At 61.3% G+C, this 449,608-nt stretch carries 414 protein-coding genes, 3 tRNA genes and 6 pseudogenes (1 of these 423 cut by a window edge); 217 read left to right on the top strand and 206 right to left on the bottom strand.

The genetic code is table 11. The features are described from left to right. A protein-coding gene (coxB, locus tag ACLEJW_RS08025) for a cytochrome c oxidase subunit II (protein ID WP_145184798.1) crosses the window boundary here: on the bottom strand, positions 1-1,060 show its 5' portion. Its footprint begins 68 nt before the window's first position; only the first 1,060 of its 1,128 coding nucleotides appear in the window; the start codon lies at positions 1,058-1,060; the stop codon falls past the left edge of the window. A 370-nt stretch (positions 1,061-1,430) separates the two neighbouring features. On the opposite strand from coxB, the gene ACLEJW_RS08020 reads away from it, so the two are divergent. After that, positions 1,431-2,072: a hypothetical protein gene (locus ACLEJW_RS08020; RefSeq protein WP_145184795.1), complete on the top strand. Its 642-nt coding sequence runs from the start codon at positions 1,431-1,433 to the stop codon at positions 2,070-2,072. 25 nt (positions 2,073-2,097) lie between these two features. Here ACLEJW_RS08020 and ACLEJW_RS08015 read toward each other — a convergent pair whose 3' ends face one another. From ACLEJW_RS08015 to prlC, 5 genes are all read right to left on the bottom strand, one after another. Continuing rightward, the gene (locus ACLEJW_RS08015) at positions 2,098-3,633 is read right to left on the bottom strand and encodes a SulP family inorganic anion transporter (protein ID WP_440777312.1); all 1,536 of its coding nucleotides are present in this window, start codon (positions 3,631-3,633) and stop codon (positions 2,098-2,100) included. A gap of 190 nt (positions 3,634-3,823) precedes the next feature. Next, positions 3,824-4,543, bottom strand: coding sequence for a carbonic anhydrase (locus ACLEJW_RS08010; RefSeq protein WP_145184789.1), 720 nt, complete (start codon positions 4,541-4,543; stop codon positions 3,824-3,826). 286 nt (positions 4,544-4,829) lie between these two features. Next, positions 4,830-5,888 carry a PA0069 family radical SAM protein gene (locus ACLEJW_RS08005; protein ID WP_313644399.1) on the bottom strand — a complete coding sequence of 353 codons (1,059 nt, stop codon included), beginning with the start codon at positions 5,886-5,888 and terminating at the stop codon, positions 4,830-4,832. Positions 5,889-5,984: 96 nt separating this feature from the next. After that, positions 5,985-6,266, bottom strand: coding sequence for a YheV family putative zinc ribbon protein (locus ACLEJW_RS08000; protein ID WP_440777311.1), 282 nt, complete (start codon positions 6,264-6,266; stop codon positions 5,985-5,987). After that, positions 6,263-8,314 carry an oligopeptidase A gene (gene prlC, locus ACLEJW_RS07995; RefSeq protein WP_440777310.1) on the bottom strand — a complete coding sequence of 684 codons (2,052 nt, stop codon included), beginning with the start codon at positions 8,312-8,314 and terminating at the stop codon, positions 6,263-6,265. The genes ACLEJW_RS08000 and prlC overlap by 4 nt, the downstream gene beginning before the upstream one ends. Before the next feature lie 102 nt (positions 8,315-8,416). Between prlC and ACLEJW_RS07990 the strand changes: the two genes are divergently transcribed. Both ACLEJW_RS07990 and ACLEJW_RS07985 read left to right on the top strand, forming a co-directional pair. Continuing rightward, complete coding sequence (locus tag ACLEJW_RS07990; protein WP_145184777.1) at positions 8,417-8,965, top strand: gamma carbonic anhydrase family protein; 549 nt, start codon at positions 8,417-8,419, stop codon at positions 8,963-8,965. A 65-nt stretch (positions 8,966-9,030) separates the two neighbouring features. After that, the gene (locus ACLEJW_RS07985; protein ID WP_145184774.1) at positions 9,031-9,678 is read left to right on the top strand and encodes an HAD family hydrolase; all 648 of its coding nucleotides are present in this window, start codon (positions 9,031-9,033) and stop codon (positions 9,676-9,678) included. A 38-nt stretch (positions 9,679-9,716) separates the two neighbouring features. Here the strand turns inward: ACLEJW_RS07985 and ACLEJW_RS07980 are convergent, their stop codons facing one another. Further along, positions 9,717-10,781 carry an aminopeptidase gene (locus tag ACLEJW_RS07980; RefSeq protein ID WP_440777332.1) on the bottom strand — a complete coding sequence of 355 codons (1,065 nt, stop codon included), beginning with the start codon at positions 10,779-10,781 and terminating at the stop codon, positions 9,717-9,719. Positions 10,782-10,866: 85 nt separating this feature from the next. On the opposite strand from ACLEJW_RS07980, the gene ACLEJW_RS07975 reads away from it, so the two are divergent. After that, positions 10,867-11,280, top strand: coding sequence for a PA0061/PA0062 family lipoprotein (locus tag ACLEJW_RS07975; protein ID WP_145184771.1), 414 nt, complete (start codon positions 10,867-10,869; stop codon positions 11,278-11,280). Positions 11,281-11,335: 55 nt separating this feature from the next. After that, positions 11,336-11,749 carry a PA0061/PA0062 family lipoprotein gene (locus ACLEJW_RS07970; protein ID WP_145184768.1) on the top strand — a complete coding sequence of 138 codons (414 nt, stop codon included), beginning with the start codon at positions 11,336-11,338 and terminating at the stop codon, positions 11,747-11,749. 46 nt (positions 11,750-11,795) lie between these two features. Here the strand turns inward: ACLEJW_RS07970 and ACLEJW_RS07965 are convergent, their stop codons facing one another. Together ACLEJW_RS07965 and ACLEJW_RS07960 are read right to left on the bottom strand one after the other, a co-directional pair. Further along, a complete protein-coding gene (locus ACLEJW_RS07965) occupies positions 11,796-12,029 on the bottom strand; it encodes a DUF1161 domain-containing protein (protein WP_145184765.1) in 234 nt (77 codons plus the stop codon). 73 nt (positions 12,030-12,102) lie between these two features. Beyond that, complete coding sequence (locus ACLEJW_RS07960; protein ID WP_313296141.1) at positions 12,103-12,528, bottom strand: OsmC family protein; 426 nt, start codon at positions 12,526-12,528, stop codon at positions 12,103-12,105. 154 nt (positions 12,529-12,682) lie between these two features. Here ACLEJW_RS07960 and ACLEJW_RS07955 point away from each other — a divergent pair, with 154 nt between their 5' ends. Next, entirely contained in the window at positions 12,683-13,687 is a 1,005-nt protein-coding gene (locus ACLEJW_RS07955; RefSeq protein ID WP_313296139.1) for an LLM class flavin-dependent oxidoreductase, read from the top strand. Positions 13,688-13,745: 58 nt separating this feature from the next. On the opposite strand, the gene ACLEJW_RS07950 is transcribed toward ACLEJW_RS07955, so the two are convergent. Both ACLEJW_RS07950 and ACLEJW_RS07945 read right to left on the bottom strand, forming a co-directional pair. Then, positions 13,746-13,967 carry a DUF1161 domain-containing protein gene (locus ACLEJW_RS07950; protein ID WP_145184757.1) on the bottom strand — a complete coding sequence of 74 codons (222 nt, stop codon included), beginning with the start codon at positions 13,965-13,967 and terminating at the stop codon, positions 13,746-13,748. Positions 13,968-14,071: 104 nt separating this feature from the next. Continuing rightward, a complete protein-coding gene (locus ACLEJW_RS07945) occupies positions 14,072-14,287 on the bottom strand; it encodes a dodecin (RefSeq protein ID WP_145184754.1) in 216 nt (71 codons plus the stop codon). A gap of 148 nt (positions 14,288-14,435) precedes the next feature. On the opposite strand from ACLEJW_RS07945, the gene ACLEJW_RS07940 reads away from it, so the two are divergent. After that, positions 14,436-14,759 (top strand): DUF883 family protein, encoded by a 324-nt coding sequence (locus ACLEJW_RS07940; protein ID WP_313296133.1) that lies wholly within the window; start codon positions 14,436-14,438, stop codon positions 14,757-14,759. Here the strand turns inward: ACLEJW_RS07940 and ACLEJW_RS07935 are convergent. Then, positions 14,756-15,652, bottom strand: coding sequence for a LysR family transcriptional regulator (locus tag ACLEJW_RS07935; RefSeq protein WP_440777309.1), 897 nt, complete (start codon positions 15,650-15,652; stop codon positions 14,756-14,758). The two genes, ACLEJW_RS07940 and ACLEJW_RS07935, sit on opposite strands and share 4 nt — an antisense overlap. A gap of 110 nt (positions 15,653-15,762) precedes the next feature. On the opposite strand from ACLEJW_RS07935, the gene trpB reads away from it, so the two are divergent. Both trpB and trpA read left to right on the top strand, forming a co-directional pair. Next, positions 15,763-16,980, top strand: coding sequence for a tryptophan synthase subunit beta (gene trpB / locus ACLEJW_RS07930; protein ID WP_440777308.1), 1,218 nt, complete (start codon positions 15,763-15,765; stop codon positions 16,978-16,980). Next, complete coding sequence (trpA, locus tag ACLEJW_RS07925) at positions 16,977-17,786, top strand: tryptophan synthase subunit alpha (RefSeq protein ID WP_145184743.1); 810 nt, start codon at positions 16,977-16,979, stop codon at positions 17,784-17,786. The genes trpB and trpA overlap by 4 nt, the downstream gene beginning before the upstream one ends. Positions 17,787-17,841: 55 nt before the next feature. On the opposite strand, the gene ACLEJW_RS07920 is transcribed toward trpA, so the two are convergent. Further along, the gene (locus ACLEJW_RS07920; RefSeq protein WP_145184740.1) at positions 17,842-18,741 is read right to left on the bottom strand and encodes a choline sulfate utilization transcriptional regulator; all 900 of its coding nucleotides are present in this window, start codon (positions 18,739-18,741) and stop codon (positions 17,842-17,844) included. A gap of 108 nt (positions 18,742-18,849) precedes the next feature. Between ACLEJW_RS07920 and betC the strand changes: the two genes are divergently transcribed. Together betC and choX are read left to right on the top strand one after the other, a co-directional pair. Beyond that, entirely contained in the window at positions 18,850-20,367 is a 1,518-nt protein-coding gene (gene betC / locus ACLEJW_RS07915; protein ID WP_313296124.1) for a choline-sulfatase, read from the top strand. Between the two features lie 14 nt (positions 20,368-20,381). Next, positions 20,382-21,311, top strand: a complete 930-nt coding sequence (gene choX / locus ACLEJW_RS07910) for a choline ABC transporter substrate-binding protein (protein WP_145184734.1) — start codon at positions 20,382-20,384, stop codon at positions 21,309-21,311. A 59-nt stretch (positions 21,312-21,370) separates the two neighbouring features. On the opposite strand, the gene aroE is transcribed toward choX, so the two are convergent. Together aroE and hemF are read right to left on the bottom strand one after the other, a co-directional pair. After that, a complete protein-coding gene (aroE, locus tag ACLEJW_RS07905) occupies positions 21,371-22,195 on the bottom strand; it encodes a shikimate dehydrogenase (protein WP_313296121.1) in 825 nt (274 codons plus the stop codon). 24 nt (positions 22,196-22,219) lie between these two features. Continuing rightward, a complete protein-coding gene (gene hemF, locus ACLEJW_RS07900) occupies positions 22,220-23,131 on the bottom strand; it encodes an oxygen-dependent coproporphyrinogen oxidase (RefSeq protein WP_440777307.1) in 912 nt (303 codons plus the stop codon). A 134-nt stretch (positions 23,132-23,265) separates the two neighbouring features. Here hemF and ACLEJW_RS07895 point away from each other — a divergent pair, with 134 nt between their 5' ends. Beyond that, positions 23,266-24,243, top strand: coding sequence for an NADPH:quinone reductase (locus tag ACLEJW_RS07895; protein ID WP_440777306.1), 978 nt, complete (start codon positions 23,266-23,268; stop codon positions 24,241-24,243). A 37-nt stretch (positions 24,244-24,280) separates the two neighbouring features. Here ACLEJW_RS07895 and ACLEJW_RS07890 read toward each other — a convergent pair whose 3' ends face one another. Then, positions 24,281-24,838 carry an L-threonylcarbamoyladenylate synthase gene (locus tag ACLEJW_RS07890; protein WP_145184721.1) on the bottom strand — a complete coding sequence of 186 codons (558 nt, stop codon included), beginning with the start codon at positions 24,836-24,838 and terminating at the stop codon, positions 24,281-24,283. 42 nt (positions 24,839-24,880) lie between these two features. Then, positions 24,881-25,978: a DNA-processing protein DprA gene (gene dprA, locus ACLEJW_RS07885; RefSeq protein ID WP_145184717.1), complete on the bottom strand. Its 1,098-nt coding sequence runs from the start codon at positions 25,976-25,978 to the stop codon at positions 24,881-24,883. Positions 25,979-26,185: 207 nt separating this feature from the next. On the opposite strand from dprA, the gene def reads away from it, so the two are divergent. Genes def through ACLEJW_RS07860 form a run of 5 tightly spaced genes read left to right on the top strand, consistent with a single transcriptional unit; the run spans position 26,186 to position 30,707 of the window. Next, a complete protein-coding gene (gene def, locus ACLEJW_RS07880; protein ID WP_145184714.1) occupies positions 26,186-26,692 on the top strand; it encodes a peptide deformylase in 507 nt (168 codons plus the stop codon). Between the two features lie 60 nt (positions 26,693-26,752). After that, positions 26,753-27,685, top strand: a complete 933-nt coding sequence (gene fmt, locus ACLEJW_RS07875) for a methionyl-tRNA formyltransferase (RefSeq protein ID WP_313644570.1) — start codon at positions 26,753-26,755, stop codon at positions 27,683-27,685. Next, positions 27,682-28,992, top strand: coding sequence for a 16S rRNA (cytosine(967)-C(5))-methyltransferase RsmB (gene rsmB, locus ACLEJW_RS07870; RefSeq protein ID WP_145184708.1), 1,311 nt, complete (start codon positions 27,682-27,684; stop codon positions 28,990-28,992). Before fmt ends, rsmB begins: the two co-directional genes overlap by 4 nt. 21 nt (positions 28,993-29,013) lie before the next feature. Then, a complete protein-coding gene (trkA, locus tag ACLEJW_RS07865) occupies positions 29,014-30,387 on the top strand; it encodes a Trk system potassium transporter TrkA (protein WP_145184706.1) in 1,374 nt (457 codons plus the stop codon). An 11-nt stretch (positions 30,388-30,398) separates the two neighbouring features. Beyond that, complete coding sequence (locus tag ACLEJW_RS07860; protein ID WP_145184703.1) at positions 30,399-30,707, top strand: tetratricopeptide repeat protein; 309 nt, start codon at positions 30,399-30,401, stop codon at positions 30,705-30,707. 30 nt (positions 30,708-30,737) lie between these two features. Here the strand turns inward: ACLEJW_RS07860 and ACLEJW_RS07855 are convergent, their stop codons facing one another. After that, on the bottom strand, positions 30,738-31,625 hold the full coding sequence (locus ACLEJW_RS07855) for a lysophospholipid acyltransferase (protein WP_145184700.1): 888 nt from the start codon (positions 31,623-31,625) through the stop codon (positions 30,738-30,740). A 40-nt stretch (positions 31,626-31,665) separates the two neighbouring features. Continuing rightward, the gene (locus ACLEJW_RS07850; protein ID WP_145184698.1) at positions 31,666-32,217 is read right to left on the bottom strand and encodes a DNA-3-methyladenine glycosylase I; all 552 of its coding nucleotides are present in this window, start codon (positions 32,215-32,217) and stop codon (positions 31,666-31,668) included. An 83-nt stretch (positions 32,218-32,300) separates the two neighbouring features. On the opposite strand from ACLEJW_RS07850, the gene glyQ reads away from it, so the two are divergent. From glyQ to ACLEJW_RS07830, 4 genes are all read left to right on the top strand, one after another. Next, complete coding sequence (gene glyQ, locus ACLEJW_RS07845; protein ID WP_003253126.1) at positions 32,301-33,248, top strand: glycine--tRNA ligase subunit alpha; 948 nt, start codon at positions 32,301-32,303, stop codon at positions 33,246-33,248. Then, complete coding sequence (gene glyS, locus ACLEJW_RS07840; RefSeq protein ID WP_313454765.1) at positions 33,245-35,299, top strand: glycine--tRNA ligase subunit beta; 2,055 nt, start codon at positions 33,245-33,247, stop codon at positions 35,297-35,299. The genes glyQ and glyS overlap by 4 nt, the downstream gene beginning before the upstream one ends. Before the next feature lie 3 nt (positions 35,300-35,302). Continuing rightward, entirely contained in the window at positions 35,303-35,830 is a 528-nt protein-coding gene (gene gmhB / locus ACLEJW_RS07835) for a D-glycero-beta-D-manno-heptose 1,7-bisphosphate 7-phosphatase (RefSeq protein ID WP_145184691.1), read from the top strand. 62 nt (positions 35,831-35,892) lie between these two features. After that, entirely contained in the window at positions 35,893-36,663 is a 771-nt protein-coding gene (locus ACLEJW_RS07830) for a lysophospholipid acyltransferase family protein (RefSeq protein ID WP_145184688.1), read from the top strand. A gap of 169 nt (positions 36,664-36,832) precedes the next feature. Here ACLEJW_RS07830 and ACLEJW_RS07825 read toward each other — a convergent pair whose 3' ends face one another. Together ACLEJW_RS07825 and ACLEJW_RS07820 are read right to left on the bottom strand one after the other, a co-directional pair. Continuing rightward, the gene (locus ACLEJW_RS07825; RefSeq protein WP_145184686.1) at positions 36,833-38,452 is read right to left on the bottom strand and encodes an MFS transporter; all 1,620 of its coding nucleotides are present in this window, start codon (positions 38,450-38,452) and stop codon (positions 36,833-36,835) included. A gap of 97 nt (positions 38,453-38,549) precedes the next feature. Continuing rightward, positions 38,550-40,196 carry a GMC family oxidoreductase gene (locus ACLEJW_RS07820; RefSeq protein WP_313303111.1) on the bottom strand — a complete coding sequence of 549 codons (1,647 nt, stop codon included), beginning with the start codon at positions 40,194-40,196 and terminating at the stop codon, positions 38,550-38,552. Positions 40,197-40,381: 185 nt separating this feature from the next. On the opposite strand from ACLEJW_RS07820, the gene ACLEJW_RS07815 reads away from it, so the two are divergent. Continuing rightward, positions 40,382-41,269 carry a LysR family transcriptional regulator gene (locus ACLEJW_RS07815; RefSeq protein ID WP_145184682.1) on the top strand — a complete coding sequence of 296 codons (888 nt, stop codon included), beginning with the start codon at positions 40,382-40,384 and terminating at the stop codon, positions 41,267-41,269. Here the strand turns inward: ACLEJW_RS07815 and ACLEJW_RS07810 are convergent. The 3 genes from ACLEJW_RS07810 to ACLEJW_RS07800 are packed head-to-tail and all read right to left on the bottom strand — an operon-like array spanning position 41,258 to position 44,246. After that, positions 41,258-42,076: a sulfite exporter TauE/SafE family protein gene (locus tag ACLEJW_RS07810; RefSeq protein WP_313303114.1), complete on the bottom strand. Its 819-nt coding sequence runs from the start codon at positions 42,074-42,076 to the stop codon at positions 41,258-41,260. The genes ACLEJW_RS07815 and ACLEJW_RS07810 overlap by 12 nt on opposite strands. Continuing rightward, positions 42,073-43,329, bottom strand: coding sequence for an NAD(P)/FAD-dependent oxidoreductase (locus ACLEJW_RS07805; RefSeq protein WP_145184678.1), 1,257 nt, complete (start codon positions 43,327-43,329; stop codon positions 42,073-42,075). The genes ACLEJW_RS07810 and ACLEJW_RS07805 overlap by 4 nt, the downstream gene beginning before the upstream one ends. A 32-nt stretch (positions 43,330-43,361) precedes the next feature. Then, entirely contained in the window at positions 43,362-44,246 is an 885-nt protein-coding gene (locus ACLEJW_RS07800; RefSeq protein WP_313303021.1) for an MBL fold metallo-hydrolase, read from the bottom strand. 221 nt (positions 44,247-44,467) lie between these two features. Between ACLEJW_RS07800 and ACLEJW_RS07795 the strand changes: the two genes are divergently transcribed. From ACLEJW_RS07795 to ACLEJW_RS07780, 4 genes are all read left to right on the top strand, one after another. Further along, the gene (locus ACLEJW_RS07795) at positions 44,468-45,763 is read left to right on the top strand and encodes a sigma-54 interaction domain-containing protein (protein ID WP_145184674.1); all 1,296 of its coding nucleotides are present in this window, start codon (positions 44,468-44,470) and stop codon (positions 45,761-45,763) included. Between the two features lie 835 nt (positions 45,764-46,598). After that, positions 46,599-47,000, top strand: a complete 402-nt coding sequence (locus tag ACLEJW_RS07790; protein ID WP_012269857.1) for a hypothetical protein — start codon at positions 46,599-46,601, stop codon at positions 46,998-47,000. 81 nt (positions 47,001-47,081) lie between these two features. Beyond that, the gene (locus ACLEJW_RS07785; protein WP_224765890.1) at positions 47,082-48,479 is read left to right on the top strand and encodes a hypothetical protein; all 1,398 of its coding nucleotides are present in this window, start codon (positions 47,082-47,084) and stop codon (positions 48,477-48,479) included. A gap of 189 nt (positions 48,480-48,668) precedes the next feature. After that, the gene (locus tag ACLEJW_RS07780; RefSeq protein WP_012269855.1) at positions 48,669-49,196 is read left to right on the top strand and encodes a hypothetical protein; all 528 of its coding nucleotides are present in this window, start codon (positions 48,669-48,671) and stop codon (positions 49,194-49,196) included. Between the two features lie 101 nt (positions 49,197-49,297). On the opposite strand, the gene ACLEJW_RS07775 is transcribed toward ACLEJW_RS07780, so the two are convergent. The 3 genes from ACLEJW_RS07775 to ACLEJW_RS07765 all read right to left on the bottom strand — a co-directional run bounded on the left by ACLEJW_RS07775 (position 49,298) and on the right by ACLEJW_RS07765 (position 52,245). Continuing rightward, positions 49,298-49,621 carry a hypothetical protein gene (locus ACLEJW_RS07775; RefSeq protein ID WP_010951457.1) on the bottom strand — a complete coding sequence of 108 codons (324 nt, stop codon included), beginning with the start codon at positions 49,619-49,621 and terminating at the stop codon, positions 49,298-49,300. A gap of 117 nt (positions 49,622-49,738) precedes the next feature. Beyond that, positions 49,739-50,413, bottom strand: coding sequence for a heavy metal response regulator transcription factor (locus ACLEJW_RS07770; protein WP_003253420.1), 675 nt, complete (start codon positions 50,411-50,413; stop codon positions 49,739-49,741). 488 nt (positions 50,414-50,901) lie between these two features. Continuing rightward, positions 50,902-52,245: an OprD family porin gene (locus tag ACLEJW_RS07765; protein ID WP_003253422.1), complete on the bottom strand. Its 1,344-nt coding sequence runs from the start codon at positions 52,243-52,245 to the stop codon at positions 50,902-50,904. Between the two features lie 403 nt (positions 52,246-52,648). Here ACLEJW_RS07765 and ACLEJW_RS07760 point away from each other — a divergent pair, with 403 nt between their 5' ends. The 5 genes from ACLEJW_RS07760 (at position 52,649) to ACLEJW_RS07740 (ending at position 61,111) form a co-directional block, all read left to right on the top strand. Continuing rightward, on the top strand, positions 52,649-53,920 hold the full coding sequence (locus ACLEJW_RS07760; RefSeq protein WP_010951456.1) for a TolC family protein: 1,272 nt from the start codon (positions 52,649-52,651) through the stop codon (positions 53,918-53,920). Between the two features lie 68 nt (positions 53,921-53,988). Beyond that, the gene (locus ACLEJW_RS07755; RefSeq protein ID WP_010951455.1) at positions 53,989-55,239 is read left to right on the top strand and encodes an efflux RND transporter periplasmic adaptor subunit; all 1,251 of its coding nucleotides are present in this window, start codon (positions 53,989-53,991) and stop codon (positions 55,237-55,239) included. A gap of 24 nt (positions 55,240-55,263) precedes the next feature. After that, positions 55,264-58,425: a CusA/CzcA family heavy metal efflux RND transporter gene (locus ACLEJW_RS07750; RefSeq protein ID WP_010951454.1), complete on the top strand. Its 3,162-nt coding sequence runs from the start codon at positions 55,264-55,266 to the stop codon at positions 58,423-58,425. Between the two features lie 162 nt (positions 58,426-58,587). Next, entirely contained in the window at positions 58,588-58,911 is a 324-nt protein-coding gene (locus ACLEJW_RS07745; RefSeq protein WP_003253432.1) for a DUF2790 domain-containing protein, read from the top strand. A 202-nt stretch (positions 58,912-59,113) separates the two neighbouring features. Then, complete coding sequence (locus ACLEJW_RS07740) at positions 59,114-61,111, top strand: heavy metal translocating P-type ATPase (RefSeq protein ID WP_010951452.1); 1,998 nt, start codon at positions 59,114-59,116, stop codon at positions 61,109-61,111. A 92-nt stretch (positions 61,112-61,203) separates the two neighbouring features. Here the strand turns inward: ACLEJW_RS07740 and ACLEJW_RS07735 are convergent, their stop codons facing one another. From ACLEJW_RS07735 to ACLEJW_RS07720, 4 genes are all read right to left on the bottom strand, one after another. Continuing rightward, complete coding sequence (locus ACLEJW_RS07735) at positions 61,204-61,428, bottom strand: hypothetical protein (RefSeq protein WP_010951451.1); 225 nt, start codon at positions 61,426-61,428, stop codon at positions 61,204-61,206. A 127-nt stretch (positions 61,429-61,555) separates the two neighbouring features. Continuing rightward, the gene (locus tag ACLEJW_RS07730) at positions 61,556-62,581 is read right to left on the bottom strand and encodes a hypothetical protein (RefSeq protein WP_011953109.1); all 1,026 of its coding nucleotides are present in this window, start codon (positions 62,579-62,581) and stop codon (positions 61,556-61,558) included. Between the two features lie 298 nt (positions 62,582-62,879). After that, complete coding sequence (locus ACLEJW_RS07725) at positions 62,880-64,187, bottom strand: OprO/OprP family phosphate-selective porin (RefSeq protein ID WP_009395904.1); 1,308 nt, start codon at positions 64,185-64,187, stop codon at positions 62,880-62,882. A gap of 210 nt (positions 64,188-64,397) precedes the next feature. After that, complete coding sequence (locus tag ACLEJW_RS07720) at positions 64,398-65,366, bottom strand: LysR family transcriptional regulator (RefSeq protein ID WP_280093726.1); 969 nt, start codon at positions 65,364-65,366, stop codon at positions 64,398-64,400. A 257-nt stretch (positions 65,367-65,623) separates the two neighbouring features. Here ACLEJW_RS07720 and ACLEJW_RS07715 point away from each other — a divergent pair, with 257 nt between their 5' ends. Genes ACLEJW_RS07715 through ACLEJW_RS07705 form a run of 3 tightly spaced genes read left to right on the top strand, consistent with a single transcriptional unit; the run spans position 65,624 to position 68,440 of the window. After that, positions 65,624-66,043, top strand: a complete 420-nt coding sequence (locus ACLEJW_RS07715; protein ID WP_010951446.1) for a GtrA family protein — start codon at positions 65,624-65,626, stop codon at positions 66,041-66,043. Then, on the top strand, positions 66,009-66,992 hold the full coding sequence (locus ACLEJW_RS07710; protein ID WP_010951445.1) for a glycosyltransferase family 2 protein: 984 nt from the start codon (positions 66,009-66,011) through the stop codon (positions 66,990-66,992). Before ACLEJW_RS07715 ends, ACLEJW_RS07710 begins: the two co-directional genes overlap by 35 nt. Then, positions 66,986-68,440, top strand: a complete 1,455-nt coding sequence (locus ACLEJW_RS07705) for a phospholipid carrier-dependent glycosyltransferase (RefSeq protein ID WP_010951444.1) — start codon at positions 66,986-66,988, stop codon at positions 68,438-68,440. The genes ACLEJW_RS07710 and ACLEJW_RS07705 overlap by 7 nt, the downstream gene beginning before the upstream one ends. An 82-nt stretch (positions 68,441-68,522) precedes the next feature. On the opposite strand, the gene ACLEJW_RS07700 is transcribed toward ACLEJW_RS07705, so the two are convergent. After that, positions 68,523-68,744, bottom strand: coding sequence for a hypothetical protein (locus ACLEJW_RS07700; protein ID WP_010951443.1), 222 nt, complete (start codon positions 68,742-68,744; stop codon positions 68,523-68,525). A 266-nt stretch (positions 68,745-69,010) separates the two neighbouring features. On the opposite strand from ACLEJW_RS07700, the gene ACLEJW_RS07695 reads away from it, so the two are divergent. Next, entirely contained in the window at positions 69,011-69,598 is a 588-nt protein-coding gene (locus tag ACLEJW_RS07695; RefSeq protein WP_010951442.1) for a hypothetical protein, read from the top strand. A 57-nt stretch (positions 69,599-69,655) separates the two neighbouring features. On the opposite strand, the gene ACLEJW_RS07690 is transcribed toward ACLEJW_RS07695, so the two are convergent. Both ACLEJW_RS07690 and ACLEJW_RS07685 read right to left on the bottom strand, forming a co-directional pair. Further along, positions 69,656-71,074 carry a heavy metal sensor histidine kinase gene (locus ACLEJW_RS07690; protein ID WP_010951441.1) on the bottom strand — a complete coding sequence of 473 codons (1,419 nt, stop codon included), beginning with the start codon at positions 71,072-71,074 and terminating at the stop codon, positions 69,656-69,658. Further along, the gene (locus ACLEJW_RS07685) at positions 71,071-71,745 is read right to left on the bottom strand and encodes a heavy metal response regulator transcription factor (RefSeq protein WP_003253457.1); all 675 of its coding nucleotides are present in this window, start codon (positions 71,743-71,745) and stop codon (positions 71,071-71,073) included. The genes ACLEJW_RS07690 and ACLEJW_RS07685 overlap by 4 nt, the downstream gene beginning before the upstream one ends. A gap of 689 nt (positions 71,746-72,434) precedes the next feature. On the opposite strand from ACLEJW_RS07685, the gene ACLEJW_RS07680 reads away from it, so the two are divergent. Next, on the top strand, positions 72,435-72,761 hold the full coding sequence (locus ACLEJW_RS07680; protein WP_010951440.1) for a DUF2790 domain-containing protein: 327 nt from the start codon (positions 72,435-72,437) through the stop codon (positions 72,759-72,761). Positions 72,762-72,793: 32 nt separating this feature from the next. On the opposite strand, the gene ACLEJW_RS07675 is transcribed toward ACLEJW_RS07680, so the two are convergent. The 3 genes from ACLEJW_RS07675 to ACLEJW_RS07665 form a co-directional block, all read right to left on the bottom strand. Then, positions 72,794-73,144, bottom strand: a complete 351-nt coding sequence (locus ACLEJW_RS07675; RefSeq protein ID WP_011953105.1) for a DUF3147 family protein — start codon at positions 73,142-73,144, stop codon at positions 72,794-72,796. 157 nt (positions 73,145-73,301) lie between these two features. Beyond that, on the bottom strand, positions 73,302-74,207 hold the full coding sequence (locus tag ACLEJW_RS07670; protein ID WP_010951438.1) for a cation diffusion facilitator family transporter: 906 nt from the start codon (positions 74,205-74,207) through the stop codon (positions 73,302-73,304). A gap of 54 nt (positions 74,208-74,261) precedes the next feature. Beyond that, on the bottom strand, positions 74,262-74,600 hold the full coding sequence (locus tag ACLEJW_RS07665; protein ID WP_079732563.1) for a zinc ribbon domain-containing protein: 339 nt from the start codon (positions 74,598-74,600) through the stop codon (positions 74,262-74,264). A gap of 490 nt (positions 74,601-75,090) precedes the next feature. Here ACLEJW_RS07665 and ACLEJW_RS07660 point away from each other — a divergent pair, with 490 nt between their 5' ends. Together ACLEJW_RS07660 and ACLEJW_RS07655 are read left to right on the top strand one after the other, a co-directional pair. Continuing rightward, entirely contained in the window at positions 75,091-76,788 is a 1,698-nt protein-coding gene (locus ACLEJW_RS07660; protein ID WP_003298414.1) for a phosphoethanolamine transferase, read from the top strand. A 122-nt stretch (positions 76,789-76,910) separates the two neighbouring features. Continuing rightward, positions 76,911-77,039 carry a hypothetical protein gene (locus ACLEJW_RS07655; protein ID WP_003253468.1) on the top strand — a complete coding sequence of 43 codons (129 nt, stop codon included), beginning with the start codon at positions 76,911-76,913 and terminating at the stop codon, positions 77,037-77,039. A 143-nt stretch (positions 77,040-77,182) separates the two neighbouring features. Here the strand turns inward: ACLEJW_RS07655 and ACLEJW_RS07650 are convergent, their stop codons facing one another. The 7 genes and pseudogenes from ACLEJW_RS07650 to ACLEJW_RS07620 form a co-directional block, all read right to left on the bottom strand. Further along, complete coding sequence (locus ACLEJW_RS07650; protein WP_011953104.1) at positions 77,183-77,389, bottom strand: hypothetical protein; 207 nt, start codon at positions 77,387-77,389, stop codon at positions 77,183-77,185. A 14-nt stretch (positions 77,390-77,403) separates the two neighbouring features. Next, complete coding sequence (locus ACLEJW_RS07645) at positions 77,404-77,613, bottom strand: hypothetical protein (protein WP_015268418.1); 210 nt, start codon at positions 77,611-77,613, stop codon at positions 77,404-77,406. A 220-nt stretch (positions 77,614-77,833) separates the two neighbouring features. After that, positions 77,834-78,757 carry a hypothetical protein gene (locus tag ACLEJW_RS07640; RefSeq protein WP_011953102.1) on the bottom strand — a complete coding sequence of 308 codons (924 nt, stop codon included), beginning with the start codon at positions 78,755-78,757 and terminating at the stop codon, positions 77,834-77,836. 310 nt (positions 78,758-79,067) lie between these two features. Then, positions 79,068-79,301, bottom strand: a complete 234-nt coding sequence (locus tag ACLEJW_RS07635) for a hypothetical protein (protein ID WP_156867445.1) — start codon at positions 79,299-79,301, stop codon at positions 79,068-79,070. 417 nt (positions 79,302-79,718) lie between these two features. Beyond that, positions 79,719-79,973: an STAS-like domain-containing protein gene (locus ACLEJW_RS07630; protein WP_128337688.1), complete on the bottom strand. Its 255-nt coding sequence runs from the start codon at positions 79,971-79,973 to the stop codon at positions 79,719-79,721. Positions 79,974-80,147: 174 nt separating this feature from the next. Then, positions 80,148-81,167, bottom strand: coding sequence for an ATP-binding protein (locus ACLEJW_RS07625; RefSeq protein ID WP_015268415.1), 1,020 nt, complete (start codon positions 81,165-81,167; stop codon positions 80,148-80,150). 423 nt (positions 81,168-81,590) lie between these two features. Further along, a pseudogene (locus ACLEJW_RS07620) lies at positions 81,591-81,926 on the bottom strand (helix-turn-helix transcriptional regulator); the annotation flags it as partial. Positions 81,927-81,973: 47 nt separating this feature from the next. Between ACLEJW_RS07620 and ACLEJW_RS07615 the strand changes: the two are divergent. The 7 genes from ACLEJW_RS07615 to ACLEJW_RS07585 all read left to right on the top strand — a co-directional run bounded on the left by ACLEJW_RS07615 (position 81,974) and on the right by ACLEJW_RS07585 (position 88,075). Continuing rightward, entirely contained in the window at positions 81,974-82,132 is a 159-nt protein-coding gene (locus ACLEJW_RS07615; protein WP_011953098.1) for a hypothetical protein, read from the top strand. Between the two features lie 43 nt (positions 82,133-82,175). After that, positions 82,176-84,698, top strand: a complete 2,523-nt coding sequence (locus ACLEJW_RS07610; RefSeq protein ID WP_137108948.1) for a heavy metal translocating P-type ATPase — start codon at positions 82,176-82,178, stop codon at positions 84,696-84,698. A 337-nt stretch (positions 84,699-85,035) separates the two neighbouring features. Beyond that, positions 85,036-85,236, top strand: coding sequence for a heavy-metal-associated domain-containing protein (locus tag ACLEJW_RS07605; protein WP_440777305.1), 201 nt, complete (start codon positions 85,036-85,038; stop codon positions 85,234-85,236). Positions 85,237-85,501: 265 nt separating this feature from the next. Further along, entirely contained in the window at positions 85,502-86,524 is a 1,023-nt protein-coding gene (locus ACLEJW_RS07600) for a YVTN family beta-propeller repeat protein (protein WP_047932759.1), read from the top strand. A gap of 138 nt (positions 86,525-86,662) precedes the next feature. Next, positions 86,663-87,118 (top strand): hypothetical protein, encoded by a 456-nt coding sequence (locus tag ACLEJW_RS07595; protein ID WP_011953095.1) that lies wholly within the window; start codon positions 86,663-86,665, stop codon positions 87,116-87,118. Positions 87,119-87,143: 25 nt separating this feature from the next. Beyond that, a complete protein-coding gene (locus ACLEJW_RS07590; RefSeq protein ID WP_011953094.1) occupies positions 87,144-87,419 on the top strand; it encodes a DUF2933 domain-containing protein in 276 nt (91 codons plus the stop codon). Further along, the gene (locus ACLEJW_RS07585; RefSeq protein ID WP_011953093.1) at positions 87,416-88,075 is read left to right on the top strand and encodes a methyltransferase family protein; all 660 of its coding nucleotides are present in this window, start codon (positions 87,416-87,418) and stop codon (positions 88,073-88,075) included. Before ACLEJW_RS07590 ends, ACLEJW_RS07585 begins: the two co-directional genes overlap by 4 nt. A gap of 414 nt (positions 88,076-88,489) precedes the next feature. Here ACLEJW_RS07585 and ACLEJW_RS07580 read toward each other — a convergent pair whose 3' ends face one another. From ACLEJW_RS07580 to ACLEJW_RS07555, 6 genes are all read right to left on the bottom strand, one after another. Further along, complete coding sequence (locus tag ACLEJW_RS07580) at positions 88,490-88,837, bottom strand: copper-binding protein (protein ID WP_011953092.1); 348 nt, start codon at positions 88,835-88,837, stop codon at positions 88,490-88,492. Then, positions 88,834-91,992, bottom strand: coding sequence for an efflux RND transporter permease subunit (locus ACLEJW_RS07575; protein ID WP_011953091.1), 3,159 nt, complete (start codon positions 91,990-91,992; stop codon positions 88,834-88,836). The genes ACLEJW_RS07580 and ACLEJW_RS07575 overlap by 4 nt, the downstream gene beginning before the upstream one ends. Then, positions 91,989-93,455, bottom strand: a complete 1,467-nt coding sequence (locus ACLEJW_RS07570; protein ID WP_011953090.1) for an efflux RND transporter periplasmic adaptor subunit — start codon at positions 93,453-93,455, stop codon at positions 91,989-91,991. The genes ACLEJW_RS07575 and ACLEJW_RS07570 overlap by 4 nt, the downstream gene beginning before the upstream one ends. After that, positions 93,452-94,705, bottom strand: coding sequence for a TolC family protein (locus ACLEJW_RS07565; RefSeq protein WP_011953089.1), 1,254 nt, complete (start codon positions 94,703-94,705; stop codon positions 93,452-93,454). Before ACLEJW_RS07565 ends, ACLEJW_RS07570 begins: the two co-directional genes overlap by 4 nt. 470 nt (positions 94,706-95,175) lie before the next feature. Beyond that, positions 95,176-96,582, bottom strand: a complete 1,407-nt coding sequence (locus ACLEJW_RS07560) for a heavy metal sensor histidine kinase (protein ID WP_011953087.1) — start codon at positions 96,580-96,582, stop codon at positions 95,176-95,178. Continuing rightward, entirely contained in the window at positions 96,582-97,259 is a 678-nt protein-coding gene (locus ACLEJW_RS07555) for a heavy metal response regulator transcription factor (protein WP_011953086.1), read from the bottom strand. The genes ACLEJW_RS07560 and ACLEJW_RS07555 overlap by 1 nt, the downstream gene beginning before the upstream one ends. 166 nt (positions 97,260-97,425) lie before the next feature. Between ACLEJW_RS07555 and ACLEJW_RS07550 the strand changes: the two genes are divergently transcribed. The 6 genes from ACLEJW_RS07550 (at position 97,426) to ACLEJW_RS07525 (ending at position 102,402) form a co-directional block, all read left to right on the top strand. Further along, the gene (locus tag ACLEJW_RS07550) at positions 97,426-97,632 is read left to right on the top strand and encodes a co-regulatory protein PtrA N-terminal domain-containing protein (protein WP_011953085.1); all 207 of its coding nucleotides are present in this window, start codon (positions 97,426-97,428) and stop codon (positions 97,630-97,632) included. A 182-nt stretch (positions 97,633-97,814) separates the two neighbouring features. Continuing rightward, positions 97,815-99,725: a copper resistance system multicopper oxidase gene (locus ACLEJW_RS07545; protein WP_023377932.1), complete on the top strand. Its 1,911-nt coding sequence runs from the start codon at positions 97,815-97,817 to the stop codon at positions 99,723-99,725. A gap of 14 nt (positions 99,726-99,739) precedes the next feature. Then, positions 99,740-100,063, top strand: a complete 324-nt coding sequence (locus ACLEJW_RS07540; protein WP_012269845.1) for a hypothetical protein — start codon at positions 99,740-99,742, stop codon at positions 100,061-100,063. Continuing rightward, positions 100,053-101,168: a copper resistance protein B gene (locus ACLEJW_RS07535; protein WP_011953082.1), complete on the top strand. Its 1,116-nt coding sequence runs from the start codon at positions 100,053-100,055 to the stop codon at positions 101,166-101,168. Before ACLEJW_RS07540 ends, ACLEJW_RS07535 begins: the two co-directional genes overlap by 11 nt. A gap of 9 nt (positions 101,169-101,177) precedes the next feature. Further along, complete coding sequence (locus ACLEJW_RS07530; protein WP_011953081.1) at positions 101,178-101,957, top strand: c-type cytochrome; 780 nt, start codon at positions 101,178-101,180, stop codon at positions 101,955-101,957. Further along, entirely contained in the window at positions 101,947-102,402 is a 456-nt protein-coding gene (locus tag ACLEJW_RS07525; protein WP_011953080.1) for a DUF411 domain-containing protein, read from the top strand. Before ACLEJW_RS07530 ends, ACLEJW_RS07525 begins: the two co-directional genes overlap by 11 nt. 97 nt (positions 102,403-102,499) lie before the next feature. On the opposite strand, the gene ACLEJW_RS07520 is transcribed toward ACLEJW_RS07525, so the two are convergent. The 10 genes from ACLEJW_RS07520 to dnaA form a co-directional block, all read right to left on the bottom strand. Then, the gene (locus tag ACLEJW_RS07520; RefSeq protein WP_011953079.1) at positions 102,500-102,832 is read right to left on the bottom strand and encodes a DUF2790 domain-containing protein; all 333 of its coding nucleotides are present in this window, start codon (positions 102,830-102,832) and stop codon (positions 102,500-102,502) included. Between the two features lie 371 nt (positions 102,833-103,203). Further along, the gene (locus ACLEJW_RS07515) at positions 103,204-103,563 is read right to left on the bottom strand and encodes a histone-like nucleoid-structuring protein, MvaT/MvaU family (RefSeq protein ID WP_010951431.1); all 360 of its coding nucleotides are present in this window, start codon (positions 103,561-103,563) and stop codon (positions 103,204-103,206) included. Between the two features lie 56 nt (positions 103,564-103,619). Further along, positions 103,620-105,536 carry a TniQ family protein gene (locus tag ACLEJW_RS07510; RefSeq protein WP_010951430.1) on the bottom strand — a complete coding sequence of 639 codons (1,917 nt, stop codon included), beginning with the start codon at positions 105,534-105,536 and terminating at the stop codon, positions 103,620-103,622. Positions 105,537-105,611: 75 nt separating this feature from the next. Then, positions 105,612-106,571, bottom strand: coding sequence for a TniB family NTP-binding protein (locus ACLEJW_RS07505; protein ID WP_010951429.1), 960 nt, complete (start codon positions 106,569-106,571; stop codon positions 105,612-105,614). Continuing rightward, complete coding sequence (locus tag ACLEJW_RS07500; protein ID WP_011953078.1) at positions 106,568-108,526, bottom strand: DDE-type integrase/transposase/recombinase; 1,959 nt, start codon at positions 108,524-108,526, stop codon at positions 106,568-106,570. The genes ACLEJW_RS07505 and ACLEJW_RS07500 overlap by 4 nt, the downstream gene beginning before the upstream one ends. Then, complete coding sequence (locus ACLEJW_RS07495; protein WP_011953077.1) at positions 108,507-109,145, bottom strand: TnsA endonuclease N-terminal domain-containing protein; 639 nt, start codon at positions 109,143-109,145, stop codon at positions 108,507-108,509. Before ACLEJW_RS07495 ends, ACLEJW_RS07500 begins: the two co-directional genes overlap by 20 nt. Positions 109,146-109,982: 837 nt before the next feature. Beyond that, complete coding sequence (gene gyrB / locus ACLEJW_RS07490; RefSeq protein ID WP_313303018.1) at positions 109,983-112,403, bottom strand: DNA topoisomerase (ATP-hydrolyzing) subunit B; 2,421 nt, start codon at positions 112,401-112,403, stop codon at positions 109,983-109,985. 4 nt (positions 112,404-112,407) lie between these two features. Continuing rightward, complete coding sequence (gene recF / locus ACLEJW_RS07485; RefSeq protein ID WP_313303016.1) at positions 112,408-113,511, bottom strand: DNA replication/repair protein RecF; 1,104 nt, start codon at positions 113,509-113,511, stop codon at positions 112,408-112,410. A 15-nt stretch (positions 113,512-113,526) separates the two neighbouring features. Next, positions 113,527-114,630 carry a DNA polymerase III subunit beta gene (gene dnaN / locus ACLEJW_RS07480; RefSeq protein WP_145184662.1) on the bottom strand — a complete coding sequence of 368 codons (1,104 nt, stop codon included), beginning with the start codon at positions 114,628-114,630 and terminating at the stop codon, positions 113,527-113,529. Positions 114,631-114,670: 40 nt separating this feature from the next. Next, positions 114,671-116,206 (bottom strand): chromosomal replication initiator protein DnaA, encoded by a 1,536-nt coding sequence (gene dnaA / locus ACLEJW_RS07475; protein ID WP_145184659.1) that lies wholly within the window; start codon positions 116,204-116,206, stop codon positions 114,671-114,673. A 584-nt stretch (positions 116,207-116,790) separates the two neighbouring features. Here dnaA and rpmH point away from each other — a divergent pair. The 23 genes from rpmH to gabP (ACLEJW_RS07360) all read left to right on the top strand — a co-directional run bounded on the left by rpmH (position 116,791) and on the right by gabP (ACLEJW_RS07360) (position 139,873). Next, entirely contained in the window at positions 116,791-116,925 is a 135-nt protein-coding gene (gene rpmH / locus ACLEJW_RS07470) for a 50S ribosomal protein L34 (RefSeq protein ID WP_003253163.1), read from the top strand. A 13-nt stretch (positions 116,926-116,938) separates the two neighbouring features. Then, positions 116,939-117,343 carry a ribonuclease P protein component gene (rnpA, locus tag ACLEJW_RS07465; RefSeq protein ID WP_145184991.1) on the top strand — a complete coding sequence of 135 codons (405 nt, stop codon included), beginning with the start codon at positions 116,939-116,941 and terminating at the stop codon, positions 117,341-117,343. Next, entirely contained in the window at positions 117,336-117,581 is a 246-nt protein-coding gene (gene yidD, locus ACLEJW_RS07460; RefSeq protein ID WP_145184656.1) for a membrane protein insertion efficiency factor YidD, read from the top strand. The genes rnpA and yidD overlap by 8 nt, the downstream gene beginning before the upstream one ends. Before the next feature lie 2 nt (positions 117,582-117,583). Further along, entirely contained in the window at positions 117,584-119,260 is a 1,677-nt protein-coding gene (yidC, locus tag ACLEJW_RS07455; protein WP_145184653.1) for a membrane protein insertase YidC, read from the top strand. Between the two features lie 86 nt (positions 119,261-119,346). Continuing rightward, positions 119,347-120,717: a tRNA uridine-5-carboxymethylaminomethyl(34) synthesis GTPase MnmE gene (gene mnmE / locus ACLEJW_RS07450; RefSeq protein ID WP_145184650.1), complete on the top strand. Its 1,371-nt coding sequence runs from the start codon at positions 119,347-119,349 to the stop codon at positions 120,715-120,717. Between the two features lie 498 nt (positions 120,718-121,215). After that, positions 121,216-123,108, top strand: a complete 1,893-nt coding sequence (mnmG, locus tag ACLEJW_RS07445; RefSeq protein ID WP_440777304.1) for a tRNA uridine-5-carboxymethylaminomethyl(34) synthesis enzyme MnmG — start codon at positions 121,216-121,218, stop codon at positions 123,106-123,108. Beyond that, a complete protein-coding gene (rsmG, locus tag ACLEJW_RS07440; RefSeq protein ID WP_145184644.1) occupies positions 123,105-123,755 on the top strand; it encodes a 16S rRNA (guanine(527)-N(7))-methyltransferase RsmG in 651 nt (216 codons plus the stop codon). The genes mnmG and rsmG overlap by 4 nt, the downstream gene beginning before the upstream one ends. 18 nt (positions 123,756-123,773) lie before the next feature. Beyond that, entirely contained in the window at positions 123,774-124,565 is a 792-nt protein-coding gene (locus ACLEJW_RS07435) for a ParA family protein (RefSeq protein ID WP_145184642.1), read from the top strand. 9 nt (positions 124,566-124,574) lie between these two features. Next, a complete protein-coding gene (locus tag ACLEJW_RS07430; protein ID WP_313454775.1) occupies positions 124,575-125,447 on the top strand; it encodes a ParB/RepB/Spo0J family partition protein in 873 nt (290 codons plus the stop codon). A gap of 149 nt (positions 125,448-125,596) precedes the next feature. Continuing rightward, a complete protein-coding gene (locus tag ACLEJW_RS07425; RefSeq protein WP_145184636.1) occupies positions 125,597-126,004 on the top strand; it encodes a F0F1 ATP synthase subunit I in 408 nt (135 codons plus the stop codon). Positions 126,005-126,020: 16 nt separating this feature from the next. Then, positions 126,021-126,890, top strand: coding sequence for a F0F1 ATP synthase subunit A (atpB, locus tag ACLEJW_RS07420; RefSeq protein ID WP_136917296.1), 870 nt, complete (start codon positions 126,021-126,023; stop codon positions 126,888-126,890). A gap of 143 nt (positions 126,891-127,033) precedes the next feature. Further along, on the top strand, positions 127,034-127,291 hold the full coding sequence (atpE, locus tag ACLEJW_RS07415; protein ID WP_003097235.1) for a F0F1 ATP synthase subunit C: 258 nt from the start codon (positions 127,034-127,036) through the stop codon (positions 127,289-127,291). 58 nt (positions 127,292-127,349) lie between these two features. Continuing rightward, a complete protein-coding gene (locus ACLEJW_RS07410) occupies positions 127,350-127,820 on the top strand; it encodes a F0F1 ATP synthase subunit B (protein WP_027917106.1) in 471 nt (156 codons plus the stop codon). A 12-nt stretch (positions 127,821-127,832) separates the two neighbouring features. Then, positions 127,833-128,369: a F0F1 ATP synthase subunit delta gene (locus ACLEJW_RS07405; protein ID WP_133325642.1), complete on the top strand. Its 537-nt coding sequence runs from the start codon at positions 127,833-127,835 to the stop codon at positions 128,367-128,369. Between the two features lie 21 nt (positions 128,370-128,390). Further along, on the top strand, positions 128,391-129,935 hold the full coding sequence (atpA, locus tag ACLEJW_RS07400) for a F0F1 ATP synthase subunit alpha (RefSeq protein WP_145184633.1): 1,545 nt from the start codon (positions 128,391-128,393) through the stop codon (positions 129,933-129,935). Positions 129,936-129,983: 48 nt separating this feature from the next. Further along, positions 129,984-130,844 carry a F0F1 ATP synthase subunit gamma gene (atpG, locus tag ACLEJW_RS07395; RefSeq protein ID WP_145184630.1) on the top strand — a complete coding sequence of 287 codons (861 nt, stop codon included), beginning with the start codon at positions 129,984-129,986 and terminating at the stop codon, positions 130,842-130,844. Positions 130,845-130,871: 27 nt separating this feature from the next. Then, positions 130,872-132,248: a F0F1 ATP synthase subunit beta gene (atpD, locus tag ACLEJW_RS07390; RefSeq protein ID WP_009684662.1), complete on the top strand. Its 1,377-nt coding sequence runs from the start codon at positions 130,872-130,874 to the stop codon at positions 132,246-132,248. Between the two features lie 44 nt (positions 132,249-132,292). After that, positions 132,293-132,718: a F0F1 ATP synthase subunit epsilon gene (locus tag ACLEJW_RS07385; RefSeq protein WP_145184627.1), complete on the top strand. Its 426-nt coding sequence runs from the start codon at positions 132,293-132,295 to the stop codon at positions 132,716-132,718. Positions 132,719-132,831: 113 nt separating this feature from the next. Then, positions 132,832-134,199: a bifunctional UDP-N-acetylglucosamine diphosphorylase/glucosamine-1-phosphate N-acetyltransferase GlmU gene (glmU, locus tag ACLEJW_RS07380; RefSeq protein ID WP_145184624.1), complete on the top strand. Its 1,368-nt coding sequence runs from the start codon at positions 132,832-132,834 to the stop codon at positions 134,197-134,199. A gap of 163 nt (positions 134,200-134,362) precedes the next feature. Further along, the gene (locus ACLEJW_RS07375) at positions 134,363-135,139 is read left to right on the top strand and encodes a DeoR/GlpR family DNA-binding transcription regulator (RefSeq protein ID WP_145184621.1); all 777 of its coding nucleotides are present in this window, start codon (positions 134,363-134,365) and stop codon (positions 135,137-135,139) included. A gap of 2 nt (positions 135,140-135,141) precedes the next feature. Then, positions 135,142-136,977, top strand: a complete 1,836-nt coding sequence (glmS, locus tag ACLEJW_RS07370) for a glutamine--fructose-6-phosphate transaminase (isomerizing) (protein ID WP_440777303.1) — start codon at positions 135,142-135,144, stop codon at positions 136,975-136,977. 441 nt (positions 136,978-137,418) lie between these two features. Next, complete coding sequence (locus tag ACLEJW_RS07365; RefSeq protein WP_440777302.1) at positions 137,419-138,321, top strand: DMT family transporter; 903 nt, start codon at positions 137,419-137,421, stop codon at positions 138,319-138,321. A 145-nt stretch (positions 138,322-138,466) separates the two neighbouring features. Further along, on the top strand, positions 138,467-139,873 hold the full coding sequence (gabP, locus tag ACLEJW_RS07360) for a GABA permease (protein ID WP_440777301.1): 1,407 nt from the start codon (positions 138,467-138,469) through the stop codon (positions 139,871-139,873). 43 nt (positions 139,874-139,916) lie between these two features. Here gabP (ACLEJW_RS07360) and ACLEJW_RS07355 read toward each other — a convergent pair whose 3' ends face one another. The 6 genes from ACLEJW_RS07355 to ACLEJW_RS07330 form a co-directional block, all read right to left on the bottom strand. After that, the gene (locus tag ACLEJW_RS07355; protein WP_145184609.1) at positions 139,917-140,957 is read right to left on the bottom strand and encodes a GlxA family transcriptional regulator; all 1,041 of its coding nucleotides are present in this window, start codon (positions 140,955-140,957) and stop codon (positions 139,917-139,919) included. Between the two features lie 66 nt (positions 140,958-141,023). After that, a complete protein-coding gene (locus ACLEJW_RS07350; RefSeq protein WP_145184606.1) occupies positions 141,024-141,875 on the bottom strand; it encodes an ABC transporter permease in 852 nt (283 codons plus the stop codon). Continuing rightward, complete coding sequence (locus tag ACLEJW_RS07345; protein ID WP_313454785.1) at positions 141,862-142,719, bottom strand: ABC transporter permease; 858 nt, start codon at positions 142,717-142,719, stop codon at positions 141,862-141,864. Before ACLEJW_RS07345 ends, ACLEJW_RS07350 begins: the two co-directional genes overlap by 14 nt. Beyond that, on the bottom strand, positions 142,716-143,828 hold the full coding sequence (locus tag ACLEJW_RS07340; RefSeq protein ID WP_313454787.1) for a quaternary amine ABC transporter ATP-binding protein: 1,113 nt from the start codon (positions 143,826-143,828) through the stop codon (positions 142,716-142,718). The genes ACLEJW_RS07345 and ACLEJW_RS07340 overlap by 4 nt, the downstream gene beginning before the upstream one ends. A 74-nt stretch (positions 143,829-143,902) precedes the next feature. Further along, on the bottom strand, positions 143,903-144,754 hold the full coding sequence (locus ACLEJW_RS07335; RefSeq protein WP_440777300.1) for a glycine betaine ABC transporter substrate-binding protein: 852 nt from the start codon (positions 144,752-144,754) through the stop codon (positions 143,903-143,905). 126 nt (positions 144,755-144,880) lie between these two features. Then, a complete protein-coding gene (locus ACLEJW_RS07330; protein ID WP_313454791.1) occupies positions 144,881-145,573 on the bottom strand; it encodes a GntR family transcriptional regulator in 693 nt (230 codons plus the stop codon). A gap of 339 nt (positions 145,574-145,912) precedes the next feature. On the opposite strand from ACLEJW_RS07330, the gene ACLEJW_RS07325 reads away from it, so the two are divergent. The 6 genes from ACLEJW_RS07325 to ACLEJW_RS07300 all read left to right on the top strand — a co-directional run bounded on the left by ACLEJW_RS07325 (position 145,913) and on the right by ACLEJW_RS07300 (position 153,995). Then, positions 145,913-146,635, top strand: a complete 723-nt coding sequence (locus tag ACLEJW_RS07325) for a GntR family transcriptional regulator (protein WP_015268383.1) — start codon at positions 145,913-145,915, stop codon at positions 146,633-146,635. Between the two features lie 94 nt (positions 146,636-146,729). Next, positions 146,730-148,049 (top strand): NAD(P)/FAD-dependent oxidoreductase, encoded by a 1,320-nt coding sequence (locus tag ACLEJW_RS07320; protein WP_313454794.1) that lies wholly within the window; start codon positions 146,730-146,732, stop codon positions 148,047-148,049. A 185-nt stretch (positions 148,050-148,234) separates the two neighbouring features. Then, positions 148,235-149,563, top strand: a complete 1,329-nt coding sequence (locus ACLEJW_RS07315; RefSeq protein ID WP_145184586.1) for an MFS transporter — start codon at positions 148,235-148,237, stop codon at positions 149,561-149,563. Between the two features lie 71 nt (positions 149,564-149,634). Then, complete coding sequence (locus tag ACLEJW_RS07310) at positions 149,635-150,528, top strand: dihydrodipicolinate synthase family protein (protein ID WP_313454796.1); 894 nt, start codon at positions 149,635-149,637, stop codon at positions 150,526-150,528. A gap of 12 nt (positions 150,529-150,540) precedes the next feature. After that, positions 150,541-152,031, top strand: coding sequence for an aldehyde dehydrogenase (locus ACLEJW_RS07305; protein WP_440777299.1), 1,491 nt, complete (start codon positions 150,541-150,543; stop codon positions 152,029-152,031). A gap of 218 nt (positions 152,032-152,249) precedes the next feature. Continuing rightward, positions 152,250-153,995 (top strand): MOSC domain-containing protein, encoded by a 1,746-nt coding sequence (locus tag ACLEJW_RS07300; protein ID WP_440777298.1) that lies wholly within the window; start codon positions 152,250-152,252, stop codon positions 153,993-153,995. Positions 153,996-154,019: 24 nt separating this feature from the next. Here the strand turns inward: ACLEJW_RS07300 and ACLEJW_RS07295 are convergent, their stop codons facing one another. The 3 genes from ACLEJW_RS07295 to ACLEJW_RS07285 form a co-directional block, all read right to left on the bottom strand. After that, entirely contained in the window at positions 154,020-154,823 is an 804-nt protein-coding gene (locus ACLEJW_RS07295; RefSeq protein WP_145184988.1) for a helix-turn-helix transcriptional regulator, read from the bottom strand. A gap of 84 nt (positions 154,824-154,907) precedes the next feature. Next, positions 154,908-156,140 (bottom strand): ethanolamine utilization protein EutH, encoded by a 1,233-nt coding sequence (gene eutH / locus ACLEJW_RS07290; protein ID WP_313454802.1) that lies wholly within the window; start codon positions 156,138-156,140, stop codon positions 154,908-154,910. 97 nt (positions 156,141-156,237) lie between these two features. Beyond that, positions 156,238-157,002 carry an SDR family NAD(P)-dependent oxidoreductase gene (locus ACLEJW_RS07285; RefSeq protein ID WP_145184569.1) on the bottom strand — a complete coding sequence of 255 codons (765 nt, stop codon included), beginning with the start codon at positions 157,000-157,002 and terminating at the stop codon, positions 156,238-156,240. A 379-nt stretch (positions 157,003-157,381) separates the two neighbouring features. Between ACLEJW_RS07285 and leuA the strand changes: the two genes are divergently transcribed. The 10 genes from leuA to ACLEJW_RS07235 all read left to right on the top strand — a co-directional run bounded on the left by leuA (position 157,382) and on the right by ACLEJW_RS07235 (position 170,422). Next, positions 157,382-159,079, top strand: coding sequence for a 2-isopropylmalate synthase (leuA, locus tag ACLEJW_RS07280; RefSeq protein WP_145184566.1), 1,698 nt, complete (start codon positions 157,382-157,384; stop codon positions 159,077-159,079). Between the two features lie 12 nt (positions 159,080-159,091). After that, on the top strand, positions 159,092-159,826 hold the full coding sequence (locus ACLEJW_RS07275; protein ID WP_145184563.1) for an AraC family transcriptional regulator: 735 nt from the start codon (positions 159,092-159,094) through the stop codon (positions 159,824-159,826). Positions 159,827-159,972: 146 nt separating this feature from the next. Continuing rightward, entirely contained in the window at positions 159,973-161,439 is a 1,467-nt protein-coding gene (locus ACLEJW_RS07270; RefSeq protein ID WP_440777297.1) for an efflux transporter outer membrane subunit, read from the top strand. Further along, positions 161,436-162,593: an HlyD family secretion protein gene (locus ACLEJW_RS07265; RefSeq protein WP_440777296.1), complete on the top strand. Its 1,158-nt coding sequence runs from the start codon at positions 161,436-161,438 to the stop codon at positions 162,591-162,593. Before ACLEJW_RS07270 ends, ACLEJW_RS07265 begins: the two co-directional genes overlap by 4 nt. Beyond that, positions 162,583-164,097, top strand: coding sequence for a DHA2 family efflux MFS transporter permease subunit (locus ACLEJW_RS07260; RefSeq protein ID WP_440777295.1), 1,515 nt, complete (start codon positions 162,583-162,585; stop codon positions 164,095-164,097). Before ACLEJW_RS07265 ends, ACLEJW_RS07260 begins: the two co-directional genes overlap by 11 nt. A gap of 284 nt (positions 164,098-164,381) precedes the next feature. Next, a complete protein-coding gene (locus ACLEJW_RS07255) occupies positions 164,382-165,158 on the top strand; it encodes a DUF3050 domain-containing protein (RefSeq protein ID WP_145184551.1) in 777 nt (258 codons plus the stop codon). Further along, positions 165,155-165,502: a cupin domain-containing protein gene (locus ACLEJW_RS07250; protein WP_313295070.1), complete on the top strand. Its 348-nt coding sequence runs from the start codon at positions 165,155-165,157 to the stop codon at positions 165,500-165,502. Before ACLEJW_RS07255 ends, ACLEJW_RS07250 begins: the two co-directional genes overlap by 4 nt. 18 nt (positions 165,503-165,520) lie before the next feature. Then, entirely contained in the window at positions 165,521-166,450 is a 930-nt protein-coding gene (locus tag ACLEJW_RS07245; protein WP_313295072.1) for a diiron oxygenase, read from the top strand. Positions 166,451-166,470: 20 nt separating this feature from the next. After that, positions 166,471-169,935: an amino acid adenylation domain-containing protein gene (locus tag ACLEJW_RS07240; protein ID WP_145184543.1), complete on the top strand. Its 3,465-nt coding sequence runs from the start codon at positions 166,471-166,473 to the stop codon at positions 169,933-169,935. A gap of 19 nt (positions 169,936-169,954) precedes the next feature. Continuing rightward, complete coding sequence (locus ACLEJW_RS07235; RefSeq protein ID WP_145184540.1) at positions 169,955-170,422, top strand: SRPBCC family protein; 468 nt, start codon at positions 169,955-169,957, stop codon at positions 170,420-170,422. 65 nt (positions 170,423-170,487) lie between these two features. Here ACLEJW_RS07235 and ACLEJW_RS07230 read toward each other — a convergent pair whose 3' ends face one another. After that, positions 170,488-170,913 (bottom strand): DoxX family protein, encoded by a 426-nt coding sequence (locus tag ACLEJW_RS07230; protein WP_145184537.1) that lies wholly within the window; start codon positions 170,911-170,913, stop codon positions 170,488-170,490. Between the two features lie 294 nt (positions 170,914-171,207). Here ACLEJW_RS07230 and ACLEJW_RS07225 point away from each other — a divergent pair, with 294 nt between their 5' ends. Continuing rightward, entirely contained in the window at positions 171,208-172,506 is a 1,299-nt protein-coding gene (locus ACLEJW_RS07225; protein ID WP_145184534.1) for an MFS transporter, read from the top strand. A 6-nt stretch (positions 172,507-172,512) separates the two neighbouring features. On the opposite strand, the gene ACLEJW_RS07220 is transcribed toward ACLEJW_RS07225, so the two are convergent. Then, entirely contained in the window at positions 172,513-173,436 is a 924-nt protein-coding gene (locus ACLEJW_RS07220) for a LysR family transcriptional regulator (RefSeq protein ID WP_440777294.1), read from the bottom strand. A 354-nt stretch (positions 173,437-173,790) separates the two neighbouring features. Here ACLEJW_RS07220 and cfaB point away from each other — a divergent pair, with 354 nt between their 5' ends. Continuing rightward, a complete protein-coding gene (gene cfaB / locus ACLEJW_RS07215; protein WP_145184529.1) occupies positions 173,791-174,975 on the top strand; it encodes a C17 cyclopropane fatty acid synthase CfaB in 1,185 nt (394 codons plus the stop codon). 36 nt (positions 174,976-175,011) lie between these two features. Here cfaB and cls read toward each other — a convergent pair whose 3' ends face one another. Next, a complete protein-coding gene (gene cls, locus ACLEJW_RS07210; protein ID WP_145184527.1) occupies positions 175,012-176,451 on the bottom strand; it encodes a cardiolipin synthase in 1,440 nt (479 codons plus the stop codon). A gap of 131 nt (positions 176,452-176,582) precedes the next feature. Here cls and ACLEJW_RS07205 point away from each other — a divergent pair, with 131 nt between their 5' ends. Beyond that, complete coding sequence (locus ACLEJW_RS07205) at positions 176,583-177,110, top strand: DUF3617 domain-containing protein (protein WP_145184525.1); 528 nt, start codon at positions 176,583-176,585, stop codon at positions 177,108-177,110. 77 nt (positions 177,111-177,187) lie between these two features. Here the strand turns inward: ACLEJW_RS07205 and ACLEJW_RS07200 are convergent, their stop codons facing one another. Further along, complete coding sequence (locus ACLEJW_RS07200; protein ID WP_440777293.1) at positions 177,188-177,553, bottom strand: glutamine synthetase; 366 nt, start codon at positions 177,551-177,553, stop codon at positions 177,188-177,190. A gap of 117 nt (positions 177,554-177,670) precedes the next feature. Between ACLEJW_RS07200 and zigA the strand changes: the two genes are divergently transcribed. The 3 genes from zigA to ACLEJW_RS07185 are packed head-to-tail and all read left to right on the top strand — an operon-like array spanning position 177,671 to position 180,509. After that, the gene (gene zigA, locus ACLEJW_RS07195; protein ID WP_440777292.1) at positions 177,671-178,879 is read left to right on the top strand and encodes a zinc metallochaperone GTPase ZigA; all 1,209 of its coding nucleotides are present in this window, start codon (positions 177,671-177,673) and stop codon (positions 178,877-178,879) included. Next, entirely contained in the window at positions 178,876-179,502 is a 627-nt protein-coding gene (locus ACLEJW_RS07190) for a DUF1826 domain-containing protein (protein ID WP_145184521.1), read from the top strand. Before zigA ends, ACLEJW_RS07190 begins: the two co-directional genes overlap by 4 nt. Positions 179,503-179,537: 35 nt before the next feature. Then, positions 179,538-180,509: a CobW family GTP-binding protein gene (locus ACLEJW_RS07185; RefSeq protein ID WP_440777291.1), complete on the top strand. Its 972-nt coding sequence runs from the start codon at positions 179,538-179,540 to the stop codon at positions 180,507-180,509. Positions 180,510-180,536: 27 nt separating this feature from the next. On the opposite strand, the gene ACLEJW_RS07180 is transcribed toward ACLEJW_RS07185, so the two are convergent. Further along, positions 180,537-180,929: a DUF3301 domain-containing protein gene (locus tag ACLEJW_RS07180; protein WP_145184516.1), complete on the bottom strand. Its 393-nt coding sequence runs from the start codon at positions 180,927-180,929 to the stop codon at positions 180,537-180,539. Between the two features lie 120 nt (positions 180,930-181,049). On the opposite strand from ACLEJW_RS07180, the gene pdxY reads away from it, so the two are divergent. Beyond that, positions 181,050-181,922, top strand: coding sequence for a pyridoxal kinase PdxY (gene pdxY / locus ACLEJW_RS07175; RefSeq protein ID WP_440777290.1), 873 nt, complete (start codon positions 181,050-181,052; stop codon positions 181,920-181,922). Here the strand turns inward: pdxY and ACLEJW_RS07170 are convergent. Continuing rightward, complete coding sequence (locus ACLEJW_RS07170; protein ID WP_145184510.1) at positions 181,919-182,404, bottom strand: acyl-CoA thioesterase; 486 nt, start codon at positions 182,402-182,404, stop codon at positions 181,919-181,921. The two genes, pdxY and ACLEJW_RS07170, sit on opposite strands and share 4 nt — an antisense overlap. A 333-nt stretch (positions 182,405-182,737) precedes the next feature. On the opposite strand from ACLEJW_RS07170, the gene ACLEJW_RS07165 reads away from it, so the two are divergent. Further along, a complete protein-coding gene (locus ACLEJW_RS07165; protein ID WP_440777289.1) occupies positions 182,738-184,498 on the top strand; it encodes a cation:proton antiporter in 1,761 nt (586 codons plus the stop codon). Between the two features lie 57 nt (positions 184,499-184,555). On the opposite strand, the gene ACLEJW_RS07160 is transcribed toward ACLEJW_RS07165, so the two are convergent. From ACLEJW_RS07160 to uvrD, 3 genes are all read right to left on the bottom strand, one after another. Beyond that, the gene (locus ACLEJW_RS07160) at positions 184,556-184,963 is read right to left on the bottom strand and encodes an SMI1/KNR4 family protein (RefSeq protein WP_313295082.1); all 408 of its coding nucleotides are present in this window, start codon (positions 184,961-184,963) and stop codon (positions 184,556-184,558) included. A gap of 114 nt (positions 184,964-185,077) precedes the next feature. Next, positions 185,078-185,929, bottom strand: a complete 852-nt coding sequence (locus ACLEJW_RS07155) for a Tim44 domain-containing protein (protein ID WP_145184499.1) — start codon at positions 185,927-185,929, stop codon at positions 185,078-185,080. 120 nt (positions 185,930-186,049) lie between these two features. Then, on the bottom strand, positions 186,050-188,236 hold the full coding sequence (gene uvrD / locus ACLEJW_RS07150) for a DNA helicase II (protein ID WP_313295083.1): 2,187 nt from the start codon (positions 188,234-188,236) through the stop codon (positions 186,050-186,052). 163 nt (positions 188,237-188,399) lie between these two features. On the opposite strand from uvrD, the gene ACLEJW_RS07145 reads away from it, so the two are divergent. Continuing rightward, positions 188,400-190,799 (top strand): putative bifunctional diguanylate cyclase/phosphodiesterase, encoded by a 2,400-nt coding sequence (locus ACLEJW_RS07145; protein WP_440777288.1) that lies wholly within the window; start codon positions 188,400-188,402, stop codon positions 190,797-190,799. A gap of 1 nt (position 190,800) precedes the next feature. On the opposite strand, the gene ACLEJW_RS07140 is transcribed toward ACLEJW_RS07145, so the two are convergent. Then, positions 190,801-191,115: a hypothetical protein gene (locus ACLEJW_RS07140; protein ID WP_145184489.1), complete on the bottom strand. Its 315-nt coding sequence runs from the start codon at positions 191,113-191,115 to the stop codon at positions 190,801-190,803. Positions 191,116-191,202: 87 nt separating this feature from the next. Continuing rightward, positions 191,203-192,645: a glucose-6-phosphate dehydrogenase gene (zwf, locus tag ACLEJW_RS07135; protein WP_313643371.1), complete on the bottom strand. Its 1,443-nt coding sequence runs from the start codon at positions 192,643-192,645 to the stop codon at positions 191,203-191,205. A gap of 103 nt (positions 192,646-192,748) precedes the next feature. On the opposite strand from zwf, the gene hexR reads away from it, so the two are divergent. After that, positions 192,749-193,615, top strand: a complete 867-nt coding sequence (gene hexR / locus ACLEJW_RS07130; RefSeq protein ID WP_145184483.1) for a transcriptional regulator HexR — start codon at positions 192,749-192,751, stop codon at positions 193,613-193,615. Positions 193,616-193,744: 129 nt separating this feature from the next. Then, entirely contained in the window at positions 193,745-193,963 is a 219-nt protein-coding gene (locus ACLEJW_RS07125) for a PA3496 family putative envelope integrity protein (RefSeq protein WP_440777287.1), read from the top strand. Here ACLEJW_RS07125 and ACLEJW_RS07120 read toward each other — a convergent pair. Further along, a complete protein-coding gene (locus ACLEJW_RS07120; protein ID WP_313454841.1) occupies positions 193,905-194,867 on the bottom strand; it encodes a LysR family transcriptional regulator in 963 nt (320 codons plus the stop codon). The genes ACLEJW_RS07125 and ACLEJW_RS07120 overlap by 59 nt on opposite strands. 187 nt (positions 194,868-195,054) lie before the next feature. On the opposite strand from ACLEJW_RS07120, the gene ACLEJW_RS07115 reads away from it, so the two are divergent. Both ACLEJW_RS07115 and oadA read left to right on the top strand, forming a co-directional pair. Further along, positions 195,055-196,470 carry an acetyl-CoA carboxylase biotin carboxylase subunit gene (locus ACLEJW_RS07115; protein WP_313295089.1) on the top strand — a complete coding sequence of 472 codons (1,416 nt, stop codon included), beginning with the start codon at positions 195,055-195,057 and terminating at the stop codon, positions 196,468-196,470. A gap of 97 nt (positions 196,471-196,567) precedes the next feature. Next, positions 196,568-198,376 (top strand): sodium-extruding oxaloacetate decarboxylase subunit alpha, encoded by a 1,809-nt coding sequence (gene oadA, locus ACLEJW_RS07110; RefSeq protein ID WP_145184471.1) that lies wholly within the window; start codon positions 196,568-196,570, stop codon positions 198,374-198,376. An 84-nt stretch (positions 198,377-198,460) separates the two neighbouring features. Here oadA and ACLEJW_RS07105 read toward each other — a convergent pair whose 3' ends face one another. From ACLEJW_RS07105 to ACLEJW_RS07095, 3 genes are read right to left on the bottom strand one after another with little or no spacing between them, the layout of a single operon-like run. Then, entirely contained in the window at positions 198,461-199,132 is a 672-nt protein-coding gene (locus ACLEJW_RS07105) for a GNAT family N-acetyltransferase (RefSeq protein ID WP_313295091.1), read from the bottom strand. Positions 199,133-199,137: 5 nt separating this feature from the next. Then, complete coding sequence (locus tag ACLEJW_RS07100; protein ID WP_145184466.1) at positions 199,138-199,584, bottom strand: GNAT family N-acetyltransferase; 447 nt, start codon at positions 199,582-199,584, stop codon at positions 199,138-199,140. 11 nt (positions 199,585-199,595) lie between these two features. Then, a complete protein-coding gene (locus ACLEJW_RS07095) occupies positions 199,596-200,225 on the bottom strand; it encodes an FMN-binding negative transcriptional regulator (RefSeq protein WP_440777286.1) in 630 nt (209 codons plus the stop codon). A 90-nt stretch (positions 200,226-200,315) separates the two neighbouring features. Here ACLEJW_RS07095 and pdxR point away from each other — a divergent pair, with 90 nt between their 5' ends. Next, positions 200,316-201,845: a MocR-like pyridoxine biosynthesis transcription factor PdxR gene (pdxR, locus tag ACLEJW_RS07090; protein WP_440777285.1), complete on the top strand. Its 1,530-nt coding sequence runs from the start codon at positions 200,316-200,318 to the stop codon at positions 201,843-201,845. A 39-nt stretch (positions 201,846-201,884) separates the two neighbouring features. Here the strand turns inward: pdxR and ACLEJW_RS07085 are convergent, their stop codons facing one another. From ACLEJW_RS07085 to aspA, 4 genes are all read right to left on the bottom strand, one after another. After that, complete coding sequence (locus ACLEJW_RS07085; protein WP_145184457.1) at positions 201,885-202,988, bottom strand: extracellular solute-binding protein; 1,104 nt, start codon at positions 202,986-202,988, stop codon at positions 201,885-201,887. Next, entirely contained in the window at positions 202,988-204,031 is a 1,044-nt protein-coding gene (locus ACLEJW_RS07080) for a histone deacetylase family protein (RefSeq protein ID WP_313295096.1), read from the bottom strand. Before ACLEJW_RS07080 ends, ACLEJW_RS07085 begins: the two co-directional genes overlap by 1 nt. A 129-nt stretch (positions 204,032-204,160) precedes the next feature. After that, positions 204,161-205,153 carry an AraC family transcriptional regulator gene (locus ACLEJW_RS07075; RefSeq protein ID WP_313295098.1) on the bottom strand — a complete coding sequence of 331 codons (993 nt, stop codon included), beginning with the start codon at positions 205,151-205,153 and terminating at the stop codon, positions 204,161-204,163. A gap of 179 nt (positions 205,154-205,332) precedes the next feature. Continuing rightward, positions 205,333-206,757 (bottom strand): aspartate ammonia-lyase, encoded by a 1,425-nt coding sequence (aspA, locus tag ACLEJW_RS07070; RefSeq protein ID WP_145184448.1) that lies wholly within the window; start codon positions 206,755-206,757, stop codon positions 205,333-205,335. A gap of 182 nt (positions 206,758-206,939) precedes the next feature. Here aspA and ACLEJW_RS07065 point away from each other — a divergent pair, with 182 nt between their 5' ends. Next, the gene (locus ACLEJW_RS07065; protein ID WP_178108294.1) at positions 206,940-207,857 is read left to right on the top strand and encodes a LysR substrate-binding domain-containing protein; all 918 of its coding nucleotides are present in this window, start codon (positions 206,940-206,942) and stop codon (positions 207,855-207,857) included. Here ACLEJW_RS07065 and ACLEJW_RS07060 read toward each other — a convergent pair. Further along, the gene (locus tag ACLEJW_RS07060; RefSeq protein ID WP_440777284.1) at positions 207,849-208,430 is read right to left on the bottom strand and encodes a hypothetical protein; all 582 of its coding nucleotides are present in this window, start codon (positions 208,428-208,430) and stop codon (positions 207,849-207,851) included. The genes ACLEJW_RS07065 and ACLEJW_RS07060 overlap by 9 nt on opposite strands. Before the next feature lie 320 nt (positions 208,431-208,750). Between ACLEJW_RS07060 and purE the strand changes: the two genes are divergently transcribed. The 4 genes from purE (at position 208,751) to ACLEJW_RS07040 (ending at position 211,260) form a co-directional block, all read left to right on the top strand. Continuing rightward, positions 208,751-209,242, top strand: a complete 492-nt coding sequence (purE, locus tag ACLEJW_RS07055) for a 5-(carboxyamino)imidazole ribonucleotide mutase (protein WP_038411454.1) — start codon at positions 208,751-208,753, stop codon at positions 209,240-209,242. A gap of 11 nt (positions 209,243-209,253) precedes the next feature. Further along, positions 209,254-210,336 (top strand): 5-(carboxyamino)imidazole ribonucleotide synthase, encoded by a 1,083-nt coding sequence (locus ACLEJW_RS07050; RefSeq protein WP_145184435.1) that lies wholly within the window; start codon positions 209,254-209,256, stop codon positions 210,334-210,336. Between the two features lie 96 nt (positions 210,337-210,432). Next, positions 210,433-210,678, top strand: a complete 246-nt coding sequence (locus tag ACLEJW_RS07045) for a GlsB/YeaQ/YmgE family stress response membrane protein (protein WP_145184432.1) — start codon at positions 210,433-210,435, stop codon at positions 210,676-210,678. Positions 210,679-210,726: 48 nt separating this feature from the next. Further along, positions 210,727-211,260, top strand: coding sequence for a DUF3299 domain-containing protein (locus ACLEJW_RS07040; protein WP_145184431.1), 534 nt, complete (start codon positions 210,727-210,729; stop codon positions 211,258-211,260). A gap of 48 nt (positions 211,261-211,308) precedes the next feature. On the opposite strand, the gene ACLEJW_RS07035 is transcribed toward ACLEJW_RS07040, so the two are convergent. Together ACLEJW_RS07035 and ACLEJW_RS07030 are read right to left on the bottom strand one after the other, a co-directional pair. Further along, positions 211,309-212,205 (bottom strand): D-hexose-6-phosphate mutarotase, encoded by an 897-nt coding sequence (locus tag ACLEJW_RS07035; protein WP_313455154.1) that lies wholly within the window; start codon positions 212,203-212,205, stop codon positions 211,309-211,311. Between the two features lie 72 nt (positions 212,206-212,277). Then, positions 212,278-212,676, bottom strand: a complete 399-nt coding sequence (locus ACLEJW_RS07030; protein WP_027917060.1) for an acyl-CoA thioesterase — start codon at positions 212,674-212,676, stop codon at positions 212,278-212,280. A 358-nt stretch (positions 212,677-213,034) separates the two neighbouring features. Here ACLEJW_RS07030 and ACLEJW_RS07025 point away from each other — a divergent pair, with 358 nt between their 5' ends. From ACLEJW_RS07025 to ACLEJW_RS06990, 8 genes are all read left to right on the top strand, one after another. Beyond that, the gene (locus tag ACLEJW_RS07025; RefSeq protein ID WP_313295107.1) at positions 213,035-214,324 is read left to right on the top strand and encodes an MFS transporter; all 1,290 of its coding nucleotides are present in this window, start codon (positions 213,035-213,037) and stop codon (positions 214,322-214,324) included. A gap of 189 nt (positions 214,325-214,513) precedes the next feature. Next, positions 214,514-215,512 (top strand): phosphate ABC transporter substrate-binding protein PstS, encoded by a 999-nt coding sequence (locus ACLEJW_RS07020; protein WP_145184422.1) that lies wholly within the window; start codon positions 214,514-214,516, stop codon positions 215,510-215,512. 134 nt (positions 215,513-215,646) lie between these two features. Further along, positions 215,647-217,935, top strand: a complete 2,289-nt coding sequence (locus ACLEJW_RS07015; protein WP_313643348.1) for an ABC transporter permease subunit — start codon at positions 215,647-215,649, stop codon at positions 217,933-217,935. 16 nt (positions 217,936-217,951) lie between these two features. Continuing rightward, on the top strand, positions 217,952-219,622 hold the full coding sequence (pstA, locus tag ACLEJW_RS07010; RefSeq protein ID WP_440777283.1) for a phosphate ABC transporter permease PstA: 1,671 nt from the start codon (positions 217,952-217,954) through the stop codon (positions 219,620-219,622). A 95-nt stretch (positions 219,623-219,717) separates the two neighbouring features. After that, positions 219,718-220,551 carry a phosphate ABC transporter ATP-binding protein PstB gene (pstB, locus tag ACLEJW_RS07005; RefSeq protein WP_145184414.1) on the top strand — a complete coding sequence of 278 codons (834 nt, stop codon included), beginning with the start codon at positions 219,718-219,720 and terminating at the stop codon, positions 220,549-220,551. Positions 220,552-220,674: 123 nt separating this feature from the next. Then, entirely contained in the window at positions 220,675-221,445 is a 771-nt protein-coding gene (gene phoU / locus ACLEJW_RS07000) for a phosphate signaling complex protein PhoU (protein WP_313295111.1), read from the top strand. Between the two features lie 164 nt (positions 221,446-221,609). Beyond that, positions 221,610-222,512 (top strand): response regulator, encoded by a 903-nt coding sequence (locus ACLEJW_RS06995; protein WP_145184408.1) that lies wholly within the window; start codon positions 221,610-221,612, stop codon positions 222,510-222,512. 149 nt (positions 222,513-222,661) lie between these two features. Beyond that, positions 222,662-223,564, top strand: a complete 903-nt coding sequence (locus tag ACLEJW_RS06990) for a M23 family metallopeptidase (RefSeq protein ID WP_440777282.1) — start codon at positions 222,662-222,664, stop codon at positions 223,562-223,564. A 2-nt stretch (positions 223,565-223,566) separates the two neighbouring features. Here the strand turns inward: ACLEJW_RS06990 and ACLEJW_RS06985 are convergent, their stop codons facing one another. The 5 genes from ACLEJW_RS06985 to ACLEJW_RS06965 all read right to left on the bottom strand — a co-directional run bounded on the left by ACLEJW_RS06985 (position 223,567) and on the right by ACLEJW_RS06965 (position 228,741). Further along, entirely contained in the window at positions 223,567-224,907 is a 1,341-nt protein-coding gene (locus tag ACLEJW_RS06985) for a hemolysin family protein (RefSeq protein ID WP_145184401.1), read from the bottom strand. A 118-nt stretch (positions 224,908-225,025) separates the two neighbouring features. Further along, positions 225,026-226,333 carry a phosphate regulon sensor histidine kinase PhoR gene (gene phoR / locus ACLEJW_RS06980; RefSeq protein WP_440777281.1) on the bottom strand — a complete coding sequence of 436 codons (1,308 nt, stop codon included), beginning with the start codon at positions 226,331-226,333 and terminating at the stop codon, positions 225,026-225,028. A gap of 136 nt (positions 226,334-226,469) precedes the next feature. Next, positions 226,470-227,159, bottom strand: coding sequence for a phosphate regulon transcriptional regulator PhoB (gene phoB / locus ACLEJW_RS06975; RefSeq protein ID WP_003253341.1), 690 nt, complete (start codon positions 227,157-227,159; stop codon positions 226,470-226,472). A gap of 137 nt (positions 227,160-227,296) precedes the next feature. After that, the gene (gene ubiA / locus ACLEJW_RS06970) at positions 227,297-228,187 is read right to left on the bottom strand and encodes a 4-hydroxybenzoate octaprenyltransferase (protein WP_313295113.1); all 891 of its coding nucleotides are present in this window, start codon (positions 228,185-228,187) and stop codon (positions 227,297-227,299) included. Then, complete coding sequence (locus tag ACLEJW_RS06965) at positions 228,187-228,741, bottom strand: chorismate--pyruvate lyase family protein (protein ID WP_313295114.1); 555 nt, start codon at positions 228,739-228,741, stop codon at positions 228,187-228,189. Before ACLEJW_RS06965 ends, ubiA begins: the two co-directional genes overlap by 1 nt. A 189-nt stretch (positions 228,742-228,930) precedes the next feature. Between ACLEJW_RS06965 and ACLEJW_RS06960 the strand changes: the two genes are divergently transcribed. The 4 genes from ACLEJW_RS06960 (at position 228,931) to ACLEJW_RS06945 (ending at position 231,266) form a co-directional block, all read left to right on the top strand. After that, positions 228,931-229,098 carry a rubredoxin gene (locus ACLEJW_RS06960; RefSeq protein WP_110743431.1) on the top strand — a complete coding sequence of 56 codons (168 nt, stop codon included), beginning with the start codon at positions 228,931-228,933 and terminating at the stop codon, positions 229,096-229,098. 15 nt (positions 229,099-229,113) lie between these two features. Continuing rightward, positions 229,114-230,262, top strand: a complete 1,149-nt coding sequence (locus ACLEJW_RS06955) for an NAD(P)/FAD-dependent oxidoreductase (protein WP_440777280.1) — start codon at positions 229,114-229,116, stop codon at positions 230,260-230,262. Between the two features lie 186 nt (positions 230,263-230,448). Beyond that, positions 230,449-230,754, top strand: a complete 306-nt coding sequence (locus tag ACLEJW_RS06950; protein WP_145184386.1) for an HU family DNA-binding protein — start codon at positions 230,449-230,451, stop codon at positions 230,752-230,754. A gap of 137 nt (positions 230,755-230,891) precedes the next feature. Then, positions 230,892-231,266 carry a helicase gene (locus ACLEJW_RS06945; RefSeq protein ID WP_313454871.1) on the top strand — a complete coding sequence of 125 codons (375 nt, stop codon included), beginning with the start codon at positions 230,892-230,894 and terminating at the stop codon, positions 231,264-231,266. Between the two features lie 48 nt (positions 231,267-231,314). Here the strand turns inward: ACLEJW_RS06945 and ACLEJW_RS06940 are convergent, their stop codons facing one another. The 6 genes from ACLEJW_RS06940 to exbB form a co-directional block, all read right to left on the bottom strand. Beyond that, positions 231,315-232,718: an aminoacyl-tRNA deacylase and HDOD domain-containing protein gene (locus tag ACLEJW_RS06940; RefSeq protein WP_313295117.1), complete on the bottom strand. Its 1,404-nt coding sequence runs from the start codon at positions 232,716-232,718 to the stop codon at positions 231,315-231,317. Between the two features lie 75 nt (positions 232,719-232,793). Next, entirely contained in the window at positions 232,794-234,872 is a 2,079-nt protein-coding gene (gene recG / locus ACLEJW_RS06935) for an ATP-dependent DNA helicase RecG (RefSeq protein ID WP_145184377.1), read from the bottom strand. Positions 234,873-234,875: 3 nt separating this feature from the next. Beyond that, positions 234,876-235,802 carry a hydrogen peroxide-inducible genes activator gene (locus ACLEJW_RS06930; RefSeq protein WP_145184374.1) on the bottom strand — a complete coding sequence of 309 codons (927 nt, stop codon included), beginning with the start codon at positions 235,800-235,802 and terminating at the stop codon, positions 234,876-234,878. Positions 235,803-235,896: 94 nt separating this feature from the next. Continuing rightward, on the bottom strand, positions 235,897-236,628 hold the full coding sequence (locus ACLEJW_RS06925; RefSeq protein ID WP_440777279.1) for an energy transducer TonB: 732 nt from the start codon (positions 236,626-236,628) through the stop codon (positions 235,897-235,899). Further along, on the bottom strand, positions 236,625-237,053 hold the full coding sequence (exbD, locus tag ACLEJW_RS06920; RefSeq protein ID WP_145184368.1) for a TonB system transport protein ExbD: 429 nt from the start codon (positions 237,051-237,053) through the stop codon (positions 236,625-236,627). Before exbD ends, ACLEJW_RS06925 begins: the two co-directional genes overlap by 4 nt. A 3-nt stretch (positions 237,054-237,056) precedes the next feature. Next, complete coding sequence (gene exbB, locus ACLEJW_RS06915) at positions 237,057-238,022, bottom strand: tonB-system energizer ExbB (RefSeq protein ID WP_440777278.1); 966 nt, start codon at positions 238,020-238,022, stop codon at positions 237,057-237,059. A gap of 190 nt (positions 238,023-238,212) precedes the next feature. Here exbB and ACLEJW_RS06910 point away from each other — a divergent pair, with 190 nt between their 5' ends. Continuing rightward, the gene (locus ACLEJW_RS06910; RefSeq protein WP_440777277.1) at positions 238,213-239,070 is read left to right on the top strand and encodes an SDR family oxidoreductase; all 858 of its coding nucleotides are present in this window, start codon (positions 238,213-238,215) and stop codon (positions 239,068-239,070) included. Between the two features lie 17 nt (positions 239,071-239,087). On the opposite strand, the gene ACLEJW_RS06905 is transcribed toward ACLEJW_RS06910, so the two are convergent. The 5 genes from ACLEJW_RS06905 to ACLEJW_RS06885 form a co-directional block, all read right to left on the bottom strand. Continuing rightward, a complete protein-coding gene (locus tag ACLEJW_RS06905; protein ID WP_145184360.1) occupies positions 239,088-239,813 on the bottom strand; it encodes a hypothetical protein in 726 nt (241 codons plus the stop codon). A 54-nt stretch (positions 239,814-239,867) separates the two neighbouring features. Then, entirely contained in the window at positions 239,868-240,248 is a 381-nt protein-coding gene (locus ACLEJW_RS06900) for a RidA family protein (protein ID WP_145184357.1), read from the bottom strand. A gap of 23 nt (positions 240,249-240,271) precedes the next feature. Then, positions 240,272-242,377 (bottom strand): bifunctional GTP diphosphokinase/guanosine-3',5'-bis pyrophosphate 3'-pyrophosphohydrolase, encoded by a 2,106-nt coding sequence (gene spoT, locus ACLEJW_RS06895; protein ID WP_145184354.1) that lies wholly within the window; start codon positions 242,375-242,377, stop codon positions 240,272-240,274. Positions 242,378-242,436: 59 nt separating this feature from the next. Then, positions 242,437-242,700 (bottom strand): DNA-directed RNA polymerase subunit omega, encoded by a 264-nt coding sequence (gene rpoZ, locus ACLEJW_RS06890; RefSeq protein WP_016394025.1) that lies wholly within the window; start codon positions 242,698-242,700, stop codon positions 242,437-242,439. A gap of 168 nt (positions 242,701-242,868) precedes the next feature. Then, positions 242,869-243,741 (bottom strand): LysR family transcriptional regulator, encoded by an 873-nt coding sequence (locus ACLEJW_RS06885; RefSeq protein ID WP_145184351.1) that lies wholly within the window; start codon positions 243,739-243,741, stop codon positions 242,869-242,871. 203 nt (positions 243,742-243,944) lie between these two features. Between ACLEJW_RS06885 and ACLEJW_RS06880 the strand changes: the two genes are divergently transcribed. From ACLEJW_RS06880 to ACLEJW_RS06870, 3 genes are all read left to right on the top strand, one after another. Next, the gene (locus ACLEJW_RS06880; protein WP_440777276.1) at positions 243,945-245,327 is read left to right on the top strand and encodes a glutamine synthetase family protein; all 1,383 of its coding nucleotides are present in this window, start codon (positions 243,945-243,947) and stop codon (positions 245,325-245,327) included. A gap of 4 nt (positions 245,328-245,331) precedes the next feature. Continuing rightward, a complete protein-coding gene (locus ACLEJW_RS06875) occupies positions 245,332-246,087 on the top strand; it encodes a gamma-glutamyl-gamma-aminobutyrate hydrolase family protein (RefSeq protein WP_145184345.1) in 756 nt (251 codons plus the stop codon). Positions 246,088-246,203: 116 nt separating this feature from the next. After that, positions 246,204-247,742 (top strand): APC family permease, encoded by a 1,539-nt coding sequence (locus tag ACLEJW_RS06870; RefSeq protein ID WP_440777275.1) that lies wholly within the window; start codon positions 246,204-246,206, stop codon positions 247,740-247,742. An 89-nt stretch (positions 247,743-247,831) separates the two neighbouring features. Here the strand turns inward: ACLEJW_RS06870 and gmk are convergent, their stop codons facing one another. Continuing rightward, the gene (gene gmk / locus ACLEJW_RS06865) at positions 247,832-248,452 is read right to left on the bottom strand and encodes a guanylate kinase (RefSeq protein WP_440777274.1); all 621 of its coding nucleotides are present in this window, start codon (positions 248,450-248,452) and stop codon (positions 247,832-247,834) included. Positions 248,453-248,465: 13 nt separating this feature from the next. Next, the gene (locus ACLEJW_RS06860; protein WP_313295122.1) at positions 248,466-249,329 is read right to left on the bottom strand and encodes a YicC/YloC family endoribonuclease; all 864 of its coding nucleotides are present in this window, start codon (positions 249,327-249,329) and stop codon (positions 248,466-248,468) included. A 205-nt stretch (positions 249,330-249,534) separates the two neighbouring features. On the opposite strand from ACLEJW_RS06860, the gene rph reads away from it, so the two are divergent. Next, a complete protein-coding gene (gene rph / locus ACLEJW_RS06855; protein WP_145184333.1) occupies positions 249,535-250,257 on the top strand; it encodes a ribonuclease PH in 723 nt (240 codons plus the stop codon). A 37-nt stretch (positions 250,258-250,294) separates the two neighbouring features. Here the strand turns inward: rph and ACLEJW_RS06850 are convergent, their stop codons facing one another. Continuing rightward, entirely contained in the window at positions 250,295-251,074 is a 780-nt protein-coding gene (locus ACLEJW_RS06850) for an exodeoxyribonuclease III (RefSeq protein ID WP_012312131.1), read from the bottom strand. 80 nt (positions 251,075-251,154) lie between these two features. On the opposite strand from ACLEJW_RS06850, the gene pyrE reads away from it, so the two are divergent. Next, positions 251,155-251,796 carry an orotate phosphoribosyltransferase gene (gene pyrE, locus ACLEJW_RS06845; protein WP_440777273.1) on the top strand — a complete coding sequence of 214 codons (642 nt, stop codon included), beginning with the start codon at positions 251,155-251,157 and terminating at the stop codon, positions 251,794-251,796. An 89-nt stretch (positions 251,797-251,885) separates the two neighbouring features. Here the strand turns inward: pyrE and argB are convergent, their stop codons facing one another. From argB to coaBC, 4 genes and pseudogenes are all read right to left on the bottom strand, one after another. Continuing rightward, positions 251,886-252,794 carry an acetylglutamate kinase gene (gene argB, locus ACLEJW_RS06840; RefSeq protein ID WP_145184330.1) on the bottom strand — a complete coding sequence of 303 codons (909 nt, stop codon included), beginning with the start codon at positions 252,792-252,794 and terminating at the stop codon, positions 251,886-251,888. Positions 252,795-252,824: 30 nt separating this feature from the next. After that, a pseudogene (locus ACLEJW_RS06835) lies at positions 252,825-254,198 on the bottom strand (phosphomannomutase/phosphoglucomutase); the annotation flags it as partial. Positions 254,199-254,333: 135 nt separating this feature from the next. Then, on the bottom strand, positions 254,334-254,789 hold the full coding sequence (gene dut, locus ACLEJW_RS06830) for a dUTP diphosphatase (protein WP_145184324.1): 456 nt from the start codon (positions 254,787-254,789) through the stop codon (positions 254,334-254,336). A 5-nt stretch (positions 254,790-254,794) separates the two neighbouring features. Further along, positions 254,795-256,006 carry a bifunctional phosphopantothenoylcysteine decarboxylase/phosphopantothenate--cysteine ligase CoaBC gene (coaBC, locus tag ACLEJW_RS06825; RefSeq protein ID WP_145184321.1) on the bottom strand — a complete coding sequence of 404 codons (1,212 nt, stop codon included), beginning with the start codon at positions 256,004-256,006 and terminating at the stop codon, positions 254,795-254,797. Positions 256,007-256,135: 129 nt separating this feature from the next. Here coaBC and radC point away from each other — a divergent pair, with 129 nt between their 5' ends. Further along, complete coding sequence (gene radC, locus ACLEJW_RS06820; RefSeq protein ID WP_313295123.1) at positions 256,136-256,816, top strand: RadC family protein; 681 nt, start codon at positions 256,136-256,138, stop codon at positions 256,814-256,816. A 61-nt stretch (positions 256,817-256,877) separates the two neighbouring features. On the opposite strand, the gene ACLEJW_RS06815 is transcribed toward radC, so the two are convergent. Further along, positions 256,878-258,467: an ABC transporter substrate-binding protein gene (locus ACLEJW_RS06815; protein WP_145184316.1), complete on the bottom strand. Its 1,590-nt coding sequence runs from the start codon at positions 258,465-258,467 to the stop codon at positions 256,878-256,880. Between the two features lie 361 nt (positions 258,468-258,828). Here ACLEJW_RS06815 and rpmB point away from each other — a divergent pair, with 361 nt between their 5' ends. Both rpmB and rpmG read left to right on the top strand, forming a co-directional pair. Further along, positions 258,829-259,065 carry a 50S ribosomal protein L28 gene (rpmB, locus tag ACLEJW_RS06810; RefSeq protein WP_003253504.1) on the top strand — a complete coding sequence of 79 codons (237 nt, stop codon included), beginning with the start codon at positions 258,829-258,831 and terminating at the stop codon, positions 259,063-259,065. A gap of 11 nt (positions 259,066-259,076) precedes the next feature. Beyond that, complete coding sequence (gene rpmG / locus ACLEJW_RS06805; RefSeq protein WP_003253507.1) at positions 259,077-259,232, top strand: 50S ribosomal protein L33; 156 nt, start codon at positions 259,077-259,079, stop codon at positions 259,230-259,232. 65 nt (positions 259,233-259,297) lie between these two features. On the opposite strand, the gene ACLEJW_RS06800 is transcribed toward rpmG, so the two are convergent. Together ACLEJW_RS06800 and ACLEJW_RS06795 are read right to left on the bottom strand one after the other, a co-directional pair. Further along, complete coding sequence (locus ACLEJW_RS06800; RefSeq protein ID WP_313295124.1) at positions 259,298-259,501, bottom strand: I78 family peptidase inhibitor; 204 nt, start codon at positions 259,499-259,501, stop codon at positions 259,298-259,300. Between the two features lie 85 nt (positions 259,502-259,586). Then, positions 259,587-259,946, bottom strand: a complete 360-nt coding sequence (locus tag ACLEJW_RS06795; RefSeq protein ID WP_313295125.1) for a cupin domain-containing protein — start codon at positions 259,944-259,946, stop codon at positions 259,587-259,589. A gap of 196 nt (positions 259,947-260,142) precedes the next feature. Here ACLEJW_RS06795 and ACLEJW_RS06790 point away from each other — a divergent pair, with 196 nt between their 5' ends. Both ACLEJW_RS06790 and ACLEJW_RS06785 read left to right on the top strand, forming a co-directional pair. Beyond that, a complete protein-coding gene (locus ACLEJW_RS06790) occupies positions 260,143-261,636 on the top strand; it encodes an aldehyde dehydrogenase (protein ID WP_313295127.1) in 1,494 nt (497 codons plus the stop codon). A gap of 167 nt (positions 261,637-261,803) precedes the next feature. Beyond that, positions 261,804-262,943 carry an MFS transporter gene (locus ACLEJW_RS06785; protein WP_313295128.1) on the top strand — a complete coding sequence of 380 codons (1,140 nt, stop codon included), beginning with the start codon at positions 261,804-261,806 and terminating at the stop codon, positions 262,941-262,943. Between the two features lie 3 nt (positions 262,944-262,946). Here the strand turns inward: ACLEJW_RS06785 and ACLEJW_RS06780 are convergent, their stop codons facing one another. Together ACLEJW_RS06780 and ACLEJW_RS06775 are read right to left on the bottom strand one after the other, a co-directional pair. Beyond that, positions 262,947-264,500 carry a phospholipase D family protein gene (locus tag ACLEJW_RS06780; RefSeq protein WP_145184302.1) on the bottom strand — a complete coding sequence of 518 codons (1,554 nt, stop codon included), beginning with the start codon at positions 264,498-264,500 and terminating at the stop codon, positions 262,947-262,949. Between the two features lie 59 nt (positions 264,501-264,559). Further along, positions 264,560-265,990: a PLP-dependent aminotransferase family protein gene (locus ACLEJW_RS06775; RefSeq protein ID WP_440777272.1), complete on the bottom strand. Its 1,431-nt coding sequence runs from the start codon at positions 265,988-265,990 to the stop codon at positions 264,560-264,562. A gap of 179 nt (positions 265,991-266,169) precedes the next feature. On the opposite strand from ACLEJW_RS06775, the gene ACLEJW_RS06770 reads away from it, so the two are divergent. Continuing rightward, complete coding sequence (locus tag ACLEJW_RS06770) at positions 266,170-266,400, top strand: DUF1127 domain-containing protein (RefSeq protein WP_440777271.1); 231 nt, start codon at positions 266,170-266,172, stop codon at positions 266,398-266,400. Positions 266,401-266,536: 136 nt separating this feature from the next. On the opposite strand, the gene ACLEJW_RS06765 is transcribed toward ACLEJW_RS06770, so the two are convergent. Further along, a complete protein-coding gene (locus ACLEJW_RS06765; protein ID WP_440777270.1) occupies positions 266,537-267,829 on the bottom strand; it encodes an NAD(P)/FAD-dependent oxidoreductase in 1,293 nt (430 codons plus the stop codon). A 136-nt stretch (positions 267,830-267,965) separates the two neighbouring features. On the opposite strand from ACLEJW_RS06765, the gene ACLEJW_RS06760 reads away from it, so the two are divergent. Continuing rightward, positions 267,966-268,319, top strand: coding sequence for a YkgJ family cysteine cluster protein (locus ACLEJW_RS06760; RefSeq protein WP_145184290.1), 354 nt, complete (start codon positions 267,966-267,968; stop codon positions 268,317-268,319). Between the two features lie 2 nt (positions 268,320-268,321). Here the strand turns inward: ACLEJW_RS06760 and dadR are convergent, their stop codons facing one another. Further along, the gene (dadR, locus tag ACLEJW_RS06755; protein ID WP_003258963.1) at positions 268,322-268,810 is read right to left on the bottom strand and encodes a transcriptional regulator DadR; all 489 of its coding nucleotides are present in this window, start codon (positions 268,808-268,810) and stop codon (positions 268,322-268,324) included. A 153-nt stretch (positions 268,811-268,963) separates the two neighbouring features. On the opposite strand from dadR, the gene dadA reads away from it, so the two are divergent. From dadA to ACLEJW_RS06730, 5 genes are all read left to right on the top strand, one after another. Further along, positions 268,964-270,268, top strand: coding sequence for a D-amino acid dehydrogenase (gene dadA, locus ACLEJW_RS06750; protein ID WP_313295133.1), 1,305 nt, complete (start codon positions 268,964-268,966; stop codon positions 270,266-270,268). Positions 270,269-270,414: 146 nt separating this feature from the next. Further along, positions 270,415-271,488 (top strand): alanine racemase, encoded by a 1,074-nt coding sequence (gene alr, locus ACLEJW_RS06745; protein ID WP_145184284.1) that lies wholly within the window; start codon positions 270,415-270,417, stop codon positions 271,486-271,488. A gap of 108 nt (positions 271,489-271,596) precedes the next feature. Next, complete coding sequence (locus ACLEJW_RS06740; RefSeq protein WP_145184980.1) at positions 271,597-272,145, top strand: cupin domain-containing protein; 549 nt, start codon at positions 271,597-271,599, stop codon at positions 272,143-272,145. A 154-nt stretch (positions 272,146-272,299) separates the two neighbouring features. Further along, on the top strand, positions 272,300-272,704 hold the full coding sequence (locus ACLEJW_RS06735; protein WP_440777331.1) for a c-type cytochrome: 405 nt from the start codon (positions 272,300-272,302) through the stop codon (positions 272,702-272,704). Between the two features lie 164 nt (positions 272,705-272,868). Then, positions 272,869-274,725 carry an acetyl-CoA hydrolase/transferase C-terminal domain-containing protein gene (locus ACLEJW_RS06730; RefSeq protein ID WP_313454900.1) on the top strand — a complete coding sequence of 619 codons (1,857 nt, stop codon included), beginning with the start codon at positions 272,869-272,871 and terminating at the stop codon, positions 274,723-274,725. Between the two features lie 36 nt (positions 274,726-274,761). Here the strand turns inward: ACLEJW_RS06730 and ACLEJW_RS06725 are convergent, their stop codons facing one another. Together ACLEJW_RS06725 and rep are read right to left on the bottom strand one after the other, a co-directional pair. Next, positions 274,762-275,334 (bottom strand): xanthine phosphoribosyltransferase, encoded by a 573-nt coding sequence (locus ACLEJW_RS06725; protein ID WP_060477211.1) that lies wholly within the window; start codon positions 275,332-275,334, stop codon positions 274,762-274,764. Between the two features lie 64 nt (positions 275,335-275,398). Further along, positions 275,399-277,408, bottom strand: a complete 2,010-nt coding sequence (gene rep, locus ACLEJW_RS06720) for a DNA helicase Rep (protein ID WP_313454903.1) — start codon at positions 277,406-277,408, stop codon at positions 275,399-275,401. A gap of 297 nt (positions 277,409-277,705) precedes the next feature. Here rep and ACLEJW_RS06715 point away from each other — a divergent pair, with 297 nt between their 5' ends. Then, positions 277,706-279,370, top strand: a complete 1,665-nt coding sequence (locus ACLEJW_RS06715; RefSeq protein WP_313454905.1) for a putative bifunctional diguanylate cyclase/phosphodiesterase — start codon at positions 277,706-277,708, stop codon at positions 279,368-279,370. A 41-nt stretch (positions 279,371-279,411) separates the two neighbouring features. Here ACLEJW_RS06715 and ACLEJW_RS06710 read toward each other — a convergent pair whose 3' ends face one another. Next, the gene (locus tag ACLEJW_RS06710) at positions 279,412-280,803 is read right to left on the bottom strand and encodes a NorM family multidrug efflux MATE transporter (RefSeq protein ID WP_440777269.1); all 1,392 of its coding nucleotides are present in this window, start codon (positions 280,801-280,803) and stop codon (positions 279,412-279,414) included. Between the two features lie 151 nt (positions 280,804-280,954). Between ACLEJW_RS06710 and ACLEJW_RS06705 the strand changes: the two genes are divergently transcribed. The 3 genes and pseudogenes from ACLEJW_RS06705 (at position 280,955) to ACLEJW_RS06695 (ending at position 283,956) form a co-directional block, all read left to right on the top strand. Next, positions 280,955-281,881 (top strand): LysR substrate-binding domain-containing protein, encoded by a 927-nt coding sequence (locus ACLEJW_RS06705; RefSeq protein WP_313301228.1) that lies wholly within the window; start codon positions 280,955-280,957, stop codon positions 281,879-281,881. Positions 281,882-282,057: 176 nt separating this feature from the next. Next, positions 282,058-283,098 (top strand): annotated as a pseudogene (locus ACLEJW_RS06700) (Cache 3/Cache 2 fusion domain-containing protein); the annotation flags it as partial. Further along, complete coding sequence (locus ACLEJW_RS06695) at positions 283,096-283,956, top strand: methyl-accepting chemotaxis protein (RefSeq protein WP_371921229.1); 861 nt, start codon at positions 283,096-283,098, stop codon at positions 283,954-283,956. The pseudogene ACLEJW_RS06700 and the gene ACLEJW_RS06695, both read left to right, overlap by 3 nt. Positions 283,957-283,996: 40 nt before the next feature. Here ACLEJW_RS06695 and hglS read toward each other — a convergent pair whose 3' ends face one another. Continuing rightward, positions 283,997-285,382, bottom strand: a complete 1,386-nt coding sequence (hglS, locus tag ACLEJW_RS06690) for a 2-oxoadipate dioxygenase/decarboxylase HglS (protein ID WP_313454909.1) — start codon at positions 285,380-285,382, stop codon at positions 283,997-283,999. A 116-nt stretch (positions 285,383-285,498) separates the two neighbouring features. After that, complete coding sequence (locus tag ACLEJW_RS06685; protein WP_313301219.1) at positions 285,499-286,389, bottom strand: LysR family transcriptional regulator; 891 nt, start codon at positions 286,387-286,389, stop codon at positions 285,499-285,501. Positions 286,390-286,523: 134 nt separating this feature from the next. Here ACLEJW_RS06685 and amaB point away from each other — a divergent pair, with 134 nt between their 5' ends. Further along, positions 286,524-288,014, top strand: coding sequence for an L-piperidine-6-carboxylate dehydrogenase (gene amaB, locus ACLEJW_RS06680; RefSeq protein WP_440777268.1), 1,491 nt, complete (start codon positions 286,524-286,526; stop codon positions 288,012-288,014). A gap of 116 nt (positions 288,015-288,130) precedes the next feature. Beyond that, positions 288,131-289,417 carry an L-pipecolate oxidase gene (gene amaA, locus ACLEJW_RS06675; protein ID WP_440777267.1) on the top strand — a complete coding sequence of 429 codons (1,287 nt, stop codon included), beginning with the start codon at positions 288,131-288,133 and terminating at the stop codon, positions 289,415-289,417. Between the two features lie 8 nt (positions 289,418-289,425). On the opposite strand, the gene ACLEJW_RS06670 is transcribed toward amaA, so the two are convergent. Continuing rightward, positions 289,426-290,853: a mechanosensitive ion channel family protein gene (locus ACLEJW_RS06670; protein ID WP_145184251.1), complete on the bottom strand. Its 1,428-nt coding sequence runs from the start codon at positions 290,851-290,853 to the stop codon at positions 289,426-289,428. Positions 290,854-291,073: 220 nt separating this feature from the next. Between ACLEJW_RS06670 and ycaC (ACLEJW_RS06665) the strand changes: the two genes are divergently transcribed. From ycaC (ACLEJW_RS06665) to ACLEJW_RS06650, 4 genes are all read left to right on the top strand, one after another. Next, positions 291,074-291,703, top strand: a complete 630-nt coding sequence (ycaC, locus tag ACLEJW_RS06665) for an isochorismate family cysteine hydrolase YcaC (RefSeq protein ID WP_145184248.1) — start codon at positions 291,074-291,076, stop codon at positions 291,701-291,703. 114 nt (positions 291,704-291,817) lie between these two features. After that, on the top strand, positions 291,818-292,126 hold the full coding sequence (locus ACLEJW_RS06660; protein WP_313301207.1) for a hypothetical protein: 309 nt from the start codon (positions 291,818-291,820) through the stop codon (positions 292,124-292,126). Positions 292,127-292,166: 40 nt separating this feature from the next. Next, the gene (locus ACLEJW_RS06655) at positions 292,167-292,985 is read left to right on the top strand and encodes an alpha/beta fold hydrolase (protein WP_313301204.1); all 819 of its coding nucleotides are present in this window, start codon (positions 292,167-292,169) and stop codon (positions 292,983-292,985) included. Positions 292,986-293,129: 144 nt separating this feature from the next. Beyond that, positions 293,130-295,112, top strand: a complete 1,983-nt coding sequence (locus tag ACLEJW_RS06650; protein ID WP_145184240.1) for an amidohydrolase — start codon at positions 293,130-293,132, stop codon at positions 295,110-295,112. A 91-nt stretch (positions 295,113-295,203) separates the two neighbouring features. Here ACLEJW_RS06650 and ACLEJW_RS06645 read toward each other — a convergent pair whose 3' ends face one another. From ACLEJW_RS06645 to ACLEJW_RS06630, 4 genes are all read right to left on the bottom strand, one after another. Then, the gene (locus ACLEJW_RS06645; protein ID WP_440777266.1) at positions 295,204-296,466 is read right to left on the bottom strand and encodes an OprD family porin; all 1,263 of its coding nucleotides are present in this window, start codon (positions 296,464-296,466) and stop codon (positions 295,204-295,206) included. 111 nt (positions 296,467-296,577) lie between these two features. Further along, positions 296,578-297,489, bottom strand: coding sequence for a LysR substrate-binding domain-containing protein (locus ACLEJW_RS06640; RefSeq protein ID WP_313301195.1), 912 nt, complete (start codon positions 297,487-297,489; stop codon positions 296,578-296,580). A 138-nt stretch (positions 297,490-297,627) separates the two neighbouring features. Continuing rightward, a complete protein-coding gene (locus ACLEJW_RS06635; protein ID WP_440777265.1) occupies positions 297,628-299,415 on the bottom strand; it encodes a monovalent cation:proton antiporter-2 (CPA2) family protein in 1,788 nt (595 codons plus the stop codon). 129 nt (positions 299,416-299,544) lie between these two features. After that, the gene (locus tag ACLEJW_RS06630; protein ID WP_440777264.1) at positions 299,545-300,519 is read right to left on the bottom strand and encodes a GlxA family transcriptional regulator; all 975 of its coding nucleotides are present in this window, start codon (positions 300,517-300,519) and stop codon (positions 299,545-299,547) included. Positions 300,520-300,650: 131 nt separating this feature from the next. Here ACLEJW_RS06630 and ACLEJW_RS06625 point away from each other — a divergent pair, with 131 nt between their 5' ends. Further along, positions 300,651-301,013, top strand: a complete 363-nt coding sequence (locus tag ACLEJW_RS06625) for a helix-turn-helix domain-containing protein (RefSeq protein ID WP_145184224.1) — start codon at positions 300,651-300,653, stop codon at positions 301,011-301,013. 74 nt (positions 301,014-301,087) lie between these two features. After that, positions 301,088-301,714 (top strand): isochorismate family cysteine hydrolase YcaC, encoded by a 627-nt coding sequence (ycaC, locus tag ACLEJW_RS06620; RefSeq protein ID WP_145184221.1) that lies wholly within the window; start codon positions 301,088-301,090, stop codon positions 301,712-301,714. 39 nt (positions 301,715-301,753) lie between these two features. Here the strand turns inward: ycaC (ACLEJW_RS06620) and ACLEJW_RS06615 are convergent, their stop codons facing one another. After that, positions 301,754-306,805, bottom strand: a complete 5,052-nt coding sequence (locus ACLEJW_RS06615; RefSeq protein ID WP_440777263.1) for a trifunctional serine/threonine-protein kinase/ATP-binding protein/sensor histidine kinase — start codon at positions 306,803-306,805, stop codon at positions 301,754-301,756. A gap of 238 nt (positions 306,806-307,043) precedes the next feature. On the opposite strand from ACLEJW_RS06615, the gene ACLEJW_RS06610 reads away from it, so the two are divergent. Next, positions 307,044-308,024, top strand: a complete 981-nt coding sequence (locus ACLEJW_RS06610; protein WP_313646226.1) for a response regulator — start codon at positions 307,044-307,046, stop codon at positions 308,022-308,024. Beyond that, positions 308,021-308,386 carry a response regulator transcription factor gene (locus ACLEJW_RS06605; RefSeq protein WP_145184213.1) on the top strand — a complete coding sequence of 122 codons (366 nt, stop codon included), beginning with the start codon at positions 308,021-308,023 and terminating at the stop codon, positions 308,384-308,386. Before ACLEJW_RS06610 ends, ACLEJW_RS06605 begins: the two co-directional genes overlap by 4 nt. A gap of 3 nt (positions 308,387-308,389) precedes the next feature. On the opposite strand, the gene ACLEJW_RS06600 is transcribed toward ACLEJW_RS06605, so the two are convergent. Both ACLEJW_RS06600 and ACLEJW_RS06595 read right to left on the bottom strand, forming a co-directional pair. Then, the gene (locus tag ACLEJW_RS06600; protein WP_145184210.1) at positions 308,390-309,880 is read right to left on the bottom strand and encodes a YifB family Mg chelatase-like AAA ATPase; all 1,491 of its coding nucleotides are present in this window, start codon (positions 309,878-309,880) and stop codon (positions 308,390-308,392) included. 99 nt (positions 309,881-309,979) lie between these two features. Continuing rightward, positions 309,980-310,243 (bottom strand): accessory factor UbiK family protein, encoded by a 264-nt coding sequence (locus tag ACLEJW_RS06595; protein WP_313301176.1) that lies wholly within the window; start codon positions 310,241-310,243, stop codon positions 309,980-309,982. 375 nt (positions 310,244-310,618) lie between these two features. Here ACLEJW_RS06595 and glnK point away from each other — a divergent pair, with 375 nt between their 5' ends. The 3 genes from glnK (at position 310,619) to sutA (ending at position 313,104) form a co-directional block, all read left to right on the top strand. Further along, the gene (gene glnK, locus ACLEJW_RS06590) at positions 310,619-310,957 is read left to right on the top strand and encodes a P-II family nitrogen regulator (protein WP_002555808.1); all 339 of its coding nucleotides are present in this window, start codon (positions 310,619-310,621) and stop codon (positions 310,955-310,957) included. A 48-nt stretch (positions 310,958-311,005) separates the two neighbouring features. Next, complete coding sequence (locus ACLEJW_RS06585) at positions 311,006-312,340, top strand: ammonium transporter (protein WP_440777262.1); 1,335 nt, start codon at positions 311,006-311,008, stop codon at positions 312,338-312,340. A 434-nt stretch (positions 312,341-312,774) separates the two neighbouring features. Beyond that, entirely contained in the window at positions 312,775-313,104 is a 330-nt protein-coding gene (sutA, locus tag ACLEJW_RS06580; protein ID WP_011536349.1) for a transcriptional regulator SutA, read from the top strand. A gap of 72 nt (positions 313,105-313,176) precedes the next feature. On the opposite strand, the gene ACLEJW_RS06575 is transcribed toward sutA, so the two are convergent. Genes ACLEJW_RS06575 through lptM form a run of 6 tightly spaced genes read right to left on the bottom strand, consistent with a single transcriptional unit; the run spans position 313,177 to position 317,781 of the window. Then, entirely contained in the window at positions 313,177-313,872 is a 696-nt protein-coding gene (locus tag ACLEJW_RS06575) for an HAD family hydrolase (RefSeq protein WP_145184201.1), read from the bottom strand. Further along, positions 313,869-314,768 (bottom strand): tyrosine recombinase XerC, encoded by a 900-nt coding sequence (gene xerC / locus ACLEJW_RS06570; protein ID WP_313295509.1) that lies wholly within the window; start codon positions 314,766-314,768, stop codon positions 313,869-313,871. The genes ACLEJW_RS06575 and xerC overlap by 4 nt, the downstream gene beginning before the upstream one ends. Beyond that, on the bottom strand, positions 314,768-315,472 hold the full coding sequence (locus ACLEJW_RS06565) for a DUF484 family protein (RefSeq protein ID WP_145184195.1): 705 nt from the start codon (positions 315,470-315,472) through the stop codon (positions 314,768-314,770). Before ACLEJW_RS06565 ends, xerC begins: the two co-directional genes overlap by 1 nt. Before the next feature lie 13 nt (positions 315,473-315,485). Beyond that, on the bottom strand, positions 315,486-316,316 hold the full coding sequence (dapF, locus tag ACLEJW_RS06560) for a diaminopimelate epimerase (protein ID WP_145184192.1): 831 nt from the start codon (positions 316,314-316,316) through the stop codon (positions 315,486-315,488). A 4-nt stretch (positions 316,317-316,320) separates the two neighbouring features. Continuing rightward, on the bottom strand, positions 316,321-317,568 hold the full coding sequence (gene lysA, locus ACLEJW_RS06555; RefSeq protein ID WP_313295504.1) for a diaminopimelate decarboxylase: 1,248 nt from the start codon (positions 317,566-317,568) through the stop codon (positions 316,321-316,323). A 9-nt stretch (positions 317,569-317,577) separates the two neighbouring features. Then, a complete protein-coding gene (lptM, locus tag ACLEJW_RS06550; protein ID WP_313295502.1) occupies positions 317,578-317,781 on the bottom strand; it encodes an LPS translocon maturation chaperone LptM in 204 nt (67 codons plus the stop codon). Between the two features lie 175 nt (positions 317,782-317,956). On the opposite strand from lptM, the gene cyaY reads away from it, so the two are divergent. The 3 genes from cyaY to rnk all read left to right on the top strand — a co-directional run bounded on the left by cyaY (position 317,957) and on the right by rnk (position 319,044). Next, the gene (cyaY, locus tag ACLEJW_RS06545; protein WP_313295500.1) at positions 317,957-318,289 is read left to right on the top strand and encodes an iron donor protein CyaY; all 333 of its coding nucleotides are present in this window, start codon (positions 317,957-317,959) and stop codon (positions 318,287-318,289) included. Then, a complete protein-coding gene (locus ACLEJW_RS06540) occupies positions 318,289-318,501 on the top strand; it encodes a DUF1289 domain-containing protein (RefSeq protein ID WP_371921224.1) in 213 nt (70 codons plus the stop codon). The genes cyaY and ACLEJW_RS06540 overlap by 1 nt, the downstream gene beginning before the upstream one ends. Positions 318,502-318,633: 132 nt before the next feature. Next, entirely contained in the window at positions 318,634-319,044 is a 411-nt protein-coding gene (rnk, locus tag ACLEJW_RS06535; RefSeq protein WP_145184177.1) for a nucleoside diphosphate kinase regulator, read from the top strand. Between the two features lie 13 nt (positions 319,045-319,057). Here rnk and ACLEJW_RS06530 read toward each other — a convergent pair whose 3' ends face one another. The 4 genes from ACLEJW_RS06530 to ACLEJW_RS06515 form a co-directional block, all read right to left on the bottom strand. Beyond that, the gene (locus tag ACLEJW_RS06530; RefSeq protein WP_145184174.1) at positions 319,058-319,900 is read right to left on the bottom strand and encodes a hypothetical protein; all 843 of its coding nucleotides are present in this window, start codon (positions 319,898-319,900) and stop codon (positions 319,058-319,060) included. A 78-nt stretch (positions 319,901-319,978) separates the two neighbouring features. Next, entirely contained in the window at positions 319,979-322,843 is a 2,865-nt protein-coding gene (locus ACLEJW_RS06525) for a class I adenylate cyclase (protein WP_313454937.1), read from the bottom strand. Positions 322,844-322,998: 155 nt separating this feature from the next. Next, positions 322,999-323,244 carry a TIGR02647 family protein gene (locus tag ACLEJW_RS06520; RefSeq protein ID WP_145184168.1) on the bottom strand — a complete coding sequence of 82 codons (246 nt, stop codon included), beginning with the start codon at positions 323,242-323,244 and terminating at the stop codon, positions 322,999-323,001. A 69-nt stretch (positions 323,245-323,313) separates the two neighbouring features. Next, positions 323,314-323,613, bottom strand: coding sequence for a hypothetical protein (locus ACLEJW_RS06515; RefSeq protein ID WP_145184165.1), 300 nt, complete (start codon positions 323,611-323,613; stop codon positions 323,314-323,316). A 148-nt stretch (positions 323,614-323,761) separates the two neighbouring features. Here ACLEJW_RS06515 and ACLEJW_RS06510 point away from each other — a divergent pair, with 148 nt between their 5' ends. Further along, the gene (locus tag ACLEJW_RS06510) at positions 323,762-324,424 is read left to right on the top strand and encodes a glutathione S-transferase (protein WP_145184161.1); all 663 of its coding nucleotides are present in this window, start codon (positions 323,762-323,764) and stop codon (positions 324,422-324,424) included. Between the two features lie 83 nt (positions 324,425-324,507). On the opposite strand, the gene argH is transcribed toward ACLEJW_RS06510, so the two are convergent. Continuing rightward, positions 324,508-325,902, bottom strand: a complete 1,395-nt coding sequence (gene argH / locus ACLEJW_RS06505) for an argininosuccinate lyase (protein ID WP_145184158.1) — start codon at positions 325,900-325,902, stop codon at positions 324,508-324,510. Between the two features lie 310 nt (positions 325,903-326,212). On the opposite strand from argH, the gene ACLEJW_RS06500 reads away from it, so the two are divergent. From ACLEJW_RS06500 to rsd, 7 genes are all read left to right on the top strand, one after another. Beyond that, positions 326,213-326,956, top strand: a complete 744-nt coding sequence (locus tag ACLEJW_RS06500; RefSeq protein WP_145184155.1) for a LytR/AlgR family response regulator transcription factor — start codon at positions 326,213-326,215, stop codon at positions 326,954-326,956. 95 nt (positions 326,957-327,051) lie between these two features. Then, positions 327,052-327,993, top strand: coding sequence for a hydroxymethylbilane synthase (gene hemC / locus ACLEJW_RS06495; protein WP_145184152.1), 942 nt, complete (start codon positions 327,052-327,054; stop codon positions 327,991-327,993). Then, positions 327,990-328,757, top strand: coding sequence for a uroporphyrinogen-III synthase (locus ACLEJW_RS06490; protein WP_440777261.1), 768 nt, complete (start codon positions 327,990-327,992; stop codon positions 328,755-328,757). Before hemC ends, ACLEJW_RS06490 begins: the two co-directional genes overlap by 4 nt. 35 nt (positions 328,758-328,792) lie before the next feature. Beyond that, on the top strand, positions 328,793-329,893 hold the full coding sequence (locus tag ACLEJW_RS06485) for a uroporphyrinogen-III C-methyltransferase (RefSeq protein WP_313295490.1): 1,101 nt from the start codon (positions 328,793-328,795) through the stop codon (positions 329,891-329,893). Next, positions 329,890-331,128, top strand: a complete 1,239-nt coding sequence (locus ACLEJW_RS06480; RefSeq protein ID WP_145184144.1) for a heme biosynthesis protein HemY — start codon at positions 329,890-329,892, stop codon at positions 331,126-331,128. Before ACLEJW_RS06485 ends, ACLEJW_RS06480 begins: the two co-directional genes overlap by 4 nt. Positions 331,129-331,348: 220 nt before the next feature. Continuing rightward, complete coding sequence (locus ACLEJW_RS06475) at positions 331,349-331,861, top strand: disulfide bond formation protein B (RefSeq protein ID WP_440777260.1); 513 nt, start codon at positions 331,349-331,351, stop codon at positions 331,859-331,861. Positions 331,862-332,088: 227 nt separating this feature from the next. After that, entirely contained in the window at positions 332,089-332,559 is a 471-nt protein-coding gene (gene rsd, locus ACLEJW_RS06470) for a sigma D regulator (RefSeq protein ID WP_145184138.1), read from the top strand. A gap of 9 nt (positions 332,560-332,568) precedes the next feature. Here the strand turns inward: rsd and ACLEJW_RS06465 are convergent, their stop codons facing one another. Further along, the gene (locus ACLEJW_RS06465; protein ID WP_440777259.1) at positions 332,569-333,234 is read right to left on the bottom strand and encodes an FKBP-type peptidyl-prolyl cis-trans isomerase; all 666 of its coding nucleotides are present in this window, start codon (positions 333,232-333,234) and stop codon (positions 332,569-332,571) included. Positions 333,235-333,457: 223 nt separating this feature from the next. Here ACLEJW_RS06465 and ACLEJW_RS06460 point away from each other — a divergent pair, with 223 nt between their 5' ends. Further along, positions 333,458-334,393 (top strand): AlgP family protein, encoded by a 936-nt coding sequence (locus ACLEJW_RS06460; protein ID WP_440777258.1) that lies wholly within the window; start codon positions 333,458-333,460, stop codon positions 334,391-334,393. Here the strand turns inward: ACLEJW_RS06460 and ACLEJW_RS06455 are convergent. Then, positions 334,369-334,851 (bottom strand): TIGR02444 family protein, encoded by a 483-nt coding sequence (locus ACLEJW_RS06455; protein WP_313454951.1) that lies wholly within the window; start codon positions 334,849-334,851, stop codon positions 334,369-334,371. The two genes, ACLEJW_RS06460 and ACLEJW_RS06455, sit on opposite strands and share 25 nt — an antisense overlap. Positions 334,852-334,901: 50 nt before the next feature. Here ACLEJW_RS06455 and ACLEJW_RS06450 point away from each other — a divergent pair, with 50 nt between their 5' ends. The 4 genes from ACLEJW_RS06450 (at position 334,902) to ACLEJW_RS06435 (ending at position 338,680) form a co-directional block, all read left to right on the top strand. Next, positions 334,902-336,812, top strand: a complete 1,911-nt coding sequence (locus tag ACLEJW_RS06450) for an ATP-binding cassette domain-containing protein (protein WP_440777257.1) — start codon at positions 334,902-334,904, stop codon at positions 336,810-336,812. A 131-nt stretch (positions 336,813-336,943) separates the two neighbouring features. Then, positions 336,944-337,576, top strand: coding sequence for a LysE family transporter (locus ACLEJW_RS06445; RefSeq protein ID WP_145184123.1), 633 nt, complete (start codon positions 336,944-336,946; stop codon positions 337,574-337,576). A 153-nt stretch (positions 337,577-337,729) separates the two neighbouring features. Further along, positions 337,730-337,972, top strand: coding sequence for a DUF2789 domain-containing protein (locus ACLEJW_RS06440; protein ID WP_145184120.1), 243 nt, complete (start codon positions 337,730-337,732; stop codon positions 337,970-337,972). Positions 337,973-338,041: 69 nt separating this feature from the next. After that, a complete protein-coding gene (locus ACLEJW_RS06435) occupies positions 338,042-338,680 on the top strand; it encodes an NADH:ubiquinone oxidoreductase subunit N (protein WP_145184118.1) in 639 nt (212 codons plus the stop codon). Positions 338,681-338,688: 8 nt separating this feature from the next. Here ACLEJW_RS06435 and ACLEJW_RS06430 read toward each other — a convergent pair whose 3' ends face one another. From ACLEJW_RS06430 to ACLEJW_RS06405, 6 genes are all read right to left on the bottom strand, one after another. Continuing rightward, positions 338,689-339,126: a CBS domain-containing protein gene (locus tag ACLEJW_RS06430; protein WP_313645643.1), complete on the bottom strand. Its 438-nt coding sequence runs from the start codon at positions 339,124-339,126 to the stop codon at positions 338,689-338,691. A 165-nt stretch (positions 339,127-339,291) separates the two neighbouring features. Then, positions 339,292-341,022, bottom strand: coding sequence for a dipeptidase (locus ACLEJW_RS06425; protein WP_440777256.1), 1,731 nt, complete (start codon positions 341,020-341,022; stop codon positions 339,292-339,294). A 150-nt stretch (positions 341,023-341,172) separates the two neighbouring features. After that, positions 341,173-341,496: a hypothetical protein gene (locus tag ACLEJW_RS06420; protein WP_313295475.1), complete on the bottom strand. Its 324-nt coding sequence runs from the start codon at positions 341,494-341,496 to the stop codon at positions 341,173-341,175. A 56-nt stretch (positions 341,497-341,552) separates the two neighbouring features. Then, the gene (locus tag ACLEJW_RS06415) at positions 341,553-342,083 is read right to left on the bottom strand and encodes a DUF5384 family protein (protein ID WP_145184105.1); all 531 of its coding nucleotides are present in this window, start codon (positions 342,081-342,083) and stop codon (positions 341,553-341,555) included. 10 nt (positions 342,084-342,093) lie between these two features. Continuing rightward, complete coding sequence (locus tag ACLEJW_RS06410; protein ID WP_313295471.1) at positions 342,094-342,597, bottom strand: hypothetical protein; 504 nt, start codon at positions 342,595-342,597, stop codon at positions 342,094-342,096. Positions 342,598-342,807: 210 nt separating this feature from the next. Next, a tRNA-Arg gene (locus ACLEJW_RS06405) sits at positions 342,808-342,884 on the bottom strand. A gap of 205 nt (positions 342,885-343,089) precedes the next feature. On the opposite strand from ACLEJW_RS06405, the gene ACLEJW_RS06400 reads away from it, so the two are divergent. The 8 genes from ACLEJW_RS06400 (at position 343,090) to ACLEJW_RS06365 (ending at position 350,297) form a co-directional block, all read left to right on the top strand. Beyond that, positions 343,090-343,839 (top strand): GntR family transcriptional regulator, encoded by a 750-nt coding sequence (locus ACLEJW_RS06400; protein ID WP_313454960.1) that lies wholly within the window; start codon positions 343,090-343,092, stop codon positions 343,837-343,839. Further along, a complete protein-coding gene (locus ACLEJW_RS06395) occupies positions 343,836-345,560 on the top strand; it encodes a fumarate reductase/succinate dehydrogenase flavoprotein subunit (protein ID WP_440777255.1) in 1,725 nt (574 codons plus the stop codon). Before ACLEJW_RS06400 ends, ACLEJW_RS06395 begins: the two co-directional genes overlap by 4 nt. 38 nt (positions 345,561-345,598) lie before the next feature. Next, on the top strand, positions 345,599-345,844 hold the full coding sequence (locus ACLEJW_RS06390; RefSeq protein WP_046616397.1) for a 4Fe-4S dicluster domain-containing protein: 246 nt from the start codon (positions 345,599-345,601) through the stop codon (positions 345,842-345,844). Between the two features lie 121 nt (positions 345,845-345,965). Beyond that, a complete protein-coding gene (locus tag ACLEJW_RS06385; protein WP_440777254.1) occupies positions 345,966-347,372 on the top strand; it encodes an ABC transporter substrate-binding protein in 1,407 nt (468 codons plus the stop codon). Between the two features lie 15 nt (positions 347,373-347,387). Next, complete coding sequence (locus tag ACLEJW_RS06380; RefSeq protein ID WP_440777253.1) at positions 347,388-348,170, top strand: ABC transporter permease; 783 nt, start codon at positions 347,388-347,390, stop codon at positions 348,168-348,170. Beyond that, positions 348,170-349,021, top strand: a complete 852-nt coding sequence (locus ACLEJW_RS06375; protein ID WP_440777252.1) for an ABC transporter ATP-binding protein — start codon at positions 348,170-348,172, stop codon at positions 349,019-349,021. Before ACLEJW_RS06380 ends, ACLEJW_RS06375 begins: the two co-directional genes overlap by 1 nt. Beyond that, positions 349,018-349,983 carry a HEAT repeat domain-containing protein gene (locus ACLEJW_RS06370; RefSeq protein WP_440777251.1) on the top strand — a complete coding sequence of 322 codons (966 nt, stop codon included), beginning with the start codon at positions 349,018-349,020 and terminating at the stop codon, positions 349,981-349,983. Before ACLEJW_RS06375 ends, ACLEJW_RS06370 begins: the two co-directional genes overlap by 4 nt. Beyond that, positions 349,983-350,297, top strand: coding sequence for a DUF971 domain-containing protein (locus ACLEJW_RS06365; RefSeq protein WP_145184082.1), 315 nt, complete (start codon positions 349,983-349,985; stop codon positions 350,295-350,297). The genes ACLEJW_RS06370 and ACLEJW_RS06365 overlap by 1 nt, the downstream gene beginning before the upstream one ends. Here the strand turns inward: ACLEJW_RS06365 and ACLEJW_RS06360 are convergent. Then, the gene (locus ACLEJW_RS06360; protein ID WP_145184079.1) at positions 350,271-351,134 is read right to left on the bottom strand and encodes an ABC transporter ATP-binding protein; all 864 of its coding nucleotides are present in this window, start codon (positions 351,132-351,134) and stop codon (positions 350,271-350,273) included. The two genes, ACLEJW_RS06365 and ACLEJW_RS06360, sit on opposite strands and share 27 nt — an antisense overlap. After that, on the bottom strand, positions 351,131-352,720 hold the full coding sequence (locus tag ACLEJW_RS06355) for an ABC transporter permease (RefSeq protein ID WP_440777250.1): 1,590 nt from the start codon (positions 352,718-352,720) through the stop codon (positions 351,131-351,133). Before ACLEJW_RS06355 ends, ACLEJW_RS06360 begins: the two co-directional genes overlap by 4 nt. 297 nt (positions 352,721-353,017) lie before the next feature. Here ACLEJW_RS06355 and ACLEJW_RS06350 point away from each other — a divergent pair, with 297 nt between their 5' ends. Further along, positions 353,018-354,055 (top strand): ABC transporter substrate-binding protein, encoded by a 1,038-nt coding sequence (locus tag ACLEJW_RS06350; protein ID WP_440777249.1) that lies wholly within the window; start codon positions 353,018-353,020, stop codon positions 354,053-354,055. Positions 354,056-354,091: 36 nt separating this feature from the next. After that, positions 354,092-354,997: a TauD/TfdA dioxygenase family protein gene (locus ACLEJW_RS06345; protein ID WP_313454975.1), complete on the top strand. Its 906-nt coding sequence runs from the start codon at positions 354,092-354,094 to the stop codon at positions 354,995-354,997. 30 nt (positions 354,998-355,027) lie between these two features. On the opposite strand, the gene ACLEJW_RS06340 is transcribed toward ACLEJW_RS06345, so the two are convergent. Beyond that, positions 355,028-355,942 carry a LysR family transcriptional regulator gene (locus ACLEJW_RS06340; protein WP_313295448.1) on the bottom strand — a complete coding sequence of 305 codons (915 nt, stop codon included), beginning with the start codon at positions 355,940-355,942 and terminating at the stop codon, positions 355,028-355,030. 194 nt (positions 355,943-356,136) lie between these two features. Between ACLEJW_RS06340 and ACLEJW_RS06335 the strand changes: the two genes are divergently transcribed. The 5 genes from ACLEJW_RS06335 (at position 356,137) to ACLEJW_RS06315 (ending at position 364,694) form a co-directional block, all read left to right on the top strand. Beyond that, a complete protein-coding gene (locus ACLEJW_RS06335; protein WP_440777248.1) occupies positions 356,137-358,473 on the top strand; it encodes a TonB-dependent receptor in 2,337 nt (778 codons plus the stop codon). Between the two features lie 19 nt (positions 358,474-358,492). Further along, positions 358,493-360,169: an aryl-sulfate sulfotransferase gene (locus tag ACLEJW_RS06330; protein WP_440777247.1), complete on the top strand. Its 1,677-nt coding sequence runs from the start codon at positions 358,493-358,495 to the stop codon at positions 360,167-360,169. A 237-nt stretch (positions 360,170-360,406) separates the two neighbouring features. Then, entirely contained in the window at positions 360,407-361,849 is a 1,443-nt protein-coding gene (gene gabD, locus ACLEJW_RS06325) for an NADP-dependent succinate-semialdehyde dehydrogenase (protein ID WP_145184060.1), read from the top strand. Between the two features lie 181 nt (positions 361,850-362,030). Beyond that, a complete protein-coding gene (gabT, locus tag ACLEJW_RS06320; protein ID WP_440777246.1) occupies positions 362,031-363,308 on the top strand; it encodes a 4-aminobutyrate--2-oxoglutarate transaminase in 1,278 nt (425 codons plus the stop codon). Between the two features lie 138 nt (positions 363,309-363,446). Next, complete coding sequence (locus ACLEJW_RS06315; RefSeq protein WP_440777245.1) at positions 363,447-364,694, top strand: HDOD domain-containing protein; 1,248 nt, start codon at positions 363,447-363,449, stop codon at positions 364,692-364,694. 15 nt (positions 364,695-364,709) lie between these two features. On the opposite strand, the gene ACLEJW_RS06310 is transcribed toward ACLEJW_RS06315, so the two are convergent. Beyond that, a complete protein-coding gene (locus ACLEJW_RS06310; RefSeq protein WP_313454986.1) occupies positions 364,710-365,690 on the bottom strand; it encodes a GGDEF domain-containing protein in 981 nt (326 codons plus the stop codon). Positions 365,691-365,833: 143 nt separating this feature from the next. After that, positions 365,834-367,018: a delta-9 fatty acid desaturase DesA gene (desA, locus tag ACLEJW_RS06305; RefSeq protein WP_313454988.1), complete on the bottom strand. Its 1,185-nt coding sequence runs from the start codon at positions 367,016-367,018 to the stop codon at positions 365,834-365,836. Positions 367,019-367,165: 147 nt separating this feature from the next. On the opposite strand from desA, the gene dibA reads away from it, so the two are divergent. Further along, positions 367,166-369,061, top strand: coding sequence for a phosphodiesterase DibA (gene dibA / locus ACLEJW_RS06300; protein ID WP_440777244.1), 1,896 nt, complete (start codon positions 367,166-367,168; stop codon positions 369,059-369,061). 14 nt (positions 369,062-369,075) lie between these two features. Here dibA and ACLEJW_RS06295 read toward each other — a convergent pair whose 3' ends face one another. From ACLEJW_RS06295 to tcyJ, 9 genes are all read right to left on the bottom strand, one after another. Continuing rightward, positions 369,076-369,720, bottom strand: coding sequence for a methionine ABC transporter permease (locus ACLEJW_RS06295; RefSeq protein WP_145184043.1), 645 nt, complete (start codon positions 369,718-369,720; stop codon positions 369,076-369,078). Further along, positions 369,710-370,819, bottom strand: coding sequence for a methionine ABC transporter ATP-binding protein (locus ACLEJW_RS06290; protein ID WP_440777243.1), 1,110 nt, complete (start codon positions 370,817-370,819; stop codon positions 369,710-369,712). Before ACLEJW_RS06290 ends, ACLEJW_RS06295 begins: the two co-directional genes overlap by 11 nt. Position 370,820: 1 nt before the next feature. Beyond that, positions 370,821-371,621, bottom strand: a complete 801-nt coding sequence (locus ACLEJW_RS06285) for a MetQ/NlpA family ABC transporter substrate-binding protein (protein WP_313454993.1) — start codon at positions 371,619-371,621, stop codon at positions 370,821-370,823. After that, a complete protein-coding gene (locus ACLEJW_RS06280) occupies positions 371,614-373,005 on the bottom strand; it encodes an LLM class flavin-dependent oxidoreductase (RefSeq protein WP_440777242.1) in 1,392 nt (463 codons plus the stop codon). Before ACLEJW_RS06280 ends, ACLEJW_RS06285 begins: the two co-directional genes overlap by 8 nt. Next, entirely contained in the window at positions 373,005-374,186 is a 1,182-nt protein-coding gene (locus ACLEJW_RS06275) for an SfnB family sulfur acquisition oxidoreductase (RefSeq protein ID WP_145184032.1), read from the bottom strand. The genes ACLEJW_RS06280 and ACLEJW_RS06275 overlap by 1 nt, the downstream gene beginning before the upstream one ends. Positions 374,187-374,261: 75 nt before the next feature. Continuing rightward, positions 374,262-375,503 carry an SfnB family sulfur acquisition oxidoreductase gene (locus ACLEJW_RS06270; RefSeq protein WP_145184029.1) on the bottom strand — a complete coding sequence of 414 codons (1,242 nt, stop codon included), beginning with the start codon at positions 375,501-375,503 and terminating at the stop codon, positions 374,262-374,264. Positions 375,504-375,675: 172 nt separating this feature from the next. Continuing rightward, on the bottom strand, positions 375,676-376,437 hold the full coding sequence (gene tcyN / locus ACLEJW_RS06265) for an L-cystine ABC transporter ATP-binding protein TcyN (RefSeq protein ID WP_313295423.1): 762 nt from the start codon (positions 376,435-376,437) through the stop codon (positions 375,676-375,678). A 2-nt stretch (positions 376,438-376,439) separates the two neighbouring features. Beyond that, the gene (gene tcyL, locus ACLEJW_RS06260) at positions 376,440-377,108 is read right to left on the bottom strand and encodes a cystine ABC transporter permease (protein ID WP_145184023.1); all 669 of its coding nucleotides are present in this window, start codon (positions 377,106-377,108) and stop codon (positions 376,440-376,442) included. Next, complete coding sequence (tcyJ, locus tag ACLEJW_RS06255; protein WP_440777241.1) at positions 377,105-377,899, bottom strand: cystine ABC transporter substrate-binding protein; 795 nt, start codon at positions 377,897-377,899, stop codon at positions 377,105-377,107. Before tcyJ ends, tcyL begins: the two co-directional genes overlap by 4 nt. Before the next feature lie 272 nt (positions 377,900-378,171). Between tcyJ and epsC the strand changes: the two genes are divergently transcribed. Together epsC and betT are read left to right on the top strand one after the other, a co-directional pair. Further along, a complete protein-coding gene (gene epsC, locus ACLEJW_RS06250; RefSeq protein ID WP_145184018.1) occupies positions 378,172-379,104 on the top strand; it encodes a serine O-acetyltransferase EpsC in 933 nt (310 codons plus the stop codon). 301 nt (positions 379,105-379,405) lie between these two features. Next, on the top strand, positions 379,406-381,367 hold the full coding sequence (betT, locus tag ACLEJW_RS06245) for a choline transporter BetT (RefSeq protein ID WP_178108300.1): 1,962 nt from the start codon (positions 379,406-379,408) through the stop codon (positions 381,365-381,367). 75 nt (positions 381,368-381,442) lie between these two features. On the opposite strand, the gene tauD is transcribed toward betT, so the two are convergent. The 4 genes from tauD to tauA are packed head-to-tail and all read right to left on the bottom strand — an operon-like array spanning position 381,443 to position 384,936. Beyond that, positions 381,443-382,276 carry a taurine dioxygenase gene (gene tauD / locus ACLEJW_RS06240; RefSeq protein WP_145184009.1) on the bottom strand — a complete coding sequence of 278 codons (834 nt, stop codon included), beginning with the start codon at positions 382,274-382,276 and terminating at the stop codon, positions 381,443-381,445. Between the two features lie 39 nt (positions 382,277-382,315). Then, entirely contained in the window at positions 382,316-383,155 is an 840-nt protein-coding gene (gene tauC / locus ACLEJW_RS06235; RefSeq protein ID WP_440777240.1) for a taurine ABC transporter permease TauC, read from the bottom strand. Beyond that, on the bottom strand, positions 383,152-383,940 hold the full coding sequence (gene tauB / locus ACLEJW_RS06230; RefSeq protein WP_440777239.1) for a taurine ABC transporter ATP-binding subunit: 789 nt from the start codon (positions 383,938-383,940) through the stop codon (positions 383,152-383,154). Before tauB ends, tauC begins: the two co-directional genes overlap by 4 nt. 24 nt (positions 383,941-383,964) lie before the next feature. After that, positions 383,965-384,936 (bottom strand): taurine ABC transporter substrate-binding protein, encoded by a 972-nt coding sequence (gene tauA, locus ACLEJW_RS06225; protein WP_145184000.1) that lies wholly within the window; start codon positions 384,934-384,936, stop codon positions 383,965-383,967. Between the two features lie 499 nt (positions 384,937-385,435). Between tauA and ACLEJW_RS06220 the strand changes: the two genes are divergently transcribed. From ACLEJW_RS06220 to ACLEJW_RS06190, 7 genes and pseudogenes are all read left to right on the top strand, one after another. Beyond that, entirely contained in the window at positions 385,436-386,791 is a 1,356-nt protein-coding gene (locus ACLEJW_RS06220; RefSeq protein ID WP_313295409.1) for an OprD family outer membrane porin, read from the top strand. A gap of 160 nt (positions 386,792-386,951) precedes the next feature. Then, positions 386,952-387,590: a peroxiredoxin gene (locus ACLEJW_RS06215; protein WP_440777238.1), complete on the top strand. Its 639-nt coding sequence runs from the start codon at positions 386,952-386,954 to the stop codon at positions 387,588-387,590. A gap of 168 nt (positions 387,591-387,758) precedes the next feature. Then, positions 387,759-388,724, top strand: a complete 966-nt coding sequence (locus ACLEJW_RS06210) for a sulfonate ABC transporter substrate-binding protein (RefSeq protein WP_440777237.1) — start codon at positions 387,759-387,761, stop codon at positions 388,722-388,724. Positions 388,725-388,784: 60 nt separating this feature from the next. Continuing rightward, on the top strand, positions 388,785-389,933 hold the full coding sequence (gene ssuD, locus ACLEJW_RS06205; RefSeq protein WP_440777236.1) for an FMNH2-dependent alkanesulfonate monooxygenase: 1,149 nt from the start codon (positions 388,785-388,787) through the stop codon (positions 389,931-389,933). 10 nt (positions 389,934-389,943) lie between these two features. Continuing rightward, entirely contained in the window at positions 389,944-390,741 is a 798-nt protein-coding gene (gene ssuC / locus ACLEJW_RS06200; RefSeq protein ID WP_145183986.1) for an aliphatic sulfonate ABC transporter permease SsuC, read from the top strand. Further along, a pseudogene (gene ssuB / locus ACLEJW_RS06195) lies at positions 390,713-391,550 on the top strand (aliphatic sulfonates ABC transporter ATP-binding protein). The gene ssuC and the pseudogene ssuB overlap by 29 nt, the downstream one beginning before the upstream one ends. A gap of 45 nt (positions 391,551-391,595) precedes the next feature. Beyond that, the gene (locus ACLEJW_RS06190; RefSeq protein ID WP_003255829.1) at positions 391,596-391,811 is read left to right on the top strand and encodes a TOBE domain-containing protein; all 216 of its coding nucleotides are present in this window, start codon (positions 391,596-391,598) and stop codon (positions 391,809-391,811) included. A 36-nt stretch (positions 391,812-391,847) separates the two neighbouring features. Here ACLEJW_RS06190 and ACLEJW_RS06185 read toward each other — a convergent pair whose 3' ends face one another. The 3 genes from ACLEJW_RS06185 to ACLEJW_RS06175 all read right to left on the bottom strand — a co-directional run bounded on the left by ACLEJW_RS06185 (position 391,848) and on the right by ACLEJW_RS06175 (position 396,628). Further along, entirely contained in the window at positions 391,848-392,480 is a 633-nt protein-coding gene (locus ACLEJW_RS06185) for a TetR/AcrR family transcriptional regulator (protein ID WP_440777235.1), read from the bottom strand. Continuing rightward, positions 392,480-394,057, bottom strand: coding sequence for a glutamate--cysteine ligase (gshA, locus tag ACLEJW_RS06180; RefSeq protein ID WP_313295399.1), 1,578 nt, complete (start codon positions 394,055-394,057; stop codon positions 392,480-392,482). Before gshA ends, ACLEJW_RS06185 begins: the two co-directional genes overlap by 1 nt. Positions 394,058-394,303: 246 nt before the next feature. Next, positions 394,304-396,628, bottom strand: coding sequence for a Tex family protein (locus ACLEJW_RS06175; RefSeq protein WP_440777234.1), 2,325 nt, complete (start codon positions 396,626-396,628; stop codon positions 394,304-394,306). A 216-nt stretch (positions 396,629-396,844) separates the two neighbouring features. On the opposite strand from ACLEJW_RS06175, the gene ompR reads away from it, so the two are divergent. Further along, positions 396,845-397,585 carry an osmolarity response regulator transcription factor OmpR gene (gene ompR / locus ACLEJW_RS06170; protein WP_145183972.1) on the top strand — a complete coding sequence of 247 codons (741 nt, stop codon included), beginning with the start codon at positions 396,845-396,847 and terminating at the stop codon, positions 397,583-397,585. A gap of 13 nt (positions 397,586-397,598) precedes the next feature. Next, on the top strand, positions 397,599-398,912 hold the full coding sequence (locus tag ACLEJW_RS06165) for an ATP-binding protein (protein WP_145183970.1): 1,314 nt from the start codon (positions 397,599-397,601) through the stop codon (positions 398,910-398,912). A 50-nt stretch (positions 398,913-398,962) separates the two neighbouring features. On the opposite strand, the gene rimK is transcribed toward ACLEJW_RS06165, so the two are convergent. Together rimK and rimB are read right to left on the bottom strand one after the other, a co-directional pair. Further along, a complete protein-coding gene (gene rimK / locus ACLEJW_RS06160) occupies positions 398,963-399,868 on the bottom strand; it encodes a 30S ribosomal protein S6--L-glutamate ligase (protein ID WP_145183967.1) in 906 nt (301 codons plus the stop codon). After that, positions 399,865-400,347, bottom strand: a complete 483-nt coding sequence (gene rimB, locus ACLEJW_RS06155) for a retropepsin-like aspartic endopeptidase RimB (protein ID WP_145183964.1) — start codon at positions 400,345-400,347, stop codon at positions 399,865-399,867. The genes rimK and rimB overlap by 4 nt, the downstream gene beginning before the upstream one ends. Positions 400,348-400,456: 109 nt before the next feature. Between rimB and ACLEJW_RS06150 the strand changes: the two genes are divergently transcribed. Continuing rightward, on the top strand, positions 400,457-400,858 hold the full coding sequence (locus tag ACLEJW_RS06150) for an RNA-binding S4 domain-containing protein (protein WP_440777233.1): 402 nt from the start codon (positions 400,457-400,459) through the stop codon (positions 400,856-400,858). A gap of 36 nt (positions 400,859-400,894) precedes the next feature. Here the strand turns inward: ACLEJW_RS06150 and ACLEJW_RS06145 are convergent, their stop codons facing one another. Continuing rightward, positions 400,895-401,689: a phosphatase PAP2 family protein gene (locus tag ACLEJW_RS06145; RefSeq protein ID WP_440777232.1), complete on the bottom strand. Its 795-nt coding sequence runs from the start codon at positions 401,687-401,689 to the stop codon at positions 400,895-400,897. A gap of 119 nt (positions 401,690-401,808) precedes the next feature. On the opposite strand from ACLEJW_RS06145, the gene hslO reads away from it, so the two are divergent. From hslO to ACLEJW_RS06130, 3 genes are all read left to right on the top strand, one after another. Then, on the top strand, positions 401,809-402,708 hold the full coding sequence (gene hslO, locus ACLEJW_RS06140) for an Hsp33 family molecular chaperone HslO (RefSeq protein WP_313646312.1): 900 nt from the start codon (positions 401,809-401,811) through the stop codon (positions 402,706-402,708). A 179-nt stretch (positions 402,709-402,887) separates the two neighbouring features. Further along, positions 402,888-404,435 carry a phosphoenolpyruvate carboxykinase gene (locus ACLEJW_RS06135; RefSeq protein WP_145183952.1) on the top strand — a complete coding sequence of 516 codons (1,548 nt, stop codon included), beginning with the start codon at positions 402,888-402,890 and terminating at the stop codon, positions 404,433-404,435. 144 nt (positions 404,436-404,579) lie between these two features. Then, complete coding sequence (locus ACLEJW_RS06130) at positions 404,580-405,020, top strand: acyl-CoA thioesterase (protein WP_440777231.1); 441 nt, start codon at positions 404,580-404,582, stop codon at positions 405,018-405,020. Between the two features lie 51 nt (positions 405,021-405,071). On the opposite strand, the gene ACLEJW_RS06125 is transcribed toward ACLEJW_RS06130, so the two are convergent. From ACLEJW_RS06125 to fdhD, 3 genes are all read right to left on the bottom strand, one after another. After that, complete coding sequence (locus tag ACLEJW_RS06125; RefSeq protein ID WP_145183946.1) at positions 405,072-405,554, bottom strand: glycine zipper domain-containing protein; 483 nt, start codon at positions 405,552-405,554, stop codon at positions 405,072-405,074. Between the two features lie 214 nt (positions 405,555-405,768). Beyond that, a complete protein-coding gene (locus tag ACLEJW_RS06120) occupies positions 405,769-408,114 on the bottom strand; it encodes an FdhF/YdeP family oxidoreductase (protein WP_440777230.1) in 2,346 nt (781 codons plus the stop codon). Between the two features lie 5 nt (positions 408,115-408,119). Then, positions 408,120-408,950, bottom strand: coding sequence for a formate dehydrogenase accessory sulfurtransferase FdhD (fdhD, locus tag ACLEJW_RS06115; RefSeq protein WP_313295384.1), 831 nt, complete (start codon positions 408,948-408,950; stop codon positions 408,120-408,122). 176 nt (positions 408,951-409,126) lie between these two features. Between fdhD and lysM the strand changes: the two genes are divergently transcribed. Beyond that, complete coding sequence (gene lysM / locus ACLEJW_RS06110) at positions 409,127-409,567, top strand: peptidoglycan-binding protein LysM (protein WP_313295382.1); 441 nt, start codon at positions 409,127-409,129, stop codon at positions 409,565-409,567. Positions 409,568-409,627: 60 nt separating this feature from the next. On the opposite strand, the gene yrfG is transcribed toward lysM, so the two are convergent. Continuing rightward, a complete protein-coding gene (yrfG, locus tag ACLEJW_RS06105) occupies positions 409,628-410,290 on the bottom strand; it encodes a GMP/IMP nucleotidase (RefSeq protein WP_440777229.1) in 663 nt (220 codons plus the stop codon). Between the two features lie 64 nt (positions 410,291-410,354). Between yrfG and nudE the strand changes: the two genes are divergently transcribed. Further along, positions 410,355-410,921, top strand: coding sequence for an ADP compounds hydrolase NudE (nudE, locus tag ACLEJW_RS06100; protein WP_145183931.1), 567 nt, complete (start codon positions 410,355-410,357; stop codon positions 410,919-410,921). Continuing rightward, on the top strand, positions 410,918-411,736 hold the full coding sequence (gene cysQ / locus ACLEJW_RS06095; RefSeq protein ID WP_440777228.1) for a 3'(2'),5'-bisphosphate nucleotidase CysQ: 819 nt from the start codon (positions 410,918-410,920) through the stop codon (positions 411,734-411,736). Before nudE ends, cysQ begins: the two co-directional genes overlap by 4 nt. 167 nt (positions 411,737-411,903) lie before the next feature. Here cysQ and ACLEJW_RS06090 read toward each other — a convergent pair whose 3' ends face one another. The 5 genes from ACLEJW_RS06090 to rfbC are packed head-to-tail and all read right to left on the bottom strand — an operon-like array spanning position 411,904 to position 417,014. Next, positions 411,904-412,359, bottom strand: coding sequence for a YiiD C-terminal domain-containing protein (locus tag ACLEJW_RS06090; protein ID WP_145183924.1), 456 nt, complete (start codon positions 412,357-412,359; stop codon positions 411,904-411,906). Next, entirely contained in the window at positions 412,359-413,765 is a 1,407-nt protein-coding gene (locus ACLEJW_RS06085; protein ID WP_440777227.1) for a sigma-54-dependent transcriptional regulator, read from the bottom strand. Before ACLEJW_RS06085 ends, ACLEJW_RS06090 begins: the two co-directional genes overlap by 1 nt. After that, positions 413,762-415,576: a sensor histidine kinase gene (locus ACLEJW_RS06080; protein ID WP_145183918.1), complete on the bottom strand. Its 1,815-nt coding sequence runs from the start codon at positions 415,574-415,576 to the stop codon at positions 413,762-413,764. Before ACLEJW_RS06080 ends, ACLEJW_RS06085 begins: the two co-directional genes overlap by 4 nt. A 38-nt stretch (positions 415,577-415,614) precedes the next feature. Further along, positions 415,615-416,475, bottom strand: coding sequence for a dTDP-4-dehydrorhamnose reductase (gene rfbD, locus ACLEJW_RS06075; protein WP_440777226.1), 861 nt, complete (start codon positions 416,473-416,475; stop codon positions 415,615-415,617). After that, complete coding sequence (gene rfbC / locus ACLEJW_RS06070; protein WP_145183912.1) at positions 416,472-417,014, bottom strand: dTDP-4-dehydrorhamnose 3,5-epimerase; 543 nt, start codon at positions 417,012-417,014, stop codon at positions 416,472-416,474. The genes rfbD and rfbC overlap by 4 nt, the downstream gene beginning before the upstream one ends. Before the next feature lie 219 nt (positions 417,015-417,233). On the opposite strand from rfbC, the gene aguA reads away from it, so the two are divergent. The 3 genes from aguA (at position 417,234) to ACLEJW_RS06055 (ending at position 420,431) form a co-directional block, all read left to right on the top strand. After that, the gene (aguA, locus tag ACLEJW_RS06065) at positions 417,234-418,340 is read left to right on the top strand and encodes an agmatine deiminase (protein ID WP_313295374.1); all 1,107 of its coding nucleotides are present in this window, start codon (positions 417,234-417,236) and stop codon (positions 418,338-418,340) included. A gap of 178 nt (positions 418,341-418,518) precedes the next feature. After that, positions 418,519-418,716: a hypothetical protein gene (locus ACLEJW_RS06060; protein WP_145183905.1), complete on the top strand. Its 198-nt coding sequence runs from the start codon at positions 418,519-418,521 to the stop codon at positions 418,714-418,716. 395 nt (positions 418,717-419,111) lie between these two features. Then, entirely contained in the window at positions 419,112-420,431 is a 1,320-nt protein-coding gene (locus ACLEJW_RS06055; protein WP_313295371.1) for an OprD family porin, read from the top strand. 48 nt (positions 420,432-420,479) lie between these two features. Here ACLEJW_RS06055 and ACLEJW_RS06050 read toward each other — a convergent pair whose 3' ends face one another. Both ACLEJW_RS06050 and ACLEJW_RS06045 read right to left on the bottom strand, forming a co-directional pair. Further along, entirely contained in the window at positions 420,480-421,874 is a 1,395-nt protein-coding gene (locus ACLEJW_RS06050; RefSeq protein WP_440777225.1) for an ATP-binding protein, read from the bottom strand. 1 nt (position 421,875) lies between these two features. After that, the gene (locus ACLEJW_RS06045) at positions 421,876-422,595 is read right to left on the bottom strand and encodes a response regulator (protein ID WP_145183897.1); all 720 of its coding nucleotides are present in this window, start codon (positions 422,593-422,595) and stop codon (positions 421,876-421,878) included. A 157-nt stretch (positions 422,596-422,752) separates the two neighbouring features. Here ACLEJW_RS06045 and ACLEJW_RS06040 point away from each other — a divergent pair, with 157 nt between their 5' ends. From ACLEJW_RS06040 to ACLEJW_RS06025, 4 genes and pseudogenes are all read left to right on the top strand, one after another. After that, on the top strand, positions 422,753-425,032 hold the full coding sequence (locus ACLEJW_RS06040) for a TonB-dependent siderophore receptor (RefSeq protein ID WP_440777224.1): 2,280 nt from the start codon (positions 422,753-422,755) through the stop codon (positions 425,030-425,032). Between the two features lie 628 nt (positions 425,033-425,660). Continuing rightward, positions 425,661-425,900, top strand: a complete 240-nt coding sequence (locus ACLEJW_RS06035; protein ID WP_440777223.1) for a type II toxin-antitoxin system RelB/DinJ family antitoxin — start codon at positions 425,661-425,663, stop codon at positions 425,898-425,900. Beyond that, positions 425,890-426,187: pseudogene (locus ACLEJW_RS06030) on the top strand (type II toxin-antitoxin system RelE family toxin). The gene ACLEJW_RS06035 and the pseudogene ACLEJW_RS06030 overlap by 11 nt, the downstream one beginning before the upstream one ends. A gap of 914 nt (positions 426,188-427,101) precedes the next feature. After that, positions 427,102-428,685, top strand: a complete 1,584-nt coding sequence (locus ACLEJW_RS06025; RefSeq protein WP_440777222.1) for a DUF6119 family protein — start codon at positions 427,102-427,104, stop codon at positions 428,683-428,685. Positions 428,686-428,787: 102 nt separating this feature from the next. On the opposite strand, the gene ACLEJW_RS06020 is transcribed toward ACLEJW_RS06025, so the two are convergent. From ACLEJW_RS06020 to ACLEJW_RS05990, 7 genes and pseudogenes are all read right to left on the bottom strand, one after another. Further along, positions 428,788-429,297: a hypothetical protein gene (locus ACLEJW_RS06020; protein ID WP_182363003.1), complete on the bottom strand. Its 510-nt coding sequence runs from the start codon at positions 429,295-429,297 to the stop codon at positions 428,788-428,790. A 133-nt stretch (positions 429,298-429,430) separates the two neighbouring features. Then, positions 429,431-430,150, bottom strand: a complete 720-nt coding sequence (locus ACLEJW_RS06015; RefSeq protein WP_440777221.1) for a hypothetical protein — start codon at positions 430,148-430,150, stop codon at positions 429,431-429,433. 193 nt (positions 430,151-430,343) lie between these two features. Continuing rightward, positions 430,344-430,619, bottom strand: coding sequence for a hypothetical protein (locus ACLEJW_RS06010; protein WP_401348110.1), 276 nt, complete (start codon positions 430,617-430,619; stop codon positions 430,344-430,346). Continuing rightward, positions 430,616-431,596, bottom strand: a complete 981-nt coding sequence (locus ACLEJW_RS06005; RefSeq protein ID WP_440777220.1) for an integrase domain-containing protein — start codon at positions 431,594-431,596, stop codon at positions 430,616-430,618. Before ACLEJW_RS06005 ends, ACLEJW_RS06010 begins: the two co-directional genes overlap by 4 nt. Before the next feature lie 714 nt (positions 431,597-432,310). Then, a pseudogene (locus ACLEJW_RS06000) lies at positions 432,311-433,450 on the bottom strand (tyrosine-type recombinase/integrase); the annotation flags it as partial. A 163-nt stretch (positions 433,451-433,613) separates the two neighbouring features. Continuing rightward, positions 433,614-433,689 (bottom strand) — tRNA-Thr (locus tag ACLEJW_RS05995). A gap of 97 nt (positions 433,690-433,786) precedes the next feature. Beyond that, positions 433,787-434,035, bottom strand: a complete 249-nt coding sequence (locus ACLEJW_RS05990; RefSeq protein WP_409525556.1) for a hypothetical protein — start codon at positions 434,033-434,035, stop codon at positions 433,787-433,789. 471 nt (positions 434,036-434,506) lie between these two features. Here ACLEJW_RS05990 and ACLEJW_RS05985 point away from each other — a divergent pair, with 471 nt between their 5' ends. After that, positions 434,507-434,779 (top strand): hypothetical protein, encoded by a 273-nt coding sequence (locus ACLEJW_RS05985; protein ID WP_440777219.1) that lies wholly within the window; start codon positions 434,507-434,509, stop codon positions 434,777-434,779. After that, positions 434,772-435,044 (top strand): DUF3077 domain-containing protein, encoded by a 273-nt coding sequence (locus ACLEJW_RS05980; RefSeq protein WP_440777218.1) that lies wholly within the window; start codon positions 434,772-434,774, stop codon positions 435,042-435,044. The genes ACLEJW_RS05985 and ACLEJW_RS05980 overlap by 8 nt, the downstream gene beginning before the upstream one ends. A 206-nt stretch (positions 435,045-435,250) precedes the next feature. Here the strand turns inward: ACLEJW_RS05980 and ACLEJW_RS05975 are convergent, their stop codons facing one another. From ACLEJW_RS05975 to ACLEJW_RS05955, 5 genes are read right to left on the bottom strand one after another with little or no spacing between them, the layout of a single operon-like run. Beyond that, a complete protein-coding gene (locus ACLEJW_RS05975) occupies positions 435,251-436,456 on the bottom strand; it encodes a methyltransferase (protein ID WP_440777217.1) in 1,206 nt (401 codons plus the stop codon). A gap of 60 nt (positions 436,457-436,516) precedes the next feature. Beyond that, a complete protein-coding gene (locus ACLEJW_RS05970; RefSeq protein ID WP_145183842.1) occupies positions 436,517-437,206 on the bottom strand; it encodes an ABC transporter permease in 690 nt (229 codons plus the stop codon). Next, positions 437,207-437,899, bottom strand: coding sequence for an ABC transporter permease (locus ACLEJW_RS05965; RefSeq protein WP_145183839.1), 693 nt, complete (start codon positions 437,897-437,899; stop codon positions 437,207-437,209). A 54-nt stretch (positions 437,900-437,953) separates the two neighbouring features. After that, complete coding sequence (locus ACLEJW_RS05960) at positions 437,954-438,706, bottom strand: ABC transporter substrate-binding protein (protein ID WP_145183836.1); 753 nt, start codon at positions 438,704-438,706, stop codon at positions 437,954-437,956. 11 nt (positions 438,707-438,717) lie between these two features. Continuing rightward, entirely contained in the window at positions 438,718-439,491 is a 774-nt protein-coding gene (locus ACLEJW_RS05955) for an ABC transporter ATP-binding protein (RefSeq protein ID WP_145183833.1), read from the bottom strand. 631 nt (positions 439,492-440,122) lie between these two features. Here ACLEJW_RS05955 and gabP (ACLEJW_RS05950) point away from each other — a divergent pair. Continuing rightward, a complete protein-coding gene (gene gabP, locus ACLEJW_RS05950) occupies positions 440,123-441,508 on the top strand; it encodes a GABA permease (protein ID WP_145184971.1) in 1,386 nt (461 codons plus the stop codon). Positions 441,509-441,602: 94 nt separating this feature from the next. Here gabP (ACLEJW_RS05950) and ACLEJW_RS05945 read toward each other — a convergent pair whose 3' ends face one another. The 6 genes from ACLEJW_RS05945 to ACLEJW_RS05920 form a co-directional block, all read right to left on the bottom strand. Further along, complete coding sequence (locus ACLEJW_RS05945; protein WP_145183830.1) at positions 441,603-442,046, bottom strand: hypothetical protein; 444 nt, start codon at positions 442,044-442,046, stop codon at positions 441,603-441,605. Between the two features lie 100 nt (positions 442,047-442,146). Next, positions 442,147-443,133, bottom strand: coding sequence for a polyphosphate kinase 2 (gene ppk2 / locus ACLEJW_RS05940; protein ID WP_440777216.1), 987 nt, complete (start codon positions 443,131-443,133; stop codon positions 442,147-442,149). Positions 443,134-443,335: 202 nt separating this feature from the next. After that, a tRNA-Phe gene (locus ACLEJW_RS05935) sits at positions 443,336-443,411 on the bottom strand. A 90-nt stretch (positions 443,412-443,501) separates the two neighbouring features. Beyond that, positions 443,502-443,774 carry an oxidative damage protection protein gene (locus ACLEJW_RS05930; protein WP_145183824.1) on the bottom strand — a complete coding sequence of 91 codons (273 nt, stop codon included), beginning with the start codon at positions 443,772-443,774 and terminating at the stop codon, positions 443,502-443,504. Continuing rightward, entirely contained in the window at positions 443,771-444,838 is a 1,068-nt protein-coding gene (mutY, locus tag ACLEJW_RS05925) for an A/G-specific adenine glycosylase (RefSeq protein WP_440777215.1), read from the bottom strand. The genes ACLEJW_RS05930 and mutY overlap by 4 nt, the downstream gene beginning before the upstream one ends. Next, entirely contained in the window at positions 444,835-447,069 is a 2,235-nt protein-coding gene (locus ACLEJW_RS05920) for an AsmA family protein (protein WP_440777214.1), read from the bottom strand. The genes mutY and ACLEJW_RS05920 overlap by 4 nt, the downstream gene beginning before the upstream one ends. Positions 447,070-447,437: 368 nt before the next feature. Between ACLEJW_RS05920 and ACLEJW_RS05915 the strand changes: the two genes are divergently transcribed. After that, positions 447,438-449,099, top strand: a complete 1,662-nt coding sequence (locus ACLEJW_RS05915; RefSeq protein ID WP_313295336.1) for an OFA family MFS transporter — start codon at positions 447,438-447,440, stop codon at positions 449,097-449,099. Positions 449,100-449,608 lie beyond the last annotated feature (509 nt).

Genomic DNA, 449,608 nt, shown 5'->3' with positions numbered 1-449,608 from the left:
CCCAGGCGTTGCGCTCGTAAGTGACCACCGCGGCGATGTCGACCTCCGACAGCTGCTTGCCGAATGCGGCCATGGCCGTGCCGGGCTTGCCGTGGTAGACGATGCCCAGGTGCGCCTCTTTCGGCCCGGTGGCGATTTTCGACCCCTTGAGCGCCGGGAACATCGGCGGCAGCCCCTGGCCCTCGGCCTGGTGACAGGCCACGCAGGTGGTGTGGTAGACCTTGTCGCCACGCTCGACCAGTTCCTGCAAGGTCCATGCTTTGCTGGTCAGTTCCTTGAGCTTGGCCGCTTCAGCCTTGCGCTCGCCCAGCCAGGTGTCATAGTCGGCCTGGGACTTGACCTCGACCACCACCGGCATGAAACCGTGGTCCTTGCCGCACAGCTCGGTGCACTGGCCCCGATAGATGCCGGGCTTTTCAATGCGGGTCCAGGCTTCGTTGACGAAGCCTGGAATAGCATCGCGCTTGACGGCGAACGCCGGCACCCACCAGGAATGGATGACATCGGCAGCGGTGACCAGGAAGCGCACCTTGGCGCCGACCGGCAGCACCAACGGCTGATCGACTTCAAGCAGGTAGTGCTCATCCTTGGGCGCCTGATTGTGAATCTGCTCGGCGGGCGTGGCCAGATTGCTGAAGAACTCGACATCCTGGCCCAGGTACTTGTAGTGCCACTTCCACTGGTAGCCGGTAACCTGAACGTCGATGTCCGACTCGCTGGCATCGTAGATGTCGATCAACGTCTTGGTGGCAGGTATGGCCATGGCCACCAGAATCAGCAGCGGCACCACGGTCCAGAGGATTTCGACCCAGGTATGTTCGTGGAAGTGCGCGGCCTGCTGGCCGGTAGAACGGCGGTGAACGACCATCGACCAGAACATCGCACCGAACACCACCACGCCGATCACCACGCAGATCCAGAAGATCGTCATGTGCAGGTCGAACACGGCGTTGGAGACGTCCGTCGCCCCTGGGTGCATGTTCACGGTCCAGGCAGCACTGGCCTGACCCAGAACCGACCACAACAGAAGGCCCATCCATACAAGTGGATGTCGCATCATTGCGGGTTCCCCTTTTTCGTTCTTGTTGTCCCGGAGGCAGGGCCTGCGGCAAGAGGGAACGGCGGTCAAGACTGCCTGACTTCGACGACCGAGCCCCTGCATAGAGCAGTCGGGCCTCATCAACGAATCACGTTCAACGGGAGTATAGACAGCGACCAATGCCCCGCAATGGGGTCGATGAAAGGAACTTCATGAAACCGAGCACGGCCGCCATAAGCCCGTACTAGAGGGGGTGTGGCACAATAATGGTGCAGCTATATGCTTAATCTCGCACACGTTTGCGCGACATATAACAAAACCGTCTTAGGTATTCTGTATACCGAGCTAATTTAGTGTCTTCCGTTTGAAACGTATTGTCCCTGGAGTTGTCATGAACATCGCTGCTGTACGCGAGCAGATCAGCCAAGCCCACGACCACGAAGCCCGCACCGGTCAACTGAAAGCGCGTCTCGAGCTGCAACTGCCCCACCTGCATCCCTCGATCCAACTGCCTGAGCAGGACGCCCAGGGTACCTTGGCGCGCTTCGTCAGCGCTTACATAGGACAAGTACCGGAATTGCTCGAGGCTGCGCAAAGCGTAGCGCGCGAAGCCGGCATCGAATCGCAGATCAAGCCGGTGCTGAAAATCGCCGAGGCGTATTTTCTGCAGCCGCCGAGCGTGATGCACGGGCAGGTCGGCCTCGATTGCCTGCTCGACGAAGCCTACCTGGCCCACCGTCTGGTGGAGGAGGTCAACGACCTGTACATCCGCCACTTCCAACAACCGCTGATTCCGCTCGATACCACCGTAGCCAACCTGATCGCCCATCAGCTGATTGGCGAAACGTTCGCCAATCAGCTCGATGAGGTGGTGCACCACTCGGTCGATGAGATGCTCGATGACCAGAGCTTCGCCGCCGAATCGGTGCAAGCCTACCGCCAGACCCTGTGCAGCCCCGAAACCGGCGCGGCGTGGAAGCGCTGGCCCTGCCTGTCTCGTCAGCTCGGGGTGGAACTGGACCAGCCCGCCTGATCGCGATGGCTCGCGGGTGCTCGGCTCAGGCCCCGACACCCGCCGTGGTGCGCGTTCTACCCTCGACTCGGCGCTTCAGACGCTGATGCTCGATCACCAGCCTCGATCCATTGGCGGCATTGCTGCGGCTCCAGTCCTCCAGCAGCTCCATGCACGAGTGGTCGACGTAGCGCAGGTTGCTCAAGGGTACGTGCAGGGTGGTCCCGGCCGGTACGGTATCGAGCACCTGGGTCAACGCCGGTACCTTGAGGAAGGTTGCAGCACCGCTCAGACGCAGCTCCATATGGCCTTCCTGTGCCAGGTCCACCAGGCTGATCTTCAGCCGCGCGGCCTTGAACGCCAGTTTCAGCAAGGTCAGGGCAAAGCCCAGCAACACGCCGGTCAGCAGGTCAGTGAAGATGATCGCCAAGGCAGTGGCCGCGTAGGTGAACATCGGCATGCGGCCATAACGGCCCAGCCCGCGAAACGCCTTGAAGTCGACCAGTTTCACGCCGGTGAACACCAGTACCCCGGCCAGGCTGGCCACCGGGATCTGCTGCAGCACACTGCTCAGGACCACCACGAACGCGAGCAACCATACGCCGTGCAGAATGGCCGATGCGCGGGTTTGTGCACCCGCTTGCACATTCGCCGAGCTGCGTACGATCACCCCGGTCATCGGCAGTGCGCCGAGCACCCCGCAAAGCATGTTGCCAATGCCCTGCGCCGACAGTTCACGGTCGAAGTCCGAGCGTTGACCGCTGTGCATGCGGTCCACGGCAGCGGCCGACAGCAAGGTTTCCGCACTGGCGATGAACGCCAGGGCAAAGGCTGCGACCAGCAGGGTCGGATCGGCCAGTTTCATCAGGTCGTCCGGACGGATCCAGTCGATCGCCTCTGACAGATCCGCGGGCACTTCGACGCGGTTGACCGGCAGCGCCAGCCACATGGCGATTGCGGTCATCGTGGTCACACCCAACAGCGCGCCCGGGATGAAGCGCAGCGTCTGCGGGCGTAACTTTTCCCAAGCGAACATGATCGCAATGGTGCCCAGGCCCAGGGCCCCGGCGATCCACCCCGAGCCTGCGTTTTCGCGAGGCAGGGCAGCGGCTACGGTGCTGGGAAACTCCAGCAGGTTCTGCATGCCCGAGGGCTGTGGCGCGGTATCGAACATCACGTGCACCTGCGACAGCACGATCAACACCCCGATACCGGCCAGCATGCCGTACACCACGGCAGGGGCGGTGACGCGGAACCAGCAACCGAGGCGCAGGCGCCCGGCCAGCAGCTGCAGGACGCCGGCCAGCAACAGGATGGGGCCGAGCATTTCCATGCCATGCTGACGCACCAGTTCGAACACCAGTACCGCCAGCCCCGCTGCCGGGCCACTGACCTGCAAGGGCGATCCGGCCAGGAAACCCACCACGACGCCGCCGATGATCCCGGTTATCAGTCCTTTGGCCGGAGGCATCCCCGAGGCAATCGCGATACCCATGCACAAGGGCAGGGCGACCAGAAAGACCACCACCGACGCCAGCAACTCACGCGGCAAGGCCGCTTTCAACTGTGTCATGTTCACCATCGTTCTCCTTACTCTGACGCACGGCCATTCCTCTGGCCGTGGGCACATGGATCCCTGACACCCGCGCAGGCGCGCACCGCCAGCGTGATTGCCGGCAAGCAGGTCAGGGCATTTTCAAGGCAGCCGAAGGCCGCGCCACACCCGCGTGGGGTGCAGCCGGCTATTCAAGGTTCAGCGTTGGACGGGTCGCTTAGTAGCGGCCTCTCGGGGTGGCGCACGGTACCGGTTCGCCGGCAGCCAGTGGCATGAAGCTGTCGCTTGCAGCGTCGTAGGCTTCGATCTTGCTGGTTTCGATGTCGTAGACCCAACCGTGGATGTACAACTGGCCTGCTGCCAGGCGCGAGGCCACCGATGGGTGGGTGCGCAGGTGGTGCAGCTGGGCGATGACGTTTTCCTTGGTCAGCACCTGCATGCTTTCGTGTTCGCTGCCGCACGAGCAGTTGTTCTCGACCACGGTGCGCGCCACTTCGGCGTGGCGCAGCCAGGCACTTACGGTGGGCATCTTGTCGAGCGAGTGCGGGTTGAGCACTGCGCGCATGGCGCCACAGTCGGAGTGACCGCAAATGATGATGTGGTGCACTTTCAGCGCCAGCACGGCGTATTCGATGGCACTGGAAACACCGCCGTTCATCTGCCCGTAGGGCGGAACCACGTTGCCGACGTTACGGGTCACGAACAAGTCGCCTGGCGAGCTCTGGGTGATCAGCTCGGGGACGATTCGGGAGTCGGCACAGGTAATGAACATGGCGCGCGGGGTTTGCGCGGTGGCGAGCTTCTTGAACAGCGCTTGTTGCTCAGGAAAAACGTCATGATGGAAACGCAGGAAGCCGTCGACGATGTGCTTAAGGGCGGCATCGGCGTTTTCCGCGGGCACCTGCGGAACGACCTTGGATGGGTCCTTGACTGGCATGATTCATCCTCTTGGCGGTGTGTAGGTAAATCCATCTTACCGGTGAAAGATTCTGGCTATGCGCAGATTTAGATGACGCGCACGAGCGATAGATCACAGTCTCCGTGATCTGGATTCCTACGCTAGCGGGGAAAACTTAACTGAAACTTAATTCGAGCGCTCTAGAACGGGTGTTCCAGAACGAAAAGGCGGGACCTGAATAATAGCAAAAAAGCATCAACTGCCAAGAGCCATTACTGCAATTATTTGCTTGGATTAGTAAGACTCGGGATGGCCCCGGCCACGTTCATAAAAGGGCCATCTGCCTTCCGGGTGGGCAAAAGGCCGAGCAGTCCAACGCCTGTGCTTCACGCCCGTCGAAGTCTAGCCGCTTCATGGCCCGCGCGAAGCGTTGCGCCAGCAGGTCGGCGAACACCCCTTCGCCGCGCATGCGCGAACCGAATCGGCTGTCATACAGCTCGCCGCCACGGCTCTGGCGAATCAGGCTCACGACATGTGTGGCGCGCTGCGGGTAATGGTCTTGCAGCCACTGTTCGAACAACGGCGCCACTTCCAGCGGCAGGCGCACCATCATGTACGCCGCGCTCTGGGCGCCGGCTTGCCTGGCAGCTTCGAGCAGATGTTCGAGTTCGCTGTCATTGATCATCGGAATCATCGGCGAACACAGCACCCCTACCGGCACGCCAGCCTCGCGTAGCACGCGAATGGCCCTCAACCTGGCCTTGGGCGAAGCGGCGCGCGGTTCGAGGACCCGCTTGAGGTCATCGTCCAGGGTGGTCAGGCTGATCATCACCCGCGCCAGGCGCTGACTGGCCAACTCTGCGAGCAGATCAAGGTCACGCAGCACCAGTGCGCCCTTGGTGACGATGGTGACCGGATGGCGAAAACGCAGCAGCACCTCGAGCAAACGCCGGGTCAGGCGATGCTCGCGCTCGATCGGCTGGTACGGGTCGGTATTGGCACCCAGGTTGATCGGCGCGCACACGTAGCCAGGCTTGCTCAGCTGCTCGGCGAGCACCTCGGCGGCGTTGGTCTTGGCGATCAGCTTGGTTTCGAAGTCCAGGCCTGGCGACAAGTCCCAATAGGCGTGAGAGGGCCGGGCATAGCAGTAGATGCAACCGTGCTCGCAACCCCGATAGGGGTTGATCGAGCGGTCGAAGGGGAGGTCAGGGGAAGTGTTGCGGCTGATTATCGATTTGGCGATTTCACTGCGCACCTCGGTGCCTTGAGTGAGCGGCACCTCTTGTAGCCAGCCGTCATCCTCGACCAGCGAACGGGTCGCGGCGAATCGATTGTGCGGATTGTGAGCCGTGCCACGGCCTTTGAGTGGAGCTGACGAATTCATGGGCTACCCCGACGCTGTATGCACATACAGTATCGGGGTAGCCCATGAATCTTTCCAGCACCTCTGGTCAGGGTTGCCCTGACGCCGACGCAGCGCTTACTCGCTCGGCTTCTTCAGCTTCGGATTGGGGAAGAACTGCACCGTCTGCACCTTGGCCGGAGCGGCCTTGGGTTGCATGTGGTTAACCCGCGTACCGAGCTCCTTGGGCACCGATAGGCCTTGCTCATTGAGCGTGTCGGTGAAGCCGCAGGCCACGCACTCACGATGCGGCACGTCGTCCTCATTCCACATCATCAGCTTGTCAGGCTCGCTGCACGCCGGGCACACCGCCCCGGCAATGAAGCGCTTCTTGGTCTTGTTCACGGCAACCTCACTCATGCCGCAGCGGCCTCGCTCAGCCCGCTGTGGCGTAGCAATGCGTCAATGGAAGGCTCACGCCCACGGAAATCCACGAACAGCTCCATGGGCTCGCGCGAGCCGCCGCGCGCCAGGATCGCTTCACGGAAGGCGCGCCCGGTATCGGCATTGAACACGCCTTCTTCCTCGAAGCGCGAGAAGGCGTCGGCCGAGAGCACTTCAGCCCACTTGTAGCTGTAGTAGCCGGCCGCGTAACCGCCGGCGAAGATGTGCGCGAAGCTGTTGGGGAAGCGGTTGTAAGCAGGCGGGCGCATCACCGTGACCTCGTCGCGCACGCCTTCGAGCACCTGCAGCACGCTGCGGCCATCGCCATGGGTGGCGTGCAGCTCGAAGTCAAACAGCGAGAATTCCAATTGCCGCACCATCATCATGCCCGACTGGAAGTTCTTCGCTGCAAGCATCTTGTCCAGCAAGTCCTGGGGCAAGGCAGCGCCGGTTTCGAAGTGCCCGGAAATCAGCGCCAGGCCTTCAGGCTCCCAGCACCAGTTCTCCATGAACTGGCTGGGCAGCTCGACGGCATCCCAGGCCACGCCATTGATGCCGGACACACCGGCATGCTCGATGCGCGTCAGCATGTGGTGCAGGCCATGGCCGAACTCATGGAACAGGGTGGTCACTTCGTCGTGGGTCAACAACGCAGGCTTGCCAGGCGCTGCCGGCGTGAAGTTGCACACCAGGTTCGCCACCGGGCTCTGCAGTTCGCCTGCAGCCGTGCGACGGCGATCGCGGGCACCGTCCATCCAGGCGCCGCCGCGCTTGTTGGCGCGGGCGTACAGGTCGAAGAAGAAGCGGCCCACGTGCTGGCCGTCTTCCTTGATCTCGAACAGGCGCACGTCAGGATGCCAGCTGTCGAAGCCCTGGATCTCAGCAATCTCGATGCCGTACAGGCGCTGTACGATGCCGAACAGACCGTTGAGCACCGTATCGATCGGGAAGTAGGCACGCAGGGTTTCCTGCGACACGCTGTAGCGTTGCTCGCGCAGCTTCTCGCCGTAGTAACCGGCGTTCCAGCTGGCCAGTTCAGCACAGCCTTGCTCGGCGGCATAAGCCTTGAGCTGCTCGAGGTCGCGGGCGGCGAAGGGCTTGGAGCGCTTGGCCAGGTCACGCAGGAAGCTCAGCACCTGGTCGCTGGACTCGGCCATCTTGGTGGCCAGGCTCAGCTCGGCGTAGTTGGCATAGCCCAGCAGCTCGGCCAGCTCCTGGCGCAAGTCGAGGATTTGCTGCATGACCGGGCCATTGTCGAACTGGCCGGCGTTCGGGCCTTGGTCCGAGGCGCGGGTGCAGTAGGCCGCGTACAACTCCTCGCGCAGGGCGCGGTCATCGGCGTAGGTCATCACTGCGTAGTAGCTGGGGAACTCCAGGGTGATCAACCAGCCGTCCAGCCCCTTGGCCTGGGCTGCGGCGGCCATCTGCGCCTTGGCCGAGTCGGTCAGACCGGCCAGCGCGGCCTCGTCGGTGACATGCTTGCTCCAAGCCTGGGTGGCATCGAGCAACTGGTTGGAAAAGCGGCTGCCCAACTCGCTCAAGGTGCTTTGCACCTCGGCGTAGCGCTGCTGTTTGTCGGCCGGCAGGTCGATGCCCGACAAGCGGAAATCACGCAGGGCATGCTCAAGAATGGTTTTCTGCGCCACATCGAACTGTTCGGCCTGTGGGCTGGTGGCCAGCGCCTGGTAGGCTTCGAACAGCGCACGGTTCTGGCCCAATTCGGTAGAGTAGGCGCTCAGGGCAGGCAGGCAGGACTCATATGCCTCGCGCAGCGCCTTGCTGTTGCACACCGCATTGAGGTGGCTGACCGGGCTCCAGGCGGCGCCCAAACGGTCGTTGAGTTCGTCCATGGCCAGCACCAGGCCGGACCAGGTAGGGTTGCTGCCCTGTTGCTCGAGGATCTCGGCGATGGCTTTACGGTTGTCGGCCAGGATCGTTTCGATCGCCGGCAACACGTGTTCGGCACGGATTTGCGAGAAGGGCGGCAGATCGTAGGACTGCAGAAGTGGGTTGTTCGCACTCACGGTTCGGATACCTTGGCAGAAGAAACACTACCCCATCTTAATTACAATCGATGCCGACCGCAGCAGGCAGGCTGCCTATCGGTACAGATGAGAGACGCTATCATGGCCATTCGCAGCTTCCAGCAACACACGCCGAAACTGGCACCACGGGTATTCGTCGACCGTTCGGCGGTCATCCTGGGCGATGTGGAGATCGGCGAAGACAGCTCTGTCTGGCCGCTGACGGTGATTCGCGGCGACATGCAGCGTATCCGCATCGGTGCGCGCACCAGCGTGCAGGACGCCAGCGTGCTGCACATCACCCATGCCGGGCCTTTCAATCCCGACGGCTTTGCGCTGATCATCGGCGACGAGGTGACCATTGGTCACAAGGTCATGCTGCACGGCTGCACCCTGGGCAATCGCATCCTGGTGGGCATGGGCAGCACCATCATGGATGGCGCCATTGTCGAGGATGAAGTGGTCATCGGCGCCGGCAGCCTGGTGCCGCCCGGCAAGCGCCTGGTCAGCGGGTACCTGTACATGGGCAGCCCGGTCAGGCAGGCCCGGCTGTTGAATGACAAGGAACGCGCCTTTTTCAGCTACAGCGCCGACAACTACGTCAAGCTCAAGGATCAGCACCTGGCCGAAGGCTACGACCAACCTGAATGACTGCATTGGCGGGCCCGCCGGATCACCCGTGCCAAGGCCCGCAGCATTGAAGTGGATCTCCTCACATGCATCAGCAAAACATCCTGTTCGACCTCGACGGCACCCTGACCGACCCGCGCCTGGGCATTACCCGTTCCATTCAGTACGCCCTGGCCAAACTCGGTATCGACGAGCCCGACCTTACCCGCCTCGAACATTTCATCGGCCCGCCGCTGCTGCAGGCCTTCATGCAGTTCTACGGATTCGATGAGGCCAAGGCCTGGCAGGCGGTCAATTTCTACCGTGAACGTTTCCGGGTTACCGGCCTGTACGAAAACCAGGTGTTCGAAGGCGTCCCGCAGCTGCTCGAAACGCTCGGCGCCCAAGGCCGCACGCTGTACATCGCGACATCCAAACCGTGGGAGTTCGCCCGCGAAATTGCCCGGCACTTCGCCTTCGATCACCATTTCAAGGTGATCTACGGCAGTGAACTGGACGGCACGCGCACCAACAAGGTCGAGCTGATCCGTCACCTGCTGGATGAAGAGCGGCTCGATCCGGCGCAGACGCTGATGATCGGCGATCGCAAGCATGACCTGATCGGCGCGCGCAGCAACGGTTTGCAGGCGGTGGCGGTGGGCTATGGGTTTGGCAGCCATGCAGAGCTGCAAGCCGAAGCGCCGGCGTTTCACTTCGCGACCCTGGTCGACCTGCATGAGGCCTTCAAGGGCTGAGGCAGTGGCCGGCTGCCCGTGCAGCCCACTGCAGCGCTTCACAGCCGTTTCTGCAGCGCTGCCATCCTTTGTCGCGCCGGCAAGCGTGCCAGTTGCTCGACGCGCTGATAGAACAGCGTCCAATCACCATCCACCTCGCGGAACAACGCCGCGAAGGCCGGCACCCACTGGTCATACAAGCCAAACGGCAGCAGCTTGGCGTTGTTCAGCGGGCCATATATCCAGGCGTCGTAGCGCCTGTCGCCATGCCACTGGCTGTCGCGCAGCTGTTGATAACGGTAGCGCAGACGCTCGAACTCGGCGTGCTTGGCCTGGCGTTTCTGCGCAGCAGTCAAGGTTCCCGAATACAGAGTCTGCAGGCGCTCGCGGGTGGCCAGCACCAGGCGGGTGAACTGTTCACGCTGCTGCAACTGCGCCGGGTCGGATGCCCCAAGGCCGCGGGCGGCGCGCCATTGCTGCGTGCCTTGCTGCTCGACGAAGGTGGCAAACGACTCGTTGAACGCGGTGTCGTCCTGCACGTACACGCGCTGGTGGGCCAGCTCATGGAAAATCAACGTGGCAAGACGCTCATCACCCCAGCCCAGCATGGACGACAGAATGGGGTCATCGAACCAGCCCAGGGTCGAATAGGCCTCGACGCCGCTGACGTACACGTCCAAGCCCTGCTCACGCATCAGGGCCGCCGCACCGCGCGCGGCACCTTGGCGATAATAGCCCCGGTAGGCCACGCAACCGGCAATGGGGAAGCAATGCGTCACCGGCTGCAACGACAATTCCGGGGTAGCGAAGACGTTCCAGACCACGTAAGGACGCTTGAGGTCGGCGTACAACCGATAGCTGCGGTTGTCGGGCAATTTCAGCTGTTCGCTGGCGAATGCCCGTGCCTCTTCGGCATGCCGCAGAAGCGCCCGCAACTGCGGGCTGGTGGCGGGGTCGGCGAGCACCTGGTCCACCGGCTGACGCGCGCGTAGCAACTGCCACTGCCCCTCGGTCAGCTGAGCGTAGTAACCGGCAGTGCCGCAGCCGCTCAGCAGAAAGGCGACTGACAGCGGAACCAAGTACCTGAAAAGGCGGTCGAGTGGCCCGGGGCCTGAGTACTTCAGACAACATGAAAGATCCATCTGGCGCTTTTCAACCCGCTCATGGCCAATGCGCCCCAAGCCTATCTCGCCAAGGGGGAGTTTCGCCATGCGTGCCCTGTTGCTCAGTAGCTCGATATTGTTGATTTCTGCCTGCTCGACCCTGCCTGACCCAGACCCCAATCAAGCCTGGGTAGACTTGACGCCCAATGACGACACTTCGCTGCATGCACTGCAGGTGGATGAGCGTGACTGGGCCGACAGCCGGTATTTCGAGGTGCAGCCGGGCGGCCACGAACTGACCGTGCGCTATCAATTTCCGGTCGCCCCCAGCAACATTGGCCCGGTCGAGGCCCCGTTGTGGCGCGACTGCCAGGTCAAACTGAGCTTCAAGGATTTCAACGCAGGCCAGCGCTATCAGTTGCAGGCTGGCAGCATCGGTTTTCGTCCATGGGTCAAGCTGTATGACCAACAGCAAAAACTCCTGGGCCAGGGTGCACCGGCCGGTTGCCAGCGCACCTGAGGCAGGTAAACAGGACTATGCTTGTAGCTTGTGTACCGCACGCCGGAGAAATGCCATGCGCCAGCCCATGATGCTGATGGCCTTGAGTGCACTAGGGGCTTGCGCCAGCCCTTTGCCCCCGGTCGACCCCAAGCAGGCCTGGATCGACCTGTTCACCATGACCCCCGGCCGGGTGATCATGGCCGATCGCCTGGATGGCCAGCGTCTGGACGACGGTCGCTATTTTCAGGTAACCCCTGGCAAGCATGAACTGGTCGTGCGTTTCGATTATGAGATCTACGGCGGCGGCATGATGACCCAGCCCAGGGACCGCACCTGTTACCTGACGGTGCGCTACGCCGACTTCAAAGCCGGGGAGCGCTATCGCCTGGAGGCTCGAGCCCCCGTGATGGAGCCGCAGGTACTGCTGTATGACGGCAGGCGCAACGTGCTGGTCAACGAACCGAGCGAAGTGTTCTGCATCCCATGAAGCACTAGGGCCGCATCGCGGCCCTGGTGCTTCATTCGCTTTCATATCATCGATCGTTTTTCTGATAGATGATCTTCCTGGTGCCGCCATCGCAGCTGCCAACGACCATGTTCTGGTCCGTGACCTCGGCGTTCGGCACGATTTCCAAGGTGTAGGAGGGCACACCTTGGGCCTGGATCTTGGCTTCGATCTCAGCCTTGAGCGCTTCGCACGGTTTGACCGCCGCCAGTGCAGAAGTGGCCATAAGCGAAGCCAGCACGGTGATTGCCACGCGAATCATGAAACGGCTCCTGAAAAGGCAGCAGCGCTGCCGACAGTCGTTAGACTACAACAAGCAACCACCGTTGCGCGGTTTATCCAACCAGCGCAGCGTCCAGGCTAATTTCCGCATTCAGCACCTTGGACACCGGGCAGCCAGCCTTGGCCTTGTTGGCGATCTCGAGGAACTGCTCCTCGCTCGCACCAGGCACCTTGGCCTTCAGGATCAAGTGCACAGCAGTGATGGCGAAGCCATCGTCTTGCTTGTCGAGGGTGACCTCGGCGGTGGTGTCGATGCGCTCTGGGGTCAGACCTGCCTCGCCCAGCATCATCGACAGGGCCATCGAGAAGCACCCGGCGTGAGCAGCGCCGATCAGCTCTTCAGGGTTGGTGCCTGGGGTATCTTCGAAGCGCGTGTTGAAGCCGTAAGGATTCTGCTTGAGCGCGCCGCTTTGCGTGGAGATCTGGCCTTTGCCATCTTTCAAGCCGCCCTGCCAGATCGCCGATGCTGTCTTTTTCATGATGACTCCAGTAGTAGGGTTGTCTGTCCTCATTTTCGAGGCTCTTGGCTGACGGCAAGTTCAGAGCAATCGCACGGCAAGGATTGAATTAAGCGAATCTGCCCATAAAGAGTCACTAGGGCCTGAGGGCCAACCACTTGTTGCGGAGGCTGCAATGACCCAGCTGCACGACCTGAAAATCTCGGCCCTGGACCTGGTGCCGGTGCGCGCCGACCATGGCCCGGCACAATCGCTGCACAACGCCCTGGACCTGGCCCGACATGCCGAACGGTTCGGCTACAACCGGTTCTGGGTGGCCGAGCACCACAACATGGACGGCATCGCCAGTTCCGCCACTTCAGTGCTGATCGGTTACCTGGCTGGTGGCACCTCGACCATCCGTGTCGGCTCCGGCGGCATCATGCTGCCCAACCACGCGCCGCTGGTGATCGCCGAGCAGTTCGGCACCCTGGCCAGCCTCTATCCCGGTCGAATCGACCTGGGCCTGGGCCGCGCGCCGGGCTCGGACCAGCTAACAGCTCACGCCCTGCGCCGTGACCGTAGCGGCAGCGCCGATGACTTCCCGGACGACGTCGAGGAACTGTCTCGCTATCTCGGCCCGCGCACCGATGATCAAAAAGTGATTGCCGTGCCAGGCCACGACACCGAGGTGCCACTCTGGCTGTTGGGTTCGAGCCTGTTCAGCGCACAGCTGGCAGGGATGCGTGGCATGCCCTACGCCTTTGCTTCGCACTTCGCCCCGCGCTACATGCACGAGGCGATCCGCATCTACCGCGACCACTTCAAGCCATCGACTACCTTGGCCAAGCCCTATGTGATGCTGGGCATCCCGATGGTGGTGGCCGAGACCGACGAGAAAGCCGAATACCTGGCGACCTCGACTTATCAGCGCATCCTGTCGCTGATTCGTGGCCAGAGCCTGATGCAAAAGCCGCCGGTGCCAAGCATGGATGGCCTGTGGCTGCCCCATGAGCGCGATGCAGTCGGCAGTTTCCTGGGCCTGGCGATGATCGGTAGCCCGGAAAAAGTCAAAGCGAAGGTTGAGGTATTGCTGGAACAAACCGGCGCTGATGAGCTGATCTTCACCAGCGACCTGTATGAGCATGCCGACCGGGTAAGGTCCTATGAGCTGATGGCCCAGGCGCTCAAGCCTGCCTGATCGGACGTGCGGGTGAGGCGGGCAGCGCCGCGCTCGCCCGCAACCGGCCACTGCAGCTCTAGCCGCGTCGATAGACGATTTCCTTGGTGCCTGCCTCGCAGCTGCCCACCACCTTGCCAGCGGGCTCGCCCTTGTCGACCACCTCCAGTGTGTAACCCTGCACGCCTTTGCGTTCGAGCTTCTGGGCGATCTCAGCCTTGAGCTCCTCACACGGTTTACCCGCTGCCATGGCGCCGCCGGCGATTGCCATCAACCCTGCCGCCAACATCAGTTTCATCATCGATCGCATTCCTTGTACAGATGAGAAAAACACAAAGGGCGCCGCCAAGGCGCCCTCCGGAGTTATAACGCCATCACGCCGGGCCTTGCCAGCCCGTGAGTGTTTCAGCTGTTGGCGATACGGAAACCGACCTTCAGCGTTACCTGGAAATGGGCCACTTGGTTGTCTTGGATATGGCCACGGGTTTCAGTGACCTCGAACCACTCCATATTGCCCAGGCTCTTGCCTGCTTCGGCCAGCGCGTTGTTGATCGCTTCCTCGATGCTGGTGGTCGACGAGCCAACCAGCTCGACTTTCTTGTAAGTGTGGTGATCGGACATGAGCGCTCTCCTTGGGTACGTGCAATTGAGCCTAGCAGCGCAGGCTTGGTTTACCTGCGAGCGGTCGCAGGCAATGAAAGTTCGATCGCACTTTCGCTTCGCTTGGCAGTCGCAATTTGTACAGCCCATACTGCAAAGGAGAGTCAACATGCCCCGCAACTCGCTGCGTAAAACGTCCCTGGAAAGCATGGAAGCGGAGATCGAAAGCCTCCTCAAGAGCCTGGAAAGCCTCAAGCACGATGCTTCCGAGGAAACCCAGAAATCAGTGAAAGCAATGCGCAGCAACGCCGAAAGCGCGCTTCGTCACTCGCGCAGCCTGATCAGCGACGCCTATGAGGAAGTCAAAGAGCGCACTCGCCAAACCGGCATTGCCACCCGCGACTACGCGCAAGAGCACCCCTACACCACCGCCGGCGTCGCCATCGGCGCACTGGGCCTGCTGGCTGCCTACCTGCTGTGCAACCGCCGCTAAGCCTCCTGCCTGGCCAGTTCGGCTTTTAGCCACTGCGCCAGCTGCTCGGCGCGCCCATCTGCGGCGCGCCGCGGCACCCACAATGCCAGCACTGCTGGGCTTGGAGTGAATCCCCACGGCGCACTCAGGCGCCCGGCACGCAAGTCGTCAGCCACCAACGGTTGTGGCGCAATGGCAACCCCCAGCCCGGCTACCGCCGCTTCCAGCAGGTAATACAAATGCTCGAAGGCCTGACCGTATTGCAGCGCGTCGGTTGCCAATCCCTGCTCGCTCGCCCACGTCGGCCAGGCTTGTGGACGCGAGGTGGTGTGCAGCAACGCTTCGTCCAGCAAGGCCGTGGCCGGTGCAGCCTGCAAGCGCTCAAAGCCTGGATAGCGGGGGCTGAGCACCGGGCCGATACGCTCCTGGGCGAGCACATGCACCTGCATGTCGGCAGGCCATGGCGGCTCGGCGTACACCAGCAACGCGTCGAGCCCAGGCCGGCGGGGGTCCAGGTCGCCTTCACCTGCTGACAGGTGCAACGGCAGTTGCGGCAGGTCTGCCTTCAAGCGCCCCAGACGCGGAATGAACCAGCGCGCCAGCAAACTACCTGAGCAGCCGAGCACGAACGGCGCCTCGCTGACGTCCCGGCTGAGCTCGCCGCAGACACTGCGCAGGCGATCGAAGGCTTCAGCGCAGGCATCGCGCAGACGCACACCGGAATCTGTGAGTTTGATGCCGCGCCCTTCCTTGCTGAACAAGGCCACGCCCAGGTCTGCTTCGAGCACCTTGATCTGCCGGCTGACCGCACCATGAGTGACATGCAGCGCTTCAGCCGCTTGGCTGACGCTGTTGAACCTGGCGGTCGCCTCGAAGGCGCGCAAGGCATTGAGTGGAGGAAGATCGTGAGCCATGGCAACTGTGAGTTTTTCTGACAAGTTGGGTAAATCTTATCGGTTTTCAGCCGGCCGCGCGCTGGGTACAGTAAAGCCCATCACTCATTCGTAACGCCTTGGAGCGCTCCATGACCCAGTCCCAATACCGCCCCGGCCCCGACGCCAATGGCCTGTTCGGCTCGTTTGGTGGCCGCTACGTGGCCGAAACCTTGATGCCACTGGTGCTCGATCTGGCCCGCGAATATGAAGCGGCAAAGGCCGACCCGGCGTTCCTCGAAGAGCTGGCGTACTTCCAGCGCGACTATATCGGCCGCCCCAACCCCCTGTATTTCGCCGAGCGTCTGACCGAGCACTGCGGCGGCGCAAAGATTTTCTTCAAGCGCGAAGAGCTCAACCATACCGGCGCACACAAGGTGAACAACTGCATCGGCCAGGTCCTGTTGGCCAAGCGCATGGGCAAGAAGCGCCTGATCGCCGAAACCGGCGCCGGCATGCACGGCGTGGCCACCGCCACCGTGGCAGCGCGCTTTGGCCTGCCTTGCGTGATCTACATGGGCGCCACCGACATCGAGCGCCAGCAGGCCAACGTGTTCCGCATGAAGCTGCTCGGTGCCGAAATCGTACCGGTCACAGCCGGCACCGGTACCCTGAAGGACGCGATGAACGAGGCCCTGCGTGACTGGGTCACCAACGTCGATGACACCTTCTACCTGATCGGCACAGTGGCCGGGCCGCACCCGTATCCGGCGATGGTGCGCGATTTCCAATCGATCATCGGCAAGGAAACCCGCGCCCAGTTGCAGGAAAAAGAAGGCCGTCTGCCGGACAGCCTGGTTGCCTGCGTGGGCGGCGGCTCCAATGCCATGGGCCTGTTCCATGAGTTCCTCGAAGAGCCCAGCGTACAAATCATCGGCGTCGAGGCCGGTGGCCATGGCGTGCATACAGACAAGCACGCTGCCAGCCTGAACGGCGGTGTCCCCGGCGTGCTGCACGGCAACCGCACCTACCTCCTGCAGGATGATGACGGCCAGATCACCGATGCCCACTCGATCTCTGCCGGCCTCGACTACCCAGGTATCGGCCCCGAGCACGCCTATCTGCACGAAGTGAAACGCGTCGAGTATGTCAGCATCACCGATGATGAAGCCTTGGATGCGTTCCACGCCTGCTGCCGTCTCGAAGGGATCATTCCGGCCCTGGAAAGCGCCCATGCGCTGGCCGAAGCGATCAAACGCGCACCTGGCCTGCCCAAGGATCACCTGATGGTGATCTGCCTGTCGGGGCGCGGCGACAAAGACATGCAAACCGTGATGACCCATATGGCTTCCCAGGAGAAACAGGCATGAGCCGTCTCGAACAACGCTTTGCCGAATTGAAAGCCGAGGGCCGTGCCGCGCTGGTGACCTTCGTCACCGCCGGCGATCCGGGCTACGACGCTTCGCTGCAGATCCTCAAGGGTCTGCCAGCCGCTGGCGCCGACGTGATCGAACTGGGCATGCCGTTCACCGACCCGATGGCCGACGGCGTGGCCATCCAGCTGGCAACCCTGCGCGCGCTCGAGGCTGGCCAGAACCTCACAAAAACCCTGGCGATGGTGCGAGAGTTCCGGGTCGACGACCAGACCACGCCGGTCGTGCTGATGGGTTACTACAACCCGATCCATCGCTTTGGCGTACAGGCGTTCGTCGCTCAAGCCCAGCAAGCAGGTGTCGATGGCTTGATCATCGTCGACTTGCCGCCTGAGCACGATGGCGAACTCGCCGATCCGGCCCAGGCCGCAGGCATCGACTTCATTCGCCTGACCACCCCAACCACCGATGACGCGCGCTTGCCGCGCGTGCTCGAGCGCAGCTCTGGTTTCGTCTATTACGTGTCGGTTGCCGGTGTCACCGGTGCAGGCTCGGCGACCACCGAGCATGTCGGCGAAGCGATCGCTCGTCTGCGTCGGCACACCGACCTGCCGGTGAGCGTCGGTTTCGGCATTCGCACCCCCGAGCAGGCGGCCGCCATTGCCCGCCTGGCCGATGGCGTGGTGGTGGGTTCAGCGCTGGTCGACAAGATCGCCCAAGCCAAGGATGCCAATCAGGCCGTCGACGATGTCCTGAGCCTGTGCTCAGCCCTGGCCGCCGGGGTACGCGGCGCACGCGATTGACCGCAGCGCCCGCAGCGCCTGCCTGCACCGCTGGGTGCAGCAGGCGATGCGGGTATCAACGATTGCGCTCTTGCTCAAGCCAGTCAACGAACCGCTCGATCAACGCCCCACGCCGTTTGCGCGGCGGCAGTACCGCGTAATAGCCTCTTTTCGAAGTCAGGCTCCCTGGCACTGGCCGGCAGAGCAAGCCTTGCTCGACCAGCCCATCCACCAGATGCGCCCAACCGATCGCCACCCCTTGCCCGGCGATCGCCGCCTGGATCAGCAGGGTGTAGTTGTCGAAGCGCAGCTGCCCCGGCGGCGGCGGGCTGGACACGCCCAAGCCACGAAACACACCGGCCCAATCGAACCAGCGACTGGCCTGCTCGCCACGCAGATGGAGCAGCGGCATGCGCTGCAACGCTTCCGCGGACAGCGTTGGATCATGCGCGAGTCGCGGGCTGCAGACCGGGAAGACTTCTTCATCGAACAGCCAACGACTTTCGCCCTGGTGGAATCGGCCATCTCCGAACAGTACCGCTACATCGATATCCGGACGCAGCATGGCCTGACTGCGCTCACCGGTCACCAAGCTTACATCGACCTGTGGATAAGCCTGATGAAAGCGCTGCAGGCGTGGCATCAGCCAGAACGCTGCAAAGGCAAAGTCGGTAGCCACTTGCAGCACCTCGCGCTGACCACGCCCGCTGACTTCGGCGATACCATCGTCCATGGCCTGCAGACCCAGGTGCACTTGCGCGAACAACGCCTGGCCGGCCTCGGTTAGCGCGATGCCTCGGTAGATGCGGTCGAATAGCCGTCTGCCCAGCTGCGCCTCCAAGCGCTTGACCTGCTGGCTCACTGCCGGCTGCGTGGTGCCCAGCTCGAGAGCCGCAGCGGTAAAGCTGCGCAAACGGGCCGCGGCCTCGAATACCCGCAGACTGTCCAGCGACACTGCGGCCAGATGGTCAAACATAAGCTCCGCTAATCCCAGTCATTGCCCGCCATGGGCTTTACCCAAGTTATTCACAGTCTCATCGTGAGGGGCAAGTGCTTCGCATAATCCTCAACGATGGAAACTGTCATGTCGCGTCCGAATATCCTGTTCATCATGGCCGACCAGATGGCTGCGCCCTTGCTACCCATCCATGGCCCCTCGCCGATCCACATGCCGCATTTGAGTCGCCTTGCCGAACAGGCGGTGGTTTTCGATTCGGCTTACTGCAACAGCCCGCTCTGCGCACCGTCGCGCTTCACCCTGGTCAGCGGCCAGTTGCCCAGCCGCATTGGCGCCTACGACAACGCAGCCGATTTCCCCGCAGACACACCGACCTACGCTCACTATCTGCGCCGCCTGGGCTACCGCACCGCGCTGTCTGGCAAGATGCACTTCTGTGGGCCCGACCAGTTGCATGGCTACGAAGAGCGCCTGACCAGCGATATCTACCCGGCGGACTACGGCTGGGCGGTCAACTGGGACGCGCCTGACGTGCGGCCCAGCTGGTACCACAACATGTCGTCGGTGCTGCAGGCCGGGCCGTGCGTGCGTACCAACCAACTGGACTTCGACGAAGAAGTGGTGTTCAAGGCCCGCCAGTACCTGTACGACCATGTGCGCGAACACCCCGGACAGCCGTTTTGCCTGACGGTGTCGATGACCCACCCGCATGACCCCTACACCATCCCCAAGCGTTACTGGGATCGCTACGAGGCGGTGGATATCCCCATGCCGCGCGCCGAGTTCGGCCAGGCTGAACTCGACCCGCATTCGCAACGGCTGCTCAAGGTTTACGACCTGTGGGACAAGCCCGTGCCGGCGAGCAAGATCCGCGATGCGCGGCGCGCCTACTTTGGCGCCTGCAGCTATATCGACGACAACATTGGTCAGCTGCTGCAGACCCTCGATGAGTGCGGTCTGGCCGACGACACGCTGATCGTGTTCTCCGGTGACCATGGCGACATGCTCGGCGAGCGCGGCCTCTGGTACAAGATGCACTGGTTCGAGATGGCAGCCCGCGTGCCGCTGCTGGTGCACGCGCCCAAGCGCTTTGCCGCCAGGCGTGTGAGCGCCTCGGTGTCGACCTGTGACCTGCTGCCGACGCTGGTGGAACTGGCCGGGGGGGCTGTGGATAACCAGCTGCACCTGGATGGGCGAACGCTGCTTGGCCATTTGCAAGGGCGGGGCGGGCATGACGAAGTCATCGGCGAATACATGGCCGAAGGAACGCTCGGCCCGCTGATGATGATTCGCCGAGGCCGCTATAAATTCATATACAGCGAAGAGGACCCTTGCCTACTCTATGACCTGAGTCGCGACCCGCACGAGCGGGAGAACCTCACCGGCAGCGCCGATCACCAGGCGCTGCTGCAGGCATTTGTCGATGAAGCCCGCACGCGCTGGAACATACCCCAGTTGCGTGAGCAGGTGCTGGCCAGCCAGCGGCGCCGCCGCCTGGTGGCCGAGGCGCTGGCCATCGGCAAGCTGAGCAGCTGGGACCACCAACCCTGGGTGGATGCCAGCCAACAGTACATGCGCAACCACATAGATCTCGATGACCTCGAGCGCAAGGCACGTTATCCACAGCCCGCACCCATGGATTGAGAAGAGAGGCCGCGATGCACACATTGTCCACCACTTTCCTGGCTCTGGCGCTCAGCGTCGCTGCCGTCAACGCTCAAGCAGCCGATGATGACGCACAATGCGCCACCGTGAAGCTGGCAGACCCCGGTTGGAGCGACATCGCCTCGACCAACGCAGTCGCCAAGCTGCTGCTCGAGGGCTTGGGCTATCAGGTGAAGATCGACAGCCTGGCCGTGCCGATCATCTACGGCGGTCTCAAGGATGGCCGCATTGACGCGTTTCTGGGTAACTGGATGCCGGCGCAGCAGGGCTTTCATGACAAATTCGTCGCTACCGGCGATGTGCAACAGCTCGCGCGCAATCTTCAAGGCACCGAGTTCACCCTGGCGGTTCCCGACTACGTGTGGAATGCCGGCATCAAAGACTTCGCGGACCTGCAAAAGCACGCCAAGCAGTTCGAGCAGAAACTCTACGGCATTGGTTCGGGCGCGCCGGCCAATCTGTCACTGAAACAGATCATCGACGCCAACGAATTCGGTCTGGGCCAGTGGAAACTGGTGGAGTCCAGCGAGCAGGCGATGCTGACGCAGGTGGACCGTGCGGTGAAAAAACAGCAGTTCATCGTTTTTCTGGGCTGGACGCCACACCCGATGAACGTGAAGCTGAACATGCATTACCTGAGCGGCGGCGAAAAGTGGTTCGGCAGCAAAGGCGAGGTATTCACCCTTGTGCGCAAGGGTTATCCACAGGCATGCCCCAACGCGGCGAAGCTGCTGGCCAACCTGAGTTTCACGCTGGAGGCGGAGAACACCATCATGGCCGAGGTTGTGGATAAGAAGGTCAGCTTCGATCAGGCTGCGACCAATTGGGTCAACCAACACCCGCAGAGCCTCGACGGTTGGCTCTCCGGGGTGACCACCAAAGCCGGAGGCAACGCTGTCGAGGCGGTCAAGGCCAAGCTCTGAGTGTTCGGCAACCTTTCTTCCCCTGGGGCTGTGGACTGCTCACAGGGGAAGGCCGGTCATCACCCCCGCGCCAGCTGCCGACGCAGCTCGGCCAGCACCGGCGCGGTGTCGGGGCGCATCCCGCGCCAGATGAAGAAGGCTTCGGCCGCCTGCTCAGCCAGCATCCCCAACCCATCGAGCACTTTGGCGGCGCCCAGCTTGTCGGCCCACTGGCAAAACGGCGTCGGTTCCTTGCCGTACATCATGTCGTAACAGACCGTACGCCCGGCCTCGACCAGGCTGTCGGCGATCGGCGGCAGTTCACCGGCAAGGCTGGCCGAGGTGGCGTTGATGATGACGTCCACCGGTTCCTGCAACCAGGCGAAACCACTGGCGACGACCGGCCCCAGCTCATCGAACTCACGGGCCAGCTGCTCGGCCTTCTCTACGGTGCGGTTAGCTACCACCAGCGATTGCGGCTGTTGCGCCAGGATCGGCTCCAGCACACCGCGCACGGCGCCACCGGCACCCAGGATGAGGATGCGTTTCCCGGCCAGCGGCACGCCGGCATTGACCGTAAGATCGCGCACCAGCCCCGCGCCGTCGGTGTTGTCGCCCTGCAGCGTGCCATCGGCCAGCTTGCTCAGCGTGTTCACCGCGCCCGCGCGCTGGGCGCGCGGGGTGAGGCTATCGCACAGCCGATAGGCTTCCTCCTTGAACGGCACGGTGACATTGGCCCCGCTGCCTTGCTTGAAGAACCCGCGCGCGCAGTCGCTGAACTCATCCACAGGCGCCAGCAAGGTGGCGTACTCCAGGTCCTCGCCGGTCTGCTCGGCGAACAGACGATGAATCAGCGGCGACTTGCTGTGGCCGATGGGGTTACCGAAAACGACGTACTGATCCATGACGGGCTCCTTGGTTGTCCAGATTCACTGGCCGAGCCAGTCGCGGTCCTGCAGGAAATAGTCGGTCAGGCGAGCTTCATCGCTGCCAGGCGTGGCCTTCCAGTCGTAGCCCCAGCGTACCTGCGGCGGCAGCGACATGAGGATCGATTCTGTACGGCCGCCAGACTGCAGGCCAAACAGCGTGCCACGGTCGTAGACCAGGTTGAACTCGACATAGCGGCCGCGACGGTATTCCTGGAATTCACGCTGCTGCGCGGTGAAGGGCAGGTGCTTGCGACGCTGGACGATTGGCAGGTACGCCTCGACATAAGCATCGCCAATCGCCCGCAGGAAAGCGAAGCAGGTATCGAAGTCCCAGTCGTTGAGGTCGTCGAAGAACAGCCCACCGATACCGCGCGGTTCGCCACGGTGCTTGATGTGGAAGTAGCGATCGCACCACGCCTTGTAGCGCGGGTAGACGTCAGCGCCGAACGGCGCGCAGGCCTGTTCGGCGACGCGATGCCAGTGGATGCAGTCTTCTTCGTGGGCGTAGTACGGCGTCAGGTCGAAGCCGCCGCCGAACCACCAGACCGCCTCTTCGCCTTCCTTCTCGGCGATGAAGAAACGCACATTGGCGTGGGAGGTCGGTACGTGAGGGTTGTGCGGGTGGATCACCAGCGACACCCCAAGGGCCTCGAAGCCCCGTCCTGCCAACTCAGGACGATGGGCACTGGCCGACGGCGGCAGCCCGGCGCCGAACACATGGGAAAAGTTGACGCCGCCTTTTTCGATCAACGCACCGTCACCGATCACCCGCGTACGGCCACCGCCGCCTGCTTCGCGCATCCAGGCATCCTCGACGAAGCGGGCACCGCCGTCTTCGGCTTCAAGCGCGTGGCAAATGCGGTCTTGCAGGTCGAGCAGGTAGGCTTTCACGGCCTCGGTGCGGCTAGTCATCGGGTCACCAGGAACGGGCAGGGAAGAATTCGCCGGCTAGCATACCATCGCCAGCCAGCACGCCGCAGTTGACGGCGATCAAGCAAAGGCGTCCGATAGAAGGCCTTTTCCGATGCCTACACCAGGAGTGCAAGATGGCCAAGCGTATCCAGTTCAGCCAGCATGGCGGCCCTGAAGTACTGCAGCTTGTGGAATTCGACCCCGCCCCGCCTGGGCCTGGCCAGGTGCGCGTGCGCAACCATGCGATTGGCCTGAATTTTATCGATACCTATTTCCGCAGCGGCCTGTACGCACCGCCTTCTTTGCCTTCGGGCGTAGGCACCGAGGCCGCGGGTGTGGTCGAGGCCGTCGGTGAGGGCGTCAGTCGGCTGCAGATCGGTGACCGCGTGGCCTACGGCACCGGCCCATTGGGCGCCTACAGCGAAGTGCATACACTGCCCGAGGCCAACCTGGTCAAACTGCCCGAGCACATCAGTTTCGAACAAGCCGCTGCCGTCATGCTCAAGGGGCTGACGGTACAGTACCTGCTCAAGCAGACCTACGCAGTGCAGCCGGGCCAGATGATCCTGTTTCACGCCGCAGCCGGTGGGGTAGGGTCGCTGGCCTGCCAGTGGGCCACGGCGTTGGGCGCCAAGTTGATCGGCACGGTCGGCTCTGCAGAAAAGGCCGAACGAGCCAAGGCGCTCGGCGCCTGGGCGACCATCGACTACAGCCATGAGGATGTGGCCAAGCGTGTGCTGGAGCTGACCGACGGCAAGAAGTGCCCGGTGGTCTACGACGGCGTTGGTGCCGATACCTGGCTCACGTCCCTGGACTGCCTGCAACCTCGCGGTCTGATGGTCAGCTTCGGCAATGCCTCGGGCGCGGTGAGTGGGGTGAACCTGGGCATCTTGTCGCAGAAGGGTTCGTTGTACGTAACCCGGCCGACCCTGGCGACCTACGCCAACACTGCCGAGAACACCCAGGCCATGGCCGATGATCTATTCGCCATGATTGGCAGTGGCCAATTGCTTGTGGATATCCAGCAGCGCTATCCACTGAGCGAGGCGGCCCAGGCGCAGACCGCGCTGTCGGCGCGCCAGACGGTGGGGTCTACGGTATTGCTGCCTTGAGCTAGGGAGCTCTCAGGCGCGAGGGCTCCCAACAGCCTCAACCCGGGCGCACGACCTCGCCGGTCGCAAGGTTGCGGATCACACTCGGATTCTTGCGCCCGCCCAGTGCGCCGCCCAGCACCAGGTCCAGCTGGCCGTGGAAATATTGCTCGACACGCAAGCGGGTCTTGGCGGCCGGGCGTCCGCCTGGGTTGCATGAAGTGGAAATCAAGGGCCCAACCAGCGCGCACAACTCGCGCACCTGCGGGTGGTCACTGACGCGCAGGGCCACGGTGTCATGCTGCCCGGTGACCCACTCCGGCAACAGATCCTGATGCGGCACCAGCCAGGTGTTGGGGCCTGGCCAAGTGCTGCCCATGCGGTCGATCCAGTCTTCGGGGAAATCTTCGAAGAGGAAGTCGAACTGGCGGATATTGTCGGCGACCAGGATCAAGCCTTTATCCACAGGCCGCGACTTCAGCGCCAGCAGGCGATACACCGCATCCTCGTTCCAGGGATCGCAGCCCAGGCCCCAGACCGCTTCTGTCGGGTAGGCGATGACTGCGCCCGCCCGAATCTCACGTGCGGCTTGTTGCACACGAAAACTGCTCACCATTTGCGTCTCCCGCCTCTTTGAACGTACCTGCGCGCAGTGTACTTAGCCGGCGCGGGCAAACCAACGCCCGCCCACGTTGCTGACCTGCCCATCGAGCTCCAGCTCGGTCAGCTGTGCCAGCACCTTGGCCAGCGGCTGCGCGCAGTTATGCGCCAGGTCCTCGCTAGTCTGGGGCGCTGCATGCAGCAGGGCAAGCAGAGGATGCGTCGGCGCGTGCGCGACGGCTGGTGGCAGGTTCTGCCAGCCTTTGAGGCTCTCGATGATCTGACCGACAGTCTCGACCAGCAGTGCACCATCGCGAATCAACTGATGACAGCCCTTGGCCGCTGGATGGTGGATCGAGCCTGGTATGGCGTACACCTCCCGACCTTGCTCGGCCGCCAGACGCGCAGTGATCAAGGAACCACTGGCCAGGCTCGCTTCAACCACCAGTACGCCCAGGGCCAGGCCACTGATGATGCGATTGCGCCGGGGAAAGTTTCCGGGCAATGGGCCTGCGTCGAGTGGGTACTCTGAAACCAGGGCGCCACCGTTCTGCACGATCGCCTGAGCAAGGTCGCGGTGGCGCTGTGGATAAAGTTTTTGCAGGCCCGTGCCAAGCACTGCAACCGTGCCTCCCCCGACCTGCAGCGCGCCCCGATGGGCGGCGCCGTCTATGCCCAGGGCCAAGCCGCTGGTAATGGCGAAACCTGCCTGGGCCAGCTGCCGGGAAAAGGCCCCGGCGGTATCGAGCGCCGGCGGCGTCGCTCGACGGCTACCAACGATCGCCAGCTGCGGGCGCTCCAGCAATGTTGGGTTGCCGGCGACGAACAGCAGTGCCGGAGCGTCGTCGATCTGGGCCAGCAGTTGAGGATAGTCCGGGCGGTCCCACATCAGTAAATGCTGGCCCGGATGCTCTAGCCAGGCCATTGCAGCTAGTGCGCCATCACGTACATCGGGGCTGCGTCGGGCATCGATGGCCGCTTGCGTGATGCCCAATGCGCGCCAGGCCGAGCCCGGTGCGCTGAGCGCCGACGCGGCATTGCCAAAGGCCTCGATAAGCGTGTTGAAGCGCCGAAGACCGACATCTGGCAGGCGGTGCAAGCGTAGTCGCGCTTCCAGTTCGGCCGGCGACACGGGCGACGAATGGTGGGTCTGCATAGGGATCGTCCTTGATCGAATCAGGGTGTTCGCCACATGTGCAACCTGTGGATAAGTGTGTGGGTAACAGTTTGAAAAGCTGTCGATTTGCTGGGGGCTATCGGCCCCATAGACACCCTAGATGAGCTTGCCAGGTGCTGAAATGCCCGTTTCCCTTTATTATGTGTGTTCAGTTTTCAACCGACCGCACAGTGACTGCCTGACCTTATGGCCATCTTGAACATTCTCGAATTCCCAGACCCGCGCCTGCGCACCCTCGCCAAACCGGTGACGGTGTTCGACGACGCCCTGCGTCAGCTGATCGACGACATGTTTGAAACCATGTACGAAGCGCCCGGCATTGGCCTGGCGGCGACGCAGGTCAATGTGCACCAGCAGGTCGTGGTGATGGATCTCAGCGAAGATCGCAGCGAACCGCGCGTGTTCATCAACCCCAGCGTCGAGGAACTGACCGACGACATGGGCCAGTACCAGGAAGGCTGCCTGTCGGTGCCGGGCTTCTACGAGAACGTCGATCGTCCGCTGCGCGTGCGGGTAAAAGCCCAGGACCGTGACGGCAAGCCATTCGAGCTGGAATGCGAAGGCCTGCTGGCGGTCTGCGTCCAGCACGAGTTCGATCACCTCAACGGTAAGCTGTTCGTCGACTACCTGTCGCAGCTCAAGCGCGACCGGATCAAGAAGAAGCTGGAAAAGCAGCACCGCCAGCAAGCCTGATCCCCACCTCCGGAAGGCTTGCTCCGGCAAGCCTTTTTCTTTTTTGCAAGCGAGAACTCCATGCGCATCGTCTTTGCAGGCACTCCCGAGTTTGCCGCCGAACACCTCAAAGCCCTGCTCGACAGCCCCTACGAGATCGTGGCGGTCTACACCCAGCCAGACCGCCCGGCCGGGCGCGGTCAGAAGCTCATGCCAAGCGCGGTCAAGGCCCTGGCCGTAGCCCATGATCTGCCGGTGTACCAGCCGCAGACCCTGCGCAACGCCGATGCCCAGGCTGAGCTGGCCGCGCTCGCCCCTGATCTGATGGTAGTGGTGGCCTACGGCTTGATCCTGCCGCAGGCGGTGCTCGACATTCCACGCCTGGGTTGCATCAACAGTCACGCCTCGCTGTTGCCCCGCTGGCGCGGCGCGGCGCCGATCCAGCGTGCCGTACAGGCGGGTGACGCCGAGAGTGGCGTAACCGTGATGCGCATGGAAGCCGGCCTGGACACCGGGCCGATGCTGCTCAAGGTCGTCACGCCGATCACCGCCGATGACACCGGTGGCAGCCTGCACGACCGCCTCGCCCAGTTGGGGCCTGAAGCCGTGGTCCAAGCGATTGCCGGGCTGGCAGACGGGTCGTTGCACGGTGAAGTGCAGGATGACAGCCTCGCTACCTATGCACACAAGCTGAACAAGGATGAAGCGCGCATCGACTGGGCACGCCCGGCGGCCGAGCTGGAGCGGCTGATCCGTGCGTTCAATCCCTGGCCGGTGTGCCACAGCACCCTCGACGGCGAGAGCGTGAAAGTGCTCGGTGCCAACGTGTGCTCAGGGCAGGGCGCGCCCGGCGAGATCCTCGGTGCCAGCAAGGATGGGCTGATCGTGGCGTGCGCAGACCAGGCACTGAGCCTGACCCGTCTGCAATTGCCTGGCGGCAAGGCGCTGAACTTCAGCGACCTGTTCAACAGCCGGCGCGAGAAATTCGCCACCGGCAAGGTGCTTGGCCAATGAACCCGCGCCTGGCTGCCGCCCGCGCCTTGGCTGCCGTGCTCAACGGCAAGGCCTCACTGAACGGTTCTCTACCCGCGCAACTGGACAAGGTCGACGAGCGCGACCGCGGCCTGACCCAGGACCTGGCGTTCGGCACAGCTCGTTGGCAACCCCGCCTGGATCTGCTTGCGGCGCAGCTGCTGCAAAAGCCGTTCAAAGCCGCCGATGCCGATGTGCAGGCTTTACTGCTGGTGGGGCTGTACCAACTGTTCTATACCCGCATTCCGGCCCATGCCGCCATTGGTGAGACCGTAGGCTGCGCCGACAAGCTGAAAAAGCCATGGGCCAAGGGCCTGCTCAATGCCGTGCTGCGCCGCGCCCAGCGCGAGGGTGAAGCACTGCTGGCCAGCATGGAGCGCGACCCGGTGGTGCGCACGGCGCACCCACGCTGGTTGCAGAAATCGCTCAAGGCTTTCTGGCCAGAACAGTGGGAAGCGATCTGCGCCGCCAACAACGCGCATCCGCCGATGATCCTGCGGGTCAATCGACGCCATCATGGCCGCGATGCCTACCTTGGCATGCTGGCCGAAGCTGGCGTAGCAGCCAGCCCCTGCCGCTACAGCCGCGACGGCATCGTGCTCGCCGCTGCCTGCGATGTACGGGGCCTGCCCGGCTTTGCCGAAGGCTGGGTAAGCGTGCAGGACGAGGCGGCGCAGCTGTCTGCCGAGCTGCTCGAACTGGCGCCAGGCCAGCGCGTGCTCGATGCCTGCTGCGCGCCGGGCGGCAAGACCTGCCACCTGCTCGAAACCGAGCCTGGGCTGGCCAAGCTGGTGGCCATAGACCTGGAAGCCAAACGCCTGACGCGGGTGCGCGAGAACCTCGAGCGTCTGCAACTGGACGCCGAGCTGATCGCTTGCGATGCCCGCGATACCGCCAGTTGGTGGGACGGCAAGACCTTCCAACGCATCCTGCTCGATGCGCCATGCTCGGCCACCGGCGTGATCCGCCGCCACCCGGACATCAAGCTGACCCGTCAGGCCGAGGACATCCCGGCACTCGCGGCGCTGCAGGGTGAGTTGCTCGACGCACTGTGGCCGACCCTGGAAGTGGGTGGCATGTTGCTCTACGCCACCTGCTCGAGCCTGCCCACCGAGAACACCGAAGTGATCGAAGCCTTCCTCGCCCGTACCCCGGGCGCCCGCGAGCTGGACTTGGCCACCGAGGCCGGCCTGCGCCAGCCCCATGGGCGCCAGTTGCTGGCCCAGGAAGGCGGCCACGATGGCTTCTATTATGCCAAGCTGATCAAGATCGCCGCAGCGCGCGGATAAGTCTCAAGGTAGGAGTAGCGGATGAAGATCATCATCCTCGGCGCGGGTCAGGTAGGCGGTACGCTGGCCGAGCACCTGGCCAGCGAAGCCAACGACATCACCGTGGTCGACACCGATGGCGACCGCCTGCGCGATCTGGGGGATCGCCTGGACATCCGCACCATCCAGGGTCGCGGGTCGCTGCCCACGGTCTTGCGCCAGGCCGGTGCCGACGACGCGGACATGCTGGTCGCGGTGACCAACAGCGATGAAACCAACATGGTGGCCTGCCAGGTCGCCTATTCGCTGTTCCATACCCCAACCAAGATCGCCCGGGTTCGCGAATCGGCCTACCTGACCCGCGAGGAGTTGTTCGACAACGACCATATTCCGGTCGATGTACTGATCAGCCCGGAACAGGTGGTGACCAACTACATCAAGCGCCTGATCGAACAGCCGGGCTCCCTGCAGGTCATCGACTTCGCCGAGGGCAAGGCCCAGCTGGTGGCGGTCAAGGCTTACTACGGCGGCCCGCTGGTGGGCCAGCAGTTGCGGCAGATCCGCGCGCACATGCCCAACGTCGATACGCGCGTAGCGGCCATTTTCCGCCGCGACCGCTCGATCACCCCGCGTGGCGACACGGTCATCGAGGCGGACGACGAGGTGTTCTTCATTGCCGCCAAGAAGGACATTCGCGCGGTGATGGGCGAGTTGCGGCGCATCGACGAAACCAACAAGCGCGTGGTCATCGCCGGCGGCGGGCAGATTGGCGAACGCCTGGCCGAAGCCATCGAGAGCCGTTACCAGGTCAAGATCATCGAAATGAGCCCGGCACGCTGCCGGCATCTGTCCGATAGCCTGGAAAGCACCGTGGTGCTGCAGGGCAGTGCGTCGGACAAGGACCTGATGCTCGAGGAAAACATCGCCGACGCCGATATCTTCCTGGCGCTGACCAACGACGACGAGGCCAACATCATGTCGTCGCTGCTGGCCAAGCGCTTGGGCGCGCGCAAGGTGATGACCATCATCAACAATCCCGCCTATGTCGATCTGGTGCAAGGGGGTGATATCGACATCGCCATCAGCCCCCAGTTGGCCACCATCGGCACCCTGCTGGCGCATGTACGCCGAGGCGATATCGTCAGCGTGCACTCGCTGCGCCGCGGCGCGGCCGAGGCCATCGAAGCGGTGGCTCATGGGGATGCCAAGTCGAGCAAGGTGGTCGGCAAGGCCATCGAGCACATCACCTTGCCACCTGGGACCACCATCGGTGCGATCATTCGCGCCGAACAGGTGCTGATCGCTCATGACGACACAGTGATCGAGTCGGGTGACCATGTGATCCTGTTCGTTGTGGATAAAAAGCACATCCGCGACGTGGAGAAGCTGTTCCACGTCGGCTTGAGTTTCTTCTAGGAGCAGGGGTCATGCGCGAATCGCTGGAAAAAATGCTGGCCAAGGGTGTGGATAACCCACTGTTGCGCTTTGGCCTGGGCAAAGCCTGGCTGGATGAAAGCCATGGCGCAGAGGCGGCCGTGCACCTCGCCAAATGTGTGGAGCAGGACCCAAAGTACTCGGCAGCATGGAAGCTGTTGGGCAAGGCGTACCAGTTGCTCGGGGACATGCCAGCGGCGCGCAAGGCTTGGGAGGACGGGATTGCGGCCGCGCAGGCGCATGGCGACAAGCAGGCCGAGAAAGAGATGACCGTTTTCCTGAAAAAACTCAACAAAGCCTGAAGGCGCAGGGGCGCCAGGCGCCCCAGGATCTCAATACCAGCGTGGTTCGCCAGCCGGGCGCTTCTTGAAGCGCTTCATGCTCCACATGTACTGGCTCGGGTATTCACGCACGTAGCGCTCGACCACCTTGCTCATGGCCGCTGCCGAGACGTTCACATCGGTGCTGTACATTTCTTCCGGCGCAGCTTCGAGGAACACCTTGAAGCCTGAGCCATCCGGCAGGCGCAGGGCATGCAGGAACACCCCGACCGCCTTGCCCCCGGCGAGCATGTTGGGGACGAACTTGCTGGTCAGCGCCTGGGTCCCGAGAAACGGCACGAACACACCCGCCGACTCGGCCGGTTCCGGGTCGGCGGGGATGCCCACCTGCCCGCCGCGACGGACTTCCTTGATCACACTGAGGATGCCTTCCTTGGTCGAAGGCGCTACCCGGTTGCCCATCTGCACGCGCTGTTCGCGCAGCAAGTCATCGACTGCCTTGAGCTTGGGCGGGCGATAAAAGATGATCGGCTTGCACTGGTTGCAGTAGAAGTGGTTGAGCACTTCCCAGTTACCCAGGTGGCTGGTGATGCCGACAACGCCCTTGCCGGAAGCCAGGGCCTGTTCGAGTACCTCCAGGCCATGCACTTCCTTGACCAGATCGAGCGAGCGCTGGGGCGGCCAGATCCAGGCACAGGCGCTTTCCACGAAGGATTTACCGATATCACGCAACGCTCGGCCGACCAGCTGCTCTCGCTCGTCGGCCGGCATTTCGGGAAAGCACTTGGCCAGGTTGATGCGCACGACATTGCGTGAACCGTTGGGGATTTTCCACATCAGCCAGCCGATCCCGGCACCGACACGCTGCACAGCGCCCCAGGGCAGCTTGGCAAACAGGCGCAGCACCCCGACCATCAGGGCGCCCTTGAACTTTTCCACAGGCAGTTCCTTATTTCAGCAAGGCGCGCATTGTAACCCTTCAGGGCTGCAACGCGGCGTAGCGATCGCAATCGGTGGTGTGGTCCATGACCATGCCAGTAGCCTGCATGAAGGCATAGCAGATGGTCGGGCCAACGAAGGTGAAGCCGGCCTTGCGCAGCGCCTTGCTCATGGCCTTGGCTTCGTCGGTCACCGCCGGCACATCGCTACGTGCCTGGAAGTGGTTGATCTTCGGCTCGCCGCCGACGAACGACCAGAGCCACTGCGCAGGGTTATCCACAGCCAGCCACGCCTGGGCATTGCGCCGCACCGCCGTGAGCTTGAGGCGGTTGCGGATGATGCCAGGATCTTGCATCAATACCTCGATGGACGCGTCGCTCAGCTGCGCGAGCTTGGCCGGATCGAAGCCGTGCAGCACCTCGCGATAGCGCTCGCGTTTGCGCAATACGGTGATCCAGGACAGGCCGGCCTGGAACCCTTCGAGCAAAAGCATCTCGAACAGCACGGCCGGATCGCGCTGCGGCATCCCCCATTCCTGGTCATGGTAGGCCTGGTACAACGGATCGTCGGTACACCAAAAGCAGCGTGGCATAAGGCTCCAATCAGTAGAGGGCGAGGCGAATCAGGTTATACTCCCGCTCTTTACATCCGCATCCCCAGATACAGGTGAATTTCGTGAGCCAGCCTACGCCAGCCGTGCGTACCTTCCAAGACCTGATCCTCGCCCTGCAAAACTACTGGGCAGCTCAGGGTTGTGTGGTGCTCCAGCCCTACGATATGGAAGTAGGCGCCGGCACTTTCCACACCGCTACCTTCCTGCGCGCCGTGGGTCCAGAAACCTGGAACGCCGCCTATGTGCAGCCAAGCCGTCGCCCTGCCGACGGGCGGTATGGCGAAAACCCCAACCGCCTGCAGCACTACTACCAGTTCCAGGTCGTGCTCAAGCCCAACCCGGCCAACTTCCAGGAGCTGTACCTGGGCTCGTTGAAGGCCATTGGCCTCGATCCCCTGGTCCACGACATCCGCTTCGTCGAAGATAACTGGGAATCGCCGACCCTGGGCGCCTGGGGCCTGGGCTGGGAAATCTGGCTCAACGGCATGGAGGTCACCCAGTTCACCTACTTCCAGCAGGTCGGCGGCATCGAGTGCTATCCGGTAACCGGTGAAATCACCTACGGCCTCGAGCGCCTGGCCATGTACATCCAAGGTGTCGACTCGGTGTACGACCTGGTGTGGGCCGACGGTCCGTTCGGCAAGGTCACCTATGGCGATGTGTTCCATCAGAACGAAGTCGAGCAATCGACCTACAACTTCGAACACGCCAATGTCGACAAGCTGTTCGAGCTCTTCGACTTCTATGAAAGCGAAGCCAACCGCCTGATCAAGCTGGAGCTGCCGCTGCCGACCTATGAAATGGTCCTGAAGGCCTCGCATACTTTCAACCTGCTGGACGCCCGCCGCGCCATCTCGGTAACCGAGCGCCAGCGCTACATCCTGCGTGTGCGTACCCTGGCGCGGGACGTGGCGCAAAGCTATCTGCAGGCCCGTGCCCGTCTGGGGTTCCCGATGGCCACCCCTGAACTGCGTGACGAAGTGTTGGCGAAGCTGGAGGCTGCACAATGAGTGCTCAAGATTTCCTGGTAGAACTGGGCACCGAAGAGCTGCCTCCCAAAGCCCTCGCCAGCCTCGGCGACGCCTTCCTGGCAGGCATCGAGAAAGGCTTGCAGGCTGCTGGCCTGAACTACACCGGCAAGCAGGTCTACGCGGCGCCGCGGCGCCTGGCCGTGCTGCTGCGTGGCCTGGACGTACAGCAGCCTGATCGCAGCATCAACATCGATGGCCCGCCCCTGCAAGCCGCGTTCAACGCAGCCGGCGAGCCGACCCAGGCGGCCTTGGGCTTTGCCAAGAAGTGCGGTGTCGACCTTTCCGAAATCGACCAGAGCGGTGCCAAGCTGCGTTTCTCACAGCACATTCCGGGCAAGGCGACCGCCAGCCTGCTGCCGACCATCGTCGAAGATTCGCTCAACGACCTGCCGATTCCCAAGCGCATGCGTTGGGCAGCCAGCCGTGAAGAGTTCGTGCGCCCGGCCCAATGGCTGGTGATGCTGCTGGGTGATCAAGTGATCGACTGCACCATCCTGTCGCAAAAAGCCGGCCGGGAATCGCGCGGTCACCGCTTCCACCATCCGCACAACGTGCTTATCACCACCCCGGCCAACTACGTCGAAGACCTGCGCAAGGCCTATGTACTGGCCGACTTCGCCGAACGCCGCGAGTTGATCGGCAAGCGTACCGCAGAGCTGGCCATGCAGCAGGAAGGCACCGCCATCGTGCCGCCGGCGCTGCTGGACGAAGTGACCGCCCTGGTCGAGTGGCCAGTGCCGCTGGTGTGCTCGTTCGAGGAACGCTTCCTCGAAGTGCCGCAAGAGGCGCTGATCACCACCATGCAGGACAACCAGAAATACTTCTGCCTGCTCGACGGCGAAGGCAAACTGCTGCCGCGCTTCATCACCGTGGCCAACGTCGAAAGCCGCGACCCGCAGCAGATCGTGCAAGGTAACGAGAAGGTCGTGCGTCCACGCCTGACCGACGCCGAGTTCTTCTTCAAGCAAGACAAGAAGCAGCCGCTGGCGAGCTTCAACGAGCGCCTGAAGAACGTGGTATTCCAGGCTCAGTTGGGCAGCGTCTACGACAAGGCCGAGCGCGTCTCCAAACTGGCCGCGTTCATTGCCCCGTTGATCGGCGGTGACGCCCAACGCGCTGGTCGCGCCGGCCTGCTGTCCAAGTGCGACCTGGCCACCGAGATGGTTGGCGAGTTCCCTGAAATGCAGGGGGTGGCTGGCTACTATTACGCCTTGAACGACGGCGAGCCGGAAGACGTCGCCCTGGCCCTGAACGAGCAATACATGCCGCGCGGTGCTGGCGCAGAATTGCCGCAGACGCTGACCGGCGCTGCCGTGGCCATCGCCGACAAACTCGACACCCTGGTCGGCATCTTTGGTATCGGCATGCTGCCCACCGGCAGCAAAGACCCGTATGCCCTGCGTCGCGCAGCGCTGGGTGTATTGCGCATCCTGATCGAGAAGCAACTCGACCTGGACCTGGCCACTGCCGTCGACTTCGCGGTCAAGCAGTTCGGCGCCAAGATCAAGGCTGCGGGTCTGGCAGAGCAAGTGCTGGAGTTCATCTTCGACCGCCTGCGCGCGCGTTATGAGGACGAAGGCATCGACGTTGCCACCTACCTGTCGGTGCGCGCCTTGAAACCTGCTTCGGCGCTGGACTTCGACCAGCGCGTGCAGGCGGTGCAGGCGTTCCGTAAATTGCCTGAGGCCGAAGCCCTGGCAGCCGTGAACAAGCGCGTATCGAATCTGCTGAGCAAGGCCGAAGGTGCCATTGCCGAGCAGGTCGAGCCGAAGTACTTCGACAACGCCAACGAGTTCTCGCTGTACTCGGCCATTCAGCAGGCCGACCAAGCGGTTCAACCAATGGCTGCCGCACGCCAGTACAGTGAGTCGCTGGCCCGCCTGGCGGCGCTGCGTGATCCGGTCGATGCCTTCTTCGAGGCCGTGATGGTCAACGCCGAGGACGCCAAGGTACGTGCCAACCGTTACGCGTTGTTGAGCCGCCTGCGGGGCCTGTTCCTGGGCGTGGCCGACATTTCGCTGCTGGGGTAAGCCTTGAAACTGCTGATTCTCGATCGTGACGGGGTGATCAACTACGACTCCGACGCCTACATCAAGACGCTGGAAGAATGGGTTCCGATCCCCGGATCGATCGAGGCCATCGCGCAGTTGAGCAAGGCTGGCTGGACGGTGGCGGTGGCCACCAACCAGTCCGGCATCGCCCGTGGCTACTACCCACTCGACACCTTGCACGCCATGCATGCGCGCTTGCGCGAACTGGTGGCAGCGCAGGGTGGCGAAGTCGGGCTGATCGTGTACTGCCCGCACGGGCCGGATGAAGGCTGCGATTGCCGCAAACCCAAGCCCGGCATGCTGCGAACCATCGCCGAACATTACCAGGTGCCTCTGCAAGGTATCTGGTTCGTGGGCGACAGTTCGGGTGATCTGCAAGCGGCCTTGGCCGTCGGTGCGCAACCCGTGCTGGTGAAAACCGGCAAGGGTGAGCGAACCCTGGCTAAAGGGGTTGCAGACAACACGCTGATTTTCGACGATCTGGCGGCTATCGCCAGTCAACTTATTTAAACGATGCCCCTGATGGGGCGTTTTTTCCCAGGCGGGCCTGACCCGCAACGGTACTTGCCACTATGTCGATCCTGCAGGCGATCAGAGTCTTTCTTTTTTACCTGCTGCTGGGCACCAGTTCGCTGCTGTGGTGCTCGCTGAGCTTTTTTGTCGCTCCGTTCTTGTCGTTTCCCAAGCGCTACAGATTCATCAACGTCTACTGGTGTCGTTGCGCAATTTTCCTGACGCGCACGATTTTGGGCATCGATTACAAGATCACCGGCGCTGAAAACGTACCCAGCGAGCCCTGCGTGATCCTGTCCAACCACCAGAGCACCTGGGAGACGTTCTTCCTCTCCCAGTACTTTTCGCCCCTTAGCCAAGTGCTCAAGCGTGAGCTGCTCTATGTGCCGTTCTTCGGTTGGGCAATGGCCATGCTGCGTCCGATCGCGATCAACCGCGACAACCCGAAGGAAGCGTTGCGCCAGGTGGCGAGCAAGGGTGATGAACTGCTCAAGCAGAAAACCTGGGTGCTGATCTTTCCGGAGGGCACCCGGGTGCCGTTTGGCACCGTGGGCAAATTCTCCCGCGGCGGTACGGCGCTGGCGGTCAACGCTGGCCTGCCGGTTCTGCCAATTGCTCACAACGCCGGCAAGTTCTGGCCAAAGACTGGCTGGGGCAAGCGCGCCGGCACCATCGAGGTCGTGATTGGCCAGCCAATGTACGCCGAAGGCACAGGACCGCGGGCGATTGCCGAGCTCAATGATCGCGCGGCAGCCTGGAACGAAGCCACTCAGCGCGCGCTGGGGTCGCTGCCACCCATTGACGAGACGGTGGCGCAGAAGATCGCCTGAGCATCTGTGGATAAGTTGTGAGCAGTTTTTTGATAACGTGTCGGGAATCACTTCTAAGCATTTGAAATAACTACATATTTCTCTGTACTGAATTTTCTCGAAAAACGTGCATAAGTTTTTCTACGGCATAAAAAAACCGGCGCTTAAGCCGGTTTTTTTATGCCTGCTTTCAGACTTTGTCGATGTCGACGTCCTTGGTTTCCTTCAGGCAGAAAATCCCCACGATCAGGCTGATCCCGGTCACCAGCACCGGATACCACAGGCCGTAGAAGATATCGCCGGTGTAAACGACCAAGGCAAACGACACAGTCGGCAGGAAGCCCCCGAACCAGCCGTTACCGATGTGATAGGGCAGGGACATGGAGGTATAGCGGATACGGGTGGGGAACAGCTCGACCATTACTGCAGCCAGTGGCCCATAGGTCATGGTCGCGATCAGGATCATGGCAACGATCAACACCACCACCATGACCTGGTTGACCTGCCCCGGATCAGCCTTGGCCGGGTACCCAGCCTGTTCGATAGCCGCGCGCATTGCGCTCTCGTCGAAGCCATTGATCGACTTGTCACCGATGTTCACCACGACTTCGCTACCGGCCACGTTTACCGAACTGTAGGGCAGGCCCTGCTTGACCAGGAAGGTCTTGACCTTATCGCACGGGCTGTCGAAGCGCGCCTTGCCTACCGGGTCGAACTGGAATGTGCAGCCCTGGGGATCGGCCGTCACCACGATGGGTGCTTGACGGCTGGCAGCGTCGATCTGCGGGTTGGCATAGTGGCTCAGCGCCTTGAACATCGGGAAATACAGCACGGTAGCCAGCAGCAGACCGAGCATCAGGATCGGTTTACGGCCAATACGGTCGGACAACCAGCCGAAGAACACGAAGAACGGCGCGCCGATCACCACGCTGATGATCAACAGCGTATTGGCTTGCGCCGGATCCATCTTGAGCATCTGCGTCATGAAGAACAGCACGTAGAACTGCGCGGTGTAGAAAGTCACGGCTTGCCCGGCATTGATGCTGAACAGTGCCGTCAGCACCACCTTGAGATTGGGCCAGGAGGTGAACGATTCGCGGATCGGCGACTTGCTGATCTTGCCTTGGGCTTTCATTTTCACGAAGGCCGGAGATTCATGCATGCTCATGCGAATCCAGGTCGAGATCCCCAGCAGCACGATCGACAGCAAGAATGGCAAACGCCAGCCCCAGGTCTCGAATTCGTCGCCGGTGACATAGCGGCTACCCAGGACCACCAGCAGCGACAACAGCAGACCCAGTGTGGCCGTGGACTGGATGAAGCCTGTGTGGAACCCTCGTTTGCCTGGTGGTGCGTGTTCAGCCACATAGGTCGCGGCGCCGCCGTATTCACCGCCCAGTGCCAGCCCCTGCAGCATGCGCAATACCACCAGGATGATGGGCGCGGCGATACCGATGCTGGCATAGGTGGGCAGTAGGCCCACGGCGAAGGTCGACAGGCCCATCAGCACGATGGTGACGAGGAAGGTGTACTTGCGCCCGATCATGTCACCCAGGCGACCGAATACCAGCGCCCCGAACGGTCGCACCAGAAAGCCTGCAGCGAAAGCCATCAGGGCAAAGATGAAGGCGGTGGTGTCATTCACCCCAGCGAAGAACTGCTTGCTGATGACCGCCGCCAGCGCACCGTACAGAAAAAAGTCATACCACTCGAACACGGTACCCAATGACGACGCGAAGATGATCTTGCGCTCTTCACGCCGGCTGGATGTGCTCGACGTTGCACCCTGCTCTTGGATGTAATCCGACATCGTTGCTGTCCTCGGCCCGCAGGCCACAGTGATTATTCTTGTTGTTCCACTGTCGGCTGCTGCTGACCGCCAGCTGCCGGTGTTGCACACACCCGGGTCAGGGCGTCGGTATCGCGTCGTGGTTCAGGTAGGTCTGGGTCGCCGCTCCTTCGAGGATCAGTTGGGCCGCCTTCTCGGCGATCATGAGGGTAGGGGAACAGGTGTTGCCCGAGGTGATCTGCGGCATGATCGAGGCATCCGCCACGCGCAGGCCGGGTACGCCGTGGACGCGCAACTGGTTATCCACAACGTCCATTGCGCTATTGCCCATGCGGCAGGTGCCGACTGGATGGAAAATCGTCGTGCCGATCTTGCCTGCTGCCTCGAACAACGCCTGCTCGCTTTGCAGCGACGGGCCTGGCAAATACTCCTGCGGCCCATAGGCGGCGAGGGCAGGGGCCTGGACGATGCGCCGGGTGAGGCGAATGGCGTCGGCCGCCACGCGCAGGTCTTGAGGGTCGCTCAGGTATTTGGGGTCGATCAACGGCGCGCTGTGCATGTCGGCATCGCGAATGTCGATGCGCCCCCGACTCGCCGGCCGCAGGTTGCATACCGATGCCGTGAAAGCGGGGAACGCATGCAGCGGTTCGCCAAAACGCTCCAGCGATAGCGGCTGCACATGGTATTGCAGGTTGGGCGTGGCCTGTTCGGGGCTCGAGCGCACAAACGCGCCCAGCTGGCTCGGGGCCATGGCCAGTGGCCCGCTGCGATCATAGAGATAACGCAGCCCCATGCCCATCTTGCCCCATAGGCTGCCGGCCATCTGGTTAAGCGTGCGAGCGTTGCGAATCTGATAGATCAGCCGTAGCTGCAGGTGATCTTGCAAGTTACTGCCGACACCTGGCATATCATGCCGCACACCGATACCCAAGCGCTCGAGCAGAAGGCGCGGCCCGATACCAGAGCGCTGGAGTATGCCCGGGGAGCCTACCGCACCCGCGCAGAGGATGATCTCGCGTCGGGCGCCGAACTCATGCCATTGGCCTTGCCACAACGCCCTGACGGCGCGGGCGCGGGTGTTGCTCAACAACACCTGGTCGACCTGCACCCCGGTCAGTACCGTGAGGTTCGGGCGATCCTTGACTGGCCGTAGAAACGCCTTGGCGGCATTCCAGCGCACGCCGCTGCGCTGGTTGACCTGAAAATAGCCACAGCCCTGATTGTCGCCCGTGTTGAAATCCTCGACCTTGGCAATGCCAGTCTGCTCGGCAGCGTCACGAAACGCCTCGAGAATTGGCCAGCTGTAGCGCTGACGCTCGACGCGCCATTCACCCTCGCTGCCATGATGCTCGCAAGCGCCGGCGAAGTGATTTTCGCTGGCCTTGAACAGGGGCAAGACATCCTTCCAGGCCCAGCCCTCATTGCCCAGTTCGGCCCAGTGATCGTAATCCGCCGCCTGGCCACGCATGTAGATCATGCCGTTGATCGACGAGCAGCCACCCAGCACCTTGCCGCGCGGATAGCCCAACGCTCGGCCGTCCAGCCCTGCTTGCGCCTCGGTTTTGAAGCACCAATCGGTGCGCGGATTGTTGATGCAATACAAGTAGCCCACGGGGATGTGAATCCATGGGTAATTGTCACGCCCACCCGCTTCGAGCAATAGCACCCGGCTGGCAGGGTCGGCGGACAGACGGTTGGCCAGTAGGCAACCGGCGGGACCGGCGCCCACGACCACGTAGTCGTAGACAGAATCGGCTGATGGCATGTGCGACCTCGCGCCTGATTATTATTCTTGTCGTGTTTCATCTTAGTGAGTAATTTCGCTAATGAAACACGCGATTTCGCGCAGCCGTTGTGCGTTTTAGCACAGCATCTGAGCCGATCCGGCCATGTGTGCCTTATTGCACAGGCACATCAACCGGCCGCAACGAACTGCCAAAAAGGACAAGCATGTTCGACTGGAACGATCTGCGGTTTTTTCTCGAATTGCAGCGCAGTGGCCGGCTACTGACAGCGGCGAAGCGGCTCAATACCACCCATAGCACGGTGGCCCGGCATATCGAGAGCATCGAGAAAAGCCTGGGCACGCCACTGTTCGTGCAGCACGCCCAGGGTTACGCGCTCACGCCATCGGGCCAGGCGCTGCTCAAACATGCCGAGGCGATGGAAAATGTGGCGCTGCTGGCGCAGGAGGAAATCACCCAGGCGCTCACCCCGCTGGGCAAGATTCGCCTGGGGGTGACCGAGGGCATCGGCATCATGTTCTTCACCCCACGCATGCACGAGCTGTTCGCGCGCTATCCGGGCCTGGAAGTCGAGCTGGTGGCCGTGCCGCGCTTCGTCAGCATCCTCAATCGCGAAGCGGAGATCAGCATTCATCTGGAACGGCCCAACGCCGATCTGCTGATCACCCGCAAACTCACCGATTATCGTCTGGCGTTGTACGCAAGCCAGGAGTACCTGGACCGCGCTCCGCCGCTGCGCAACCGCGACGACCTGGCTCGCCATAGCTGGATCGGCTATGTCGACGATTTGCTGTTCAGCCAGGAGCTGCTGTTTCTCAACAGCTTCTGCCGTGCTCCGAGCGTTGCGTTTCGCAGTACCAGCGTGATCGCACAGCAGATCGCGGCGCGGGCAGGGCTGGGCATCGCCGTGCTGCCCAATTACATGGCTCGGCATGATCCGGCACTGGTGCGGGTGCTGCCCAGCGAAACCATCCAGCGCAGTTACTGGATCTGTACCCGTCGCGAACTGCACAAGTCGGTACGCCTGCGAGTGGTCTGGGACTACTTGCTGGAGCTGTGCGCGCAGGAGCAGGATGCCTTGCTAGCGCCATAGCACCTTGGCCGCCAACAATAGCGCTGCGGTCCAGCCCGCCAGCGCGAACAGTTGCTGCAAGCGGGGGCCGGCGATCCTGCTGGTCCAAGGCCTGGCCAGCAGCAACCCGACTACCGCCCCAAGGGCGAAAGGCCCACCGATCCACCAGTGCAACAGGCCACTGACGCTGGCGCTGACCACGCTGCCAGCCGAAACCAAGGCGATGACTGCAAGCGACGTCGCCACGATGCTTTCCATGCGCAGGTTGGTGTAGCGGTTCAATGCTGGAATGATGACGAAACCGCCTCCCACCCCTAGCAGGCCCGAGAGCAACCCAGACACCGCACCCGTCAACGCCAGTGCACGCGCACATGGCAAGGTCCAGCGTAGGCGGCCTTGCAGGGGATTGAGCACGCAGGGCTCGATGAACCGATGCGCACTGTCATGCTCACCGCGTAACGCTTTGGCAGCCTTACGCCAGGTGCGTAGGCATGCGTAGCCCAACACACCTGCGAACAGCAACGCCAGCGGCGCATTCGGCAAACGATGGGCGAGCAGCAAACCGAGCGGCGCGGCTGCCACACCGATGGCGGCAATGAACAACGCAGCGCGGTAACGCACTCGACCTTCGCGCAAGCCCAGCACAGCGCCGACCCCAGCAGCCAGCCCTACGGCCAGCAGGCCGATCGGGGCGGCTTCGACCATCGAAAGGCCCAGGCCGAACACCAGCAGCGGCACAGCCAGGATGCCACCGCCCGCGCCGGTCAGCGCCAGTACCGCACCGATGATGGCACCCAGTGCTGCGCCCAGTAGCTGATGCTCGATCACTCAGCGCCCTCGGCCCGCAGGGGTTTCGGTCGCGCCAGCCACTCACGACCTTTGAGCATCGCTTGCCAATAGAGCGCAGGCAGCACGCGCGCCTTGAGCAGCCATGCCAGGCGGGTGGGTTGACGGCCGTCGAGCAGCCAGCCCGGAAAACTCGGCGCCAACGTGCCGCCGTAGGTGAATTCAGCCAGGACGATCTTGCCCCGCTCAACGGTCAATGGGCACGAACCATAACCGTCGTAATGCGCAAGCGTTGGCAACCGGCCCAATGCCACCAGCACATTGTTGGCCACCACCGGCGCCTGCTTGCGTGCAGCCGCGGCGGTCTTGGCGTTGCTGGTATTGGCCACATCGCCCAAGGCATGGATGTTGTCGAAGCGCCGGTGGCGCAGGGTATGGGGGTCGACATCGACCCAGCCGGTCGCATCTGCCAACGCACTCTGGGCAATGAAGTCTGGCGCGACTTGCGGCGGTACCACGTGCAGCATGTCGAATGCTTCAGTGCGGTGCTCGACGCTCCCGTCTGGCAAATTACAGGCGAAGGTAGCGGTGCGATTCGCTCCATCCACCGCTACCAGACGCTGACTGAACCTCAGATCTACAGCGTACTTGTCGATGTAGCTCATCAAGGCGGGTACGTACTCGGACACCCCGAACAGCACGTTGCCGGCAGTGCAGAAGCTGGCCTTGACCTGGCCAAGCCTCCCGTTTTGCCGCCAGTAATCGCACGCCAGGTACAGCGCCTTTTGCGGGGCACCCGCGCATTTGATCGGCATGGGCGGTTGGGTGAACAGTGCCCGCCCTTGCTTGAGGCTCCGCACAAGCTGCCACGTGTAGGGCGCCAGGTCGTAGCGGTAGTTCGAGGTCACACCATTGCGGCCCAAGGTCTGGGCAAGGCCATCGATGGCCTGCCAGTCGAGCTTCAGCCCTGGGCACACCACCAATTGCTCATAGCTGATGGCGCGGCCGCCTGCGAGCAGGACTGTTTGACCTGACGGATCGAACCCCTGCACGTGCGCCTGGATCCAGCGCACACCTCGGGGAATGACCGATTGCATGGGTCGGGCTGTGCTTGGCGCCTGAAACACGCCTGCGCCGACCATGGTCCAGCCTGGCTGGTAATAGTGCACATCGGCAGGGTCGATCAGCGCGATGTCGAGCGAGGGGTCGCGGGCGATGAGGCTCGCAGCAGTGGCGATGCCGGCAGCACCGGCACCGACGATGACCACCTTGTGGTGGTCGTGATTGGCAGGCATGGCAGATCTCTCGAGTGATGGGGCCGAAGCATTCAGAGTTTGTTGAGGGGTATCTTCAGATAACTGACACCATTCTCTTCAGGCTCGGGCAGTTGTCCGCCGCGCATGTTCACCTGCACCGATGGCAACAGGAGCAGGGGCATGTCCAGCGTCTTGTCGCGGGCCTCGCGCATGCTGACGAAGCTGTCTTCGTCTATGCCATGGCGGACGTGAATGTTGCTGGCGCGTTGTTCGGCCACGGTGGTGAGGTAGCGCAGGGGCCGCCCACCAGGCAGGTAGTCATGGCACATGAACAGTTGGGTGCGGTCTGGAAATGCCAGAAGCCGAAGGATCGACCTGTACAGCGTGCGCGCATCGGCACCAGGGAAGTCGCAACGCGCGGTGCCGTAGTCTGGCATGAAGAGGGTATCGCCAACGAACAACGCCTGCTCCCCGGCGTCCTCCACCAGGTAGCTCATGCACGCTGGAGTGTGACCTGGCGTATGCAGCGCCCGAGCTCGCAGGTTGCCGATGCGGAACCCTTCTTCGTCTTCGAACAAGACGTCGAACTGGCTGCCATTGCGCGCGAAGCCAGCTTCGGCATTGAACAGCGCCCTGAAGACTTTCTGTACCTGGGTAATGTTCGCGCCTATGGCGATGCTCCCGCCAAGCTTGGCCTTGAGATAGGCCGCTGCCGAAAGGTGATCAGCGTGAACATGGGTTTCCAACAGCCACTGTACCTTGGCGCCCAGTGCAGTGACACGTTCGACAAGCCGATCGGCGGAAACGCTGGAGGTGCGTCCAGACTTGGGGTCATAGTCCAGCACGCTGTCCACCAAGGCACAGTGTCGGGTTTGTTGGTCCATCAGCAGATAGCTGACGGTCGAGGTTGCCTCGTCATAGAAGGCGTCCACGTGAAGGTTAGTACCGATGATCATCACGTTCTCCATAGATCCGCTGCGCCGTAAACAGCCGCAGCAGTGGGAAGGGCTCATCAAGATGTATGCCAGGCCGGAAACACTACTGTGCAGGGGCTTTTACTGCCCTTGGACCTCTGCAGAAGCAGAAAACGGCAGTCAGCTTGGCAGTGGGCTGTCAGTCAATGGCAGTGTTTGGCAGTCCTTGGTACGCTGCCTGAGGTTCATCCACCGGTGTCGTCATGCTCGAAGCTCATCCACTCATCCTAGCCCTGGTGTCCTACCTGGAGCACGACGCCGTACCCACGATCGTGCTGGACACTGATTACAACATCCTGGCGGCCAATGCGGCTTACCGTCGCCAGTTTGGCCGTGACGAACAGGCACCGCTGGGCGAGAAATGTCACCGCGTTTCCCACCACTACGCCGTACCTTGCGACCAGGCCGGGGAGGACTGCCCGATGCGCAAGGCGTGGCAAAGCAAGGTGCCCGAGCGCGTGTTGCACATCCATCACACCCCACGCGGGCCGGAACATGTCGATGTGGAGCTTCGCCCAATTCTCGATCAACAGGGTAGGGTGGTGGCGTTCGTCGAGCGTCTCAGCCGCATTACGCTGGCCTCGGCACAACCCCAGCAGCAAGGTCTGGTCGGACGAGCGCCGGCCTTCAAGACCGCTCTGGCCAGCCTCCAGCGCGCAGCGCCGTCGCAGATACCGGTGTTGTTGCAGGGCGAGTCCGGCACCGGTAAGGAATTGTTCGCCCGGGCCATCCACATGGGGAGCACGCGAGCCACCGGGCCGTTGGTGATCGTCGACTGCACCGGGCTGACCGAATCACTTTTTGAAAGCGAGCTGTTTGGTTACGAGAAGGGTGCATTCACCGGTGCCACGCAACGCAAGATAGGCCTGGCCGAAGCAGCACATGGCGGCACACTGTTCCTTGATGAGATCGGTGAGGTGCCGCTGCCAATGCAGGTGAAACTGCTGCGTCTGATCGAGTCAGGCAGTTTCCGGCCGGTAGGTAGCCTAAGGACGGTACATTCCGACTTCCGCCTGGTTTCAGCTACGCACAAGCCGCTGAAGCGAATGGTGAGCGATGGGACATTCCGCGAAGACTTGTACTACCGCATCAGCGCGTTTCCCATTCACCTGCCGGCCTTGCGCGAGCGGGTGGATGATCTGCCGTTGCTGGCTGAAACCCTGCTACACAGGATGACCGGCGAACCGGCGCCAAGCCTGTCCCACGCCGCGCTGCAACAACTGAAGCTGCACAGCTTTCCAGGAAACATTCGCGAGCTGCGCAACATCCTCGACAGGGCGCAGCTATTCGCCGATGACGGCTTGATCCGTCCCGAGCATCTGCCCGAAGACATCAGTCCGGCGCAGCGCGGGAAAGATGTTCAGCGCAGAAAAGGTAGCGACTTGAGCGAACTTGCAGAGGCGCTGGAGCGCTTCAACGGTTCACGCAGCGAGCTGGCTCGCCACTTGGGTTTGAGTGAGCGGACACTCTATCGTCGCTTGAAAGCGTTGGGTCTATGACGCCTATGCGCGAGTAACTGAAGAAGCGAAACTCCCTCTCGCGCCAATGCGTTCCACGTGGAACATTCCGCTTTTGGCCAAGCATCAGCGACCACCGCTGATGCTCATAAAAAAGCCCGCTAACGCGGGCTTGAGTTGAGCGGCTTGATTAGCACTCGCTGTGTAGGTTCACAAAATAGGTGATAGGCCAGACCCCGTGAAATTGGAATCTTCGCCATTTTTTTTGTGAAATGAAGGGGTGCTTTTCACAGAAAAGCCGAGAAATCCCTACTCACCAATCACAAAAGTTGATTGGCCTGGAAAGGGCCGTTTACGACCGACGCGTGACTTTTCGGTAAGGGATGAGGAGTAGTCGCAGCGATCCTTTAGCTCCTAGTCTGGCGACCTTGGGTTCAGAATCCGACTGGCAATGCCCGCCGTCACTACTTCAGAGGAACCAGCTTCCTCTGCTGCCAAAATTGCGGGGGGCTCATGCTGGTACCCAGGCCCGACAAATGCGCAGTTGCAGCCCTCAATTGCAAGGCTATCCAAAGCGGCACGCGTGTCAATCAAGATCTGATGCATGACGATGGCCGGCCTCACGGAGGTGAAACCGGAGATTCAGATTGACTAAACCGACCCCGTAGACACCAACCTCCACGAAGGCCGCTATCGACCCAAAGCTGTCCTTCAAGAAAGGCAGCTAACGGCGAGAAGCGGTCATTTTGTATCTACAGGTTTCGGGGCGATTCACTCGTCTGATGCTCAGGAGCACCAGGATGGGCGTCAAGGAGGTGGTCATCTTGAGGTGGACTATGCTGACCAGTTGCTCTCAAATCTAATCGTGAGGTCCTCCATGGCAAACCCCAATCTGCTGGCTCTATTCAGAGATGAAGTCCTTCTGACCGGGCCTGAAAGCTCCCTTCCAAGCAACCTATCTCAGTTCTGGCTTGAGGAGCTCCAGAGTCATCTGGAGAGGTATTTCGACGGTTTGAACTCGGATTCAGATGCAGAAGAGAAGGATCTCGACATCTCTCTCCCACTCGCAGCGATCATCCACATCTTGTTCGCGAAGAATGGTGGGGAGGAGATATCCGAGAGCTCTGAAAAGCTGTACGAGTATTTCCAAGACTACCGGCTCGAACTGGCCCTTGAAGAGATCACGCGAAAGACTCATGTGGCTGCCGAGGCTGCAACCATTGAGACCATCTTCACCAACCGAGATGTCCTGGTGGAACAAGGCCCCCTTCTTCAATAGGTACCTCCACCGATGCCATCGCCGGCGGGCACGCTCCGAGGCATTGATGGAATGCATTTTGACGGCTGCCGAGATCAGCGAATGAAAGAAATTGCTGCGCCGATGTTCGATCTAATCGCTTTGTCGCTTCCACGAGGGTTGGGGTTTGGGGACAGCCCGCCAGTAGGGGCATGGCTTAGTGAGGACGGAATTTCTTGTGCCGCTCTAACCCGAAATATCCATTCCGGCAGCTTCGGAATTGTCACCTTGCGGCGTCGTGTCGATAGCGTGTGGGTGCTCCTCAGCCATAGTGAGCGCACCACTGGCGAGTCTGAAGCCCGCGCCTCAATCAGCCATTTTCTCTATACCCAAGCCCATCCGCTTCCACTCCCTTCAGGTGAACGACGACGTGCTCCTCTAAGCAGAATGGGTAAGCGCACACCAAGCGTGGTGTTCAAATCACTATTTGATCCAAGCCGCCGTATTGGGGCGTGGGCGCTGAATCAACTGTATCTCGCACTGCCATCCCCAGACAGAAATTGGGTTCCCGATTGCCAGACTGAGAATTTTCACACCCGCCTCTGGGAAGCCCACCTATTAGCGATTTTTCGTGAACAGGGACTCTTGGTCACCCAGCCTAAAGAATCACCCGATTTTCACATCGAGAATAGGCTGGGAGATGAGGCCTGGGTTGAAGCAGTGACAGCCAACCCGGAAGAGCGGTATGAGCATTTTGGCGCCTCGCCGGTCCCCCCACCCGCTGACCGACATGAGCGTTTCTTAGGAGCGGCTGCAGAAAGGTTTGCGAGGACCATCCAAAACAAATTGGACAAGCGTTACGAATCCCTACCGCACGTGGAGGGTAAGCCGCTCATTCTGGCCTTAGCCGATTTCCATGCGCCCAGTTCAATGCTGTGGAGCAGGGAGTCGCTCATCAGCTATCTCTATGGCTTTGCAGTTCACTCATCTGCGCATCGTGGTACGCACCTGATAACTGTGGAGGAAGAGACATCTCTGCTATCAGGGCGCCCCAACGGCCTATTTACGCTAATGGAAAATGCCCATCTTTCAGCGGTCATTTTCACCAATGCCTGCACAGTGCCAAAGCTCAGCCGAGTGCCGATCTCAGGTGGAGCTCATCTAGACGGGTACCGATACTTGCGGTTTGGTGAGTTTTTCGACCGTTCTCCGGGAGCATCACGAGGTATCCCATTTCTGTTGGATGTAGCGTCCAGCGACTACGGTCAGCTCTGGCCGCAATATGGCTACGAGCCGTGGTCTGCTGAAGTGGAGGTATTCCATAACCCTATGGCACTATACCCGGTGCCTAATGAGTTGATACCAGAAGTCACCCACTGGAGAGAAGTAAACGGAAGAGTCGAGTGCGAATCTTTCTTTGATGTATCCATACTCCGATCCAGAACACTCGTCCTCAGTGCAAACGCTAAGGTTCCGTCACTCGATGAGTTGCTGACAGCAGCCAGTCCTCCAGAGCTCTGACGGCGGCGGGGTGGCCGCATCGTTGCCACGCAGGTAGATGAGAATTTCTCAGCAAGCTACCCAGCCAGGGGAAGGACATGAGATCCCCTGCGCAATTCAGGACCGTTGAAGCGTCACCTCTCTTCGGGTAAAAGCATGACCGTCATACAACGCTACAACAGCGTCATACCCGAGAGCATAGGAAGAAAAATGTCGATCCAAGGACTAAAACGATACTTTGGAAACAAGATTCACGCAGTGATAATGATGGCCCCGCTTAAGCGGGAAATGATACGCCTCGGCATATGCACCCTTATGGCGATTATTCTGAATATCATCTTGTATACCGGCGTTGAAGTAGACGGCACCATCAAGCCGTGGGCAGAAACCCCGATAAAACTGTTTGCATCGTCGATGTTATTCGCCTTCATGATCAAGGCTTTTCTGCCAGTTCTCGGCTGGACGATACTGAAAGCAATGCTGTTGAGTGCGAACAATGCCTTCAGCGGCATACTGAGTTTTTTGGGCAATCAGTTCACAGGCGTCATGTACTGTACCGGAATTATTATGGGTTCTATCACGATTAAATTGTATATGGTTTCCGGGGTTTTAGACTCTGAGTTTGCTTATCTGTCCGCAATCGTATTTGCTTCCGGGGTTTTATATTTCTATGTGCTGCAATGCGCCATTCAAAAAACAATGAGTCCGGCCCTGCGTACACCAGCAGTACCGCGTTAAACCACTAGGCTGTGACTATTCATCTCTGGTGCTCAGTAGGCGCTCGCTCTGCTGAACCCTCACCCATACACAACCATTAATGGACTGGCCCGCCTTCGACTTTATGAAGAAGGCGAGCGAGCACGTGACTGATTGCGCATGTATTCCGAGATGAGACTTTCGAAATTGATGTCCGCCTCCTCAACGAGAATATTGACGTGACAGTACAGCTCTTCAGGACCTCTGAGATAATTGAAAATCCTTGATCTAACGATGCCGCAAACCCCTTCTTTGACCGCCGTAGAGGGGAGGTTGATAACATCGCCAACGCACGGGATAAGAGCTAGGCCATGGTCGCTGTTGAAGACAATGTCAGCTGGACAGGCATCAATGCTGGCATCGGATTGTCCTTGCGAAACCTGCTGATAATCAATGCTATACCTCATGTACAGCCTACCTCATTTGTTGAGTGAGGAATCAGCGCCGCGGATCGTAAACAGAAACCTCAAGTTCGCAAGCGACGGGAGCATGTAGCGGATTTTCGGTACTAGAGAGCTTGGCAACTATCGTTTTTCAAGCACATACCCTACGCCCCGAAGCGTATGTATCAGTTTGGTCTCGAAAGGGTCATCTATCTTGGCTCTGAGTCTTCGAATCGACACCTCTACAACGTTTGTGTCGCAGTCAAAATTCATATCCCAAACCTGCGAAATAATTTGGGTGCGGCTCAGCACCACACCGGTATTACGCATCAGGTAATGCAGTAACGCGAATTCTTTCGTGGTCAGGTCAATGCGCTGACCGTCCCTGAATGCCCTGTGCCGGCTCTGATCAAGCTCCAGGTCAGCGACGCGAATGACCTCTACGGATGCAGGGTGATCTGACCTGCGCATCAAGGCGCGAACCCGGGCCAGCAGCTCAGGGAACTCAAATGGCTTGATCAGGTAGTCATCTGCTCCGTTCTCCAGCCCCCGGACCTTATCCGCCAGCCGGCTTCTCGCCGTCAGCATCATGATACGGGAAGGGCAGTTTTTACGACGCAACAACTCAAGGACCTGCCAACCGTCCATCTCTGGCAGATTTATATCCAGGATAATCAGCTCATATTCGTGCTGCTTAGCCAAGAATAATCCATCTGACCCGGTGTGGACGCAATCTACGACATAGCCACATTCCGTCAGACCTTGACGCACATACTCCGCAGTTTTTACTTCATCCTCAATTACCAGAATTCGCATGGGATTTTGTCTCGATATCACTGAGCAATTAACCGCGCACGCGCGCCGGCATTATTGAAAGGGATGGTAAATCAAAATGAGCGTGCCGGGGCTCAAATGACGGATTTGTAATTTCTAGGTAATACAGTTGATAGTCTGGCGGTATATCTTGTCGCGGTTTGGGTTTGACAGTTGCGGGCCCTCTCTCCAGCAGGTGATTTGACCTTATGAAGTATTGGGTTATTTTCTTCTTTGTGCTGGCTTCGTTCCGCTCAGATGACGGCGAGGTCGCTCACATTGAAGAGACTGGTCATTGGTGTAGTCATGAACTTCACCGGCATGCGATGCGTACAATCGAACGCCTACTTGAATTTTAGGCAAAAAAAGGCGCCCAATGGGCGCCAAATATCCACCTTTTACCAAAGGAGCACTTAAGCCACTCAAGGTGAATTCGTAATGCTCGTTTTACTAATAGGACCAGTTAATGAATAACTGGTCCAGTTAGCGAATTACAGAATCGAAAGCGGGTACTCAATGATCACACGGGTTTCATCCAGATCCGATTCGAATGCAGTGGCACGTGTGGTTGCCTGGCGCAACCGGAAGGACAGATCTTTTGCTGGACCGGTTTGGACAACGTATTTGACTTCGACGTCACGCTCCCAACGCTTCTGATTGTCGAGCGGGTTGCCGTTGTCATCAGTGCGCATGTAGAACTGGTTAGCGTTCGAGTAATCCGCGCCCGAGCCTCTGGCGTAGCGGGTCATGAACGTCAGGCCTGGAATGCCGTAGCTGGTGAAGTTCAGGTCATAGCGCAGCATCCAGGAACGCTCTTTCGGCGAGTTGAAGTCGCTGTACTGGATGGAGTTGTCGACGAAAATCGAGTCCGACTGACGCAGGTAGTCAAAATCGTCGTCGCCGTTGTTGCGCTGGTGCGACAGGGCTAGGGTATGGGCACCGTAACGCACGCCGACCTTGGCACTCCAGATGTTGTTGTCGAATTCACCCAGGCGCTTCTTACCTTCATCTACGGCTTTGTAGTAGTTGAAGCCACCGATCAGCGCCAGATCGTCGCTCAGCGGGTAAACCACGCTGGTGCCGGCGTAGTACTGATTCCAGACGTCTTTCAGCTGGCTGGCGTAGACGCTCACAGTCCAGTTGTCGTTGATCGAGTAGTCACCGCCACCGTAACCGATCCATGGCGAGTTGACCGGGCCGCCGTAGAACGTCACGAAGTTGTCGTTCAGGTTGCTTGAGACCGGCTGGCTCATCGCATGCAGACGACCACCCTGCAGGGTGAGGCCTTGGATGCTGGTGTTCTCAACGGTCACGCCGCGGAAGCTTTCTGGCAGCAGGCGAGAGTCGCCGGATGCAACGACCGGAGTCGATGGGAAAACATCACCTACTTTCACGATGGTATCGAACAAGCGGACTTTGGCTGCGCCGCCGACCTTGGTGTATTCGTCGCGAGCTTCGCCCTTGTTATCAACGGGTAGCACGTCGAAGGAGCTACGGCCGCCGTTGCGCCCATCACCGGTGTCGAGCTTGAGGCCGATCATGGCGAAGGCATCAACGCCAAAGCCAACGGTTCCCTGGGTAAACCCAGAGTTGAATTTGCTGATGATCGCGTGCGCCCAGGCTTCGGAGTAGCCGTTGGTGTTGCCCTTGCCACTGTTATAAGTGGGGGCAGTGCTGTCGCGGTTATCACGGTTGAAGTAGAAGTTACGGTTCAGCACTGTAAGGCTGCTGCCTTCAATGAAGCCTTCTGGCTTGTCTTCTGCCTGTGCCGAAATAGCATAGCTTCCAGACAGCGCAGAAACTGCCGCCAAATACAGTGGTACTTTGATTTTCATCCGATGCTCCTTTGATTCACGGCAGTTTTTATTATGTTTACCGGCGCGGGTGTCGTTAATTGTTCTGACCAGGCGGCGCGCCTAGCGTAGCGCGAGCTCATATTTGCAGGCCGAAGATAACGGGGGGGTGATAGGAAAATTACAATTTCGTCATCTACCTGTTGTTCGGGCCTTCGCACCGCGTGTTTGCCATCTCCGTTGCTTGTAACGAAATCATCGTGTCGGGTTTGGTTTCCCAGTATTTTCGGGCATTACAGGACATTCTTACGGAATTGTAATTTTCTAGCCACCCCTCTGATAGCTACCGCTCATTAGAGTGCCATCACCTAATCAAGTGGGGCTTGGCAGCTGTTTCGGCGTTCTCGCCAAGCTTTATCGAAGTTTGTGCACGAGGACCATCAAAGTGCCCCGGTATAACCGCAATGTCTTACCCAAGACCCCCGTCTCGCCCTGGAAGATCGCTGCACTCTGTGCAGTCATCTCTGGGTTGATGGCGCCTGCAGCCCTTGCCCAAAGCATCAGCTTGCCCCAGGCGCTTTCGACGGCCATGGATGCCAACCCAGACCTGGCCGCGGCCAGGCAAGAAATTGGGATCGCTGATGGTGCTCGCAAGCAGGCCGGGCTTATCCCCAACCCCACAATCTCGTATGACGTGGAAGACACCCGTCGTAACACCAGCCAGACGACTGTCTCTCTCAGCCAGACCCTTGAGCTGGGCGGTAAGCGGGGGGCTCGTGTTGACGTCGCCACATACGGGCAGACCGCCGCACAGCTTGAGTTAGACCGTCGCGTTAACGGCCTGCGTGCAGATGTCGTCCAAGCCTTTTACGCCGCGTTGCGGGCCCAGACAGGTCTCGACCTGGCCAAGCAATCTCTCGAACTGACTGAGCGCGGTCTTCGCATCGTCGATGGCCGTGTTCGCGCAGGTAAGTCGTCCCCAGTGGAGGCGACCCGCGCTCAAGTGCAACTGGCCGAAGCCCAGCTGCAAGTTCGACGTGCAGAAACGGAAAAAGCGACCGCTTACCAACAGCTCGCTCAAATTACCGGGAGCTCAGTCACCGTGTTTGATCGACTCGAATCGCCAACCCTCTCCCCGGGCTTGCCACCTCGCACTGAAGATCTGCTGGCTAAGCTCGACCAAACAGCAGAAATGCGTCAGGCCGTGGTGCAGATAGACAAGAGCGATGCCTCGCTCGGCTCAGAGAAAGCTCAGCGTATCCCGAACCTTACTGTCAGTGTAGGTAGCCAGTACGACCGCTCTGTGCGCGAGCGGGTCAACACTGTGGGCCTGTCTATGCCTTTGCCGCTGTTCGATCGTAACCAGGGCAACATTCTTTCCGCTTCTCGTCGTGCAGATCAGGCCCGGGACCAGCGCAATGCTGTTGAGCTGCGCCTGCGCACCGAAACCCAAACCGCGTTGAACCAATGGTCCACCGCCATGCAGGAGGTCGAGTCCTACGACAAGACCATTCTGCCTTCAGCCCAACAAGCCGTAGAGACCGCAACCCGCGGCTTCGAGATGGGCAAATTCGGTTTCATCGAAGTGCTGGATGCCCAGCGCACCTTGATCGTCGCTCGTGGCCAATACCTCGAATCGTTGGCAGCGGCGACCAATGCGCGTGCGCAGGTGGAAAGGGTTTATGGCGAAGTCGGCTCAACCGCCGGCACTCGCTGAACGGGCCAAACATTTTCTTCGGCACACAGCCTTGAACAAGCCGGTGCCTACGATCAGCAGGAGTAGCAATGGATAACAAACGCAAGATCGCCCTCGCGGTAGCCGCTGTGGCAGCCCTCGGATTTGGCAGCCTTGCCTGGAACAACAGTTCCGGACAGCAGGCCGCCAGTACTGCCGAGCATGGCGCTAACGATGGCCATGGCGACGAAAAGAAAGCCGCATCTGCCGCCAAAGAGGAAGGTGATGAGGGCCATGGTGAAGAAGGCCACAGCGAAGAGGGCGGTGAAGAAGAGGGCAAGCTGACGCTCAGCGCTGAACAGATCAAGGCCGCTGGTGTTGCCCTGGAAGCTGCAGCGCCTCGTGACCTCGGTACCGTCGTGAGCTTCCCTGGCGAAATTCGCTTCGACGAAGATCGTACTGCCCACGTGGTTCCTCGTGTTCCTGGCGTTGTTGAGGCTGTCCAGGCCAACCTGGGCGAGACGGTCAAGAAAGGGCAAGTCCTCGCGGTAATCGCCAGCCAGCAGATCTCTGACCTGCGCAGCGAACAACAGGCCGCACAGCGTCGCGTCGAACTGGCGCGTGTGACCTTCGAACGTGAGAAGCAACTGTGGCAGGACAAGATCTCTGCAGAGCAAGACTACCTCCAAGCACGCCAAGCGCTGCAAGAAGCGGAGATCTCCTTGGCCAACGCCAAGCAGAAGGTCGGCGCAATCGGTGCCTCGGTTAACTCCGTTGGCGGTAATCGTTACGAGCTCCGCGCTCCCTTCGACGCCGTGGTAGTGGAGAAACACCTGACCGTCGGCGAAGTCGTCAGCGAGGCGACCAACGCCTTCATCCTTTCCGACCTGAATCAGGTCTGGGCGACCTTCGCAGTTCCGCCGACAGATCTGGGCAAGGTCACGACTGGCCGTGCAGTGAAAGTCTCTTCGCCTGACATGAACGTCGAGGTCGAAGGGAAGGTGGGTTATGTCGGCAGCCTGCTGGGCGAGCAAAACCGTGCAGCTACTGTCCGCGTCACCTTGACCAACCCCAACGGCGCCTGGCGTCCAGGCCTGTTCGTAAACATTGCGGTCACCTCCCAGACCGATCGAGTTGCCGTAGCGGTCCCTGAGCACGCTGTGCAGACCGTTGAAGACAAACCTTCGGTATTCGTACGCACCCCAGATGGCTTTGACACCCGCCCGGTAAAACTGGGTCGCCGCGACAATGGGTACGTGGAAATCATCGACGGTATTGAAGCCGGCGCCCAGGTAGCAACCAGTGGCAGCTTCACACTCAAGTCCGAGCTCGGCAAAGCTTCTGCCGAACACGGTCACTGATGCGAACTGACAGGATGATTTCTCATGTTTGAACGTATCATCAGATTCGCCATCGAGCAGCGCATCGTAGTAATGATCGCCGTTCTGATCATGGCGGGTATCGGTATCTACAGCTATCAAAAGCTGCCCATCGATGCGGTACCCGATATCACCAACGTCCAGGTGCAGATCAACACTGCAGCGCCTGGTTACTCGCCCTTGGAAACCGAACAACGGATCACGTTTCCAGTTGAAACGGCCATGGCCGGTCTCCCGGGCCTTCAGCAGACCCGTTCCCTGTCTCGCTCTGGCCTGTCTCAGGTCACCGTGATCTTCAAGGATGGCACTGACATCTTCTTTGCCCGCCAGTTGATCAACGAGCGGCTGCAGGTTGCGAAGGAACAGCTGCCAGAAGGTGTAGAGGCCGTCATGGGTCCGGTATCTACCGGCCTCGGCGAGATCTTCCTGTGGACTGTTGAAGCCGAAGATGGCGCGGTCAAAGAGGACGGTACGCCGTACACCCCGACCGACCTGCGCGTGATCCAGGACTGGATCATCAAGCCTCAGCTGCGTAACGTCCCGGGTGTGGCCGAGATCAATACCATCGGCGGTTATGCCAAGCAGTTCCTGGTTGCGCCGGATCCAAAGCGCCTGGCTACCTACAAGCTGACACTCAATGACCTGGTCGCAGCGTTGGAAAGTAACAACGCCAACGTCGGTGCCGGCTACATCGAGCGTAATGGTGAACAGTTGCTCATCCGTGCACCGGGTCAGGTAGGCAATATCGAAGACATCGCCAACATCGTGATCACCAGTGTGGATGGTGCACCGATTCGCATCAGCAGCGTTGCTGACGTCAGCATCGGTAAAGAGCTCCGTACAGGTGCTGCTACTGAGAACGGCCGCGAAGTCGTGCTCGGTACCGTGTTCATGCTGATTGGTGAAAACAGCCGCACCGTATCTCAAGCTGTCGCCGCCAAATTGGCGGACATCAACCGCACCCTGCCAAAGGGCGTGGTGGCTGTGACTGTTTACGACCGTACCAACCTGGTTGAAAAAGCCATCGCGACGGTGAAGAAGAACCTGGTGGAAGGCGCGATCCTGGTTATCGCCATTCTGTTCCTGTTCCTCGGCAACATCCGTGCGGCTCTGATCACCGCGATGGTGATTCCGCTGTCCATGCTGTTCACCTTCACAGGCATGTTCAACAACAAGGTCAGTGCCAACTTAATGAGTTTGGGGGCACTCGACTTCGGCATCATCGTCGACGGTGCCGTGGTTATTGTAGAAAACGCGATCCGTCGACTGGCTCATGCGCAACATAAGCATGGCCGCATGCTCACCAAAACCGAACGCTTCCACGAGGTCTTTGCCGCGGCGCGAGAAGCTCGCCGGCCGCTGATCTTCGGTCAGCTGATCATCATGGTGGTGTACCTGCCGATCTTCGCCCTCACCGGCGTCGAAGGCAAAATGTTCCACCCGATGGCCTTCACCGTTGTGATGGCGCTGCTGGGTGCAATGGTCCTGTCCGTTACCTTTGTTCCTGCAGCTATTGCCATGTTCGTCACTGGCAAGGTGAAGGAAGAGGAAGGCGTGGTCATGCGCACAGCTCGACTGCGCTATGAACCGGTTCTGCAATGGGTGCTGGGACATCGGAACATCGCTTTCTCGGCCGCAGTAGCCTTGGTCGTGCTCAGTGGTTTGCTGGCAAGTCGTATGGGTAGCGAGTTCATCCCAAGCCTCAGTGAGGGTGACTTTGCGATGCAGGCCATGCGTGTGCCTGGAACGAGCCTCACTCAATCTGTCGAGATGCAGCAGCGTCTGGAGAAAGCGGTGATTGCGCAGGTGCCTGAAGTTGAGCGGATGTTCGCACGCTCGGGTACCGCAGAAATTGCATCTGACCCGATGCCGCCGAACGCCTCTGACGCCTACATCATGCTCAAGCCTCAGGATCAGTGGCCTAACCCGAAGAAGCCTCGTGATGAGCTGATTGCTGAAGTGCAGAAGGCCGCAGCGGGTGTTCCAGGAAGCAACTACGAGTTGTCGCAGCCAATCCAACTGCGTTTCAACGAGCTGATTTCGGGCGTGCGTAGTGACGTCGCTGTGAAAGTCTTCGGCGATGACATGGACGTGCTCAACAACACCGCCAACAAGATCGCGGCAGCGCTCAAAGCGGTCCCGGGCTCATCGGAAGTGAAAGTTGAGCAGACATCCGGCCTGCCGGTGCTGACCATCAACATTGACCGCGAAAAAGCAGCACGCTACGGCCTGAACATCGCGGATGTTCAGAACTCGATCGCTATCGCCGTGGGTGGCCGTCAGGCCGGCACGCTGTATGAGGGCGACCGTCGGTTCGACATGGTAGTACGCCTACCAGAGACCGTTCGCACCGACGTAGCGGGTATGTCCAGCTTGCTGATCCCGGTACCTGCCAATGCGGCACAGGGTGCCAATCAGATCGGCTTCATCCCGCTGTCCCAGGTCGCCAATCTGGACCTGCAACTGGGCCCGAACCAAATCAGCCGCGAGAACGGCAAACGTCTGGTTATCGTCAGCGCCAACGTTCGAGGCCGCGATCTGGGGTCCTTCGTTGAGGAGGCGACCGCATCGCTGGACAAGAAGGTGCAAATCCCTGCGGGCTACTGGACGACTTGGGGGGGCCAGTTCGAGCAGCTGCAGTCGGCTGCCAAACGCCTGCAGATCGTTGTTCCAGTCGCCTTGCTGCTGGTCATGACCTTGTTGTTCCTGATGTTCAACAACCTGAAGGACGGCATGCTGGTCTTCACCGGTATTCCATTCGCACTCACCGGTGGTGTTGTGGCGTTGTGGCTGCGGGACATCCCACTGTCGATCTCGGCAGGTGTCGGCTTCATTGCACTGTCCGGCGTTGCAGTACTGAACGGCCTGGTGATGATTGCCTTCATCCGCGGGCTAAGGGAGGAGGGACGAACGCTCAGACAGGCAGTCGATGAAGGTGCATTGACCCGTCTGCGACCTGTTCTGATGACAGCCTTGGTAGCGTCCCTGGGCTTCATCCCGATGGCTTTGGCCACCGGCACCGGTGCCGAAGTTCAGCGGCCATTGGCGACGGTGGTGATTGGCGGGATCCTGTCCTCCACCGCACTGACCTTGCTGGTACTGCCTGCCCTGTATCACTGGGCACACCGCAAGGATGAAGACGGCGACGAGGCCGAAGTGGTTAGCTAACAGCCTCCGCTAAAGAGAAGCCCACAACACGTGTTGTGGGCTTTTTTGTTTAAAGTGAAGTAGATGCACTTACCTTTCAAAATTGTAAGTTTCTCGTCATGCCGGTGATGCCTATGCATTGCTAAGGTTACGCCCGAGAAGTTTTGAAATTGAGAGGGTTTTATGAAAAAGCTAATTATCGCTGCTGCACTTGTTGTTTTCTCGGTGGCTTCGCAGGCCAACACTTTCTCCGAGAGCAAGCAGCTTCAATACACCAAGGAACACCAGACCGCAGTGGCCAAGTACGCGGAGAAAAATGGCAAGCCAATGCCAGAGATTCAGGATTACAAATATGGCATGAAGATAGACGTTGCGAAATTCGTACGTCAGTCGCAGGACCCCCGTACCTGCCAGGTCTATCCACGGTTGATGACCTTCGAGGACTCCCAGGGCACGCTCAAGACTGTTCGTTACTCGATGTATTCGCAATGCATCAACAACAAGTAGTAAACGATTTGAACAGAACAATTAGAGAATTCATAAATGCCAGGCAGTGCCTGGCATTTTTTATTACGCCCGATACCCCATAGCTTCGAAATGTTAACGCCTGGGCTCGGGCAAACCGTGCAATAGATCTTAGCCAACCAACAGAGACGGCTCCCCAACTGCAGAGGGCAATTGGAAGCCTTGACCCCAGAAGGGACGAGTTATGAAGAGTTTGCTTGAACGCCCTGATGACCAAGCCGGGCATGAAGGTCATAGCCATGAGCATGGCGGCATTTTTGGAATGAACACAGAGCTGATTTTCGCGCTGATCTGTGGTGCTCTCCTGGGTGCCGGAGCTCTCGCAGGAAAACTTGGCCTGATTGATCGTCTGCCTCTGATTCTGTACGTGTCGGCCTACGTGTTCGGTGGATGGTTCACCACTAAGGAAGCGGTTACCAACATCCGTCAGAAACGCTTCGAGATCGACTCGCTGATGCTTCTCGCCGCAGTCGGTGCCGCGAGCATCGGCGCCTGGGCGGAGGGGGCTCTGCTGCTGTTCCTGTTCAGTCTGGGGCATTCCCTTGAAAGCTACGCGATGGGGCGGGCCAAGAAAGCGATTGAGGCACTGTCCAAGCTCGCACCAGCCACCGCGATCGTACGCAGAGCAAATGGCACGGTGGAGATGCCCGTGGAGCTGCTGGTTCCCGGTGACGTTGTCATCGTGCGCCCCAATGACCGCCTGCCGGCCGATGGTTTTGTAGTCGTAGGCTCCTCAAGTATCAACCAGGCGCCAGTAACCGGTGAGAGCGTCCCCGTGGACAAGCAACCTGTTCCTGATGCCGAACTCGCACGCAGCAAGCCAGATGCAGTGGATGCAGCCTCGAAAGTCTTCGCCGGTACCATCAATGGCGAAACGCTCATCGAGGTTGAGGTAACACGGCGCTCTACGGAGAGTACCTTGGCGCGGGTCATCAAGATGGTCAGTGAAGCCGAAGTCAGGAAGTCACCGACCCAGCGATTCACGGACCGCTTCCAACGCATATTCGTCCCGTTGGTTTTACTGCTGGTAGTCGGGCTGCTATTTGCCGGCATTTTCCTTGACGAGCCGTTCCGTGACTCGTTCTACCGGGCGATGGCCGTACTGGTTGCAGCCAGCCCCTGCGCGCTCGCGATCGCTACACCAAGCGCCATTCTCTCTGGCATCGCCAGGGCAGCCCGAGGTGGCGTGCTGATCAAGGGCGGTGCGCCACTTGAAGAGCTTGGATCATTGAATGCCATGGCATTCGACAAGACCGGTACCCTGACCGAAGGGCGCCCACGTATCACCGATGTAATACCCATAGGCGGCACGCAGATCGAGGATCTGCTAAACGTCGCCATCGCTGTGGAGTCGATGAGCGACCATCCGCTGGCTGCGGCAATTGTGCGTGACGGTGAAGAGATGATTGGCACACGGCGCCGATTCCAAGCCAAGAACATGAGCAACATGATTGGCCGCGGCGTGCGTGCTGAGCTTGATGGGCAGTTCGTCTGGATTGGCAAGGTCGAGATGTTCGGTACCAATGGTATTCCCGCACTCAGCAAGGCAGCCCTGGAGGCTGCGGAGCGTCTACGTCAGTCAGGCCGTACCACCATGGTGGTACGGCGTGCTGACAAGGATCTGGGCGCTATCGGGCTATTGGACACACCCCGGGAGGGGGCCAAAGAGGCACTCCAGAAGCTTAGAGAGATGGGCATCGAACGCATGGTCATGATTTCTGGAGACCACAACCGCGTTGCAGAGGCTGTAGCCAAACAAGTTGGCTTAGATGAAGCGTGGGGAGACCTGATGCCGGAAGACAAGGTCAAGGCCATCAAAAACCTGCGCCTTAGCGCCAAGGTGGCCATGGTGGGTGACGGCGTCAATGATGCCCCTGCCATGGCCAGTTCGAGCGTTGGTATCGCAATGGGGGCTGCTGGATCTGATGTTGCCCTGGAAACGGCTGATATCGCGCTTATGGCTGACGACATCAGGCAACTCCCATTTGCGGTGGGGCTGAGCCGTCACACGCGATCGATCATCCACCAGAATCTGTTCGTCAGCTTGGGGATTGTGGCCATCCTGGTTCCGTCCACCATCATGGGCTTGAGCATTGGTGCCGCTGTTGCGATCCATGAGGGCTCCACACTGTTGGTCGTCTTCAACGCCTTGCGCCTGTTGGCCTACCGCAGAAGCACCTGATCCCTGAGCTTCAATCATGAAGCTAAGCAGGGAAATGACCTGAAGTAGAAGTACGGGTCGTGCGCGATCAGCGCACGACCCGTACTTTTCTCTCACTCGTCGATCCCGATGCGCTTGAGGCTTTCAAGGGCCTTTCCGCACTCAGGTGAGCCATGCCGTAAGCCGCAGGCCAATGCAGCTTTGAGGCTCATGACACCGGCTACGAAACCGACTTGATTGCCGACTCCGTGTCCGTCCGCAAATCCCTGATCATACGCAATCTCGACAAGCGCATTGATCGCCGCCAGGGTGTCCTGTTTGTTTTTACTCTTTTGCATATCTACTCCGCGAGCATTCAGCTCATATCGCTCGGTTAGGTGGCGGCGCCTTCAGGTTTGGGGTGAGCGAATCCCGCTCCCATAGCCAATCCCTAACGGGGGGCTCAGCCCGCCACCGTAAGGAAAATCAGCTATTGAGAGCAGATGACTCGTTTTGGTCACCCGTGCTGCTCGCCTCACCGCATTGGCACTGAGTGGGTACATCCGGGTAGTCGCTGTGATTCTCAATGAACAGCGTTCGGCAGGTTTCGCACCCATAGATCCGGGGCAGGGATTTAAGGCCGCTCGGAAGCACGTCACTCAGAGGCTCGTTATGCCAAGGAGCCCCGTCAAGGATTCTTGAACGCAGGATGTTTCCCAGGCGCCAGGTGTCACTTTGTGCGCGCCAGGACCACATCGGCGCAGAAAGCGAATACTGGATGAAGGTCTCTTGTGACTGCCTGGATAGCGGGTACTTGGGGCGGGTCCAGCCGGAATCGATGATGCTGAACCCCATGCCCATTTCTGCGCTCGGGTGGGTCTTTTCACCAAAGAAACGGTCATGCGTCGCTGGAGCCGTCGCATGATGGTCAGTCGGTGGGAATACCCACAGATAACACTCATCCCGGTTGACCATGCTGATGAGCTCGCTTGGCCCCCGCATGGGGGAATTTGCAGCCAGGGCGAAGCGATCCTTCCACGACATTTTGGGAGGCGGCGCAATACCAGCAGCGATGGCCAACGTGGCAGTCTTGGGGACGAAGCGATCGCCTAGCTCGTTCAGATCCAGGTTCTTGCAGAGAGCCTTGAAGGCCTTTTTGCGAGTCTTCGAGCTGAAGGAGGGGTCAAGGAGCAGGCGAACCTGGTTCACGCCGATTCCCGCAGTTCGTAGCACCTCAATGACTTCTTCAGCCACACCGACTGCTTGAAGATCGGTCAATCCTAAGCACGTTTTCGCCCGCTCGACCGCCGCGTAGAGGTTGTACTGCCGTGTCTCGTTGTCACGACAGACCTGAATTGGCAGCTTGTCTTGGATGGCAACTTGCGGTGCAACGGAGCCGATGGCCGCGTGGAACAGCTGGTGGAGGTGCAGATGAGAGTACGGGCGGCCAGAAGCCGAGAACGAGGCGTGCAGCTGAGCAGCGAGAGGTTGAAGCAGCTTTTTTGCAGACATGACTATCCCCTAATGAGCGACGTTGGGGTAGCTGCGCTTGTAGGGCCGTTAGACGCGAAGCTGGACGTCGAATCAGGTTCAATCATGAATAGGAGTCAGGTTTGATTTGCTTGCACGGCCACCATGCAAAGCCCGACGCGGCAATCACATCAGATTCGCCGAGCTTTGGCAAGAGCGGTCATCGGTAAGCGAAAGCAGGTAGGAGGAGGGCGCTCCATGCTTGATCACCTCCAGAAACAGGAAAGCCGGAAGCACGTTGAGCGCTTCCGGCTTTCTCACGTCAGACTGATGAGAGGGATCAGAAGACGTATTGCAGGCGGGTCACGATGGCATTGCCGCTGTCGTCGCCCACGGTGTTCTCGTTGTTGTCGGTGCGCACGTTGATGTAGTTGGCACTGACTTTCACCGCCTCGTTGACGTACCAGTTCACACCCACCGTGTGGCTCTTGGCCTTGCGCTCGTTCGATTGGTCCGCCGCGGTGACCAGGTTGCCGTCTTCGACCTTGATATCGTCAAAGCGGTAGAAGACTTCCCAGGCCCCCAGTTCCTTGTTCTCTGGTTTGATAGTGTCGAACTTGGCACCATCGAGCTTGTAGATACGCGGCTCGCCGGTCAGGGTGTAAGCCATCTGGGCGTAGTAACCGGAGGCCTTCATGTCGTTGTTGGCCTGGTCAGCTTTCAGCTTGCGGCGAAGGTATTCCGCTTGAACCGAGAACGGACCGGTGGCCCAGGCACCTTCGAGACCCCAGACCGAGTCGTCCTTCCACAGGCCATCTTGTGCAGCAGCACCGCCAAACAGCATGCGGTTGCCGTTGGTGCCGGCATCGCCGCCGCCATTGGTATCTACACCGCGGACGCCCAGACGCGAACGAATCCGGGTATCGACCGCACTGTTTTTGAGGTCGCGGTAAGCGTACTGAGCACCGACGTGCAGGACGTTGCCATCACTGTGCAGCGGTGCGAACACGCCACGTACGTTGTAGCGCTTGGTGCTGTCGCCATCCGAGTTGTTATTGGTTTCGCTGAAAACGCTACCGGAAACATAAGCCATGTCAGCGATGGTGCTGGTGGCTTGAACACCCATGCCGGCGTTGTCGTTGATCCAGTCCGCCAGGTCGTACGAGAGGTTCCGCTCCATGGCGGTGGTCCACTTCGAACTGGTGGCTTTCTCAAGACCGAAGTCGGTGTAGAAACGGCCAAAGCGCAGTTGCACCGGCTTGAAACCCGTGTAGGTCAGGCTGGCTTCGTCGAAGTAGCCGTCGGAGTCGTTGCCCGTGTTGCGGGAAAGGTCGTAGTTGAGCTGATACTTCCAGTCGCGGTACAGCACGCCACCGAGCTCAAGGTAGGCGCGACGGAAGTAGCCTGCGTCAGCGGTATCGCCATTCTTGGTGAAGACACCATCGAAACGGCCGTAGTCGGCCTGAACTCGGCCGCCCAGTTTGAAACTGAATTCCTTGTCAGAAGTCGATACTTCAAGACCGCCCTTGGTCTTCAGAACGATGTCAGCTCCGTCAGTGGTTACTGTTCCGGAGAATGCTTGCGAGGAAAATGTGCCTATTATTGCGGCAGCCAACAGCTTTTCCCGCATGTTCGAAGAACGGATCATTGCTTGCCTCTCGTATGTTAAGTGCTTAGCTACCGACGTTATATTTCGCCCTGCGCCGGCCTAAATTTATCTTGCAGATGGGAGCAGGCCACGGTTGTCACCTGCTGTAACAAGATGCCTTTGTTCTAAGCACTCTGACTAGGTTGCAAGCGAATATGACAGTTGTGTTTCTGTAGTGTTAACGGAGGAGTTTCAAACCTAACAAAACTGTTACCGAACAAGCCAGTCCTTCTTATCAAAGAAGCTCTTCTTGATCAATCTTCGAATTTCCAAAACCTGCGCATTGCGGACAAGCTTCGTTTTGATAACAAGATAGACATCTTTCTCCTCCAGGTCGTCCAGGAAACCCGGCACGGGTAGGATATTTCTCTCCAGTTTTCGGCTGTAGTCGGGCAGCACTCCAATACACGCACCGCCAACGACAAGGCCTCGTGATAGGTTGTAGCTCTTGACCCGAGTGGTACCGCCCTGATGCTCAGCCATTATCGATGCCCACTTTCGTGAGCCCGCCAAGATCTCTTCATCCCAAGGGACAACGAGCATGAAGTTGTGCAAATCCAAGCTCTCCACTGGAAGGGTGACGCTTCTTGAATAGCGGCTGGAAATGAACAGGGCGTGCCCAATCCGGCCAAGCCGTTCAAACCTATACGTAGGATGGCGATCAAGCGCGCCTTTATCATCTGGGCTCACCAAAGCGATACCCACATCGACTTCACACTCAGAAAGCATCTGCGTTGTGCATTCTGAATGGATTTCCAGCTGCATTTCGGCATGATCACGCACGTAGGCGACTAGATCGCGGTTTACGATGTCGTTCAGCACTGGCTCTGTGATCGCGATGGTAAGCCTGGGGACTTCCTTTTCACCGGACTTGCCAAGGCCGTCTGGGCCGAAGAGCTGGCACAGGTAATGGCTGACCCTCTCGCCTGTGCGGGTCAGGGCAAGCTTGTTGTGTTTGTAGACAAACACGGGAGCACCAATGTGCTCTTCCAGTTTCTCCAAGCGTTTCCGCAGGCCTACCACTGGCACATTGAGCCCTCGGGCAGCCTGTTTGAAACTGGCACAACGTGCTGTTGCGAAAAACTCTACGGCCAGCTGATCATCAATTGGCAAATCATCCAATATGTCAGGGCTGTAAGGAACAACGGTGCTTGTATATGTTTCATTTTGTGTAACCATTAGGTCCCCCTTAATTCGGGGAATCTATCTCAATGCCACCCGGTGTTTCCTTATCTTGTCAACATTGTAATCCACGGGTCATGCATGCGTTATCGGAAGGCTTTTATTTCGAAAGCGTAATTTTCAGGCAATCCCTCTGATATTGTAGCGTGCTAGCCTAGTGCGCCGACTTGTTACTTACCATATATAGATTCGGCTAATTACGCATTTACATTTAGTTCACTATTTTTTCACCTTTGCCTCCATAGGCTTTGGGCATGGAAAATCAAACCCCACCTCTTACTACCTTACTGATTCGTTATCTGGGGATCGGCTTCATAGCAACGGGAGTCCATTATGCGGTGTTCCTATTGCTGGTTACGACAGAATTCGTTACTCCGTTACTGGCCAGTATCTGTGGCGGCATGGTTGGCGCAATCGCGAGCTTCATTGGAAATAGGGCGCTCTGTTTTGTGGCAGATGGCTCTCGTAAGTTTCAGCCTGTCAGGTTTGCACTGGTCGCGTTAACCACAAACTTCGGCAATGGCGTGGGTATGTGGTTCCTCATCAAGTCGAATCTGTCACCGCTCATCTCCCAAGTCGTAGTGACCTTAAGCCTCACTGCACTTGGATTCATTGCACATCGTTTTTGGACATTCAATCATGCAGACATTACATCGCTTTCCCGAGCGCCCTGATCCCTTGTTAACCATCGTGGTCCCTTGCTTCCAGGAAGAGGAAACCATCCCCGAGTTCCACCAGCGAATCACCCGCGTGGTGAAGCGCTTACCCGTCTCCTGCGAAATCCTCTATGTCGACGACGGCAGTAATGACCGGACGGCCGACATTCTTCGCCACTATCAGGATGGGTCATCTGTACGTTGCCTGTCCCTGAGTCGCAACTTCGGCAAAGAGGCTGCACTGAGCGCCGGGATAGACCATGCCCGTGGCAGTGCGCTGATCTTCATTGATGTCGACCTGCAGGATCCACCAGAGCTCATCGCGGCCATGGTGGACTACTGGCAACGCGGCTACGACGTGGTGAACATGCAGCGCAACCTGAGAATCGGTGATTCGTGGTTCAAGCGCATGAGTGCCCGGGCTTACTACTGGGTCATGCAGCGCCTGGTGGAGAAGGTGGACATGCCGGCCGATGTCAGCGATTTCCGATTGATTGGGCCTGCGCCGCTGGCAGCCCTGCGGGCCCTGGATGAACGCTCCAGGATTCTCAAAGGCATGATCGGCTGGGTAGGCTTTCGTACCATCGAACTGCCCTACAATCGCACTGTTCGCCATGCCGGGAGCACCAAATGGAATGCAGCTGGCCTGTTCAATCTGGCCATCGAGAGCATCGTCAGCTTCTCTCGCAAACCACTGCGCATTTTCAGCCTCATCAGTTTCGGTCTTTTCGTCTCCAGCATCTGCTACATGCTTGCGTCGCTTGTGGCAGGCAGTTTCGACATCCATCACCTGATCGTCGGAATGGCTTCATTCATGTGCGTCGGTGTCGCCATGGTGGGGGAGTACCTGGGCGTGACACTCGCGGAAGTGAAGCGCCGGCCTCTCTATTTCCTGAAGCACAGCAACAAGGCAGATCCCGTGTCACTCCACCCTTCGATGGCTTCGATCGAGGGTAAGAAATGCTGAACCTGAAGAACGAGAGGACGCTGTGGTGGGTCCTGGGTTCGATTTTGCTATTGCGTTTGGTGGGGCTGGGCATCTACCCGCTGATGGACACATCTGAGGCCCGTTACGCTGAAATGGCTCGCAAGATGGTCGAGTTGAATGACTGGATCACGCCCATGTTCGACTACGGGGTACCGTTCTGGGGCAAGCCTCCGTTGTCCTTCTGGACCCAGGCCGCGAGCATGACGGTCTTCGGCGTTAACGAGTTCGCTGCGCGCTTCCCAGCGTGGCTACTCCACCTGGCAAGCTGTTTCATCATCATCAAACTCGGCACGCAGCAGATTTCTCGTAACGCCGGCATCTGGGCTGCCATTATTTTTTCCAGCACCACACTTGGCCTGGTCTCCAGCGGTGTTGTGCTGACTGACCCTGTTTTGTCGTTCTCGATTCTGCTGGCCAGCTACGGTTTCTGGCGTTGGATGAAGTGCGCCAGCAAGGCGGATGCCTACCTGATGTTCGCAGGTCTCGGGCTGGGCTTGCTTGCCAAAGGGCCGCTGACCCTGGTGCTTATGGGGGCGCCGGCATTCGCCTGGTTCGTTATCTACAAGGAATGGGGACGGGTACTGAGGCTTCCCTGGATTAGCGGCCTTGTACTTATGTTCGGTATATCCGTGCCATGGTATGTCGCGGCCGAGATGAAAACGCCCGGCTTCATGGAGTACTTCTTCGTTGGTGAGCACTGGAGCCGCTACGTCGTCAGTAACTGGGCAGGGGACCTCTATGGTAGTGCTCATGCCAAGCCGTACGGCAGCATCTGGATCCAGCTCGGATTGTCGCTACTGCCATGGGCCTTGTTTCTACCACTGTTGATCCGCAAGCGTGGATCGATGCAGCGCTTCAAAGCCTACCTCTGGCTGTGGGCCTTGGCGACACCGGTCTTCTTCACATTTGCAGGCAACATTCTGTGGACCTACCTGCTACCCGCGCTGCCAGCGTGGGCATTGCTGCTGTCTGCACGGGTCAGCGAAGTTGGCCCGAAGACCACCTGGGCTGCCGCTGCGAGCGCATTGGTGTTGCCAATCATCGGTGCGGGCATCATCTACGCCGGGGTACTAGAGGAGCGCCCTCAGAATCAGCGGGATGTGGTTCAAGCCTGGCTCAATGTGCAGTCTGCTCATTCCGCTCCCCTGATCTATCCTGGCCGCCGCTCATACTCGTCGGAGTTTTACAGCAGCGGGAAGTCCGAGAACATCAAGGATCCTGCCAAGTGGCCGCGGGATGGCTCGTTCTATCTGTCCAGGCGCTTGCGAGACAGCAAGGATGGTCTGCCCGCTGATCTAGCTTGCACATCGATCACCGAAGCGAACGCCAGCCAGCTCCTGCTGTGCCATTGGAAACGCCCCGCACAAGGTGCCGAGGGTCTGGCCGGAGAAAGCAATGCGGAAACGCCTCGCAAGAACGAAGGCTAAATTCCAAGCACAAAAAAGCCAGGTTTTACCCTGGCTTTTTTGTCGATTTCTTTCGTCATTTGAAGTCCTATTTAACCGCCGATTAATTGTCGGCTTGTTCCTTACCATCCTTGCTTTCTTTCTTTTGCTCTTGAGCGACTTGTTGTTTGTTCTGGTCCGAAGAGTCATCGCTCCATAGGCGAGCCTGTTCGGTTCGGAAGTTCTCGTTGAACTGTTTCGTTCGCTCGAAGCCGCCTTCAGCGTAAGCGGTACCCATGAGACCCAGCAGCAGGCTGCCAATAGCGATAGATTTGACAAATTTCATTGTGAACCTCGGCTCATACTAGGCCAACCTGATTAGCGGCCTTTGTTGGTTTGTAGTTTAGGAACGCGAAGCTAACGACAAGGTGAGTCAATAATTACAATTCCGTAATTTTGGCTGCAGATAGGATGCGTTAAATCTTCAAATCTGGAAGGATCATGTCTATCTCGGCACTGTCGAGGGCGACTTCGAATTTTCTCTTAAATTACAATTTTGATATCTAGCGCGTTAATTCAGCGCGGCGTTGTTGGCCGCCCTAGGAGATAGCCATGAATGACATAGAGCCCTGGGCAGTTGCTATCGGTGACTTTCGCCGCTGCACTGAAAAACTCACTGTCCAGCTCGATGAGCTGACCTCGCAGACGCGCACCTCCAGCGCTGTTTTGGAGAGGTCGAACGAACTGGTGGAGCAGGTGGACGCTGTCGGCCGGCAGATTCAGGAGGAGGTGCGAAAGGCGGAGAAGGCTTGGTCGAACGCGGAGGAGGTTGCCTTGCGCGCCGCTGCATCAGCGTATTCAGCTGCATGCCGCGGAGTCGACACCGCCATCCAGCCACTGATCTCGGAGCTTACAGCAGCGACAAAGGCGGCGGACGCCTCTATCCAGGAGCTCAAGCGGGCACCGGTGCTGGCCAAGCGTTATGTGATGGTGGTCGCCACGGCGTTCTTCATTCTGGCGCTGATCTGTGTCTACTCGACCATGCGCCTGATCGATGCCGCCGGCAGCGTAAGTGCTCAAGAGAAAGTGAATGCTCAGTACTTCTCACACCTGTGGAAAAACGCCAATCCTGACGAACAGAAGATTATTAAGTCGGTGATTCTGCGGTCGCCCATGGACCCTGTGGTCCTTCGGCACTGATGCATTGAGGCAAACAAAAGGCCCGTCGATTGACGGGCCTAATCGTGTCTGCGCAATTTAAGCGGCGGTCATTGCCGGCTGCATTTGCTGGGCTTCCGGAAAGTGAAGGTGGAACCAGGTGAAGTTTTCTTCGGTCACCTCCACGCTCGCCGATCCCTGGTGCAGACTCATGATCGACTGCACAATGGCCAAGCCAAGACCGGTACCGCCTTCGCTCCGTGCTCGGCTCTTGTCCACACGGTAGAACCGCTCAAACAAGTGCGCGTGGTGTTCCTTGGCAATACCACGGCCGGGGTTGCCGACACTCAACGTCGTACCGCTCGCACTATGCTGCACCTTAACGTAGACCGTGCGGCCGCGAGGGCAGTAACGGATCGCGTTCGAGACCAGATTCGAGACGGCACGTTGAACCATCAGGCGATTCCCGCGCACCACGTCATCACTGCCGGAGATCTGCAGCTGAATCTCGCCTTCTTCTGCTGAAATGCTGAAGAGATCGCACACTCGCTGAACCTCGTCGACCAAGGAGACGGATTCGAACTCCACCATTGATGCTGGATGACTGACCTGGGCCAAGAACAGCATGTCGGAAACCATGCGGCTCATGCGGTCCAGCTCTTCTGTGCACGACTCCAGAACCTCCCGGTACTCGGAAAGCGATCGTTCTCTGGTCAAGGCAACCTGGGCCTTGCCCATCAGGTTGGAAAGCGGTGCTCGAAGTTCGTGAGCAAGGTCGTCAGAAAACTGCGAGAGCTGCTGAACCCCATCATCCAGGCGAGCCAGCATGATGTTGATGCCGTCGGCGAGCATTTTGAGTTCTGCCGGCATCCCATCAGTTGGAAGGCGATGGTCGAGGCTCTCGGTTGAGATTTTCGAGGCGATCTTGAGGAACTTGGTCAGTGGTAGCAGGCCTCTGCGCACAGTCCACCAGCCAATGGCCAAGATCAGTGCGAGGATGACGGGGGACATCATCAAGGCCCAGGTCAGCAACGCATCGAGCAGCGCCTCACTGGATGACTGGTCCATGGTCATATAGACGCTGACCTCTGTTCCATCGCCCAAACGCATGATTCGAGAAGCACTCAGCAGAGGACGGTCCTGCGTATCACGCCATTCGTGCTCTTTGGGCTGGGCCGCCGGCTGAAACTTGTGCACCTCCAGATTGACCTGTTTCGAGCCAATCGAGAGCAGGGGAGTCTGATTCTGTGAGGTATCGAATATGCTCACATACAGGTTGTTGTGGCCCATGACCAAATCGACAAGCTGATGCGCATCCGCGTTGACGCCGGAGATGTCCGGGATGGTGGACAGGTTGTGAGCCATCCCCGCCATCTTTACTTCCAGGTCTGCTCTGGCATTTCTTTCCAGAGCCTTGCCTACCATCAGATAGCCAAAGGTGGCGAACAGAAGCAGCAACGCTGCGCTCATCAACCCAACTTTTAACCCCAGCTTTGCAGCCAGGCTGAATGGCCTCATGCGCGTTCCTCAAAAACGTACCCAACGCCACGAAGCGTGTGAATGAGCTTGGTTTCAAACGGGTCATCGATCTTCGAGCGCAAGCGCCGGATGGCTACATCGATGACATTGGTGTCGCAATCGAAATTCATATCCCAGACCAACGAGATGATCTGAGAGCGAGTCAGCGCTTCGCCCGTTCGGCTCATGAGCAGGTGCAGAAGCGCAAATTCCTTGGTGGTGAGATCGATGCGTGTGCCACCGCGGAAGACGCGATGGCGGACGGAGTCGAGTTCCAGATCGGCAATTTTCAGCGAGCTCTTCTCGACTAACTCATCACCACGGCGTTGCAGCGAACGGATGCGAGCAAGCAGCTCAGGGAATTCGAATGGCTTCACAAGGTAGTCATCCGCGCCGCCGTCCAAGCCCTTGAGCTTGTCATTGATGCGTCCGCGGGCGGTCAGCATGATGATGCGGACCCGGCTGGTCTTACGGATGGTTTCCAGCAGGTCCCAGCCGTCGATACCCGGGAGGTTCACGTCCAGGAGGACCAACGAATAGACATTAGTGTTGAACAAGTGCAGAGCATCTACACCGTTGTGCACGATATCTACGACATACCCGCTTTCGGATAGGCCCTGCTGAAGATATTCGGCAGTTTTAATTTCGTCTTCCACAACTAGAACGCGCATAACTTATCTCAAGGTGTGAGGAAGGAGTTGGCCTAATCCGCCAAGATTATGGTTGCAGGCTGTTCGAAAGTTTGGCTGAGGGTATGGCATGTGGTAGTCGCTACCTCTGTCCATACGCCGGGTCACCTGAGGACGCTTGAATCTTAACGCGAAGAAGCTGGCCGCGGCGAAATCCTACAAATTTGTAATGTAGCCGCAAGATTTCTGACAGTCATGCAGGCTCCACCCCTAAGCATAGCGGATTCTGGGGCCTGCGGCGGTGTATGACAGATTCGCCTGGCAGGTGGAATCGGCCAGGACAGGCAGCATTTCGGTCGTTAGCTTGCAAGGACTGGTACTGGCCTTGGATCGAGGGCGCCACGCAGGCAGACCCCATGCACGGCCGCAAACCGCAGCGCCTTTCTGCAAATTAGTTCACGTGGCGGCTCGATATTCTCTCGAATAATTATCTTACAATCTATTACATGTCCAAATTGTAATTGCACGATCATCTTGGTGTTAGCCTCCTTTGCTAGTTTAAGGGCAGCGGAAGAGGCATCGCTGCTTTGGAAATTGTCTCATTTCAAAGCAGCTTGGCAAGAGCACCGAGCAGTTGTTCGCGCCAGTGCATTCACCTGTAAACCATACGCTCCTTTGGTAGGTGAATTTTAGCGCCCCCCTACGGGCGCTTTTTTATTAAGGGACTTCTTATGAACACTACTGTATCAGCGATCGCCGTGTTTATGCTCTTTACATCACTAACAGCCAATGCCCAAAGCGGTATGGAGATCAATAAACACATCGAGCGTACTGCTAGAGAGGCTACAGCGGATTATGCTCAACGCGTAAAAAAGCCCATGCCTCAACTAGAAGACTACGCCTATGGCATGGACCTGGACGTTGGTAAGTTGGTGTATGTATCACCCAATGTGCGGTACTGCGGTAATGTAAGAAGCATGATGACCTACGAAGACTCGAAAGGCGAACTGCACATGGTTCGCTACCTGGTGAAGGGCGAGTGTGTTAATAGCCGTTAAGACTCATCAAGATGATCCCTGCGGCCACCGGATCATAGAAGCTCAATGCCGAACCGGCGCAGCAGTATGGCGAAGCCTCCGAAGCTGGCCATTGTGATGAGGATGCTGCTGATCAGTGTCGGCCAAAAGCCGAGCTTAGGTAGCAGCAATGGAAAAGCAATAAACATCGGCAGGGTCGGAAGCACGTACCAGAACGTGTACCAAGCATGGTTGGAGATCTTCTCCATGCTCTGGTTCTCTAAATAGAGCCAGACCAACGTCACGACCGTGACCAAGGGTAGGGCGGCGACCAAGCCGCCCAGCTTGTCGCTGCGTTTCGCCAGCTCTGACACGAGAATCACTATACCGGCAGTGAGTAGGTACTTCGTGATGATCCAGGCCATCGCTGAGCCTTCTGGAGGTTGTTGACGAGGGCAGGCGAAGCCATTCACCAACCCCCTTGAAGCGCTCCTGCCGTTTACGGCATCCCTCACCGCATTTTTTTTGCAACATCACCCTCAGCCAGGAGGGTGATGTGTTTGCATGGTGTTTACCGATCGGTCAGTGCGAGGGTGAGGGAACGCTCTCGTGGAAAGCTGCCCGCTCGATCTGGATGGTGCAGTGATGGATTTCGAATGCATCGCTGACAGCATCCACGACGGCCGCCAACACAGCATCCCCATCTGCAGAATCCCGAACCACTACGTGCGACGTCATCACGTTACTGCCACTGCTGACAGCCCACACGTGCAAGTCATGAACGTCCGTCACGCCATCTACTCCGAGGATGGTGGCCTCGATTGCCGTAACGTCGAGCCCCCTCGGGACACCCTCCATGAGGATCCCCAGGCTTTCGCGAAGCAACTGCCACGTCCGCGGCAGAACCCAAAGGCCGATCGCCACAGCGACAATCGTGTCGACCCAGGTCCAGCCGGTGAAGCGGATGATAAGTGCCGCGATGATTACGCCAAGCGAGCCGAGCATGTCGCTCCAAACTTCGAGGTAGGCTCCTTTGACGTTGAGGCTTTCGTTGCTCGCAGATGCCAGAAGGCGCATCGAAATTAGGTTGATGATCAGGCCGGCGATTGCGATCCACATCATCGCTCCGGTAGCGATCTCCGCCGGCATGAAGAAGCGCTGGTAGGCCTCATACAAGATGTACATCGCCACCAGGAAGAGCAGCACGGCGTTGAACGTCGAAGCCAGAATTTCCAGGCGCGCATAGCCGAAGGTTCTTTTCTGATCCGCCGGCCGCTTGGCTATCTGAAGTGCAATCAGTGAGATCGCCAAGGCGGCAGTATCTGTGAACATGTGAGATGCGTCCGACAGCAGCGCCAGGCTGCCGGTAATCCACGCACCGATCACTTCTGCAATCATGAAGCTGCCAGTCAAGCCGAGCGCCATGATTAGCTTCTTCTGATGCCCCTCGCGTACTGCAGCGCTGCCATGGTCATGATTTGAACCCACGTATTTCTCCTTGCGCAGGGTTGTGGTCTCGTTGGCCTTCCTGTCTACCTAGCCTTAGAGCGTCGCTTGGCCACACTGACTGCAAAATCTTGCTCCTGCACTCAGCAGCGAGCCGCAGGCGGTGCAACCACTCGATAGCGGTGTTCCGCAGTTTAGACAAAAGCGTGCTGACGGATCGTTGGCCGTCCGGCACTGCCTGCAGCCCTGCAGATCTTTGATGGGGGCAGGAGTGGGAGGGCGCCCGCCGTCATACACCTGATTACCGCCGTCGCAGCCCTGCTGCCGGCCATGGCGATCATATTGCTCGGCCCCATGTCCCCCGCTGTGGTGCTTGCCTCCACCGTGGTTTCCACGGCCATGGTGCCCGCCCAGGATGTTTTTGAAAAAGCTCATGGTATTCGCCCCTCATTGATGGGTGACATATTAACGAGCAAAAGTTGAAAATTATGTTCTGCTCGCGAGAAAGACTTGTAAGTTGAATTGAAAGTTCAAAATTAGCCTACGACAAAACGAAACCGTTTTGTTTGTGAAATTAAATTTATCTAGCTGAGCGGAGCATTGCTTTTGGTGGGTAGTATTCCCCTAATTTTGATCATAGCGTGATCAATGACAATCAAAACAGCAGTAATTGGATTTCTGTCAGCATTGTAATCCCGAGGTCATCGTGTCGTTATCAGGTCCCGGAAATAATGCGCTCAGCGAGATTCATTTCTCTTTTTATCCCTATGCCTCACACATACTAAGCGTCCCCAACGCCTAGGGGCCTAAGGCCTCTGACGCTCCGCACATTGCGCAATCGCTCAGCATCTGTCGACGGTTTGCCTTGTAGCTCCCGCTAACTCCATAGCTACCGCCATGGATAAGCAGCTTCCAGAGTTTGATAATGACACCTTCCAAATCCATTGTTCACACCCTGTTAAGCAAATGGATCTTTGCTATTCGCAATGCGCGGCAGAAAGGCATCAGTACTAATTTGCTAATCGGCCTGGTGACTTTTTGGTTACTGCTATTCGCGAACGCTGAGCTCTGGAACGTGCTCTGGAAGCTGGTATTCAAAACCGATGAAGTGAACTGGCAGCTAGCGGCTAGCCTCCCAGTCATAGTATTCGCATGGGTGTTTACCGTTCTGAGCTTGCTGTCATGGGGGCGGCTGGCCAAACCCATACTGTGCCTGGTACTGATCAGCGCGTCTTTTGCGAGTTACTTCATGAATGCCTACGGCATCGTGATCGATTACACAATGTTCACCAACGTTGTGGAGACCGACGTCGCTGAGGCAACCGAGCTGCTGAATTGGAAGCTCGGTCTTTGGGTCGCAATGGTTGGGGTGTTGCCCGTCTACCTGATTGCCCGGGTTCCCCTCCGGCGCAAGCCTTGGGCCAAAGCTTTGGTCAGCAGGTTCATTGCTCTGTCGCTCGCTCTGTTGACCTTATCTGGCATCGCGTTGAGTCAGTACCAGTCGTATGCCTCCTTGCTGCGCAACAATCGGGAGATCCGGCTGATTCTGGTACCTACCAACTTGTTTGCGGCTGGCCATGGGTACCTGAAGCGTCAGCTGGCCTCACCTAAAACGCTGACGGCCATTGGTACTGATGCGGTAGTTAATCGACAGGGTGCGGCTCGTAAACCCAGGCTGCTGGTACTGGCAGTAGGAGAGACCGCTCGCTCCGCCAACTTCTCCCTCAACGGCTACTCCCGTGAAACGAATCCGGAACTAGAAAAGCGAAATGTCATTAGCTTCACGAACGTGAGCTCCTGCGGTACCGCTACCGCGGTCTCGCTGCCATGCATGTTCCTGGACGTGGGTAAGGCCCAGTACAAAGATGGCTTGGCCAAGAGCCGAGAAGGGCTGCTCGACGTGCTTCAACGCGCTGGCATCAGTGTCATGTGGACTGACAACAACTCGGGGTGCAAAGGGGTCTGCGACAGGGTTCCCAACCACAAGGCTGCCTCTCACGCGGATTCCCAACTGTGCACCAGCGAGGAGTGTAAGGACGGGGTGCTGCTCACGGAGATGCAAGACTTCATCAAGCGCCAGGAAGGCGATGCTGTCCTGGTGCTCCACTACAAAGGCAGTCACGGCCCGGCCTACTACAAGCGCTACCCCTCGCAATTCAAGAAATTCGCACCGGTGTGCGAGACCAACGAGCTCGACAAATGTAAGCAGGAGGAGGTGGTCAATGCCTACGACAACTCAATCCTCTACACCGATTATGTGACTGCAAATCTCATCGATATCCTGGCGGCCAACACCAAGTTCGACACTGCGCTGATGTACGTTTCGGACCACGGCGAATCGCTGGGGGAGGGTGGGCTCTATCTACACGGGCTGCCTTACGCGATGGCTCCTGACGAGCAAACAAAGGTGCCGTTGGTACTTTGGATGTCTGACTCGCTCGCGAAGAGCGAAAAGGTCAACGTGGGTTGTTTGAAAGCTCAAACCACGTCACCGCTGAGCCACGACAACCTGTTCCACACCGTGCTCGGCATGATGAACGTCCAGACGTCTTCGTATCGCTCAGCGCTGGATTTCACTGCCCCTTGTAAGCCCTTTGTCGGAGGCTCTTATTCTGGCCTCTGAATGTTCGATGTGGACCGGATCATCGGCCAGGCGGTTCTGCACCAGCCTGCTTTGACAGCTGAGAGAAGCTGGACTAATTACATAGCTGCATTCAACAACCCAAGCGGAAAAGGAAGTTTTGCATGAGCATCAAGCCAGGCCCAAAGCGCACCAATGAAGATGGCACTCCGGACAAAAGGCAGCGAGTCACCCCTGAAAAGCAGAAGGACCATCCGGACCTGAAACCCCACAAGCACAAAAAGGGGGAGTAAGAAAAAAGCAGCTCTCGGGAGCTGCTTTTTTTTTGGGGCTGTGTGCAAACCCTCCCGACCGTCTCGCTGATCAATCGGACCGCGTCGTGAGTCTTCCGCTTGGCTTGATGGATTCTGAAGCTACCTCCGGATCGGTTATCCCTTCAGTGCGGACGACGAGACTGATATCCCAGAGCGTTGAGCTGATACTCGCTGACAGCCCGAAATTGTGATTCTGCGATTTGACGCAGGCGCTCAACCTCTTCGGCAGATGAGCCAGAAGCCTGCGCCTCGTGGTATTGCTTCATCGCATCCACTGCGTCGGTATACATGGGGTGGTCGGGGAGAAGAGCTGGTATCTTTTTCGTCATGTAGCGGCAGGTCCTCACTGGATAGTCGACGGTGGTTTACCTGCTTTGAGGAGCTGAAAATCAATGACCGCCTGATAGAGCGAATCTGCCAATAGGTGAAGACGCTGTACCTCAAGGTCTGGCAATCCAGCAGCCTCCGCTTCGTGGGCCTGTCGGATAGCTTCAAGCGCTTGCCTCATCAGTGGCTCACCAGCCTCGACCATTCCAATGAATGTGCGCTTCACAACATTTTGCTCCACTCAGCTGAAGATGAATTATAGGACACCGCGGCGTGGCAAGGCCCCGAGCAGCACAGGTGTTCGACGTCCGGCTGAACGAACCAATGAGGAGCGCGCTGGCCTGGGGAGTGGCCAGGGCGCGTGTCATAGCTACGTTGTAAACCACTTTTTTCACTGTAAACCACTGTGGTTTACAGTGAAAAAAAGTGGTTTACAGCAGGCCTCCTCAGGCCTGAGTCAGCTCCAGCAGATCGCCCAGTTCCTCCCGGGCCATCTTCACTCTATCCATTCTGCGATAAGGATGATCAACCGGCATCCGGATAAGAGATTCGAACCAAGCCGAATCGAATTTGATGACTTCCTTGTGAATGTGCTCAAGCTCACCTCCGCGAGGCTGTGACACTACAAACTCCATGCTTTCAACCAAGCCAGACGCTTCACTGTCTTTGACGATTCGATGGCGGATGAAACTCATTTTGAGATCAAAATATGCCGCCTTCGAACCAGGCACCTTCTTCGATTCCAGCCGACCAGTGCTGCTGATTTCCGCCCCCGGCACCTCAGCGGCAATAGCTTTCACCAGCTCAGCATTTCCACTGACCTTCTGGCCAAACAGGCGGGTGGCGTCCGACATGTAAGCAAAGATCCATGGCACATTGCGAAGCGTCGCGCCGGTATAGAGGTAGCCACGCTCTCCCTTGTAACGCTGCAGCATGCCTCTCAACGCGTTCTCGGAAAGGACCAGTTGGGTCTCTTTCTCCAGGATGTAAACCACGCGATCGAACTGTTCGATCAATAGCTTGAGAATCTTCCGCGGGACGCCGTCAAACCTGGTTTTTCGTTCTGTTTTCTTATGCTGGCGAGGCTTGAAGTACGGGCAATCGTTACGGGCCTCACTATCAAATGGAGCGATGCCGCGAATGCTCTTAGTAGCATGTTTCCCGAATGGGTTCTTCACGTTAGGCGGTAGCTCATACAGCCCAACCAGCTGGACAGGGTTGTCGCATGCCGGGCATACAGCAAACTGAGCTAGCTTGCCCGCACTTCCAGGCTGGTACCACGGATCTCTGCGGAAGGTCTCGGCCTCGAAACCTTCCTTGTCGATGATCTTGCTTTCTGTGTCTTCGATGCGGAGCTTATAGACATCCATCTTTGCTGAAACCGTATCAATAGAGGGTTTCTGGATGGTAACGAGCGAGGATAGGCAGCAGTAGGCCTAACTGACCCTTTTGGTGGTCACCCACTGGTTTGAGGCCAGCCCAAAGCATGCCTGATCGACCTGGGCGGGCCCTAGAAACAACTAACCCCCTGATGCGCAGTACAGGTCTGGGACCTGCCCGAGGCGTGGGGGCTATTCTTGGAGCGACAGTGACACCGGCTCCGGAGAAAATCAATTGGTTTGTAGAGCAGCCGGTCAGCTAAGGTCAAACCCAGATCCTAAAGGGGAGGCCGATAGCAGCTCAGTCAGCATCATCGGCACCTTCTTCATCTTCATCGGTATCCCCAACACTGAGCCAGTCGTGAAGGTTGTACCGCACGAAGTCTTCCGCATCGAGCATGGTAAAGTCTTGTAGCACCGTGACGTCTGCTCCACCGAAGTACAGCCCATCGTTGAGATTTCTGGCCACCCCGAGCACTTCATTCAGCTGGTCGTGCAGCTCATTTGCGCGCCTGGCGTGCTCTCGTTTGGTCAAAAACCGGAACACCACCTCGTAGGGCTCAGGGGTGGTATTACCCGCTTTGCTTCAAGCCGCAGGAGTTGCAGGTCCGTTGCAGCTTGATGGTTTTACTTAAGGAGCCAAGCCAGCTCTCCAATCCGCAGATGCTGTGCACATTTTTTTGCACATATCTCACGCCACGATACCCCAGTAGATTCAGGCTTTTCGCAGCCTTTGCATAGGTGAGTCGCGATGGATTTCTACACATCTCAATGAGGAAACCTAAGCTCCGTTTTCCACGTATTCCTCCGCTACAGAACGCTTTTCTGCGGTGTGTCCCCTGACATTCGCTTTTCAGGGCGAGCTATGGGGGCCACTCAAGACGGCTATCTTTTGCCTGGCACCAATGAAAAGGCCCTCAATATTGAGGGCCTTAAATTCAATGCGGATCCGTCACGCGGGCATTTTTTGCAGCTGTCGAACTCGATCATGGACCACAAATTTAATGATTCCTTTGACATCGTTGGTGCAGTTTTCAAAGGCAAGGCGCGATACCACCTGGCGACCCTCCTTCAGAATCAGCGCCCCGATCAACTCGTCGACGAAGGACTGAGTGACATCGTTCCCAGCGAAATCTATGACAACGCTCTCACCACTGCTGAGCGAGCGTTCGATTTCGGTACGGTAGGGGATCGCTGAAGCTCGCATTCCGTACGTTCGGATAGAACTATCCCTACTTAATCGAATTTGAGTTTGCATGTCGTAACCCCTTGTATTGCATAATCCTTTTTTGCAGCCCGAGAGTTTCAGTTGACGCTGAATCTCCCATTTACCGCTCCTTGCATGATCGACTCTAGCCCTCGAGCTATCAAAAAGCCAGAGCTAGCGGAAATTCAGATCTAGGTCGAGATCGTCGTCAACCTGTCCTGCATCGTCCTTCGGCAGCAAGTCACTGATCGAAATGGTGGGCAGCAGCTCACGGGTACAGCTAAACGCGATCGATACACCATTCCACAGCGCATCATGCAGCTCCTGAGACTGCCGACGCTTTGTGTCATGTATGCCATTGCCGCTCACGATGATCAAACCACCGCCCGCCGCGTCTGCAATTTTTGCGGTAGTTGTTAACCCGATACCTTGGTTCTCGCTACCCAGGATCTGGGCCATCGCACCCCGGTTGCAGCTCACTCGCGGTTTGAGTGCCGCCTCGATCGCGTGCAAATGCGTGCGGTCATGAAGCTCAGGGTGATTCCTCAGTGTCGCGAGAAACCCACACCCATTATCGACGATGGCCATGCGTACAAGGTTCAATTTTGGATAAAACTGACAGGTCAGCCAAACGGCGGCGTCACCACGTCCCTCTCTGCGGGCGTGAGTAAGCGAGTTTTCCAATAGCTCCTTGAGCGAATACTCCAGAGGGCCCCGGTAGGAGTCAAACTCATTCCGTCCCGTGTGCTCGTCGACTGGGGCATCCGGGTCCGATTGAGTCAACCTTCCCGTAATAGCTCTAGCGAGGCGAGAGGCTGCAGCCTCTGCTTGATGGTGTTCGCTGATTTTGGTGATTTCCACCAACGAGGTGCTTCGGTCGTTTCGACGTCCTACCCCCGATAGATCTACACCCTCTACATCAATGTCCTTGAAAAAATCCATCCTGGCCAGGTAGGAGGTCAGGTCTCTGCTCAAAAACTGCATCGAAACTCGCTTCTGGACCAACTGGTTTTCAAACAACGCTCGCAGCGTGGCCATCCCTAACGGATCGATATACGAGAGGTTGCTAGCGTCTAAAACGATGTCACCAGGGCAGTTAATGATTTCTGCGCACACAGAAAACAGGTCATGGGGCGATCTTGAGCCAAGCCCCCAAGGAAGAACGATCGCGTTTTCAATATCGATGGCCTGCATGCAATTCCCTGGCAACGGAGCTAACCCTTTCGGATAGATATAGGGCTCGATAGTAGCCCATTGCCTGCCGGGTAAGCACTCACCTATTTTTTGACGAGTAGTGCCGGCATAGAATTGGCGCGCGGCAGTAGCGGCCTGTGGATGGTGGATCGCGCTCGCCTTGGGCTCAACACGCACGAAGAAAACACGGCCAACGCCCTGCCACGGGTCAGCCATTCAAGCAAAGATGGCCAGATCAAAGCCTTGTGCGAGAGCACTGGAGCAGGTTTGTGAGTCCGCCGAGCAGTTTCATCTCCGACGTCTGCTGTGGGCAAAGGCAAAGCTGGAAGGGGAACAGCGAAGAGTGACCCGATCAGCGCTGTACCGCACCGCATGTATCAGGTCTGGGGCTTGAGCTGTTAGATCGCATAAGGCTACCTTGGCCGGCAACTGGAGAACGAACTGCACCTCGTCTTCCAATGCGTTGGCGTGGAAGTAACTGAGGAAGTACTCGCTTTGACGGAACTGGTCAGAAGCGATCTCCTCCAGGCGTTACAGCCCACTGGGCAGGCCTTCCTGACAGGCCTGGTAGAAGGGGTCGAGCAAGTATAGGCCGTCCAGGCAGGAAAGCATGGACGGCGTTCCCCACCGGGAGCCGGCGTCGTACTCCTCCAGCGGCTTGGGCACTCCCTCGCCGGGGTACAAGGCAGCCAGCGCATTGTCGAAGGGCAACCACTGGTGCAGCAGCAGGATCAGCAACCTCCAGAAATGATCTATGCCATGACGCTACACCACAACAATAATCGACACGCTTACAGGAGCATTGATTGGCGTCACAGCTGTTCAAGGAGATGTTGTCTAGGCTGGACAATACGGCAGCGGCCGATATTTCCCACCCAGCTTGGGAGTTGATCATGATGGAGCCCATCGCCGTGGTACAGATCTGGCAATACCTTTTTGGCGGACTAAAGGCGGTATTGCACTGATCATGCTGGCCATATTTGGCCTGTTTTATGTGGCTCGTGCACTATGGCCACCTGTCACAGGCACTACAGTTATTTAATTTTGTTGCTCTGTCCGCTGACGCAACTCTTCGGGCACAACCATGGCGGGTATTCTCACCAGAAGGGTGAAAACTCGTCCAAACCGGACAACAAAGGGAACTACTTCATGCACACCGAATCGTGCCAGCATGACCATGACCATGACCATGACCACTCGCACCCGTATGAGCAACCGGATGGTAGTCAGCGCGATTTGGTATGCGGTATGACGGTGCCACCGGATAGTCGCTACTTCGAGCTATACGAGGGAAGGACATACCGCTTCTGCAGTGAAAAGTGCCTGACGAAATTCCGCGCAGCGCCTGTGCATTATCTTAGCCCTCCCCAGGACCAAGAACACGCGGGCCATCTCCACTCGGCTGCCCCGCAGCCAAGCAACGCGGCGGACGCCGAATACACTTGCCCGATGCATCCCCAAATCCGCCAGCGTGGGCCGGGCAGTTGCCCAATCTGTGGCATGGCCCTAGAGCCGGTAATACCGGAGCTTGAGGAAGACGAGAACCCGGAACTCAAGGACTTCTCCCGCCGCTTCTGGTGGACCTTGCCCCTGACGGTCATCGTGACCGTGTTGGCCATGACTGCCCACCAACTCCAATTGCTGCATGGTGCCACACAGAATTGGGTGGAGTTGATTCTGGCCACTCCCGTGACACTATGGGCTGGCTGGCCGTTTTTCGTGCGTGGGGTCGCATCGATTCGTAATCGCAGCCCGAATATGTGGACCCTGATAGGTTTGGGAACGGCTGCGGCGTACCTATACAGCGTTGCGGCCACAGTGTTCCCGCAGGTTTTCCCGACGACTTTCATGCAGGATGGCCGCATCGGTGTCTACTTCGAAGCGGCTGCAGTCATCATCTCATTAACGTTGCTCGGCCAAATGCTCGAGCTCAAGGCGCGCTCACAAACCTCCGCCGCCATCAAGTCGCTCCTGGGTCTTGCCCCCAAGACGGCCCGTCGCATCGGGGCCGATGGTCAGGAGGAAGATATTCCGCTCACCCACGTGCATACGGGCGACCACCTGCGCGTTCGCCCTGGCGAGAAGGTGCCGGTCGACGGGGTGGTCCTGGAAGGCGAAAGTGCTATCGATGAATCCATGCTGACAGGCGAGCCCGTGCCAGTGATGAAGAAAGCTGGGGATGCACTCATCGGTGCCACGCTGAATACCCACGGCAGCCTTGTGATGGCGGCGCAGAAGGTCGGCGCCGAGACAGTGCTCTCGCAAATCGTGCAGATGGTCGCGCGGGCTCAGCGCTCGAAAGCCCCGATGCAGCGGATGGCGGACACCGTGGCCGGCTATTTCGTCATGGGGGTGATTCTGGTCGCGCTGGTCACGCTCTTCGGCTGGGGGCTTTTCGGACCGGAGCCTGGCTGGGTCTTCGGCCTGATCAATGCGGTCGCGGTCCTGATCATTGCCTGCCCCTGCGCGCTCGGCCTAGCCACTCCCATGTCGATCATGGTCGCTACCGGGAAGGCTGCCAGCAGTGGCGTGCTCTTCCGAGACGCCAGTGCTATCGAGAACCTCTGCAAGATCGACACGCTGATCGTCGACAAGACCGGGACCCTCACCGAGGGCCGGCCAGTGTTTCATAGCGTGGTCGGTACCGGGCAGTTCATGCCACCCGAAGTCTTGCGCCTTGCCGCCAGCCTGGACCAAGGCAGCGAGCATCCGCTGGCACATGCGATTGTCGATCATGCGCGAGCGCATGGACACAGCTTGTCCAAGCCAGAGGCGTTTGAGTCGGGCTCTGGGATCGGTGTACGTGGCCAGGTGAACGGCAAACGGCTGCAGCTTGGCAACACGACCTTGATGGAAGAGGCTGGCCTCGACACCAGTCCGTTGCGAGACCGCGCCGAGCAGCTGCGTCTGGAAGGCATGAGTATCATGTACTTGGCCGTCGATGGCGTGCTCGCTGGCCTGCTAGCGGTGTCCGATCCGGTCAAACCCACCTCCAAGGAGGCGGTAACCCGGCTACAGGCAGAAGATGTGAAGGTCATCATGGCCACCGGCGACGGCCTGACTACGGCACGTGCGGTCGCGAAACAACTCGGCATCGAGGAAGTCCACGGAGAAGTGAAACCCGAGGACAAGGAGCAACTGGTGGCGCTCCTGCAGGGCGATAAGCGCCGGGTTGCCATGGCAGGAGATGGGATCAACGATGCCCCTGCGCTGGCCCGGGCTGATGTCGGGATCGCCATGGGAACTGGCACCGATGTTGCCATGAACAGCTCCCAGTTGACGCTGGTCAAGGGCGACCTGATGGGCATCCTGCGGGCCAGAACACTATCCGTGGCCACGGTGAAGAACATGCGTCAAAACTTGGGCTTCGCATTCTTCTACAACGCTATGGGCATACCGCTGGCGGCAGGTTTGTTCTACCCGCTTACCGGCCATCTATTGTCACCGATGATTGCGGCATTGGCCATGAGCGTAAGTTCGGCTTCCGTGGTATTCAACGCACTGCGGCTGAAGCGCGTAGTCACAGACTGAAATGGGCACACCGCAACCTATGAGAGGAAGTTCCGCCATCAGCGTTTCAACGCCTGATCCATATGACTGACTGTCTAGGGCTTTGGCCTTAGCGGGTATGTCCGCGAGTTCGGCGCCAATCTGGTCCTGATGGAGGACATCGGGCAACTGCGACGTCCGCCATCTTCTGCCAAGATCGTAAGGGACAATTGTGATGCAGCAGGGGCCGCCGCCAGAGGAGTTGGACAAGATTTCAGGGCGAAGATAAATCCTTTGACCGGGCCTTGACCTTGTCATCGTGTCAAGGTTGAAGCTGTAAATGCGGCGAGAAAAGCCGTACCAGCATGAGAGGCCCGCTATGTTCGTTTTGGAAGTTTCCGGTATGGGATGTGGCAGTTGTGTCAACAAGATCACCGAGGCCATCCAGGCTGCCGATGGCGACGCGAAGGTGATCGTTGATCGTGCTGCCGGTACAGTGAGTGTCCAAAGCAACATCGAGGCGGAACGCGTCGGTGCACTGGTCCAGGCGCTTGGTTACCCAACCAAAGTCAGTCGCTAAGTCTCGTTACCGCTCAGATGGCAAGCCGCCGTGCCATGTTTCATGGCGCGGTTTCTTCATATACAGCCTGATGTCGACTGACTCCGGGTCGGGATAGCCAGCAATACTCCCCAAGAAATGGACGGCCTTCGATCACCCAGTGCCGAGTCAAGCTGTGGACGTTGACGCTGATCAAGAAAATGCTTCGCGATTGGTGTTTATCTTGAGTAAATGTATAGGCCAGCCTGGCTCACATACCCCGGCCCCTCGTTGGAGCTCATTCACAATGATGACTGCCAAGCGGTTTAGTTCTATGGCCTTGGGGATATTCCTGCTCATCCCTCTGGGGCTGGTCATGGCAAACCCTACGGGTAACGTCTACACGGCCAATGAACGGTCCGCTTCCATTAGCCAGGTAAATCTTGCGACAGGTGATGTGAGCACGGTCGCCTTGCCGATCGCACCCCACAACCTACAGGTTTCGCCCGACGGCAGCTTGCTTCTGGTTGTTGGAGTGGCTGGACATGCGGGGCATTCGAGCGGTGAAAAGCCCGGTGGGCAGTTGCTGGTGTTCAGTACCAGCGCGCTGGACAGGCCACCGTTCAGCTTCCCGGCAGGCGATCACCCGGCTCATGTGGTCACCGACGTCACCGGGCTGCGAGCTTTTGTGACCGATTCCGCTGCCAACCAGGTGCGAGTATTTGACCTTGAGCAGCGAATCGAGTTGCCCGGTATTCCAACTGGGCGTTATCCCCATGGGCTGCGCTTGAGCCCTGATGGCCGGACACTCTATATCGCGAACATGAAGAGCGACAGCGTATCGCTTATCGATGTCGTCACACTCAAAGAAACCGCGCAGATTCCCGTGGGCAAAGGCCCTGTCCAGGTCGGCTTTGCCCCTGACGGTCGCCTGGCATTCGTCTCGCTCAGTGCGACAAATCAGCTTGGCATCATCGACACGGCCAGACGCAAGGTGATCAGCAAGGTTGATGTCGGCCGCACGCCAATCCAGATGATGGCCACCGTTGACGGTCGCCAGGTCTATGTCGCGAATCAGGGCAGTGGCCAGAATCCGGACGACCGAGTCTCCATCGTAGATCTCCAGACGCGTAGCAGCCTGGGCACCGTGACCACCGGCAAGGGTGCCCATGGTGTGGCCATCAGCAGCGACGGCGCTTATGTGTTTGTCAGCAATATTGAAGCGGGCACCGTATCTGTCATCGATACGAGCAGCCGAAAGGTCGTTGCTACCCATAAGGTTGGCGCCGGGCCAAACGGGATCAGCTTCGAGCCGCCGAGTGCCCAATAATAGCCCGTCGGTGTACAACCCGAGCACGACGCGAAAAATGAGCATTCACGCCGGCGCAGTAATTTGCTTGTCGTGCCAGGTGAGGCCTAGCGCCCAGACCAAGGCATCCGGCTTTAAAACAGTGCTAAGGAGATGATGATGAACAACGTTCGAAATTTACTGATCGGACTTTGTTTGGCCGCAGCGTCCGTGGGCGCCATGGCGCAAAACACCGATGAACACTCGACACATCACCCGGCCGATGCGCCAAGCGCGGCGGCTACCGAGAAGACGCCTTCTCAGCCAATGGACAAAGGGCAAATGGCGGCGATGGACCAGCAAATGAAGGCCATGCAAGCCATGCACGAAAAGATGGCTGCAGCCAAAACGCCGGAAGCCCGTCAGGCGTTGATGGCCGAGCATATGGCGCTGATGAAAAATGGCATGGCCATGATGAAGTCCATGGAGGGTGGCATGCCTGAAATGGGGGGCATGCATGGCGGCATGGGCGGGGATATGGCCGCCCGCCACCAGATGATGGAAAAGCGCATGGACATGATGGAGTCGATGATGCAGATGATGATGGACCGCATGCCATCTGCTGCATCGAAGTAACCCATCTCCTTTCCCAGGAGTCGCTATGAACCCTCACTTCGATGAAAACGGCTCACCACACAGTTTCTGGCGTTCACGCTATGCAATCGGCCTGGTGGTAATCGGTGGGATCGCCGTCTACTTCCTGCTCACCGAGCACCTTGCCCATGTCGTTGGAGCCCTGCCTTATCTGTTGTTGCTCGCCTGTCCGCTGATGCATGTCTTCATGCATCGAGGACATGGGGGACACCATCACCAGGGCCAGAGCAAACCGGCCCCCTCCGATAAGGCTGATATCCATAAGCCGGGAGATCCATCATGAATCATGGTGAAAGCGCGTATGGCCTCTGGTCGCTGGTTTTCATCAACTCCGCGATCTTCATCATGTTTGCCTTCAGTTTCTTCAAGCCGGCAACGGCGAGAGACTGGAGGAGCTTCGGTGCATTCTCGGCCTTCATCGTTGCCCTGTTTGTGGAAATGTATGGCTTCCCCCTGACGATCTATCTGTTGTCAGGCTGGTTGCAGGCCAGGTTCCCCAACCTCGATCTGCTTTCCCACGAATCCGGCCATCTGTGGTCGACGTTGCTCGGTGACCAGGGCAACCCACACTTCAGTGTTTTGCACATTGCCAGTTACCTATTCCTGGGTTTCGGCTTCTATTTGCTTTCTGCCGCCTGGAACGTGCTATATCACGCGCAACGCCGCCGTTCACTTGCAACGGTCGGGCCCTATGGCTGGATCAGACATCCGCAGTACGTGGCATTTGTGCTGATTCTTCTGGGCTTTCTCCTTCAGTGGCCGACGCTGCTGACGCTGGCAATGTTCCCGGTGTTGCTGGTGATGTACGGGCGTTTGGCGGTTTCCGAAGAGCGGGAAATGCACAAGCAGTTTGGCGCTGCCTACGAAGCTTATACCCGCGTTACGCCTAGGTTCGTTCCGCACCTGCGCGAAAGGTTGGGTGGGGGTCATAGAGGCTGAAGCGTAGGACGAAGGAGCTACATGCCAGGAGGGTTTCAGCGGCAGTGTTTCTAGCGGGAATAGGGTATCCAAAGTCTGTTTGCTCGGATAACACTCTGAGTTGTCGCGGGTTTTCTTGTCGACAAGCTCGGTGGAATCCTTGTTGGCGTTCGGATAACTCAGGCAGTTGGATGACTTTGCGATGCCCTGTCCGCTTTCGACCCATATAGATCGTGATGCACGAAGATCTCTGCTCAAACGTCAGCTACTACTCTGATCTGAATGCATCCCGGCTACAGAGCGCAAAGACCAACTAGCGTCCCGAGGCACAGAGCTGAAGGCGGCGCGGTCAGGAATTGCGGCAGCACTTTTTCCAAAGTTTGGCTAAATGACCCTGCCTATCAGCTCTAATAGGCAGGGTTAGAAGTCAATCCGTCACTGCTTGCGAATGCCTACGATCGTCGCTGTGCCCCCATTCATTCGGAAATCGAAGCTGACCTTGTCGCCTACCTTGAGTCCCTTGAGTTGCTGCTCGGTAGCGCTGAAGCCCATGGTCATTGCCGGCCATTTCAGGGCTGATACTGGTCCATGCGCCAAGGTAACTTTACCTGGTTCCAAAGCTTTGATGGTTCCCTCAGCCGATGCAGTCGGAGCCGCCTGGCTGCCTTGGGTCTCGTTGCCTTCCATGGGCATATTCTTCATATCCGTGCCATACATGTCTTGGGCCTGCACCGCCGCCGCAACGGCGAACACCAGGCCAGCGCTGATCAGTAGCTTCTTCATCGGGTTACTCCTGTTTGGGGGTTATCGTGTACAGCGAGTCCGCGGCGCCTGACGAGCCAGTAAGCCGCAGGGATTACAAATAGTGAGAGCAAAGGCGCGGTGAGCATGCCGCCGACCATGGGTACAGCGATCCGGCTCATGACTTCGCTGCCGGTACCGCTACTCCAGAGGATTGGCATCAAGCCTGCGACGATCACTGCTACGGTCATGGCTTTGGGGCGGATGCGCTGCACGGCCCCTTCGCGGATAGCATCCAGAAGCGCAGGTTGCCCCTGCGTACCGTTGCCGTTTCGTTCAGTCCAGGCATTGTTGAGGTAGATCAGCATGATGACTCCAAACTCTGCTGCGACCCCAGCCAAGGCGATAAAACCGACACCCGTGGCCACCGACAGGTTGTAGCCCATCATGTACAGCAGCCATACGCCGCCGGTTAGCGCAAATGGCAAGGTAGCCATGATCAGCAGCGCTTCACCGAGGCGGCCAAACGTGAGGTAGAGAAGGACGAAAATAATGGCCAGCGTCGCCGGTACTACCCATGCTAAGCGCGCATTGGCGCGCTCCAGGTATTCGAACTGCCCGGAATAGCTCAAGCTTATGCCAGGATCGAGCTTCACCTGCTGATCGACTAGCCGGCGCAGGTCGGCAACGACGGAGGACAGGTCCCGTCTCCGCACGTCGATATACACCCAGCCCGAGGGGCGCGCGTTTTCACTCTTGAGCATGGGTGGACCGTCCGCAATACGCACCCGTGCCACGGTTCCCAGTGTGATTCGCCCCCCTTGGCTGGTGTAAATCGGTAGCTGCCGCAGGGCATCAACAGAGTCACGCCACTCCCGTGGGTACCGAACACTGATGGGATATCGCGCCAGGCCTTCTACGGTTTCGCCGATGTTTTCGCCCCCAACGGCGCCGGCAACAATCGCTTGGACATCAGCAATGTTCAGGCCGTAACGCGCTGCGAATTGGCGGTCGATATCCAGATCGATGTAGCGTCCACCGGTTAATCGCTCGGCGAGGGCGGAAGTCACCCCTGGAACCGTTTTGGCCACCTTCTCGATAGCCAGAGTCACCCGGTCGATCTCATTCAAATTGCTGCCGGCAACCTTTACGCCGATCGGGCTTTTGATACCGGTTGCGAGCATGTCGATACGGTTTCGAATCGGTGGGATCCAGATATTGGTTAGCCCAGGTACCTGCACGGTACGGTCCAGCTCTTCGATCAGCTTCTCAGTGGTCATCCCTGCTCGCCACTGATCCTTCGGTTTAAGTCGGACAGTCGTCTCGAACATCTCCAGCGGGGCCGGGTCGGTCGCTGATTCAGCCCGGCCCGCTTTACCGAAGACACTGGCGACCTCCGGTACCGTTCGGATCAGCCGGTCCGTACGTTGCAAAAGCTCAGAGGCTTTCTGCGCCGAAAGACCTGGCAGGGCAGTCGGCATGTACAGCAAATCGCCTTCATCCAGTGGCGGCAAGAATTCGCCGCCGAGCTGGCTCAGGGGCCAGACACTGCTGAGCAAAATCAACAGTGCACCCGCCAACGTGAGCTTTGGCCGGCGTAGAACGATCTCCAATGCTGGGCGATAGAGCCGTATCAGGGTTCGATTGAGTGGGTTGCGCTCTTCTGCCGGTAAACGACCCCGAATCCAGTACCCCATCAGCACGGGTACCAGGGTAACCGAAAGGCCCGCTGCTGCTGCCATTGCATAAGTCTTGGTGAATGCGAGGGGCGCAAACAGCCTTCCCTCCTGAGCCTGCAAGGTGAATACCGGTATGAAGGACAGCGTAATGATCATGAGGCTGAAGAACAGCGCAGGCCCGACCTCGACTGCTGCCTCAGTCATCACTTTCCAATGATCTTCGCCACGCAACGACTTTCCAGGGTGCCACGTATGCCAAGCCTCAACCCGTTTGTGCGCGTTCTCAATCATCACCACAGCGGCGTCCACCATCGCACCGATTGCAATGGCTATGCCCCCAAGCGACATGATGTTGGCGTTGATGCCCTGGTGGCGCATGACGATCAGGGCAATGAGGACACCAACCGGAAGCGAGACGATGGCGACCAACGATGAGCGCAGATGCCAAAGAAATGCAGCGCACACCAGTGCGACCACGATGAACTCTTCAATCAGCTTCTGGCTCAGATTTTCCACAGCACGATCGATCAACTGGCTACGGTCGTAGGTAGTGACCAGCTCGACCCCGGCAGGCAGGCTTTTTTCCAGCGATTCAAGCTTGGATTTGACGTGAGCGATGGCATCTTTCGCATTCTTGCCACTGCGCAGAATTACTACGCCGCCCACCGCTTCGCCCTGTCCATCAAGCTCGCCGATGCCGCGACGTGCCTCAGGGCCCAGCTGTACAGTGGCTACATCGCCCAGTGTTACGGGTATACCCTTCGCAGCCAGGCGCAGGGGAATGGCTCGGAAATCATCGAGTGACTTCAGATAGCCGGAAGCCCTTACCATGAACTCAGCTTCGCCTTGTTCGAGCACGCCGCCACCGGTTTCCTGATTGGCCTTGGCGATGGCGTCCGAAACCTCAACTTGAGTGATTCCCAAGCTGGCCATGCGCAGCGGATCGAGCACTACCTGGTACTGCTTGACCATCCCGCCTATCGTCGCCACTTCGGCAACGTCCGGAAGAGTTTTCAACTCGAAGCGCAGGAACCAGTCCTGAAGGCTGCGCAGCTGTGCCAGGTCATGGGTACCACTGCGGTCCACCAGCGCATACTGGTAGATCCAGCCTACACCAGTGGCATCGGGTCCGAGCACTGGCTTAGCGGACGCCGGTAATCGAGACTGAACCTGGCTTAGGTATTCGAGCACCCTGGACCGCGCCCAATAGAGATCTGTGCCGTCCTCAAACAACACATATACGAAGCTGTCTCCAAATGCTGAAAAGCCCCGCACTGTCTTGGCTCCGGGTACGGAAAGCATTGTGGTGGTCAGGGGATATGTCACCTGATTTTCCACGATCTGCGGTGCCTGCCCTGGGTAGGAGGTGCGGATAATCACCTGCACATCTGACAGGTCAGGCAACGCGTCGATCGGCAAACTGCGCAGAGAGAAAACGCCCCAAGCTACGGCAAACAGTGTTGCCAGCAGGACCAGGACGCGGTTGCCAACCGACCAACGAATCAGGTTCGCGATCATGGCTGGTTCTCCTGCTGGGTTATTTGCTCGATGACCATGCCTTCATCGCGCTCGCGCACTCCAAACCGGATGCGTTCGCCAACCTTGAGTCCGGCAATCAAGCGGGGATCTGCCACAGGGAAAGTCATCGTCATACCAGGCATGCCCAGCGTCACGAACGGTCCATGAGCGATGGTCAGCTGATTACCTTCTATTTGAACGATGCGCCCATTGGCCTGATGTAGAGCCGGCTGTACAGGTTGCGCAAGTGGAGCATCGCCAGCAGTAACGGCCTCGATACCTTTCAAGCTCGCTTCGGAGTCCAGCAGAAACTGCCCGGACGCCACAACGCGCTGGCCCGCCTGAAGGCCTCGCAGCACGACCACCTGGCCAGCACTTTCCTGGCCGAGCACTACTTCCACCGGCCGGAATCGACCTCCGTCTTCTGACACCATTACGAGATCGCGTTTCCCCGTCCGAATGATCGCCTCGGCTGGCACCAGTAGGCTGTCATCCTGTTGCCCGGACGGATGGAGGGAAACCTGCGCGGTCATGCCTGGGCGCAACCGGCCGCCGGGGTTGGGCAGTTCTATACGAAGCCGCAAGGTGCGGCTTTGCAGATCCGCATCAGCCAGCAATGCGGTCAGCTTGCCGGGAACAGGTTCGCCTGGGAACGCTGCCAGATTCGCCTGCACTGCCTGTCCTTCCTGTAGGCCTTGGGCTTGCGCTTCAGGTACTGCGGCCTCAAGCCAGACGTTCGCGATACCATTGATCTTCGCCAACGTTGCACCCGGTGTCATTGTCATGCCTGGCCGCAATTCCAGAGCCTGAAGGACGCCTGCTGTTGGGGCCAAGAGCGTTACCGAATTCTGGACCCTTCCCGTACGGTCAATCCGGTTGATAAGATCGGCAGGCATACCCGCCAGCAGTAGTCGTTGCCGAGCTGCAGCGCGCAATTCATTGTCCCCAGATCGCTGAAGCGCCAGGTACTCTTCCTGCAAGCCCGCCCATTCAGGCGTCAACACATCTGCCAATGGGGCGCCCTTGGCAACCACGTCGCCTGTAGCGCGGCCATAGGTGCGTTCGACGTAGCCACCGGTACGAGCCTGCAGAACGCTAAAATCCCGCTCATCGAAGGTAAGCACGCCGCTCACCTGGAGGGTTCGAGCAAGCTGCCCTTTCGCTACGGTAGCCAGACGGACCCCCAGGTTTTGTTGGAGCCCCTGTGAAACTTGAACTGCGGGGCTCACCTCAGCAGCGGTGCTTTCCTGGTACTTCGGCACCAGTGGCATGTCCATGAAGGGCGACTTGCCCGGTGCTGGAAAGTGCTGCTGGGGGTACATCGGGTCATACCAATACAGCACCTTCTGTAGCGTTTCAGGGGAGGCAGTGGACACCTGCCCACGCTTTGCTAGCTGATAGCCAACGCCACCGCCGATAGCCAACGCGGCCAATACCACAAGGCTGATAGTTGAATTTCTCATGCGCGCACCTCTCCATACGCGAAGTGCAGCCGTGCAGCTGTCGCGGCCAACTGTCCTTGCAGATCGATGTCTTGCAGTCGTGTTTCAACCCGCTGACGTCGAGCGGTGAGAACCTCACTTAAGGGTGATTTACCGGCTCGATAGTCAGCAAGGGCGAGGCGGACTCGATCCTCCGCTAGCGGTAACAATGTTTCACGGCTGCGCTGCACTGCTCGCTGCAATCGCTGGTAATCCGCAAGATCTGTCTCCAGCTGCGCTTTATGCTCACGCAATGCCGCTTCCTGTTCGTCCTCCAGTTGCCGGACTTGTGCGCGACGTGCCGCGATCATCGGGTCCTGCCGTGAGCCAGCGAACAAGGGCAGTTGGAAACTTACCTGCAGGCTCACCATATTGCTGAATTCAGGCCCGCGCCGCTGGTAATCCACCTGCCACCCCCAGTCCGACTTCTTTTCTGCCAAGGCTTGGTGCACTTGAGCTTGTGCTTCCCGCGTAAGGGCGTTGTAGGTCGCCAATTCTGGATGTGCATGTATAGCGTGTAGATAGTCCGGCGCGCTCACTGGCCAGCGCGGAAATGCTTGAGCTTGCGGATCAGCATCCTCTCCAATCCATCGCTTGAGTGCAGCCCGTGCCTGAGCGGCCTGTGTGAGCAGAACATCTTTTTGCTCATCGAGTTGCGCAGCTTCCTGGTCAGGAGCAAGTGCGTCGGCCGTCGCGCCGGTACCGCCGGCCAGGCGTGCGCGGATTGCTGCGGCCAACAGACGGTTTTCTTTGTAGAAGTCCTCAAACTGCTGCAGTTTCCGTTGAACGGTGTACGCCGCGACCCAAGCTTGGGCTGTGGCAGCACGCACTTTTAAGCGCTCGAACACCGCCTCTGCATCGGCTCGCTCAACGCTCGCTCGTGCCGTCTCAACTCGTGCCTCCCGCTTGTCCCGGTTTGGTACTTCCTGGGAGAGGCCGACAACCTGCATCGTCATGAAATCGCGGTTCATGCTCCAACGATCACTGCCGTCAACAGGAAGGTTCTGCACTCCTAGGTTGAGACGTGGATCAGGCAGCTCGCCTGCTGGGATCACAGCGTGTCGAGCGGCCGTCATTTGCTCTTGCCTGGCCTGGAGGATGGGGGCATTGCGTTCGGCAAGTTGAAGCGCTTCCTCCAGAGACAACGGTGTAGCCTGAGCCGGTAACGTCGACAACAGGCTGATCAGAGCGGCCAGACATGCCATCCCTAATCGGTAACGTGGGGGAGTCATGGAAATGATTCCTCAAAAAATCAGCGCGCAAGCGCATGCCATCATCCGGCTGCAAAACAGGACGATGGGGTGAATTTAAGAGGTAATCAGGCGCGGGGTGGCCGCCAAGGGTCAGGAGGCGCCCTGTTTACGAGGCTCACCGCATAGGTATCTACTGGCCTAGGCGCAGAATAGGTGAGCGTGGGGTTAATTATTTCGACCTGAACTGTGCTCGCGGTTCTACACTCCTGGCCCACTTTGCAGGCTTTGGAGTGGTCGGCAGCTGATCCTGGATCAGTATCCTGGCAACAATCGTGATCCATCCCCGCCATCATCTCCATCCCCATGGTTTGCATGGGGCATGGTTCAATGGCTGAGTCGACTCCCGCCATGCCGTTGAGAGGAAGCGATGCGATTAGAAGCAGGATGGTGAACAGTCGTAGGAGCCGGTTCATGATGGCCGAGTATAGGTTACACGCATGAAATGAGCATTAAGCCGTTTGAGGCTTGGAAGTGGATTGTTTGGCGTGCGGCAGAGCGATGTGAAAACTCGTCACGCCGTCAGCGGAGGTACACCAAATTCGCCCACCATGAGCCTCGATGATCGAACGCGTTATGGCCAGACCCAAGCCGGCGTTGCTTGGGCTTCCTTCCCGCCTTGCAGGGTCAGCGCGATAGAACCGGTCGAAGATTTTGTTGATATGTTCCGGATCAATCGTGGCCCCATTGTTCTGGACGGACAGGTTCACTTGATCAGCCGCCTCGACAATCCGGACGGCGATATCGTGGCCTTCGGGGGTATAGCGCAAAGCGTTGGATAGAATGTTGGAAACCGCCCGGTCAATCATTAGCCGGTCACCACGGATCGTACCTTCGCCTTGAAGGGCAAGCCGAATGCTTCGGTCTTCGGCTGCAAGCTGGTAGTACTCAATCAGTCTGGACACTAGCCCGACCAGATCGATATCAACCTGCTCGGGGATGATCAAGCCGTTATCAGCTTTTGCCAGGAACAGCATGTCATCGATCATGCGCGACATGCGCTTGAGGTCTTCAAGATTGGAGTAGAGGTTGTCTTCGTAGGCATCGAGGTCGCGTTTTTTGGTCAGAACGACTTCGGTATGCGTCAGAAGATTACTTACCGGAGTCCGCAGCTCATGTGCGATGTCGGCTGAGAAGTTTGATAGCCGGACGAACGCGTCTTCCAGGCGTGCAAGCATTCCGTTGAAGGAGAGGATCAGCTCCTGCAATTCAAGCGGCACGGGCTCCAATGGAATTCGCTCGCGAAGGGACCGGGCAGACATGGATGTTGCCACCTTGGTGATCTGCCCAACCGGCCGAAGACCGCTCTTGGCCACGATCCACCCCAATCCTGCACTAACCAGAGCGCTGATGACCAAGCCAATGCCGAACCACCATTGCAGCGTCTTGAAAAAGTGGGCATGGCTGGTGACATCCAGCATCAACATGACTGTTACCGGCGCCTGCGCCTGCGCTATAGCCAGTTGAGAGGTAATCCCCCGGAAGTTCCGCGAGTCGATTTGCCAGTCCCAAACGGCGCCAGAAGAGGCCTGCTTAAAGCGCTCAGGGATGCGGGATGCCTTGGAGTCCGAGAACAGGACAGTACCGTCAGCATCAAGAATCTCCGCAGAAAGGTCCTGATGAGCCCCCAACAAAGCACGCAGTTGAGGCTCCTGATCCTCAAGTTCATCACGTGCTGCTGAAAGTGAAAGGATGTGCCGGGTGGATTCGAGTTTCTCGGCCAGGGCTTGCTCATCCAGCATCTGGAAATGGTGCTGACTGAGCATGTAGAAGCTCACGCCGGCAACGACCAATACGGCGATGACCGCGAACATGAACATGAGGGTAAGGCGTTTAACGAGCGACGATTGGGCGCGCATTACTCGGGAACATCCATCAGATAGCCCATGCCACGAACTGTATGTATGAGCTTGGGGGCGAAATCGTCATCAATCTTGGCCCGCAACCTACGAACAGCAACCTCGATCACGTTAGTGTCGCTGTCGAAGTTCATATCCCACACCTGCGATGCGATCAGGGACTTCGGCAGTACCTCGCCGCGTCGGCGCATGAGTAGTTCCAGTAAGGAGAACTCCTTGGCTGTGAGGTCGATCCGCTTGCCATTTCGGGTGGCCCGGCGCTTAAGCAGGTCTACCTCCAGGTCAGCCATCTTCATAGTGGTCTGAGCATAGCCACTGCTGCCTCTTCGCAGCAAAGTGCGCACACGCGCTAGCAGTTCCGAGAATGCAAAGGGTTTGACCAGGTAATCGTCAGCCCCGAGTTCTAACCCTTTCACGCGATCGTCCACGCCATCACGGGCCGTCAAAAACAAGACTGGGACCTCTTTCCCTGCCGCACGTACCATCCGCAGCACCTCCCAGCCGTCTAGCCCCGGCATCATTACATCAAGAATCAGCAGGTCATACGCCTCGCTCAAAGCGTATTGCAGCGCGTCGGTCCCTGTGACCACACGATCGACGGTAAAGCCTGCCTCCGTCAGCCCTTGCTGCAGGTAGGCCCCGATTTTTGGCTCATCTTCGGCTACGAGTAATTTCATCTGCTGCGCCCCCTTGGATGCCCTTCAGTGTGCAGCAAAAAAGGCACCCAACCAGAAGCTGACGGAAAAGTAATGTCGGGCTCAGCTTGCTGACAGTGCCGGGTAGCTAGCTTGAGCACTGTGAACGGCGCCAATCAGGCGAAACTGACCCTTAGAGGAAACGCAAATGAACATGATCAAAGCGATTGTGATGGTAGTCACCTTCGGCATGGCGAGCCTCGCCCTGGCTGAAGGCGGCGCGGATCGCACCTTCGCCAGGATGGAAGCTGCACGTGCATCTTCCATGCAGGCTTACCAGGTTGCTCAGGAGAAAAAAGCAGAGGCTCCTGTTACCGCCCAAAGCCAAAAGCACCCCGGCCACGAGAGCTGCTGAGCTTAGCTTACAGAAATGTAATCACCCCGGAATCTGAACTATGTCAGCTTTCGGGGTATTGCCTCCCGCAATCCTTGTGCTTTGGCGAAAGTCTACGAGGCTTGGGGGAGCTCAATTGAAACCAGATGGCTGCGGATCCCGCAGTCTGGATATCAGCGATCTACCTGATTGGACGCAACGGCATGCAAAGCAAAACCACGAGACGTTCATTCGTCAAAGGCCTGGCTGCTACCGGACTACTGGGTGGGCTGGGCATGTGGCGCGCGCCGGTCTGGGCCGTAACCAGCCCTGGCCAGCCTAACGTACTGACCGGCACCGATTTTGACCTGTACATCGGGGAGCTCCCGGTGAACATTACCGGGGCAGCTCGAACGGCGATGGCCATCAACGGTTCGCTGCCAGGACCAATACTCCGTTGGCGCGAAGGCGACACGGTCACGCTACGGGTTCGCAACCGCTTGAAGCAGGACACGTCCATCCACTGGCACGGCATCATCCTGCCGGCGAATATGGACGGCGTGCCGGGTCTAAGCTTCCATGGCATCGCTCCCGACGGCATGTACGAGTACAAGTTCAAGGTCCACCAGAACGGCACCTACTGGTACCACAGCCATTCGGGCTTCCAGGAGCAGGTCGGTGTTTACGGTGCGCTGGTGATTGATGCCAAGGATCCAGAGCCTTTCACCTACGATCGTGACTATGTCGTCATGCTGAGTGATTGGACCGACGAAGACCCGGCGCGGGTTATGTCCAAGCTCAAAAAACAGTCGGACTATTACAACTTCCACAAGCGCACCGTTGGCGACTTCGTCGACGACGTGAGCGAGAAAGGTTGGTCTGCTGCTGTGGCCGATCGAAAGATGTGGGCCGAGATGAAGATGAGCCCAACCGATCTCGCTGACGTGAGCGGGCACACCTACACCTACCTCATGAACGGCCAGGCGCCAAATGGGAACTGGACGGGAATCTTCAAGCCAGGGGAGAAAATCCGGCTTCGCTTTATCAATGGCTCGGCGATGACCTATTTCGACGTGCGGATCCCCGGCTTGAAAATGACGGTTGTCGCAGCCGACGGTCAGTACGTTAAGCCAGTGTCGATCGATGAATTCCGGATTGCCGTTGCTGAAACCTACGATGTCATTGTCGAGCCTGAAAACGAGCAGGCTTACACCATCTTTGCTCAATCCATGGATCGCACCGGCTATTCAAGGGGTACCTTGGCTGTCCGTGAGGGCCTGCAGGCACCGGTGCCGGCTGTAGATCCAAGGCCTCTCATCTCCATGAGTGATATGGGGATGGACCACGGCAGCATGGGTGGCATGGATCACGGCAGCATGGCCGGTATGGACCACAGCAAGATGGCTGGCATGGACCACGGCAGCATGGCCGGTATGGACCATAGCAAGATGGCTGGCATGGACCACGGCAGCATGGCCGGTATGGACCATAGCAAGATGGCTGGCATGGACCACGGCAGCATGGCCGGTATGGACCATAGCAAGATGGCTGGCATGGACCACGGCAACATGACCGGTATGGACCAAAGCAATATGGCCGCCAGCGGTGCCATGCAGAACCATCCCGCCTCCGAAACAAACAACCCTCTGGTCGATATGCAGACCATGACCCCTACGCCAAAGCTGAGCGATCCGGGGATCGGGCTTCGCGATAACGGGCGTCGGGTTCTCACGTATTCGGATTTGCGTAGCACCTTCATCGACCCTGACGGCCGGGAACCTGGCCGGACAATCGAACTGCACCTTACCGGGCATATGGAAAAGTTCGCTTGGTCCTTCGATGGGATCAAGTTTTCTGACGCAGAGCCGCTGCGGCTCAAGTACGGCGAGCGCCTGCGTATTACCTTGGTCAACGACACCATGATGACTCACCCCATCCATCTGCACGGCATGTGGAGTGACCTGGAGGATGAGGACGGCAATTTCATGGTGCGAAAACACACGATCGATATGCCGCCTGGCTCGAAACGAAGCTATCGCGTAACCGCAGATGCACTCGGGCGCTGGGCCTATCACTGTCACCTCATGTACCACATGGAGATGGGCATGTTCCGAGAAGTCCGCGTGGACGAATGAACTGGAGATACGAGATGAGCAAACCAATGAAACGAAGCGCCTTTTTCCTCTCTGCCGCGATGGTTGGCCTGCTCGCGGTGTACGCCCCGTCTTCCTGGTCCAGTGACAACCATGATCAGCACTCTCAAAAGTCGTCCAACGCGGCGCAATCGAACGGCTCGAAGAGCAAGCAAGCCCAGGGCATGAACCATGAAGGCATGGATCACGGCTCCATGAAAGGCATGGATCATGGCTCTATGGAGGGCATGGATCATGGTTCCATGGAAGGAATGGATCACAGCAAAATGATGGAATCGCATGGCAGCGACAAAGCTAAGGCAGGGAAAAATGGCCAATAGCGTTGCACGACCATCGCTGCTGGCATTCGCCGTTTCTTTAGGTGTGCTGGGCGTTTCGCCCAGCTTCGCCGCTGAAATGGATCATTCCGGAATGGACCACTCGGCAATGGGCCACGGTGCCATGCAGATGGACCACGCCTCATCACAGGCTGCGATGCCGGGCATGGACCACAGCCAGATGGGCGCGAGCAAGCAACCCACGCAACCTGCACCCGTTGATCACAGCAAAATGGGCCATGGCCAGCCCAAAGCGAAACCCGCCTCGATGGACCACAGCAAGATGGACCATGGAAGCATGAAAGGCATGGATCACGGGTCCATGGAAGGCATGGATCATGGCGCGATGGGTCATTCCACGATGGGAAACGGGAACGCTGATTCGCCGACCCCGACCAGCCGTACGCCAATCCCGGTGCTGACTGATGCCGACCGGCAGGCTGCCTTCCCCCCGCTTGACGGGCACAAAATGGATGACAGCGGGTTCAACAGCTTTTTCTTGCTAGACCAACTGGAATACCAAGATGCCGATGAAGGTAGCACGCTTGCTTGGGATGCATCCGGCTGGGTGGGCGGCGATATCAATAGGCTCTGGATTCGCTCGGAAGGTGAACGAACCAATGGTGTGACTGAAGATGCTGAGCTGCAGCTCCTCTATGGCCGCTCGGTAAGCCCGTGGTGGGATGTTGTCGCCGGCGTCCGGCAGGATTTCAAACCGGAGGATCCGCAGACCTGGGCTGCGTTCGGTATTCAGGGCCTGGCCCTGTATGACTTCGAAGCTGAAGCCACCGCCTTTATCGGCGAGAACGGTCAAACCGCTGCCCGTCTGGAGGGCGAGTACGACATCTTGCTAACCAATCGTTTAATTCTTCAGCCAACCGCTGAGGCCAACTTTTATGGCAAGAACGACCCGGAACGCGGCGTCGGCTCTGGCCTGGCAAACACCGAAGTCGGGCTGCGGTTACGGTACGAGATTGTTCGCCAGTTCGCGCCATACATAGGTGTCACCTGGAGCCGTTCCTACGGCAAAACCGCCGATTTCATTCGGGATGAAGGCGGGGACGTGGACGAAGCTCGTTTTGTGGCCGGTATTCGGATGTGGTTTTGAGAACTCAACATGAAAAAAACAATTACAACGCTGGTGGCGGCAGGTGCTGTTACTAGCGCAGCAGTGCTAGGTGCTGCTTACTTCGGTCTCGTGAACGTTGGTGCGGACGACCCACACTTCCCCGCTGTGCATGCGTTTTTGGCCATGGCGCGGGATCGCTCGATTGAAGTCCGAGCAAGCGACATTGAGGTGCCAAACCTTAAAGATCCTGCTCTCATCCAAGCAGGGGCAGGCAACTACAACGCCATGTGTATCGGTTGCCACCTCGCGCCAGGGGTGGAGAAAACTGAACTCAGCCAAGCCCTATACCCATCCCCACCAAACCTCACCGAGATAGGTGTAAGCGGTGACCCTGCTGCTGCGTTTTGGACCATCAAGCACGGTATCAAAGCGACAGGCATGCCAGCCTGGGGTAAGAGCATGGACGACCAGTACATCTGGGGAATCGTCGCGTTCCTGGACCAGCTACCGCAACTCAATGCTGAGCAGTACCAGATGATGGTCGCTTCCAGTGGTGGTCACCAACATGGCGGTGGCGAAAGCGATATGCATAACCATGAAGGCCAACACGGTGGTGCGAAATCAGGTCATGGAAATCATGATGATTCCGCAGCAAACGGCGTGGCTGAGGAAAGTCATGATCATGGCAGTTCGCATTCGGAGTCTTCATCAGTAGCGGAGCACCACGGTGAACACGAGTCCGGCGAGGCGCACTCGGACCACCACACAGGTTCTACTCCCAAAACCCATGTGCACAAAGACGGGAAGGAGCACACTCATGACAAGTAAGCGCCGCTTCCTCGGTTTAAGTACCGCAGCGTCACTTCTAATCGCCTCAGCCGCCTTTGCTGCGGAGCCCCTGACTATCGATGTGCACCGGGACGCTAATTGCGGTTGCTGTAAGAAATGGATAGCGCACTTGGAGGCAAACGGCTTCAAGGTCGTCGACCACGTTGAAACGGACATGAGGGCGGTGAAGCAAGAGCTAGGAGTAGCTCCGAGGCTGGCTTCGTGTCACACCGCGGTTATCGATGGCAAGTTTGTGGAAGGTCACGTCCCCGCAGCCCAGGTGCAGGAGCTCATAAAGCGCAACGACCTGGCAGGCGTCGCGGTACCTGGCATGCCCGCTGGCTCACCAGGTATGGAGGTTGATGGCATGAAACACGCCTATCAAGTCATCGGCCTCACCAAGAGTGGGGACGATCAAGTAGTTGCCAGTTATCCTGACACGTAATGCAAGATGCCCCGGGGGAAGGGCTTCTGCCGGCCAGCCGACCAGCTGCAGCGCTGGTCGTGGTCAGCTTACTCCAAGACTTACCCTGTCCCTTCGGTCAGTTTTGACCTCTACAGTTAATTCCAGCAGAGCGATATTCGAGGATTTTCAACTCACCTGTTGAGTCCTCGTAATTCATCTGTGTCGGCATCACGTCGCAGCTACCTTTGAGCGAAGTCATACTGATAACTCTCGCCACATCCAGTTTCATTCCGTAGCGATAATGGATCACTTCAGGTGGTTTTTTTCCATTGGCAGCGGCGTAGGCACGCATTGCTTGCTCATTTGCCTGAATCATCTTTCCGTGTAAGCGATCAGATCCTCCTTCAGCTAAAGCGGATGAGGAGGCGATTACGAGCATGAGGGCGGCAATGCTTTTAGCGGTGTTCATTTCTGTTACTCCATGAAGACATGAGTGAAGCTTACCGACTGGGAGCTGTCATCCACGTGATCCAGGAATTACATGTTTGTAAGCAGGCTATCGATAATGATGGCTCTGAATACACGTGAAAGCCGCGTCGTTTCAGGCTGCGACAGTTTTAATTCTCTAGCGAATCAGTCTGAACCGGCGTTTTGGGTGATTGCGACAGTTTTGCGTTTCCTCTCCAAATGGCTGCAGGCCGCGAAAGACGGGACCCTCTAGCGACAGTTTTAATTCTCTAAATCCACCACCCGCAGAAAATTTCGTCACGCCCCAGAATGGGAATTTGCATTCGGGGCGCACCACGATTCATCTCGTGCCAGAAGCCGCCTGCAGTGCAATCAATTGGCGAGCCAAGACTCGACTACCTCAGCGCCATACTCGTTTTTCCAGGCCTTAAGCGTACGCTGATTACCACCCTTGGTCTCAACAACCTCTCCGCTGTGTGGATTCTTGTAGACCTTCACTTCGCGTGGTTTCCGAGAGGTTTTTGGGGCCATATCAGTGGAAGCCACCGCTTGCGGATCGAGGATCAGCACCACTTGGCGCAGGCCGTAGCCATACTCGTTGAGCAAACTGCGCAGCTTCGTTTCAAATTCCATTTCCTGCTTCAGGGCAGAGTCATTTTTCAGCGCTTCCAGCTCCGCCAGTTGGGCTGCGAGCTGTTGTTCGAGCAGGCGGAATTCAGCGAGACGGGACATAAGATTCTCCAAAATGGGTTCGATGATTTTAGCAATCAAGAAAGAAAGCGTGCTAACTATCTTGATCCCACATGCCTGAATCGGCAATCACGAGGCTGAGCGATCGGTGTGGATAAAAACGTGATGGCTTCAGGATCGTCGATCTGGGCGGCTTCACTTGCGAGGTAATCGATCAGCTTTTTGCTTCTTACCCAAACGTACTGCCGGCAAGCCGCGTTTGGAATGGATGGCCCCGCAACGGGGCGAAACCTGGCCTCCCAAAGGTGCTTGAACGCCTCCCTGGTCGACTTCCCCAAATACACCGCAATCTCCGGTCCCAAGATATAGCCACGCCTGAATCTGTCGATGGCTTGAGGCTTAACCATCAATTGCGTACGCCGGCCTCGTTCGACAGCAGTGCTCCATAGCAGACCCAGTCGAACGAACGCGTATGCGCATTGTTCTTTGACGCCTAACAGCGCAGCAGCCTTGACTACCGACAGGCCGGGAAAGACCGGACTCTTGTTCTCAGCTCGGGCTTGTTGCCACGCTGCAAAATCTTGCGGCTTGAGTAACCACGCCCCTACCGCAACCGAGCCATTCTCAGCTGGGCCGTAAGCGCGAAGTTCACCTGCACGTATTGCCTGAACCAACTCGACCAACCCACCCCCCTTGGGCAGAGAATGCTTGGCCAAGTAGTTGATCGACACCAGGCTCTGGTCAGAGCTGGTAGGCAGCTTCTCATCAATCAATTCGTTGATCGAGCGGCAGTCAATCAGCCACCTTTCGCCTGGGCGCGGTTCTCCACCAAAGAACTGGAGGGTACCACCAGCTAGCAGCTGCCTAACCCGATTGCGACAGAGGCTTAGCAAAGTCGAGGTTTCTTTCATATCAGCCACGCCCTGGAGATGCTGCGAGATTGCCTTCAAATGATCCAGGTCCACGACCGTAAAGACTCGATCTTCATGGACCTTCTCCCGATAGGCGATTTGTCCCTCCTGATGAAGGCGTTTTATGACTGATACCCCGAGACCACAAGCTTCAGCAGCAGAATCGAACGACACCCAACGATGTCTCTCAATCGTCTCCTCACTCAAATTGCGATTTCGCTTCGCTAACGGTGCTTCCCACGCATGCTGCAGAAATGATTCGAACTCTCGACGAAGAAAGTCAAAACAAGAGTCATCCAGATCACGGTGGATGTCGTGGTATATCGGGCCGAACGATCTGCTGAGCGTCCAATGTTCGTTATCGGAATGGACTGCCTTGAGGCCACTCAGCAGTTCTCTGAATGCGAGAGGCCAGTTCATGAGAACCACGCCCGCCGCGTTTGCCATAAGCCGCGATATCTCTAGCGAACCCGAATCAGCAACCTTCAGCGGCTGGGTTCTTTCCGTAGGCAAACTTCTGACAGCGAGACGCGATGACAACTCGTGAAACTGTTCGTAGGTGAGGGCCGCCAATCCCGCGTCAGCTGGCAACGAGTCGGCGTAAAACCTATCTTCAAAGCCAGAGGTGAGCCAGGCGGCCGTATCACTCGCCGGCGCGATCTCAAAATTGGTCCCACTCAATGAGGTGCCACACGCTTGGCAACTATTCGCACTCATTGCGCTTGGATCGGTTTCCTTCAGACAGTTGGGGCACCGCCCGTGGAGTTCAGTGCCGTGGACAGAACACGTCGTAACCAGGGTCAAGCCCCAGCTTTCTCTCCAATAACCGGCTTCGCCCAAACAGATCGGACAGTAACGAGCGTGATGAGTCGTCCATAACTTGACCCCCTTGGGCCTTGGATCACGAAACTCAGCAGATACCGCAGGCCAGCTCAGTGGTCCTTCCATCATCTGCAGCCAGTCCGCAACATCGGTCTCGTCGGCTCGTGCAAAGGCGGTGAGCAGTTCCTTTCTGGGTAATCCGTTGGCTTTCGCCAGGCGCTGCAGGTACCCCAAAAGACTTTCGTCTTGGTGTGGTCGTGGGTTGATTAAAAGACCAAACATTCCTACACATCCATGAAATCGAAGACATAAAAATCAGGGGAGTAGAGCCGGGCCGATAAGCCCGGCCCTTGGCCGTCAGGTACTGCTCTCTTCGAACGTCTCAAACGGCTCCCGCTTCCCGAACAGAGGCTGGAAATTGAAGCTCGCACTGAAGGGGTTTCGATCCTCGGTGGCGTAGCTCCAAACCTCGTCTTCAAAAGCCTGGGCCAGCACAGGAAGTTCAATCCCGACAAGGTCCTGGACTTGAACCAGCCAAACAGCCCTGTCCACAATCTTGATGAGGTAGTCGATCAATCCATAGGAAGCCAGGTAGAAGCGTTTAATCATCGCTGGCTCTACAAAACTGATGGTTTGAACAGGCAGTTCGCCCTCGATTGCCTGCAACAACATCACGAAATGAAGAGACGTATTAGCGGAGAAGGTGAAGCGATCGTATGCCACCGTGGCCGAAAACCTGCGTCGCAGTTGCTCGTTTGCTAGCAGGAGATTTTCGGTGCGCTTCAGCCCAATCAGAACAAACGCGATACTGGTTTCATTCATCAGACTCTTGATCCAGTCTGCTGCCTCATACGCACCATTACGACGATAATCGACCAGGTGCTGCGCCTCATCGAGGACCAACATCTCCACGCCAAGGTTCTTCAGCAGCAGGACTACTCGCGCAAATTTAACCTCTGCCGAATGTCCTCGTGCCTCTGCGAAGGGATCCTTCAGCTCTGCCAAAATGGCTGCTGCCAGGTTCTTTTTGGTTGGAGACGAAGGCATCTCGACGAACAGAACTGTCCGCTTCTGTGGGTCATGGCTCTCCAATTCCTCCAATGACCGAATGTACTCCTTGACCAATGTGCTCTTGCCCACTCCGCTTGGACCTTGGATCAGCAACCCTTTACTTGCTCTGGTACGCCGACTATCGCCGTGGATATCGCCTAGTCGCGTCAACGCTCGCTCGACTTGAGGGCTGTGAATAAAACGATCGCGGAGCGTAAAGCTGTATTCACCATGCTCGTAGCATTCGTACAGATTGATGGCGTTCATGGCTTAGAACTCCCAGCAGGGCGACGAACCGAGACCTTGAAGGCTGCTGGCGGAATGTTAGGAATAGAGTCACCGGTCCATTCCACTTCAGCGAGTACCTTGGGTGGAGGCGTGCTTTCGGTCACTCGACCCTCCTTGTCGATTTTCGCTATGGCAGCTGCGCGTCGTTTTCTGAGCGTCTGCGAACGGCGGGCCTCGTCTGCATCTTCCATAATTTCCTGGTAGCACCTGTGCGTAGCCTCGAAGCTAGGCTGCTCATTATATTTTTCTCGCAGCGCTTTCTCGGCAGCCTTCCACACCTCCCTGCTCTTACCGGCCATTCGCTCATCTTTGGCGGGCACTTTGAAGAACAAGTTTCTGAAGCGGTCGTGAACCCAAACGTGCCCGGCTTCGTCTCGATAGCGGACGTTTACCTTTTCTCCGTCTGCCAAACGCATACGGAGCTCAGCAAGTTCCGTAGAGTGGTAGCCCACTTTGGCAACCTCGATGCCGTAATGGTGAACCTTCACCGAGGCCCGCTTGGCCAGAATGCACTCCAACGAGTCCAGGTCGACGGGAAGGCTGATGACATGGTTCGCCTCGCTAGTCCCCCAGACTTGAGCCGGTGTTCTGTTGTCCAGCCCCCGATGAGGAGTCTGGTGGTAACCATCGACGATCCATTTCACTACCACCGCCTCCAATTGAGGGAGCGTGAAACATGCATTCTTCTCCGAGTCGTAATCGCCACGCTGCTGGATATTCGAGAAGGTGGTACCCGGGAGGTTGTGGATAAGCCCCAGGTTCTGTGTGCTGAAAAAGCGTTCGACGGCACCTTTCCTTTGAGGGGCCCTTGAAGCGGGATACATGATCTCGATACCCAACTCGTTGAATCCCATGATGAGATCGCCCGCGTGAAATTCCGCTGCGTTGTCTGGGACTATTCGAGCCGGCAGCCCACGTGCCCACCATTCATTTCTCACTTTCGGAAAGCGCTTCAGCAATTCGGCTTTTGGACGGATTGAGCGTTCGATCACACGAAGCACGGTTTCCGTATTTGGCGCCGACAGGTGGAGCAAATATCCCATCACCATTCGAGAGAAGCGGTCGAGGACGATCGTCAGATAGGGGCGCCCAATGCACAGCCCCGAGGTTTCATCCACAAGCTGGACGTCCAACAAGGTGTGATCAATTTCCCAACGTTCCAAAATCTCATGGACACGTAGGACACCCGCCGCAACACGGTGCTTCTTGTCTGCTGCGTGTTTTCCGAGCCTCTCCTTATCCACAAGGTACGGATCCAGCTTGGCGATGTACCTTCGGACAGTCATTCCGCTTGGGATCTTGAGCTGATCCGAAGGCAAACGACTTTTGTTCCTCTCTTTTATCTGATCCTCGAATTCTGAAACGACCACGCTGACCGCTGGAATCGTATCCTGCAGGTAGGTTTTATTAATCACCCCTTCAAGAATAACTTCGAGCTCTCCCTGTATCGCGGCAGCCCGACCCTTTTTGGCATGCTGAGGGATAAGCTTTACTACGTTCTGGCCAATGTATTTGGCTGCCCAACGTCGAATAGTGGAAACCGAGGGTGCGCACGCATCCCCAATCTTTTTGGCGATATCTCTAAGCTTCTTGATCATGTCTTCGTCACCCGGTAGCTTGTATTTACCGCGCTTAGTTAGGTCGTCCAGATACTTGCGTCGACGCAATGCCTCATCTCCATGTTTTTTGGGGAAGCATGAAATATCTGGAGGGACGTTCCGCACATACGGAACCCTCCCAAGGTATGGCTGATCAGCGGAGATCTCGATCTCGCGCTTCTCGTAGGCCTCATAGAACTCCTTCTCGGATAGCTTCGTGGGCTCACCAAGCTCATCGAAAAAGAGCAGCTTCCGGTCAATAAGCCTCTTCTCAAGCACCATCAGTACGCCACGAACGATGACGACCAATTTCACCCTAAGGGAAAAGGTTTGCATGACGGTGCCCCCCTTGCAGGAAGACCGGGGAGTCAGTGTCAATTGACCTATCAAGGTCAATGCCCACCACCCCAAGGCCTAACAAGCGCCAGGCTTTCCCCTCACCAACCACGTAGAGCAGATCTGCAACGGTCATAGGCGGCCATTCGTTGAAGGTCGCCATTACCTCCTCCAACGCCTGATGCGAAAGCTCTGGACCGCGCCGGTGATACATCAGCCTTCTAAGATTGGTAGCCAGGGGTTCAGCTTCAATTAACTTTTCAGTGATCACCGAAAAGTTACGGGCAGTGGCGTTGAAGTAGCGCTCAGCGGCATCCAGTCGCTGCCTGACGCTGGCAATCTTCAGTCGGTCGTGAGGCTTCACTTCAAACCACCACTCGCGCCCATCCGCGAGGAAAACCTGTACGTCTGGGTAATATTTGAAGTAGCCCTGGAGCGATGGAACACGTTCCTCACTGGGCTGCGGGACGTAGCCGATGACCGCAGGAGACAGCTCAAGAAGCCGAAAAAGAGCGCCTTCGAGCTGGGACTCCCAGGGCACAGGCTTTTTATTTTTGAGCGATGGGAAGTAGCCGCGGTAATGGTTGGACCGCCGCGTGACCACCTTTCGTACTGTCATGAAACACCTCCGAAAATCTCGAAACGAGCGCCGACGCTGCGCCAAAAAATCAAGGCGCAGGGCGGGCGAAGTGAGGCCTTTCGACAGGCAACACTGTGCCGTCGAGTAACCTCGCTAAGGTCGAAAAAATGGGAGAGGATTGACAGTCGCTTCGAAAAAGCAGACATTGCGGGTTCTGAGGACGCAAGTCTGCTTCGCTAAGCGCGGTCAGTCCTCTCGGGATTGATCGCGTTTTTCTACATTTTCAGGTCTCCTTTTCTCTCATTGGTCATGACTCTCATGACTGATCAGAATCTAAAGCAATCGGCTTGCTCTCTTTATTTCTAAACGGCCACTTCGTGATCGCTGGAGCAATTTGGATCAGGTCTGAAGCTCTCGCTTCAAACAGCTGATTTGGCTGAAAATCTTCAGTGCAAAGCGGAAAAGTTGGTCATAGATCTTATTCCAACATCCCTTCGAAATCTACAAAAAATCCAAAATGGCAACTTCCACCAAATTCCATTTCCATACTAAATTGTTCAAATTAATACTTAACACGTACGCTTAATTAACTATTAAGGTGTTCAAATATTAGTTTTAAAGTCCTCTCAATCTCTCTGCTGCTCAGATCCGCCCGCCGACCCTCTCAGCACTTCCAGCGCCCCATCAAATCACTTCCTCAAATCCCCCCATCTGCATCATTTTCCAATGAGCGGAGTAGGGCGCCCCGGCAGGAATTCCAGGCAAAAAAAAGCCCGCGAAGGCGGGCTTGATGGTGACCGACAGGGGCCATGGTTGAAGCCCGGCCGGTCATCTATTTGTGAAAGCGTGCAGCTTTTCTGTGAACCTACACGCTGATCAGAAGTCCAGGTTCGATACCGACAGCGCGTTGCTCTCGATGAAGTCGCGACGCGGTTCCACCGCATCGCCCATCAAGGTGTTGAAGATCTGGTCGGCGGCAATCGCATCCTCAATGGTTACCTTGAGCATGCGACGCACGGTTGGGTCCATCGTGGTTTCCCACAGCTGCTCAGGGTTCATTTCGCCCAGACCCTTATACCGCTGAATGGTGTGGCGCTTGGTGCTCTCGTTCATCAGCCAGTCCAGTGCTTCCTTGAACTCTGTGATCGCTTTGCGACGCTCACCGCGCTTCACGTACGCACCTTCACCCAGCAGGGTCGACAACTTGGCCCCGATGTTGACGACCGTACGGTAGTCATTGCTGCCGAAGAAGTCGCGGTTGAAGGTCACGTAGCTGGCCAGCCCGTGGGAAGTGACCTCGACTTCCGGCAGCCAGACATTTCGCTCTTTGTCTTCGCGCAGGCTTGCTTTGTAGGCCAAGCCCGAAGATTGGCAATGATCGAGGCGCTGTTGGAACTTGGCGAGCCAAGCCTGCATTACGCCGTGGTCACCCAACTGCTCCAGGGTCACTTCCGGCAAGTAGATGAAGTGCTCGGTGATGTCTTGCGGATACAGACGAGACAGACGCTTGAGTGTCTTCATCACGCTGCGGAATTCGTTCACCAAGGTTTCCAACTGAACGCCCGAAACGGCTGGCGCCGATTCGTCCAGGTGCAGGCTGGCATCTTCGAGGGCCGACTGGGTCATGTATTCTTCCATGGCCTCGTCGTCCTTGATGTACTGCTCCTGCTTGCCTTTCTTGACCTTGTACAACGGCGGCTGAGCGATGTAGATGTAGCCCCGCTCGACCAATTCCGGCAACTGTCGGAAGAAGAAGGTCAGCAACAGCGTGCGGATGTGCGAACCGTCAACGTCAGCATCGGTCATGATGATGATGTTGTGGTAGCGCAACTTGTCGATGTTGTACTCTTCGCGGCCGATCCCGCAGCCCAACGCCGTGATCAACGTGCCCACTTCCTGGGACGAGATCATCTTGTCGAAGCGCGCTTTCTCGACGTTCAGGATCTTGCCTTTGAGGGGCAGGATCGCCTGGGTGCGGCGGTTACGCCCTTGTTTGGCCGAGCCACCTGCGGAGTCACCCTCCACCAGGTACAGTTCGGAGAGGGCAGGGTCCTTCTCCTGGCAGTCAGCCAACTTGCCTGGCAAGCCTGCGATATCCAACGCGCCCTTACGACGGGTCATTTCACGGGCTTTGCGTGCCGCTTCACGGGCGCGGGCAGCATCGATCATCTTGCCGACTACGGCTTTGGCTTCGTTAGGATTTTCCAACAGGAAATCAGCGAAGTATTTGTTCATCTCTTGTTCCACGGCGGTTTTCACTTCCGAGGAGACCAGCTTGTCTTTAGTCTGGGAGCTGAACTTTGGATCAGGCACTTTGACCGAAATGATCGCGGTGAGCCCCTCACGGGCGTCGTCACCGGTCGTGGCAACCTTGTTCTTCTTCGCCAAACCTTCCTGCTCGATGTAGCTGTTGAGGCTACGGGTCAGCGACGAGCGGAAGCCCACCAAGTGGGTACCACCGTCACGCTGCGGAATGTTGTTGGTGAAGCACAGCAGGTTTTCGTTGAAGCTGTCGTTCCACTGCAGGGCGATCTCTACGCCCACGCCATCTTCACGCTGCACATTGAAGTGGAAGACCTGGGAGTTGATCGGCGTTTTGTTGGTGTTGAGATACTCGACGAACGCGCTCAGGCCACCCTCGTATTTGAAGAATTCTTCCTTACCCGAACGCTCATCCTTCAGCAGGATGCCAACGCCGGAGTTGAGGAAGGACAGTTCACGGATCCGCTTTGCCAGAATATCCCAGCTGAAATGAATGTTCTTGAACGTCTCAGCCGAGGGTTTGAAGTGGATGTGAGTACCCGTGGTCTCACTGTCGCCAACGATCGCCATCGGTGCCTGAGGCACACCGTGGACATAGGTCTGTTCCCAGATCTTGCCACTGCGGCGTACGGTCAGGACGAGCTTTTCAGAAAGCGCGTTAACCACCGACACACCCACGCCGTGCAAGCCACCGGAAACTTTGTACGAGTTGTCGTCGAACTTACCGCCGGCATGCAGCACGGTCATGATGACCTCGGCTGCGGATACGCCTTCTTCTTTATGCACATCGACCGGAATGCCGCGACCGTTGTCGCGCACGCTGATGGACTCGTCCGGGTGGATGATGACAGTAATGTCGTCGCAGTGCCCTGCGAGGGCTTCGTCGATCGAGTTGTCGACCACTTCGAAGACCATGTGGTGCAGGCCGCTACCATCATCGGTGTCGCCAATATACATGCCGGGACGCTTGCGTACGGCGTCCAAACCTTTCAGCACCTTGATGCTGGAGGAGTCGTACGTTTGATTTTCGCTCATGCCTTCACTCCCGATGGTCGTGGGTCTGGGTGATACGGCCCTGTTCCACGTGGAACAAAGCAACCGGCGTATCCTTCTGCCAGCCTTCCCTCAGTAATTCTTGATCTACACAAGTGATGAACACTTGGCAGCGTAATTCTTCAAGCAAGCGGCACAATGCGCGGCGATGCTGGTCATCCAGCTCGGACGGCAGGTCGTCAACGAGATAAATACACTGGCCGCGTCTTGCCTGGCTAACGAGGTGCCCCTGGGCAATGCGCAGGGCGCAGACCACCAGTTTTTGCTGACCGCGGGAGAGAATGTCTGCTGCGTTGTTGGCAGCCAGACGTAAACGCAGATCAGCACGCTGTGGGCCGGCCTGGGTATGGCCCATTTGCTGATCGCGAAGGAGAGAGGATGCGAGTACTTCTTGCAGTTCGCGGTCCTTGTCCCAGCCTCGGTAATAGCTCAGGGTCAGCCCGTCCAGCTCAACCAGCTCGCTCAGGGTTTGCTCGAAGACGGGCTTCAAGGCCTTGATGTAATTGCGACGGTATTCATCTATTTCCGCGCTGGCCAGGCATAACTCCCGGTCCCAGGCGGCTTGCGAAGCTGGGTCAAGTGTACCATGCCGCAACCATGAGTTCCGCTGCCGCAATGCCTTCTGAAGGCGTTGCCAGGCTGGGAGAAACCGAGGTTCCACGTGGAACACTCCCCAGTCGAGAAACTGCCTTCTGATCTTTGGAGCGCCTTCCAACAGGCGAAAACTGTCCGGGTTGATCAGTTGCAATGGCAGCAACTCGGCCAGTTGAGCAGCACTTCTGGCGTTCTGGCCATCGATGCGAATGGTGAACTCGCCCGCCCGCTCGCGAGATACACCCAAGTTACTGCTGCCTCCCTCGGCCAGCTGCACCTCACCGAAAACGGTACAGGCCGCTTGCTCGTACTGAATGACCGGGTTGAGCCGGGTGCTGCGAAACGACCGAGCCAGCCCTAGCAGGTGCACGGCCTCAAGCACGCTGGTCTTGCCGCTGCCGTTGGCGCCGTAGAGGATGTTGATGCGAGGAGAGGGTGAGAGCGTCACCGGGTGCAGATTGCGCACCGCGGTGACCATGATACGGAGAAGGGACATGTCGCCTGCTACAGGTTACAGACGCATCGGCATGACAACATAAGAAGAATCATCATTGCCAGCCTCCTGCAACAGCGCACTGCTGTTGGAATCGGACAGGATCAGACGAACCTGCTCGGTAGTCATCACGCCCAGTACGTCCAACAAATAGCTCACGTTGAAGCCGATCTCCAGCGAGCTACCATCGTAGTCAACGCTGATTTCTTCCTCAGCCTCTTCCTGCTCAGGGTTGTTCGCCTGAATCTTCAGCTGGCCAGCGGCCAGTTGCAGACGAATGCCGCGGTACTTTTCGTTGGACAGAATCGCGGTGCGGCTGAATGCTTCCCGCAGCGCCTGACGATCGCCGATCACCAACTTGTCACCGCCTTTAGGCAGCACGCGCTCATAGTCCGGGAATTTGCCATCAACGAGCTTGGAGGTGAAGGTAAACTCGCCGGTAGTAGCGCGGATGTGGTGCTGGCCCAAGACGATGCTGACCATGCCTTCTGGATCTGTTAGCAGGCGCGCCAGTTCGAGAATCCCTTTGCGCGGGACGATCACCTGGTGGCGGTCATCCTGTTCGATCGGTGCACTCATCGAGCAGAGTGCCAAGCGGTGGCCATCGGTGGACACTGCGCGCAGCGTGTTGCGCGATACTTCCAGAAGCATACCGTTGAGGTAGTAGCGAACGTCCTGCTGCGCCATGGCAAAGCTGGTACGCTCGATCAAGCGCCGCAGCTTGTTTTGCTCAAGGTTGCAGGTGAGCGAGCCGGGACCTTCTTCCACTGTCGGGAAGTCATTGGCTGGCAACGTCGACAGGGTGAAGCGGCTGCGCCCAGCCTTGACCAGGAGCTTTTGCTCATCGACCTTGATATCGATCAGCACGTCGTTTGGCAGGCTCTTGCAGATGTCCATGAGCTTGCGCGCCGGCACAGTGATTTCGCCAGGCTCGGCCGGCTCTTCCAGTTGTACGCGGCCCACCAGTTCGACTTCCAGGTCGGTGCCGGTCAACGACAGCTGCTGGCCCTGTACGACCAGCAAGACGTTGGACAGCACCGGCAAGGTCTGACGGCGCTCGACGACACCGGCGACCAGTTGCAGAGGTTTCAACAGGGCTTCGCGTTGAATGGTGAAATGCATGGTCTAGTCCCTTGCCTTCAATGAGCTGCGCTGGCGACGCTCAGGTCGTCAGCGTGCGCAGCAGGTTCTTGTAGTCCTCGCGGATATCCGCATCGGATTCTTTCAATTCGTTGATCTTGCGACAGGCGTGCAACACTGTGGTGTGGTCGCGTCCACCGAACATGTCGCCAATCTCTGGAAGGCTGTGGTTGGTCAGCTCTTTGGACAGGGCCATGGCCACCTGCCGAGGGCGTGCTACCGACCGCGAGCGACGCTTGGACAACAGATCGGAGATCTTGATCTTGTAGTACTCAGCGACAGTGCGCTGAATGTTATCCACACTGACCAGTTTGTCCTGCAACGCCAACAGGTCCTTCAAGGATTCACGGATCAGCTCGATGGTGATGTCGCGGCCCATGAAGTGCGAATGAGCGATGACCCGCTTCAAGGCCCCTTCGAGTTCACGCACGTTCGAGCGGATGCGCTGAGCGATGAAGAAGGCGGCATCATGCGGCAGTTCGACCTTGGCCTGGTCGGCTTTCTTCATCAGGATCGCAACGCGGGTTTCCAACTCTGGCGGTTCGACGGCAACCGTCAAACCCCAGCCGAAACGCGATTTCAGACGTTCTTCTAGACCTTCGATTTCCTTCGGGTAACGGTCGCTGGTGAGAATTACCTGCTGACCACCCTCGAGCAGGGCATTGAAGGTATGGAAAAACTCCTCCTGCGAGCGCTCCTTACGGGCGAAGAACTGGATGTCATCGATCAATAGCGCGTCGACCGAGCGGTAGAAGCGCTTGAATTCATTGATCGCGTTCAACTGCAGCGCTTTGACCATGTCGGCGACGAACCGCTCCGAATGCAGGTAGACCACCTTGGCATTCGGATTTTTTTTCAGCAGGTGGTTACCCACAGCATGCATGAGGTGGGTTTTGCCCAAACCGACGCCGCCATAAAGGAACAGCGGGTTGTAACCATGTTTGGGGTTATCGGCCACCTGCCAGGCTGCAGCGCGGGCCAGCTGGTTCGACTTACCTTCCACGAAGGTCTCGAAGGTAAAGGTACGGTTCAGGTAACTAGTGTGCTTGAGCGCACCTTCGACCTGCACAGTCCGTTGCTCGGTGCGCGTGGAGGCGGCAGGCGCAGCACTGCTATCAGCCATGGAGTCGAAACTGTCACGCGACACCGCCTGGCTGACATCGTTGTGCACTGGCTCTGCGGCGGGCGCAGGCGCGGCTTCTGCTACAGCGGCAGCTGCGGGCGCCGGGGTCTGCTGCACCTGGGTCTGTGCGAGCGAAGCGGCCATCGCGGCGCTGACCGGCGCATTGGGTGCCGCACGGGGCGCCGAGCTGCGACGGCTGCCTATCAATAAGGAAAGGGCAGGCGCGATGCCGCTGCCGTTTTCACCCAACAGCTCGAGCAGACGGCCGAGGTACTTTTCATTCACCCAGTCGAGAACGAAGCGATTGGGCGCGTAGACGCGCAACTCGTCGCCTTCAGCTTCGACCTGTAACGGACGGATCCAGGTGTTGAATTGCTGGGTAGGCAGTTCGTCACGCAGAAGCTCCACGCACTGCTGCCAAAGTTCCACTGACACGGAAATCCCCTGAGTTTAAAGCCGGATGAGGCAAAACAAACCGCCATTGTACCGGGCGAGCGCCGACTTATCCACATGTGGAAACGGTCGAAGCCGTGGTTAATCAGCCATTTGCCGGCATATTTACCTTGATCGCACTGTGAATAAACCCTGTGGATAACACCGCCTGAGGGCTATGCACAACCCTACCTGCAAATCTGTTGATAACTCTGCTGTGGATAACCCCATCTCTTGTCCACAGCCTTTGCGCAGGACCAGCACAGCCGCAGCACCGGAAACAGACAACTTTTCAAAACTCTGTACAGCCCGAGAATAGAGGCCTACAGAGGTTTATCCACAGAAGGTTGCCCACATAAGATTTATAAGTTCTTCAGAAAAGCTTTTTATATGCCTCTTCTTATTTTTCATGTTTAGCCTCCGTTTGCCAGCATGATCACGCCGTGAGCAAGCGATGACCAGGGCAACGCCTTCTATAGGAAAGGTTGGTTGGAAATTGACCTACGGGCTTGCTTTCTCTAGAATCGCCGATCTCTTAAAAAGGGGGCCATCCCGGCCCGTAGTCGACAAACCCAGGTAACAACGCCATGAAACGTACTTTCCAACCAAGCACCATCAAGCGCGCTCGCACCCACGGCTTCCGTGCCCGTATGGCTACCAAGAACGGCCGTGCTGTTCTGTCGCGTCGTCGCGCCAAAGGCCGTAAGCGTCTGGCCATTTGATTTTTCGGCACAGGTGGTGAGTCAGGACTTCAGTCGGGAAAAGCGACTGCTTACACCCCGGCACTTCAAAGCGGTCTTCGACTCCCCAACCGGCAAGGTTCCAGGGAAAAACCTGCTGATCCTTGCTCGCGAGAACGGCCTGGATCACCCGCGCCTTGGCCTGGTGATCGGCAAGAAAAGCGTCAAGCTCGCCGTTCAGCGCAATCGCCTCAAGCGCTTGATGCGCGATTCCTTCCGGCTCAACCAACGCTCGTTGGCTGGCCTGGACATAGTGATCGTCGCGCGCAAGGGATTGGGTGAGATAGAAAACCCGGAATTGCACCAACACTTTGGCAAGCTCTGGAAACGCCTGGCGCGCAGCCGGCCCAGTCCAGCGGCAAACGCCGATCCCGCAGGGGTAGACAGTCAAGATGCGTAAACTGGTCCTCGTTCCGATCCAGTTTTACCGTTACGCCATCAGCCCACTGATGGCCAGTCACTGTCGTTTCTACCCCAGTTGCTCCTGTTACGCTCTTGAAGCCATTGAAAACCATGGCGTCTTGCGTGGCGGGTGGCTAGCCGTTCGTCGCCTGGGGCGTTGCCATCCGTGGAATGACGGCGGTTTCGATCCCGTTCCCCCCGCTCCTTCCTCCCGAACTTCTTCGATAGCCGAGTAATCATGGATATTAAACGCACGATCCTGATCGTCGCCCTGGCAATCGTGTCCTACGTCATGGTCCTGAAATGGAACGATGACTACGGCCAGGCTGCCCTGCCGACTCAGAATACTGCTGCCAGCACCCCTGCACCGGCATTGCCGGATGGCGTTCCGGCCGGTAGCGCCAGCGCCGATGTGCCAAGCGCCACTACCGAATCCAGCCCTGCAGAACTGGCGCCCGTCGCAGTCAGCAAGGACCTGATCAGGGTCAAGACCGACGTCCTGAACCTGGCTATCGATCCAGTTGGTGGTGACATCGTTCAGCTGAACCTGCCGCTGTATCCACGTCGTCAGGACCATCCGGATATTCCGTTCCAGCTGTTCGACAACGGTGGCGAGCGCGTATACCTGGCCCAGAGCGGCCTGACCGGCGCAAACGGTCCGGATGCACGTTCCAGCGGCCGCCCGCTGTATGCCGCCGAGCAGAAAAGCTACCAGTTGGCCGATGGTCAGCAGCAGTTGGTGGTCGATCTGAAGTTCAGCGACAACGGTGTCAACTACATCAAGCGCTTCAGCTTCAAGCGTGGTGAGTACGACCTGGGCGTCAGCTACCTGATCGACAACCAGAGTGGTCAAGCCTGGAACGGCAACATGTTTGCCCAGCTCAAGCGTGATGCCAGTTCCGATCCGTCCTCGAGCACTGCCACCGGTACCGCCACCTATCTGGGTGCGGCCATGTGGACCGCTTCCGAGCCTTACAAAAAGGTCTCGATGAAGGACATCGACAAGGGCAGCCTGAAAGAAAATGTGTCCGGTGGCTGGGTTGCCTGGCTGCAGCACTACTTCGTAACGGCGTGGATTCCAGCCAAGTCGGAAAACAATGTCGTTCAGACGCGCAAGGACAGCCAGGGCAACTACATCATCGGTTACACCGGCCCGACCCTGAGCGTGCCGGCTGGCGGCCAGGTTGAAACCACTGCCATGCTGTATGCCGGTCCGAAGATCCAGTCCAAGCTCAAGGAGCTGTCGCCTGGCCTCGAACTGACCGTCGACTACGGCTTCCTGTGGTTCATCGCTCAGCCGATCTTCTGGCTGCTGCAACATATCCACAGCCTGCTCGGCAACTGGGGCTGGTCGATCATTGTGCTGACCATGCTCATCAAGGGCCTGTTCTTCCCACTGTCGGCGGCCAGCTACCGCTCCATGGCGCGCATGCGTGCCGTGTCGCCGAAGCTCGCTGCGCTGAAGGAACGCTTCGGTGACGATCGCCAGAAGATGTCCCAGGCGATGATGGAGCTGTACAAGAAAGAGAAGATCAACCCGCTGGGCGGCTGCTTGCCGATCCTCGTGCAGATGCCGGTCTTCCTGTCGCTGTACTGGGTGCTGCTGGAAAGCGTCGAGATGCGCCAGGCGCCGTGGATCTTGTGGATCACCGACCTGTCGATCAAGGATCCGTTCTTCATCCTGCCGATCATCATGGGCGCTACCATGTTCATCCAGCAGCGTCTGAACCCGACGCCACCGGATCCGATGCAAGCCAAGGTGATGAAAATGATGCCAATCATCTTCACCTTCTTCTTCCTGTGGTTCCCGGCAGGTCTGGTGCTGTACTGGGTTGTGAACAACTGCTTGTCGATCGCACAGCAGTGGTACATCACCCGCCGTATCGAAGCAGCGACCAAAAAAGCCGCTGCATGACGGGCTGGTGCACTAGCCTGTGAATAAAAACGCTCCTTCGGGGGCGTTTTTGCTATCCGTCGTTTTTGTCGTAGAGGCTTTCGAACATGACTACTGTGCGTGAGACCATCGCTGCCATCGCCACCGCCCAGGGCCGCGGGGGGGTCGGTATCGTCCGTCTGTCGGGGCCGTTGGCCAGCGAAGCAGGCAAGTTGATCACCGGCCGTAACTTGACGCCCCGCCACGCTCACTATGGGCCGTTTCGCGACGAGCAGGGCCTGGTGCTGGACGAAGGCATCGCGCTGTTCTTCCCCGGGCCGAATTCGTTCACGGGCGAGGATGTCCTCGAGCTGCAGGGCCATGGCGGCCCGGTAGTGCTGGATATGCTGCTGCAACGGTGTGTACAAGTGGGCTGCCGTCTGGCCCGGCCAGGGGAATTCAGTGAGCGCGCATTTCTCAACGACAAGCTCGACCTGGCCCAGGCCGAGGCCATCGCCGACCTGATCGAGGCCAGTTCCAGTCAGGCGGCTCGCAACGCACTGCGTTCGCTGCAAGGTGAGTTTTCCAAACGCGTACATCAGCTCACCGAATCACTGATCGCGCTGCGTATCTATGTGGAAGCGGCGATCGATTTTCCTGAAGAAGAAATCGACTTTCTCGCTGATGGCCATGTTTTATCCATGCTCGACACCGTGCGTGCCGAGTTGTCCAAGGTGCAGCGCGAAGCGGGTCAGGGCGCGTTGCTGCGCGATGGCATGACCGTGGTCATCGCCGGCAGGCCGAACGCTGGCAAATCGAGCTTGTTGAACAAACTGGCCGGACGCGAAGCGGCCATCGTCACCGACATTGCTGGCACTACCCGTGACATCCTTCGCGAACATATCCACATCGACGGCATGCCGCTGCATGTGGTCGATACAGCCGGCTTACGCAGCACCGACGATCATGTGGAAAAGATCGGTGTGGAACGCGCCTTGAAAGCCATTGGCGAGGCTGACCGAGTGTTGCTGGTGGTCGACTCCACCGCACCTGAAGCAAGTGATCCTTTCGCCTTGTGGCCTGAATTTCTCGACCAGCGGCCTGATCCGAGCAAGGTCACGCTGGTTCGTAACAAGGCTGACCTCAGCGGTGAGCGCGTGGCCCTGGAGCAGGGCAGTGACGGCCCTGTCACCATTACCCTGAGCGCCAAGCAGGACGATCAGGGACTGCAGCTGCTACGCGATCATCTCAAGGCATGCATGGGTTATGAACAGACGGCCGAGAGCGGTTTCAGTGCGCGCCGACGCCATCTGGATGCATTGCGTCAGGCCAGTGCGCACCTGGAACATGGCCGTGCACAGTTGACCCTGGCCGGCGCCGGCGAGCTACTGGCCGAGGACTTGCGACAGGCGCAGCAGCAGCTGGGTGAGATAACCGGCGCGTTCAGCTCTGACGACCTGCTCGGTCGAATTTTCTCCAGCTTCTGTATCGGCAAATAATCCACAAGGCTGTGCGTCACGCCGCTCCATCAGGAGCGGCTTTTTTTTGCCTGTGATTTACCGCTCGTCGGCAGATGACATCCGTAGGCGTCATCCACAGGCTGAAATCGATGACCGGGAGCTCTGTGGAAAACTCCACTTCAGCCCAGTTGATAAGCGGCCTTTTCACTGAGGACAAATTCGCCTGTGGGTAAATAGTGGTTTAATCCACAGGCTCCAGACCGTTATCCAGAACCCTCAGGCGGGTTAAGCCACAGGGTTTATTTTCTCTACAGATCACGGGATTTAAGGCCTACAGATGGTTATCCACAGAATTTGCTGTGCATAAGAATAAACATAAAAACAAAGCTTTTTTAATTTTTTCCTCTTTAATTTCTGTTGTGCGCCATTCATCCACAGCCTGATCAAAATTTGCTCAGACGGTTTCTTTAACGAGGGTGAAGTCCCTATACTTGTCGGCTTACCTTCTCTATTTGCAAAACAGGCACGAGGTGCGTGGTGGATTTCCCTTCCCGTTTTGAAGTGATCGTCATCGGCGGCGGCCATGCCGGTACCGAGGCTGCGCTTGCGTCAGCACGCATGGGTGTGAAAACCCTGCTGCTGACCCATAACGTGGAAACCCTCGGTCACATGAGCTGCAACCCAGCCATCGGTGGCATCGGCAAAAGCCATCTGGTCAAAGAAATCGATGCGCTCGGCGGCGCCATGGCGCTCGCCACCGACAAGAGCGGCATTCAGTTTCGCGTGTTGAACAACCGCAAGGGCCCGGCAGTACGCGCTACCCGGGCTCAGGCGGATCGCGCCATCTACAAGGCCGTGGTGCGCGAGATCCTGGAGAACCAGCCGAACCTGTGGATATTCCAGCAGTCCTGTGACGACCTGATCGTCGAGCAGGACCAGGTCAAAGGCGTGGTCACGCAAATGGGCCTGCGCTTTTTCGCCGAATCGGTGGTGCTGACTACCGGCACATTCCTCGGGGGCCTGATCCACATCGGTCTGCAGAATCACTCCGGTGGCCGCGCCGGTGATCCTCCCTCGATTGCCCTGGCGCAGCGCATGCGCGAGTTGCCGATCCGCGTCGGCCGTTTGAAAACCGGAACGCCGCCGCGCATCGATGGGCGCTCCGTGGACTTTTCGGTGATGACCGAACAGCCAGGTGATACGCCGATTCCGGTCATGTCGTTCATGGGCGATGCTGCCATGCACCCGCGCCAGGTCAGTTGCTGGATCACCCATACCAACGCCCGTACCCACGAGATCATCGCCTCGAACCTTGACCGTTCGCCGATGTATTCCGGGGTCATCGAAGGGGTTGGCCCACGCTATTGCCCATCGATCGAAGACAAGATTCACCGCTTTGCCGACAAGGAAAGCCACCAGGTGTTCATCGAGCCGGAAGGCCTGACCACCCACGAGCTTTATCCCAACGGCATTTCGACTTCGCTGCCGTTCGATGTGCAGTTGCAGCTGGTGCGCTCGATCCGCGGTATGGAAAATGCCCACATCGTGCGCCCGGGCTACGCCATCGAATATGACTACTTCGACCCTCGCGACCTGAAGTACAGCCTCGAGACCAAAGTCATCGGCGGTCTGTTCTTCGCGGGTCAGATCAACGGCACCACAGGTTACGAAGAGGCCGGTGCCCAAGGCCTGCTGGCCGGCACCAACGCCGCGCTGCGTGCCCAAGGCCGTGAAAGTTGGTGCCCGCGGCGTGACGAGGCTTACATCGGGGTGCTGGTCGACGACCTGATCACCCTCGGTACCCAGGAGCCGTACCGGATGTTCACCTCGCGTGCCGAGTACCGACTGATCCTGCGTGAAGACAACGCCGACTTGCGCCTGACCGAGAAAGGCCGCGAACTGGGCTTGATCGACGATCAACGCTGGGCGGCGTTCTGCGCCAAGCGCGAGGGCATCGAGCGTGAGGAACAACGGTTGAAGACGACGTGGGTGCGCCCGAACACTGCACAAGGCCAAGCCATTGTGGATAAGTTCGGTACACCGTTGAGCCATGAGTACAGCCTGCTCAATCTGCTGGCGCGCCCTGAGATCGACTACGCAGGGCTGATCGAGGCCACCGGTGGAGCTTCAATCGATCCACAGGTCGCCGAGCAGGTCGAGATCAAAACCAAATACGCCGGTTACATCGATCGCCAGCAGGACGAGATTGCGAGGCTGCGCGCCAGTGAAGATACCCGCCTGCCTGTGGATATCGATTACTCGACGATTTCCGGGCTGTCCAAAGAGATCCAGGGCAAGCTTGGCCAGATCCGGCCGCAGACGCTGGGTCAGGCTTCACGTATCCCAGGGGTTACGCCGGCAGCCATCTCGCTGTTGTTGATTCATTTGAAAAAACGCGGCGCTGGCCGCGAATTGGAGCAGAGCGCTTGAGTTCCCTGGTCACCCCGCACCACGCAGAAGAGTTGTCCACAGGCGCACGTGAGCTGGGCGTTCAGCTCAGCCCCGAGCAACACGAGAAACTGCTGGGCTACCTGGCCTTGTTGATCAAATGGAACAAGGCCTACAACCTCACCGCCGTGCGCGACCCCAACGAGATGGTTTCGCGCCATTTGCTCGACAGCCTGAGCGTCATGGCCTTCGTCGAACCTGGTCGTGACAGCTGGCTGGATGTGGGCAGTGGCGGCGGCATGCCGGGTGTTCCCCTGGCGATCTTGCACCCACACAAGCAGGTGACGGTGCTTGATGCCAATGGCAAGAAGACGCGTTTCCTCACCCAGGTGAAAATGGAACTGAAACTGGACAACCTGTCGGTTATCCACAGCCGCGTCGAGGCCTTCCAGCCGGCGGTGCCGTTCAGCGGCATCATCTCCCGCGCCTTCAGCAGCATGGAGAACTTCACCAACTGGACCCGCCATCTTGGCGACACCGGGACGCAATGGCTTGCAATGAAGGGGCTGCATCCTGCCGATGAACTGGTAGCATTGCCCGCAGACTTCACAGTGGAAAGCGAGCAGGCCCTGACCGTTCCGGGTTGCCAGGGCCAGCGCCATCTGCTGATACTGCGCCGCAAGGCTTGATTGGGAACACACGCAACAATGGCTAAGGTATTCGCAATCGCGAACCAGAAAGGTGGCGTCGGCAAGACCACCACCTGTATCAACCTCGCAGCATCGCTGGCCGCGACCAAGCGTCGTGTGCTGCTGATCGACCTCGATCCGCAGGGCAACGCGACCATGGGCAGCGGCGTCGACAAACACGAACTCGAACACTCGGTCTACGACCTGCTGATCGGGGAATGCGACCTTGCCCAGGCCATGCACTATTCCGAGCATGGTGGTTTCCAGCTGTTGCCGGCCAACCGCGACCTGACGGCGGCGGAAGTGGTGCTGCTGGAAATGCAGGTCAAGGAGAGCCGCCTGCGTAACGCGCTGGCGCCGATCCGCGACAACTACGATTACATCCTCATCGACTGCCCGCCGTCGTTGTCGATGCTCACGCTCAATGCTCTGGTCGCCTCCGATGGCGTGATCATTCCCATGCAGTGCGAGTACTACGCGCTGGAAGGTCTGAGCGACCTTGTGGATAACATCAAGCGCATCGCAGCCCGGTTGAACCCGGAGTTGAAGATCGAGGGCCTGCTGCGGACCATGTACGATCCGCGTCTGAGCCTGAACAACGACGTTTCGGCCCAGCTCAAGGAGCATTTCGGCGAGCAGCTGTACGATACCGTCATCCCGCGCAATATCCGTCTGGCTGAGGCACCCAGCTTCGGCATGCCGGCACTGGCGTATGACAAGCAATCGCGTGGCGCCTTGGCGTACCTGGCCCTGGCCGGTGAGCTGGTGCGCCGTCAACGCCGTCAATCACGCACTGCACAGACAACTTAAGGAATCCGCATGGCCGTTAAGAAACGGGGTCTCGGACGCGGGTTGGATGCACTGCTCAGTGGTCCTTCCGTGAGCGCGCTCGAAGAGCAGGCTGTGAAGATCGACCAGAAAGAACTGCAGCACCTGCCGGTCGAGCTGATTCAGCGTGGCAAATACCAGCCGCGCCGTGACATGGATCCCGAGGCGCTGGAAGAACTGGCTCACTCGATCCGCACCCACGGCGTCATGCAGCCGATCGTGGTGCGCCCGATCGACGACAGCCGCTACGAGATCATCGCCGGTGAGCGGCGCTGGCGCGCCACCCAACAGGCGGGTCTGGACACCGTGCCGGCGATGGTTCGTGAAGTGCCCGACGAAGCGGCGATCGCCATGGCGCTGATCGAGAACATCCAACGCGAGGACCTCAACCCGCTCGAAGAGGCCCTGGCGCTGCAGCGCCTGCAGCAGGAGTTCGAACTGACCCAGCAACAGGTTGCCGAAGCTGTCGGCAAATCGCGGGTGACCGTGGCCAACTTGTTGCGCCTGATCTCCTTGCCGGAAGCGATCAAGACCATGCTCGCCCACGGCGATCTGGAGATGGGCCATGCCCGTGCTTTGCTCGGCCTGGAAGAAGATCGCCAGGAAGAGGGGGCGCGTCATGTTGTCGCACGTGGGCTGACCGTGCGCCAAACCGAGGCACTGGTCCGTCAGTGGCTCAGCGGCAAACCTGAGCCGGTCGAAGCGAGCAAACCTGATCCGGATATCGCCCGCCTTGAACAGCGGCTCGCAGAGCGCTTGGGCTCTGCGGTACAGATACGTCATGGGAACAAGGGCAAAGGCCAGTTGGTTATTCGCTACAACTCGCTTGACGAGTTGCAGGGCGTGCTGGCTCACATCCGTTGAAACAATTCCCGTTGTAGCGCGCAGTCGGAAATCACTACCGAAGAGTTGAATAGGGGGGCATCCACCCCTATACTCTGCGCGCATTTTGTCGGCACAAATTATGCCAAGTCATGGCTGACTTGTTAGTCGACTTCCGAGGAGCAGTTGTGATGGAAATACGCACGCCAAACCGCCTGCCTTTCCATCGCTGGGCGGTTTTTCCGGTACTGCTGGCTCAATTCGTCGTACTACTGCTGGCATCTTTGTTGGTGTGGCAGTGGAAAGGGGCGGTCAGTGGATATTCAGGCCTTTGCGGAGGTTTGATTGCCTGGCTGCCCAACGTGTATTTCGCCTGGAAGGCTTTTCGCTTCAGCGGAGCTCGGGCGGCACAGGCCATCGTCAAGTCGTTTTACGCTGGCGAGGCAGGCAAGATGATTTTGACGGCAGTGCTTTTTGCACTGACCTTCGCAGGAGTGAAGCCATTGGCGCCGCTGGCAGTATTCGGCGTCTTCGTGTTGACCCTTTTGGTCAGCTGGTTCGCGCCCCTGCTGATGAATAAAAGACTTTCGAGACCTTAGGGCGTTTGAGGCAACCATGGCAGCAGAAACCGCTTCGGGCTATATCCAGCACCACTTGCAGAACCTGACCTACGGTCAACTACCAGACGGCAGCTGGGGCTTTGCCCATTCGGCTGCAGAAGCCAAGGCAATGGGCTTCTGGGCGTTCCACCTGGACACCCTGGGTTGGTCCGTCGCATTGGGTCTGATCTTCCTGTTCATCTTCCGCATGGCGGCCAAGAAGGCGACTTCCGGCCAACCGAGCGGTCTGCAGAACTTCGTGGAAGTGCTGGTGGACTTCGTCAACGGCAGCGTGAAGGATTCCTTCCACGGCCGTAGCCCGGTGATCGCTCCGCTGGCGCTGACCATCTTCGTCTGGGTGTTCCTGATGAACGCCATCGACCTGGTACCGGTCGACTGGATTCCTCAGCTGGCCATCCTGATCTCCGGTGACCCGCACATTCCGTTCCGCGCCGTGTCGACCACCGACCCGAACGCGACCCTGGCCATGGCCTTCTGCGTGTTCGCCCTGATCATCTTCTACAGCATCAAGGTCAAGGGCCTGGGCGGCTTCATCGGTGAGCTGACCCTGCACCCGTTCGGCAGCAAGAACATCTTCTTGCAGATCCTGCTGATTCCGGTCAACTTCCTGCTCGAATTCGTCACCCTGATCGCCAAGCCGATCTCGCTGGCACTGCGTCTGTTCGGCAACATGTACGCCGGCGAGCTGGTGTTCATCCTGATCGCCGTGATGTTCGGCGCCGGCATCCTCTGGCTCAGCGGCCTGGGTGTGGTGCTGCAGTGGGCGTGGGCCGTGTTCCACATCCTGATCATCACCCTGCAAGCTTTCATCTTCATGATGCTGACCATCGTCTACCTGTCGATGGCCCATGAAGATAACCATTAAGACCGCCTGGCGTGTCTTGTAGCCTTCCCCGCTCGTTTGGGGGGAGGGCTTTAAAAGTCCGCAAGGGCAGCTGTTCCAAACGATTTGTTTTACCGCTTCAAACTAAAAACCTAACCAATACGACGTAAAAGTCGGGAGGAAAGATGGAAACTGTAGTTGGTCTGACCGCTATCGCTGTTGCTCTGCTGATCGGCCTGGGTGCTCTGGGTACCGCCATTGGTTTCGGCCTGCTGGGCGGCAAATTCCTGGAAGGCGCTGCGCGTCAGCCAGAGATGGTTCCGATGCTGCAGGTCAAAATGTTCATCGTTGCCGGTCTGCTCGACGCCGTAACCATGATCGGTGTTGGTATCGCTTTGTTCTTCACCTTCGCGAACCCCTTCGTTGGTCAGATCGCCGGCTAATCACTCGTTTCTTACGAGTTGATTGGTGTGATGGACAAAGACCGAGCGAGGTGTTGGCGTGAACATTAATGCAACCCTGATTGGCCAATCCGTTGCTTTTCTGATTTTTGTACTCTTCTGCATGAAGTACGTATGGCCTCCGGTCATCACTGCTCTGCAAGAGCGCCAAAAGAAGATTGCAGACGGCTTGGACGCTGCCAACCGCGCAGCTCGCGACCTGGAGCTGGCCCAAGAGAAAGTGGGTCAGCAACTGCGTGAAGCGAAGGCACAGGCAGCTGAAATCATCGAGCAAAGCAAGAAACGCGCTGCTCAGCTAGTCGAGGAAGCCCGTGACCAGGCCCGCGTCGAAGCTGACCGTGTGAAGGCTCAGGCTCTGGCCGAGATCGAACAGGAACTCAACAGCGCTAAAGACGCCCTGCGTGCCCAAGTGGGTGCTCTGGCGGTTGGCGGTGCTGAAAAGATCCTTGGCGCCACAATCGATCAAAACGCGCATGCGGAGCTGGTTAACAAACTGGCCGCTGAAATTTAAGCGAGGGCGATCATGGCAGAACTGACCACGTTGGCCCGACCTTACGCTAAGGCTGCCTTTGAGCATGCCCAGGCCCATCAGCAACTGGCCAATTGGTCAGCCATGCTCGGCCTGGCTGCTGCGGTGTCGCAAGACGACACCATGCAGCGCCTGCTCAAGGCCCCGCGACTGACGAGCGCAGAAAAGGCCGCCACGTTCATTGACGTGTGCGGTGACAAGTTCAATGCACAGGCACAGAATTTCATTCATGTTGCCGCGGAAAACGACCGTCTCCTGCTTCTGCCGGAGATTGCCGCGCTGTTCGACCTGTACAAGGCCGAGCAAGAGAAATCCGTGGACGTGGAAGTCACCAGTGCCTTCGCGTTGGACCAAGAACAGCAAGACAAACTCGCCAAGGTTCTCAGTGCACGGCTAGGCCAGGAAGTTCGCCTGCACGCGTCGGAGGATGCCAGCCTGATTGGCGGCGTCGTCATCCGCGCTGGTGACCTGGTAATCGATGGCTCTGTTCGCGGCAAAATCGCGAAACTGGCCGAAGCATTGAAATCTTGAGTTTGAAGGGGCAGCAGAGCAATGCAGCAACTCAATCCTTCCGAAATTAGTGAAATCATCAAGGGCCGCATCGATAACCTCGATGTGAGCTCCCAAGCCCGTAACGAAGGTACCGTTGTTTCGGTATCCGACGGTATCGTGCGGATCCACGGTCTGGCCGACGTCATGTACGGCGAAATGATCGAGTTCCCTGGCGGCGTCTACGGCATGGCCCTGAACCTGGAGCAAGACTCCGTTGGTGCAGTGATCCTGGGTGGCTATGACACCCTCGCCGAAGGCATGAGCGCCAAGTGCACCGGCCGCATCCTGGAAGTTCCAGTTGGTAAGGAACTGCTGGGTCGCGTCGTCGACGCACTGGGCAACCCAATCGACGGTAAAGGTCCTCTGGGCAACACCCAGACCGACGCGGTCGAAAAAGTTGCTCCAGGCGTGATCTGGCGTAAATCGGTAGACCAGCCTGTTCAGACTGGCTACAAGTCCGTCGACGCCATGATCCCAGTCGGCCGTGGCCAGCGTGAGCTGATCATCGGTGACCGTCAGATCGGCAAGACCGCCATGGCCATCGACGCCATCATCAACCAGAAAGACTCCGGTATTTTCTGTGTGTATGTGGCTGTCGGCCAGAAGCGCTCCACCGTTGCCAACATTGTTCGCAAGCTGGAAGAAAACGGCGCCCTGGCCAACACCATCGTGGTCGTTGCCAGCGCCTCGGAATCCGCCGCACTGCAGTTCCTGGCGCCATACGCCGGCTGCACCATGGGCGAGTTCTTCCGTGACCGCGGTGAAGACGCCCTGATCGTTTACGACGACCTGTCCAAGCAGGCTGTTGCCTACCGTCAGATCTCCCTGCTGCTGCGCCGTCCACCAGGACGTGAAGCGTACCCAGGCGACGTGTTCTATCTCCACTCCCGTCTGCTGGAGCGTGCGTCGCGCGTTTCGGAAGAATACGTCGAGAAGTTCACCAACGGCGCAGTCACTGGCAAGACCGGTTCCCTGACCGCCCTGCCGATCATCGAAACCCAGGCTGGCGACGTTTCCGCGTTCGTTCCGACCAACGTGATTTCCATCACCGACGGTCAGATCTTCCTGGAATCGGCCATGTTCAACTCGGGCATCCGCCCTGCAGTGAACGCCGGTGTTTCGGTATCCCGTGTAGGTGGTGCCGCTCAGACCAAGATCATCAAGAAACTGTCCGGTGGTATCCGTACCGCACTGGCTCAGTACCGTGAACTGGCTGCATTCGCCCAGTTCGCTTCCGATCTGGACGAAGCGACCCGCAAGCAGCTGGAACATGGTCAGCGCGTAACCGAGCTGATGAAGCAGAAGCAGTACGCGCCAATGTCGATCGCTGACATGGCCCTGTCGCTGTACGCCGCTGAGCGTGGTTTCCTGACTGACGTGGAAGTCTCCAAGGTCGGTAGCTTCGAGCAAGCGCTGATCGCCTTCTTCAACCGTGATCACGCCGACCTCATGGCGAAGATCAACGTGAAGGGTGACTTCAACGACGAAATCGATGCTGGTCTGAAAGCCGGTATCGAGAAGTTCAAGGCCACCCAGACCTGGTAAGCCGCAGCGGGGGCCCTGGCCCCCGCTTGCTAACCTGATAGGTGATACATGGCAGGCGCAAAAGAGATTCGCAGTAAGATTGCGAGCATCAAAAGCACGCAAAAAATTACCAGCGCCATGGAGAAAGTGGCGGTCAGCAAGATGCGCAAGGCACAAATGCGCATGGCTGCTAGCCGTCCTTACGCGGAGCGTATCCGCCAGGTGATCGGTCATCTGGCCAACGCCAACCCGGAATACCGCCACCCGTTCATGATCGAGCGCCCTGTGAAGCGCGCCGGTTATATCGTGGTGAGCAGTGACCGTGGTCTGTGCGGTGGCTTGAACACCAACCTGTTCAAGGCCCTGGTCAAGGACATGAACGCAAACCGCGAACAGGGCGTTGAAATCGACCTGTGCGTGATTGGCAGCAAGGGTGCGACTTTCTTCCGCATCTTTGGCGGCAATGTCGTAGCCGCGATCAGCCACTTGGGCGAAGAGCCGTCGATCAACGATCTGATCGGTTCCGTCAAAGTCATGCTGGACGCCTACCTGGACGGCCGTATCGATCGCCTCTCGGTGGTTTCGAACAAGTTCATCAACACCATGACCCAACAACCGACGGTCGAGCAATTGGTACCGTTGGTGGCAACCCCGGATCAGGATCTCAAGCATCACTGGGACTATCTGTACGAACCCGACGCAAAAGAGCTGCTGGACGGCTTGATGGTGCGTTACGTGGAGTCGCAGGTGTACCAGGCGGTGGTCGAGAACAACGCTGCTGAACAAGCGGCCCGGATGATCGCCATGAAAAACGCCACAGACAACGCCGGTGATTTGATCAAAGAGCTGCAGTTGATCTACAACAAGGCGCGTCAGGCTGCGATCACCCAGGAGATCTCGGAAATCGTCGGCGGCGCTGCCGCGGTTTAACGGTTCAAAAATTCAGAGGATCCAGCTATGAGTAGCGGACGTATCGTTCAAATCATCGGCGCCGTCATCGACGTGGAATTCCCACGTGACGTCGTGCCGAGTGTTTACAACGCGCTGAAAGTACAAGGCGCGGAAACCACCCTGGAAGTTCAGCAGCAGCTGGGCGACGGCGTGGTTCGTACCATTGCGATGGGCTCGACCGAAGGCCTGAAGCGCGGTCTGGATGTCGTCGACACTGGCGCTGCCATTTCCGTTCCTGTTGGTAAGGCCACCCTGGGCCGTATCATGGACGTACTGGGCAACCCAATCGACGAAGCCGGCCCGATCGGTGAAGAAGAGCGTCGCGGTATCCACCAGCCAGCGCCTTCGTTCGCTGACCAGGCAGGCGGCAACGACCTGCTGGAAACCGGCATCAAGGTTATCGACCTGGTTTGCCCGTTCGCCAAGGGTGGTAAGGTCGGTCTGTTCGGTGGTGCCGGTGTCGGCAAGACCGTCAACATGATGGAACTGATCCGTAACATCGCCATGGAACACAGCGGTTACTCCGTGTTCGCGGGTGTGGGTGAGCGTACTCGTGAGGGTAACGACTTCTACCACGAGATGAAGGACTCCAACGTTCTCGACAAAGTAGCCTTGGTCTACGGTCAGATGAACGAGCCACCAGGAAACCGTCTGCGCGTTGCGCTGACCGGCCTGACCATGGCCGAGAAATTCCGTGACGAAGGTAACGACGTTCTGCTGTTCGTCGACAACATCTATCGTTACACCCTGGCCGGTACCGAAGTATCCGCACTGCTGGGTCGTATGCCTTCGGCAGTAGGTTACCAGCCGACCCTGGCTGAAGAGATGGGCGTTCTGCAAGAGCGCATCACCTCCACCAAGGAAGGTTCGATCACCTCCGTTCAGGCCGTATACGTACCTGCGGACGACTTGACCGACCCGTCGCCAGCGACCACCTTCGCCCACTTGGACGCCACCGTCGTTCTGTCCCGTGACATCGCCTCCCTGGGTATCTACCCAGCGGTCGATCCACTGGACTCGACTTCGCGCCAGCTGGACCCGAACGTGATCGGCAACGAGCACTACGAGACCGCTCGTGGCGTTCAGTATGTTCTGCAGCGCTACAAAGAGCTGAAGGACATCATTGCCATTCTGGGTATGGACGAACTGTCCGAAAGCGACAAGCAACTGGTAGCCCGTGCTCGTAAGATCCAGCGCTTCCTGTCGCAGCCGTTCTTCGTGGCCGAAGTCTTCACCGGTTCGCCAGGCAAGTACGTTTCCCTGAAAGACACCATCGCTGGCTTCAGCGGCATCCTCAAAGGTGACTACGACCACCTGCCAGAACAAGCGTTCTACATGGTCGGCAGCATCGACGAAGCGATCGAGAAAGCCAAGAAACTGTAATCCCGGCGCCCCGCAAGGGGCGCTAATCAGGTTGAGGCAAGCAGATGGCTATGACAGTCCATTGCGATATCGTCAGCGCGGAAGGAGAAATCTTCTCCGGCCTGGTCGAGATGGTAGTAGCGCACGGCAACCTGGGCGATCTGGGTATCGCTCCAGGCCACGCGCCGCTGATCACCAATCTCAAGCCTGGTCCGATCACGCTGACCAAGCAGGGCGGCGAGCGCGAGGTGTTCTACATCTCCGGTGGCTTCCTGGAAGTGCAGCCGAGCATGGTCAAGGTACTCGCCGACACCGTGCAACGTGCTGCCGACCTGGATGAAGCGTCCGCTCAGAATGCCGTCAAGGAAGCTGAGAAGGCCCTGCACGAGAAAGGCGCGGATTTCGACTACAGTGCCGCATCCGCACGTCTGGCCGAGGCCGCAGCTCAGCTGCGCACCGTCCAGCAGATCCGCAGGAAGTTCGGCGGCTAAGCCCGCAGCCTTCGTGCAGATTGAGAACAAGGGTAGCCATCGGCTACCCTTTTTCTTTTTTGTCACCCTCAAACCGGTCGCTTCACTGACCGCCCAGGATTGGTAGCCAGTCAATGTCACTCGATATCGTTATTCTCGCCGCCGGCCAAGGCACCCGCATGCGCTCGGCGCTGCCCAAGGTGCTGCACCCGGTTGCAGGCAATTCCATGCTTGGTCATGTTATCCACAGCGCACGGCAGCTCGCGCCACAAGGTATCCATGTGGTCATCGGACACGGTGCAGAGCTGGTGCGCGAGCGCTTGGCGGCCGATGACCTGAATTTCGTGATGCAGGATAAGCAACTGGGTACCGGCCATGCCGTGGCCCAAGCGCTACCGGCGATCACTGCCGACACCGTGCTGGTGCTGTATGGCGATGTCCCGCTGATCGAAGTGGAAACCTTGCAGCGCCTGTTGGCCAAGGTCAGCGACAAGCAGCTGGGGCTGCTGACGGTGACCCTGCAGGACCCGACCGGCTATGGCCGCATCGTGCGTGATGCCGAGGGACAGGTAGCGGCCATCGTCGAGCACAAGGATGCCAGCGAAGCGCAAAAAGCCATCCGCGAAGGCAATACGGGCATTCTGGCGATGCCGGCTGCACGCCTGGCTGACTGGATGGGCCGACTGTCCAACAATAATGCCCAAGGCGAGTATTACCTGACCGACGTCATCGCCATGGCGGTGGCCGATGGCCTGCTGGTGGCCACCGAACAGCCGCATGACACCATGGAAGTGCAGGGCGCCAATGACCGTCGCCAGCTGTCGGAGCTCGAGCGTCACTATCAGCTGCGTGAAGGACGCCGTCTGATGGCTCAGGGTGTAACCCTGCGCGACCCTGCACGCTTCGATGTGCGCGGTCAGGTTACCGTCGGGCGCGATGTGCTGATCGACATCAACGTGATCCTCGAAGGCAACGTCGTCATCGAGGACGACGTGCAGATCGGCCCGAACTGCGTGATCAAGGACAGCACCCTGCGCAAAGGTGCGATCATCAAGGCCAATACCCATCTGGACGGCGCGGTGATGGGCGAGGGCAGCGATGCAGGCCCGTTCGCGCGTCTGCGTCCGGGCAGCGTGCTGGAAGCCAAGGCGCATGTGGGTAACTTCGTCGAGCTGAAAAACGCCCATCTGGGTGAGGGCGCCAAGGCCGGTCACCTGACCTACCTGGGCGACGCCGTGATCGGTGCGCGTAGCAACATCGGCGCCGGCACCATTACCTGCAACTACGATGGCGCCAACAAGTTCAAAACCGTACTGGGCGAGGATGTCTTCATCGGCTCCAACAACGCCTTGGTTGCGCCTGTGGAAATCAAGGCAGGCGCCACTACGGCAGCCGGCTCGACCATCACGCAAAGCGTTGAACAAGCCGAACTGGCGGTGGCGCGAGCGCGCCAGCGCAACATCGCTGGCTGGAAGCGACCCGAGAAAATCATCAAGGGCTAAGTTATACACAGCTCTTTCGATCGAACCGACTTATGTGAATAAGTCGGTTTTTTTATGCCTGACCGCCGAGCCGACGTGACGGCGGCGCTGCACAGCCTTGACGAATCCAGCGACTTAGGTTTTGATTGCAACCATTATCTTTCGAATCGAAACTTATCCGCTCATGTCGAAACGTAACACCCCACAGCGCCGCCGCAACATTCTGGCCCTGCTCAGCGAGCAGGGTGAGGTCAGCGTGGACGCTTTGGCCAAACGTTTCGAAACATCGGAAGTCACCATTCGCAAGGACCTGGCCGCCCTGGAAACCCACGGTTTGTTGCTGCGTCGCTATGGCGGTGCCGTGCCCGTCCCGCAAGAGATGCTGGGCGAAGCCGTGCAACCCATCTCCGCCTACAAGAGGGCGATCGCCAAGGCAGCAGTCGCGCGGATCCGGGAGCACGCGCGGATCATCATCGACAGCGGCAGCACTACGGCTGCCATGATCCCTGAGCTGGGCCGCCAGCCCGGGCTGGTGGTGATGACCAACTCATTGAATGTGGCCCGGGCGATCAGTGAGCTGGAGCATGAGCCGGTACTGTTGATGACGGGCGGCACCTGGGACCCACACTCCGAATCGTTTCAAGGCCAGGTCGCTGAACAGGTCCTGCGCTCTTACGATTTCGACCAGCTGTTCATCGGTGCCGATGGCATCGACCTGCAGCGTGGCACCACCACGTTCAATGAGTTGCTGGGCCTGAGCCGAGTGATGGCCGAGGTAGCGCGCGAAGTGATCGTGATGGTCGAGTCCGACAAAGTCGGGCGCAAGATCCCCAATCTTGAGCTGCCCTGGGGCAGCGTGCACACCCTTATTACCGATGAACGCCTGCCCGCAGCGGCACGCGACGATCTTCAAGCCCGCGGCATCAACCTGATCTGCGCCGCGATCAGCCAGGAGCAATAACCATGTGTGGAATCGTAGGCGCCGTCGCCGAGCGCAATATCACCGCCATCCTCATCGAAGGCCTCAAACGTCTTGAGTACCGTGGCTATGACAGTGCCGGGCTGGCCGTTCTGACTCAGCAAGGTGGACTGGATCGGCGCCGGCGGATCGGCAAGGTCGCCGAATTGGAAGCGGCCGTGGCTGCCGAGCCGCTGGTGGGGCAGCTGGGCATCGCGCACACCCGTTGGGCGACCCACGGCGCCCCGACCGAAGGCAACGCCCATCCGCACTTCTCCGGCCACGAAGTGGCGGTCGTGCACAATGGCATCATCGAAAACCACGAAGAACTGCGTGAAGAACTCAAAGGCCTTGGCTATGTCTTCACCTCGCAGACCGATACCGAAGTCATCGTGCACCTGATTCATTACACCCTGAAAAGTACGCCGGACCTGACCGATGCGCTGAAGGTCGCGGTCAAGCGCCTGCACGGTGCCTACGGCCTGGCCCTGATCAGCCAAAAACAACCCGATCGCCTGGTCGCCGCGCGCAGCGGCAGCCCGCTGGTGATCGGTCTGGGCCTGGGCGAGAACTTCCTGGCCTCCGACCAACTCGCCCTGCGCCAGGTCACCGATCGCTTCATGTACCTGGAAGAGGGCGATATCGCCGAAATCCGCCGCGACCAGGTGAAGATCTGGGATCAGGCTGGCGAGCCAGTCCAGCGAGAAACCGTGCAATACCATGAAGGTGCCGAAGCGGCTGACAAAGGTGCCTTCCGCCACTTCATGCTCAAGGAAATCCATGAGCAGCCCACCGTGGTGCAGCGCACCCTGGAAGGCCGCTTGGGCAAAGACCACGTCCTGGTCCAAGCCTTTGGTCCACAGGCCGCTGAGCTGTTCGCCAAGGTCCGCAATGTGCAGATCGTGGCGTGCGGCACCAGCTACCACGCCGGCATGGTTGCGCGCTATTGGCTGGAAAGCCTGGCCGGCATCCCGTGCCAGGTCGAAGTGGCCAGCGAATTCCGCTACCGCAAAGTGGTGGTGCAGCCTGATACGTTGTTCGTCTCGATCTCACAATCCGGCGAAACTGCAGATACCCTGGCGGCGCTGCGCAACGCCAAGGAGCTGGGCTTCCTCGGCAGCCTGGCGATCTGCAACGTCGGCATCAGCTCGCTGGTGCGCGAATCCGACCTGACCCTGCTGACCCTGGCCGGGCCAGAGATCGGCGTGGCCTCGACCAAGGCCTTCACCACTCAGCTGGTTTCGCTGATGCTGCTGACGCTGGCCCTGGGCCAGGTGCGCGGAACATTGCAGCCCGGCGTAGAGGCCGGCCTGGTCGAAGAACTGCGTCGTCTACCAACACGTCTTGGCGAAGCCCTGGCCATGGACAGCACGGTGGAGAAAACCGCAGAGCTGTTCGCCGACAAGCACCACACACTGTTCCTCGGCCGCGGCGCTCAGTACCCGGTGGCCATGGAAGGCGCGCTCAAGCTCAAGGAAATTTCGTACATCCACGCCGAAGCCTACCCGGCTGGCGAGCTCAAGCACGGCCCGCTGGCGCTTGTGGATAACGACATGCCGGTGGTCACGGTGGCGCCGAACAACGAGCTGCTCGAGAAGCTCAAGTCGAACCTGCAGGAAGTCCGTGCCCGCGGCGGTGAGCTGGTGGTCTTCGCCGATGAAAACGCAGGCCTGAGCAACGGTGAAGGCACTCACGTGATCAACGTGCCGCACATCGCTGACGAGCTGGCGCCGATTCTCTACACCATTCCGCTGCAGCTGCTTTCGTACTACGTGGCGGTGCTCAAAGGCACCGACGTGGACCAGCCGCGTAACTTGGCCAAGTCGGTGACGGTTGAGTAAGCGACGGGTGTTAACGCTCATAGCGTGGATGTAGAAAATCAAAACTGTCGCACCGCAATAAAAACCGTCGCTGAAGACGGGAGCCTTAACCGGCTCCCTCTTTCACTGCATCGTTCATGCAAAATCGCTCAGGACAAACGCCGCTTGGGCAATGTCGACTTGAGACACGCGGGACGTCTTTTCTGGACAAGATCCTGTCCTCCTCAAACGGTTGATCCAGCTACCTACCTTCAATAATTCACATAACGGCTCGCCTCGCGCTAAAGGCCAGCCGTTGCTGGTTTCGAGTAAGCAGCCTCGTCTTACAAGTCCAATGCTGCGGCGCCCCTTGCACCGACAATCCGGTAGCACCCCAAAAAATAGAAATTACTACGTTTTTTACGCCGCGCCGCGCCGCGCCGCGCGGAACGCCCTCGCGCGCTTATTGAAGACTTGACTGCCATGATCGCTACTTCTGCTTCCAGTACCGGTGCTTCCACCGGTCATCGTAATGCTCTGCTCAGCGCACACGTCGCTGCCGTACTGTTTGGACTTACCGGTATCCTTGGGGCGTTGATTCTCGCCGATGCCAGCGTGATTACTTTCGGCCGGGCGACATTTGCCTTCATTGCCCTTGGGTTCGTTGCTGGCCTCAATGGCACTCGTCTGTTGGATGCCCTGAGCTGGCGCAATCTACCGGTCATTGGCCTCACTGGCACTTTATTGGCCGCCCACTGGGTTACGTTCTTCATTGCTGTGAAAGTGGGAGGCGTAGCAGTCGCTACGCTCGGCTTCGCCAGCTTCCCCGCGTTCATCGCTCTCGTGGACTTGCTGCTGTTTCGCGAGCGTATCGGTAGAACCGAAGGCCTGCTGCTGCTGATGGTGACAGCTGGGCTGGTGTTGGTGGTTCCTTCATTCGACCTGCTCGACAAGGGCACTGTCGGTTTGGTCTGGGGATTGGCTTCGGGCTTGTCATTCGCACTTCTGGCGGTGGCTAACCGTCGCCACACAGGGGGTATGAACGCCCTGCAGATCGCGTTTTGGCAGAACGTGGTAGTGGCAGCGCTGATGATCCCCTTTGCCTTTAGCCACTTCGCCACTGCCAGCCTGCGGGCTGATGACTGGGTAAACCTGGCGCTGCTGGGCGTTTTCTGCACCGGGCTTTCGCAATTTCTTTTCGTAAAGAGCCTGGATGGGCTGCAGGCGCGCACGGCTGGGATGATCATCGCCCTGGAGCCTGTGTATGCCATCGCTTGTGCTTGGTGGCTATTTAGCGAACAGCCTTCACTGCGCATGGGTGCTGGGGCGGCACTAGTGGTGCTGGCCACTGTGCTGAGCGCCCGCTGCAAGCCATCATCTCATTGACGCTGTGTAGCCCGGGATATGTCCGGCTCACTCCATTTGGTGTCCGATCCAGTCAATTGAGCCCTGTTTTCGCTCTCTATGGTTAAGCGGTGACGTGCCCTGGCACTGCACCCTACCCATAACAAGAGCAAAAGCAGGGACCATAATGACTATGACGACGTCTGGAAAAGTCAGCGATCAGTTGGCGCAGGGATTCAAGCCTCGACATGTGACTATGTTGTCGATTGCCGGAGTGATCGGCGCGGGTTTATTCGTAGGTTCCGGGCAAGCGATCGCTGCGGCAGGTCCGGCAGCGATCATTGCCTATGCGCTTGCTGGCGCTCTCGTAGTGCTAGTAATGCGCATGCTAGGCGAGATGGCGGTGGCGAGTCCTGACACCGGTTCCTTTTCCACTTATGCAGATCGTGCAATCGGGCGCTGGGCCGGTTTCACCATTGGCTGGCTGTATTGGTGGTTCTGGGTGCTGGTGATTCCGATCGAGGCGATTGCTGCCGGCGTCGTGCTCAACAACTGGTTTCCCGGGGTTCAACCCTGGTGCTTCGCGTTGTCGATGACAGTGCTGCTCACCGCCACGAACCTGTTCAGCGTAGCCAAGTACGGTGAGTTCGAATTCTGGTTCGCAATGCTCAAGGTGATCGCGATCGTTGCCTTCATCGCACTTGGCGGATTCGCTCTGGCAGGGGCACTGCCGGCACGCGAGGTCAGCGGTCTGGCAAGTCTGATGAGCGCCCATGGTGGTTTCATGCCTAATGGCTGGACGGCCATCATTGGTGCCTTGCTCACCACCATGTTCAGCTACCTCGGCACCGAAGCGGTCACTATCGCCGCTTCCGAATCTGCCGACCCCGCCCGAAACATCGCCAAGGCCACACGCTCCGTGATTTGGCGTATAAGCGTGTTCTACCTGCTTTCCATCTTCATCATCATATCGGTGGTGCCATGGAATGATCCGCTGCTGCCACTTCATGGTTCCTATCAACGGGCTTTGGAGATCATGAACATTCCCTATGCCAAGCTGATGGTGGACATTGTAGTGCTAGTGGCGGTGGCCAGCTGCCTGAACTCGTCTATCTACATCGCTTCGCGCATGTTGTTCTCGCTTGCCAAGCGCGGAGATGCACCGGCAGCCATAGGCCGCACTTCAGCAGCCGGCGTACCTCGTGCTGCGGTGATAGGCAGCACTCTGATTGGCATGGTGACCACCATAATCAACTACTTCGCACCGTCTGAAGTGTTTGCATTTCTGTTGGCCAGTTCGGGTTCGATTGCTCTGCTGGTATACCTCGCTATCGCTTTCTCACAGCTACGCATGCGAGCCGTGCTGGAGAAGCAGAACCAAGCGATTGCCTTCAAGATGTGGCTCTACCCATGGCTTACCTATGGGGTGATTGGCTTTATCATTTTCGCCCTGGGCGTGATGTTCGTGATGCCCCAACATCGATTGGAGGTATCGCTAACCATCGGCTTGGCCTTGGTGATCCTGGTAATAGGTGTGATAAACAGCCGGCGCCATGGGCAGGTGATGCCGCTGTCGACGACAGAAGCTGCGTGACATGGAAAGCCCGTTCGCAGAACGTCTGCGCGCGGGCTCTACGTCAACTGGGTTCGCGCTGCATGCTTTTCACGCAGGCAAAGCGTTTTTCTTTAGAAGGACTGTATCCGAAGAACGACGCATAGCACTTGCTGAAGTGGCTTGCAGAGACGAACCCGCATGCCACGGCCACGCCCAATAGAGGCAGGTCGGAATACTGCAGCAGCCGTCGGCTTTCGGTGATGCGTAGCTCCAGATAGTAGCGCACAGGAGTTGTCCCCAGCTGATGCTGGAACAAGCGTCCGATCTGGCGCTTCGAGCGACCTACGTATTCGGCTATCTGATCCTGGCTCAGGGGCTCTTCGATGTTCGCGGCCATCAGGCTGATCGCTTCACGTAGCGGCTCACTGATGTTGGTGTGAGGTGCCGGGACAGTGCGCCGGTAGCGGGACGCCTCGAAAGCCAGGATGGCGGTAACGCCATCAGTCAACGCCGTGCCTCTTCTTTGCCCCAACCACTCAAGCACCATGTTGAACGCGCCTGCAGGACTCGCCGCGCTTAAGCGGTCACGGTCGACGACGAAGCTGTCTGTGCTTACGTGACTGTGATGGGCGATTTCTGCTACGGCCCCACGGTGCTCCGGATGAACAGCGCAGCGGTAGCCGTCAAGCAACCCCGACTGCCCTAGGAACCAGGCGCCGTTCCACAGTCCGGCCAATGCAACTCCCTTTCTTGCCAGGCCCTGCAGACATGCGCTCAAGTCAGCGGATGCTACAAGCGCGGTACGCAGGCCACCGCAAATCACCAGCAAATCCAAGGGTAGCTTGAGGCTTTTCTCCAATGATGCTGCTGGAGAGATATCGATACCCAGGTCACTGATTACCGACTGGCCGTCCAAGCTGAAGGTGGTACTCACACAGGTTTCTGGCTGAATCAGATTGGCAGTCACTAGAGTGTCCAGGGCCTGAGTAAACGCCAACAGGGAGAAGTGCTCGAGCAAGAGAAAGCCCACGCGCGTCTGTTGATGGGTGGGCTGTTCGACCGAGTGGGTGAAACGCGAATTGTGCCCATTCAGGGCATTACTAAAGCTACGAGTGGGACGCAACGGTGTTTCTCTTTGATCATGCAAAAGGTTGTGGCGGGCAGAACGGCCCGCCTTGTTTTCCGGGGCTTACTGAAGTTGTGACCCAGCCCTACGGCTGAGCAGGCCTCGTGAGAGCCGGTCGAGTAAAAGAGCCACGGCGACGATAGCCAAGCCCGCACGCAGGCCGAGCCCCATTTCCATACGAGTAAGGCCGCGGGTAACTTCGGCGCCCAGGCCACCGGCACCGACCAACCCGGCCAGAACGACCATGGCCAGCGACATCAGGATGCATTGATTGAGGCCGACCAACAGGGTGGGCATGGCACTGGGAAGCTCGATCTTGAACAAGATGGTGCTGGGTTTTGCACCGGTAGCCTGGCCGAGTTCCAGCAGGTCTTTGGGTACCTGGCGGAAGCCTAGCGTGGTCAGGCGCAGCATCGGCGGAATGCCATAAATGATCGTCGCCATGATCGCCGGCACTTTGCCCAGGCTGAAGATGATCACTGCGGGGATCAGGTACACCCATGGCGGGACGGTCTGCATCACGTTCAGCAGAGGACTTACGGCGTTGTCAAAACGTTTTACCCGAGCTGCAAGGATGCCGAGTGGGAAGGCCACGGCAACCGCAATCAATACAGCCACGGACACCAAGGCGATGGTCTGCATGGAAGCGGTCCAGAAACCACTTAGCCAACAAAAGCCCAGTAGCAGGCCTGCAAGCCCTGCGCTGCGCAGGTTGATCAACAACCCCGTCACAATGCATACACCGGCAATCATGGCGTAAGCCGGTGGTAGCAACAGCAGCGCCTCGATCGCGCCTAGCATGGCCTCGACGAAGCGGCTGATGACGGCGAACAGCCCATGTAGGTTGGTGTTCAGCCAGTCGAACAAGGGGGCGAGGTAGGCGCCGGGAGAGAGGTTCATTTCAGTGAGCGTCATGACGTGCCTCCTCGGCAGTGCGGATGCCACTCTGTGCCAGCCGGTCGAGGATCAGAGTGAGGACCACGATCGCGATCGCTGCGTTGATCGAGCGGGCGATGTCCAATGTCCGAATGGCGCTGTAGATAACTTCCCCAAGGCCTCCAGAACCGACGATCCCTGCGATGACCACCATGCCGAAGGCCATCATCAAGCTCTGGTTGATACCAGTCATGATGCTTGGCATGGCGAACGACAAACGGATTTTGACGAATTGTTGCCATCCGGTTGTGCCGCTTGCATTCCCCAGTTCCAGAAACGCTTTCGGTGTCATGCGAATGCCCAGCGCAGTGAGCCGTAGCACTGGAGGTACGGCAACGATGACCGTTGCTACCAATGCTGTGCCAGTGCCGTAGCCGAGCAAGGCGATGGCAGGCAGCAGATAGATGTATGGCGGTAACGTCTGAACCAGGTCCATGGCCGGTTCACAGATGCGATTCACCGCTGGAGACAGGCCGGCCACTACTCCGCAGGGAATCCCGATTACCAGAGCGAGGCTGGTGGCAGTAAGTACCAGGGCCAAGGTACTCATGGTTTGCGACCACAATCCCATCAGCGCGCACATCAGCAGCGCCAAAAAGGTACCCAGCGAAAAGCGCCACCCTGCTAAGCGCCATGCCAGCAGGGCGAACAGCAATGCCACAGCATAAAAAGGTGGTACTTCCAGTACCGTATAGACCGCCTGGTACAAAGCTTTCAGCAGGTCGTTGAACAGGTCGAACAAGCCAGCGGCATTGTCTGACAGCCACATCAAGGCATTGTCGACATGTTCATCGAAGGCGGAAGCGAAGTCTTCGGGGTTCATACGAGACCCTCCACAGACGTACGTGCCTGAGCATGGGATTCGTCGTCCCGGACCCCTTGGACAGCGCGCAGGAGGTCACGCTGGCTTATCACTCCCAGCAATGTTCCGTTGTCGCGCACGCCCACAGCGTCGTGGCCTGAGCGAATCAACAGGTTGATAAGGGAATCCAGGTCACTTTCGGGGGCCGCGCATTGCAAGAGCTCGGGGTTTTCGTGCGGGTGGCGGGCACTGTATTCGGCAAGCGGCTGCATGATGGAGTGGGCTTTGACCAAGTGCAGGCGCGAAATCCCTGCGACGAACTCGGCTACATAATCGTCGGCCGGGTTTAGCACGATGTCTTCGGCCGTGCCTTCCTGGATGATCACCCCATCTTTCATGATGGCGATACGGTCACCGATGCGAATGGCCTCTTCCAGGTCGTGGGTAATGAACACGGCGGATTTGCCCAACGATTTGGTCAGTTCCCTGAACTCGTCCTGCAGCTGCCGGCGGATCAGAGGGTCCAGGGCGCTGAAGGGCTCGTCCATCAGGATCACCTCCGGGTCGGAAGCGATTGCCCGGGCAAGACCGACACGCTGTTGCATGCCGCCCGAGAGTTCGGCGGGAAAGCGGTTGGCCCAATCACTCAGACCAACCTTGGCCAGGGCGCGCCCGGCCACCTCATGACGTTTGGTCTTGGACAGGCCTTGCACTTCCAGCCCGAAGGCTGCGTTTTCCAATACAGTGCGATGTGGCAGCAAGGCGACACTCTGGAACACCATGCCGATATGCTTGGCACGTACTTCCCTCAGTGCGGCAGCGTCCAGTTGGGCGATGTCGCGGCCCTTGACCAGGATTTCGCCGCTGGTAGGAACGATCAGGCGATTGAGAAGCCGGATAAGCGTGGATTTGCCACTGCCAGAGAGACCCATGATGCAGAAGATTTCGCCGCGGCGTACCTGCAGATTGACGTTGGAGACGCCTACAACGCAGCCATAATCCTGGAGAATCTGGGTTTTTGTCAGGCCGCGCTCACGGTAGGCCTGCATGGCGGCCGGCGCGCGGTCGCCGAAGATCTTCCAGACACCGCGGCAATCGACCAGTGTTTCAACAACATTCTTGGTATTCATGTGTGCACCCGAACCAGAGTTTTTCTGGTGTGTTCTTGTTTCAAGTTCGGCAGTGGCAAGGTGAAACGCTGCTGTCAGTATTTTTTGATGTTTTCCCAGCGCTTGAGCAGATCAGCATGACTGTCGGTCCATTCCTTCACGGCTTGGTCCATTGTCTTGCCATCGTTCACTGCGCTGTTGATCGTACTTATGTCCGCCAGGGGTACATAAACGCTGGCGATGACCTCGCGGGCCTGGGGGTTCTCCGCTGAGAAGCCTTTCTGACCAATCCAGTAGTAGCCTTGCGCTGGAGCGAACACGCCTTTCGGATCCTTCAGGAATTTGGTGTCGTATTGGAGGGCCATCCAGGTCGGCTCCCACAGTGTCACGGCCACCCATTCCTTGCGGTCGACTGCGGATTTCAGCGCCGCCGTCATGGCTGCGGTGCTGCCTTCGAGCAGGTTGAGTTTCAGGTCATAAGCCTTGACCGCTTTGGCGGCATCACTCATCAAGCCCGACCCGGGTTCAATCCCGACGATCTTGTTGCCGAACTTGTCAGCGTTTTCGTTGAGCTGCTCAATCGAGTCGATTGGCACGTACTTTGGCACCGCGATCGCCTGGTACAGTCCGTGAGAAACCGGCGAGATCTTTTCCAGGCGGCTCTTGTTACGGTTCCAGAAATCCTGGGCCACGTAGTCGATCTGCGAGGCGAGGATCTGCACGTCACCTTTGCTCAGGGCCGCATACGCGATGCCCCACTCCGAGAACGAAGTCACCTTGACGGTATAGCCGGCGTCCTCCAGGACTTTCTTGGTGATCCCGGTGATGGGCGTGAGGTCTTCCCAGGAAAGGGTGCCCATGTTGATGACCTTTTCGTCGGCATGGGCCTGACACAGCCCTAGACCAATCATTGCGATTGCACACAGTGCCTTGCGGATACGATTCATGTTGAACTCCTGCATTGTGGTGGCTGGGCGTTAAGCCCTGTTTTTGTTGAAATTCACCTGCGTGCATCCCTGGTCGGTCATCGTCCGTCCATGGGGGGTACTGCAAAACGGTCCTACGAGCGCGTGTCAGCCGCTGTTGATATCGCGTGCAACGTCTTCAACCAGGCTTTGCGGGGCGATAAACATCTGCATGTTGCAGCGCGAAAGCTCCCAGTGTTCGAACACCAAATCGACTACGGCACCTTCGTCATGCCGGCTGAAAGCTTCAATGAAGCTGTCGTGGTGCTCGACGGCCAAGCACAGGTGGCGCTCCATGTCGCTATTGCATGGGCGGAAGAAGGTGTGGCCGATACGTGCGTGGTCGATTAACAGGCGACCAAGACTGGGTTCGAGATAAGGGTTGCCAGACATCTCGCCCATGATCTCGTGGAAGCGGTTGTTCTCGACGACCATCGCCCGAGGGTCGCGAATTTGGCTCGCCGTGCGAAAGCGCTCCTGGGTGGCATGCAGGTCGCGCAGTTGAGCGGGCTTGTAGTTTTGAACAGCAAGTCGGCCGATAGCGGCATACACCATGGGCGCCACCAGGAAAAAGTTACGCAAGGTGTTGTGGTTCATCGGTGCCACTCGGGCGCCACGATGTTCCTGTATGTCCAGATAGCCTTCACCCGCCAGGCGGCGAAATACCTCTCGGACAGGGGTACGCGATAGCCCATATCGTTCGCTTAGCCCCAACTCGTCCAGCAATTGGTCGGGGCTGAGCTCCATGGTCAGAATCTGGCCTTTCAGATCCTCGTACAGCTCATTTTTGCCGCCTCTCATGGAACCCTCCACCGTTCACCAAAACCCGGAGCGATCACTGTTTGATTCAGACTGGCATGGGTTCCGAGCCCCGTCAACGCGATTGTATTCTTTGTGTATACCAAGATAATTTCTAAAGAATACCGCGAGCCCAGTGGCCATCAGCCTTTGCGGCGGCTGCGCTGGGCGCCGCTATGGTCGTGGGTTGGCATGATATTGTCGCGGACAGAAATGTGAGCTTCGAGCCATCGTGATCACGCTGTACCGATGGTCGCAAAACTAGTAGACACATTGTCTAACGAACCCTATATTCATTATACAAATTGTAGACATAACAATATGACAACCAAGAAAGCCGCCATGAAAGCAACCGCTGAGGCTCATCCACTGATCGGTGAGGTGCCGCTGGACCGCAAGGGCGTCCTTGCTGATGCCTTGCGTCGGCGCATCCTGAGCATGGAGCTGGCACCTGGCGCGGTGGTCGATGAGCTGGCCTTGTGTGAGGAGTTCGGCCTGTCCCGCCCGCCGGTTCGCGAGCTGCTGAGACAGATCGCTGCTGAGGGCTACATAGAATTGGAGGCTAATCGAGCACCTCGCGTGGCTGCGATGAACCACGATTCTTTGCATAGCTTTTTCTTGGCTGCGCCGTTGATCTACATAGCGACCACTCAGTTGGCGGCTACACATGCAACTACGCGTGAGATCGAGGGCCTCAAGGCCATTCAGGCGATGTTCCGTCAGGCCATTGAACAGCGTGATGTAGAAAACCGTGTGCTCTACAACGATGCCTTCCATCTGGAGATCGGCCGGATGGCGCATAACGACTACTTGTTGCCCAGCCTGCGGCGCCTTCTGATCGACCACACAAGGCTGGGCAAGATCTTCTATCGACATCCGACCACTGATGATATGCAGCGCGACCTAGAGCTCGCCTGCCAGCAGCACGATCAAATGATCGAGGCCATCGAGCGTCGAGATCCTGAAACTGCCGGACAGCTTGTGCGTGAGCACTTCGAGTTGTCCCGTCGCCGCATGGCCGAATACGCGGCGCCCCAAGGGATGGAAGTGGCCCTGGCCTTATGAAGTAATGCTCACCGCGCGCCAACACCCGGCAGGATGCCGGGTTTGGCGAGGCGTGATGAGGAACAGACGCTAACAACAATATCTGGTTCCTGAAATGACAAAGATCACCTCGTTGCCCGCCGACGACACCACGTGTGGTTGGTACCACCTGAGCAAAGGACGGCAGATCAAAGCTCCGCACCACGGGCACACCGCCGCACGTTGGGTTGTGGTCGGCGCTGGCTTTACCGGGTTAGCCGCCGCACGCCAGCTGGCGTTGAATTTTCCGGATGACCAGGTCGTGCTCATCGAAGCTCAGGAAGTGGGGTTCGGTTCGTCGGGACGTAATGCTGGTTTTGCCATCGACCTGCCTCATGACATCGGCGCCGACGATTACATTGGTGACATCGCCATCGCCAGAACCACGCTGAAGCTCAATCTCAGCGGACAGTCATTCCTCAAGGAACTGGTTGAACGTTATCAGATCGATTGCCAGATGAAGCATTGCGGCAAGTACCAAGCTGCCGTAGAGCCACGTGGCATTGCCGTCCTGGATGCCTACCGGCGCGGTTTGGACAAGCTCGATCAGCCTTACGAGATGATTGACGCCGATCAGCTTCCAGAGCATATCGGCACCCACTTCTACCGCAAGGCCCTGTTCACTCCGGGTACTTCTCTTATTCAGCCCTCGGCGTTGGTGAAAGGGTTGGCAGATAATCTGCCGCCGAATGTCACGCTGTATGAGCAGACGCCGATCACCGATATTGAATACGGCGCAAAGACCGTGCTCAAGCATGCCAATGGCTCGATCACGGCTGACAAGCTGGTGCTCACTACCAACGCTTTCGGTATGAGTTTCGGCTTCCTCAAAGGCCGCATGTTGCCGGTGTTCACTTATGCCAGCCTGACCCGTCCGATGGACGAAGAGGAGCAGGCGAGGCTAGGCGGCAAGCCATACTGGGGCGTCATTCCCGCTGATCCATTCGGCACCACTGTGCGTCGCACGCCAGACAACCGTTTGTTGATCCGTAACAGTTTCAGTTTCAACCCTGACGGCCGTGCCAATCGCAAATACCTCGAACGCTTCGTGGTTCGTCATCGTGACGCCTTCGAACGTCGATTCCCGATGCTGCCAGACATGCCCTTCGAACATACCTGGGGCGGTGCACTGGCAATGTCGCGAAACCACATGGGGTATTTTGGAGAATTAGCGCCTAATGTTTACGGTGCCCTTTGCTGCAATGGCTTGGGTGTTACTCGTGGCACCGCGACCGGCAAACTTTTGGCTGACTGGCTAGCCGGTGAGAAGAATGAACTGATCGATTTTGTTCGCCAGGCACCAGGACCGTGCGCGAACCCCCCGGCGCCCTTGGTGTCGCTGGGTTTGAACCTGAATCTGAAATGGGGACAGTACCGCGCCGGAAAAGAAAGCTGAGTTAATTTAAGACGCTATAACTTATTGATATTTGCTGGGCAGTAATTTGCCTGGCCTGCGGTTTCTATTGCGTGCTGTTTAGGGTCGAAGCGCACTTCGACGAGACGGAGCTGAATAGGTTTTTCAGCTTCGCGGATCCGTTCGCCCTTGAACAGGCTGCACTTTGGTCGTGGCAGGAGAAAACAATGACAAATTCCAATGTATCAATTGAAGACGTACCTATTAATCGTTTTCATCAGTTTCTGACGGTGCGCTCTGGCGGCGGATCATTTGTTGACGGCTATGTGCTTAGCATCGTTGGCGTGGCCATGGCGCAGATGTCCGCGGGGCTTGGCCTGTCCAGCTTCTGGCAGGGCATGATCGCGGCCTCGGCGCTGATCGGCATTTTTTTCGGTGGCTTCTTCGGCGGCTGGTTGACTGATCGCTTTGGTCGCAAACGCGTTTTCTTCGTCGGCCCGACTCTGTTCGTTCTGTCCTCAGTCGCGCAGTTCTGGGTGGAGTCAGCGCTTGCGCTGTTCTTGCTGCGTTTTGCCATTGGCATCGCGGTCGGCATTGAATATCCGGTGGCCACTTCGCTGCTGGTCGAGTTCCTGCCCAAGAAGAATCGGGGGCCTCGCCTGGCCACCCTTACTGTGCTGTGGTTCGCAGGCGCAGCTGTGGCCTACATGGTTGGGGAAGCGATTCTTCATCACGGTGGCGATGATGCCTGGCGCATGGTCCTGGCCAGTGCAGCAGTAGTCGGTAGCGTGTTGTTCATGTTGCGCCTTGGTACGCCTGAGTCGCCACGCTGGCTTATCAGCAAAGGCCGCAGCGCCGAGGCCGAGCAGATTATCAAGCGTGTATATGGCAATGATTTCTCTCTGCGCAATCTGCCAGAAGAGCCTAAAACGCGAAAACTGTCGTTCCTCAGCCTGCTGCACTCCGGCTATGGCAAACGCATGTTGTTCGTCACCATGTTCTGGACCTGCTCGGTTATCCCGGTGTTTGCCGTCTATGCCTTCGCCCCGAAGGTTCTGGGCGCGCTCAACCTCAAAGGTGAATGGGCGTCGATCGGCTCTGTCGCCATCACCTGTCTATTCGTAGTCGGCTGCATCATTGCTACACGCCTGATCAACGGGCTTGGCCGGCGTACCACGCTGCTGCATAGCTTCTTGTGGTCGGGGCTGGCGTTGCTGGGCCTGGGCGCATTCAGTAGCGGTTCGGAAATGCTGATTTTGGCCTTGTTCGGCGCCTATGCACTGTTTATTGGCGGTGCCCAAGTGCTGCAGCTTGTTTACCCCAACGAACTCTTCCCTACCGAAATTCGCGCTGGTGCGGTGGGTGTGGGCACCTCTATGTCGCGGATCGGCGCTGCGGTCGGAACCTGGTTGGTCCCGATTGCCCTCGATACCTACGGAATCGGCGCAACCATGTACGCCGCGGCCGCAGTGACTTTCGTCGGCCTGGCGTTCTCCTTCGCGCTGGCACCCGAAACCCGATCAATGAATCTGCAACAGGCCGCCTCGCTCGCCTGACCTGAAACACAGCCGTCGCGGCGCGTTGCGTCGCGGCTTTCACTACCAAATGTATCCTTGGAGAATCTACCGTGAAATTTGAAGGCATCTACACCCCGGCAATCACTCCACTGGCAGCGGACGGCTCGATCGACAAAGCGGCCTTCGCCGAGGTGCTCGAGTACTTGGTCGACTCGAAAGTTCACGGCGTGATCATCGGCGGCTCGACCGGTGAATACTATGCCCACACCACTCAAGAACGCATCGAACTGGCTGCCCAGGCTAAGGACGTGCTCAATGGTCGCTTGCCGCTGATCGTTGGTACCGGTGGCATTCGCACCGAAGACGCTGTGGCTTTCGCCCAGCACGCCAAGGAAATCAAGGCCGATGCGCTGCTGGTCGGTACCCCGCCGTACGCGTTGCCGACCCAGCAGGAAATCGCCCTGCACGTCAAAGCAGTCGACGCTGCCGCCGGCCTGCCAATCATGCTCTACAACTACCCAGGCCGCATGAGCGTGAGCATGGGTGAAGAGTTTTTCGACGCCGTGGCCGATGTGAAGAACATCGTCGCCATCAAGGAAAGCTCCGGTGACATGGCCCAATTGCATCGCCTGGCCATCAAGCGCCCGAACATCCAGCTTTCGTGCGGCTGGGACGACCAGGCCCTGGAGTTCTTCGCCTGGGGCGCCAAGAGCTGGGTTTGCGCCGGCTCGAACTTCATCCCACGTGAGCACGTGGCCTTGTACGAGGCCTGCGCGGTCGAGAAGAACTTCGACAAAGGCCGCAAGATCATGGCAGCCATGATGCCGCTGATGGACTTCCTCGAAGGTGGCAAGTTTGTACAGGCCATCAAGAACGGTGTCGCTCTGAACGGTCTGAAGACTGGCGGCGTACGCAAGCCGCTGTACGACCTGGACGAGGCCGAAAAGCAGGAACTCAAGCGTGTGGTCACCGAACTGAAAGCCACCATCGCCCAGATCAAATAAGGAGACTGGAACATGGCTGAATTGCTGAGCAAGGCACAATACGCGGCCATCGCTGCCGACCTGCAACTGCGCACCAAGGCGTTCATTGACGGTGAGTTCCGCGATGCCATTTCCGGCCGCACGTTTGTGACCACCAACCCGGCTACCGGCAAGCAACTGGCCGAAGTCGCGGCCTGCGACGTCAACGACGTCAACGTCGCCGTGGCCGCTGCCAAGCGGGTGTTCGAAGAGGGCACCTGGGCGAAGATGCAGCCGAACGACCGCAAGCATGTGCTGCAGAAGTTCGCCCAATTGCTGGAAGACAACGCCCACGAATTGGCGGTGCTTGAAGCGCTGGACAGCGGCAAGCCGGTCAGCGAATGCCAGACCGTCGACGTGCCGGAAACTATTCATACCATCCGCTGGCATGCCGAGCTGATCGACAAGATCTACGACGCCACTGCCCCAACCGGCAACGCTGCCGTAACCATGGTCGTGCGCGAAGCCATCGGCGTGGTCGGCCTGGTGCTGCCTTGGAACTTCCCGCTGCTGATGCTGGCTTGGAAGATCGCTCCGTCGCTGGCCGCCGGTTGCTCGATCGTGGTCAAACCGGCCAAGGAAACCACCCTCAGCGCCCTGCGCGTGGCCGAGTTGGCTCACGAGGCTGGCATTCCTGCAGGCGTGTTCAACCTGGTGCCTGGCGGTGGCCGTGAAGTGGGCGAAGCCATCGGCCGCCACATGGACATCCCGATGGTCAGCTTCACCGGTTCCACCGACACCGGTCGCCTATTCCTGAAATACGCCGCCGAGTCCAACCTCAAGCGCATCGTTCTGGAGCTAGGTGGCAAGAACCCGGCGGTGGTCATGAACGACTGCGAAGACCTCGACGAAGTGGCCCAGTACGTCACTGCCGGTGCGTTCTGGAACATGGGCGAAAACTGCTCGGCCTCATCGCGCCTGATCGTCCACAAGGACGTGAAAGACGAACTGCTGGGCCTGATCGCCAAGCACCTGAAGGACTGGAAACTGGGCGATCCGCTCGACCCGGACAACCGTCTGGGCGCCATGGTGAGCAAGTCGCACTTCGAGAAGGTGAAGTCGTACCTGGAATACGCGGCCGAGCAGAAACTCAGCATCGTTCAGGGCGGCGAAACCGAGGAAGGCGTGTTCGTGCAACCGACCGTCGTCGACAACGTTGGCCGCGACAACAAGCTGTTCGTCGAGGAAATCTTTGGTCCGGTGCTGAGCGTGACCAGCTTCGAGACCATCGATGAGGCGATCGAGCTGGCCAACGATACCGTCTACGGCCTGGCCGCTTCGGCCTATACCGGCAGCCTGCGCAATGCGCTGCGCCTGTCGCGTGAAATCCGTGCGGGCGTGGTCACGGTTAACTGTTTCGGCGAAGGGGATGTGACTACGCCGTTTGGTGGTTACAAGGAGTCTGGCTTCGGTGGGCGGGACAAGTCCATCTGGGCCCATGATCAGTACACGGAGCTGAAGACCATTTGGATCAACGCTTCGTGACTGGTGGCACGCGGGTGATTCAATCGCCTGCGTCCTGATACCGCGCTGTTCTGACGGAGTTCGGTGCGGACCCGGCCACTGCCCCTTCGGGCAGTGGCTTTTTTGCATCCTTGGCGAGCGACAGGGTGATCGGCATTGCATGCATCGAACAATTCATCCCCGTCAGGTCACGCTGGGCTTCAAGTGATTCCTACGAATTTGTGAAGAGGGCATGTCAGATGGCTCACGTCGTTTCGCTGTTCCGCTATCCAATAAAGGGCTTCGAAGGTGAAAGGCTGGACTGTGTCCCGCTGGAATACGGGAAAGGTTTTCCAGGCGACCGTGCGGTAGCCATTACACGAAGTGGAACGGCGGCTGGCGCCGCCCCGTATCAGCAGCTCACGACTAATCCTGCGCTTGTCCATTTTTTGCCTGGCAAAAGCCTGGGCGCAGCGACGCTCCATGAAAGGCAGCCGGTGCCTCGTGGAGATTTGCTGACAGAGCCAGACCTACTGGCCGAATTTTTTGGTGTGCAAGCACGCGTTGTTCATCGAAACGACTGTCTCGGCCACTGGGATTTTGACGACTCGGCACTTTCCATTATCAATGTGAGGACAGTAGAGGCGCTGTCTACGCTAGCGGGCGTACCGATCGACCCCATGCGTTTTCGAGGCAATATCTATATCGATGCAGAGCCATTTTCGGAATTCGAGTGGCTTGGCAAAGGTGTAGATTTTGGTCAGTCCCGTCTCTCGATAATCCGGCCAATCAAGCGCTGCCGAGCGACGTCGATAAACCCCCAGACGGGCGAATTGGACATCAACATCCCCGCCCAGTTGAACCGACATTTCGGTCACATGTACTGCGGTGTCTATGCACAGGTCGAGCAAGCAGGAACGCTGCAACCTGGCGATAGAATTTCAGGCACGCAGGCGCCTTACGGCGAAAGGCTGGCAATAGCAGCCAAGGTTCCAAGAGCACCTTCTTTGACTACCTGGCCGCGCCCTGCAGAAGTCGTCGAGATTGTTGAGGAAGCACCGGGCATTCGCTCGGTATGGCTGCGAGACCCTCTAGCCGAGCTCGGCTCGCTGGACAGCTTTGTGGCTGGGCAGCATGTCGCAGTTCACCATCTGGCAACAGATGGCACGTGGCGCCGCTATACCGTGTCAGGCATCGAGGATGATCGGCTACGCATCACGGTGAAGCAGGGGAGTGGTGCCGGCTCCCAAGCCATTCATGCATTGGAAACAGGACAGCGCCTGCATCTGACCGGACCTTCTGGCCCAGATTCGTTCAGCCTGGACGCTCCCGCTAATCTCTTTCTTACAGCGGGGATAGGCATAACCCCGACGATCACCAAGCTCACAGCACTTGTGCAAGCACATTACCCGCGTCCTGTGCGAGTCGTGCACACCGTGAAATGCAGCGACGATTTAGCGCTGTGGGGTGAGGTCACTAAGCTGGTAGGGCAGCTAAGCCAAGGTGCTGTCGCCCTGCATGTGACCGAGGGGAACAGTGAAATTGAAGGCGCGATCAACTACAGGCCGGATATATCCGCGTTAGCTACCGACGCTGCCGAGCGTGGCGCTGCCATCCATGTTTGCGGGCCCGAAGGCTTTCAGGGCCAGATAAAGAACAGCGTGGTTCAAGCGGACGCTGTGGATCGGCTGCACATGGACAGCTTCGCGACCCCTGACAGTCCAGTGGACATGCGCAAAATTCCCGAATGTGGGCCATTCCAGGTCACGTTCAGCAGGTCAGGTGTTACTGCATCATGGCAACCCACAGATGGAACCCTCCTTAGCTTCGCAGAAGCCAAGGGGCTGGTATTACCTGCCCATTGTCGTGCTGGCATATGCCACACCTGTGAGTGCGCCGTATTGGACGGGAAAATTATTCCCCTGATTGATGCCGGTAGCGCTAAACCCGGGTATGCGCTCATGTGCGCGTCCGTACCGGGGACTGATATCACCGTTGATTGCTGAATCAGAGATCAAGCACCAGCGAGGTTAACTGTTTTTGATGAGATAATTGATAAACAAACGAAATAATTCCGCATTCCCCGCAATGCCCAAGCGCTGCCAGATATTATGCCGGTGCACTTTCACCGTACCTTCTGAAATCCGAAGCTCGCGAGAGATTGACTGGCTGCTGTGGCCCTGCAGGATAAGTTTGGCCACGAGGCGCTGGGTTTCGGTCAACTGGCCCTGGAGGATATCAACAAAGGCGTCCTCCAACTGGCTGTCCGATTCCTGCGGATCTGCCAAGTCCTGTGAGTGAGCCAGCTTCAGGTGCTGGCTGAATATCGCGTCAACCAGGGGCGTTAGTGCCGCCAGCGACTGTACTTCTCTGGCCTCGAACGCGCCCTTTTCGAGGCCACGCATCAGCGAGTACACCAGTGCAGTACGTGGGCGTATCGGGACAATGAAGCCCATTTCCTCAATCAAGCTACCGTGATGCGTCGAGACGCATGGGTGGATGTCATGAGAGATGGCAAATCCGGAGGCGAAGAAGCTGTCTGGGGCCAACTCGCTCATGCGCCAAAGGCCAGAGGGATGGTTGTTGGTACAGGCGACGTAGAACGGGTCGAGCAGATAGCCGCCGCGCAGGTAGGCTTTCAGGGTACGTTCGGATACCCGCTGATTGTAGCCGTCATGAATGAGCAGCGCGGGCTGGTTGAAGCGAAACAGGTAGGCGCAGCTCATGTCGAAATCAACCACGCCTTTGAGCGCAGTGTCGAGGGCCGGGCCCAGTGCTTCGCTGCCGATGCTGTGAATGACCGCGCCCAGGCGGTTGGCGTCGTCGCTGTTCATTGCGGTTGCCCATGCGGTGTGGAAGAGGGCGCGAATGCCGCCCGGCTGTGCAAGCCCGAACGGCATTGAACGATGCCTGGACTGTCAGTGCAACGGTGCACTGGCGGGCAGCAGCTCGGCCTCCTCTTCCTGACGGCCCAGCTCCAGTGCTTTGGGTACCGCCAGCCAGTAGGCCAACAGCATGCCCAACAGGCCACCGGCGAGTTTGCCAATGATCAGCGGTCCGATCAGCGTGGGCTGGAAGTTGGCCGAATAGGCCAGGTGATCGCCAAAGGTGAAGGCGGCACACACGGCAAAGGCAATCACTAGCACCTTGTCCTTCGGTGGCATGTCGGCCACCAGGCGGAACATCGCCAGGATATTGGCCGAAGCGGCGAGGATGCCAGCTGCCCCCACCGGCGACAGGCCTAGCTTCGAGGCCACCTTCTCGATCGGCCGCGACAGGAAGCGCTTGATCAGGTAGACCATCGGGAACGCACCGCAGAGCATGATGCCCACGTAGCCGGCGATCTCCAGGGCGCGGAACTGGTCGGCCTTGTCGGCGATGATCGGCGCAAAGCCCCAGCCACCGAACAGCGAAGTGAACACACCGGTAAAGTACTCGACGATCGAGGCCACCAGCACCAGGGTCACCGCCGCATACATCAGTTGCCCGAGCTTGAGGAACAGGCTGACCATCAGGTTTGGGAAGTAGCGCAGCGCCGCCGCCAATGCCACACAGAACAGGATCAGCGGCGACAGGTTGCGCAGCAGGGTCGGCAAGGTGAAGTGCAGTGCCTGCGTCGCCACGCCGGCCGTGGCGATGTCCGGACGTACGCCCAGGCCCATGGCCTGCATGCCCATGGCGATGAACACGATGCTGATCGGGATGCTCAGCAGCCCGGCCATGATGCCGAGGGCCATGTACTTGTGGTCGGCCTTGTTGAGCATGGCCAGGCCCACCGGGATGACGAAGATGACCGTCGAGCCGCACTGAAAGCCGGTGATCAGTCCGAGGATCCAGCCCTCGGGGCTGTGCGACAGTGCCTGGGCCAACTGATAACCACCCAGGTCCGAGGCGATGAAGATCGGCCCGGCGATGCCGGCGTCGGCACCCATGGCCAGGAACAGTGGGCCGATGACGTGGCTGATGAAACTGGAAATGAACGGGATGGCGGCCATGATACCGGCCACCGGGATGAAGATCGGGCCGATGCTGTGCAGGCCGGCGGTGAATTCCTTGGCCAGCTCGGATTCTGCGTTGACGATCGAAGCGATCGCGCCGATCACGGCGCACACCATGATCACGTAGATGACGTAAGTGCCTATGTTTTCCATCTGCTGCCTCTGTCTTGTTGGAATTGGCTTGGGGGCAGAATTGAAGGGTGTTGCTGTTCTTGTTGTGGGTAGCCGGCAGCGCGCTGCCGGCCGGGTGTTACATGGCGGTATAGGCGTTGTCGACGAACAGGTGCGAGCCACTGACGAAGCTCGACTCGTCACTGGCCAGGAACAGCGCGGCATTGGCCACTTCGCTCGGGTCGCACAGGCGCCCCTGCATGGTCTTGATCGCCTCGTCGGAAGCGTCCACGCCATAACCGCGCAGCAGGTCGAGCTCGCGGCGGCCATGGGCGGTACCGATGAACCCTGGGCAAATGGCGTTGCTGCGGATGTTCTGGTCGCGGTACTCCACGGCCAGGGCGCGGGCGAACATGTGACAGGCGCCTTTGGTGGTGCAATACAGCACCTCCATCGGCGTGCCGACTACGGCGGAGATCGACGAGGTGCAGATGACGCTGCCACCGCCAGCGGCAAGCATGCCCGGCAATACGGCCTTGGTGACTAAGAACATGCTTTTGACATTGACGCTCATCAGCCGATCCCAGTCGGCTTCGCTGGTTTCCAGGAACGGCGCGGCGGCAATGATCCCCGCGTGGTTCATAAGCACGTTGATTGAGCCGAAATGCGCCTGGCCCTGAGTTACAGCACGGTGCACCTGGTCGGCCTGGGAAACGTCGGCGGCAACGAACAGCGCCTGACCGCCTTCGGCATTAATACGTGCTGCCACGGATTCGCCTTGGCTGGTCGGCAAGTCGAGGATGATTACCTTGGCGCCCTCGGCAGCGAACAGGTCCGACGCTGCCAAGCCACAGCCGCCCGCGCCGCCAGTGATCAACGCCACCTTGCCTTTCAAACGATCCATGCAGAGGTCCCTCGGTTGTTATGGTTGTGGTCCCAAAACTAGAGCCGAGGTTGAGTGCGGTAAATATACCTCAGGGTATATCCAGGTACCGAGCTTGACTTTGCAGCGAGATTTTCACCATTTGCAGCATGCAAACCGACCTAGTCATAGCACCTGTATCGTAAGGCCGCACAGCAGCATATTTTACAAAATTGAATCAAGTAGCAAAAAATAACCCAAAATCGCTATCAAACTGAAATTTGAATGCACTGAAGGCGCTTGTAAAGCAAAAATTAGCAATCCTTCTCAATCCAATCCATCATAAATTGGATCCAATGCTAGAGTAAGCGGTCATCACCCAGATGACCTCGCTCATCGCCCGGCAAAGGAGCCCGCCACCATGATGTTGAAAGATCCCTCCACCAAGTACCGCCATTTCAACGTCGTCGATCTGCCCGATCGCACCTGGCCAAGCAACGTGCAGAAGGCCGCACCGGTGTGGTGCAGCGTCGACATGCGTGACGGCAATCAGGCGCTGATCGAGCCGATGAACGCCGAACGCAAGCGGCGTTTCTTCGACCTGCTGGTCAAGGTCGGCTTCAAGCAGATCGAGGTGGGCTTTCCGGCGGCCTCGCAGACCGACTTCGACTATGTGCGCGAGCTGATCGAAAGCGGCGCTATTCCAGACGATGTCACCATTCAGGTCATGACCCAGGCGCGCACGCATCTGATCGAGCGTACCTTCGAGGCGCTCAAGGGTGTACCGCGGGCCATCGTGCATGTCTACAACGCCACTGCGCCGGTGTTCCGCGAGGTGGTATTCGGCGTGGACCGTGCCGGCTGCATCGATATCGCCACCCAGGCCACGCGCGAGATCAAGGCCCTGATGCAGGCCAATCCGCAAACCCAGTGGACCTACCAGTATTCGCCGGAGACCTTCTGCTTCACCGAGTTGGATTTTGGCCTGGAGATCTGCGATGCAGTGGTGGCCGAGTTCCAGCCAACGCCGGACAACAAGATGATTCTCAACCTGCCTACCACGGTTGAAGTGTCGACGGCCAACGTGTTCGCCGACCAGATCGAGTGGTTCTGCCGACAGGTGAGCAACCGCGACAGCCTGATCATCAGCGTGCACCCGCACAATGACCGCGGTACAGGCGTTTCTACTGCCGAGCAGGCCTGCCTGGCTGGGGCCGAACGGGTCGAGGGCACCTTGTTCGGCAATGGCGAGCGCACCGGCAACGTCGACATCCTGACCTTGGCGATGAACCTCTACACCAGCGGTATCAGCCCGGAACTGGATTTCTCCGACATCATCCATGTGCAGCGTGAAGTCGAGTTCTGTAACCAACTGCCGACCCACCCACGCCATCCGTACGCTGGCGAGTTGGTCTTCACCGCGTTCTCCGGCTCCCATCAGGATGCCATCAAGAAGGGCTTTGCCCACCGCCGCAACAATCCCGATGGCTACTGGCAGATTCCGTATCTGCCCATCGACCCTGCCGACATGGGCCGCAGCTACGAGGCGGTGATCCGGGTCAACAGCCAATCAGGCAAAGGCGGGGTCGCTTATCTGCTGGAGCAGCAAGGCATCGTTCTGCCGCGCCGTTTGCAGATGGAGTTCAGTGGTCTGGTGCAGCAGGTCGCCGATGCGCAAGGTCAGGAAGTGACCAGCGAAATGATTCTTTCCTGTTTCAACGAAAACTACCTGCAACAAGGCAAGCCCTATTCGCTGACCCAGCCAATGCTCACCAGCGACGAAAGCTGCACCTACGTCAACGCGCAGCTGGTTCACCAAGGCGGGCGCCTGCCGTTGAGCGGTCAGGGTAATGGCCCCTTGGCAGGCCTGGTCAACGCGTTCGCTGCCCAGGGTCTGAACTTCGACATCGCCGACTACCATGAACATGCGGTACGCGACGGTGCCCAGGCGGAGGCGATCGCTTACGTGGAGATCCGCATCAACAACCAGTTGCTGTTCGGGGTAGGGCGCGACAGCAGCATTCTGCAGGCCTCCTTGCAGGCACTGGTCAGTGCCGTATGCCGCGCCACGCGCCAGGGCCTGCTCCAGCCATTGGGCAGTGCCGTGGTCACGGCCTGAGGCGACATCGGCATGCAAACGTTAGGAATGGACTATGGACATGGCGAGGTGGTGGCCAGCCATTGCCACGCCGATGATCAGCTGGTGTATGCCGCCCGGGGCGTGATGCGTGTGCGCAGTGACGACGGCAGCTGGGTGATTCCTTGCGGGCATGCACTGTGGGTGCCTGCCGGGGTCAGTCACGAGATCCGCATGGAGGGTGAGGTTTCGATGCGTACCTTGCTGCTCAGTTCGCGGGTCGAGCAATGCCAGGTCATCGTGGTGTCGGGGCTGTTGCGCGAGCTGATCCTGGCGGCTTCGCGCATGCTTGGGCAACGCGACGAGGCATTCGGGGAGCATGTGCGGGCGCTGATCCAGCGCGAGCTGGAAGCTGCGCAGCGCATCAATGCCTACGTACCGCTGCCGCGCCATGCGCGGCTGCGAGCCTGGTGCGAGCGCTTTCTCGATGACCCTGCGCAGGACCTGACGCTGGAACAATGCGGCGAGCAACTGAGCATGAGCTCGCGCAGTGTCGCCAGGTTGTTCCAGCGCGAGGTGGGCATGTCGTACGGCGAATGGCGCGCCCGCGCCCGGATGATGCTCAGCCAACGCTGCCTGGCCGATGGCATGCCGATCATCAACGTCGCCCTGGAGCATGGTTACCAGAGCGCCAGTGCCTTCGCCGCCGTGTTCAAGCGCATCCTTGGCTACACGCCAAGCGACTGGCAGGGCAGCTTGCAGGCCAGCGCTGAGCCGCACCTGCATTGATCCGACGCCAAGGCGGGCTGCCAGCAATGCCAGCCCGCCGCCTGGCAAGTTGTCCCGATCGCGCGCGTGGTTGTCCCGGTCAAGGGAGAAGCGCTGCAGGCGCCCTGGTTACCCTGGCATCACTCTCCCAGACGTGAATCCCTGTGATGCCTGTATCGCGCTCACTCCCATTGCTGGCGGGTCTCGGCCTGTTCGCATTGTTGCCCGCCTGTTCCTTGCATACTCCAGATGCATCGTCAGGGGCGACCCTGCCAGCCGAGGCCCGTGGCGATCTGCCTGAGGGCATCAGCGAGCAGAAGCTGCCTGAGCAGTGGTGGCAGCTGTACCACGATGCGCAGCTCAATCACTGGGTCAAACTGGCGCTGGCGCACAACCAGGACCTGAGCCAAGCCGAAGCCAACGTCAAGGCCATGCTGGCCGGCATCCAGGAGTTCGACGCCCAGCGCTTGCCGTCGACCACCACCCGTTTCGCTGCGATCTATGGCAAGAGCGCCGACGACCAGACCTTGGCCGAGGCCACCGACAGCCACGCACCCTCGCAATGGACCTTCAATCCCGGGGTCGAGCTGGCCTATCAGGTCGACGTCTGGGGCCAGGTACGCAACAGCATCGAGCGCGCCAAAGCGCAGGCGGCGGCCTCGCGCGAGGCGCTGCGTGAGGTGCGCCTGGAGGTGGTGGCGCAAACCAGCCGCGCCTATATCGACCAATGCGTGTACGGCGCTCGCCTGCATGAAGCTGAAGAATCACTGCGCACGCTCAACGAAAGCCTGCGCCTGAGCGAACGCCAGCGTGAAGGTGGCATAGCCACCGAGCTCGATGGCGAACGCCTGCTGAGCTTGCGCGAGCAGGTCAGAGCCGATCTGCCGATGCTCGAAGCGCGCCGGCGCGTGGCGCTGTACGAACTGGCGATGCTCAGCGGGCAGGAACCGGCTGGCTTCAACGTTGCCGCGCAGGCGTGTCGCAGCATCCCGGCGCTCGCTGCACCCTTGCCAGCAGGCGATGCCTGGCATCTGCTGGCGCGCCGCCCGGATGTACGCAAGGCCGAGCAGCAATTACAGGCTGCGGCGCTGCAAGTGAGCATCGCCAAGGCCGATCTGTACCCCAAGGTGAGTTTCGGCGCATCGCTGACCGCCTCTGATCATCACTTGGCCAACCTGGGCGACAGCCGCTCGGTGATGTTTGCCATCGGCCCGCTGATCCAGTGGGAATTTCCCAACATCAAGGCCAATCAGGCGCGGGTGAGCAAGGCCCAGGCGCTGCACGAGGCCGCCATCGCGCGCTATCGGGGCGCGGCCCTGGCAGCGCTCAAGGATGTGCGCCAGGCACTGGCGCGCTTTGATGGCGAGCGCCAACGGCTGCTGGCCTTGCAAGCCGCCTTGGCGCACAGCCAGCGTGGATTCGACCTGGCCTCACTCAACCACCACGCCGGGGCCTTGGATGCTTTGGCGCTGCTCGATGCTCAGCGCGACCTGATCAGCGTGCGCGACCGTCATGTGCAGGCCCAGGGCGACCTGGCGCGTGCGCAGATCAATGTGTTCAGGGCCTTGGGCGGCGGTTGGCAAGCGCCGAGCCCAGCCCAGGGCCTGGCTGGCGAAACTGGAAAACGACCATGAATGTAGCTGTTGAAGAACCGACCCTGGCCACCGAACAACGCGAAGCGCACGCCGCTGCCCGCAAGCGCGCCCGACGGCGATTGCTGACCTTCGCCGGCGCGACGTTGCTGGTGATCGCCATGCTGGGCTTTGGCGGCTACTGGTACAGCACCGGACGCTACCTGCAAACCACTGACGACGCCTACGTACGCGCCGACTGGGTCACCTCCAGCTCGCGCGTGCCGGGGTTCGTCGCCAAGGTCGAGGTCGAAGACGACCAAGCGGTACAGGCCGGGGATGTGCTGGTACGCCTGCAGGACCGCGACTACCAGGCGCGACTGCAGCAAGCCAAGGCCGAAGTCGCCGAGGCCGAAGCCGCGTTGGTGGCCGCCCAGGCGCTGGCGCAGGTGGCTGGTGAGCGCATCACCCAGCAGCAACAGGCGATCGTCCAGGCCGAGTCGCTGCTGCAGAGCGCCAACGCCGAGCGCCGTCGCAGCCAGTTGGACGTGCAGCGTTATCAAGGCCTGGTGCGCGACAGCGCAGCCACCGCACAGCGCCTGGAAACAGCCAATGCCAGTGCCGTGCAAGCCCAGGCCGCCTGGCAGGGCGCGCAGGCGCAGTTGCGCGAACGCCGCTCGCAGCTGGCGATGGCCAACGCGCAGGCAAGCTATGCCCAGGCCCAGGTCGAACAGCGCCAGGCCGCACAGGCCAGCGCGCAAGCACGGTTGCTGCTGGCCCAACAAGACCAACAGGACACGCTGATCCGCGCACCGATCGCCGGGGTCGTCGGTCAGCGTCGGGTGCGCGCTGGCCAGCATGTCGTGGCGGGCCAGCCGCTGCTGGCAGTGGTGCCGCTGCAGCAGACCTATATCGTCGCCAACTACAAGGAAACCCAGCTGGCGCACATGCGCCCGGGGCAGCCGGTGCGCATCAGCGTCGACAGCTTTGCCGACCGTCAGCTGCAGGGCCGGGTAGCGAGTTTCTCGCCCGCATCGGGCAACGTCTTCGCCTTGCTGCCTTCTGACAATGCAACCGGCAACTTCACCAAGATCGTGCAGCGCTTCCCGGTACGTATCCTGCTCGACCAGCCTCTCGAAGGGCAGCCGATCCTGCCGGGCATGTCGGTAGTGACAACGGTCGACACGCGCCCAGCGGAGCCTGCCGATGAGCAGTGAGCAGCCGGTAACGCTGCGCGCCTGGGTAGCAGTGCTGGGCGGCTTGTTCGGCTGCTTCATGGCCGGTATGAATGTCCACGTCACCAGTGCGGCGCTGCCAGAGATCCGCGGCTCGCTGGGCGCCAGCTTCGAGGAGGGCTCGTGGATCTCCACGGCCTATTTGGTCGCCGAAATCGTCATGATTCCGTTGACGGCGTGGCTGGTAGACGTGTTCTCGATGCGCCGGGTGATGTGGACCGGCTCGTTCATCTTCCTGCTGGCATCCATCGCTTGCTCATGGGCTCCCAACCTGCAGACCATGATCACCCTTCGCGTCATCCAAGGGGCTGCTGGCGCGGTGCTGATTCCACTGTCGTTCCAGCTGATCATCACCGAGCTGCCGGCCAGCAAGATGGCCATGGGCATGGCGCTGTTCAGCCTGGCCAACAGTGTGGCCCAGGCGGCCGGGCCCTCGATCGGCGGTTGGCTGACCGACGCCTATTCCTGGCGCTGGATTTTCTACCTGCAGCTGGCGCCTGGAATCGCCTTGCTGGCTGCGATTGCCTGGTCCATCGAGGCCAAGCCGATGAAGCTCGAGCTGCTGCGTCACGGCGATTGGCTCGGCATCGCGGCGATGGTGATCGGCCTGGGTGGGCTGCAGATCGTGCTGGAGGAGGGCGGGCGGCTGGATTGGTTCGGCTCGCGCTTCATCCTGGCCATGACGGTGATCGCAGCGATCGCGCTGGTGGTGTTCATCGCCACCCAGCTGTATGGCAAGCGTGCCTTCATCAATCTGCGCCTGCTGGGGCACTACAACTTCGGCGTGGCCAGCGTGGCCATGTTCATCTTCGGCGCCGCCACGTTCGGCCTGGTGTTCCTGGTGCCCAACTACCTGTCGCAGCTGCAGGGCTTCAGTGCCAGCGATGTTGGCGTGGCGCTGATCGCCTACGGCGTGGTGCAACTGCTGCTGGCGCCGTTGATGCCGCGCCTGATGGGTTGGACCAGCGCCAAGTTCATGGTGGCCAGCGGCTTCTTGATCATGGCGCTGGGGTGCTGGATGGGCGCCAGCCTGAACGCCGATAGCGCCGATAACATCATCATTCCCTCGACCGTGGTCCGCGGCATTGGCCAGCCTTTCATCATGGTGGCGCTGTCGGTGCTGGCGGTGGCCGGACTGGACAAGCGTGAGGCAGGCTCGGCTTCGGCGGTCTTTTCGATGCTGCGCAACCTTGGCGGGGCCATCGGCACCGCTGCCCTGACCCAGGTGGTAGCCAGCCGCGAGCGCTTCCACAGTGAGCGCATCCATGAACAGGTGAACGTCTTTTCGCCAGGCCTTCAGGAGCGGCTCGGGCACACCTTGCAGACCTGGCTGCCGGCGCAGCAACGCTTGCTTGAAGGGCTGGCCGCCACCGTTCGCCGTGAAGCCTACCTGATGGCCTACAGCGATGCCTTCTATATGTCTTGTCTGGCGTTGCTTGGCTGTGCCTTGGCGGCGCTGATATTGCGCACGCAACGCGCCAAATGAACGAACCCTTGATCAGTTGATGAATATTTAAAGGACGAAGCGCAATGGATTGCATATCGAATTTTGACTAAAAAGTCAGCGTAAGTGCGACGTGATATGACGCGGGCAACTTATAATTAAGTTGCCTATTTGTCGTGCCTGTAACTTTGTTCAAACTAACAAATTTAATAATACAAAGTGTTGATTTGTAACTTGTGATGACATAGTTTTTTCGTGGCCTGCAAAAAGGCGCCGGTATAAAAAATAACGCTTGAGTCACGACAGCCCTGTTGAACGAGGTAATCATGCACGACCAGAAAGCCGTTCTAGAAAACATGAAGTCCGAACTCGGAAAACACCCTATCTTTGCCGAGATCGGTTCGTTGCCTGTCTTGCGTACTTTCATGGAAACCCACGTGTTCGCGGTGTGGGATTTCATGTCGCTGACCAAGCGTCTGCAGCAGGAGCTGACCTGCACGGCGCTGCCGTGGTTGCCGCCTGTCGACCCTGCTGCGGCGCACCTGATCAATGAGATCGTCCTGGGCGAGGAATCCGATCAGAACCTCAAGGGCGGCCACTACAGCCACTTCGAACTGTATCTGCACGCCATGCATGAGATCGGCGCCAGCACCCAGCGCGTCGAGCAATTCGTTGCGCTGATGCGCGAAGGCGAGAGCCTGGAGCAGGCCCTGCTGCGTTGCGAGGCTTCGCCTGCGGCTGTGCGCTTTGTCACCAATACCATCGAAACGGCGCTCAATGCCAAGCCCCACGAGGTTGCCGCTGCCTTCCTGCATGGCCGCGAGAGCGTTATTCCACGCATGTTCCAGACCATCCTGGACGACTGGGACATCGGTATCGACCAGGCGCCGACGTTCCGCTACTACCTGCAACGCCATATCGATGTCGACTCCGACGATCACGGCCCTGCGGCCGAGCAGTTGCTCGAGCGGCTGGTCAAAGGCGATGCCCAGCGCCAACAGGAAGTGTACGCCGCTGCCATCGCAGCCGTGCAAAGTCGCCAACTGCTGTGGGACGAACTGCGCGCCGAAATGGCCGAGCAAGCGGTCGAGTGTGTGGCATGAAGTTCGCGGTCATCGAGCAGGATCAAGCCGAGTGGCAAGCAGTGCCCAGCGAGCGTGGCATCACCCTGACAGTGTTCAAGGACACCTTGGATGCTGCCACCCGCACCGGCGTACGCACGCGGCTGGTGCGCTTTGCGCCAGGCGGCGGTACCCGTGAGATCTATACCCATGACTATCACGAAGAAGTGTATTTGATCGAAGGCGATCAAGTTGAGCATGCGGCCCCCGGTCGTCCACTCAAGGCGTACGGTGAAGGCAGTTACTTTTACCGCAACGCGCACACCGAACACGGGCCTTTTCATTCGGAAAACGGCTGCCTGTTGTTCGAGGTTCATTATTACTGAGTGGCGGGGCATACGAAAATGAATGCACACGACTATCAATCGTTCGCTGAGGTTTGGGAGCGTCGCGCCACCATCCGCACGCGTCCGCGGCGAACAGTGGAAGATGATGGGAAGTTGATATACCCCACCAGCCGTCAACCGCTGGTGACCAGCGAAGTGTTTTTGCAACACTGCCCACACCTGACCAACTTCGCGCTGGTGCAGAGCCTGTACAAGTTCATCAATGATGTGGTGATCTTCGAAACGGAAATTGTCGACAAGACGGCGCGTAGTATCGCCAAGGACAACTTCCCGATTCGTTTCCCGTTCGCCTGCCGCTACGACGCCATGACCGTGGTCGTCGATGAGGATTACCACGCGCTGGTGGCGATGGACTACCTGCAGCAGACCATCGAGCTGACCGGTATCCAGCCCATTGCCCTGCCCCAGGAAATCGAGCTCAGTCGCTCGATTCCCAGGGCCATGGAGATGGCGCCGGAGCACCTGAAAGCTGCCGTCGAACTGATCTGCGTGGCGGTTGCGGAAAACACCCTGACCAACGATGTCGCGGCTTTCGCCCGTGACGATACCGTCAAGGAGTCGGTCAAGGGGCTGATGGCCGACCACCTGGCCGACGAGGGACGGCACTCCAGTTTCTGGGCGCGCCTGACGCGCATCTACTGGAGCGCAGCGCCGGCAGCTGACCGCGCGATCATCGCGTCGATCCTGCCAGTGTTCCTCCAGCACTACTTGACCAACGACATCCAGAAGCACTTCGACCTGTTGCTGATCGACAGTCTGGACACACCTGAGCACGTCAAGCTGGCCTTGCGTGAGGAGGTCGAGGCCATGGCCTTCCCCATCACTGCCGGGCATCCGTTGGTGGGCAACATCATGCGCTTCTTCCAGACGAGCACGATGCTCGAAGATCCAGCCGTCCAGGCCTCGCTGGCTACCTATCGGCTCTGACTTCAACGCAAGGAACTCCGATGAGACGTTTAGACATTCTGCTGTGCGGGAGCAGCCTTGCGCTGTCCCGCCTGGCCGGCGAGCTGCGCCAGATGGGCCACCAGGTTCACCTGCTGCAAACGCCTGCCAGTTTCGACCATTGGCAATTGCACGCCTCGGACCTGATCGTCGATGACGCGACCCTGGCACCGTGGCCGGAGCTGGGCGAAACGCGCCAGCTTTCGCTACAGGTCGCTGCCGATCAGCTGAGCCCGATGGCAGCCGTGCAGCTGCTGGTGCTGACCCGCGAGGGCGAACAGCCCTGGCAATGCCTCGAGCGGCTGGATGTCCCTGAGGAGGCTTCAGGCAACGGCGCGGACCTGGTGCTGAACGCCATGCAGGAGGTGGTCGAAGCTGCAGCGGCTCACATCAGTGGCTTCTCGCGCAACGAAGCGTATTTCAGTCAGTGCCGACTGCAGGCTTTGCCAGCGAACCCATTGGCCGGGCTCGATCAGCTCGATAGCCTGGCGTTCACCCATCGCTGCAACGCCACCGACGTGCCTGCCCTGACCACGGCCGCCGCCACCTCGTTCATCGCGCGCCTGGCGCACGCCATGGTGGTGCATCAGCACGCTCCGGCGCTGCTTATCGAGGGTCGCCAGGTCAGTTATCGCGAGCTGCACGCCATGACCGTGGCGATTCAGGAGCGCTTGTTGCCGCTGCTGGCCGACCAGCATGGCCAAGCGGTGGTCGCTGTGGCCTTGGGCAAAGGCCTGGCGCTGTACGCCTCGGTACTGGCCGTGCTGGGTTGCGGGGCCGTGTACCTGCCGCTCGATCCGCAGCACCCGCTCGAGCGTCGTCAGATGATCGTCGAGCACGCCCAGGCCAGCGTCATCATCCACGAGGGTGACCTTGGCTTCTCTGCAAACCACCATGCGCTGGATGTGGGCCATCTGAGTGCGGTGCATCACGGTGCCGATGGCCATGCTGCCGTCGCCCTGGCAGCCCATCAGTCGCTGATGCGCAGTGCGTGGGACAGTCAGCGCGCCTGCGTGGCCATCTATACCTCCGGAACCACAGGGGTGCCTAAAGGCGTGCTGCTCTCGGTGGCCAACCTCAGCCACTTCTGCGCCTGGTATGCCGAGCATGTGCAGATTGGCGCGCAAACCCGGGCCTTGCAGTTCTCCACGATCAACTTCGATGCATCGATGCTGGACATCTTCCCGACGCTGATCGGCGGCGGTTGCCTGGTGGTACCCAACGAAGATCAGCGCCGCGACCCTGCGGCGCTGGCTCAGCTGATTGCCCAGGCGCAGGTCAGCCATGCCTTCCTGCCACCTGCCTTGCTCAGCATCATGCCGCTCGAGAGCCTGCGAGGCATTGAGCACCTGGTGACCGGCGGTGATGTCTGCGAGCCGCACGTCATCGACGGGCTGGGTGGGTATTGCCAGTTGCACAACATCTATGGGCCGACCGAGACGACCGTGTTGGCCACCAGCCGGGTCATGCGTGCGGGTGATTCCAACCGCCTGCTGGGCATGCCGATCGCCAACACGCGGCTGTATCTGCTGGACGAGCAGGGCATGCCGGTCGGCCAAGGGCAAACGGGCGAGGTCTACATCGCCGGGCCTGGCGTGGGGCTGGGTTACCTGAACAACCCCAGCGCCACCTTGGAGCGCTACTTGCCGGGGATCGGCGCGCTGCAGGGCGAACGGCTGTACCGCACGGGCGACCTGGCACGCTGGGGCAATGAAGGTCTGCAGATCATCGGCCGGTTGGACAACCAAGTAAAAATCCGCGGTTTCCGGGTCGAACCGGAAGAAGTCGAGCACGTCCTGCGCGGCAGCAACCTGTTCGCCCAGTTGGCCGTGGTCATCGATGAGCAACGCCGTATCGTGGCGTGCTTCGCCGAGCCGCGAGACGGCGATGCAGCCGCGGCCCTGCAGGCCTTGCAGGCACATGCCGAAAAGCATCTGCCTGACTATATGCGTCCGTCGCGCTGGCGCCAGCTCGATACGCTACCGGCCACCGCCAATGGCAAGGTCGACCGCAAGGCATTGCGGGCACTGCCCGACGATCAGCGCCAACGCCAGGTGCGCCACGCGCCGCTGAGCGAAGGGGTGCAGGTGCTGTTGCCGATCTGGGCCAACCTGCTGGAGATCGAGGCCGACGAGATTGGCTTGGATGACAGCTTCTTCAACCTGGGCGGGCATTCGATCCTGCTTTCGCGCATGCTCATGGATATTCGCGATGCTTTCGGCAAAGGCGTTTCGATCAACCGCTTCATCGAGCAGCCGACCTTGGCCAATCTTGATCGCTTGCTCGCCCAGGACGAGGCGGCCGAGGCCACGGTCAGTCCCAAGGCATTGGCCGATGCCAACCTCAGTGTCGACCTGAACGTATTGCCCCTGAGTCAGTTGGGCGACGTGCACAAGGTCATCGTCACAGGCGCCAATGGCTTCCTGGGTGTGCACATCGTTGAAGCCTTGCTCGAGCTCGGTACCACCGAGGTCGCTTGCCTGGTGCGCGGTTCAGCCGGACAGACCGCGCAGCAGCGCTTCGCCCAGGCGCTTGTGGATAACCGCCTGGAACACCTCGACATGAGCCGTGTTCGCGTGCTGGCGGCGGATATCAGCCAGCCGTTGCTGGGCCTTGCGCGCGAGGAGTACGAGCGGCTCGACCAGGAGTACGGCGTATTGATCTACAACGCCGCCAACGTCAACCATGTGCTCGACTATGAGTCGCTGGTCAAGGACAACGTGGCACCTGTCATCGAGTGCCTGAAACTATGCGAAGGGCGAAGCAAGAAGATCTTCAACTTCATCTCGACCCTGTCGGCGTCCAGCAGCGTGGACAGCAGTGGTCGAGTGCTGGAGGCGCCGCCCGCACCCACGCCGCCGATCTACATCCGCAATGGCTACAACCTGTCCAAATGGGTCGGTGAGCGCATCCTGTGGAATGCCAGCGAGCGAGGGGTCAAGGTCAACCTGTACCGGCCGGGCAACATTGCGTTCAACACTCGAACCGGTGTTTGCCAGCCGCATCAGAACCGCTTGATGCTGATGCTCAAAGGCTCGTTGCAGCTCAAGGAAGTGCCGCAATTGTCGCTGAACTTCGACCTGATGCCGGTCGACTTCCTTGCGCGCTTCATCGGTTTCCACGCCAGCCGTCACACCGGCACTCGCGCCGTTTTCAACCTGCACAACCCCGAGCCGCTGAGCTGGGATGCCTACGTCGAGGCGTTCCGCCCCATGGGCCACGACTTCAAATGGGTGCCGATCAGCGACTGGCAGCGACGCTTGTCGACCATCGAGAGCGACAACGCGCTGTTTGGCGTGGTCGGTTTCTACCTCAATGGCTTCGAAGAAGACATCGGCGACATCTCGATGATCGAGCACAGCAATGCCCGCCACGGCATCGACAGCATGGGCGAGCAATACCCCCTCAAGAGCCCTAATCTGCTGCGCCTTGGCTGTGAGTTCTTGAAAGAAATCGACTTCATCTAACCGATCAAAGGAGCTGAACATGCAACATTGCGAACCCGATACCCTTATCCAGAACCCAACCGGCACCCCAGTCGTCGCCGCCGTGACGGTCAACGCCGACGCGCGCAGCGTGTGGAACATCGTCGGCAACTTCGCCGGCTTCCCGGTATTCATCCCGGCGCTTTCGCACATCGAAATGACCGGCACGGGTGTGCGTTCCGTGCGCAAGAAGTTGTTCAAGGACGGTAACGTGGTCATCGAACAACTCAACAGCCATGACGATCAGGGCATGGTCATGACCTGGTCGCTCATCTACACCTCGCTCAATATCGGCAACCTCTGGGCGCGCATGGAAGTGGTCGAGCAGGGACCCAACCAATCGCTGGCAACCTGGACCATCATCGGCGAGCCATACAAGGGCACGCCTGAAGACCTACCGGCCTTCCAGACCTTCTTGCAGGGTTTTGCCGACGGCGCGATGGCTAACGTCAAGCAGATGTTCGCCTGACTTTCGTCGCACCTGCCAAAGCCCTGGCTCAATGCCAGGGCTTTGCTTTTTCCGCCTTGGCCAATTCAACCGGCCAGCGCTGTTGACGCCCGTGCCTTGATGCGGGCCTGAAGGGCGTCCACGCTCAGCGCACCGCCACCGAACGCAGCAATCTGCAGCAACCCCCCGGCAATCGAAATGTTCTTGAAGAAGTTGATGAACTGACCCTGGTCAGCAAGGTTGCTGTGGAACGCCACGGCAGTCACTACGGTAAACAGCGCCATGAGCACAGCCACAATGCGCGTTTGAAAGCCGATGATCAGCAGCGCCGCCAAGCCCAGCTCGACACCCAGCGCTGCGAGATAGCTCAACAGCGGGAAGGGCAGGCCGCTGGATTCGATGTAGGCGAGGGTGGCGTCCGCAGCCGCCAGCTTGCTGAAGCCGCTGAGCAAGAAGAGGGCGGCCAGCAGTAGACGACCGGCGACTGCGGCAGTTGCTGAAAAAGTGTTCATGTTGAGGCTCCTGATTATGCGTTTAAATGACTGAACGGCGTGTTGCCGTCGCGGTATGTATGCCATTTTGCGCATGCAGTTAGAGCAAGACAATTGCATGGTTGAGTGAATCATTGTTCCAATTTTTGGGACAATCAACTTACCCTGGCTTTGATCAGAAAATGTACAACTTCAAGGACTGATCGCTTTTGTGCATCGGTTGATGAAAATTCAGCGATTATCTCAGTCGCCTATTTCACCCATCATTTCCGTAACAAGCGCTTACAATTTTTCAAGAAACGCTGGAGATGCATCATGAGTCTGCCGTCACATTCGGTGCCTGAGGGTAAATCCAAGGCCGGAATGGTGTTCAGGGTTACCTCTGGTAACTTCCTTGAACAGTTCGATTTCTTCTTGTTTGGCTTCTATGCCACGCATATCGCTGCCGCCTTCTTCCCTGCGTCCAACGAATTCGCTTCGCTGATGATGACCTTCGCCGTATTCGGCGCAGGCTTCCTGATGCGCCCGCTCGGTGCGGTGATCCTGGGTGCCTACATTGATGACGTAGGCCGACGCAAAGGGCTGATCGTCACCCTGGCGATCATGGCCAGCGGCACGTTGTTGATCGTGCTGGTGCCTGGATACGCCAGCATCGGCCTGCTGGCCCCGGCGCTGGTGCTGCTCGGCCGGCTGCTGCAAGGTTTCTCGGCGGGTGCCGAGCTTGGCGGTGTGTCGGTCTACCTTGCGGAAATGGCCACCCCTGGGCACAAAGGCTTCTATGCAAGCTGGCAGTCCGCTAGTCAGCAGGTGGCCATCGTCGTCGCGGCGGCGCTGGGCTTTGGCCTCAATCAGTGGCTGTCGGCGGCCGAAATTGCCCAATGGGGCTGGCGGGTGCCGTTCGGTGTGGGTTGCTTGATCGTGCCGATGATTTTTCTGCTGCGCCGCAACCTGCAGGAAACCGAAGAGTTCGCTGCCCGCAAACACCGGCCGACCATGAAAGCGGTGTTGGCCACCTTGTACAGCAATGCCAGTGTCGTCGTACTGGGGATGCTCATGGTGGCAATGACCACCACGGCGTTCTACATGATTACCGTCTACGCCCCCACCTTCGGCAAGACCGTGCTGCAACTGAGCACTGCGGATGCGCTGATCGTCACTCTGCTGGTCGGCGTGTCGAATTTCATCTGGCTGCCCATTGGCGGGGCCTTGAGCGACCGTTTCGGGCGCAAGCCGCTGCTCAGCGCCATGTCGCTGATGACGGTTCTCACCGCTTACCCGGCGTTGTCGTACCTGGCCCAGTCGCCAAGTTTCGGTCACATGCTCGAGGTGCTGCTGTGGTTCTCGTTCCTCTATGGCTTGTACAACGGTGCGATGATTCCGGCGCTTACCGAAATCATGCCGGTCGAAGTGCGGGTAGCAGGTTTCTCCCTGGCCTATAGCCTGGCCACGGCGGTTTTCGGTGGCTTCACACCGGCCATCTCGACGTGGTTGATCCACGCCACGGGCGACAAGGCTGCCCCGGCTTACTGGATGATGTTCGCCGGCTTGTGTGCCTTCGTCGCCACTTGGGTGCTGTATCGCCGCCTGGCCAACCGGGTCGCGGTACCGGCTTGACGCCTGTCAGTGCGCACTGATCTGCGCTGCCGGCGTTACGCCCGGCAGTTCCCCGATCAGCCGCACCATTTCCAACGCTGCGGGCGTCAGCGTGCGGCCACGGCGCTTGAGCAGGCCCATGGCGCGGGTCACCCTGGGCTCGACCAAGGCAACGCTGGCCAACAGCGGATGCGGCATGGGTGGCAGGGCGATGGACGGCACCGCGGCCACGCCCACGCCGGCTTCGATCAAACCGAGCAAAGTTGTGACATGCCGTGCCTCACACACGCTCTCCCTGTTGACTGGGACACCCGCCAGAGCCCGGTCTAGCACCAGGCGATTGCCCGATGACCTGTTCAGCGAGATGTAGTCGTGCGCATAGGCCTGCGCCCAGGTCACCTGGCGCTGGCCCGCCAGCGGGTGATCGTTGCGACAGACCAGAACGTAGCACTCTTCCAGCAAGGCACTGAATTCGATTTCCGGGGCCAGGTTGCCGGCGAAGCTCAGACCGAAGTCCGCCTCACCTGAAGCGACCGCTGCACTGACTTCGTTGGCCGAGGCGTCGTGCAGATTGATCCGCACTTTCGGGTACTGAGCATGAAACACCCGGATGACGTGGGGCATGAAGTAGTAGGCAGCGGAGGGAACGCAGGCGATGGTCAGGGTGCCGGTGCGCAAGGTAGTGCCGTCGCCGACACTGAGCAGGGCCAGGTCCAGGTCATCGAGCAGCCGCTCGACCTGAGGCAGGAAAGCGCGTCCGACGTTGGTCAACGAGACTTTCCGCGTGGTGCGCTCCAGCAGCTTGACCCCAAGCGCCGACTCGAGCTTTTCAATGCGTCGGCTCAGGGCCGACTGGGTGATGCGAATGCTGTCGGCGGCGCGGCGGAAGCTGCCTTGCTCGACGACTGCGCGGAAGGCCTGCAAGTCATTCAGGTCGAAATTGATGCTCACCCGCTGGGCTCCGCTGGTTTGATCGAAAGCGTGCATCAATGGTATTTCGAATCAACCGGCGGAGCCAGCTCGGGCAGATCTGCATGGCGTGTCGTGCACGCTGATGGCGGGCTGTATGGGCCGTTGTGGGATTTGCCGATCTAAAACCCGTAGCGATGTTTTGTTGAAGCAAGCATAAAGCGGCGCAAGATCAGGCGCTGCGCTGCGCGTCGTATGCAATGAACCGAGCCACTTGATCCTCCGACCTACGACCTTGGTCGTCGACCCAGGAAACATCCTACGGATGAACTACGCTTTCGCGGCGACGATCAATATTCATGACGTGGTAGCCATTTAGGGATTGGAGGAGTATTCATGCTTGCTCAACTTCCACCGGCTCTGCAAAGCCTGCATTTGCCGCTACGGCTGAAACTGTGGGACGGCAACCAGTTCGACCTGGGTCCCAGCCCGCAGGTGACCATCCTGGTCAAGGAGCCCCAGCTGATCAGTCAGCTGACCCATCCGAGCATGGACGAATTGGGCGCTGCGTTCGTAGAGGGCAAACTGGAGCTCGAAGGCGATATCGGCGAGGCTATTCGGGTCTGCGACGAATTGAGTGAGGCGTTGCTTCACGAGGAGGATAACGGACCACCGCTTCGCCAATCCCACGACAAAGACACCGACGCTGAGGCAATCTCCTATCACTACGATGTCTCCAACGAGTTTTACCAGCTCTGGCTCGACCGAGACATGGTCTACTCGTGCGCTTATTTCCGTGAGCCAGACAACACGCTCGATCAGGCTCAGCAAGACAAGTTCGACCATCTGTGCCGCAAGCTGCGCCTGGATGCCGGGGAGTATCTGCTGGATGTCGGTTGCGGCTGGGGCGGGCTTGCGCGGTTTGCTGCGCGCGAATATGGCGCCAAGGTCTTCGGCATCACGCTGAGCAGAGAGCAGCTTAAGCTCGGCCAAGCGCGCGTCAAAGCCGAAGGCCTGACTGATCGGGTCGACCTGCAGATCCTCGACTACCGTGACCTGCCCCAGGATGGCCGCTTCGACAAAGTGGTCAGCGTCGGCATGTTCGAGCACGTCGGTCACGCCAATCTGCCCCTGTATTGTCAGAAGCTGTTCGGTGCTGTACGCGAGGGTGGAGTGGTGATGAACCACGGTATCACCGCCAAGCACGTCGACGGCCGACCGGTTGGGCGCGGAGCAGGTGAGTTCATCGACCGTTATGTGTTCCCCCATGGCGAGCTTCCGCACCTTTCGATGATCAGCGCCAGTATCTGCCAGGCGGGGCTCGAGGTGGTCGATGTCGAGAGCCTGCGTTTGCACTACGCCAAGACACTGCATCACTGGAGCGAGAATCTGGAAAACCAGTTGCACAAGGCTGCGGCCCTGGTGCCAGACAAGACCCTGCGCATTTGGCGTCTGTACCTTGCCGGCTGCGCCTACGCTTTCCAGAAGGGCTGGATCAACCTGCACCAGATACTGGCCGTCAAACCCTACGCCGATGGCCACCACGATCTACCGTGGACGCGGGAAGATCTGTACCGCTGACTCAGCCCAGGGGTCGCTGAGCGACCCCTGACGGGTTCAGAGGATGGGTGAGATCAGGCGCGCGATGCGCATGCCCAGTTGCTGGATCCGGTGTGTATCCAGGGTATCTACCGCGGTGATTTCCTTTGACTGGGCAAAGTCGTCGAGCAACATGGCTTGGACCTGATTGGCGAACGTGCGATCCACTGTGAGCAGGGTGATCTCGAAGTTCAGCCGGAATGAGCGGTTGTCCAGGTTGGCACTGCCGATCGCGCTGACCTCATCATCGACCAGTACCACCTTCTGGTGCACGAAGCCTGGTTGGTAGCGGAACATGCGCACACCGGCCCTGACCGCCTCGAAGGCGAACAGACTGGAGGCCGCGAACACGATGCGATGATCTGGGCGCGACGGAATCAGCACCCGCACATCGACACCGCGCAGTACGGCCAGGCGCAGGGCTGCGAACACGGCTTCGTCGGGTATGAAATACGGACTGGTGATCCATACCCGTTTGCTCGCCGAGTGGATCGCTTCGATGAAGAACAGTGAGCAGGTCTCCTGCGAGTCGGCCGGGCCACTGGCAAGTGCCTGGCAGAGTACGCCGTTGTCCGGGTAGGTGTCGGGCAGGATCAACGGCGGCAGTTGGCGGGTGGCCCAGTACCAGTCTTCGGCGAACGACTCCTGCAGGCAGGCCAGTACCGGTCCGCTTATCTGCACATGGGTGTCGCGCCAAGGCGCCAGGGGTGGACATTCGCCAAGGTATTCATCGCCCACGTTATGGCCACCGATGAAGCCGACCAGGCCGTCGACCACCACGATCTTGCGGTGGTTACGGAAGTTGACCTGAAAGCGGTTGAACCATCCGCGCCGAGTGGCGAACGCATGGATCTGCACACCGCCTTTGCGCAGCGCGCGGCTGTAGCTTGCTGGTAATGCATGGCTACCCACCTGGTCGTACAGCACGAACACTTGCACACCCTCAGCGGCCTTTCGCAGCAGCAACTGCTGCAGGGCACAGCCAAGTTTGTCGTCATGAATGATGAAGAACTGCACCAGCACCACTTCGCGGGCCTGCTCAATGGCAGCGAAAATTGCAGCGAATGTATCCCTGCCGTTGATCAGCAGCTTGACCTGATTGTTGGCCAGGCAAGGCATCCGCCCCAGCTTCGGCATGGCGCGCAGTGCAGCGTAGCTGGCCGACTCTTTGGCAGTGAGCGCTTCCTCCACCCATGGGCGCCAGTTCAGGTTGGCCATGGCCACATGCATTTCCTGGTTCGCCTGACGCCTGGCTTGGATGTACGCATAAAAGGATCGCGCGCCAAAAATCAGGTAAGGGATGAGCGTGAGGTATGGAATGAAGAACAGCGACATTGCCCAGGCAATCGCGCCCTGAGCGGTACGGACGGTGAAAACCGCGTGCAGCGCGGCTACGATGCCCAGCAGGTGAACGAGGCCGAGTACATAGCCGAAGAAATAGGGGCTGTGATAATCCATACGCATCCTGCTTGGCGAGAACCTGATCGCTAACAAAACACGTTACATATGCGCCTTGCAACCAGATTGCCGATTTGGCGTCTAAGCCTCTGTCCGGCTGCTGAGCCGGTATTTCCGAGGAGCATTCATTCATGAAAAATCGTCTGCCACTGTTGGCTCTGGCCTTGGGCCTGAGCGCCCCCTTGGCGCATGCACAGATGTTGCAGCCTGGCCTGTGGGAGCTGACTACCAGCAACATGCAGGTCGATGGCAAACCGTTACCTGACATGCAGTTCATGCTCGGCCAGTTGAAAAACCTGCCGCCGGATCAACGCGCCATGATGGAAGGCATGCTCGCCAAGCAAGGCGTTACCATCGGTGGTAACGGAGTGCGTTCGTGCTTGACACCAGAGCAGGTGCAGACCAACGACATCCCGCTGCAGGATCCCAAGTCCGGTTGCACTCAAAAGATCACTGACCGCACCGGCAATGTCTGGAAGTTCGAATTCAGTTGCCCCAAGGCCCAGGGTACCGGACAGGCGACCTTCCTTAGCGACAAGGAATTCACGACGACCGTGAACGGCACTTTCAACGCGTCTGGGGTACAACAACAGGGCAGTATGAACACCAAGGCCGTCTGGCTAGGTAATGACTGCGGCACGGTGAAGCCCCGCACCTGATGCTCAGCGTCGGCTGAATGTGCTGTGCGTGGAACATGTGCTGCAGTGCATGTTCCACGTGGAACATCGCTGAACTGTTACCGACAGCCACCTACCAAACTGCAGTGCAGATCGAAGCGCTGCCCGCTTGAACTCGATACACGGTTCACCGTAGTCCAGCCGATACGACGGCTGTATCCGAACCAAACCTCACCATCGCTGGCTAATCCTGTGTAAAAACTCAGGCTACCGTATCGACTGTTGGTCTGAGCCCAGCGTCTGCCAGTGGCGCTGTCGAACCCGCGCAGAACTAAATCCTCGCCTGCCGTCTGTATGCTGTAAAAACTGCCGTTGGCGTTGTGGCATGCCAATAGCGTAGCGCTACGCGTACAACGAGATAGCGAGGTGCTTGTTGCCCATGTGATGGAGGGCGCACTCAGCAGAGCTGTCAGTAGCAGGCGCATGCAAATCATCGAGCTCAAGAAATTCTCCGACAACCGAGTCTTGGCGAAATCGTAATGTTACTTTATAACGTTATGAAATGCATCGTTTCGAATGCGTCCGCTCGATGAGGATTGGCCATGAACAACCGTCTCCCTGTCACCGTGCTGTCCGGCTTTTTAGGCGCAGGCAAAAGCACGCTGCTCAATCATGTACTGCGCAACCGCGATAACCTGCGCGTTGCCGTTATCGTCAATGACATGAGCGAAATCAACATCGACGCCAGTGAAGTGCAGCGCAACGTGAGCCTCAATCGCGCCGAAGAAAAACTGGTGGAGATGAGCAATGGCTGCATCTGCTGCACCTTGCGCGAAGACTTGCTGGAAGAAGTGGCGCGGCTCGCTGAAGCGGGTCGTTTCGATTATCTGCTGATCGAGTCCACAGGGATCTCGGAGCCGCTCCCGGTGGCCGAGACTTTCACCTTCCGCGATGAACAGGGTCGAAGCCTCTCAGACATGGCGAGGCTCGACACCATGGTGACGGTGGTCGATGGCCTCAACTTCATGCGCGATTATCAGGCCGCCGACAGCCTGGCCAGCCGTGGCGAGACGCTCGGTGACGATGATGAGCGCTCGATCAGCGACTTGTTGATCGAGCAGGTCGAGTTCGCTGATGTGCTGCTGCTGAGCAAGATCGACTTGATCAGCCAGCATGAGCGCGAAGAGCTCATGGCGATTCTGCGCACGCTCAACGCGCGTGCGCACATCGTGCCGATGGTGATGGGTGAGGTGGCGCTGTCACAGATTCTCGACACCGGCCTGTTCGACTTCGAACAAGCCGCCCAGGCGCCCGGCTGGCTGCAAGAGCTGCGTGGTGAGCATGTACCTGAAACCGAAGAGTACGGCATCGCCTCCAGTACCTGGGTCGCCCGCCGGCCATTGCACCCGCAACGCTTCTACGACTTCATTCAGAATGACTGGAGCAATGGGCGGTTGCTGCGCTCGAAAGGGTTCTTCTGGCTCGCCAGCAAATTCCAGGAGGCCGGTAGCTGGTCCCAGGCCGGGGGGATGATGCGGCACGGTCTGGCAGGCCGCTGGTGGCGATTCGTGCCGCGCGAGCACTGGCCGCAAGATGAGCAGAGCACGGCAGACATTCTCAAACACTGGAGCGCCGAAACCGGCGACTGCCGGCAAGAGCTGGTGTTCATTGGGCAGAATGTCGACTTCGCCAGGTTATCCACAGAGCTGGAGGCGTGCCTGCTCACCGACGATGAAATGGCGTTGGGCGCCATGGCTTGGTTGCGACTGCCGGATCCTTTCGGGCCTTGGCATGCTGAGGAGGCGGCATGACGCCGGCTGGATTGGGTGTGGATATCCGCCAGGTAGCGAGTGATTCGCCGTCGGTACTGACGGAGATTTTTCAGGACGGCGTTAACCTGGCAGTGTGGCAGCGCCGCTTGCCTGCCCAGGTTGAAGATTTTGCGGCATTGGCAGTAGGTCTCGGCGCGCTGGCGGCTGATCAGCGTGTGCTGGAGGTCGACGAGCATGCAGAGCCGTCCCTCCCAGGTCTGCTGGAGGAAGCGGCGGACTTTTACGGTTACCCTGGTTTCGTCGCCGATGTGCAATGGCTGGTATCGGCTTACACCTGTCTGGTCGGCGCACGCCGCGTGGGGCTACGCCTGCGCGTCCTGCAGGGGGCAATGTGCCCAAGGTTCCATGTGGATAACGTACCCCTGCGGTTGCTGACAACCTATGCAGGGCCTGGCAGTGAGTGGTTGCAAGAAGGTGCCATCGCACGACAGGGGTTGCAGCATGCAGCGCCCCCTGTGGATAACATCCAGACGTTACGCACAGGGGACGTGGCCGTTCTCAAAGGCGAACGATGGGCGGGAAATGAGGGCGCTGGACTTATCCACCGCTCGCCGCCAGGCGACCAGCGCAGACTACTGCTTAGCCTTGACTGGTTGGCCTGAGGGCGCATAGTGGTCATTTGCCCTTGAAGACCCACATGCTCCAGAACATTCCAACCCATGTCATCGCTGGACCGCTAGGAGCGGGTAAAACTACCGTGATCCGCCACCTGCTCGCCCAGCGCCCGCCTCAGGAGCGCTGGGCGGTATTGGTCAATGAATTCGGCCAAGTAGGGCTCGATGCCGCGCTGCTGGCTCAAGACCGTGACGGCATCGCTATAGGCGAGGTGGCGGGTGGTTGCGTGTGCTGCGTGAATGGCGCGCCTTTCCAGGTCGGCTTGGGGCGTCTTCTGCGCCGTGCCAAGCCTCACCGGCTGTTCATCGAACCTTCGGGGCTTGGCCATCCTGTGCAAGTGCTCAGGCAGCTTGGGCAAACGCCCTGGGTCGGCGTGCTGGCAGTACAGCCGCTGGTGATGGTGCTCGATGCACACAGTCTGGCTCGGAGCGAAAAGTTACCCGTAGCTCAGGCGCAAGCGCTCGACGTTGCGGGGCTGGTCGTCCTGAATAAAGCAGAGCTTGTGGATGAATATGATAAGTTGTTGATAAATAAACAGTTTAATTCTGTCCACAGGGTTTGGACCCAGCACGGCGGGCTTCGGGCCGAGTCCCTGCCCAACTTGCCCACAACGGCAAATCGCCTCACGGTTGTGGACGATCATGCTGACGGAGACTTGCCCACAGCCCCGTCACCCCTGTGGATAGATCCCGCTACGCCGTTTTTCTTTGTTGGGGATGGAGCGGGTGGTTGGAGTGCCGGTTGGCGTTTTCATCCAAGCCAGCGGTTTGACCCCAGCCGCTTGCGTGCTGTGCTTGCCACCCTGCCGTGGCGGCGGGCCAAGGGCGTTATCCACAGCACGGATGGCTGGCAGTCATTCAACGGACTGGCGGGTGAGCTGCCGCAGTGGCTGGAGTCCGACTGGCGCTGCGATTCGCGCATCGAGCTGATCTTCGAGCGAGCCCAGCCGCAGGCGCCGCTGATGGCCGCGATCGCCGGCTGCTTGAGCAGATGACTGCCCCGGCGCCCTGACCGCAGCCAGTCAGTTATGCCAGCGGTTGTGCTCCTGACGCCACTGTTGCATCTCGATGACGTTGTCCGTGCGCGGCGGTGTCTTGATCTCGAACGGATAGGGTGCAAGTTCGATCTGCACGCTGTGAGCGCCGAACTGGGTCACGGTGCCTGGGTGACGCTGTTCGCCGGTGACCGTGAATTCAAAAGCGTAGATCCGCGCCAGTCGCTTCTTGCCGCTGGCATCGCGCACGAACGCGATCCGCTTGAGCGCAACGGCGTCATCGAGCAATTCGAGGTCGAGCTTCGCGCAGTGCTGTTTGACGCGCTCGAGGGCCTTCTCGCGCAGCCCGTGGTTGTGCCATAGCCACGCGCCTGCGGTGGCCACCACCATCAACACGAAGAGGTTCTCCAGGGTCAACATTTACGTATGCTCCAAACAAGTCGAACCAGCTTAACTGCGTCCCTGGCCTGTCGTACAGGTGGCAATCGAGTTCATACTGCGCGACGCACAGTCTTTCAAACCGCTTTGGAAAATTCCCGCATGAAACGTACCCCGCATCTGCTCGCCATCCAGTCCCACGTGGTGTTCGGCCACGCCGGAAACAGTGCTGCGGTGTTCCCCATGCAGCGTATCGGGGTGAACGTGTGGCCGCTCAATACGGTGCAGTTCTCCAACCACACTCAGTATGGCCAGTGGGCGGGAGAAGTGCTTGCGCCAGCGCAAATTCCTGCGTTGGTAGAAGGCATTTGCAACATCGGCGAACTGGGCAACTGTGATGCAGTGCTTTCGGGCTACCTGGGTAGCGCCGAGCAGGGCAGGGCGATTCTGGCTGGGGTCGAACGGATCAAGGCGGTCAACCCGAAAGCCCTTTACCTGTGCGATCCGGTGATGGGCCATGCGCAAAAGGGCTGCATCGTGCCGCAGGAGGTGAGTGATTTCCTGTTGCAGGAAGCCGTTGCCAAGGCCGATATCCTCTGCCCCAATCAGCTTGAACTCGATAGCTTCTGCCGGCGTCAGGCGCAGTCGCTGGAGGACTGCGCTGATATGGCTCGCAGCCTGCTGAAACACGGCCCGCAGGTGGTGCTGGTCAAGCACTTGGCCTATCCCGGCCGCGAGGCGGACGCCTTCGAGATGCTGTTGGTGACCCGCGAGGGCAGCTGGCATCTGCGTCGTCCGCTGCTGGCGTTCCCGCGGCAGCCGGTGGGGGTGGGGGATCTGACTTCAGGCCTGTTCCTGGCGCGCGTGCTGCTGGGCGACAGCTGGCTGCAGGCGTTCGAATTCACCGCCTCGGCCGTGCATGAGGTGCTGCTGGAAACCCAGGCCTGCGCCAGCTACGAACTGCAACTGGTGCGGGCTCAGGATCGCATTGCCCACCCGCGGGTACGCTTCGAGGCGCAGCGCCTGGCGCACTAGCCTGCGTCGGTCTTCAAGTCCTGATAGCGTTTTTCCAGCTCCTGGCGGATCTGGCGGCGCTGCTGGCCTTGCAGGAAACGACGCTTCTCTTCGCTGGACTGCGGCTGGCGCGGTGGTACGGGCACGGGCCGGCGGTTGTCGTCGACCGCGACCATGGTGAAGAAGCAGCTGTTGGAGTGACGCACCGAGCGCTCGCGAATATTTTCGGTCACCACCTTGATGCCGACCTCCATGGAGGTGTTGCCGGTGTAGTTGACCGATGCCAGGAACGTCACCAGTTCACCGACGTGCACAGGCTCGCGGAAAATCACCTGGTCGACCGACAGCGTGACCACGTAGCTGCCGGCGTAGCGGCTGGCGCACGCATAGGCCACTTCGTCCAGGTACTTGAGCAGGGTGCCACCGTGTACGTTGCCAGAAAAGTTGGCCATGTCCGGGGTCATCAGGACGGTCATGCTCAGCTGGGCGTTTCCAGGTTCCATAGGGTGCTCACGGTTTGGTTGCGCTGAATCGGGGCGGGTATCTGCGGACACTTTTGTTTCCCCTTGCGAAATGATTGCCTGTGTACGAAAAGACGCGGCACACGGCGCGTTCGTCACGCCGATCATGCCAGCAACGACGGCTGTTCGGCCGATCTGTTTCTACATATTGCACCAGCCGTTTGCAGCGGGGTGCGATGTTAACCTGACTACGCCCATGCAACATGGGCTTTCCTGCATTCAATACAGTGTGTACTTGCTGCTGGCTTGGCCCTGCCTCGGCAGCGGGGCGGTCTGCCCGGTGCATCCGGCTAAGTCGAAAAGGAGTCTCGCGCCATGCATGCCATCAGCTTCATCCAGGACCTGGCGGTCATCATGCTCGTCGCCGGCGTGGTGACGATCGTGTTTCATCGCCTCAAGCAACCCGTGGTGCTCGGCTACATAGTTGCCGGTTTCATCATTGGCCCTCACACGCCGCCGTTCGGCCTGATCCACGACGAAGACACCATCAAGACCCTCGCTGAGCTGGGGGTGATCTTCCTGATGTTCTGCCTGGGCCTGGAGTTCAGCCTGCGCAAGTTGTTCAAGGTCGGCGCCACGGCTTTCATTGCAGCCTTTCTGGAAATCGTCCTGATGATCTGGATCGGTTTCGAGATCGGCCGCTGGTTCGGTTGGAGCACCATGGACTCGCTGTTCCTCGGCGCGATCCTGGCGATTTCCTCGACCACCATCATCGTCAAGGCGCTCAACGACCTGAAGATGAAGAACGAGCGCTTCGCCCAGCTGATCTTCGGCGTGCTGATCGTCGAAGACATCCTCGGCATCGGCATCATTGCCCTGCTGTCCGGTATCGCCGTCAGCGGCTCGGTCAGCTCCGGCGAGGTGTTCTCGACGGTGGGCAAGCTATCGCTGTTCATGATCGTGGCCCTGGTCATCGGCATTCTGCTGGTGCCGCGGTTGTTGGCCTACGTGGCGAAATTCGACAGCAACGAGATGCTGCTGATTACCGTGCTCGGGCTTTGCTTCGGCTTCTGCCTGCTGGTGGTCAAGCTCGAATACAGCATGGTGCTCGGCGCCTTCCTCATCGGCGCGATCATGGCCGAGTCGCGCCAACTGCTGAAGATCGAGCGGCTGATCGAGCCGGTCCGCGATCTGTTCAGCGCCATCTTCTTCGTCGCGATCGGCCTGATGATCGATCCTCAGGTGCTGATCGACTACGCCTGGCCAATTGTGGTCATTACCTTGGCGGTGGTGCTGGGCAAGATACTCTCGTGCGGCATGGGCGCATTGATTGCCGGCAACGACGGCCGCACGTCGCTGCGGGTGGGCATGGGGCTTTCGCAGATCGGCGAATTCTCGTTCATCATCGCCGCGCTGGGCATGACCTTGCAGGTCACCAGCGACTTTCTCTACCCGGTGGCGGTGGCGGTTTCGGCGATCACCACGCTGCTGACGCCCTACCTGATTCGGGCGGCCGATCCGCTGTCGCAAAAACTGGGCAAGGTCATGCCACAACGCTTGTCCCGGGTCCTGTCGCTGTATGGCGAGTGGTTACGCAGCATCCAGCCCCAGGGCGAAGGTGCCATGCTCGCCGCCATGATTCGCCGTATCCTGCTGCAAGTGGGGGTCAACCTGGCACTGGTGATCGCGATCTTCTTCAGCGGCGGATATTTCGCGGCGCGCATCGGCAGCTGGCTCAGTGAATGGGTCACCGACGTCAGCCAGCAGAAGGCGCTGATCTGGGGCGCAGCGCTGTTGCTGTCATTACCCTTCCTGATTGCCGCCTACCGCAAGCTCAAGGCACTGTCGATGCTGCTGGCCGAGATGGGGGTCAAGCCCGACGTGGCCGGGCGGCATACCCAGCGTGTTCGGCGAGTGATTGCCGAGGTGATTCCGCTGTTGTCGCTGCTGGTGATTTTCCTGCTGTTGTCGGCGCTTTCCGCGAGCATTCTGCCGACCAACGAGCTGTTGCTGATCATCGCCGTGGTTGCTGCTGTAGTGGTCGCCGTGCTGTGGCGTTGGTTCATTCGCGTGCATTCCAAGATGCAGATCGCCTTGTTGGAAACCCTGGAAAACAACCGCGATCATTCCCACTGACGGCGCGCCCTCTTCGCCAACGACCTGGCGAAGAGGGCGCTGCACACTGAGCCGCTGTCAGCTCTCCAGCCACACATCCCGCGCCCAGTGCCACACCGATTCCCAGCTTTCTTCGGTGACGATCTCTTCCTCGCTGGACCACAGCACCACGGTGCCGTCCTCTTCGACGCAGTAGTAGCCTTCGTCAGAGGCGCACAGCGGAATCAGGTCACGCGGTACACCTGCATCCCAGGCGTTGGCGGCAACATCGGGCAAATAGGTATGCGACTGCGGATCGGTGACCGTCACCGGCTCCAGCGAGCCGTACACCACGTCGCTGACGGTCAGGAGAAACTCCTTGAACACGAACGGGATATTGATGAACAGTTGTTCTTCGATTTCGACCAGATCATCTTCGTCGGGAAGCTCCAACGGAACAGGCACGGGTTCGTTGGCTTCACGGAGTTGTTCGATCACTTCTTCCACGGTTCACATCCTCTGACCTTTATGACAACGCTGCGCGTTATACCCTAGTAGCGCACTCTGGCAAAAGCAAAAAACCCCGGGAAGGCCCGGGGTTTCTTGTGCGCCGCAGAGCGGTTAGCCGTTTTGACGGATACCGGCAACCAGCCAAGGTTGGTTGTCGCCCTGGGCACGCACCATGTGCCAGCTTTCGCTGAACGGCTCGCCCTGGTCGAAGCGCGAGGTCTTCGATACACCACGGAAGGTCAGGGTCGCGTCAGTGCGGTCGGCGCGATCATCCACACCGTCGAGCTGCACATCGAGGTCGTCGATGTAGGTGGACTGGAAGCCATCACCCAGGTCAGCACGCTCGCGCTTGAGGAATTCAAGCATCTGCGGAGTGACGAACTCGGCGATCTTGTCCATCTCGTTGGCATCCCAGTGCTGCTGCAGCGACTGGAAGTGGCTACGGGCAGCGGCCAGGAAGCTCTGCTCGTTGAACCACGCCGGGGCGTTGATCACCGGGGCGGCGGCAGCAGGCGCGGCGGAACCACCAAAGATCGACGATTGAGCTGGCTGACCGTGCGCTTCACGCTGGAATGGCGCGTGGCCGGGCGCGGCCATTTGCGGCTGCTGCTGGCGGCGACGGGCGGCGATGAAGCGGAACACCAGGAAGGCGATCAGCCCGACGATCAGGAAGTCCATGATCTGCAGGCCCTCGAAGCCGTCACCCATGAACATGGACGCCAGCAGGCCACCTGCGGCGAGGCCGGCCAGCGGGCCAAGCCAGCGCGAAGCACCGCTGGCGGCGGCCGGAGCGCGGCCAGGCGCGGTTGGCGCGGCTGCAGGCGTGGTTGGCGTAGCCTGGCGGGTCTGATGGATAGGCGCGGAGCCAGAGCTCTTGCCGCCGCCAAAGCGCTTGGCGTTGGCGTCCAGGCTCAGCGTCAGGCCAACGCAGAGCGCCAGTGCGATGCTAAGAAAACGTTGCATAAATGGGATTTCCCCTGTTGTGGATTGCACGCGCGTCATGGTGCACAGGTTCCTGTGCACATAGCCAGTGGCAAGATGTTTCGAGCTTTTGCCTGATATTACCAGGCGCCTGCCATCGCCCTATAGGGCCTCGAGCTTGGCGTAGCCCAGCATCAGCCACTTGCTGCCTTCGGCGAAGTTCACTTGCACCCGCGCCTGCGCGCCGGAGCCCTCGAAGTTGAGGATCACCCCTTCACCGAATACCGAATGCTGCACCCGCTGCCCGAGGGTGAAGGCCGTCTGCGGAATCGCGGCGTTGGCGAACAGGCTGCTGGCACCACTGGAAGCCCCGCCAAACGGCCTGCTGACACTGTTGGACAGCCGCACTTCCTGGACCAGGCCACTTGGAATCTCGCGGACGAAGCGCGATACCTTGTTGTAGGTCTCGCTACCATACAGCCGCCGTGTCTCGGCGTAGGTCATGATCAGCTGGCGCATGGCGCGGGTAATGCCTACGTAGGCCAGGCGCCGTTCCTCTTCCAGGCGGCCGGGTTCTTCCAGGCTCATCTTGTGCGGGAACAGGCCTTCTTCCATGCCCACCAGAAACACGTAGGGAAACTCCAGGCCCTTGGCGCTGTGCAAGGTCATCAGCTGAATGCTGTCTTCGTGTTCCTGAGCCTGGGCATCACCGGCTTCCAGCGACGCATGGCCCAAGAACGCCGAGAGCGGCGACAGGTCGCCGTCGTCCTCGCTGGTTTCGAAGTTGCGCGCCGCGCTCACCAGTTCTTCAAGGTTTTCTACCCGTGCCTGGCCCTTTTCACCCTTTTCTTCCTGGTGATAGATGATCAGACCGGACTGCTCGATGGCCGTCTGGGTCATGGTGTGCAACGGCATGTCGGCCACTTTGCTGGCCAGGCTTTCGATCAGTTCGACGAAAGCGCCCAAGGCACTGGCGGCTCGACCTTTGAGCGCTTTTGCAGCAATCAGCTGGCACATCGCCTGCCACATCGACGTTTGACTGTGGCGGGCATGCTCGCGAATGGCTTCGACGGTCTTCTCGCCGATGCCGCGCGGCGGCACGTTGATCACCCGTTCCAGTGCAGCATCATTACCACGACCTTCGATCAGACGCAGGTAGGCCATGGCGTTCTTGATTTCGGCGCGTTCGAAGAAGCGCTGGCCGCCGTAGATACGGTAGGGGATGCGCTCGCGCAGCAAGGCTTCTTCCAGGACCCGGGACTGGGCGTTGGAGCGGTACAGAATAGCGATGTCGTTGCGCGCGCTGCCCTTCTTGATCAGGCTTTCGATGGTTTCGACCACGTAACGCGCTTCGTCGTGTTCGTTGTAGGCGGCATACAGCGTCAGCGGCTCGCCTTCACCCATGTCGGTCCACAGCTCTTTGCCCAGGCGCCCACTGTTGTTGGCGATCAAGGCGTTGGCCGCCTTGAGGATGCCGCCGGTGGAGCGATAGTTCTGCTCCAGGCGGATCATCTCGGCGTCTGGGAAGTCCGCCGTGTATTGGTGGATATTCTCGATCTTGGCGCCGCGCCAGCCGTAGATCGACTGGTCGTCATCGCCGACCGCCATCAAGCTGCCGCCTTGCTGGCCCGCCAGCAGGCGCAGCCAGGCATACTGCACGGCGTTGGTGTCCTGGAATTCGTCCACCAGCAAGTGCCGGAAGCGCCGCTGATAATGTTCGAGCAAGCCTGGATGATCGCGCCACAGGTCGAGGGCGCGCAGCAGCAGCTCCGAGAAGTCGATAACCCCGGCGCGCTCGCAGGCCAATTCATAGGCGCTGTAGACATCGCGCATGGTCTGCAGGAACAGGTCGCCGCCGGCCTGGATATGTTGCGGGCGCAGGCCCTCGTCCTTTTGCCCGTTGATGAACCACTGCGCCTGGCGGGCGGGCCACTTCTGCTCGTCGAGGCCAAGCTCGCGCATGACGCGCTTGATCAGCCTTTGCTGGTCGTCGCTGTCGAGAATCTGGAAGTTCTGCACCAGCCGTGCTTCCTGCCAGTGTGCGCGCAGCAGGCGGTGCGCCAGGCCATGGAAGGTGCCCACCCACATGCCTGCCGGGTTGATCCCCAGCAGTTGCTCGATACGCTGACGCATTTCGGCGGCAGCCTTGTTGGTGAACGTCACCGACAGGATCGAATGCGGCGAAGCCTGCTCGACCTGGATCAGCCAGGCGATGCGGTGCACCAGCACGCGGGTTTTACCGGAACCGGCGCCCGCAAGCACCAGCTGACGCCCGAGCGAGGCGGCGACGGCCTGGCGTTGGGCATCGTTGAGGGAATTGAGCAGGAGGGAGAGGTCATCTGTGTGCATCCGGCCATTCTAGGGGGAGGGCGGGGATGGGGCAAATATCTACTGTATAAATATTCACCGTTGCAGCTGTCGTTCATCGGGTGTTTGGTGCGCTCGCTCGGTTGTGTAAGATCGCAGCTCGTTCGGCACTGCCCATAATAAGAACCCTACAAGACTCGCTACCATGACCCAGGACTGCGCGGCGATCGGCGTATCGTCGGAGATGACCAAGCAGCTGCGCAGGCAGTTCGCCACCGAACTGTCGGTCGAACGTACCCGCTTGCTGTATCAGGGCTCGCTGTTGCCCACTCTGTTCATGCTGCTCAACGGGCTGCTTTGCGCCTGGCTGATGTGGCGCCCTGGGAATCGACTGCTGGTGGGGGTAGGGCTGGCCTGGTTATTGGCGTTGGTAGCGCTGCGCCTGATTCAGGTCACGGCGTTCAACAATGCCCCAGCGCAACGTCAGGCCAACCCTGCCTGGCGACGCATGTTCATGTTCGGTTCTGCGTTCAGTGGCCTGACGCTGGCCGGTGCCGCCATCGCGCTGGTGCCGCAAGACAACTTCGTGCAACAGGCGTGGGTGTTCGGCTTGCTGGGCATGGCCAGCTTGAGTGCGAGCATCGCCTATGCCGTCAGCCTGCCGGCGTTTCTCAGTTTTGCCTTGCCTTGCCTGCTGCCGCCGACCCTGTTCCTGTTCCAGTTCGAGGCGGGCCAGCAGCGCGGTTGGGGCTGGCTCGGCCTGATCTTGCTGGTGGCGTTGCTGGTGGTGGCCTGGCAAGTGCATAGGCTGCTGGAGTGCAGCTTGCTGCGGCGCTTTCACAATCAGGCATTGAATCAGGACCTGCAGCGAATTTCTGCGCGCAAGGCGCTGGAAGAGCAGCAACGCCTGGCGGCCACGGTGTTCGAAGCCTGTAGTGAAGGGGTGGTGATACTCAGTGCCGACAAGGTGGTACTGGCGGTCAACCAGGCCTACTGCCAGATGACCGGTCACGACCGCAGCGAGGTACTGGCGCAGGCGCTGTTCGATTTGCCCTGCCACAGTGATGCGCGGCGCCATAGCCAAGCCATCGAGGCAGCGCTCGAGCAGCACGAAGACTGGCAGGGCGAACTGGTCGAGTCACGCAAGCTGGGTGAATTGCATCCCCAATGGCTGCAACTGAAGGCCGTGCGCGATCGTGATGGCCGCGTGAGCCAGTTGGTCGGTTTTTTCACCGACCTGTCGGCGCGTCGCGCCTCCGAAGAGCGCTTGCGCTACCTGGCTCACTACGACGAACTCAGCGGGCTGGCCAACCGCTCGTTGTTCCGGCTGCGCTTGCAAGAAGCGGCGCAGCGGATTCGCAGCAATGGCCGCAGTTTGGCACTGCTGCACATCGACCTGGACCGCTTCAAGCTGTTGAACGAAAGCCTGGGCCACGAGCTGGCCGATCAACTGATCCGCAAGATTGCCCGGCGCATCGTGAGCGCCGTGCCGGAGGCCGATACGGTAGCTCGGCTGTCGGGGGACGAGTTCGCCGTGCTGTTCGACGGCTACAGCAACCTGTCGAGCCTGGTGCGGGTGACCACCCGCTTGCTCAACAAGCTGCGCAAACCCCAGCGCCTGGACGGGCATGAAGTGGTGGTCAGCGCTTCGGTGGGTATCAGCGTGCTGTCCGATGCAACGCGGGATGTCGAAGCCCTGATAGGCCAGGCAGACATGGCCAAGCAGCACGCCAAGCATCTGGGCGGTGACAATTTCCAGTTCTACACCGAAAGCCTTCGCGCCAGCACGCTTGAGCGCTTGCAGCTGGAGAACCAGCTGCGCAAAGCCATCGACGAAGGGCAGCTGACGGTTTATTACCAACCCAAACTGTGCCTGCGTAGCGGCCGCCTGCACGCGGCCGAAGCGCTGGTGCGCTGGCAGCACCCCGAGCGCGGCATGGTGCCGCCGGCGCAGTTCATCGGCCTGGCAGAGGAAACCGGGCTGATCGCGCCAATCGGTGAATTCGTGCTTCGCCAGGCCTGTCGGCAAGCGCGCCAATGGTCGTTGCAAGGCTTTGCGGTACGGGTGTCGGTCAACCTTTCGGTGTACCAGTTGCGCCAAGGCAAGCTGGTAAGCCTGGTACGGCAGGTGCTGGAAGAGACGGGGCTGACACCGCAGTTGCTGGAGCTGGAGCTGACCGAGAGCCAGCTACTGGAAAGCGTCGAGCACATCATCTCGACCTTCGAACAGCTTCACGCGCTGGGGGTAAAATTGGCCATCGACGATTTCGGTACCGGTTATTCGTCCCTGAGTTACCTCAAACGCTTGCCGGTCGACTATGTGAAGATCGACCAGGCATTCATACGCGGTCTACACCCTGGTAGCCAGGATGCAGCCATCACCCAGGCCATCATTACCTTGTCGCGCAGCCTTGGTCTGAAGGTCGTGGCCGAAGGGGTGGAAACACACGAGCAACTGGCGTTTCTGCGCGAACAGGCTTGCGATGAGGCGCAAGGCTACCTCATCAGCAAACCTGTCCCTGAGCCGGAATTCCGCGCAATGCTGGGCCATTGCTGGGGCGCCGCCCCCGTGCTCGGGCAGCTCAGCATCCGCCTGGAGGGCTAAGTCAGTGGGTGATCAGAATGTCCGTGATGGACGCGAGCAATTGTCCGTCATGGAAAATCTCCACCTGCGACACGGTGTCGAGGATCGACTCCTCGAAGCGTACAGCCTTGTCGCAAACGACTTGTACGAATGCGCCTTCCTTGCGCTGCAGCTCAAGGTCCAGCGTGACGGTCGTCGAACCGTTCTGGGCAGCGCGCCTGACCAGTACCGGTTCGATACCCGGGTGATTGACGGTGACCGTGCCGTGCACCCGCAGGCGGGCGCCTGGCGGCATTTTGTCGTGCTGGACCTTCCAGTTCTTGCTGGCGATGGACATGGGTGAACTCCTGTGTGCAGAAGGGCGGTATGCCCTTCTGCGCGCCAGAATGCGGGTAGCTCGATGGGGCCAGCAGAGCGAAGCGTTTCAGCTGTGCCAGTGCCTGCCGTGCCGGGCCAACAGAGTATTGGCCTGTTCCGGCCCATTGCTGCCGGCGGCGTAGTGGCGGGGCGCCTGGAAATGCTCTTGCCAGCCATTGAGGATGGGGTCGATCCAGGCCCAGGCGGCATCGACTTCGTCGCGGCGCATGAACAGCGTCGAGTCGCCCTCGACAATGTCCAGCAGCAGCCGCTCGTAGGCTTCCCAGCGACGGGTCTGGCCAAACACCTGGGCAAGGTTCAGGTCCAGCTCGACCGGTTCCAGGCGCATGCCCTTGCCCGGGCTTTTGCTCATCATGCGCAAGCTGATACGTTCTTCAGGTTGCAACTGGATCACCAACTGGTTGACCTGCCCGCCATTGAACAGCTCATGGGGTACCGGTTTGAACTGGATGACGATCTGCGATGAGCGGCGCGCCATGCGTTTGCCGGTTCTTAGATAAAAGGGCACCCCAGCCCAGCGCCAGTTATCGATGTGCGCTTGCACCGCCACGAAGGTTTCAGTGTCGGTGTCGTTATCGACGTCCTTTTCGAAGTAGTACGCCGGCACCTCCTGGCCGCCGATGTAGCCGGCACCGTATTGCCCACGCACGGTCTTGTCCTGCACGTCCTGGCCGCAGATGGGTTTGAGTGCGCGCAGCACCTTCACCTTTTCGTCCCGCACGGCCTCGGCTTCGAACTGCGCCGGTGGCTCCATCGCCACCAGGCACAGCAGCTGCAACAGATGATTCTGCAGCATGTCACGGGTCGCACCGGCGCGATCGTAGTATGCCCCGCGGTTCTCGACACCCAGGGTTTCGCACACGCTGATCTGCACGTGATCGACCTGGCCGTTGCGCCACACGGGCTCCAGCAGCGCATTGGCAAAGCGCAGCGCCATGAGGTTCTGCACCGTCTCCTTGCCCAGATAGTGATCGATGCGAAACACCTGCGATTCGCCGAACACGGCGCCGATCGCCTCATTGATGGCCGTGGCCGAGGCCCGCGAATGGCCAATCGGTTTCTCCAGCACGATGCGCGCTTCGCTGTCGGCCAGCCCGGCAATCTGCAGGTGGGTGGCGATCGGGGCGAAGAGATTGGGGGCGGTGGCCAGGTAGAACACCCGCGTCAACCCGCCCGGCTCCCCCAGATAGCGCGCCAGGCGGCCGAAGTCGGCGCTTTGCGAGGCGTCCAGCGGGAAATAGTCCAGGCGCGCGCTGAAGCGCTGCCAGACCTCTTCTTCGAAGTCGTTGCGAGCAATCTGCGCACGGCAGTGCCGCTCGGCGAGGCGAACGTATTCGTTACGGCTTATGTGCCGGCGCGCCAGCGCGATGATGCGCACGGCATTGTGCAAACGCGCCTCGCGATACAGGTGATAGAGCGCCGGCAGGAGCTTGTGCAAGGCCAGGTCGCCCGTGCCGCCGAATACCAGAATGTCGCAAGGAATAGTCAAACCACCACGCTCCACGTTCGTTTAACTGGGCGGGTTGGCGTCCATGTAGTATAACTACAAGAAAGCTACATCCCGGCCAGCCGATCATAACCGAGTCCAGCCCGTGAATCTGTTGCAACATATCGCCCAATCGCGCCATCTGCTGCGCAAATCGGAACTCAAGGTCGCCGACCATGTGCTGCTGGACCCAGCCGCCGTGATGCACAGCTCCATGGCTGACCTTGCGCACAACGTGGGCATAAGCGAGCCGACCATCGTGCGTTTTTGCCGGGCCATCGGCTGCTCGGGCTTCCAGGACTTGAAGCTGAAGCTTGCCCAGAGCCTGGCGGCTGGCGCCAGTTTTGGTCAGTTCGCCATCCATGAAGACGACTCGGTTGCCGACTACAGCCTGAAGATCTTCGACACCACGCTGCACACCTTGATGGAAGTGCGCGAGCACCTTGATCCGCAGGCGCTGCAGCAGGCAGTCAGCGCCATGGCCCAGGCGCAACGCGTGGAGTTCTACGGCTTCGGCGCCTCTGGCGCGGTGGCCGCCGACGCCCAGCACAAGTTCTTCCGCCTGTTGCTCAGCGCTGCGGCGTATTCGGACCCGCACATGCAGGCGATGTCGGCGGTGACGCTCAAGCCCGGTGACGTGGCGGTGTGCATTTCCCAGTCAGGCCGCTCCAAGGATCTGCTGATCACTGCCAACCTGGTGCGCGAAAGCGGGGCCAACCTGATCACCCTGTGCCCAAGCGCAACGCCATTGGCCGAGTTGTCGACGGTCAACCTGGCCATCGACGTGCATGAAGACACCGAAATCTACACCCCGCTCACCTCGCGCATCGCTCACCTGGTGGTGATCGACGTGCTGGCCATGGGTGTCGCCATGGCGCGCGGCCCCAGCCTGGTCAATCACCTCAAGAGCGTCAAGCGCAGCTTGCGCAGCCTGCGCCTGTCGCCCAAGTCGATCAAGGCCACGGAAGACTGATGCTGGCCCTGTGCTGGCTGCGCGCCGGCACACTTCGTCACCTTTCATCGTTCTGTCACCCGTTCACAGCCAAACTGTCAACCTGTCAGGCCAGTCTGAAGCTCCCGCATCCGCTCAGGGAGACTCGCCATGGCTCGTGATTTCGACGGTACCTATCTGCCCAACGCCAAAGCGCGCAAGCAGCAGGAAAAAGATCAGCGTCGCATGGCCTACCGCCGCGCCATCGAGAGCTACTGCGACCAGCGCCAACTGCTGCGCGAGTTGTCCGACTACCCCGATTTGCACGCGCTCACCGGGTGGCAGGTGTCGGCAGCGAACTCCCTGAAAAACGTTCGACAAGCGTACTGATCAACGCACGTTCACTGCGAATGAATGCATGAAACGCTAGCGCTACCGGCGATTGTCGCTTGGCTTTGGCCTGCACCACGCACCAGCTGCGGTACAGCGGCAGCTCCTCGACGGGCAGCTCTTGGAGCAGCCCGGTTGCCAGTTCCATGTTCACCGCATGGCGGGTCAGCAAGGCAATGCCCAGGCCTGCGATCACGCACTCGCGCTGGGCATCGGCGGAGGCGACCTCCAGCGTCTGGGTGAAGTGCACGCGCTTGTCCTTGAAGTATTCCTCGCAGGCTTTGCGCGTACCGGATCCTTGCTCACGCACCAGTAACGTGTGCGGCTCCAGGTCCTGCAAGCGCAGCTGCTCGAGCTTGGTCAGCGGATGCCCGGGCGGGGCGACGGCCACGATCGGATTGTTGAGAAATGGCAGAAACTCCAGGCCCATGTCCTGCGGCACCATCGACATGATGATCAGATCGTCGCGATTATCGGAAAGGCGGCGGATGGCCTGGGCGCGATTGACCACCGTCAAGGTCAGGTTGACCTCCGGATGGCGCTGCTTGAAAGCCGCGAACAGGTGCGGCACGAAGTACTTGGCGCTGGATTCGATTGCCAACTTCAATTGCCCTTGCAGTGAGCCCTGCATGTCCGACAACTGCATGTCGAGGCTCTCCAGGCGCCCGAAGATATCGCGACTGGCCCGTTGCAACGCTTCGGCCGCTTCGGTGAGGTACAGCTTTTTACCCACATAGTCGAAAAGCGGCTGGCCGATCAACTCTTCGAGCTGGCGAATCTGCAAGCTGACAGCAGGCTGAGTGAGTGCCATTTCTTCGGCAGCGCGGCTGTATGAGCGCAAGTCGCACACCTCATTGAACACTTGAAGCTGGCGCAATGTCATGCGCATCAAGGACTTACGCATTTTTATTATCTCTTGGGCAATACCTTGTTACCGCACTATAAGCTTTTGCTAATACTGCCTCTAACAAATATTGATTTTTGTTTATCGACCCACGGCGCTAGGGTGATTGTGCGACTGGCCAGTAACCACTGGCCGCGCCGACCGGTAGAACCGGATCGTCTGTTCCTACGGCTTTGGGAAGAATCCAGTGATAAAAAAAATCCTGATCGCCAACCGGGGTGAAATCGCAGTCCGCATCGTGCGGGCTTGTGCCGAAATGGGTATTCGCTCTGTCGCGATCTATTCCGATGCCGATCGTCACGCCTTGCACGTCAAGCGTGCCGACGAGGCCTACAGCATTGGTGCCGAGCCGCTGGAGGGTTACCTAAACCCGCGCAAGCTGGTCAACCTTGCCGTTGAAACCGGCTGCGATGCGCTGCATCCCGGTTACGGTTTCTTGTCGGAAAACGCCGAGCTTGCCGAAATCTGCACTGAACGCGGGATCAAGTTCATCGGCCCGGCGGCTGAGGTCATCCGCCGCATGGGTGACAAGACCGAAGCGCGCCGCACCATGATTCAGGCCGGTGTGCCGGTCACGCCCGGCACCGAAGGCAACGTCGCCGACATCCATGAAGCCCTGAGCGAAGGTGAGCGCATCGGTTATCCGGTGATGCTCAAGGCGACCTCAGGCGGTGGTGGCCGTGGCATCCGCCGCTGCAACAGCCGTGAAGAACTGGAGCAGAACTTCCCGCGGGTTATCTCCGAGGCCACCAAGGCGTTTGGTTCGGCCGAAGTGTTCCTCGAGAAGTGCATCGTCAACCCCAAGCACATCGAGGCGCAGATCCTCGGCGACAGCTTTGGCAACGTCGTGCACCTGTTCGAACGCGATTGCTCGATCCAGCGACGCAACCAGAAACTCATCGAAATTGCGCCCAGCCCGCAGCTGACGCCCGAGCAGCGCGCCTACATCGGCGACCTGGCGGTGCGTGCGGCCAAGGCGGTGGACTACGAGAACGCCGGCACCGTGGAGTTTCTGCTCGCCGATGGCGAGGTGTACTTCATGGAAATGAATACCCGCGTCCAGGTCGAGCACACCATCACCGAAGAAATCACCGGTATCGATGTGGTCCGCGAGCAGATTCGCATCGCCTCGGGCCTGCCCCTGTCGGTCAAGCAGGAAGACATTCAGCACCGCGGCTACGCCTTGCAGTTCCGCATCAACGCTGAAGATCCGAAGAACAATTTCCTGCCCAGCTTCGGCAAGATCACCCGCTACTACGCCCCAGGTGGCCCGGGTGTGCGCACCGACACGGCGATCTATACCGGTTACACCATTCCGCCGTTCTACGATTCCATGTGCCTGAAGCTGGTGGTCTGGGCATTGACTTGGGAAGAAGCCATGGACCGTGGCCTGCGCGCCCTGGACGACATGCGTGTGCAGGGGGTCAAGACCACCGCCGCGTATTACCAGGAGATCCTGCGCAATGCGGAATTCCGTAGTGGTCAGTTCAATACCAGCTTCGTTGAAAGCCACCCGGAACTGACCAATTACTCGATCAAGCGCAAACCCGAAGAGCTGGCCCTGGCCATCGCCGCCGCCATCGCCGCCCACGCAGGCCTATGAATGCAGCTGCAAGCTGTAAGCGGCACGCTGCAAGTAAAAGCAGATCAGCTTTTCTTGCCGCTTGCAGCTTGAAGCTCGCCGCTTTGAGGAGATAACAATGTCCAAGAAAATCCACGTCACCGACACCATCCTGCGTGACGCCCACCAGTCCTTGCTGGCCACCCGCATGCGCACCGAAGACATGCTGCCGATCTGCGACAAGCTCGACAAGGTCGGCTATTGGTCGCTCGAAGTCTGGGGCGGCGCCACCTTCGACGCCTGCGTGCGTTTTCTCAAGGAAGATCCATGGGAGCGCCTGCGCAAGCTGCGCGCAGCACTGCCCAACACTCGTCTGCAAATGCTCCTGCGCGGCCAGAATCTGCTGGGTTACCGGCATTACAGCGATGACGTGGTCAAGGCCTTCGTGGCCAAGGCCGCGGTCAACGGTATCGATGTGTTCCGCATCTTCGACGCCATGAACGACGTACGTAACCTGCGCGTGGCGATCGAAGCGGTCAAGGCCGCCGGCAAGCACGCCCAGGGCACCATCGCCTATACCGTCAGCCCGGTACACACCATCGACGCCTTCGTGGCCCAAGCCAAGCAGATGGAAGCCATGGGTTGCGACTCCATCGCGATCAAGGACATGGCCGGGCTGCTGACCCCGTTCGCTACCGGCGAGCTGGTCAGGGCGCTCAAGGCCGAACAGTCGCTGCCGGTGTTCATCCACTCGCATGACACCGCAGGGCTGGCCGCCATGTGCCAGCTCAAGGCCGTGGAAAACGGTGCCGACCATATCGATACCGCCATCTCCAGTTTTGCCTGGGGCACCAGCCATCCGGGTACCGAGTCGATGGTCGCTGCACTCAAGGGCAGCGAGTTCGATACCGGGCTCGACCTTGAGCTGCTGCAGGAAATCGGCCTGTACTTCTATGCGGTGCGCAAGAAGTATCACCAGTTCGAAAGCGAGTTCACCGCCGTGGACACCCGCGTGCAGGTCAACCAGGTGCCGGGCGGCATGATTTCCAACCTGGCCAACCAGCTCAAGGAACAGGGCGCGCTCAGCCGCATGAACGAAGTGCTGGCCGAAATTCCTCGGGTCCGGGAAGACCTCGGTTACCCGCCGCTGGTGACCCCCACTTCGCAGATCGTCGGCACTCAGGCGTTCTTCAACGTGCTGGCTGGCGAGCGTTACAAGACCATCACCAACGAGGTCAAACTGTACCTGCAAGGCGGCTACGGCAAGGCACCGGGCGTGGTCAACGAGCAGCTGCGCCGCCAGGCGATCGGCAGCGAAGAAGTGATCGACGTACGCCCGGCAGACCTGCTCAAGCCAGAAATGGCCAAGCTGCGTACCGAGATCGGTGCACTGGCGCGTTGCGAAGAAGACGTGCTGACCTTTGCCATGTTCCCTGATATCGGACGCAAGTTCCTTGAAGAACGCGAGGCAGGCACCCTCACCCCTGAGGCGCTGCTGCCGATTCCGGAAGCCGGGGCGGTCGCCGCGCCTGGTGGCGAAGGGGTGCCGACCGAGTTCGTCATCGATGTGCACGGCGAAACCTACCGGGTCGATATCACTGGGGTTGGGGTCAAGGCAGAAGGCAAGCGCCACTTCTACCTGTCGATCGACGGCATGCCCGAGGAAGTGGTGTTCGAGCCGCTCAATGAATTCGTCGGCGGTGGCAGCAGCAAGCGCAAGCAGGCCAGCGCCCCTGGCCATGTCAGCACCACCATGCCGGGCAACATCGTCGATGTGCTGGTCAAGGAGGGCGACACGGTCAAGCCCGGCCAGGCCGTGCTCATCACCGAAGCGATGAAGATGGAAACCGAAGTGCAGGCTGCCATCGCCGGCAAGGTCGTGGCCATTCACGTGGCCAAGGGCGATCGCGTGACGCCGGGTGAAATCCTGATCGAGATCGAAGGCTGAAACAGGCTTCACGCTACAAGCGGTTAACCTCCGGGGAGCGAATGCTCCCCTTTTTTTGCCTTCGCTCCGGAGGGGCGCGCCGAGCTAGGCTTTGCGGCATTGCTCAAGCGTTTCAACCTGGCCGTCAGGCCGTTGGTTCTCCTCGCTCAACCACCGCTCGAAGCCTGCCGCCACTTGCGGCCACTCGTCATCGGTGATCGAGTACCAGGCGGTGTCACGGTTGTGATCCTTGACCACCATATGCTTGCGGAACACCCCTTCGAAGGTAAAGCCGAACCGCTGCGCAGCGCGCCTTGAGCGGGCATTGGCGTTGTTGCATTTCCATTCCAGGCGGCGGTAGCCCAGCTTGAACGCCAATTTGCCCAGCAGATACACCGCTTCGGTGCTCTTGGGCGTGCGCTGCATGGCAGCGCCGAAGGCGACGTGGCCGATTTCGATGCGACCGTGAACGGGCACGATCGACATCAGGCTGAGCAAACCTTGGGCCTGCCCGCTGCGGCGGTCGATCACGCTGAAGAACAGGGGATCCTGGCCCGTAGCGTGGCCCTGCAGCCAGCGATCGAAGGCGCTGCGCTCGCTGAATGGGCCATAGGGCAGGTAGTCCCACAGTGCCGGGTCCGCGGCCGGCCCCTGCAGCACCGCCCATAAATCGTCACCGTGGCGCGCAGCCTCGAGCTTTTCGAGGCGAATGAAGCGGCCATCGATGGGCTCGGCCTTGGGTGTCGCAGCGGGGGTCCAGTTCAGTGCATCAGTCATATGGCCTACAACCCTTTGCGAAATTGAATGAAGCCCGAGCGCTCCGCGACTTGCTCGTACAGGCTGATCGCGGTGGCATTGGTCTGGTGGGTCAGCCAGTGCACTTTGCTGCAGCCGTCGGCCTTGGCTTGAGCATAGACATGCTCGATCAGTTGGCGACCGATGCCCAAGCCGCGCTGGCCGCTGTCGACGTAGAGATCCTGTAGGTAGCAGGAATTCTCGATGCTCCAGTTGGAGCGATGATAGATGAAGTTGACCATGCCCACCGCACGGCCATCGACCCAGGCCAGCGTCGAATGGGTCGGCTCGCTGGGCTCGAGCAGGCGTTGCCAGGTGCTGATGGTGACGTCTTGCGCCAATTCGGTTTGATAGAAGCGCAAGTACGCTTGCCAGAGATCGAACCAGGCAGCGTGATCATGGGTACTGACAGGGCGCAAGGTAACGGTGGGCATGGGCTAGTCCTTCAGAGTGAGCGCATCTGCGCGGCGAGTTGATTGTCCAGGTGGTCGGGGCTGGCGCTCAGGCCGTCACGCACGCCGGCGACGTCTTCGACAGAGCGGTTCTGGCTGAGCTTGCGTGCCCCTTGCAGGCGGGCGATCGGCAAACGGATGCCGACGATGGCGCGCAGCATGCTGTCGAGGTAGTCGGCCGGCGCATCAGAGACCTGCCAGGGCGCGCTGCGGCCCTCTTCATGGCGTGCGGTCAGGCGGCTTACGATGTCCAGCAGCGAGGCGGGGTCATGGATCACTTCGACCGCGCCGTAGGCATGCACCGCGAGGTAGTTCCAGGTTGGCACCACGTTCGGGTTGTCGGCTTTGCTGGGGTAATAACTGGGGCTCACATAAGCGTCAGGCCCTGGAAACACGAGTAACGCCTCAGCCGCATTTTGCAGGTCCTGCCACTGCGCATTGGCTCGGGCCAGATGGGCGTAGACAGTACCGTTCTCGCCTTCCTGGGTATCGACCAGCACGGGCAAGTGAGTGGCCAGCAAGCCGTGTTCGCCATGACTGATCAAGATCGCCAGACGTGTTTCGAGCATCTGTTGATGCAAGCGCTGCAGATCATGCTCTTGGTGGGGTTTGCTGTTGTACATATGAGGGTCCTTGTTCGATGGACCCATGCTAGGCAAGCTAATGGTTCCCGGTAAGAGCCATTACCTAGTCTTTTGATAGGTCCAATTCCCATGAGCGAGTTATCCATTGCGCTGCCGTTCGATCCTGCCGGCATTGTCCTCGACCGCCGTCGCCCATTGGCCCAGCAGCTCTATCAGGCCCTGCGCGCACGAGTGCTCGATGGCCGTTTGAGCAGCGGCACACGGTTGCCGGCCACGCGTGACCTGGCGCGGATCATCTCGCTGTCGCGCAACAGCGTTATCCGTGCTTACGACCAGCTGTATGCCGAAGGCTTCATCGAGAGTCGCGTCGGCGACGGCACCTACGTGACCCGCCTGGGAAAACTATCCACACAACTGTCCACAGGGTTATCCCAGGGTTTATCAACAGACTTATCCACATTTTTGACTGCCGACACTGAGGTTTTATCCAGTGCAGCGTCATTTCAGGCGCCCATCGAACGATTGAAAAATCATCATGTGCCGCTGCCCAGAGCGGGTGCGCCACGCGCTTTTCGGGTGGGGGTGCCGGCCTTCGATCTCTTTCCTTTCGACGTCTGGACCAAGTTACAAGCGGGCTTCTGGCGTAACCCGGACCCTGCACAACTGGGCTACGGCGACCCCGCAGGCGAGCCCGCACTGCGCGAGTTGATCGCCGCTTACCTGCGTCGCTCGCGCGGTCTGAGTTGCAGCGCTGAACAAATAGTGATCACCAGCGGCGCGCAGCAGGCGATAAGCCTTTGTGCACAGCTGCTGTTGCAGCCAGGGGATGGCGTGGCTGTGGAAAACCCCGGTTACCGAGCCGCAGGGCACGCTTTTGCAATGGCCGGCGGCAAGGTATCCGGCGTGCCAGTGGACGAGCAGGGCATGCAGTGCCACCAGTTGTGGCAGATGGCCGATTGCCGCCTGGCGTATGTGACCCCTGCCCATCAGTACCCCACTGGCGTGACCCTGAGCCTGGCCCGGCGCCTGGCCCTGCTGGAGTGGGCAGAGCACCGCAACGGCTGGATCATCGAAGACGACTACGACGGTGAGTACCGCTACACCGGGGCACCGCTCGCGCCGCTGGCAGCGCTCGACAGGGCAGGCCGGGTGCTTTACGTCGGCACTTTCGGCAAGATCGCCTTCCCGGCGTTGCGGCTGGGCTATCTGGTGTTGCCAGCACGTTTGATGCAACCGTTCAGTCAGGCGCGGGCTCTGGCGGTCAGGCATTCGGAGGTCGGTACTCAATGTGTGATGGCCCAATTCATGGCCCAAGGCCATTTCCAGCGCCATATCCGCCGTATGCGCAAGGCGGCGTTGAGCCGACGCAACGTACTCAAGGCAGGTTGGCCTACAGACGTGGCCGGGTTGGGCGAGATGCCAGAGGTCGCTGCGGGTCTGCACGTGAAAGTCGCTGTGGATAACCTTGCGCGCGAGCGGGAGTTGGTGGCCAAGGCTGAGGCGGCAGGGGTGGAGGTCAATCCGCTCAGCGGCTATTGGCTACCTGATTCATCGGCGCCTGTGGATAAGCGAGCCGGGCTGGTCCTGGGTTTTGCTGCGGTGCCCGAAGGGCAAATCGCCGAAGCATTGATGCGCTTGCGCAAAGCTTGGAAGAAATGAAAAAGGGCCGCTGTGCGGCCCCGGATATGGCAGGTTGCCTCAGGTACCGGACTTGATCCGCGTCCAGGCCCTGGTACGCGCCCGCTCGGCGTCACGCGGCAGGGGCTTGAGGGTATAAAGCTTGGTCATCGCCTCAGCAGTCGGGTAAAGGTTCGGATTGTTGCGTATCGCCGGGCTGACCTTGTCGGTCGCGTCCTTGTTCGGGTTGGGATAGCCGACGAAGTCGCTGATGGGCGCAATCACTTCAGGGCGCAGCAAGTAATTGATGAAGCCGTGGGCATCCTCGGCGTTGGCCGCGTTCTTTGGGATCGCCAGCATGTCGAACCAGATCGGCGCACCTTCCTTGGGCAAGCGCATGTCCACCTGCACCCCATTGTTCGCTTCCTTGGCGCGGTTGGCTGCCTGCGAGAAGCTGCCGCTGTAGCCGACGGCGACACAGATGTCGCCATTGGCGATGTCGGCCATGTACTTGGAGGAGTGGAAGTAGGTGATCGAGGGCCGAATTTTCAGCATCAGCGCCTCGGCCTTCTTGTAGTCCTCTGGCTTGTCGCTGTTCGGCGGCAAGCCCAGATGCTGCAATGCCAGCGGCAGGATTTCGGACGGTGAGTCGAGCAGCGCTACCCCGCACTGCTTGAGCTTGGCAATGTTTTCAGGCTTGAAGATCAGGTCCCAGCTGTCGACCGGTGCGTTCTCGCCAAGCGCTGCCTTGACCTTTTCCGGGTTGAAGCCGATCAGGATCGTGCCATACATATAAGGCACGGCGAACTTGTTGCCTGGGTCGTTGGCTTCGATGAGCTTCATCAGCGCCGGGTCCAGGTGTTGCCAGTTCGGCAGCTTGCTGCGGTCCAACGGCTGGAACACACCGGCTTCGATCTGCTTGGCCAGAAACACATTAGAGGGCACCACCACGTCGTAGCCGGAATTGCCCGTCAGGAGTTTGGCTTCCAGCGCCTCATTGGTGTCGAAGATGTCGTACACCAACTTGACCCCGCTGTCCTTCTGATAATCGGTCAAGGTCTGCGGGGTGATGTAATCGAACCAGTTATACACGCGCAAGGTTCGTTGTTCGGCGTGCGCCTGCAAGGTTGCGGCGAACAGGCTTGCAGCGATGCAAGGGGCGAGCAGACGCTTGAGTCGGGCCATTATCGGACTCCTGGCTGGGCGCGCTGGAAACCTTCCAGCACATTGACCGCATTGATACCGATTTCCTCCACAGCGTAGCCGCCTTCCATCACGAACAGGGTCGGCTTGCCGAGCGCGGCGATGCGCTTGCCCATTTCCAGGTAATCCGGGCTGTCCAGTTTGAACTGCGAGATCGGGTCGTCCTTGAAGGTGTCCACACCCAGTGAAATCACCAGCACCTCGGCATCGTAGGCGGCAATGCGCTGACAGGCGTCTTCCAGTGCAGCGCTCCAGGCTGCCCAGTCGCTACCGGCAGGCAACGGGTAATTGATGTTGTAGCCAGCACCTGCGCCCTCACCGGTCTCATCGGCATAACCGAGGAAGAACGGGAATTCATCCTGCGGATCACCGTGAATCGAGGCGAAGAACACATCGCTGCGCTGGTAGAAGATGTCCTGGGTGCCGTTGCCGTGGTGGTAATCGACATCGAGGATGGCCACTTTACTGCGGCCCTGATCGAGAAACGCCTGGGCGGCGATGGCGGCGTTGTTCAAGTAGCAGTAGCCGCCCATGACTTCGGCTGCGGCATGGTGCCCCGGTGGCCGGCACAGGGCGAACGCTGCGTGAGCGCCTTGCGCGATAGCGGCCTGAGCGGTAAGCGCCACTTGCGCGGCGCTGTAGGCGGCCTGCCAGGTGCCGGCGGTGATCGGCGCACCGGCATCGAAGCTGTAGTAACCCAATTCACCGTGCAAACCGGTTGGTTTGACTTGGCGCAGGGTCCGCGCGGGCCAGGTGAACGGCAGCAGGTCACCTTCGTGACCCAGCGCGGCCCAGCGGGCCCAGGCACCTTCGAAGAAATCCAGGTAGGCGGCACTGTGGATGCGCTGCAGCGGCTCCCGGCCAAAGTCAGTGGGTGCCAGCACCTCACCCAGGTTGCGCGTGTGGACCTGCTGCAGCACGTGGTCGGCGCGCGAAGGCATTTCGAAACAGGGCATCAGCTTGCCGTCGATCAGCTCGCAGCGGCCATGGTGCAGGCGATGATCATCGGAATACACAGTCAGCATTTGTTGTTCTCCGTCGGGACTGGCGTGGCTCCATTTTCATGGTCGAGGCAGTGAGCGAGAACGACGCAACTGGCCAAAAGGGGATCGATATGGCCAAGCTGAATGGCCGCCTGGCGCTGTCGCTGGTTTTTACCCGCGAAAATGACTCGGCGCCACGCCACTCCAACGCTGGAAGGCGTGGCGGAAACTGGCTGTCTCGCTGAAGCCCAGGCACTCGGCGATGCGGTAGATCGGCATGTGCTCGTCGGCGAGCAGTTGCTTGGCTCGCTCGAAGCGCACCTGGTCGAGCAACTGCTGATAACTGCAGCCCAAAGCCTGCAAATGCCGGCGCAAGGTACGCGATGAGCAGTTCATCTGCCGTGCCAGGCCCTCAAGGCCGGGCGCAGCATCCAGTTGCTGCAGCAACAGCTGGCGAATACGCCCAAGCCAGGCCTGGCGACCGGTGAACTCCAGGTTCAACTGCCGGCAACGCTCGCTCATGGCCTTGTGGGTGATTGGATCGGCCAGCGGCAACGGGGTGTCGAGCCAGCGGCGCTCGAAGGCGAACGCGCTGTCTTCAGCCTCGAATGCCAGCGGGCATTCAAAAGCTCCGGCATACAGCCGGTGATAGCCGGGCCGACTGTGCTCGAAGCGTGCACCGAGCAGTGGCAGGGTGCGGCCAAGCAGGTCGTCGCAGATCACCTTCAACGACACCATGCAGAATTCGCTATTGAACGTGGCCAGCGCGGGCGCATCGCGGTAGTCGCTGGCGCTGAGCCATACGCGCCGGCCATCGTCGACCAGGCGCAGCGTGAACACCGTTCCCAGCAGTGCCGGATACTGCAGCGCCAGGCGCAGGGCGTCACCCAAAGTGGCACTGGAGAGCAGGGCGTAACCAAGCATGCCGTAGCACGACACATGCATGCGCCGGCCCAGTTCCAGGCCAATCTCTTCACGCCTGGCGACGGCATTGGCGCAGACTTGCAGTTCCTGCTGGGTGGTGATGCGCGCATCGCTGTGGCCCAGGTCCGCCGGGCCTATGCCACTGCCGTCGAGCAGCGTCATGGCTTCGCAGCCCTCTTCCTGGAACAGGTTGAGGATCAGGGAAACAGCGTTGAGGGTGGTCAGGTGGCTGTGCAGCATCGCTCGCTCATCCCGGGGGCTGGGAGGCATTATGGAGCAAGTTGCGTGCCGACGCCGCAGCGGCGCATGCAGCGGGCCTGTCAGGCAAAAAAAAAGGCCCGTAGCGTGCGCTCGGGCCTCTGAAAGGTTGAGAGGTGTCTAGTCCCTCGACCTGGTGAGACGGTGTTGCAGTGACTTGGTTACGCTTTAAGCGGAACCAGGCGCGGCGCGATCATGTTTTCCGGACGCAGGATGTCGTCGAGCATCGCGTCATCCAGCAGCTTCTCTTCACGGACCAGCTCCAGGACGCCGCGGCCGGTTTCCAGGGCGACGCGGGCGATACGCGTGGCGTTTTCGTAGCCGATGTACGGGTTCAACGCGGTAACCAGGCCGATCGAATGCTCGACCAGCTCACGGCAGCGCTGTTCGTTGGCGGTGATGCCGACGATGCAGTGCTCACGCAGCATGTCCATGGCGCGTTGCAGCAGGCGAATCGAGTCGAAGATCTTGTAGGCGATCAGCGGCTCCATCACGTTCAGCTGCAGCTGGCCACCTTCGGCGGCGACGGTCAGGGCCAGGTCGTTACCCATGATGGCGAAGGCCACTTGGTTGACAGCCTCTGGAATTACCGGGTTGACCTTGCCCGGCATGATCGAGCTGCCCGGCTGACGCGCCGGCAGGTTGATCTCGTTGATGCCGGTACGCGGGCCGCTGGACAGCAGGCGCAGGTCGTTGCAGATCTTCGACAGTTTGACCGCGGTGCGCTTGAGCATGCCCGAGAACAGCACGAAAGCGCCCATGTCCGAGGTGGCTTCGATCAAGTCGGCTGCCGGAACCAGTGGTTGGCCGCTGATGGTGGCCAGGCGCTGGACTGCCAGTGCCTGGTAGCCAGGGTCGGCGTTGATGCCGGTGCCGATGGCAGTACCGCCCAGGTTGATTTCGGTCAGCAACTCTGGAGCCAGCGAACGCAGGCGCTGCAGGTCTTCGGTCATGGTGGTGGCGAAGGCGCGGAATTCCTGCCCCAGGGTCATCGGTACGGCGTCCTGCAGCTGGGTACGGCCCATCTTCAGCACGTGATCGAATTCCTTACCTTTGGCAGCGAAGGCCTGGATCAGGCTGTCGAGGCTGGCCAGCAGCGCGTCGTGACCCAGCAGCAGGCCCAGGCGGATGGCGGTCGGGTAGGCGTCGTTGGTCGACTGCGCCATGTTCACGTCGTTGTTGGGGTGCAGGTACTGGTACTCGCCTTTCTGGTGACCCATGGCCTCCAGCGCGACGTTGGCGATGACTTCGTTCGCGTTCATGTTGGTGGAAGTACCGGCGCCACCCTGGATCATGTCCACCACGAATTGCTCGTGGTAGTCGCCCTTGATCAGGCGGGCGCAGGCTGCACTGATGGCAGCGTGCTTGGCATCGCTCAGGTGACCCAGCTCACGGTTGGCGTCGGCAGCCGCCTGCTTGACCATGGCCAGGGCCACGACCAGCTTCGGGTAGTGCGACAGCGGAACACCGGAGAGATGGAAGTTGTTGGCAGCGCGCAGGGTCTGGATGCCGTAGTAGGCATCGGCAGGGACTTCAAGGGTACCAAGCAGATCTTTTTCGACGCGGAACGATGCAGCGGAGGACATGATAGATATCATCTCGAGTTTGACCCGGCACATGCCGGAATGGCGCCAATCCTAGGCCTTAAGGTGATTTTGCGGCCAATGCTGATGCACGCTAACCTATGCACAAACGGCATAGTGATTGGTGTGACGTCAATTGATATTCGAGCGTGTTCCATTTTGGTGCATGCCGGGAGATGTGCTTCATGAACCTCGAAAGCAAATGGCTGGAAGACTTCAGCGCGCTGGCCTCGACCCGCAGTTTTTCCCAGGCGGCCGAACGACGTTTCGTCACCCAGCCGGCCTTCAGTCGGCGCATCCGCAGCCTGGAAGCGGCCTTGGGCCTGACCTTGGTGAATCGTTCCCGCACCCCCATTGAATTGACCGAGGCGGGTCAGCTGTTTCTGGTCACGGCGCGCACGGTCGTCGACCAGCTCAGTGAGGTTCTGCGTCATCTGCACCACCTTGAAGGTGGCCAGGGCGAGGTCATTCAGGTGGCGGCGGCGCACTCGCTGGCATCGGGGTTCTTCCCGCGCTGGGTCGCGCAGTTGCGCAACGATGGCCTGAACATCGCCACGCGCCTGGTTGCGACTAACGTCGGAGACGCGGTACATGCGCTGCGCGAGGGTGGTTGCGACCTCATGCTGGCGTTTTACGATCCGGATGCGGCCCTGCAGATGGACGCCGAGATCTTCCCGTCGCTGCACATGGGCATCACCGAGATGCTGCCGGTGTGCGCGGTGGACGCAGACGGTAAACCACTGTTCGACCTTGAGGGCGACGTCAGCGTGCCGCTGCTGGCTTACAGTGCCGGTGCCTTTCTCGGACGCTCGGTCAGCTTGCTGCTGCGCCAGCGCAACCTGCGCTACACCACCGTGTACGAGACGGCCATGGCTGACAGCCTCAAGAGCATGGCATTGGAGGGCATGGGCGTCGCCTGGGTGCCACGCCTGTCGATGCGCGGCGAACTGGAGCGCGGCGAGCTGGCGATCTGCGGACCCAGCCAGTGGCATGTGCCGTTGGAAATTCGCCTGTATCGCTGCGCGCTGGTACGCAAGGCCAATGTTCGCCTGTTGTGGCGCAAGCTGGAATCTGCCGGTAACTCGAGCGAAGCGTCAGTCTGAGTTGTACCGGAGGTAGTTGCGGATGGCCGCGCGATTGGCAGCGCTGTAGGTGTAGCAGTTGCCGCGCAGCGAGGTGCGGGTGGGCACCATGTAGCTCTCGCACGGCCAGCCGTTGTAGCTGATCTGCGCCTGTTCATGCGTGGCTGAAAGCAGGTGGCCGAGTTCGTGTCCCGGGTCGCTTGGGCTGTGGGTTGAAGCCACGGCGGTGGTGTCGCTGGGGTGGGGCAGCCCGGCAGTCGGGAGCATGCCGCTTGTGCCATATCTGGCCTGGGTGAGCAGCAGGTCTTTGTTCATATAGGAAAACGGCCGGCCTGAGCGCTGAGCCTGAATCTCGTCGGTGAACGTATCGAGCAGTTGGTGCGGCGCCAGGGCGTGGTAATCGATGTCGGTCAGCCCTGCGATCGAGCGCTGATAGATCACTTCGATCGGGTGGTCGGTGAAGCTGCGCATTTCTTCCAGCCAGTGCTGGAAGTACCGTTCGTGCAACTGCTCGTCGCTGATATCGGCTAGCTCGTCATGGGGATAAACAGTGATCACCAACGGCCTCGTGGCCCAGGCCGCAGACACAGTCATGCAGCACGCCAGACCTAAGGCAAGCGCAATGTCTCGGGGTTTGTTCATCTCGGAACCTTCAGGGCGCGAACTATGAAAAAGCCGCAATTTTGCCGGCTGGACCGACACCGGGTCAGTAGGAAAAGTTGTCTCCTGAGACAGCTTGCCCTTTGATCCGACATGTGCTTGCAGGGCTGGGCGGTTCGCTTTGAAATGAGCTACAATCCCGCGCCTTCGGCCGACCCGGTCGATTCAGAATCCGTATGACAAGCCACGCCGGTCCACCTGCGTGGCTTGTTGCTTTTAGCGCGCCAGACGGCGCTTGCAGGAGAGGCTCGACGATGAGTGCACTGGTTGGCGTGATCATGGGCTCCAAGTCCGATTGGTCCACCCTTAGCCACACCGCCGATATGCTGGAAAAACTCGGCATTCCCTATGAAGTGAAGGTGGTTTCCGCCCATCGCACCCCGGACTTGCTGTTCCAGTATGCCGAAGAGGCCGAAGGGCGTGGCATCGAGGTGATCATCGCAGGCGCTGGTGGCGCTGCGCACTTGCCAGGCATGTGCGCTGCCAAGACCCACCTGCCGGTACTGGGCGTGCCGGTGCAGTCGTCAATGCTTTCGGGCGTCGATTCGTTGCTGTCGATCGTGCAGATGCCGGCCGGCGTACCGGTCGCGACCTTGGCCATTGGCCGCGCCGGCGCGGTCAATGCGGCGCTGCTGTCGGCGAGCATCCTGGGTGCCAAGCACCCGCAGTTCCACGCGGCGCTCAAGCAGTTTCGCACTGAGCAGACCGACACCGTGCTGGATAATCCAGACCCGCGCCAGGCTTGAGGTCGAACGTCATGAAAATCGGTGTAATCGGTGGCGGCCAACTGGGCCGCATGCTGGCCCTGGCGGGTACTCCGCTGGGCATGAACTTCGCTTTTCTCGATCCGGCAGCAGACGCCTGCGCCGCCTCGCTGGGCGAGCATCTGCTGGCCGGCTACGCCGACCAGGATGCCCTGCGCCAGCTGGCCAACGACGTTGACCTGGTGACCTTCGAATTCGAAAGCGTCCCAGCTGAAACCGTGGCCTTCCTGTCTCAGTTCGTCCCGGTCTACCCGAGCGCCGAGGCGTTGCGCATCGCCCGCGATCGGCTGTTCGAAAAGAGCATGTTCCGCGACCTTGGGATTCCAACTCCAGCGTTCGCCGACATCCTCTCGCAACAAGACCTGGAGGCGGCGGTGGCCAGCATCGGCCTGCCTGCCGTGCTCAAGACCCGCACCCTGGGTTACGACGGCAAGGGCCAGAAGGTGCTGCGCCAGCCGCAAGATGTGGCAGGCACCTTTGCCGAATTGGGCAGCGTGCCGTGCCTGCTGGAGGGCTTCGTGCCGTTCACCGGTGAAGTGTCGCTGGTCGCGGTGCGTGCCCGCGACGGTGAAACGCGCTTCTACCCGCTGGTCCACAATACCCACGTCGATGGCATCCTGCGCCTGTCGGTGGCGAGCGCTGCGCATCCGCTGCAAAGCCTGGCCGAAGACTACGTAGGCCGCGTGCTCAAGCAACTGGACTACGTCGGCGTCATGGCCTTCGAGTTCTTCGAAGTCGACGGTGGCCTGAAAGCCAACGAAATCGCACCGCGCGTGCACAACTCCGGCCACTGGACCATCGAAGGCGCCGAGTGCAGCCAGTTCGAAAACCACCTGCGCGCCGTGGCTGGCCTGCCGCTGGGCTCGACTGCCAAGCTGGGCGAGAGCGCCATGCTCAACTTCATCGGCGAAGTCCCGGCAGTGGAGCAGGTGGTGGCCATCGACGATTGCCACCTGCACCACTATGGCAAGGCTTTCAAGGCCGGCCGCAAGGTCGGGCACGCTACCCTGCGTTGCCAGGACATGACCACCCTGAAGGCCAAGATTGCCGATGTAGAGGCCTTGATCAGCAACTGATCGAACTTCTGCCCGCGCCAAGCCCTCTGAAATGGCAACACGCCAAAGCGCTGTCTAGGCTTTGGCTTGTTTCATCTTTAATGCAGAGGGATTGCCATGGGTATCATCGGAACCATCTTCATCGGCCTCATCGTCGGCCTGCTGGCGCGTTTTCTCAAACCGGGCGACGACAGCATGGGCTGGATCATGACCATTCTGCTGGGTATCGCAGGCTCCTTGCTCGCCACCTACGGTGGCCAGGCACTGGGGATCTACCAGGCAGGCCAGGCCGCAGGCTTCCTGGGCGCGCTGATTGGTGCAATCATCCTGCTGGTGATCTACGGATTCATCAAGAAGCGTTGAATTCTGGTTAGAATGCCCGGCAATTCATCCCGAGTTGCCGAGCAGTTCATGCGTGCATTCTTTCTCGTTCCCCTTCTCCTGGCCAGTGCCCTGGCCCATGCCGAATTGCCCGAAACCGATTGGCTGGAGCTGATGCCCAAGTCCGATCAGAAGGCGCTCGAGCAGATGCCTGAAATCGACCATAATTCGCCAGAGGCCGATGGCACCTTCACCGCCAAAGGCGGCTTGAAGCAGAGCAAAGGCCTGCCGGCGGTGATGTATTCCACCAAGACCGTGCCCGCGCTGAATGGCAAGCAGATCCGCCTGGGCGGTTATCCCGTGCCCTTGGAAAGCGATGCCAAGGGCAACAGCACCTTGTTTTTCCTGGTGCCGTACCCTGGCGCCTGCATCCACGTGCCGCCGCCGCCGCCGAACCAATTGGTGCTGGTGCGCTACCCGAAAGGGCTGAAGATCGCCGACATCTACACGCCGCTGTGGGTCAGCGGCACGCTGAAGGTGGAGAAGGTCAGCAACGACCTCGCGGATGCTGCGTACGCGCTGGATGCCGGGAAGGTGCGAGTGGTCGAGGATGCGGATCTCTGATCGCGCTCCGGCCGGGTTGCGGGGCCAATCACTGGCCCCATCGTGAAATCAGAGCGCGGTGCTGCTGATGCTGACGCGTAGCGAATGGCTGGCACCCGGCTCAAGCTCAACCAGGTCATCCCAGACATTGGCCGTCTCGATGCAGAGCATGCGTTGCCAGCCGTCATCGGCCATGTCGGTCAGCTCGCTGGCCCGCTCGGTCCAAGGGTTCCAGATCACCGCAGAGCGCGAGCCGGTGCTGGCAAGGGTGATGCGGCGTTGCCAGTGTGGATCGACGATGCTCAGCTGTGGCGGCGTATCCAGGTAGATGCGGTCGGTTTCGCCGGTGAACGCCAATGCACCCTGTTGCTGGCGCTGCTCCCAGTCGGCCAGGGTTTCGACATACGGCAAGTCCTCTACGCCTTCGACGCGCACCTGGCGTACGTCGCTGACGGCGAAATAGCTGTGCAGGGCCTGGCTGATGGTCACCGGGCTATCGCCGCGATTATGGCTGTTGAGGGATACATCCAAGGCTTCGCCCATGACGATCTGCAGCGTCAGCTCGACGTCGTGTGGCCAATCCGGCAGCTCGCCGCGTGCTGACGGCAGCTCGAAGGTGATGTGCAGGGCCTGACCGCGCTCTTCGATCCCCAGTAGTTGCCAGTCGCGGGTACGTGCCAAGCCATGGGCCGGCGCCTGTTCACCACGGTACATCGCCTGAACCGATTGCGGATTGCGTTGCAGGTTGCCGAACCACGGCCAGCATACCGGAACACCGGCACGTACCGATTTGCCCTGGCGGAAGATGGCCTGCTCGCTCAACCACAGCAGCGGCGGCTCGCCGACCCGCTGATAGCTGAGAATCTGGGCGCCTTGCTGGGCGATCAGAAGTTCACCGTGGGCGCTGCTGATGCGCCAGCAGTTCAGTTCGCCATGTTGCTCGGAATCGACCTCGAAGGTAGCCATTGCACTCATCTCATTGTTTGCCTGTGGGCCCTTGGACCCGATGACGTGCAATGAGTTTACCGCTCGCGTGGGTCAGCGGCGAGGCACTGAGCGCGTGCGGCCACTGCCGTCGATGGCGACGAAGACGAAAGTCGCTTCGGTGACCTTGCGCCATTCGCTGGACAACGGGTCGTCGCTCCAGACCTCGACCATCATGCGAATCGAGCTGCGGCCGATTTCCAAGGTCTGGGTGTAGAACGACAGTTGCGCGCCAACAGCCACGGGCACCAGGAACGCCATGCGGTCGATCGATACCGTGGCCACGCGACCGCCTGCCACACGGCTGGCCATGGCCGTGCCGGCAAGGTCCATCTGCGCCACCAGCCAGCCGCCGAAGATATCGCCGAAGCCATTGGTTTCGCGCGGCAGCGCGGTGATTTGCAAGGCCAGATCGCCTTGTGGGATAGGATCTTCTTGTTCGAGCTCAATCATGCGATGGGGCCTCTGACCCGTGACGCTTTCGTTGATGTGGCGCGGGGCCGCTAGTCGATTCAACTAGCGACATACTACGCCGATTCCGCTTTGCTGGGCGGCCGTGGGCAAACTCTGCGAAATCGTCTGACATTTTGATCGGCGTTTTCGCACAAATTGCGTAGATAGAAGCGACTTTTTCCTACGAACGGCCAGTATATATAGCAATCGTCCAGCGACGACCGTGCCTTCATGAATATTTGTACAGATTTTGTTCCGCTTTCGGCGCGGCTCGGCAATTTGCTATCTTCGCTCCTCGCCCCATCCCAGAAGCCGCGTGCCAAGCGGCCTGCACGACCTACAAAGAGAACGAAGAGCGATGACTTCCGTGCCCAGCAGTATCGAGCAGCCGTCCCGGCCGCTGACCCGCAGCGACTACAAGACCCTCTCACTGTCCGCCTTGGGCGGAGCGCTGGAATTCTACGATTTCATCATCTTCGTGTTCTTCGCCACCGTGGTCGGCAAGTTGTTCTTCCCCCCTGACATGCCCGAATGGCTGCGCCTGATGCAGACGTTTGGGATCTTCGCCGCCGGTTACCTGGCGCGTCCGCTGGGCGGCATCATCATGGCCCACTTCGGCGACCTGCTCGGGCGCAAGAAGATGTTCACCTTGAGCATTTTCATGATGGCCCTGCCGACGCTGATCATGGGCCTGCTGCCGACCTACGCGCAGATTGGCCTGTGGGCCCCGATCCTGTTGCTGCTGATGCGGGTGATACAGGGCGCGGCGATTGGCGGTGAGGTGCCGGGCGCCTGGGTGTTCGTCTCCGAACATGTGCCGGCGCGTAACACGGGCTACGCCTGCGGCACGCTTACCGCTGGCCTGACCGCCGGCATCCTGCTCGGTTCGCTGGTCGCCACGTTGATCAACACGGTCTACAGCGCTGAAGAAGTTGCCGGCTACGCCTGGCGAATTCCGTTCCTGCTGGGCGGGGTGTTCGGCCTGTTCTCGGTGTATCTGCGCCGCTGGCTCCATGAAACTCCGGTGTTTGCCGAAATGCAGCAGCGCAAGGCGCTAGCCGAGGAGCTGCCGCTGCGCGCCGTGCTGCGTGATCACCGCGGCCCGATCATCTTGTCGATGCTGCTGACCTGGATGCTCTCGGCTGGGATCGTGGTCGTGATCCTGATGACGCCGGCCCTGCTGCAGAGCATCTATCACATCAGCCCAACCGATTCGCTCAAGGCCAACAGCCTGGCAATCGTGTTGCTCAGCCTCGGCTGCATCGGCGCCGGCAGCCTGGCCGACCGCTTTGGTGCAGGCCGGGTCTTCGTGGTCGGCAGCCTGCTGCTGCTGGCCAGCTCCTGGACCTTCTACCATAGCCTGCCAACCCACCCTGAGCTGCTGTTCCCGCTGTATGCGGTAACCGGCCTGTGCGTGGGCGTGATCGGTGCGGTGCCCTACGTGATGGTCAAGGCATTCCCGGCGGCGGTGCGGTTCAGTGGCCTGTCGTTCTCCTACAACGTGGCCTACGCGATCTTCGGCGGCCTGACGCCGATGGTGGTGACGGCGTTGCTCAAGATCAGCCCGATGGCGCCGGCTTACTACGTGGCCGGATTGTGCGGGGTGGGTCTGGCGGTAGGGGTGTATCTGCTTGCCAACAAGCGCTGATTCAGCGACGCCTTCAGTCCACACCTCGGGAGCGGCGGGGCACGGCCACTCCCTTGGAAGCAGGGCACCGCAGGGGCAATGATGGCCTTTCATCCATTTGTCACAATTGGGTCATATCGTGTTCATGCGGCCTGCAGATACTTGGCCCCGTTCCATCCAGCACCCCAATATTCCTGCTAGGAGCAAGGCATGAAACTGAAGCGTTTGATGGCGGCCCTCACGTTTGCCGCCGCTGGCGTTGCCACCGCCAACGCGGTAGCCGCTGTCGACCCTGCGATCCCGACCTACACCAAGACCACCGGTGTGTCGGGCAACCTCTCCAGCGTCGGCTCCGATACGCTCGCGAACCTGATGACCTTGTGGGCTGAGGCCTACAAGAAGGAATATCCAAACGTAAACATTCAGATTCAGGCCGCAGGCTCCTCCACTGCGCCACCTGCGCTGACCGAGGGCACGGCCAACCTCGGCCCGATGAGCCGCAAGATGAAGGACGTCGAGCTGCAGGCCTTCGAGCAGAAATACGGCTACAAGCCAACTGCCATTCCGGTCGCTGTCGACGCCCTGGCCGTGTTCGTGCACAAGGACAACCCGATCAAGGGCCTGACCATGGCTCAGGTCGATGCGATCTTCTCGTCTACCCGCCTGTGCGGCGCCAAGGCCGATGTCAAAACCTGGGGCGACCTGGGCGTGACGGGCGACCTGGCCAACAAGCCCGTGCAGCTGTTTGGCCGCAACTCGGTATCGGGCACCTACGGGTATTTCAAGGAAGAGGCGCTGTGCAAGGGCGACTTCAAGCCAAGCGTCAATGAACAACCAGGCTCGGCGTCGGTAGTGCAATCGATCAGCTCCTCGCTCAACGGCATCGGCTACTCCGGCATCGGTTACAAGACCGCCAGCGTCAAGACCGTAGCCCTGGCCAAGAAGGAAGGTGGCGAGTTCGTCGAAGACAACGAAGCCAACGCGCTGAACGGCACCTACCCGCTGTCGCGCTTCCTCTATGTTTACGTGAACAAGGCGCCGAACAAGCCGCTGGCGCCGCTGGAAGCGGAGTTCGTCAAGTTGGTGCTGTCGCAGGCAGGCCAACAAGTGGTGGTCAAGGACGGCTACATTCCGCTGCCGGCCAAGGTCGTCGACAAGACCCTGGCTGACCTTGGGCTGTCTCGATCCGGTAACATCGCCAAGCAATAATCCCGGTACGAGGCCGGTGTTGGTGCCGGCCTCGTTCATGTCTTCCCAGTCCGGTGCCAGGTTTCTGAGCAGCGGGCTTTTGTGCGTCAACTCACTGTCATGTTTCTGTCATACGGGACCGCTAGGGTGTGCGCATGAATGATCTGGCCAATTCCAAAATGTCCGCTGATTCCCCACCTTTGCGCATTGATTTCAATACGCCCGAGCTGCAACGCAAACGCCGTATCCGCGCCCTCAAGGATCGCCTGACCCGCTGGTACGTGCTGGTCGGCGGCCTGGCCGTACTGGCGGCAATCACCCTGATCTTCTTCTACCTGGCTTACGTCGTGCTGCCGCTGTTCCAGGGTGCGCAACTGACACAGAAGCCGGCATTGGCGCCGAGCTGGCTGCAGCAGGATGCCGGCAAGCCGCTGATGATCGCGCTCGAAGAGCAGAACCTGGTCGGCATGCGGGTAGCGGATCAGGGCCAGGTGCTGTTCTTCGACACCAAGACCGGCAATGCACTTAAGCGCGTCGATCTGCCGTTGCCGCCGGGCACCCAGGTCGTCTCGATCAGCGCCGACCAACCGGGCAGCCCGCTGGTGGTACTCGGCCTGTCCAATGGCCAGGCACTGGTGTTCCACCACACCTACAAGGTGACCTACCCCGACAACCAGAAGACCATCACCCCTGGCCTGGACTACCCGTACGGCCAGGCGCCGTTCGTGCTGGACGACCAGGCTCGTGCTCTTGAGCATGTCAGCGTCAATGTCAACGGTGACACGCTGATGCTGGCCGGCTCCACCGGCGCGCACCTGCAGGTCGTCGAACTGTCGCGTAGCGAGAACATGATGACCGGCGAGGTCAGCACCGAGCAGCGGCGCATCGAACTGCCGCAGATGACCGAGGCGGTGAAGAACATCTTCATCGATCCCCGCCAGCAGTGGCTTTACGTGATCAACGGCCGCGCGACTGCCGATGTCTTCAGCCTGCGCGACAAGAGCCTCAACGGCCGCTACAGGCTCACCGACAGTGCCGATACCGAAATCACCGCCACGGCGCCGCTGGTCGGCGGCATTTCGCTGATCATCGGCGATTCCAAAGGCCGGTTGGCGCAATGGTTCATGGCCCGCGACCCCGACGGCGAGCAGCGCTTCAAGCAGATCCGCACTTTCCAGATGGGCAAGTCGCCCATCGTGCAGATCGATGCCGAGGAGCGTCGCAAGGGCTTCATCGCCCTGGACAGCGCCGGGCAACTGGGCGTGTTCCACAGCACCGCACATCGCACGCTGCTGGTCGAGCCAGTAGCCGAGGGCCCGGGAATCCTCGCGCTTTCGCCGCGCGCCAACCGCATCATCATCGAGCAGGGCGGCAAGCTGCTGCCGCTGAGTCTGCGCAACCCGCACCCTGAAGTGTCCTTCAGCGCCTTGTGGGGCAAGGTCTGGTACGAGAACTACGACGAGCCCAAGTACGTGTGGCAGTCGACCGCTTCGAACACCGACTTCGAGCCCAAGCTGAGCCTTTCACCGCTGACCTACGGCACCTTGAAGGCCGCGTTCTACGCAATGATCCTGGCGGCCCCGCTGGCCATCGCGGCGGCCATCTATACCGCCTACTTCATGGCCCCAGGCATGCGTCGCAAGGTCAAGCCGGTGATCGAGTTGATGGAAGCCATGCCGACGGTGATCCTCGGCTTCTTCGCCGGCCTGTTCCTGGCTCCCTACCTGGAAGGTCACCTGCCCGGTGTGTTCAGCCTGTTCCTGATCATGCCGCTGGGTATCCTGCTGGTCGGCTTCGGCTGGAGTCGCCTGCCCGAGTCGATTCGCCTGCGCGTGCCCGATGGCTGGGAAGCGGCGATCCTGATTCCGGTGATCCTGGCGATCGGCTGGTTCGCCCTGTCGGTCAGCCCGTGGTTGGAGAGCGCGTTGTTCGGCGGCGACATGCGCCTGTGGATCACCGAGACGCTTGGCCTGCGCTATGACCAGCGCAATGCCCTGGTGGTCGGCATCGCCATGGGTTTCGCGGTCATCCCGAACATCTATTCGATCGCCGAGGACGCCGTGTTCAGCGTGCCGCGCAGCCTGACCCTGGGCTCTCTGGCCCTGGGCGCGACGCCCTGGCAGACCCTGACCCGCGTGGTGATCCTGACTGCCAGCCCAGGCATTTTCTCGGCGCTGATGATCGGCATGGGCCGTGCGGTGGGCGAAACCATGATCGTGCTGATGGCCACCGGCAACACGCCGGTCATGGAGCTGAACATCTTCGAGGGCATGCGCACCCTGGCCGCCAACGTGGCGGTCGAGATGCCCGAGTCGGAAGTTGGCGGCAGTCACTACCGCGTGCTGTTCCTCGCGGCGTTGGTGCTGCTGATGTTCACGTTCGTCATGAACACCTTGGCCGAGCTGATACGCCAGCGTCTGCGCAAGAAATATTCGTCGCTTTGACAGAAGGTAGCGATCGGTGAAAAAGGATTCCCTCAAAGGCTGGTTCAAGAGCGGCGCGCCCGGTGTCTGGATCAGCGCCGGTGCCGTGGCCATGGCGGTGATCATGACCATCGGCCTGCTGTCGGTCATCGCCGTGCGCGGCCTCGGCCATTTCTGGCCGGCGGATCTGGTGCAAGCGACCTACAAGGTGCCGGGCCAGGCCGATCACACCGTCATCGGCGAGGTGGTGCAGAGCGAACAAGTGCCGCGCGAGCGTCTCAAGGGTGCTGGCTTGCCAGTGCCGGACGACGGGCCGCAATTCATGACCCGAGCGCTGATCAAGGTGGGTAACCGCGACCTCAATGGCAGCGACTTCACCTGGGTAATTGGTGATTGGCTGGTCGATGAGCAGCGCCCAGCCGAGTTGATGACCCTGGAGCGTCGCGAATGGGGCAACTTCTACGGCTATCTGGTCAGCGTCAAGCAGGACGGCCGCGTGCTGGCCAGCGGCGCGGCGGCCTGGGACGAACTGCAGGCCCGGCTCAAGCGTGCCAACCAGCTCAACCGTGAATTGCAGGCGCTGGAAAAGAAAGACATCGGTGCCATCAACCATGGCCTTGAGCGCCTGCGCCTGCAAGGGCGCAAGCTCGAGCTCGAAGGCAAGTTGGACGCCGCGGCCCAGGCCGATATGCAAGCCGAGCGTGCCGAGCTCGACAGCCGCTACAAGGCCATCGAAGAGCGCCTTCTGAGCCTGCACCAGGCGTTTGCCCGCGACAGCCTGGTGGCCCGGGACGGCAACGGCCGGGAAGTTGAAATCAACTTGAGCAAGGTTGTCCACGCCACGCAGCCGAACGCGATGTCCAGCGTGAGCAAGCTGACGACCTACTTTGCCAAGGTGTGGGAATTCCTCAGCGATGATCCGCGCGAGGCGAACACCGAAGGCGGCATCTTCCCGGCGATCTTCGGCACGGTGATGATGACCTTGATCATGGCTGTGATCGTCACGCCCTTCGGCGTACTGGCGGCTGTCTACCTGCGCGAATACGCTCGCCAAGGCCCGGTGACGCGCTTGATTCGTATCGCCGTGAACAACCTGGCCGGCGTGCCGGCGATCGTCTATGGCGTGTTCGGGCTGGGCTTCTTCGTCTACGTCCTGGGTGGCTCGATCGACCGCTTGTTCTTCCCAGAGGCCTTGCCGGCACCGACCCTGGGCACGCCAGGGCTGCTCTGGGCCTCGCTGACCCTGGCGTTGCTCGCAGTGCCGGTAGTGATCGTCGCCACCGAGGAAGGCCTGGCGCGGATCCCGCGAACGGTGCGCGAAGGTTCACTGGCGCTGGGCGCAACCAAGGCCGAAACCCTGTGGAAGATCGTTCTGCCGATGGCCAGCCCGGCGATGATGACCGGCATGATTCTCGCTGTGGCCCGCGCTGCCGGTGAGGTGGCGCCGCTGATGCTGGTCGGGGTGGTAAAGCTGGCGCCCTCGCTGCCGCTGGACGGCAACTACCCGTATCTGCACCTTGACCAGAAGATCATGCACCTGGGTTTCCATATCTACGACGTCGGCTTCCAGAGCCCGAACGTGGAGGCCGCGCGCCCCCTGGTATACGCCACTGCGCTGTTGCTGGTGCTGGTGATCGCTACGCTTAACCTGTCAGCGGTATGGATCCGTAACCACCTGCGCGAGAAGTACAAGGCGCTGGACAGTTGATTGACGCTTCAAGCCACGGCCAGCCCAAACAGCTTGCCGTTTTGCCACAATTTGCAGCTTGCAGCTCAGCGCTTGCAGCTACAACGGAGTCGACCATGCAGCATGAACCGCAAACCCGCAGCATCGATATGTCTGCCCTGGGCCGTGACAAGCAAGGGCTTCGCCTGGCTGAGGAAACCGTCGCCATCGAGGTGCCTGGCCTGAGCCTGTTCTACGGCGACAAGCAGGCGCTGTTCGATGTCCAGATGAACATCCCCAAGCAGCGCGTGACGGCGTTCATTGGCCCATCCGGCTGCGGCAAGTCGACCTTGCTGCGCACCTTCAACCGCATGAACGATCTGGTCGACGGTTGCCGCGTGGAGGGTGCCATCAACCTTTATGGGCACAACATCTACCGCAAGGGCGAGGATGTGGCCGAGCTGCGTCGTCGGGTTGGCATGGTCTTCCAGAAGCCCAATCCGTTCCCCAAGACCATCTATGAGAACGTCGTGTACGGCCTGCGCATCCAGGGCATCAACAAGAAGCGCGTGCTCGACGAGGCGGTGGAGTGGGCGCTCAAGGGCGCAGCGCTGTGGGACGAAGTAAAAGACCGCCTGCATGAATCGGCCCTGGGCTTGTCTGGTGGTCAGCAGCAGCGTCTGGTGATCGCCCGTACCATTGCGGTAGAGCCGGAAGTGCTGCTGCTCGATGAACCATGCTCGGCTCTGGACCCGATCTCGACCTTGAAGGTCGAAGAGCTGATCTATGAACTCAAGGCCAAATACACCATCGTCATCGTCACCCACAACATGCAGCAGGCAGCCCGCGTTTCGGACTACACCGCATTCATGTACATGGGCAAGCTGATCGAATTCGGCGATACCGATACCTTGTTCACCAACCCGGGCAAGAAGCAAACCGAAGACTACATCACCGGTCGTTACGGCTAAGGGCGTCCACGTCGCAGCGGCAAGCTTCGAGTTGCAAGCTGCAGCGAAGAGCGATCGGCGTAGCGCCACGGAACGACACGAACCACTTGAAGCGTGCAGCTTGCCGCTTCGCGGAGCGAACACATGATCAACAAAGAAAGCCTGACGCACCATATTTCTCAGCAGTTCAATGCCGAACTCGAAGAGGTGCGCAGCCACTTGCTGGCCATGGGCGGCTTGGTCGAGAAGCAGGTGAACGATGCCGTCACCGCGCTGATCGAGGCCGACTCGGGCCTGGCCCAGCAGGTGCGCGAGGTCGATGAGCAGATCAACCAGATGGAGCGCAACATCGACGAAGAATGCCTGCGCATCCTTGCTCGGCGCCAGCCAGCTGCCTCTGACCTGCGCTTGATCATCAGCATCTCCAAGTCGGTGATCGACCTGGAGCGTATCGGCGACGAGTCGACCAAGATCGCCCGCCGCGCCATCCAGTTGTGCGAAGAGGGCGAGTCGCCGCGCGGCTATGTCGAGGTGCGCCACATTGGCGATCAGGTACGCAACATGGTCCGTGACGCCCTGGACGCGTTCGCCCGTTTCGATGCCGACCTGGCCTTGGCCGTGGCCCAGTACGACAAGACCATCGACCGTGAATACAAGACGGCGTTGCGCGAACTGGTCACCTACATGATGGAAGACCCGCGTTCCATCTCGCGGGTACTCAGCGTGATCTGGGTGCTGCGTTCGCTGGAGCGCATCGGCGACCATGCGCGCAATATCTCCGAGCTGGTGATCTACCTGGTGCGCGGTACCGATGTGCGCCACATGGGCCTCAAGCGCATGCAGGCGCAAGTGCAAGGCAGCGCGGAAGATCCGCGCGAAATCGCTAATGTTCCTGGTCAAGCGGACGATAAATAAGATTGCTCCCGAGCTACGACGCCCGGCCTGTGCCGGGCGTTTTCGTTTGCGGCAGAGCAATCGGCAGGCACCCGCGAACGATGCGAAGAAGTCCCGGCGTGACCCAAGAGTTGGCAAATGGCCACCATTGCGCGGTAGGCTAGTCGGGTTCAAGAGGAGTATCGATGAGTAAAGTCAATGTGCTGGTCGTGGATGACGCGCCGTTCATTCGTGACCTGGTCAGAAAGTGCCTGCGCAACGCCTTTCCCGGCATGGTCATCGAGGATGCAGTCAACGGCCGCAAGGCCATGGCCATGCTCGGCAAAGAGCGCTTCGACCTGGTGCTGTGCGATTGGGAAATGCCTGAGATGTCGGGCCTGGAGTTGCTGACCTGGTGCCGCCAGCAGGCTGAAATGAAGGACTTGCAGTTCATCATGGTGACCAGCCGTGGCGACAAGGAAAACGTCATCCAGGCCATCCAGGCCGGGGTTTCCGACTTCGTCGGCAAGCCGTTCACCAATGAGCAGCTGTTGACCAAGGTGAAAAAGGCGCTGACCAAGATCGGCAAGCTCGAGGGCCTCATCGCCGGTGCGCCGGCGCGGGTGAATTCGGCGTTCGCCAACGATTCCTTGAGTGCGCTGACCGGTGGCAAGCCCGAAGCAGTCAAAGTGGCGGCCGCCAGCGCCGCGCCAGCCAAGCCGCTGGTCAACGCGCCGAAGCCGCAAAGTGCCGCCGCTGCGGCAGCCCAGGTCGGGCGAGGGCAGGGCCAGCTGCGCCTGTCCAGCGGCAGCCAGCCCTGCGTGATCAAGGCCTTGAGCCTCAAGGAAGCCTTGCTGGTGGTGCGCCGTAGCACAGCCTTGCCGCAAGTGCTCGAGGGCGCAGTGCTCGACCTGGAACAGGGCGAAAACGCCGAGGTGGCGCGGCTCAATGGGTATCTGCATGCAGTGGCTGCGTTGGAAGCCAAGCCTGACAGCGAGTGGCTGCAGTTGAACTTCAAGTTCGTCGACCAGGATGCGCAGAAGCTCGACTACCTGTCGCGCCTGATCGCCCGTGGCACCCAGCAGAAACACTTTACCCCCGGCGCCTGAGCGGGGCGCGACCCTGCTCGGTACGGCTCAGGTCGAGCGCTGTCACAGGCGGTGCTCGCAACTGGCGGTGTGATCCGACCAATAGCACTATCGCGGATTTCTGGCGCTGCTAGTCTTCGACAGACCCTAACTGTCAAAAAGCCACCATCATGCTCGCAGCCGCCCGCTTGTTGCTGTCCTGTGCCTTGCTTTCGGCGTCGGTATCGAGCCTGGGCGCAACCCTGTACAAAAGCGTCGATAACGATGGCGCCGTGTCCTATTCCGAGCATTACAGCCCAGGTGCCAAGGCCCTTGAGCTGCGCGAGCCAATGCTCGAACGCATCGATGAGCGCGTGCGCCTGCAGGCCGAAGTGTTCCCTGGCGGGGTGCGTTTCATGGTGCGTAACGACCTGCACGTGCCGATGCAGGTCCAGGTGCGTATCGACAAGCTGGTCAATGCCTTCGGCGGCAACAAACCGCGCCTGGTGCGCGCCGTGATCGGCCCGCGCTCGACCAAGGTGATCGGCTCGGTGCTGGCGGCCCCGGGTGGGCAATTGCAGTATGCGGCCAACTTCCAGTACGCCATGGGTGATCCGCGCCCGCGCTCGATGGCGTACCTGTATCCGTTTCCTTGGAAAGGCGGGCCGTTTCGCCTGACCCAGGGCGCCAACGGCCGCTTCAGCCACTTCGGCCCCAAGGGCCGCTATGCCATGGATATCGCCATGCCCGAGGGTACCCCGATCATCGCGGCGCGCGGTGGCGTGGTGGTAGGCGTGGAGAACGGCCAGAGCGGACGCGGCAGCCTGCGCTCAGGTAACTTCGTGCGGATCATGCATCCTGACGGCACCATGGGCGTCTACCTGCACCTGATGCGCGGCTCGGTGCTGGTGACGGAAGGGCAGCAGGTGGTAGTGGGCCAGGCATTGGCCAAGTCGGGCAACACCGGCAACAGCACCGGGCCCCATCTGCACTTCGTGGTGCAGCGCAATGTCGGCCTGGCGCTGGAGTCGATACCGTTTCAGTTCGATCGACCGCTCAATGGGTTGCCGGACTTCACGGCCGGCAACCCTTAGGCTCAGTCGAGCTTGAGCACCTTGGCCAGGACGATCTTGGGCCCTTTCATCTTCTTGATGATGATGCGCAGGCCTTCGACCTCGAGCACTTCTTCCTCTTCGGGCACGCGCTTGAGGGTTTCGTAGATCAGGCCAGCGAGGGTTTCCGCCTCGATGTGGTCGAGGTCCACGCCCAGCAGGCGCTCGACCTTGAACAGCGGGGTATCGCCACGTACCAGCAGCTTGCCTGGCTGGTACGCGAGAATGCCGCGCTCGGTCTTGCGGTGCTCGTCCTGGATGTCGCCGACCAGCACTTCGAGCACGTCTTCCATGGTCAGGTAGCCGATGACCTTGCCGTCGGCTTCTTCTACCAGCACGAAGTGCGCGCCACCCTTGCGGAACTGCTCCAGCAATTGCGAGAGCGGCATGTGCCGCGAGACGCGCTCCAGCGGACGGGCGAGGTCTTCGAGGTCGATGGTTTCCGGCAGGTGCTCGAGTTCCGCCAGTTCCAGCAACAAGTCCTTGATGTGCAGCAGCCCGGTGAATTCCTCGCGCTCGGTGTCGTAGACCGGGTAGCGACTGAACTTGTGGCGGCGCAGCAGGGCGAGGATTTCCTTGAGCGGGGCATGGGCATCGATGCTGACCATGTCTTCACGCGAGTTGGCCCAGTCGACCACTTCCAGTTCACCCATTTCCACCGCCGACGCGAGTACGCGCATGCCCTGGTCGCTGGGGTCCTGGCCACGGCTGGAATGCAGGATCAGCTTGAGCTCTTCGCGGCTGTAGTGGTGCTCGTGGTGCGGGCCTGGCTCGCCTTGGCCGGCGATGCGCAGAATAGTGTTGGCACTGGCGTTGAGCAGGTAGATCGCCGGATACATCAGCCAGTAGAACAGGTACAGCGGCACCGCCGTCCACAACGACAGCAGCTCGGGCTTGCGGATCGCCCACGACTTGGGCGCCAGCTCGCCGACCACGATGTGCAGGTAGGAGATGACGAAGAACGCCACGAAGAATGATATGGCCTTGACCAGCTCGGCGCTGTCGACACCCAGGTAGGCCAGCAGCGGCTCGAGCAAGTGGGCGAACGCGGGCTCACCGACCCAGCCCAGGCCCAACGAAGCCAAGGTGATGCCCAACTGACAGGCCGAGAGGTAGGCGTCGAGCTGGTTGTGCACTTTACGCAGGATGTTGCCGCGCCAGCCGTGTTGTTCGGCAATGGACTCGACGCGCGTCGCGCGCAGCTTGACCATGGCGAACTCTGCCGCAACGAAGAAGCCGTTGAGCAGCACCAGCAGCAGGGCAAACATGATCATGCCGAAATCGGCGAATAACGAGGTGAGGCTGATACCAGGGGAAGGGTCCATGATGGAGTTTTTACAGGGTCCGTTTTGGCGTAGAGAAAAAAAGTGCCAGCTCTTGCTGGCACGGGGGATCCAATGTAGCGGCTCTCAGCCTTCGACGGCAAGTCGCATCGACGCAATCTCAGCCCCTGGGGCCCATCAGCTGGGTAGGACCGAAGTGGCAGGTGAAGGTGCTGCCGTGCCCCGGCACGCTACTGATTTCCAGCTTGCCGCGATGACGCATCAACACGTGCTTGACGATCGCCAGGCCCAGGCCGGTGCCACCGGTATTCGACGCACGGCTGGAATCGACGCGATAGAAACGCTCGGTGAGCCGGGGCAGGTGCTTGGCGTCGATGCCAACCCCCGAGTCCTGCACCGTCAGGTGGGCGCCCTGGTCATCGGCCCACCAGCGAATGCGGATGCTGCCCTCGTCCTGGGTGTACTTGACCGCATTGAACACCAGGTTGGAAAACGCGCTGCGCAGCTCTGACTCACTGCCTTTGAGGCGCAAGCCTGGCGCAGCTTCGAGGGTAATGCGTTGCTTGCGCGGGCCCGACAACGCCTGGGCATCCTGCTTGATCGCCGCGAGCAGGGCATCGACAGCCACCGGCTGGTTATCCGACGGGTAGTCGGTGGCCTCGAGCTTGGCCAACAGCAGCAGGTCATTGAGCAGCGTCTGCATGCGCGAGCCCTGCTGAGTCATCTGCTGCAGTGCTCGGGTCCAACGCGGGTTCACGTCCTCGACGTTATCCAGCAGGGTTTCCAGGTAACCGGTGATCACCGTCAGCGGCGTGCGCAGTTCGTGGGACACGTTGGCGACGAAGTCCTTGCGCATCTGTTCAAGCTGATGGATACGGGTGACGTCGCGCACCAGCATCAGGTGCTCGTTGTTGCCGTAGCGGGTGATGTGCAGTTGCACGCGCAGACGGTCGTTGATCGGTGAGGGGATTTCCAGCGGCTCTGCGTAATTTTGCGCTTCGAAGTACTCTTTGAAGCGCGGGTGACGCACCAGGTTGGTCACCGGCTGACCGCCATCCTGAGGCGTCTTGAATCCGAGCAGGGTCTCTGCCGCGCGGTTCCACCATTCCAGGTTGCCGTCGCTGTCGAGCATGATCACTGCATCGCGCAATGCCGCCGTGGATTCCTGCACCCGATCGATCACGGCCTGCAGGCGCCCGCGCACCCGTTGGTCGCGACGCTGCAAATGATAGATGCTGTCGAACACCTCACCCCACAGGCCGTAACCATCGGGCGGTGCTTCATCGGGTTGGTGATTGCGCAGCCAGTCATGCAGGCGCAGCAGCTGCTTGAGGGTCCAGCCCAGGTAGAGTGCCAGGCCAATGGCCAGGCTCCAGCCATAGTAACCACTGATCAGCCCGCCGATCAGGCAGACGGTGATCAACAGCAACAAATGACGAATCAGCGTGGCGTGCCAGTTCTGGTTCACTGGGGGGGAATCCTTCGGACCCAGCTGCAAGCTTCGAGCTGCAAGCTACAAGAGGTGCTGGATCCACGATGGTGATTAATCTCTAGAAGTCGATGCCGACTGCTCTTCCTTGAAGCTTGAAGCTTGCTACTGCTTTTCAGCTCTTGGTGGAGAAGCGGTAGCCGGTGCCGCGAACGGTTTGCACGAGGTTTTCGTAGGCTTCGCCCAGCGCCTTGCGCAGGCGGCGGATGTGCACGTCGACCGTGCGCTCTTCGACATAGACATTGCCGCCCCAGACCTGATCAAGCAACTGCCCGCGCGTGTAGGCGCGTTCCTGGTGAGTCATGAAGAACTGCAGCAGACGGTACTCGGTGGGGCCCATCTCGGCCGGCTTGCCATCGATGGTCACGCGGTGGCTGATCGGGTCGAGCAACAGGCCGCCGACTTCGATCGGCGCCTCGCTGTCGCTGGGGCCGGTGCGCCGCAGCACCGCCTTGAGGCGGGCGACCAGTTCGCGGGGCGAGAAGGGTTTGGTGATGTAGTCATCGGCACCGACCTCCAGGCCCTGGATCTTGTTGTCCTCCTCACCTTTGGCGGTGAGCATGATGATCGGGATATCGCCGGTCAGCTCGTCACGCTTCAGGCGCCGGGCCAGCTCGATGCCGGAGGTGCCTGGGAGCATCCAGTCGAGCAGGATCAGGTCAGGCTTGCGGTCGACGATGATAGCGTGCGCCTGCTGCGAGTTCTCGGCTTCCAGGCAGTCATAGCCGGCCATTTCCAATGCCACGGCGATCATTTCGCGAATCGGCGCTTCGTCGTCGACGATCAGAATGTTTCTGCCAACCATGCTCAAAACCTCTTCCAGAAATCCTGTCTTGGCCCGCATTAGATAACGGAATTATTGCAGCTGTGTGACAGAGGGTTGGCCGTTCTTGCGACATTAAATGACGGGGCCAGGCATTTTGCGCCTGGCCCACGGCATGTTCAGCGCAGTGCGTAATCCAGCACCACACCCACGAACACCAGCATACCCGCCCAGTGGTTGTGCAAAAACGCCTTGAAACAGGCCTCGCGGTCCAGGCTGCGCGTCGACCAGTATTCCCAGGCAAAGCACGCCGCCGCACCCAGCAAGCCCAGGTGGAACCAGCCACCCAATGCGAAGTGGGATCCGGCCAGCAGCAGGCAGGCCAACGAGGACAATTGCAAGCCGAGGATGATGTTGCGATCGGCCTCGCCGAACAGAATGGCAGTGGATTTGACCCCGATCTTCAGGTCGTCATCGCGATCGACCATGGCGTAGTAGGTGTCATAGCCCACCGTCCACAGCAGGTTGGCGATGTACAGCAGCCAGGCACTGGCCGGTAATTCGCCCCCGGCAGCGGTGAAGGCCATGGGGATGCCCCACGAATAGGCGGCACCGAGTACCACCTGGGGGTAATAGGTGTAGCGCTTCATGAATGGGTAGCAGAACGCCAGCGCCACTGCGCCAAACGACAGCCACACCGTGCGGCTATTGGTGCACAGCACCAGCAGGAAGCTCACGCCGACCAGAATGGCGAATAGCACCAGCGCCTCGCGCGATTTGACTCGGCCGCTGGCCAGTGGTCGATCGGCCGTGCGCTTGACGTGGCCATCGACCTTGCGGTCGGCGAAGTCGTTGATGCAGCAGCCGGCTGCGCGCATCAACACCACCCCCAGGCCGAAGATCAGCACGTTGGCCAGGGTCGGCGAGCCGTGCCCGGCAATCCATACCGCTGACAAGGTCGGCCACAGCAGCAGGTAGATACCGATCGGCCGATCCATGCGGCTGAGCTGAATGAAGTCCCAGGCGCGCGGGTGCAGGCGGTTCAGCGATTTGAGCAAGTGCAGGTACATCAGGGTTCCTCCGTGGCTGCGTGCCACAGCGCAGGCAGGAAAACCTCTGCCACCAGCAGTGCCAGGCCGTCGCGCTCGAAGCGCGAGCGCCGACCCCACAGCCCCGCTTGCGCGGCCTCGGCCGGCAGCCAGTGCGATGGATAATGGCTCACTTCGATCGGCCGGCGAACGAACGCCTGATCGCAGAACAGCAGCTCACCCAGCGAACGACTGCCCAAGGTTTCCAGATCGAGGCCGCCGCGTTCGAGAGCGCTGCGGCTGGCGACGCTGCGGGCGAACACCCAAGGTTCACCGTGACCGCGCAGGAACACCTCACGGACCCAGCCTTCAGCGCCGGGGGCGATGTTCAGGGCCAGGCACTCGTCATCGCGCAGGGCTTGCCAGCCCTCGTACAACGGGGTGACGGCAAAGTGATCCTGGGACAATTGAATGAGGCGGCGGGTCAGCGAACCGTCGTCGAACAGCCAGTCCAAGGTCGGCTGGTCGACTGCGCTGGCCAGCTGTGAATACGTCAGCCACGCGACAGCGGCTGCTTGCGGGGATTCGTACGACACGTCGATATGCTTGATGACAGCCAGAGAGGCGGCGAGCTTAGCATGATTGCCCTGAGCGCTTGCATCCTGCCGGCAGGGCCGTTACAAAGCCTGCACGAATTGCGCACTGGCCATGTGGCGGCGCCCCAGCCTGCCAAGCGCCAGCAGCAGCAACACTTAGCCTGAGCCTGGACCAAGGAAAACGATCCGATGAAAAAGTGGCAGTGTATTGTCTGTGGCCTGATCTATGACGAAGCCGAAGGCTGGCCGGACGACGGCATCGCGCCGGGAACCCGTTGGGAAGACGTCCCGGCGGATTGGCTGTGCCCAGATTGTGGCGTGGGCAAGAGCGACTTTGAAATGATCTCCATCGGCTGATCGAGGAACAAGCGCATGACCGCTCCAGTGGTAATCATCGGTACCGGCCTGGCCGGTTACAACCTGGCCCGTGAATTTCGCAAGCTCGATGGCGACACGCCGTTGTTGCTGATTACCGCTGACGACGGTCGTTCGTATTCCAAGCCCATGCTGTCCACCGGCTTTGCCAAGCAAAAAGATGCCGATGGCCTGTGCATGGCTGAAGCCGGCGCGATGGCCGAGCAGCTCAACGCCGAGATCCGTACCCACACGCGCATCAGCGGCATCGACCCAGGTCATCGGCGGCTTTGGGTCGGTGAGGAAGCGATCGAGTACCGCGACCTGATTCTGGCGTGGGGGGCGCAGACCGTTCAGGTGCCCATCGAGGGCGACGCTGCAAACAAGGTGTTCCCGGTCAACGATCTGGAAGATTACGCGCGTTTGCGCGCTGCGGCTGCGGACAAGCAGCGCGTCCTGATCCTCGGCGCCGGTCTGATTGGCTGTGAATTCGCCAACGACATGCGCCAGGGCGGCTTCGACATCGACATGGTCGCACCGTGCGAGCAGGTCATGCCTACGCTGCTGCATCCGGCTGCGGCGGCAGCAGTAAGAGCCGGATTGGAAGAACTCGGTGTACGCTTGCACCTGGGCCCGGTGCTGAACCGCTTGGTGCGCGCTGACGAGGGCTTGCAGGCGCATCTGTCCGATGGTCAGGTGATCGCCTGTGACGTGGTGGTGTCGGCCATCGGCCTGCGTCCGCGCACTGACCTGGCCGCCGCTGCAGGCTTGCAGATCAATCGCGGCGTGGTCGTCGACCGTCAGTTGCGCACCTCGCACAGCCACATCTTCGCCCTTGGCGACTGCGCCGAGGTCGACGGCATCAACCTGCTCTATGTCATGCCGCTGATGGCCTGTGTGCGGGCGCTGGCGCAGACCTTGGTCGGCAACCCCACCGAGGTCAGCTACGGCCCCATGCCGATCACCGTGAAGACCCCGGCTTGCCCATTGGTGGTCTCGCCGCCACCTCCCGGCACAGAAGGGACCTGGCAAGTCAGCGGGCAGGGCCGCGACCTCAAGGTGCTCTGTCATGACGCCGATGGCCAACTGCTGGGCTATGTACTGACCGGCAGCGCGGTGATGGAGAAACTGGCGCTCAACCGCCAGCTCCCGGCGTTGATGGCGTAAATCGCGGGCGTTCTGTCGGATTTATCCTGTTGTTGCCAGCACAATGGCCGTCCCGATACTGGCGCGGCCCTGGCGAGCGTGCCATTCTCAGTTCCGTCTGCCGCAGGTTAGAGCCTGCGGTGCCTTGAACGCTGCTCCAATGGCAGCACGGCATAACAACAAGAATTCCGTCAAAGAGGCTTCACTATGCGTAAACCAGAACTCGCCGCTGTCATTGCCGAAAAGACCGATCTGACCAAGGACAAGGCCAATCAGGTGCTCAACGCTATCCTCGACAGTATTACCAGCGCCCTGGACAAGGACACCGTGACCTTGGTCGGTTTCGGCACGTTCGAGAAGCGCCATCGGGGTGCGCGCACGGGCAAGAATCCGCAAACCGGCGAGCCGGTGAAGATCAAGGCCAGCAACACCGTGGCCTTCAAGCCTGGCAAAAACCTGCGCGACAGCGTCAATGTGGCGGCCAAGCCAGCGAAAGCCACGAAGAAAAAATGAGATTGGCACTGTCACTCGAACGGGCGCCCACGGGCGCCCGTTGTACGTTTCAGCGGCGAAGTGTTACGAACTTGGCTAAATAATTCAGGAAAAGGCTAAACTGCGCGTCTCAGTCATTTTGTATTCGAGGCGTGTTGATGAAGTTTCGCTTTCTCCTTTGGGCCATGGGCCTGCTGATGGCCCGAGCCAGCCGCACCAACCCGGCGTTCCAGCAGCAGCTCAAGGACAAGGATCTGGTGTTCCAGATGCAGACGCTCGACGGCAAGATCGCTCGGCACTTCATCGTCAACGGCGAGCGGATCAGCAGCAAAGCCGGCACCTATCCGCAGCCTGCCTTCGCCATCGCTTTCAAGGATGCGGCTTACGGCTACACCACGCTGCAGGCGAGCAACAAACAGCTGGCCTTCATGCAGGGTATCCAAGACAAGCACATCCAGATCAAAGGCAATCCGGCGCTGGTCATGTGGTTCCAGGGACTGATGAAATACCTGAAACCCAAGAAGAAACGCTGACCAAAACCGGTGGGCGCAACACGTTGCGCCCACCGCGCATGCCGGTCGTCAGTGTGGAGCGTTGAACTGCGACGCCAGTTCGCGCAGCAGCGACTCGGCCTCAAGCACCTTGTTCACCACATCATTGGCCTTGTCGCGGCTGATGCCCAGGCGTTTGAGCAGCTCGTCCGGAATTGCCTCCTGCGGCCCCGAGCCGATGCCGCGCGAGCGCAGCAGGCGGGTGGCCAGGCACACCAGGTTGGGATATGCCGAGTTTTCGCCGTCGTATGCCGGATCATGCTGGAAACGCAGGGCGGTCGACAGCTCTTCGGGCATGTCCCACAGTTTCATCAGCCAAGCCCCGATTTGCTCACGGCTGATGCCCAGCAGGTGCTGCTCGACGAAGGTGTGCGGCAGGTGCGGGTTGACCTCCAGATGGCGGCAGATCAGCGAGAAGTGCGGTGGGAACACATGCGCCAATAGCAGGTAGCCGAAATTGTGCAGCAGCCCAGCGAGGTAAGTCAGGCCGGCCTCGGGGCGCTCGGCGCGTGGCATGGCACGGGTCAGGCCTTCGATGATGGCGGCCGTATAGATCGACTGCTGCCAATACGGCGTGGCCTGCTGGGGCTGATCCTTGGGCAGGCTCAAGGTCTTGCCCAGCGCCAGGCCCAGGGCCAGATTGATCACCAGGTCGAAACCCAGTACGCGCACGATGGCATCTTCGACAGAGCGGATCTTGCCGGGTGACGCGTAGTAGGGCGAAGCAGCCCAGCTGACGACTTGGGCGGCCAGGGCCGGGTCGGTTTCCACCACGCCGGTGATGTCGTCGATGCTGGCATTGGGGTCGACCCGCAGCTTGATGATTTTTTGTGCAGTGTCGGCCAGCGGAGGAATCTCGATGGTTTCCTCCAGGCGCTTCTGGATGCGCCGTGCGGTGAACGCCTGCACCGCCAGAGTGATTTCCTTGGGGTCGTCATCCGGGCGGTCGAGATTGGGACGGATATCGCGAACGGGCTGGCCGAAGCTGCCGGCGCTGGCCTTGATCAGCATGCGCTTGAAATCGTCGCGGTGAACCTTGAGCAGCAAGCCGGTTTCACCGGACTGGATCAGCAGGTGCTCGGCCTCGAGCAACTTGCCTTCATACAGGCAGGGCGAACTGGTCAGCGCCGGGATCGCCGGCAATGCCTTGAGCTGGTGTTTGTCGAGCATCTGCTTGAGGCGCGGCAGCGGGACGGCCTTGAGCTTGCGCCCGGTGAGCTCTTCCAGGCGGCTGAGGTCCAGCAGCTTGCTTTGCGGGAACAACACCAGCAAAGCGCCAATCTCGTCGTCGAGGAGGATCGCCTGCACCTGTGATGCGCTCGACAGCGCTGGGTGCTCTGCCACCTCTTCGTAGGGCACGTGGAGTTTTTCGAGCAGTAGCCGGATGACAGACGGTGCGTGTGGGGTTGCAGTGTCCAGGGCAACTTCAGTCATGGTCTGTATCCACTAATCTTTTAAAAGCGAAGTATAACCAGCCTGTCATCAAAGCTGGATCCATTATGGCCAGGCTCATACCTGGCCATATTGCTGGCCGTGACGCAGCCAGCGGTCGAGCAAGGGGCTGACGTGGTCCGGCCAGCGCGCCAGCAGCGCCTGGGCGGCATCGCGCACGGCCGGCAGCAGGTCAGCGTCACGCATCAGGTCGGCCACCTTGAACTGCAGCAGGCCGGTCTGGCGGGTGCCGAGCATCTCGCCCGGGCCGCGCAGCTCCAGGTCTTTTTCGGCGATGACGAAACCGTCATTGGTTTCGCGCATGATGCCCAGGCGTTCCCGTCCGATTTGCGAAAGCGGCGGGTGGTAGAGCAGCACGCAGTGGCTCACCGCGCTCCCTCGGCCGACCCGGCCGCGCAGCTGGTGAAGCTGGGCCAGGCCCAGGCGCTCGGGGTTCTCGATGATCATCAAGCTGGCATTGGGCACGTCGACACCCACTTCGATCACTGTGGTCGCGACCAGCAGTTGCAGACTGCCCTGCTTGAACTCAGCCATGACCTCGGCTTTTTCCGCAGGCTTCATGCGCCCGTGGATCAGGCCCACGCGCAGCTCGCCGAGCGCACTGCCAAGCTCTTCGAAGGTGCTTTCGGCAGCCTGGCAGGTGAGTTCTTCGGATTCTTCGATCAGGGTGCACACCCAATAGGCCTGGCGGCCTTCTGCGCAGGCGGCGCGCACACGTTCGACCACTTCGAAACGGCGGCTGTCGACCACCAGAACGGTGTTGACCGGCGTCCGCCCGGGCGGCAGTTCGTCGAGCACCGACGTGTCCAGGTCGGCATAGGCGCTCATGGCCAGGGTGCGCGGGATGGGTGTGGCGGTCATGATCAGCTGGTGCGGGCACAGCTCTCCGGCCACGCCTTTCTTGCGCAGGGCCAGGCGCTGCTGTACGCCAAAGCGGTGTTGTTCGTCGATGATGGCCAGGGCCAGGCGCTGGAACTTCACTTCTTCCTGGAACAAGGCATGGGTCCCGACCACCATTGGCGCACCGCCGGCGATCTGCTCGAGGGCGCTGGCGCGGGCCTTGCCCTTGAGCTTGCCGGCGAGCCAGGCGACCTCGATGCCCAGCGGCTCGAGCCAGCGCTTGAAGGTGATGTAGTGCTGTTCGGCGAGGATCTCGGTAGGTGCCATCAGGGCGACCTGATAGCCGGCCTCCAGTGCCTGTAACGCCGCCAGGGCGGCGACCACCGTCTTGCCGGCGCCGACGTCGCCTTGCACCAGGCGCAGCATCGGTTCGTGCTGGCTCAAGTCATAGGCAATTTCGCCGGCGACGCGCTGTTGCGCGCCGGTCGGCTGGAAGCCCAGGTTGGCCAGGTATTGGGCCGGCAGACGCTTGGCTTTGGGCAGTACCGGGGCGCGCAGGCTGCGCAGGCTCTCGCGCAGGCGTTGCTGAGACAGCTGATGGGTCAGCAGTTCCTCGAAGGCCAGGCGGTGCTGCGCCCAGTGCTGGCCCTCGGCAAGTTCGTCGAGGTCGGCATCGGCGGGCGGGTTGTGCAGATAACGAATGGCGTCGTCCAGCGGCGCCAGCTGATAGTCGCGGGCCAGCTCATCCGGTAGCCAATCGGGCAGGCTACGGGGGCCAAGCATGCTCAGGCTCTGCTGGCAAAGCTGACGCAAGCGCTGTTGGGTCAGGCCTTCGGTGGAAGGATAGATCGGCGTCAGGGTCTGTTCGACCGGCGGCGGCGGCTCGTCGCCGTTGAGCGCGCGGTACTCCGGATGGTAGATCTCCAGGCCCGAGGCGCCGGGACGCGCCTCGCCGTAGCAACGCAGGTGCGTGCCGCGCTTGAGGCCTTCTTTTTGTGCGTTGCTGAAATGGTAGAAGCGCAGGCTCAATACGCCAGTGCCGTCGCCCAGGCGCACGACGAGGCTACGGCGCTTGCCCATGGTCACGTCGGCACCACTGACCACCCCTTCGATCACGGCATCCTGACCCGGCCGCAATTGGCCGATGGGCACCACGCGGGTGCGGTCCTGATAGCGCAAGGGCAGATGGAACAGCACATCTTGCAGGTTTTCCAGGCCGACCTTGGCGAGCTTTTCCGCCATGGCATCGCCTACGCCCTTGAGCGCCGTGACCGAAACCTTCGACAGCTCAGTCATGGATCAGGCCGACGGGTCCGCGGGCGCCTTGGCAACCGAGCACAGGCGAATCGAGTCGGCGAGGATCTCGATGGCTTTCGGCCGCGGGAAGCTGGCGCGCCAGGCGATGGCGACGGTGCGGAACGGCGCCGGAGCCGTCAGCGGACGGACTTCGATCACGCCCGGCGCATAATGATGGCTGTGCACGGCCGACAGCGGCAGGATGGACACGCCCAAACCCGAGGCGACCATGTGGCGGATGGTTTCCAGCGAGCTGGACTCGACCGTGGTGTGCTTGGCGCCTTCGCCGCCCTTGATCAGGGTGGGGCAAGCCTCGAGCACCTGATCGCGGAAACAGTGACCTTCGCCTAGCAGCAGCAGGCTCTTGTCATTGAGCAGCGCGGTGTCGATGGTCTTCTTCGCCGTCCAGGGGTGGTCGGCAGGCATGAGCGCACAGAAGGGTTCGTCGTACAGAGGCAGGGTCAGGACATCGGCTTCATTGAACGGCAGGGCGATGATCACCGCGTCCAGTTCGCCATTACGCAGTTTTTCGCGCAGCACGTGGGTGAAGTTTTCTTCGATATACAGCGGCATCTGCGGCGCTACGCGGTGCAGCTGCGGAATCAGGTGGGGGAACAGGTACGGGCCGACAGTGTAGATGGCACCGACCTTGAGCGGGGCGGTCAACTGGTTCTTGCCCGCCTGGGCCAGCTCGCGAATCCCCTGAGCCTGCTCGAGCACCTTCTGCGCCTGGGCCACGATGCTCTCGCCAACCGGGGTCAGACGCACCGCGCTCTTGCTGCGTTCGAAGATCAATACACCCAGCTCGTCCTCAAGCTTTTTCACGCCGACCGAGAGCGTCGGTTGGCTGACGTGGCAGCGCTCGGCAGCGTGGCCGAAGTGCTGCTCTTGGGCGAGCGTGACGATGTAGCGTAGTTCAGTGAGGGTCATAACGTGCGTCCATGAAGTTGCGGGCCCAGCATAGCGGCTGCAATCGATAGACGCACGTTATCAGACTTGCCGATTTGTGACAGAAACAAAAGTATCAGCGACGGTCCAGCGAGTAGACGAACGGCGCCACCACCTCGATCGTGCCATTGGTCAGCAATTCCGCAGGCGGCTTGGGCACCTTGCCGGCGCGGCGGATCATTTCCATCGTCGCCCGGTCCAGGGCTGCGCTGCCCGAGCCGCCGGCCATGGAGTAGGAGACGATCTTGCCGTCGGCATCGACCACGAAACGCAGGCGGTTGATGCCCTGCAGGCCGCGACGGCGTGCGTCCTCCGGATAGCGCTTGAACTTGCCCAGGTGACGCAGCAGGTCGCTTTGCCAGGTTGGCAGCGCCTTGCTGTTGGCCGCGATGCTCGGTGCCGGGGCCGCTGACTTCTGCGGTGGCGCCTCGCTTGGCGGGGTATCGGCGACTTCCTGCTTGGCCGGTGGCTCGTCCTTTGGCGGCTCAGGCTTTTTCTCAGGCTTGGGCGGCTGAGGTTTGGGCTTGGGCTTGGGTTTGGCGACGGCGATCTTCGGTTTCGGGGCCTCGACCAGCTTCGGCATCGGCGGCTCCTCGACCTGTGCAGGCGGCTGCGGGGCGGCTTTGGGCGGTGGTGGCGGCGCAGGCTCGGGCAGCGGTGCCAACTCGACCATCATGGCTGCCGGCGGCAGTTCGATGGCTTGGGGCACCGACCAGTTGAGGGTCAGCAGCACGGCGACCACGTGCACGCCCAGCACGATCGCCAGGCTGCCAACGTAGCGCGCCACGTTTGAGCGCGGTTTGGTCATTTCTTGGCTGCCGTCTCGAGCCCGACCAGACCGACTTTCAGGTAGCCGGCCGCGCGCATGGTGTTCATCACCTCCATCAGGTCACCGTAGTCCACGCCTTTGTCAGCCTGGAAGAAGATGGTGGTTTCCTTGTCGCCCTTGGTCTTGGCATCGAGCATCGGGCCAAGTTGCGCCGGGGTGGCCACCTGATCGTCACCGACGTACAGTTTCTGGTCAGCCTTGACGCTGACGAACACCGGTTTCTCCGGCCGTGGCGCCGGTTTGGCGCTGGAGGCGGGCAGGTCGACCTTGATATCGACCGTGGCCAGCGGTGCGGCGACCATGAAGATGATCAGCAGCACCAGCATCACGTCGATGAATGGCGTCACGTTGATTTCGTGGTTCTCGGCGAGGTCGTCGCCACCTTCGTTCAGATGCAGGCCCATGGTTTACCCCACTTTCACCATGTGCGGGGCGGCGCGCTCGCCACCTTGGTGGTCCAGGTCACGGCTGACCAGCAGCAGTACCTGGGCAGAAGCGTCGGACACCTGAGCCTTGTAGCCGGCGATCGAACGCGCGAAGACGTTGTAGATCACCACCGCCGGAATCGCCGCCACCAGACCCAGAGCGGTCGCCAGCAGGGCTTCGGCGATACCGGGGGCGACCACGGCCAGGTTGGTGGTCTGGGTTTTGGCGATGCCGATGAAGCTGTTCATGATGCCCCAGACGGTACCGAACAGACCCACGAACGGGGCGGTGGAACCAATGGTCGCCAGCACACCGGTGCCGCTGCTCATGGTCCGGCCGCTGGCGGCGACCAGGCGCTCGAGGCGGAAGCTCACGCGCTCCTTGATGCCTTCTTTCTCGCGAGCGTTGGCCGACAGGCGCATCTCTTCGAGGGCGTCATGCACCAGCGTGTGGGCCAGGGTGCCTTCCTTATTGGAAACCTCGCTGGCGTCCTTGAGGCTGACCGACTTCTTCAATGCCGCGATCTCGCCCCGCAGGCGGCGCTTGGCGCCCAGCAGCTCGAAGCCCTTGGCGATCCAGATGGTCCAGGTGATGATCGAGGCAATGGCCAGGCCGATCATCACGGCCTTGACCACGACGTCGGCATTTTTGTACATGCCCCAGGGCGACAGGTCATGGGCCATGCCCAGGGAAGTATCTTCAACCAGTTCCTGGGCCGCCGGATCGGCCACGGGGGCAGCGGCGGGCTGGCCTTCGGCGGCGCTCGGGGCCTGGCCTTCGGCGGCAACCGGGGTGGCTGGCGCAGCGGCAGCGGCTGGCGTTGCAGCAGTGGCGTTCGGCTCATCGGCCAGGGCCACCGGGGCCAGCACCAGGCTGAAAACCAGCGCGGCGATGGCGCGCCAGGCGCGCGACGGGGTTGGCGAAGCGGAAGGTTGAGTACGTGTCATGCTAGCCGGACCTGATGAAGAAAAAGTGAGCGTTCTCCAAGGCCTCGAGATAGGCCGAGAACAGATAGGGCCGCCATTATTGCAAGTAATTCTTGTTAACAAAAGTAATCTCGTTGCTTTTTTCGCCCAGGGCCTAGCCGCCCATCGTGTAATCCGGCTAGCCTGACCCTTTGGTCTAGGGAGTTTTATGATGTCGGACCTTTCCGCAATGATTGTGGGATGCGGTGATGTTGGCGGGCGTCTGGCCCGACAACTGTTGGCCAAGGGCTGGCACGTCAGCGGTCTGCGCCGCACGGTCAGTGCACTGCCTGAAGGGGTCGAAGCCATCGCAGCCGATCTTTCGAATCCGGTCATTCCCCAAGCCTGGCCGCTGCGATCGCCTGACTACCTGGTGTACTGCGTTGCCGCCAGTCAGCACGACGAGGCAGGCTATCAATCAGCCTATGTCGACGGCTTGCGGCATGTGCTGGGCTGGTTAGCCGATCGGGGCCAGCGACCACGGCGCTTGCTGTTCGTCTCCAGCAGCAGTGTGTTTGCGCAAAAAGATGGGCAGTGGGTCGACGAGACCAGCGCCACCGAGCCTGAGGGGTATTCCGGGAAGATCATGCTGCAGGCCGAAAGCCTTGCCCATGCCAGCGGGCTGCCCGCGTGCGTCGTGCGCCTGACCGGCATCTATGGCCCGGGGCGCGAGTGGCTGCTGAGCCAGGTGCGCCAAGGGTATCGGGTGGCGGTCGATCCGCCGCTGTATGGCAATCGCATCCACGCCGAGGACGCGGCTGGCCTGATGGCTCACCTGTTGCAAGCTGACGTGGACGGGGTAGCGCTGCAGGACTGCTACATCGGTGTCGATGACGCGCCCGCGCCGCTGGCCGAGGTCGTGGCGTGGCTACGCCAGTACCTGGGCGTTACTCACTGGTCGGATGAGCAACGCGTGCGGCGCACCGGTAGCAAGCGTTGCAGCAATGCCCGGGCACGGGCGTTGGGCTGGGTGCCCGCCTATCCGAGCTACCAGGAAGGCTACGCCGCCATACTCGCAGGCAAGCGCTGAACCCACGGGGAGCGCCTTCAGCTGCGCTCCAGTACCCACTGCCGGGGGCCGGGGCTCAGCTGAGGAATCTCGTCGGCGTTGGCGGTATTGACCGCCTGGTAGATCGTCAGCGTGTTGCCGTCGCGCTTGAAGATGAACGGCGCCCCACGCTGGTTGCGTTCGAGCCACAAGCTGTCGTTGTTGCCGCCCATGCTGGCGCAGTCGCCGGCCAGGCACAGGGCGAATCGGTCCGGGCCTGGCAGGCCGGTGACATTACCCGTATCGCCAAAGCGCACGGTCGCGCCCTGGCCCTGACCTTCGATGATTTTCCAATCTCCGCCCAGGTAGGCCTGATACAGCGCTTTTTCGAACGTTGCGCCCAGCGGCGCATTGCCCGCCTGCGCGGCGCGAACGAAGGTTCGCTCGCTGCCGTTCGCGGCCGTGGCCTTGAGTTCGTCGCCATCGAGCTCCAGTTGCTCGGTCTGGCCACCTTCGAAGCTCGCCTGCCAGTGCTTCTGGTCAGCGCTCAAACGGCCATCGGCCGCTTCGAAACCATTGCTGAAGCTGGCCTGCTGGCGAGTGACGTCAAGCTTCCACTCCAGCACTGGGCCATGGGTATCGAGGGCTTGGCGCAGGCTGCCATTGTTACTGGCAGCGTCGATGGCGGCCTGGTTGATCCAGGTGCCGTTGAAGTCTTCAGGCTTGTGGCTGGCGCAACCGCTCAGAAGCAGGGCTGCCAGCGCGAGGGGCAGTGCTTGACGCATGACGGGATAACCTTGCAAAGGAGGGTGACGGGCGATCAGCCCGTCACCGTGGCATCAGTCGATGACCAGGATGGCGTCCATTTCGACCTGGGCGCCTTTGGGCAGTGCGGCAACACCAATGGCGGCACGCGCAGGGTACGGCTGCTCGAAGTAGCGGCCCATGACCTCGTTGACCTTGGCGAAGTGGCTCAGGTCGGTGAGGAAAATGTTCAGCTTGACGATATCCTTGAACGAACCGCCCGCCGCTTCGGCCACCGCCTTGAGGTTCTCGAACACCTGTACGGTCTGCGCTTCGAAGCCTTCGACCAGCTCCATGGTCTTGGGGTCCAGTGGGATCTGGCCCGACATGTACACGGTATTGCCGGCCTTGATCGCCTGAGAGTAGGTGCCGATAGCGGCAGGGGCCTTGTCGCTGTTGATTACCGTCTTGCTCATGATGACTCCTTGCGGTTGGCGGACTACGTACGCATGCGGGTGATGCGGACCACGCCGGTCAAGGTACGCAGCTTCTTGATCACACGCGCCAGGTGCACACGGTCGTGCACGCTGACCACCAGTTGGACCACGCTGATACGGCCGTCGCGTTCGTCCATGCTGATTTTCTCGATGTTGCCGTCGGCGGCATTCACGCTGCTGGCCAGCAGCGCGATGAGCCCGCGCTGGTGTTCGAGCTCGACACGCAACTCGACATTGAACTCGCCAGGGATGTCCTTGGCCCAGGAAAGCTGAACGCATTTTTCCGGGTTGTGACGAATTTCACTGATATTGCGGCAGTTTTCCAGGTGCACGACCATGCCTTTGCCAGCCGACAAATGGCCGACGATCGGGTCGCCGGGGATCGGCGTGCAGCACTTCGCGTAGCTCAGCACCAGGCCCTCGGTGCCGCGGATCGCCAGCGGGCCTTCCGGTGCCGGCAGCGGTTCGCCCTCGGCCGACAGCAGGCGGCGGGCGACCACGTAGGCCATGCGGTTGCCCAGGCCGATATCCTCGAGCAGGTCTTCGGTCAGTTCCAGGCGGTACTCGCTGAGAATCGCCTGGATTCGCTCCTGCGGAATGCGCTCCAGGCTGCTGTCGAAACCTGTCAGCACCTTGTTCAGCAGGCGCTCGCCGAGGCTGATCGATTCAGAACGGCGCTGCTGCTTGAGGGCGTGGCGTATGTGCGTGCGGGCCTTGCCGGTGACCACGAAGTTGAGCCAGGCCGGATTCGGCCGGGCGCCTGGAGCGCTGACGATTTCGACGGTCGAGCCACTTTGCAGCGGCTCGGACAGCGGCGCCAGGCGCCGGTTGATGCGGCAGGCGATGCAGCTGTTGCCGACATCGGTATGCACGGCGTAGGCGAAATCGACCGCGGTGGAGCCTTTGGGCAGCTCCATGATGCGGCCCTTGGGCGTGAACACATAGACCTCGTCCGGGAACAGGTCGATCTTCACGCTCTCGATGAATTCCAGCGAATTGCCGGCGCGCTGCTGCAGCTCGAGGATGCCCTTGACCCACTGCCGTGCACGGGCATGGCTGTTGGGTTGATCGTGCTCGTTGGACTTGTACAGCCAATGTGCGGCAATGCCGTTGTTGGCCATCTCTTCCATTTCGCGGGTACGTATCTGGATTTCGATGGGCACGCCGTGCATGCCGAACAAGGTGGTGTGCAACGACTGGTAGCCGTTGGCTTTGGGAATCGCGATGTAGTCCTTGAAGCGGCCGGGCAGTGGCTTGTACAGGTTGTGCACGGCGCCGAGCACGCGGTAGCAGGTGTCGACCTTGTCGACGATGATGCGGAACGCATACACATCCATGATTTCGGTGAAGGCGCGGCGTTTGCCGCGCATCTTCTTGTAGATGCCATAGAGGTGTTTCTGTCGCCCGCTGACTTCACCTTCGATGCCGTCGGCGGCCAGGCAGTTGGCCAGCGAGTGTTCGATCTTGGCGACGATTTCCTTGCGGTTGCCACGCGCACTCTTCACCGCGCGATGAATCAGCGAGGAGCGCATCGGGTGCATGGCCTTGAAGCCCAGGTCCTCGAATTCGACGCGCACGGTATGCATGCCCAGGCGATTGGCGATGGGCGCGTAGATTTCCAGGGTTTCCTTGGCGATGCGCCGGCGTTTCTCGCCAGACAGCACTTCAAGGGTGCGCATGTTGTGCAGGCGGTCGGCGAGCTTGACCAGGATCACGCGAATGTCGCGCGCCATGGCCATGGCCATCTTCTGGAAGTTCTCGGCCTGCGCCTCGGCCTTGGTCTCGAAGTTCATCTGGGTCAGCTTGCTGACCCCATCGACCAGCTCGGCGACGGTTTCGCCAAACTGCTGGCACAGCGCCTCTTTGGCGATGCCGGTGTCTTCGATGACGTCGTGCAACATGGCGGCCATCAGGCTCTGATGGTCCATGTGCATGTCGGCGAGGATGCTGGCCACGGCCAGCGGATGCGTCACGTAGGGCTCGCCGCTGCGGCGGCGTTGCCCGTCGTGAGCTTGTTCGGCGTAGAAGTAGGCGCGCCGAACCAGGTTGACCTGTTCGGGGCCAAGGTAGGTCGACAGCCGTTCGGCCAGGGCTTCTATACCCGGCATGGTTTCACCTCTTGCCGGGGAAGAGGGCCTTGTGCCGCGCGACGTCGACCGGGCATGGATCAGACAGCCTCGTTGGACTCGTCCTCGAATGCGGCGAAGACCGGATCCTCGGTGACGATCTCTTCAGCAGCGATGAACTCGGGGGTCACGATACCTTCGGCGATCTCGCGCAGGGCGACAACGGTCGGTTTGTCGTTTTCCCACGCAACGCGTGGCTCTTTGCCGCCGGTAGCCAGCTGACGGGCGCGCTTGGTCGAGAGCATGACCAGCTCAAAACGGTTATCCACGTGTTCCAGGCAGTCTTCAACAGTTACGCGGGCCATGGTCTTCCTCAGTAGCAAATGCGGTGGGCGTGCAGCCCAATACGGGCAGGCGGACTCGATAGTTTAAAAAATCACCAGCCAATAGGGAAGCGCTGTTTTGTCCGGCCATCTGGCGTGTCCGCCAAAGGCGCGGGGCAGACGCCCTCGACGTATGCCCTGACAATAACCTCAGACCAGCGCGTCCCGCAATCGCGGCGTCAGCTCTTCGAACAGGGTCTGCACCGAGCGCAAGGCCCGGCAGTCGGGGCGGGTCAGCAACCATAGCTGGGTATCGCAACCAGGCAACGGCCCGCTCAACGCGTCTACCCCTGGCAAGGCGTGCACCATGTAGTCCGGTAGCGCCGCCACGCCCAGCCCGGTGCTGACCAGCTGGGCAATGGTCGACATGCTGCTGCACTGGTAGCGCGGGCCCAGACCTGGGTAATGCTGGTTGCGCCAGACCACGGTGGGGTGGTCTTGCATCGAGTCGTCCGGCGCGATCCAGGGCACGCTGCTGGCCGATTGGCCCAGGCGCTCGCGCCACTGCGGCTGGCCGCAGATCACATAGGAGGTGGAGCCCAGGCAGCGCCCGACCAGATGTTCCGGTGGGGTGTTGGTCAGGCGCAGGGCGATGTCGGCATCGCGCCGGCTGAGGTTGGCGAAGGTATTGGATGTACCCATTTCCAGCGACAGCGCCGGGTAATTGGGCATGAACGCGGCCAGCGCCGGCAGCAGCAGGCTGTGCATCACAGCTTCGGTACAGGTCAGCCGCACCGTGCCACTGACCACCTGCTCGCCACTGCTCATGGCGATGCGCGCTGCCTCCAGCGCCTGCTCGGCACGCTCTGCCTGCTCGGCCAGGGCCTGGGCTGTGTCGGTCGGCAGGTAGCCTTTGCGGCTTTTCACGAACAGCGCAGTGCCCAGCGCCGATTCCAGCCGCCGTATCGAGCGAAATACGGTCGAGACATCGACCTTGAGCAGCTCGGCGGCCTTGGCCAGCGAGCGCCCACGTTCCAGTGCCAGGACCAGAGAAAGGTCGGCGTGAGTGATCTGATATTGCATTGGTGCACGCTCTGCTTGCCGAATTGCCAATGTCTGTTGCGTGAGGGCCATTTTATAGTGAAACGGCCCCCGGGAATCAATGCGCCCGGTCGGAGCAATCCCCACGATGGGAACGTTAAAAAAACAACAGCTGCAAACCATCGTCGCCGTGAGGCGCCAGCCGTACCCTCCACATCGCCGCAGCAAATCATAGGATGTAAGCCATGACGTCGGTCACCCCGTGCGCCAGTACTTCCAGCGAGATGAACGACTTTCTTCAGGCCCATCCGGATACTCAGTACGTCGATCTGCTGATTTCCGACATGAACGGCGTGGTACGTGGCAAGCGCATCGAACGCGCCAGCCTGCACAAGGTGTACGAGAAGGGCATCAACCTGCCGGCATCGCTGTTCGCCCTGGACATCAACGGCTCGACGGTCGAGAGTACCGGCCTGGGACTGGATATCGGGGACGCCGACCGCATCTGCTACCCGATTGCCGGAACCCTGTGCGACGAGCCGTGGCAGAAGCGCCCGACGGCCCAGTTGCTGATGACCATGCATGAGCTCGACGGCGCGCCGTTCTTCGCCGACCCGCGCGAAGTGCTGCGCCAGGTGGTGAGCAAGTTCGACGCCATGGGCCTGAGCATCTGCGCCGCGTTCGAGCTGGAGTTCTACCTGATCGATCAGGACAACCTCAACGGCCGCCCGCAACCGCCACGCTCGCCGATTTCCGGCAAGCGCCCGCAATCGACGCAGGTGTACTTGATCGACGACCTCGACGAGTACGCCGACTGCCTGCAAGACATGCTCGAAGCGGCCAAGGAGCAGGGCTTGCCCGCCGACGCCATCGTCAAGGAAAGCGCCCCGGCGCAGTTCGAGGTCAACCTGCACCACGTGGCCGATCCGCTGAAGGCGTGCGATTACGCGATTCTGCTCAAGCGCCTGATCAAGAACGTCGCCTACGATCACGAGATGGACACCACGTTCATGGCCAAGCCCTACCCGGGCCAGGCGGGTAACGGCCTGCACGTGCATATCTCGCTGCTCGACAAGCAGACCGGCAAGAACATCTTCGCCAGCGATGACCCCTTGCAGAGCGACGCCCTGCGCCATGCCATCGGCGGCGTCTTGCAGACCATGCCGGCTTCGATGGCCTTCCTGTGCCCGAACATCAATTCCTACCGCCGCTTCGGTGCCCAGTTCTACGTGCCGAATGCGCCAAGCTGGGGTCTGGACAACCGCACCGTCGCCGTACGCGTACCGACCGACAGCAGCGATAACGTACGCATCGAGCACCGGGTAGCGGGCGCCGACGCCAACCCCTACCTGATGCTGGCGGCGGTCCTCGCCGGGATCCACCATGGCCTCACCCGCCAGATCGAGCCGGCAGCCCCGATCGAAGGCAACGCCTACGAGCAGCTGGAGCAGAGCCTGCCCAACAACTTGCGTGATGCCCTGCGCGCACTGGACGACAGCGAAATCCTCAATCAGTACATCAGCCCGGACTACATCGATATCTTCGTGGCCTGCAAGGAAAGCGAGCTGGCCGAGTTCGAAGTGTCGATTTCCGACCTCGAGTACAACTGGTACCTGCACACGGTGTAAGCCCATGAGCGCAACTGCGGTCCCTTTGATCGGTGTCAGCGCCTGCCGTCAGCAGGTGGGCAAGAACGCGTCGCACACAGTAGGCGACAAGTATGTCGAGGCAGCCGCATTCGCCGGGCTGCCCCTGATCCTGCCTGCGCGCGATGGCGGCAGCGACCCGCAGGCGCTGCTGGCCCGCCTCGACGGTATTGTTTTCACCGGCTCGCCTTCAAATGTCGAGCCGCAGCATTACAATGGCGCTCCTAGCGCCCCGGGCACTCGGCACGACCTGGCGCGTGACCGTCTGACCTTGCCGTTGTTGCAGGCAGCCGTCGCTGCTGGCGTGCCGGTGCTGTGCATCTGCCGGGGCTTTCAGGAACTCAACGTGGCCCTGGGTGGCAGCTTGCACCAGCGGGTGCAGGCGCTGCCGGGCTACCTCGATCACCGTGAGCCGGAAGACGCTGCACTTGAAGAGCAATACGGCCCTCGTCACCCTGTCAGCGTTGCGCCTGGCGGCGTGTTCGAGCGCCTGGGGCTGCCTGCACAATTCGACGTCAACTCGCTGCACAGCCAGGGCATCGATCGCCTGGCCAGCGGCCTGCGGGTGGAGGCACGAGCCCCGGATGGCCTGATCGAGGCGGTGTCGATGCCTGCTGCGCCGGGCTTCGTGCTCGGGGTGCAGTGGCACCCGGAATGGCGATTCACCGAAAACCCGGTCTCGCGGCGCCTGTTCCAGGCGTTTCGCGAGGCCTGCATCGCCCATGCTGCGCGGGAGGCCTGACCACACGTCGGGCAAGAGTCCGGGATGACGCCCCTGCCAGCGCGCTTTCAATGAGTGGAAACAGGTCTTGGGAACAGCGCCTGTGAAAACAATTCCAATAGTTACGGCAAAAACTCATGAGCAATTACACAGAAGCTGGCCGCCCACCCGATGCGGCCGATTCGGGCAGCACGCACAATAGCAAGGGCTTGGCCAAAGGGCGGCTCGGGTTGCTGGCAAGCGTAGTGCTGGGCATCTCCACCATTGCCCCGGTCTACACCCTGACCGGCGCCCTTGGGCCGACCGTACGCGAGGTCGGTGCGCACCTGCCGGCGGTATTCATCGTTGGCTTTCTGCCGATGTTGCTGGTGGCCCTCGGGTACCGCGAGCTCAACTCCGCCGAGCCCGACAGCGGCACGTCATTCACCTGGTCTGCGCGGGCTTTTGGCCCGATGATTGGCTGGATTGGTGGCTGGGGGCTGGTCGTTGCCACCACCATCGTGCTGTCCAACCTTGCCGGCGTGGCGGTGGATTTCTTCTATCTGTTCCTCAGCCAGATCACCGGGCACGGCGAACTGGCGAGCCTGGCCGATAACTTGCTGGTCAACATCATCACCTGTTGTGTGTTCATTGCCATGGCAGTGTGGATCTGCTGCCGTGGCATGGCCACGACCATGACCGTGCAGTACGGTCTGGTGGCCCTGCAGTTGGTGGTACTGCTCGGTTTTGCCTTCGCCGCCTTTGGTGGCAGCACCGCGCCGCCGCCGCTGGAATTCGACTTCACCTGGTTCAATCCGTTTGGCGTCGAGTCATTTTCGGCATTCGCTGCCGGGCTTTCCCTGTCGATTTTCATTTTCTGGGGTTGGGACGTGTGCCTGACGGTCAGCGAAGAGTCGGTCGGCAGTGACGAGGTGCCCGGCAAGGCCGCGACCTGGACCGTGTTGCTGATCCTTGGCCTGTACCTGGTCACCGCGATCGCCACGCTGCAGTTTGCCGGCATCAGCGAGCAGGGCTTTGGCTTGAACAACCCGCGCATCCAGGAAAACGTATTCGCTCACCTGGCCGGGCCGGTGATGGGACCGCTGGCGATCCTGATGTCGATCGCGGTGCTGGCCAGCACCGCAGCCTCGCTGCAGTCGACCTTCGTGTCGCCGGCGCGCACCTTGCTGGCCATGGGGTACTACGGCGCGGTACCGCCGAAATTCGCCAAAGTCTGCCCACGCTCGCAGACCCCCCGCTATGCGACCATTTGCGCCGGCGTGGCAGCAGGGTTGTTCTATGTGACCATGCGCACCCTGAGCGAGAACGTGCTAGCCGATACCATCACTGCACTGGGCATGATGATCTGCTTCTACTACTCGCTCACTGCCTTCGCCTGCGTGTGGTATTTCCGCGACAGCCTGTTCACCAGCCTGCGGCATTTCTTCATGCGCGGGCTTTGCCCGTTGGTGGGCGGGGTAATTCTTTCGGTGATTTTCGTGCGCACGGCCATCGACAGCGCCTCGCCGGACTTCGGCAGCGGCTCGCATGTGGCCGGCTTGGGCTTGGTGTTCGTGATCGCGGCGATCATTTCGGCGCTGGGGATCGTGCTGATGGTGCTGTCGCGCATGCGCGCGCCGGCTTACTTCCTGGGGGCTACCTTGCGCCAGCAGGCTGCTTTGCCCCTGCAGGAATGACACTGGGGGCGCTTTGCGCCCCTTTCGCGACCGCTCCTGGAGGCATTTGCGTCAGCTGGGCTGATGCAATCTTGTGTAGGAGCGGTCTTTCAGGCGAGCAGCTCTTCGAGCAACTGACTGTGGCGTTGCTGTTGTTTTTTCAGCAGCAGCCGGTTGGCCACGAACACCGACTTCAACTCTTCCAGCGCTAGGGCAAAGTCATCGTTGATGATCACGTAGTCGTACTCGTCGTAGTGCACCATCTCGGTGACCGCTTCGCGCATGCGCCCGGCGATGATTTCCTCGCTGTCCTGGCCGCGACCATCCAGGCGTGCGCGCAGGGCCTGCTGGCTCGGCGGCAGAATGAACACCGACAGCGCCTCGGGCATCAACGCGCGCACCTGCTGGGCGCCTTGCCAGTCGATTTCCAGGATCAGGTCATTGCCTTGATCGAGCACGTGCTGCAGGGCGCTGCGCGAGGTGCCGTAGAAGTTGCCGAACACTTCGGCATGCTCAAGGAAATCACCCTGGGCGATCAGCTCCTCGAAGGCATCATGGCTGACGAAGTGGTAGTTCACCCCATGCTGCTCGCCCGGGCGCATGGCGCGGGTCGTGTGCGAGACCGAGACGCTGACCCGCGGGTCGGCCTCGATCAGGGCGGTGACCAGGCTGGTCTTGCCGGCGCCCGAGGGGGCCGAAACGATGTAGAGGGTGCCGCTGGTTTGCTTCATGGTCGGGATGGCCTTACTCGATATTCTGTACTTGTTCACGCATCTGCTCGATCAGCACCTTCAAGTTGACCGCCGCTTGCGTGCTGCGCGGGTCGAAGGCCTTGGAGCCGAGTGTGTTGGCTTCGCGGTTGAGTTCCTGCATGAGGAAGTCCAGGCGCCGACCGGCTGCGCCGCCGGACTTGAGCACACGGCGCACTTCGGTAACGTGGGTGCTGAGGCGATCGAGCTCCTCGGCAACGTCGCTTTTCTGCGCCAGCAATACCATTTCCTGCTCAAGACGCTGCGGGTCGAGCTCGGCCTTGAGGTCGCCGAAGCGGTCGATGATCTTCTGCCGTTGGGCGGCTAGCATCTGCGGCACCAGCGCGCGCAGGGTGCTGACTTCATTGGCCATGCTGTCCAGGCGCTCGTTGATCAGCCGGGCCAGCTCCTGGCCTTCGCGCAGACGCCCCGCCTTGAGTTCGGCCAGCGCGTCTTCGAACAGCGCCACCGCTTCGGCATTGAGCGCCTGCGGGTCGGCGGCATCGGCCACCAGCACGCCTGGCCAGGACAGCACCTCGAGCGGATTGAGCGCGGCCGGCTGCTTGATCAGGCCGGCGACTTCTTCGGCCGCGGCGACCAGTTGCGCGGCGCGCTCGCGGTCGACCTTGAGCGGCTTGCCGTCGCTGTCTTCGTGCAGGCGCAGGGTGCATTCGACCTTGCCGCGCGACAGGCCCTGGCGCAGGCCTTCACGCACGGCGCCTTCGAGGTCCCGCAGGGCGTCCGGCAGGCGCAGGTGCGGCTCGAGGTAGCGATGGTTGACCGAGCGCAGTTCCCAGACCAGGGTGCCTTGGCTGCCTGCACGTTCGACACGCGCAAAAGCGGTCATGCTGTGCACCATGGAAAGTACCTCGCGTAAATGGATTGAAGGCGCGCGATTGTAGCGCAGTGCGTGCTCGGCGCCCAATCAGCCTATGTTATAGAGCCGCTCCTGGCAGAGGGAGAAAAGCCGACCGGTTGCCCACACCGCGACGATAGGCATGTCGCTCCAGGGCACCGGCCTCTATAATGGCCGGCAGATTCAAGTCCCAGTACAGGTATCCCAGATGAAACGTCCAAGTGGTCGCGCCGCCGATCAGCTCCGCTCGATCCGCATCACCCGCAACTACACCAAGCACGCCGAAGGGTCGGTACTGGTCGAGTTCGGTGACACCAAGGTCATCTGCACGGTCAGTGTCGAAAATGGCGTGCCGCGCTTCCTCAAAGGCCAGGGCCAAGGCTGGCTGACCGCCGAGTACGGCATGCTGCCGCGCGCGACCGGCGAGCGTAACCAGCGAGAGGCCAGCCGTGGCAAGCAAGGTGGCCGCACCCTGGAAATCCAGCGCCTGATCGGCCGTTCCCTGCGTGCTGCGTTGGATATGAGCAAGCTTGGCGACATCACCCTGTACATCGACTGCGATGTGATCCAGGCCGACGGCGGCACCCGTACCGCGTCGATCACCGGTGCCATGGTCGCGCTGTGCGACGCCCTGGCAGTGATCAAGAAGCGCGGCGGCCTGAAGGCTGGTAACCCGCTCAAGCACATGATCGCGGCGGTGTCGGTGGGCATGTATCAGGGCGAAGCAGTGCTCGACCTGGATTACCTGGAAGACTCGGCTGCCGAAACCGACCTGAACGTGGTCATGACCAGTGCCGGTGGTTTCATCGAAGTGCAGGGCACGGCCGAAGGCGCGCCGTTCCAGCCTGAGGACTTCAACGCCATGCTGGCGCTGGCGCAGAAGGGCATGACTGAAATCTTCGAGCTGCAGAATGCCGCGCTGGTCGACTGAGCGATAGCAACCGGGGCCGCCAAGCGGCCCCGGTGCTTTAGATGGTCAACGTCCAGTCATAGTCGACGATCAACGGCGCATGCTGGGAGAAGCGCGGTTGACGCGGCAGGCGGGCATTGCGCACGAAGCGGCGCAGGCCCGGCGTGAGGATCTGGTAGTCGAAGCGATAGCCCAGGTTGAGCATCTCGGCCTGCTCGTTGTCGGGCCACCAGCTGTACTGGTCGCCTTCACGGCTGACTTCGCGCAGCGCATCGACATAGCCCATGTCGCCGGTGATCGCGTCCATCCATGCCCGCTCAGGCGGCAGGAAGCCAGGCGACTGCTGGCTGTCACGCCAGTTCTTGATGTCGAGCTTCTGCTGCGCCACGTAGAACGAGCCGCAGTAAATGTACTCACGGCGCTTGCGGCGCTGTTTGTCCAGGTACTTGGCGAAGTCGTCCATCAACTTGAATTTCTGATTCAAGTCATCGTCGCCGTTCATGCCCGAAGGCAGGAGCAGGCTGGCAATACTCACTTTGTCGAAATCTGCTTGCAGATAACGCCCGTAGCGGTCGGCTGTCTCGAAGCCCAGGCCGGTGATGACTGCCTTGGGCTGCATGCGCGAGTAGAGTGCCACGCCACCTTGGGCGGGTACTTCTGCGTCGCAGGCATAAAGGAAATAGCCATCGAGCTGGAAAGCTGGGTCGTCGAGTTCAAAGGCCGAGGCGCGGGTATCCTGAAGGCAGATGACGTCGGCATTCTGGGCTTGTAACCAGCTGAGCAATCCACGCTCGGCTGCAGCCTGAATGCCATTAACGTTCACACTGATGATCCGCATAAATGGCCCCAAAAATCTCGTGCGTGTATGATACCCGAGCTCAACCCATTTAGCTAAATCCGTGGTGTCCGGGACTTTTCATGCAGCCGTATCAGCGCGACTTCATCCGTTTTGCCATCGATCGCGGGGTACTGCGTTTCGGTGAATTCACCCTGAAATCCGGGCGCACAAGCCCGTATTTCTTCAATGCCGGCCTGTTCAATACCGGCTCCGCCCTGGCCCAGCTGGGTCGCTGCTACGCAGCAGCGATCGTCGACAGCAAGATTCCGTTCGATGTGCTGTTCGGCCCGGCGTACAAGGGCATTCCCCTGGCCGCTGCCACTGCCGTGGCCCTGGCCGATCAGCATCAGCTCGATGTGCCATGGTGCTTCAACCGCAAAGAAGCCAAGGATCATGGCGAAGGTGGCAGCCTGGTCGGTGCGCCCCTGGCCGGTGAGGTGTTGATCATCGACGACGTGATCACCGCCGGCACTGCCATCCGCGAAGTCATGCAGATCATCAATGCCCAGCAGGCCAAGGCCGCTGGCGTGCTGATCGCGCTGAACCGTGAAGAGCGCGGCAACGGCGAGCTGTCGGCGATCCAGGAGGTGGAGCGCGACTTCGGCATTCCGGTGGTCAGCATCGTGTCGCTGACCCAAGTGCTGGAATTCCTGGCCGACGACCCGCAGCTCAAGCAGCACCTGCCGGCTGTGGAGGCCTACCGGGCGCAGTACGGGATCTGATCCTGACCGGGCAATGAAAAAGGCGACCTTCGATGAAGGTCGCCTTTTTGTTTGCCCGGTGCCGGCCCTTTCGCAAGGGCCGCTACCGTTCAGACGTGACGCTGATGATTGGTGATCAGGGTGCCCACGCCGCTGTCGGTGAAGATCTCCAGCAGCACCGCATTCGGCACACGGCCGTCGATGATGTGCGAGCTGTTGACGCCACCTTGCACCGCTTCCAGCGCGCACTTGATCTTCGGCAGCATGCCGCCGTAGATAGTGCCGTCGGCGATCAGCTCGTTGACCTGCTCGGTGGTCAGGCCGGTCAGGACCTGGCCTTGCTTGTCCATCAACCCGGCGATGTTGGTCAGCAGCATCAGCTTCTCAGCCTGCAGCGCCTCGGCGACCTTGCCGGCCACCAGGTCGGCGTTGATGTTGTAGGACTCGCCATCGACACCCACGCCAATCGGCGCGATCACTGGGATGAAGTCGCCCTTGACCAGCATGTTCAGCAGCTCGGTGTTGACGCTGACCACTTCGCCCACATGGCCGATGTCGATGATTTCCGGCTGGGTCATTTCCGGGGTCTGGCGGCTGACGGTGAGCTTCTTCGCGCGGATCAGCTCGGCGTCCTTGCCGGTCAGGCCGATGGCGCTGCCGCCATGGCGGTTGATCAGGTTGACGATGTCCTTGTTGACCTGTCCGCCCAGGACCATCTCCACCACGTCCATGGTCGCCGCGTCGGTCACGCGCATGCCGTCGATGAAATGGCTCTCGATCGACAAGCGCTTGAGCAGATCGCCGATCTGCGGGCCGCCGCCGTGTACCACCACCGGGTTGATGCCCACGGCCTTCATCAGCACGATGTCACGGGCAAAGCCTGTCTTGAGCTCCTCGCTCTCCATCGCGTTGCCGCCGTACTTGATCACCAGGGTCTTGCCGACAAAGCGGCGAATGTACGGCAGTGCTTCGGACAAAACCTCGGCTACATGGGAAGCGGCATCGCGATCGAGGGTCATGCAGGGCTCCTGTATGGAACAGATAATCGGTCAGAACGGCAGTTGCAGCTCAGGGGCAACCCGCAGCAACTGGGCACGGAAAACATCCATGATACGTTGCAATTCGGCGTCGTTTTCAGCTTCGAAACGCAGCACCAGCACCGGCGTGGTGTTGGAAGCGCGTACCAGGCCCCAGCCGTTGGCGTAGTCGACCCGCACACCGTCGATGGTGGTCAGGTTGGCATCGCCCCAGTCGGCGTCGCGTTGCAGTGCATCAATGATGCTGAATTTACCCTCGTCGGTCACATCAATGTTGATTTCCGGCGTGGAAATGTCGTTCGGGAAGGCGGCGAACAGGTCTTCGGCGTTCTGTGCGGCCTTGCTGAGGATCTCCAGCAGCCGCGCGGCGCTGTAGATACCATCGTCGAAGCCGTACCAGCGTTCCTTGATGAAGATGTGGCCGCTCATTTCGCCAGCCAGCAGCGAGCCGGTCTGCTTCATCTTCTTCTTGATCAACGAGTGACCGGTCTTCCACATCAGCGCGCGGCCGCCGTGCTGCTCGATCAGCGGCGTCAGGCGGCGGGTGCATTTGACGTCGAAGATGATTTCAGCGCCTGGGTTGCGCTCCAGCACATCCTGGGCGAACAGCATCAGCAGGCGGTCCGGGTAGACGATGTTGCCGCTGTTGGTCACCACGCCTACGCGATCGCCGTCGCCGTCGAAGGCCAGGCCAATGTCGGCACCGGTTTGCTTGACCTTGGCGATCAGGTCCTCGAGGTTTTCCGGCTTGCCGGGATCGGGGTGGTGGTTGGGGAAGTTGCCATCCACTTCGCAGAACAGCGGGATGACCTCGCAGCCCAGGGCCTCGATCAGTTGCGGCGCGATCACGCCGGCAGCGCCGTTGCCGCAATCCACCACGACCTTGAGTTTTTTCGCCAGCTTCACGTCATCGACGATCTGCCGGAAGTAACGCTCGAGGATTTCGACCTTCTCTACGCTGCCTTGGCCGCGCGGTACGTCGTTGGTCTTCAGGCGGGTGAGCAGGGCCTGGATCTGTTCATTGGCCAGGGTATCGCCAGCGATGACGATCTTGAAGCCGTTGTAGTCCGATGGGTTATGGCTGCCGGTGAGCATCACCCCGGACTTGCCTGCCAGCACGTTGGCGGCGAAATACAGCGCTGGAGTCGGCACCAGACCGACATCGCTGACCTGGCAACCGGCATCGACCAGGCCCTGGATCAATTGCTCGACCAGCATCGGGCCCGACAGACGACCATCGCGGCCAACGGAAATCTTCGGTTCACCCTCGGCGATGGTCTGCGCGCCGATGGCGCGGCCAATCCAGTAGGCGGTTTCGCCGTGCAGGGTCTTGCCGACCACGCCGCGGATGTCATAGGCGCGGAAGATGCTCTCAGGCAATGCAGGAACCGGGTGGGCCATCTCGTTCATCTCGGGAAACTCCAGTAGTCAAAGGCTTGCTGGGCAGGCAAAAACTGATCGCTTGGACGGTGGAATCGCCAGAGAGTTCGCCATCCGTGGCCCTGACCGTCGTGTCTCGGCTCAGTGGCTCCCGGAATGGCCGAAGCCGCCGGCGCCGCGCTGGCTTTCGTCGAAGCGTTCGACGATGTCGAAGTGCGCTTGTACCACAGGCACCAAGACAAGTTGTGCGATGCGCTCGCCCACGGCGATGGTGAACGGCGTGTCGCCACGGTTCCAGCACGACACCATCAGCTCGCCCTGGTAGTCGGAATCGATCAACCCGACCAGATTGCCGAGCACGATGCCGTGCTTGTGACCCAGGCCGGAGCGCGGCAGGATCATCGCTGCCAGGCCTGGGTCGCCGATGTAGATCGAAAGGCCGGTCGGGATCAGCAAGGTCTGGCCTGGCTCGAGCACCGTGTCTTGTTGCAGCAGGGCGCGCAGGTCGAGGCCGGCGGAGCCAGGGGTGGCGTATTGCGGCAGCGGGAATTCGCTGCCCAGGCGGGGGTCGAGAATCTTGGCTTGAAGAGCGTGCATGGAGCTTATTGAACCTGGTTGAGTCGTTCGGCGATGAAGCCGACCAGCTGACGGGCGATCTTGCCCTTGCTGGTCTGCGCGAAGAGGGTCTGGTGCTGCTGGCGGTCGATCACGGTCAGGGCATTTTCCTCGCTGTTGAAGCCAATGCTGGGGTTGGCCACGTCATTGGCGACGATCAGGTCGAGGTTCTTGTCCTTGAGCTTGCGCGTGGCGTAATCGAGCAAATGTTCGGTTTCGGCGGCAAAGCCAACGCTGAACGGGCGGTCGCTACGGCCAGCGATGGTCGCAAGGATATCGGGATTACGCACCATCTGCAGCAGCATGCCGTCACCGGTCGTAGGATCTTTCTTGAGTTTTTGCGGGGCGACGACTTCGGGGCGGTAGTCTGCGACCGCCGCCGAGGCAATGAACAGGTCGCATGGCATGGCTGCTTCACAGGCCGCGAGCATGTCCCGCGCGCTGACCACGTCGATTCGCTGTACGCGGTCAGGGGTTGGCAGGTGCACCGGGCCGGTTACGAGGGTCACCCGAGCCCCTGCCTCGGCAGCGGCCTCGGCCAGGGCGAAGCCCATCTTTCCGGAGCTATGATTGGTGATGTAGCGCACCGGGTCGATGTTTTCCTGGGTCGGGCCGGCGGTGATCAACACGTGCTTGCCGGTCAAGGCCTGACGCTTGAAGCTCTCGGCAGCGCACCAGGCCAGGTCGGTGGCTTCGAGCATGCGGCCCAGGCCCACGTCGCCACAGGCCTGGCTGCCCGAGGCGGGGCCGAACACCTGGATGCCACGGCTCTTGAGCAGGTCGAGGTTGGCTTGCGTCGCCGGGTCGCGCCACATGGCCTGGTTCATGGCCGGGGCCACGGCAACGCTGGCGTCGGTGGCCAGTACCAACGTGGTCAGCAGGTCGTCGGCCATGCCTTGGGCCAGGCGCGCCATGAGGTCGGCGGTAGCGGGGGCGATCAGCACCAGGTCAGCCCACTTGGCCAGTTCGATGTGGCCCATGGCCGCTTCGGCGGCAGGGTCGAGCAGATCCATGTGCACCGGGTGGCCGGACAGCGCCTGCAGGGTCAGCGGGGTGATGAATTCGGCACCACCCCGGGTCATGACGACGCGCACCTGCGCGCCGTGCTCGAGGAGTCGGCGGATCAGCTCGGCGCTTTTGTAGGCGGCGATGCCGCCTCCGACGCCGAGAACGATGCGCTTGCGATACAGCCGCTGCATAGGCTTGCCTTTTTCCAGTGAGAGCGGGCGGCGACGTCTGCAGATGCCTGCGGCAGAACGTCGCATGTACGAGGCGAAATAGATTAACACAGGGCCGAAACGGGCCGCAGCAAGGGCAGGGAGCAAGCAATGAACATCAGGGAATGGCCGGCGCAGGACCGGCCAAGGGAGAAGCTGTTGCGCCAGGGGGCCGGGAGTCTTTCCGATGCCGAGCTGTTGGCGGTGTTTCTTGGCTCCGGGGTCCGCGGGCGCAATGTGGTCGAGCTGGCGCGCGGGCTGCTGGCCAGGTTCGGCAGCCTGCGCCAATTGCTCGAGGCCGACCGTGATGCCTTTCTCGGTGAGCTGGGGCTAGGCCCGGTGCGCTACGGGCAATTGCAGGCATTGCTGGAGATTGGTCGCAGACACTTGGCCACCAGCATTGCCCGCGAGTCGGTCATGGACAGCCCCGCCACCGTGCGCAGTTACCTCAAGGCCATGCTGCGCCACGAAGCCAGTGAGGTGTTCGGCTGCCTGTTTCTGGATACCAAGCATCGGCCACTGGCGTTCGAGATCCTCTTTCGCGGCACCATCGACAAGGCCTGCGTCTACCCGCGCGAGGTGGTTCGGCGGGCGCTGTTGCACAATGCGGCGGCGCTGATCCTGTGTCACAACCACCCCTCGGGGCACAGCGAGCCAAGCCAGGAGGACGTGCACCTGACGCTGTCGCTCAAGCGCGGGTTGGCGTTGATCGATGTGCGGGTGCTCGATCACATCATCGTTGGCGAGGGCGAGCCGTTGTCGATGGTCGAGCAGGGCTGGATCGTGGCTTGAGCGCGAGGGCCGGTCGTGCGGGCGGTCGGGTGATCCGACGCGGCTGCACGGCCTGCCAATTTCATTTGGTCACCGACACCTTGCTCAAATCCAAGCGCCCGAACGGGCTGGCCTGGTAGCCCTCGACGCCTTCTCGCAGCAGCGCCGCTGCCGTCGGATGCGCCAGTGGCACCCACAGTGCCTGCTGCTGTATCAAGGTCTGCGCCTGTTGGTACAACCGACTGCGTACGCTCTGGTCCGTGGTGGTGCGCCCGGCGCTGATCAGCTGGTCCAGGCGGTTGTCGCAGAACCGCGCGAAGTTGGTCCCCGACTGCACGGCTGCGCAGGAAAACTGCGGCGTGAGGAAGTTGTCCGGGTCGCCGTTGTCGCCCGCCCAGCCCATGAACAGCAGATCGTGCTCGCCCGCCTTGGCGCGGCGGATCAGTTCGCCCCATTCGATCACGCGGATTTCGGCCTTGATGCCGATCTTGGCAAGGTCGGCCTGCAGCATCTGCGCCCCGAGGCTGGGGTTGGGGTTGAGCAGGCTGCCCGAGGGACGTGTCCAGATCGTGGTGCTGAAGCCTTCGGCCAAGCCAGCCTTGGCCAGCAGCGCCTTGGCCTTCTCGACATCCAGCGGGTAGCCGGGCAAGTCCTTGGCATAGCTCCAGGTGTTGGGCGGGTAGGGGCCATTGGCGGGCGTGGCGGTGCCTTCGAAGACCGCCTTGAGGTAAGCCTGCTTGTCGAATGCCAGGTTGATCGCCTGGCGCACCTCGGGCTTGTCCAGCGGTGGATGCTGGCTGTTGATGGCGACGAAAGCGGTCATGAATGCTGGGGTGGTCGCGACCTTGAGCGTTGCATCCTGGCTGGCGTCGGCGATGTCCAGCGGCTTGGGCGACAGGGCCACCTGGCATTCGTTGCGCTTGAGCTTCTGCAGGCGCACGTTGGCATCGGTGGTGATCGCGAAGATCAGCGGATCGACCGCCGGCTTGCCGCCGAAATAGTCAGGGTTGGCGCGGTAACGCACCACGGCGTCTTTCTGAAAGCGCTGGAACACGAACGGGCCGGTGCCGATGGGCTGGCTGTTGAGCTTCTCGGGCGTGCCCTGCTTGAGCAGCTTGTCGGCATATTCGGCCGAGTAGATCGACGCGAAGCCCATGCTCAGGGTCGCCAGGAAGGTGGCGTCGGCATGGGTCAGAGTGAAGCGGACGCTGCCTGCATCGGGCGCGTCGATAGCCTTGATCAGGCTGCCCAGTTGCAACGACTGCGCATGCGGGTATCCGCCCGGTGCGGTCTTGTGCCAGGCATGCGCCGGGTAGAGCATGCGCTGGAAGCTGAACAGCACGTCATCGGCGTTCAGCTCACGGGTGGGTTTGAAGTACGCTGTGGAATGAAACTTCACGCCTTCGCGTAGCTTGAAGTCATAGACCAGGCCATCGGCCGAGACGCTCCAGCTCTGCGCCAGGCTCGGCACGACCTTGCCTTGAGTCGCGTCGAATTCCACCAAGCGGTTCATCAGCACATCGGCCGAGGCATTGGTGGTGGTCAGCGAATTGTACTGGACCACATCGAAGCCTTCAGGGCTGGCCTCGCTGCAGACACTCAAGGGTGCGGCCTGGGCAATGCCAGCGGCGAGCAGGGAGGTGAACAATAAGGAAAGGGCGGCAGCACGCATCGTGGCTCCTTGGCTGGTCAGTGGCCCATCTGCCGGTGCAGTCTGGAAACGTCCTACCCTAGTGCGCGTCGCGGCAAATGACCACCCTCTTTTTCGCGACCTGGGCGACGAGCGGTCGACAGCGCGGCGCGCGAGTCGCTATGCTGCTCGCGCGCTATTTGCAGCACACGAATGCTCATCTTCTGTTGTTGCAACGCAGTCTTTCTGGTATAAAGCAGCGCTCTTTTCTAGGGGCTCGGCCTGTCGCATCAGCGAATCCGGTCGGTAAGACCTCCAGAATCACGGCGCCTGGCGCCAAAGACTGAGAGATTAAGCGGCCAACCCATGCCGGGTTGGGCATGTGGTTTTAGAGGGCTGAGTCATGTCGAGAGTCTGTCAAGTTACTGGTAAGGGTCCAGTAACCGGGAACAACATTTCCCACGCAAACAACAAAACCCGTCGTCGTTTCCTGCCGAACCTGCAGCACCACCGTTTCTGGGTTGAATCCGAGAAGCGTTTCGTGCGTCTGCGCGTATCCGCCAAAGGCATGCGTATCATCGACAAGCGCGGCATCGACGCCGTTCTGGTTGACATCCGTAAAGCTGGCGCCAAGGTTTAAGGGAGAACATCATGCGTGAATTGATCCGTTTGGTTTCGAGTGCCGGTACCGGTCACTTCTACACCACCGACAAGAACAAGCGCACCACCCCGGACAAAATCGAGATCAAGAAATACGATCCGGTTGTTCGCAAGCACGTGGTGTACAAGGAAGCCAAGATCAAGTAATTGATCGGCGACCAAAAAAAACCCGCATCCGTAAGGACGCGGGTTTTTTTATGCCTGCACCGCTGTTACTTGAAGCTGAAGCTTTCGATCAGGCGGTTGGCATCGGTGATGATATGAATACGGTTGCTGTCGTACTCACGCGTGCTGGCTTCTCCCGGCCCGACGACGCGATCACGGCCGGTGATTGCAGTGATGGTGTCTTTCACCGATGGCTCGTAAGGGGTGCCGATCAGGTGGGCGATGGCTTGCAGCACTTCTTCATTGGTCATGTTGAGCATCCTTTGACGTGAGTGGTGCCCGCGGTAGGGGCTGGGCCATACTCATGCAGCCGATGCCTGCATTGGCGCTACATATTTACTGCTGTTCGAACATCACGTAGATCTTGCGGCACGGCTCCAGCACTTCCCAAGTGCCCTTGAAGCCGGCCGGAATGACGAAACGATCACCGGCGCGCAAGGTCTTGGCGCCGCCCGCTTCATCACGCAGCACCGACACGCCCTGAACGATCTCGCAATATTCGTGCTCGGTGTAGTTCACCGTCCATTGCCCGACTTCACCTTCCCAAACACCCGCAGCAAACTGGCCACAGGGGCTGGAATAGTGGTTGTAGACAGCCTGGTCCGGCTCGCCCTTGAGAATCTTTTCCGCTGCCGGGCGGTAGCGTTCGGCCTCTGTCAGGACCTGGGCGAAGTCGACGATGCTGGCGATACTCATGATGCGGCTCCTGTTATTGTTTAATAAAATGCACATAGGTAGGCCTTAAGGCCTTTTCTGTCAAATATATTGATAGTTTGCAGCGCCTGGTTTAGGGTGTCGCTTGCCAGTGTGCGCATGTCGCCCGGCCAGCATTCTGACAACGCCAGTGAGTCCTCAGTGCGGCGTTGCACCTAAACAAGAGGAGGAGTTTCGTATGACCACCCTGACCCGTGCGGATTGGGAACAACGTGCCCAGCAACTGAAGATCGAAGGCCGCGCCTTCATCAACGGCGAATACACCGACGCCGCATCCGGTGAAACATTCGACTGCCTGAGCCCGGTCGACGGACGCTTCCTGGCCAAGGTCGCCAGCTGCGACCTGGCCGATGCCAACCGCGCTGTGGAAAACGCGCGCGCCACCTTCGATTCCGGCGTCTGGTCGCAGCTCGCCCCGGCCAAGCGCAAGGCCAAACTGATCCGCTTTGCCGACCTGTTGCGCCAGAACGTGCAAGAGTTGGCGCTGCTGGAAACCCTGGACATGGGCAAGCCGATCGGCGATTCCTCCAGCATCGACATTCCAGGTGCCGCCAACGCGATCCATTGGACCGCCGAGGCCATCGACAAAGTCTACGACGAAGTGGCGCCGACCCCGCACGATCAGCTGGGCCTGGTGACGCGCGAGCCGGTCGGTGTGGTCGGTGCCATCGTGCCTTGGAACTTCCCGCTGCTGATGGCGTGCTGGAAGCTTGGTCCGGCCCTGGCGACCGGCAACTCGGTCGTGCTCAAGCCATCGGAGAAGTCGCCGCTGACCGCCATCCGCATCGCCCAGCTGGCGGTCGAGGCCGGCATTCCGGCCGGTGTGCTGAACGTGCTGCCGGGCTACGGCCACACCGTTGGCAAGGCCCTGGCCCTGCACATGGATGTCGATACCCTGGTGTTCACCGGCTCTACCAAGATCGCCAAGCAGCTGATGGTGTACGCGGGCGAGTCGAACATGAAGCGCATCTGGCTCGAAGCCGGTGGCAAAAGCCCGAACATCGTCTTCGCTGACGCTCCGGACCTGCAAGCTGCCGCCGAGGCCGCCGCCAGCGCCATCGCCTTCAACCAAGGCGAAGTCTGCACCGCAGGCTCGCGGCTGCTGGTCGAGCGTTCGATCAAGGACACATTCCTGCCCATGGTTGTCGAGGCCCTCAAAGGTTGGAAGCCAGGCAACCCGCTGGATCCGCAGACCACGGTCGGTGCCCTGGTCGACACCCAGCAGATGAACACCGTGCTGTCGTACATCGAAGCCGGTCACAAGGACGGCGCCCAGCTTCTGGCCGGCGGCAAGCGCATCCTGGAGGAAACCGGCGGGACCTACGTCGAACCCACCATTTTCGACGGCGTCACCAACGCCATGCGCATCGCCCAGGAAGAGATCTTCGGCCCGGTACTGTCGGTGATCGCCTTCGACACCGCCGAGCAAGCCGTGGCCATCGCCAACGACACGCCATACGGCCTGGCCGCTGGTATCTGGACCTCGGACATCTCCAAGGCGCACAAGACTGCCCGTGCCGTGCGCGCCGGTAGCGTCTGGGTCAACCAGTACGACGGCGGCGATATGACCGCGCCGTTCGGCGGCTTCAAGCAGTCGGGCAATGGCCGTGACAAGTCGCTGCACGCACTGGAAAAGTACACCGAGCTGAAAGCGACCTGGATCAAGCTGTAAATCCACAAGGGCCGCATTGCGGCCAGTCGCGGGCAAGCCGGATCGCTGGATCGCCACTCCCACGGGCAGTCGCTTCGCACTGAAGCGCAGACTCGGCAGGGACGGGGCGAGCCGGTGGTCCGGCTTGTTCGCTGATAGGTGCGGAACACGCTGCCTGGGAGGCGATGATGCGTTGGGGAACCTATTTTGCCGTGCTGGCATCGGTGCTGAGCGTCGGGCTGGCGCTCGGTGTGAGCATGCCGCTGGTTTCCCTGCGCCTGGAAGGCTGGGGCTATGGCGGGTTCGCCATTGGCGTCATGGCCGCCATGCCGGCGCTGGGGGTGTTGCTCGGTGCAAGCCTGGCCAGCCGCCTGGCCGGGTGGGTTGGCGTACCGGCGGCGATGCGCCTGTGCCTGTGGGGCGGAGCGTTGTCCATTGGGCTGGTCGCCTTGCTGCCGAGCTACCCGTTGTGGCTGGCGCTGCGCCTGTTGATCGGCATGTCGCTTACCGTGGTGTTCATCCTCGGTGAAAGCTGGATCAACCAATTGGTGGTCGAGCAGTGGCGCGGTCGGCTGGTGGCGCTTTATGGCAGCAGCTATGCCCTGAGCCAGTTGGCCGGGCCGTTGGTGTTGGGGGTGCTGGGCTCAGACGATGACTTTGGTTTCTGGGCCGCGACTGGCTTGCTGCTGCTGGCACCTGTGCTGCTGCTGGGCCGGGGTGGGGCGCCAAGCACCGAAGCCTGCAGCGTGACCTTCAGCGATCTGTTCGGCTTCTGCAGGCGTTTGCCAGTGATTGCCTGGGCTGTCGCCCTGTTCGCGGCATTCGAGGCGATGATCCTGACCCTGTTGCCGGTGTATTGCCTGCAGCAAGGCTTCACCACGGAGATTGCCCTGTTCATGGTCAGCACGGTGGTGGTCGGTGATGCGGTGCTGCAGCTGCCCATCGGCGCGTTGGCCGATCGCATCTCTCGTCAGGCGCTGTTCACTGGCTGCGCGGTCGCGTTGCTGGTGTCCAGCCTGGCCATCCCGATGCTGCTGCAAACGCCGCTGATCTGGCCCCTGTGGGTGGTGTTCGGCGCCAGCGCCGGTGGGTTGTTCACGTTGTCGCTGATCCTGATCGGCGAGCGGTATCGCGACGATGCCCTGGTGCGGGCCAATGCTCATGTGGCGCAGCTATGGGGCATTGGCTGCCTGCTCGGGCCGCTGCTGGCCGGTGCCGGCAGCCAGTGGGTCAGTGGCCATGCACTGCTCTGGCTGATGGCCGCCGGGGCTGCAGGGTTGGTGCTGTTGACGCGTCGTCCGGGGGCCTTCGAGCCTGCTGCGGCCTGAGCCTCAGAGCATCTTTTCCAGGCCCACCGCTTTACTGATCCAGGCATTGAAGCGTCGCCACAAACCACCCGGCTCGCGGGTCAGTACATGCAGCTGGCCATTGTCTTCAGTGGCCCAGACCAGCTTGTCATCCTGCAGTTTGACCTGATAGCTCAACGGCGGCGCCATACCCTGCTGGGCCAGCTCACGGGTGTATTCGGCAAGCTCCGGGCTGTCGACCAACACCCCGACCTCGGTGTTCCACAGCACCGAGCGCGGGTCGAAATTGAACGAGCCGATAAAGGTCTTGCGCCGGTCGAAGACGATCGCCTTGCTGTGCAGACTGGAATCGGAGCCACCCTGGAAATTCAGCCGGCCAGCGCTGGGATCGCCCGGCTGGCGTCGCAACTCGAACAGCTGCACGCCGTGTTCCAGCAAGGCTCGCCGATAGGGTGCATAGCCGCCATGCACGGCAGGCACGTCGGTGGCTTCGAGCGAATTGGTCAGCAGCTTCACCGAGGCTCCGGCATCGGCTCTGCCGGTGAGGTAGAGCAACCCCGGCTCGCCGGGTACGAAATACGCCGAAACCAGGATCAGCTCCTGGTGCACGCTGGCCAGGTCCGGCGCCAGTTGCTGGCTCATCAGCAATTGCGGATCAGGTTCATCGTTGGCCAATACCTTGCTTGGCGCATCCCACAGCCCTTGGGCATGTGCCCAGATCAACTCGTTACGCCACACCTCAAGTCGAGGCTGGGTCTGGTAGGCCATCAGGCGGTCGAACAAGGCTTTGCGCTGCAACCTGGCCTGCGCCAGCGACACTTCCAGGCGCTGGCGGCTGGCTTGCAAGTCGCTGGCGTCGGGAGCCTGCCACAGAAAGTCGGTGATCGGCCGGCTCAGCGCGCTGTTCCAGTACTGGTCGAAGCTGTGGCCCAGTTGCTCGGCGATGGGCCCGACACTGAGCAGGTCGATGTCGGTGAAGTTGAGGTTGGGCTCGGCGTCGAAGTATTCGTCGCCCAGGTTGCGCCCGCCGACAATGGCCATGCTGTTGTCGACCAGAAACAGCTTGTTATGCATGCGCCGGTGCTGGCGCGACAGATTGAACAGCCGCCCCACGGCGCGCGTCACGCCGGTGCTGCGGCCCAGGTGCAGGGGATTGAATACCCGCAGGTGGATGTTGGGATGCGCGTCGAGGGTGCCCATGATCGCGTCCAGGCCGTCGCTGGTGGTGTCGTCGAGCAAAATGCGCACGCGCACGCCGCGGTCGGCTGCCTGCAGCAGCTCATGCACCAGCGTGCGCGTGCTCAGGCCGTCGTGAACGATGTAGTACTGCAGATCGATACTGGTCTGGGCGTGGCGAATCAGCTCGGCGCGGGCACGAAAGGCTTCATTGCTGTTGGGCAGCAGGCGAAAGCCCGAACGCCCGTCATGCGGCGCGGCCTGGCGCGCCACCGAACGGCCGAAAGCCGAGTCGCTGGCGGGCAGTGCCTGGCTGGTTTCACGGGGAATGCTGACGCTGGCACAGCCGTTAAGGCCGAGCAGTAGCGCCAGCAGCAGAGGCAAGGCTCGCTGAAATCTCAAAGTTGAGTTGTCCTGTCCAACAATGCACCAAGGGTATGACCGTGAGGGGCGGCGCAAAGTTACGCCTGGCCATCGCCTTCATCCAGTAGACGAATGGCGGTTTCACCCACCTTGCGCACGGCCGCTTCGATTTCAGGCGTCGCCCGCGAGGCAAAGTTCATCCGCAGGCAATGACGGAACTTGCCCGAGGCCGAGAAAATGCTGCCTACGGCGATCTGCACACCTTGTTCCAGTAAAGCGCGGTTGAGCCGCAGCGTATCGAAGTTTTCCGGCAGCTCCACCCACAGCACGAAACCACCCTGGGGGCGACTGACCCGTGTGCCTGGTGGAAAATAATGGGTCACCCAGTCGCTCATCTGGTCACGGGCGCGCTGGTATTGGCTGCGCATGCGCCGCACATGGGGCTGGTAATGGCCCTCGGCAATGAAGTCGGCGATGGCCAACTGGGGCTGGCTGGCGGTGCTGCCGGTACTGATGTACTTCATGTGCAGCACGCGCTCCAGGTAGCGCCCCGGCGCCACCCAGCCGATGCGCAAGCCAGGCGCCAGGGTCTTGGAGAAGGAACTGCACAGCAGCACGCGGCCGTCATCATCGAAGGATTTCAGCGTGCGGGGGCGCGGATAGGTATAGGCAAGGTCACCGTATACATCGTCTTCGAGGATCGCCACGTCATAGCGCTGCGCCAGGCTCAGCAGCGCCCGCTTGCGCGCCTCGGGCATGATGTAGCCCAGGGGATTGTTACAGCTGGGGGTGATCTGGATGAGCTTGATCGGCCACTGTTCCAGCGCAAGCTCCAGCGCTTCGAGGCTGATGCCCGTGAGCGGGTCGGTAGGGATTTCCAGCGCCTTCATGCCCAGGCCCTTGAGGGTCTGCATGGCGCCATGAAAGCTCGGCGAGTCGACCGCGACGATATCGCCGGGCGCACAGACTGCGCGAATACTGCACGACAGCGCCTCATGACACCCGGTGGTCACCACCAGGTCGGCCGGGTTCAGGCGGCAACCGGAGTCGAGCGTCAGCCGGGCGATCTGCTCGCGCAGGGCGAGGTTGCCGTGGATGGTGTCGTAGTAGAGCCCCGGCATGTCCTGGCGTCGACTCAGTTGGGCGAGGCTGCGCAGCAGCGGCTTGAGGGTCGGGCTGTCGATGTCGGGCATGCCACGGCCCAGCTGAATGACATCCTGGCGCGGTGTGCTGCGCACCAGTTCCAGCACCTGTTCCCACTGCGAGATATCCACAGGGCGCTGCACCGGGCGGCTCACCGCCGGCAGGCCGGGAAGCTGGCGATGATCACTGACGAAATAACCGGACTTGGGACGGGGTGAAACCAGGCCGCTGTCTTCGAGCATGCGATAGGCCTGCTGTACGGTACTCAGGCTTACCCCATGCTCGACGCTCAATGCGCGCACCGACGGCAGGCGCTGGCCGGGGCGATAGAGGCCCTGCTCGATGCGTGCGCCGAGCAGTTCGGCCAGGTTCAGATACAGGGTCACGGCATACTCCCGCAGAATTATTGTTATTCGACCAGTACAGATCCGCTGAAAATACAGCATTCAGCGGGCGTTGAGCCAATTCTGTATGGGAATAATAAGCCTGTATTGGGTCTGTATTGTCTCGGTACTCACCGCGCATGCTTTCTCCACGGTCACACACGGAATGGGAGAAAGCAGCGATGGGTGGCATGAGCGATGTGCGCTTGCAATTGTTGGCCAAGGAATTGGAGTCCGGGCAGCAGACCAGTGTGTTCAGCGCACCGCAAGGGCTCGGGCGTTGGGGGCTGATGCTGCATCGCTGGCATACCCGCCGCGCGCTGTTGCAGCTCGATGATGACCAGCTACGGGATATCGGCTTGAGCTGGGAGCAGGCGCGCACCGAAGGGCGCAAACCTTGCTGGAAGGACTGACCCGCATCGAGACTTTTTTTCGGGGGCAGCTGAGTTGCTCACTTCAAGCGTCCAACGCGCCCCTGTGGGAGCAACTGGCTTGCTCAATCAAGGTTCGCTGGATGCGAGAAACTCAGCCAGAGGGTTGCTCAACCCCTCAGGCCAGCTCTTTCAGGCGATGCCAGAGCATGCCCAACGCCAATAGCGGCGAGCGTAGGTACCTGCCACCAGGGAAGGTCATGTGCGGCACCTTGGCGAACAGGTCGAAGCGCCCGCTTTCTTGGCCGCTGATCGCCTCGCCCAGCAAGCGTGCGGCCAGGTGAGTGGCGTTCAAGCCGTGGCCTGAATAGGCCTGGGCGTAGTAGACGTTGGGGTGGCCGGCCAGGCGGCCGACTTGCGGCAAGCGATTGGCACCGATGCCGATCATGCCGCCCCACTGGTAATCGATACGCACGCCCGCCAGTTGCGGAAACACCTTGAGCAACTTGGGCAGCATGTAGGCGGCGATGTCGCGTGGATCGCGGCCGGAGTAATGGCACGCCCCGCCAAACAACAATCGATGGTCGGCAGACAGGCGATAGTAATCCAGGGCCACACGCTGGTCGCACACCGCCATGTTCTGCGGCAGCAGCTCGCGAGCACGCGCCTGGCCGAGCGGCTCGGTGGCGATGATGTAGCTGCCGGCGGGCAGTACCTTGCCACCAAGTTCACGGTTCAGGTCGTTGTGGTAGGCGTTGCAGCACAGCACCAGGGTCTTGGCCCGAACCCGTCCTTGGGCGGTGTGAACCTGCACTTCAATGCCGTAATCAATGCGCGTCACCTGCGACTGTTCGAACAGCCTGACCCCAAGGCGATTGGCCACTGCGGCCTCGCCGAGTGCCAGGTTCAGCGGATGCAGGTGACCGGAACCCATGTCGATCAGGCCGCCAACGTAACGCTCCGAGCCCACCACGGTATGGACATCGTCGCGGCCAACCAGACGCAGCGAGTGTCGGTAACCGAGCGCGCGGAGTTCGTCGGCCTCTTCGGCAAAGCCTCTGAGTTCAGCCGGTTTGTTGGCCAGGTCGCAGTATCCCCAGGTCAGGTCGCAGGCGATGGCATGACGTCCGACGCGCTCGCGGACGATATCCACGGCTTCCAGACCCATCAGCTTCAGGCTGCGCACGCCCTCTTCGCCAAGTACCGGCAGAAATTGCTCCAGCCCATGCCCGACGCCTCGGATCAGCTGCCCACCATTGCGCCCGCTGGCGCCCCAGCCGAGCTTGCGCGCCTCCAACAGGATGACCGAAAAACCCCGTTCGGCCAGTTCTATCGCCGTGTTCAACCCTGAATAACCGCCGCCGACAATGCACACATCGGCGCTGTGTTCACCTTGCAGGTACGCGTAATCAGGGTGTGGCGCGCTGCTGGCGGCATAGTAGGAGGCGGCGTGCTGCGCGCTGTGGATCATTGAAACAACCCTTGAAGATGGCGAGAGGCGCGAGAATAAGCCGAGCGATCGTGGCGGGGCAACCAACGGCGGGTGGGTCAAGCGCGGTGCCCAAAGGGCTTATAATCGGGCGGTCTTCTTCATCTTGTGCCTCGCCATGTCCTGCAATCGCCACAAAATCACCTTCCTGCGCGAACTGATTCCCTCATTCGAATGCGAGCCTGGCTGTCACGATTGCTGTGGGCCAGTGACCACCTCGACCGAAGAAATGGCGCGTCTGCCGCGCAAGTCCCAGGCCGAGCAGGACGCGGCGCTCGAGCGCCTGGATTGCGTCCACCTTGGGCCCGACGGCTGCACCGTGTATGCAGAGCGGCCGCTGATCTGCCGGTTGTTCGGCACCACGCCACGCATGGCCTGCCCGCGTGGCCGCGGGCCAAGCCCGATGCTCGATCCGCAAGCCGAGCAGTTGGTCCACAACTACATTGCCAGCACCCGTCAGGTGCTGGTCTAGCGTCAGTCGGGAATAGGCAGGCAGAGGCTTTCCTTGACCTCTTCCATCACGATGTAGCTTTTCGACTCGCGCACATGCGGCAGCTTGAGCAGGATGTCGCCAAGCAGCTTGCGATAAGAGGCCATCTCGGAAATCCGCGCCTTCACCAGATAGTCGAAGTCGCCGGACACCAAGTGGCACTCGAGCACGTGCGGCAGTTTCAGCACTGCACGGCGAAACTCTTCAAACGTGTCACCAGACTTGTAATCCAGGCTGATCTCCACAAACACCAGCAGACTGCCCTTCAAGTGTTGAGGATTGAGGCGGGCGTTGTAGCCCATGATGATCCCTTCGCGCTCCAGGCGACGTACCCGTTCCGTACAGGGGGTGGTGGAGAGCCCGACTTTCTCGCCCAGCTCGGTGAAGGAAATGCGCCCGTCATTCTGCAGAATGCGCAGGATATTGCGGTCGATCTTGTCCAGTTCACGCTTGCTCTGATGCTGGGTTCTCATAGGGGATGCCCCTCCGTGAAAGGCGTTATTGCCGAGAATTCTCGCCAATAATAGGCTTTTATATAGTGAATAGCACTGGCCTTGGCTTCATATACTGCGCCCATCCATGCCATATCAACAAAATAGCGGTGCGCCGCGTGCGAGGGATGAACGATGCGAGTTTTGGTACTAGGTAGCGGTGTGATCGGTACCGCCAGTGCCTATTATCTGGCCCGGCAAGGCTTTGAGGTGACCGTGGTCGACCGCCAACCGGCAGTGGCCAGGGAAACCAGCTTTGCCAACGCCGGCCAGATCTCGCCCGGCTATGCCTCGCCCTGGGCCGCCCCAGGCGTGCCGCTCAAGGCGATCAAGTGGCTGCTCGAGCGACATGCGCCCCTGGCGATCAAGCTGACCGGCGACGTCGACCAGTATTTGTGGATGGCGCAGATGCTGCGCAACTGCACAGCCAATCGTTATGCGGTGAACAAGGAGCGCATGGTGCGGCTGTCCGAGTACAGCCGCGACTGCCTTGACGAGCTGCGCGCCGAAACCGGCATTGCCTACGAAAACCGCAGCCTCGGTACCACCCAGCTGTTCCGCACCCAGGCTCAGGTCGATGCCGCGGCCAAGGATATCGCCGTACTCGAGCAGTCCGGGGTGCCCTACGAATTGCTCGACCGCGACGGCATCGCGCGGGTCGAACCCGCGTTGGCGGGGGTCAAGGACATTCTGGCCGGCGCCTTGCGCTTGCCCAACGACCAGACCGGCGATTGCCAGCTGTTCACCACCAAGCTGGCGGAAATGGCGGTCAAGCTGGGCGTGGAGTTCCGCTTCGGTCAGGATATCCAGCGCCTGGATCGTGCTGGCGATCGCATCAACGGCGTGTGGATCGACGGCAAGCTTGAGACCGCCGACCGTTACGTATTGGCGTTGGGCAGCTATTCGCCGCAGCTTCTCAAGCCGTTGGGCATCAAGGCGCCGGTGTATCCGCTCAAGGGTTACTCGTTGACCGTGCCGATCACCAATGCCGGCATGGCGCCGACCTCGACCATCCTCGATGAGACCTACAAGGTCGCGATCACCCGCTTCGACAACCGCATTCGCGTTGGCGGCATGGCTGAAATCGCAGGGTTCGACCTGTCACTGAATCCGCGTCGGCGCGAAACGCTGGAGATGATCGTCAACGACCTTTATCCTCGCGGCGGTGATTTGAGCCAGGCCAGCTTCTGGACCGGTCTGCGCCCAGCCACCCCGGACGGTACGCCAATCGTCGGTGCCACTGCGTTGCGCAACCTGTTCCTCAACACAGGCCACGGCACGCTGGGCTGGACCATGGCCTGCGGCTCCGGACGCCTTTTGGCTGACTTGATCGCACGCCGCAAGCCGCAGATCAGTGCTGAAGGCCTGGACATTTCGCGCTATGGCAGCAGCGCTGACGTCGCCAAACACGCCGAAAGCGCGCCGGCTCATCAGCAGTAAGAGGTTGGTCGCGATTTTGTTGCGGGCAAGTGGGCTCATACATGCACACTGCAGGTCGCAAGGCTGCGCAGTACGTGCTAGAGCCGGCTTGCCCGCGAAGCATCCGACACCGTTTTCAACATCCGAATCACCATAAGGCAGCCGCCATGCGTCCCGCCCGCGCCCTGATCGACCTGCAAGCCCTTCGTCACAACTACCACCTGGCCCGCGAACTGTCCGGCGCCAAAGCCCTGGCCGTGATCAAGGCCGACGCCTACGGCCACGGCGCCGTGCGTTGCGCCCTGGCCCTGGAGGCCGAGGCCGACGGTTTTGCCGTGGCCTGTATCGAGGAAGCCCTGGAGCTGCGGGCCGCTGGCATCAAAGCGCCGGTGTTGCTGCTGGAAGGTTTCTTCGAGGCCAGCGAGCTGGCGCTGATCGCCGAGCATGACGTGTGGTGCGTGGTGCATTCGCTGTGGCAACTCGAAGCCATCGAGCACACCCATGTGCACAAACCGCTGAGCATCTGGCTCAAGCTCGACAGTGGCATGCACCGGGTTGGGCTGCACCCCAAGGACTACCAAGCGGCGTATCAGCGCCTGCTGGCAAGCGGCAAGGTCGCGCGCATCGTGCTGATGAGCCATTTCGCCCGTGCCGACGAGCCGCAGGCCGACGCCACCGCGCAGCAGATTGCCGTGTTCAATGCCGCTCGCGAGGGGCTGGCCGCCGAGTGCAGTCTGCGCAACTCACCCGGCGTGTTGGCCTGGCCACAGGCGCCCAGCGATTGGGTGCGTCCAGGCATCATGCTCTACGGCGCCACGCCGTTCGAGCAGGATCAGGCCCAAGCGGCTCGCCTGCAGCCGGTGATGACCCTGCAATCACGGGTGATCAGCGTGCGTGAGCTGCCGGCCGGGGAGCCGGTAGGTTATGGGGCGAAGTTCCACAGCCAGCGGCCGACGCGGGTCGGCGTGGTAGCCATGGGCTACGCCGACGGCTACCCACGGCATGCGCCCAGCGGCACGCCGGTGCTCGTCGCCGGCCAGCGTACGCAATTGATCGGCCGGGTTTCGATGGACATGCTGTGCATCGACCTCACCGACGTACCCCAGGCGGATGTCGGGAGTCCGGTCGAGCTATGGGGCAAGCAGGTGCTGGCCAGTGACGTGGCCATGCAGGCGCAGACGATTCCCTATGAGATCTTCTGCAACCTCAAGCGGGTGCCGCTGGAGTACTACGGCGAATAAGCCTTCGAAGCGGCCAAGTGCGGGCGGTGTGTTGTAAATACTGAACGGCATTGCCATGATATCGTTCACATGCACCCCGCCATCACACCGTTTCAGGAGGCTCCAGCTTTGGACGTCGGCGAACGACTGCAAGCCATCCGCAAGCTCAAGGGCCTGTCCCAGCGTGAACTCGCCAAGCGAGCAGGGGTGACCAACAGCACCATCTCGATGATCGAGAAGAACAGCGTCAGCCCCTCGATCAGCTCGCTGCGCAAGGTGCTCAGCGGCATCCCCATGTCGATGGTGGAGTTCTTTTCCGTCGAACTGGAAGCGCAAAGCCCCACGCAGATCGTCTACAAGGCTGACGAACTGATCGACATCTCCGACGGCGCGGTGACCATGAAGCTGGTCGGCAAGTCGCATCCCAATCGCGCCATCGCCTTTCTGACCGAGGTCTATCCGCCAGGGGCCGACACCGGCGCCGAAATGCTTACCCACGATGGTGAGGAAACCGGCATCCTGCTCGAGGGCAAGCTGGAACTGGTGGTAGGCAATGAGTTGTTCATCCTTGAGGCCGGCGACAGTTACTACTTCGAAAGCAGCCGCCCACACCGCTTTCGCAACCCTTTCGATACACCAGCACGCTTGATCAGCGCCGCTACCCCATCGAATTTTTGATCCAGCGCATTGCATTGCTCTTGCAATACCCCTTTGCCGAGTAGGGTCGTTTCACGCGCATCGGCTTGCCGCTATACTTTGCAACGCTCGCATTACCGTGGCCGCGGGCATGTTTAGCCACCATGAGGGTGTTCGCGTGAACCAAATCAAAAAAATGCTGGCCGCACCAGCAGCCGTTTTCGCCCTTTGGGCAATGAGCGCAACCGCAGCGACCAACGACGACATCGCCAAGCGCCTCGAGCCAGTTGGCCAAGTCTGTGTGCAAGGCCAGGCATGCCAGGGCATGGATGTGGCTGTCGCAGCGGGCGGCGGCGCGGCCAAGAGCCCGGACGATGTGATCGCCAAGCATTGCACCGCCTGCCACGCCAACGGGTTGCTGGGCGCGCCGAAGATCGGCGATACCGCAGCCTGGAAAGAACGCGCCGACCATCAAGGTGGCTTGGATGGCATCCTGGCCAAGGCCATTACCGGGGTGAACGCCATGCCGCCGAAGGGCACCTGCGCAGATTGCTCGGATGATGACCTCAAGGCAGCGATCAAGAAGATGTCCGGCCTTTGAGCGCCTGAAGCGTGTCCACAAGCCCGCCGTCGATGGCGGGCTTTGTTCATCTGTCCATTGCGCAGGTACTGGCGCATGCGTCTTCGCGCGAACCCTGGCTAGGCAACCATCGCGCCGACACCCGGTCCAACCTCCTGAACCCAAGGACGACTCAGGAGGCCCTGATGCACCTCTGTTCCATCGACCATGCCGTCGAGCAAGTCCTGGCGCGCCTGCCGGATCATATCCACATGGGCCTGCCGCTGGGCTTGGGCAAACCCAATGCGTTCGTCAACGCGTTGTACGCCAGGGTCCGAGCGTTGCCGCAGCGTCAGCTGACGATCTACACGGCGTTGTCCCTGGGGCGCCCGCCGTTGGGCGATGGCCTGCAGCGGCGGTTTCTCGAGCCTTTCGTCGAACGGGTGTTCGCTGACTACGAAGAACTCAGCTACCTGGCCGACCTGCGCAACGATAACCTGCCGCCGAATATCCGCGTGCAGCAGTTCTTCATGCAGCCCGGCAGCTTGCTGCACAGCAGCACGGCCCAGCAGGACTACATAAGCAGCAACTACAGTCATGCTGCCCGTGACATCAATGCCAAGGGCCTGAACCTGATCGCCCAACTGGTCGCCGCTACGCCTGAGCGTCCGGTGCACCTGAGCCTGGCCTGTAATCCGGACATCACCCTGGACCTGCAACCGATGATCGCCGAGCGCCGCGCCGCCGGTGAAACCATCCTCATGCTCGGCCAGGTGCATGCCGAACTGCCGTACATGCCCGGCGACGCCGAACTGCCGATGGACGCCTTCGACCTGTTGATCGACGAAGCCGAGCAACGCCGGTTGTTCTCTACCCCCAACATGCCCGTCACCACCCAGGACCATTGCATCGGCCTGCACGCCAGCACCTTGGTACGTGACGGTGGCACATTGCAGATCGGCATCGGTGCCATGGGCGATGCCGTGGCATCGGCGCTGCTGGCGCGCCACGCCGACAACCCCGGCTATCGCGCCGTGCTCGCCGAGCTCGACACCTCACCCTGGCAGGCGCTGATCGACCGCGAGGGCGGCCAAGCGCCCTTTGCCGAAGGCCTGTACGGCTGCAGCGAGATGTTCGTCAACGGCCTGCTGGCGCTGGCCGAGGCCGGCGTGGTGCGGCGTCCGGCAGACGAATCTGGGGTCTTGGTACATGGCGGCTTCTTCCTCGGTCCCCAGGCGTTCTATCAGCGCTTGCAGGACATGACCCTGGAGCAGCGCAGCCGCTTCGCCATGACCGGCATCGGTTTCATCAACGAGCTGTACGGCGACGAACCGCTCAAGCGTCGTCAGCGCCGCGATGCGCGCTTTCTCAATACGGTGTTCGGCATGACTTTGCTGGGCGCCGGGGTGGCCGACCAGTTGGAAGATGGGCGCGTGCTGAGCGGGGTAGGCGGGCAATACAACTTCGTCGCGCAAGGCCACGCGCTGCATGGCGGGCGCTCGATCCTGCTGCTGCGCAGCTGGCGTGAGGCGGCGGGCGAGGTGACATCGAACCTGTTCTGGAACTATGGCCACTGCACCATTCCCCGACACCTGCGCGACATTGTGGTGACCGAGTACGGCATTGCGGACCTGCGTGGCCAGACCGACAGCGAAGTGATCGCTCGCTTGCTGGCGGTGAGCGATTCACGCTTTCAGCAAGCGCTGATCGAGCAAGCCAGGCAAGCCGGCAAGCTGGCCAAGGACTTCGTGCTCGATGCGCGGTTTGCCGATAACACGCCAGCGCGCCTGGAGGCACTCAAGGCGCGACATGCGCAACTGTTCCCGGAGTACCCGCTGGGTACCGACTTCACCAGCGAAGAGCAGCACTTGCTGCGTGCGTTGAACTGGCTCAAGGGCAAATTCAAGCTCAGCGAAGCCTTGGAGTTGGGCAAGGCGACGCTCGAAGCACCTGGGCCGCAAGGCTACGAAGCGCATCTGGCGCGCATGCAACTGGAGCAGCCGCAGGGCTTGAAAGAGGAGCTGTATCAGCGGCTGCTGCTGGCAGGTTTGGCAGCGACCTGAGCGATTACCGGGGCCGCGATGCGGCCCCAGGTACAATCACTCGATGAAGCTGACCACGCCGCCTTCCAGCGACTTGACCCGGGCCAGCGACTCGACGCGGTAGCCTTGGCTGTCGAGTTCGGCACGCCCACCCTGGAACGACTTCTCGATCACGATACCCAAGCCGGCCACGGTGGCGCCGGCCTGCTTGATGATCGAAATCAGCGCCTGGGAGGCCTTGCCGTTGGCCAGGAAGTCGTCGATCACCAGCACGCGGTCGCTGCTGTTGAGGTGGCGCGGCGAAATGGCCACGGTGTTTTCAGTCTGCTTGGTGAACGAGTAGACCGAAGCGGTCAGCAGGTTCTCGGTCAGGGTCAGCGACTGGTGCTTGCGCGCGAAGATCACCGGGACGCCCAGCTTCAGGCCGGTCATCACCGCCGGGGCGATGCCCGACGCTTCGATGGTGACGATCTTGGTCACGCCGGCATCGGCGAACAGGCGGGCGAACTCGTCACCGATCAGCTGCATCAGCGCCGGGTCGATCTGGTGATTGAGAAACGCGTCGACTTTGAGAACCTGATCGGAAAGCACGATGCCTTCTTCGCGAATCTTCTGATGCAGTGCTTGCACTGTGGTTTCCTCGATGAAACAAAGGTGGCCGCAAAACGCGGCAGAGTTTAAGAGTAATGGTTGATCAGCGTTTGAGCATTGCCCGGATATCGGCCAGGGCGTTGTTGCCGCGTGCGGCCTTTACCTCCACTGGCGCATCGTCCAGGCCTTCCCAGGCCAGGTCGTCGGGCGGTAGTTCGTCGAGGAAGCGGCTGGGCGTGCAATCGATGATCTCGCCGTACTGCTTACGCTTGGCGGCGAACGTGAAGGCCAGGGTCTGGCGTGCGCGGGTGATGCCCACGTAGGCCAGGCGGCGTTCTTCCTCGATGGTGTCGGCCTCGATGCTGGAGCGGTGGGGAAGGATTTCTTCCTCCATGCCCATGATGAACACGTAAGGGAATTCCAGGCCCTTGGAGGCATGCAGGGTCATCATCTGCACGCCTTCGGCGTTCTCTTCCTCTTCCTGCTGACGCTCGAGCATGTCACGCAAGACCAGCTTGCCGATGGCATCCTCGATGGTCATGTCGCCCTCTTCGTCCTTCTCGAGGGTGTTCTTCAGCGCTTCGACCAGGAACCACACGTTGCTGATCCGAAACTCCGCAGCCTTGTCGCTGGCGGTTTGCTGGCGGATCCAGTTTTCGTAGTCGATGTCGCGGATCATTTCGTGCAGCGCGGCGATCGGATCTTCCAGGGCGACCTTGTGGCGCACGCCATCGAGCCAGTGCTTGAAGCGCTGCAGGCGTTCTGTGTAGCGCGCGTCCAGGTGCTCGCCCAGGCCCAGTTCTTCACTGGCGGCGTACATCGAGACGCCGCGTTCGGTGGCGTAGTTACCGAGCTTTTCCAGGGTCGTCGAGCCGATCTCCCGACGCGGTACGTTGATTACCCGCAGATAGGCGTTGTCGTCATCGGGGTTGACCAGCAGGCGCAGGTAGGCCATCAGGTCCTTGACCTCCTGGCGACCGAAGAAGCTGTTGCCGCCGGATAGGCGATAGGGCACCTGGTGGTGCTGCAGCTTCAGTTCGATGAGCTTGGCCTGGTAGTTGCCGCGGTACAGGATGGCGAAATCGCTGTACGGGCGGTCGGTGCGCAGGTGCAAGGTGAGGATTTCCATGGCCACGCGTTCGGCCTCGGCATCTTCGTTCTTGCAGCGGATCACGCGGATCTCGTCGCCCACGCCCATCTCGCTCCACAACTGCTTTTCGAAGGCATGCGGGTTGTTGGCGATGAGCACGTTGGCGCAGCGCAGGATGCGGCTGGTGGAGCGGTAGTTCTGCTCGAGCATGACGATCTTCAAGGAAGGGTAGTCCTCCTTGAGCAGCATCAGGTTTTCCGGGCGGGCGCCGCGCCAGGCGTAGATCGACTGGTCGTCATCGCCGACCACGGTGAACTGGTTGCGCATGCCGATGAGCATTTTCACCAGCAGGTACTGACTGGCGTTGGTGTCCTGGTACTCGTCTACCAGCAAGTAGCGCACACGGTTCTGCCAGCGTTCGAGCACGTCTGGGTGCTCCTGGAACAGCTTGACCGGCAGCAGGATGAGGTCGTCGAAGTCGACCGCGTTGAATGCCTTGAGCGTGCGCTGATAGTGGGTGTAGACGATGGCGGCAGTCTGCTCGCGCGGGTTGCGCGCCTTTTCCAGGGCCTCGGTGGGCAGGATCAGGTCGTTTTTCCAGGCACCGATCATGTTCTTGATCTCGTCGATGCCGTCGTCGCCGGAGTATTCCTTTTGCATGATGTCCGACAGCAACGCCTTGATGTCGGACTCATCGAAAATCGAGAAGCCTGGTTTGTAGCCCAGGCGCTGGTGTTCCTTGCGGATGATGTTCAGGCCAAGGTTGTGAAAGGTGCACACCGTCAGGCCACGGCCTTCCCCCGGGCGCAGCAGGGTGGCGACCCGTTCCTTCATCTCGCGGGCGGCCTTGTTGGTGAAGGTCATCGCCACGATGTACTGGGCGCGGATGCCACAGTTCTGGATGAGGTGGGCAATCTTGCGCGTGATCACGCTGGTTTTGCCCGAGCCGGCACCGGCGAGCACCAATAGAGGGCCGCCGACGTAGTCACGGGCTTCCTGTTGCCGGGGATTGAGTCGGGACATGCTAGAAACCGGGGGTCGCCAGAAAATAGCCGCGCATTCTAACAGGCATGGGCGGCTTGTGGCGCGACCGTCTGACGTTTGGGTCAGACTTTTGTGTAGCGATCATCATTAGTCAGACTAATGGCATTCACCGGAAAAATCGTAATTGCTCGGCGTCGGAGTTTCGCGCAGGATGCACGTCAAAATGCGACGGGTGGTATTGCGACAAGGATGTGTATAAAAGTGAAAATCATTTTCATTTATGCAGTAGCATATCCGACTTTCTCCGCTTCACCTTTCGAGTCCTAAGGAGCCCGCTTGTCCACGCCCGCCGAACCTCTGCGTTTGCTGCTGCTGGCCGATGAGCCGCATTGGGTTGCCTTGCTCCGCGACTGCCTGCTACCGCTCGATGGCGCCGCCGTGTTGCTGACGGCGCCGAACTGGGCAGCGGTCGATACCTTGTTCAGCACTGATCGCCAGGCCGTGGTCCTGGCCACGCCGGCCTTGCAGCCGGCGCCTGGGCGCTGCGAGCTGCCGACCATCTTGCTGCTGGAGCATGAGCCGGCGTCCGCACCCACCGGGGTGAGCGACTGGCTGGTAGGCGACCAACTCAACACCGATGCCCTGCGCCGCTCGCTGCGCCACGTGCGTGAGCGCGGCGTATTGGTGGCGACCCTGCAGCGCCTGGCCGAACAGGATCCGTTGACCGGCATCGCCAATCGCCAGGGCTTTCAGGCCTTGCTGACCACCCGTCTGGCCGAGCACGAAGGCCGCGGGGTGGCCCTCGGACACCTGGACCTGGACAACTTTCGCCACGTCAACGATGCCCTGGGCCATCAGTGCGGCGACCGCCTGATCCTCAAGGTGGTGTCACGCCTGAAGCAGCAGCTGGAGGCCGGTGACCAGCTGGCGCGCCTGGGCAGCGACGAGTTCGCCTTGCTCATCGATACCCGGCGCGACCCCAACCGCGCCGAATGGATCGCCGAGCGCATCGTCGAGGCCTTGGCCGAGCCCTACTGGATCGACGGCGAGAGCCTGTTGCTCGGCTGCAGCCTGGGCCTGGCCCATGCCCGTGCGCAGAGTGGCGCCGATCCGCTGATGTGGCATGCGCACATTGCCATGCGCCAGGCCAAGGCCAGCCAGGGCTGCACTTATCACGTGTTCAACGAACGCATCAACCGTAACGCGCGCAGCCTGGCCGACCTGGAAAGCGAATTGCGCCGGGCCCTGCGCCGCGACGAGCTGGAACTGCACTACCAACCACGGCTCAACCTTGCCGACGGCCGCATCGTCGGGCTCGAGGCTCTGGTGCGCTGGCGGCATGCCGAACGTGGCTTGCTGCCACCGAGCGAATTCGTGCCGTTGGCCGAGCAGAGCGGGCTGATCGTGCCATTGGGCTACTGGGTGATTTCGCGGGCGCTGCGTGACATGCAGGCGCTGCGCGAGCGTGGGCTGGCGCCGTTGCACATGGCGGTGAACCTGAGCTTCAGGCAGTTTCAGGACAGCCAGTTGTTGGCCACGTTGAGCCGCTTGATCATCGAGCATGGGGTCGATGCGCGCTGGCTGGAGTTCGAATTGACCGAAACCGCGGTCATGCGCCGCAATGAGTTGGTGCGCCAGACCATGGATGCGCTGGGCCGCCTGGGTGTGCGCTTCTCACTGGACGACTTCGGCACCGGTTTCTCTTCGTTCGTGCACCTGAACAGCCTGCCGATCACGTTGCTCAAGGTCGATCGCAGTTTCGTCGCCGAGATGGAGGTGCGCGAAGAGAACCGCAAGCTGGTCCACGCGATGATCAACCTGGCGCATAACCTCAACCTGGAGGTGGTGGCCGAGGGCGTGGAAAGCGCTGAGCAGCTGGCCCTGTTACGTGGCTTTGGCTGCGACCAGGTGCAGGGCTTTCTGGTCAGCAGGCCGTTGCCGGTGGACGAGCTGATGGAGTACCTGCTGCACACCACCGAGCGCCAGCTCGCAATCCTCTAGCGCCCATCGCGCCTACCAGCGAGGGTTTTGCAGGCGCGGCGTCAGCCGCGCACACCGGCCAGGCTGGCGCCATCCCTGGCCCTGGCCAGCAACCGCTTCATCCGCCACTCGAATGCGGTGGTCAGGGCTACCGCCGCGCAGGCCAGGCCCAAGGCCAGGCCCCACCACACGCCAACGGCGCCGCCACCGAAGGTGAAGGTCAGCAGCCAGGCACTGGGCGCGCCCACCAGCCAGTAGCAGCACAGGCCGATGAGGAAGGTGATCTTGGCGTCCTTGAGGCCGCGAATCGAGCCCATGGCGATGGTTTGCACGCCATCGAACAGCTCGAACCAGGCCGCTACCATCAGCAACTGCACCGCCAGTTGGAAGATGGCCGAGAACGCCGGATCGCTGCGGTCGATGAACAGCCCCACCAGGGCCTCGGGCAGCAGCCAGAACAACGCGGCGAAGGCGAACATGATCATCGCGCCGAAGCCGATGCCCATCCGCCCGGCGCTGCGCGCGGCCAGCAGGTTGCCCGCCCCGTAGTACAGGCCGACCCGCATGGTCACCGCATAGGACAGCCCGGTCGGCACCATGAAGGCGGTGGACACGATCTGCAGGGCGATCTGGTGCGCCGCCAGTTCCGTGCTACCCAACACGCCCATGCACAGCGCAGCGAAGGCGAACAGCCCGACTTCGACCATGTAGGTACCGCCAATCGGCAGGCCGAGTCGCCACAGCTCGCGCAGCGCCGGCAGGCTTGGACGCGCCAGGCCCTTGCGCAGCGGGTAGTCGGCGTAGGCGTGGTGCCAGCGGATATACAGCGCCAAAGCGATCGCCATGCCCATCGAGACCACGGCGGTGACCAGGCCGATACCCATCAGGCCCAGCTTGGGCAAGCCGAACATGCCTTCGATCAGCGCGACGTTGAGCAAATAGTTGAGCACCGTGCCGACCAGGCTGATGACCATCACCGGCGTCGAGCGGCCCAGGGCGCTGGTGAAGCCGCGCAGGGCCATGAACGTCAGATAACCGGGCAGGGCCAGCGGCAGCAGGGTGAGAAACTCAGCCGCCGCCTCGACGTTCTGCGGTTGCTGGCCAAACAGCAGCAATACCGGCTTGAGGTTCCACAGTGCCAGCCCGGCCACCAGCGCCAGGCCCCAAGCCAGCCACAAGCCGTTCTGCGCCAGGCGCGTGGCGCCTTCGATGTCGTTGGCGCCTTTGCGAATCGCCACCAGCGTGCCCACCGCGGCGATCACGCCCAGGCAGAAGATCGACACGAACGAATAGCTCGCTGCGCCCAACCCGCCGCCAGCCAGGGCCTGGGGGCTGATACGCGCCATCATCAGGGTGTCGGTAAGCACCATCAGCATGTGCGCCAACTGCGAGGCGACCAGCGGCCCGGCCAGGCGCAGCAGAGCCTTGAGTTCGGTAGTCGGCGCGACATGCATGAGGGTGGTCCTTTCCTGATTCGGATGAGCGAGCGACGATTCTGAGGCTTTGGTCAGGTTTATACAAAAGGATAAAAGCGATGCTTGCCATGAGTTCAACTCATGCCTAAAAATCCATCGCACGCCCCCTTGCTTCGATCAGCAGGTACCCATGTCTCGTCAACTGCCGCCCTTGTATGCGTTGCGCGCATTCGAAGCCGCTGCGCGGCTGAGTTCGTTCACCCGTGCCGGGGCTGAACTGTCGATCACCCAGAGTGCGGTAAGCCGGCATATCCGTACCCTGGAAGATCACTTCGCCTGCCGCCTGTTCGTGCGCAGCGGTCGCAGCTTGCAGCTGACCGAGGCGGCGCGGATGCTGCTGCCCGGCGTGCGCGAAGGGTTCGCTGCCCTCGAGCGGGCCTGCGATACCTTGCGCGGCGAGGACGATATCCTGCGCATGAAGGCGCCCTCGACCCTGACCATGCGCTGGCTGCTGGCACGGTTAAGCCGCTTTCGTCATCTGCAACCGGGAAACGAAGTGCAACTGACCAGCGCCTGGATGGACGTCGACCATGTCGACTTCAACCAGGAACCGTTCGATTGCGCGGTGTTGCTCAGCGACGGGGTGTTCCCGGCCGAGTGGGAGGTCCGTCGTCTGTTTGCCGAGTTGCTCATTCCGGTGGGCGCGCCGGATCTGCTGGGGCAGGGGCCATGGGACGAACGCCGCCTGGCGGCGGTCGAATTGCTGCACCCCACCCCAGACAAACGCGACTGGCGCGAATGGCTGCAGCGCATGGGCCTGGCAGATAAGGTTTCGCTCAAGGGCGGGCAGGTGTTCGATACCTTGGAACTGGGCATGATCGCGGCAGCGCGGGGCTACGGCATTTCCATGGGCGACCTGCTGATGGTCGCCGAGGACGTGGCCCAGGGTCGCCTGAGCTTGCCCTGGCCGACGGCGGTGCCCAGCGGCATGGACTACTACCTGGTATGGCCGCGCACGCGGCCAGGTGGCGAGCGCTTGCGCCGTTTGAGCCGGTTCTTGCAGGACGAAGCGGCGGCGGTGGACCTGCCGGAGGTGGAGATCCTCCGTGCCCTCTGAGCAGCGGCTTGGCCTGAGAAAACGTTTGCGAATATCCCGGCCCGACACTCAAGTATTCGCCCGCGACGCCGATCTACTGGCACCAGCGTCCCGGAAGAGGACGCGTACTCCCCTCGATAACGAGCGGATGGTCTGCGTGATCAGGATGATCCCGGCCTCTTGCCAGGAGCTTTTTCATGTCTCAACCGCGTGCCCGGATTGCCTCCCAGCTCGGTATCGCCCTCGCCATCGTGCTGGCGTTGGTGATTTCCGGCAGTACCCTGTTCGCCCTGCGTTCGCTGGACGACGCCAACCTCGCCACGCGCCAGGCCCACCTGGCCAGCGAAGCGCGCCTGTTGGCCGATCAGCTCGACACCTTTCATGGATCGCTCAAGGACAACACCCAGCGCCTGAGCGGGCTGTTCGAACGCCGCTTCGCTTCGGGGCTGTCGCTGCACCCTGGCGAGAGCGCCGAGGTCGCAGGCGTGGTCACTCCGGCCTTGTACCTGGGCGAGCGCCTGCTGAACAACGACTTCCAGGTGGTCGACGAATTCCAGCAGATGACCGCCGGCATCGCGACCCTGTTCGTGCGCAGCGGCGATGATTTCGTGCGCATCAGCACCAATCTGAAGAAGCAGGACGGCACCCGCGCCATCGGCACCCAGCTCGACCGCCAGCACCCGGCCTACGCCAAGTTGCTGGCCGGGCAAATGTATGTGGGCCGCGCCGTGCTCTTCGAGCGCAACTACATGACCCGCTATGTGCCGGTCAGCGATGCCGGTGGACGGGTCATCGCGGTGCTGTTCGTGGGCTTCGACTACACCGACGCGCAGAACGCCCAGTTCAGCAACCTCAAGCGCTTTCGCATCGGTGAAACCGGCTCGCTGGCGATTCAGGACCAGCAGGGCCAGTGGTTGGTGCCGCCAGCCAATGCCGACCAGGACCTGTTCAGTGCCAGCGCGCCGTTCGCCGAGGGGCCGTGGACGGTGGTTGCCAGCATGCCCAAGGCCGAGATTCGCCAAGTGACCTGGAGCGTTGGCCTGCGCCTGGCCATCGGCAGCCTGTTGGCCATGCTCCTGGCGGTGGCCGCCACGCTCTGGCTGCTGCGGCGCAAGCTGCGCCCGCTGGATGACCTGGTGCGCCAGGCCGAGGCGTTGGGTGCGGGTGATCTGAATGCGCGGCTGAACGTCACCAGCCACGACGAGATCGGCCAGCTGGCGCGCAGCTTCAACCAGATGGGCGAGGCGCTGGCGACCATGGTTGCGCACATCCGCAGCGCCTCCGAGCAGGTCAGCAGCCGTGCCCGCTCGTTGTCCGGGTTGTCTGCAGGTGCCTGCGAAGGCATGGAGCAACAGTCTGGGGAGATCACCAGCATGGCCGGTGCGGTGGAAGAATTCAGCGCCACCTCGATGAACATTGCCGACAACATGGCCGGCACCGAGCGTATGGCTCGTGACAACGCCCAGCAGACGCGCATTGGTCGCGGCGCCATGGATGAAGCGTCCAGCTCGCTGCGCCAGATCGCCGAGGCGCTGGGTGGCACCGCGACCGTGATGGATAGCCTCGGCGCGCGCTCGCAGGAAATTGGCGGCATCATCAGCGTGATCACCGCCATTGCCGAGCAGACCAACTTGCTGGCGCTGAACGCAGCCATCGAAGCCGCGCGTGCCGGCGAGCAAGGCCGGGGGTTTGCCGTGGTCGCCGATGAGGTGCGTGGGTTGGCGGCGCGCACGCGCCAGGCCACCGATGAAATCTCCGGGATGATCACCAGCATCCAGCAGCAGACCGGGCACGCCATCACCACCCTGGAGCAGGGCAACCAGCTCATGCAGGAAGGCTTGCAGCGCAACGATAAAGTCGCCCAGGCGCTGGCACGCATCGATGAGCAGAGCCGCATGGCCGGTGAGCAGTTCACGGTGATCAGCACCGCCACCCAGGAGCAGAGCAGCACGGCGACGGTGCTCAGCCGCAACCTGCAAAGCATTGCCCAGGCCAACACCGAGCAGCGTGATGTGGCCAATGAACTGGCCTTCACCGCCAAGGAACTGGAAGGCCTGGCCGCGCAACTGCGTCAGGAAGTGGACCGCTTTCGCTGAGCGGGCTGGCTGGCAGCGCTGAGAGCCTGGGGCGCGCCCGTTAAAGCGACCCCAGGTTCAGCGCCTGGGCACAGGCCTGCAGCGAACGTCGCTCGGTCTGCGCATAGAGCGTCAGCTCGTCTTGCACCTGCATGCCCAAGGCCGCCTCGAAGGCTTCGCGATTGGCGTTACTGCCGTACTGCGTCTGCCCGTCATCACCCAGGTTGGACTGGAAGATCCCTGCCGCGCTGACCGGCAGGAAGTCTTCGTAGACCAGCGCCTCGAAGTGCACGTGGCCTGCGCCGATCAGGCCTTCCAGGGTCTGAGGCCGCCCAGCCTGCGCCCGCTCGGCCAGGCCCTTGTCGGTGGCAAAGTAGCGGAAATAGGCCAGCCCCTGCTCGCGCATCTGCGCCAGGTCATCCGGAAATTCAGCAAAGCTTTGTTGCAGCAGCGTCATGTAGCGCTCAGCGGTGGCTTCGCTCGGTGAGCCGCCTGATGCTGCGCGAGCGGCCTCCAGCAACCGGTCATAGAGCGCGCGGCCCTTGGGCGTCAGGGCTGCGCCACGCTGTTCGATTTCGCCGAAGCGGGCAGTGTGACTGCCCTGGGCATCGCTGAACGCGACCGCTTCCTGCAGCGCCTTGAAGCTGGTCTGGCGCAGCAGAATCGGGTGGCGGCGGGCCGGCGGGCCTTCGATCACCGCCTTGGGCGTTATGCCCTTGGCTGGCATCCCGGCCTGGATCGCATCGATGTCCAGGGTGCGCGGCGTCAGGTGGTTGATATGCGGGCCGCGGAACGCCACGACATCGGCGATCAGCCGATGCTGGTCATGCAGTCGTCGGTATTGTTCGGCGCTCACCGTGGCGTCGCGGTGCCAGCGGAAGGTATGCAGCGCCTCTTGCACGAACGCTTGCGCATCGTCCGCCCTGAGCCCGCCGTCGCGTTCGGCCTGGGTCATCAGCGCCAGCGCCCGCGAGGTGAAGATCTCGCGCTCAGCCAGGATGCTGCGCGCCAGCTCACGCAGTTGCAGGTCATCGATCAATTCCAGGCGCAGCAGCGAGGTGAACACGCGAAACGGGCTGACATGCAGCGACTGCTCGTGCACGGCGCGAAACGCGGTGGAATGCACCGGCACGCCGGCTGAACTGAGATCGTAATAGCCCACCGGCTGCATGCCCATCACGGCGAACAAGCGCGCCAACGTGGCCAGCTCTTCCGCGCTGCCAACCCGAATGGCGCCATGTCGCTCCTGGTCAAGACGTTCGACTTCGCCGGTCCAGCGCAAGGCTGCGGCTATTTCGGGCTGCTTGGCCATGATCTGTTGATTGATCTCGCTCACCAGCCCTAGCAACGTGCCGTACAGCGGCACTTCCTGTTTGTACATGAGCGACATGGCAGCAGAGAACTGCGCGCGGATGCTGTCTGGGCTGACGAAATCGTGGGCGGGCATCGCTAGCTTCCTGGGTGGGTTCGGACCGTTACATGAAAGCTGGGAATGCACGTGGCCCACAAGCGAAAAAAAGTGCCGCTGTCATTCCATTTGTGATCGATCCCAGCGCATCCGCTTCACGCCTGGAGCTGCTGGCCAATCCATTGCACCAACGCCCGGACCTTGGGCACCTCCGCCGCATGCTCGGCATACGCCAGGTAGTGCTTGCCGGTACTGGGCATCGCGTGGTCCCAGGCAATCACCAGACTGCCTTCGGCCAGCTCCCTGGCCACCAGGTAGCGCGGCACCAGGGCCACGCCGCACCCGGCCTGCGCCGCACTCAGGGCCATGTAGAAGGTATCGAAGCGCGGCCCGTGGTAGGCGCTGACGCTGTGCAGGCCCAGCTCGAGAAACCACTCATGCCAGGCCTCTGGACGCGAGGTGCTTTGCAGCAGCACCAGGTCGGCCAGCTCGCTGGCGTCTTCCAGCGCGCGCCCGGCCATCCGTTCAGGGGCACACACCGGAACCACTTCTTCGTCGAACAGCTCGATGCACGTCGCACCTGGCCAGGTGCCCTGGCCGTAGAAGAACACGACATCCGCCGAGCCCTGCAGCAAGGCGAAGGGTTCCATCTCGTTGCGAATATCCAGGTGAATGTTCGGGTGCTGCTTACCGAAGCCCTTGAGGTGCGGAATCAACCAGCGCACGCCAAAACTCGGTTGAGTGGCTACCTTCAATATTTCGGTCTGCTCGCCATAGGTGAGGATGTAGCGGCTGGACATGTCGACCTGAGTCAGGATCTTGTTGACCTCTGCCAGGTACAGGCTGCCTGCCGGCGTCAGTTGCAGGCGGCGGCGAATGCGCAGGAACAGGTGGTGGCGCAGCATCTCTTCAAGCTGCGCCACTTGTTTGCTGACCGCGCTCTGGGTCAGGTGCAGCTCTTCAGCGGCACGGGTAAAACTCAAGTGACGGGCTGCAGCTTCGAAGCACTGCAGGGCGGTCATGGAAGGCACCAGGCGTTTGGACATAGCGGTCTCTGCGGCTTTGATCATTACCTCGCGGAATGATAAGCGGAATAAAGGTCGTTTGTTGCACAGCTGAGATCGGATTGATACTGATCCCACGGTTTTGAACCCTATCACCCGATGTAGGAGAAGCACGAATGGTTGCTGGATTGCTCGAGCGCCTCGGCGTTGCCGCCCAGGCCCACACCCAGGGCGACTACCCTGTCCATACGCCGATCGACGGCAGCCAGATCGCCTCGGTGCACTTGCTCGGCCAAGCCGAGACCACCGCTGCCATCGAGCGGGCCCACCGTGCCTTCGATAGCTGGCGCAGCGTGCCGGCACCGCGCCGCGGTGAGCTGGTTCGGCTGTTCGGCGAAGTGCTGCGCGAGCACAAGGCCGACCTGGGTGAGTTGGTGTCCATCGAAGCGGGCAAGATCACTCAGGAAGGTCTTGGCGAAGTGCAGGAGATGATCGACATCTGCGATTTCGCCGTTGGCCTGTCACGGCAGTTGTACGGCCTGACCATCGCCTCCGAGCGCCCTGGCCACCACATGCGCGAAACCTGGCACCCACTGGGCGTGGTCGGGGTGATCAGCGCCTTCAATTTCCCGGTCGCGGTGTGGGCCTGGAACACCACCCTGGCGCTGGTGGCCGGTAACGCGGTGGTGTGGAAGCCTTCGGAGAAGACGCCGCTGACCGCCCTGGCGTGCCAGGCCCTGTTCGACAAGGCGTTGACCGCCTTCGGCGATGCCCCGGCAGGTCTTGCCCAGTTGGTGATCGGCGGCCGCGAAGCCGGCGAAGCCCTGGTCGACGACCCGCGCGTGGCCCTGGTCAGTGCGACCGGCAGCACGCGCATGGGCCGTGAGGTGGGGCCGCGGGTGGCGGCGCGCTTTGGCCGCAGCATTCTCGAACTGGGCGGCAACAACGCCATGATTCTTGCCCCGAGCGCCGATCTCGACCTGGCCGTGCGCGGCATTCTGTTCTCGGCCGTGGGCACTGCTGGCCAGCGCTGCACGACCTTGCGCCGGCTGATCGTGCACCGTTCGATCAAGGATGAGGTGGTGGCGCGGGTCAAAGCTGCCTATGCCAAGGTGCGCATCGGCGACCCGCGTAAAGACAACCTGGTCGGCCCGCTGATCGACAAGCAGTCGTTCGACGCCATGCAAGGCGCGCTGGCCAAGGCCCGAGACGAGGGTGGCGAGGTGTTCGGCGGTGAGCGCCAATTGGCCGAACAATACCCCAATGCCTACTACGTTTCGCCCGCCATCGCCGAGATGCCGGCACAGAGCGAAGTGGTGCGGCACGAAACCTTCGCACCGATTCTTTATGTATTGGCCTATGACGACTTCGAAGAGGCCTTGCGCCTGAACAACGAGGTACCTCAAGGGCTGTCGTCGTGCATTTTCACCACCGACCTGCGCGAGGCCGAGCGCTTCCAGAGCGCCGCCGGCAGCGACTGCGGCATCGCCAACGTCAACATCGGCACCAGTGGCGCCGAGATCGGTGGCGCGTTCGGCGGCGAGAAGGAAACCGGCGGTGGTCGTGAATCCGGCTCCGATGCCTGGAAGGGCTACATGCGGCGCCAGACCAACACCGTGAACTATTCGCGCGAGCTGCCGCTGGCCCAGGGCATCGTCTTCGACTGAAGCGCCAAGCTGCAAGCTGAAAGCAGTTCGTGGCCTCAATGCGATCCGCGCTCGCTTGCAGCTTGCAGCTCGAAGCCGCCAACCGGCGGCGTCCTTACCACTGCCGGAGCCGGGCCATGGCTGAATTGCGTCAACAATGCTTGTGGGAACATGTCAGCCAACCGAGCGTCGCCAGCCAAGCCTTGGCCGGTGAGCACAGGGCCGATGTCTGCGTGATCGGCGGTGGTATCACCGGGCTTTCGGCAGCGATTCACCTGCTTGAACAGGGCAAGTCGGTGATCGTTCTCGAGGCCTGGAAGGTCGGCCATGGTGGCTCCGGGCGCAACGTCGGGTTGGTCAACGCCGGCACCTGGATTCGCCCCGACGATGTCGAAGCGACCCTTGGACAGGCGCAAGGCAGCCGCTTGAACCAGGTGCTTGGCCAGGCGCCCGCCGAGGTGTTCGCCATGATCGAACGCCTGGGCATCGACTGCCAGGCGCAGCACAAAGGCACCCTGCACATGGCGCACAACGCCAGCGGCATCGCCGATCTGCAGGCGCGCCACCAGCAGTGGCGCCGCCGCGGTGCCGATGTCGAGCTGCTCACCGGCGCCCAGTGCCAGGCGTACTGCGGGACCGACAAGATTTCTGCCGCGCTGCTCGACCGCCGTGCCGGCACCATCAACCCCATGGCCTACACCCAAGGCCTGGCTGCGGCGGTGACGCGCCTGGGCGGCAAGCTGTTCCAGCAATCGGCGGTCGAAGGCGTCGAGCGCGAGGGTGATGCCTGGCGGGTCAAGAGCGCACGCGGTTCGGTACGCGCCGACAAGGTGGTGATCTCCACTGGGGCCTATACCGAAGGTGATTGGAGCAACCTGCGGAAGCAGTTTTTCCGCGGTTATTACTACCAGGTCGCGTCCAAGCCGCTGCACGGTTCCGCCGCTGACAAGGTCCTGCCCCATGGCCAGGGCTCGTGGGACACCCGCACCGTACTGAGCAGCATCCGGTGCGACGATCAGGGGCGTCTGCTGCTCGGCAGCCTTGGCCGGGTCGACAACAAGCCGGCCTGGTTCATACGGCGCTGGGCCGACCGGATCCAGAGCCATTACTATCCGCAGCTGGGCACGGTCGAATGGGAAATGCACTGGACCGGCTGCATCGACTTTACCCCCGATCACCTGATGCGGCTGTTCGAGCCAGCGCCGGGGCTGGTGGCCGTGACCGGTTACAACGGTCGGGGCAACACCACCGGCACCGTGATAGGCCGGGCATTTGCCGAGTTTCTGCTCAAAGGCGAGGCGAGTAGCCTGCCGGTGCCATTCTCGCCGATGCTCGGTGTGCGGGCGCCGTCACTGCGTACCGCGTTCTACGAGTCGGGGTTCTCGCTGTACCACGCCGGCCAATGCTTGAGAGTGGTGCTGTAGCCAGCGGATCACCTGTGCAGCCAGCTGAGAAAGCCGCCTTTCTTGATTGAAAGCGGCTTTTGCAGCAGCAGCGACTCGCGGCTCTGGCGCCGGACATGCTGCAGCTTGGTCAATGCCGTCTGCACCTCACCGCGCTGCTTCAGGCAGCTCTGCACCTGGGCTTTTTCGATGCGGTACAGCACGCAGCTGGTCAGGGTGCGAAATTCCGCCAGCGACTGCTCTTCATCGATGATGCCCTCGATCCCCAGCACCTCGCCCGGGCCCATGCGCCCGGCTTCCAGCAACGTGTCGCCATCGCGCACCGAAGCCGACACCACACCGCTGCCGATCACCAGCAGATGTTCGGAGGTCGCGCCGACCTCGAGGATGACCTGGTCGGCCAAGTACTCCACGGTGGTCATGCGCTGGCTCAGGGCATCGCGCTCTTCGTCGCTCAGCGAGCGGAACACCCTGACCTCATCCAGCACTTCACGCTGGCGGCTGCGTGGCGCAGTGGCCAGGTCGACGTTCCACATCACGCCGCTGGCCTCAAGGTGGCGGTGCGCGAGGTCGAACAGCTGATTACGGGCATCGGTCTTGCCGGCCATGTCGGCGATGAAGCCGCTGGCTTCGTACTCCACCGATTCCAGTGTCGAGGTCTTGACCGACACCTTGGGCTTGGGAGTGGCAAGAATAGCGCTGGTGCCTTGCAGGGCCTTTTCCAGCGCATCGAATACGCGCTTGGGGCGGATCTTGGCCGGTACCACCACGCTGATCGCAACACCGTGCACATCCGGCGGGCGGCTGTGGTTGAGCAGGCGCGCCTTGGCCGCTACCGAGTTGGGAATCACCGCCAGGCTGCCACTGCCCGTCAACAGGCGGGTGGCGCGCCAGTCGATGTCCAGCACCTTGCCCTCGGTGCCGTCGATGGCGATCGAATCGCCGATCTGATAGGGCCGCGTGGTATTGAGCACGATGCCGCTGAACACGTCGGCCAGGGTGCTTTGCAACGCCAGACCGATGACGATGGCCATCACCCCGGAAGTCGCCAGCAGGCCCTTCACTGGCAGTTGCAACACGTAGCCTGCCGCAGCGACGACGGCCACCAGAAAGATCAGTGCCCCCAACACGTCTTGCAGCAAGCGTCCGCCATGGCTGCCACGGGCCACCAGCAGCAGGCCGAAGACCACCGTCACGGTGCGCGCACCGAACAGCCACCAGCCGATGGCCAACACCGTGGCCATCAGGTTGCGCGGCACATCGTCGGGCCAGGGTGGCGGCTGCAGCGGGCTCATACCGGCTGCCACCAAGACCATGCTGAAGAGCAGGAATATCACCAGTCGGGCACCGATACGCCAGGCGCGGCGCTGCATCGGTATCAGTTGCCAGAGTATGAGGTCGAGCAGGATCAGGGCGGTGCCGAGCAACAACGGGAACGACTGGATGAACGCCAGCATGATGGTCTCGGAAGAGCAGGGGAGGGCTTGCGTAGTAATAGTGCAGGTTGCTCGGCCAGGCAATGGGGCGAGCAAAAGCCGGGTGATGCCATCGTTCGCCAAATGGAACGCTAAAGCCAAAAATTGCTATCTACCGCACCAAAGGGTTAGCTTTTAATCTTCTCCCATCAACGCGAAACACCCAACTCACTGAATACCGAACCCCTTAGGAGCAACCGCCATGACCCCATTCAAATACAACCGCCTGAACAAAGACGACGCTGCTGTGCTGCTGGTCGACCACCAGGCTGGGCTGCTGTCCCTGGTCCGTGACATCGAGCCAGACGCCTTCAAGAACAACGTCCTGGCCCTGGCGGACCTGGCCAAGTTCTTCAACCTGCCGACCATCCTCACCACCAGTTTCGAGCAAGGTCCCAACGGCCCGCTGGTGCCGGAGCTCAAGGCGCTGTTCCCGGACGCCCCTTACATCGCTCGCCCTGGTCAGATCAACGCCTGGGACAACGAAGACTTCGTCAAGGCGGTCAAGGCGACCGGCAAGAAGCAACTGATCATCGCCGGTGTAGTGACTGAAGTGTGCGTGGCCTTCCCGGCGCTGGCAGCCCTGGAGGAAGCGTTCGAGGTCTTCGTGGTCACCGACGCCTCCGGTACGTTCAACGCCATGACCCGTGACGCCGCCCATGACCGCATGAGCCGTGCCGGCGCGCAGCTGATGACCTGGTTCGGCGTGGCGTGCGAGCTGCACCGCGACTGGCGCAACGACATCGAAGGCCTGGCCGCGCTGTGCTCCAACCACATCCCCGACTACCGCAACCTGATGACCAGCTACAACGCCTTCAACGCCAACAAGTAAGCCACGCAGCGGGCGCCGCCAGTCGGCGCCCGGCCAGCGCAGCACACCCATTCAATCCTCCGCCCGTCCGCCGTTGCACAGTGGATGCGGGCAAGCTCATCCCAAGGAACGCCGATGAACACCGCACTCCACGCCAAACCCGAAGTGGTCACCGTCTGCCTGCAGCACCAGGTGCTCGACCACACCCATGGCGCCAGCGCAGCGCAGCCACCTCGCTGGAAGCAGGCCCTGCTGACCTACCTGGTGATCTGCCCGATGACCATGATCGTTCCGCTGCTGCTGGCGCCGTTGTTCGCGCGCTTCCCGCAACTGGGCGGGGCCATCAGCGGCAATCTGATCGTCAACCTGTTCGTCATCCTGCCCGTGGTGTTCTACATCATGCCGTGGGTAACCCGCCGCTGCGCCAACTGGCTGCGCGGCTGAGCCAACGCCTTCATTTCGCCACTTTCAAGGAGCTACCGACATGACAACCCTCGTTACCCGCGACGGCACTTCGATCTACTACAAGGACTGGGGCACTGGCAAACCGGTGCTGTTCAGCCACGGCTGGCCGCTGGATGCCGACATGTGGGACTCGCAGATGGAGTTCCTGGCCAGCCGCGGCTACCGCGCCATCGCTTTCGACCGCCGTGGATTCGGCCGCTCGAGCCAGCCGTGGAGCGGCTACGACTACGATACGTTCGCTGACGACATCGCCGAGCTGATCGAGCACCTCGACCTGCGCGAAGTGACGCTGGTGGGCTTCTCGATGGGCGGCGGGGATGTCAGCCGCTACATCGCCCGGCATGGCAGTGAGCGGATCGCAGGCCTGGTATTGCTTGGTGCGGTCACGCCCGTGTTCGGCAAGCGCGACGATAACCCCGATGGTGTCGATTCGTCGGTGTTCGAGGGCATCTGCGCTGGCCTGCGGGCTGACCGTGCGCAGTTCATCGCCGACTTCGCCACGCCGTTCTATGGCCTGAACCATGGGCAGCAGGTGTCCCAGGGCGTGCAGACGCAGACGCTGAACATCGCCTTGCTGGCATCGATCAAGGCCACCCTGGATTGCGTCAGCGCGTTCTCGCAAACCGATTTCCGTCCGGACATGGCCAAGATCGACGTGCCGACCTTGGTGATTCACGGTGACGACGACCAGATCGTGCCCTTCGAGACCACCGGCAAACGGGCGGCGCAGCTGATCCGCAACGCCGAATTGAAAGTCTATGCCGGCGCCCCCCATGGCTTCGCCGTGACCCATGCGCAGCAGCTCAACGAGGACTTGCTCGCCTTCCTGCAGCGCTAACGGCGCGCCGCATGGCCCTGCCGGCCCAGCGCCTGGGCAGGGCCGATCTCGCCGTAGCCACCGCACATCCATGCAAGCCCTGAATGTGCCGCAGCCGGCATGCTGCACAGCTGTCCCAGCCGCCGCATCCAGACGGAGATCACCATGTCCCAGGACCGCAACGACAAGACCCGTCGCCAGTTCCTCGCCACCAGCACCGTACTGGGTGCCGCCGGCGCACTGTGGTCGGCATTGCCCTTTTCCGGGCAAGCCGGTTCTGCTTACGCATCCAACCAAGGAGGTTCCATGACCGCCGATCTGATCCTGTTCAACGGCAAACTGCACACCGTTGACCGCGAAAAGCCCACCGCCACCGCCGTTGCCATCAAGGACGGCCGCTTCATTGCCGTGGGCAGCGACGCTGAGGCCATGGCTCACAAAGGCAGCGCCACGCAGATCGTCGATCTCAAGCAGCGCACGGTGATCCCAGGCCTGAACGACTCGCACCTGCACCTGATCCGTGGCGGCTTGAACTACAACCTGGAGCTGCGCTGGGAAGGCGTACCGTCGGTGGCCGATGCCCTGCGCATGCTCAAGGACCAGGCGGCGCGCACGCCGACCCCGCAATGGGTACGGGTCGTCGGTGGCTGGAACGAATTCCAGTTCGCCGAGAAGCGCATGCCGACCTTGGAAGAAATCAACCAGGCGGCGCCCGATACCCCGGTGTTCCTCCTGCACCTGTATGACCGTGCACTGCTCAACCGCGCCGCCCTCAGGGCCGTTGGCTACAGCAAGGACACGCCCAACCCGCCGGGCGGCGAGATCCAGCGCGACAAGTTCGGCAACCCGACCGGCATGCTGATCGCCCGGCCCAACGCCATGATCTTGTATGCCACCCTGGCCAAGGGGCCGAAGCTGCCGCTCGAATACCAGGTCAACTCCACCCGCCAGTTCATGCGCGAGTTGAACCGCCTGGGCCTGACCAGCGCCATCGATGCCGGCGGCGGCTACCAGAACTTCCCCGACGACTACGCGGTGATCCAGGAATTGGCCGACAACGATCAGTTGACCGTGCGCATCGCCTACAACCTGTTCACCCAGAAACCCAAGGAAGAGCTGGACGATTTCCGCAAGTGGACCTCCAGCGTCAAGCTGCACAGCGGTACCGACTTCCTGCGCCACAACGGTGCTGGCGAAATGCTGGTGTTCTCCGCTGCCGACTTCGAGGATTTCCTCGAACCCCGTCCAGATCTGCCGCAGACCATGGAGCAAGAGCTGGAACCTGTGGTTCGCCATTTGGTCGAGCAACGCTGGCCGTTCCGCCTGCATGCCACCTACAACGAATCGATCACGCGCATGCTCGACGTGTTCGAGAAGGTCAACCGGGACATCCCGTTCAACGGCCTGCCGTGGTTCTTCGATCATGCCGAAACCATCACCGCGCAGAACATCGAGCGCGTGCGCGCGCTGGGCGGCGGCATCGCGATCCAGGACCGCATGGCATTCCAGGGTGAGTACTTCGTCGACCGCTACGGGGCCAAGGCGGCGGAGCAGACGCCACCGATCAAGCGCATGCTGGAAATGGGGGTGCCGGTGGGTGCTGGCACCGATGCCACGCGGGTGTCGAGCTATAACCCGTGGACCTCGTTGTACTGGCTGGTCAGTGGCAAGACCGTGGGCGGTATGGAGCTGTATCCGGAGGGTCTGAGCCGGGACACCGCGCTGCAGCTGTTCACCCAGGGCAGTGCCTGGTTCTCCAGTGAGCAAGGCAAGAAAGGTCAGATCAAGGTCGGTCAGTTGGCCGACCTGGCGGCGCTGTCGCTGGACTTCTTCAGCGTCGATGAAGAGGCGATCAAAGGCATCGAATCGGTGCTGACCATCGTCGACGGCAAAGTGGTCTACGCCGCTGCTGAATTCGATCGCCTTGGCCCGCCACAGGTGCCGGTGCTGCCGGAATGGTCGCCGGTGGCCAAGGTGCCTGGGCACTGGCGGGTAGGCACGCCCTCACTGGCGGCAACCGTGCACCAGTGTTCCGGCCCCTGCGGTGTGCATGCCCACAGCCACGACAAGGCGCGGCAATCGAGCGTTCCGGTCAATGATTTCCAAGGCTTCTGGGGTGCCTTGGGCTGCTCCTGCTTTGCCTTCTGAGCCAGGATGAGTACAGGGCCGCGTTGCGGCCCTTTTTGTCGCGCACTGCGCAGGCAACTGGCGACAGGGCGGCGATTACAGCGCCGTGGGCTCAGAAACGGCCAGTCAGCGGGTACTCGATAATCAGGTAGAGGCGATCGATGTCGTCGCCAGCCTGTGCACGGTTCGCGCGGTGGCTGACGTGCGATAACGCCACGCTCAAGTCTTTGGCAGCCCCTGCCTGCACCACGTACTTCAGGTCGATATCGCGTTCCCAGTGCTTGCCGCCTGCGCCGTACTGGCCTGCGTAGACGCCGCCTTGCGGCGCGTGGCTACCGTCGATGCCGCGACCGCTGACGTAGCGTCCCATCACGCTCAATCCGGGCACGCCCAAGGAGGTGAAATCAAGGTCATAGCGCAGCTGCCAGGAGCGCTCGCCGGGGCCGTTGAAGTCGGCGTACTTGATCGAGTTGGCCAGGTAGATGGAATCGCCCCCGACAAAATCGAACGGTGTGTCGCCGTCGATCTTCTGATAGGCCAGGCTCACCGCCTGCGCACCTGCGTGGTATTTGCCCAGCAGGCTGTAGGCCAGGGTATCGATCGCCCCCGCGCTGGCGTTGCCGGTATCGCGGGTCCTGTAGAGGTTGCCATCCAGGCGCCAGCGGCCCTCGGTCCAATTAAGGTTGAGATAGGTCTGGTGCCAGGTGTCCTGCAACTGCCCCACATACAGCGCCCCGCCATAGGCGCCGCCAGGCACGAACGTCGCACCCGCCAGGCTGATGGCGTGGCCATGGGTACTGGCGCCGTAACCCTGGAAATCATCATGGCGCGAGCTGTTGTCCTGATTGTTGAAGGCGTCGAAGCGCCCCGCCTGCAGGTGCCAATCGGGCACATCATCATTCTCGATCAGCCAACCGGTCGCATATTCAGGGTGCAAGCGTTTGTCGCCGGTATCGAACACTGGCGTTTCGACCATCATCTCGCCGTAGCGCAGGCGGGTGCTGCCCAGGCGCAGTTTCAACGCACCCCCGGCGCTCGCGTAGTCGGGGGCGGCGCGGCCGTCGCTGTCGCGTGGCAACAAGCCTGTGCCGGCATGGCCACGACCGCCGTCGAGCTTGACGCCCACAAAACCATGGGCATCCACACCCACACCCAGCACGCCGTCGGTAAACCCCGAGCGGACCTCGCCGATGAATCCCTGCGCCCACTCCTGGCGGTAGTTCTGGCCACTGGCGGAGGGTGAGCGAAAATCGCTGTGCAAAAAATAGTGGCGGCTGAGCAGCGACCAGCCGGGCTCCTCGGCGTGGCCGACGGCCGGGCAGAAGACAAGAGTGGCGAGCAGGGCACGGCCTGGGCCGGGGGTTGCGCGGATCATGACGGCTCCGGGAACGATGAACCGAAACTGTCGGCCAAGGGGCGACCGAAGGTCTTGTAAGGGTGTGCTGGTCGCAGCGCAACGATGCCCCTCGGTCGAGGGCATGCAGGCTTATGCCATGTCGCTGATGGCGAACTCTTCGGCCAGATGGTCGATCAAGGCGCGCACCGATGGCAGCAAACCGCGCCGCGACGGGAAGATCGCATGGACGATGCCGCAGCGCGGGTGCCAGTCCGGCAGCAGCTCCACCAGACGGCCTGCGGCCAGGTCTTCGCGCACCGCCACCCGCGGCAGGTGAGCGATGCCCACGCCTGCCACCACGAAGTGGCGCAAGGCGAACAGGTCATCGGTCACCATGCGTGGGGTATGCGGTATGACGATGCTGTGGCTGCTGTCTTCACCCTGGAACAGCTCCCAGTGATACTCGCGCTGGGCGCTGCCCCAATGCACGCTGGGCAAGGTGCTGAGCAGTTGCGGGTCGAAGCCTTCAGGCAGCCGTTGCAGGTACTGGGGCTGGCCCACCAGGCACTGGGTGCTGTTGCTCAGCACCTTCATCACCATGTCGGTGTTTTCCAGCGGCGGAAAGCGCACGCGCAGGGCGATATCGAAGCCCTCGTGCAGCAGGTCGACACGGCGGTTGGTGCTTTCGATGAACAGTTCGACCTGGGGATACTTGAGCATGTAGCGGGTCAGCATCGGCCCGACCCAGGAATTGAGCAGGGTGGTCGGGCAACTGATGCGCACCAGGCCGCGTGGCTCGCTGCGGTTGCGCTCGATGATCTCGGCCGCGCCCTCGGCTTCCACGCGCATGGCCAGGCAGCGGTTGTAGTAGGCCTGGCCGATCTCGGTAAGCGAACAATGCCGACTGGTGCGGTGCAGCAGGCGCACGCCCAGCCGCTCTTCCAGATCGGCGATGCGCCGGCTGAGCTTCGACTTGGGCATGTCCAACGCGCGCCCGGCAGGCGCAAAGCCACCGTGTTCCACGACCTGGGTGAAGTAGTAGAGGGAGTTGAGGTCTTCCACGGGCGATTCCTGGCTAACGAGGCTTGACGCAATGGGCGCAGTTTAACCGCAGTTGCGAAATCTCCTACAGAGTGTGCGGAAGGCGTAAAGACGCCAAAGCTTGAGCCCAAATAACCCGACTGATATTCGCCTGAAGGGTCAGTCCCTGTCCGAGGCGAACAACCGCTCCAGTTCGACCCGCGCTTCCTTGGCGGTCTGCATCACCTTGGCGCGGTCGTCGCGCACCAGCCCCTGGGCCACCAGCACTTCCTCGTCGTGCTGGGCGAAGCGTCGAATGCGGTCGGTCGCCTGGGCCTCGCTCAAGCCCAGGCCGATCAGGGCGCGGCGGCTCATCTCCAGGCTGGAATAGAACATCTCGCGGATCGGCTCGGCGCCGACATCCGCCAGCTTGTGCACATGCTGGCGATTGCGCGCGCGGGCCAGCACTTTCAGGTGCGGGTACAGGCGCTTGACCCGCTCAGCGGTGTGGATGGCGGCATCTGGGTCATCGATGGTGATGATGAAGTACTCCGCTTCACCGACCTTGGCCGCGTGCAGCACTTCCGGGCGCAAGGGGTCGCCGTAGAACACCGGCACCTGCTCGAACATGCGCGTCATCTCGATGGCGTCCACCGAGGTTTCCAGGGCGATGAACGGAATCTGCTGGGCCCGCAGGATGCGCGCGACGATCTGGCCCATGCGGCCCATGCCGACAATCACCGCCCTTGGCGTACCGGCGTCGATGGCCTTGTAGTGCTCAGGCACTTGCGCAGGGGCTGGCGGGCGCTTGAGCAGACGTGCGCCGCCCAGCATCAGCAACGGCGTGATGGCCATCGACAGGGTAATGGTCATCAACAGCAGGTCGTAGGTCTGGGCGTCGAACAAGCCTTGGTCCTTGCCCAGCTTGAACACCACGAAGGCAAACTCGCCGCCGGCTGCCAGCACCACGCCCAGGCGCAGGGCGCTGGCCTGATGCAGGCCACCGGCCAGGCGGCCGATGCCCATCAGCAACAGCAGTTTGACCGTCACCAGCAGCAGGGTCAGGCCCAGCAGCACCAGCGGCATGTCCAACAGCAGGCGCAGGTTGGCGCCCATGCCCACGCTCATGAAAAACAGCCCCAGCAGCAAGCCTTTGAAGGGCTCGATCTGCGATTCCAGTTCATGCCGGTATTCCGAGTCGGCCAGCAGCAGCCCAGCCAAAAAAGCCCCCAGGGCCATGGAGATGCCAGCCTCTTCCATGAGCCAGGCGGTGCCGATCACCACCAGCAAAGCGGTGGCGGTCGAGACCTCCGGCAGACCGGTACGGGCGACGATGCGAAACAGCGGCCGCAGCAAATAACGGCCGCCGACGATGACCACGGCAATGCTGGCGAACACCTGCACAGCGTGCTGCAGGCTGTCGCCATGGCGGGTGTCCGGGCCGCTGGCGGCCAGCAGCGGCACCAGGGCGATCAGCGGAATCGCGGCGATGTCCTGAAACAGCAGAATGGCGAATGCCAAGCGCCCGTGCGGGGCATTGAGCTGCTTGGTTTCGGCCAGACTCTGCAAGCCCAGCGCGGTAGACGACAGCGCCAGTCCCAGGCCCAGCACGATCGCCGCAGCCAGCGATTGGCCAAAGCCGAACCAGGCAATGGCGCCGATCAGCGCGCCGGTCACTGCCACCTGGGCCGTGCCGACGCCGAACACGGATTTGCGCATCAGCCACAACCGCTTGGGTGATAATTCCAGGCCGATGATGAACAGCAGCAGGACCACGCCCAGCTCGGAAATGTGGGCAACGCTTTCAGTGTCGCGAATCAGCCCCAGCGCTTGGGGGCCGATGGCCACGCCGGCCAGCAGATAGCCGATCACCGCGCCCAGTTGCAGGCGCTTGGCCAAGGGCACGGCGAGCACGGCGGCGAGCAGAAAGATCACTGCGGTTTGTAGAAGGCTGCCTTCGTGTGGCATTGGCTCGTACTCCATGAGCTGCCGCGGCAGCGTGTGAACAGATAGACGAGCCATTCTGCGCAATGTGTCGATGCCAGACAATCTACCTGCTCGGAGAAACATTGTCCCGAATCAGCTGACAGTTCAGCTTCAGACCCCGCCGAATTGCGCCCGGTATTGGGCCGGGGTCATGCCGATGCGCTCGCAAAATACCTTGCGCATGTGCCGATCACTGCCGAATCCGCAGCGTGCCGCGACTACCTTCAGCGCTAACTCACTGCCCTCGAGCAGCTTGCGCGCCTGGTCGATGCGCGCGTTCTGCAGGTACTGCAAAGGCGTGATGCCGACCTCGCGCTGAAAGGTGCGAGCGAAGTTGCGCCCGCTCATGGCCACCATGTCGGCCATTTTCTGCACGGTGTAGGCCTGGTCGATATGGTCGACGATATACGCCTGCACCCGCGCAATCGGTGAGTCGTCGCGCGGCACGGCGGCGAGCAGCGGCCCGTATGGCGTCTGCCCGCCCTGGCGATGGCGCGCCACCAGTAGCACTTTGGCCACTTCCAGGGCCAATGCCTTGCCGTGGTCCTCGGCAACGACGGCCAGGGCCAAGTCGATACCGGCGGTGATGCCGCCAGAGGTGATCAGGTTGCGGTCCATCACATAGATCTGCTCGGTTTCGACCTGCGCCTCGGGAAACATCCGCGCCAGGCGCTCGACGTAGTTCCAGTGGGTGGTGCAGCGATACCCGCCCAGCAGCCCGGCCCGCCCGAGCAGGAATACCCCGGTGCAAATCGCCCCGAAACGCCTGGCCTGGCGCGCAGCCTGGCCTAACCAGTGCTCCAGTTCAGGCAGGGTGATGTCGTAGGCACCGGGCCCGCCAGGCACCAGCAACAGGTCGGGGGCGCCCGGCAGCGCCGCCAGTGGCAGATCGGCGACCACCTGCAACCCGCACGAGCCACGGATCGCGCCGGGTTCGCAGGCGACGGTGAGCAGGCGATAGCGCTGGTCTTCAGGCAGGAAGCGATTGGCGATGGCGAAAGCATCCATCGGCCCGGTCACGTCCAGCAATAAGACATTGTCGAACAGCACCATGGCGACGGTGCGATGAGCGCGATTTTCCTGCATGCCGCTAAACCTTCTATACCTGTAGCGGAGCATCTTAGGCCAGCAGTGCCAATTAAGAAAAATTCAGTTTTGGCTTAGGACTTTGTAACAAGTAGGCAGCGAAACTTTCCCTAACGAACAGGAGAGTCGCCATGCACCACGGCCCGTCCCATGCGCTTGCGCCAACCCCCGGCGCCTTGACCCCGGCGCGCTTGCGCCAGGCCAAGGAACTGATGCTGCGCAGCTCGCTGTCGATCATCGAGATCGCCAGCGTCTGCAACCTTACCCGCAGTCACTTCTCCCGCGCCTTCAAGGTCGCCACCGGTCTCTCGCCGCAGGCCTGGCGGCTGCTGGCGCGCATGGAAAAGGCCAAGCGTCTGCTCGCAACCGAAGCGCCGATCACCCACGTAAGCCTGGAGTGCGGCTTCTGCGACCAGGCCCATTTCACCCGCGCCTTCAGCCGCCTGGTCGGCCAACCACCGAAGGCGTGGCGCCAGGCGCTGGGCCATTCTTAAAACGTCACTACCCGCCGGTATAACCCTGAGGAACAGGGCCGGCTGCTTCCCACCCCACCCAAGGAGTCATTGCAATGAGCCAAGCCGATTACAAGCGCCTTAATAAAGACGACGCCGTGGTGCTGCTGGTCGATCACCAGACCGGCCTGATTTCGTTGGTGCAGGACTTTTCCCCCAATGAGTTCAAGAACAACGTGCTGGCCTTGGGCGACCTGGCCAAGTTCTTCGGCCTGCCGACCATCCTGACCACCAGCTTCGAACAAGGTCCCAATGGCCCGCTGGTTCCAGAACTCAAGGAAATGTTCCCCGATGCGCCGTACATCGCACGCCCAGGGCAGATCAATGCCTGGGACAACGAAGACTTCGTCAAGGCAATCAAGGCGACCGGTCGCAAGCAACTGATCATCGCTGGCGTGGTTACCGATGTCTGCGTGGCCTTCCCGACACTGTCGGCGCTGGCTGAAGGGTTTGACGTGTTCGTGGTGACCGATGCTTCCGGCACCTTCAACCCGACCGTGCAACAGGCGGCGTGGGTACGCATGACCCAGGCGGGCGCGCAGATGATGAACTGGTTCTCGGTGGCGTGTGAGCTGCACCGCGACTGGCGCAACGATATCGAAGGGCTGGGTAACCTGCTGTCGCAGCGCATCCCCAACTACCGCAACCTGATGAACAGCTACGCGGCACTGACCGCACGCTGAGATGTACCGCTGCTGGCCTCGCCCCGGGGCCGGCAGCCGCTAAGCATCGGCACGGGGCAGACTGAAGCGGATCCGGCAACCGCCAAGCGGTGCCTGCAGCGCCTGCAACTGCCCGCCATGGGCGCGCACCACCGAGCTGCAGATCGCCAGGCCCATGCCCAGGCCGTGGTGCTTGGTGGTATGGAATGCTTCGAAGACCCGTTCGCGGTCGTGCGCGGCGATACCGGGGCCGTTATCGTCGACGCATATCTGCACCTGCTCGCCGTGTAGCCTGGAGCTGATCTGCAGCATGGCGTCAGGGCGGTAACCGGCCAACGCTTCCAGGCCATTGATGATCAGGTTGTACACCAGTTGCTGCACTTGCACCGGATCGGCCATGACCTTGAGGCCGGACAGCACCTGTGTTTGCACCTGCACCCTTGCGCGCGCCGCATCCGCCGAGGTCAGGCGCACCACTTCGACGATCAGCTCATCGAGCACCACCGCCTTGAGCTGCATCGGCGCCTGCTTGGCCAGGGCGCGCAGGGCACGGACGATGTTGGCGGCGCGCTCGCTGTCGTTGCGGATGTCTTCGAGGCCGGCGATCGCCTCCTCCAGATCAGGCCTCGGGCGTTTGAGCCAGCGCAGGCTGGCGGCGGCGTTGGAGGCGATGCCCAGCAGCGGCTGGCTGATTTCATGGGCGATCGATGCCGACAGCTCATTCATGACCTGCACATGCGCGCTGCGCGCCAGTTCAGCGCGTGATTGGCGCAGCTCCTCTTGAATCTGCGCGCGGGCTTGGTTGTCTTCGGCCAAGCGGGTATAGAACTTGGCGGTCTGCAGCGACACCGCGGCCTGGGCGGCGAGTATCTCCAGCATGGCCAGGCGCTGGCCGCCGAACAGGTTGGGCACCAGGCGGTTTTCCAGGTACACCAGGCCGATCAGTACGCCCTGGATCACCAGCGGCAGGCACAGCACCGAACGCGCCTGGCGTGCCTGCAGCTCCTGGCTGAAGGCGCCAGGGCAATCGTGCAGCGCATCGTTGAGCACCAAAGGCTTGCGGGTGCGCATGGTGGCGTTGATGACCGACAATGGCGCCTGGGTCATGAACTTCTGGCAGTTGTCCATGCTCACCTGCAGCCCGGCATCATCGATGTAGGCCAGGGCGGCCATCTGGAACTCGGCGCCACTGACGATCAGCAGCACACCGTGATCGGCGCCAGAATGCTCGGTAAGGTGGCCCATCAGCGTTTCGATCAGGCCTTCGAGCAAGACCTCCTCGGACAACGCCCGTGCCGCCTCGATACCGGCCTCAAGGTCGAGCTTGGCCTGCTGGTTGGAGCGATGGGTTTCCTGCACCGGCTGAGTGCGCAGGAACGGGTGCAGGGTTTCGAGCTGATGCACCTTGCCGGCAGCGCCCCAGAGATGAAAGCAGTCACGGGCGATGCGCAGGTGCAGGTTGGCGCCAGAGATCAAGCCGCTGGGAATACAGACCTCGGCCAGCTGTTCATGGGCCAGCGCCTGTTCGTGAATGAAGCCGGCGGCGGTCGCGGCAATCTGCGCCTGGTCGAAACAACGGATGGCCGCCAGGCCGTCACCGTCGAGCTTGGCGATCACGCCCTCGATGAGCAGCAGCTTGTTGCGAAAGGTGGTCGGATTGAACGCAGCCCAGCGTCTGAAGCGCTCGCGCAAACTGTACAGCTCGGCGTGTTTGGCCTCGAGGCTGCCGGGCGCCTCGGGAGTGCCCAGCGCCAGGCCGCGCAACAGATGGTAGTCGGCCAGATTGATGTGTCCGGGCACCGCCCAGGTATGCGCGCCCGCGCTGTCCAACTGCCGCAGGGCGTGGCGGGCGTCGCCCAGGTGGAACGCTGCCATGGCGCTGAACAGATGCTTGAAGAACAGCGTGGCGGGCGTAGTGGCCGCTGTCGGCAGGGCAGCCGCGCGGGCAACACCGCTGAGGTCGGCGACCAGGCATTGCTGAGCCTGCAGGATCTCGGCGATTTCCGGGTAACCATAACCAGCGACAGTGGCCAGGCCCTGTTGCACCTGCTCGGCGACGGCGGGCAACGGCTGCCCCATGAACAGCGAATCCGCGACCAGGTGCACCCAGGCATAACTGGTCATGGCCAGGTCGCCACTCACTCGCACTGATTCCAGCGCCTCGCGTGCAGTCCGATGTGCCAGGTCGATGGACGACGTCCAGGCGCTGACCTGTTCCAGGGCGAGCAGTGCGCTGGTGAGGTCGGTTTCCAGGCCGTGGCGCTCGATCAGTTTGAGCGCAGCCAGGCAATAGGCGTGGCCATCGTGGTAGCCGGCGAAGCGCTCTGCGACCATCACCCCATACCAGGCCATGCCATAGGTGCTGCCTGGCGCAACACCGTGCAGCAGCGACAGCTCCATCAGTTTGGCCAGGTGCAGAAAACAGATATCGTCCTTGACGAAAAACGACGACGACAACGTTGCCAGCAAGCCGATCGCGACCGCCACCTGTTCTGAGTCGGTGCGCGGCAATGACTCCAGGCAGTGCCGGCCTTTTTCGTCGATCAGGGCCTGTATACGTGCATGACTGGCCTCGACTTGCTGCGGGGCGAGGCCGCGCGGCAAGTGAATGCCCAGCAACGTCAGGCCGTCGAGAGCAACGCTGATGGCCTCCTGGTATTCGCCGCGCAGGCTATGCAAACGCGCCTGCAAGCGGCAGACCTGAGCCTGTTCCAGCGCTGAACAGGCCCGCAGGCGACAGCGCATCAAGGCATGCTCGGCGGCGAGCTTGCAGGGCATCTGCAGCGTGCATTCGGCGGCAATGCAGGCCATGGCAAAGCCATGGGTGGCGTGGCTTTGCGGGTTTTTCGTGTGGGCCAGGAACTGCTCGCAGGCGTGCAGGTAAGCTGCGGCCTGCTCATAGGCACCGCTGTCGCGTGAGCGTAGCGCCGCCTCGCGCAACAGGTACAGGCATGCTTCGTTGTCGGCCGCGGCAAACGCGCATGGGCTGGCGCGTTGCAGCTGATTGGCCAGCTCGAAGAGTGCGTCCTGCAGGCCGCTGCGCCAGACCTGCAGCATGGCCTGGGCGATACGCGCGTGCAGAGACGCGCGCGCCTCGGCGGGGGTGAGCGCATAGGCGGCGTGCTGCACGCGTTCATGGGCGAACCCCAGGCCGCTCGGTCCTCGCAGCAGAAAGCCTGCGTCGATCAGCGTCCTCAGCGGCTCGCCGACCGGTACCGCGAGTAAGCGCTGCAGCAGCCGCTCATCGCAGCGGCTGCCTGCGGCGCTGGCGATTCGCAGGACGTCGCGCTGCGCAGCTGGCAAGCGCGTCATGCGCCCGATGGTCAAGTCGGCGACATTATCGGCGTAGCGGTGCCGCGCCACCGCCTCCAGGGACCACGACCAGTGCATTGACTGGGCATCGAAGCTGAACAGCCCGTCCTCGACCATGGCCTTGAGTATCTGGTGAATGAAAAACGGATTGCCTGCGGTCTTGGCATGCACCTGCTCAGCGACCTGCCTGGCCTGCTCCGGGCTGACATGGTAGCGCTCGGCGATCAGCTCGGTGACGGCACCCACGCTCAGCGGGCGCAGCTTCAGCGCGGTGGCCTTCAGCGCTGCTGGCAAGGCAAGCGCGGCGCCGGCCGCAGGCGCGTCGTCGCGCTGGATCAGGATCAGCAGCAGATTATCGGGTGTGTCGGCCAACAGCTGCCCCAGCACTTGCCGGCTCGCATCATCCGCCCAGTGGACGTCGTCGAAACACAGTACCAGCGGCTGGCCTGGCCGACTCAGCATCCGCAGCAACTCGACGATGGCGCGCTGCTCCTTGAGCAAGGCCAGGCGCGAGGGCTGTTCCGCTAGATCAGGCAGCGGACCGAGCACCAGTTGCAGGTCGGCTGCCAGCTTGCCCAGCAACCGTCCGTGGCCTTGACTGCGCTGCAGGAACTGCGCGCGCAGCTCGTCCAGCTCATCGCTGTTCTTGGCCAGCAACTGGGTGGTCAACGCACCGAGGATGTCTACCCAAGGCGCGTAGGGCACTGCTTGTTCTGGGCTCGAACATTTGCCGATTGCCCAGTAGCCGGCGCCGCTGGCTTTCAGGGCCTCGCTTACCAGGCTCGATTTGCCCATGCCAGCGGCACCGCTGACCAGCAGCGCTTGAGGCCTGCACGGGCGGCGCATGCCGTTGAGCAACAGGGCGATGGCCTGCAGTTCGGCGCTGCGGCCGTAGAGCCGCTCATGCTCGAGCGACACCGGGTCGGCTGCGCCTGGCTCAAATTGGGCGATGTGCTTGCCTGCTGCCCATTGCCGACGGCAGTGGGCCAGGTCCACGGCCAGGGCGCGGGCGCTCTGGTAGCGGGCATCCGGCTCCTTGGCCAGGGTCTTGGCCAGGATCCGACTCAGCGGCTGCGGCACGCGGCTGTCGATGTCGCAGGCCTGGCGGGGTTGAACCCCGGCATGCAACTGCCGCCAGTGCTGCGGGTCGCGCCCGGCCAGCGGCAGCTCGCCGAGCAACAGCTGGTAAAGGATTGCGCCCAGGGCGTAGATATCGCTGCGTTGATCGTTGCTGTTGCCATGCGGGCAGACTTGCTCAGGGGCCAGATAAGCCCAATTGCCCAGCAGGTTGCCCAGGCCGCTGTGCAGCGCGGGGGGCTCGGCACGGAAGAAGCCCAGGCGCACCCGGTTGCCGGGCAGCAGGCGTACGTGCTGTGGCTGCAATGCCCCGTGCAACACCCCGCAGGCATGGGCCTGCGCCAGGGCATTGGCTGCGTTGAGCGCAATCTCGAAGAACGGCGTCAGCTCGGCGGGTCCGTGATCGAGCAGGTCGGCGATCGAGCGACCGCCCGGGTACACCAGCAAGGGTCCTTCGGCGGAGCGGACGAAGGCCGAAGGCAGCACCGCCCACTGTGGGTCCAGCTGCAGCCGGTAGTCACGCTCCAGGCGTTGGCAGGCAGCGGGTAGCTCGAGCGGCGCGCGTACCGCGATCCAGCTGTGCCCGGTGTCGCGGTCGAGCAGGCGAAAGTAGGCAAGCTCGCCTTCCTGGGCCAGTTGGGTGATGGCGCAACGATTCAACCAGGCGTCGTCGATCGACTGGTCGAAGTCGACCGGGCGCTGGGCGGGGCGCTCATCGAGCATCACGCACCTCCTGCTAGCGACATTCGAAATCCGAGTATACGCAGCAAGCCCAGCAACGATGCGGCCTGTAGCCTGCTTGGCAGGAACGGGCACACTGTTGTCCGTTATCCGCCCAGGGCCCACGAGCGGTGCTTGTATAGTTTCAGTTAGCCCCTATCCCTCGGGATAATTGTCTGTTCGCGTTCGCTGCCTTAGCCTGCCAAGGCTGCGCAAACGCCTGTGCACGCGCGAGGAAATCATGATCCGATTAGGCAATGCCCAGGTATCCCTGGAACGGCGCGAGGCCTTTCTCGACGGCAAGCCGATCGCTTTGGGCGGGCGGGCGTTCGAAGTGTTGGCGACCTTGATCCGGGCCAAGGGGCGGGTGGTCGACAAGGACGAGCTGTTCAGCCAGGTCTGGGCCGGCACCGTGGTCGAGGACAACAACCTGCAAGTGCAGGTCTCGTTGCTGCGCAAGGCCTTCGGCAACCGTGCGCTGATCCAGACCGTGCCGCGCCGGGGTTATCGCCTGGCGACCGAGATCAGCCTGGAAGGGCCGACGGCTAGCCTGGATCATCTGCCCGAGCCATCGCTGATCAACGCCATGGCCACGCTCGACAACACCGCCCAGGTGCCGGTGCTGGTGGTCGATGACGATGTTTCGGTGCGCAACGCACTGGGCCGTCTGCTGCGCTCGCAGGCCATCCCCCATCGCTTGTTTGCCCGAGCCGAAGAGCTGTTCGAGGCCCGCCTCGATACGCCGTATGCCTGCCTGCTGCTGGACATGCACTTGCCTGGCACCAGCGGGCTGGAGGTGCAAGCGGCGCTGCGCCGTTTGCAACTGCCCTGGCCGGTGGTGTTCATGACCGGCTTCGGCACCATTCCCATGACCGTGCAGGCGATGCGCGCTGGCGCCATGGAGTTTCTGACCAAGCCGTTCGATGAAGACCAGTTGCTGGCACTGCTGGACGCAGTGCGCACGCGGGCTGTCGAGGAGGGTCGCAAATGGCAGAACGCGCGCCAGGTCGAGGACAAGTACCAACGCCTGACCCAGCGTGAGCGTCAGGTTTTTTCGCTGGTGGTCGGTGGCCTTTCGCACAAGCAGATCGCCCGTGAGATCGGCACCAGCGAGGTGACCACCAAAGTGCACAAGAAGAACATCATGAACAAGATGCAGTCCCGCTCGTTGCTCGAACTGGTGGCCATGCACAGCATCGTCGAGGCTCGGTCTGGCCCATGAGCAGCGCGGTATGTATCGTCGATGACGATGCTTCTGTACGTAAAAGCCTGGCCAACCTGTTGCGCTCTGCCGGTTTTGACAGCATGGCGTTCGCGGCCGGCACTGCCTTCTTGAAATCGGCGGCAGCCCGAGAGGCCGGCTGCGTGCTGCTCGATTGGAAGATGCCCGGCATGAGCGGTCTGGACGTTCAGCGTGAGCTGGCATTGCTGAACTGGCACCTGCCGGTGATCTGCATGTCCGCGCATTGGGACGAAGCGGCAACCCGCGCGGCGCTGGGCAACGGGGCGCTGGCGTGTCTGGGCAAGCCCTTTACCGAAGAGGCGTTGCTCAAGCTGGTGGAACAGGCACTGGCCAGCGGCTAGCGTTCAGCCGCTGCCGGGTCGGTACTGCAAGGCCTCGGCCAGGTGGCTTTTACCGATGAGCTCGGTTCTTTCCAGATCTGCCAGGGTGCGCGCCACTTTCAACAGCCGATGTGCGGCGCGTAATGATAGCGTCAGGCGCTCGCAGGCGCTTTCCAGCCAGCGCTGGTCCGCCGCCGCCAGGGCGCAATGACGACGCAAGCCTTCCAGGTCGAGAAACGCGTTGGCACACCCTTGGCGGCGTTGTTGCAGGTCGCGCGCCTGGGCCACTTCAGCGGCGACCTCGGCGCTGGACTGGCCGCTGGGCTGATGGTCGAGCGTGGTGGCTTCGCGGGCGACGGTCAGGTGCAGGTCGATGCGATCGAGCAAAGGACCTGACAGTTTATTGCGATAGCGGGCGATCTGCTCGGTGCTGCAACGACAGCGTCCGGTTGGGTCGCCCAGGTAACCGCAGGGGCATGGGTTCATCGCCGCCACCAGCTGAAACCGCGCCGGAAAACGCACCTTGTCGCGCGCCCGAGCAATCACGATCTCGCCCGACTCCAGCGGCTCGCGCAGCACCTCGAGCACGCGGCGTTCGAATTCAGGCAACTCATCGAGAAACAGCACGCCATGGTGCGCCAAGGTGATCTCGCCCGGCTGGGGTCGGCTGCCGCCGCCTACCAGCGCAGGCCCTGAAGCCGAATGATGGGGATGACGAAATGGCCGCTGCGGCCAGCTGCTCAGCGGGGTGTGGCCACTGACCGATTGGATCGCGGCCACTTCCAGTGCTTCGTGCTCATCCAGTGGCGGCAACAAGCCGGGCAGGCGGCTGGCCAGGAGAGTCTTGCCAGTGCCCGGGGGCCCGGTAAACAGCAGGTTATGCGCGCCGGCAGCCGCCAGTAGCAAGGCGCGCTTGGCGGCGACCTGACCTTGCACTTCGCCGAGGTCAGGGTAGGGCTGCTGCTGCAGTACCAGGCCATTGGCAGCGAACGGGGGCAATGGCACCTGACCGTTCAGGTGCGCGACCAGCTCCAGCAGATGCCCCACGGCATACACCACCAACCCGCCGGCCAGGCTGGCCTCTTCGGCGTTTTCCCGCGGTACCACCAGTGCCCGGCCGGCCTCGCGGGCCGCCAGTGCGGCTGGCAGTACGCCCTGTACCGGGCGCAACTTGCCCGACAACGCCAGCTCGCCGAGGCATTCCAGTTCAGCCAGGGCGGCGACGGGCACCTGAGCGTCAGCGGCGAGGATCCCCAAGGCGATGGCCAGGTCGTAGCGCCCGCCATCCTTGGGCAGGTCGGCCGGTGCCAGGTTCTGGGTGATGCGCCGCTGCGGGTAATTCAACCCGGAATTGACGATGGCGCTGCGCACCCGGTCTTTGCTTTCCTTGACCGTGGTTTCCGGCAGGCCGACCAGGGTGAGATGGGGCAAGCCGTTGGCCAGGTGCGTTTCGACGCTGACTGCCGGGGCCTGCACGCCAACCTGCGCGCGGCTGTGAACGAGGGCGAGTGACATGGACGCTCCGTTGTCGCTGGGGAGAAACCGCTTCCTGCGGTGCGACGAAGCTTAGTGCGACGGATGCCGGGGCGCCTGGCAAGTGTGCGACAGGGCTTTTCAGTCGTGGCTGGCCGGTGCCATTCGCGCCTCCAGGTCAGCCACTTGTTTCTCAAGGGCCTCCAGGCGGGCACGGGTGCGGGCCAGGACCACCATCTGGCTGTCGAATTCTTCACGGCTGACCAAGTCAAGTTTGCTGAACGCGCCTTGCATCAATACCTTGAACTGGCTTTCCAGTTCGGCGCGAGGTTGCGCGGTGTCGCCGCTGAACAGGCGCGAGGCCTGGTCGCTCAGGGCATCGAGAAAGGCTTTGGGCGCGAGCATCGGCGGTCGTCCATAAGTTGTGAAATGGGCGTGCAGTCTAGCATGGCGCGGCAGCGGATCCGCTGCGCTGCGCAGCTGCACACTTATTGCGCAACGCCCGGCCCGGCGCTGCACCTAAGTTGTGCATCTTTTCCATGCTGGCGACTGGCCAAACACCGTCGAATGGCCTAACCCGCTGTTTTCGCTTCGGTTAACCGACCTGGCAAGGTTTCTGCAAAGACCAGATCGAGCCATGCACTGATGCGGTTCCCTGTGACCAGGCAGTGCGCACGCGCAGCCGGACACCGACGACGCGTTACAAAGCCAACCGCTGCGCTTAGACTTGAGACGGGTTTGTTTTCCTGGGGCAAGTCCACCAAATCGGGAGAGAGTTTCATGAAGCTAGTCACAGCCATCATCAAGCCGTTCAAGTTGGACGACGTGCGCGAGTCGCTGTCGGAAATCGGCGTGCAGGGCATTACCGTCACCGAGGTAAAAGGCTTCGGCCGGCAGAAGGGCCATACCGAGCTGTATCGCGGCGCCGAGTACGTGGTCGACTTCCTGCCCAAGGTGAAGATCGACGTCGCCATCGACGACAAGGACCTCGACCGTGTGATCGAAGCCATCACCAAGGCAGCCAACACCGGCAAGATCGGTGACGGCAAGATCTTCGTGGTGAATCTGGAGCAGGCGATCCGCATCCGTACCGGCGAGACCGATACCGACGCGATCTAAGCGCCGCAACAACGCCTCACCAAACCCAACGCCCCAGGAGAAAACAACATGACTCTGCGTAAGATCGCAGGGCTAGGAGCCCTATTGTCCCTCGCAATGCCAGGCCTCGCCCTGGCCGAGGAAGCAGCTGCCCCCGCGCTGAACTCCGGCGACACCGCCTGGATGCTGACCGCAACGGCGCTGGTGCTGTTCATGACCATTCCAGGCCTGGCCCTGTTCTACGGCGGCATGGTGCGCTCCAAGAACGTCCTGTCGGTGATGATGCAGTGCTTCGCCATCACCGGTCTGATGAGCATTCTCTGGGTCGTCTACGGCTACAGCATGGCTTTCGATACCACCGGTATGGAAAAGGGCGTGCTCAACTTCAACTCCTTCGTCGGTGGCTTCTCCAAGGCGTTTCTCAGCGGCGTGACCCCCGAGAACCTGACCTCCGCCACCGCGCTGTTCCCCGAAGCGGTGTTCATCACCTTCCAGATGACCTTCGCCATCATCACCCCGGCGCTGATCGTCGGTGCCTTCGCCGAACGCATGAAGTTCTCGGCGATGCTGATCTTCATGGGTATCTGGTTCACCTTGGTCTATGCGCCGATCGCGCACATGGTGTGGAGCGGTGACGGTGCCCTGATGTGGGACTGGGGCGTGCTCGACTTCGCGGGCGGCACCGTGGTGCACATCAACGCCGGTATCGCCGGTCTGGTCTGCTGCCTGGTGCTGGGCAAGCGCAAAGGCTACCCGACCACGCCAATGGCCCCGCACAACCTGGGTTACACCCTGATGGGCGCGGCGATGCTGTGGATCGGCTGGTTCGGCTTCAACGCAGGCTCTGCCGCCGCCGCCAACGGCACTGCCGGCATGGCCATGCTGGTGACCCAGATCGCCACCGCCGCCGCCGCCTTGGGCTGGATGTTCGCCGAGTGGATCGGCCACGGCAAACCCAGCGCACTGGGCATCGCCTCGGGTGTGGTGGCAGGTCTGGTCGCCATCACCCCGGCAGCCGGCACTGTCGGCCCGATGGGCGCGCTGGTGATCGGCCTGGTTTCGGGCGTGGTCTGCTACTTCTGCGCCACCACCCTCAAGCGCAAGCTCGGCTACGACGATTCGCTCGACGCCTTCGGTGTGCACGGCGTGGGCGGCATCATCGGTGCCATCCTCACTGGCGTGTTCGCAGCCCCGGTGCTGGGCGGCTTCGGCGCAGTGACCGACATTGGTGCCCAAGTCTGGGTGCAGGCCAAGGGCGTGATCTTCACCGTCGTCTACACCGCCATCGTCACCTACGTGATCCTCAAGGTGCTGGATGTGGTGATGGGCCTGCGGGTCAACGAAGATGAAGAGTCGGTCGGCCTCGACCTGGCTCAGCACAACGAACGTGGTTACAACCTGTAACTGCGACGCTGGAAAATCTTGCCCGGTTTACCGGGCATTTTTTTGCCTGGATTTTGCCTTTTTCCGCAGTGCAAACGATTTATCTGACACGTTCGCGACGTAGGGCAAAAACTTACAAGTTGCAGGGCGTTTATGGAGCTTTGCTTTTTCTGCGGGCGCGCTAGAATGCGCGCCGAAGGGTGTTGACGCGCAGTCCACACCCTTCGCCAGCCTTTGCTAGGCTTGCCAATAGCGTAAAGCCAGCAACGGTTCATGGATTTGTCAGGGCCTGCCAGGAGCAGGGCCTGCTGGGCAGCGCATGCCAACCGCAGCGCAGTCCCAAAGGCAGTGGCCACACCCACACCCACGGCCAGTTGAATTTTCACCAGTGACCGCCGGTCTACGGCTGCATTGGTCTATAACTAACCTGCTTTTCGCAAGTCATGAGGTAGAACATGAGCGACGACGATCTGGAAAACGACGACCTCGAAGTAGGCGACGAAGACGAGGCTGACGAAGGCCTCGAAGCGGCGGCTGACGATGGCGCCGAAGATGCTGGCGACGACGACAGCAGCCCGGCCCCCGCTGCCAAGGGTAAATCCAAGGCGGCTGTCTCGGTAGACGAGATGCCGAGCATGGAAGCCAAGCAGAAGGAGCGTGATGCCCTGGCCAAGGCGATGGAAGAGTTCCTGTCGCGCGGTGGCAAGGTGCAGGAAGTCGAGGCCAACGTCGTCGCCGATCCGCCCAAGAAGCCAGACAACAAGTACGGCAGCCGCCCTATCTGAGTGGCTGAACGCAAAAAGCCCGCCGTCGCTGCGGGCTTTTTTGTGCCTGTCGTCGAGACCGCGTTGGCCCTGTCAGGCCCAACGGGTCAGCACATCGGGGAGCTGCGACAAGCGCTGGATCTCGGCATCCGGGGCCTGTTCTGCACTCCAGGCCTTGCCTTGCGGGTTGAACCACACCGCACGCAGTCCGGCGCGCTGGGCGCCGGCGATGTCATCACCGGGATGATCGCCCACGTGCACTGCCGCATGGGCCTCGACGTTGCCGCGCTTGAGGGCTTCGAGGAACGGCGCCGGGTCTGGCTTACCGATTCCCAGGTCTTCGGCGCACAGGGCGAAGGCGAAGTAATCGGCGAGGCCAAGGCGGCTGACATCGGCATTGCCATTGGTGACGACGCCCAGGGTGTAGCGCTGGCGCAGCACCTCGAGCATGGGCTGCACTTCAGGGAATATCTCGACCTGGTGGCGGGCATGCAGGAACACTTCGAAGCCTTCGTTGGCCAGTTCACGGGCGTGCTGGTCGCTGTAGCCGACCGCCTCCAGGGCATGGAACAACACGCGCCGACGCAGCGCGCTGATGCGATGCTTGAGCGCCGGCTCGGCCTGCACCAGGCGTTCACGGATGGCAAACAGGTGCTCGACCGGTACGCCGCCGAGCTTCGGCGCATTGGCTTCGAGCCAGTCGCGCAGCACCACCTCGGCGCTGGCAATCACTGGCGCGGTGTGCCACAGGGTATCGTCGAGGTCGAAGGTAATCAGCTGGATGCTCATGAGTCTGTGCCTTTGCTGCGTTTGGCCCGGGGGTGGGCGCTGTCGTACACGGCCGCCAGGTGCTGGAAGTCCAGGTGGGTGTAGATCTGCGTGGTGCTGATGTCGGCGTGGCCGAGCATTTCCTGCACCGCACGCAGGTCCTGGGACGATTCCAGCACATGGCTGGCGAAGGAGTGGCGGAGCATGTGCGGGTGCAGGTGCTGGCCCAGCTCGCGCTCGCCAGCGGTCTTGACCCGCAGCTGGATGGCCCGTGGGCTCATGCGCTTGCCTTGGCGGGTGATGAACACCGCAGCATCGCGCGGGTTGCCGATGCCGCGCAGTTTGAACCAGGCCTGCAGCGCTTCACGCGCTTTGCGCCCGACCGGCAGTACGCGGGTCTTGCTGCCCTTGCCGACCACCTGGACCAGGCCAGCAGCCAGGTCCAGCTGTTCCAGGTCAAGGTTGGTGAGCTCAGACAGGCGCAGGCCGGAGGAATAGAACAACTCGAGGATCGCCTGGTCGCGGCGGGCGATGAAGTCGTCGTCGACACCGCCGTCGAGCAACTGCAAGGCGCGGTCGGTGTCCAGCACCTTGGGCAGTCGCCGTTCACCCTTGGGCGCGCTGAGGCCTGAAGCCGGATCGTGCTGGCAGTGGCCTTCGCGGTTGAGGTAACGGTACAGCCCGCGTACTGCCGACAACAGGCGGGCCAGGCTGCGCGAAGACTGCCCCTGGTGGTGCTGGCGAGCGATCAGCTGGCGCAGCTGCTGGATCTGCAGCGCGCCCCAGCCGTCGATGCCTTGGCTGGCGCAGTAGGCGATGACCTTGTCGAGGTCGCGGCGGTAGGCCAGCAGCGTATGTTCCGATACCTGGCGCTCGTTGCGCAGGTGTGCGCAATAAGCCTCCAGCTGACGTTCCATCAGCGCACCGAGCGCAAGGTCTGGGTCACGCGCGGCACGACGCGCCCCAATACTTCGGCGATATAGCCGAGGAACAGGGTGCCGACACTGCTCTTGTAGTGCTGCGGGTCGCGGCTGCCAATTGCCAGGACTCCGTGCAAACCTTGGTATTCGAGGGCGGCTACGGCGCTTGAACCGACCTGCGCCTGCTGCTCCTTGCCGAACAGGAACAGCAGTTCATGTTCGCGCAGGTTGCCGCTGACCGTCTTGCCACCGCCCAACAGGCCACCGATGGCCTGTTGGGCCTCGGCGTTGCTGACCCAGCGGCCGACCGGCGCGGCGTTGTCGCCAAACAGGATCAGGCTGACGAACGGCACCTGAAACTCCTGGCGCAGGCTGTCTTCGACGGCCATCACGACCTCTTCCAAGGTGCTGGCGTCGAGCAGGTCGAGGATCAGCCGTCGCGTCTTGTCGAACAGCCGGTCGTTGTCGCGGGCCACGTCCATCAGTTGCGAAAGACGATGGCGCATCTCGATGTTGCGTTCGCGCAGCAGCTTGAGCTGGCGCTCGACCAGCGACACGCTGTCGCCACGCTGGTGGGGGATGCGTTGCTCGATCAGCAACTCATCGTGCTCGGCGAAGAAGGTCGGGTGGGCGCGCAGGTAGGCGACCACTGCGTCGGCATCGAGCTCATCGGACTGCTTTGCTACTGGCTGATCGGTCATGGCGGTTACTCGCTTAGAGACGAACCTGTCCTTCGAAGACGCGTACGGCAGGGCCGGTCATCAACACCGAGGTGCCGGGACCTGCCCATTCGATGTGCAAGCGGCCACCTGGCAGGTCAAGGGCGACCGGCGAATCCATCCAGCCCTGGCTGATCGCGGCCACTGCCGCGGCGCAGGCGCCGGTGCCGCAGGCCTGGGTTTCGCCAGCGCCACGCTCCCACACCCGCAGGTTGGCGCGGTGGCGGTCGATGACCTGCAGAAAACCGGCATTCACCCGTTGCGGGAAGCGTGGGTGATGTTCGATCTTCGGCCCCAGCTCGTGCACGGGCGCGGTCAGCACGTCATCGACGCGCAGCACGGCATGCGGATTACCCATCGACAGCGCGGCGATCGAGTGCACCTGACCGTCGACCTCCAGCGGGTAGCTGCTGGCCTGCGCATCGGCAATGAACGGAATTTCTGCCGGGACGAAACGCGGCGGGCCCATGTCGACACACACCTGGCCGTCGTTCTGCACGTCCAGCTCGATGACGCCGCCCTTGGTTTCCACCCGGATGCGTTTCTTCGCAGTCAGGCGTTTGTCCAGCACGAAGCGAGCGAAGCAGCGCGCACCGTTGCCACACTGTTCGACCTCGGAGCCGTCGGCGTTGAAGATGCGGTAGCGGAAATCCACTTCCGGGTTGCTCGGCGCTTCGACGATCAGCAGCTGATCGAAGCCGATCCCGGTGTGGCGGTCGCCCCACTGCTTGGCGTGCTTGGGCTGGATGTGCGCGTGCTGGCTGACCAGGTCGAGGACCATGAAGTCGTTGCCCAGCCCATGCATCTTGGTAAAGCGCAGCAGCATGGGCTCACTCCGGCAGCAGGCTTTCGCCGGCATACAGTTCGGCGATGGTCTCGCGGCGGCGAACTTCGAAAGCCTGGTCGCCGTCGACCAGAATTTCCGCGCAACGGCCACGGGTGTTGTAATTGGAGCTCATGACGAAACCATAGGCGCCTGCCGACTGCACGGCCAGCAGATCGCCTTCGGCCAGGTTCAGCACGCGATCCTTGGCCAGGAAGTCGCCGGTCTCGCAGATCGGGCCGACCAGGTCGTAGGCACGGCCTTCGCCGGCGCGTGGAACCACCGCGCTGACGCCCATCCAGGCCTGGTACAGCGCCGGACGGATCAGGTCGTTCATCGCCGCGTCGATGATGGCAAAATCTTTGTGCTCGGTGTGCTTGAGGTATTCCACGCGGGTCAGCAGGGCGCCGGCGTTGGCCACGATGTAGCGCCCAGGCTCGAACACCAGCGCCAGGTCCCGGCTGCCGACGCGTTCGCGGATGGCCTTGATGTAGTCGGCGACCAGCGGTGGCTCCTCGTCGCGATAACGCACCCCGACACCACCACCCAGGTCCAGATGGCGCAGGTGGATGCCGCATTCGGCGAGGCGATCGACCAGCGCCAGCAGGCGGTCGAGGGCATCGAGGAAGGGGTCGACCGTGGTCAATTGCGAGCCGATGTGGCAATCGACGCCCACCACATCCAGGTTCGGCAATTGCGCAGCACGTACGTAGATGGCTTCGGCATCGGCGATGGCGATGCCGAACTTGTTCTCTTTCAGGCCGGTGGAGATATACGGGTGGGTGCCGGCGTCGACGTCCGGGTTGACCCGCAGCGAGACCGGGGCCACCTTGCCCATTTCGGCGGCCACCACTTGCAGGCGCTCCAGCTCATCGGTGGATTCGACGTTGAAGCAGTGCACGCCGACTTCCAGCGCGCGGCGCATGTCTTCGCGGGTCTTGCCAACGCCGGAGAACACCACGCGGTCAGCCCGGCCGCCGGCGGCCAGAACGCGCTCCAGCTCGCCGCCGGAAACGATGTCGAAACCTGCGCCCAGACGCGCCAGCACGTTCAGCACGCCGAGGTTGGAGTTGGCCTTGACGGCGAAGCAGACCAGGTGCTCGGTGCCCTGCAGGGCGTCGGTGTAGCTGCGGTACTGGGCTTCGATATGCGCGCGCGAATACACGTAGGTTGGCGTGCCGAAACGTTCGGCGATGGCGGCAAGCGCCACGCCCTCCGCGAACAGTTGACCGTCGCGGTAGTTGAAAGCGTTCATCTGAATTCCTTACTGCTCAGGCGTTTGCTCAGGCTGGATGGGCTGCTCGTCCTGGGCTTGGACCGCTGGAGCATGCTGGTGCTGGTGAGCGTGTTTCGAGTCCTTGCCATCCTTGCCGTCTTCCGGCAGGTACAGAGGGCCCTTCTGACCGCAGGCCGAAACGAGGCAGGCAACCGCGACCAGCGCCGCGAGCGAGGAAATCAGGCGCTTCATGGTGAAATCCTTTGAAATATGCAGTATTGCGCCCGAGTATACCGAGCGACCGACGGCTTGCCTATGCAAGGGCCGGTCCGTCGGGCGGGCAGCGCGAGGTGCAGCTTGCAGCTGGCGCCATGCGCCCGTATCGTGCCGGGCTTGCCGTACCGCAGCCAATTTCGAGGTTCCTGCAATGAGTTTGAGCGAAGCGCGTTTCCATGATCTGGTCGATGCGACCCAACAGGCTCTTGAAGACCTGTTCGATGAAAGCGGAATGGACCTGGACATGGAAAACTCCGCCGGCGTCCTCACCGTCACCTTCGAAGGCGGCGCCCAACTGATCTTCAGCCGCCAGGAGCCGCTGCGCCAGTTGTGGTTGGCCGACCGCTCCGGTGGCTTTCACTTCGACTACGACGAAGAGAGCGGCAAGTGGGTCTGCGAGAAGAGCGAAGAACTGCTCGGTGAGATGCTGGAGCGCATCGTCTGGGAACGTGCCGGCGAAAAGCTGGACTTCGACGAAATCTGATGACCAGCCCAGCACGAGCGCCGAAGCCGCTCTACAGCAACGTCAGCCCTGCGGTGGCGTCACCGTGCATCAGCGTCTGCCGGCTGGACGAGCAGCGGGTGTGTACCGGTTGCCATCGGCATGTCGAGCATATCCGCGAGTGGCGCTCGGCCGATGACGAGCGCCGCCGGCAGATCCTGCGCGAAGCCGAGGCCCTGCGCGCACGGGGTTGAGTATTTGCTGCGCTGTGGTAGTGTCGGGTCATGTGTCGGTGACGCCGATGCATTCACAAACCCCGCCCTTGGGCGGGGTTTTGCTTTATCTGCCCACAGCAAACCGCCTGTACCAAGGAGTCTGACTGGATCATGAGCACCAAGCCTTCCCTCATCCTCACCCGATTGGACGTGCAACGTCTCGAGCGCCTGATCGATAGCCTCGATGAAAGCACCCCGGGTGTGCTCGCTTTGCAGGAGGAGCTGGACCGTGCCGGTCAGGTGGTCGGCCACGATGAAGTGCCCGCAGGCGTGGTGACCATGAACTCGCGCGTGCATTGCCGCGAGCAGGGCAGTGGCAAGGATTACCACCTGACATTGGTCTATCCCAAGGATGCGGGCGGCGAGGGCAAGGTGTCGATCCTGGCGCCGATCGGCTGCGCTTTGCTGGGCCTGTCGGTAGGCGAGCAGATCGATTGGCCGGCGCCAGGGGGCAAGACGCTCAAGCTGGAACTGTTGGAAGTCGAGTACCAGCCAGAAGCGGCAGGCGATTACGCTCTCTGAACCCGCCAAGCGATCAAGGTGTGTTCAGCGCCTTGAGCTTGCAGGCATGTATGCAGTTGTCGACGATGCGGCTACGCAGCGACCAGTCGGTGTTGATGATGTGAAAGCCCTGGATGTAGCTGTGCAGATCCTGGGAGTCGAACCACTCATCGACCTTGTCGCTGAAATCGTCCGCCGTGAAAACGATCTTGTTGTACTTGGCACATTGAATCGAGCGTAGCCTGCCGACAGGCTTGTGCTGTCCCCGATGCTGGTCCATGAACGCCTTCAACTCCTCGGTGGACGGTGTGTTCTCACCGATCCACACCTGGTCCACGCCATCCCAATGGCTTGCGCGTGCGCCGTGGTTGTAGGCGATGACCACGGCTTTGCCGGGATGCTCGTTCCACAGCTGATCCAGGGTCAGTGCATGCAGCTCGTAGGGGATGATGCGCTGGCCCAGGTGCTTGTCCAGCGACATCAGCAACCACTGGTGTTCCTGGGCGCTGAAGTTGTCGAATTGATGAAAGTCGAGGATGACGATTTCGCGTTCGTTGGCCGGGTCGCTGTAGAACTGATTCAGCTCGGTCACGACATCACCTAACACGGTCCGGCCGGATGTGCTCATGTGATAGAGCTTGTAGCGGTAGGGTGAATCTGGGGTGTATTCGCGATTGGCCCTGACGCGCAGGTCCAGTACGCGGATGCCGGCGCGAATCTGCTCGATGCACGAGACATCCTGGGTCACTTCCTGAGCCGGCACGATGTTGTCGGCCTGCTTGTCCATGCCCGAGTCATGGCTGCCGGGCAGGATCAGCTGATCGATACGCAGGCGACCCAGCTCGGGTGAGGCGGCCATCCAGTTCTGCTTGTTCATGTCGCACTTCCGATTGTCCAAGAAGCGCGCAGCATGCAGACGGCAACCCGCACGAAGCAGAGGGAAGCGCCGCTGGGCTCAGGGCGTCAGCGTCGGCTGCAGCGCCTCGAGCCCTTGGTTGAGCGCCTGCTCCAGCTGGCGCTTGTGGCGCAGGTAGAGGCTGGTCGATCCCTGTTCATCCGCCAGTAACCCGGACAGGTCCAGGTCGGTGATGTAGCACCGATAATGCCCGGCGCTGCGGCGCTGGCCGAGGATCTGTCGGGCGACCACTTCGTACAGCTGATCGCCATGTTCCAGCTCCGAGAACTCCTGCTGGTCGCAGTACAGCGTCACGTGTACCTTGCCTTGCGCCGCGGCCTGGATGATCGCCTGCACCTCGTAGTACGGCTGGTCGAGGTCTGCGCTAGGCGCAGGGCGGGCTTCCAGGCTGCGGGCCTTGCCGGGACCGGACGGTAGCAATTGGGCGTAGTGGATACCCAGGTGGGCTTGCTGCACAGGTTCGAGCGGCTGGCGCGCCGCGTGGCGCATCAGTACCGAGCGCAGAAAGCGCTGCACCGGCAGCAGCAGATGGCCCTCGTCGAACAGCGGCACGCGCTGTTGCCAAAGGACGTTGTATTCATCGAGTACATACAGATCGGCGCAGTCGTCGAGCAGGCGGTAGAACACCTGGATGCAATTGCGCCGTCCCTGTTCCAATACCAGCGGCAGGTCGCTGTCCTGCAAGGCATGGCGGTCCAGATGCAGCGGGCTGTAGCAATGGCGCTCCTGGCCCAGGTGCTGCACTAACGCATCGTGTCCGTTCAGGGTGGTCAGGCTGACTTGATCAGGCAGCCGCTCAAATACGTGGGTGTGCTGCGCCACCTGTAGCACATAGCGCTGATCCGGACCTCGAGCGAGCAACGCCTGGAGCGTCTCGACGATCTCTTCGACCCGCTGGGCGATGGCTTGGGCACGGTTATGGCAGAAGCAGCGCACCTGCACGCGCGGTCGATGACTGGAATGCACAAGGCTGTTGAGGAGTTCGCGCAAGCAACGCAGCAGCGCATGCTCACCGTCATAGCGCTGCACCAGCACTTCATTCCAGCTGTTGCGGGTGACCTGGTCAACGGTCAGGACCAGGTTCTCGCGCACGCCGGCATAGCTCAGCGAATCGGTGCGCTCGGTGGTCATGAGAATGTTCAGGTCACGATGGTGGCGCAGCGGGTCGATGCCGACGTTGACCAACAGCAGCACCTGGTCAGCCACGCTGGGCTGCAGCAAGCGTGCCTCGCTGACCGGTTCGAGCGGCAGCGCGATGCTTTGTTGCAGGCTGCCCAACAGGTTGAACAGCTCGAATTCGCTCAGATCGCTGTCGCCGGGGTGCAAAGCCAGGCGCGTGCTGCTGTCGATGACGCCGTTGCGGTGGGCCCAGGCCAGCAGTTCGAGCAGCTCGCGGCAGCGTTTGATCGGGCTGAAATATTCCCACTCGTGCACGCCAAGGTTGCCGTTGTACAGCCCCCAATGATGACTACCCGGCTCCTTGCGATTGGGCGACTGCACCAGGGTCAAGGTGTCTTCGGCGATGTCTGGGGCGATGCCTGGGTTGATCACCTCGATCTTGCCGGCCCGCCGCTCGAAGGCGGCGTACAGGCGCCGACCCAGCACGCTCAAGTCGCGCAGCTTGGCGCGGCTACTGGCGCCCTGGGTCTGGGCGAATTGGGTTAGAAAGCGGTAGCTGCGGGTCAGCTCGGCGACCAGGTCGCGGCGCTCCACGGCGACCTGGCGCACCTTCCACTGGCTGCGACTGTCGAGCAGCGTCAGTTGCTGCTCGCTCCAGCCCCATTCGTCGGTCAGGCGCTGCAGCAACCGGCGCTGCCAGTCGGTGTGGCGTGAACGGTCGAGCAAGCTCAGCTTCTTGTTCACTTTCAGGTACAGACTGCGCCGCACCAGCTCCAGCCTGGTGGTTTCGCCACGTTGTTGCAGGTAGCGCTCGATGCGGCGGTACACCATGACGTAAGGGTCGAGCTCGTCGAGGTCCAGCTGGTTGGCATACACCGCCTGCTTGTAGTCCAGGCTCAGGCAACGGACAGAGGGATGCTCGCTGGCGTAGGTTTCTGTGAGCAACAGCTTGAGCAGCGACTTGTAGGGCGAGTCGATCCCCTTGAACAACTGCCACAACCCCGCGCCGACATATTCGCCCGCGGGAATCTGCGCCAGGTTGCCCAGATCGAGGGCCTCCTGGGGGCTTATGAAACGCTTGCGCAACAGGGTTTGGGTGTAAGCCTGATAGTTGTGCTCTTCATACACCGGCACCAGCCACCACAGCGGTGTACGCCCGGCCAGCCAGATGGCCGTGCGGTAGAACTCGTCGAGCAACAGAAAGTGCTGCGTGCTGCCGCAATCCTCGGTACTCAACGGGCTGTCGCGCTGGCCTTGGGCGAAGCCCTGGGGATCGACCAGAAAGACGTGAGCCTCGGCGCCCAGGCTGGCAGCCCAGGCTTCCAGCAGCTCGCACTTGCGCTGCAACTCCTCGCGCTGGGCCTGCCCCAGGCTTGGCGCATGGCACACCCACAGGTCCATGTCGCTCTGCTCGGCTTGCGCCAGCGAGCCGAGGCTGCCCATCAGGAAAACACCCTGGATCGGCCGAGGCGGGTTGCCGTGGCGCGCGCGGTAGGCGAACGAGCGGGTCAGGCGCTGGGCCTCGGCGATGTGCTCGGCGCTGGGTTCGAAGCCCGCAACGCCTGCGGGTGTAGTGCCGGACACATACCCTGGCAGCAGCGGGTGGTTGACATGAAACAGCAACGGCAGCAGCGTCAATACCTGCTGTTGTCGGCTCGACAAGCCGTCGATGGCCCGTTGCAGCCTGCGCTGGTTGATCTGCAGAAAACGCGCGCGCAATGTCGACAGCACTTTGCGGTCGATGCCTTCGTCCAGTTCAAGGCGAATTTCATGGGGGTGTTTCATTGCGCACTCAGGGCAGGCTGCGGAAGCAGCGGCGAGTTTAGCCTGAGTAGAAGGGTCGGATAAGCGAAAAATGGATTATTGACGCCATTTTTCTACCGCTGATCTGGCCCCTGTCGCGGGCAAGGCGCGCCACCCGCGAAGGGGTCGGTGCAGGCTCAGGCGGGTTGCGGGTTCTTCAAAACATTGAGCAGCAGCTGCACGCTTTCCACGGCATCGTGGCCCAGGCTGGTCAGGTAACCGCCATCGGGCTGATCGGTCAGTTGCTTGTCATACAGGCGTTGAGCAGCGGCCACCAGGGTAGGGGATGCGTTGGCGTGTATCTTGATCCCTTCCTGGCTGCTGTCCAGGTTGAACAGGGCGAGCACTTCCAGTTCGGCGATCAGTTCGGGGGTGAAGGACATGGCGACTCCTGACTTCCAGACAAGGACGGCGGCACCGCCAGCGGTGCCTGACCCTGGAGTGTAGTCGGGTTATTCGGCGTCGCCTTGATCTGCCTCAGGTGGCAGTTCCGGCAGGGCGCGCAGGGCGTCTTCATACCACTGGCCGTCGAACGGGCGATCGTCCTTGAGCATGTTGTCGATTTCGATCGCCAGCACGTGGGCCATTAGGTTGAGGATATCTTCACGGGCATAGCCGACCAGGCTCAGCTTGTTGAAGGTGGCCTTGGCAGCTGCCGGTTCGCCGCTTTCGATCTGGTTCTCAATGGCCTCGGTCAGTGTCGCCTCGGCGAATGCTTCTTCGTCGTTTTCGATCTCGTCGTGCTCGCTCATGGCGCAACTCCTGTGGTGGGGGGTGCACAGTTTGCCACGCCCGTGCCGGCAATGCCCGGTCATCGACCAGGTGCATGACGCTGGTCAAGGGCTGGCCGAAGGTCTATAACAGCCCAGCCATCCCCATACGGCCTGGAGGCTGTAACCCATGCTCAAGCTTCACGGATTCTCGGTCAGCAACTACTACAACATGGTCAAGTTGGCGCTGCTGGAGAAAGGTGTGCCTTTCGAAGAAGTCACCTTCTACGGTGGCCAGGCGCCGGGGGCGCTGGAAGTCAGTCCGCGCGGCAAGGTGCCAGTGCTGGAGACCGAACAGGGCTTTCTCAGCGAAACCAGTGTGATTCTCGACTACATCGAGCAGACGCAAGCGGGCAAGGCCCTGCTGCCGAGCGACCCGTTCGCTCAGGCGAAAGTGCGCGAGCTGGTGAAGGAAATCGAGCTGTACATCGAGTTGCCAGCCCGTACCTGCTACGCCGAATCGTTCTTCGGCATGCCGGTCGAGCCGCTGATCAAGGAGCGGGCCCGCACAGAGCTGCTGGCGGGTTTCGCCACACTCAAGCGCAATGGGCGTTTTGCCCCTTATGTCGCCGGGGAGACGTTGACGCAGGCTGACCTGATGTTCGCGTTTTCGGTAGACCTGGCCTGTGCGGTCGGCAAGAAAGTGCTGGGCATCGATTTTCTCGCGGACTTCCCGCAGGCCAAGGCATTGCTGCAACTGCTGGGCGAGAACCCGCACATGGCGCGGATCGTGGCAGACAAGGAGGCGGCAATGCCGGCCTTCATGGAGCTCATCCGCAGCGGCAAACGCTGACGCCGCGGCACAGCCCACGCGGGCAAGCCAGCAACTGGCGTGCCCGCGAGCGAGGGCGAGGGCCAGGCCCTCGCACTGGCGTTTTAACGTGAAGCGAGCAAGGCCTTGCCGCGCACCACGGCCGCACGCACCTGCGCCGGCGCCGTACCACCGACGTGGTCACGCGCATTCACCGAGCCTTCCAGGGTCAGCACGGCGAACACATCCTGCTCGATCTGATCGCTGAATTGACGCAGCTCGTCCAGGCTCATTTCGGCCAGGTCCTTGCCGGTGTCAACGCCATACTTCACCGCGTGGCCGACGATCTCGTGGCAGTCGCGGAACGGCAAGCCGCGGCGCACCAGGTAGTCGGCAAGGTCGGTGGCGGTAGAGAATCCGCGCAGCGCCGCTTCGCGCATGATGGCGTGCTTGGGCTTGATCGCCGGGATCATGTCGGCGAAGGCGCGCAGCGAATCGCGCAGGGTGTCGGCGGCGTCGAACAGCGGCTCCTTGTCCTCCTGGTTGTCCTTGTTGTAGGCCAGCGGCTGGCCTTTCATCAGGGTCAGCAGGCCAGTCAGGGCGCCAAATACGCGGCCGCTCTTGCCACGTACCAGCTCCGGCACATCGGGGTTCTTTTTCTGCGGCATGATCGAGCTGCCGGTGCAGAAGCGATCAGGCAGGTCGATGAACTGGAACTGCGCACTGGTCCACAGCACCAGCTCTTCGGAGAAGCGCGACAGATGCATCATCGCGATGCTTGCAGCGGCGCAGAATTCGATGGCGAAGTCACGGTCGGAAACGCCGTCCAGCGAGTTGCCCGATACCGCTTCGAAGCCCAGCAGCTTGCAGGTCAGCTCACGGTCGATCGGGTAGGTGGTGCCAGCCAGCGCGGCGCTGCCCAGGGGCATGCGGTTGGCGCGCTTGCGGCAATCGAGCAGGCGCTCGTGGTCGCGGCTGAGCATCTCGAACCAGGCCAGCAGGTGGTGACCGAAGGTGACCGGCTGGGCCGTCTGCAGATGGGTGAAGCCGGGCATGATGGTTTCGGCCTCGCGCTCGGCCTGCTCCAGCAGACCCTGCTGCAGACGGGTGATCTCGCCCAGGATCAGGTCGATTTCATCACGCAGCCACAGGCGGATATCGGTCGCGACCTGGTCGTTGCGGCTGCGACCGGTGTGCAGCTTCTTGCCGGTGATGCCGATGCGGTCGGTCAGGCGCGCTTCGATGTTCATGTGCACGTCTTCGAGGTCGACGCGCCAATCGAAGCTACCTGCTTCGATTTCGCCCTGGATGGTCTTCAGGCCATCGATGATGGTGTCACGCTCGGCATCGCTGAGCACGCCGACCTGCGCCAGCATGGTGGCGTGGGCGATCGAACCCATGATGTCGTGGCGGTACAGGCGCTTGTCGAAGTCGACCGACGCGGTGAAACGGGCGACGAAAGCGTCGACGGGCTCACTGAAGCGGCCGCCCCAGGACTGATTGGTCTTGTCAGTGCTCATGGATTCACTCATTGCAGGCGTGAACGAAAAAATTGGCGCCGATGATAGCAGGGTTGAGCCCGCTGCCGCAGGGCATCGGTCAGCAGAAAACGCTGCGAACCCTCGGCAAAGATGGGTGTTGAGGATATTCACGGATTGAACGGCAGTGTTCCATGGACCGTCTACAGTTGGACAGAGCACTGGCAGTGTTTCTGCCGGCTCAGTGAATCTTTGGCCTTCGCACCGGTCTAGAGCGTGACCGCAGTGTCGCTCGACCTGCTCTTGTCTACGCTACACCCGTGCGAGACTCACTCAGGAATCCAGAGCAATTATGAATGTCCTGATCGTTGATGACGAACCCCAATCCCGCGAACGCCTGACCCGGCTGTTCGCCGAACTGGAGGGCTACACCGTGTTGGAGCCCAGCGCCACCAACGGCGAAGAGGCCTTGGCGCTGATCGAGAGCCTCAAACCGGATGTGGTGCTGCTGGACATCGGCATGCCTGGCCTGGATGGCCTGCAGGTCGCCGCACGCTTGTGCGAGCGTGAAGCGCCGCCGTCGGTGGTGTTTTGCACCGGTGACGATGAATACGGAGCCGAGGCGTTCCAGCACAGCACCCTCAGCCACGTGACCAAACCTATCCAGCCGCAGACCTTGCGCGATGCCTTGCGCAAGGCCGACAAGCCCAACCGTGCTCAATTGGCCGCACTGACCCGCCCGGGCACTGAGGGCGGCAGTCCGCGTAGTCATATCAGTGCTCGCACGCGCAAAGGTATCGAGCTGATACCGCTGCCGCAGGTGATCTATTTCATTGCCGATCACAAGTACGTGACGCTGCGCCACGAGGCCGGGGAAGTGCTCCTGGACGAGCCGCTCAAGGCACTGGAAGACGAGTTCGGCGAGCGCTTCGTGCGCATCCACCGCAACGCACTGGTGGCCCGTGAGCGCATCGAACGCTTGCAACGCACGCCGCTTGGGCACTTCCAGCTGTTTCTCAAGGGGCTCGAGGGCGATGCGCTGACCGTCAGCCGTCGGCATGTAGCGGGTGTGCGCAAGATGATGCAGACGCTGTGAGCCGCTAGCAGTCCGGCCCGATCCTGACCCAGGTCTGCAAGCGATGCCGGTGATGCTGTTATCATCAGCGGCATTTCTCTGCATCGGGGCGTTTCATGTCCACTCGCGAAATCCGCATCGCCACCCGTAAAAGTGCCTTGGCCCTGTGGCAGGCCGAATACGTCAAAGCCCGTCTCGAGCAGGCCCATCCCGGCCTGCAGGTGACCTTGGTGCCCATGGTCAGCCGCGGCGACAAGCTGCTCGATGCACCGTTGGCCAAGATTGGCGGCAAGGGCCTGTTCGTCAAGGAGCTGGAAACAGCCCTGCTGGAGGATCAAGCCGACATCGCCGTGCATTCGATGAAGGACGTGCCCATGGACTTCCCGCAGGGGCTGGGCCTGTACTGCATCTGCGAGCGCGAAGACGCGCGCGACGCCTTCGTTTCGAACCATTTCGCCAGCCTCGACGCGTTGCCGGCAGGCAGCATCGTCGGCACCTCCAGCCTGCGTCGCCAGGCGCAACTGCTGGCCCGCCGGCCCGACCTGACCATTCATTTCCTGCGCGGCAACGTCAATACGCGCCTGGCCAAGCTCGATGCTGGCGAATATGACGCCATCATCCTCGCCGCCGCCGGTCTGATCCGCCTGGGCTTCGAGGAGCGCATCACCGCTGCTATCAGCGTCGAGGACAGCCTGCCGGCCGGTGGCCAGGGCGCGGTGGGTATCGAATGCCGCAGCGCTGACAGCGAAATTCATGCGCTGTTGGCGCCGTTGCACCATGCCGATACCGCTGACCGTGTGGTTGCCGAGCGTGCTTTGAACAAGCGCCTCAATGGCGGCTGCCAAGTGCCGATCGCCTGCTATGCGGTGCTTGAAGGCGATCAGCTGTGGCTGCGCGGCCTGGTCGGTCAGCCTGATGGCGCCAACCTGCTGATGGCCGACGCCCGCGCACCACGGGCGAACGCCGAAACCCTCGGTGTACAGGTGGCCGAAGACTTGCTGGGCCAGGGCGCCGAAGCCATTCTCAAGGCGGTCTATGGCGAGGCAGGCCATCCGTGAGTCGTTGGCGCCTGTTGCTGACCCGGCCCGAAGCGGACTGCGCGGCACTGGCGCAGACACTGGCCGCCGCAGGTATCGCCAGCAGCAGCCTGCCGTTGCTGGCCATCGAGCCGCTGCCGCGAAGTGACGCGCACATTCGGCAATTGGCCGCACTCGCCGGCTGCCAGGCGATCATCGTGGTCAGCAAGCCTGCGGCACGCTTGCTGCTCGAGCGCTTGCACGAAGCGGGCATCCAGGCGCCACCGCGAGGCTGGTTCAGCGTCGGGGAAGCCACGGCGGCAGTCTTGCAGGCGGCAGGTTTGCAGGTGACATATCCGGCCCTGGGCGACGACAGCGAGGCGCTGCTCGCGCTGCCGGCCCTGCGCCAGGCGATCGCTGGCGCCAGGGTACAGGTGATGATCGTGCGCGGCGTGGGAGGTCGTGAACTGCTGGCCGAGCGTCTTGCAGAGCAAGGTGCTAGTGTCGATTATCTGGAACTGTATCGGCGCTGCCTGCCGGACTATCCGTCCGGCACCCTGGTACGTCGCATACAAGCGGAACGCCTCAATGGCCTGGTGGTCAGCAGTGGACAGGGTCTTGAACACTTGCAGCAGATGGCGGGCGCCGATTGGCCGCAGGTGGCCAGCCTGACACTGTTCGTACCGAGCGCGCGGGTGGCTGAACACGCCCGGGCCGCCGGAGCCCAACAAGTTGTGGATTGCCGTGGCGCGAACGCCACGGCCTTGCTGGCAGCTGTGCAGCGCAGTGCTGCACCTGCCTCCTAAGGCGCTGTGAGCGCCCCCATGCAAAGGATGGATACGTGAGCGAAACTGTCTTGTCCAACAATGATCAGCCGTCGGCAACGGAGCCGACGCACCCCATCACCGACAAGCCCGTAAAGCGCTCTGGCAACGGTCTGGCCGTGCTGGCGCTGCTGCTGGGCGCTGCCGGCGTCGCCGTCGGCGGCTGGGGTGTGTGGCAGGTTCGGCAGCTGCAAGGCAACGAACTCAATCAAGGCGAGCACATCGAAGCGCTCAACCAACGCGCCGAGGCGTTGCAGCAGCGTGAGCAGCAGATCAGCGCGCAGCTGGCCAGCCTGCCGGCCGCCAACGAACTCGAAGACCGCCGCCGCCTGGTGGCGCAATTGCAGGGCGATCAGCAACGCCTGAGCCAGAAGCTGGAAACCGTGTTGGGCGAAAGCCGCAAGGAGTGGCGCCTGGCCGAGGCCGAGCACCTGCTGCGTCTGGCCACCTTGCGTCTCTCGGCCCTGCAGGACATCACCAGCGCCAAGGCCTTGGTCGAAGGCGCCGATCAGATCCTGCGCGAGCAGAGCGACCCCGGCAGTTTCGCCGCCCGCGAGCAATTGGCCCGCAGCCTGGCCATGCTCAACAACACCCAGCAACCAGACCGCACCGGGCTGTTCCTCAAGCTCGCCGCCCAGCGCGACCTGGTGCAGGAACTCAGCGCCCAGTCACCAGAATTCGCCAGCGACGCCGATGCGCTGGGCGCGCTCAGCGCCGATGGCGATGTCAGCAGTCGTCTGTCGCAATGGTGGGCAGAGATCTCCAAGTACTTCCAGGTCGATTTCAACGCCGATGACAACGTGCGGCCCTTGCTGGCCGGTCAGCAGCTGAACCAGCTGCGCCTGGCCTTGAGCCTGACCATCGAGCAGGCCCAGTGGGCGGCGCTCAACGGCGAGGCCAAAGTCTACAGCCAGGCGCTGGACGACGCGCGCAGCGTGCTGCTGGCCAATTTCAACGCCGACAACCCGCAAAGCAAGGCAATGCTCGACAGCCTCAACGCATTGGCCGACGAGCCGGTTGCGGTTGCCACCCCGGACCTGAGCGAAAGCCTGGCTGCAGTGCAGGCGTATATCCAGCGTCGCCACCTGCCGGCCGAGGCTGAAGGGAGCAAACCATGAAGCGCATGTACCTGCTGGCGGTGCTGGCAATCGTGGTAGCGGCGGCGCTGGGTATCGCCGTGGCCAAGCATACGGGCTACGTGCTGATCGCCTACGGTGGGTTCCGCTATCAGTCGGGCTTGTGGGCGGCTTTGGCGGCGTTGCTCGTCCTGGTGCTGGTGGTGCTGCTGCTGCGCTACCTGATCGTCCTGGTGCTGACCTCCAGTGGCGTGCTCAACCCTTGGTCGCGGCGCAACCGTAGCCGTCGCGTGCGCGTGGCGATCGAACAGGGCCAGCTGGACCTGGCGGAAGGCCGCTGGGCCAGCGCCCAGCGCCACCTGCACCGCGCTGCCGAAGCTGAGCGCCAGCCCTTGATGTATTACCTCGGTGCCGCCCGCGCGGCCAACGAGCAAGGCCGCAAGGAAGACAGCGACAACCTGCTCGAGCGCGCCCTGGAGCGCCAGCCGCAGGCTGAGCTGGCGATCGCCCTGACCCATGCGCAGCTGCAAATGGACCGTGGCGAGCGTGATGAAGCACTGGAAACGCTGTTGGCCATGCAGGCCCGCCACCCGCAGAACACCCAGGTCCTGCGCCTGCTGCAGCGTCTGCATCTGGAGCGTGGCGACTGGTCGTCGCTGATTCGCCTGCTGCCTGACCTGCGCAAGGCCAAGGTCTTGCCGGCGGCAGAACTGGCGGCGCTGGAACAGCGGGCCTGGGGCCAGAACCTGGGTCTGGCCGCTACCCGCGGCGACGATGCGCAGGCCGCGCGACAGGCGCTGGAATTGGCGTGGCAGCAGCTGACCTCAGCGCAACGCCAGGAGCCTCAACTGGTGCTGGCCTATGCCGAACAGTTGCGTCAGGTCGGTGCTCAGGGCGAGGCGGAGCAGGTGTTGCGCACTGCGCTCAAGCGCCAGTACGAGAGCCACTTGGCACGTCTCTATGGGCTGGTGCGCGGCGATGATCCGGCGCGTCAGTTGCAGACGGCCGAAGGCTGGCTCAAGGAACATCCGCAAGACCCAAGCCTGCTCCTCACCCTGGGCCGGTTGAGCCAGCAAAACCGCCTGTGGGGCAAGGCGCGCGACTACCTGGAAAGCAGCCTGCGCCTGGAGCGCAATCCGGAAACCTGCGCCGAACTGGCCCGGCTGCTGGCCAGCCTGGGTGAAACCGAGCGCAGCAACCAGTTGTTCCAGGAAGGCCTGGGCCTGCTCGACGAGCGCCTGTTGGCGCTGCCGCTGCCAGAAACAGCACGCGCCTGAGGCAGTCATGGGCCCCGCCAAGTGCGCGGGCCCATGGGCTCGGTAATTAAGCCGAGACACTTCGTTAGTTATGCTGCGGCCTCCCCGGAAGTTTCCTACAGCACTAATAGAAACTTCCTTCGCTATACAGCGACTTCTCATTCCAGTAGCGCCTTGAAACAAGACTGGGCTTTCCTCTACCGTTCCAAATCAATTCATTTCTTCTGGGACATCACTGCCCATGCCGACGGCCAGTCCGCGCATTTTATTCGTTTGGGCATGCCTTGCCTCGCTGGCGGTGCTGAGCGCGTCTTTTTATCTGGAAAGCGTTATTGGGCTGGTGCCCTGCCCGTTGTGTTTCAGCCAGCGCGTACTACTCGGTGGCTATGCGGCGGTATGTCTCGGTGCGGCGCTGCATGATCCCGGTATTGCCGGCCTGCGCCTGTATGCGCGCACGGCGCTGTCGTGCGCTGCCGCTGGCGCCTTGTTGGCGGCACGGCATGTCTGGCTGCAGGGCGCCAACGCCATAAGCCCTGTCTGCCCATTGCCGATCGGCCGGATATTCGAGATGTCCTGGCGCGAGGTCGCCCGGCAGCTGCTGTTTGGTGGCCCTGATTGCAGTGCGTTGACCTGGAGCTTCATCGACCTGACCCTGCCCGAATGGAGCCTGCTGGCCTTCTTGCTGCTGGCGGCGCTGCCGCTGAGCTGCCTGCTGGCGTGTCGGTTTCGTGCACTGCGCAATTATCCAGCCTGATCTTCGCCCGCTGCAGCTGGCACGACCAGCGGTGCCCGGCGAGCGTATTAAACGCTTGTATGAACTTAGTCGGCTGCGTACCTTGATGCTCAGCACCTGCGGGAATAATCTCCCTGCACGCCTATTGAAAACACAACTGCCCGATGCCGTTCTGCTGATGTCACCTGTGTGCCGCACGGTCGTGGTGCCAGGTGCAGCGGCATCCACCCAGAAGGGAAGAGATCGCCATGCTCGATAGTTGTCAGAACGCCCAGGAACGCTGGGGTGGGGTTCACAAGCTGATCGACCGTTGGCTGAATGAGCGCCATGACCTGGTGCAGGCGTTCCGCGCGCTGCGCGACGCCAAGCCGGCCTTCGCCGACAAGGACCAGAACCGCGATTTCTGCGCGATTCTGGTCGACTACGTTTCGGCCTGGCATTTTGAAGTCAGCGAGCAACTGGTGACCGAAGCCAAAGCCTTCGGTGATGAGAAAGCGCTGAAACTGGCCGAAGAGATCAATCCGCGCATCAACGACATCACCCAGATCGCCCTGGCCTTCAACGACCATTGCGAAAAGGGCGAATGCAAGGACACCGAGCGCTTTGCCGAAAAACTCGGCAAGCTGGGTAGCCTGCTGCATGAGCGCTTCGAGCTGGAAGACTGCCTGATCGAAGTGCTGCACAACGCGCACAAGGAAGAAGGCGCGGTACAGGCCTGAAGGTCGCCGTCAGTCGGCGACCGCCAGCAGTTCGATCTCGAACACCAAGGGCGTATACGGCGCGATCAGATCGCCTGCGCCCTCGGCGCCGTAGGCCAGCGCTGACGGAATCACCAGGCGCCAGGTCGAGCCGGCTGTCATGTGCGGCAGCGCGATGCGCCATCCTTCGATCACCGAATCCAGGCTGAACCACTGTGGTTGCTGGTTTTGGTCGAAAACCGTGCCGTCGGGCAGCTTTCCTGTGTAACGCACCTGCACTTTGCCGCCGGCTTTCGGCTGCGCACCGGTGCCGTGCTTCACCTCGGTGTACAGCACGCCCTCGGCCAGCGCCTGCGCGCCTTGCCTGGCTCGCTCGCTGGCCATGAAACGGCTTTCCACCGCCTGTATACGGTCCATTTCGGCCTGCTCCGCCGCTTTGCTGGCTTGTGCTTCATGCGCCTGCAGGATCGCTTCGATGCGCGCCTGGTCCAGGCTCAGTGGCTGGTTCTGGTAGGACTGACGCAGGCCTTCTACCAGCGCATCGAGCTGCAAGCCAGGCATTTCCTGGCGCAGGCGCTCGCCCAGGCTTGCGCCAAGGCTGTAGGCCAGATCGTGGTCGTTGGCAGGTATGACAGCGGGTGCTGCCAGCCCATGGGGCGCCAACAAGCACAAACCGATAGCAAAATAACGCAGCATGGGTAACTCCAGCTCGGTGAACGCGTGATTATGCCAGCGTTGCTGCAGGTGCTCAGGTAAATATCAGCAACGTCTTGTTAAACAACTACCCTGCAACAAGCTGCCTGATGACGACTTTGCCCAGGCATGCAACGCGGTGCTTGCGCTACTGTCCACATGCCCTAGCGGCGGCAGCAGCACAAGCATAGTATGGGCCGCACTCTCATCAGTCAGGAGGTAAACCATGTCGGCAAAAAAGAAGCCAGTAAGTACGCCGTTACACCTGCTCCAGCAACTTTCGGGCAGCCTGCTCGAACATTTGGAAGAAGCCTGTGCGCAAGCGCTGGCTGATGCGGAGAAACTGCTGGCCAAGTTGGAAAAGCAGCGCGGCAAAGCTCAGGAAAAACTGCACGATGGGCGTCTGAAGTTGCAGGATTCAGCCAAGGCTGGCAAAGCCAAGGCGCAGAACAAGGCGCAAAAGGCCGTCGGCGAACTCGAAGAGTTGCTCGACTCGCTCAAGGACCGTCAGACCCAAACGCGCATTTATATCCAACAGCTCAAGCGCGACGCACAGGAAAGCCTGAAGCTGGCTCAGGGCGTTGGCAAGGTACGCGAGGCCGCTGGCAAGGCCCTCGACCAACGTGCCGCCGCAGCCACTGCCACACAACCGGGCGCAGCCAAAGCATCGACCCGCAGCGCCAGCAAAGCGGCGGCGAGCAAGCCTGCAAGCGAGCCGGCTACCCGCAAAGCACCTGCGCGTGCTGCGGCCAAGCCAGCAGTCAAACCAGCTGCCGCTAAAGCGCCGGCCAAAGCCGCTGCTGCCGCTGCTGCTAAGCCTGCGAGCAAACCAGCCGCTACCCGGACCGCTGCCGCCAAGCCAGCCGCCAAGCCAGCTGCCGTCAAGGCACCAGCGCGCGCTGGCGCGAAACCGGCTGCAGCCAAGGCACCTGCCAAGGCTGGCGCTGCAACCAAGCCTGCAACCAAGCCCGCTGCTGCCAAGGCGCCAGCCAAGGCAAGCCCCGGCAAGCCAGCAGCCAAGCCTGCAACCAGGGCCTCTGCCAAGCCGGCCGCTGCGCAAGCTGAGCAAGGCACCACGGCTACGGCGGATGCCGATAAACCGATGACCAACTCGGCCAATCCCTCGGCCACCTCGACTCAGGCGCCGTCTTCGGCCTCCTGAAGCCCTGTGGCCGCGACGCGCAAGCTGCCCAGCGCGTCGTGGCCACGGGCCTGCTCCGGCGCCAGCCGATCCAGCCAATCATGCGCACACTCGGCGTTCTCGCCTGACCAGCCCTGAGCGCATTGCTCGAGCCTGTGCAGCAGGGTTCTCTCCGCTTGCAACTCCAAGTCCTTGAGCTGTTCACGTACTGCGGCCAGCTGCCGATCGTGCAGGGCTGCCGTGCGCCATTGCTGGCGCAATGCACGCAATGGCGTGACCACATCTTGCTGCCATGGCCCGGCGATGGCCTGCAACTGACCGGCGCGTGCTTCGCTGAACGCGATCGCACGGCGCTGTAGCCACGTCGCACACAGCAGCAGGCAGACGTCGCCGCCCAGCGCCTGCAGCTCCAGGCAGGCCGCTTCGATACCTGGGCGTGCGTAGAGCGCCAGGGCGTGATTCCACAGGTCGGTGCACATGATTCCACTCACGCTGCGGGCCGAGGAAGCTGGTAGACTCCGCGACCACTATGATCAGACTATCCAACCTCACTTTACAGCGTGGTCCGCAGCGCTTGCTAGAAGGCGCCGAGATGACCCTGCACGCCGGTCACAAGGCCGGCCTGATCGGCGCCAACGGCGCCGGAAAATCCAGCCTGTTCGCGCTGCTGCGCGGTGAGCTTTCGCCTGACGCCGGCGACTGCCAACTGCCCAGCGATTGGCGCATTGCCCACATGCGCCAGGAGGTCGACACCCTCGAGCGCCTGGCGGTGGACTATGTGCTCGACGGCGATGCGCGCCTGCGCAAGGTCCAGGCCGAGTTGGCGGTGGCCGAGCAGGCCCACGACGGCACGGTATTGGCGCGCCTGCACAGTGAGTTGGAAGTGGCCGACGGTTATACCGCCGACGCCCGCGCGCGCAAGTTGCTGGCCGGCCTTGGCTTCACCAACGAGCAAATGGATCGCCGCGTCGGCGACTTCTCCGGCGGCTGGCGGATGCGCCTCAATCTGGCCCAGGCGCTGATGTGCCCGTCCGACCTGCTGTTGCTCGATGAACCGACCAACCACCTCGACCTCGACGCGATCCTGTGGCTGGAAGACTGGCTCAAAGGTTATCCCGGCACGCTGTTGCTGATCTCCCACGACCGCGATTTCCTCGACGCCGTGGTCGACCACGTGCTGCACGTCGAACAGCGCAAGCTCAACCTGTACAAGGGCGGCTACAGCGCCTTCGAGCGCACCCGTGCCGAGCGCCTGGCGCAGCAGCAACAGGCGTACGAGAAACAGCAGGCGCAGCGCGCGCACATGGAAAAGTACATCGCCCGCTTCAAGGCCCAGGCCACCAAGGCCCGGCAGGCGCAGAGCCGTATCAAGGCACTGGAGCGCATGGAGGAGCTGTCGGCGGCCCACGTCGACTCGCCATTCGATTTCGTCTTCCGCGAGTCGCAGAAGATTTCCAGCCCGCTGCTGAGCCTGTCCGAGGGTCGCCTGGGCTACGGCGACAAGGCGATCCTGGAGAAGGTCAAGCTGCAACTGGTGCCGGGTGCACGCATCGGTCTGCTCGGCCCCAACGGCGCAGGCAAGTCGACCTTGATCAAGAACCTTGCCGGCGAACTCGAGCCGCTTGGCGGCCGTCTGGTGCGCGGCGAGAACCTCGCAGTGGGTTACTTCGCCCAGCACCAGCTCGACTCGCTGGACGACAAAGCCAGCCCGCTCCTGCACCTGCAGCGCATCGCCCCGACCGAGCGCGAGCAGACCTTGCGCGACTTCCTGGGCGGGTTCGATTTCCACGGTGACCGCGTCGACGAGCCGGTGGTGAATTTCTCCGGTGGCGAAAAGGCCCGCCTGGCGCTGGCCCTGATCGCCTGGGAGCGGCCCAACCTGCTGTTGCTCGATGAACCGACCAACCACCTGGACCTGGAGATGCGTCTGGCCCTGACCATGGCCTTGCAGGAGTTTGCCGGCGCCGTGGTGGTGGTGTCTCACGATCGACACCTGCTCAAGAGCACCACCGACGATTTCCTGCTGGTGGCCGATGGCAAGGTCGAGCCTTTCGATGGCGACCTGGACGATTACAGCCGCTGGCTGGTCGAGTACCGCCAGCGCAGTGCACCGGCCAGTAGCGCGTCGGTGAACCCGGACAAGACCGACAAGAAAGCCCAGCGTCAGGCCGCTGCCGCCCTGCGCCAGCAGCTGGCGCCGCACAAGAAGGCCGCGGACAAGCTCGAGGCCGAGTTGAACCAGGTCCATGCCCAGTTGGCCGAGGTCGAGGCAGCACTGGGCGATGCCGGCGTGTACGAGGCAGCGCGCAAGGACGAACTGCGCGATCTGCTGGGGCGCCAGAGCACGCTCAAGCAACGCGAAGGCGAGCTTGAGGAGGCCTGGATGGAGGCCTTGGAAACCTTGGAGAGCATGCAGGCCGAGCTCGAAGCGCTGTCCTGAGTGAGCGCGGGGTAGGGCGATGATGCCGAGCCCCGCGCGAATACCATTGCAGGCGACAGAATCCGCTGGTTATTTTTTCGCCGACACCTTAGCTTTAACCTTTTGCAACAGTTGCTCGAGCGAGGTGTGGGATGTCGATGGAAGTGTGGCTGGGCTTCTTTGCTGCGTGCTGGGTCATCAGCCTGTCGCCAGGCGCTGGGGCCATCGCCTCGATGTCCAGCGGCCTGCAATATGGTTTTTGGCGCGGTTACTGGAATGCCCTGGGCCTGCAGATCGGCCTGGTCGCTCAGATCGCCATCATCGCTGCCGGGGTTGGTGCGATTCTCGCCGCCTCGGCCACCGCGTTCCAGCTGATCAAATGGTTCGGGGTGGCCTACCTTGTCTATCTGGCCTACAAACAGTGGCGGGCACTGCCGATGGACATGGCCGATCCTTCCACGCTGCGCCCGATCGGCAAGCCGCTGAGCCTGGTGTTCAGGGGGTTTCTGGTCAACGTCAGCAACCCCAAGGCGCTGGTGTTCATGCTCGCCGTGCTGCCGCAGTTCATCGACCCGCATGCCCCCCTGCTGGCGCAGTACATCGCCATCGCCGTGACCATGGTCAGCGTCGACTTGCTGGTAATGGCGGGGTACACCGGCCTGGCTTCGCGGGTACTGCGCCTGCTGCGCACGCCCAAGCAGCAAAAGCGTCTGAACCGAACCTTTGCTGGTCTGTTCATCGGCGCCGCCACCTTCCTCGCAACCCTGCGCCGCGCGCCGATCTGACGCGCCCAGGTGCCTGCCCGACAAAGCCGTTGATCGAATCGAGTCGTACCCGCCTGCCAGGTGTCTACCCGAAGGCGGGTGGCCACGATCATCTGCTTACCATCAACCAAGCCGCGCCGACGCCCTGGGTGATCGGCCGGTGGAGGAGGCACCATGGAACAACCGAACCATCATTTCTCGGAAATTTTCAAGCAACTGGGTCTGCCTGACGATCCGGTGGAAATCGAGCGTTTCATCACCACGCACTCGCCGCTGGAAGACGATGTGAAGCTGGTCGACGCCCCATTCTGGAATGAAGGGCAGCGGGCGTTTCTGAAGGAAAGCTATACCGCCGATGCAGACTGGATCCCGATGATCGACCAGCTCAACGAGGCGCTGCACGAGAAGAAGAAATAAAGCGCCGAGTGGCACCTGACGACTGATCGGCCGTTGCTATGCTCAGGTAAAACAATAGGGGATAGCGTGATGAAAGATCCCTATGCACCGGCGTTCTGGTGCGCCGTGACAGTCCTGGGCACCCTGACGGCCGGTTATTTCTACGGCATCCGCCACACCCACCAGATGAGCCAGGCCGTGCAGTTCCTGTATGCCGCCGCTGCGGTCACTGCCGCAGTGGCGCTGGCCACTCTGACCTGGATAGCCTGGCAGCAACTGCACCTGAACAAGCGTGAAGTGATTCAGGGCCGCACACTGCTGACCATCTGGAATACCAAGGTGGCACTACGCCGAGTCGAGACCGTGTTCGATCGCTACTTCTGGGGCAGCTATTGGCATTCCGGACGTACCTTCGAAGAGGTCATGGGCGAACTCAAAGGCACGCCGCTCGAGCAGAGCCTGGACGCGCTCAAGCACCAGTGCCGCGCACTCGACCGGGAGATCCACGATCACCATCACCACTGGCTGGCCAATGCCCGCGACCTTTCCAGCGTAGCCACGGCCATGGCCCGTGAGCGCTATCAGCTGGACCTCGGTGAGCCGTCAGGCAACCGCCAAGGCAACACTGCGGTGCTCAACCGGGATCTTGAAGTGCTGGTCTATACCTGGTCGGCACGTCTGCGCAGCTTCGACCATCAGCTCGACGAGCTGGAGCGCGCCTACCACTGAATGGCCTGTCACTCACCGCGGATGTACTGCTCCAGTTGCACGATGAGATTGGCCTGCTCGGCAATGGTTTCCTTGACCAGGTCACCGATCGACAGCAGCCCGAGCAATTCGCCGTTGGCCACCACCGGCAAATGGCGCAGGTGACGATTGGTCATGAGGTTCATGCAGAACTCGAGATTCTGCTTGGGCTCTACCGTGACCACTGGCGCGCTCATGATATCGCGCACCGGGGTGGCCGCTGACGAGCGCCCTTTGAGCACCAGCTTGCGGGCGTAGTCGCGTTCACTGACGATCCCCACCACCTGATTGTCCTGCACTACCGGCAGCGCGCCGACGTTCTTCTCCGCCAGCAGTTTCAACGCGTCGAGCACCGAATCATCCGGGCCGATGGTGTAGACGGTGTGGTGATCGGACTTGGACTTGAGGATTTGTTCGACGGTCTTCATACGGGCCTCTGCGGGGGAGAATACGAGTGCTGGATGTAACTAAAGCATCGTGTACGCCGGCTTGCACGGCAATGCAGGAAACGGCATCGAGCCGATTGAAAAACGTCATGACGAGCTACAGCCGCTGCCGACTGGATGCCGGCAGCGGCTGATCGGACGTGCGGCTCAGAGTGAAGGCATCTGCCCGATCCGCGCCACCATCTCGCTGACCACCTGCAGGTCCAGCTCGAACTGCTCCACCGTCTTGAACTCGTTGTCGTTGTGCCCGGTGTACTTCACGTCTGGCATCGCCAGACCGAATTGCACGCCGTTGGGCAGATCGTGCACCGAGGTGGCGCCAGCGGAGGTGCCGTACTCATGTTTCATGCCGAGGTTTTCGCTGGCCACGTCGAGCAAGGCCTTGACCCACTCGCCCTCGGGGTTGCGGTACATCGGCTCGTCGAGGCTGTAGTCGAAGGCGACCGAGGTGTGCTGCTGGCGGGTCCACTGGCCGAGCTTGTCGGCAATCTGGTCCTTGAGCGTTGCCAGTGGCTTGCCCTTGGGGATGCGCAGGTTGACGGCCAGCTTCACGCCTTTGTCATCCACGCCCACGAAGGTTGGCGAGGCGGTCAACGGGCCCATGAAACTGTCCTTGAAACCGATGCCGAGCTTGCCGCCCAGGTAATCCAGCCCCCAATTGTCGGCCGCGTAATGGGCCGCGTCGGTGAAGTGGTTGTGCTTGAGCGGCACCTGCTTGCCCAGGCCTGCAAGGAAGTCGAGCATGCGGGCCACGGGGTTGACGCCGGACTCAGGCTCCGAGGAATGCGCGGACACGCCGGTCACGGTCAGCACCACCTTGCCGTCTTCGGCCTTGGCCTCGATGCTGAAGTCCTCGCCGTTGCGCTGGCGATAATCTGCGCCAGCCTTTTGCAGCTGCGCGGCCAACTCGGCGGGCTGGTCGCTGAGCAGGGTCGCCACCGAGGTGGTGGGGATCTGGTTGGTCGCCAGGCCGCCGGTCAGGTCGGTGATCTCTGCGCCTGCGCCGGTGGCTGGGCGCTTGCTGAAGCTCGCCATGACCGTGCCATAGCCCTTCTCGGCGATCACCACCGGATAACCGCCGTCCAGCGCCAGGTTGTAGTCCGGCGTCGGGTTGCGCTCGAAGTAGTAGGGAATGGCGTCGCCGCTGGTTTCTTCAGTGGTATCGATCAGCAACTTGAACTGTCGGGCCAGCGGCAGGTTTTCATCCTTGGCAACCTTGAGCGCATACAGCGCGACGATAATGCCGTTCTTGTCGTCTTCGGTGCCACGGCCGTACATGCGGTCGCCCACCAGGGTGACCTTGAACGGATCGAGGCGGGTACCGTCGGCGAGCTTCCAGTTATCCGGGTTGACCGGCACCACATCGGCATGGGCGTGGATGCCGACCACTTCCTTGCCCTGGCCTAGCGAAATCTCGTAAACCCGATTGTCGACGTTGCGAAACGCCAGCCCGAAGCGATCGGCCAGGGCCTTGATCTTGTCGGCGATCTTCACGAACTCGGGATTTTCGTGCTGTGCCACGCCCTCGACGGCGAAGGTGGGGATGGCGACCAGCTCGCGCAAATCCTGCTTCGCAGCCTTGGCGTACTTGATGCGCGTGTACAGGCCCAACAAGCGATTGATCTGGTTGTGCTGCTCGGCGTCCAGCGACTTGCCGGCCAGGTAGGCGTCCAAGGTGGCCGCAAGATCATCGACCTTGGCCAAGTCGCTGGCCTTGAGCTTGCCGAGAAACTGCTTGAAGTCGGCCGGTTGGCTATCGGCGAAGGCACCTACGATGGCGCTGGACTGCTGTTGGGTGAGATTGGCCTGCGCCGACTGGATGGACAGGCCGAGGCTGGCCAGCAGCAAGGCCGTGGCGGTGAGTTTGTTCAGGGACATGTGTCGCGCATTCCTTCGCAAGCGGGTAAGAAAAGCCACGCTAACACCATTGCTTCTGGTACGGGAGTCCTGCTGATGCGACATGTCGCACAAATGAAAAAGGCCCGCTTTGTCCAAGCGGGCCTTTCTCTACTCGAGCGTTGCCTGGAGTCACAGCCCGTTGGGCAAGAACCGAGTGGCGCCGCTGACATCGTCGATTTTCTTGATACGAAATGCCTTGATGCAGGTTTCGTTGCGGGTGTTGCTGTCAGGGCAGTAGTGGTGGACGAAGTCGTTGAAGGCCATGTCCTGGCCGTTCACACTTAGCACCCGCTTGTAGTACTCGCCCTGAATACCCTGTGCCTGACGCGCGCCGGTGACTTCCTGGTCAACGACCAGGCGGCCATGCAAGTCCACGTTGGGGAATGCAGGTTCTTCCTGCAGGCAGCCGCCCAGCAGCAGGCCGGCCGTAGCCAGCATGATCAGTCGTAGCATGATGTTGTCTCAGCTTCGGGCTGCCCAGGCAAGCGCGTGGGCAGCGCCATGGATGGTCACTCGCCGAACAGGCCGCCCGCGCGTTTCACTTCGGCCTTGCCGACGTCTTCGAGCAAGGACTTGGCGCCCGAGCTGACGTTGCGCGCGGCATCGGCGTTGGACTGAATCATGTCGGTACGCGCGGCGCTGTCGCGCAGTTCGGCATCGATGTAGTCGTTGGCGCGGGCCACCTGGGCTTTTTTCGCTTGCAGCTTCAGGCGTCGTTCTTCGAGCTCCAGCGCCCGCAGTTCGTCCTCGAACGATTCCTCGCGGGTTTGCACGCGCTTGCGCTCAGCTGCCTGTGCCTGATGCTGCTCGGCGGCGCGCTGGGAAGCCGCACGCTGGGCTGCCGCACGCTGTTGGCGCGCAGCGGCTTCGCGCGCTTCGGCGCGCTGCTCGGCGGCGGCTGCCTGGCGCAGACGCTCGGTTTCCAATGCCGCCTGGGATTGTTTGGTCTGCTGCTCGATCTGGTACAGCTGGTCGAACTGACCGGCCGCAGCGCCAGTCGCCGCCAAGACAAGGGTGGTGGCCAGAACTACTCGCTTCATGGCTCAGGCCTCAGGTGGTCTTGGGATCGGGGCAGGTGGCGTTCGGCTGGATGCGCGTCTCGTTGGACAGGGTCATGACCATCAGCGAGATGTCACCGACCTTGAAATCGCACGGACGGCCCACCTGCGCCGAGGTGTAGACCTTACCGTTTTCCGAGTAGCCGATCAGTACACCCGGTACCAGCGTGGTATCGCTGACCAGCGAGCCCGCCAGCGCACCAACGCCGCCGCCTGCCACGCCACCGACGATGGCGGTGTCCTTGTTGTGCCCAGCGCCCAGCGCTGCACCGCCCAGCGCGCCCAGCACGCCGCCGATGACCATGGCCGCTTTCTGGTTCTTTTCGTTGCTGACCTTGATGCGGGTCGGCGATACCGTGATGATTTTCACGGTCTTGGCTTCTTGCTGGGTATTCACCTGACTGGCATCGAACACATCGGCTTGGTACTGCTCGCCGGTCGCTTGGCAACCCACCAGCGCAGCGGCAACGGTCAAAGCCAGACAGTGTTTCAGCATTTTCATTCCTGGATCCCTGGAGAGAGTGATTGATCGGCAAGCGATCAAATTACGGGTACGGCAAAGTGCCATCATTCTAGCGGGATGGATCCAATCAGGTAAAGTCGATGGAACTAATTTTGAATTGAGGTGTCGCGTCGCCAGCGTCGATTACACAAAACTCAAACCCCAGAAACGACAAAGCCCGCTCAAGGCGGGCTCTGGAAGGTATGGCGCACTCGGCGGGATTCGAACCCACGACCCCTGCCTTCGGAGGGCAGTACTCTATCCAGCTGAGCTACGAGTGCAACGCGCAGGCATGATACCCATCTCCTGCGAGAACGTCCATGGCCTTGATCTAAGGTTACTTTTCCGGCGGTGTCGCCATCGGCCGGTCGTGGCCTCGAGAACAATCTAACCATATGCCAACTCGGTATTTCCGCTACTGGTCTAGGCCCGCATAGCATCTGGTCACAACTTGTTATAACAAGTATTCGATCAGCGAAGAGACCCATGGCCGACCTGCTCCCCTTTTCTCCCGTTCCGCTCTACACCCAGCTCAAGGACCTGCTGCGCGAGCGCATTCTCGATGGCAGCTATGCACCGCACAGCCGCATGCCCTCGGAAAGCGAACTGGGCAAGGCCTTTGCGGTGAGCCGCATCACCGTGCGCCAGGCGCTTGGCGACCTGCAGAAAGAAGGACTGATTTTCAAGATCCATGGCAAAGGCACGTTCGTCGCCAAGCCCAAGGCGTTCCAGAACGTCAGCACCCTGCAGGGCCTGGGCGAGTCGATGACGCAGAGGGGCTATGAGGTGATCAACCGCCTGCGCAGCCTGCGCCATGTGCCTGCCAACGCCGTGGTCGCTGCGCGCTTGCAGCTCGAGGAAGGCAGCCTGGTTACTGAAATTCGCCGCGTGCGCTTGATCAATCGCGAGCCGGTATCTCTGGAAATCACCTGGCTGCCCAAGGCTGTCGGCGAAAAACTGGAGCAGGCCGACCTGGTCACCCGAGACATTTTCCTGCTGCTGGAAAACGACTGCGGCATCGCCTTGGGTCACGCTGACCTGGCCATCGATGCGGTGCTCGCCGACAGCGACTTGACCCAGGCGCTACAGGTGGAGGAGGGCGCGCCGATCATGCGTATCGAGCGTCTGACCCATGCCGCCGATGGTACGCCGCTGGACTTCGAGCACCTGTATTACCGCGGCGATGCCTTCCAGTACCGCCTGCGCATCGACCGCCAGAAGGGGAGCAACGTATGAGTATCGAAACCCAGGACTACGACATCATCGTCATCGGCGGCGGCACGGCCGGCCCCATGGCCGCGATCAAGGCCAAGGAGCAGGACAAGAGCCTGCGCGTGTTGTTGCTCGACAAAGCCAATGTCAAACGCAGCGGTGCCATCAGCATGGGCATGGATGGCCTGAACAACGCCATCATTCCCGGGCATGCGACCGCCGAGCAGTACACCAAGGAAATCACCGTCGCCAACGACGGCATCGTCAACCAGGCCACCGTGCATGCCTATGCGACGCACAGCTTTGAAACCATCGAGCAGCTCGACCGCTGGGGCGTGAAGTTCGAAAAGGATGAAACCGGCGATTACGCGGTGAAGAAGGTCCATCACATGGGCGCGTATGTACTGCCCATGCCCGAAGGCCACGACATCAAGAAAGTGCTGTATCGCCAGCTCAAGCGCGCCCGGGTCGACATCACCAATCGCATGGTCTGTACCCGCATATTGCTCGATCAACAGGGCGCCGCTGCTGGTGTCATGGGTTTCGATTGCCGCAGCGGTGGATTTCGCGTGGTCCGTGCCAAGGCGGTGATTCTCGCCTGTGGCGCGGCGGGGCGTTTGGGCCTGCCTTCGTCGGGCTACCTGATGGGCACCTACGAGAATCCGACCAACGCCGGCGACGGCTACGCCATGGCCTACCATGCCGGGGCCGAGCTGGCCAATCTCGAATGCTTCCAGATCAACCCGTTGATCAAGGACTACAACGGCCCGGCGTGTGCCTATGTGACCGGCCCGCTCGGCGGTTACACCGCCAACAGCAAGGGCGAGCGCTTCATCGAGTGCGACTACTGGAGCGGCCAGATGATGTGGGAGTTTCATCAGGAACTCGAAGGCGGCAATGGTCCGGTGTTTCTCAAGCTCGATCACCTGGCCGAGGAAACCATTCAGAACATCGAAGAGATCCTGCACAGCAACGAGCGCCCCAGCCGTGGCCAGTTCCATGCCGGGCGTGGCACCGACTACCGCCAGCACATGGTCGAGATGCATATCTCCGAGATCGGTTTTTGCTCGGGCCATTCGGCCTCGGGGGTGTGGGTCAACGAGAAGGCCGAGACCAGCGTTCAGGGCCTGTATGCCGCCGGAGACATGGCGGCGGTGCCGCACAACTACATGCTGGGCGCGTTCACCTACGGATGGTTTGCCGGCGTGAACGCGGCGCACTACGTGGCCGGGCGGGCGTTTGCCGAGGTCGATGATGGGCAGGTCGAGCGCGAGCGCACACGGGTGTTCGCCCCGTTGCAGCGTGAGCATGGCCTACCGCCAGCGCAAGTCGAGTACAAGTTGCGGCGCATGGTCAACGATTACCTGCAGCCACCGAAGGTGACCAAGAAGATGCAGATCGGCCTGGCGCGCTTTGCCGAGATCGAGCGAGATCTCGAACAGATCAAAGCCAGCAATCCGCATGAGCTGATGCGTGCGATGGAGGTCTCGGTCATCCGCGACTGTGCCGAAATGGCCGCGCGGGCCTCGCTATTTCGCGAGGAGAGCCGCTGGGGCCTGTACCACCATCGGGTCGATTTCCCCGAGCGCAACGATAGTGAGTGGTTCTGCCACTGCCATTTGAAAAAAGACCAGAACGGCGAAATGACCAGCTTCAAGAAGGCCGTCGAGCCTTACCTGATCGCGCTGGACGCCCAGGAACAGACCGCCTATGACCGGCTGCGCGTGAAAGCCGACGCTGCCTGAATAAAACCGAGGGCTCAAGGCCCCAAGGACTCCGTGAAATGGCTTACCAGCCCCAGGAAATCTTCTTTCGCAGCAGTGCCCCGGTGACCATCGACGAAGACAAGTGCATCGCCGATAAAGGTTGCACCGTCTGTGTCGAGGTCTGCCCCATGGACCTGTTGGCGATCAACCCGGCCACGCAAAAAGCCTACATGGCCTTCGACGAGTGCTGGTACTGCATGCCCTGCGAAAAAGACTGCCCCACGGGCGCGGTGAAGGTCGATATCCCGTACCTGCTGCGCTGATTCATCCCCGCCATCCGGCGAACCACCGGACGCGCCTCCTGCCTCGCCCCTCGTTTCCCACCCCCCGCACCGGGCGGCGGAGACGATTTCAGCATCCACAACGATTCGAGGGGAAACATCCATGCGCCTTGTAGCAACCCTGGCCGGCCTCGCGCTGGCGCTTACCGGCCTGAATGCCAGCGCCGAAACCATACGCATCGCCATCGGCACCCAGGACACCACCATCAATTGCGCCACCGGCGGCTTGCTGATCCGTGAGCTGGGCCTGCTCGAAAAGTACCTGCCGCACGATGGCAAGTACAAGGATGCTCAATACCAGGTCGAATGGAAGAACTTCACCAGCGGCGCGCCACTGACCAACGAGATGGTCGCCGGCAAGCTGGATTTCGGTGCCATGGCCGATTTCCCTGGCTCATTCAACGGGGTCGCGCACCTGGATGCCGGCAAACGCAGCCTGTTCATCAGCGTGCTGTCGGGGAGTGTGCATGGCAGCGGCAATGGGATCGTCGTACCGGCCGCCTCGCCGGTGCAGTCGCTGGCCGAACTGAAGGGCAAGACCATTTCCGTACCCTTCGCCTCCACCGCCCACGGCATGCTGCTGCGGGCCGTCGCGGCGCAAGGCTGGGACCCGCAGAAGGATCTGCGAATCATCGCCCAAGCCCCGGAAATCGCTGGCTCCGCCTTGCGCAGCAACCGCATCGAAGCCCATGCCGACTTCGTGCCGTTCGCCGAACTGTTCCCCAACCGCGGCTTTGCCCGCAAGATCTACGACGGCGCCCAGGCCAACGCGCCTACGTTTCACGGCGCCCTGGTCGATGCCGACTATGCGCAGAAATACCCGGAAGTGGTGACCGCCTACCTGCGCGCCAGCCTCGAAGCAGACCGCCTGATCGCGGCCGAACCGGAAAAGTACAGCGAGCTCATCGAGAAGGTCACCGGCATCGAAGCCGAGGTCAATTACCTGTTCCACGGCCCGCTCGGTCTACAGACCCGCGACCTGACCTGGAAGCCGGAATACCGCCAGGCCGTGGCGACGTCCATTGAAACGCTGAAACTGCTGAAGAAAACCGATCGCGGCCTCGACACGCAGCAGTTCATCGACGACCGCTATATTCGTGCAGCTTTCGCCCAGGCCGGCCTGGATTATGACCAGGCGCTAAAAAACTACGAGCCGCAGCCGCTCAAGGCCAATGACGCGCTCACGGGCAAGCCGATCACCGACTTCAGCCGCCTGGCGCAGGTCTGGGTACGCGGTGAAGGCAAAGTTCGTCACTACGCTTCGCCGCAAGCTGCCCTTGGCGCGTTGGCCCAGTTGGAGCACGAGGGCAAGGACATCCGCGCCGTCTACGCCCAGGCTGCCGACAGCGGCATCAAGTTGCTGGCCAACCAGGCCTGGTTCGTCCGTGATGGCAATGGCGAGCTGGCGGCTTTCCTGCTCAAGGACCAGGCCGAGCAATACGCCAGAGCGCATGGCGGGGAGGCGCAAGACTTCGTCAGCGCCAACCAGAAGCTGCTCGCCCAGCGCTGAACGGGAGGCACCGAGATGACCCGCGACTTCAAGCGCTGGCCCGTGCGCCTGGTATCGCTGCTGACCTGCCTGTTGTTCTGGCAGGTGGCGGCCAGCGTCAAGCTGGACCTTGGCCTGCTGACTTTCAGCTATGTGCCCACACCCCAGGCGGTGCTGGGTGCGGGCTGGCAGTTGCTGACCTCCAGCACCCTGCTGGCGCACCTGAGCAGCAGCCTGACGCGGGTGTTTGCCGGTTATGCCGCCGCGGCAGTTCTGGGCGTGGCCCTGGGGCTGTTGATCGGCCGCTCGAGATGGGCCGAAGACACCTTGCTGCCGCCCCTGGAGGTGCTGCGGCCGATACCGGCGGTGGCGTGGATCCCGCTAGCGATCCTGATGTTCCCGTCGTCCGAGCTGTCGATGGTGTTCATCACCTTCACCGGCGCGCTGTTCCCGATCCTGCTCAACACCGTGCACGGCGCCGAGGCCGTCGACCCGCGCCTGGTGGCCTCGGCGCGCAGTCTCGGTGCAGGGCGTTGGGCAATCCTCGGCGAGGTGGTGCTGCCTGGTGCGCTGCCGAGCATCGTCACCGGCCTTGCGATTGGCATGGGCACCTCATGGTTCTGTCTGGTGACGGCCGAGATGATCGCCGGGCAGTTCGGCATCGGCTACTACACCTGGGAGTCATACACCTTGCAGAACTACCCGAACATCATCGTCGGCATGCTGTTGATCGGCGTACTGGGCATGGGCAGCAGTGCGCTGATCAAGCGCCTGGGGGCACTGGCAACGCCCTGGTATCGCACCCGGAGAGCTGCCTGATGAATCTTCATCAACAAGCACCGGGGCGGATCGATGGGCACGGCCTGTCGATTCGGCTGGGGCAGGGCGGTGAGGCCTTCGAGGCGGTGCAGGGCCTGGATTTCGCCGTGCAGGCGGGGGAGTTCGTCTGCATCCTCGGGCCGTCCGGCTGCGGCAAATCGACCTTGCTTGGCGCGTTGGCCGGGCACCTGGTGCCCTGCAGCGGCCAGCTGTGCGTCGACGGCCTGGCCGTGCAGGGGCCTTCGCCGCAGCGCGGCATGGTGTTTCAGCACCACACCTTGCTGCCCTGGCGCAGCGTGCTGGACAACGTCGCCTTCGGCCTGAAGATGCAAGGCCTGGGCAAGGCCGAGCGCCGCCAACAGGCACGGCAAATGTTGCAACTGGTGGGCCTGGCGGACTTCGCCGAGCGCTGGCCCAGCCAGTTGTCCGGGGGCATGCAGCAGCGCGCCGAGATTGCCCGGGTGCTGATCAACCGTCCGCGCCTGCTATTGATGGACGAGCCCTTTGGTGCCCTGGATGCGCAAACCCGTTCGCGCATGCAGGAACTGCTGCTGGATATCTGGACGCGCATCCGCACCACCGTGGTGTTCGTCACCCACGATATCGACGAGGCCTTGTTCCTGGCCGACCGCATTCTGGTGATGAGCCCACGCCCTGGTCGCTTCATTGAAGACCTGCGCCTGGACTTCGCGCGCCCGCGCCGCGCCAGCCTGCTGACCAGCCCTGAATTCACCCATCTCAAACGCCATTGCCTGGCCTTGCTGCGTCATGAAGAAGGCCGCGAACTGCCGCGGCTGACGCCCCTTGGCTTGCCGACCAGCGAACACCCGCCGTTAAGGATCGCGCTATGACCGAACGAAGCACCGACAACCCCGAGATTCTCCAACTGCTGCCGCGTCTCGAAGCTGACGACGCCGGCGTGCGGCGCATCGCCTTGATCGAGCTGGCCGATCTTGAAGTCGCCGAAGCGTTGCCATGGCTGACCGATGCCTTGTTGGTCGATGGCGCCGAGCATGTGCGCGCCGAGGCCGCGCGCCTGCTGGAAGCCTGGGAGGAGCCACACGTGGTGCATGCGCTGTGCGCGGCGTTGGCCGACGGCGCCGAGGCGGTACGTCTGGCTGCCGCACAGAGCCTCAGTGAATTGAAAAGTGCACAGGCCGGTCAGTTGATTCTGCCGTGGACGAACCATGCCGACGCCTTCGTTCGCGCCAGTGTCCTGCGCGCCCTGCGCGAACTGCGCCTGGCGGACGCCGCCGAACCTGCGCTGCGGGCACTGCAAGACCACGACCCGGCAGTACGGCGCGAAGCCGTCGGTATTCTGGGCTGGCTGAAGCACCAGCCGGCGCTCCCCGCCTTGGCCAATCTGGCGGAACACGAGGCCGATCTTGAGGTGCGTCGCGCAGCGATTGGTGCCTTGGGGCTTGCGCGTGATCCGGCGGTACTGCCGGCGCTGGTGGGCGCTCTGCGCGATCCCGCCTGGCAGGTGCGTGAAGAAGCTGCCACTACCCTGGGCAAGGTTGGTCACGCGCAGGCGGGGCCGGCACTGGTGGCGGCGCTGGCTGATGGCTTCTGGCAAGTGCGCTTGCGCGCCGCCCGCTCGCTGGGTCGCCTTCGCCATGCTCAAGCGCTGGATAGCCTGGTCGACTTGCTCGACCACGGCATCGCCAACCTGCGCAAGGAAGCGGCGCTGGCGCTGGGCGAGCTGGGCCTTGGCCGAGCCTTGCCCGCACTCCAGGCAGCCGAGGCCGACAGCGATCCGGAAGTGCGCAAAGCGGTGCGTATTGCCCTGGCCCAATTGCGCGGTGCCGCGTAATGGATAGCCCGCGTGCAATCGGCAATCGCCGCGCACTTGGCGTACTGACGTTGCAGTGGCGCGATGGCGAAGCTGTCATCAGTCATGTCCGGCTACGGGGGGCCTGCCCCTGCTCGCAGTGCCGGGCAGCGCGCTTGCAGGGACGCCTGCCGTTGGTCAATGAGGCGGTGCGTATCGAGCAGGTGGTGGCGCAAGGTTACGGCGTGCAGCTGATGTTCAGCGATGGCCATGATCGGGGGATTTATCCCTGGGCGTACCTGCGCACGCTTGCCGAGCCAGTACCCCTGCTACAAGGCGATCAACTCAGGCCGTAAGCCTTCCACTCGGCGTGCTGGCGGCGGCAGGCGACCGCCGTCACCGGTGATCTGATGCAGCACCTGCTCGCGCAGCCCGTGCAAGGCCACGCTCGTGCGCAGGCGCGGATGCGCCAGCTCGATGTCCACCACCGACTTGATCCGCCCCGGACGCGGCTCCAGCACGATTACCCGGTCGGCCAGGTAGGTGGCTTCTTCGGCATCGTGCGTCACCAGCAAGGTGGTGATGCCGGCGCGGTCGCGGATGGCGAGCAGTTCGTCCTGCAGTTGCTGACGGGTCAGCGCATCGAGGGCGCCGAACGGCTCGTCGAGCAACAGGATGCGCGGGCTGGCCACCAGCCCCCGGGCAATTGCCACACGTTGCGCCATGCCGCCGGAGAGCTGGTGCGGGTAGGCCGACTCGAAGCCGACCAGACCGACCAGCAGCACGAACTCATGCACCCGGCGGGCACGCTCACCTTGGGTCAGGTGCTCGTTGACCAGGCCCAGGGCGATGTTCTGCGCCACCGTCAGCCAGGGAAACAGGCGATGCTCCTGGAACACGATGCCGCGTTCACTGCCGATGCCGCTGACCGCCTGGCCATCGACGCGGATGCTGCCACTGTAGTCGGTGTCCAGCCCGACCAACAGGCGCAGCAGGGTCGACTTGCCGCAGCCCGAGGCGCCGACGATGGCGATGAACTCGCCCTGGTTGATGGCGAGGTTGAAGTTGCGGATGGCTTCGAGGGGCTGGCCATCGACGTGGAACACTTTGCCAACGCCTTCGAAGCTGACCAGCGGCGGCGTGGTGTCGGCCTGATTGGCCGCGAGCAGGTGTGAAGCATTGAAGGCATTCATGCGTTTCTCCAGCGCGTGGCGCGCGATTCGAGGCGTTGACCGAGGATGCCGAGCAGGGCACCGACCAGGCCGATCAAGACCATCGCGGCCATGACCTGGTCCATGCGAAACAGTTGCTGCGCGCCGATCATCAGGCTGGCGATGCCACCGTCCGAGGGCATGAAGTATTCGGCCCCGATGGTGCCCAGCCAGGCGTAGATCAGCGACAGGCGCAGGCCGGCGAATATGGCCGCTGCGGCGCCGGGTAACACCAACAGGCGCAGACGTTGCCACAGGTTCAGGCGCAGTGTGCGGGCCGCCTCGCCCAGTTGCGGCGAGAGGCTGGCGATACCGCGCTGGGTGGCGATCAGCAGCGGAAAGAATGCCGCCAGGGCGACGAACACGAGCTTGGCCCCTTCACCGAGGCCAAACCAGGCTGTGAGCAACGGCACCCAGGCAAACAAGGCCACGTGCCTCAACGCAGAAAAGCTTGGGCCGAAAAAGCGTTCGGCGCGCGGCGACAATCCCAGTAACAGTCCACTCAACAGACCTGCGCTGCCGCCCACTAGCAGGCCGGTCAAAGTACGTTGCAGGCTCAGCAGCATGGCTTGCGGCAACGAGCCATCGGCCAGACCGCGGACCAGGGTGCGCAAGACGTCCAGTGGCGAGGTGAGGATGTTCGAGTCGATCCAGCCCAGGCTACTGCTCACCTGCCACAGCGCCAGCAATGCTGCTGGCAGCAGCAGGCTTTGCCAGCCCCGCGGCACCGGGCCGCGCTGTTGTTCGCCAGTGGCCGGTTGCGGCCAGTGCAGCAGGCGCTTTTCCAGGGCCGAAAAGCCACGTTCCAGCAGTGCGCCAACCAGGCCGATGACCAGGATGCACAGCAGTACCAGGTCGAGCATGAACAGCTGCCTGCCCCATACCATCAGGTAGCCGATGCCTTCGCTGGAGGCCAGCAACTCAACGGCGAGCAGCGAAGTCCAGCCGGTTGCCAATGCCAGTCGGGTGCCGGTGAGAAAGGCGGGCAGGGCGGCCGGCAGCAGCATGCGCAGCCACAGCAGATGGCGTGGTAGACGCAGCACGGCGGCGGCTTCGCGTAGTTTCGGTTGGGCGTCGCGTACGCCAACCAACGTGTGCAGCGCGACCGGTACCACCACAGCTTTCACCAGCACCACCAGCTTGAGCAGTTCGCCGATACCGAAGAACAGCATGAACAGCGGAATCCAGGCCAGGGTGGGGATCTGCGCCAGCGCCACGAATGTTGGCAGTACCCAGGTTTGCGCTTGCCGCGAGGTGCCGAGCCAAGTGCCGAGCAGCAAGCCGCTAGCGATGCCTGCCAACAGCCCCCAGACCAGCCGTTGCAGACTTATCCACACGTGGCCCCAAAGCTCACCCGAGCCGAATTCCAGCGCGCTCTGCCACACCAGTGAAGGCGCCGGCAATATCTGCTCGCTCATCCACTGCTGCCGGCTCGCCACGACCCACAGCAGCGCAATCAGCCCAGGCAGCAACCAAGGCAGCAAGCGGTCGCGGCTTATTTGAGAGGGGCCGTGTGTCAGGATGAGGCGGTGAAACCGCCTCCGGTTGCCACTCAGAACTCCATTCATCGGCAGTGTCTCCAAGTGTTCCATTGTTATTCACTTATAGAATTAAAAATTAACCAAAGTGACTTTCAAGAGATAAGAACATGCAAGCTTTGCCTGCGTAACCCCTTCGCCCTTGCGTTTTCCTCATATTTTCCATGCGTTTCCCGCAAGTAACCCGGCGCACCGCATGGATCCTCATTTATGTCTTTCAGTTACTAAAAAATGAAGTTTTGATCTTTGTAGGTTCTAACCAGACCTGCCTAGCTTCTGGACAAAGCGCTGGCCATCGTCGGTGGCAGCTTGCCAAGGAGCCTTGTCATGAAAACCCTTCTACGCCACCTGATCGCCGCCCTCGGTCTGGCTGTCACCCTCAGTGCCCCTGCGGCGGAGCCCGCCCAACCGCAGAGCATCCGCATCGCCGTGCCGGACCTCAGCGCTGGCAGCAAGCACAGCGCTGGCGGTGTGGTCGATGTACTGCGTGACCAGCAACTGCTGGAGAAAGCCTTCGGCGAAGACGGCATACGCATCGACTGGGTTTTCTTCAAAGGCGCAGGCCCGGTGGTCAATGAAGCATTGGCCAATGGCCAGGCCGACTTCGCCTACCTGGGCGACTTGGCCGCAATCGTCGGCAAGGCCAATGGCCTGGACACTCGCGTGCTGGCTGCCGGTGTGCGTGGGGTGAAGAGCTATCTGGGCGTGGTGCCCGGCTCTGGCATCCACAGCCTGCATGATCTCAAAGGCAAGCGCGTTGCCGTTTTCCGCGGTACGGCCAACCAACTGTCCTTCGCCAGTGCACTGGCAAGCCAAGGGTTGTCGGAGCGCGACCTGAAAGTCATCAACCTGGATTTCAACGCGGCCAATGCCGCCATTGCCGCCAAGCAGATCGATGCGACCTGGGGGCTTTCCAATCTGCTCTCGTTGCGTGAACGCGGCTTGGTCGAGTTGCCGGTCAACTCTCGCGATCTGCAAGGTGCCGGCAGTACCCAGGCGGTGCTGCTGGGCACCGGCGACTTCATCCGCAAATACCCGCAGCTGGTGCAGCGCCTGGTCGATGCTCAGGAACAGGCCAGCAGCTGGTTGCGCGACGAGCACAACCGCGATGCGTACGTCGATCTGGTGGCCGACAACGCCAGCTGGCCGCGCAGCATCCTTGCCGATGACCTGGCCAAGGAAGACTTGGCCGATTACTTCGACCCGCGCCTGGACGCCGACTTTATCGCGCAGTTGCAGCAGGGTGTCGACCTTGCTGCCCGCGAGCGCCTGATCCGCCGTGGCTTCCAGGTTTCCGAGTGGATCGAGCCGCGTTTTCTCGATGCCGCACTGCAACACCCACAGGCCGCGCAGGCCGCCCGCTGAACCCAACTTTCAACCATGACCGCAAGGACCACGACCATGAGCAATGCCGCACAGGCCTTAGCGCCAAACGCCGTCGAACTCGACATCCACCCGGTTGCCGGCCGCATCGGCGCCGAAATCCGGGGGCTGAAGCTGTCAGCCCACCTTGATGCCACCACTGTCGAGGCCATCCAGGCGGCCTTGGTCAAGCACAAGGTGCTGTTCTTCCGCGGCCAGACACACCTGGACGATCAAAGCCAGGAAGGCTTCGCCAAGCTGCTGGGCGAGCCGGTCGCGCACCCCACCGTGCCGGTGGTGGACGGTACTACCTACCTGCTGCAACTGGACGGCGCCGAAGGGCAGCGGGCCAACTCCTGGCACACCGACGTGACGTTCGTCGATGCCTATCCCAAGGCATCGATCCTGCGCAGCGTGGTGGCACCGACGCACGGCGGCGACACGGTCTGGGCCAACACCGCAGCGGCCTACCAGGCGTTGCCAGCGGCATTGCGCGCGTTGGCCGACCAGTTGTGGGCGGTGCACAGCAACGAATACGACTACGCGAGCGCCAAGCCCGATGTCGATCCGAGCAAGCTCGAGCGCTACCGCAAGGTGTTCACCTCGACCGTGTACGAAACCGAGCACCCGGTGGTGCGCGTGCACCCGATCAGCGGTGAGCGGGCGCTGCAACTGGGGCATTTCGTCAAGCGCATCAAGGGTTATTCGCTGGCTGACTCGCAGCACCTGTTCACGGTGCTACAAGGCCATGTGACGCGGCTGGAAAACACCGTGCGCTGGCGCTGGCAGGCGGGTGACGTGGCAATCTGGGACAACCGTGCGACGCAGCACTACGCCGTCGACGATTACGGCACCCAGCCCCGCATCGTGCGCCGCGTGACCTTGGCCGGTGAAGTGCCGGTCGGCGTCGATGGGCAGTTGAGTCGGACCACGCGCAAGGGTTGATATTGGCGGGCCGCATCGCGGCCCCGCCAGCTATACCTCGGTATCACAGGCAATCAACTGCCTGACCAGTCCCTGAGCCAATGGCGACAAGCCATACCCCACCCGGCTTACCACCCCGTAACGGGTGTAGAACGCCTCTTCCTGGCTGGGCGTCAACTCTGCCAGCTGCAGTGCTACCAACCCCTGCTCTGACTGATAAGGCCGCAAGTTGGCGTTGCAGGCGATGCCGATGGTGTCCGAGTGCATCACCACGTTCAACAGTGCATAGCCATGCTCGCACTCCACTGTCGGGAGAAAATCCTGACGCCCGCTGAGGTCGCTGAGGATCTTGCGGATGTTCGGTGGCCGGAAAGTGGTCGCCAGCGGGTAATCGAATACGTCCCGCGCGCGTACCTCTGCCTGTTCGGTCAATGGATGACCTGCGCGGCAGCAGAAGTGCCAACGCTGCGGCGCCAACCGGTGAACCTGGTAATCGGGGTCGGATTCGAACTGGCGGGTGTCGGCCACGAAGAATTCGATCTCTTCGGCCATGAGCTTGCGGTTCAGTGCCTGCCAGTGATCCACCTGAAAACAGGTACGCGCCGCTGGAAATTCCGCCACGAAGCGCGCCACCGCTCGTGGCACCAGGCCGCCAGCAGGGGCCGGGCCGCAGCCGAAACGCACCACCCCAGTGGTCGCCCCATTGAACTGGTGTATTTCGTTGACCAGATTGTGCGCGCCGTGCACCAGGCGCCGCGAATGCTCCAGCACCAACAGCCCCTGACGGGTAGGCGCTAGCTCCTTGCTGGCGCGGTCGACCAGGCGGCAGCCGATGTTGTGCTCCAAGGTCTGGATGCTGCGGCTGAAGGCCGATTGCGACAGGTTCACCGCCGCCGCCGCCGCTACGAAGCTGCGGTGTTCCACAAGGGCGATGAAGTGTCGGAGCTGGCGGAGGTCTATATGCATTTTCTACATGAAAACTTTCGGTGAAATGCAATTGCTGACAAGGGTTAGCCACCCTTATAAAGGCTGTTACTTATTCCACAAAATATGATTTAAAACTATTTATATCTCTTAAAAGAATATAAGCCCAACACACCGCGATTCGATTCCGCCAACGGAAATGCTCGCACAGGGCCAGTGCCTCAAGGAGCATTTGCATGTACGACTTATTCCGCAGGCCAGTGCGCGGCTCGCGTTGCACCCTGCAGCCCCTGGCCGCAGGTGTCTTGCTCGCGATTGCCAACGGCAGTTACGCCGATCAGCCGCTCACCCCCACCCCGGCGCTGGAGCAGGATGCCACCCTCGGCACCGTCACGGTCAATGCCCGCCGCCGTGAAGAAACCGCTCAAGATGTGCCCACGCCGATCAGTGTGCTCAGCAGCCAGACCTTGGAAAGCCAGCGCATCTATCGCGTGCAGGACCTGCAGCAACTGGTGCCCAGCACCAATGTCGCCTATGTCCACGCCCGCCAATCGAGCATTTCGATCCGCGGCCTGGGCAACAACCCGGCCAGCGATGGCCTGGAAGGCAGCGTCGGCATCTACCTGGACAACGTCTACCTCGGTCGCCCAGGGATGGCGGTCTTCGACCTGCTCGATGTCGAGCAACTGGAAGTGCTGCGCGGCCCGCAAGGCACGCTGTTCGGCAAGAACACCACGGCCGGGGTGCTGAACATCACCACGCGCAAGCCTACGTTTCATCCCGAAGGCAGCGTGCAGCAGTCGATTGGCGAAGACGGTTATCGCCAGACCCAGGGCAGTTTCTCCGGCCCCATCAGCGAGACCCTGGCGGGGCGTCTGAGCGCCTACCGCAGCGAGGACGATGGTTATGTGAAGAACGTCCACAACGGCGATGAGCTCAACGGCGGCAAGCGCCAGGGCTTTCGGGCCCAGTTGCTGTTCGAACCCAGCGAAACCTTCAACCTGCGTTGGATCGGCGAGTACAACGAGGAGGATTCCAACAACGGCATCCTCAGCCTGTACAGCACCGGCCCGACGCTCAACGGTATGAACCGTTACGAAAGCCTGGCGGCCCAGGCTGGCGCGACGCTGGTGTCGGGCAAAGACCGCAAGGTCAACTTCGATGCCGATCAACAGGTGACGGTGTTTCAAGGCGGCACCTCGGTGGAGGCCAATTGGACCTTGGCCAATGATTTCACCCTGACCTCGATCAGCGCCTACCGCTGGTGGGACTTCACCCCGCGCAACGATGACGGCCTCAATGTGCCGGTGTTCTACAGCGCTGGGGTCTCGGTGCGCGACAAGCAGTACTCGCAGGAAATCCGCCTGGCCTCGCCCACCGGTGGCGCGTTCGACTACGTGCTTGGCGCCTATTACTTCAAGCAAGACCTGGACAACAAGTCCTTCACCTACTACGGCCCGCAGGCGGACATCTGGAACCTCACCCCGGCCGGTGCGCTGGCCAACGTCGATACCGTCGGCAACGGTCATATCGATACCGATAGCTATGCACTGTTTGCTCAGGGCACCTGGCACGTCACCGACCGCCTGGACCTCACCGCAGGCGTGCGCGGCACCTACGAAGAAAAGAGCGCCTGGGTGACCCGCGATGCGCCAACCGGCGGCGCTGGTTTAAGCGCTGGCGCCGCTGCGGCGCGCCAGGCCCGGGTCGGCGCCTATGATTCAGGTGACCTCAACCAATATGGCTTCAGCCCATCCGGGTTGCTCGGCGTGAGCTACCGCTTCAATGAGCAATTGCTCGGTTACGCGACCCTGACCCACGGCGAGAAGTCCGGGGGCGTGAACCTCACCGTCGGCGCCGCGCCGCGCCTGGGCACCGATTCTCTGCTGGTCGGCACCGAGCGCGCCAACAACGCCGAGTTGGGCTTCAAGAGCACGCTGCTGGACAACCGCCTGCAACTCAACACCAACCTGTTCTGGACCGAGGTGCATGGCTACCAGGCCAATGTCTACGACCAGATCAACCGCGTGCAGTACCTGGCCAACGCCGGCAGCGTGCGCTCACGCGGGCTTGAGTTCGAGGCCACGGCGTTGCCGGTGCGTGGCCTGACGCTCAATTTCAACGGTTCGTGGAACGACGTTCGCTACCTGAAGTACGACGATGCGCCGTGCCCGCCCGAGGTGAGCCTGGCCAACGCCGCTGCCACCTGCGACCTGTCCGGCCACCAGGTGGTCGGCGCCTCCAAGTACATCGCCAATCTCAATGGCGAATACAAATGGCAGGCCAGCCAGCATGTCGAGCCATACGTCACCGCCAGCTATGCGTTTCGCTCGAAGGCGGTGGGCACCATCGACGATTCCGATTACGGCCAGATTCCCAGCTATGCGCTGATCAACCTTTCCGCCGGTGTGCGTCTGGACCAGGGCGACGGCGTGGTCGACCTGTCGTTGTGGGTGAAGAACGCTGGCGACAAAACCTACTTCACCAGCCTGTGGAACTCCGCCAACGGCGGTTACGCCGGCGTGCTCGGCACCCCACGGACCTTCGGCGCCACCGCGCGTTACGACTTTTGAGTAAAAAAGGAGCGTTGCCATGAATGCCAAGACTGAACATCCCGTACTCCCCGAAGGCGCCTGCCTGACGGCCAAGGTCCCCGCGCGTGACCAGGCGCTGCTCGGCGATGTCGTGGTCAACCCGTACCGCCTGGCGCCGCTGACGGCGGTCATCCGCGACGGTGGGCGCCGGCTGAGCGTTGCCCATGTGCGGGTGCGCGGCAAAGGCGAGCGCGGTGTCGACATTGCCTATGACGTGTCGGACCGCTCGCTATGGACTTATGGCGGCATCCCGGTATTCGGCCTGTACCCGGATTACGTCAACCAGGTCGAAGTGACCTACAAGCTCGACGACGAGCGCATCCGCGAGGAGTACCAGATCTATGCCCCGGCCGTGCGCCTGCCGGTGGTGGCCAGGCAGACCGCCGCGCTGCCTGAAGTGGAGCCGGTGACAGTAGCGCCAGGTTTCGAGCAACGGCTGTATCTGTTCAACCATCTGCAAGGCGACATCCCCGGTGGCCGCGCCTTCAAGTGGAACGGCCTGGGCGGCGCTGCCGAATGGGACCAGGTTGGCAGCAACTGGATCAGCGACAGCAATGGCGATGTGCGCTGGTACCTGGATATCGAGCAGGTTCACGACTCCAATCGCCGCGATGGCCTCGGCGGAACCATGGGCTTCCAGCAGACCCGCGACGGCAAGCTGATCTGGGGGCAGGGCCAGACCTACTCGAAATACGACTTGCTGGGGCGGCGCATCTGGCAACGCAACCTGCCGGACAAATTCGCCGACTTCTCCCACGAGATCCGCGAAACCGCCAACGGCACCTACTTGCTGCGGGTCGGCACCAGCGACTATCGACGCCCGGATGGCAAGCGTGTGCGCTCGATCCGCGACCATATCATCGAAGTCGATGAAACCGGTGACGTGCTCGATTTCTGGGACCTGAACCAGATCCTCGACCCCTATCGCGGCGACCTGCTGGAAACCTTGGGCAAGGCTGCGATCCAGCTGCCGCCAGGGGTGGCCAAGCAAGATGACCGGCTGGCCAACGAACTGGCCGAGGGTGACCTGCCGTTCGGTGACACCCCGGGCGTCGGCACCGGGCGCAACTGGGCGCACGTCAACGCCATCGACTACGACGCCGATGACGACAGCATCATCGTTTCAGCCAGGCATCAAGGCGTGGTCAAGATTGGCCGCGACAAACAGGTGAAGTGGATTCTCGCCTCGCCTCAGGGCTGGCCCGAGCGGCTGCGCGACAAGGTACTGACCCCGCTGGGAGGGCCGGATTTCGACTGGGCATGGACGCAGCATACCGCCTGGCTGACCGGCAAAGGCACGTTGACCGTGTTCGACAATGGCTGGGGCCGTGACTTCGCCCCGACCAAGCTCAGCGGCAACTACAGCCGCGCGGTGGAGTACCGCATCGACGAAGGCCAAGGCACCGTCGAGCAGGTGTGGGAGTACGGCAAGGAGCGTGGCGAGCAGTGGTACAGCCCGGTCACGTCAGTGGTGGCGTACCGGCCTGAAACCGATACCCAGTTCATCTATTCGGCCTCGGTGGATTTCCTGACCCCTGAGAAGCTCACCACGACCGTACTCAACGAGGTGCGTCGCGGCACCCAGGACGTGCTGGTGGAGCTGAAGGTGCACAGTCGCCAACCTGGCTCGGTGGGTTACCGGGCCTTGGTGATCGATGTGGCGCGCGCGTTCTGATGGATTGCTTGGGAGGGCCTTCGGTCCTCCCTGTCTACGTTTCAAGCCTCCCGTCTAACCTCTCCCGGTGCCGGCGCGCATCCTGAAACTGCGCCGGGGTGTTCAACCGTTCGTTCTTTTTTTCGAACAGGCTATTGTCCAACCCCCCAGCACACGCTTAGCATTCGTTTGAGATTTCAAACGCTCGATGCCCTGCGTTGGGCGCTTTTCATACAATCAACAATTCGGGAAGCCGACATGCAGCTCAAAGACGCTCAGTTGTTCCGCCAGCAAGCCTTCATCAACGGTGAGTGGCTGGATGCGGACAGCGGCCAGACCATCAATGTGACCAACCCGGCCACCGGTGAAGTCATCGGTACCGTACCGAAGATGGGCACTGCGGAAACCCGCCGCGCCATTGAAGCCGCCGACAAGGCCCTGCCGGCCTGGCGTGCACTGACCGCCAAGGAGCGTTCGACCAAGCTGCGTCGCTGGTTCGAACTGATGATCGAAAACCAGGACGACCTGGCCCGCCTGATGACCACCGAGCAGGGCAAGCCACTGGCCGAAGCCAAGGGCGAAATCGCCTATGCCGCCTCGTTCATCGAGTGGTTCGCCGAAGAAGCCAAGCGTGTCTACGGCGACACCATCCCTGGCCACCAGCCAGACAAGCGCCTGATCGTCATCAAGCAGCCGATCGGTGTTACCGCGGCCATCACCCCGTGGAACTTCCCGGCCGCGATGATCACCCGTAAAGCCGGCCCGGCCCTGGCCGCTGGCTGCACCATGGTGCTCAAGCCTGCCTCGCAAACCCCGTACTCCGCCCTGGCCCTGGTCGAGCTGGCCAACCGTGCCGGTATCCCGGCGGGTGTGCTGAGCGTGGTGACCGGCAGCGCTGGCGAAGTCGGCGGCGAGCTGACCGGTAACGCCCTGGTGCGCAAGCTGTCCTTCACTGGCTCGACCGAGATCGGCCGTCAGCTGATGCAAGAATGCGCCAAGGACATCAAGAAGGTTTCCCTGGAGCTCGGTGGCAACGCCCCGTTCATCGTGTTCGACGACGCCGACCTGGACAAGGCGGTCGAGGGCGCGATCATCTCCAAGTACCGTAACAACGGCCAGACCTGCGTCTGCGCCAACCGTATCTACGTGCAGGACGGCGTCTACGACGCGTTCGCCCAGAAGCTGGCGGCAGCCGTCGCCAAGCTGAAGATCGGCAACGGTCTGGAAGAAGGCACCACCACCGGTCCGCTGATCGATGGCAAGGCCGTGGCCAAGGTCCAGGAACACATCGAAGACGCCGTCGGCAAAGGCGCCAAGGTTCTGTCCGGTGGCAAGCTGATCGAAGGCAACTTCTTCGAGCCGACCATTCTGGTCGACGTGCCGAAGACCGCAGCCGTGGCCAAGGAAGAAACCTTCGGCCCACTGGCGCCGCTGTTCCGCTTCAAGGACGAGGCTGAGGTCATCGCCATGTCCAATGACACCGAGTTCGGCCTGGCCTCGTACTTCTATGCCCGTGACATGAGCCGTGTGTTCCGTGTCGCCGAGGCGCTGGAATACGGCATGGTGGGTATCAACACCGGCCTGATCTCCAACGAAGTGGCGCCGTTCGGCGGCATCAAGGCCTCGGGCCTGGGCCGCGAAGGTTCCAAGTACGGTATCGAGGACTACCTCGAAATCAAATACCTGTGCATCAGCGTCTGATCACCCGGTAGACCGTTTTACCTCGCCAGCGGGGCGCGAGAGCGACGTCTCGCTGGCTTTTTTGACATCGCAGCACCTGGTGGTCAGGGCGTTCACGGCAGTCGATCAACGAATACTGTCCGCGAGCCCACCCGGCCACCCCCGAATAAAAGCGCCGCTGATCGGCGCAAATGAGGGCATTATGAGCAAGACCAACGAATCTTTGATGCAACGTCGTGTAGCCGCCGTCCCACGTGGCGTAGGCCAGATCCACCCGATCTTCGTCGAGTCGGCGAAGAACTCCACGGTGATCGACGTTGAAGGCCGCGAACTGATCGACTTCGCTGGCGGCATCGCCGTACTCAACACCGGCCACCTGCACCCGAAAGTGGTAGCAGCGGTGCAAGAGCAGCTGACCAAAGTCAGCCACACCTGCTTCCAGGTGCTGGCCTACGAACCCTATGTAGAGCTGTGCGAAAAAATCAACAAGCTGGTCCCAGGCGACTTCGACAAGAAGACCCTGCTGGTTTCCACCGGCTCCGAAGCCGTCGAGAACGCCGTCAAGATCGCCCGTGCCGCCACTGGCCGCGCTGGCGTGATCGCCTTCACCGGCGGCTACCACGGCCGTACCATGATGACCCTGGGCCTGACCGGCAAGGTCGTGCCGTACTCCGCTGGCATGGGCCTGATGCCAGGCGGCGTGTTCCGTGCCCTGTTCCCGAGCGAGCTGCACGGCGTGAGCGTCGACGACGCCATTGCTTCGGTCGAGCGCATCTTCAAGAACGACGCCGAGCCACGTGACATCGCTGCGATCATTCTGGAGCCGGTGCAAGGCGAGGGCGGTTTCCTGCCTGCGCCGAAAGAGCTGATGAAGCGCCTGCGCGAGCTGTGCGACAAGCACGGCATCCTGCTGATCGCCGACGAAGTGCAGACCGGCGCTGGCCGTACCGGCACCTTCTTCGCCATGGAGCAGATGGGCGTCGCGCCTGATCTGACCACCTTCGCCAAATCCATCGCTGGCGGCTTCCCGCTGGCCGGTGTGTGCGGCAAGGCCGAGTACATGGACGCCATTGCGCCAGGCGGCCTGGGCGGCACCTACGCCGGCTCGCCGATCGCCTGCGCTGCGGCTCTGGCCGTTATCCAGGTGTTCGAAGAAGAGAAGCTGCTGGACCGTAGCAAGGCTGTCGGTGAGCTGCTGACCGCGGGCCTGCGCAAGATCCAGGACAAGCATCCGATCATCGGTGACGTGCGTGGCCTGGGCTCGATGATCGCTGTCGAAGTCTTCGAGAAAGGTACCCATACCCCGAACGCAGCTGCCGTTGCCCAAGTCGTGGCCAAGGCGCGCGACAAGGGTCTGATCCTGCTGTCCTGCGGCACCTACGGCAACGTCCTGCGTATTCTGGTCCCGCTGACCGCTGAAGACGCTCTGCTGGAGAAAGGCCTGGCCATCATCGAAGAGTGCTTCGCTGAACTCGGCTGATGTGATCTGCGTCACAAAAAAACCCGCCTAGGCGGGTTTTTTTTATGCCCAGTGCCGGCCGCTGGCGCTATGGTTGGCAAGGGATCGGCCTTGCACGGTGACAGGGCCTGGTAGGACAGGGACATTCAGGAGTTGGCCATGAACGCTGCAGATATCGCACCCCCTTGCGTGCTCATCGCAGAAGGTGACCCTTGGGTGCGCGAGATGCTCAGCGAAATGCTCCTCAGCGTGCGCTGCGATGCGCGCCTGCAGGTGTGCGCCGACGGCTCGCAGGCACTCACCGCACTGGCGAGCAAGCCCGACCTGATCATCGCTGCCCGCGAGCTGGCCGGGTTCGATGGCCTGGACCTGCTGCGCAAGGTACGCGCCAAGGGCCCAGGCCTGCCGTTCATTCTCATGAGCAGTCGCAGTGACAGCGCCAGCGTGCGCGAGGCGCTGCCATTGCACCCGACGGCCTACCTGAGCAAGCCGTTGAACCTGGAAAAACTGCGCAAGAGCCTTGAGCAACTGCTGCTCGCGGTGGGCCAGCAAGTCGCCTGTCCGGTGCCGCCTTTGCAGCCCGGCGCGCAGTTGCCGTCCTACCTGGAGCAGCGTCGGGCCAATGCCGATGGCGGGCCGTTGTTCGCCGATGTCCAGCAAGCCATCAAGCGTGCACTCAATCCTGGCGGGCTGGACCTCAAGGTGCTCGCCGAGCAGGTCGGCGACGATCCGCAGATCACTGCCGTGCTCATCGCCGCGGCCAATAGCGCTGCCCTGCACCGCGAGGCGCCGGTGCAAACCTTGATGCAGGCGTTGCACAAGCTCGGCAGTACCCAGAGCATGAATCTCATCCTGGGCCTGACCCTCAAGCGCAGCGCGCGCTTGAGTGACCCGCTGCTGACCGAGCACGCCACCCATTTTTGGAACCTGTCGCTGCACACTGCCGAATACGCCCGCTCGCTGGCACGCCTGCTCGACGTCGATCAGGAGCGCTGCTATTGCGCGGGGCTGCTGCATTGCCTGGGTGACTTGGCGGTGCTGCGCTGTCTGCAGGAGTGGCGCTTGGCCGGTGGTGAGCTGGGGCCGCGCGATGTGCAGCAGGCGCTCAGTGAGTTCGGCGCAGCGTTCGGTTCGGCGCTACGCACCCGCTGGCGCTTGCCGTTGAGCCTGCGCGAGTTGATCGCGGCGATCTATCAGCTGGGTGGCGGGGTGTATTCCCGAGAGATCCTGGCCATGAACCTGGCTGGGCAACTGGCGCGTCTGCCAGCGGATCAGGGGCTGGAGAAGATCGCCAGCAACAAGACAGCGCGCTTGCTGCGCATGGGCATGCCCGAGCTGGGTCGACTGCGCAAGGTCGACACGCAGCACACCCATGGCGCGCATGAGGCTAGCGAGCCAGACGCCTGAGCCGGCGCGTGGCGGTCAAGCCAGGACGATCTGGTTCTTGCCTTGGCGCTTGGCTTGATACATCGCCGCATCGGCGCGGGCGAACAGGGTATCGAGCGACTCGTCGGCATCAGTGAGGCCGGTCAGCCCTTGGCTTACCGTGACGTTGTAGGTCTGCTCGCCGTGGTTGAAAACCTGGCGCTGGATTTCGCGCTGCAAGCGCTCGGCAATCTGCTCGGCCAACTGCGCGCTGCACCCCGGAAACACGGCAGCGAACTCCTCACCGCCAATGCGCCCGAACATGTCGCCACGGCGCAGCACCGCCCGGCCACTTTCAGCCACGCGCTGCAGTACCTGATCGCCCTGCTGATGGCCGTAGGTGTCGTTGATACGCTTGAAATCATCGATGTCCAGCAGCAGAAAAGCCAGCGGCGCGCCGTTCTGGCGCGCGCTGTCGAAGGCCTGCTGGGCATATTCGAAGAAATGCCGGCGATTGCTGGTCTGGGTCAGTACGTCGGTGGTCGCCAGGCGATGCAACTCGCCCTCCAACTGCTTCTTTTCGGTGATGTCCTCGGCGATACCGACGATGATCACCCGCTCGCCGGTGCGGTGCTGGTTGATGTAGCACTTGTCGCTGAGCCAGCGTACTTGGCCGCTGGCGTTGATGATGCGGTACTCGCGGTCTTCCACGGCGCCTTTGACCAGCACTTGCGAAAGGGTGTTTTCGGCGAATTCCAGGTCGTCGGGGTAGATGCTGTCGCGCCATTCATTGAAGTCGGCCAGCACCAGGCTCACCGGGCGGCCGAAGATGCGTTCGTAGGCCGGGCTGACATACAGCACTTGGCGGGTTTCCCAATCGAAGGCCCACAGCACGGCATTGACGCTGTCGAGCAAGGCGCTGAACAGCTGTTCACGTTCGCTCAGGCGCGCGACTTCGCCTTGGGCGTGGAGCAGGGCGAGCAACGTTTGCGCAGCTTCAGGCGGCGGGGTACCTGACAACGAGGGAGTCTTGGCCATGTGCACGGAGCAGGATCTCAACGATGAGGCGCGCGGCCATTAACCGGCCCGCCACGCGGGGCGATATGCCGATTTTGAGTGGATTTTCAAAGCGGAAGTTCCCAGTGACACGCCCCATTGCAGGGCGTGCCGATCAGCGGTGATCAGCCCGCGGTGGGGCGCAGGGAATAGGTTTTCAGTTGCTCGGCGAAGTCGCGCAACGACTGGATGCCGCTGGCCTCGGCCTCGTGTACCCAGTCCTTGATCGCGGCGAGCATGTCGTGGCCGTTGGCGCTGGTGCGCGCCCAGATCTGCTGCAGCGCCAGGCGCTTCTCGTAGATGGTCTTCAGGGCCTGGCTGTGGGCCAGCATGGTTTCGATGCGCAGGTGGTGACGGTCTTCGAGCAAGCTGGTTTCGCGCGACAGCAGGCGCTTGGCCCGGCGGAAGCGGTGGCGTACCGAATCATCGACCTTGGCCAGTTCCTGCTTGACCAGCGGGCCAATCACCAGCTTGCGGTACTGGGCCATGATCTGGAAGCGGTTATTGAGAATCGCCATGGCCGTGTCCATGTCCAGGCTGGCCTTGCCTTCGACGCGGTGGGCGATCGGCGCGACCCGCTGCACCTTGGCCAGGCGCAGGAAACTCAGCACACGGATCCAGGCCCAGCCCATGTCGAACTCCCAGCGCTTGACCGAAAGCTTGGCCGAGTTGGGGTAGGTGTGATGGTTGTTGTGCAGCTCTTCGCCGCCGATGATGATGCCCCAAGGCACCAGGTTGGTGGCGGCGTCGCGGCACTCGAAATTACGATAGCCGACGGCGTGACCCAGGCCGTTGACCACCCCGGCGGCCCAGAACGGGATCCACATCATCTGCACCGCCCAGATGGTGATGCCGATGGTGCCGAACAGCAGCAGGTCGATGACCGCCATCAGCGCGATACCGCCCAGCTTGAAGCGCGAGTACAGGTTGCGTTCGATCCAGTCGTCCGGGCAGTTCTTGCCATAGATGCGCAGGGTTTCGGGGTTGGCTGCCTCTTCCCGGTAAAGTTCGGCGCCTTTGCGCAGCACCGTGCCCAGGCCTTTGTATACCGGACTGTGCGGGTCGTCCGCGGTTTCGCACTTAGCGTGGTGCTTGCGGTGCACGGCCGTCCATTCGCGGGTGTTCTGCGCGGTGCTCAGCCACAGCCAGAAACGGAAGAAGTGCTTGAGCGCGCCGTTGAGCTCGAGGGCGCGGTGGGCGGAATAGCGATGCAGGTAGATGGTGACGCTGACGATGGTCACGTGAGTCATCAGCAAGGTGACGCCAACCAGTTGCCAGGCCGACAAGTCGAGCAGACCGTTGTACCACATAGGTGTAGATGCCCTCGGCGATGCAGGGGAAAAAGGTGATTATCCCTTGGCAGGGAAATAAAACCAGTCACCCTTTCAGATAGGAAGTCACGGCATGTTTCAGCCTTTATAATGCCCCATTCTTTTTTATGGGCTTTTCCCCCCGACATGTCTGTTTCCGTTCGCGACGCCATGCGCATGGCAGCGCTCTACGTGGTGCTCTCGTTCCTCTGGCTGGCGCTGGCCGAGGTGGTCCTGCGCAGTATGTCTGACGATCCCCTGGCTTTGACCGTGGGACGGCAGATCAATGTGGTGGTCTGGGTGCTGATCAGTGCGCTGCTGATCTACGTCTCGCGAGTCCGTCTGCTCACCTTCATCGGTATCGGCGCGCGCCTGCGCAGCGAGGACCGCGAGCGCCTGCGCATGGCTGCCGCGGTGTTCGACAGCACCCTCGAAGGGGTGCTGGTCACCGACCGCCAAGGCCTGATCGTGCACGTCAATCGCGCGTTCATGCGCATCACCGGCTATCAGCAGGACGAGGTCCTCGGCCAGCGCCCGAGCAAGTTCAAGTCCGGGCGCCATGGTCTGCCGTTCTATCAGGCGATCTACGCGACCCTGGCGGAACAGGGCGAATGGAGCGGCGAGATCTGGAACCGCCGCAAAAGTGGCGAGATCTACCCGCAGTGGCAAACCATCAGCGCCATTCGCGATGACGACGGTGAGCTCAGCCACTACGTGGCGGTGTTCAGCGACATCAGTGCGATCAAGCATTCGGAAAAAGAGCTGGCCTACCTGGCGCACCACGACCCGCTGACCGGTCTGCCGAACCGCTTGCTGTTCAGTGATCGGGTCGAGCAGGCATTGGCGGCGGCGCAGGCCAACAAGCGCGGCTGCGCCTTGTTGCTGCTGGATCTGGACCACTTCCAGAGTATCAACGATGGCCTCGGCCATACCGTCGGCGATCAATTGCTCAAGCTGGTCGGCGAGCGCTTGCTCGATGCCGTCGGCACCCACGTGACCCTGGCGCGCCTGGGCGGGGATGAATTCGGCGTGCTTGCCGAACACTGTCATCAGGTCGGCCAGGCCGGCAAATTGGCGCAGCGCATCATCGAGCGCATGCGCGAGCCCTTCGAATTCGATGGCCACCGGCTGTTCATCAGCGCCAGTGTCGGTATCAGCCTGTTCCCCAACGACGCCTTGAGCGCCGAGCAGCTGCTGCGCAATGCCGACTCGGCGTTGTTCAAGGCCAAGGGCAACGGCCGCGCCTGCTATGCGTTGTACACCGAGGAGTTGACCGCCCATGCCCAACACCGGGTAGAAACCGCCAGCGAGCTGCGCCGCGCCTTGGCCACCGACGAACTGCGGGTGTTCTATCAGCCGGTGCACGATTTGTTCAGCACACAGATCGTCGGGGTCGAGGCATTGGTGCGCTGGCAGCACCCCGAGCGCGGGCTGGTGCCGCCGGGCGAATTCATCCCGATTGCCGAACGAACCGGGCTGATCGCCGAGATCGATGCCTGGGTCCTGCGCGAAGCCTGTCGGCAGATGGTGCGTTGGCAGCAGGATGGGCGGGCGTTGACCTTCGTGGCGGTGAACATCTCCAGCCGGCTGTTCGGCCAGCATGCCTTGTACCGGCAAGTGGCCGATGCGTTGCACGAAACTGGCCTGGACCCGGCCTTGCTGGAGCTGGAGGTGACCGAAAGCGCAGTCATGGAAGACCCTGAGGCAGCGCTCGAGCAGTTGCATCGTTTGCGCGAACTGGGTCTGAACCTGGCCATCGACGATTTCGGCACCGGCTACTCGTCGCTGCTGCGGCTCAAGCGCCTGCCGGTGCAAAAACTCAAGATCGACCAGGGCTTCGTCGCCGGGCTACCGCTGGACGAGGACGATGTCGCCATCGTGCGGGTGATCATCGCGCTGGCGCACAGCATGGGCATGCAGGTGCACGCCGAGGGCATCGAGCAGGCTGAGCAGGCGCGTTTTCTGCTCGAGCAGCAATGCCAGCTGGGCCAGGGTTATTGGTTCGGCCGGCCGGTGCCCGCTGCGGATCTGCAGTGGGGCTGATGGCCGCGCACGACTCAACGCTTGTTCAGACCTTTGGCCAGGCGATCGCCGCCCAGCTGGATCAACGCTACCAACGCCACCAGCATGGCGATCACGGTGAGCATGATCTGGCTGTCGAAGCGCTGATAGCCGTAGCGATAGGCGATGTCGCCCAGCCCGCCGGCGCCGATCGCCCCGGCCATGGCCGATGAGTTGATCAGCGTCACCAAGGTGATGGTGAAGCCAGCGACGATGCCCGGCAACGCTTCGGGCAGCAGTACATGCCAGACGATGTGCCAGCGCCGGCAGCCCATGGCCTGGGCGGCTTCCACCAGGCCGTGGTCGACCTCGCGCAGACTCACCTCGGCAATGCGCGCGAAAAACGGCGTGGCGGCGATGGTCAAGGGTACTACTGCGGCCCACACGCCATAGGTGGTGCCCACCACCAGGCGGGTGAAGGGAATCAGCGCGACCATCAGGATCAGGAACGGGATCGAGCGGAACAGGTTGACGAAGGCGCCCAGCACGCGGTTGAGCAGCGGCGCCTGATAAATGCCGCCCTTGTCGCTGGTCACCAGCAGCACAGCCATCGGTACGCCCACCAGCAACGCGACCAGTGAAGACACGCCAACCATCAGCAACGTGTCGAGCAGCCCTTCGAGCAAGCGGTCAATCCACATGGCCGAGTACCTCCGCGTGTTCAGCCCAGTTGCGGGCGCGTTCGAGCAACCGCGCAGGCAGGTGCGGTGAATCCTTTACCGCCAGGATCAATTGCCCAAGCACATGCCCACCGATGCTCTCGACGCCGCCTTGCAGCAGGTGCACGCGCCCACCCAGGTCAGCGAACAGCTCGGACAATGGCGGCTCGCCGAGCACGCTCAGTTTCAGCACCACGGCACTGCCTTGGGCGGAGGGACTGCCCTGCAGCCTGGCCTGCAACGCTGCCGGCAACCTGGCCTGCAACGGCGCGAGCAGCGTGCGCGTCACCTCATGCCGTGGGCTGCCGAACACGCGCCAGACATCACCCTGCTCCACGACCGCACCGCGCTCGAGCACCACCACGCGGTGGCAGATATCGCGGATCACCGCCATTTCATGGGTAATCAGCACCACGGTCAGGCCCAGCCTCGCATTGATGTCGCGCAGCAATTCGAGAATTGAGGCAGTGGTTTCCGGGTCCAGCGCCGAGGTGGCTTCATCGCACAGCAGAATGTCCGGGTCGTGCACCAATGCCCGCGCGATGCCGACGCGCTGTTTCTGGCCGCCTGACAGCTGCGCCGGATAAACCTGGTGTTTGTCCTGCAAACCCACCAGTTCCAGCAGCGCTTGCACCTTGCGGCGCCGCTCAGCTTTGGCCATGCCGGCCACTTTCAAGGGCAGCTCGACGTTCTGCCAGACTGTCTTGGCCGACATCAGGTTGAAATGCTGGAAGATCATGCCGATGCGTCGGCGCAGGGTGACCAGACGCGCCTCGTCGAATGCCGCGATGTCGACCTGGTCGATCAGTACGCGGCCCTGGCTCGGCTGCTCCAGGCGATTGATGGTGCGCAGCAGCGACGACTTGCCGGCGCCGCTGCGGCCGATGATGCCGAAGATCTCGCCACGGCGGATGTTCAGATCGATGCCCTGCAGCGCGGGCTGCGGCTGGCCGGGATAGGTCTTGCCCAGGCCGATGAAGCGCACATGGGCATCGTTGACCTCTGGGCGCAGCGCCTGTTGCCGGGCGCTGCTGCGGGTCGGTTGCGGGGTAGGCGCCCTGAGCGCGTTGGCCTGGCTCATGTCAACCTTCCCAGCCGGCCTGGTAGAGGTTGCCATGGGCCTTGTTCAGCGCTGCACGCACTGCAGGCGAATGCTGGTAGATGTCGACGAACTTGGCCAGGCGTGGATCGTCCTGGCTTTGCGGGCGAATGACGAACTGGATCACGTACTCTTTGTTCTCCAGGCCGTCGAACAGCAGCGCCGAGGTGGCATCGAAGCTGTTGGCCAGGCGGATGTAGGCCGGGTAGCCCTGGACCAGGTCGGCATCGTCATAGGCGCGGACCAATTGCACCGCCTCGACCTGAAGGATCTTCAGCTGCTTGGGATTGGCGACGATGTCGTCTTCGCTAGCCTTGTAGCCGACGCCTGGCTTGAGGCTGATCAACCCGGCCTTGGCCAGCAACTGCAGGCCGCGGCCGCTGTTGATCGGGTCATTGGCGATGGCCACGCTGGCACCGACCGGCAGCTCGTCGAAGCTGTGGTACTTCTTCGAATACAGGCCGACGTTGTTGATGATGCCCGGCGCATAGGGCACCAGCTTGAAGCCGGCAGCGGCCTTGGCGTTTTCCAGGAAGGGAATGTGCTGGAAATAATTCACGTCGATATCGCCACTGTTGAGGCTGACATTGGGCGCGATCCAGTCGCTGAACTCGATCAGCTTCACTTCCAGACCTTGTTTGTGCGCTTCTTCGACCGCCGCTTCCAAGGGAATGGCGAACGCCGAGGTAGTGCCGATCTTCAGCGGTTCGGCGGCCAGGGCGCTGGCTGTCAGGCCGAGGCTCAATGCAATGGCCGCGACGGGCCGAATCAGTCGTTCAAGCATGGTGCAGGGCTCCAGTCGGGGCAGGGGTGTGGGTGGTGCGATAACCGGCGCCGGGGTGGTCGGCCGGCAGGTACGGATGGTCGCTGGCGAACAGCTTCTCGCGCAGGGTGCCCTCGCAGTAGGCAGTCTTGTAGCGGCCCCGCTGCTGCAACTGCGGAATCACCAGGTCGATGAAATCCTCGTAGCTTTCCGGCGTGACGGTGCGGGTCAGGTTGAAGCCGTCCAGTCCGGTTTCATCGATCCAGGCGATCAGCTGCTCGGCTACCTGCTCGGGCGCGCCGACCAGGGTCACATAGCGCCCACCCAGGGCGTGCTGCTCGAGCAGGCGCCGGCGGGTCCAGGGGTTTTCCTGGAGCTGGCGGGTCGCCGACTGGATCGCATTACCCTGGTTGGCCCCGATCGGCTCGTCCAGTTCATAGGCGGCGAAGTCGATGCCGGTGGACGCGGCGAAGTGCGCCACCCCGGCCTCGGCGCTGGCGTAGCGCAGGTACTCGGCGTGCTTGGCCTGGGCTTGCTGCTCGGTGGCCGCAACCACCACGGTGATGCCCATGAATACCTTCAGCGCATGCGGGTCGCGGCCAGCGGCCCTGGCCGCCGCGCGCACCTTGTCGACCTGGGCGCGCGTGGCCGGCTTGTCCTGGCCGCTGATGAACACGCACTCGGCGTGGTTGCCGGCGAAGGCCAGGCCACGCGCCGAGCTGCCGGCCTGGAACAGCACCGGGGTGCGCTGCGGCGAGGGCTCGCACAGGTGGTAACCCTCGACGGTGTAGAACTCGCCCTGGTGGCGGACCTTGTGCACTTTGCCTGGCTCGGCATACACCCGGCGCTGGCGGTCGTTGACCACGGCGTCCTGGTCCCAGCTGCCTTCGAGCAGTTTGTACAGCACCTGCAGGTATTCATCGGCCTGGTCGTAGCGCCGGTCGTGTTCCGGTTGCTGGGCCAGGCCCATGGCGCGCGCGGCGCTGTCGAGGTAACCGGTGACGATGTTCCAGCCGATGCGACCGTCGCTCAGGTGGTCGAGGGTCGAAAGGCGCCGGGCGAACAGGTAGGGCGCCTCGTAGGTCAGGTTGGCGGTGAGGCCAAAGCCCAGGTGACGGGTAGCGCCAGCCATGGCCGACACCAGCAGCAACGGGTCGTTGACCGGCACCTGGATCGCTTCCCTGAGCGGCACGTCCAGGGATTTGCCATAGACATCGTAGGTGCCGACGATGTCGGCGATGAACAGGCCATCGAACAGCCCACGCTCCAACAGGCGCGCCAGGTCGGTCCAGTAGCGCAGCGTCTTGTACTCGGCCGAGGTGTCGCGCGGGTGGGTCCAGAGCCCATGATTGATGTGGCCGATGCAGTTCATGTTGAAGGCGTTGAGCAAAATCTGCTTGGCCATCAGAGGGTCCCTCGGCGTGGCGGCTTCTCGTCGTTGAGGTAGTAGTTGCCGATGGCGTGGTACTTCCAGCGCACAGGGTCGTGCAGGGTATGGACGCGGGCATTGCGCCAGTGGCGATCGAGGTTGTGCTCGGCCAGGGTGGCCTGGCTGCCGGCCAGTTCGAATAGCGTGGTGCTGGCGGCCAGGGAAATCTCGGTGCTGATCGCGCGCGCCTCGGCCACGGCGATCGACGCTGCGGCGACGCTGTCGGCATCGCTCTGGGCCTGGGCGCGGTCAAGGTATTCGCCTGCGCGTTCGAGCAATGCTTCGGTGGCATGCAGACGAATCACCAGTTGACCGAAACTCTTCAACGTCAGCGGGTCATCGCTGGCTTTGTCCAGGCCCGCGTCGACCCACGGTCGGCTGCGCGTGCGCACGAAGTTCAGCGCATCGTCCAGCGCGGCGCGGGCGATACCGGTGTCGATGGCGGCATGGAGAATCTGCGCCAGTGGACCGACCGGCGTCGGCCGCTCGAAAGCACTCTCGAACGGCACCACATCGTCGGCCTCGACCCATACGTCGTCGAACACCACCGAGCCACTGCCGGTGGTGCGCTGGCCAAACCCGCTCCAGTCATCGATCACTTGCAGGCCCTGACTGTCGGCAGGCACGAAGGCCAGCTGCTGGCGGCCCTGCTCGTCGATTACCGAGGTGGGGATGCGCTGGGCATACAGGGCACCGGTGGCGTAGAACTTGCGCCCGTTGATGCGGTAGCCACTGCCGTCGCGGGTCAAGCGGGTGGTGCGATCGTGGGCGGTCTTGGTGCCCAGTTCGGCCAGGGCGTTGCCGAATCGGCGGCCAGCCAGTACCTCGGCATACAGGCGCCGTTGCTGCTCGGCACTGCCGTTGACCCGCAGCACTTCGAGGGCATAGAAGTGGTTCTGCGGAATCTGGCCGAGAGAGGCGTCGGCCTGGGCGATGCGGGCGATGACCTGGGCCAGGGTGACGCTGGATACGCCGGCGCCGCCGAACGCTTTCGGCACGCTGATGGCCCACAGGCCTGAGCGGGTGAACAGTTCCAGCTCGGCGTGGGGCAGGCGCCGCTCGCGGTCGCGCAGGGCGCTGTCGCGTCTGAGTTGCTGGGCGATGTGTTCGGCGGCAGCCAGGGCCTGGCTGTCGTTGCTGATAACCGAGATTGTCATGCTGTTCTCCACGGTCGTGGGGCTGCCGGGCTGCTTGCACAGAAGCTGTACCGCCGCCGCCCCAGGACCTTCGATTCAGATCCAGGAATGCCGGGCGGGCAGGGTGCCGTTGAGGTAATAAGCGCCGACCGCGTGGTACTTCCAGCGCACCGGGTCGTGCAGGGTGTGCACCCGTGCGTTACGCCAGTGCCGGTCCAGGTTGAACTCGGCCAGGGTTGCGCGGCTGCCGGCCAGCTCGAAAAGCTTTTCGCTGGCCTGCAACGACACCTCGGTGGTCAACACCTTGGCCTCGGCCACAGCGATGGAGGCCCGCGCTGCCGAGGCGGCGTCGATCGGCCCGGCGTTGACCTCATCGAGCACCCGCGCGGCTCTGCGCAGCAGTGCCTGGGCCGCATGCAGTTCAAGTTGCAGTCGGCCGATGTCGGCAATCACATAGGGATCGTCGCTGGCGCGCTGGACATTGGCATCGATCCACGGGCGAGATTTTTCCCGTACGAAGGCAATGGCGTCGGCGATGGCCGCTTCGGCGATGCCGGCATCGATCGCCGCCTGGATCAATTGCGAGGCGGCGCCTTGGATGTTGGGAATCTCACGCTGGCGCCAATTGTCGATGACCAGCTCTGCCTCCACCGGCACGTCATCGAGCAGCACGGTGCCACTGGCGGTGGTGCGCTGGCCGAAGCCCGACCAGTCGTCGACGATGCGCAGCCCAGGGCTGCCACGGCGGACGAAAGCCAGGCGCTGGCGGCCTTCGTCGTCCAGCGCCTTGACCGCCACCCAATGGGCGAACAGGGCGCCGGTGGAGTAGAACTTCTCACCGCTGATGCGATAGCCGTCGCCGCTGCGGGTGATCCGCGCCTTGAGCGTCAGGGTGTCTTTGGTGCCGCGTTCGGGGCCGGCGTTGCCGATGCGCCAGCCGTCCAGCACGCTGCGAAAGATCCGCGCTTGCTGGGCCTCGGTGGCGGTCAGGCGCAACAGTTGCAGCATGCCGAACTGATTCTGCGGAATCTGCCCCAAGGCCGGGTCGGCAGCGCTGATCAGGCGAAACACCTCGGCAACCGTTTCGAACGATACGTCGGGGCCGCCATGGGCCTTGGGCACGCTGATGCTGCCCAGCCCGCTGCGGGTGAACTGTTCGATTTCTGCCCAGGGCAGTTTGCGTTGACGGTCACGCTGGGCGGCGTGCTGGCGAGCACTGGCAGCGAGCTCTCGAGCGGCTTGCAGGGCTTGTGCGTCATTGCGCAGCACCTTGGCCGGGAGCAGCAGGGGCGAGCTGTCGAGATCGCTGTGGAACAGGGTATTGGGCTGGGTGGTCATCAGAACCGAACCTCACAAATGGTTGCGTCGCTTCAGCTGATGGCGACAGGCATGTGCTGGTCCGGTGGTCCGGTGTATATACCCTAATGGCTTATTAAAGGTTTATGAACTAACGCTTTGGAATATGGTTAGAAGAGGGATCTGCGGTCGATGCAGCGACCCCGGGCAATGTTCAGTCCGGCGCCGCCGTGGTGCCCAGGAACTTGCGCAAGAACTGCCGCGTGCGCTCTTCCTTGGGCGCTGCGAACAATGCCTTGGCCTCGCCTTGCTCGACCACCACGCCTTTGTCGAAGAAGATCACCCGATTGGCCACGTCGCGCGCAAAGCTCATCTCGTGGGTGACGATGATCATGGTGCGCTGTTCTTCGGCCAACCCGCGGATGGTCGCCAGTACTTCGCCCACCAGTTCCGGGTCGAGCGCCGAGGTCGGCTCGTCGAAGAGGATCACCTCAGGTTCCATGGCCAGCGCCCGGGCAATCGCCACCCGTTGCTGCTGGCCGCCGGAGAGGCGCCGAGGATAGGCGTCTTCCTTGCCCGCCAGGCCCACTTTGGCCAGCAGCTGGCGACCCAGCTCCAGCGCTTGCGCGCGGGGCGTCTTCTTGACGATCACCGGGCCTTCGATGACGTTTTCCAGCGCGGTGCGGTGCGGGAACAGGTTGAAACTCTGGAACACGAAGCCGGCCTGTTGGCGCAAGCGGCGGATGGCGCTTTGCTGCGCGCCCAGCGGCCGATCGGCATCGATGCTGATGGCGCCGATCTGGATCTGCCCGGCATCCGGCGTTTCCAGCAGGTTCAGGCAGCGCAGGAAGGTAGTCTTGCCCGAACCGCTGGGGCCGATGATCGCCACGACCTCGCCCGGTTGCACGGTCAGGTCGATACCGTTGAGCACGACCTGGCCTTTGAACTGCTTGGTCAGGCCTTTGACGACGATCATGTTCATTGCTCCCGGTCATGCTGGTTGACGCGCGCTTCCATGCGGTTCTGAAAGTGCGCGAGGATGCTGCAGAGAATCCAGTAGATCACTGCCACGGCCAGGTACATGGTGAACACTTCGAAGGTGCGCGCCGTGATCAGCTGCGCCTGGCGGAACAGCTCGGGCACCTGGATGGTCGCCGCCAGCGCGGTGTCCTTGACCAGTGAAATGAAACTGTTGCCCAGCGGCGGCAGTGCGGTGCGCAGGGCCTGGGGCAGAATCGCGCGGCGCATGGCCTGAGTGCGGGTCATGCCGATGCTGGCGGCAGCTTCCCACTGGCCACGATCGATCGAGGCAATCGCCGCGCGCAGGATCTCGCAGACGTACGCCGCCATGTTGAGTGACAAGCCGATCAGCGACGCCGGAATCGGGTCGAGTTCGATGCCGATCTGCGGCATGCCGAAGTAGATCACGAACAGCTGCACCAGCAACGGCGTGCCGCGGAAAAAAGACACATAGAGGCGTGCCAGCCAGTCTAGCGGCAAGATCTTCGACAGGCGCATCAGCGCCAGGGCAAAGCCCAGCAGCAAGCCGAAGAACATGCCGCCGACGCTGAGCAGGACCGTGTAACCTGCGCCCTTGAGCAGAAAGGGCGCAGAATCGGCAACCAGTTGCAGGCTCTCAGGGATCATCGGGTGACATCAGCACCGAAATATTTTTCCGACAGCTTGGCCAGCGTGCCGTCGGCCTTGAGCTTGTCGAGGGCGGTGTTGATCGCCGCCAGCAGCTCAGGCTCGCCCTTGCGCAGGGCCACGCCGCTTTCCAGGCGCGAGAAGGCCTCGCCGGCGAGCTCGGTATCCTTGGCTTTCTGCGCGTATTCCAGGGCCGCCAGGCGGTCGATCAGAATGGCGTCGATGCGGCCATTGCGCAGGTCGGCGAACTTGCTGGGGTCGTCTTCATAGGTGCGCACCTCGGCCTTGGGCACGTCCTGCTTGACCCACTGCTCGTAGTTGGTGCCCAGGCCTACACCGACCTTCTTGCCAGCCAGGTCCTGCGCGGTCTTGATGTTCAGCTGATCGGCCTTTTTCTTCAGGATCAAGGCCTGGATGCCGGAGATGGTGTAGGGCTCGGAGAAATCGTATTTCTTCTTGCGCTCATCCGAGATGGTGACCTGGTTGATGACCACGTCGAGGCGCTTGGACTCCAGCGCGGCGAGAATGCCGTCCCATTTGGTCGGCTGCACCTTGACCTTGACCCCCAGCTCCTTGGCCAGCAATTCCGACAACTCAACCTCGAAGCCTGTCAGCTTGCCGTTTTCGTCCTGGAAGCTGAACGGTGGGTAGGTGCCCTCGAGGCCGACGTTGATCACGCCTTTTTCCTGGATGGTCTTGAGCTGCTCGCCGGCGAAGGCCTGGCCGAGCAGGCCGGTGCCCAGCAGGATGGCCAGGCTGGCGTTGAGTAGCGGTTTGGCGAATTTCGACATGTCAGGCCCCGCGCTTGTTGTGAAAGTAGTGGGTGGCGACTATATGGGCGGCCGGATAGGCCAGGAAATACTAAAAAAGCATTTTGTTATTCCCGCTATTGGTATATCGGACGCACCTTGCTATGAGGGTAGGCCAGGTTGCTGCCGTCGTCATGGCGGCCTTATGCCGGGGTTGGCGAAGAATGGAATAAAGCGTTGTTTTTTCCAAGGGACGAATTTGCCGTAGATTGGTTTGTCGAAAAAACGTTGGCCTACAGAGCCAGGAGAAGACCGTGAGCGAACAACCCACATCTGCCCATTGGCAGTTGCACAGTATCGTCAATGGCCTGCGCGGTGCCCGTGAGCAATGGCGTAGCCGCAATGGCCGCAGCATTGGCGAGCAAGGCGGGCGCGAGCTGCCCTCGCGCGAGGCCATGCGGCAGATTCTCGAACAATTGTGCGGGGCGTTGTTCCCGATGCGCCTGGGCCCGGTTGACCTGCGCGAAGAAAGCGAGGATTTCTACGTCGGCCATACCCTGGATACCGCGCTGACGTCGCTGCTGACCCAAGCGCGCCTGGAGCTGCGATATGCCGCGCGCCAGAGCAAGGAAGAGACCGCCAGTATCGACGCCCAGGCCCTGCGCCTGGTCCAGGATTTCGCCGCCGCCTTGCCAGCCCTGCGCGTGTTGCTCGACACCGATGTGCTCGCGGCGTATCACGGCGACCCGGCCGCGCGCAGCGTCGATGAGGTGCTGCTGTGCTATCCGGGCATTCTGGCGATCATTCACCACCGTCTGGCTCACCACCTGTACCGCGCCGGCCTGCCGCTGCTGGCACGGATCAGCTCGGAGCTGGCGCACTCTGCCACCGGCATCGACATCCACCCTGGCGCGCAGATCGGCCCCAGCTTCTTCATCGACCATGGTACCGGCGTCGTGATCGGCGAAACCGCGATCATTGGCGAACGGGTACGCATCTACCAGGCGGTCACCCTGGGCGCCAAGCGTTTTCCGAGCGACGAATCCGGCACGCTGCACAAAGGCCTGGCGCGCCACCCCATCGTCGAGGACGACGTGGTGATCTACGCCGGGGCGACCATTCTGGGGCGCATCACCATCGGCAAAGGGTCCACCATCGGCGGTAACGTCTGGCTGACCCGCAGCGTGCCGGCCGACAGCAACATCACTCAAGCGAACCTTCAGCTCGATTGTCAGGACAAACACTGAAGCCGCTGGCACAGCCTCTCTGCTCAAGCAGTTTCTGCGCAACGTCGTGTGCGTCGTGCAGCACTGCTGTGGCCGGGATCTGACTGTCGCAGCAGTCACCGGTCGGCGCCTCGGTTAGCAATGTCCGACAATCCATGTTTAACTTGAACGCTTGTTCAACTAAAAATAACGCTGGTCCGTTGCCGGTGTTCAACAGGAGGATTCCTTTGCTGAACCCGTTTATTCCGAACCTCACGTCGAGCGACGAGGTGCCTGATTCATGAGTGCACCGTCTTCTTCCCTTGCCGCTGGCAAGGTCCGCATGAACCCGCCGGTGTTCTATTTCGCGGCAAGCTTCATTCTGCTCTTTGGCCTGATCGTGATCGCCTTCCCGGAGGCTGCCGGGCAGTGGCTGATGGCCGCGCAAAACTGGGCGGCCAATACGGTTGGCTGGTATTACATGCTGGCCATGAGTCTGTACCTGGTATTCGTGGTGGTCACGGCGTTGTCGGGCTATGGCAAGATCAAGCTCGGCGCAGATCATGACGAGCCGGAATTCAGCTACCTGTCGTGGGCCGGCATGCTGTTCGCTGCCGGCATCAGCATCACGCTGTTCTTCTTTTGCGTTTCCGAGCCGTTGACCCACATGCTCACCCCGCCTCAGGGCGAGGGCGGCACTGCCGAGGCCGGGCGCCAGGCCATGCAGATCCTGTTCCTGCACTGGGGCCTGCATGGCTGGGGCGTGTTCGCCTTCGTTGGCATGGCCCTGGCCTATTTCGCCTACCGGCATAACCTGCCGCTGGCGTTGCGCTCGGCGCTGTACCCGCTGATCGGCAAGCGCATCAATGGCCCGATCGGCTATGCGGTGGACGGCTTCGGTATCATCGCCACGGTGTTCGGCCTGGGCGCCGACATGGGCTTTGGGGTGCTGCACCTCAATGCCGGCCTGGACTACCTGTTCGGCATCAGCCACAGCCAGTGGGTGCAGGTGACGCTGATCGCGCTGATGATGGGGGCAGCGGTGGCCGTGGCAGTAGCCGGGGTGGAAAAGGGCGTGCGGGTGATGAGCGACATCAACCTGTTCCTGGCCTGTGCGCTGCTGCTGTTCGTGCTGTTCGCCGGGCCGACCCAACACTTGTTCAACACCCTGATCCAGAACCTGGGCGACTACCTCGGCGCGTTGCCGCGCAAGAGCTTCGATGTCTACGCCTACGGTGAGCAGCGCGACTGGCTGGGTGGCTGGACGGTGTTCTACTGGGCCTGGTGGATTGCCTGGGCGCCGTTCGTGGGGCTGTTCATTGCGCGCATCTCGCGTGGCCGCACCATTCGTGAATTCGTCTTCGGCGTGTTGCTGATTCCGTTGGGCTTCACCCTGGCGTGGATGTCGATCTTCGGCAACAGCGCGCTGGACCAGGTGCTCAACCACGGCCTGACCGCGCTTGGCCAGTCGGCGTTGGACAACCCGTCGATGAGCTTGTACCTGCTGCTGGAAACCTACCCGTGGAGCAAGGCCGTGATCGCCGTGACGGTGTTCATCAGCTTCGTGTTCTTCGTCACGTCCGCCGACTCCGGCACCGTCGTGCTGTCGACGCTGTCGGCCAAGGGTGGCGATGCCGACGAAGACGGGCCGAACTGGCTGCGCATCTTCTGGGGCGCGATGACTGCGCTGATCACCAGCGGGCTGTTGTTCGCCGGCAGCATCGACTCGCTGAAATCGGCGGTGGTGCTGACCTCGCTGCCGTTCTCGTTGATCTTGCTGTGCATGATGTGGGGTTTGCACAAGGCGTTCTATCTCGAAGGCCAGCGGCAGATCGCGCAGATGCACTCGCTGGCGCCGTTCGCCCAGACCCGCCGCGGCCGTGGTGGCTGGCGTCAGCGCCTGAGCCAGGCGGTGTACTTCCCCTCGCGCGATGAGGTGTACCGCTTCATGGATGACGTGGTGCGCCCGGCGATTGCCGAGGTGCGCGAGGTATTCGAGCAGAAAGGCCTGGTGCTGGTGACCCAGGATGACCCAAGCCATGACAACGTCAGCCTCAAGGTCGGCCATGGCGAGGAGCAGCCGTTCATCTACCAGGTGCAGATGCGCGGTTACTTCACGCCGTCGTTCGCCCTGGGTGGGATCGGCTCGCAGGAGCTGAAGAACCGCCGCTACTACCGCGCCGAGGTGCACCTGAGCGAAGGCAGCCAGAACTACGATCTGGTGGGCTACAGCAAGGAGCAGATCATCAACGACATCCTCGATCAGTACGAACGGCACATGCAGTTCCTGCACCTGGTGCGCTAGAGCCTCGGGGGCCGTTTTGCGGCCCCCTGCACCGACCGCTGCGGCGAGGCCCCTTCGCGGCCTCGCCCAGACGTTTCAATAGGGTGCATCGCCCAGAATGGTGGCGCGATGCATCACCCGCCGATTGGGCCGGTAGTCATCGACGGCAAAATGCTGGGTCACGCGGTTGTCCCAGAACGCCACGTCGTTCTCCTGCCAACGCCAGCGGATGCTGTACTCCGGCCGCGTCGCATGGGCGAACAGCAGCTTGAGCAGTGCTTCGCTCTCCAGCTCGTTCAGCTCGTTGATACGGGTGGTGAACCCCTCATTGACGAACAACGCCTTGCGCCCGCTGACCGGGTGGGTACGCACCACGGGGTGGGACAGCGGCGGGTTGTTGCGCCGGGTCGCCTCCCAGCGCGCCAGGTCTTCGGGTGTGGTGCCGAAGCGCTCGAGCGGAAACGACTTGGTGAAGTCATGGGTGGCGGTGAGGCCGTCGAGCAACGCGCGCAGCGGCGCCGACAGGCCCTCGAAGGCCGCGATGCCGCTGGCCCACAACGTGTCACCGCCATACGCAGGGAGCTGCTTGGCGCTGAGCACCGCGCCCAGTGCCGGGGTCGGCAGGAAAGTGACGTCGGTGTGCCATACGGCGTTGTCGCGCACGTCGGTGACTGCTGTGTCGAGGATCAGCACCTGGGGCGTTTGCGGCACGTTCGGGTAGATCGGGTGAATGTGCAGGTCGCCGAAGCGGGCGGCAAAGCGTGCCTGCTGCTGCGGCTCGATGGGCTGGTCGCGGAAGAACAGCACCTGGTGCTCAAGCAGTGCCTGCTCGATGGCATCGCGCTGCGCGTCGCTCAGCTCGCGGCTGAGGTCCACGCCGCTGATCTGCGCACCGAGCGCAGGGCTCAGGGGAGTGATGGTCAGGCTCATGGCGGTCTCTTCAATCAGCTTGGGTCAGGGAAGTCGGTATCAGTGGCTCTGCCCGTGCCAGGGCACCAGCTTGCGCTGCAGCGCGCGCAGGCCCATTTCCAGGGCGAAGGCGATCAGCGCTATCAGCAAGATGCCCAGCACCACCACATCGGTAACCAGAAACTGCGCGGCCGACTGCACCATGAACCCCAAGCCGCTGGTGGCCGCGATCAGCTCGGCAGCGACCAGGGTCGACCAACCGACGCCCAGGCCGATGCGCACGCCGGTGAGGATGTCGGGCAGGGCGCTGGGCAAGATCACGTGGCGAATCAGCTGGGCCCGGCTGGCACCCAGCGATTGCGCCGCGCGCAGCTTGGCCGGGTCGACCGTGCGCACGCCGGTAGCGGTGGCGATGGCAATCGGGGCGAAGATCGCCAGGTAGATCAGCAGCACCTTGGACAGCTCGCCGATACCGCACCAGATGACGATCAACGGCAGGTAGGCCAAGGGCGGGATCGGCCGGTAGAACTCGATCAGCGGGTCGAGAATGCCGCGCGCTACGCGGTTGGAGCCAATGGCCAAGCCGACCGGAATGGCGGTCAGGCTCGCGGCGATCAAGGCCAGGCCGATGCGCCCAAGGCTGGCGCCCAGGTGTTGCCACAGGCTTGCGTCCATGTAGCCCTGGGTCAGCAGGATCCAGGCCTTGGCCAGAATGTCGCCAGGCGCGGGGAGAAACAGTGGTTCGACCCAACCGGCCGCGGTGACCAGCCACCACAGGCCCAGCAAGCTGGCCAGGGTGACGGCGCTGATCCAGCGGGTAGGCCAAGGGCGGCGCGCCTTGCAGGCAGGCGCGGACGTTTTTTCGCGGCTGCCGGCGACCGGTAGATTCAGGCTGTTCATGCGCGCTCCTGGACGTTCTGCCGTTGTGCGAACACTCGTGCCAGCACGTGCTCGCGGGTTTCGATGAAACGCGGATCGGACTTGATCGCACGCGCCGATTCGCCAGCGGCATAGCGCTGGCCGAAGTCCAGTTGCAGACGCTCGACCACCCGGCCTGGGTTGGGGGCCAGCAGGATCAGATCGGTGGCCAGGAACACCGCTTCCTCGATGTCATGGGTGATCAGCAATACCGGCTTGGCGGTGCGTTGCCAGACTTGCAGCAGCAGCGCCTGCATCTGCTCGCGAGTGAAGGCGTCGAGGGCGCCGAAAGGCTCGTCCATCAGCAGCACCCGCGGGTCGGCCGCCAACGCTCGGGCCAGGCCCACGCGTTGTCTCTGACCGCCCGACAGTTGCCAGATGCGGCGCTCGGCAAAGCCATCCAGGTCGACCAATGCCAGCATTTCGCGTGCCTTGGCTTCGCGCTGGGGGCGCGGTACGCCGGCCAGCGCCAGGCCGAAGGCGACGTTGCCCAGCACGTTCTGCCAGGGCAGCAAGGCGTCGTCCTGAAATACCACGCCGCGCTCGGCGCTCGGCCCGGTGACCGCTACGCCGTCGAGGCTGATGCGTCCGGCGCTGGGGGTGACGAAGCCTGCGATCAGGTTCAGCAGCGAGGTCTTGCCACTGCCCGATGGCCCGAGGGCCACCAGCAACTGGCGCGGCCCCAGGCTCAGGTTGATGTCGGTCAGCACCGGGGCGGTGGTGCCGGGGTACTGTGCGCTGATGCGCTCCAGTTCGAGCAAGGCCATGGCAGGCTCCGTACGGTGGCAGGCTTAGTTGGGGATGAACTGGGCGCTGACGTAGGGCGAATAGTCCGGCAGCACCGCATCGACCTTGCCCTGTTGCTTGAGGAAAGTGGCGGTGTCGGTCAGCGCCTGGGTGGTGGGTGCGCCCAGCGCCTGGACCTGATCGCCGGCCAGCGGGTACACGTTGCCCTGCAACAACACTGGAATGTCTGCGGGTTTGGCGCCGGACAACTTGACCAGCTTGGCGACGTTGTCCTTGTTGGCCAGCCATGCCTGGGGATCCTTGCGGTAGTCGGCGTAGGCATCCAGGGTCACTTGGGCGAACGCCTTGACCACGTCAGGGTGTTTGTCTGCGTAGTCCTTGCGCACGATCCAGGCGTCGAAGGTAGGCGCGCCTTTGCTGGCGAGCTCGCCCGAGGTGATCAGCACCTTGCCGTTTTCCTTGGCCACGCCCAGGGCAGGGTCCCAGACATACGTGGCATCGATATCGCCGCGTTTCCACGCAGCGATGATCGCGGGGGGCGCCAGGTTGAGGATTTGCACCTTGCCAGGGTCGATGTTCCAGGCCTTCAGCGCGGCCAGCAGGCTGTAGTGGCCAGTGGATACGAAGGGCACGGCGACTTTCTTGCCGATCAGGTCCTGCGGCGTCGTGATGCTGTCACGCGCGACCAGCGCTTCGCCGGCACCGATCTGGGTGGCGATGAGGAAGGTTTCCACCGGCAGCTTTCGAGTAGCGGCTGCCGCCAGTGGGCTGGAGCCGAGGTAGCCGATCTGTACGTCGCCGCTGGCCACGGCGGTGATCACATCGGCGCCGTTATCGAACTTGCGCCAGTCGATGCTGGCCTTGCTGGCTTTTTCGTAAGTGCCATCGACCTGGGCGACCTTGGCCGGATCGACTGTGGTCTGGTAGGCGACCGTCAAGTCAGCGGCGTGCGCCAACCAGCTGGCGCTGGCGAGGGTCAGGGCTGCGATTAGACGCAATGGAGCATGCGGGATCATGGTGAACCTCTCGGCAGGCAAGCGATGTCTTGGATGGCGAGAAGGCTAAATGATATAAGAATTGGAAAATAAATAACTTTTAGGCATTAGCTTAGGAAGGAAGCGCAGGATGGGGTCTGCGCCTGATGCGGCGCAATGGCGCGCGGCAGAATTGCTGCTAGCCTTGCATCGCTCGCGAGGCAGCGACGTTGAGCAGACGGTCGGCAAACGTTTGCAAATAACCTAAAGGTATGGTTGACGAGGTCGATACACCGTTTGGTAGTAAAGGTTCCTTGGATATTCCTTAAAAATCTTAGAAATTCATAAAACGGTCATTTTGGATTTATAGGATTGTCATTATCCTGTAGCGCAGGGGGCGTCTTAGACCAAAGTCGAGAAACGTTTAGAAATGATTGACTAAATGGTCACGCTTTGGGGCTAATCGCCCATCCACGGTAGAGCAGGGCATCAGATCCTGCCGCCAGAGATACACAAGAATTAGAACGTAGAGGAGCAAAACATGTACAAGTCCAGCCTGGCCCTGGCCGTGGCAATGGGGGTTATCGCCCAATCTGCAGGCGCTGCCGGTTTCGTTGAAGACAGCAAACTGTCGCTCAGCTCGCGCACCATGTATTTCAATGATGATAACCGTGAGGTGAATCTTCCTGCCTCGGCCCGCGGCCGTGGTGGCGATAGCCGTGAAGTTGGTCAAGGCTTCAAGTTGGATTACCTGTCGGGCTTCACTCAGGGCACCGTAGGTTTTGGTGTCGATGTGCAGGCGCTGTGGGGTATTCACCTTGATGGTGGCCGCGGCAAGCACCCGAACAACAGCACCTTCTTCCCAAGCGACACCGATGGGTCGGCTGTTAGCCAGTGGGCGCGCATCGGCGGCAACGCTAAAGCTCGTTTCTCCAAGACCGAAGTTCACTACGGAAGTGCACTGGCACCGAACCTGCCAATCCTCGTAGCCAACGATGGTCGTCTGCTGCCGCAGACCTTCGAGGGGGGCACCATCCAGTCGAAGGAAATCGATAACCTGACCGTCAATGCTGGTCAGCTGACCCACGCAATGGGTCGTGCATCGAGCAACCGTACCGGCCTGTCTGTCAACGGCGCCACCGCCGACAGCAACAAGTTCGTCTACGGCGGTCTGGACTACAAGCTCACTCCTGACCTGACCCTGCAGTACTACTACTCGAACCTCAAAGATTTCTACAAGCAGCATTTCCTGGGCGCGACTCACGTGTTCAAGATCGCTGACGATCAGTCGTTCAAGACCGACCTGCGTTACTTCGATAGCAGCAGCGATGGCAAGAACGGCGGTCCGGGCGCGTACAACTTCAACAACAACGGTGGTTACGAAAAGAACGACGGCAAGGTCGACAACAAGACCTGGTCGGCCATGTTCACGTACACCTTGGGTAGCCACGCGTTGATGCTCGGTCATCAGCAAGTTAGCGACGACGGTGGTTTCGTCTGGCTGAACCAAGGCTCCGTGGTCGACGGCAACGGTCGTCCGGAAGGTGCCGGTGGTGCCAGCTTCTACCTGTTCACCGACAGCATGATCAACCAGTTCGCGCGTGCGGGTACCAACACTACCTTCGGTCAGTACAGCTATGACTTCGCACGTATGGGTGTGCCAGGCCTGAAAGCTTCGATTTCGTACCTGCGCGGTACTGATATTCGCAATGCTTCGGGCAACGGCACCTACCACGAGTGGGAACGTGATGCTCGCGTCGACTACGTGATTCAGGAAGGCACCCTCAAGGGTCTGGGCGCCAGCCTGCGCCACGGTATCTACCGCGGCGAAGGTGAGGCTCCTGTCGACAAGGACCAGACTCGCTTCATCGTGAACTACACTTACAACTTCATGTAAGCGTCGATTCACCCAAAAGCCTCGTCTAGCGCGAGGCTTTTTTGTGCCTGCAAGTTGGTATCCCTAAAAGTTATAAATAAATCATTATTTATTCTTTTTCTTTTGGTTCGAATGCAGGCACATTTATCCCATAAGCCCGGACAGCACAGGAGCAGCACCCATGAGCCTCAAACTCGGCGACATCGCCCCCGACTTCGAGCAGGACTCCAGCGAAGGCAAGATCCGCTTTCACCAATGGCTGGGCGATAGCTGGGGTGTGCTGTTCTCCCACCCGGCCGATTTCACGCCGGTGTGCACCACCGAGCTGGGCCTGACCGCCAAGCTCAAGGATGAATTCGCCAAGCGCGGCGTCAAGGCCATTGCGCTGTCGGTAGACCCGGTCGACTCGCACCACAGGTGGATCGAGGACATCAACGAAACGCAGAACACCGTGGTCAACTTCCCGATCATCGCAGACGCCGACCGCAAGGTTTCTGATCTGTACGACCTGATCCATCCCAATGCCAGCGATACGCTGACCGTTCGCTCGCTGTTCGTCATCGATCCCAACAAGAAGGTGCGCCTGACCATCACCTACCCGGCCAGCACCGGGCGCAACTTCAATGAGATCCTGCGAGTGATCGACTCGCTGCAACTGACCGACACCCACAAGGTGGCCACCCCTGGCAACTGGCAGGACGGCGACGATGTAGTGATCGTGCCTTCGCTCAAAGACGAAGACGAGATCAAGCAACGCTTTCCCAAGGGTTACCGCGCAGTCAAACCCTACCTGCGCCTGACCCCTCAACCCAATCGCTGAAAGCAGTTGCAAGTCATAAGCGGCAAGCGGCAAGTATGAGCGATATGGGCGACTGCTTCTTCTTGCAGCTTGCCCCTGAAACTTGCCGCTGCTGCTCCCCAGTACCTTACTCGCCCGACAACGAGGCAAGCAGGTGCAACCTGAACCCAATCCGCACAGGAGAGCGCCATGCGCACTGTCTTCTTGCGTCGTGGTCTGGTCGCCCTGTTTGCGGCGGCTGTGTCCTTCGGCGTCATTACTCAAGCCCAGGCCGAAAGCCTGCGCATCGGTTATCAGAAATACGGCACCCTGGTGCTGCTCAAGGCCAAAGGCACCTTGGAAAAACGCCTGGCCGAACAAGGTGTGCAGGTGCAGTGGACCGAGTTTCCCGGTGGCCCGCAGTTGCTCGAAGGCCTCAACGTCGGCTCGATCGACTTCGGCGTGACCGGTGAAACGCCGCCCGTCTTTGCCCAGGCGGCAGGGGCCGACCTGCTGTATGTGGCTTATGAACCACCGGCCCCGCACAGCGAAGCGATTCTGGTGCCCAAGGGCTCGCCGATCCACTCGGTGAAGGAACTCAAAGGCAAGAAAGTCGCCCTCAACAAGGGCTCCAACGTTCACTACCTGCTGGTTCGCGCCCTGGAAGACGCGGGCCTCAAGTACAGCGATATCCAGCCGGTATACCTGCCCCCGGCCGACGCCCGCGCCGCCTTCGAGCGCGGCAGCATCGACGCCTGGGTCATCTGGGATCCTTACCAGGCCGCTGCCGAGCAGCAGTTGCAGGCGCGGACCCTGCGCGACGGTCAGGACCTGGTCGACAACCATCAGTTCTACCTGGCGACCCGGGACTACGCCACCCAGCACCCGGCAGTGATCAGCACCTTGATCGACGAAGTGCGCGCCGTGGGCCAGTGGTCGCAGGCCAACCCCCAGCAAGTGACCGATCAGGTTGCGCCCCTGCTGGGCCTGCCCGCCGCCATCACCCTGACCTCGGTCAAGCGCCAGGGCTACGGTGCCGCGCCGCTCACTCCGCAAGTGGTGCAAGCGCAGCAGAAGATTGCCGACACTTTCCAAGCGCTCAAGCTGATCCCCAAGCCGCTGAGTATCAAGGATGTGATCTGGACACCCCCCGCCAAGGTCGCCAGCGCGCCTTGAATGACTCGCCTGCGTCAGGGCCATGCCCTGACCAGCGTTACCCTTGAGGAGACAACTCCAATGAGCCTTAACATCTTCTGGTTCTTGCCCACCCATGGCGATGGCAAGTACCTCGGCACCGCCGACGGCGCCCGCGCGGTCGACCATGGTTACCTGCAACAGATCGCCCAGGCTGCCGACCGCCTCGGTTTCGGCGGCGTGCTGATCCCCACCGGGCGTTCCTGCGAGGACTCCTGGTTGGTGGCCGCATCGCTGATCCCGGTGACCCAGCGCCTGAAGTTCCTGGTCGCCCTGCGCCCGGGCATCATTTCGCCGACCGTGGCCGCGCGCCAGGCGGCAACCCTGGATCGGCTGTCCAACGGCCGCGCCCTGTTCAACCTGGTGACCGGCGGCGACCCGGACGAGCTGGCCGGCGACGGCCTGCACCTGAATCATCAGGAACGCTACGAGGCGTCTGTCGAGTTCACCCGTATCTGGCGCAAGGTGCTCGAAGGGGAAGTGGTCGACTATGACGGCAAGCACATCCAGGTCAAAGGCGCCAAGCTGCTCTACCCACCCATCCAGCAGCCGCGTCCACCGCTGTATTTCGGTGGCTCGTCCGAAGCCGCCCAGGACCTGGCTGCCGAACAGGTCGAGCTGTACCTGACCTGGGGCGAGCCGCCGAGCGCGGTGGCTGAAAAAATCGCCCAGGTGCGGGACAAGGCCGCCGCACAGGGGCGTCAGGTCCGCTTCGGCATCCGCCTGCACGTAATCGTGCGGGAAACCAACGAACAAGCCTGGGCGGCGGCCGACAAACTCATCTCGCACCTGGACGACGAAACCATCGCCCGGGCCCAGGCCTCGCTGGCACGCTTCGATTCGGTCGGCCAGCAGCGCATGGCGGCCCTGCACAACGGTAACCGCGACAAGCTGGAGGTCAGCCCCAACCTGTGGGCCGGCGTCGGCCTGGTGCGCGGTGGCGCCGCCACCGCGCTGGTTGGCGATGGGCCGACCGTGGCTGCCCGGGTCAAGGAGTACGCGGCACTCGGTATCGATACCTTCATCTTCTCGGGTTATCCCCACCTGGAGGAGTCCTACCGGGTTGCCGAGCTGTTGTTCCCGCACCTGGACGTGCAACGCCCGGAGCAGGCCAAGAGCGGCGGCTACGTAAGCCCGTTCGGCGAGATGGTCGCCAACGACATCCTGCCCAAGTCGGTCGCGCAGAGCTGAGGGCCGGATCATGAGTCGTGCAACTTCCACTACCCTCAGCCAGCGCCTGGCGCCCTGGGCCCTGCCGGTATTGCTGCTGGCGATCTGGCAACTGGCGGTCAGCGCCGGTTGGCTGTCCACGCGCATCCTGCCGGCACCGAGCGCGGTGGTCAGCGCCGGCGTCGAGCTGGTGCGCAGCGGTGAAATCTGGACCCACCTGGCCATCAGTGGCTGGCGTGCCGGGTTGGGCTTCGTCATTGGCGGCAGCCTGGGCCTGGCGCTGGGCTTCATCACCGGCCTGTCCAACTGGGGCGAGCGCCTGCTCGACAGCTCGGTGCAGATGATCCGCAACGTGCCACACCTGGCGTTGATTCCGCTGGTGATCCTATGGTTCGGCATCGATGAGTCGGCGAAGATCTTTCTGGTCGCACTGGGCACGCTGTTCCCGATCTACCTGAACACCTATCACGGTATCCGCAACGTCGACCCGGCGCTGGTGGAAATGGCGCGCAGCTATGGCCTGTCCGGGTTTGGCCTGTTTCGCCAGGTGATCCTGCCCGGCGCCCTGCCGTCGATTCTGGTTGGTGTGCGCTTCGCCCTGGGCTTCATGTGGTTGACCCTGATCGTCGCCGAAACCATTTCGGCCAACGCCGGCATCGGCTACCTGGCGATGAACGCGCGTGAATTTCTGCAAACCGACGTGGTGGTACTGGCCATTGTCCTGTACGCGGTGCTCGGCAAGCTTGCCGACCTGGCTGCCCGAGGCCTGGAGCGGGTATGGCTACGCTGGCACCCGGCCTATCAGACCGCGAAGAAGGAGGGCGCATGACTGTGCTCAAGGATCAGCCGCCACGCCTGTTGCGTGGCATCCCCCTGGCGGCCAAGGGCGTGCGCAAGGCATTCGGCGCCCGCGAAGTGCTCAAGGGCATCGACCTGCACATTCCTGCCGGCCAGTTCGTGGCCATCGTGGGCCGCAGTGGTTGTGGCAAGAGCACCTTGCTGCGCCTGCTGGCCGGGCTCGATCAGCCGACGTCCGGGCAGCTACTGGCTGGTGCCGCCGCGCTGAGCGACGCCCGCGAAGAAACCCGCTTGATGTTCCAGGACGCGCGCTTGCTGCCTTGGAAGAAAGTCATCGACAACGTCGGCCTGGGGCTGACCGGTGACTGGCGCCAGCGCGCCCTCGATGCTCTCGAAGCAGTAGGCCTGGCAGATCGCGCCAATGAATGGCCCGCCGGCTTGTCAGGTGGCCAGAAGCAGCGCGTGGCCCTGGCCCGGGCATTGATCCATCAACCGCGCCTGCTCCTGCTCGATGAACCGCTCGGCGCGCTGGATGCCCTGACGCGCATCGAAATGCAGCAACTGATCGAACGGCTGTGGCGCACCCATGGCTTTACCGTGCTGCTGGTCACCCATGACGTCAGCGAGGCGGTGGCGGTCGCCGACCGGGTGATTCTCATCGAGGACGGCGAAGTCGGCCTGGACCTCGAGGTCGAACTGGCCCGGCCCAGGGCGCGAGGTTCGCATCGCCTGGCCGCGCTGGAAAGCGAAGTGCTCAACCGTGTGTTGTCGGCGCCGGGCACCGCGCCCGAGCCCGACCCTGTAGCCCCATTGCCCACGCAGCTGCGTTGGGCGCACTGAATCCCCTACCTATCAGACTCAACGCCAACGAGAAGGAATCAAGCCATGACTATCAAAGCGATCAACGTGCGTAACCAGTTCAAAGGCACCGTGAAGGAAATCCTCGAAGGCCCGGTTCTGTCGGAAATCGACGTGCAAACCGCCTCGGGCATCGTCACCTCGGTGATCACCACCCGCTCGGTGCGCGAGCTGGAGCTTCAAGTGGGCAGTGAAGTGATTGCCTTCGTGAAATCGACGGAAGTGTCCATCGCCAAGCTGTGATGGCGCGAACTGGGACTGCCTGGCAGTCCCAGCAGCTCAGGCGTGTCGCTTGGCCAGAAAGGGCGGTAGATACAGGCCCAGATAAGCCTCGAACACGCGTTTGCCTTCTTCGGCCATGCGTGGGGTGATGCTTTCGTGCAATTGCATGGAGCGCGCATACACCCGGTCGCTCAGCTCCATGGCCAGGGTGAACACATCCACATCCAGCGGCATCACCGGCAAATGGAAGTGCTGGTCGAACAGCCTGTGCATCAGTTCGCCCAGTTCCAGGTCGTGGTGACGGTCGGCCTGCACCACTTCGCTAAGCCCATGCTGGGCCAGGATCAGCTGCCGTGCGGCAGTGTCCTGGTGATAGATATCCAGCATGCGCTGTTCGATCAGTCGCGCCAGTTCATGCCAGGTGTTGAACGCACTGCTGTCGATCGGCGCGCTCAAGGCTTCGCGAAACGTCCGGTGCACATCGCCGGTCAAGGCTTCGAGCAGGGACGGCACGCTGGCGAAAAAGTGGTACACCGACGACGGCGGAATCTGCGCCCGTTCGGCCACGCTGTAGATCGACAGCGCCGCCATCCCATGCTCGGCCAGCAACGCCCGCGCCGCAGCCAGAATCGCTTCGATCCTCGCCTGGCTACTGGCGCGCGGTCGGCGCGGGGCGGCGACACGGTTCATCAGTTGCTGATTGCCAGGATGCTAGCCTGGTAGGCGCCGACGAACAGGTCGAAGTCGCCGACCTCCTCTTGCTCAAGTTCAGCCTGCTTGGCCAGCGATTCACGGGCGAGGGTTTCGAAATGCGCCTGCTGCTCGGCTGGCAGCGGCTGTTCGCGGAAGCTCTCGGCGTGCAGGCGGCTCTGGCGCAGGGAGAAGGCGATGAAGCTCTCGTCGTGTTCGGTCATGCGCGCCAGCACTTGCGCAGAAGGCGTCAGCGACGGGTCGTCGACCTTGGCCTGCTGCGCTTCCATGGCCTTGGCATGGGCATCGCCGCCGTGGGCCTGGTCGAGCAGTTGCGCCAGTTGGCCGATGTCGGCCAGCAGGGCGCTGGCCCATTCCTTGAGCGCGACCGGCTGACCATGGCGCTGCAACTGCAACCCCGGACGCCGGCCTTCCTTGACCACGGCCAGGAAGTTATGCGTGCATTGGCCGCATTCGGCGTTGTCCAGCTGCGGGCTTTCATCCAGCGCGCAGAACAACAGGAAGGCATCGAGAAAGCGTGCTTCGGTCAGGTCGATGCCGACCGGCAGGAACGGGTTGATGTCCAGGCAGCGCACCTCGACGTACTGCACGCCACGCGAGGTCAAGGCCTGGATCGGCCGCTCGCCGGTGTAGGTGACCCGTTTCGGGCGGATGTTCGAGTAGTACTCGTTCTCGATCTGCAGGATGTTGGTGTTCAACTGCACCCACTCGCCATCGACGTGGGTACCGACTTCGACGTAGGGCGGGTAGGGCGTGCCGACGGCCTTGCGCAGGCTGTCGGTGTAGCTGGCCAGGTTGTTGTAGCACGGCGTCAGGCCAGCCTGGGCGTTGCTCTGGTAGCCCAGATCGCTCATGCGCAGGCTGGTGGCGTAAGGCAGGTAGAGGGTATCGGCGTCGAGCTCTTCGAGCTGATGCGGGCGACCGCGCAGGAAACCTTTGTCTAGTGCAGGCGATGCCCCGAACAGGTACATCAGCAGCCAGCTGTAGCGGCGGAAGTTACGAATCAGCGCGATGTACGCAGAAGACTGGTACTCGCGATCGCTCTGCTGGTCGCCTTCGGCATCGCGCAGCAACGGCCACAGCGCTTCAGGCAACGAGAAGTTGTAATGGATACCGGCGATGCACTGCATGGTGCGCCCGTAGCGCAGGGCCAGGCCCTTGCGGTAGACATGCTTGAGCTTGCCGATGTTGGAGCTGCCGTACTCGGCTATCGGGATGTCTTCTTCTGCCGGCAGGGTGCACGGCATCGAAGGGCTCCACAAGTACTCGTGGGCAAGCTTGCTGTAGACGAAGCGGTGCGTCTGTTCGAGGCTTTCGAGCACCTGCGCCGGATCGGCCAGGGCCGGGGTGATGAATTCCAGCAGCGATTCGGAATAATCGGTGGTGATCTGCTCGTTAGTCAGCGCCGATCCCAGCGCTTCGGGATGCGGGGTCTGGGCCAGGCGGCCCTCATCGGTTACGCGCAGGCATTCGCGCTCAATACCGTGCAGGCACTGCTCGAGCAGGGGAAGATTGGCGCCGAGCAGGCTCAGGCGGCGGTTGAGGAGGTCGCTCAAGGTGTATTCCTTCACGCATCAGTCGCCCCAATATGGGGGTAGAAATGACGGTCTACAAGGGTAGGAAGAAAGGAACTGGCGTTGTCGCCTGGTTTACGCGGTTCCGGCAGTGCCAACCACTGCCGAAAAATACCGCAGTTACCCCTTGGTGAGCTAGAGAACCGTGAAGGTTCCCTAGCCATGGCGACGCGCTTGTCGCCTTGAGCTACGTCGACGTCGACCCGCCCAGGGCAGGGCGTGACGGGCCTATTTCTTCTTCAGTTGCTTGGCATTGGCGAACAGTGCGGCCATGGCGTTGTTGCTCGGCGCAGCGGCGGCGGTTTCACGCGCCCGCGGCGCTGGTTGCTGGCGGTTGCCGGCGCCGCCACGGCTGCCACCGCGGTTGCCCTCGACCTTTTCACCCGGGGTGTCGCCCATGCGCATCGACAGGCCGACGCGCTTGCGCGGGATATCCACTTCCATGACCTTGACCTTCACCACATCGCCGGCCTTGACCGCTTCGCGGGGATCCTTGACGAACTTCTCCGACAACGCCGAGATGTGTACCAGGCCATCCTGGTGCACGCCGATGTCGACGAAAGCACCGAAGTTGGTGACGTTGGTCACTACGCCTTCGAGAATCATGCCCGGCTGCAGGTCCTTGAGGTCCTCGACGCCATCCTGGAAGGTGGCGGTCTTGAACTCAGGACGCGGGTCGCGGCCAGGCTTGTCCAGTTCCTGGAGGATGTCGGTGACGGTGGGCAAGCCGAAGGTTTCATCGGTGAACGTCTTCGGGTCCAGTCGCTTGAGGAAGCTGCTGTCACCGATCAGCGAGCGAATGTCGCGGTCGGTGTCGGCGGCGATGCGCTGTACCAGCGGGTAGGCTTCAGGGTGCACGGCCGAGGCGTCCAGCGGGTTGCTGCCATTCATCACACGCAAGAAGCCGGCCGCCTGCTCGAAGGTCTTCTCGCCCAGGCGGCTGACCTTTTTCAGCGCCGCTCGGGTGGCGAACGGGCCATTGGCGTCGCGGTGCGCGACGATGTTCTGGGCCAGGGTCGCATTGAGGCCGGAGATGCGCGTCAGCAGCGCCACCGAGGCCGTGTTGACGTCCACGCCCACGGCGTTCACACAGTCTTCGACCACCGCGTCCAAGCCGCGCGCCAGTTTCACCTGCGAGACATCGTGCTGGTATTGGCCGACGCCAATGGATTTCGGGTCGATCTTGACCAGCTCGGCCAGGGGGTCCTGCAGACGCCGGGCGATCGACACCGCGCCACGGATCGAGACGTCGAGGTCGGGGAATTCGCGGGCAGCCAGCTCGGAAGCCGAATACACCGAGGCGCCGGCTTCGGAAACCATGATCTTGGTGATGTTCAGCGCTGGGTATTTCTTGACCAGGTCTGCCACCAGCTTGTCGCTCTCGCGGCTGGCGGTGCCGTTGCCGATGGCGATCAATTCGACCGAGTGCTTGGCGCACAGCGCCGCCATCACCGAGAGGGTGCGATCCCATTCGTTCTTCGGCGCATGCGGGTAGACCGTGGTGTAGTCGAGCAACTTGCCGGTGGCATCGACCACGGCGATCTTGCAGCCGGTGCGCAGGCCCGGGTCGAAGCCCAGCGTCGCCCGCGGGCCTGCCGGTGCGGCCAGCAGCAAGTCGTGCAGATTGTGGGCGAAGACGTTGATGGCCTCGCCCTCGGCGTTGTCGCGCAGCTCGCCGAACAGGTCGGTTTCCAGGTGGGTGTAGAGCTTGACCTTCCAGGTCCAACGCACCACTTCGCCGAGCCACTTGTCGGCCGCCCGACCGCGGTTCTCGATGCCGACATGCTGGCCGATCATCAGCTCGCACGGGTGCAGGGTTCCGGGCAGCTCCTCGCCGACCTTGAGCGAGGCGCTCAATACGCCTTCGTTGCGGCCACGGAAGATCGCCAGGGCACGGTGCGAGGGGGCATTGCGCAGCAGCTCGTCATGGGCGAAGTAATCGCGGAACTTCGCGCCTTCGTCTTCCTTGCCAGCCACCACGCGCGCGCTGAGCACGGCTTCCTGCTTGAGGAAGTTGCGCAGCTTGTCGAGCAGGGCGGCATCTTCGGCGAAGCGCTCCATGAGGATGTACTTGGCGCCTTCGAGCGCCGCTTTTACATCGGCAACGCCTTTTTCGGCATCGACGAAACGCGCGGCTTCGCTTTCAGGGGCCAGGGCGGGGTTTTCGAACAGGCCGTCGGCCAGCTCGCCAAGGCCGGCTTCCAGGGCGATCTGGCCCTTGGTGCGGCGCTTCTGCTTGTACGGCAGGTAGAGGTCTTCGAGGCGGGTCTTGGTATCGGCCAGCTTGATCTCGCGGGCCAGCTCGGGGGTCAGCTTGCCCTGCTCCTCGATGCTGGAGAGGATGCTGGCGCGGCGGTCGTCGAGCTCACGCAGGTAACGCAGGCGTTCTTCCAGATGGCGCAACTGGGTGTCGTCGAGGCTGCCGGTGACTTCCTTGCGATAACGGGCAATGAAGGGCACGGTCGAGCCTTCGTCCAACAAGCCCACGGCCGCCTCGACCTGCTGGGGGCGTACGCCCAGTTCTTCGGCGATACGGCTGTTGATGCTGTCCATGTGAACCACCTGACATTTGTGAATACGGGGGCGCCGCAGGGGCATTGGCCCAGTGGCGCTGGATCGAAGCGGCGCATTATACCCATCGCCAGCGCCTTGCGGTGATGGCGCCCGGCCACCCGGCAGTGGCGCCCGGGGAAAAATCTGCTAACAATGCTCACGCAACGGGCAGCATTGGCTACGCCATAATGCGCGGCGACATCAGAGGAGTTATTCATGACCGGCACTGCGAACACCGCTGAAGGTGACAAGATTCTCATCGTCGACGACGATCCGGGGCTGAGCAGCCTGCTGGAGCGTTTCTTCACCAGCAAGGGCTATCGCGCCCGTGCGGTGCCCAATACCGAACAGATGGACCGCCTGCTGCAACGCGAGGTGTTCAACCTGGTGGTGCTCGACCTGATGCTGCCAGGCGAAGACGGCCTCTCGGCGTGCAAGCGCCTGCGCCAGTCGAACAACCAGATCCCGATCATCATGCTCACCGCCAAGGGTGACGAGCTCAGCCGCATCAAGGGCCTGGAGCTGGGCGCCGACGACTACCTGGGCAAGCCTTTCAACCCCGACGAGCTGATGGCGCGGGTCAAGGCCGTGTTGCGCCGCCAGGCGCCGAGCGTGCCTGGTGCCCCAGGCAGCGAGGACGAGTCGGTCACGTTCGGCGACTACGAGCTGTCGCTGGCGACCCGCGAACTCAAGCGTGGCGACGAAGTGCACATGCTCACCACCGGCGAATTCGCCGTGCTCAAGGCCCTGGTCATGCATGCGCGCGAGCCGCTGACCCGCGACAAGCTGATGAACCTGGCGCGTGGCCGCGAGTGGGATGCACTGGAGCGCTCCATCGACGTGCAGATTTCGCGTCTGCGCCGCATGATCGAACCGGACCCGTCCAAGCCGCGCTATATCCAGACGGTGTGGGGTGTGGGCTACGTGTTCGTGCCAGACGGAAACGCCGGCAAATGATGCAGCGTCGTCGATGAAAACGCCGCTGTGGTTCCCGCAGAGCTTCTTCGCCCGCACGCTGTGGCTGGTGCTGATCGTCGTGCTGTTTTCCAAGGCATTGACGCTGGTGTACCTCCTAATGAACGAGGACGTGCTGGTCGATCGCCAGTACAGCCACGGCGTTGCGCTGACCCTGCGCGCCTATTGGGCGGCCGACGAAGAAAACCGGGACAAGATCGCCGAGGCCGCTGGCCTGATCCGCGTGACGGGTTCGGGCGTGCCGGAGGGCGAGCAACACTGGCCTTACAGCGAAATCTACCAGCGCCAGATGCAGGCCGAACTGGGTGAAGACACCGAAGTGCGCCTGCGCATCCATGCCCCGCCGGCGCTGTGGGTGAATGCGCCGAGCCTGGGCCCGGGCTGGCTGAAAGTGCCGTTGTATCCGCACCCGCTGCGCGGGCAAAAAATCTGGAACGTGCTGGGGTGGTTCCTGGCAATCGGTTTACTGTCCACGGCGTCGGCGTGGATTTTCGTACGTCAGCTCAACCAGCCGCTCAAGCGCCTGGTGTTCGCTGCGCGGCAACTGGGCCAGGGGCGCAGCGTGCGCCTGCCGATCAGCGATACGCCGAGCGAGATGACCGAGGTGTACCGCGCCTTCAATCAAATGGCCGAGGACGTCGAACAAGCCGGTCGAGAGCGCGAACTGATGTTGGCCGGCGTGTCCCACGACCTGCGCACGCCACTGACGCGCCTGCGCCTGTCGCTCTCGTTGCTGGGCAGCGACAGCGAGCTGAGTGACGATATGGTGCGCGATATCGAGGACATGGACGCGATTCTCGATCAGTTCCTGGCGTTTATCCGCGATGGCCGGGACGAGCCAGTCGAAGAGGTCGACCTGGCCCACCTGGTGCGTGAAGTAGTAGCGCCCTACAACCAGCCAGAAGAGCGCGTGCGCCTGTGCCTCGAGCCTATCCCGCCGTTCCCGCTGCGCCGGGTTTCGCTCAAGCGCATGCTCGACAACCTGATCGGCAATGCGCTGCACCATGCTGGCAAGGGCGTGGAGGTGGCCGCTTATGTGTCGGGCGACGAGAGCGCGCCCTATGTGGTGCTCAGCGTGCTCGACCGCGGCACCGGGATCGACGAGTCCGAGCTGGAAACCATCTTCAACCCGTTCATTCGTGGCGACCGCGCGCGGGGAGGCAAAGGCACTGGCCTGGGGCTTGCCATCGTCAAGCGCATCGCCGCACAGCATGGTGGCAATGTCGAGCTGCGCAACCGTTCCGGTGGCGGCATCGAAGCGCGAGTGCGCTTGCCATTGGGGCTGCTGCTGCCGCGTAACGCGGTGTAAGGACTAGCGGCCCGGTCGCCTTGAAAGCGCGACCGGGCCGCTCGTTCGTGTCAGCCCTTGCCCTTGGTGCGGGTCTGGTTCGGCACGCCGTGCTTTTCCAGATGCTCGATGATCATGCCTGCCACATCCTTGGAGGTGGTCACTTCGATGCCCTCCAGGCCCGGTGAAGAATTGACTTCCATCACCAATGGCCCGTGGTTCGAGCGCAGGATATCCACGCCTGCCACGCTCAGGCCCATGACCTTGGCCGCGCGGATCGCCGTCATGCGCTCCTCCGGGGTGATCTTGATCAGGCTGGCCACGCCGCCGCGGTGCAGGTTTGAACGAAACTCCCCTGGCTTGGCCTGACGCTTCATCGACGCGATCACCTTGTCGCCCACCACGAAGCAACGGATATCGGCGCCGCCCGCTTCCTTGATGTACTCCTGCACCATGATGTTCTGCTTCAGGCCCATGAACGCCTCGATCACCGACTCGGCGGCCTTGGTCGTTTCGCACAGCACCACGCCGATGCCTTGGGTGCCTTCGAGCACCTTGATCACCAGGGGTGCGCCATTGACCATCTGGATCAGGTCGGGGATATCGTCCGGCGAATGCGCAAAGCCGGTGATCGGCAGGCCGATGCCGCGGCGTGACAGCAACTGCAGCGAACGCAGCTTGTCACGCGAGCGGGCGATCGCCACCGATTCGTTCAGTGGGTAGACGCCCATCATCTCGAATTGGCGCAGCACCGCGCAGCCATAGAACGTCACGGAAGCACCGATGCGCGGGATGACCGCATCGAACCCTTCCAGCGGTTTGCCTCGGTAATGGATCTGCGGCTTGTGGCTGGCAATGTTCATGTAGGCCCGCAAGGTATCGATCACCACCATTTCGTGGCCCCGCTGGGTGCCGGCTTCGACCAGGCGGCGGGTGGAATACAGACGCGGATTGCGCGAAAGCACAGCGATCTTCATGCAGCACCTGTGACAGGAGAGAGGGTGGCCGGATAGGCCGGTTTGTCTTGCACGTATTTGAGCCCCGGGTTGACCACAAGTTGCCCCTGGATGAGGGCTTTGGAGCCCAGCAGCAGGCGGTAACGCATGCTCTTGCGGCACGCCAGGGTGAATTCGATTTCCCATACCGCATCGCCCAGTGCCAGCGCGGTGCGAATGACATAGCGGATTTGCGCGTGACCGTTGGAGCTCTTGATGGTTTTCATCGTCACCAGCGGTGCCTCGCAGCGGCGATGACGCAGCTGCACCACCGAGCCCAGGTGCGCAGTGAAGCGGACCCAGGGCTCGCCGTCGCGCTCGAAGGGCTCGATGTCGGTCGCATGCAGACTGGAGGTGCTGGCGCCGGTGTCGATCTTGGCGCGCAGGCCGGCGACGCCAAGGTCGGGCAGCGCCACCCACTCGCGCAGGCCGATCACCGTCAGATGGTCAAATTTCTTCACTAAGCACACCCTGTGGGTAAGGTGGTGAACTGTAAGCAGGCCCGCGACTTTTTGCATCCGTCCGTTACGGTAGTACAGTTCGATGAACGACTGTATTCGAGGAAACGACATGGCACAAAAAGCCGAGGACGATGACAAGATCCGTCTGGACAAATGGTTGTGGGCGGCGCGCTTTTATAAAACCCGCGCCTTGGCCAAGGCGGCCATCGAGAGCGGCAAGGTGCATTGCCGCGGCGAGCGCTGCAAACCTGGCAAGGAGCCACGGGTGGGCGATGAATTCGTGCTGCGCACAGGTTTCGATGAGCGCACCGTGGTGGTCAAGGCACTGTCGCTGGTGCGCCGGGGTGCGCCTGAGGCGCAGACGCTGTATGAGGAAACCGAAGCCAGTATCCAGCGCCGCGAACAGGCTGCGCAGCTGCGCAAGGCCGGGGCGATGGGCGTGACCACCGATGGGCGACCGAACAAGAAGCAGCGGCGCCAGATCCATCAGCTGCATGGCAGCTTCGAGTGAAAGCAGACGGGGCCGCGCTGCGACCCCGTCGTACAGTCAACGCATCACGGCCAGGCGGCCGATCAATGGTATCTTGCGGCCCAGGGCGAACAGCGGCGCCGTCCAGCGCACCAGCGCCGCACTGCTCTTGGCCGCCAGCGGCGTGTGACAGCTCCAGCCCAGCGCCAGCACGGCCATCAGCAGACCGCCGATGTAGTCGTCCTGCCCCCAGTGCGCGCCCGCCACCAGGCGCGGCAGCATGAACAGCAAGGCCAGACCCCAGATCACCAGGTGTTGCACCAGGCGCCGGCTGAACAGACTCATGAACAAGGCCCAGATCAACAGCACCGAGGCGTGATCGCCTGGGAAACTCTTGCTGGAGCGGTCTTTCAATTCCCAGGCCTTTTCCAGATTCGGGTAGTAGTCGCTCAGGTGCACGGCGTTGTCGAACACCATGGACGGGCTGTCATGCTGCCAACCCATTGCATCGACCCACTTGGAAAACAGCGCGCGAATCACCACTAACAGGATCAGCGTGACCAGAAAGGCAAACAACGCCTGACGCACCTGGCCTGCCTTGAACACCCAGTCGCCACGGATCAGCACGGCGAGCAGGATCAGGCCGACGACGATGTCGAACGGGCGCAGGCTGCCAACCGTCCAGATCGTGCGCCACAGCGTATTGTCGGCCAACGGTGCGTTGAGGCTGTGGAACAGCCACTCGTCGAAAGTCAGGCACAAGATCTGGCCAAAAGGCCACAACCAGAAACACAGTAGGGCGATGGGCAGCAGCGTGCAGACTGCCAAGGGACCCCAGGACCACCTTGCTTGGAACAGCGGTGGATTGTCCATAAAATACCTCTATTTCAAACAGGACCCGGAGCGTCTCAAGAACGCTCCGCCATTGGACATCGGCAAACCCGACATCCGATGTAACCATTTTGTCATCATTTTTTAGATAGCCAAAACCTATGAGCGATATGCCAGATACCGATTTCACCCAACGTTTCATCTTCGACGAGCGCGATGTGCGCGGCGAGTGGGTGTCTCTCGATGACAGCTACGCCGCGGTGCTGGCGCGTCATGCCTATCCACAACCGGTGCAGACCCTGCTCGGCGAGCTGATGGCCGCCACTTCCCTGCTGGTCGGCGCAATGAAATTCGACGGCTTGCTGATTCTGCAGGCACGCTCGGCCGGGCCGATTCCGCTGTTGATGGTCGAATGCTCAGGTGAGCGCGATATCCGCGGCATGGCCCGCTATGAGGCCGAGCAGATCCCGGCCGATGCCACTCTTTCGCAACTGATGCCCGACGGCCACCTGACCTTGACCATCGACCCGGTCAAAGGCCAGCGCTACCAGGGCACCGTCGATCTCGACGGCGCCACCCTGTCGGAGTGCTTCACCAACTACTTCGTGCAGTCGCAGCAGCTCAATACCCGTTTCTGGCTCAATGCCCAGGATGGCAAGGCGCGTGGCTTGCTGCTGCAGCAGCTGCCGCGCGATCGCCAGCCCGACGATGAGGAGCGCGAGGAAAGCTGGCAGCACGTGGTGGCATTGGCCAGCACACTCAAGCCCGAGGAGTGGCGCCTGGACAACGAAACCCTGCTGCACCGCCTGTACCACGAAGACGCCGTGCGCCTGTTCGATACCCACCCGCTGCGCTTCAACTGCAGCTGCTCGCGCGAACGTTCCGGCAATGCTCTGGTCAGTCTGGGCGAGCAAGATGCCAAGGCACTGGTCGAGGAGTGCGGCGGCAAGGTCGAGATCGATTGCCAGTTCTGCAACGAACGCTATTTCTTCGATGCGAGCGATGTGGCGCAACTGTTTGCCGGTGGCGGCACAGAAGCGGCGTCAGAAACTCGCCACTGAAACGTTTAACTACAGGGGAATCTCCTGTCGAATTGCGCAAAAGCGCAGATCTGACAGGAGGGGCCTACTTTTTTTGGGCGTTTCTGGCATAATCCGGCCACTTTTTTCGCTGTAGTAGTTTTTTCGAGACAACTACAAAACGTTTGGAGCACTCGGCCTCGGGCCGGATGGGGTATCTCATGACGCAAGCCAACAACACCGTGTACACCGACCTGAGCGTCGATAAGCTGGTTGAAGAAGCGCTGCAACGCGGTGAAGGCGTGCTGGCCGATACGGGCGCACTGGTGGTCGAAACCGGCCATCGTACTGGCCGCTCGCCGGCAGATCGATTCATCGTCGAAGAACCTTCCACTCAGGACGCCATCGCCTGGGGCCCGATCAACCGCAAGTTCCCGGCCGACAAGTTCGATGCCCTGTGGGCTCGCGTCGAGGCGTTCAACAACGCCCAGGATCACTTCGTTTCCTACGTTCACGTAGGGGCTGCTGCCGAGCACTACCTGCCGGTGAAAATGACCACGCAAACCGCCTGGCAGAACCTGTTCGGCCGTTGCCTGTTCATCAACCCCGAGCCAGGCCAGTTCAACCCGGCCGGTCGCGACCAGTGGCAGATCCTCAACGTCGCCAACTTCGTCTGCGAACCTGAGCGCGACGGCACCAACTCCGACGGCTGCGTGATCATCAACTTCGCCCAGAAGAAGGTGCTGATCGCTGGCATGCGCTACGCCGGCGAAATGAAGAAAGCCATGTTCTCGGTGCAGAACTTCCTGCTGCCGGCCGCCGACGTGCTGCCGATGCACTGCGCTGCCAACATCGGCGAAGAAGGCGATGTGACCCTGTTCTTCGGCCTGTCCGGTACCGGCAAGACCACCCTGTCGGCCGACGAAAGCCGCTACCTGATCGGCGATGACGAGCACGGTTGGGGCGAAGGCGTCGTGTTCAACATGGAAGGCGGCTGCTACGCCAAGTGCATCGACCTGTCCGAGAAGAACGAGCCGGTCATCTGGAAAGCCATCAAGCATGGCGCTGTGCTGGAAAACGTCGTGCTCGACGCCAACAAGCATGCCGACTATGCCGATGTCAGCCTGACCCAGAACAGCCGCGCGGCCTACCCGCTGGAGCACGTTGCCAAACGTGCCGAAGCCAATCTGGGTGGCGAGCCTAATGCGGTCATCTTCCTGACCTGCGACCTGACAGGCGTGCTGCCACCGGTATCGATCCTGAACAACGAGCAGGCGGCCTATCACTTCCTGTCCGGCTACACCGCGCTGGTTGGTTCTACCGAAATGGGTTCGGGCGGCGGCATCAAGTCGACCTTCTCCACCTGCTTCGGCGCCCCGTTCTTCCCACGTCCTGCTGGCGAGTATGCCGAGCTGCTGATCAAGCGTATCAACGCCTTCGGCTCCAAGGTCTACCTGGTCAACACCGGTTGGACCGGCGGTGGCTACGGCGTGGGCAAGCGCTTCAGCATCCCGACCACCCGTGGCGTTATCGCTGCCATTCAGAGCGGCGCTCTGGTCGGCGCTGAAACCGAGCACCTGGACATCATCAACCTGGACGTGCCCAAGGCCGTTCCGGGCGTTGACACCGAGCTGCTCAACCCACGCGCGACCTGGGCAGACAAAGCTGCCTATGACGAGGCGGCTCAGGGCCTGGCCAAACTGTTCATCGAAAACTTCAAGAAGTTCGAAGTTTCCGACGCCATCAAAGCCGCCGGTCCTCAGCTCTAAGCTGGCGCCAGCAGTACCCAGAGAGCCGCCCTTCGGGGCGGCTTTTTCATGGGCGGCGTTCGCTGCGCAGGGCAGCAGTCTCTGCATCGGTCGGCATTTTCTGTTTCACTGTCGGCACCGATTGTGAAGACAGGCGCTCAACCGATGACCGAATCCCCCGGCCGCACGGCCTTCCGGCACTTTCACCCGATCCTCACGCGACCGCAGGATAACGACCTCAACGGCCATATCGCGGGCGCCACGGTGCATGGGTTTTTCGAGGCCGCCATCCAAGCGTTTCTGCTCGAGCAGGCGGATCTCGACCTGCGCGACGGCGAGCTGGCTGCGTTCGTGGTCAGCTCGGCCGCGGACTTCTTCGCCCTGCCGGGATTTCCGGATGTGCTGGAAGTCGGCCTCGGCGTGACCCGCCTGGTCGGCAGCACGGTGGAATACCGCCTGGCCCTGTACCGCCCGGGTGAAGCGGATGCCTGCGCAGCGGGCAGCGTGGTCCAGGTGTTCATCGAGCGCGCCAGTGGCCGCCCGGTGCCGCTGCCAGAAAGCCTGCAGACACGGCTCGCAGGTTTACGCCTGGATCCGCAGGTATGAAAAAGCCCCACCTTCTGGGTGGGGCTTTCGACCTGCAGCTGCGCTGAGCTATCAGTGGCGCCCGTGGCGCTTGTGCTTGCGATGGCCGTAGTGGTGGCCACGGTCCCAGTGGCGACGGTCGTCGTCGTAGCCGCGACGGTAGCGACGGTTCTCGTGGCGCTCGTCTTCATCGGCCTTGTTGCCCATGTAGTTACCCAGCGCGCCACCAGCGCCGCCGCCTGCGGCTGCACCGATGTAGCTACCGGTGGTGCCGCCGACCGAGCGACCGACCACGTTACCGCCGGCAGCGCCCAACGCACCGCCGATTGCCGCTTCGCCACGCTGACGCTTGTCGGCACCCAGGGCACCGCCGGCAGCGCCGCCCAGGCCTGCGCCGATGGCGCCACCGGTGCTACCGCCGATGGAGTTGCCCACGACGGAGCCGAGTACCCCACCCAATGCGCCGCCAATGCCGGCCTCGGTGGAGCCGCCAGCCATGGCAACGCCGCTGAGCAAGCTGAAAGACAACAACAGAATCGAGGAGTACTTCTTCATCAAGAGAGCCTCAGAGGGATGACGAGGCGAATTTGCAGCGATGGCGGGCGCCTGGCAACGAAAATCCGACGAGTAACACGAGTTGTACACAATTAGCTAAGTTGTTGTATTTGCTATGAAACTTAAACCATTTTCGGTTGTCCTAGGTAATTAGGACAAAGCCCTGAACCTCGCGGTACAGGGCTTTTTTCGTGGTTGCGCAACCTACCGGGCGTTACACGATCCGGCCGTTGTCCGAGGCACGCTCAAGCTTGATGGCGACGAATTTCGAGGTCGGCGTGTGGCTACCTTCACCGATGCTTTCCAGCGGAATCAATGGGTTCACTTCCGGATAATAGGCCGCCGCTTGCCCGGCCGGAATATCGAACGCCAGCAGGGTGAAGCCCTGCACACGGCGCACATGCTCATCACCCCAAAGTGAAACGATATCGACCTTCTGCCCCGGCTGAAAGCCCAGGCGGATGATGTCGGCTTCGTTGGCGAACAGCACGTCGCGCTGGCCGCGAACGCCACGGTAGCGATCATCGAGGCCATAAATGGTGGTGTTGTACTGATCGTGAGAGCGCATCGACTGCATGATCAGGTCAGGCACCTGGCCGCTGGCGCGTACGCGCTCGTCGAGCAGGGTGTCCGGAAGCAGGTTGGCCTTGAAGTTGGCGCGGCCGCTGGCAGTCGTCCACTGACGGCTACCGGCGCTATTGCCCAGGTAGAAGCCGCCGGGGTGGGCCAGGCGCTGGTTGAAGTCGGCAAAGCCCGCAATGGTGTCGCCGATCAAGTCGCGAATGCGCGCGTAGTCGGCCACCAACCAGTGCCAATCGACCGGCTGCTTGCCCAGGGTTGCGGCCGCGATACTGGCCACTACGGCCGGCTCCGAACGCATCTGCGTGGACAGCGGCTTGAGCTGGCCATTGGAGGCGTGGACCATGCTGAAGGAATCTTCCACGGTCACCGCCTGTGGCCCTTCGGCTTGCAGGTCGATGTCGGTGCGGCCCAGGCACGGCAGGATCAGCGCCTGCTTGCCGTGGATCAGGTGGCTACGGTTGAGCTTGGTACTGATGTGCACCGTCAGCTCGCAGTTGCGCAGGGCCTGGGCAGTGCGCTCGGTGTCCGGCGTGGCCTGGGCGAAGTTGCCACCGAGGCCGATGAACACCTTGGCGCGGCCGTCGAGCATGGCGTGGATCGCCTCGACCGTGTTGTGGCCGTTATGCCGGGGTACGCGGAAGTTGAAGCGTTTCTCGATGGCATCGAGCAGGGCCACCGGTGGACGTTCGTTGATGCCCATGGTGCGGTCGCCCTGGACATTGCTGTGGCCGCGCACCGGGCACAGGCCGGCGCCGGGTACGCCGATATTGCCGCGCAGCATCTGCAGGTTGACGATCTCCTGGATGGTCGGCACCGAGTGGCGGTGTTGGGTGATGCCCATCGCCCAGCACATGATCACTCGCTTGGCGCGGCAGTACATGCGTGCGGCCAGTTCGATGTCGGCAAGCGCCAGCCCGGACTGCTGCTGGATGTGCTCCCAGGACGTGGCATCGACAGCCGCCAGGTATTCGTCTACCCCATGCCCGTGTTCGGCGATGAACACATGATCGAGTACGGCCGCTTCACCCTTGGCCTGCGCTTCACGCTCCCATTGCAGCACGAATTTGGCCATGCCGCGCAGCAGCGCCATGTCGCCGCCCAGGGCCGGGCGGAAGAACGCGGTGTTGGTCGGACGATCGCTGTTGGTGAGCATCTCCAGCGGGTTCTGCGGGTGCTGGAAGCGCTCCAGGCCACGCTCCTTGAGCGGGTTGACGCAGACCACCTGGGCGCCGCGCTTCACGGCATCGCGCAGCGGGTCGAGCATGCGCGGATGGTTGGTGCCAGGATTCTGGCCCCAGACGAAGATGGCATCGGCATGCTCGAAGTCATCGAAGGTCACGGTGCCTTTGCCAACCCCGACACTTTGCCCCAAGGCCACGCCGCTGGCCTCGTGGCACATGTTCGAGCAGTCGGGGAAGTTGTTGGTGCCATAGGCCCGCACGAACAGCTGGTAGAGGTAGGCCGCTTCATTGCTGGCCCGGCCCGAAGTGTAGAACTCCGCCTGGTCCGGGGTGGCGAGTTTGTTCAGCTCGCGGGCGATCAGGGCGAAGGCCGCGTCCCAGCTGATCGGCTGGTAGCGATCGCTCAGAGGGTCGTAGACCATCGGCTCGGTAAGGCGTCCTTGATACTCCAGCCAGTAATCGCTTTGCTGGAGCAACGCGCTGACGCTGTAGCGCGCGAAGAACGCGGCATCTACCCGACGTTTGGTGGCTTCCCAGTTGACCGCCTTGGCGCCGTTTTCGCAGAACTTGACCATGCCGCTTTCGGGCGAGTCGCCCCAGGCGCAGCCGGGGCAGTCGAATCCGCCGTTCTGGTTGGTCTTGAGCAGGGCACGGATGTTCTTCAGTGCGTTGTCACTGCCCACCCAGGCCTTGGCCACGCTGCGCAACGCACCCCAGCCGCCGGCGGGGCCGTGGTAGGGCTTGTAGCGAGGGGTGGAAGCTGGGGCGTTGTCTGGAAGTTGCTGGTACGAGGTCACGACAGTTACGACTCCGCCGCTGGGCTGTAGACCCGCGGTGCGCTGTGTTTGGGCAGATGAATGAGGTTGAGGTTGTGCTTGCGCGCCCACTGCAGGGCAAGGCCGGTGGGCGCAGAAAGGCTCACCAGGGTCTGTATGCCGGCACGCAGCACCTTTTGGATCAGCTCCAGGCTGCAACGGCTGGTGACGATGGCCAGGCCGCCAGCGGTGCTGATGCGCTGGCGCAGCAGGGCGCCAATCAGTTTGTCGAGGGCGTTGTGCCGGCCGATGTCTTCGCGGCCCATCAGCAGTTCGCCTGCGCCGTTCATGAACAACGCCGCGTGTACCGCGCCGCAGTGCTGGCCCAGCGGCGTGAATGCATCGATGCGCTCGCGCAGGCCGACCAGCCACTGCGCCGGCGGCAATGGCGCGCCAGGCAAGACCGACAAGTCCGGCAGGGCCTGTTCCAGGGCCTCGACCCCACATAGGCCGCAGCCGCTGGTACCGGCTAGCTGGCGGCGCTGGTTCTTCAGGTTCCAGAACGCGCGGCTGGAAATTTCCAGATCGGCGTACAGCGCCGAGCCGCTGCCCGAGAGCTTGAGGTCGTAGATTTCTGCGGTGCCGTCGACAATGCCGCTGCCGACGCTGAAACCCACGGCGAAGTCTTCGAGGTCGGTGGGGCTGACCAGCATCACTGCCTGGTTGAGGCCGTTATAGACGATGGCCAGGGCAACCTCTTCGGCCAGTGGCGTGCAGGCACCCTGAGCGTCGCTGAGCTGGACGTAGTCGTAGGTGTTGCTGGCGGCCGGCAGGGCCAAGGGTGTGGAGGCAGTGCAGACCGGCGGTTTGCTTGGCATCGTAGGCGGACGGTTGGCGGCTGTTTGATAGCACAAGCCTAGGCCGCGACGGCGCGCGCGTCTAATCGCTAGGGTCTATGCCCTGATAGACCGCGTCGATTGGTCGCAGCCAGGCGCAGGTGGCGATCATGGCCTAGACTTGCGGATCCAAGGTTTACCTCAACAAGGAGCGCACCATGAGCCTGTTCAGTTTCGTCAAGGAAGCCGGTGAGAAATTGATCGACCTGCTCACGCCGGGCAATGCCAAGGCCGAAGAGCAGTTGAAACAACACGTGGAAAATGTCGGCCTGGGTAACCCTAACATCACTGCCACGGTCGAGGGCGACAAGGTCATCCTCAAAGGCGAGGTTGCCAGCCAGGAGGAGAAGGAGAAAATCATCCTCGCCGCCGGCAACATCGAGGGCGTGGCCAGCGTCGACGATCAGATTACCGTGACCGGGCCGGTGGCCCAGGCCGCGCGCTTCGTCACCGTGGAAAAGGGCGATACCCTCAGCGCGATTTCCAAACGCGTGTACGGCGACGCCAACAAATACCAGAAGATCTTCGAAGCCAACCAACCGATGCTCAAGGATGTGAACAAGATCTACCCGGGGCAGGTGCTGCGTATTCCTGATTGAGCGGCGTCCACCTGTACTGCGGGCCGGCCTGGTTGAAGCTGCGCTGGCCCGCACAGGCCCTCAGAGCCCTGCCAGCAAATCCCGATAATCCTCGACTGCGGCAAATTCCTCGGTGTCGCGCGGCTGCGCCTTGCTGTCCGGCAGGCGTACTGCCAGCAGGTGCTTGACCCCGAAGCGCTGGGCACTGCGCAAGATCGACAAGGTGTCATCGATGAACAGGCTGCGCTGCGGATCGAAACCGATGTCCGCTTGCAGGGCATCCCAGAACTGCGGGGCTTCTTTCGGGTAGCCGTAGTCATGCGAGCTGATCAAACGCTCGAAATACGGGGCCAGCTCGACCCGTTCCAGCTTTAACGACAGCGAATCGCGATGGGCGTTGGTGATCATCACCACGCGCTTGCCGGCTGCGCGGATGGCTGCCAGAAACGTGTCGGCATCGGGACGCAAGGCGATCAGGTCGGCGATCTCGCGCTTGAGCTCGCGGATCGGCAGCTCCAGTTCGCGGCTCCAGAAGTCCAGGCAATACCAGTTGAGGGTGCCGGCATTGCGCGCGAACAGCGGCTCCAGCTCCATTTGCGCCATGGCCCGGCTGACGCCGTGCAGCTCGGCGTAGCGCTGGGGCAGGTGGTCGAGCCAGAAGCGGTTGTCGTAGTGCAGGTCGAGCAGGGTACCGTCCATGTCCAGCAGAACGGTGTCGATGTCGGACCAGGTAAGAACAGGCATGGGAAACTCTCGATCAGTCGGCAAGCCACGGTATAGTAACCCGTTCACGCCAAGGAGCTGCCCCATGCGCCAGAAACCCACTGTCCTCAGCCGCGAAATCGTCGCCAGCAGCCGCCTGTTCCGGGTCGAAGCCGTGCAGTTGCGCTTCAGCAACGGTGTCGAGCGCACCTATGAGCGCCTGGTTGGCCGCGGCAACGGCTATGGCGCAGTGATGATCGTGGCCATGCTCGACGCCGAGCATGCCGTGCTGGTCGAGGAATACTGCGGCGGTACCGACGAATACGAGCTGTCGCTGCCCAAGGGTTTGATCGAGCCCGGCGAGGACGTGCTCGCCGCAGCCGACCGCGAGCTCAAGGAAGAAGCTGGCTTCGGCGCTCGCCAACTGGAGCACCTGACGGAGCTGTCGCTGTCGCCAGGTTACATGAGCCAGAAAATTCAAGTGGTGCTGGCCAGCGACCTCTATGAAGAACGCCTGGAAGGTGATGAACCTGAGCCGATGCGGGTCGACAAGGTCAACCTGCGCGAGCTGTCGGCGCTGGCCATGCACCCACAATTCACCGAAGGGCGGGCGCTGGCAGCGCTGTACCTGGCCCGCGACTTGTTGATTCAGCGGGGGCTGTTGGCAGCATGAACGATCAACGATTGATGCATGCAGTGGTCGACCTGGCGCGCCTGGCCGGTGAGGCCACCCTGCCGTTCTGGCGCGCCGAGGTGGCGGTGACGCAGAAGGCCGATGATTCGCCGGTGACTGCCGCCGACCTCGCCGCACACCGGGTCATCGCCGATGGCCTGCAGGCCCTGGCGCCGCAGGTTCCAGTGTTGTCGGAAGAGGACTGCGAGATCCCGTTGGCCGAGCGCCAGGGCTGGAGCCGTTGGTGGTTGGTGGACCCGCTCGATGGCACCAAGGAATTCATCGCCGGTAGCGAGGAATTCACCGTCAACATCGCCTTGATCGAGAACGGCGAGGTGGTGTTTGGCGTGGTGTCGATGCCTACCAGCGGCCGCAGTTATTTTGGCGGTCGTGGCCTGGGCGCCTGGCGCGCCGAAGCGCACGGCGAGGCAGTGCCGATCCAGGTCCGTTCAGCGCCGCCGGCGGGCACCGGTTTCACGGTGGTGGCGAGCCGCCGGCATTCGAGCCCTGAGCAAGAAGCCTTGCTGGCTGGCTTGAGCGCTGCGGTGGGTGAGCTGCAGTTGGCCAATATCGGCAGCTCGCTGAAATTCTGCCTGATGGCCGAGGGCAGCGCCGACTGCTACCCGCGTCTGGCGCCGACCTCGCAATGGGACACGGCTGCCGCCCAAGGTGTGCTCGAAGGTGCTGGAGGCGAAGTCATTGACGTTAGTGGCCAGCCACTGCGCTATCCGCCACGCGAATCGCTGCTCAATCCGTTCTTCCTGGCCCTGCCTGGCGCTGCGCCATGGCGCCAGGCGTTGCTGGAGTTGATCTGACGCGTTCCATCACCAAACCCATGACGATGTCCTTGTGGAAGCGGCCTCGCGTCGCGAAAGGGCCGCGCTCACAGAAAAACGTTGAGTGCAGGAATCGATGAAGACAGTCGCCCTCACAGCGGGGCGCGCTGCCTTAGCAAGACAGCTGCTCGCGCGACTGAGGGCTCTCAGCGGTGCAGCACGTACTGACCGCTGAAGGTCACGGCAGGCTCGTCGCTGCCGGCATTGCTGACCGTGGTCGCCAGTGTCAGTCGGGCCCGCCCGCGGCGTTGGTAGAGCGTCACAAAGCGCTCCCAGGTTTTGCTATCCGGCGCCTCGCAGCGTGCGATCGCAGCGCCAGTGACCGGCAACGGATAAGCGATCTGGCCTTCCTGGATCACGATATGCCCGTCATCGATACCCAACTCCCGCAAGCGCAGGTGCAGCCAGCCCCAGCCGGCCAATACCGCCGCGCAATACAGGCTGCCGCCAAACATGGTGCTCTTGTGGTTGACGTTGGCGGCCAGGGGCAGTTGCAGGCGCAAGACGCCTGCCTGCCAGTCGATCACTTCCAGGCCCATTTCCCGGGTCAGCGGGATATCGCCGTGCAGCACGGCTTGCAGATAATGGCTGTCAGCGCTCATCAACGATGCTCCTCATGGTCGTCAGTGCCGCTGCTGGCGCCCTCGAAATGCAGGCCATGCTTGCGCAGCTTGTCGTGCAGCGTCTTGCGCGGTACCCCCAAGGCTTCGGCGAGGCTGCGCATCGAGCTGTGCGGCTGGGCCAGCTCCGCAGCGATGAGCGAACGTTCGAATTGTTCGACCTGCTCGCTCAGGTTGCCCGCCAGCATCGGCGCTGCGCTTGCCGCCGCTGCCGGCGCCTGGCCGTCGAGCGCCAGCTCCAGGCCCAGGGCGAAACGCTCGGCAGCGTTTTGCAGCTCGCGCACATTGCCAGGCCAAGGATGGCGCAGCAGCTGGGCGCGCTGGGCCGGCTGCAGGCTGTGCGGCGGCAGGCCGTGGCGCTGGCTGGCCGCGTCGGCGTAGTGCTGGAACAACACCAGGATGTCATCGCCGCGATCACGCAACGGCGGAATGCGCAGCGGTGCGACGTTCAGGCGGTAATACAGGTCGGCGCGAAAGCGACCCTGATCGGCCGAAGTACGCAGGTCTTCCTTGGTCGCCGCAATGATGCGGATATCCAGCGCAATGAGCTGGTTGCCGCCCAGCCGCTCGACCACACGCTCCTGCAACAGGCGCAGCAACTTGACCTGCACATCCCGGCTCATGCTCTCGATCTCGTCGAGGAACAACGTGCCGCCGTTAGCGAACTCGAATTTGCCGATCCTGCGTTTCTGCGCGCCGGTGAACGCACCTGGCTCGTGGCCGAACAGCTCGCTTTCGACCACCGATTCTGCCAGCGCACCGGCATTGATCGCCACGAACGGCCCATCGCGGCGGCTGGACAGATCGTGCAGGGCGCGAGCCACCACCTCTTTGCCGGCGCCGGTTTCGCCCAGGATCAGGACATCGGCGCGCGTGCCGGCCAGTGCGCCAATCTGCTCGCGCAGGCGCTGCATCGCCGGCGAGTGACCCACCAGGCGCGTGGCCAACTGCTGGCGGTCGCTCAGGGCCAGGCGCAGGCTGCGGTTATCCAGCACCAGGCGGCGCAGGGCCAGGGCGCGGCGGACACTGTCGAGCAGGGCATCGCTGGCGAAGGGTTTTTCCAGAAAATCGTAGGCACCGGCGCGCATGGCCTGAACCGCCAGCGGCACATCGCCATGGCCGGTGATCAACAACACCGGCAATTCGCTGTCGCGCCCGTGCAGTTGCTCGAGCAGTTCCAGGCCATCGATGCCTGGCATGCGAATGTCGCTGACCACCACGCCCGGCCAGTCCGGCTCGATGCGTTCGGCCAGGCCTTGGGCGTCGGCCAAGGCCACGACCTTGAGGCCGGCAAGGTCAAGGGTCTGGCTCAGCGCCTGGCGCAGGTGTGGATCGTCATCGACCAGAATCACCTGGGCCTGGCTGTCGATGTAAGGCTCGGTGGTCATGCCGAGGAATCCTCCGAAGTGGGCAAGGTCGCGCCGGGTGCGGCCGTGCGCAGTTGCAGGGTAAGCAGGGCGCCGCCTTCAGGGTGGTTGGCCAGCAGCAGTTCGCCGCCCAGGGTGCGCATCAGGCTTTCGCAGATGGCCAGGCCCAGGCCCAGGCCCTGGGTGCGCGTCTTGGTGGTGAAGAACGGCTCCTTGGCATGCTCCAGGGCCTGGCGGCTGAAGCCTGGGCCGTTGTCGCGAATGTACAGGTAGACGTACTCGTCACGCTTTTCGGCACTCAGCCACAGGCGCCGCGGGTTGGCCTTTTCGGTCAGGGCATCGAGGGCATTGGCCAGCAGGTTGCCCAGCACCTGGCGCAGCCGGGTTTCGCCAGCCTGGACCCACAACGTCGCCTCGGGCAAGTCGCGAATCAGCTCCACGGCCATCGCCCGGCGGCGCTTGGCCAGCAGCGCCAGGGCGTCGTCGAGTGCCGGTTGCAGCGCCACGCTTTCCGGGGCATGGCGGTCACGCCGGGCGAAGGCGCGCAGGTGCGCGATGATCGAGGCCATGCGCCCGGTCAGCTCGCCGATCAGCTTGAGGTTGCCACGCGCATCGTCGGTGCGCTGGTGATCGAGGAGGATCTCGGCGTTTTCCGCGTAGCTGCGAATCGCTGCCAAGGGTTGGTTGAGCTCGTGGCTGATGCTCGCCGACATGGTGCCAAGCACCGACAGCTTGCCGGCCTGGACCAGTTCGTCCTGGGCGCGGACCAGCTCTTGCTGGGCATTCTCACGCTCCAGCACGGCGCTTTTGAGCCGGGTGTTGAGGCCTTCGAGGGCGGCGGTACGCTCGACCACGCGCTTTTCCAGCTCCTGACGGCCGCGGGCCTCGAAATCGATGCGGTCGATGTAGTGGCGCCGCCGCTGCATCACCAGGCCGGCGAGCAGCATCAGCATCAGCAGGCCGCCACCGCCGATGGCCATGACCGTCTGCACCGAGCGGTCGACCAGCTGGCGCGGGGCGAGGATGCTCACCTGCCAGGCGGTTTCCTTGATGTCGCGGGTCTGGGTCAGCCAGGCGTCCTGGTTCAGCACCAGCGGCTGCGGGGCCTGGGTCGGGTAGGGCTGGATGGCGATGATCGCCTGGCGCTCGGCCTCGCTCAGCGGGCGGGTGGCACGGAAGCGCCAGTCGGCGCGCGAGGTGAGAATCACCACGCCGTTGTGGTCGGTCAGCAGCAGCTGCTCGGGGGTATTGCCCCAGAGGGTTTCGGTGTGGTCCAGGTCGACCTTGACCACCAGCACACCGACGATGCGCTCGCGATCGCGCACCGCTGCGGCGAAGAAGTAGCCGCGTTTGGCCGAGGTCGTGCCCTGGCCGAAGAAGCGCCCCAGGTGCCCGGCCATGGCTTCGTTGAAGTAGGGGCGGAAGGAGAAGTTGCGGCCCACGAAGCTGTCTGGCTTGTCCCAGTTGGAGGCCGCCAGGGTATTGCCGCTGACGTCCATCAGGTACATCACCTCGGCGCCGGTCTGCTGGACGATGCCCTTGAGCAAGCGGTTGGCATTGGTCACCGCTTCGAGACGAAACGGATCGGCCAGCACGCCGCGCAGCGCCGGCAGGTCGCCGAGGATCTGCGGCAGGGTTTCGTAGCGATGCAGCGTGCCGAGCAGGTTGGCGACGTAAAGGTCGAGGGTCTGGCGATTTTGCGACGCCAGTTGGTCATGGTAGTAACGCTCGGCCAGGTGGTGCAGCGGCCACAGCAACGGGGCCAGGCACAGCGCCAGCAGGGCCAGGCTGCGCCAACGGGGGCGGCGAGGGGGCGTGGGTTTTGCAATCATCGCTTACTTGCGCCAGAAGGGTCTGGCGCAATTATGCGCTACTTCAGGCAGTCGATCAGTGCCTGCTGCCAATGCGGCAGGCGCACGTCCCATTCGCGGCTCAGGCGCGAGCAGTCCAGGCGCGAGTTCAGCGGGCGGCGTGCCGGTGTCGGGTAGTCGCGGGTGGCGATCGGCTGCAGCTCGGCGCAGGGCAGGCCGCGGGCCTTTAGCTGGGCGCCAATGGCCTGGGCGAAGCCGAACCAGGAGGTCTCACCTTGGGCCGTCAGGTGATAGATGCCCCAGGCGCCGGCCTGGCCCGCCTGCCAGCGCTCGATCAGTGCGGCGGTGGCGGTGGCGATGCTGGCGGCCCAGGTGGGGGCGCCGACTTGATCGTCGACCACGCGCAGCTCGGGCCTGTCCTGCAGCAGACGTTGCATGGTCAGAAGGAAATTACGCCCGTATAACGAGTAGACCCAGCTGGTGCGCAAGATCAGGTGCTCGCCGCCCACGGCAGCAATCGCCTGTTCACCGGCCAGCTTGCTGCGGCCGTATACCCCCAGCGGGTCGGGCTGGTCCTCTTCGCGGTAAGGGCTGGCCTGGTTACCATTGAACACATAATCGGTGGAGAAGTGGATCAGCGGCGCGCCCAGGCGCTGCGCCTCCTCGGCCAGCACCCCTGGCGCCTCGGCGTTGATCGCGAAGGCGGTGTCAGGCTCCTGTTCGGCCTGGTCGACGGCGGTGTAGGCCGCCGCATTGACGATCAAATCCGGGGCAAGCTGTCGCAACGGTTCGCGCAGCGCCTGCGGGCAGCTCATGTCGAGCTGCGCGCGGCCCATTACATGCACCTCGCCGAACCCTGCCAATGGCCCGCGCAGGGCCTGGGCGACCTGGCCGTTATGGCCACACACGAGAATTTTCATGGGAACAGGTCCGCCTCCTTGAACAGCGGCGCCGCCTGATCCTTGGCCGACAGGATCGGGTTATCCACACCCCAGTCGATGGCCAGTTCAGGGTCGTTCCAGCGAATCGAACGCTCGGCGCTGGGGTTGTAGTAATCGGTGGTCTTGTACAGGAAGTCGGCGGTGTCGCTCAGCACCAGAAAGCCATGGGCGAACCCTGGCGGAATCCAGAACTGACGATGATCTTCGCCACACAGGCGGGTGGCTACCCAACGCCCAAACGTCGGTGAGCTACGGCGCAGGTCCACGGCCACGTCGAGCACTTCGCCAGCGACGACGCGCACCAGCTTCCCTTGTGGGTTGTCGATCTGATAGTGCAGGCCACGCAACACGCCACGCTGCGAGCGTGAATGGTTGTCCTGAACGAAGCGTGCATCGAAGCCCGTCAGTTTCAGGAATTCACGGGCATTGAAGCTCTCGAAGAAAAAGCCGCGGCTGTCACCAAACAGCTTCGGCTCGATGATCAGGACATCTGGAATAGCGGTTTCAATGATATTCATGGAGAAGTCTTCGGTAAGTATGCTGCGATTATAGCGGAGGCGTCATAGCCCTCTCATCCGTGGTGAAGAATCGATTGATATCGATCAAAACATTTCATAAAGCGTGCATTCTGATCTGTAACGCTTTCAAGGCCGATATTTATCGGTTATAAATCAGCTTTCGCGTACAGCAGCGCCTACCCATCCACCAGCGGCCTAGGGCCTACCCAGAGGTTACCCATGAAAACCCTCAACTCCACCCCCCGCGCCGACGGTTTCCACATGCCCGCCGAGTGGGCTGCGCAAAGCCAGGTCTGGATGGTCTGGCCGGAGCGCTCCGACAACTGGCGCCTGGGCGGCAAGCCGGCGCAGGCGGCGCACGTTACCCTGGCCAAGGCCATCGCGCGTTTCGAGCCGGTCACCGTGGGCGTTTCCGCCGGCCAGTACGAGAACGCCCGGCGCCAGCTCGACCTGCCCAATATCCGCGTGGTCGAAATCAGCAACGATGACGCCTGGGTGCGCGACACCGGCCCGACCTTCGTGATCAACGACCAGGGTGAGGTGCGTGGCGTGGACTGGGGCTTCAATGCCTGGGGCGGTTTCGACGGGGGCTTGTACGCACCGTGGAACCGTGACGAAGCCCTGGCTGCCAAGGTGCTGGAGATGGAGCGCTGCCAGCGCTACCACACCGAAGGCTTCGTCCTCGAAGGCGGCTCGATCCATGTCGACGGCGAGGGCACGCTGATCACCACCGAAGAGTGCCTGCTCAACCGCAACCGCAACCCGCACCTGACCCGCGAGCAGATCGAGGAGGTGCTGCGCGAGCACCTGGCGGTGGACACCATCGTCTGGCTGCCTGATGGCCTATACAACGATGAAACCGACGGTCATGTGGATAACTTCTGCTGTTACGTCCGCCCAGGCGAAGTGTTACTGGCCTGGACCGATGATTCCAACGACCCCAACTACGCACGCTGCCATGCCGCCTACGAGGTGTTGAAGAACACCCGCGATGCCAAAGGACGTGAGTTCGTGGTGCACAAGATGCCGATCCCCGGCCCGCTGTTCGCCACCGCCGAAGAATGTGCAGGCGTCGATCAGGTGGCCGGCAGCCAGGAGCGCGACCCGTCGGTGCGCCTGGCCGGCTCCTACGTGAACTTCCTGATCGTCAATGGTGGCATCATCGCGCCAAGCTTCGACGACCCGGCAGATGCCCAGGCCAGAGCGATCCTGGCGGAAATCTTCCCGGAGCATGAAGTGGTGATGATCCCCGGTCGTGAGCTGCTGCTGGGCGGCGGCAACATCCACTGCCTGACGCAGCAGCAACCGGCTCCGGTCAAGCGCTGAGCCCATCGTGCACAAGAGCCCGTCGCCTGACGGGCTTTTTTTTGCCTGGTCTGCCTGGCGCTGCCCAGCTGGCATACCTTTTGTATTGTTTTCAGCGGGTTACCTGTTAGGCAGGTCGCTCGGTACTGTAACAATGACGACGTAGATTAGCCGCTCACGGGCCCAGGAGTATGTGCACATGAACGCAGCAAGTGAGACGGCTTTGCGCCCATCGGCAGTGAATCACCAATCGCTCAGGCTACTGATGCAGTGGTTGAGACACCATGGAGGCAAACGGGTCAGGACGACCGACCCACGACGTCTGCTTGTCGGCCGCTATCCTGCAGGGCTGATCAGCGAAGCTGAGCTGGATGCGCTGCTGGGGGTCTGGCACTGACCAGGGCAGGAGTCCGCCCCATCAAAACGCCACCGCCTTTGCGGTGGCGTTTTCGTTTGTCCAGCGTGACACCGGCACAGGTTAACTCGGAGCTTTCCTACAAAAGATAAAAAGACTGGCGATTGCCACATGTGGCAAGAAAATGCACCAGCCGCGCTGGATAATTTGGTTATAACAACCTGCATTTCACGACTTTTTGACATTTGTAATCGCAGGCGGCTAGGATTCGGCCAACGCTTGCTGGCCACCCTTGGCCATGCTGCTGCGAAAGCCCCGGCAAACTGAGTAATGGCGGGGCTTTCAGTTGGATCCGCATAGCGTCGAACCTACGAAGGGGCGTTGGTTCCTGGCGTAATAGTGCAAAGCGTTTTTGATTTAGAAATAAGGAAAACAACATGTTGAAAACCAGCATCAGCCTGGTCGCGCTGGCGATGATCGCCGCCACCCAGGCCCAGGCCAACGATCAGGCCGACAGCAAAGGCTTCATCGAGGACAGCCACGCAAACGTTCTGCTGCGTAACGCGTTCATCAATCGTGACAAGAAGCACGGCACCAATGACCAGTCCCAGTGGGGCCAGGCCTTCATCGCCAACTTCTCCTCCGGCTTCACCCAGGGCACCGTCGGTGTCGGCGTCGACGCATTCGGCCTGTACGCCCTGCGTCTGGACGGCGGCAAAGGCCGTAACCAGGGTGGCGGCGTCGACTTCTTCAAGCGCTCCGATCCCACCTTCGACGGCGAAAAGACCAACGCACCGCACAACCTGGCGCGCGCTGGCGCCGCCGTGAAGTTCCGCATCTCCAACACCGTGCTCAAGTACGGTGACCAGATGCCTGCGCTGCCTGTGCTGCAATACGACGACGCCCGTCTGCTGCCAGAAAGCTTCACCGGCACCTTGATCACCTCCAAGGAAATCGAAGGCCTGGAGCTGAACGCCGGCCGCTTCACTCAGGAAGCGCGCAAGAGCGCCGAGCGCCGCGACGGTGGTGGCCTGAAGTCGATCAACGTCTTCGGCGGTAGCTACAAGTTCACCGATAACTTCACCGCTTCGCTGTACACCGCCGACAACGAAGACGTGATGAAGAAGCACTACCTGGGCTTGAACTACGTCTTCCCGATCGCCAGCGACCAGTCCCTGACCCTGGACTTCAACGGCTACAAGTCGGACATCGACAACAAGTACGTGCGCGCTGCTGGCCTGAACGGCGACTCCAACACCATCTGGAGCCTGGCCGCCACCTACACCTACGGTGCGCACTCGTTCACCCTGGCGCACCAGCGCAGCACCGGCAGCACCGGCTACAACTACGGCTGGTACCAGAACGAAGGCGGCGTGGGTGACGGTGGTTCGACCATCTACCTGGCCAACTCCTACTGGTCCGACTTCAACGCCGAAGACGAGCGCTCCTGGCAGCTGGGCTACGGCCTGGACTTCGGCGCCTACGGGATTCCCGGCCTGACCTACAAGCTGGCCTACGTGGTGGGTGACAACATCAACACCCGCAACGTGAACAACCCGCAGGGCTTCGGCGAAGGTAAAGAGCGCGAAATCTTCAACCAGGTTCGCTACGTGGTTCAGGAAGGCCCGGCCAAGGATCTGTCGATCAAGCTGCGCAGCTCGTTCCTGCGTACCAACAACGCTGTTCGCCAGAACGGCTACAACGACGACGGCAACGAAGTACGTGTGTTCGTCGAGTACCCAATCAGCATCTTCTGATACTGAGCGGATGTACCAGCAGCCCCGGCCTATGCCGGGGCTGTTTCGTCAGGGGCGGGCGCCGTCCGTGGCGGCTGCTCGGGGCAGGCACACACTGACCCGCAGGCCGCCGCCGTCGCGGTTGCTCACCTGCAGGCTGCCGCCGTGGCTGCTGGCGATGCGCTGGGCGATGCTCAGGCCCAGTCCGTAACCGCCCGAGGCCTGGTTGCGTGAGCCTTCGCCGCGCACGAAGGGGTCGGTGATGGTACTCAGCAGCTCAGGTGCAATGCCTGGGCCGCGGTCGTCGATGTGGATGCAGACCTCGCTGGCGCCAGACGCCAAGGTCACCGACACCTCCTTGGCATAACGCAGGGCATTGACCACCAGATTCTGCAGGCAGCGTTGCAGCAGCAGGGCATCGACGTGCAGGCTGCCCGCGTGGCCCTGCACCGGCAGTGGCTCATCAGCGCTGGCAAGGTCCGCACACAGGCGGGCCACCAGGCGGTCGAGGTCGACGTTGCGCAGGTGCTGCTGCTCGCCGGCGCGCAGGTAATCCAGCACCTGGCCGATCATGTCGTCCATCTGCGTGATGTTGTGGCGCAAGCGCTCGCGCTGCTCATCGTCTGGCAGCCGTTCCAGGCGCAGGCGCATGCGCGTCAGCGGGGTGCGCAGATCGTGTGACACCGCCGCGAGGAAATACGCCTTGTCGTTGACCATGGCGATCAGCCGTTGCTGCATGGCATTGAACGCCTGCGCGGCCTGGCGCACCTCCTCCGGCCCCTCCAGCGCCAGCGGCGGCTGCTCGAGGTTGCTGCCCAGCCCACGCGCCGCGTCGGCCAGGCGCCGCAACGGGCGCAGGCACAAGCGCACCGCGATCAGGCATACCAGCAGCACGGCAACGATGCGCAGGGCATACACCCGCAACAGATAATCACTGATCAACACCCAGGCCGACTCGCCGCTCCAGCCCTGCAGCTCCTGGCCATCGACGCTCAGCCAGTGGCCGTCGGCCAAGCGCACGGCGAACTGGATATGCGCCTGGGCAGTGCGCAGGCCGAACAGGCTGCGCCAGACGATCGGCTGGCCCGACTCATCGGTCAGCCGCACCTTCAGCAGGCGCACCTCCTGGACTTGGCCAAGTTCGTACTGCAAGGCCTGTTGCAGCAGCTGCTCAACGCGGCGACGGCCACGGCGTTGGTCTTCCTCTACCGCCGGCGCGCTTTCGGCGCAGCGCAGCTGGTAGTGCGCCGGCACCTGCAGGCTGTGCGCATCGCACTGGGCCTGGGCAATCAACGGGGCACTGCGCGCGGCCATCAGCCGTACCGGCGCTTCCAGCACCTGGGCAAAACGCACGTCGAACCAGATGCTGCTGGACATCAGCTGGATCACCACGGTACCGCTGACCATGATCAGCAGCAGTTGGCCAAACAGCGTGCGGGGCCACAGGCGGCGCAGCCAGCGCATGTCAGTGAGGCGCCTCGCTGCGGACGATGCTCAGCAGGTAGCCTTCGTTGCGGATGGTCAGGATCTGCACCTCGCCAGCCGGCGCGCGGCGCAGCTGCTGGCGTAGGCGGCTGATGCACATGTCCACCGAACGGTCGTCGGGGTGGTGGTCACGGCCGAATGCGCTACGCGTCAGTTGATCGCGCGAGACTACGCGGTTGTTGGCTTCGAGCAGCTCGCGCAGGACCCGGTGATCGGAGCGCGGCAGGGTCAGGGTTTCGCCGTCCGGGCAGGTCAGCAGGCGCTTGACGTGATCGAGGCTGAAACCTGCGAAGTGCTGCGTCTCGGCGGCCGCTTCTTCGCTGGCGGCCTCCAGCCGTTGCGGGCGGCGCAGCACGGCCTTGATGCGCGCGATCAGTTCGCGCGGCTCGAAGGGTTTGGCCAGGTAGTCATCGGCGCCGACTTCCAGGCCGATGATGCGGTCCAGCGTGCTGCCCTTGGCCGACAGCATGATCACCGCCAGGCCAGGCACGGTCTGCAGATGCCGGCACAGGCTGAGGCCGTCTTCGCCGGGCAGCATCAGGTCGAGCACCACCAGGTCGACCTTGTGGGCGGTCAGTTGCTCACGCATGCCGTCGCCGTCGGCTGCGGCCAACACCCGATAGCCCGCATCGGTGAGGTAATCGCAAAGAAGTTCGCGAATCTCGTCGTCGTCATCGACGACCAGAAGGGTCGTGCTCATCAAAAAAATACCTGTCAGGGGAGGGCCGATTGGCTTGTTACGTTCGATTACATCCCCGTTACAAGCCGGGGATAGAGCAAAAGAGGCGGATGCCTAGAATCGTAACAAAAAATCATCTGCAAATACGAAGCCTTCCCAAATGAATCCCAAGAGCGCCATGAACGACTCCATTGCTGTTGTCCGCTGCGGTAGCCGCCTGCACCCGCTTGCCATCCTGGTCGCCATTGCCGTCAGCGGCAGCGCGGTGGCCGCCCAGGCCCAGCCCCTTGAGCTGCAAGCCACGCAGATTGACGACACGGCGCTGCTGTCGGCCGACGAAACCGGCCAGCTCGGCTATACCGTCGAAAGCACCCAGAGCTCTACCGGCCTCAAGCTGACCCCACGGCAAACGCCGCAGTCGGTGACCACCATCACCCGACAGCAGATGGACGATCGTGACGTTCGTTCCATCGAGCAGGCGCTGGATACTACACCAGGCGTCAGCGCGACCAAGTCCGAAGTCGGCGGGCGCACCGATTTCCGCGCCCGGGGTTACTCGATCAGCAACTGGAAGCTCGACGGTTTGCAGTTCCAGGGTGGCTCGGATTTCAACGGCGGCGGCAATGCGCTGAACATGGACCTCTACGAGCGCATCGATATCGTGCGCGGCGCCAACGGCCTGCTCGGCGGCACGGGCGACCCGTCGGCCACGGTCAACCTGATCCGCAAGGCGCCGACCCGCACCTTCGGCGGCAGCGCCTACGCCACCTACGGCAGCTGGGACAAACGCCGCCTCGGCGCCGACCTCAACCTGCCGCTGACTGAAGACGGCCGCCTGCGTTCGCGCCTGGTGATGACCCAGGGCGAGGCCAACTCGTTCCGCGACAACCAGTCCGAACGTTCCCGCGCGGCGCTGGCCAACTTCGAATTCGACCTCGACGACGCCACCACCCTCGGCGCTGGCTACCAGTACGAGTACAACAAGGTGGTCGGCGGCGGCTGGGGCGCGAACATCCCGCTGTGGTACCGCGACGGCAGCAAGACCGACCTGCCGCGCAGCACCAACGTGGTGCCGAGCTGGAGCTTCGGCGAGTACACCACCCGCACCGCCTTCGGCTCGCTGCAACACCGCTTCGATAACGACTGGACGCTGGACCTGAAAGCGGCCCAGAGCACTTCCGAGGTGCTCAACCACCGCGGCCTGGCCAAGGTCAACTCGGCCGGCCGTGGCAGCTACGGCGGCTACTGGAACCAGGACGGCAGCGGCGCCGTGCTCAATGGCCTGCACAGCTCCAGTGACACCACCCAGCAGTCGGCGCAGATCGACTTGTCTGGCCCGTTCCAGCTGTTCGGCCGCACCCATCAGGCGATGGTCGGCTACAACGACAGCCGCACCGTGGCCTGGTCGCCGCAATACACCTGCACCATGGTCGGCGCCAATCGTGCCAGCGCGCCGTCGCTGGGCTGCCAGTTCCGCGCCAACAACGGCTTGCCGATCAGCAACTGGGGCAACGGCGTGGACAGCGACTACGACATGATCGCCTCGCGCACCGGCCTGCACACCAAGACCACCACGCGCCTGCAAGGCATGTACGCCGCCACCCGCCTGAGCATCACCGACCCCCTGTCGGTCATCCTCGGCGTGCGCACCACCGACTACTCGGACACTACCCGCAGCGTCGCCGGCGTGCGCAGCAACCAGCAGAACAACGGCATCGTCACCCCCTACCTGGGCGCGGTGTACGACCTCAACGATACCTACTCGCTGTACGCCAGCTACACCGACATCTTCAACCCGCAGACCAACGAAACGGCCAGCGGCACCCGCGTCGAGCCCATCCGTGGCCAGAGCTACGAAACCGGCATCAAGGGCGAATGGCTGGACGGCCGGCTGAACGCCTCGGCGGCGTATTTCCGCACCAAGCAGGAAAACAAAGCCGTGCTCGACGACGGCCAGCTCACGCCAACCGGTAACGATGCCTACAAGGCAGGCACCGGCCAGGAAACCGACGGCATCGACCTGGAAATCGCCGGCGCCCTGACCCCGAACTGGAATGTGTATGCAGGCTACACCTACCTGCACTTCCGCCGCGTCGACAGCGACGGCCGCAGCGACCCCTCGCACCTGTTCAAGGCCTCCACCACCTATCGCCTGTCCGGCGCGCTGGACCGCCTGACCCTGGGGGCTGGGGTGAAAGCGCAGAGCAACATCCGCGCGGTCTCCAGCCCGGCTGGGCAGCCGGTGAATGGCGTGAGCAGCGGGGCGACCGATGTGAACTGGTCGGGGTATGCGATCTGGAATGCCATGGCCAAGTATCAGCTGACCGATGACACCTCGGTGAGCCTGAACGTCGATAACCTCCTCGACAAGCATTACTACACCCAGTATGGGTTCTACGCAGGGGCCATCTACGGCGATCCGCGGAACATGTCGGTGTCAGTTAGCACGGCGTTTTAAAAAGGAGGAACGTCCACGTTCTTATGCGCGCGCGATCCCTGGGGGCAGGGGTGGCGCGCGCTTCGTGGTGCAGGGAGGTAACTGTCGCGCTCAGTCTCCAGGGTCCCCGGCGGTCTGCTTGTGATGGGGTGACCGCTTCGCTCAATGATCAAACTCAGAGCGATATTTTTTGTGGGAGCAACTGTCTTCCTCGATTCCAGAGTCCAACGCAGTTCCTGTGAGCGCGGGCGAAGCTCATGCCATACAGGGAGTGGCGTAGGCGGCTGGCTCGTATGAGCTAGCCGGGACCGCTTTGCGGCTCATCCCAGCTCCAGGCCTTGCCCACATGGAGATTCTGGCTTGCAGGAACGAAGCACGACAGAAAAAGGTGTGCCTTTCGAAATCGTGTGTAGCGGCGGCAGACGAACGTTTCTGGTGTAAGGGCAGGGATTCGCGGGGCTGGAATTGGTGGATTTTGGGGTGTATCGCATTGCGTAGCTCTAAATAATCAGCCTCTCACGGCTATTTGCGGAATCGAATCAGCGTGTAACGGCCTTGTCCTTCGTCGGTTTGTGCTCATAAGGCGCTTGTCTGCTGAACAGAATTGCGCCACTGTAAAGACCATTGTCATTACAGTGAGCAAGCCATCATGGCATCCATCAATGTTCGTATCGACGACGATCTCAAAATCCGAGCCTACCGTGAGCTTGAGCGGTTGGGGGTTACGCCTTCCGAGCTCATGCGCCAAGCCTTGCAGTACGTCGCCGAGCGCGGGCAGTTGCCTTTTAAACCTGTGCTCATGACTGAAGAAGATGAGGCGCTGCTAGCGACGGTTCGCGAGCGCCTGGCAGACCCTCAACGCGTGAGGCTTTCGCTGGATGACCTATAGCCTTGAGTTCGATGCGCGAGCGCTAAAGGAATGGCAAAAGCTTGGGGATACGGTCCGGCAGCAACTCAAGAAAAAACTCGTCTCGGTTTTGCTGAATCCGAGGATTGAGGCGAACCGGCTATATAGCTTGCCGGACTGCTACAAGATCAAGCTGCGCAGTAGCGGCTACCGGTTGGTCTACTAGGATCGATCAGGAGGTTGTGGTTTTTGTGGTAGCTGTGGATAAGCGCGAGCGGGAACAGGCTTATCGCAAGGCGGCACAGCGAGGGGTAGGTAAAACGTCGTAACGAAAAACCCGTTAAAGGGCGGCTTTAGGGGCTTTCCCGGCATGCGGTAGAACGTAATGGAGGCACCAGACGAACGGTCCTGGTCGGCGACGTCTGTTTTTCCGATTCAAGCCCGCGCACTCATCTTGCTTGATGCAGAAATTTCTCAAGCCTTGTTAACGTCCTCTGACGGGTACCACCGCGTTTCCACCCTCGTCATCCCGCCAAGAATGTTGGGCGTTATCAGGGATCAAGGCCATGCGAGCTATGGGGGTGTCGTCTAACGCGGGACTGGCGTCTCCTTACGTCCGAGAAAGGGGATCTCATGATCTGGCCTCCTGAAGACCGTTACCGGTGGGCGGGTGGTGGCAGCACTGGCTGACGAGACCAGCGCCTGAAGATCCTGAGTCGGGTGCAGGCAGCAAAGTGATGCGCGCGGGATTCTAGAAATTGAGCTGGACAGCTGTGCAAATGGGGAATTGCGATGGAGCGTGGGGCGCGGCTGAAAAATAGAGGCCCACCTTTCGGTGAGTCTTTTTGATACTGCGTATGGTGCGCACCAGGAGTCGAAACTATTCATAACCATATGAATTGCAACGCTTTTTATTTCGTTTATTAGAGTTTCTATCTCTAAAACTATCCTCAGGCAGTCGCCAGCCGTTCATAGACGCAAGGAAATTCAATCCAGGATCCATGCGCGGGATGTAGGGCAGCCTCCAATGCTAGCGTCATACGAGAGACACAGCCTTTAAAGGTGGTAAGTGAAAAACCACCAAGCAGCGGTATTGCCATGCGCAGTGATAGCATTTAGCCTCACCTCAGACGATAGGTCTGGTATCCATCTCCCATAACCGCGTTGGCTTGTGAAGGGATGTGCCTTAGCTGATGGTGAGCCTCAGAAATTAACTGCATTGTTACGTGCAAAGGGAATTGTTATGGCTAACACTTATAATATCTATAAAGTCAAATCAGCCAAACTTGATCAACTGAAAGAGAAGCTGAAATCTGTTGGTTTGGTGGAGCAGAAAACTCTTGAAAAAGACGGGTACTTAAAGACTTTTTATTTTTCTGAGAAAGTCGAGGGTAACGAAGTTTGGTGGTGGAAGACTTATCGCGATTTTTTCAATGAAAATATTGAAGAGCCTAAAAATATCTTCAATTTTGCCGTTTTGATTTGCCAGAACAATGTAGATCCTGAAAAGATATTTGCTGTAAGTTTGGGTAAGTCGCACTTCTATCTTTCAAAATTTATACAGTTAGATTTTGGAATTGATCTTGCGCTGCATATGGCCGATGAGAGTTCGATACTTCTCAAGAAGAGCCGATATTTCACTGGTACGAAAAGACAAGAGGTTTCCTCGTACCAGCAGTTTCAGGTGAATAACTACGAGGCTGGTGAGTCTGTAGATCATATAAAATTAAAGGCGGCAGACAAAACTGTTTGGGGTAGCCGCAATATCATTTTTGCTGACTCTATCCAGATGGACATGGATAAGCAACCCATGCATCTTCCAGAAATATTCAAAATTATTGAATCTAGCTTTAATGACGATCAAATAATACATCTCCCAAAGCTTGAGTCCGCCAATGTAGATGTTTCAAATGATTTGGATCATCAGGCTCTTACTCACTTGAGAGATGGCGAAGGCAGTGTTGGGGTAGATCAATTTCATGTAAGCGGTGTCTCGATATGTTTCAGCTTTCATGACTATGACTATGTCATCAAAGCGAAGAGCGGCGAAGGAAAACTCCTAAGTCAGCAGCTCGGCAATACTATGGATATTGAAGCAGTTTCGAGATTTCTCGTTGAAAATCCAGAAATTGACGATATAAATAATGTGTCGGTTCAGTTTAAAAATGAAGATGCTGGACGTTTTACGAAAAACCTCAAAGAACTGCTGGACATGCCAGTCGTGTGGGGTGAGCAGCAATATTTTTTGAAAAATGGCGAATGGTTCTTTTTTAACCAGGTTTTCATGGATTACCTGAAACGGTCTCTCAGCGGTATTGACGTTATTCTCGAAGAGCAGTTGATCGAAACAGAGTTTGCTGCGTGGCAAGAAAATAAGCGAGCTAATCGAAAAGCCGGAGATGACAAAGTCGATTATCGCGAAGCCTATTTCAATCAAAAAATATGCAGTGAGCGCGGATATACGCTTTTAGATAGAGAACTTACCGCGATTCGCTCGTTAGAAAAAAAGAAAAGAAATTATCAAGTTGAAATTGCCGATATTTACCATAAAGGTGAAATAATATCGGTAAAAATATCAAAAAAGAAACAGGAGCTTATTTATAATATTGAGCAGTCGAAAGACTCGATAACGCTTATTAAGAATAATCAAATAAAGTTTAGTAAAAAGCTTACTTCTGCTGCGATATGGTTTGTATTCGAAGAGGATATTAAAACCATCACGGATGTTAACTCCATCCAGTTTCTATTGGCTGTAGAGGCCTGGAAGAAATTAGTGGTCGGATATGCGCTCAAGCCAAAAATTTATATATCGCGTCATATAAGATAGTCCTCAGGCAACCATAGTGGTGTCGCTGCGCCTAGTGCCACTGTGGACTAGGCCCTGCAATGATTGCTGTCCAGTGTGGAAGGGTAATTGCTGTTTGTTTATTCATGGATGGTCTTCATTGTTCATCTTCCTATTGTTTGGATTGCTACTGTAAAGAGCAAAGAAATACGGCCCCGCCAGTATGCTTCCGGATAAGTAGACTGCCCATGTGTCTAGGCCAGTCAGACTTTTTATCAAGCCTGCGCCGGCGCTAAACACTGTTCCGTAAAGAGTGGCTCTTATGTACAGGTTTGAGTAGAGAATATTTGGTGATTCAAGCAAGAAAAGGGCTATCTGCTTGTCAGCAACGCTTTGCCTAATTCTATTTGCTTTCTGGATGCCGTAGCTGCAAATCAACCCAAAAATAAAGAAAAGAACAAGTAGCGCGATCGTAAATGTGCGCTCAGAAGATAATTCTATGTTAAAAAATGGAATTGTATAATTGGTTTTTCCTTCTTTGGAAATTACCATTGAGTATGCAACCGCACAAACTATTAATCCTGACACCAGCGCTCGTTGAGCCAGTGCAAGCGCTTCATTGTAATAAGCTACCTTTAATTCTTCAATGCTCAAAACTTATAGTCCTATGGTTGCTTGTTGATAAAGTTCAGGTGAGAGCTCGGTATATAGTTTTCTGCGATCTTGAATGGCTCGCTTTCATTTAGCAATGACATTTTTCCGTTCGTTAATATTAATCTCAAGGCTGTTATTTCTCTGCGCGCCATCCGAATTCTTCAGCGTGCCACTGGAAATAGCTAGCGCTTCCGGGCCACTTATCAACACTTCTGCCTACAAGGAATTTCACAGTGTCCTCTAAGTTTGCTGATAGCTCTCTTCGTGGGTTATGCAGAATTTTCCCATCCACAACGTATACAAAGCCATATTCAAATAAGCTGTCACAGCCTAATGAGCACATGAGCATGGCTATGTTGTCGAAGTCCAAGCGCTCAGCCTTGCTGCACTTATTCCTAGGCTTAATGTGCGCTGCCACCAAAAGCTCTTTAGGAAGAGACTTCCCGCAAATTCCGCAACATCCAGTGTGGTAGCCTCCGAGTAAAAATGTGCGTAGAAAAACCTGCTCAACCCTATAATTGCTAACTGCTGGGTGATCTAAACTATCTCGGTCGGCGAATGATTTCAAGAAACCTATAATATCTAACGACGGCTCATCAGTTTCTTCAAAAATCAAGCTGTTCTTGGTAATGTACGATGGTGCATTGCCTATGCTGAGGTTTGACAAGCGAGCGCCGAACCCTGCACGTACTAACGCGGACAGCTCATCTTCGTCGGCTACTCGAACATAGTCCGCCTTAAATTTCGAGGTTGTGGCTACGTAACGCCCGTCTGGATGTAGGTGAGGGTACTGCCGCATTCCTTTATGCGGACCTGATTTGATCAGCGCGTAAAATGGAGAATTTTTTTTCATCATATGTCCATGGGAATAATATTCTGAATCATCAGAAAATCACGGTAAAATAAGGTCTATGAATAGCAGCCCGGCATGTGAAAGTCATCTTTTTTTGGTTGATTGCCGCCTATGCGAAACCTTCGCAGAGTACGCGCGTGAGTCATCTCTGGTTCGATTTTTGTTGGTCGTGACCATTTATATGACGCATTATTTAGAGATTGAAAGCCCATGATTTCTCTAGGCGCCTAGAGAGCAACCGCAGAGTAAGCAGATAATAATACCGCGTCGTCTCATTGCGATCAGCGAGATAACAATCAAGAAACCAAATCAAATGCTTTCTCTGCCAAGCCCATGGTGTCTCTCGCTGCCAACGCTTTGCAATTTCATACTGGATGGTCTTCGCTTGCCGCAAATGACGTTTCTGCGTTGAATGCGATCCGGTAAGCATTCCACCCAAAAACAGCTCCATGTCAAATTGCTTACTCATGCCCGCCCGCCAATGTAAGCTTCGACCACGTCAATTCGACCATGCCCTAGCTCATGGCTGATTTGCGTCCGCGCCTCACGATCAAGGTTCCTGTCTACTTGGCAACATTGGCCGCCGTTGATAGGTGCGCGATGTTGGGTAATTTGCTCATAGCGCTCACATGCGTACGCCGCACGTAGCTCGTGGAAGCCCTTGAGGTTGAGTGCATGCAGGATGTCCCGCGCCGGGCGGATAATTTGTTGCAGAAGACTTAGGTAGCTTTCCTGTGGCGCAATCATGTTGCGGCTACCCGCAGGCGAAACTTGCTGTGCAAACCCAAGCGCCTCGCGAACTTGGTCGTTCACCGAAATCCAACGGGGCGCCGAGGCGCCGGCGCGGCCGCCTTTGGTGCCTTCCTGAATGTTAATCCTGCCTAGCTCTTTAGCTTCACGGCTTAGTCGTGGCAGATCCGCCAAGATGGCCTCACGCAAGCGCATACCAGTGGCTCGCGCCAACAGAACAATCGCGGCGACTCGTTGCTGATGATGGAGGCAAAGCGCATGGGCGATCTGCTGAACCTGTTCGCGGTTTTGGCCTTGCGGCACCGACTGTCGAACCCCGGTGCGCTGCATGCCCAGTGCCTTGCTCGGGCTGGACAATTTCACGCACTGATCACCGCGAAGCGCCGCCATGGTCCTGTTAACGCTGGATAGCCGGTTTTGTGCGGTGCTGACGGCGAGGTCACCGCGCCCAACCAGGTCGCGCAGATACGCCGCATAGTCGGCCAACACTTTGCGATCAATCTGCCGCGCATCATTGATACCGGGCCCCTGTTCGGAGCGGCACCACTTCACGAATGCCTGCCACCGATCACAGTGTGCCTTCACCGTGCCGTAATGACCGCCACCGAACATGTCTTTCAGCGCCTGCGGCCCTGCATGACTCAATTTCCTGCCGTAGCCGAAGTTACGACCATCGCGCCTACTCACTAATGCCATGTCAGTCACCTCATCTACCGTTCTCCGATCCTCGCCCCACGTCATCCCGCCAAGAATGTTGAGTGTTATCAGGGATCAAGGCCCCTGCGACCTGTGGGGATGTCCTCTAACGCGGGACTGGCGGCTCCTTACGACCGGGAGCAAGGGCATCTCATGATCTGGCCTCCTGAGCACCGTTACCGGTGGGCGGGTGGAGGCTGCATTGGCTGACGAGACCAGTGCCGCGAGATCCTGAGCCGGGTGAACGCAGCAATGTGATGACCGGGGCATGCCTGACTGTCAGTCAGGTGCAGTCCATTCCCTGGTCTGCGGCACCATCATCTACATCGCTGTTGCTGGCGACATCGGCGTTTGTCACGCCGATTGTCACGAGTGAAGCTGCCGCAAAGCCAAATGCAATGAGGGCTGCAGCAGTGTTAGACGCGCCCGTCTCTTTCCAGGAGAAAGAGACGGGCGCAGGTTGGCGCACGCGAAATGGCCAAGCGAATAGGTTGCTGTTGAGCAGAAGGGTAGGGTGGTTGCCGCAGGGGCAACGATATTGAGTTGGCATCCATCACATGGGTAGTGACCGTACGAGCTGCCGGACGCGAATCGTACTTGCGGGTGAACCACCGCGGGGGCGGCGTGACCTTAAAGGTTCGGGTCACCTGGGGTGCTGTCATCGACAGCTCTTGCGACTCCCGGTCTACGCTTGTGGACAATATTCGTCAAGCAGCGCGATATGTGGCTCATCTGCCGTTCGATGGCCGTCTCTGACCACAGCCCGGACTCTACCAGCGCACTGCACGCCATGGCTCGGAACCCGTGGCCGCAAATATCCACCTTGGTGTCGTAGCCCATCGTCCTGAGCGCGGCATTCACTGTGTTCTCGGACATCGGCTTCCAAGGTTTGGCATCTCCCGCGAACACTAGGTCGAATTTGCCGGTGATCGCGTGGATCTGCTCAAGCAAGGCCACTGCTTGCGGCGATAAGGGTACAACGTGAATGTCTCCGGCCATTTTCGTACCCCTCGTGGAAAACGGTACGCCGTCCAGCGCCGGGCGAGTGTCGGGAATCTCCCAGATGCCGCGATTGAGGTCGAACTCGTTCCAGCGGGCGAAGCGCAGTTCGCTGGAGCGTACGAATACATGCAACGACAGCATCACCGTGAGGCGCGTGAGCGGGCGACCTCTATAGTCCTCGATGCACGCCAATAGCTCTGGGAGTCGCGATAAGGGTAGTGCGGGTCTGTGAGTTACCCGTGGTGTCTTGATCGAGCCATCGAGGTCGTGAGCCGGGTTCGCGTTGATCAGCCGCAGCCGTTTGGCTTCACGCATAATGCTTTGCAGGTAGTTCTTGATCCTGAGCGCCACGTCGATGGTGCCGCGCTTCGTCACGGCTTCCAGTGGCTGCATGAGGTCGTGGGTGTCCAACTCAACGATTGCTCTGGCACCGATCAAAGGGAATACGTGAGTTTTCAATCGGCTAAGTACAGTCTTGGCGTGGCCGGGCGCCCACTTCGGCACCATGCTCGCATACCAGTCGAGCGCAACGCTTTCGAAGGTCCGGCCGTTGATCACGGCCTGAGTCTTGGTTTGTTGCTTGTACTGGATGGGGTCTATGCCGTTGGCGAGCTGCTGCTTGATCTCGGAGCGCTTGCGGCGTGCGTCGCCCAGCCCGACCACCGGGTAGCTGCCAAGGGCGGTCAGGCCTTCGCGGCCATCGGGTTTAACGTACCTGAGCCGCCAGCCCTTGCGGGCGTTGGGTTGCACAAGCAGGTAAAGACCGTCGCCGTCGAAGAGCTTGTACTCGCGCTCTCTGGGCTTTGCCGTGCGACAGGCGGTGTCCGTAAGCGGGGCAGTGGTCCGGGCCATAAGGGTAGTCTCCCATATCGAAACGGACCTCTATCCTTAAAACTACCCTTATTAGCGCTGGCTACCCTCGGAATCCGACGGAACGCCAAAACGAAAAAACCCGCCAGAAGGCGGGTTTTTCGGGGGTTCCAGAGATTTTGAAAGCTTTCTATGGAACCTTGAATGGTGCCGGCACCAGGAATCGAACCCGGGACCTACTGATTACAAGTCAGTTGCTCTACCATCTGAGCTATACCGGCGATGGGGCGTCATTATAACGATCGGTTGGCGCCTGTAAACCACTTATGTGCGAAAGCGTGAAAATAGCCTAAGTCACCGACTCAGAAGGATATTTTCTTACCAGCCGCGGTGGATGGTATTGACGCTTGGCTCGGTCTGGCCAGGGTTGAAAAACAGCTTGTCGTTGTCGCAGCCGCGCTTGCGGCAGGGGGCTTCGTGGCGCATGGAGAGGCCGCGGTCGCCGCCGAGTTGCATGCCAGGTGTGTTCCAGTCCAGCTTGCTGCCGGGGTGTGCGGGCTGGCTGGTGGTGCAGGCGCCGAGGGTCAGGGTGAAGGCCAGCAGGGCGAGGGTCTTGGCGTGAGGCACGATGGTTTAGTCCGTTAGTCCATGGTCGATTCTGGCGCAATGCCAGATGGCCGCGGGGCTGGCGGGCAGCGGGCGGCTCGGGTTCTGATGAATCGGAGCGCGGATGATACACCGTCCAGCGTTTTCGGGGGTGAGCCCCACACTGATCTAAGCGCAGTTTGTGAGGAAATTCCGAACTTGAGACCAAATGCTTCTGAAACTAGGTCTTTGGGAATTATCCTACGCGGGCCGCTGAAGTATCGCTCTTGGCGCTCTCGCTCCATGGGGATAACGTTTCCCGGTCGTTTCGGCGACCGGGTGTGAGAACCCGTTGCGAATAAGCGGTAGCCCTTATGGCAGCCTTACGCGGGCAGGCTTCGGTCTGGCCGAGCTTTCTTATTCCCTCGGTTTCTCACCCCGCGTACGGCTGCCACCCCAATTCGTGAGAAAGATTGGGATGGCATGTCTTTTCCACGGAATAAGGATACTGCCATGAAAAAGATCGTCCCCGACCCACCCCACCTACTCGTCCAAAACCCCTTCATCACCGCCTACAGCGACATCACCCCCGAAGACGCCCTGCACAACGCCTACGACCTCATGCGCGGCGTAGCCGACACCATCGACGAACACTGCCGCCTGCATGCCGGAAAACGGGGCCTGCCGACGCTGGCCAGCGCCTCCCAGGCAGTGGACGCCGCCCTGATCCTCTTTCAGCACGCAATTACGACCTTGAACGCAAAAGAGGACAAAGCCGATGACTGATCATCCAGGGCCGAGAGTCACAGCCGGCACTGTCACCTTCCTTCAGGCCGGCAATTCGTCCCACAACCTTTTCGGCGTACAACCGGGCGTCCCTGTGGAAGGCGCTTACGAACACGTCACGGTGCTCCTGGGCTACATCACGCATTTAGTGCGCGAAGGCGACATGGAAGATGACCACAAACTGCTCGGCGCAGCCGACTATCTATTGGCCATGGCCAAAGCGCTGATGAACGACATCGAGCTTGCGAAAAACAAGCCGCTGTGACTTGACATAATTTGCTTATGCACAAGCGGCATTGCCATTTCCAGCGAAAGGCATGCCGCTCTTATATACCACTTGTCTTTGCGAAAATACCTGTTTTTGCTGGGCTTGCAGCCTGCTGCGGAATAAGCCAGGCGTTTGAAATAGCCCTCGGCTCCAAGCATTAATCAAAAGCTTGTTCACAGACTTATCCACAGGTTGTGCTGCGGCTATCGGTCACGCTCGGCCAGCAGCAAAAGGTTGCGCGGCGTCAGTGGGTAGTCGCAGAACGTACCGAGGCGCACCTTGTAGCCCTGTTCCTCGAGGAACAGCGCGCGATCGAGCACCAGCCACATTTCCAGCGGGCGGCGGAACAGGTTGCGTACCCGTTCCAGGTTGCGCACCTGGGCCAGGCGCTGCCAGCCAGCGGCTTCGAGACGAGTCCAGTCTGGCGTGCCCTGTATGTCCACTTGGCGCAGCGCGGCGAGTTCTCGGCAGTAGTACTCGAATGTCTTGTCCAGCCAGGCGACTGGCAAGGACGGTGTGGGTAAATAGTCGTCGCACTGGCGCTGCTCGCGCTGCAACAGATCGAAGCCCAGGCGGCGGGCCATGGAAAGGTCACGCTGGCGACGCACGCGGGCGCCGGCGGTGACCGTTTCAGACAGGGGCAGGCCGAGGTCGAGCATATCCAGCTGCAATGCCGAGGCCTGCGCGGCTGTGGATAACGGCTGGTAGCGCTCGCCTGGAATGCGGTTGTAACAGCACGGCGCCACGGCGAGGTGCCGGCAGCCCTGTTCGCTGGCTTGGCGCAGCAGGTGCACATGCAGCTCGCCGCAGGCATGCAGGGCCACGACACTTTTATCCACGGTCAGGTAATCAGTGCTGCCGGCAGCCATGACGTCCTGGTGCACATGGGTAGCCGGCAGACGGTGATGGTCGCTCAAGGCCTGGCCGGCTGCGACCAGATTGGCGTCGTACTCCAGGCACGTCAGCTGCTGGCCTGGTTGCAGCAGACGGCGGCCCAAGTGGCCTTTGCCTGCGCACCAGTCCAGCCAATGTCGGGTGTTTTCACGAAACGCCAGGCGACGGCTGAAGGCTTCGATTTGTTGCCACTTGCGGCCCGGAACATTGACGTCGAGGCGGTGGCCTGCGCTGGGAAGGCCTGCGTCCGGGAGCTCACCAACGGCAGACAGGTGCTTGGCCTGGGTGGCGAGCTGCGAGTAGGGCGCGGGCAGGCGTTCAGCGCCAGCCTCGGTTTCGGCCTCCTCGAGCGTGCACTGGCGCAAGTGGGTAGCCAGCTCGGGATACTGGCGCTCCCAGCCCAGCTGTAGGCAGGTGAACGGCCTTGGCTTCCACAGCCCCTGGTACTCGGTCAGAAACTGATCGAGGCCTTGAAAGCGGTCAAGCAGCTGATAGCCGTGGAGGTAGGCGGGCATGGTACCGGGCTTGTTGTGGGTAAGTTGTCGGGCCTGTCCGTCGAGCAGGCCCGCGAAGGCTCAACGCCCCTGGCAGGCATCCACGCGCAGCCAGCGCTCGAGCAGCTTGAAGCCTTGCACCAGCACGAACGAGATCAGCAGGTAGAACAACCCGGCAGCGAAGAAGATCTCCACCGGCAGGTAGGTGCGGGCGATGATGGTGCGGGCCATGCCGGTCAGCTCCAGCAGGGTTACGGTGCTGGCCAGGGCGCTGGCCTTGAGCATCAGGATCACTTCGTTGCTGTAGGCCGGCAGGCCGATGCGTGCGGCGCGGGGCAGCATGATGTAGAACAGCGTCTTGCCCCGCGACATGCCCAGCGCCCGCGCCGCCTCGATTTCACCCTTGGGGATCGACTGCAACGCACCGCGCAGGATCTCGGCGATGTAGGCGGCGGTGTGCAAGGTCATGGTCAGCACCGTGCACCAGAACGGATCGCGCAGGTAGGGCCACAGCGAGCTGGAGCGCACCGCCTCGAACTGCGCCAGGCCGTAGTAGACCAAGAACAGCTGCACCAGCAGCGGCGTGCCGCGGAAGAAGAAGATGTAGCTGAACGGCAGCGCGCGCACGTACCAGTGCCGCGAGGAGCGGGCGATACCCAGCGGGATCGCCAGGATCAGCCCGGCGACCACGGCGATGGCCACCAGCTCCAAGGTCAGGGTCGCGCCCTGGGCCAGGCGCGGCAGCCACTTGATGATGACTTCCCAATTCATTTATTCGGCCCTCGCAAAGCCGCGAGCGGCGCGTTTTTCCATGAAGTACATGCCGGTCATGGCGATGACGGTCAGGCTCAGGTAAATGCAGGCCGCCACCATGTAGAAGGTGAACGGCTCCTTGGTCACGGTCACGCCGATCTGGGCGTGGCGCATGATTTCTTCCAGGCCGATCACCGACACCAGCGCGGTGTCTTTCATCAGGATCATGAACAAGTTACCCAGGCCGGGCAGGGCGATGCGCCACATCTGCGGCAGAATGATCCGCGACAGGATGCGCCCCTTGGACAGGCCCAGTGCCTGGCCCGCCTCGCGGTGGCCTTTGGGAATGGCCAGGATCGCGCCGCGAAACACTTCGGTGGCATAGGCCCCGAAGCACAGGCCCAGGGCGATGACCCCGGCGGCGAAGGCGCTGAGCTCCAGGCCCGGCAGGTTCAGGGCTTCACCGAGGCTGTTCATCAAGCCGACGGTGCCGAAGTAGATGAGCAGCACCCACAGCAGCTCGGGCACGCCGCGCACCAGGGTCGAGTAGAAGCCACCAAGCCACTGCAGCGGCTTGATCGAGGAAGTCTTGGCCAGGGCGCCGAGCAGGCCCAGCACCAGCCCCAACAGCAGGGCGCAAAGCGCCAGTTTAACGGTCATCAGGGTGCCAGCCAGCATGGCCGGACCGAATCCGTGCAAGTCGATATTCATGGGCAGGTCATTCTAGGGACTTGCGCGCCGCCAGGGCGCGCAGGTCAGGGCGGATCATTCGATGCTGAATGGGAAGTACTTGTCGTTGATCTTCTTGTACGTGCCGTCGGCCTTGATCTCTGCCAGGGCTTTGTTCAGGTCGTCGCGCAGCTTGGTGTCACCCTTGCGCACGGCGATGCCGATCTTGTCGCTGTCCATCACCGGCTCGCCCTTGAACTCGTAGTTCATGCCGTCCTTGCTCTTGAGCCACTCGTACTGCACGTACTTGTCGGCGAGGATGCCGTCGATGCGGCCGGAGACCAGGTCGAGGTAGGCGTTTTCCTGGGTGTCGTACAGCTTGACGTCGACGCCTGGGAAGTTGTCTTCAAGGTAGGTGCCAGCCAGGGTCGCGCGCTGGGTGCCGATGACCTTGCCTTTGAGCGAGTCTTTGTCGGTCTTGAAGTCGACGTTCTTCGGCGCGATGAACTGCAGCTTGTTGGAGTAGTACGGATCGGTGAAGTCGACGGCCTGCTTGCGCTCGTCGGTGATCGACAGCGACGACACCAGGAAGTCGAACTTCTTGGCGTTCAGGGCCGGAATGATGCCGTCCCAGTCGGAGGTCACCACCGAGCACTCGACTTTCATCTTGGCGCACAGGGCGTCGCCGATGTCCTTGTCGAAGCCGACGACGTTACCGCTGGCATCCTTGTTGTTGAACGGCGGGTAGGCGGCTTCGATACCCATGCGCAGTTTTTCCGCGGCCATGGCGTTGGCCGACATGACCAGGGTGGCAGCGGCTGCCAGGAGAAACTTCTTGTAAGTGTGCATGTATTGCTCCGTTAGCGGTGGCTGGACATGAATTGCTTGCAACGCGCCGAGGTCGGGTTCTCGAAGACCTGCTGCGGCGATCCCTGCTCTTCAACCAGGCCCTGGTGCAGGAAGACCACTTCACTGGACACCTGGCGGGCAAAGTTCATCTCGTGCGTCACCAGCAGCATGGTACGGCCTTCTTCGGCCAGTGCGCGGATAACGTTAAGCACTTCCTGGACCATTTCCGGATCGAGCGCCGAGGTCGGCTCGTCGAACAGGATGACCTTGGGTTTCATGGCCAGGGTGCGGGCAATGGCGGCGCGCTGCTGCTGGCCACCGGAAAGCTGGGCGGGGTAACTGTGGCGCTTGTCGTAGATACCGACCTTGTTCAGCAGCGCCTCGGCGGCCTCGATGGCCTCGGCCTTGCTCTGGCCCAGTACGCGGCGCGGCGCCTCGATGATGTTGTCGAGGATCGACATGTGCGGCCACAGGTTGAAATTCTGGAACACGAAGCCGATTTCGCTGCGCAGGCGGTTGATCTGGCGGTTGTCGCTGGCGATCAGGTCACCGTTCTTGGCGGCCTTGAGCTTGAGGGCTTCGCCGGCCACCAGGATCTCGCCCTTGTGCGGGTTTTCCAGCAGGTTGATGCAGCGCAGCAGGGTGGACTTGCCGGAGCCGGACGACCCCAGGATGGAGATCACGTCACCGTCGCGCGCGGTCAGCGAAATGCCCTTGAGAATTTCCTGCTCGCCGTAGCGTTTGTGCAGATTGCGGATTTCCAGCGCGGGCGTGGCCTGGGCCATGTGCGGTCCTCATGTATTCGGGTGCGTTCCCAGCTGTTGGCGGCCTTCCTGGCGAGCGCCACGCTAGCATAGCGGCAATATGACGGCCAACAGGGGCGCAAGGGGCTCAAGGCATTGCTGGGGCAGTTTGTCGCATCGCTGCAGCGCAACGTCGCGCAGATGTCCGCAAACGGTCTCGCCCAGCTCCAGAGCCTTGATGAAAAAAGGCGCGATGGTGCCAGCTTTGGGCGGCGGTTGGAAGCGCTTTCAACCCATCGACGGGTATTCGTTGGCTACAGGGTGGTACTGAAAAGGCAGAAGACCTGGCTTGGTAGGTTGTACCCATGGGTTGCACTTTTCTGCATTGCATTGGTGCAAAGGTGTTACCGAGGGGCACCTTTGGGGCGTTTGTAAGTGGGTATTTCAGTAATCCAGCCTTGGCATGGGGATTTGACGGGCATTCGGTCAGAACCTGGCCATATGCCCCGCAAGCCAACGTTTATGAGGGTGCGCGGTGTTCCTGACAAAGGCGTTCGGCACCTGGCGCGCTTATTGCGAGTGTGAACATGCCGATTGCAGCAATGCCTAGGTAATCCCCGCGCGTGCTGTGTTCCCGCAGTCGGAGTGGTCCACTCCTTACAAAGGTAGTTTTATGAGCGGTAACAATTCCAATGACCTCGCTCAGGGGCTCAAACAACGGCATGTGACCATGCTGTCCATCGCTGGCGTGATTGGCGCCGGTTTGTTCGTAGGTTCCGGGCACGCCATTGCAGCTGCTGGCCCTGCGGTGCTGCTGGCCTATGCCGCTGCCGGCACGCTGGTGGTGCTGGTGATGCGCATGCTGGGTGAAATGGCCATCGCCTCGCCCGACACTGGTTCGTTCTCTACTTATGCCGACCGCGCCATTGGCCGCTGGGCAGGCTTCACCATTGGCTGGTTGTACTGGTGGTTCTGGGTGCTGGTGATCCCGCTGGAGGCCAACGCTGCGGCGGCCATCCTGCATGCCTGGTTCCCGGCGGTCGACCTGTGGGCATTTTCCCTGCTGATTACCCTGGCGCTGACCCTGACCAACCTGTGCAGCGTCAAGAACTACGGTGAGTTCGAGTTCTGGTTCGCCCTGCTCAAGGTGCTGGCGATCATCGGCTTCATCGTCGTCGGCTGTGTGGCCATGTTCGGCTTCGTGCCCGACAGCCAGGTGAGCGGCGCTGCGCATCTGTTCGATACCCAAGGCTTCATGCCCAATGGCCTGGGCGCGGTGCTGGCGGCCATGCTCACCACCATGTTCTCGTTCATGGGCACCGAGATCGTCACCATCGCTGCTGCCGAATCGAAAAACCCAGGCAAGCAGATCAGCCGCGCCACCAATTCGGTGATCTGGCGCATCTGCCTGTTCTACCTGGTGTCGATCTTCCTGGTGGTGGCACTGGTGCCCTGGAACGACCCGGCGCTGGCTGAAGTGGGCTCGTACCAGACGGTGCTCAGCCGTATCGGCGTGCCGAATGCCAAGCTGATCGTCGACATCGTGGTACTGGTCGCGGTCACCAGCTGCCTGAACTCGGCGCTGTACACCTCTTCGCGCATGCTGTTCTCGCTGAGCAAGCGCGGTGACGCCCCGGCCATCGCCCAGCGCACCACCAAGGCAGCGACGCCGCATGTGGCCGTGCTGCTGTCTACCGCAGCGGCGTTCCTCTGCGTCTTCGCCAACTACGTGGCTCCGGCCCAGGTGTTCGAGTTCCTGCTGGCCAGCTCTGGCGCCATCGCCCTGCTGGTGTACCTGGTGATCGCGGTATCGCAGCTGCGCATGCGCAGTCAGCGCGAAGCGCGTGGCGAGCACATCGACTTCAAGATGTGGCTGTTCCCTGGCCTGACCTGGGCGACCATCGCCTTCATCGTCGCGGTGCTGGTGGTGATGGGGCTGCGCGAGGATCACCGTGCCGAGATCATCGCGACCGCGCTGCTGAGCATTGGCGTCGTCGCGGCGGGCCTGCTGGTGCACCGCAAGCGTGCCGCGGCTGCGCGCGTGGCACTGGATAGCTGACCGGCGCTGTTGGCAATGACAAAGGCCGCATCCTCTGCAGGGTGCGGCCTTTTTTGTGGCGCGTAGAATGGCTGACGCAGCGTCTGCGGCGAAGTCAGCCGAACTGCTTCTGCTGTTGCTGCTGCTTGGCCACCAGCTCGGAGGCGGCGATGTAGGCCTGCTGGAACTCGTCGCTTTCGAGCCAGGCCATGGTGGTGTCTTCGTCGGCGCCGTCGAGCCAGGTGCGGTAGGCGGTGAACACCAGCACGATGTAGTCGGTGGCGTGTTCTTCCTTGTGACCCTTGAGCACCAAGGCCAGCAGCGGATCGACCAGGAACACCGAGATCATCGGCACCAGGCCGTTTTCCTGGGCGCTCTTCATCTTCTCGAACAGCTCTTTGTAGCTGTCGCTTTCCATGGCCTTGTTGAACACCTGCTCGATGCTGGCGCTGTCGCCGGCACTGGCTTTGACCGCCTGGCCGCTGCGGACCATGCGGTTTTGCTTGGCCTTGCTGGCGGCGCGCTTGGCGCGTTTCTGTTGTTTGGTTGGCGTGGCCATGGGCAAATCCTTGGGTGTGGCGGAAAAGTGCGCGTATTGAAGCGCAGTTGCCGGGGAAACCCAAGTGCTGCAGCACAGGGCCGCTGAGCGGCCCGGTCATTCAGCTGGCGGGCGCCGGCTCGTCCTCCTCGAAGCCGCGCGAGGCACGGCCCACCAGCAGCTCATCGGGGGCATGGGCGACGCTCAGGTCCTTGTCGGGGTAATCCAGCGAATGCAGGAAGTGGCGGATGCAGTTGATGCGTGCACGCTTCTTGTCGTCGGACTTGATCACCGTCCACGGCGCATCGGCGGTGTCGGTGTGGAAGAACATCGCCTGCTTGGCGGCGGTGTAGTCCTCCCAGCGGTCCAGCGACTTAATGTCGATGGGCGAGAGCTTCCAGTGCTTGAGCGGGTCGTCCCGGCGCGAGATGAAGCGGCGCAGTTGCTCTTCGCGGTTCACCGAGAACCAGTACTTGAACAGCAGGATGCCGCTGTTGCACAGCATCCGCTCAAGGTCCGGCGCCTGGCGCATGAACTCCAGGTACTGCAGCGGCGTGCAGAAATCCATGACCTTCTCGACCCCGGCGCGGTTGTACCAGGAGCGGTCGAAGAAGACCATTTCTCCTGCCGTGGGCAGGTGCTGGATGTAGCGCTGGAAGTACCACTGGCCCTTTTCCTGCTCAGAAGGCTTTTCCAGAGCGACGATCCGCGCGCCACGGGGGTTCAGGTGCTCCATGAAGCGCTTGACGGTGCCGCCCTTGCCAGCGGCGTCGCGCCCTTCGAACAGCACCACCACCCGCTGCCCGGTTTCCTTGACCCAGCTCTGGACTTTCAACAGCTCGATCTGCAGCGCGTGCTTGGCCTTTTCGTACTCATTGCGGCGCAGGCGGGTGCGGTACGGGTAACTGGCTGGCAGCCGCGCGGCGGTGCTGTCTTCGTTGCTGCCCTTGGGCGCGGACGCCACCTGCAGCGCCGCCGGGGCCTGGCTGACCTTGGTGATGGTCGGCTCAGGCTTGCGCTGACGCGGCCGGCGCGGGCGCGGGGGCTTGGCGGTCGGGGGCGTGATGTCGGTTGGTGCTGGAAGGAGGAGGGGGGATTCGTCGCTCATGAATGGCCTTGTCGTGGTCAAATGTCCACGAGCCATACTATCGAGACGCAGCAAGGTGCTCGTTGATGAGCATCAATGGCTGATGGCTCAGCGCCATCCGGATCAAGCTAGAGAAGCCAAATCCCAGGCAACAAAAAACCCGCACTAGGCGGGTTTCTTGTTGTCGCTTCGGGTAACTTTGCAACCACCAGAAGCTTGAAGGTGGTGCCCAGAGACGGAGTCGAACCGCCGACACGAGGATTTTCAATCCTCTGCTCTACCGACTGAGCTATCTGGGCGACGAGGTGAATTAAATAGATTTTCAGATCGGTCGTCAACGACTTTTTGAAAAAATTTTAAATTAATTCCGTCGCTTACGCTCCGTGGGGTCATTCGGCGGGGGGAACGTAGCCTTCCGCTTGGGCGTAATCCTCGCCGGCGAAAAACTTGTCCATCTCGCCCTGGAGGAATTTGCGGTCCTCGGCGTTCATCATGTTCAGGCGCTTTTCGTTGATCAGCATGGTCTGGTGCTTCTGCCAGTCGGCCCAGGCTTGCTGCGAGATGTTGTCGAAGATGTCCTGGCCCTTGGCGCCGGGGTATGGCGGACGCTCCAGGCCTGGCAGCTGTTCGTTGTACTTGCGGCACATCACGGTGCGGGTCATTGGGCTTCTCCTGCAATCAATTCGTCGGCCGCGCGTTTGAGCAGCTTCTTGACCGGGGCGGCCAGGCCCAGGCGCGGTGGGGTGGCGAGGTTATACCAGAGCCAGTCGGCCTCGGCCACGTGCGGGTCGACCGGGTCTACCCGCACCAGCCAGGGCTCGATGGCCAGCTGGAAGTGGCTGAAGGTATGGGTCAGGCCATCCAGGGCGCGGCGTTCAGACAGGCGCAGGCCATGCTGGTAGGCCAGGTCGTCGAGCTGGGCGATGTCGTCGAGCTCGGGCAGGCTCCACAAGCCGCCCCACAACCCGCTGGAAGGCCGGCGATAGAGCAGGATGGCACCTTCGTGGTTGGCCAGCAGCGGCATCAAGGTGCGCCGCTGCGGCAGCGCCTTGCGCGGTTTGGGCTCGGGGTAGCGGGTTTCTTCGCCGTGCAGGTGCGCCTCGCAGCCACTGCGCACCGGGCACAGCAGGCAAGTAGGCTTTCTGCGTGTGCACAGCGTTGCGCCCAGGTCCATCATCGCCTGGGTGTAGTGGTTGGCGCGCTGCTGCGGGGTGAAGCGCTCGGCGGTCGCCCACAGCTGGTTGGCGACTTTCGGCTCGCCTGGGTAGCCGGCCTGGGCAGTGAAGCGGGCCAGCACGCGCTTGACGTTGCCATCGAGGATCGGCGCACGGATCCCCATGCTGATGCTGGCGATCGCTCCGGCGGTGGAGCGGCCGATGCCAGGGAGCTCGGTGAGCTGCTCGACGCTGCGCGGGAATTCACCGCCGTACTGCGCGACGACGATCTTCGCGGCTTTTTGCAGATTGCGCGCACGGGTGTAGTAGCCAAGCCCGGTCCACAGGTGCAGCACTTCGTCCTCGGGCGCTTCGGCCAGGGCCTGCACGGTCGGCAAGGCCTGCATGAAACGGTCGAAGTAGTTCAGCACGGTGCTGACCTGGGTCTGCTGCAGCATGATTTCCGACACCCATACCCGGTATGGGTTGATGCCCTGTTGCCAGGGCAGGTCGTGGCGGCCGTGTTGGTCGTACCACGCCAGCACGGCGCTGGAGAACTGCGTGGGGGTCATCGCTTGAACAGCCCCTTGAGCGCGTCTTTGAGTTCTGGGCTCACTTTGTCTCCGAGTTTTTCATCGAGCTTGTCTTTGAGGCGGTTGCCGGCGAGCTTGGCAGCGACTTTGCCCAAGCCGTCCTGGTCCAGCCGGCAGGCCTTGGCACCCAGCTCCAGCGGGCCACGGCAGCGCAGCGGCAGTTCGACCCCGACGTAACGCTCGTTGACCTGGCAGGCCGGGTCGGGCATGGCGCGCTGGTCGCCTTCGACGATCACGCCGACGTTGTAGTCCATGCCCAGCACGCGCAGGTCGAGGTCGCCATGGCCATTGACTGTGAGGCCCGGAATGCGTGCCTTGAGGTCTGGGTTGCTGGCCACGCCATTGCGAATCACCAAGCTGCCGCGCAGTTCCTCGAACGGGGTGTCCTTGCCGCGCGGATCGCCGCTCAAGGTCTTGCGATTGAGGGTGGCAATGGCCTGGCAGAGTTGCTGTTCCAGGTTGGCGTTGACCAGCACGCCGTTGGCGATGGTGAAGTTTGCGCTGCCATTGAGGGTTTCGACCAGTGCCTTCTGGGTGTTACCGGTAGCGGTCAGATCGCTGGTCAGGGTCAGCAGGCCTTTGACCGGAGGCGTTTTGTTGTCCTCGGTCTTGATGAAGTGCTCGACCGGCACCCGGTTGATCTTGGTATTGATGCCGATCTGCGGCACGGCAGGGCGCACATCGACACTGCCCTTGGCTTCGAAGCTGCCGTTGTAGAGGCCGCCGCGCAGGGTCTGCAGGGTCAGCAGGCCGCCTTGGCCGCTGGCTTGCAGTTGGGCGTCGGTGATCGGCAGTTTGTCCAGGGTCAGCGCGCCGAAGGCCAGGTCGGCTTGCAGGTCGAGGGCGCGCAGGCGGTCGACCGGCAGCAGCTTGTCTTCGCTCCAGGCTTGCTGGGTAGGTGCATTGGGCAGCGGTGAGCTGCTGGCAGCGGCACTGACGCTGGCTTCCTGTTGCTGGACCTCGGCCTGACGCGCCGCCGTGGCCCCTTTGGCCTGCTCGCTCTTGGCCGGCAGGTAGCGGTCGGCGTCGAACTTGTCGCCCTTGAGTTGCAGGCGCAGGGCTTGCTTGGCGAAGTCTTCGATGGCTACGCGGCCGGTGAAGGTGCTGTCGTCCAGCTTCACGGCAAGGTCGGCCAGGTTCAGGCTGGTCGGCGTGCCCTGCAGGCGGGTCACCAGCTCGAGCTTGCCGAAGGCCGTGGCGTCGTTAGTGGCCGGCAGCGGATGGCCGATGCCATCGAGGAAGGTGCGCAGGTCGAATTGCGCGATCGACAAGCCGCCGCTGACCTGCGGGGTTTTGTCCAGGTCACGCACATTCAGCTCGCCCAAGGCACGCAGTTGGTTGGCCGAGATTTTCAGGCCGTTCCACGACGCCACATTGGCCCCCATGTCGACCAGCAACTGGCCCTGGGCGCCGAAGGTCACGGTTTTGCCGGCGGTCGGCTCGCCCGACGTCTCGCCGGTCAGGCGCAGGTCTTCGAAGTTGTAGCGCTTGAGCTTGCGGTCGAAGCGCAGTTCGCCGGCTAGTTCAGTGCGTGCCTTGATCGCCGGTTGGCTGGCGCTGAGGAAGGCGCTGGCTTTGACGGCGATGTTGGCGCCTTCATGCACCGGGCCGGTGCTCAGTTGAATGCTCTCGGCGCTGTAGTTCTGGCCGCTCTTGGCATCGCTGTACTGCACGCGGGCGTTGTTCACGGTCAGGCTGTCGATGTCGAGCTTGACGGCGCGCTCGCTGCTGCTGTCGGCAGGCGCGCTTGGCTCACCCGCTGGGGCCTGCGCAGTGCCAGCGGCGCTGCCCTCGGTTGCCGTGGGCAGCGGTTTGCCGATGTCTTCCCAGTTGCCGTGGCCGTTTTCATCGCGTGCCAGGATCAGGTTCAGGCCTTCGACACGCACGTCGCTCATCTGCACTTCGCGGCGCAGCAGCGGCAGCACCCGAACGGAAAGGCCGAGCATCTGCAGGTCGGCAAAGGGTGTTTGCGGATTGGTCAGCGTCGCGATGCTGGCTTCGTGCAACTCCAGCCCCAACCAGGGGAACAGGCTCCAGCCGATATCGCCATTGAGGGTCAGCTCGACATGGGCCTTGTCGCGCGCCAGTTGGCGGATCTCGTCTTTATAGTCGTTGGGATCGAAGAGGTGGGTCAGGGCGAAGCCCAGCGCCACGATGATCAGCAGCAACCCGAGAAGCCCCAGTCCCAGGATTTTGCCGAACGCTTTCATGGGCGAGTCCTTGTAGTTCGTAGTAAGAATTCCGAACGGCTGAGTATAACGCCGCAGGGGTGACGGTGAGTCCGCTGATTTGGGGTTCGACAGTTGTGGTGTGGCCAGTTCCTTCTGCGTCGGCCTGTTCGTCGACGAGCCGGTAAACAGGCCGACGCAGAAATACCGATTCAGCTGGGCGAAAAAATAACGATATCAGATTGCTTTCATGTCATCTGTGAGCTGGTACCCTTGTGCCGCTTTGCGGAGCGACCGCGACCCATTGTCGCGGGTCGTTACCCAGGGAAAAGGCCAGTCCGCCATGCGTGCGAGAACAAGAGCCCGGGCAGCATCCGCCAGCACTGTCTACCTACAAAAGGATCGAATCCATGAGCAGTACCATCACGGCAGGCGGCGCGGTCAGCGCGCCGAGCTTCCTGTCGAAGGAGCGCATCATCGCCCGCCCGGGCTTCAACCGCTGGCTGGTCCCACCGGCGGCCCTGGCTATCCACCTGTGCATCGGCATGGCCTATGGCTTCTCGGTGTTCTGGCTGCCGCTGTCGCAAGCCATCGGCATCACCGCACCGGTTGCCTGTTCGGCGGACATGGGCTTCATTGCCCGCATGTTCAGCGCCGAGTGCGACTGGCCGATTTCCATGCTGAGCTGGATCTACACGCTGTTCTTCGTCTTCCTCGGCTGCTCGGCCGCGGTGCTTGGCGGCTGGCTGGAACACGCCGGCCCGCGCAAGGCCGGCCTGGTATCGGCGCTGTGCTGGTGCGGCGGCATGCTGATCTCGGCGATCGGGGTCAAGACTCATCAGCTCTGGCTGATGTGGCTGGGCTCGGGTGTGATCGGCGGCATTGGCCTGGGGCTGGGCTACATCTCGCCGGTCTCGACCCTGATCAAGTGGTTCCCGGACAAGCGCGGCATGGCTACCGGCATGGCGATCATGGGTTTTGGCGGCGGCGCCATGGTCGGCGCCCCGCTGGCAACCGCGCTGATGGGGCACTTTGGCAACGCCCAGGAAGTGGGCGTATGGCAGAGCTTCGTCGCCATGGCCGCGATCTATTTCGTGTTCATGACCGCAGGCGCCTTGGCCTACCGGGTTCCGCCAACCGGCTGGAAGCCTGAAGGCTGGACTGCCCCGGCGAAGAAAGTCGGCAATGGCATGGTCACCGACCGCCACGTGCACGTCAGCGTCGCCTGGAAAACCCCGCAGTTCGCCCTGGTCTGGCTGGTGCTGTGCCTGAACGTCTCGGCGGGTATCGGCATCCTCGGCATGGCTTCGCCGCTGCTGCAGGAAGTGTTCGCCGGCAAGCTGCTGGGCAACGAGCTGAGCTTCAGTGAGCTCAACCCTGCGCAGCTGGCGCAGATCGCAGCGATTGCCGCAGGCTTTACCGGTTTGTTGAGCCTGTTCAACATCGGCGGGCGCTTCTTCTGGGCGTCGTTCTCCGACTACATCGGCCGCAAGAACACCTACTTCGCCTTCTTCGCCCTGGGTGTCGGCCTCTACAGCCTGGTGCCGAACATGGGCCACCTGGGTAACGTGGCGCTGTTCGTGGCGGCGTTCTGCATCATTCTGTCGATGTACGGCGGCGGTTTCTCCACCGTGCCTGCGTACCTGGCCGACCTGTTCGGCACGCAGATGGTCGGCGCCATCCACGGTCGCCTGCTGACGGCCTGGGCCGCTGCCGGCGTGCTGGGCCCGGTGCTGATCACCTACCTGCGCGAGTATCAGCTGGCGGCGGGCGTGGAGCGTGCAGCTGCGTACGACATGACCTTGTACATTCTGGCCGGCCTGCTGGTGCTGGGCTTCATCTGCAACCTGCTGATTCGCCCGGTTGCCGACAAGTACTTCATGAGCGATGCCGAGCTTGCCGCCGAACGTGCGCTGAGCCACGACAAAGGCGCTGATGGTGCGCGGTCGCTGGAGTGGCACGCCGCGCCGGGCAGCCTGCCGCTGGTGCTGCTGGCTTGGGCGGTGGTGGTTGTGCCGTTGGCTTGGGGTGTGTGGATTACCCTGCAGAAGACGGCTGTCCTGTTCCATTGAGCTTGGGGGCGCTTTGCGGCCCATCGCGACTTGCAGTCGCTCCTACGTGGGGGTGCGCTTACCCCGTTGGGGGCTTTGCGGTCCATCGCGACTTGCAGTCGCTCCTACGTGGGGTGCGCTCACCCCGTTGGGGGCTTTGCGGTCCATCGGGACTTGCAGTCGCTCCTACGTGGGGGTGCGCTTACCCCGTTGGGGGCTTTGCGGTCCATCGCGACTTGCAGTCGCTCCTACGTGGGGTGCGCTCACCCCGTTGGGGGCTTTGCGGTCCATCGCGACTTGCAGTCGCTCCTACGTGGAGATGCGCTCACCCGTTGGGGGCTTTGCGGTCCATCGCGACTTGCAGTCGCTCCTACGTGGGGTGCGCTCACCCCGTTGGGGGCTTTGCGGTCCATCGCGACTTGCAGTCGCTCCTACGTGGGGTGCGCTTACCCCGTTGGGGGCTTTGCGGTCCATCGCGACTTGCAGTCGCTCCTACGTGGGGTGCGCTCACCCCGTTGGGGGCTTTGCGG

Origin of the sequence: Pseudomonas sp. SMSB3, from assembly GCF_052041965.1 — a bacterium.
GTDB lineage: Bacteria > Pseudomonadota > Gammaproteobacteria > Pseudomonadales > Pseudomonadaceae > Aquipseudomonas.
The sequence above is the reverse complement of the archived record's forward strand: the minus strand, read 5'-3'. Positions and strand labels throughout refer to the sequence as shown.

What these genes read in the sequence shown, in the direction of transcription:
- ACLEJW_RS06875 (WP_145184345.1), top strand. Translation starts at nt 245,332, where the DNA reads ATGAGCGCAACTGCGGTCCCTTTGATCGGTGTCAGCGCCTGCCGTCAG.
- ACLEJW_RS06365 (WP_145184082.1), top strand. Translation starts at nt 349,983, where the DNA reads ATGGATAGCCCGCGTGCAATCGGCAATCGCCGCGCACTTGGCGTACTG.
- ACLEJW_RS06420 (WP_313295475.1), bottom strand. Translation starts at nt 341,496, where the DNA reads ATGCTACGACTGATCATGCTGGCTACGGCCGGCCTGCTGCTGGGCGGC.
- ACLEJW_RS07200 (WP_440777293.1), bottom strand. Translation starts at nt 177,553, where the DNA reads ATGCGCCTGCTACTGACAGCTCTGCTGAGTGCGCCCTCCATCACATGG.
- ACLEJW_RS07625 (WP_015268415.1), bottom strand. Translation starts at nt 81,167, where the DNA reads ATGCAGGCCATCGATATTGAAAACGCGATCGTTCTTCCTTGGGGGCTT.
- ACLEJW_RS07920 (WP_145184740.1), bottom strand. Translation starts at nt 18,741, where the DNA reads ATGTTTGACCATCTGGCCGCAGTGTCGCTGGACAGTCTGCGGGTATTC.
- ACLEJW_RS06450 (WP_440777257.1), top strand. Translation starts at nt 334,902, where the DNA reads ATGATCAGACTATCCAACCTCACTTTACAGCGTGGTCCGCAGCGCTTG.
- ACLEJW_RS06925 (WP_440777279.1), bottom strand. Translation starts at nt 236,628, where the DNA reads ATGACCAAACCGCGCTCAAACGTGGCGCGCTACGTTGGCAGCCTGGCG.
- ACLEJW_RS07950 (WP_145184757.1), bottom strand. Translation starts at nt 13,967, where the DNA reads ATGATGAAACTGATGTTGGCGGCAGGGTTGATGGCAATCGCCGGCGGC.
- ACLEJW_RS05945 (WP_145183830.1), bottom strand. Translation starts at nt 442,046, where the DNA reads ATGGCCACGCCAACCAAACAACAGAAACGCGCCAAGCGCGCCGCCAGC.
- pyrE (WP_440777273.1), top strand. Translation starts at nt 251,155, where the DNA reads ATGCAGCCGTATCAGCGCGACTTCATCCGTTTTGCCATCGATCGCGGG.
- ACLEJW_RS07510 (WP_010951430.1), bottom strand. Translation starts at nt 105,536, where the DNA reads ATGTTTGGTCTTTTAATCAACCCACGACCACACCAAGACGAAAGTCTT.
- ACLEJW_RS07125 (WP_440777287.1), top strand. Translation starts at nt 193,745, where the DNA reads ATGGCTCGTGATTTCGACGGTACCTATCTGCCCAACGCCAAAGCGCGC.
- alr (WP_145184284.1), top strand. Translation starts at nt 270,415, where the DNA reads ATGCGTCCCGCCCGCGCCCTGATCGACCTGCAAGCCCTTCGTCACAAC.
- glyS (WP_313454765.1), top strand. Translation starts at nt 33,245, where the DNA reads ATGAGTGCTCAAGATTTCCTGGTAGAACTGGGCACCGAAGAGCTGCCT.
- nudE (WP_145183931.1), top strand. Translation starts at nt 410,355, where the DNA reads ATGCGCCAGAAACCCACTGTCCTCAGCCGCGAAATCGTCGCCAGCAGC.
- ACLEJW_RS06145 (WP_440777232.1), bottom strand. Translation starts at nt 401,689, where the DNA reads ATGGACAATCCACCGCTGTTCCAAGCAAGGTGGTCCTGGGGTCCCTTG.
- ACLEJW_RS07690 (WP_010951441.1), bottom strand. Translation starts at nt 71,074, where the DNA reads ATGAGGCCATTCAGCCTGGCTGCAAAGCTGGGGTTAAAAGTTGGGTTG.
- ACLEJW_RS06465 (WP_440777259.1), bottom strand. Translation starts at nt 333,234, where the DNA reads ATGCTGCGTTATTTTGCTATCGGTTTGTGCTTGTTGGCGCCCCATGGG.
- ACLEJW_RS07050 (WP_145184435.1), top strand. Translation starts at nt 209,254, where the DNA reads ATGAAAATCGGTGTAATCGGTGGCGGCCAACTGGGCCGCATGCTGGCC.
- ACLEJW_RS07720 (WP_280093726.1), bottom strand. Translation starts at nt 65,366, where the DNA reads ATGGTTACACAAAATGAAACATATACAAGCACCGTTGTTCCTTACAGC.
- gmk (WP_440777274.1), bottom strand. Translation starts at nt 248,452, where the DNA reads ATGAAGCAAACCAGCGGCACCCTCTACATCGTTTCGGCCCCCTCGGGC.
- pstB (WP_145184414.1), top strand. Translation starts at nt 219,718, where the DNA reads ATGCAGCATGAACCGCAAACCCGCAGCATCGATATGTCTGCCCTGGGC.
- ACLEJW_RS06610 (WP_313646226.1), top strand. Translation starts at nt 307,044, where the DNA reads ATGATCCGATTAGGCAATGCCCAGGTATCCCTGGAACGGCGCGAGGCC.
- rpoZ (WP_016394025.1), bottom strand. Translation starts at nt 242,700, where the DNA reads ATGGCCCGCGTAACTGTTGAAGACTGCCTGGAACACGTGGATAACCGT.
- ACLEJW_RS07500 (WP_011953078.1), bottom strand. Translation starts at nt 108,526, where the DNA reads ATGCAAACCTTTTCCCTTAGGGTGAAATTGGTCGTCATCGTTCGTGGC.
- ACLEJW_RS07675 (WP_011953105.1), bottom strand. Translation starts at nt 73,144, where the DNA reads ATGGCCTGGATCATCACGAAGTACCTACTCACTGCCGGTATAGTGATT.
- ACLEJW_RS06795 (WP_313295125.1), bottom strand. Translation starts at nt 259,946, where the DNA reads ATGAGTATCGCCAGCATCGTCGACTTCGCCCAGGTCCTGACAGAGGCC.
- ACLEJW_RS07260 (WP_440777295.1), top strand. Translation starts at nt 162,583, where the DNA reads ATGAGCAGTGAGCAGCCGGTAACGCTGCGCGCCTGGGTAGCAGTGCTG.
- ACLEJW_RS07970 (WP_145184768.1), top strand. Translation starts at nt 11,336, where the DNA reads ATGCGCCAGCCCATGATGCTGATGGCCTTGAGTGCACTAGGGGCTTGC.
- ACLEJW_RS07425 (WP_145184636.1), top strand. Translation starts at nt 125,597, where the DNA reads ATGGAAATACGCACGCCAAACCGCCTGCCTTTCCATCGCTGGGCGGTT.
- ACLEJW_RS07595 (WP_011953095.1), top strand. Translation starts at nt 86,663, where the DNA reads ATGAACAACGTTCGAAATTTACTGATCGGACTTTGTTTGGCCGCAGCG.
- ACLEJW_RS07820 (WP_313303111.1), bottom strand. Translation starts at nt 40,196, where the DNA reads ATGCCATCAGCCGATTCTGTCTACGACTACGTGGTCGTGGGCGCCGGT.
- ACLEJW_RS07505 (WP_010951429.1), bottom strand. Translation starts at nt 106,571, where the DNA reads ATGAACGCCATCAATCTGTACGAATGCTACGAGCATGGTGAATACAGC.
- ACLEJW_RS05975 (WP_440777217.1), bottom strand. Translation starts at nt 436,456, where the DNA reads ATGCCCGCCTACCTCCACGGCTATCAGCTGCTTGACCGCTTTCAAGGC.
- ACLEJW_RS07740 (WP_010951452.1), top strand. Translation starts at nt 59,114, where the DNA reads ATGAAGAGTTTGCTTGAACGCCCTGATGACCAAGCCGGGCATGAAGGT.
- ACLEJW_RS07585 (WP_011953093.1), top strand. Translation starts at nt 87,416, where the DNA reads ATGAATCATGGTGAAAGCGCGTATGGCCTCTGGTCGCTGGTTTTCATC.
- ACLEJW_RS07550 (WP_011953085.1), top strand. Translation starts at nt 97,426, where the DNA reads ATGAACATGATCAAAGCGATTGTGATGGTAGTCACCTTCGGCATGGCG.
- gabP (WP_145184971.1), top strand. Translation starts at nt 440,123, where the DNA reads ATGAGCGGTAACAATTCCAATGACCTCGCTCAGGGGCTCAAACAACGG.
- rpmG (WP_003253507.1), top strand. Translation starts at nt 259,077, where the DNA reads ATGCGTGAATTGATCCGTTTGGTTTCGAGTGCCGGTACCGGTCACTTC.
- ACLEJW_RS06530 (WP_145184174.1), bottom strand. Translation starts at nt 319,900, where the DNA reads ATGAACAAGCAGAACTGGATGGCCGCCTCACCCGAGCTGGGTCGCCTG.
- ACLEJW_RS07590 (WP_011953094.1), top strand. Translation starts at nt 87,144, where the DNA reads ATGAACCCTCACTTCGATGAAAACGGCTCACCACACAGTTTCTGGCGT.
- glmU (WP_145184624.1), top strand. Translation starts at nt 132,832, where the DNA reads ATGTCACTCGATATCGTTATTCTCGCCGCCGGCCAAGGCACCCGCATG.
- ACLEJW_RS06950 (WP_145184386.1), top strand. Translation starts at nt 230,449, where the DNA reads ATGCGTAAACCAGAACTCGCCGCTGTCATTGCCGAAAAGACCGATCTG.
- ACLEJW_RS06295 (WP_145184043.1), bottom strand. Translation starts at nt 369,720, where the DNA reads ATGTGGATTGACCGCTTGCTCGAAGGGCTGCTCGACACGTTGCTGATG.
- ACLEJW_RS07785 (WP_224765890.1), top strand. Translation starts at nt 47,082, where the DNA reads ATGAAAGAAATTGCTGCGCCGATGTTCGATCTAATCGCTTTGTCGCTT.
- ACLEJW_RS05955 (WP_145183833.1), bottom strand. Translation starts at nt 439,491, where the DNA reads ATGGCCCAGGCCACGCCCGCGCTGGAAATCCGCAATCTGCACAAACGC.
- cfaB (WP_145184529.1), top strand. Translation starts at nt 173,791, where the DNA reads ATGCTTGCTCAACTTCCACCGGCTCTGCAAAGCCTGCATTTGCCGCTA.
- ycaC (WP_145184248.1), top strand. Translation starts at nt 291,074, where the DNA reads ATGACCCCATTCAAATACAACCGCCTGAACAAAGACGACGCTGCTGTG.
- oadA (WP_145184471.1), top strand. Translation starts at nt 196,568, where the DNA reads ATGTCCAAGAAAATCCACGTCACCGACACCATCCTGCGTGACGCCCAC.
- ACLEJW_RS06310 (WP_313454986.1), bottom strand. Translation starts at nt 365,690, where the DNA reads ATGGCCAAGACTCCCTCGTTGTCAGGTACCCCGCCGCCTGAAGCTGCG.
- ACLEJW_RS06900 (WP_145184357.1), bottom strand. Translation starts at nt 240,248, where the DNA reads ATGAGCAAGACGGTAATCAACAGCGACAAGGCCCCTGCCGCTATCGGC.
- xerC (WP_313295509.1), bottom strand. Translation starts at nt 314,768, where the DNA reads ATGGAACGTCAGCTGGAGGCTTATTGCGCACACCTGCGCAACGAGCGC.
- gabT (WP_440777246.1), top strand. Translation starts at nt 362,031, where the DNA reads ATGAGCAAGACCAACGAATCTTTGATGCAACGTCGTGTAGCCGCCGTC.
- ACLEJW_RS06815 (WP_145184316.1), bottom strand. Translation starts at nt 258,467, where the DNA reads ATGCGTGCTGCCGCCCTTTCCTTATTGTTCACCTCCCTGCTCGCCGCT.
- ACLEJW_RS06350 (WP_440777249.1), top strand. Translation starts at nt 353,018, where the DNA reads ATGAAAACCCTTCTACGCCACCTGATCGCCGCCCTCGGTCTGGCTGTC.
- ACLEJW_RS07745 (WP_003253432.1), top strand. Translation starts at nt 58,588, where the DNA reads ATGAAAAAGCTAATTATCGCTGCTGCACTTGTTGTTTTCTCGGTGGCT.
- ACLEJW_RS07830 (WP_145184688.1), top strand. Translation starts at nt 35,893, where the DNA reads ATGTCGATCCTGCAGGCGATCAGAGTCTTTCTTTTTTACCTGCTGCTG.
- atpB (WP_136917296.1), top strand. Translation starts at nt 126,021, where the DNA reads ATGGCAGCAGAAACCGCTTCGGGCTATATCCAGCACCACTTGCAGAAC.
- ACLEJW_RS06150 (WP_440777233.1), top strand. Translation starts at nt 400,457, where the DNA reads ATGGCACAAAAAGCCGAGGACGATGACAAGATCCGTCTGGACAAATGG.
- atpE (WP_003097235.1), top strand. Translation starts at nt 127,034, where the DNA reads ATGGAAACTGTAGTTGGTCTGACCGCTATCGCTGTTGCTCTGCTGATC.
- tauA (WP_145184000.1), bottom strand. Translation starts at nt 384,936, where the DNA reads ATGATCCCGCATGCTCCATTGCGTCTAATCGCAGCCCTGACCCTCGCC.
- ACLEJW_RS06600 (WP_145184210.1), bottom strand. Translation starts at nt 309,880, where the DNA reads ATGTCACTCGCCCTCGTTCACAGCCGCGCGCAGGTTGGCGTGCAGGCC.
- ACLEJW_RS07435 (WP_145184642.1), top strand. Translation starts at nt 123,774, where the DNA reads ATGGCTAAGGTATTCGCAATCGCGAACCAGAAAGGTGGCGTCGGCAAG.
- ACLEJW_RS06685 (WP_313301219.1), bottom strand. Translation starts at nt 286,389, where the DNA reads ATGTCCAAACGCCTGGTGCCTTCCATGACCGCCCTGCAGTGCTTCGAA.
- ACLEJW_RS06985 (WP_145184401.1), bottom strand. Translation starts at nt 224,907, where the DNA reads ATGGACCCTTCCCCTGGTATCAGCCTCACCTCGTTATTCGCCGATTTC.
- ACLEJW_RS06955 (WP_440777280.1), top strand. Translation starts at nt 229,114, where the DNA reads ATGACCGCTCCAGTGGTAATCATCGGTACCGGCCTGGCCGGTTACAAC.
- ACLEJW_RS06605 (WP_145184213.1), top strand. Translation starts at nt 308,021, where the DNA reads ATGAGCAGCGCGGTATGTATCGTCGATGACGATGCTTCTGTACGTAAA.
- ACLEJW_RS07025 (WP_313295107.1), top strand. Translation starts at nt 213,035, where the DNA reads ATGACTTCCGTGCCCAGCAGTATCGAGCAGCCGTCCCGGCCGCTGACC.
- ACLEJW_RS07045 (WP_145184432.1), top strand. Translation starts at nt 210,433, where the DNA reads ATGGGTATCATCGGAACCATCTTCATCGGCCTCATCGTCGGCCTGCTG.
- ssuD (WP_440777236.1), top strand. Translation starts at nt 388,785, where the DNA reads ATGAGCCTTAACATCTTCTGGTTCTTGCCCACCCATGGCGATGGCAAG.
- pdxR (WP_440777285.1), top strand. Translation starts at nt 200,316, where the DNA reads ATGAGCGAGTTATCCATTGCGCTGCCGTTCGATCCTGCCGGCATTGTC.
- ACLEJW_RS07325 (WP_015268383.1), top strand. Translation starts at nt 145,913, where the DNA reads ATGAAAGCAACCGCTGAGGCTCATCCACTGATCGGTGAGGTGCCGCTG.
- ACLEJW_RS06430 (WP_313645643.1), bottom strand. Translation starts at nt 339,126, where the DNA reads ATGAAGACCGTCGAACAAATCCTCAAGTCCAAGTCCGATCACCACACC.
- ACLEJW_RS06705 (WP_313301228.1), top strand. Translation starts at nt 280,955, where the DNA reads ATGTCTCGTCAACTGCCGCCCTTGTATGCGTTGCGCGCATTCGAAGCC.
- argB (WP_145184330.1), bottom strand. Translation starts at nt 252,794, where the DNA reads ATGACCCTCGATCGCGATGCCGCTTCCCATGTAGCCGAGGTTTTGTCC.
- ACLEJW_RS06455 (WP_313454951.1), bottom strand. Translation starts at nt 334,851, where the DNA reads ATGTGCACCGACCTGTGGAATCACGCCCTGGCGCTCTACGCACGCCCA.
- ACLEJW_RS07225 (WP_145184534.1), top strand. Translation starts at nt 171,208, where the DNA reads ATGAGTCTGCCGTCACATTCGGTGCCTGAGGGTAAATCCAAGGCCGGA.
- ACLEJW_RS07245 (WP_313295072.1), top strand. Translation starts at nt 165,521, where the DNA reads ATGAATGCACACGACTATCAATCGTTCGCTGAGGTTTGGGAGCGTCGC.
- ACLEJW_RS06345 (WP_313454975.1), top strand. Translation starts at nt 354,092, where the DNA reads ATGAGCAATGCCGCACAGGCCTTAGCGCCAAACGCCGTCGAACTCGAC.
- yidC (WP_145184653.1), top strand. Translation starts at nt 117,584, where the DNA reads ATGGATATTAAACGCACGATCCTGATCGTCGCCCTGGCAATCGTGTCC.
- ACLEJW_RS06800 (WP_313295124.1), bottom strand. Translation starts at nt 259,501, where the DNA reads ATGACCAATGAAGAAGTGCTGCAAGCCATCGCCCACCTGATCGGCACC.
- zigA (WP_440777292.1), top strand. Translation starts at nt 177,671, where the DNA reads ATGAACAACCGTCTCCCTGTCACCGTGCTGTCCGGCTTTTTAGGCGCA.
- ACLEJW_RS07285 (WP_145184569.1), bottom strand. Translation starts at nt 157,002, where the DNA reads ATGGATCGTTTGAAAGGCAAGGTGGCGTTGATCACTGGCGGCGCGGGC.
- ACLEJW_RS06035 (WP_440777223.1), top strand. Translation starts at nt 425,661, where the DNA reads ATGGCATCCATCAATGTTCGTATCGACGACGATCTCAAAATCCGAGCC.
- ACLEJW_RS07540 (WP_012269845.1), top strand. Translation starts at nt 99,740, where the DNA reads ATGAGCAAACCAATGAAACGAAGCGCCTTTTTCCTCTCTGCCGCGATG.
- aspA (WP_145184448.1), bottom strand. Translation starts at nt 206,757, where the DNA reads ATGTCCTCCGCTGCATCGTTCCGCGTCGAAAAAGATCTGCTTGGTACC.
- atpG (WP_145184630.1), top strand. Translation starts at nt 129,984, where the DNA reads ATGGCAGGCGCAAAAGAGATTCGCAGTAAGATTGCGAGCATCAAAAGC.
- yrfG (WP_440777229.1), bottom strand. Translation starts at nt 410,290, where the DNA reads ATGCCTGTTCTTACCTGGTCCGACATCGACACCGTTCTGCTGGACATG.
- ACLEJW_RS06660 (WP_313301207.1), top strand. Translation starts at nt 291,818, where the DNA reads ATGAACACCGCACTCCACGCCAAACCCGAAGTGGTCACCGTCTGCCTG.
- ACLEJW_RS07350 (WP_145184606.1), bottom strand. Translation starts at nt 141,875, where the DNA reads ATGACGCTCACTGAAATGAACCTCTCTCCCGGCGCCTACCTCGCCCCC.
- ACLEJW_RS07345 (WP_313454785.1), bottom strand. Translation starts at nt 142,719, where the DNA reads ATGAACCCCGAAGACTTCGCTTCCGCCTTCGATGAACATGTCGACAAT.
- rpmB (WP_003253504.1), top strand. Translation starts at nt 258,829, where the DNA reads ATGTCGAGAGTCTGTCAAGTTACTGGTAAGGGTCCAGTAACCGGGAAC.
- aroE (WP_313296121.1), bottom strand. Translation starts at nt 22,195, where the DNA reads ATGGATCAGTACGTCGTTTTCGGTAACCCCATCGGCCACAGCAAGTCG.
- fmt (WP_313644570.1), top strand. Translation starts at nt 26,753, where the DNA reads ATGCGCATCGTCTTTGCAGGCACTCCCGAGTTTGCCGCCGAACACCTC.
- ompR (WP_145183972.1), top strand. Translation starts at nt 396,845, where the DNA reads ATGACCGGCACTGCGAACACCGCTGAAGGTGACAAGATTCTCATCGTC.
- ACLEJW_RS07075 (WP_313295098.1), bottom strand. Translation starts at nt 205,153, where the DNA reads ATGCTGCACAGCCACCTGACCACCCTCAACGCTGTTTCCCTGATCCTC.
- ACLEJW_RS07020 (WP_145184422.1), top strand. Translation starts at nt 214,514, where the DNA reads ATGAAACTGAAGCGTTTGATGGCGGCCCTCACGTTTGCCGCCGCTGGC.
- ACLEJW_RS05985 (WP_440777219.1), top strand. Translation starts at nt 434,507, where the DNA reads ATGAAAAAGATCGTCCCCGACCCACCCCACCTACTCGTCCAAAACCCC.
- ssuC (WP_145183986.1), top strand. Translation starts at nt 389,944, where the DNA reads ATGAGTCGTGCAACTTCCACTACCCTCAGCCAGCGCCTGGCGCCCTGG.
- ACLEJW_RS07650 (WP_011953104.1), bottom strand. Translation starts at nt 77,389, where the DNA reads ATGACGAAAAAGATACCAGCTCTTCTCCCCGACCACCCCATGTATACC.
- ACLEJW_RS07860 (WP_145184703.1), top strand. Translation starts at nt 30,399, where the DNA reads ATGCGCGAATCGCTGGAAAAAATGCTGGCCAAGGGTGTGGATAACCCA.
- ACLEJW_RS07320 (WP_313454794.1), top strand. Translation starts at nt 146,730, where the DNA reads ATGACAAAGATCACCTCGTTGCCCGCCGACGACACCACGTGTGGTTGG.
- ACLEJW_RS06025 (WP_440777222.1), top strand. Translation starts at nt 427,102, where the DNA reads ATGGCTAACACTTATAATATCTATAAAGTCAAATCAGCCAAACTTGAT.
- ACLEJW_RS07705 (WP_010951444.1), top strand. Translation starts at nt 66,986, where the DNA reads ATGCTGAACCTGAAGAACGAGAGGACGCTGTGGTGGGTCCTGGGTTCG.
- tauC (WP_440777240.1), bottom strand. Translation starts at nt 383,155, where the DNA reads ATGAACAGCCTGAATCTACCGGTCGCCGGCAGCCGCGAAAAAACGTCC.
- ACLEJW_RS06060 (WP_145183905.1), top strand. Translation starts at nt 418,519, where the DNA reads ATGAACGCAGCAAGTGAGACGGCTTTGCGCCCATCGGCAGTGAATCAC.
- ACLEJW_RS07230 (WP_145184537.1), bottom strand. Translation starts at nt 170,913, where the DNA reads ATGAACACTTTTTCAGCAACTGCCGCAGTCGCCGGTCGTCTACTGCTG.
- ACLEJW_RS07750 (WP_010951454.1), top strand. Translation starts at nt 55,264, where the DNA reads ATGTTTGAACGTATCATCAGATTCGCCATCGAGCAGCGCATCGTAGTA.
- ACLEJW_RS06340 (WP_313295448.1), bottom strand. Translation starts at nt 355,942, where the DNA reads ATGCATATAGACCTCCGCCAGCTCCGACACTTCATCGCCCTTGTGGAA.
- ACLEJW_RS06670 (WP_145184251.1), bottom strand. Translation starts at nt 290,853, where the DNA reads ATGCTGGCGTTCATCCAGTCGTTCCCGTTGTTGCTCGGCACCGCCCTG.
- ACLEJW_RS07800 (WP_313303021.1), bottom strand. Translation starts at nt 44,246, where the DNA reads ATGATCATCGGTACTAACCTTCACGTGGACGCCTTCTATGACGAGGCA.
- ACLEJW_RS06990 (WP_440777282.1), top strand. Translation starts at nt 222,662, where the DNA reads ATGCTCGCAGCCGCCCGCTTGTTGCTGTCCTGTGCCTTGCTTTCGGCG.
- ACLEJW_RS06085 (WP_440777227.1), bottom strand. Translation starts at nt 413,765, where the DNA reads ATGACCACCGAGCCTTACATCGACAGCCAGGCCCAGGTGATTCTGGTC.
- ACLEJW_RS06585 (WP_440777262.1), top strand. Translation starts at nt 311,006, where the DNA reads ATGACTCTGCGTAAGATCGCAGGGCTAGGAGCCCTATTGTCCCTCGCA.
- hemF (WP_440777307.1), bottom strand. Translation starts at nt 23,131, where the DNA reads ATGACTAGCCGCACCGAGGCCGTGAAAGCCTACCTGCTCGACCTGCAA.
- ACLEJW_RS07545 (WP_023377932.1), top strand. Translation starts at nt 97,815, where the DNA reads ATGCAAAGCAAAACCACGAGACGTTCATTCGTCAAAGGCCTGGCTGCT.
- ACLEJW_RS07120 (WP_313454841.1), bottom strand. Translation starts at nt 194,867, where the DNA reads ATGCGTAAGTCCTTGATGCGCATGACATTGCGCCAGCTTCAAGTGTTC.
- ACLEJW_RS06190 (WP_003255829.1), top strand. Translation starts at nt 391,596, where the DNA reads ATGACTATCAAAGCGATCAACGTGCGTAACCAGTTCAAAGGCACCGTG.
- ACLEJW_RS06630 (WP_440777264.1), bottom strand. Translation starts at nt 300,519, where the DNA reads ATGCAGGAAAATCGCGCTCATCGCACCGTCGCCATGGTGCTGTTCGAC.
- argH (WP_145184158.1), bottom strand. Translation starts at nt 325,902, where the DNA reads ATGAGCACTGACAAGACCAATCAGTCCTGGGGCGGCCGCTTCAGTGAG.
- ACLEJW_RS07790 (WP_012269857.1), top strand. Translation starts at nt 46,599, where the DNA reads ATGGCAAACCCCAATCTGCTGGCTCTATTCAGAGATGAAGTCCTTCTG.
- ACLEJW_RS06055 (WP_313295371.1), top strand. Translation starts at nt 419,112, where the DNA reads ATGTTGAAAACCAGCATCAGCCTGGTCGCGCTGGCGATGATCGCCGCC.
- ACLEJW_RS06695 (WP_371921229.1), top strand. Translation starts at nt 283,096, where the DNA reads ATGGGCGAGGCGCTGGCGACCATGGTTGCGCACATCCGCAGCGCCTCC.
- sutA (WP_011536349.1), top strand. Translation starts at nt 312,775, where the DNA reads ATGAGCGACGACGATCTGGAAAACGACGACCTCGAAGTAGGCGACGAA.
- ACLEJW_RS05920 (WP_440777214.1), bottom strand. Translation starts at nt 447,069, where the DNA reads ATGAAAGCGTTCGGCAAAATCCTGGGACTGGGGCTTCTCGGGTTGCTG.
- ACLEJW_RS07640 (WP_011953102.1), bottom strand. Translation starts at nt 78,757, where the DNA reads ATGGATGTCTATAAGCTCCGCATCGAAGACACAGAAAGCAAGATCATC.
- ACLEJW_RS07330 (WP_313454791.1), bottom strand. Translation starts at nt 145,573, where the DNA reads ATGAGAGGCGGCAAAAATGAGCTGTACGAGGATCTGAAAGGCCAGATT.
- ACLEJW_RS06375 (WP_440777252.1), top strand. Translation starts at nt 348,170, where the DNA reads ATGAATCTTCATCAACAAGCACCGGGGCGGATCGATGGGCACGGCCTG.
- ACLEJW_RS06540 (WP_371921224.1), top strand. Translation starts at nt 318,289, where the DNA reads ATGACCAGCCCAGCACGAGCGCCGAAGCCGCTCTACAGCAACGTCAGC.
- glmS (WP_440777303.1), top strand. Translation starts at nt 135,142, where the DNA reads ATGTGTGGAATCGTAGGCGCCGTCGCCGAGCGCAATATCACCGCCATC.
- ACLEJW_RS07695 (WP_010951442.1), top strand. Translation starts at nt 69,011, where the DNA reads ATGAATGACATAGAGCCCTGGGCAGTTGCTATCGGTGACTTTCGCCGC.
- rpmH (WP_003253163.1), top strand. Translation starts at nt 116,791, where the DNA reads ATGAAACGTACTTTCCAACCAAGCACCATCAAGCGCGCTCGCACCCAC.
- ACLEJW_RS06650 (WP_145184240.1), top strand. Translation starts at nt 293,130, where the DNA reads ATGTCCCAGGACCGCAACGACAAGACCCGTCGCCAGTTCCTCGCCACC.
- ACLEJW_RS07630 (WP_128337688.1), bottom strand. Translation starts at nt 79,973, where the DNA reads ATGCGAGCTTCAGCGATCCCCTACCGTACCGAAATCGAACGCTCGCTC.
- ACLEJW_RS06460 (WP_440777258.1), top strand. Translation starts at nt 333,458, where the DNA reads ATGTCGGCAAAAAAGAAGCCAGTAAGTACGCCGTTACACCTGCTCCAG.
- ACLEJW_RS07985 (WP_145184774.1), top strand. Translation starts at nt 9,031, where the DNA reads ATGCATCAGCAAAACATCCTGTTCGACCTCGACGGCACCCTGACCGAC.
- ACLEJW_RS06910 (WP_440777277.1), top strand. Translation starts at nt 238,213, where the DNA reads ATGTCGGACCTTTCCGCAATGATTGTGGGATGCGGTGATGTTGGCGGG.
- lptM (WP_313295502.1), bottom strand. Translation starts at nt 317,781, where the DNA reads ATGAAGCGCCTGATTTCCTCGCTCGCGGCGCTGGTCGCGGTTGCCTGC.
- ACLEJW_RS07270 (WP_440777297.1), top strand. Translation starts at nt 159,973, where the DNA reads ATGCCTGTATCGCGCTCACTCCCATTGCTGGCGGGTCTCGGCCTGTTC.
- ACLEJW_RS06435 (WP_145184118.1), top strand. Translation starts at nt 338,042, where the DNA reads ATGAAAGATCCCTATGCACCGGCGTTCTGGTGCGCCGTGACAGTCCTG.
- ACLEJW_RS07715 (WP_010951446.1), top strand. Translation starts at nt 65,624, where the DNA reads ATGGAAAATCAAACCCCACCTCTTACTACCTTACTGATTCGTTATCTG.
- ACLEJW_RS06635 (WP_440777265.1), bottom strand. Translation starts at nt 299,415, where the DNA reads ATGCCACACGAAGGCAGCCTTCTACAAACCGCAGTGATCTTTCTGCTC.
- ACLEJW_RS06885 (WP_145184351.1), bottom strand. Translation starts at nt 243,741, where the DNA reads ATGCAATATCAGATCACTCACGCCGACCTTTCTCTGGTCCTGGCACTG.
- ACLEJW_RS07565 (WP_011953089.1), bottom strand. Translation starts at nt 94,705, where the DNA reads ATGACTCCCCCACGTTACCGATTAGGGATGGCATGTCTGGCCGCTCTG.
- ACLEJW_RS06445 (WP_145184123.1), top strand. Translation starts at nt 336,944, where the DNA reads ATGTCGATGGAAGTGTGGCTGGGCTTCTTTGCTGCGTGCTGGGTCATC.
- ACLEJW_RS07155 (WP_145184499.1), bottom strand. Translation starts at nt 185,929, where the DNA reads ATGCAACGTTTTCTTAGCATCGCACTGGCGCTCTGCGTTGGCCTGACG.
- gabD (WP_145184060.1), top strand. Translation starts at nt 360,407, where the DNA reads ATGCAGCTCAAAGACGCTCAGTTGTTCCGCCAGCAAGCCTTCATCAAC.
- ACLEJW_RS07190 (WP_145184521.1), top strand. Translation starts at nt 178,876, where the DNA reads ATGACGCCGGCTGGATTGGGTGTGGATATCCGCCAGGTAGCGAGTGAT.
- ACLEJW_RS07990 (WP_145184777.1), top strand. Translation starts at nt 8,417, where the DNA reads ATGGCCATTCGCAGCTTCCAGCAACACACGCCGAAACTGGCACCACGG.
- rimK (WP_145183967.1), bottom strand. Translation starts at nt 399,868, where the DNA reads ATGAAGATCGCTGTGCTTTCGCGCAATCCGCGTCTGTATTCCACCCGC.
- ACLEJW_RS06315 (WP_440777245.1), top strand. Translation starts at nt 363,447, where the DNA reads ATGAACGCTGCAGATATCGCACCCCCTTGCGTGCTCATCGCAGAAGGT.
- ACLEJW_RS07815 (WP_145184682.1), top strand. Translation starts at nt 40,382, where the DNA reads ATGTTCGACTGGAACGATCTGCGGTTTTTTCTCGAATTGCAGCGCAGT.
- ACLEJW_RS07295 (WP_145184988.1), bottom strand. Translation starts at nt 154,823, where the DNA reads ATGAACAGCGACGACGCCAACCGCCTGGGCGCGGTCATTCACAGCATC.
- ycaC (WP_145184221.1), top strand. Translation starts at nt 301,088, where the DNA reads ATGAGCCAAGCCGATTACAAGCGCCTTAATAAAGACGACGCCGTGGTG.
- ACLEJW_RS06360 (WP_145184079.1), bottom strand. Translation starts at nt 351,134, where the DNA reads ATGAATGCCTTCAATGCTTCACACCTGCTCGCGGCCAATCAGGCCGAC.
- atpA (WP_145184633.1), top strand. Translation starts at nt 128,391, where the DNA reads ATGCAGCAACTCAATCCTTCCGAAATTAGTGAAATCATCAAGGGCCGC.
- cls (WP_145184527.1), bottom strand. Translation starts at nt 176,451, where the DNA reads ATGGATTATCACAGCCCCTATTTCTTCGGCTATGTACTCGGCCTCGTT.
- ACLEJW_RS05970 (WP_145183842.1), bottom strand. Translation starts at nt 437,206, where the DNA reads ATGAATTGGGAAGTCATCATCAAGTGGCTGCCGCGCCTGGCCCAGGGC.
- betC (WP_313296124.1), top strand. Translation starts at nt 18,850, where the DNA reads ATGTCGCGTCCGAATATCCTGTTCATCATGGCCGACCAGATGGCTGCG.
- ACLEJW_RS07100 (WP_145184466.1), bottom strand. Translation starts at nt 199,584, where the DNA reads ATGCCCACCGTTACCTTGCGCCCTGTCAGTACCCATGATCACGCTGCC.
- ACLEJW_RS07555 (WP_011953086.1), bottom strand. Translation starts at nt 97,259, where the DNA reads ATGAAATTACTCGTAGCCGAAGATGAGCCAAAAATCGGGGCCTACCTG.
- dprA (WP_145184717.1), bottom strand. Translation starts at nt 25,978, where the DNA reads ATGCAGACCCACCATTCGTCGCCCGTGTCGCCGGCCGAACTGGAAGCG.
- ACLEJW_RS06410 (WP_313295471.1), bottom strand. Translation starts at nt 342,597, where the DNA reads ATGCTGAAACACTGTCTGGCTTTGACCGTTGCCGCTGCGCTGGTGGGT.
- ACLEJW_RS06790 (WP_313295127.1), top strand. Translation starts at nt 260,143, where the DNA reads ATGACCACCCTGACCCGTGCGGATTGGGAACAACGTGCCCAGCAACTG.
- ACLEJW_RS06440 (WP_145184120.1), top strand. Translation starts at nt 337,730, where the DNA reads ATGGAACAACCGAACCATCATTTCTCGGAAATTTTCAAGCAACTGGGT.
- ppk2 (WP_440777216.1), bottom strand. Translation starts at nt 443,133, where the DNA reads ATGAGCGACGAATCCCCCCTCCTCCTTCCAGCACCAACCGACATCACG.
- cysQ (WP_440777228.1), top strand. Translation starts at nt 410,918, where the DNA reads ATGAACGATCAACGATTGATGCATGCAGTGGTCGACCTGGCGCGCCTG.
- rfbD (WP_440777226.1), bottom strand. Translation starts at nt 416,475, where the DNA reads ATGAAAATTCTCGTGTGTGGCCATAACGGCCAGGTCGCCCAGGCCCTG.
- phoU (WP_313295111.1), top strand. Translation starts at nt 220,675, where the DNA reads ATGATCAACAAAGAAAGCCTGACGCACCATATTTCTCAGCAGTTCAAT.
- ACLEJW_RS07685 (WP_003253457.1), bottom strand. Translation starts at nt 71,745, where the DNA reads ATGCGCGTTCTAGTTGTGGAAGACGAAATTAAAACTGCCGAATATCTT.
- ACLEJW_RS06275 (WP_145184032.1), bottom strand. Translation starts at nt 374,186, where the DNA reads ATGACAATCTCGGTTATCAGCAACGACAGCCAGGCCCTGGCTGCCGCC.
- hemC (WP_145184152.1), top strand. Translation starts at nt 327,052, where the DNA reads ATGTCCACTCGCGAAATCCGCATCGCCACCCGTAAAAGTGCCTTGGCC.
- gyrB (WP_313303018.1), bottom strand. Translation starts at nt 112,403, where the DNA reads ATGAGCGAAAATCAAACGTACGACTCCTCCAGCATCAAGGTGCTGAAA.
- ACLEJW_RS06175 (WP_440777234.1), bottom strand. Translation starts at nt 396,628, where the DNA reads ATGGACAGCATCAACAGCCGTATCGCCGAAGAACTGGGCGTACGCCCC.
- ACLEJW_RS06425 (WP_440777256.1), bottom strand. Translation starts at nt 341,022, where the DNA reads ATGTCCCTGAACAAACTCACCGCCACGGCCTTGCTGCTGGCCAGCCTC.
- ACLEJW_RS06125 (WP_145183946.1), bottom strand. Translation starts at nt 405,554, where the DNA reads ATGAAGAAGTACTCCTCGATTCTGTTGTTGTCTTTCAGCTTGCTCAGC.
- def (WP_145184714.1), top strand. Translation starts at nt 26,186, where the DNA reads ATGGCCATCTTGAACATTCTCGAATTCCCAGACCCGCGCCTGCGCACC.
- ACLEJW_RS07825 (WP_145184686.1), bottom strand. Translation starts at nt 38,452, where the DNA reads ATGTCGGATTACATCCAAGAGCAGGGTGCAACGTCGAGCACATCCAGC.
- ubiA (WP_313295113.1), bottom strand. Translation starts at nt 228,187, where the DNA reads ATGTACCTGCACTTGCTCAAATCGCTGAACCGCCTGCACCCGCGCGCC.
- dadR (WP_003258963.1), bottom strand. Translation starts at nt 268,810, where the DNA reads ATGAGAACCCAGCATCAGAGCAAGCGTGAACTGGACAAGATCGACCGC.
- ACLEJW_RS07655 (WP_003253468.1), top strand. Translation starts at nt 76,911, where the DNA reads ATGAGCATCAAGCCAGGCCCAAAGCGCACCAATGAAGATGGCACTCCG.
- dibA (WP_440777244.1), top strand. Translation starts at nt 367,166, where the DNA reads ATGTCTGTTTCCGTTCGCGACGCCATGCGCATGGCAGCGCTCTACGTG.
- choX (WP_145184734.1), top strand. Translation starts at nt 20,382, where the DNA reads ATGCACACATTGTCCACCACTTTCCTGGCTCTGGCGCTCAGCGTCGCT.
- ACLEJW_RS07935 (WP_440777309.1), bottom strand. Translation starts at nt 15,652, where the DNA reads ATGGCTCACGATCTTCCTCCACTCAATGCCTTGCGCGCCTTCGAGGCG.
- ACLEJW_RS07610 (WP_137108948.1), top strand. Translation starts at nt 82,176, where the DNA reads ATGGCCACCTGTCACAGGCACTACAGTTATTTAATTTTGTTGCTCTGT.
- ACLEJW_RS07770 (WP_003253420.1), bottom strand. Translation starts at nt 50,413, where the DNA reads ATGCGAATTCTGGTAATTGAGGATGAAGTAAAAACTGCGGAGTATGTG.
- rep (WP_313454903.1), bottom strand. Translation starts at nt 277,408, where the DNA reads ATGTCCCGACTCAATCCCCGGCAACAGGAAGCCCGTGACTACGTCGGC.
- ACLEJW_RS07405 (WP_133325642.1), top strand. Translation starts at nt 127,833, where the DNA reads ATGGCAGAACTGACCACGTTGGCCCGACCTTACGCTAAGGCTGCCTTT.
- spoT (WP_145184354.1), bottom strand. Translation starts at nt 242,377, where the DNA reads ATGCCGGGTATAGAAGCCCTGGCCGAACGGCTGTCGACCTACCTTGGC.
- ACLEJW_RS06525 (WP_313454937.1), bottom strand. Translation starts at nt 322,843, where the DNA reads ATGAAACACCCCCATGAAATTCGCCTTGAACTGGACGAAGGCATCGAC.
- dnaN (WP_145184662.1), bottom strand. Translation starts at nt 114,630, where the DNA reads ATGCATTTCACCATTCAACGCGAAGCCCTGTTGAAACCTCTGCAACTG.
- tauD (WP_145184009.1), bottom strand. Translation starts at nt 382,276, where the DNA reads ATGAGCCTGACCATCACTCCCCTGAGCCCTGCGCTCGGTGCGCAGATC.
- ACLEJW_RS06355 (WP_440777250.1), bottom strand. Translation starts at nt 352,720, where the DNA reads ATGAATGGAGTTCTGAGTGGCAACCGGAGGCGGTTTCACCGCCTCATC.
- recG (WP_145184377.1), bottom strand. Translation starts at nt 234,872, where the DNA reads ATGACTGAGCTGTCGAAGGTTTCGGTCACGGCGCTCAAGGGCGTAGGC.
- ACLEJW_RS06870 (WP_440777275.1), top strand. Translation starts at nt 246,204, where the DNA reads ATGAGCAATTACACAGAAGCTGGCCGCCCACCCGATGCGGCCGATTCG.
- ACLEJW_RS07700 (WP_010951443.1), bottom strand. Translation starts at nt 68,744, where the DNA reads ATGAAATTTGTCAAATCTATCGCTATTGGCAGCCTGCTGCTGGGTCTC.
- ACLEJW_RS06010 (WP_401348110.1), bottom strand. Translation starts at nt 430,619, where the DNA reads ATGAGTAAGCAATTTGACATGGAGCTGTTTTTGGGTGGAATGCTTACC.
- ACLEJW_RS07530 (WP_011953081.1), top strand. Translation starts at nt 101,178, where the DNA reads ATGAAAAAAACAATTACAACGCTGGTGGCGGCAGGTGCTGTTACTAGC.
- tcyJ (WP_440777241.1), bottom strand. Translation starts at nt 377,899, where the DNA reads ATGTCGAAATTCGCCAAACCGCTACTCAACGCCAGCCTGGCCATCCTG.
- amaA (WP_440777267.1), top strand. Translation starts at nt 288,131, where the DNA reads ATGGCTGAATTGCGTCAACAATGCTTGTGGGAACATGTCAGCCAACCG.
- ACLEJW_RS07960 (WP_313296141.1), bottom strand. Translation starts at nt 12,528, where the DNA reads ATGAAAAAGACAGCATCGGCGATCTGGCAGGGCGGCTTGAAAGATGGC.
- radC (WP_313295123.1), top strand. Translation starts at nt 256,136, where the DNA reads ATGAACATCAGGGAATGGCCGGCGCAGGACCGGCCAAGGGAGAAGCTG.
- ACLEJW_RS08005 (WP_313644399.1), bottom strand. Translation starts at nt 5,888, where the DNA reads ATGAATTCGTCAGCTCCACTCAAAGGCCGTGGCACGGCTCACAATCCG.
- trkA (WP_145184706.1), top strand. Translation starts at nt 29,014, where the DNA reads ATGAAGATCATCATCCTCGGCGCGGGTCAGGTAGGCGGTACGCTGGCC.
- ACLEJW_RS06335 (WP_440777248.1), top strand. Translation starts at nt 356,137, where the DNA reads ATGTACGACTTATTCCGCAGGCCAGTGCGCGGCTCGCGTTGCACCCTG.
- coaBC (WP_145184321.1), bottom strand. Translation starts at nt 256,006, where the DNA reads ATGCAGCGGCTGTATCGCAAGCGCATCGTTCTCGGCGTCGGAGGCGGC.
- ACLEJW_RS06565 (WP_145184195.1), bottom strand. Translation starts at nt 315,472, where the DNA reads ATGACCGATCAGCCAGTAGCAAAGCAGTCCGATGAGCTCGATGCCGAC.
- ACLEJW_RS06625 (WP_145184224.1), top strand. Translation starts at nt 300,651, where the DNA reads ATGCACCACGGCCCGTCCCATGCGCTTGCGCCAACCCCCGGCGCCTTG.
- ACLEJW_RS06050 (WP_440777225.1), bottom strand. Translation starts at nt 421,874, where the DNA reads ATGCGCTGGCTGCGCCGCCTGTGGCCCCGCACGCTGTTTGGCCAACTG.
- exbD (WP_145184368.1), bottom strand. Translation starts at nt 237,053, where the DNA reads ATGGGCCTGCATCTGAACGAAGGTGGCGACGACCTCGCCGAGAACCAC.
- ACLEJW_RS07665 (WP_079732563.1), bottom strand. Translation starts at nt 74,600, where the DNA reads ATGAGCTTTTTCAAAAACATCCTGGGCGGGCACCATGGCCGTGGAAAC.
- ACLEJW_RS07940 (WP_313296133.1), top strand. Translation starts at nt 14,436, where the DNA reads ATGCCCCGCAACTCGCTGCGTAAAACGTCCCTGGAAAGCATGGAAGCG.
- ACLEJW_RS08010 (WP_145184789.1), bottom strand. Translation starts at nt 4,543, where the DNA reads ATGCCAGTCAAGGACCCATCCAAGGTCGTTCCGCAGGTGCCCGCGGAA.
- ACLEJW_RS06290 (WP_440777243.1), bottom strand. Translation starts at nt 370,819, where the DNA reads ATGAGCCAGGCCAACGCGCTCAGGGCGCCTACCCCGCAACCGACCCGC.
- ACLEJW_RS07570 (WP_011953090.1), bottom strand. Translation starts at nt 93,455, where the DNA reads ATGAGAAATTCAACTATCAGCCTTGTGGTATTGGCCGCGTTGGCTATC.
- ACLEJW_RS06480 (WP_145184144.1), top strand. Translation starts at nt 329,890, where the DNA reads ATGAAGCGCATGTACCTGCTGGCGGTGCTGGCAATCGTGGTAGCGGCG.
- ACLEJW_RS06185 (WP_440777235.1), bottom strand. Translation starts at nt 392,480, where the DNA reads ATGAACCGTGTCGCCGCCCCGCGCCGACCGCGCGCCAGTAGCCAGGCG.
- hslO (WP_313646312.1), top strand. Translation starts at nt 401,809, where the DNA reads ATGAGCGATATGCCAGATACCGATTTCACCCAACGTTTCATCTTCGAC.
- ACLEJW_RS07080 (WP_313295096.1), bottom strand. Translation starts at nt 204,031, where the DNA reads ATGCTGACTGTGTATTCCGATGATCATCGCCTGCACCATGGCCGCTGC.
- hglS (WP_313454909.1), bottom strand. Translation starts at nt 285,382, where the DNA reads ATGCCCGCCCACGATTTCGTCAGCCCAGACAGCATCCGCGCGCAGTTC.
- ACLEJW_RS07060 (WP_440777284.1), bottom strand. Translation starts at nt 208,430, where the DNA reads ATGACTGTGTCTGCGGCCTGGGCCACGAGGCCGTTGGTGATCACTGTT.
- ACLEJW_RS07495 (WP_011953077.1), bottom strand. Translation starts at nt 109,145, where the DNA reads ATGACAGTACGAAAGGTGGTCACGCGGCGGTCCAACCATTACCGCGGC.
- ACLEJW_RS06575 (WP_145184201.1), bottom strand. Translation starts at nt 313,872, where the DNA reads ATGAGCATCCAGCTGATTACCTTCGACCTCGACGATACCCTGTGGCAC.
- ACLEJW_RS07255 (WP_145184551.1), top strand. Translation starts at nt 164,382, where the DNA reads ATGCACGACCAGAAAGCCGTTCTAGAAAACATGAAGTCCGAACTCGGA.
- ACLEJW_RS07605 (WP_440777305.1), top strand. Translation starts at nt 85,036, where the DNA reads ATGTTCGTTTTGGAAGTTTCCGGTATGGGATGTGGCAGTTGTGTCAAC.
- ACLEJW_RS07600 (WP_047932759.1), top strand. Translation starts at nt 85,502, where the DNA reads ATGATGACTGCCAAGCGGTTTAGTTCTATGGCCTTGGGGATATTCCTG.
- ACLEJW_RS07170 (WP_145184510.1), bottom strand. Translation starts at nt 182,404, where the DNA reads ATGGAACCTGGAAACGCCCAGCTGAGCATGACCGTCCTGATGACCCCG.
- mutY (WP_440777215.1), bottom strand. Translation starts at nt 444,838, where the DNA reads ATGACCCCCACGCAGTTCTCCAGCGCCGTGCTGGCGTGGTACGACCAA.
- ACLEJW_RS06770 (WP_440777271.1), top strand. Translation starts at nt 266,170, where the DNA reads ATGGGTGGCATGAGCGATGTGCGCTTGCAATTGTTGGCCAAGGAATTG.
- ACLEJW_RS07775 (WP_010951457.1), bottom strand. Translation starts at nt 49,621, where the DNA reads ATGAGGTATAGCATTGATTATCAGCAGGTTTCGCAAGGACAATCCGAT.
- ACLEJW_RS07560 (WP_011953087.1), bottom strand. Translation starts at nt 96,582, where the DNA reads ATGCGCGCCCAATCGTCGCTCGTTAAACGCCTTACCCTCATGTTCATG.
- ACLEJW_RS07580 (WP_011953092.1), bottom strand. Translation starts at nt 88,837, where the DNA reads ATGAAGAAGCTACTGATCAGCGCTGGCCTGGTGTTCGCCGTTGCGGCG.
- ACLEJW_RS05915 (WP_313295336.1), top strand. Translation starts at nt 447,438, where the DNA reads ATGAGCAGTACCATCACGGCAGGCGGCGCGGTCAGCGCGCCGAGCTTC.
- ACLEJW_RS06330 (WP_440777247.1), top strand. Translation starts at nt 358,493, where the DNA reads ATGAATGCCAAGACTGAACATCCCGTACTCCCCGAAGGCGCCTGCCTG.
- ACLEJW_RS07180 (WP_145184516.1), bottom strand. Translation starts at nt 180,929, where the DNA reads ATGTTGACCCTGGAGAACCTCTTCGTGTTGATGGTGGTGGCCACCGCA.
- amaB (WP_440777268.1), top strand. Translation starts at nt 286,524, where the DNA reads ATGGTTGCTGGATTGCTCGAGCGCCTCGGCGTTGCCGCCCAGGCCCAC.
- ACLEJW_RS07660 (WP_003298414.1), top strand. Translation starts at nt 75,091, where the DNA reads ATGACACCTTCCAAATCCATTGTTCACACCCTGTTAAGCAAATGGATC.
- ACLEJW_RS06515 (WP_145184165.1), bottom strand. Translation starts at nt 323,613, where the DNA reads ATGAGCGAGCACGACGAGATCGAAAACGACGAAGAAGCATTCGCCGAG.
- tcyN (WP_313295423.1), bottom strand. Translation starts at nt 376,437, where the DNA reads ATGATCGTCGTCAAAGGCCTGACCAAGCAGTTCAAAGGCCAGGTCGTG.
- ACLEJW_RS07015 (WP_313643348.1), top strand. Translation starts at nt 215,647, where the DNA reads ATGAATGATCTGGCCAATTCCAAAATGTCCGCTGATTCCCCACCTTTG.
- ACLEJW_RS06045 (WP_145183897.1), bottom strand. Translation starts at nt 422,595, where the DNA reads ATGAGCACGACCCTTCTGGTCGTCGATGACGACGACGAGATTCGCGAA.
- lysA (WP_313295504.1), bottom strand. Translation starts at nt 317,568, where the DNA reads ATGAACGCTTTCAACTACCGCGACGGTCAACTGTTCGCGGAGGGCGTG.
- ACLEJW_RS07780 (WP_012269855.1), top strand. Translation starts at nt 48,669, where the DNA reads ATGTCGATCCAAGGACTAAAACGATACTTTGGAAACAAGATTCACGCA.
- yidD (WP_145184656.1), top strand. Translation starts at nt 117,336, where the DNA reads ATGCGTAAACTGGTCCTCGTTCCGATCCAGTTTTACCGTTACGCCATC.
- rnk (WP_145184177.1), top strand. Translation starts at nt 318,634, where the DNA reads ATGAGCACCAAGCCTTCCCTCATCCTCACCCGATTGGACGTGCAACGT.
- ACLEJW_RS06380 (WP_440777253.1), top strand. Translation starts at nt 347,388, where the DNA reads ATGACCCGCGACTTCAAGCGCTGGCCCGTGCGCCTGGTATCGCTGCTG.
- dut (WP_145184324.1), bottom strand. Translation starts at nt 254,789, where the DNA reads ATGCACGCTCTTCAAGCCAAGATTCTCGACCCCCGCCTGGGCAGCGAA.
- ACLEJW_RS06135 (WP_145183952.1), top strand. Translation starts at nt 402,888, where the DNA reads ATGACGCAAGCCAACAACACCGTGTACACCGACCTGAGCGTCGATAAG.
- ACLEJW_RS06090 (WP_145183924.1), bottom strand. Translation starts at nt 412,359, where the DNA reads ATGAGCGCTGACAGCCATTATCTGCAAGCCGTGCTGCACGGCGATATC.
- ACLEJW_RS06615 (WP_440777263.1), bottom strand. Translation starts at nt 306,805, where the DNA reads ATGCTCGATGAGCGCCCCGCCCAGCGCCCGGTCGACTTCGACCAGTCG.
- ACLEJW_RS07085 (WP_145184457.1), bottom strand. Translation starts at nt 202,988, where the DNA reads ATGGCCCGACTCAAGCGTCTGCTCGCCCCTTGCATCGCTGCAAGCCTG.
- ACLEJW_RS07515 (WP_010951431.1), bottom strand. Translation starts at nt 103,563, where the DNA reads ATGTCCCGTCTCGCTGAATTCCGCCTGCTCGAACAACAGCTCGCAGCC.
- ACLEJW_RS07975 (WP_145184771.1), top strand. Translation starts at nt 10,867, where the DNA reads ATGCGTGCCCTGTTGCTCAGTAGCTCGATATTGTTGATTTCTGCCTGC.
- uvrD (WP_313295083.1), bottom strand. Translation starts at nt 188,236, where the DNA reads ATGCACACAGATGACCTCTCCCTCCTGCTCAATTCCCTCAACGATGCC.
- ACLEJW_RS05980 (WP_440777218.1), top strand. Translation starts at nt 434,772, where the DNA reads ATGACTGATCATCCAGGGCCGAGAGTCACAGCCGGCACTGTCACCTTC.
- ACLEJW_RS07730 (WP_011953109.1), bottom strand. Translation starts at nt 62,581, where the DNA reads ATGTCTGCAAAAAAGCTGCTTCAACCTCTCGCTGCTCAGCTGCACGCC.
- ACLEJW_RS07805 (WP_145184678.1), bottom strand. Translation starts at nt 43,329, where the DNA reads ATGCCTGCCAATCACGACCACCACAAGGTGGTCATCGTCGGTGCCGGT.
- tauB (WP_440777239.1), bottom strand. Translation starts at nt 383,940, where the DNA reads ATGGCCTTGCTCGAACTGGAGCGCATCAGCGCACAGTACCCCGGCACC.
- rsmB (WP_145184708.1), top strand. Translation starts at nt 27,682, where the DNA reads ATGAACCCGCGCCTGGCTGCCGCCCGCGCCTTGGCTGCCGTGCTCAAC.
- aguA (WP_313295374.1), top strand. Translation starts at nt 417,234, where the DNA reads ATGAAAACCCTCAACTCCACCCCCCGCGCCGACGGTTTCCACATGCCC.
- ACLEJW_RS07145 (WP_440777288.1), top strand. Translation starts at nt 188,400, where the DNA reads ATGACCCAGGACTGCGCGGCGATCGGCGTATCGTCGGAGATGACCAAG.
- ACLEJW_RS07095 (WP_440777286.1), bottom strand. Translation starts at nt 200,225, where the DNA reads ATGTACAACAGCAAACCCCACCAAGAGCATGATCTGCAGCGCTTGCAT.
- fdhD (WP_313295384.1), bottom strand. Translation starts at nt 408,950, where the DNA reads ATGCCAAGCAAACCGCCGGTCTGCACTGCCTCCACACCCTTGGCCCTG.
- ACLEJW_RS06280 (WP_440777242.1), bottom strand. Translation starts at nt 373,005, where the DNA reads ATGGCCAAGCAGATTTTGCTCAACGCCTTCAACATGAACTGCATCGGC.
- ACLEJW_RS07945 (WP_145184754.1), bottom strand. Translation starts at nt 14,287, where the DNA reads ATGTCCGATCACCACACTTACAAGAAAGTCGAGCTGGTTGGCTCGTCG.
- ACLEJW_RS07040 (WP_145184431.1), top strand. Translation starts at nt 210,727, where the DNA reads ATGCGTGCATTCTTTCTCGTTCCCCTTCTCCTGGCCAGTGCCCTGGCC.
- ACLEJW_RS07265 (WP_440777296.1), top strand. Translation starts at nt 161,436, where the DNA reads ATGAATGTAGCTGTTGAAGAACCGACCCTGGCCACCGAACAACGCGAA.
- ACLEJW_RS07035 (WP_313455154.1), bottom strand. Translation starts at nt 212,205, where the DNA reads ATGGCTACCTTCGAGGTCGATTCCGAGCAACATGGCGAACTGAACTGC.
- ACLEJW_RS08020 (WP_145184795.1), top strand. Translation starts at nt 1,431, where the DNA reads ATGAACATCGCTGCTGTACGCGAGCAGATCAGCCAAGCCCACGACCAC.
- phoB (WP_003253341.1), bottom strand. Translation starts at nt 227,159, where the DNA reads ATGGTTGGCAGAAACATTCTGATCGTCGACGACGAAGCGCCGATTCGC.
- ACLEJW_RS07850 (WP_145184698.1), bottom strand. Translation starts at nt 32,217, where the DNA reads ATGCCACGCTGCTTTTGGTGTACCGACGATCCGTTGTACCAGGCCTAC.
- trpA (WP_145184743.1), top strand. Translation starts at nt 16,977, where the DNA reads ATGAGCCGTCTCGAACAACGCTTTGCCGAATTGAAAGCCGAGGGCCGT.
- ACLEJW_RS06860 (WP_313295122.1), bottom strand. Translation starts at nt 249,329, where the DNA reads ATGGTGCACAGCATGACCGCTTTTGCGCGTGTCGAACGTGCAGGCAGC.
- ACLEJW_RS07250 (WP_313295070.1), top strand. Translation starts at nt 165,155, where the DNA reads ATGAAGTTCGCGGTCATCGAGCAGGATCAAGCCGAGTGGCAAGCAGTG.
- ACLEJW_RS06655 (WP_313301204.1), top strand. Translation starts at nt 292,167, where the DNA reads ATGACAACCCTCGTTACCCGCGACGGCACTTCGATCTACTACAAGGAC.
- desA (WP_313454988.1), bottom strand. Translation starts at nt 367,018, where the DNA reads ATGTGGTACAACGGTCTGCTCGACTTGTCGGCCTGGCAACTGGTTGGC.
- ACLEJW_RS06400 (WP_313454960.1), top strand. Translation starts at nt 343,090, where the DNA reads ATGGCCGACCTGCTCCCCTTTTCTCCCGTTCCGCTCTACACCCAGCTC.
- ACLEJW_RS06390 (WP_046616397.1), top strand. Translation starts at nt 345,599, where the DNA reads ATGGCTTACCAGCCCCAGGAAATCTTCTTTCGCAGCAGTGCCCCGGTG.
- ACLEJW_RS06945 (WP_313454871.1), top strand. Translation starts at nt 230,892, where the DNA reads ATGAAGTTTCGCTTTCTCCTTTGGGCCATGGGCCTGCTGATGGCCCGA.
- ACLEJW_RS07575 (WP_011953091.1), bottom strand. Translation starts at nt 91,992, where the DNA reads ATGATCGCGAACCTGATTCGTTGGTCGGTTGGCAACCGCGTCCTGGTC.
- ACLEJW_RS05965 (WP_145183839.1), bottom strand. Translation starts at nt 437,899, where the DNA reads ATGAATATCGACTTGCACGGATTCGGTCCGGCCATGCTGGCTGGCACC.
- ACLEJW_RS06880 (WP_440777276.1), top strand. Translation starts at nt 243,945, where the DNA reads ATGACGTCGGTCACCCCGTGCGCCAGTACTTCCAGCGAGATGAACGAC.
- ACLEJW_RS06270 (WP_145184029.1), bottom strand. Translation starts at nt 375,503, where the DNA reads ATGACCACCCAGCCCAATACCCTGTTCCACAGCGATCTCGACAGCTCG.
- glnK (WP_002555808.1), top strand. Translation starts at nt 310,619, where the DNA reads ATGAAGCTAGTCACAGCCATCATCAAGCCGTTCAAGTTGGACGACGTG.
- ACLEJW_RS07375 (WP_145184621.1), top strand. Translation starts at nt 134,363, where the DNA reads ATGTCGAAACGTAACACCCCACAGCGCCGCCGCAACATTCTGGCCCTG.
- ACLEJW_RS08015 (WP_440777312.1), bottom strand. Translation starts at nt 3,633, where the DNA reads ATGGTGAACATGACACAGTTGAAAGCGGCCTTGCCGCGTGAGTTGCTG.
- ACLEJW_RS07520 (WP_011953079.1), bottom strand. Translation starts at nt 102,832, where the DNA reads ATGAACACCGCTAAAAGCATTGCCGCCCTCATGCTCGTAATCGCCTCC.
- ACLEJW_RS06015 (WP_440777221.1), bottom strand. Translation starts at nt 430,150, where the DNA reads ATGAAAAAAAATTCTCCATTTTACGCGCTGATCAAATCAGGTCCGCAT.
- ACLEJW_RS06005 (WP_440777220.1), bottom strand. Translation starts at nt 431,596, where the DNA reads ATGGCATTAGTGAGTAGGCGCGATGGTCGTAACTTCGGCTACGGCAGG.
- ACLEJW_RS06510 (WP_145184161.1), top strand. Translation starts at nt 323,762, where the DNA reads ATGCTCAAGCTTCACGGATTCTCGGTCAGCAACTACTACAACATGGTC.
- mnmE (WP_145184650.1), top strand. Translation starts at nt 119,347, where the DNA reads ATGACTACTGTGCGTGAGACCATCGCTGCCATCGCCACCGCCCAGGGC.
- ACLEJW_RS06130 (WP_440777231.1), top strand. Translation starts at nt 404,580, where the DNA reads ATGACCGAATCCCCCGGCCGCACGGCCTTCCGGCACTTTCACCCGATC.
- ACLEJW_RS06905 (WP_145184360.1), bottom strand. Translation starts at nt 239,813, where the DNA reads ATGCGTCAAGCACTGCCCCTCGCGCTGGCAGCCCTGCTTCTGAGCGGT.
- ACLEJW_RS06765 (WP_440777270.1), bottom strand. Translation starts at nt 267,829, where the DNA reads ATGATCCACAGCGCGCAGCACGCCGCCTCCTACTATGCCGCCAGCAGC.
- ACLEJW_RS07725 (WP_009395904.1), bottom strand. Translation starts at nt 64,187, where the DNA reads ATGATCCGTTCTTCGAACATGCGGGAAAAGCTGTTGGCTGCCGCAATA.
- ACLEJW_RS07525 (WP_011953080.1), top strand. Translation starts at nt 101,947, where the DNA reads ATGACAAGTAAGCGCCGCTTCCTCGGTTTAAGTACCGCAGCGTCACTT.
- ACLEJW_RS07895 (WP_440777306.1), top strand. Translation starts at nt 23,266, where the DNA reads ATGGCCAAGCGTATCCAGTTCAGCCAGCATGGCGGCCCTGAAGTACTG.
- ACLEJW_RS06220 (WP_313295409.1), top strand. Translation starts at nt 385,436, where the DNA reads ATGTACAAGTCCAGCCTGGCCCTGGCCGTGGCAATGGGGGTTATCGCC.
- ACLEJW_RS06040 (WP_440777224.1), top strand. Translation starts at nt 422,753, where the DNA reads ATGAACGACTCCATTGCTGTTGTCCGCTGCGGTAGCCGCCTGCACCCG.
- ACLEJW_RS07300 (WP_440777298.1), top strand. Translation starts at nt 152,250, where the DNA reads ATGGCTCACGTCGTTTCGCTGTTCCGCTATCCAATAAAGGGCTTCGAA.
- rsd (WP_145184138.1), top strand. Translation starts at nt 332,089, where the DNA reads ATGCTCGATAGTTGTCAGAACGCCCAGGAACGCTGGGGTGGGGTTCAC.
- ACLEJW_RS07315 (WP_145184586.1), top strand. Translation starts at nt 148,235, where the DNA reads ATGACAAATTCCAATGTATCAATTGAAGACGTACCTATTAATCGTTTT.
- ACLEJW_RS07710 (WP_010951445.1), top strand. Translation starts at nt 66,009, where the DNA reads ATGCAGACATTACATCGCTTTCCCGAGCGCCCTGATCCCTTGTTAACC.
- ACLEJW_RS08000 (WP_440777311.1), bottom strand. Translation starts at nt 6,266, where the DNA reads ATGAGTGAGGTTGCCGTGAACAAGACCAAGAAGCGCTTCATTGCCGGG.
- ACLEJW_RS07430 (WP_313454775.1), top strand. Translation starts at nt 124,575, where the DNA reads ATGGCCGTTAAGAAACGGGGTCTCGGACGCGGGTTGGATGCACTGCTC.
- ACLEJW_RS06930 (WP_145184374.1), bottom strand. Translation starts at nt 235,802, where the DNA reads ATGACCCTCACTGAACTACGCTACATCGTCACGCTCGCCCAAGAGCAG.
- ACLEJW_RS06595 (WP_313301176.1), bottom strand. Translation starts at nt 310,243, where the DNA reads ATGCTCGCGCCCAAAGCCTTTCTCGATGCCCTGAGCGACCAGGCCTCG.
- eutH (WP_313454802.1), bottom strand. Translation starts at nt 156,140, where the DNA reads ATGGAAAACATAGGCACTTACGTCATCTACGTGATCATGGTGTGCGCC.
- ACLEJW_RS07065 (WP_178108294.1), top strand. Translation starts at nt 206,940, where the DNA reads ATGAACCTCGAAAGCAAATGGCTGGAAGACTTCAGCGCGCTGGCCTCG.
- ACLEJW_RS07765 (WP_003253422.1), bottom strand. Translation starts at nt 52,245, where the DNA reads ATGAAAATCAAAGTACCACTGTATTTGGCGGCAGTTTCTGCGCTGTCT.
- ACLEJW_RS07030 (WP_027917060.1), bottom strand. Translation starts at nt 212,676, where the DNA reads ATGATTGAGCTCGAACAAGAAGATCCTATCCCACAAGGCGATCTGGCC.
- ACLEJW_RS06960 (WP_110743431.1), top strand. Translation starts at nt 228,931, where the DNA reads ATGAAAAAGTGGCAGTGTATTGTCTGTGGCCTGATCTATGACGAAGCC.
- rph (WP_145184333.1), top strand. Translation starts at nt 249,535, where the DNA reads ATGAAACGTCCAAGTGGTCGCGCCGCCGATCAGCTCCGCTCGATCCGC.
- ACLEJW_RS06735 (WP_440777331.1), top strand. Translation starts at nt 272,300, where the DNA reads ATGCTGGCCGCACCAGCAGCCGTTTTCGCCCTTTGGGCAATGAGCGCA.
- recF (WP_313303016.1), bottom strand. Translation starts at nt 113,511, where the DNA reads ATGTCCCTTCTCCGTATCATGGTCACCGCGGTGCGCAATCTGCACCCG.
- lysM (WP_313295382.1), top strand. Translation starts at nt 409,127, where the DNA reads ATGAGCCTGTTCAGTTTCGTCAAGGAAGCCGGTGAGAAATTGATCGAC.
- ACLEJW_RS07205 (WP_145184525.1), top strand. Translation starts at nt 176,583, where the DNA reads ATGAAAAATCGTCTGCCACTGTTGGCTCTGGCCTTGGGCCTGAGCGCC.
- leuA (WP_145184566.1), top strand. Translation starts at nt 157,382, where the DNA reads ATGATGTTGAAAGATCCCTCCACCAAGTACCGCCATTTCAACGTCGTC.
- rfbC (WP_145183912.1), bottom strand. Translation starts at nt 417,014, where the DNA reads ATGAATATCATTGAAACCGCTATTCCAGATGTCCTGATCATCGAGCCG.
- ACLEJW_RS07890 (WP_145184721.1), bottom strand. Translation starts at nt 24,838, where the DNA reads ATGGTGAGCAGTTTTCGTGTGCAACAAGCCGCACGTGAGATTCGGGCG.
- gabP (WP_440777301.1), top strand. Translation starts at nt 138,467, where the DNA reads ATGACTATGACGACGTCTGGAAAAGTCAGCGATCAGTTGGCGCAGGGA.
- ACLEJW_RS07235 (WP_145184540.1), top strand. Translation starts at nt 169,955, where the DNA reads ATGCAACATTGCGAACCCGATACCCTTATCCAGAACCCAACCGGCACC.
- ACLEJW_RS07680 (WP_010951440.1), top strand. Translation starts at nt 72,435, where the DNA reads ATGAACACTACTGTATCAGCGATCGCCGTGTTTATGCTCTTTACATCA.
- ACLEJW_RS06995 (WP_145184408.1), top strand. Translation starts at nt 221,610, where the DNA reads ATGAGTAAAGTCAATGTGCTGGTCGTGGATGACGCGCCGTTCATTCGT.
- ACLEJW_RS06385 (WP_440777254.1), top strand. Translation starts at nt 345,966, where the DNA reads ATGCGCCTTGTAGCAACCCTGGCCGGCCTCGCGCTGGCGCTTACCGGC.
- ACLEJW_RS06730 (WP_313454900.1), top strand. Translation starts at nt 272,869, where the DNA reads ATGCACCTCTGTTCCATCGACCATGCCGTCGAGCAAGTCCTGGCGCGC.
- ACLEJW_RS06215 (WP_440777238.1), top strand. Translation starts at nt 386,952, where the DNA reads ATGAGCCTCAAACTCGGCGACATCGCCCCCGACTTCGAGCAGGACTCC.
- ACLEJW_RS07795 (WP_145184674.1), top strand. Translation starts at nt 44,468, where the DNA reads ATGCTCGAAGCTCATCCACTCATCCTAGCCCTGGTGTCCTACCTGGAG.
- dapF (WP_145184192.1), bottom strand. Translation starts at nt 316,316, where the DNA reads ATGCTGCTGCGCTTTACCAAGATGCATGGGCTGGGCAACGACTTCATG.
- ACLEJW_RS06415 (WP_145184105.1), bottom strand. Translation starts at nt 342,083, where the DNA reads ATGAAGCGAGTAGTTCTGGCCACCACCCTTGTCTTGGCGGCGACTGGC.
- ACLEJW_RS07755 (WP_010951455.1), top strand. Translation starts at nt 53,989, where the DNA reads ATGGATAACAAACGCAAGATCGCCCTCGCGGTAGCCGCTGTGGCAGCC.
- ACLEJW_RS06210 (WP_440777237.1), top strand. Translation starts at nt 387,759, where the DNA reads ATGCGCACTGTCTTCTTGCGTCGTGGTCTGGTCGCCCTGTTTGCGGCG.
- ACLEJW_RS05930 (WP_145183824.1), bottom strand. Translation starts at nt 443,774, where the DNA reads ATGACCCGCACCGTGATGTGCCGCAAGTACAACGAACAGCTGCCAGGC.
- ACLEJW_RS06520 (WP_145184168.1), bottom strand. Translation starts at nt 323,244, where the DNA reads ATGTCCTTCACCCCCGAACTGATCGCCGAACTGGAAGTGCTCGCCCTG.
- ACLEJW_RS07335 (WP_440777300.1), bottom strand. Translation starts at nt 144,754, where the DNA reads ATGAATCGTATCCGCAAGGCACTGTGTGCAATCGCAATGATTGGTCTA.
- pdxY (WP_440777290.1), top strand. Translation starts at nt 181,050, where the DNA reads ATGAAACGTACCCCGCATCTGCTCGCCATCCAGTCCCACGTGGTGTTC.
- cyaY (WP_313295500.1), top strand. Translation starts at nt 317,957, where the DNA reads ATGAGTTTGAGCGAAGCGCGTTTCCATGATCTGGTCGATGCGACCCAA.
- tcyL (WP_145184023.1), bottom strand. Translation starts at nt 377,108, where the DNA reads ATGATCCCTGAGAGCCTGCAACTGGTTGCCGATTCTGCGCCCTTTCTG.
- ACLEJW_RS07535 (WP_011953082.1), top strand. Translation starts at nt 100,053, where the DNA reads ATGGCCAATAGCGTTGCACGACCATCGCTGCTGGCATTCGCCGTTTCT.
- ACLEJW_RS06285 (WP_313454993.1), bottom strand. Translation starts at nt 371,621, where the DNA reads ATGCTTGAACGACTGATTCGGCCCGTCGCGGCCATTGCATTGAGCCTC.
- ACLEJW_RS07240 (WP_145184543.1), top strand. Translation starts at nt 166,471, where the DNA reads ATGAGACGTTTAGACATTCTGCTGTGCGGGAGCAGCCTTGCGCTGTCC.
- ACLEJW_RS06760 (WP_145184290.1), top strand. Translation starts at nt 267,966, where the DNA reads ATGTCCTGCAATCGCCACAAAATCACCTTCCTGCGCGAACTGATTCCC.
- ACLEJW_RS07305 (WP_440777299.1), top strand. Translation starts at nt 150,541, where the DNA reads ATGGCTGAATTGCTGAGCAAGGCACAATACGCGGCCATCGCTGCCGAC.
- ACLEJW_RS07965 (WP_145184765.1), bottom strand. Translation starts at nt 12,029, where the DNA reads ATGATTCGCGTGGCAATCACCGTGCTGGCTTCGCTTATGGCCACTTCT.
- ACLEJW_RS07185 (WP_440777291.1), top strand. Translation starts at nt 179,538, where the DNA reads ATGCTCCAGAACATTCCAACCCATGTCATCGCTGGACCGCTAGGAGCG.
- ACLEJW_RS06395 (WP_440777255.1), top strand. Translation starts at nt 343,836, where the DNA reads ATGAGTATCGAAACCCAGGACTACGACATCATCGTCATCGGCGGCGGC.
- ACLEJW_RS05960 (WP_145183836.1), bottom strand. Translation starts at nt 438,706, where the DNA reads ATGCACACTTACAAGAAGTTTCTCCTGGCAGCCGCTGCCACCCTGGTC.
- betT (WP_178108300.1), top strand. Translation starts at nt 379,406, where the DNA reads ATGAACCCGCCGGTGTTCTATTTCGCGGCAAGCTTCATTCTGCTCTTT.
- ACLEJW_RS07140 (WP_145184489.1), bottom strand. Translation starts at nt 191,115, where the DNA reads ATGTCCATCGCCAGCAAGAACTGGAAGGTCCAGCACGACAAAATGCCG.
- ACLEJW_RS06940 (WP_313295117.1), bottom strand. Translation starts at nt 232,718, where the DNA reads ATGACTGAAGTTGCCCTGGACACTGCAACCCCACACGCACCGTCTGTC.
- ACLEJW_RS06165 (WP_145183970.1), top strand. Translation starts at nt 397,599, where the DNA reads ATGAAAACGCCGCTGTGGTTCCCGCAGAGCTTCTTCGCCCGCACGCTG.
- ACLEJW_RS06500 (WP_145184155.1), top strand. Translation starts at nt 326,213, where the DNA reads ATGAATGTCCTGATCGTTGATGACGAACCCCAATCCCGCGAACGCCTG.
- ACLEJW_RS06370 (WP_440777251.1), top strand. Translation starts at nt 349,018, where the DNA reads ATGACCGAACGAAGCACCGACAACCCCGAGATTCTCCAACTGCTGCCG.
- ACLEJW_RS06785 (WP_313295128.1), top strand. Translation starts at nt 261,804, where the DNA reads ATGCGTTGGGGAACCTATTTTGCCGTGCTGGCATCGGTGCTGAGCGTC.
- ACLEJW_RS07275 (WP_145184563.1), top strand. Translation starts at nt 159,092, where the DNA reads ATGCAAACGTTAGGAATGGACTATGGACATGGCGAGGTGGTGGCCAGC.
- ACLEJW_RS07955 (WP_313296139.1), top strand. Translation starts at nt 12,683, where the DNA reads ATGACCCAGCTGCACGACCTGAAAATCTCGGCCCTGGACCTGGTGCCG.
- ACLEJW_RS07165 (WP_440777289.1), top strand. Translation starts at nt 182,738, where the DNA reads ATGCATGCCATCAGCTTCATCCAGGACCTGGCGGTCATCATGCTCGTC.
- trpB (WP_440777308.1), top strand. Translation starts at nt 15,763, where the DNA reads ATGACCCAGTCCCAATACCGCCCCGGCCCCGACGCCAATGGCCTGTTC.
- ACLEJW_RS07385 (WP_145184627.1), top strand. Translation starts at nt 132,293, where the DNA reads ATGGCTATGACAGTCCATTGCGATATCGTCAGCGCGGAAGGAGAAATC.
- ACLEJW_RS06645 (WP_440777266.1), bottom strand. Translation starts at nt 296,466, where the DNA reads ATGATCCGCGCAACCCCCGGCCCAGGCCGTGCCCTGCTCGCCACTCTT.
- ACLEJW_RS06475 (WP_440777260.1), top strand. Translation starts at nt 331,349, where the DNA reads ATGCCGACGGCCAGTCCGCGCATTTTATTCGTTTGGGCATGCCTTGCC.
- atpD (WP_009684662.1), top strand. Translation starts at nt 130,872, where the DNA reads ATGAGTAGCGGACGTATCGTTCAAATCATCGGCGCCGTCATCGACGTG.
- ACLEJW_RS07105 (WP_313295091.1), bottom strand. Translation starts at nt 199,132, where the DNA reads ATGACTGATGCACTGAACTGGACCCCCGCTGCGACACCCAAGGCCGAG.
- ACLEJW_RS07735 (WP_010951451.1), bottom strand. Translation starts at nt 61,428, where the DNA reads ATGCAAAAGAGTAAAAACAAACAGGACACCCTGGCGGCGATCAATGCG.
- ACLEJW_RS06710 (WP_440777269.1), bottom strand. Translation starts at nt 280,803, where the DNA reads ATGCATGTCGCGCCGACTACCGAACTCAAGGCTCTGCTGCGCCTGGCC.
- ACLEJW_RS07365 (WP_440777302.1), top strand. Translation starts at nt 137,419, where the DNA reads ATGATCGCTACTTCTGCTTCCAGTACCGGTGCTTCCACCGGTCATCGT.
- purE (WP_038411454.1), top strand. Translation starts at nt 208,751, where the DNA reads ATGAGTGCACTGGTTGGCGTGATCATGGGCTCCAAGTCCGATTGGTCC.
- ACLEJW_RS06080 (WP_145183918.1), bottom strand. Translation starts at nt 415,576, where the DNA reads ATGATTGCAAAACCCACGCCCCCTCGCCGCCCCCGTTGGCGCAGCCTG.
- dadA (WP_313295133.1), top strand. Translation starts at nt 268,964, where the DNA reads ATGCGAGTTTTGGTACTAGGTAGCGGTGTGATCGGTACCGCCAGTGCC.
- ACLEJW_RS06850 (WP_012312131.1), bottom strand. Translation starts at nt 251,074, where the DNA reads ATGCGGATCATCAGTGTGAACGTTAATGGCATTCAGGCTGCAGCCGAG.
- ACLEJW_RS07340 (WP_313454787.1), bottom strand. Translation starts at nt 143,828, where the DNA reads ATGAATACCAAGAATGTTGTTGAAACACTGGTCGATTGCCGCGGTGTC.
- exbB (WP_440777278.1), bottom strand. Translation starts at nt 238,022, where the DNA reads ATGACACGTACTCAACCTTCCGCTTCGCCAACCCCGTCGCGCGCCTGG.